A 452,183-nucleotide genomic window follows, 5' to 3' on the forward strand; every position below is an offset into this window, starting at 1 on the left:
AACGGCCGCCACCACCTGGCGCAGGCGCAGGCCATCTGCGGCACGATCTGAGCGGCACGCTACTGGCCGCCGCTGCCCTTCTGGATGGTCTTGACGGTGAGCTGGTCGCCGGGGATCTTGTCGCTCGCGCAGCCGGTGGTCTGCAGCGGGACGAACACCGACGCCGTCTCCTGGGGCGGGTAGACGCGCAGACCTCGCACCATCTGCGGCTGGCAGGTCACCGTGTCGTAGTTCTGCACGTTGACGAACCCGACCTCGGCGTAGCCGCTGTCCCCGTTGTTCAGCGTGAACGGACCGCCCTTGTCGCCCTGCCGGACCGCGGCCGGGCCGACCTGGTGCCCGTCCTCGCCGGCGACGTACGAGACACCCGGGAAGCCCTGGATGACGCAGGGGTGGTTGCTGACGTTGGTGAAGATCAGCGGGCGGTACACCGTGCCGGCACCGGCGTCACCGTGTCCCAGGCTCAGCTTGAGCTCACTCGACTTGCACAGCGCCTCGCCGGTCTTCGTGCTGGCCGCCGTATCCGGCTGGGTCGTCGCGGTCGGCGCCGAGGCGGACGGGCTGCTCGACGAGGTGGGATCGGACGTGGTGGGCGGGGCCGGCTGCGGTTGCGCGTCGTTCGTGCCGGTGGTCCCGCAGCCGGCGAGAACCGCCACCAGCGCCGCCGTCGTCACACCCAGCCCGATGCGTGGAGAAGTCGCTCGAACCACGATCCTTCGCCTCCCTGTGCCGCTCGGAGCACTACCCGGAGGACGTGCGGCGCACACCCGCGGTTGCGCCCCGGCACGCCCTGTCCCGACCATCCGCCGCCACATGGGGTGAAACTACAACAACACAGCGTCCGCGACCGGGTGGCACGTCCCCTACATGGGCATTCCCACCCAGCTCAGGCACTGCCAGCCGCCGTCCGCGGCGGGCTCCAGCTCCACGATGCCGGTGTTCGGGATCAGCCCCTGATCAGCGAGCTGGGGACCCACGTTCGGCGCCAGCCATTCGGCGCCGAGCCGGATCAGGCCGCCGTGCGAGACCAGCACCACGACTCCCGCCGATCGGGTGAAATCGTGCCGCTCGGCGAGCCGGGCGATGGCGGTGGTGAACCGCTCCCGGGCCTGCTCGCCGCTCTCCCCGCCGGGCATGGCGACGTGCAGCTCACCCCGGGTCCAGCTGCGCGCCACGCTCAAGTACTGCTCGAGCGCGCCGGGGTCGTTGCGGCCCTCCAGGTCGCCGACCACGATCTCGTGCACGCCGGCGACGGGCTCGACCTGGAGGCCGAGCGCCTGCGCGAGCGGGGCGGCGGTCTGCTGCGCCCGCGTGGCGTGCGAGGCGTAAACCGCCTCCACCGGCTCGGTCGCGAGCTTCTCCGCCAGCTGGCGGGCCTGCTCGTGGCCCAGCTCGGTCAGCGACGGCCCGGGCAGGGCGGTGTCCAGCTTGTTGGCGATGTTGGCCGGGGTCTGCCCGTGCCGGACCAGGTACAGCTTCACGCCTGTTCCCCTCTCTGCACCGCGGCGACCCACGCGGCGGCCTCGGTGAAGTCCTCGTTGCGGGCGACCGGGTCGATCGTCGCCGGCACTTGGTCGGCGCGGGCGAACGAGCCGAGGAACCGGACGTCGCGGCAGCGGCGGCGCAGCGCGGCGAGCGCGTCGGCGATGCGCGGCTCGGTGGCGTGGCCCTCGAAGTCGATGAAGAACCGGTACTCGCCGAAGTTCTGCTTGTTCGGCCGGGCGTCCAGGCGCGTCAGGTTGATGCCGCGCGTCGCGAGTTCGGTGAGCAGCTCGGCCAGCGCGCCGGTGCGGTTCACCGCCGCGGCCACGAGCGAGGTCCGGTCGGCGCCCGTCGGTTCCGGCAGCGTCACCGGGGGTTTGCGCATCAGCAGGAAGCGCGTGCGGGCGTCGGAGACGTCGGCGACCCCGGTCGCGAGCACCTTGAGCGGGTAGTGCTCGACGGCCACCGGCGCGGTCACGGCCGCGTCGAATTCCCCGGCCTGCACGGCGACCGCGGCCGCGGCGGTGGAACCGGCGGCCACCGCGCGGGCGTCCGGCAGGTTGTCCGCCAGCCACTGCCGCACCTGCGCCAGCGCGTGCGGATGGCTCGCCACGGTGCGGATTTCGTCCACGTCGTCGCGCGTGAGGATGCTGAAGTGCACTGGCAGCAACGCTTCCGCGACACCGATCAGCGGTTCGCCGACGGCGAGGCTGTCCAGCGTCGCGGGAACCGCGCCCTCCACGGAGTTCTCCACCGGCACGCACGCGGCGTCGGCGGCACCCCGCCGGACGGCGTTCAACGCCTCCGGGATCGTGGCGGCGGCGACGAGTTCGTCCTGCGCCGTGGTGAAAGTGCGGGCCGCCTGCTCGGTGAACGTCCCGACCGGCCCGAAATATGCGATCCGTGACACGCGGACAGGCTACGCACCGCCCGGGATCCTGGTCTGTTCAGGCATTCGAGTGGGCCGCGTGGTTACGCGGGTTCCGGTTTTTTGGCATGGTGTAGGGGTGACTGCCGAATCGGGCACCCAACCCACCGGCAAGCGAACGGAGGACCAGGTCCCGCCCGCCACTCCCGGCCTGGTGCTGTGTGCCGTCGACGAACCACTCGCCCGCGCGTGGCGATCCGTTGTGGACACCATGACCGGCTCCGTGCGCGTGCACCGGGGTTCGGTGCTGGACGTCGTCGCCGACGCCGTGGTGAGCCCGGCGAACTCGTTCGGCTGGATGCGCGGCGGGATCGACGCGGTGTACGCCAGGGCGTTCCCGTACGCCGAGCAGAACGTGCGCAGCACGATCCTCGCCTACCACGGTGGCGAACTCCCCGTCGGCAACGCGGTCGTGGTCCCGACCGGTGAACCGGCCCCGGCGTGGCTGATCAGCGCCCCGACGATGCGGGAGCCGGGTGAACGGCTGCCTGCCGACACGGTCCACCCGTACCTGGCGGCGCGGGCGGTGTTCCTGCAGTGGCGTGACGCCGTGCTCGAACAGGGCGTGCCGGTGCGCTCGGTCGTGGAGACCATCGCGATGCCGGGGCTGGGCACCGGCGTCGGCGGGGTCGACCCGCGCACCTGCGCCCGTCAGGTCGCGGCCGCCTGGGACGAGGTCTTCCGGCGGCATTGACCCTCCCGCCCTGGTCAGGGGCGGGAAACCGCCCCGGTGGGTGTGCGTGTAGAAGGTCACAGCGCATTTACGGGCGGTAAGCCCTACCGTTGAGGCTGCGTTACCGGGATGTCGGGGATGCCGACGCCAGCCCAGCCCACCGACGGGCAAGGAGTGTGGGAATGCCACGGGTACGTGAGCTCAGCCCGTACGTCGAGCTCCACCGCGAGCAGTGGCGGGAGCTGCGCCGCAGCACCCCGTTGCCGCTGACCGCCGAGGAGCTGCGCGGTCTGCGGGGACTCGGCGAGCAAATCGATCTAACCGAGGTCGCCGAGGTCTACCTGCCGCTGTCCCGGCTGATCAACCTGCAGGTCGCGGCCCGGCAACGGCTGTACGAGGCCACCACGACGTTCCTCGGCGAGGACTGCCGCGGCACCAAGGTGCCGTTCGTGATCGGCATCGCCGGCAGCGTCGCGGTCGGCAAGTCGACCACCGCGCGCATCCTGCGCACGCTGCTCGCCCGCTGGCCGGACCACCCGCGCGTCGACCTGGTGACCACCGACGGCTTCCTCTACCCGAAGGCCGAGCTGGTCCGCCGCGGGATCATGCACCGCAAGGGCTTCCCGGAGAGCTACGACCGCCGCGCGCTGCTGCGGTTCGTCTCCGACGTCAAGTCCGGCGCCGAGTCGGTCAGCGCGCCGGTGTACTCGCACCTGGCCTACGACATCCTGCCCGGCGAGGAGCAGGTGGTGCGGCGGCCGGACATCCTCATCATCGAGGGCCTGAACGTGCTGCAGCCCGGCCCGAGCCTGACCGTGTCGGACCTGTTCGACTTCTCCATCTACGTCGACGCGCACATCGAGGACATCGAGCGCTGGTACGTGGAGCGGTTCCTCAAGCTGCGCGGCACGGCGTTCGCGGACCCGGCCTCGCACTTCCACCACTTCGCCACGCTGGACGACGTCGAGGCCCGCGCCGAGGCGCGGCACCTGTGGCGCACCATCAACGAGCCGAACCTGGTGGAGAACATCCTGCCGACGCGCCCGCGCGCCACGCTGGTGCTGCGGAAGGACCCCGACCACAGCATCAACCGCGTGCGCCTGCGCAAACTGTAGGCGTCCCTCGGCCGAACGGCTGACCCGGCGAGCGCGGTGGTAACCGGTTGGCCGATACCGCCGGCACCTCGCAAAGCCCACCCTGGAAGTCAGGAAATACGCCCTGACCAGGGAGGAGGCAGGCCGGTGTTCGCGATCATCATGACGTGGATCGGTGCCGTGCTCGGTATCGCGGTGCTGTTGGTGATGGCCTTCGGTGCGTTCGTCCTCGATTTCGAGGACGCCCTCGCCGACCGGCGCCGCAACCGGCCCGTCAAGCCGGCCCCCGCGCACGGCCCGGCGGCCGGGCTCTAGTCCTCCGGTTCCGCGTCCAGCTCGTCGAGGGCGGCGACGTAGTCGTCGAGGTCGAACTCGAGGTCGCCGTCCTCGCCGGCGATCAGCCGGTCCTCCAGGACCGCCGTCAGCTCGGCCAGCACCTGGTCGCGTTCCAGACCGGCCTCGGTGAGGCGCCGGGCGGCCGCCCAGGTTTCGGCGGGCTCGCCGTCCCACAGCTGGTCGACCACGGTGGTCAGCGCCACCGCGCGCAGGTCGGGCTCGTCGCCGTCGAACTCCGCGGCGAACTCGCTCAGCACCAGCACGCGGCGCTGGCCGGGGTCGGACGGGTCGAGCTCGACCTCGTCGTCCTCGGTCTCCACGGTCAGCGACGGGAGGGCGAACTGGCGGCGTTCGAGCAGGTCCTGGACCTCGTCGGGGGCCAGGCCCTCGGATCCGGCGAGGTAGACGTCCAATGCGGACTCCGCGTCCGCCTCGCGGTCGTCCAACCGGTCCTCGACCGCCTCGACCAGGGCCGTCAGCGCGTCCTCGGGCAGCCCGTCGCGCTCGCCGAACACCCGCGCCCAGACCGGCAGCAGGGCGGCCATCGCGGCGTCCTGCTCGTCGGTGAGCTCGATCTGCCCGTCGTCCACGAAGTCCACAAAGGACTCCAGCTTGGCCGGGCCGGCCCGCAGCGGCCGGCGGGGGTCGTGCTCCATACCGAACTCGATCAGCCGCAGGGCCACCACCCTGGCGTCCTCGCTGTCGCCGAGCTCACCGGCCGCGGCGGCGAAGAACGAGTCGATGACCTCGGCCTGCTCCTCGACGGTCAGCGGCTCCGGCTCGTCCGCCTCCGGCGGCTCGGGCAGGGTGCGCAGCCGGGCCAGCGCCAGCGCCCGGAACCGCACGAAATCCTCGCCCACCTCGGGCTCGGCCTGCCACTCGGTGCCGGCGAAGGCGTCCGCGATCACCTCGTGCGCCTGTTCGGGACTGATCTCCTCGCTGGTCACGGACTCGTCCACGGCCCGCAGGTCCGCCAGCACCTCCCGTGGCGACTCGACGATCGCGGCGTCGCTGACCCACCCGCCGAAGCTGCCGTAGTTGATCGACACGACCAGGCCGTGGTCGCCGAAGGAGACCACCAACGAGCTCTCGTCGCCGTAGACGTCGGTGGTGCGCCAGCACTCGCCGGGCGTCACCTGGTTCAGCCGCGACGCCCACGCCGGCTCGGGCAGCCCGAACTTCTCCAGCGCCAGGGCCGCGGCCTCCCGGTGGTCGGCGTCGGTGGCCAGGACGCGCAGCGCGGCCAGCGGCGCCACCAGGCGCTCCGGCCGCGCGGTCCGCGCGGCGAGGTCGATCAGGCCGGCCGCGAGGTCGTCGTCGGCCTCCCACCACTCGCCGAGGATCTCCGAGGTGACCAGCTCGACGCGAGTCGGATCGGCGTCGTCCCCCAGCTCGGCGAAGGCGTTCAGGACCTCGTCGAAGGGCGTCTCCAGCTGCGGCACCTCGGTCATGGCGGACATGGTCGCACCAGCGGCGCCCGTTGCGGCGCGCGGGACCGGCGTTTCACTCCTTGGGCAACGCGATCCGGGCATTCCGGATCTCGGTGAGCAACCGGGCCTTGCGACGGTGGGTGGCGACCAGATCGGCGAGGTAGGGCGCGAAGTCCGCCGGGCGGCCCACGGTGCGGTGAAGCGTGCGCAGGCGGCGCAGGACGCGGGCCGCCTCGCGGTAGTGCTCGACGGTCCGGCGGGCGATCAGCTCCGCGACGCGGCGGCGGTGGACCTCCAGCAGCGCGGCCGCCTCGTCCCGGCGGCCCGCCGCGACCAGGGCGTCGATCAGCCCCTCGGCTTGCTCGGGGGTCGGCGCGGCCTCGAACTCCGCGCGGCGCAGGCCCAGCACGTCGTCGGCCAGCTCGGCCGCCGCCGGGTCCTGCTTGAGCGCCCTGGCCGCGTAGCCGATCGCCTCCCCGGTGCGGCCGGCCGCACGCAGGACGCGGACGATCCGCAGGCTCGCCTCCATGCGCGGCAGCTGCTTCGACAGGATCGCGACCAGGCCGTCCACGTCGCCGGAGACCTCCACGAGCTGCTCGTGCAGGCGTTCCGCGACCGGATCCGGGCGGGCCTTGTCCACGTGCGAGCGCAGCCGGGCCAGTCCGGTCTCGCCGAGCGGACCGGCGAACTCGGCCAGGTCGATCTCGGCCCGCCCGTCCAGCGCGACGCCACCCAGCCAGTCGGCCAGCTCCACCGGGTCCGGTGGGCGGGCGGCGCAGGCGCGGGCGTACAGGCCGAGCGCCCGCCGCAGCTCGGCGCCGTCACCCTCGCGGCGGATGCGTTCCACGGTGCGACGGGCCAGCGGGGCGACGTCGGCGCGGGTGCCGGAGTCGAGCAGGCGCTGCACGGTGTCCAGGACCGGGCCGACCGTGCCCGGATCCGGCTCGCGGACCGCGGCTCGCGCCGCCAGCGACCTCCGCAGCTCCGGATCGCGCTCGGCCTGGTCGTGCAACAGCCCGGCCAGCGTCTCGGGATCCAGGGATTTCAGGTAGGCGCGGAGGTCCGTCACGCCGCACATCCTGGCCTACCCGCCACGCCCACGGCCGCGGCGGACCGGGCTCACGCGCCCAGGCTCGCCGCCTTCCGGGTGGCGCCCGGCTTCGGCACGGCGATGCGCGCGTTGCGGACCTCGACCAGCAGCCGCCGCTTGCGCTTGTGCGTCTCGACCAGGCCGGCCAGGTACTCGCCGAACTCCGGCACCCGGTCCGCGCGCTTGTGCAGGGCACGCAGCTCGCGCAGCCGCTGGGCCGCCTCGCGGTAGCCGTCCGGGTCCCGGAGCTCGATGAGCTCCTCGACGTGCAGCCGGTAGACCGGGATCGCCGCGGCCGGATCCCGCTCGGCGAGCTGGGCGAGCGCCTGGGCGCGTTCGGCAGGCCAGCGGTCCAGCTCCTCGGCGGCGGCCCGCAGCGCGCGATAGGTGTCCGGGGACGGGTTGCGGCGGAACTCGGCCCGGCGCAGGGCGAGCACACCCTCCCGGGGGTGCACGACGGTGCGCGCGGCGTGCGCGATCGCCTCGCCGTGCCGGCCCGCGGAGCGGAGCAACCGGACGATGCGCAGCGTGGTGGCCGGGGTGGGCGGCTGGGCGGCCAGGATCGCCAGGAGGGTGTCGACGTCGCCGGTGACCTCGGCGATCTGTTCGGCCAGGCGGCGGGCGGCCGCGCTGCGCGGTTTCCCGTCGAGCGTGGCGCGGAGGTGCTGCAGGCCCTCGTCGCCCAGCGCGACGGCGAAGTCGGCGAGGTTCATCGCGGGCCAGCCGGGACGCTCGAGCTGGGTGTCCAGGATCCAGTCGGCCAGCTCACGCGGATCCGGCCGGTGGGCGGCGCAGGCACGGGCGTAGAGGCCGATGGCGCGGCGCAGCTCGGCGCCGGCGGCGCAGCTGTCGGCCATCCGGCGGGCGAGCGGGGTCAGGTCGGCCTGGGTGCCCGCGTCGAGGAGCCGCTGCAGGGTGTCCAGGATCGGACCGACCTTGCCGTGCGCGACCGCGCGCAGCTCCAGCTCGTGCCGCAACCGCGGGTCGCGGCCGGCCTGCTCGAGGAGCAGGTCGGCGAGGGTCTCCGCGTCAAGAGTGCGCAGGTAGCCGCGCAGATCCGGGGCGGAGGTCATGCGCACATCCTGCCGCACCCAATGGGAGGAGAACGTCACCCGAGAGCGTCATTTTCCCGAACCGCACTGACGCTGCGTGAGCATCAGCAGGGGCTGAGCCACTGGAAGAAGTACCCGGTGGACGCTTCGCGATCGAGGTCGTCCAGAAGGGGAACGGGCGAGATCTCCGGCACGCTGCGCGGGTACGGGCGCCAGCGGCCCGCGTCGGCGAGGTAGTACAGCGACCACATCTCGTCGAGGCCGTAGCGGAGCTGGGCGAAGGGCCGCTCGGCCGGGCCGTCGCCCGCCCACTCGGCCCGCCGCTCGACGAGGGTCACGATCCGCCCGCGCCAGCGGGACAGCACCGTGTACTCGCCGCGCTGACCAGCCGGAACCCGCCGCTCACACCAACGATCGATCTGGCGTTGCTGCAGCTCGGGTATCGGCGACATACCCACAGTGATACCGCAACTCGACCGGGCCGGGTGGCACCGGATACTGCCCCCTGTGACACTCGACGATCTGCGACGGCGGCTGGCCGAGTTCGCCGCCGCCCGGGACTGGCAGCGGTTCCACACCCCGAAGAACCTGGTCATGGCACTGTCCGGCGAGGTCGGCGAGCTGACCGCGCTGTTCCAGTGGCTCACCCCCGAGGAGTCCGCGCGGATCCTCGACGACCCCGCCTCCCGCGCCGCGGTGCTCGACGAACTCGCCGACGTCACGCTCTACCTCACCCGCCTGGCCGACGTGCTCGGCGTCGACCTCCTCGAAGCCGCCCAGGCGAAGATCGATCGCAACGAGTCCCGCTTCCCGGCTGATCGTTTCGACTAACCTGGCAGGCGCGGCCCGACGGGCACCGAAGCAGCCGCTTCGTCGCTGCCCCCACCCGCACGTGGATGACGCGTGCCCAGTGGGGGAATCGAAGTGGCTCTTGTCCGGCACAGTGCCGCACACCTGCTCGCGGAGGCGAACACCGGCCAGTTGCCCAGGACCCTGAACGACCAGGCCGGTTTCCAGTGGGGACACCGGGTCGCCGCGAGCGAGGTGCGCTCGTGGGCCGGCAGCCTGCCACCGTTCCTGGCCGACGTGGTGGACGCCGGGCTGGGCCGGGTCGAGGTGCTGCTGGAGCACCGGTTGCCGCACAGCCCGAAGCGGGTGGACGTGGTGCTGTGCGGGGTGCACCCGAGGACGGGCGCGGCCAGCTACGTCCTCGTCGAGCTGAAGCAGTGGTCGAAGGCGGAATCGCTGGCGGCGGATCTCGTGCTGATCGACTCGCGCCGGGAGCCGGTGCTGCACCCGGTCGAGCAGGTCCGGCGGTACTGCGAGTACCTCCTCGATTCGACGCCCGCGCTCGCCGAGGCACCGAACGCCCTGCACGGCATCGCCTACCTGCACAACGCCGAGTCGGCCGGGGTGCCGACGCTGCACCAGTACCAGCCGAGCGAGTTCGGCTCGCTGTTCACCATGGACGACAAGGCGAAGCTGGCCGATCGCCTGCGGGCGGTCCTCGACCCCGGCGCCGACCGCGACGCGGCCCGCCGGGCGGCCGACGAGTTCCTCGGCTTCACGCACGCGCCCACCAAGCCGCTGCTCGACCTCGCCGCCCGGGAGATCCAGGAGCGGGAGCAGTTCGTCCTGCTGGACGAACAGCAGGTCGCGGTCGAACTCGTCCGGCAGGCGGTCGAGCGGGCCCGGGCCGCCCAGACCCGCACGGTGGTCGTCGTCCTGGGCGGCCCGGGCTCGGGCAAGAGCGTCATCGCCCTGAGCCTCCTCGGTGAGCTGGCCCGGGCGGGCCGCCGGGTGCACCACGCCACCGGGTCCAGCGCGTTCACCAACACGATGCGCAGGATCGCCGGGCGGCGGAACCGCCGCGTCCAGACGCTGTTCAAGTACTTCAACGACTACCTGGAGTCCGCGCCCCGCGAGCTGGACGTGCTGATCTGCGACGAGGCCCACCGGATCCGGGAAACCAGCGTCAAGCGCTACACCAAGCGGCACGTGCGGGAGAAGGCCGGGCGGCAGATCGACGAGCTGATCAGCGTCGCGTCGGTGCCGGTGTTCCTGCTCGACGAGAACCAGACCGTCCGGCCCGGTGAGATGGGCTCGCTCGCGGAGATCACCGCCGCCGCCGAAGCGCTCGGGTGCCGCCTGGAGGTCGTCCGGCTCAGCGGCCAGTTCCGCTGCGGCGGGTCGGACGCGTTCGACACCTGGGTGGCCCGGCTGCTCGGCCTGGACCGGTTGCCGCCGATCCCGTGGAGCAAGCTGGCCGGGGACGACGAGTTCGTGGTCACCGCGTCGCCGAGCCCGTCCGGCCTGGAGGCGTGGCTGCGTCAGCGCATGGACGACCTCGGCGGCACCGGCCGGCTGTCCGCGGGGTACTGCTGGCGGTGGAGCGATCCGGAGTCCACTGCGGACGGTCGTCGCCTGGTGCCCGACGTGGTGATCGGCGGGTGGGCCCGGCCGTGGAACGCCAAGCCGGGCCAGCGGGTCCCGGACGCGCCGGAGTCGTACTACTGGGCCTCCGACGAGCGCGGGTTCGGGCAGGTCGGATGCATCTACACCGCGCAGGGCTTCGAGTACGACTGGTCCGGCGTGATCTTCGGACCGGACCTCGTGCGCCGCGACGGGCGCTGGGTGGCCCGCCGCGAGTACTCCCACGACCCGGCCGCGCGCCGAGCGGACGATCTGGAGTTCGGCCGGCTCGTGCGGAACACCTACAAGGTGCTGCTGACCCGCGGGATGCGGGGGACCTGCGTGTACTCGACCGATCCGGAGACCCAGGCGTTCCTGGCGGAGATGGCCGGGTAGCGCGGCGAGCGGCGGATCTCCGGCCGCTGGGTGATTAGGCTGGTGGCATGGCCATCGAAGTGCTGCTCGTCGACGATCACGAGGTTGTGCGGCGCGGCCTGCGGGAGATGCTCAGTGACGAGCCGGACATCGAGGTCGTCGCCGAGGCGGGCAGCGCCGACGAGGCACTCGCCGTGGCCATGCACGTCGAACCGGACGTGGCGGTCGTCGACGTGCGGCTCGGCGGCACCGACGGCGTCGCGTTGTGCCGGGAGCTGCGGGCACGGCCGAACCCGCCGTACTGCCTGGTCCTCACCGCGTTCGACGACGAGGAGGCCATGGTCGGCGCGATCATGGCCGGGGCGTCGGGTTACCTGCTGAAGCAGGTCCGCGGGCAGGACGTGGTCAACGCCGTCCGGGAGGTCGCCGCGGGCCGGTCGCTGCTCGACCCGGTCACGACCGCGCGCGTGCTGGACAAGCTGCGGCACCCGGCCGACGACGAGCTGGCGCGGCTCACCGAGCGGGAACGCACGGTGCTGGAGCTGATCGGCGAGGGCCTGTCCAACCGGGAGATCGCCGAGCGCCTGTTCCTCGCCGAGAAGACGGTGAAGAACCACGTCACGTCCGTGCTGTCCAAGCTGGGCATGCAGCGGCGCACGCAAGCCGTGGCCTGGGTGGCGCGCCGCGGCAAGTAGTCAGGCCGGCTGGTACCCCGCGCCGTGTTCACCGGTGCGGGCACCGTGTTTGCCCCCTCTGCGCGCCGTGTTTGCCGTCGTGGGTGCCGTGTTGGCGCGGCCGCGAACGACCAAGACATTGCCCGGGGCGACCCACACGCCGACCGGAGCGACCAACACGCCGACGGGAACGGCGAACACGCCGGCTGGGGCGGCGAACGCGGGATGAGGGGGCTGAGCCGCGGTCCCGTACCGGTCCCGTAGTGGCCCATTGCAGCGCCATGAGCGCGCCATTAACGCGCCCTTTCCGGCGCCAGCTCCGGGTCACCGGGACCCGATAGCATCCGGCGGCATGAAGTTCCGCAGAACCGCCACCGTCCTCATCGGACTCACCCTGGTGAGCGCCGCCTTCCCGGCGACCGCATCCGCCGCGAAACCGAAGCTGAGCTGCGTCAAGGCGAAGGTCCACAACGGCTGGGCCGGTGACGACGCGACCGCCACCAACAAGTGCGCGGGCAGCGTCCAGGTCAAGTTCATGATCAACAACGACTTCGACTCGGGCTGGCGCACCGTCAAGCCCGGCAAGAGCACCACCTACGGGTACGCCGCGTGGGGCGGGTTCGACGGGCTGCAGATCAAGTACCGGGGCAAGGAGTACTTCAACCCGGGCTGACCGGCGCTCGGCCGGCGCGCTCGTCCAGCGGCAGCTCGAACGCGACGAGCGTGCCGAGGCTCGGCGAGGAGTTGAGGTAGAACTTCCCGCCCGCGCGTTTGGCCCGTTCCTCCAGGTGCCGCAGGCCGCGGGTCTGCACGTCCTGCGGCACCCCGGCACCGTTGTCGCGAACCCGCAGCCGCACCTCGTTCCGGTCGCGCACCAGCGTCACCCTGGTCTCGCTCGCCCCGGAATGACGCACCACATTGGACAGTGCTTCGCGCAGCGCGGCGCGGATGTGGTCGGCCCGCTCGGCCGGGATGTCGGCCAGCTCGCCGGACAGCTCCAGCGTGGGCGGGAAGCCGAGCAGCTCCCCCGCGATCCGCACCTCGGCGCGTGCCGACTCCGCCAGGTCGGTGGCGGGTGGCTGCTCCGCCTCGGGCTCGGGCGAGCGCAGCTCGCGAACGGTGTGCCGGATCTCCTCGATCGTCTCGTCGAGCTGGTCGATCGCCTCGCCGAGCCGGCTCGCGTCCGTCCCGGCGAACCGTTTCCGCATGCGGCGGCGCACCCGGTCCAGCTGCATGCCGGCCGCGTAGAGCCGCTGCACGATCACGTCGTGCAGCTCGCGGGCGATGCGCTCGCGCTCCTGGTAGAGCGTGATCCGGTGCCGGTCGTTCGCCGCCTCGGCCAGCGCCAGCACCACACCGACCTGCGCGGCGAACGCGGTCAGCACCTCGACGGTGGCCTCCTCGAACGGCCGGCCACCCCGCTCCCGGTACACGGCCAGCGCGCCCAGCACCCGCCCGCCGGACCCGAACGGCGCGGCCGCGAACGGGCCGAACCGGCGCAGCTCGGCCGGCACGTACGGGGCCGTGCGCGGATCGGTGGTCATGTCGTCGGCGACCACGGTGACACCGCCGCGGGCGACCTGCCCGGCCGCGGACTCGGCGGGCAGCACCACACCTCGCGGGTCCTCGCTGTGCGTGCCGTGGGCGGCTTCGACGGACACCTTGCCGTCCTCGGCGCGGACCATCACCAGGCACAGGTCGGCACCGGCCAGTTCCGCGGCCTGGTACACCACCGAGTCGAGGACCGTGGCCGGGTCGCCGCCGGACAGGGCGGCGGTGGTGATTTCGGTGGCCGCGGACAATGCGCGGGCGGCGAGGGTCGGTTCCATGAGCAGTGTCAAGCGTAGCCGCCTTCCAACGCCGGGATTCGCGGGCGGACACGCCCGTCCCGCACCTCCAGGACGAGGTCGGCCTCGGCGGCTTCTTCCGCCCGGTGGGTGACGTGGACGACGGTCCGGCCGGCCAGTGCGGTGCGCAGGTTCGCGCGCAGCCGCCGGGCCGTGGGCTCGTCGAGGTGCGCGGTCGGCTCGTCGAGCAGGACGAGGTCGGCGTGCGGAGCCCCGACGAGCGCCCGCGCGACCGCGAGCCGTTGCGCCTGCCCGCCGGACAGCCCGCTCCCCGCGCCATCGAGGACCGTGTCCAGCGGGAGCTCCAGGCAGGCCAGCCGCAGGGCTTCCCGCAGCCGGTCGTCGTCGGCGTGCGGGTCGGCCAGGCGCAGGTTCTCCGCGACCGTGGTCGAGACCAGCTGCGGTTCCTGGGGTGCCCAGGCCACCGCCGCGGCCGTGGTCAGGCGCCCGCGCTGGGCGGGCAGGAAACCCAGCAGGGCGGCCAGCAGGGTCGACTTGCCGGCACCGGACGGCCCCACCACGGCGACGTGCGCGCCGTCCGGGATCCGCAGGTCGACGTCTCGCAGGACCGGGGTGGTCCAGCCGATGTCGGCGTGCTCGACGGCGATCGGGCCGGTCGGCACCGGCGGCCGCGCCGGCGCGTCCTCGACCGCGGCGATGCGGGTCATCGCGGCGCGCAACGGATCCCAGTGCTGGGCGACCGGTGGCAGCGTGGCGAGCACCTCGGCCAGCGCCAGCGGCACCAGCGCCAGGACGGGCGCGAGCACCGGGTCGATGCCGGACCCGGCGGCGAGACCGATCCCGGCGACCGCGGCGGCGCCGGTGACCAGGGTGATCAGCGCGTCGGCCGCACCGGCGCCGAACGCCTGCCGCCGGGCCTGGTGCGCCAGCCGGTCGTCGGCGTTCGCGAGCTCGGCGCGGCGGCGCCGGTGGGCGCCGAACGCGATCAGCTCGGCGGCGGCCTCGAACAGCCCGAGCACCTGGGCGCTCACCGCCCGGCGGCCGCTCGCGAGGGTTGCGGTCGCCCGGCGCTCCAGCCGCAGGGCGAGCGCCGGGGCGGCGACGCCGCCGATCAGCACGGCGACGCCGAGCACGAGCCCGGCCACCGGCAGCAGGACCGTCTGCACGGCGATCGCCCCGGCCAGCACGAGCACGGCGATCAGCGGTGGGGTGACCACGCGGGGCAGCAGATCGCGGACGGCGTCGACGTCGGCGACGAGCCGCCGCTGTCCCTCGCCGAACCGCAGGCCGAGCGCGCGGGCGGGGCCGAGCCGGACCAGGCCGCGCCACAGGCGGACCCGCAGCCCGCCGGCGATCCGCAACGCGGCGTCGTGCGTGATCAGCCGCTCCAGGTACCGCAGGGCCGCGCGCCCCAGCCCGAAGGCACGCACCCCGACGACCGCGACGGTCAGCGTCAGGATCGGCGGCTGTTGCGAGGCCTTGGCGATGAGCCAGCCGGACGTCGCGGTCAGCGCCACCCCGGCGAGCAGCGCCAGCGCGCCGGCCACGGCACCGGCGCCGAACCGGCGGCTCAGCACGCCCCGGAGCGGCCGTGGAGCCGCGGTGCCGGCGGCCGGGACGTGCGGCGCGGCCGCCGTCGCCGGGACGGCCACCGCGTGGCTTTCCCGGTGGTGCGCGGCGACGAGCACCGCGGTGCCCAGCGGCAGGGTGGACGCGATGGCCTCCTCGACCAGGGCGGCGTGCACGGCGTCCTGGTGCGCGGTGGGCTCGTCGAGCAGCAGGAGCCAGGCGCCGTGCCGGACCCGCAGCACCGCCCGCGCGACGGCGACCCGTTGCCGCTGACCGGTGGACAGCTCGTGGACCGGCGCGTCGGCCAGCCCGGCCAGGTTGAGTTCCCGGAGCAGCGCACCGGCCTCGACCGGGTCCGGCGGGGTGCCGAGGGCCAGCTCCAGCTCGGCCCGCACGGTCCCGCCGGTGAAGGCCGGGTTCTGCGGTACCCACGCGATGCCCCGACGAAAAGCCGACATGTCGACTTCGCTCAGGGGGAGGCCGTTGACCAGCACGGCGCCCGCGGACGGCCGCACGAATCCCAGCAGCACCGCCAGCGTGGTGGACTTGCCGGCGCCGCTGGGCGAATCGAGCCGGGTCACGGTGCCCGGCCGCAGCGTGAACGACTCGCCGTCCGGCGCGAACCCGCCGCGCCGCGCGACCCGCAGGCCCTCGACCCGCACCTCGCCGCGGCCGGGGACCGCGGTCCCCTCGGGCGCGGCCGGCGTGGCCAGCACGTCGGTCACCCGGCGGACCGCCTCCACCCCGTCCTCGCTGGCGTGGAAGGCAGCACCCACCGCGCGCAGCGGCTGGTAGCACTCGGGCGCGAGGATCAGCACGCCGAGCCCGATAGCCAGTGGCAGGTCCCCGCCCACCAGCCGCACCCCGATGACCACGGCGACCAGCGCGACCGACAGAGCGGCGGCCAGCTCCAGCACGAACGCCGAGGAGAACGCCACCTTGAGCGTCTTCAGGGTCGCCCGCCGGTGGTTCTCGGACACCCGCCGCACCGTCTCGGCCTGCGCCTCGGCGCGGCGGAACGCGGCCAGGACCGGCAACGCCCGCACGAGTTCGAGCAGGTGACCGGACATCCGCTGCAACGCGTCGGCAGCGGCCGCCGACCGGTCCGCGGTGTACTTGCCGACCAGGATCGCGAACAGCGGCAGCAGCGGCACGGTCAGCGCGATGATCACCGCCGACGGCCAGTCGGCGACCAGCACGGCCGCGCCCGCGGCCGGCGGCACCACCGCGGCGGTGACCAGTGCGGGCAGGTAGTCGGTGAAGTAGGCGTCGAGCGCGTCCAGGCCCCGGGTGGTCAGCACGGTCAGCTCGCCCGGCCCGCGCCGCGCGATCCACTCCGGACCGAGCCGCAGCGCGTGGTCCACCACTCTGGCCCGCAGCTCCTCCTTGGCCCCGGCCGCGGCGCGCGCGGCGACCACCCGCAGCGCCCACGCGATCAGTGCCCGCGCGGCGACCACACCGGCGAGGGCGATCAGCGCACCGGTCCCGATCCCGTGCCCGGCGACCACGGCGGCGCACACCGCGGCGAGCAGGAAAGCCTGCGCGACCAGCGCCGCGGCGTTGCCGAGCGCGAGCAGGCCGGAGAGGGCGAGCGCCCGGCGCGCGGCCGCGGACAACAGGGGCAGCGCGCCGAGCGGACCCTTTCCCGGACGCTTGGTGTCCGTTGTGGACACCGATGCGGGAAGGACGGAACGTCCGGGAAGGTTCATGGGGTGTGCACCGGCGGGATGTGCGCGGTGCTGATCCGCTTGCGGAACACCCAGTACGTCCAGCCCTGGTAGACCAGCACCGCGGGGGCACCGAACGCGCCGACCCAGGTCATCACCGTCAGGGTGTACGGACTGGATGCGGCGTTCACCACCGTGAGCGAGTTCGCCGCGCCGAGCGTCGAGGGCAGCACGTCCGGGTAGAGCGCGCCGAACAGCGTGACCACGGCCGCCGCGATGGTGACCCCGAGTGCCGCGAACGCCTGCCCGTCCCGGTCGGCCACCAGCTTGCGCCACGCGCTCACCGCCGCCACCGCGGCGACCAGCAGCGCGACGAGCGTCCACAGTGCACCCTCGCGCCACTGGACGACCACCAGCAGCCCGAACAGCGGCAGCAACGCCACCGGCAGCGCCCGGACGGCGAACACCCGCGCCCGCTCGCGCAGCTCGCCCGCCGTCTTCAGCGCGAGGAACGCGGCACCGTGCACGAGCGCGAACCCGACGACGGCGAGCGCACCGAGCAGGGTGTCCCACCGCACCGCCTCGAACGCGCCGCCGACGCGGTTGCCGTGCGCGTCCAGCGGCAGGCCGAGGACCGTGGTCGTCAGCAGCAGGCCGACGCCCAGCGGCGGGATCCACGAACCGATCACGATGACCCGGTCCCAGTTGCGCCGCCAGCGTGCCGAGTCGACCTTGCCGCGGTACTCGAACGCGACACCGCGGCCGATCAACGCGAGCAGCACCAGCAGCAACGGCAGGTACGCGGCCGAGAACAACGACGCGTACCAGCTGGGGAACGCCGCGAACATGGCACCGGCCGCGACGATCAGCCAGACCTCGTTGCCGTCCCACACCGGTCCGATCGTGTTGATCAGCACCCGTCGCTCGGTGTCGTCCCGGCCGAGAACCGGCAGCAGCATGCCGACGCCGAAGTCGAAGCCCTCCAGGAACAGGTATCCCAGCCAGAAGAGCACGATGACGCAGAACCAGATCGTTTCCAGGCTCATGGCTGTTCCCTAGTAGGCGAAGGCAAGTGTCTTCTTGCCCTCTTCGTCGTTCTGCTCCGGGGGAATGACACCGTCGATCCCGCCGCGGACGTACCTGCGCATCAGGAAGACCTCGACCACGCCGAGCACGGCGTAGAGACTGGTCAGCGCGAGCAGCGAGGTCCACACCTCGCCGGTGGAGATCCGGGACACGGCCTGCGCGGTGAACATCCACACCCCGTCCACACCGGACGGGTTCGGCACCACGACGAACGGCTGCCGTCCCATCTCGGTGAAGATCCAGCCGGCGCTGTTGCCGATGAACGGTGTCGCGATGCTCAGCAGGGCCAGGCGCGGGAACCACTTGGTGTCCGGTATCCGGCCCCGGCGCGTCAGCCACAGCGCCAGCAGGCCGGTGCCGGCCGAGATCGCCCCGAAGCCGATCATGATGCGGAAGCCCCAGTAGGTCACCGCCAGGTTCGGCACGTAGTCGATCGGTTTGCCGGCCAGTTCGCCGAGCGCCGGGTCGTCCGGGTAGTTCGTGCCGTAGTGGGCCTGGTACTGGGTCACCAGGTCCTCCACGCCCTTGACCTCGGTGCGGAAGTCGTTGTGCGCGAGGAAGGACAGCAGCGCCGGCACGTTGAACGTCTTGACGTCCTCGCAGTTCTGCGCGGTCACGTCGCCGATCGCGACGATCGAGAAGCTGGCGGGCTGCTCCGTGTGGCACAGCGCCTCGGCCGAGGCCATCTTCATCGGCTGCTGCTCGAACATCAGCTTGCCCTGGGTGTCGCCGGTGATGGCGAGCACGGCGAACGCGATGATACCGGTCCAGCCGCCCAGCCGGATCGACGAGCGCCACACCGACCGGTGCTCGTCGTCGCTACGGCGCTTGCGCCACAGGTGCCAGCCGCCGATCCCGACGAGGAAGGCCGCGGCGACCGAGAAGGCGCCGGCGATGGTGTGCGGGATCGCGGCCAGCGCGGTGTTGTTGGTCAGCACCGCCCAGATGGACCGCAACGTGGGCTTGCCGTTGACGATCTCGGCGCCGACCGGGTGCTGCATCCAGGAGTTCGCGGCCAGGATGAAGTACGCGGAGGCGATCGTGGCCAGCGAGAACGCCCAGGCGCAGGCCAGGTGCACCTTCTTCGGCAGCCGGTCCCAGCCGAAGATCCACAGGCCGAGGAACGTCGACTCGACGAAGAACGCGACCAGTCCCTCCATCGCGAGCGGAGCGCCGAACACGTCGCCGACGAAGCGGGAGTAGGCGTTCCAGTTCATGCCGAACTGGAACTCCTGCACGATGCCGGTCACGACACCCATGGCGAAGTTGACCAGCAGCAGCTTCCCCCAGAACTTGGTCATCTTGTAGTAGCGCGGCTCACCGGTGCGGACCCAGGCGGTCTGCATCCCCGCGACGAGGACCGACAGTCCGATGGTGAGCGGGACCATGAGGAAGTGGTAGACGGTGGTGATCCCGAACTGCCACCGCGCCAGCTGGAGCACGTCCACGTCAGTAAGCCTGCCCCGCCGCGGGGTCCGGCATCAGGTCCCGCGGTCCCGATCTTGCCGGGACCAAGGTCCCGGTGAGCTTCGAAGAACTGGGGAAGATCAGCCCACGCTCGCGCGGGGATACGAATACCTCAACAACAATCCCCAACCCACCGCGGAGAGCGCGAACAGCGCAGCTCTGCGCGCCCGGCAGCCCGGGCTGATGACCTTCGTGGACCGGCCGGCCCGGGCCGGATCGGCGCAGCTCAAGACAGTTTTCGGAGAGGCGAAACACATTGTGAGCCGACCCCAGAAATAGATCTGGACAACCGAAAACCGGCAATTCGCGAAACCGATTCGCTGGTCATTCCGGGTGCTCCCCTTTATCGTTGCAGAGGAAAGGGGAGTGGAGACTACCGTGAGTACCGCACTGCTGGCACTGCTCAGCGCGTACGTGCTCGTCCTGGCCGTTGAACTGCCGGACAAGACGATGATCGCCACGCTGGTGCTGACCACGCGGTTCCGCGCGTGGCCGGTCCTGGCCGGGGTGTCCGTGGCGTTCGCCGTGCAGTCCACGATCGCGGTGCTGTTCGGCAAGGCGCTGACACTGCTGCCGGAAAGCTTGGTCGCGACCGTCGTCGCGGCCCTGTTCGGGATCGGGGCGGTCCTGCTGCTGCGCGAGGGCTTCTCGACGCCGGACGAGAGCGGCGAGGACGCGGCGCGCCAGGGGGTGCGGCCGGTGTCGTTCGTGCGCGCCGCGGCCACCTCGTTCGGGGTGTTGTTCGCCGCGGAGTGGGGGGACGCGTCACAGCTGGCCACAGCCGGGCTGACCGCCCGGTACGGCCATCCGCTGATGGTGTTCACCGGCTCGCTGCTCGCGTTGCTCACGGTCGCGTCGATCGCGGTGTTCGTCGGGCACAAGGTGCGTGGCCGCCTCAAGCCGAAGCTGCTGCAGCGCATCGCCGGTTTCGTCTTCGTCGCGTTCGCCCTGGTGGCGGCGTGGCAGGCGGTCGCCTGACCGGTCAGCCGGCTGTCGCCGGCGCGAAGGCGCTGATCAGCCCGGTGATCGCACGCGTGATCCGCTCGGGCTCGGCGTCACCGGCGAGCACCAGGCGGTGGAGCACGCCGACCAGCGCGAGGGCCAGCGCCGCCGGATCGGCGTCCGCGGCGACCCGGCCGACCCGCTGTTCGCCGGCGAGGTAGGCAGCGGCAGCGGTTTCGATCGCGTCGAAGCCGGCGGTCCTGTCCCCGAGCACGGCCTGGACGCGCCCGGCCAGTTCCGGGCGCGAGACGAGCAGCCGCGTCAGAGTCAGGACCGTCGCCGGTGACGCCGACAGCGCGGCCGCACACAGGTTGCCGGCGACATCGCCCGTGCCGACCCGCCCCGGCAGGCTCGCGGCTCCGGCGGAGACCAGGAACGCGCGATCGACCGCGTAGGCGGCCAGGAAGTCGTCGACATCGGCGAAGTGCGCGTACAGCAGCCCGGTTGCGACGCCGGCTTCGCCGGTGACCGCACGGCCGCTCAGCCGGCCCGCCCCGTCCCGGGCGATCACCCGTTCGAGCGCGGCGAACAGCTGCTGCCGGAGCTCCGGAATGGCGACACCTCTGGGCACGACGGCCAGCCTACCCGCTTGCACCGAGTTTGAGCACGTGTTCATAATAGTTTGAACATTTGCTCATACTCGACTGGAGGAGTGGCCGTGGCTGAGGGCGTGGAACATCCCAACCGGGCAGTGGTCGCCGGTGCCGGTATCGCGGGATTGGCGACCGCGCTGCGACTGCACCGCGCGGGGTGGCAGGTGCTCGTGGTGGAGCGGGCCCCGGCGCGCCGCAGCAGCGGCTACCTGGTGAACCTGCTGGGACAGGGTTACGACGCCGCGGACCGGCTCGGGGTGCTGCCCGCGCTGGCGGACCGGGACCTCGGGGTGTTCACCTCGATCCTCGTCCGGGCCGACGGCCGGCCGAAGCTCACGATCCCGGCCGCGCTCGCGCAGGCCGCGCTGGGCCCCCGCGCGATGACCGTGTTCCGGGGCGACCTGGAGTCCGCGTTGTACGAGGCGGCGCGCGACGTCGCCGAGATCCGCTTCGGCACCGTCGTGCGGTCCGTCGCCCAGGACCCGGACGGGGTCGACGTCACGCTGAGCGACGGCACGACGGAGCGTGCGGAACTCCTCGTCGGCGCGGACGGGGTGCACTCCGGTGTCCGCGACCTCGTCTTCGGCCCCGAGGCGGGCTTCCGCGTGGACCTGCGGCACGTGGTCGCCGCGTTCCCCCTCGACGGCGTGCCCCGGAACGTGCCGGACGGGGCGGGCGCGACCTTCATCGGTCCACGCCGGACGGCGGCGCTGATCAACCTCGGACCGGGCCGATCGTCGGCGTTCTTCACCTACCGAGTTGATGATCCAGCCGCCGAACTGGCCCGCGGACCGGTGGCCGCTCTCGGTTCCGCTTTCGGGGATCTGGGCGGCGGTGTGCCGGACGCGCTGCGCCGGCTGGCGGCCGCTCCGGAAACGGCCTACTTCGACTCCGTCAGCCAGGTGGTGATGGACGAGTGGTGCCGCGGCCGGGTGGTGTTGCTCAGCGACGCGGCCTGGTGCGTTCCGCTGTTCGCGGGGTACGGCGCCGCCCTCGCGCTCGCCGGGGCGGACCGGCTCGGCACCGCACTCGGCGAACACCCCGGCGACATCACGGCGGCACTCGTGCAGTGGGAGGCGCAACTGCGTCCGGAGATACGGACGCGGCAGGCGCTGGCCCGCAAGGGCACGAGCCAGTACGCGCCACCCAGCAGGGCCCATGTGTGGGCGCGTGACCTGACGATCCGCGCCATCCAGCTCCCAGGGATCCGCGGTCTCGTCCAGCGCTCCGTCCGGCGCGCCAACGCGTGACCCACCGGTGTCAGCGGCCGCGCAGCACCTCGGCGACCGCGGCGGCCGCCTCGGCCACCCGCGGCCCCACGGTCTCGGTGTCGACCGGGCCGAGCGCGATCACCCCGACCGCGGCACGCAGGCCCGGCACCCCGCGCACCGGCGCGGCCACGCCCGAGGTGCCGCGCTGCGGTTCGCCGGTGGCCACCACCCAGCCGCGGCCGCCGCGGCGCAATGCCATCGCCTTGCCGGCCGCGCCGACGCCGACCGGGTGGCGAGCGCCGACCCGGTAGGCGACGTGGAAGTCGGTGCCGGACGGCTCGACGGTGACCACCGGCTCGACCAGATCGCCCTCGGCGATCGACAGGTACGCGGTCGCACCGCAGGTCTCGGCCAGCTCCCGCAGGACCGGACGGGCCGCCGCACGCAGCTGTGGGACGACCTGACCGGCCAGGCGCAGCAGCCCGGCACCCAGCCGGACCTTGCTGCCGTCGCGCCACACCAGTCCGCGCTCGGACAGCGGCACCAGCAGCCGGTAGACGGCGGCGCGGCTCGCCCCGATCGCGGCGGCCAGTTCGGAGATGGTCGCCGCGTCGCCGTCGGCGTCGGCCACGGCCTGGAGCAGCGCCAGGCCGCGGTCGAGGGTCAGCGAGCCTTCCGCGGTCACTACAGCAGGCCGAGCGCCTCGAGGTCGGCGGCCGGCGCCTCGAAGCTGTCGCAGGCGTAGGACGCGAACAACGCGCGCACGGCCTTCGCGGCCGGCTCGGACAGCGCCCGCGCCTCCTCGGCCAGGGAGTCCCCGTCGGTCGAGGCGAGCGCGGCCCGGACGTCGCCGCCGGAGAGGCTGCGCGCCACCGCGACGAGCAGGTTGAGGAAACCGTGGTGGGCGATGCCGTTGTCCGGGTCCTCGTGCCGCACCGCGCGGTGCAGGCTGTTGGTGGCCTTGAAGGACGCCCCGGCCGAGCCGCTGACGACCGCGAGGAAGTCGGCGACCTCGTCGATGCTGGGGAAATTCTCGCTGGACTGGCCCCCGCACCGGATCTTGGGCCAGCTGCCGTGCTCGATCACGCGCCGCACGCCGTCGAGCCAGCCCACGCCCCGCCGCGGCTCGACCACGCGGATCACGTCCTCCGGTACGAACTCGGAGACGCGCTCCAGCCACACCTCGTCGACGTCCGAGGGTGCCGGCATCTCCACCATGCGCAGCGACAGCAGCTCACTGCGGGACTCGACGATCGAGATCGCCTTCGGCACGCCGCCCAGCCCGGTGTCGATGATCAGCGAGAGCGGCAGCGGCTCCTTCGGCTTGATCTTGATCAGCTCGGTGATCAGTTCCGGCAGGCGGGACGCCTGGCACAGGAAGACACCGAGCAGGCCCGCGCGGTCGCCGTCACGACCGGCGAGGTAGTTCCGCAGCGCGTCCGGCATCGTCGCCGTACCGGGCGGGAAGAGCGCCGAGTCGTCTACGAGCCGCGCGAAGAGGGGCGGAATTCCGCGGGGGCCGGGGGGCGTGAGTTCCACAGCGCTTGACACATGGCACACGCTAGTAGCGTACGGGAACCGGACAAACACGTACGCCCCCCGGACACTTCACCTGAGGTTCACGAACCCGAGCACCGGATGACCGGGCAGTCCGGCGGCCATCTTCTTCCCCCGTCCAGGCGCACCGAGGACCCACAGCCGCCCGGTGTCCCGGACGTTGACCAGCAGATCCACCGAGACCCGCTGGAAGCGGACGCCCGCCTCGCCGTCGGCGAGCAGGACGCGCCCCTCGGCCTTGCCGAAAGCGCCGGAACCGCCGACCTCGATGTCGGTGTCGAGCGTCGCGTGCAGTTCCTGCCAGGGCCCGCGCCGCACCGTCGCGGACAGCCCCGCCGTGCGGACCAGCACCAGCAGTCCGAGCACCGCGTAGAACACGGCCAGGGCTGTCGTCACGGCGCTTGCCACCGACAGCTCCAGGACCACCGCGCCCGTTGTCCAGATGACGGCCGCCAGCAGCACGAAGGACACCGTGATCCCCCAGGACCGGCACCACACCTCACGCAGGAACGCGGTCACCACCGGATCGTGCCGCGCCTCCACCAGGTCCCGCGACGGCGCCGCCGGCTCCACCGCGCCCGGCGCGGGCTCCGACCGGATCCGGCCGAACCGGCCGATGATCGCACCCGGCAAACCGACCAGCACCCGGCCGCGCGGATCCGGGCCGACGAGGAACACCCGGCGGTCACCGGCCAGCAGCAACCGCTTCGACTCCGGCAGCCGCACCACCAGCCAGCGCCGCTGGGCGCCGGGCAGCGCGACGCTGACCCGCGACCCGGCCAGCAGCAGCTCCCCCGGACCGGGCGTGACGAGGATCGCCGGGTGGGCGAGCAGCTTCCGGCAAGGCAGGACCCGGAAGAACAGCACGCACATCTGCAGCACCGTGACCGCGCCGAGCAACCCGGCCAGGGCGAGCGTGGCCGCGCCGGGGATCAGCAGACCGGCTCCCGCCGCGAGCAGCACGTAGAGGATCGACGAGTTGACGAGCCGATTGCGCTGCTTCTCGACGACGGCAACCTCGAGCGGGTCCGCCACGGGCGGGTTCCCGGGGTGCGGTTCGTAGGCGAGCACGCGGGGCCGGCCGGAGTCCAGATTGTCCACAACGTCCCGTCGGCCGAACGGTGGAGGACGTTACCTGCGGCTTCCCTTCCCCGCGTTCTCAGGTTAGGCTCACCTAACTAGGAGGTGGCCCGTGACTGAGATCCGACGTCCGCCCGCGCCGAGCCCCGCCGAGCGCGCGAGAACCATCGCCGCGCGGAACGGCCCCGCCGCGCTGCTCACCGCGGGCGACCCGGTCGGCGGTGACCGGGTGGTGCCCCAGCTGCACCACGTTCACCCCTCCGGCAGCGTCAGCGTCCTGCTGCCGGACGACCACCCGCTGCTGGAGCGCACCCGGTGTGCCGAGCGCGGTGAGCTGGCCGTCGTGGTCGAACTCGCCGACCACGCCCCGGTCGACCTGCGCGAACCGATCCGCGGGCTGCTGTGGATCACCGGCCTGCTGCGGTGCACGAGCCGCGAATCGGCGCGCGCCCGCGCCCTGTCGATCGCCGGGACCCGCCCCGACGCACGCCTGCTGGACCTCGGCCACGGGCTGAGCCTGCTCCGGCTCACCCCTGCCTCGTTCGTCCTGGCGGACGCCGAAGGCACCCACTCGCTGCGCCCGCACGTGGTCAACGCGGTCCCGCCGGACCCGTTCACCGACTACGAGGCCGGGTGGCTCGCACACCTGGAAACCGATCACCCGGACGTCCTCGGCCGGCTCGCCCGGCACCTTCCGGAAGAACTGCGCGGCGGCCGGATCCGGCCGCTCGGCCTGGACCGGTTCGGCCTGCGGCTGCGGGTGGAGTCCCCCTGCGGCGACCACGACGTGCGGCTGGCCTTCACCCGGCCGGTGCACAGCCCTGCACAACTGGGCGTCGAGCTGCGGCGCCTGGTCGGCTGCCCGTTCCTGGCGCGCGTGCAGCCCTGACCGCGGGACCTCGCGGCTCAGGCGAGTTCAGGTGGGAAACCACCGGTCGCGATGGGCCCCCACCGCTCGATGGTGACCCGGATGAGGGCCTTGTTCTGCCGGACCATCGCCGCGCGGTAGTCGTCCCAGTCCGGGTGCTCACCGGAGATGCTGCGGAAGTACTCCACCAGCGGCTCGACCGCCTCGGGCACGTCCAGCACCTCGGCGCGGCCGTCGAACTGCACCCACGGCCCGTTCCAGTCGTCGGAGAGCACGCACGCCGACACCGCGGGGGTGCGCCGCGCGTTGCGCGCCTTGGCGCGCTGCGGGTAGGTGGCCACGACGAACCGGCCCTCCGGGTCGATCCCGGCGGTGACCGGGGACAGCTGCGGGGTGCCGTCGGCGCGGGTGGTCATCAGGACGGCGCGGTGCCGGGTGCGGAGGAAGTCCAGCAGCTCGGCGCGGTCCACGTGGTCAGCAGTCGCAATCCTGGGCATGCCTGGCACGGTAGCGTGCGGACGTGCTCCGTTCCTGGCTCCGCCCCGAACGTCCCGGCCTGCCCGAACCGGTGGACGCCGGGACCGCGCGACGGCTGCGGATCGAGGTGGTCGTCGTCTTCTCGATCACCCTGGGCCTGTCCGGCGCGCGCAGCCTGCTGTCGCTGATCGACTCGTTGTTGCAGCCGCAACCGCTGTCCGACCAGCACGTCGCGCTCAACGTCCCGCAGCGCGCGGCCGACCTGCTGGACCTGCTCGCGCAGCTGCTCTCCGCCGTGCAGCTCCTCGGGTGGGGGGCGCTCGGCGCGTACCTGCTGTGGCGCGGCGGCATGAAGCTCACCGACGTCGGCCTGGACCGCACCCGACCGCGCCGGGACGCGCTGTGGGGCGCCGGGCTGGCCGCGCTGATCGGCATCCCGGGACTGGTGCTGTACTTCGTGGGCTGGAAGCTCGGGATCAACCTGGCCGTCGTCCCGTCCCGGCTGAACGACACGTGGTGGCGGCCGGTCGCGCTGACGCTGTCCGCGTTCGGCAACGCCTTCGCCGAGGAAGTGCTGGTCGTCGGCTACCTGCTGACCCGGCTGCGGCAGCTGGGGTGGCGGGAGAACACCGCACTGTTCGCCGCGGCGGTGCTGCGCGGCTCCTACCACCTCTACCAGGGCTTCGGCGGGTTCGTCGGCAACCTGGTGATGGGCCTGGTGTTCGGCCGGGTGTGGCAGCGCACCAACCGGCTGGTGCCGCTGGTGGTGGCGCACACGCTGCTCGACGTGGTCTCGTTCGTGGGGTATTCGCTGCTGCGCGGACACGTCAGCTGGCTGCCCTGAACTGGCACGCAGCGCACTACGCTCAGCGCGTGACCCACGAAACCCCCAGGGTGGACAGCGAGGTCGGCCCACTGCGTACCGTCCTGCTGCACCGGCCGGGCAACGAACTCACCAGGCTCACCCCGCGCAACAACGACAAGCTGCTGTTCGACTCGATCCCGTGGGTCGGCCGGGCCCAGGAGGAGCACGACGCGTTCGCCGAGGTGCTGCGCGGGCGCGGCGTCGAGGTGCTCCTGCTGGCGGACGTCCTGCGGGAGGCGCTGGCCGATCCGCGTGCGCACGCCGCCGGGGTGCTCGCGGCGGTGGACGACCGGCGGCTGGGCGAGGACCTGGGGGACGCGCTGCGCGCGCACCTGTCCGGTGTGGACCCGGTGACGCTCGCCGAGGTGCTGATGGCCGGGCTGACGTTCGAAGAGCTGCCCGCCGCGGCGGGCGCGTCGCTGGTCCGCAAGATCCACCACCCGCACGACTTCGCCGTCGACCCGCTGCCGAACCTGTTGTTCACCCGTGATTCCTCGGTCTGGATCGCCGACCGGGTGGCGATCTCGTCACTGGCCATGCCGGCCCGGCGGCGGGAGACCGCCCTGCTCGACCTCGTCTACGCCTACCACCCGCGCTTCTCGCACGCCTCGCGCGCGTACGGGGCGCACTCCGCGCCGGTCGAGGGCGGGGACGTGCTGCTGCTCGCGCCGGGGGTGCTGGCCGTCGGCATCGGGGAACGCACCACCGCCGCCGGTGCGGAGTCGCTGGCCCGGTCGTTGTTCGCCGACGACATCGCGCACACCGTGCTCGCGGTGCCGATCGCGCAGGCCCGCGCCACGATGCACCTGGACACCGTCTGCACCATGGTCGCCCCGGACGCGGTGGTGATGTACCCGCTGGCGCGGGACGAGTTGGTGGCCTTCACCCTGCGCCCGGACGGGGACGGTTCGCTGCGTGTGAGCGGCCCGGAGCCGTTCCTGCACGCCGCGGCGGCGGCGATGGGCATCGAAAAGCTGCGCGTGATCGACACCGGCCTGGACCCGGTGACCGCGGAACGCGAGCAGTGGGACGACGGCAACAACACCCTGGCGCTCGCGCCCGGCGTGGTGGTGGGCTACGAGCGCAACGTGGAGACCAACGCGCGGCTGGCCGACGCCGGTATCGAGGTGCTGGCCATCGCCGGTTCGGAGCTGGGATCCGGGCGGGGTGGACCGCGCTGCATGTCGTGCCCGGTGGTCCGAGATCCCATTCAGGAATAAGGAAAGGCTAACCTGAATGAGTATTTCCTCATCTCGGTAAGGCTATCCAAACGAAGCGGGAATCACCAGGGTTCCGCGCATGATGATCATCGAAATGGCCTATTCTGGGGTCATGGCGATGCTGAAGAAGGAACCGCGCTCGAAGTTCTACGAGCTCCTGCAGCAGCAGGTGCAGAACGAGTTCAACGCGTCCCAGCAGTACCTGGCGCTGGCGGTCTGGTTCGACGACGCGGACCTGCCCCAGCTGGCCCGGCACTTCTACCGCCAGGCGGTGGAGGAGCGCAACCACGCGCTCGCGATCGTGCAGTACATGATGGACACCGACCACCACGTGGAGATCCCGCCGACCCGCGAGGTGCGCAACGACTTCGCCGACCCGGTCGAGCTGGTCGAGCTCGCGCTGGAGCAGGAGAAGGAGGTCACGGCCGACTTCCGCACCCTGGTCAAGGCCGCCCGCGCCGAGGACGACTACCTGGGCGAGCAGTTCCTCCAGTGGTTCCTCAAGGAACAGGTGGAGGAGGTGTCGCAGATGTCCACGCTCCTCACGGTGATCAAGCGCGCCGCCGGGAACATGTTCGAGGTGGAGAACTGGCTGGCCCGCGAGTCCGTGGGCGACGCCGGCGGCGACCCGGACATGCCGCCGGTCGCCGGAGGCGCACTGTAAGAACGCCAGTAGGACCGCCATACCGTGCAGCGCGTACGGAGCCCGGGCCCGAGCGGCCCGGGCTCTTCGCGTGTCAGCAGTCCGGTGAGCCGACCAGTTCCCAGTTCACGACGGTCCCGCCGGAACCGACGGAGAACCGGTATTCACCGCCCGATCTGGTGGTGGTGCGGTAATCGCCCCCGTCGCCCGTCAAATCGGGATAGGCGGCCTGCAATTCCGCCACCGTGGAACCGGTGCCGATGTTTTCCGGAGTGCGTGCACCCGTCGCGGTGAACACCACCACTCCCCCGTCCGGTGAAATGGTCACCGACGCGATGTTCGCGGTGCCCTCGGTGAGCGGGTAGGTGACGCACCCGGTCGGCGGGGTGTCGTCGTGGGCCAGCATTCCGGTTGCCTTGGCCTCGTCGAAGCTCATGCCGAGCCGCAGCTTTCCGTAACCCACGGGTCCGAGCACGGCGGGGGCTGGCGCCGGGCGGCTCGTCGTCCGGCTGGTGCTCGGCGGCGGTGGCGGCCGCGTCGTGATGACCGGCGGCCGGGCCGGCGGGCTCGTCGCCGGTGGCAGGGCCGGCGGCGGGGTCGGGGGCGGCGTGACCTCCGGGAACGACGGCGGCACCACGACCGGCCCCGGCCCCGTCCCCGGCACCGTCGTCGTCGGGACGGGCGGGACGACCGGCGGCGGGGCCGCCTGCTGCGTGCCCGGTTCCTGCCTGGCCACGGTGAGCCCGCCGGCGACCAGGGCGGCCGCGGTGAGCACCCCGGCGGAGGCGGCCAGCGCGGTGCGCCGCCGTCGGCGACGGCGGGCGCCGGCCACGATGGCGTTCCCGGCCCCGGCGGCGGGCGGGATGTCGAGCCGCTCGTCGTCGAACAGCCGCCGCAACTCGGCACCCAGCTCGTCGTCGGGGTTCACCAGTCGTCCCTCCCCCCGGACATCGAGCCGATCTTGGTCCGCAGTGTCGCGATGGCCTTGCTGGCCTGGCTCTTCACCGTGCCCGTGCTGACGCCCAGCGCGGCGGCGATCTCGGCCTCGGACAGGCCCTCGTAGTAGCGGAGCACGATGACGGCGCGCTGGCGCGGTGGCAGTTCGCGCAGCGCCTGCCACAGCGGTTCGTGCTCGAACGGGTCCACCGGGTCGGCGGTGCGCTGCTCGGGCGGATCGGCGACCAGACTCTCCCGCTTCAGCCGGCGCCACCGGCTGATGTGCGCGTTGGCCATGGCGCGGCGGACGTAGGCCAGCGGATCGGCCGTCTTGCGCCGCACGTGGCTCCAGCGGGAGCCGATCTTCTCCAGCACCGTCTGCACGAGGTCGGCGGCGTCGTGCGGGTTGCCGGTGAGGGCGTGACCGTAGCGGAGCAGCCCGGGCAGGCTGGCCTGCACGAACTCACCGAAGTCCGCCAGCTCGTCGCTCACCGCCGACTCCCTCCCCGCCGCGCGAACACCTCCCCAGGTGATGCCCGCGCAACAGAGCCCACCGTATCGCCTCCCGCGACGCAGAGTGCAGCCCCGCCACCGGGTCCAGGCACGACCACACCCGCGGCTGACCGCCCCGGAAAGGGGGACGCGTCAGGCGGGACCGCGTTGCGCGAGGCTGTCCGGGAGGCGGAACCGGCCGTCCGCGCCGGGCGGGAACGGGTGCACGGCCACCACCGCCTCCGCCGGGATGCGGCCGTACACGTGGGGGAACAGCACGCCGTCCGGGTGGGGCGGGTCACCCTCCTCCCAGCGCAGCGGGACGTCCAGCCGGGACGGGTCGATCTCCAGCAGCACCAGGTCGCGGCGACCGGTGAACCGGGCGTTCGCCGGGATCACCACCGTGCCCGGGTCGGCGCAGTGGATGAAGCCGGCCGTGTCCAGGGACGGGGCGCGGTAGTCCGCGCCCGTCCACTCGCTCGCGGCGCAGATGTGCAGGATCACTACCGCAGCGTCAGCTGGCGGCCGACGAGCCCGTCACGTGCGCGGCGCTCGGCCGGGGTCAGCGGTTCGTCCGCGACGGACTTCAGCGCCTCGTCCAGGCGGGCGCCCAGCTGCTCGGCCGGCTCGGCCCACTCGCGGGCGTGCGCCTCGGGGTCGAGGTCCCACACCGGCACCAGCAGACCGTGCGCCCGGAAGGACCCGGCGTACCGGGAGCCCTCGCCCAGCGACAGTTCACCGGCCGCGGACAGCCGGGCCAGCGCCTGCATCAGGCGGCCCTCCGGCTCGCGCCGCACCCAGCGCAGGTGCGCCTTCTCCCCGGCCAGGACCCAGTACGAACCGGTGCCGAGGCGCTCGGTCGGCATGATCGCCTCGTTGGCCCGCTCCAGCGACACCTTGACCTCGCCGCTGGGGTCGGTGTCCTCGGGCAGCCACCAGTCGAAGTTGGTGTGCATCGTGACGTCCAGCTCCGCATCCGCCACCAGCAGGTCCTGCAGGCGCTCACCCTCCTGGGGCGCGCTCGTGGTGTCCGGCACCGGCAGCACGTCACCGGGCTCGGCCGTCAGCGCCCAGCGGACCGCGCGGCCCAGGTCGCGGCTGATGTCACTGGACCGGGTCTGCACCTGGAGCCCGACGAACACCTCGCCGTCGGTGCGCACGAACGCGGCCGCGGCCATCGGCAGCACGGTCGCCAGCGTGATCCTCCGCTCGCCCGCGTCCACAAGGGACAGCGGTGCGGTGGCCGACGGCACGAACTCGCGCAGCGCGATCAGCTCCGGTTCCGCGGCCAGCCCCTCGAACGGCTGCGCCACGAACACGTCCCGGATCTTCGGTGCCTTGTCCTTCTTCGGACCCCGCTTGCGCGCACCCTTGCCCATGTCGCCTCCTCGAACGCCAGGCCGCAGACGCTACCGAACCGGGCACACCCCCAGGGAGCGGGGACTGGTTCTGTTTCCCGCACCGCCACGCAAGCCAGGTCTGCAACAAGTCTTAGGCTCGGACCGTGTTCGATCCTGGTGACCCCGCGTTCCTCGACGATCCGTACCCGGAGTTCGCCCGACTGCGTGCGCAGGCCCCGGTGCACCAGCACGACGGCCTGGGCCTGGCGATCGCGGTGTCGCACGCGGCGGCCTCGGCGGTGCTGCGGCACCGCGGGCTGGGCCGGATCTGGACCGACGCGAGCCCGGCCGAGCAGTTCGTGTCGTTCAACCTCCTGCACCGCAACTCCTTGCTGGAGAACGAACCCCCGGTGCACACCCGCCTGCGCCGGTCGATCTCGTCGGCGTTCGGGCGCGGGCACGTGGAGCGGCTGCGGCCGACGGTCGCGAAGCTCGCCGACGAGCTGGTCACCGGCCTGGTGAACGACATCGCCGCGCACGGCTCGGCGGACCTGCTCGAGGCGCTCGCCCAGCCGCTGCCGGTCGCGGTGATCTCCGAACTGCTCGACGTCCCGGAGGCCGACCGCCCGCGGCTGGTCCCGTGGTCGAACGCGATCGTGAAGATGTACGAGTACGGCCTGCCCGAGTCCGGCCGGGTGGCGGCCGAGCACGCGGCGACCGAGTTCGTGGCGTTCCTGCGCGAACTGGCCGGACGGCGCCGGCGGGAACCGGGCGCGGACCTGATCACCGACCTGCTGCACGCCGACCTCAGCGAGGACGAGGTGGTGGCGACCGCCGTGCTGCTGCTGATGGCCGGTCACGAGGCGACGGTCAACGTGATCGGCAACGGGGTCCGGGCGCTGTTGCGGCACCCGGACCAGTGGCACCGGCTGCGCGAGGACCCCGGCCTGATGCCGACCGCGGTCGAGGAGCTGATCCGGTTCGACGCGCCGCTCCAGTTGTTCGAGCGCACCGCGACCGAGGACGTCGAGATCGCCGGGTTCCGGGTGGCCCGCGGCGAGAAGATCGCCGCGCTGCTCGGCGCGGCGGCCCGCGACCCCGAGGTGTTCGCCGACCCGGACACGCTCGACGTCGGCCGCACCGAAGGGACGCACCTGGGCTTCGGCGCCGGGATCCACTATTGCATCGGTGCGCCGCTGGCGCGGATCGAGATCGGCGCCGCGCTGTCGGCGCTGGTTCGGCGGCTGCCGGAGCTGCGGCTGGCCGCGGAGCCGCGGCGGCGGCCCGAGTTCGTGATCCGCGGGCTGCGTAACCTGCCGGTGACGGCCTAACGAGCGGCGCCGGCCGGACGGGCCGGGCGCAGCGACGGCGCGGGCGCGCCCTTGACCGACCGCACCTGCCACCGGCGCAACCGGTCGGTGCGGGCCGGGGCGAGCAGGGTCGTCAGGCGGTAGACCAGCACCGCGGTCAGCGCGGCGAGCCCGGCGGCCGAGACGTTCAGCAACCCGGTGAGCAGCACGCTGTCCGCCATCGCCTGGACGCCGTCCTTGAACCGCCACCCGATGACCAGCAGCATCAGCACCTCGTTCGCGATCCAGGCCGCCCACCAGGCGAGCACCACCCGGGACGGGCGGGGACGCCGCACGGGCGCGCGGCCGAGGACGAGGTGCTCCAGTTCGGCGAGGATCGACCCGGCCATCACCAGGTTCACCCCCGGCACCAGGACTCCCGCGACCACCTCGCCCGTGGAGCGGGCCGGCTCCTGCCCGGCGGCCTCCGCGGCGGCGGCGCGTGCGATGAGCAGCCACCACAGCGTCGCGCCGAGGCCGAGCAGGCCGAACACGACGGTCAGCAGCGACGCGATGATCTCCAGCGCATCGGAGAACGCCACGGTCGCCGCGTGCAGCGCGGTGGTGCGGCTGGCCACGAGCAGGGCGTAGCGCCAGAACTCGGCGCCCGCCGCGACGACCGCGAGACCGGTGAGGAACCACAGGATCGTGACCGCGTTGCGGTGCAGCACCCGCACGCGCTCGACCGGGCTGGGCCAGCCGGACGGCGTGCCGGGCACGGCCGTCGGGACGCGCCAGGCCAGGTGCGGAAAGCCCCATCGCGGCGGCACGGGGTACGACGGCGGGCCGTCGTACCGCTCGGCCGGCCGGACCGGTCGTGGCGGGATCGCCCCCGGCGGCGAGCTGGCCACCCAGCGGACGCGCGGGCGGTGGGGCCTGGGGGTCGGGTGCACGGCGACTACAGGACCTGCGGCGGCCCGTCGTGCTCGCCGACGACCGGGCGGCCTTCGGTCTCCCACGACTTCATGCCGCCGGCCACGTTGATCGCGTCCCAGCCGCTCGCGTTGAGCCACGCCGTGGCCCGCGCCGAGCGGCCACCGGTGCGGCACACCACGTAGAGCGGTTTGTCGTCGGGCAGCTGGGCCAGTTCGTCGGTGCGCGCAGGCAGCTCGCCGAGCGGGATGTGCACCGCGCCCGGGGCGTGGCCGGCGTCCCACTCGTCCTGCTCGCGCACGTCGAGCAGCACCAGCCCGTCGGCGGGCAGCTCGGACACGGATGCGGTCGGAATGTCACCTGGGTGCACGTTCACATCCTGACACGCGCCCGCATGAACTGCACGTGAGCCCGAGAAAGGGCCACCCCCGGCGCCGGAGGTGGCCCTTCTCGCAAGCAGCCCGGACCGCTCAGCGCGGCAGGCTCAGTGCGCGCTCGCCTTCTCGGCGTGGGCGCCGGTGAGCGAACGGACCTCCATTTCGGCGTACTTCTCGTCGTTGCGTTCCCTGGACAGGACCGTGCCGAGGAAACCGAGCAGGAACGACGCCGGGATGGACACCAGGCCCGGGTTCTCCAGGGGGAACCAGTGGAAGTCCACACCCTTGATCATCGGCTTCGCGCCACCGGACACGGCGGGCGAGAAGACGATCAGCACGATCGTGATGACCAGCCCGCCGTGCATGCTCCACAGCGCGCCCGCGGTGTTGAAGCGCTTCCAGAACAGCGAGTACAGCAGGGTCGGCAGGTTCGCCGAGGCCGCCACCGCGAAGGCCAGCGCGACCAGGAAGGCCACGTTCTGGTTCTTCGCGAGAATCCCGCCGACGATGGCCAGCGCACCGATCACCAGCGCGGTGATGCGGGCCACCCGCACCTCGGCGTGCTTGCTGTCCACCCGGCCCTTCTTGATCACGTTGGCGTACACGTCGTGCGCGAAGGACGCCGACGCGGTGATGGTCAGGCCGGCGACGACCGCGAGGATCGTGGCGAACGCGACCGCGGAGATGAACCCGAGCAGCACCGGGCCGCCCAGTTCGAGCGCCAGCAGCGGGGCCGCCGAGTTCGTCGTGCCGGGCGCCTTGCTGATCTTCTCCGGCCCGACCAGCGCGCCCGCACCGTAGCCGAGCACCAGCGTGAACAGGTAGAAGATGCCGATCAGGACGATCGCCCAGACGACGGACTTCCGGGCGTCCTTGGCCGTCGGCACCGTGTAGAAGCGCATCAGCACGTGCGGCAGACCGGCGGTGCCCAGCACCAGCGCGATGCCCAGGGACAGGAAGTCGAGCTTGCTGGTCCCGGTCTTGCCGTACTGCTTGCCCGGGTCGAGCAGCGCCGCACCGGTCTTGCCGCCCTTGTCCACGGCACCCTGGAGGAGGTGCGAGAAGTTGAACCCGAACTTGCCGAGCACCCACAGGGTCATCGCCAGCGCGCCGAGGACCAGCAGCACCGCCTTGATGATCTGCACCCAGGTGGTGCCCTTCATGCCGCCGATCAGCACGTACACGATCATCAGCACGCCGACGACCGCGATCACCAGGTTCTGGCCCCACTCGCCGGTGATGCCGAGCAGCAGGTTCACCAGTCCACCGGCACCCGCCATCTGCGCGAGCAGGTAGAAGAACGACACCGCGAGCGTGGACACCGCCGCGGCCGCCCGGATCGGCCGCTGCCGCATGCGGAACGCCACCACGTCGCCGAGGGTGAACTTGCCGGTGTTGCGCAGCAGCTCGGCGACCAGCAGCAGCGCGACCAGCCACGCGACGAGGAACCCGATGGAGTAGAGGAACCCGTCGTAGCCGTTGACCGCGATCGCACCCGCGATGCCGAGGAACGACGCCGCGGACAGGTAGTCGCCGGAGATCGCGATGCCGTTCTGCGGGCCGGTGAACGAGCGGCCGGCCGCGTAGTAGTCGGAGGCGGTCCGCGTGTTGCGGCTGGCCCGGAACACGATCACGAGCGTGATCGCCACGAAGATCGCGAAGATGATGATGTTCAGCGTCGGGTTGCTGCCCTCGACGCCGGCCGCCAGTGCCGTCACCGGGCGCCTCCTTCGATCTCGCCGCGGATCTTGTCGGCGACCGGGTCGAGCCTGCGGTTGGCGTACCGCACGTAGAGGCCGGTGATGAGGAACGTCGACACGAACTGCAGCAGACCGATGAGCAGACCGACGTTGAAGTTGCCGACCAGCTTCGCCGACATGAAGCCGTGGGCGTAGTCGGCGAGCAGGACGTAGACGAGGTACCAGACGAGGAAGAGGACGGTCATCGGGAAGACGAAGGTCCGCAACCTCTTGCGGAGCAAGGCGAACTCGGGGCTCGCCTGCACCTTCTGCCAGGTGTCACCCGGACCCGTCTCGTCGACGAGGTCCTGGTCGCTGGTGCTCACGGGACAACCTCCCTGTCCATGATCACTACCTCTTCCGATGTGTGGTGCGGGTAGATCTTGCCGTGAAACGTGAGGCTTGTTGTTAATCCTTTTGGATGAATGATCTTACGGAGAGTTGAAGATCTTACGCCGGTTTAACGAGGGAATGTCCAGTTCTTGGCCGACCAAAGAGGAACAGCTCGCGGAATAGGCCAACCGAAGGTAAAGAGAACCGCCGAAAAGGCCAAACTCGTGGGTGACGTGGCACCACCCGGGTGGGCACCTGCCGGAGCACCAGCTACTTGCGGTGCCTGCCCCGGCCCATCCGCACCCGCTCCTCCGCCTGCCCGAACCGCGCGACGGCGCGGTCCCGCATGAAGCCCAGCCGGTCCGGGGCGTGCAGGCGCAACATGATCGGGTTGACGTCCGCCGGTTTGCCGTTCGGCGTGGCGAGGCTGACCAGGATCGTCACGACGAACGCCACCGGCACGGTGATCAGCGCCGGCTGGTCGGCGAACCACGGCACCGGGTCGCCGGTGAAGCGGCTCACCATCTCGACGGCCAGCGCACCGAGCACCAGACCACCGCCGATGATCATCCCGGCCATCGCGCCCGGCCAGGTCAGCCCGCGCCACCACACGCCGAGCAGCAGCAGGGGCGAGAACGTCGACGCGGCGAGCGCGAACGACATCCCGACGCTCAGCGACAGGTCGTTCGGCCGCAGCACCAGCGCGAGCGCGAACGGAACCAGCCCGACCACCCCGGCGGCGATGCGGAAGTCCAGCACCCGGCCCTTCGACAGGTCCGTGGACACCACCCCGGCGAGGCTCACCAGCAGCCCCGACGACGTGGACAGGAACGCCGCGAACGCCCCGGCCAGCACGACCGCGCCGAGCACCTGCCCGGCCACCCCCGGCACCATCGCCGACGGCAGCCGCAGCACCGCCGCGTCGGTCTGGCCGGTCACCAGCAGCTCCGGCACGTACATCCGGGACAACGCACCGAGGATGATCGGGAACAGGTAGAACAACCCGAGCAGCAACAGGACGTGCAGCGTGGTCCGGCGCGCCGCCCGGCCGTCCGGGTTGGTGTAGAAGCGGACCAGCACGTGCGGCAGCCCCATCGTGCCGAGGAACGTCGCGAAGATCAGCGAGTACGTCTGGAGCAGGTCCGCGAGGCCACCCGACCCGGGCCGCAGCCAGTCGCTGTTGGCGGCCTTCGCGTCGCTGACCGTCGGCACCGGCGTGCCCGCCGGGAACCGCACCCGCGTGCCCTGGCTCAGCCGCTGCGCCGAACCCTGCACCCAGATCTCCGCGTGCTCGGCCGCCGCGCCCGCGGGCCGCACCGCGACCTGCGTCAGCGTACCGACCTCGAACGTGACGTCGGTGCGGATGTCCACAGTGGTCTCGGCGCCGAACACCGGCGGCGCGGGCGAGCCGAGCGAGCCCGCCGGGCCGGGGTTGCCGCCGGCGAGGAACACCCCGCACAACGCGAACGCCGGCAGCGCGATCGCGAACAGCTTGAGCCAGTACTGGAACGCCTGCACCACGGTGATCGCCCGCATACCGCCGGCGATGACGTTGATGCCGACCAGCGCGAACACCGTGACCGCGCCGACCCAGCCGGGCACCGACAGCACGGTCGTCAGGGCCAGCCCGGCGCCCTGCAACTGCGGGACCATGTAGAGGATCCCGATGAACACCACGAAGAACGTGCCGCACCGGCGCAACGCGACCGACCCGAGCCGCGCCTCCAGGAAATCCGGCAACGTGTAGGCACCCGAGCGGCGCAACGGCGCCGCCACGAACAACATCAGCGCCAGGTAGCCCGCGGCGAAACCGATCGGGAACCACAACCCGTCGGCGCCCTCCTTGAGGATGATCCCCGCGATGCCGAGGAACGACGCGGCCGACAGGTACTCACCGGAGATCGCGGCCGCGTTGCGGCGCGAACGAACCGTGCGGCGGGCGACCAGGAAGTCGTGCGTGGTGTTGGCGAACCGGGACGAGCGGTGACCCAGGTAGAAGGTCAGCGCGGCGACGGTCGCGATGCCGCTCAGCGCCCACGGGTTCAACTGCACGATCCGGATTGTCCCCTGCTCCGCGACCGGGCCGGCATGCCGGTCACGACTCGATCATGTCCACGAAGTCCCGCTCGTGCCGCTCGGCCAGCTGGTTGTAGACCAGGCCCGCGAGCAGCAGCAACGGGAACGGCAGCAGCCCCAGCAACAGCCACGCCAGCGGCACCCCGACCACGCGCAGCGCGGCGAAGCCCGGCCACACGTAGAAGGCGACCGGCAGCGCGCCGAGCACCACCAGCACCAGCACGCTCAGCCCGATCGCGGTCCGCAGCTGGTGCTTGACCAGGTCGCGGATCAGCACCTCGCCCCAGCTGGTCTGCTGCTCCAGCTCCAGGCGCGCTCGCAGCGTCGGCGTGCTCCGCCGCGACCGGGGATCGGCCAGCACGACCCGCTGGCGCTTCGGCGGCTTCGCCGGCTCGGACGCCGGCTCCGGCGGCGGCACCGCCGGGACCGGCTCCACCGACGCCGGCTGGTAGCTCTTGCCCAGCGTCGGATCCGGTTCCCGCACCCCGTCGACGCGGCCGTAGAAGTCCTCGGTCATCGACCACCCGTGAGGCGGTCCTTGAGCTCACGGGTGTGCCGCCGGGAGACCGGGAGCAGCTTCTCCTCGTTGCCGATCACGACCTGGTAGCCACCCTGACCCATGCGCAGCTCGGTGATCAGGTTCAGCGCGACGAGGAACGACCGGTGGATCCGCACGAACCCGGCCTTCTCCCAGCGTTCCTCGAGCTGGGTCAGCGGGATGCGGACCAGGTGACTGCTGCCGTCCTTGGTGAACAGGCGCGCGTAGTCGCCCTGCGCCTCGACCCAGCGCACCGACGAGCGCGGCACCAGCTTCGTGGTCCCGGCGAGCTCGACCGGGATCACCTCGTCGTCGTCGGGCGCGGCGGGCGCGGCGGCACCCGGACCCGGCGGCGCGACCGTCTTCAGCTTCTCCAGGACCCGGTCGACCGCCCGGTCCAGCCGGTGCTGGTTGCACGGCTTCAGCAGGTAGTCGACGGCACCCAGGTCGAACGCGTTGACGGCCTCGTGGGCGTGCCCGGTGACGAACACCAGCACCGGCGCGGGGTTGAGCGCCGAGAACACGCGCGCCATCTCCATCCCGGACAGCCCGGGCATCTGCAGGTCGGCGAACACCGCGTCGATCGCGGGCAATCCCCGGTCCTTGCGCTCACGCAGCTCCGGATCGTCCGACGCGAGCAGGCGCAGCGCCTCCGCCGCGTCCACCGCCTTGAACACCCGGCCGATGTGCGGGTTGTTCCGCAGCGTGTCGACCAGCAGGTTCAACCCGTGCGGCTCGTCGTCCACGGCCAGGACGAGGAGTCTTCTGGTGTCTTGTTGCGCACTCACAGTGACTCGCATCCTGCCCACTGCCGGGTGCGATGTCCATACCGCGAATGAATGTTGAACCGGGCCCGGCCGGCGGTGCGAGTTGCCCGCGGGACGACGCGCAAGGCCTCAAATCCCGTAGCGGGACCAGGCCACGCGTTGTGCGACCGCGTCCAGGAGCGCGTGGGCGGCCGCCGGTGCGCCGAGGCCCAGCCGCGCGAGCAGCGGCTTCTTCGGCTCGGCGATGGTGATCTCGGCGTCCGGGTAGCGCTGCTCGACGATCTCCCGCAGGTTGCCGATCCCGTCGACCAGGCCGAGGTCGACGGCCTTCGCGCCGAGCCACACGTCACCGGAGAACAGCTCCTCGGTGTCGGTCAGCCGGCCACCGCGGCGTTCCCGCACCCAGTCCACGAACATCTCGTGCAGCTGGGCGTGCATCTTCTTCAGCCACTCGACGTCCTCCGGCTTCTCCGGGGCGAAGGGGTCGAGCCGCTTCTTGTTCTCCCCCGCCGTGTGCACGCGCCGCTCGATGCCGAACCGCTCCAGTAGACCGGTGAACCCGAAGCCGCCGCTGATCACCCCGATCGAGCCGACCATCGACGTGCGGTGGGCGTAGATCTCGTCCGCCGCGCAGGCCAGCCAGTAGCCGCCGGACGCCGCGACGTCCTCGCAGAACGCCAGCACCGGCACGCCCGGCTTCTTCGCCGCCAGCTGGCGGATGCGCTCGGCGACCAGCCCGGACTGGGTCGGCGCACCCCCCGGCGAGTTGATCAGCAACGCGACCGCCTTGAGCCGGTCGTGGTCGAACGCCCGGGTCAGCGCCGATTCGACGGCCGCGAGGTTGATGGTGCCGCGGGCCAGCGGCGAGGGCGTCGGCGTGATCACCCCGTGCAGCTTGACGACCGCCACCACGTCCTTGCGGTCGCCCCGGTCGCCGATGCGCGGGATCCTGCTGGTCAGCCTGTCGGTCACGCTGGTCATGGCGCCAGGTTACGGACTCCCTCGGATTTGTGCAGACGGCCGTTGCGGGCCGGCTCGGGCGGAGCACCGGCGTAGTCCGGCAGGTCGGTGCGCACGCCGGGCGCGAACTTCGGCACCCGCAGCGTCACCTTCATCCCCGCGCCGGGGGCGGTCTCCACCATCAGCGCGTACTCGTCGCCGAACAGCTGCCGCATCCGCGCGTTGATGTTGCCCAGTCCCACGTGCGCGCCGGTGCGGTGCGAGTTGCGGAGATCGGCCAGCCGCGCCGGGTCCATGCCGATGCCGTCGTCCTCGACGCTGATCAACGCCTCGGTGCCGTGGTCGGAGGCGATCACGGTGACCATGCCGCCGGTGGGCTTGTTCGCCAGTCCGTGCTGGACCGCGTTCTCCACCAGGGGCTGGATGATCAGGAACGGCACCACGACCGACAGCACCTCGGGCGCGATCTTCAACCGCACCTCGAGGCGGCCGCCGAAGCGGGCCCGCTCGATCGTGAGGTAGCGGTCGATGTTGCGCAGCTCGTCGGCGAGCGTGGTGAACATGCCGGAGGTGCGGAACGAGTAGCGCGTGAAATCGGCGAACTCCTGCAGCAGCTCACGCGCCTCCTCCGGGTCCGTGCGGATCAGCGCGGAAATGGTGTTGAGCGCGTTGTAGATGAAGTGCGGGGAGATCTGCGCGCGCAACGCCTTGATCTCGGCCTGCTGCAGCTGGTGCTTGGACTCCTCGAAGCGGGCCAGCTCGAACTGGGTGGTGACGAACTGGGCGACCGCGTCGGCCATCTGGATCAGGCGCTTGCCGGTGCTGCGGCCGACCACGATCAGCGCGGCCTCGACCTCCTCCTCGACGAGCAGCGGCACGATCACCGCGGTCTTCATCTTGCAGGTGCCGCGGTGGTCGCACGGGACGTCGTCGTGCGACACGACCTCGCGGCGCGCCTTGCGGATCGACAACGTCACCGCGTCGGCCAGGTCGAGGTAGTGGTCGTTCGCCTCGCCGTCCCAGGAGACCAGCGTGCCTTCGTTGTCGGTGATGCCGACGGCGACGCACTTGAGCAGTTCGAGCAACTGCGAGGTGATCCGGTCCGCACTGGCCTGGTCGAAGCCCTCCCGGAGGTCCGGCGTGGCCCGGGACATGTGGTAGACGGCCTCGAGCACCGCGTCCTCGATCGAGCTGCTCGGCTTCCGCGTGCGCGCGAGGACCACGATCAGGACGATCAGCAGAACACCCGCGACGCTCCACGGGATGATTTGCGAGATCGGCAGATCGGACACGGCGTCAATGCTCTGTGCTCATGACGCGGCGTGCAAGCACTTGATCGCACTTTCTGTGGTGGCGTCGCCACCCGGTGGGGTGATCCACTACTTCAGCAGCCGGGACAGGCGCCGGTCCGCCAGCGGTTTGCCGCCCGTCTGACACGTCGGGCAGTACTGGAAGGACTTGTCGGCGAAGGACACCTCCCGCACGGTGTCCCCGCACACCGGGCACGGCAGGCCGGTCCGCGCGTGCACCCGCAGACCCGACCGCTTCTCGCCCTTGAGGCGCGCCGCGTCCTGGCCCACGGACCGCTCGACCGCGCCGGTCAGGATCTCGTGCATCGCGGCGGCCAGGCGGTCCAGCGCATCGTCGGACAGCTTGCCCGCGGTGGCGAACGGCGACAGCCGCGCGGCGTGCAGGATCTCGTCGGAGTAGGCGTTGCCGATCCCGGCGATCACCGACTGGTCGGTGAGCACCCACTTGAGCCGCTCGGTCCGGCCCGCGAGCAGTCCGGCGAGCGCTTCCCGGTGCAGCTCCAGCGCGTCCGGGCCGAGCCGCGCGATGCTCGGCACCTCGTGCGGGTCACGCACCACCCACACCGCCAGACCCTTCTTCGTGCCCGCCTCGGTCAGGTCGAAACCGCGGTCCCCGAAGTGGACGCGCAACGCGATCGGCCCCTTGCCCGGCTTCGGCGGCGCGGGCGAGAGGTTGTCCGCCCAGCGGAGCCAGCCCGCGCGGGCCAGGTGCACCACCAGGTGCAGGCCGTCGCAGTCGAGGTCGAGGTGCTTGCCGAACCGGCCCGCGCCGGTCACCTCGCGCCCGTGCAGGTCGGTGTAGGGCGGGTCGAACGTCTTCAGCACGGCCAGCGAGGCCACGTCGACCCGGCTGACCAACCGTCCCACCGCGTGTTCACGCAGGTGGTACGCCAGTGCTTCGACCTCGGGCAGCTCGGGCATGGTTACTCCATCGGCCGCAGCGGGCCCTCGAAGTCCGGGCCCGACTCCCGCTGGATCGTCTTGGCGAGCCTGGTCAGCTCACCCCGCACCCGGAACATGCCGGAAATGATCCCGACCCAGCGCTCCGGCGGGGGATCACCGGTGATGCCGCCGTCGGTCTCCGCGACGACCGTCCACGGCCGGTTCAGCACCCAGCGCAGCGGGAAGAACACCGCGATCAGCAACAACCCGTAGATCACCCACGGCGGCACCACCACGGTGTCGGGCAGCCAGGCGACCAGGATGACGGCCAGGAGGATGCACACGGCGAGCATCGCGATGCCCGAGGTGTGGCTGCCGGAGATGTCCCGCTCGAAGTCCTCGGCGGTTGCCGGGCGGCGCCATTCCATCTGCGCCCGGACGACCCAGTCGCGGCCGTCGCTTCCCCGCACCACGCGGTTCATCTGTCGCTGCCTCCCGCCATGGTCGTACGCCCGACCAACCGTAGCGTGGGTTCCGGGGGCCACGCGAGGCGCGGACGAAGATCAACTACTTGGATGACCCCTTGCCGGGCGGGTTCCCCGGCGGCTCGGACTGCGTCAGCCACCACGCCGACGACCACGACGGCGGCCCGGCCGACTCGGCCTGCGTCGGCTTGTCCTTGTCCCCGCTCTTGCCCCCGCCCTTGTCACGGCCCTTGCCCTTGCCCGGCTTGTCGGGGGACGGGGGCTGCGTGGACGAGTACGGCGTCTCGTCCGTGGCCGGCAGGTCGTCCCGCGCGCTGCCGGTCGGCGAGGACTGCGCCGGCGGCGCATCCGCATCCGCGCGGCCGCCCACCGCGCCCGTCTGCTCACCGCCCGGCGACTGCTGCTGTTGTTGCGCGGGCGGCTGCACCGGCGCCACCTGCTTGGCCGGTGAGGCCCCGTCCCGGGGAACCTGCCCCGGGCGAGCCGGCGCGCCGGGATAGGACAGCGTGACGTCGTCCGGCGCGATCAGCACCTGCGGCGGCGGGCTCAGCCGTTGATCCGGCTCCGCGATCCGCAGCTCAACCCCGCCCTGCGCGGGCAGCCCCACCGGATGCGACTCGTCCACCACCGCCGGGCCCACCGCGAACCCGACCACACCCGCGGCCGTGGTCGACACCAGCGCCACCCCGACCTTGAGCTTCGACACCAGCATCGTCTTCAGCGTGGTGAGCGCACCGGACGCCCCGCCGGCACCACCGGCCACCGCCACCGACGCCGGCGCCAGCATCGCCACCGCACCCGCGTGCGCCCGCAGCGACGAGCACACGTCACGCAGCTCGGCGTGCATCGCCCGGCACGACGCGCAACCCAGCAGGTGCCCGCGGACCCGGCTCGCCTCCGCACCGGTGACACTGCCCGCCGTGTAACCCCCGAGCTTCTCGATCACCCCGCGGCAACTCACGTCCGAAGTCCGGTTCACCGCCAGGTGCGCCTGCAGGTACGCCGCCCGCAGACCCTGCCGCGCCCGCCGCGCCAGCGCCGCCGTCGCGTTCGCGCTCAACCCGAAATGCGGCGCCACCACCGCCGGCTGCTCACCCTCGACCTCGGTCTGCCACAACACCGTCCGCCACCGCTCCGGCAGGCTCGTGAACGCGGTGGTGATCAACGTGTGCTCGGCCGTGCGCGCATGCGCGTCCGTGCCGGCGCCCGCCCGCGAGGTCAGCTCGTCGTCGGTGACCGGCACATCCCGGCGTGCCCCGTGCCACTCCCACGTCACCCGGCGCGCCACCGTCAACAGGTAGGCGCGCACATGCTCCTTCGGGCCCTTCCCACGGCGCAACGCCTGCAACACGCGGAAAAACGTCTCGGCCGTGATGTCCTCGGCCTCGGACGCATCGGCGGCCAGGCTCCGGGCCAGCCTGCGGACGGCGGAGGCGTGCAGCTCGAACAGCTCACGGAACGCGGCGTCCTCACCGGCCCGCAGCCGGCTCAGCAGAACCTGCTCGTCCGCCGATGAAGAACGCTGTTCCGGCACCGCCGCCTCGTCCGACATGCGGCCAGCCACCTCCTCCCCCGTGGGATTAACCCGTTCGGTTGAATGGAGTCACCATACGGAGCGAAACGCTCGCCGTCACCCCTCGTGCTCCGGGAGTGACCGGCTTCCCTCCGGCAGGCGATACCCACCCAAGATCACCCCCACACCACCACCCCGTCAACCCGGCGGACCAGACCGGTATAGACTGTCCCTCGCACCGGTGAACCGGAGCACGCGGACGTAGCGCAGCTGGTAGCGCATCACCTTGCCAAGGTGAGGGTCGCGGGTTCGAATCCCGTCGTCCGCTCGCAGCTGGCCGACCCCTGCTCGCGGAGTGCGCTCGCCTGGGCTGCTCGCCATCGTTCCGGGGGTCGAACCCCCGGACCCCCGCCAGGGAGGGCCTCGCCCCCCCTGGACCCCCCTCGCGGTGCCGGTTGCGTTGTCGGGTTGCCTGTCGATGTTGAGCTGCTCGCGGAGAGCGCTCGCCTGGGGATGAGGGTCAGGTGTCTCGGCGGATCATTCGGCCGGCGCCGGCGGCTACCGTGGTGGCCAGGATCCAGCCCATCGCGGTGAAGCCGTTGCTCACCCACTTGTCCATATCGTGCATGTACCAGCGGCCCTTGTTGCCGAAATCCACGATCGGCACCAGGAGATCCGCGGTGTAGAGCACCGGGTTCCACTCCAGGCCCGTCTCCTGCTGATCAACCGCACAACGGGGGCCGCTCACCATGTACCGCACCGGGTCCTTCACACACGAATCAGTGCCCAGACCGAAATAGACGCTGCCCGCGGCCAGCAGCGCGATCAACCACGCCAGCGCCCGCACCGGGCGGTAACCGTAGCCGACCATCCACCGCTGCAACCAGCTCCACAAGCGCACCCCGGGGCCCAGCACCCGGTAACCCCGGGCGAGGGCCTCGTACCGGTACTGCTGCTTCTTGAACAACACCGTCGACGCGTGCTCCTCGTTGCCGCTGTTGCGCAGCATCGCGGCCAGCTGGTCGTACGGGCCCGGCCGGTAGCCCGCCATCGCGGTGCGCAGCCGCTCGATGCGGTCCCGCACCGCCGCGTCGTCCTTCATGTCGATCGGCTGTTTCAGCACGTCGTAGCGGAAGTCCTCGAGCTCGATACCGCCCTCGGCCCGCCAGAAGTGCTCGTTGTCCGCCAGCGTCTGGCAGTGCGCGTGCCGCATCACGATGGCGCCCGCGGCCGGCTGGGCGAGGTTGAGCAGGAACTCGTCCGCCCCCACGTCACTCACGTCGAGCGCCACCGCGTGCTTGTTCAGCGCGCCCAGCACGGCGCCGGTGAAATCGATCCGGCGCCCCGCCGCCGCGCCGTCCATGTTCACGCCGCCCGCGGCGTGGAACGGCTGCTCACCGGCGCTGGTGAGGGTGATGTCGCGGCCCACCTTCACGGTGCGCAGGTCGACCGAGAAACTGGTCCGGTTGCGCACCGCGGGCTCTGTCACGTCGGTGCCGTAGAGGTAGACGCTGCCGCCCACCTCCACACCCTGCAACCGCAGGGTGCCCTCGATCGTCGCCTCGTGCAGGTGCAGGTTGCCCGCCACCCTCATCCGCCGGGCGGACAGCACGTCCCGCTCCGCGTGCCGCAGCCGCACCCGCCCGGCCAGCACGTTCCCGCGCACCGTCACATCGGCCATGCGCATCTGACCGGACGGGATCTCCAGGCCGGTCGCCTCCAGATCGCTGCCGATCTGTGAGCCGTCCAGGTGCAGCGCCCGGTCGTAGTACGGCTCGACCGCGCCGCGCGGCACGGTGATGCGCGCCCGCGCCAGCCGCAACGTGCCACCGATGCGCGCGTTGATCATGCGCACCGTCCCGACCGCGGTCAGCCCGTCGGACAGCTCGACGTTGCCATCGACCTGCCAGCGATCGCCGACCAGCGCCGGCCACGGATCGACGTAGGGGTCGCTGGACTTCCACGCCTCCAGGACGATCCGGCCCTGCTGCTCGCTGGTCAGCTCGGCGGCGCGCAGCACCACGTCGCCGTTGACACGGATGCTCGGCAGGTGCAGCACGCCGTGCGTGGAAAACGCTTGCCGCATGCTCGCGGCACCGTAGTTGTCCACCTCGCACAGCAGGCTGCCGCCGATGTGGGCGCCGTTCCCGTCGAGCGCGAACCCGTCCGGGTTGCGCAGCCGCGCGCCGGAGAAGTTGACGTTGCCGCCGGTGCGCATGCCCGGCAGCCGGACCTCGCCCTCGGCCTGCATCCGGTAGGCCAGCAGCGCCCCGGCGATGATCAGCCGGTCGGCCTGGATCGCGCGGCCCTGCGGGTGGTCCACCGCGGTGCGGGTCAGCACGACCGAGCCCTCCACGACGGCGTCGGTCAGGTTGATCGCCGCATCCGGCACCCCGCGCTCGCGGGTATCGCCGCGCTGCACGGCCGTCTCGCCGTCGTCACTGCCCGGCAGGACCTGCACGACGCAGCGGATGAGCCGGACGTCGTTGCGGCTGCGCAGGTTGCGGGCCTTGAGACCGGGCAGCCAGCAGCGGCGGAAGACCAGGCCGAGGATCTTGGCCTCCCGCACGTCCGGCGGATGCTCGAAGCGGCAGTTCTCGAAGCGGAACAGGCAGTCCAGGTCCGCGCCGCGCAGGTCGAGACGACCGGTGATGTAAGCGTTTTCCAACGCGACGATCGGCGCGTTGGAAGCCTGCCGGCGGAACCGCAGCAGCCCACCGCTGCCCGGCTCGAGCAGCGGTTTCAGCAGCTCCTCGGCCGCGACGTGGTAGCGCCGGTCCGGCACCCCCCGGAAGGGATCCAGGGCCGGCACGTCCCGCTCCCCGTGTCCCGGCTGGCCACCCACCATCCGCGTCCCCCTCCCCGCGACGATCGCCACACCTGCTCCGACGATCCTCGCGGGTGAGGGGTTCCCGCCGCTACTGCTCGGGCTTGAGGACCCGCGCCAGGAAGGCGCGGGTGCGCTCGTGCCGGGGGTCCCCGATCACCTGCTCCGGCGAACCCTGCTCGACGACGACACCGTCGTCCATGAACAGCACCTTGTCGGCCACCTCGCGGGCGAACTGCATCTCGTGCGTCACCACGATCATGGTCATGCCGTCCCGCGCCAGCTGCCGCATCACGCCCAGCACGTCGCCGACCAGTTCCGGGTCCAGCGCCGATGTCGGCTCGTCGAACAGCATCAGCCGGGGCTGCATCGCGAGCGCACGGGCGATCGCGACCCGCTGCTGCTGGCCGCCGGAGAGCTGCGCGGGGTAGGAGCTCTCCTTGTCCGCGAGGCCCACCCGGTCGAGCAGTTCGCGGGCCCGCTCACGCGCGGCCTGCTTGCTCTCCCGCCGCACCTGCACCGGCGCCTCCATGACGTTCTCCAGCGCCGTCATGTGCGGGAACAGGTTGAAGCGCTGGAACACCATGCCGATGTTGCGGCGCTGCTGGGCGATCTCGCTGTCGCGCAGCTCGTACAGCCGCTCGCCGCGCTGCCGGTAGCCGACCAGCTCGCCGTCGACGTAGAGCCGGCCGGCGTTGACCTTCTCCAGGTGGTTGATGCACCGCAGCAGCGTCGACTTGCCCGAGCCGGACGGGCCGATGAGGCAGGCGACCTCCCGCTCGTGCACCTCGAAGTCGATGCCCCGGAGCACCTCGAGCCGGCCGAACCGCTTGTGGATGCCCTGCGCCTGGACCACCGGGGTCATCACGCCACACCTCCCCCGACACCGCCGCCACCGCCCTGGCCATACCGGAACCCGAGCATGCGGCTCGTCCACTTCGTGCGCTCGCCCACCTGCCGGGAAGTCCCGCGGGCGAACCGCCGCTCGATCTGCATCTGCACCAGCGTCAGGATCGTGGTCATGAACAGGTACCACAGCGCGGCCGTGATCAACAGCGGCGCGATCCGGTAGTTCTGCGCGTAGATCTGCTGCGCCGACGTCATCAGCTCGAAGTACCCGATGACCACGACCAGCGAGGTGGTCTTGAGCATCGCGATGGTCTCGTTGCCGGTCGGCGGGATGATCACCCGCATCGCCTGCGGCAGGATGATCCGCCGCAGCGTCTTGGTCCGCGACATGCCGAGAGCACTGGCGGCCTCCAGCTGGCCGGCGTCGACCGACAGGATGCCGCCGCGCACGATCTCGGCCATGTAGGCGGCCTCGTTCAGGCCCAGGCCCAGCAGGGCCGCGGTGAACGGCGAGATCAGCGAGTTGGTGTCCCAGCTGACGAACTCCGGCCCGAACGGGACCCCGAGGCCGAGCCGCGGGTAGAACAGCGCGAGGAAGTTCCAGAACACCAGCTGCGTGATCAGCGGCGTGCCGCGGAACAACCAGATGTAGGTTCCCGCCGCACCCGCCGCGAGCGGGTTCGGCGACAACCGCATCACCGCGAGCACGACCCCGCCGACCACCCCGATCACCATCGAGATGACGGTGAGGATCAGGGTGTTCTGCAGGCCGCGCAGGATCCGGTCGTCGAACAGGTAGTCACCGACGACGCTCCACTGCATGTTCGCGTTGGTGACGACACTGCGGATGACGATGGCCGCCAGGAGCAGGATGATCACACCCGCGATCCACCGGCCGTAGTGGCGGACCGGAACGGCGCGGATGTCCTCCGACTGGGTGGCTTGACGTGTCTCGGTCATCAGCTGGCCGGGTTCAGCTCCGCCTTCGTGAGCGCCCCGCTCGGGTTCAGGCCCCACTTGGCCAGGATCTTGGCGTAGGTGCCGTCGTCGATGAGGGCCTGCACGGCGCCCTGGACGGCCTCGGCGTAGGTGCCCTGGCCCTTCTTGAGCGCGATGCCGTAGGGCGCGGCGTCGTAGGGCTGGCCGACGGTCTCGACCGCGCCGCCGGTCTGCTTGATCGCGTAGTCGACGACCGGGGAGTCGGCGAGCATCGCCTGGCTGCGCCTGGTCTGGACCTGCAGGTTCACGTCGGTCTGCGCCTGGAACTGCTGCACGTTGATCGCCGGCTTGCCGGCCGCGGTGCACTGCTGGGAGCGGGCCGCCAGGTCGTCGACCTGCACGGTGCCCTGCTGGACGGCGATGTTCTTGCCGCACAGGTCGTCCAGCGAGATGTGCTCCGGGTTGCCCTTCGGCACGCCCAGCGAGGTACCCGCCCGGTAGTACGACACCATGTCCACGGTCTGCAGGCGCTCGGGGTTGACCGTGAACGAGGACATCGCCAGCTCGTACTGGCCCGAGGCGAGGCCGGCGAGGATGCCGGAGAACGCGGCGTTCTGGTACTCCATGGTCAGGCCGAGCTTCTGCCCGACGGCGTTACCCAGGTCGACGTCGAAGCCGACGACCTTGCCCTGCGCGTCGACGAACTCGTTGGGCGCGTAGCTCTGGTCCTGACCCACGATTATCTTGCCGTCGGCCGCTATGGCCTGCGGGACCTTGGCGGCCAGCGCCGGGTCCTTCGCCACCGCCGGGATCTGCTCGGACTGGGTCGCCCCCGTCCCGCCGGCCGGCTGCGAGGTGCCTCCGGAGCCGGTGCCACCCGCACCGCACGCCATGGTCAGCCCGGCCAGGGCGAAGGCGGGCAGCAGGGCCAGCGCCTTGATGTGTGTTGCACGAGCCACGGAGCTACTCCTCGTCACTCTAAGTAGGTCTTACCGTTGAGCTCTCGCATCCTGCCATTCGAAAGGAGTACGCGCAGCATCGGAAGGGTCACGTCTGGACTTCGCGGCTCGCCCCGGCCCGGGCCGTGCGGATTCACCCGCGGGCGTGAGCGTCCAGCATGTGCGCGACGGCCTCGGTGAGCCGCTGCGCCTGGGGCAGGTGCAGCCACTCGTCCGGGACGTGCGCGTTCGAGTCCGGGCCGAGCGCCCCGGTGACCAGGAACTGGGCCTCCGGGTACTTCTCGCCGAGCAGGCCCATGAACGGGATCGACCCGCCGAGCCCGACGCTGCGCCACGGCGCACCGAAGACGTGGTCGCTCACCTCCTCCAGCGCGGTTGCCAGCCACGGTGAGGCGTCCGGTGCGTTCCAGCCGTCCGCGGCCTCGACCCCGGACAGCTCGACCGCCGCGCCGTACGGCACGTCCGAGGTCAGCGCCTTCTCGATCGCGGCGAGCGCGGCCGCCGAGTCGGCCGTCGGCGGCAGCCGGAAGCTCAGCGCCAGCGTCGTCGACTCGCGCAGGACGTTGCCCGCGTTCGCCGGCTCCGGCAGGCCCGCCGCGCCGATCACCGACAGCGTGGGCCGCCACGACTGGTTCAGCAGCAGCTCCAGCTCGTCGTCGGAGACCGGCCGCATGCCGGGCACCAGCGGGAACGACCCCTTGGTCGCCCCGGGTGCCACCGCGACCGTCGCCGCGGCCTCCGCGCGCCGGTTCGGCGGGATGTCGACGTGCAGTTCGGCGAGCTTGATCTCGCCCGTCGCGGAGTCCTCGACGCGGTCCAGCAGCTGCCGCAGGACGCGGAACGAGCTCGGCACGACACCGCTGGCCAGCCCGGAGTGCGCGGCCGTCTCCAGCACGCGCACCGTGACGTGCACCTGGGCCAGCCCGCGCAGGCTGGTCGTCAGCCACAGCCGGTCGTAGTCGTTGCCACCGGAGTCCAGGCACACCACGAACGTCACGCGGCCCAGCCGATCCGACAGGTGCTCCAGGTAGAGCGGCAGGTCGGGGCTGCCCGACTCCTCGCCGGTCTCCAGCAGGACCACCGACCGCGCGTGGGCGCCACCGGCGGCGTGCACCGCCTCCAGCGCGGCGGTCGCCGCGTATCCCGCGTAGCCGTCGTCGGCCGAACCGCGGCCGTAGAGCCGGTCGCCGCGGACCACCGGGGTCCACGGGCCGAGCCCGTCGGCCCAGCCGCCGACCGGGGGCTGCTTGTCGAGGTGGCCGTAGAGCAGCACCGTGCCGCGGTCCTCCGCGCCGGGTGTGGCCGGGACGTCGACCAGCAGCACCGGGCTGCGGCCGTCCAGCTGGACGACGTCGATGGTGGCGCCGGGCAGGTTCCGCCCGGTGATCCAGTTCTGCACGTGCCGCACGGCGGCGGCGAGGTGCCCGGTGGTGGCCCATTCGGGGTCGAACGCCTGCGACAGGGCGGGGATCTCCACCAGGCCGGACAGGCTCGGCAGCACCTCGTCGGCCCAGAGGCGCCGGACGGTTTCACGCACGGTTGTTTGCTCCACGCGGCCATTCTGCCCCAGCTGGAGCACGCCCTCCCGCGTCGTCGCGGTACCAGCCTCACGACACCCGCCACGCACCACCCCCTGTGATGCAGTTCACTTTCGAACACGCTCGGCGACCGGCTCGTCGCGGTGCGGTCGCCACCCCGCGCGCCGCGGCTGGTGAGGGCGTGCGCGACAGCCCGAATGTCGGTGCGGCCAGTATCGGGCTTCCTAACGTTTACGCAGCTCAGGCACGCCTTCCGCGGCAACAAATCGGGCCTGGACCTGCACCGGGACCCCCTGTTCGTGTCAGGATGTTCCTCGTAAGCCGTCACGGCCGACGGCTGCCGAGCGCTTCGGACCCGAAACGTCGGTGGCTGCCGGTCAAAGCCGTGAGCGGCCGCCACAAGCGGCCCCGTGGCAGGACACCGAGGAGAACGCGCATGCCGTCCCCCGAACAGTGGACGCACCCGGAGCCCGGCGAAGGACCGGCCGCACAGGCCGCCCAGCCATCGCGGGAGCAGGTGATCGCCGGTTTGCGAAACACGGACGCGGGTGGCGCTGAGGTGACTCAGCTGCTCACCCCCGAAGGCGAGCGAATCGCATCGCCCCAGTTCGACCGCTACATCTCCGACATCGACCCGGACGCGCTGCGCGGGCTCTACCGCGACATGGTGCTGGTCCGCCGGGCCGACCGGGAAGCCAACGCCATGCAGCGCCAGGGCCAGCTCGGCATCTGGGTCCCGCTGCTCGGCCAGGAGGCCGCACAGGTCGGTTCCGGCCGCGCGCTGCGGCCGCAGGACATGGCGTTCCCGAGCTACCGGGAACACGGCGTGGCCTACACCCGCGGCGTCGACTTCAAGGAACTGCTGGGCATCTTCCGCTGCACCGACCACGGCGGCTGGGACTTCAAGGCCCACGGTTTCCACCCGTACACCATCGTGATCGGCAACCAGGTGCTCAACGCGGCCGGGTACGCGATGGGCCAGAAGTTCGAAGGCAAGGTTGGCGACGACGACGGCGAGGCCACCATCGTCTACTTCGGTGACGGCGCCACCTCCCAGGGCGACGTGCACGAGGGCTTCGTGTGGGCCGCGGTGTACGACGCGCCGCTGGTGTTCTTCTGCCAGAACAACCAGTGGGCGATCTCCGAGCCCACCGAGCGGCAGTCCCGGCTCCCGCTCTACCAGCGCGCCCGCGGCTACGGCTTTCCCGGCATCCGCGTGGACGGCAACGACGTGCTGGCCTGCCTCGCGGTGACCCGCTGGGCGCTCGAGGAGTGCCGCCACGGCAACGGACCGGTGCTGATCGAGGCGTTCACCTACCGGATGGACGCCCACACCACCACCGACGACCCGACCCGCTACCGGCTCTCCGAGGAGCTGGAGGTCTGGAAGCACAAGGACCCGATCGAGCGCGTGCGGGTGCACCTGGCCCGCAACGGGTACGCCGACCAGGCGTGGTTCGACCAGATCGAGTCCGAGGCCGACGCCTTCGCCGCGGACCTGCGCGAGTTCTGCTTCAACATGCCGGAACCGCCGCCGGAACGCGTGTTCACCGGCGTCTACGCCGAGCCGTCGCCGGTGCTGGACTCCCAGCGCGACGAGTTCCTGTCCTACCTGGCCGGTTTCGTGGAAGCGGGTGAGCGCTGATGGCCGCCCCGGTGAAGTCCCCTGTGGACGGTGCGGTACCCGCCGTGCAGAAGCTGACGATCGGCAAGGCCCTGAACATGGGCCTGCGCGCGGCGATGGAGGCCGACGACAAGGTCCTGATCCTCGGCGAGGACGTCGGCAAGCTCGGCGGCGTCTTCCGGATCACCGACGGGTTGCAGAAGGACTTCGGCGAGCAGCGCGTGCTGGACACGCCGCTGGCCGAGTCGGGCATCATCGGCACCGCGGTCGGCCTGGCCGTGCGCGGGTTCCGCCCGGTGTGCGAGATCCAGTTCGAGGGGTTCATCTTCCCCGGGTTCGACCAGATCTCCTCGCAGCTGGCGAAGCTGCACTACCGCACGCAGGGCCGGGTCAAGGTGCCGGTGGTCGTGCGGGTGCCCTACGGCGGCGGGATCGGCGCCGTGGAGCACCACTCCGAATCACCGGAGTCGCTGTTCGCGCACATCGCCGGACTGAAGGTGGTGTCCTGCTCGAACCCCACGGACGCCTACTGGATGATCCAGCAGGCCGTCGCCTGCGACGATCCGGTGCTGTTCTTCGAGCCCAAGCGGCTCTACCACAACGGCCAGCTCAAGTCCGAAGTGGACACGACGACGCCGCCGGGACCGCTGTTCGCCTCGCGCGTGGTGCGCGAGGGCACCGACTGCACGCTCGTCGCGTACGGGCCGTCGGTCAAGGTGTGCATCGATGCTGCTGCCGCCGCGGCCGAAGAGGGCCGGTCGCTGGAGGTCATCGACCTGCGGACGCTCTCGCCGCTCGACCTCGCGCCGGTGTTCGAGTCGGTGCGCCGCACCGGCCGGCTGGTCGCGGTCAGCGAGGCGCCGTCGGAGTCGTCGATCACCTCCGAGATCGCCGCGCGCGTGCAGCAGGAGTGCTTCTACTCGCTGGAGGCGCCGGTGCTGCGGGCGACCGGGTTCGACACCCCGTACCCGCCGTCCAAACTGGAGGAGCACTACCTCCCCGACCTGGACCGCGTCCTGCACACCGTCGACCGCGCGATGGGCTGGTGAGGCGGGGTGCCCGAGTACAAGCAGTTCCTGCTCGCCGACACCGCCGAGGGCCTGACCGAGGCCGAGATCCTGAACTGGCGCGTCCAGCCGGGTGACGAGGTCACGGTCAACCAGATCGTCGTCGAGGTGGAGACCGCGAAGGCCGCCGTCGAGCTGCCGATCCCGTGGGCCGGTGTGGTCACCGAGCTCCTGGCCGCGGCCGGGGACACGGTGGAGGTCGGGGCGCCGCTGCTGACCATCGACGTGAACCCGGCCGGCGGGGGCGCGCCCCCGGCAGCGGTGAACGGGTCCGCGGCCGCGGCACCGGCCGAGGAAGAGATGAAGCCGCTGGTCGGCTACGGTTCGAAGGCGACCGAGGCACGGCGGCGCCCACGCAGGGTGGCTGCCGCGGCGGCTCCGGCTCCGGCAGCACCGGCACCGGCACCGGCTGCTCCCGCGCCCGCACCGGACCGGGGCGGTTATGTGCCACTGGCGAAACCGCCGGTGCGCAAGCTCGCCAAGGACCTCGGCGTCGACTTGTCGACACTCACCGGGTCCGCCGAAGGCGGCGTGATCACCCGGGAGGACGTCGAGCGGGCGGCCCGCCCGGCCGCACCCGCCCCGGCGGCCGGTGCCCGGGAGCGGCGCGTGCCGGTCCGCGGTGTCCGCAAGGCGACCGCGGCGGCGATGGTGTCCAGCGCCTTCACCGCTCCGCACGTGACCGAGTTCCTGACCATCGACGTCACGCCGATGATGGAGCTGCGCGAGCGGCTGAAGAAGCACCCGGACTTCGCGGGCGTGAAGCTGACCCCGCTGGCGTTCGCGGCCAAGGCCGTGTGCATGGCGGTCAAGCGGACACCGGACGTCAACGCGTCCTGGGACGAGGCGGCCGGCGAGATCGTCTACAAGGACTACGTGCACCTGGGCATCGCCGCGGCGACGCCCCGCGGGCTCGTCGTCCCGAAGATCCGGGACGCGGACGCGATGTCGCTGCCGGAGCTGGCGCGGGCGCTGGACGAACTGACCACCACGGCGCGTGAGGGCAAAACTCCGCCGGCGGACATGGTGGACGGGACGATCACCATCACCAACGTCGGCGTGTTCGGCGTCGACACCGGCACGCCGATCATCAACCCGGGTGAGTCCGCGATCCTGGCCTTCGGGGCGATCAAGGACGCGCCGTGGGTGGTGGACGGGCAGCTCGCGGTCCGGAAGGTGCTGCAGCTGTCGCTGAGCTTCGACCACCGGCTGGTCGACGGGCAGCAGGGCTCGCAGTTCCTCGCCGACGTCGGCGCGCTGCTGGCCGATCCGGCGATGGCGTTCACGTACTGAGCGGTTCGGACGGGCCGCGTCGTTCCGGCGCGGCCCGTTTTCCCGCTCGCTTGACGGAGTGAGCACTCACTCCACATACTGGTTGCCATGACCGCTCCCGCCCGCCGACGGGCACCTGGCATGAACCCCGAGGACCGACGGCGCATGATCGTGCGGGCCGTGCTGCCACTGGTCGTCGAGCACGGCGCCGCCGTCACCACCGCGCAGATCGCCCGTGCCGCCGGCATCGGCGAGGGCACGATCTTCCGCGCGTTCAAGGACAAGGACGAACTGATCGACGCCTGCGTCGCCGAGGCGGTCAAGCCGGACAGCACGGTGGAGGCGATCGCCGAGATCCCGCTCGACCAGCCGCTGGCCGACCGGCTCGCCGAAGCCACCGAGACCATGTCCGCGCACCTGGACCGGATGGGCGCGCTCATGGCGGCGCTGCACTCGACCGGCCGGCTCAAGCGCGGCGAACCGCGGAAGGGCGCGCGGGCCGAATCCGTCACCGCGCTGCGCCACGCGATCGCCGAGCTGTTCACGCCCGAGGACGGGCTGCGGCTGCCGGCCGACAAGCTCGCGGCGATCTTCCTGTCGATGGTGTTCCTGCGCCGCCGGGACGACCAGGCCACACCGACCGCGGCCGAGCTGGTCGACGTGTTCCTGCACGGGGCGGTGGCCGCGTGATGCACGGCGGTGGCGCACCGATCGGGGTGCGGCGGATGCTGCGGCGGGCCGGCACCTCGGTCCCGCAGAGCGGGCTGACCGGTCCGGTGGACATCCCGGACGCGGTGGCGCCGGACCAGCCCAAGGACCTGCGGTCCCGGTGGCAGAGGTTCCGCGCCTCGGCCGGCGGCACGGTGCGCGGACTACCACGCGTGATCAAACTGGCCTGGCGGGCGAGCCCGGCGGTCACCGTCCTCATCGCACTGTCCGCTTTGGTCAGCGGCCTGATGCCCACCGGCACGGCGTACGTGGCGAAACTGCTGCTGGACGCGGTGGTCGCGGCGGTGCAGGGCCGCGGCGGCACCGATCGGATCGTCCAGCTGGCCGCGCTGGAGTTCGGCGTGTTCACCGCGACCGCGATCAGCACCGCGCTGACGAACGCGGCGCAACAGCTGCTGCAGGAGCGGATGACGCTGACGATCCGGCACCGGGTGATGGCACACGCGAGCAGGCTGGACCTCCAGTTCTTCGAAGGCTCGGAGTCCTACGACCAGCTGCGGCAGGCGTCGCAGGAGGCGCCGCAGCGGCCGATGTCGATGCTGACCTCGGCGCTCGGACTGGTCCGGACGTCGATCACGTTCGCCAGCATGGTCGTGCTGCTGATGTCGGTCAGCCCGCTGCTGGCCGCCGTGGCGCTGCTCGCACCGGTACCGGCGTTCATCTCGCAATCGAAGTACGGGTCGCGGGCGTTCCTGCTGACCCTGTGGATGTCACCGATCCGGCGGCGGATGGACTACCTGAACTCGCTGGTCACGACGGACACCTACGCCAAGGAAACCAAGCTGTTCGGGCTCGGGCCGTACCTGGTGGACCGGTTCCTGCGGCTCGGCCAGAACGCGTACGCGCGCGAGCGGAAGCTGACGACCCGGCGCAACTTCGTGGGCACGGCGTGGAGCCTGCTGTCCACCCTGGCCGGTTCCGGCATCGCGCTCTACATCGCGCTCGAAGCGGTGGCCGGGCGGTTGACGATCGGCGACCTGGCGTTGTACACGGCGGCCGCGGCGGCGGTGCAAACGTCGGTGCAGGGGTTGTTCACCGGGTTCTCCGGGATGTACGAGAACAATCTGTACCTGGACACGCTGTACGACTTCCTGGCCACCGAGCCGCGGATCGTCGCGCCGGCCGTGACGGCGCCGCTGCCCGAGCCGGTGCGCGGGCACATCGAGTTCCAGAACGTGTCGTTCCGCTATCCGGGGTCGGTGGAGAACGCGCTGGACGGGGTCTCGTTCGAGATCCGGCCCGGTGAGACGGTGGCGGTGGTCGGGCGGAACGGGGCCGGCAAGTCGACACTGATCAAACTGCTGTGCCGGCTCTACGACCCGACCGAGGGGCGGATCCTGCTCGACGGGACCGACATCCGGTCGTTCGACCCGGATGCCCTGAGAGCGCGAATCTCGGCGATGTTCCAGGACTACGTGACCTACCAGGGAACGGCGGCGGAGAACATCGGGCTCGGCGAGCTGAGCGCACTCGACGACCGGCCGCGGATCGAGGACTCGGCCACCCGCGCCGGGGTCGCCGCCCGGATCGCCCGGTTGCCACGCGGCTACGACAGCCCGTTGGGCCGGTGGTTCGACCAGGGCGTGTCCCTGTCCGGCGGCGAGTGGCAGAAGATCGCGCTGGCGCGGGCCTTCATGCGGGACGCACCGATCCTGGTGCTGGACGAGCCGACATCGGCGCTGGACGCCGCGGCCGAGCACGACCTGTTCACCCGGTTGCGCGCACTGTCCGCGGGCCGGACCACGCTGTACATCTCGCACCGGTTCTCCACCGTGCGGCAGGCCGAGAAGATCCTGCTGCTCGACCGGGGCCGCCTCGCGGAGGAAGGGACACACGAAGAGCTCATGTCCCAGGGCGGCGACTACGCGTCCCTGTTCACCCTGCAAGCCGCGGCATACCTGGAGGAAGCCGCGTAACTGCGGATCGCGTCGAGCCGGTGACAGCCGGTGGCCGCAGCGATATCGTGCTCCCCCAGGGAGGAGCCACTTACAGGCGCCGAAATTCGGGGAGGACGAGTACGCCAAACGAGCTGCCGAACACTTCCTGGCCGCGATGTACTCCGACGACCAGTCATTGGTCAGGGTTTTCGAGGCGGCACAGGAATTGCTCGAAACCCTCCGTCAGGCCATCGACACCGCGATCAGCAAGTACGATGCCTCGGACGAAGCAGCGACCAGGGCAGTCAGCGAGTTCAAGGATCAGGAAGCCCCGTGAGCATCACCAATCGTGCGAGACGGGCTTTCGTGGGCGCCGCCTGCCTGGCGTTGCTCCTGGCCGGATGCACCAGCACGATTGCCGGGACGCCGTCACCAGCGGCACCGACGAGCTCACCGGCCAGCAAGGACGTCTTCGCCGAACTGAACGCCTGCCGGCTGCTGGACGATCTCACTGCCGGGCAGGGGTTCAACCCCGGAGAAAACAAGAGTCCGCGCAACCAGTGCGTGGCAGTAAAACCGGACTTCGCGTCATACGCCTTGGCGCTCGACCCGGTACAAGGACTCAACGAATTCGACACCGCGAACCCTGGCGCGACGACCATCCCGGTCAACGGCCGCCGCGCCATGCAGGCAGATGTAACCGCGAGCGCGTGCGCAGTAGCGGTTGAGGCCGGACCACACGCCCGTGCCGTGGTGGTGGTGACGATGGTGCGGTACAGCGACAATGCTCAGGCATGTCCGAACGCCAGGGCCTTCGCGGAGAAGCTGGAGCCCCATCTGCCTACGGGGTCGTGATGGACAACTGCGGTCTCCGCCGGGAACGTACAGCTGACAACGGTGAACAGCGACGCGAAGCGAACCGGGCAGGATCAGGCTCACCAGGGGTCCTGGTGACCCGGTTTCGGTTCATTCGAACTGTCGCGGGCATCGCGTGCGTGCTGGGGACTGTCGTAACTGCCTGCACCAGCACCGTATCTGGGAGCCCGTCGCCGGCGCCCGTTGTTCCGCCCATCTCAAGGCCTGGCAGCTCTGACGTTTTCGCGGGCCTCGATGCTTGCCGTCTGCTGGATCAGCTCAACGCCGGGCAAGGGTTCAATCCCGGGGAGAACAAGAGCCGGCGCAACCAATGCACCGCGTCCAAACTCGATTTCGCCACGTACAGCATCGCCCTCGACGCCACGCAAGGGCTGCGGGAGTTCGCCGCAACCAACACGGGCGTGCGGGAGATCTCGGTTCATGCGCGGAAGGCCATGGAGGCTGACATCTCCACCGGTGGTTGCGCGGTCGCGGTGGAGGTCGCGGATCGTGCGCTCGCGTTGGTGCTCGTGACCATGGCGCGAGGGAGCGAGGATGCGCAAGGGTGCCCGAACGCGCGGTCCTTCGCGGAGAAGCTGGAGCCCCTGTTGCCCCCGGTGTCGTGAGGCGTGATCGGGCACTGCCGCAACCACCGGGGGCTTGATCGCGCTATCTTCTGGGTGACGTCCACCGCGTGGAAGCTGACCGAGGAGCCCTGGGATGAGTTGGCAGGATGAGCTGCGCCGTCTGGACGCCGATCTCGCCAACGGCACCATCACCCAGCACGAGCACCGCAAGATGCGGGACGAGCTGCTGGCCGCGGCCTCCGGCATCGGGGCTTCGGCGCCGGTTCAGCCGCGGTGGCAGAGCGCGAATCCGGCCAACCCGGGTTTCGCCCAGCAGCCGGGTCAGTGGCCGGCGCAACCCCCACAGTCCCAGCCCGCCGGCCCGCAGGCCGGGCAGGGGCAACCGGACGCGGGGCACGTCCCGCCGACCGGACCGCCGCGGAACGATGCGAGCGCGCCCGATCAGGCTCAGCTGAGCGCCCTCGAGATCGAGGAGGGACCTACCCAAAGCGCCCTCGCGAACGAGGAAGGGCCCACGCAGAGCATTTCGGCGCACCTGCTCGCCACCAGCAAGCCCACGAGCGCGCCCAGCCCGGCCGACGAGCGTCCCACCGACTCCGTGCACTTCCCCTCCATCGAGGACGCGCCGACCGTCATCACGAACCCGGTGCCGCCGCCGTCGCGGCCCTTGCCCACCATGGCTCCGCCACCGCTGCACCCCGGGCCGTACCCCCAGCACTACCCGCCGTTCGACCCGGTGCCGCGGCTCCAGGCGCCACGCAAACGCAGGTCGGCCTGGCTGTTCGTCACCCTCGGCGTGATCCTCGTCACCGCGCTGGTCGTGGGCGGCATCTGGTTCCTGGGCGGCGGCAGTAACGGCGCCACCACCACGGCCCAGCCACCCACGTCCGTCGTCGCACCGCAATCCGTCGAAGCGCGGCTGCCGGCCCTTCCGGGCACGCCGAGCCCGAACAACGGAACCCTCACCGTCGACCAGGGCATCGACCTCAAGCTGTTCTCCCGCGAGGAGGGACGGCTGATGAAGGACAACGGCGTCACCCAGCTGATCTTCCGCGGCTCGTCCCAGGGCCCGCAGGGCTACCTCGTGCTGGTCATGCCCGCCGGCTCCGCCACCGGCGCCGCCTCGATCACCCGCGGCCTCTACGACCACGCCCTCACCGCCGGGCTGCAGAACGTCCCCTCCGGCTCCACCGACGCCAAGGCCGTCACCGGCCGCAACTCGGCCGGTCAGATGAGCGGCACCTGGTACACCTCGGGCACCTACGCCGTCGCGATCTGGGTTTCCCAGGGCCTCGACGGCGACCCGGCCGCCCTGTCCGAGCGCCTCGCCCAGACGAAGTCCTCCCTGGTCAACGCCCTGCCGCCGAACTAGGCAGCTGCCCGGGCCGCAGCACCGCGCCGCACCGCCCGGTCACCGAACCCGCCCGCTCGGCCTCGACGCGCGGGACGGTCACCCGCGCGTACGCCCGCAGGCGGACCAGATCGTCGCCGTCGAGTGCGTCCAGCCGCACCCAGTCACCGTTCTGACCGGTCCGGTCCAGCACCACCGCGGCGTACTCGCCGGACAGGCGGGCGTCGTGCGTCAGCCCGGTCAGGTCGCTCCACGGCACGTGCGAGTGGATGAACGTCGGCCTGACCTCGTCGAACACGTAGTCCCGGAACCCGGCGAAATCGCCCGCCGACACCAGATCGGCGATGTGCGCGTCGGCCAGACCGACCGAGTCGACCACCCGCAACCGGCTCGTCAGCGTGGTCCCGCCGATGTCCGGCAGCAGCACCGACCCCTCCCGCAGGCCGATCGTGTCCGCGTAGCCGTTGAACACCCGCCCGTACCGCTCCGCGATCTGGCACAACGGCACGACCGGGCCGCTCGCGAACCCGCGACCGGAGTCGGCCAGCGCCGGCGCACTGGGCACCGCCGCGCCCGCCAGCACCACCGCCAGCAGCGCCCGCCGGCGCACCGGCAGCGCCCGCAGTCCTTCGACCACCGTGACCGCCGCGACCAGCGCCGCCATCGTCCACAGTGGAGTGGCGAACCGGAATTCGCCGCCCGGCTCCGGGTTCAGCACGCAGTACGCCACCAGCGCCAGCACCAGGGGCACCAGCCATCCGGCCAACGGCCGGCGCAGGGCGGGGACCAGCCACAACGCCAGCCCGGTCACCAGTACCCCGGCCACCACGACCGGCCACCCCAGGTACTCCACCGGCTCCGCCACCCGCGTCACGTCCGCCAGCGCCGGCGGCTGCTGGTTCTTCGCCACCGCCGTGTTCGGCACCCACCGGCCGAACTCCGCGTGCCGCCACAGCAGATAGGCCCCGTACGGCACCGCGAACGCCAGGACCCCGGCCGAGGCCGGAACCACCGCCCGCACCCGCCGCGCGAACACCAGCACGACCAACGGGTACGCGACCACGAAGATCACCCCGTCCGGCCGGGTCAGCGCCGCCACCGCGGCGAGCAGCCCGGCGCCCGCCGCGATCCGCGCGTCGTGCACCCGTCCGCCGGCGAGCGCGCGGAACAACAACGCCGCGAGCCACGCCACCGCCAGCGCGTACAGCGGGTTCTCCAAACCGGACAGCGACCAGATCACGAAGGACGGGATCGCGGCGAGCAAGCCGCCCGCGAACACCGTCACCAGTGACGGCCATCGCGTGACGCGTTTCACCGCGAAGTGACACGCGGCGAGAATTCCCGCGCAGCAGGCCAATCCGAGTGCCTTCGGAAACAGAACGTAGTCCGGCACACCTAAGATCGCGCCGGTATCGAACAGGTGCAGCACCTTGCCCAGCACCAGCAGCGCGAGCCACGCCGGATTCGAGAAACCCTCCACCGGCGCCGCCCCGGGCTGGAGCACCGGACCGGCGCCTTCGGCCAGGTCACGGGCGTAGGCAAAGGTGATCGCCGCGTCGTCGTTGATCCAGTTGCCGTAGGTCCACCCGTGCAACCCGATCAACGCCGTGCCGCCGGCGACCGCGGCCACGGCGCGCCAGCGTGCCGCCATTTCTCCCCCTCCTCGGTTGATCACCCTCGCAGAACAAGGTCACGAAATGACCCGCACCGGCGATGAGCGGGGTAGGCGTGCACAATGTGCGTCGTCCGTAGCGCTGTCCGGCGGACGCGTTCCGCCTCGTCGAGAGCAGATTAGGGGGCTACCGGGTGTCCTGGCAGGAGGAGTTGCGCAAGCTGGACGAAGAGCTTGCCTCGGGACGGCTCTCCGCCGACGACTACCGCGTCCGGCGCGACCAGGTGCTCTCGTCCGCGGTTTCCTACGGCGAGAGCACCACCCAGCAGCCGGAGCCGGACAACTCCGCAGACTCGACGCAGGTGATCGCGCCGGTCAGCCCGCCGCAGGGCGTGCCGCAGCCGGCGCCGCAGGACCCCTCCGCCGAGCCCACGCAGGCCGTCTCGCCGAACTGGCAGGCCGGCCCCCCGGTCGATCCGGAACGCACCCAGTACGTGGCGAGCCCGTCCCCGCCCGCGGGTTTCCCGGCCGCGCCGCCTGGCGGTTTTCCGCAGTCCGGCCCGCAGCCCGTGCAGCCGGCGTGGCACGCACCGCAATCCGACGTGAGCCCGCCGTGGGGCGGCTCGGACTTCCCGCCGATCAATACGGTGGCGCAGGGCCCGGAGTCGTTCGACGCCAAACCGGGCAAGGGCAAGATCGCCTGGATCTCGGTCGCGGCCGTCGTGGTGCTGGTCGCCGCCGGCCTGACGATCTTCCTGACCACGTCCAGCGGGGACAGTCAGGCCGGCCCGACGCCCACGCAGGCGCCGCCGACGTCGAGCACCCGCAGCAGCTCGCCGAACCAGGCGTTGCTGGACAAGATCCCGCCCACCGAGGGCGCCGCGGACGGCCAGAGCGGTGTGCTGCCGGTGAACCGGCTGGTCGAACTGGGCATCGTGGACTCCGGCGAGGCCACGCTGCTGACCACCCGCTCGGTGCCGGAGGTCGCCTGGCGCGGTTCGCAGCGCCAGCCGGACACCAGCGGCCCGGGCAACGAGAAGATCTCGGTGATGGTCATCCCGCTGGACAGCCCGGCGACGGCGAGCGCGCTGGCCGGCCAGCTGCGCCAGTACTACGTCCGCAGCGGCCTGGTGCTGATCCCCGACCAGCTGCCGAACATCCCGCCGCAGGTGGTGTTCCACAAGCTGGTCGCCTCGCCCATCGTGTACCGGAGCACCTGGGTGTCGGGCAACGACCTGATCCGCGTCAACGTGACGCAGGGCTCCCTGGCCGACGAGGCCGCGCTCTCGGGCGCCTACCAGCGGACCGTCCGCTCGATGCTGCTGCCCTATCCGGTGAGCTGATCGGGGCATGAGCGACCTCGTCGCCGAGATCGTCCGCCACGCCGCCGACCACACCGCGCTGTCCGACGAGCTGCACTTCGCCGCGCTCACCAGCGCCGAGCGGGACCAGCTCGACCACGGCCGCGCGAACGTGCTGCGCGCGCTGCGGCTGCCACCGGACGCGCACGTGCTCGAGGTGGGCGCCGGGTACGGCGCGGTGACCCGGTACCTCGGGGAACGGGTGGCGCGGGTCGACGCGGTCGAACCCGGCCCGGCTCGTGCCGGGGTGGTGCGGGCGCGCACCGCCGATCTGCCCGGCGTGCAGGTGCTCGACGCGGTCCCCGACAAGCGCTACGACCTGGTCGTCGCGTCCGGCACCGAGCACGCGGACCGCGTGCGGCCGGGCGGCACGCTGGTCCTGGCGGTGCCGAACCGGCTGGGAGTGGGCCGGCCGGGTGGCCGGTCCCGGCGCCGGTGGGAACGGGAGCTGACCGCTGCCGGGCTGACCGTCCAGCGGGTCCTCGGCTGCCTGCCGGACCACCGCGTCACCCGGGCGGTGATCACCGGGGAGCTGCTGGAACGGCATCCGCGGCTGGCGGTGGAGCTGTCCGGGCGCGACGAGCGCTGGGCCGAACTGGTCGAGGGCGGCCTCGGTCTGGACACCGTGGACGGTCTGGTGTTCCTCGCCTCGGCCGGCGAACCCGCCACGCACCTGTGGCCGGACGGCGTGCTCGCCACCTACTTCAACACCGACCGCGCGGCCCGCTGGTGCACCCGGGCGGACGTGGTCGGCGACGAGATCCGCCGCACTCCCCTGCTGCCGCAGGAACCCGGCCCGGTCGTCGTGCGCGCGTGGACGGACGTGGTGGTGGACGCGCCGACCCTGCCCGAGGTCCTGACCGAACAGCCGTGGCGCGCCGCGGAACTGCTCACCGCGTGGGCGGACCTGGTGCGGGCGGACCCGTCGTGGGACCTGATCCCGGCCAACGTGCTGGTGACGGACCCGCCGCGGGCCATCGACCTGGAGTGGGTGCGCGTCGGCACGACCGCGGACGAGGTGATCGACCGCGGCCTGCTGCTGCTCGCCGACCAGCTCGCCCGCGCAGGCTGGTCCGGGGCCGCGCCCGGTACGACGGTGCGGGACCTGGCCGCGTGGCTCGGCGTCCTGCTCGGCAGGCCGGTGAGTTTCGTGGACGCGGCGGCCGAACGGGAGGCGGAGTTCCAGGCGATCCGCCGGTGCGGGATCACCTCCGGACCTGGGCTGGACCACGACCGGGACGCGATGCGGCTGGCGTGGCGGCGGCGTCTCGCCGAAGACACCGGACGGGCACCGGCCGGACCGACCGAACTGGACGTGCGGGTCGCCCGCACGATGGCACGGGCCGACCGGATCATCGCGCCCGGCGACTCGATGTTCCGCGGCAACACCGAGCACTACTTCGCGGTGGCCGGCGAGGCGTTGCGGGCCTGCCTGCACGGGTTGCAGGCCGCCGGACGTCCGGCCCCGCGCCGGGTACTGGATTTCGGCTGCGGCTACGGCCGGGTGCTGCGCACGTTCCGGGCCGCGTTCCCCGACGCGGAGCTGATCGCCTCGGACATCGACACCGGCGGCGTCGAGCACTGCGTGCGGTTCTTCGGCGCCACCGGGCTGCCCGCGTCCGTGCGGATCGCGGAGATCCCGCAGGTCGGTGACATCGACCTGATCTGGTCGGGTTCGGTCCTGACCCACCTGGACGTCCCGGCGTGGGACGCGCTGCTCGGCTACTTCGAGCGGGCGCTGGCGCCCGGCGGTGTCGCGGTGGTGACCACACACGGCCGTCGCGTCGCCTGGCGGATGAGCAGCGGCGCCGGGTACGGCCTGACCGCGCAGGACCACGCCCGCGTGCTCGCGGACTACCGGACCTGCGGGTTCGGGTACGCCGACTACCCCGGCCAGCCCGGGTACGGCATCTCGCTGAGCACGCCGGAGTGGGTGACCGGGCACGTCCTCACCCCGCGGCTACGGCTCGCCGGATACGTCGAGGCGGGCTGGGACGGACACCAGGACGTGCTGATCCTGGTCAAGGACGCCGAAGAGACGGTGAAGGCGGAACGATGAACACAGCGGCCGGGTTGGTGCGGCCGGGACGACCGGTGGGGCACCTGTTCGAGCTGCGCGGGTGGGTCACCACCGGCGACCACGTGACCGTCCACATCGGACGACAGGTGGCCGAGGTGCGCCCGGGCTCCACCGGTGCCGAGCCGCCGGGCACGACCGGTCTGCTGATCAGCACACCGGAGCCGGTGCCGACGGGGCGGCACGAGGTGGTGGTCCGCGCGGCGAACGGTGATCCGCTGACCAGCGCCGTCGTCGAAGTCGGCCGGTACGGCGACGAGGAACCGCTGCGGCTGTACGAGATCGACACCCCGAAGGCCGGCGACAACCCGCGGGGCGACGTGGTGTTCGTGCACGGCTGGGTGCTGCTCGACTCGCGGGCCCCGTCGCTGGTCGAGGTCCTCGTCGACGGCGGTGAGCCGGTCCGCGCCCGCACCCGCCTGCCGCGGCCGGACGTGGCCGACCACCTGCCGGACTTCCCGGACGCCGCGGTCAGCGGGTTCGAGGCCCGGGTGCCGGTGGACCTGCCGCCCGGTGCGGACCGCGCGCTGTCGGTGCGGGTGCGCGTGCGGAGTGAGCTGTCCGGGGAGTGGACGTCGGAGGCCCGCGAGGTCGTGCTGTCCAACCCGCCGGCCGAGGAGGCGGACCTGGCGCTCGCGGCGGAACTCGCCGAGCGCACGCGGAAAGCGCTGGCCCGGCCACGGGGCACCACCGATCCGCGGCACCTGCTGGTGTTCACGCACAGCCTCGCGGTCGGCGGCGGGCAGCTGTGGCTGCAGGAACTGCTGGACCGGCTCGCGACCCGGCACGGCTGGCGGATCACGGTGGTCACCCAGCTGGACGGCGAACTGCGGGCCGACTGCGCGGCCCACGGCATCGACGTGCACCTCACCTCGCCGTACCGGGTGCACGACGTCGCCTCCTACGAGGGGCACATCGCCGAGCTGGCCCAGTTCGCGCGCGGCACCGACGCCGCGGTCGCGCTGGTGAACACGCTCGGCGCGTTCCCCGGTGCGGACGCGGCGATCCGCGCCGGGCTGCCGACCGCGTGGGTGCTGCACGAGAGCTTCGACCTCGCCGACTTCGCCTACCAGAACTGGGGCCCGGCGGGCCTGGTGCCGCCGGTGCGCGAACGGTGGCTGAACACGCTGCGAGCGGCGGACCGGCTGCTGTTCGTCGCCGACGCCACGCGCGAGATGTTCCTGCCGTTCTCCAGTCCGGCGCGCTGCCGCACGATCCGGTACGGCACACCGATGGTCGGCCGCGGCGGTCAGGTGTCCGAACGCGACCGTCGCGCCGCCCGGCGCAAGCTGGGGATCGCCGAGGACACCACGCTGCTGCTCAACGTCGGCGTGCTGGAACCGCGCAAGGGCCAGGGTCTGCTGATCAGCGCGATGGACCGGGTGCGGCGCGCGCACCCGGAGATCGAGCTGAGCATCGTAGGGCACCACCCGTCGCCGTACGGGCTGGCGCTGGCCGGGTTCACCGAGCGGACCGGGCTCGCGGACCGGGTCGGCCTGGTGCCGATCCAGCGCGACCCCACGCCGTGGTTCGAGGCCGCCGACCTGTTCGTCAACAGTTCCGACGTGGAGTCCCTGCCGCGGTCGATCCTGGAGGCGGTGTGCTGCGGTCTGCCGGTCGTGGCGAGCGACGTGTTCGGCGCCCGCGAGATGATCACCGACGGGCACAGCGGCTGGCTGTTCGAGCCCAACGACGCGGACGCGCTGACCGTCGCGTTGCTGCGTGCCCTGGACACCCCGGCGGACCGGCGGCGCGCGATCGCCGCGAACGCCTACGAAAAGCTGCACGACTGGCTGGACCCGGCGGGCTACGCCGCCGAATACGCCGACGTGCTCACCGAGCTGGTGAAGGAGCGGGGATGACCGACGAGCTGCCGGGCGCGGTGCGAGCCGAACTGACCCGGCTGCGGGCCGAGCGGGCCGCGTTCAGCGAAGAGCGGGAACGGTTGCGCACCGAGCTGCGCGAGGCCGAGCTGCAGATCCGTGAGCTGAGCCGGCACCGGGACCGGCTGGTGCAGCAGACCGAACAACTGGCCGGCGTCACCGAGCGGGCCGCGCAGGCCGATGCGCTGGCGCGGGACGTGCTGGTCGCCCGCGCGGAACGGGACGCGCTGCGCGCCGAGCTCACCGAGACCCGCACCGAGCGGGACCGGCTGCGGCTGCGGCTGCTGGACGCCGAGCTGCGGTTGTCCGGTGCGACCCCGCCCGAACCCCCGGTCGCGGACGGCACGCTCGCCGCCGAGCACCGGGCCGCCGAGCTGGCGCGGGAACTGGAGGCGACGCGGGCGACGGTGAGCTGGCGGGTCACCGCGCCGCTGCGTGCCGTGCGGCGGCGGACGTCATGACCGCTCAGCTGTGCTTCGTGTCCGCGACAGGCGGGTCCGGGTTCATGGCGGAGCTGCTGGAGGTGGTCGCGGACGCGGTGCGGCGCGCCGGGTTCCCGGCGACCACGGCCATCGGCCGGTATCCGGACGCCGACGGCGACACGGTGTACGTCGTCGTGCCGCACGAGTATTTCGTGGTGACCCCCGAGGCGGACCGGCCGTCCGAGGAGCAGCGGCGCCGCACCATCGCGTTCTGCGTGGAGCACCCGGGCACGGCCACGTTCGAGCGCAGCGCGGCGCTGGTCCCGGAACTGGCCGCCGCGGTCGACATCAACCACGACTCGACCGCCGAGTTGCGCCGCCGGGGCATCCCGGTCGAGCACTTCCAGCTCGGCTACTCACCGCTGTGGGACGCCTGGGGCGGCGATCCGGACCGCGCGCGGGAGGTCGACGTGACCTACCTGGGCACCGCGGAGCGCCGTCGGTCGCTGCTGCTCGCGTCCTACGACGCCGACCTTGCGGACCTGCGGGTCCGGTTGCTCACCCCGCCACACGAACCGATGGGGCCGCGGCGTGCCGACTTCCTGCCGGGCGAGGCGAAGTTCGCGCACCTGGCGAACTCGCGGTTCCTGCTCAACCTGCACCGCGAGCGGTCGCGGGCCCTGGAGTGGGTGCGGGTGCTGGAAGCGCTGTGCAACGGCTGCGTGGTGCTGACGGAGCCGTCGACCGATCTGGCGCCGCTGGTGCCCGGCACGCACCTGGTCGTCACGCGGCCGGAGTCGCTCGGTGCGGCGGCCGCCGCACTGGCCGCGGACCCGCAGCGGGAACGCGACCTGCGCATGGCCGGTTATGAGTTCGTGCGCACCGCGCTCGACCCGCTGGCGTCCGCGAAGATGCTGGTCGAGCTGGCCGAAGGGGTGCTCGCCGCCTCGCCCGGTGTGCCCGTGGGCCCACCACCGGCCGAGACGGCGGTGGACGTGGTGGATGCCGGGCCGCGGCCGCTGGCCGTCGACACCCCGTCGTGGGACGTCCGGTTCGCCGGCACCCGCTCGCTCGGCGCTCCCGCGCGGAACCCGGCGCTGGCCACGCGGATGGGTCAGCAGACCGCGGACGCGCGCCGCACGTCGGGGATGGACTGGTCGCCGTCGGTGGTGCCCGCGGTGTTCCCGGACGCCGGACGGGCGGAGGTGGACGTGCTGCTGGTCCGCCGTCCGGGTGAGCCCGACCCGGAGCCGCTGGTGCGCGACCTGCTCACCGGGACCGTGCTGCCCCGCCGGATCCTCGTCGGGGAGGACGGTGTGGCGCCGCGCCCCCGCCCGCGCGCCGCCGACCTGCTGCGGCACGAGCTGCCGCTGGGCCGCGGCTACACGCGCAACCGGCTGCTGGAGCGTTCGTCCGCACCGTGGCTGCTGGTGCTCGACGGCGGGATGCGTGCCTCGCGGCGGCTGCTGGAACGCCTCGTCGCCGCCACGGACGGAGCGGACGTCGTGCACTGCCCGGTCGCCGACCCGGTCGAGGGCCTGGTAGGCGCGCTGCCGCCGGAGGGCCGGCGGCTGGCCGAGCTGCCCTACCTGGGCAGCGGGTACCTGGTGCGCCGGGCCGTGCTCGAGTCGTTCGGCGGCTGGACCGACGACCCGCTGGTGGACGGCCTGGAGGACCACGTCTTCTGGCGCCGGCTGGCGGCCCACGACCGGCCGAGCGGGCTGGTGCAGCAGGTCCTGCTGAGCCGGTTGCGGCCCGACCCGGCGCCGCGCCCGGTGGACCTCGACCCGCACCGCGTCTGGTCGCTGACGCGCATCCTCGCCGGTGCGCCGGCCGCCCCCATCGAGTGAGATCGGTGTGTCGGGCAACCTCATCCCACTCTCGCGCGCCTCAAGGAGACAGCATCGGGCACCGGAAGGAGGCGCGGATGTGGCTCCAGATCGGCCTCGTCGGCCTGCTCGGCGTGGTGTTCCTGGTGCGGCTGGTGGTCGTGCTGCGTCACGGCCGCGAGCCGCGCGGGGCGACCAGACCGGACTCGTAGGCGAGCACCACCAGCTGGGCGCGGTCGCGCGCGCCGAGCTTCGTCATGATGCGGCTGACGTGCGTGCGCGCGGTGGCCGTGGAGATGACCAGCTGCGCCGCGATTTCGTCGTTGGACAGTCCTCCCGCGACCAGCGCCAGCACCTCACGTTCGCGGTCGGTGATCTGCGGGACGGCGCCGGTGTCGACACGCCGGTTCTCCGGCCGGGTGACGAACTCGCTGATCAGCCGCCGCGTGACGGTCGGGGCGAGCAGCGCCTCGCCCGCGGCGATCACCCGTAACGCACGGAGCAGCTCGACCGGTTCGGTGTCCTTGAGCAGGAACCCGCTCGCGCCGGCGCGCAGCGCCTGGAAGACGTACTCGTCGACGTCGAAGGTGGTCAGGACCAGCACTTTCACCCCGTCGAGGCCGGGGTCGGCGGTGATCTCACGGGTCGCGGTCAGCCCGTCCACCCCGGGCATCCGGATGTCCATGACCACGACGTCCGGCCGGTGCTCGCGGGCCAGCGCAAGCGCTTGCGCACCGTCGGCCGCCTCGCCGCAGACCGCGAAGCCGTCCTCGGTCTCCAGCAGCACCCGGAACCCGGCGCGCACCAGCGCCTGGTCGTCGGCGAGCACGACCCGGATCATCGCTCCTCCAGCTTCTCCAGCGGGAGTTCCGCGCGGAGCTCGAAGCCGCCGTCCACCACCCGGGCCTCGACCTCACCGCCCAGAGCGGCGGCACGTTCCCGCATGCCGCGTATCCCGTTGCCGTCGACCGGCGTCGTGGCGCCTCGGCCGTCGTCACGCACGACGAGCGTGACGGAGCCGTCGTGCCGGGCGAAGCGGATGTCGACCGTGCTGGGCTGGTTGGCGTGCCGGATCACGTTGGTCAGCGATTCCTGCAGGATGCGGTAGGCCGCGCCGTCGACCGGTGCGGGCAGGTCGCCCGGCGAGCCGTGGACGCGCACGGCGAGACCGGTGGCGCGGGTGTGGTCGAGCAGCTCGTCGAGCTGGTCCAGGCTGGGCGCGGGGCCGAGCCCCTGACCGGAGCGCAGGACCGTGACGGTGGCGCGCAGGTCGGCCAGCGCGGTGGCACTGGCCTCCTTGATCGCCCGCAGCGCGGCGACGGCCTGGTCGGGCCGCCGATCGGCGACGTGCACCGCGACCCCGGCCTGGACGTTGATCATGGCGAGGCTGTGCGCGACCACGTCGTGCACCTCGCGGGCGATCCGGAGCCGCTCCTGCTCGGCGAGGCGGGACTGCCGTTCGGCGGTCTCCTGCGCGGCGGCCCGGGTCGCCGCGACCCGGTTGCGCACGGCGGTACCGATGCCGAGGACGGCGGCCAGCCAGACGACGAGCGTGACCCCGGTGGCGAGGTGCCCGGCCAGCGCGGCCACGACGACGACCGACCCGGCGATCCCCGCGACGAGCGGTCCCCGCATCCGGGTCAGCACGAACAACGCGATGGTCGGCAGCACGATCGCCGGGCCGCCCGGCTGTCCGGAGAGGTAGTACGCGCCGGTCAGGGCCGCGGTGACGGCGAAGACCGGCAACGGCACCCGCCGCACGGCGACCAGCGGCAACGCGGCGGCGGCGAGCCACAGGTAACCGGCGGCACCCAGCGGGTGGCCCTGGAACCGGCCCGCCCCGGTGGTCGCCCCCAGCACGAACGCCATCGGGACGAGGGTGAGCACCACGTCCACGAGAGCCGGCCACCGGCGGGGTTCGCGCACGTCCCGAAGCTACGGCAGACGACGGCGCGGCGCGTCCGTCGAAAAGCGGCACTTGGATTACGACCACCGCGGTACCGGCGGGCGAGGCTGGGTGCCGGGACCTCAGCGCGCGGCGATTTTCTCGGCCGTCTCGCTGTCCGCGGGGGTGTAGGTGGTCAGCCGGACCTCGGAGTGCCTGCCGAACCACAGGTGGGTGTAGTCGAAGCTGAGCAGGCCGGCTTCCGGGTGCACGAACACCTTCGTCAGGTTGCGCATCGGCTGCACGTCGTGCTGGTTCCAGACCGCCTCGAACTCGGGGGACTCCTGCCGCAGCCGCTTGACCAGCGCCTTCCAGCTCGGTTCGGCGATGTGCTCGGCCATCGAGGCGCGGAACTGCGCCACCGTGCGCGGCATGCCGTCCTCCCAGTCCCGCAGCCGCGAACGCCACCGCGGGTTCGTGAAGCACAGCAACAGCGAGTTGCGCTCCTCGAAGGGGATGCTGTCCACGTCCATCAGCCAGTCGTAGGTGGCGTTGTAGGCGAGGATGTCGGTGCGCGCGTTCTGGACCGCGGCGGGGAACGGCTCCAGCTGGTCCAGGATCGCCCTGACCTGGGGCGTGACGACCCCGCACTCCTTCTGGATCGGCGGTTCCGGCACGCCGGCGAGGGTGTAGAGGTGGCTGCGCTCGTACGGGTCGAGGCGCAGGGTCCGGGCGATCGCGTTCAACACCTGCTCGGAGGCGTGGATGTCGCGGCCCTGCTCCAGCCACGTGTACCAGGTGACGCCCACCCCGGCGAGCTGGGCGACTTCCTCACGGCGCAGGCCGGGCGTGCGCCGCCGGCCGCTGGACGGTAGCCCGACCTGCTCGGGCGAGATCCGCTCGCGGCGGCTGCGCAGGAACGACGCGAGTTCACGACGGCGGATCTCCTCGGTGGAGACGGCCACAGTGCTGGTCATGATGCCAGCCTGACACACCCCAGATCCTGTTACCAGGTACTTCTGATACCTGGATAACCACACTCTGGTACCAGGTTCCAGCCCGGTTGATCGTAGTACCCATGACGACAACCCTCGCCCCGGCCGTAACCCGGCCGGCCCTCACCCGCGGCGGCCTGGCCACCGTCCTGCTGGGCGCGGCACTGGCACCCATCGACCTGTTCATCGTGAACGTCGCCCTGCCCACGATCAACACCGATCTGCACACGACGACCGCCACCCTGGAGTGGATCGTCGCCGGGTACGGCATCGCCTTCGCCCTGCTGCTCGTCATCGGCGGCCGGCTCGGGGACGCGCTCGGCCACCGCCGCGTGTTCTCCCTCGGCCTGGCCGCGTTCACGCTCACCTCGCTGATCTGCGGGATCGCGCCGACGGCGGCCGTGCTCGTCGCGGCCCGCGTCGCGCAGGGTGCCGCGGCCGCGCTGATGGTGCCGCAGGTGCTCTCGATCATCCAGGCCACCACGACCGGCGAGCAGCGCTCGCGCACGATCGGCTACTACGGCGCCACCGGCGGGATCGCGATGGTCGTCGGCCAGCTGCTCGGCGGGGTCCTGGTCTCCGCCGACCTGGCGGGCAGCGGCTGGCGGCCGATCTTCCTGGTCAACGTCCCGATCGGACTGGCCGGGCTGGTGCTGGCCCGGCGCCTGCTGCCGGAGACGCGCGCGCACGACCCGCTCGGCGTGGACGGCCGCGGCACGGCACTGCTCGGACTGACCCTGCTCGCCCTGCTGGTACCCCTGATGGAAGGCCGCGCGCTGGGCTGGCCGGTGTGGTGCTGGGTCCTGCTCGGCGCGTTCCCGTTCGCCGCGGCCGCGTTCGTGCGCGTCGAACGGCGGTTGGAGGCACGCGGCGGCACGCCGCTGCTGCCGCCGTCGGTGGTGCGGATGCCGAGCATGCGGCGCGGGCTGACCGTGGCCGTGCCGTTCTTCGTCGGCTTCGGCGGGTTCCTGTTCGTCTACGCGCTCACGCTCCAGGACGGGTTGCGGCTGGGCCCGCTCGCGTCGGGTCTCGCGCTCACCCCGATGGCCGTCGCGTTCCTGGTGATGTCGCTGCTCAGCAGCCGGTTGGTGGCGCGCCTGGGTCGCTACGTCATCGTCGTCGGCACGACCGTCCAGGTCGTCGGGCTGCTCGTGCTGATCGCCGCGGTCCTGGTGTTCTGGCCGCACGTCACCGTCCTCACCCTCGTCCCGGGCATGCTGATCACCGGGGCCGGCCAGGGCCTGACCGGGCCCACCCTGTTCCGGGTCGTGCTGTCGCGGGTGCCCGCGGAGAGCGCCGGCGCCGGCAGCGGGATGCTCACCACGACGCAGCAGAGCTCGCTCGCGCTCGGCGTGGCGACCCTGGGCACGCTGTTCGCCGCGCTGACCGGACCGTTCGGGATGGCGGGCGCGCTGGTGCTGGTCACCGGGCTGCAGGCGATCATGATGGCGGGCATCGCGCTCACCGCGCGCCGCCTGCCGGACCCACGCGGCTGAAAAATCCGGGCGGAGCCGTCGGAGAACCACCTCCCCGGACGACGATGGGGTTGTGAGCGAACCGCGGGTACGACCGGACCCGGCTTTCGCGCTGCTCGAGCTGTACGAGTCGGCGCTGCCGGAGGTGTACGGCTACCTGCTGGCGCGCTGCGGCGACCGGGGCGTGGCCGAGGAACTCACCTCGGAGACGTTCCTCGGCGCCGTTCGCGCGTGCCGGAGCGCGGGCGCCCCGCCGGTGAGCACCCCGTGGCTCATCGGGGTCGCGCGGCACAAGCTGGTCGACCACTGGCGGCGCCGGGAACGCGAGGAACGCGGGCTGCGCGTGGTGGGCGACTCCGAACCGGAGTCGGTGGACCCGTGGGACGCCGAACTGGACGCCCTGCTCGCCCGCGAGGTGCTGGAGTCGCTGGGCGCGCACCACCGGGCTGCACTGACACTCCGGTACCTGGACGGACTGCCGGTGCCGGAGGTCGCACACGTACTGGGCCGGACGGTGCACGCGACCGAAGCCCTGCTGGTCCGGGCCCGCACCGCGTTCCGGGCCGCCTACCGGGAGAAGGAGGTGCGTGATGACTGATCCCCTCGACGCCCTCCGCGCCCCCGTCCAGCCGGCCGACCCCGACCCGAGGTTCGCCGCCGAGCTGCGCGAACGCCTGCGTCGCGCTGTGTTGAACGGAGGAGAGATGACCGGAACGGAAGCACCCGCACGGGCGGAACCGCACTCGCTGACCCCGTATCTCGCCGTGCCGGACGCGCGGCGGGCGCTGGACTTCTACGTGGAGGTGTTCGGCGCGCAGCGCCGCGGCGACCCGATCGTCATGCCGGACGGCCGGATCGGGCACGCCGAGGTCGCGATCGGTGACAGCGTCCTGATGCTCGCCGAGGAGTTCGCGGAGATCGGCCACGTGGCCGCCGCGGGTGGCGCGACGATCCGCATCGAGGTGTCCGATGTGGACGACGTGGTGCGCCGCGCGGCGGAACGCGGCGCGGAGGTGCTCAACCCGGTCGACGACCGCGGCCACGGCCGGAGCGGCGCGATCCGCGACCCGTTCGGCCAGCGGTGGCTGGTCGCCCAGGCGCCGGTCCGGGCCAGCGGTACCGACACCGCCCGGCACGGCGAGGCCGTGTACTTCACGTTCCAGGTCCCCGACGACGAGGCCGCGAAGGCGTTCTACGGCGCGGTGCTCGGCTGGCGGTTCACCCCGGGCAGCGTCGAGGGCGCGTGGGGTTTCGCCGGGCCGGGGCTGGAGGGCGGCCTGTGGGGCGGCCCGGGACGGCAGGTCGGCTGGAAGCTGATGTACGCCGTGGACGACGTGCCCGCCGCGGCCGAGCGCGTCCGCGCTGCCGGTGGGCGGGTGACCGAAGTGGACCGGAAGCACTACGGCCTGACCGCCGACTGCGTCGACAACCAGGGCATCGAGTTCTGGCTCTGGCAGCCGTGAGTCAGTGGCGTTCAGTGCCGTACGGTGACGCGGGCGGGGCGCGGGCGGCCGAGACCCACGTAGGACAGTCCCGCGTCGGTGATCACACGCGGATCCAGCAGGTTCCGCGTGTCCACCACCCCGTCGCCCTGCATCAGGCCGGCCAGGTAGCCCCAGTCCAGCGCGGTGAACTCGGCCCACTCGGTGAGCACGACGATCGCGTCGGCGTCCTTGGCCACCTGGTACGGGTCGTCGACCACGGTCATGCCGGGCAGGGCCGCCCGCACCGCGGGGTCGTAGGCGGTGACCTCGGCGCCGTGCGCGGCGAGCATCGAGCACACCGACAGGGCGGGTGAGTCGCGCAGGTCGTTGGTGCCGGCCTTGAACGCCAGGCCCAGCACGCCGATCCGGGCGCCGACGAGACTGCCGCCCACCGCGCCGGCGATCTTCGCGACGATCCGGTCGCGCTGCGCGATGTTCTCCACGATCGCCGCGGTCAGCAGCGAGAAGTCGAACCCGACCGATTCGGCGACCTGCACCAGCGCGTGCGTGTCCTTGGGCAGGCAGGAGCCGCCCCAGCCGGGGCCGGGCTTGAGGAACGACCGGCCGATGCGGCGGTCGTGGCCCATGCCCTCGGTGACCGACACGATGTCGGCGCCGAGCCGGTCGCACAGCTCGGCGATCGCGTTGACGTAGGACAGCTTCATCGCGAGGAAGCAGTTGGCCGCGTACTTGACCAGCTCGGCGCTCGCCGCGTCGGTGACGACGTTCGGCGCGGACAGGTCGCGGTAGAGGCCGGCGACGCGGCGGGCGGCAGCCTCGTCGTCGGAGCCGACGACGATCCGGTCCGGGTGCAGGAAATCGGCGACCGCGCTGCCCTCGCGCAGAAACTCGGGGTTGGCGACCACCGGGACGTCGTCGCGGCCGAGCAGGGTGCGGATGCGCTGGGCGGTGCCGACCGGGACGGTCGACTTGGTGACCACGGCGCACCCGGCGGGCAGGACGTCGGCGATCTCGGCGACGACCGCTTCGACGGCCCGCAGGTCGGCGGCGCCACCCGCGCCCATCGGGGTCGGCACGCACAGGTAGACCGCGTCCGCGCCGGCGACGGCCGGGCGCGCGCCCACGACGAACCGCAGCCGCCGGGTGGCCAGACCGCGGGTGACCAGTTCCTCCAGGCCGGGTTCGAGGATGTCGACGCGCCCGGCGGCGAGCCGGGCGACCTTGACGTCGTCCACGTCCACGCAGGTCACCTGGTGTCCGAGGGCGGCGAGGCAGGCCCCGGTGGTCAGGCCGACGTATCCGGTGCCGATCACGACGATGCGAGCTCCGCTCATGAGCCGACGGTGACAGCCCGAGTTGACCGCAGTCCTAACAGGAGTCGTCCGCGCCGGATACGGCGCGCGACGGGTGAGGAGGGCCACGCGAGTGCCGCGGCGAACGAGCGTTAACCTCGGGGGGCAGAGCAGAGTGGCCGCCACGGAAGGACCTATTCATGCAGATCAAGGACACTGCCGCGATCGTCACCGGTGGTGCGTCGGGCCTCGGCGGGGCGACCGCCCGGGCGCTGGCCGCACGCGGGGCGCACGTGTTCGCCCTCGACCTCGCCGCCGGGATCGAGAAGGCGGAGAAGGTCGAGGGCATCACCTACGTCGAGGCCGATGTGACCGACGGTGACCAGGTCGCGGCGGCCGTGGAGCAGGCGGCGGGCTCGGCGGTGCCGCTGCGGGTCGTGGTGAACTGCGCCGGCATCGGACCGTCCGCCCGGATCCTGTCCAAGAAGGGCAAGCACGATCTGGGGCTGTTCCGCAAGGTCGTCGAGATCAACCTGATCGGCACCTTCAACGTCGTCACCCTGGCCGCCGAGGCGATCGCGCGGACGGAGCCCCTCGCGGACGACGCCCGCGGGGTCATAATCAACACGGCGTCGGTCGCGGCCTTCGACGGGCAGATCGGGCAGGTGGCGTACTCCGCCTCGAAGGGCGGGGTGGCCGGGATGACGCTGCCGGCCGCGCGCGACCTCGCCTCGCACGGCATCCGGGTCATGACGATCGCGCCGGGCATCATCGACACCCCGATGCTGGCCACCGTGTCGGAGGAGTTCCGGGCGGGCCTCGCGGCCGGCGTGCCCTTCCCGAAACGCCTCGGCCGTCCCGACGAGTACGCCCAGCTCGCGCTGAACATCATCGAGCACGACTACCTCAACGGTGAGGTCATCCGCATGGACGGCTCCCTCCGCATGGCACCCCGCTAGGCAGCCGCTTTCGAAACACCCCTAGCGACGCAGTGTCAGGGCCTGGGTGTCGGTGCCCGCGCTGACGTGCAGGACCGCGTCGGCGCCGTCCAGGGTCTCCTGGTCCAGCGGGAAGTAACCCTGCATCGGGTCGGTGTCGGTCCGCGTCTGCGCGTGCGCGAGGTCGCGCGCCGGCACCAGACCCCAGGTGCCGATGCGCCGCTGCAGCAGGCCCTCGAAGGTTTCCGGCGCCGGCTCGCCCAGCTCGATGGCCCTGCTGCGGCCCAGGCTGCCGACGATCAGCCGGTACCGCTCGCCTGCCAGCGACGAGACGATGGCGCCCGCGCTGGACCAGTTCACGTCCATCGGCCCCAGGCGCAGGTGGCTCTCGTTGCGCTGCAGGTGGCGGTTCTGGGCGAACACCAGGACCGGGCCGCGCTCGATGTCGCGGATGTCGAGCAGGTTCTGGGCCATCATCGCGTCGCGGAACGCGCTCAGGCGGGTCCAGCGTGCGGTGTCGTCGACGGGTTCGGCGGCCTGCCGGTGGTAACGCAGGAGACCGAGACCGGCGGTGAGGTGGATCCTCGCCCGGTGCCACTCGGCGCGCGAGGTCGCCGCGATCAGCAGCGGTGCGCTCGCGTAAAGGATCACGAGCATGTCGTCGGCGATGACGCGAAGCCGGTCCGCCTCCGGCGTGGCGCCGGGTGACTCGGCCGCGTTCATCACCGCCTCGGTGCGGTGCCAGCGTTCGTCGTCGCCGGTGAGGCCCGCGATGTCGTGGTCCAGGCCGAGGTAGTCCCGGGCGTGCTCGAGGTAGGGGCGCGGGCTGGGTGCGTTCATCATCTCGGTGGACACGTCGAAGCCGTGGAAGGCGAGGCGCTGCGCGGCCGGACGGTTCTCGTTGTACTCGCGCATCCAGGCGACCAGCCGCCGGTTGTTGTCGAGTTCGCCGAACCGGTGCGAGAAGCCGTCCCGCATCACCGCGTCCAGGCTGCCCGCGCCGTGCTGGACGTAGTCGTTCACGGTGAGCGCGGCGACGCGATCGGTCTCCAGGGCGATCGCGGCGAACCCGAGATCGGCCAGCTGCGCGAACAGGTCGTTGCGGATCCGGGCGAACGCCGGTTCAAGGTGGGTGGGCTCGCCGAGGGCCAGGAAGTCGGCGGCCGGGGTGAGGATTTCCCGAATGTCCATGAGCTTCGATCGTATCGTTGAAAGAACGGTTGAAGCTTTTCCCGATTTTCCAGTGAACACGTGCGGTAAAGTCTCCAACCGGTGGTCACCTACAAACCCGCCGGCCTCGCGCGCGAGCACGGCATCTCGGCCCAGGCGGTCCGCAACTACGAACGGGACGGGTTCCTCCCGGCCGCCGCCCGCACCCCCAGCGGGTACCGGATCTACACCGAGGTGCACGCGGCGGCGCTGCGCGCGTTCCTGGCGCTGGTCCGGGCCGGTGGGCACGCGATGGCCGGGCAGATCATGATCGCGGTCAACGAGGGCAGGCTCGACCACGCACTGACGCTCGTCGACCGCGGGCACGCACAGCTGTTGCGCGACCGGGAAACCCTGGATTCGGTGCGCCGGGCCATCGGTGACCTGACCGGGGCCCCGGCCACGACGGAAGGGCCGGCGCGGACGATCGGCGAACTCGCCCGCCGGCTCCGCGTCACGCCGGCGACCCTGCGCAAGTGGGAGGAGGCGGGAATCGTCGCGCCCACCCGGGACCCGGCGACCGGGTACCGCCGCTACCACGCCGCCGACGTCCGGGACGCCGAGCTGGCGCACCTGCTCCGCCGGGGCGGTTACCTGCTGGAGCACATCGCCCCGGTGGTGCGGCAGGTCCGGGCCGCAGGCGGAACCGAGGCGCTGTCCGGCGCGCTGGCGGCGTGGCAGGCCAAGCTGACCGCGCAGGGGGTGGCGATGCTGGACGCGGCCGCGCACCTGAGCGGGTACCTGCGCGTGGCGCCTACAGGTCGCCCATGAACGGGATGCTGTTCGCGGTGGTGGTCATCCAGTTGCGCAGCGCGTGGGTGGCCCGCACGTCGTCCTCGTTGTAGCGCAGCAGACGGTCGCGCTGGCTCAGGTCGGGTTCGGTGCCGTCCATGCCGACCGCCTGCCGGTACCAGCGCATCGACGCCTCGCCACCGGCCTCCGGGTCGCGCCAGGTGAAGCCGGCCACCGGGGCGACCACCTTCAGGCCCTTGCCCCGGGCACACAGGAACTGGTCGGCCACCGAGCGGAACAGGTCCACCCACTCGTCGGAGTCCACAAAGGACTGGATTTCCTGCTTCGACGGGATGCCCGGATGATCGCCGAAGCGCTCGACCGAGCCGAACAACCACCTGTTCTCGGCCATCGCGTTGTAGCAGTAGGCCCGGAACGTCCGGCCCGCCGCCTCCGCGCGGGCTCGCACCTCGCGCAGCCAGGACCAGAACTCCGCGAACGACCGGGCCTCGTCGCCGGTGGGCAGCGGCTGCCAGGTCACGAACGCGCGGTAGCCCTGCTCGATCCCGATGTCCGCACCGCTGAGCAGGCAGCCCCACAGGTAGGCACCCGACTCGCCGAAGGACTCCATGTCGATGTCGACCTCGACGTCCGCGCGGGCCACCTCGACCCGGGCGACGCGGCGCACCATCGTCAGGTCCGCCAGCCACGCCCTGGCCAGCGCGACCGCGTCGGCGAACGGGCCGGAGGTCCACACGATCGGCGGCTCGTCGTCCGGGTCGAGCGCGGCCAGCTTGTCCACCGTGGACACACCCGCGCGGCGCAGCTCCATCGCGTCCTCGCCACGGACGACCAGGCTCACGTCCCGCATCGCGGTCAGCTCGGCCTCACACGTCGGCCACCACGGGCACGTGCGGCACTCCAGCACCCGGGACGGCTCGGCCAGCGCGGGACCGCCGGCGCGCGCGGCCTCGGCGATCGCGAGCCGGTCGGCGAACCGCGCGTCGTACTCCGTCAGTGCCGTGCGGCCGCCCGGCCAGGTGGCCGCGTCGAGGTCGTGCCACACCACCACGTCGGCGTCCAGGCCGATGACACCACCGACGGCCCGCTCGGCCGCCATGCCATGGGCCTCCAGCATGCGGCGCAGGTGGGCGAGCCGCAGCTGGTCACGCGGGTGGGAGCGGACCCTGCGCGACGGGTCCGGGATCGCGTGCCGCGGGTCGAGGTCGTGCGGCGGCGTGGTGACCGCGCCCGCCCCCGGGTCGGTGATGCGGTGCCGGACCACCAGCACCGGCAGGTAGCCGCCCGCGGCACGGACCAGCAGTTCGGCCCCGCCGCGGCGGTGCCCGGCCCGGTCGGCCGGCAGCAGCGCACCCCAGATGTGATCGGCACCCTGCGCCATCGCCTGCTGGGTGGCCGCGGCGCGCTCCGGCGGCGGCAGCTCCCGGTCGATGACGACCCAGCCGGCGCCCGGGCTCGCCGCGATCAACCGGTCGCGGATCTCCAGCCGGTGGGCCGCCGCGTCGGCGATGCGCTGCTCGGCCGACGGGTCGGGCGGCGCCAGCTCGACCCCGCGCATCGCCGGGTCATGCTCCAGGTGCACGCGACGACGGCAGCGGCTCACCGCGCCGGCCTCGAGCAGCACCTCAGGTTCCATGACACCCACTCTAGAGAGCCCCTCCGACAGTTCCGCGCCGAGTGTGACGGCCGCATTACGTGTCGGACATGCCCGCGCTCGTGGCTGCCGCTACATTCAGCCCATGGCTCGCAAGAAGACCAGGACGCCGGCCGAGACGGGTCTCACGCCGAAGAAGGCCCGGAACGCGGTCGCCGTGGCGAAGATCGTGGTGCCCGCGGTGGCGCCGGCGCTGGCCCCGCTCGCGGTCAAGGCGGCGAGCGCGGTCCGCGACGCCTACGACCACTACCAGGCGCGACGGCTCGGGGTGCCGGTCGACCAGCTGTCGGAGTTCACCGGCCGCGGCGCGCACCTGCTCGCCCGCATCGCCGGCACGTCCGAGGCACTGGCCGAGCTGCGCGGGAGCGAACGCGCGAGCGACGACGACGTGCGGTTCGCCAAGGACGCGCACGCGACGCTCGAGCAGCTGACGGCCGCGGTCCGCGCGGCGGAACGCATGCCGGCGTCCCGCCGGAGGGCCGCCCACCACGCGGTGAGCGCCGAGCTGGAGCGCATCGAGGGTCAGGTGCTCCAGCGTCTCGGCGTCTGAGCCGTCACCGGACGAACCCCTTCGACACCATCCAGTCGCGGGCGACCTCACCCGGGTCGCGGCCGTCGACGTCGACCTGTTTGCACAGTTCGATCATCTGCTGGTTGTCCAGCGCCTTCGCCACCGGTTCGAGCACCTCGCGCACCGCGGGGTGCGCGGCCAGGAACTCCTCCTTCATCGTCACCGCCGCGTTGTACTGCGGGAAGAACCGCTTGTCGTCGGCCAGGACCCGCAGGTTCAGGCCCGCGATGCGGCCGTCGGTGGTGAAGATCTCGCCGAAGTTGCAGGTGCCGGTGGCGACCGCGGCGTAGATCGCCCCGGTGCCGAACGTCTTGACGTTCGTCGCCGGGAACCCGTACGTCCGCTGCACGCCGGGGAACCCGTCCTGCCGGCTCGCGAACTCCGTCTCCACGCAGAAGACCGCCTGGTCCGGATGCTGCTTCAGGAACTCCGTCAGGTCCGAAGTGGACCGCAGGTTGTGCTGGCGGGCGTACGCCTCGGTGGTGGCGAAGGCGTAGGTGTCGTTCACCGGCGAGTAGTCCAGCCACGTGATGCCGAACTTCTCCTCGTCGGCCTTCTTCGCCGCGTCGAACTGGGCCTTCTCGTCCGGGATCGGCTCGGTGTTGCCCTGGTAGGAGATCCACGCCGTGCCGGTGTACTCCCAGGAGACGTCGATCTGACCGTTGATCAGCGCCTGCCGCGCCGAGTTCGACCCGCTGATGTTGGTCAGGTCGGTGACGTGCGCCCCGGCCGCGGACAACGCCAGCTCGGCCATGTAGCCCAGGATGATGTTCTCGGTGAAGTCCTTCGACCCCACCGCGACGTTCACGCCGTCCAGGCTCGGCACCGGGCGGATCGACCCGGGTTTCACGTCGTAGGGCAGGGCCGCGTTGACGTCCAGGCCGCACGCGGTCAGCGACGTCGTCAGCAGCACGGCGCCCAGGATCGCCGTCAACCGGTGCTTCACGCCAGCCCCCTCGGACCGAAGACCCGTTCCATCACCGCGCCCAGCCAGTCGATCAGCAGCGCGAGACCGACCGCCAGGATCGCGCCGGTGACCAGCACCGGCACGCGGTTGAGCTTGTAGCCGGTGTCGATCAGCTCGCCGAGCCCGCCGCCGTTGACGAAGAACGCCAGCGTCGCCGTGCCGACGGCGAGCACCAGCGAGGTCCGCAGGCCGGCCAGGATCAGCGGCACCGCGAGCGGCAGTTCGATCCGGAACAGCACCGCCCGGCCGGACATCCCGATCCCGCGGCCGGCGTCGATCAGCGCCGGGTCCACCGAGGTGATGCCGACGATCGTGTTCCGCAGCACCGGCAGCAGCGAGTAGAACGCGATCGGCAGGACCGCGCACCAGAACCCTTCCCAGCTGGTCCACAGGAAGAACAGCACGATCACCCCGAGCGCCGGTGCGGCCTGCCCGATGTTCGCGATGGTCAGGAACACCGGGGCCACCGGCCGCGCCCAGGAGCGCGTGAGCACCGCGCCCAGCGGCACCGCGACCCCGACCACGATGGCCGCGACCGCGACGGTGATCAGCAGGTGCTGCCAGGTCGCCTCCAGCAGCCGGGCAGCGTTCAGGTTCTCCGCCTCGATGGCGTCGTTGTCCCTGGCCAGCGCCCACGCCACGACCGCGGCGACGACCACCGCGACCACCGCGGGCTGCACCAGCAGCCGGGCCCGTTCCGCGCGGCGGGAGCCGGATTCGGTGGTGAACCCCTTGTCGACGGCCGTGGTCACGCCGGGCTCCCGTCGTCGGCGTGCTCCTCGCGCAGCCGCTGGATGGTGCTCGTGACCGTGTCCAGCTCGATCATCCCGGCGTACTCGCCACGCGACCCGGTGACCGGCACCGCACCGCCCTCGACCAGCATCGCCTCGAGCGCGTCCTGCAGCGTCGATTGCAGGCTCACGAAATCGCCGATCGGCTTGCCCACGTGCTCCAGCGACGACGCGGCGGTGAGGTCGCGGACGTGCACCCAGCGGACCGGGCGGCGGCGGTGGTCGAGCACCAGCGCGTAGGTGCGGCGCTGCTCGGTCATCTTCCGCCGCAGGTCGGCGGGCGAATCGCTGGTCGACGCGGTCAGGGTGTCCTGCTTGAGCTCGACGTCGCGCACCCGCAGCAGGGTGAGCTGCTTGAGCGAGGCGCCCGCGCCGACGAACCCGGCGACCGTGTCGTCGGCCGGGTTCGCCAGGATCGCGTCCGGGGTGTCGTACTGCAGGATCTTCGACTGGTTGCCCAGCACCGCGATCTTGTCGCCGAGCTTCACCGCCTCGTCGAAGTCGTGCGTGACGAACACGATCGTCTTGCCCAGTTCCGACTGGAGCCGCAACAGCTCGTCCTGCAGGTTGCCGCGGGTGATCGGGTCGACCGCGCCGAACGGCTCGTCCATCAGCAGCACCGGCGGGTCGGCGGCCAGCGCGCGGGCCACCCCGACGCGCTGCTGCTGACCGCCGGAGAGCTGCCGCGGGTAGCGGTCGTGGAACTGCGCCGGATCGAGCCCGACCAGGTCGAGCATCTCCTCGACGCGGTCGGCGATCTTCTTCTTGTCCCAGCCGAGCAGCCCCGGCACGACGGCGACGTTCTGCGCGACCGTGAAGTGCGGGAACAGCCCGGCCTGCTGGATCGCGTAGCCGACCTTGCGGCGCAGCCGGTCCGGGTTGAGGCTCAGCGCGTCCTCACCACCAATGGTGATCCGTCCGGCGGTGGGTTCGATCAGCCGGTTGATCATCCGCATCGTGGTGGTCTTGCCGCAGCCGGACGGCCCGACCAGGATCACGATCTTCCCGGCCGGGATGGTCAGGGTGACGTCGTCGACCGCCGGCTGCCGGGAGCCCGGGTAGCGCTTGGTGACGTGCTCCAGCTGGATCTCGACGCCGGAGACCGCACCCGGTTCCGATTCGATGGGAGATTCGATGGTTTCAGACACGGACACCCCTCGGGACGGTGAAGCGGGCGATGAGGACGTAGATGCCGTCGAGCACCAGCGCGAGGACGACCACGCCGATCGTGCCGGTGAGGGCCTGGTTCACGGAGTTGGTGCTGCCCGCCCTGGTCAGGCCCGCGAACACCTCGGACCCCAGCCCGGGGCCCTTGGCGTAGGCGGCGATCACGGCGATGCCCATCAGCATCTGGGTCGCCACCCGCATGCCGGCGAGGATCGCGGGCCAGGCCAGGCGCAGCTCGACGCGGGTCAGGACGCCGAACCGGCTCATCCCGATGCCCTTGGCCGCGTCGGTGACCGCCGGATCGACCCCGCTCAGCCCCACGATCGTGTTCCGCACGATCGGCAGCAGCGCGTAGAGCACGAGCGGGATCACGCTGGGCGCGACGCCGAGACCGACGATCGGGATCAGCAGCCCGATCAGCGCGAACGAGGGAATCGTGAGGACAGTGCTGGCCAGCGCGGTGGCCAGGGCCGATCCGATGGGGCTGCGGTAGACCGCCACGCCGATCAGCACGCCGATGACGGCGGCGATCACGGTGCACTGCACCACGGCGCTCACGTGGAGCCAGGCCTGCAACCCGAGCCTGCTCCACCTGTCGGCCACGTAGTCGAACCAGTTCATCCGTGCGGCCGCCTCCTCCCGATTTCCGTCACCCGTTCGGGCTACGTCTCGGCAACCAGTACACCGTTACCGAAAAACGTGAAACTCACAAGCACCGAGAGCGGATCACCGTCGATTTCCACCGGTCAGACCGGAACGCGGCGTTCACCACACGGGACGCCGTCGCCATGATCACCCCGGTCTCCTACGCTGGACCGGTGAGCAAACGACCGCGTCGGCACGGTGCGTCACGCACCGTGCGCGGAGTCTTGCTCGCCGTCACTTCCGGCGGCCTGGCGGTCAGCGCGCACGCGCTCGCCCATGGCGGCCTGCCGGACACCGCGCTGACCCTGCTGCTCGTCCTGCTCGTCGGCTGGACCGGGGCCGCGCTCGCCGAGCGCACCCGCGGACCGCTCGGCGTGCTCACCGTGCTCGGCTCGGCCCAGCTGCTGATGCACGTCGTGCTCGACTCGCTGATGCCGCACCCGGGCTCGCTCCCGGTCGCGATGTTCGCCGCACACGCGGCGGCCACCCTGGTGACCGGGTTGCTGCTCGCGCACGCCGAAGCGCTGCTGCGGGTCGTCGCCGAGCGGTTGTCCCTGCTCCTGCCGGTCCTCTTCGGACCGCTCCCCCCACCGCCGCTGCCGCCCGGCGCGCCCGCTCCGGCGCCCGGACCGGCGCAGATGTTGGTGCTGCTGTGCCGCGTGAACGCGAGACGAGGGCCGCCGGTGCCCGGCGCGCGACCCCTCTTTCACCTCAGCGTAACCCGCTGACCTCGTCTTCTTTCCAGGAGCATCCACATCATGAACAACGCTGTCATCCGCCGCGGCCTCGTCCTGACCGGGACCATCGGGCTCGTCGGCGTCCTCGGCGCGGGCGTCGCGTCCGCGCACGTCTCCGCCAACGTCCTCGGCTCGCAGCCGCAGCAGGGCGGGTACGGGGCGATCACCATCCGCGTGCCGAACGAGGAGGAGAACGCCGGCACCGTCAAGGTGGAGGTCGACTTCAAGCCGGAGTACGCGATCAGCTCGGTGCGTTACCAGCCGATCCCGGGGTGGACGGCGGAGGTCACCAAGACCCCGCTGCCCGCACCCATCAAGAACGGCAAGAACCTGGACGTCACCGAGGCGGTCACGAAGATCGTCTTCACCGCCCAGCCCGGCACGAAGATCGGTCCGGGTGAGTCGCAGTACCAGGACTTCGCCATCACCGCCGGTGCGCTGCCCGCGATCGGCGAACTGGTGCTGCCCGCGATCCAGACCTACGACAACGGTGCGGTCGTGAGCTGGGACCAGGTGGCCGCCGACGGTGCGCCGGAGCCGGAGCACCCCGCCCCGTCCGTGGAGCTGGCCGCCGCGTCCGGAGACGGTCACGGGCACGCCACAGCCAACGCCACGACCACTGCGGCCACGACCGAGGCGTCGGCCGGAACCGACGACACGGCGCGGTGGCTGGGTGGCGCCGGGCTGGTCGTCGGCGCGCTCGGCCTCGGGGTCGGCGCCGGCGCGGTCCTGCGGGGGCGGAAGGCGTCGAAGTAATGCGCCGCCTGCTCGTCACGGTCGCCACGGCGCTGGTCGCGCTGGTCGTCACCGCCACCCCGGCGCTGGCGCACAACGTGCTCGTCTCGTCCGACCCCGCCAAGGACGCCGTGCTCGAAACCGGGCCGTCGAAGGTCACCCTGACCTTCGACAGCCCGGTGCAGGGCGGCGACGTCAACCAGGTCTCGGTCGTCGGCCCGGACGGGTCGCAGTGGGCCGAGGGCGAGGTGCAGATCAGCAGCAACGTCGTCACGGCCGCGGTCCGGCCGCTCGGCCCGGCCGGGCGGTACACCATCGGCTACCGGATCCTGTCCGCCGACGGGCACCCGGTGCTCGGTGATGTCGCGTTCACCCTCAGCAAGGGCGGCACCGGCACCCCGGCGTCGGCGAGCGCCGCGACCGGGGCCGGTGCGGCGCAGCCCGCCGCGTCCTCCGGCGGTGGCGTGCCGGTGTGGGTGTGGATCCTCGGCGCGGTGGTCCTGCTGGCCATCGGGCTGACGCTGGCGTTGCGGATGGGCAGGGACAACGCGTGACACCGCGACAACGACACATGAGCATCGCAGGGCCGGCCACGGCCCAAGGAGCACAGTGGGGAGGCGTCGCGGCATGACCCCGCGACAACGACACACGAGCATCGCAGGGCCGGCCACGGCCCAAGGAGCACAGTGGGGAGGCGTCGCGGCATGACTCTGTCCGAGACCACCTCGCGCGTCCGCTTGCAGGCGATGGCCGCGGTCGTCGCCGCGGCGCTGGCCGGTGTGCTGATCGGCGTCGCGCTGACCGCCACCGCACCGGTGCCGGGCGTGGCGGAGGTCAGCGAGGTGGTCTCGGTCGCCATCCCGATCGTCCGCGTGCTGCTCGACCTGGCCGCGGTGACGACGATCGGCCTGGCCCTGCTGTCCGTCCTGGTCGGGTACGACCGGCCGAAGCTCACCGAGCCGATCCTGCGGCGGGCCCGGCCGGTCGCGCTGGCCGCGTCGCTGGTCTGGGCGACGACCGCGCTGGTCACGCTCGTCCTGCAGACCGCCGAGTACCGGCCGCAGGTGGCGACGGTGAGTTTCGCCGACATCGGCGCCTACGTCGTGGCGGTCGGTGCGGGCAAGGCGCTGCTCGTCGTCGCCGCGCTCGCGCTGGTCCAGGTCGGGCTGGGGGTGCTGACCCTGCGGCACGGGGAGAAGGTTCCGGCCGAGGTGCGCGTCGGGCTCGGACTGTTCGCCCTGCTGCCGCTGCCGGTCACCGGGCACGCGGCGAACTGGAACTACCACGACTACACGATGATCTCGATGGAGCTGCACGTCATGGCCGCGGTGGCGTGGACCGGCGGCCTCGGCGCGATGGTCGTGCTGCTCGCCGCCAACCGGACGCTGCTCGCGCACGCGCTGCCCCGGTTCTCCAAGCTGGCCACCGTGTGCCTGGCCCTGACGGTGGTGACCGGGCTGTTCAACGGGGTCGTGGAGATCCTGCTCAACCCGACGATGAACCTGGTCACCGCGCTGCTCACCACGCCGTACGGCCGGCTGGTCCTGCTCAAGGCGTTGTGCGCGGCCGGCATCGGGGCGCTCGGTGGCGTGGTCCGGTGGAAGCTGATGCCGCGCATCGCCCGGCACGAGCGGACCGCGCTGGCGACCTGGGCCACGCTCGAGCTGACGGTCATGGGTCTCGCGTTCGGGTTCGCCGTGGTCCTCACCCGAGCGCCGGTCAGTTGACGGTCCGTAGCCGCAAGTTGCACCGCGGGCCGCAGGACGGAGCCGGCCAGGGGTGATCGGCAGGGCCGAACTCCCCTCCGCGGCACACCTCTCGGCACAGACGACGAACGGTCCCTACGCGTCGGTAAGTGCCCGCGCATTTCCCACTATGTGGACTACCGGTAACGGGCCCAGCCGCTCTCGGCGCGGCCCGCGCGCAGGTCGCCCAGCCGCCGCCGGAGTTCGCCGCGCACCTGGGGGTGGCTGCGCAGGATGGGCAGCACGCTGGTGACCAGCTTGAGCTCGCGGGCGGCCCGGAGCACGGCGAACCCCTCCCAGCGGGCGACGTCGAAGCCGTAGACGTCGGCCAGCATGCGGTACCGGCCCGCCGGATCCCCGAACCGCTCCCGGCCCACGGCCAGCGGCGTCAGGTCCCATTCCGGCGGGCCGACGCAGGAGGAGTCGAAGTCGCACAGCACCGGCCCGTCCGGGCCGACGATGACGTTGCCCGGGTGCGCGTCGCCGTGGATCAGGCTGCGCCGCAGCGGGAACTCCAGCTCGTCCAGGGCCGCCTCGACCTCCGCGCAGCGCCGCAGCAGGAACCGCCGGTCGTCCGGGTCGAGCTCCTCGGCGTCGGCCACTCGGGCCCGCACGTCCGCCAGCGGTGCCCACTCGCCGACGCCCTCGGGCGCGGGCAGGGCGTGCACCCGGCGCAGCAGTCTGCCCAGGTCGGCCGCGGTCGCGCGGCGCTTGTCCGGCGGCACCCGGACCCAGGCGGTGACGACGTGCTCGCCCACGTGGATCGGCTGGTCCGCGCCGGGCAGCAACCGGATGGCCGGCACGTCGTGCGCCGCGAAGTGCCGGGCGACCCGGACAACCTTGGCGACGCGGTGCCGCAGCGCCCGCGACCCGACGATCCGCATCACGACCGGCGCACCGGCCAGCTCGTAGACGGCGTTGTTGGTGAACCGCAGCAGCGTCGCGCCACGGTGGTCCAGACCGAGCAGCGCACACGCCCCGGCCAGCGCGGCGGCCAGCTTGTCCTTCGTGAACCGGCCGTCCCGCTCGCCGCCCGCGAAGGTGGTCATCGTCCTATCCCGCGTTCCGGCACGGGAACGCCGCCAGCCATCCGGACACCGGCGCTACGCCGCGAAGAACGAGCTGATGCGCTCGTCGAGGTCGCGGGCGTCGGGGTTGTTGCGGCGCTTGGCCGCCTCCTCCTTCATCGGGACCATGCGGTCCTTCACGCGGGCCGACTTGATGCCCTCCGCCGACTCCAGCGCCAGGCGGCCGATCCGCGCGCCGTGGTCGATGTCGCCCTCGAGGAGGTGGTTGGTCGCCAGCGCGGCCTGGTTGAACACCTTGCTGCGCTGCATGTCCTCGCCGTACGCGTCGATCGCCCTGGTCAGCGCCGGGATCGCGTACTGCGTGTGCTTCCGGTCGACGCCGCGCGCCAGTACCGTGTGGACGGTGCCGATCATCGCGTACACGTCCGTCTCGTTGAAGAACCGGACCCAGTCCTCGGCCTCGGCCACGTTCGCGCGGGCGAACTCGTCCTTGGCCAGGCCGAGCAGCTTCAGCGACTGGTCCTGGTTGCCCATCATCGCGTAGGCCCACGCCTGGTTCGCCGCCAGCACGGAGATCGCCAGCTCGGAGCCGGACTCCTGCGCCGCGATCTGTCCCAGCTGGAACAGCTTGAGCGCGTCGTTGGGCGCGTCCTGGTGCAGGTAGACCCGGCCCATCCGGTACAGGATGTTCGCCACCAGGTGGTCGTTGTTGCCCTGTTTGGCCAGCTCGAGCGCGTTGGCGAAGTGCCCCCGCGCGGAGTCGACCAGTCCACTGTCGAACGACGTCCAGCCGGCCAGGCTGTGCAGGTCGGCCAGCGCCACGAACAGGCGCGACCGGACCGGCGTGGCGGCCGAGGAGTCGAGCATCTGCTGTCCCCAGGACAGCTGCGCCACCACGGCGTCGCGGCAGAACCCGCCGCCGTACTGGTAGTCGAGCGCACGCAGCGCCCTCGTCGCGGCCTCGACCTGGCGCACATCGGTCATCCCGATGTGGCCGGGTGCCGGCGTCCTCGCGGGGCTCGCCGCCCATGCCTTGGGCGACGATCCCAGGATGGCCGCCCCCATCGTGACCTGGGCGGCGTGCGCGAGGAAGTTCCGCCGCTTCACGGACTCGTCCTCCTCAGCCTGCTGCTCGTCGGCGGCGCCGACGACCTGAATCTCGGTGGCCTCGTCGTAGGCGAGGCCCATGTATCCACGGGGGACGCCCAGGCCGTCGGCGATCCGCGCGAGCACGTCGTAGGCCATCACCTGACGGCCCTTGAGGATCTCCGAGACCTCCGACTGGGACTGACCGGTGAGCGCGGCGATCTGGCGCTGGGAGATGCCCTCCTTGCGCAGGTTCCGGTACACGGCACTGATGTCCCGGGCGGCCAGGGCCTCCCGCATCTCCCGCTTCTCCCAGGCATCCGGACCGATCGGATGTCCCTGGCGGGCATCAGTGTTGTCACCGGCGTTCATTGCGCCCCCTCACCGTCCTGTCGGGCGTCGATTCGCAGCGTAGGCACACACATTGAACCGTGGGAAACGTCGTTGCGGCACCCCTGATCGGTCGGGGTGAACTCCGCCGACCGTTCACCGGTCCGCCCGCACCGGTCGCCGCTGTGACCGCGGTTCGCCTTCTCTTCCGCTGCGGTTCATCGCAATCTGGTTCTCGGAGTTCCGCGTGACCGAGTGAACACAGGCAGCGATCACGCAGAGCTACGACGAACACGGACAGCAAGCCCGACCGAGAGAGCGGAGACACGCGGTGGAGTTCATGAACTCGATCTCGGCCCCACGCGCCCAGATCCACCGGCGGTCCTTCGCCCCGGCCGGCGCCGCGCCGCGGCCGGCGATGCCCGCCGCGGACCCGCGTGCCGCCCAGCTGCGCCGTTACGAGGGTGGCCAGCTGGTGTGGCGGGTGCAGTGCGGCGACCTGATCAACCGTGACCGTTGCGTCACCGTGCTCGTCCAGGACGGCCAGGTGGTCCTCGTCGGACCGCCCGGTGAAACGGCCCGCCTCACCGCGGGCCAGCTCGGCCAGCTCCAGGCGGCGTTGAACGAAGCCGCCAAATTGGCGGAAAGGTGAGGGTGAGAGTTCCGTGGATCAGATCCTTGGGCAGGTCCTCCGCAACGCGGTCTGGGAGCGCCTCGACATGCTCGCCGATCTCGCCACCAGGGCGGACGCGCAGTCCCTGGTCTCGGTGGCCCGGTCGGAACTGCCGCGGCTGACCGAGGGCTGGCGCGCGATGCTGACCGCCCACGAGCCCGACGAGCGGGGCGACTGCCCCACCTGCTCCACCCGCTGGCACCGGTGCAAGGCGCCGTGCTCGGTGTGGCAGGTCGCGCACGAGCACCTCGTCGCCGGCGGTCTGGCCCCGCAGCAGGACCTGCACCGGCCGTGGCGCCGCAAGTCGGGCGTTCCGTCCCAGACGCGCGGCACAACCCAGGGCGAGCCGACGGGTCGCCACGCGCTGATGCCGCAGGTCGCGAACCACTGACCGCTCGGCGATTAATCCGAAAAACCCGGTCGCAACCCCTGGTGGAACACCGTGGTGGCCGCTATGTTGTCGATCATGGTCCGGGTCGCGCACCCTGACCACCCCCAGACTCCGCGGGCCGGTGCCGTTGCACTCCCCTCCCCCGACCGGCACCGGCCCGCGGGCCCACAGAGCTGAGGGCCTCTCCACACCGGGGAGGCCCTCAGTCCTGTTCACCGCGGTCCTTGTTCACCGCACGGACCGCACGCCCAGGATGAACGCGCCGGCCGCGAGGGTCGCGACCGCGGACGCGGCGAACAGGCCGGGGTAACCGCCCATCCCCGCGAGGATGCCGGTCGCGGCGAGCGGCGCGATCACCTGCGGCAGCGCGTTCGCGACGTTGACCACGCCCAGGTCCTTCGCGCGGTCCTGCGCGGCGGGCAGCACCTCGGTGAGGATCGCCAGCGCGACCGCCCAGTAGGCGCCGAACCCGATGCCGAGCAGCGGGGACGCGGCCAGCGCCGCCGGCCAGGTCTGCCAGAGCACCAGCACGATCGCCGCCGCGGCCATGACCACGGCCGCGGCCAGCACGAACGGCTTGCGGCGACCGGTGCGGTCGGACAGGAACCCCACCACCAGCCCGCCGATCACCAGCGCGACGCCGTAGAGACCCATCATGATCAGCAACCCGGTGTCCGGGTCGGCGTAGTGCACCGCGTCGGCGAGGAAGAACAGCAGGAAGAACGTGCCGAGCGCGTTGCCGAGGTTGATCAGGAAGTGGCAGCCCCAGGCCCACGCGAAGTCCGGGTGCCGCCGCGGCGACACCCACAGCCCGGCCACCACCGCCCGCCGGCCACGCACCGGCCGATTGGATGCGACGGCCGTGCTGTCCGCCGTGCGCAGGACGAACGCGACGGCGCCGACGACCACCACCGCCGCGCACGCCAGGTAGCCACCCGGCAGGCTGGTGACCACGACCGTCACCAGCACGGCGCCGAGCACCGTGCCCAGCATCTGGCTGATGCCCACCAGCCCGCCGATCCGCGCGCGCTGCCCGACCGGCACCCGATCGGGCACCGCCGAGGTGAGCGTGGCGAGCATGCCGCCGAGCCCGGCCTGGACCAGGCACCAGCCGGCGACCATGACGGCCACGTGACCGGCCAGCGCCAGCACGACCAGTCCGAGCGCGCCGCACAGCGCTCCGGCGAGCGTCCACGGGTGCCGACGGCCGAACCGGGAGCGTGTGCGGTCCGAAGCCAGCCCGACCAGCGGGTTGGTGAGCAGCGCGACCAGCGCGCCGACGCCGGTGACGATGCCGAACGCCAGTTCCTTGTGCGCGCCGTCCAGGAGCTCGGCCTGCTCGGGCAGCAGCACCTGGATCGGGGCGTAGATGCCGAGCCAGAGGCCGGTGTTCGCGCCGAAGAGCAGGCCGACCCAGCCCGCCCGGACGGGTACGACCGGCTCGGCGAGGGCGTCGGGGACATGCGTTCCGGTCATGCGCGCACCAGCTTCCGGTACCAGCCGAAGGACCCCTGCGGGGTGCGGTGCCGCGTTTCGTGGTCCACGTGCACAAGACCGAATCGCGGCGCGTATCCCGTGGACCATTCGAAATTGTCCAGCAACGACCAAACAAAATACCCGCGGACTTCGACTTCCGCCGTTCTGACCGCGCCGACGGACCGCGGGTGCGCGTCCAGGAAGTCGATGCGCTCGCCGTCCTGGATCCCGTCGAGGCTCGCGCCGTTCCCGGTCAGGTGGGCCGGTGGCAGCTTCGCACCGTGCCGGTCAGGCAGCCCGACCAGCAGCGCACGCAGCGTACCGGACATGCTCGGCGAGCCGTTGGTGGCCCGCGGGAAACCCGCGATCTCGCGGAGCTCGAACGGTAGCGGATTGCGATGGTTTACGCCGTAGAAATCGGGCGGTTGCGCTATGGTGGGCAAGTCGTCGACATGACCGGGGGGAAGGAGCGACACGATTTCCGCGGGATAACTCCCGAGTAGCAGCGGATCGGAAAACGTGTGGTTGAGCAACGCATCGAGCCATCGGACGGCCTCGTGATCGGCTGCGGTGCCTGAAGCGGGCCACACTGGACAGTGGCGATCGGCGGTGCCGACGCTCGTCGCGCCCGCGGCCCGCAACGCCTGGACCGCGAGGCGGTGACCGAGGTGTTGGCGGTGCGCGTCGGGAGCGGCGTCGAGCAGGAGGTTCCGGCCCCGCGCGTACTCACCGATCGCGTACCCGAAGATCGTCGTCACCATCGGCTCGTTGAGGGGGATCCACATCCGCACGCGATCAGCGAATCGCTCGCCGAGGACCGGGGTGTACTCGGCGAACCGGTGCGCGGTGGCCCGGGACCGCCACCCAGCGGCGTCCTCAATGGGCTGCGGGGTGTCCCAGTGGTAGCCGGCCGCCACCGGCGCGATGCCCGCCGGCCGCGCGACGTCCTCCGGCCGGCGGTGGTAGTGGTCGCACGCGAGGTTCTCCACGGGCGGCGTCCCTTCCCCGGGCGCAACGTGAAAATTCCTCAAATACTAGCCCGTCCCCTCCCGCCGGGGAAGTAGTCGTCAGCGCTAAAGTCCCAGTTCAGAGCATCAGAAGGAGCACAACGTGTCGGAGACCCAGGCGGCCACGCCGCTTCGCCGGCAGCCGGTCCAGCAGCGCAGCGCGAAGCGGGTCGAGCAGATGCTCGACGCCAGCGCCGTGCTGATCGACGAGGTCGGTTACGACGCGTTGACCACCACGTTGATCGCCAAGCGCGCCGGTGTCGCGGTCGGCTCGCTCTACCAGTTCTTCCCGGACAAGCGGGCGGTCGTGCGGGCGCTGACACAGCGCAACCTGGACCGGTTCGTGCACGCGGTGAGCGAGCGGCTGACCCGCGAGGACCCGCGGCACTGGTGGGACGTGGTCGACTCCGTGCTGGACATCTACCTGGAGATGCACCGGACCGTGCCGGGGTTCGCCAAGGTGCACTTCGGCGACGTGGTGGACCGCCAGCTGCTCGACGACAGCCGGGACAACAACCGGGTCATCGCGGACTCGCTGGCCGATCTCATCGCCAAGTACATCGACCTCAACGCACCGCGCCTGTCGCTGGCGATGACGGTCGCGATCGAGGCCGCGGACGGGCTGCTCAAGCTGGCCTTCCACCGCGACCCCGACGGTGACCCGGAGATCGTCGGCGAGACGAAGCACCTCATCAAGGGTTACCTGGCTTCGCGCCTGGGGGAATGATCCGGCCGCCACGCATCAGTTCCGCAGACGCCCACCTGGATTGTCCACAGGGGTGTGGACATGTGGACAAGTCAGCCGAAGCTCTGGTTCTCGCCGCGGTAGGTCGGGACGACGCGCGCCACCCGCCCGTCCACCAGGACGTGGTACTCGCTGAATCGCTCGGCGAGCTCACCGGCCTTGGCGTGGCGCATCCACACCCGGTCGCCGATCCGCAGTTCGCGGGCGGTTTTGCCGGTCACCGGCGTCTGCACCTCCCCGGCGCCCTCGAAGGGCAGCAGCCGCAGACCCGCCGGCAGGCAGGGCGACGGCAGGCGGGTCGCGGAGACGGGTCCGGACGCCACGAAGCCGCCCGAGTAGAGCGTGGCGATGCCGCGCGTGGGCTTGTGGACAACCGGGAGCGCGAACAGAAGCGCGGGCTGTGGACGGAACCGCGAGTACCCGTCGAAGAGCGTGGAACCGATGAGCGCCGAGCCGGCCGCGACCTCCGTGACCACCTGTTCGGCACGGGTCAGCTCGATGCTGCCGCTGCCACCACCGTTCACGAACTCCAGGTCGGCGACCTCCCGCACCGCCGCCACCGCCGCCGCGCGGCGGCCGGACAGCTCGGCCGACGACCGGCGCTGCATCCAGCGCACCAGGACGTCGGCGACGTGGCCACCGGTGGCATCGCCGAGCCCGGCGATCTGACCCTCGTAGGCCATCAGCCCGGTGAGCCGGAACCCCGGCCGCGCGGTGATCTCCCGAGCCAGGGCCGCGGCCTGCCGCGGGCTGCGCACCGGGGAGCGCCGCGTTCCGACGTGCAGGAACGGCAGCGGCCGCCAGGATGCGTCGAGCTCCAGGCACACCCGGATCTCCGGGTGGTCGTGACCGGTTGCCGAGGCCACGAGGTCCAGGTGCGCGGTCGAGTCGACCATGATCGTGATCGTCGCGCGGGCCCGGTCGTCGGCCGCGAGGGCACGCAGCGCGGCGAAGTCGGCCGTCGGGTACGCGACCAGGATGTCGTCGCTCGTGCCCAGGCGGGCGTGCCAGAGAGCCTCCGCCAGCGAGTAGCACATGAGGCCGGCGAACCCGGGCGTGGCGAGGGCGCGTTCGATCAGGAAGCGGCAGCGCACGGACTTGCTGACCAGACGGACCGGCACACCCGCGGCGCGCCGGACCAGGTCGGCGGCGTTGGCGTCGAATGCGGCCAGGTCGACGACGGCGAGCGGCGGATCGAGGTCCTTCGTCGCCGTGTCGTACGTGGTCGCGGTCGCCTTCATGCCAGGACCGTACGTCAGAACCCCTTGAAACGCGAAACCTCTTCACCTACGGTGTCGGCACTCCACACGGACGGGTGAGCACTTCATGAACCGCTGGCAGAACTGGGCGGGTACCGCGAGCGCGGACCCGCAGCGCGTCCACACTCCGCGCAGCGCCGCCGAGATCGCCGAGGTCGTCACCGGCGTGGCCGCCCACGGCCGTCGCGTCCGCGCCTGGGGCAGCGGACACTCGTTCACGCCGATCGCGGTCGCCGACTCGGACGCCATCGACCTCCGCGGGTGGACCGGCATCGCCGCCGCCGACGCCGGCACCCATCACGTCACCGTGCGGTCCGGCACCACGATCCGCCGGCTCAACGCCGAGCTGGACGGGCTCGGGCTGGCGCTGAGCAACCTCGGCGACATCGACGCGCAGACCATCGCGGGAGCGGTGTCGACCGGGACCCACGGCACCGGCGCGCGCCTGGGCGGGCTGGCCACGCAGATCGTCCAGCTGGAACTCGTGCTGGCCGACGGATCGGTGGTCACCTGTTCGGCCGACCGCGAACCCGACCTGTTCGCCGCCGCCCGGGTCGGGCTGGGCGCCCTCGGAGTGATCACGCACGTGACCCTCCAGTGCGAACCGGCCTTCGCGCTCGCCGCGCAGGAACGCCCGGAACCGCTGGAACAGGTGCTCGAAGGCTTCGACACCTTCGCCGCGGAGAACGACCACTTCGAGTTCTACTGGTTCCCGTACGGGAAGAACGCGCTGGTCAAGCGCAACAACCGGCTGCCGGCGGGCGAAGTGAAGCGGCCGTTGAGCCGGGCCCGGCAGTTCTTCGACTACGACATCATGGAGAACCTCGCGTTCGGCGCGTTGTGCCGGATCGGGCGCGCGATGCCGCGACTGGTGCGGCCGCTCGGCCGGTTCGCGTCGTCGGTGCTGTCCGCGCGCGAGTACTCCGACACCTCGCACCGCGTGTTCGTGACGCAGCGCGGTGTGCGGTTCGTGGAGTCGGAGTACGCGGTGCCGCGGGAGTCCGTGCACGAGGTGCTGCGCGAGTTGCGGGCTCTGGTGCCGCGGCTGGAGACCCCGGTGGCGTTCCCGGTCGAGGTGCGGGTCGCCGCGGCGGACGACATCTGGCTGTCCACCGCCTGCGGCAGGGACTCCGCCTACATCGCGATCCACCAGTTCACCGGGATGCCCTATCGCGAGTACTTCGCCGGCTTCGAGTCGATCGTCGCGGCGGTCGGGGGCCGTCCGCACTGGGGCAAGATGCACACGCTGGACGCTGCCGTGTTGCGTGAGCGCCACCCGCACTTCGACGACTTCGTGAAGGTGGCGCACCGCTGCGACCCGGCTGGCGTGTTCCGCAACTCCTATGTGGACCGTGTGCTGGGACCGCTTCAGTCGTGCCAGTAGCGACGGATCCACAGTGGATCCTGCGGCGCTCGCGGTCCGAACTCCACGAGCAGATCCCGCGTCAGTACCTCGATGACCTCGTACAGGTCGAGCGCCGCGAGCAGGCCGCGCGGCACGGTCTCGATACCCCACCGGGCACCGGCGAGCGCGCCGGCCAGCATGCCGGTCGCGGCGGTGTCCCCATCGTGATTCGTCGCGACGGACAAGGTTTCCCGCACGTAGTCGGTGACGACGACCGCGTACACCGCGGCGCCGAGCGCCTGCGCGCCGGTGGTGATCCCGCCGAAGGTTTCGGTCAGCTGCTCCGGTGACGCCGGTGCCTCGACGGTGCGGGCGAGTTCGATCGCGGCGTCGATGGCCTGGATCACCGGCGCGGCTTCGGGCTGGTTCACCCGCCGGGCCGCGGCGATGGCCGCCGGCAACGGCTGTCCCCGCAGGAGCTGTTGCAGCAGAACGACGAATGCCCCTGTGGCCAGGTGATCGTCCGGCCGGGGATGGGTGAGGCGAGCGCTGTCGACGCCGACCTTGAAGCCGAGCGCAGGATCGTCCGACCACAACGCGAGGGGCACGCTACGTGCGACGCACCCGGGTCCGAGGCAGCGCGCGATGTCCTGCTCCTCGCGCGCGTGCCGGATCAGCATCGTGGCGAGGGTGTCGTCGGCGGACCGCCGGTCGAACATGTCCCGGTGCCGCACGAGCCAGCCGGTGTTGCGGTACTCGTGCGGCAGGGGGCCGAACAGGTCGTCGGGCGGGAATCCCTGGGTGACCGCCCAGCGCCGGTATCCCAGGGTCACGTGCATCGCCGGGTTCGTCGTGAGCGGCGGGCCGGGAGTGGCCCGGTCGGCGGCATGCGGACCGATCAGAGACTCGGCGGTGAACAACATGAGCTGCGTGTTCGCCGAGACCATCGCGACGCCGTTGGGGAACACCGGCTCGGTGAACCACCGCGCGCTGTGGTGTCGCAGCGCTTCGGCGCCCACCGCGCTGACCCGGTGGCCCATCGCATCGCCGAGTGCAGCCGCGAAAACCGCGCCGAGGAAACGGCTCTCGATGCCCGGCTGCCCGCGGAGCCGCTGCCCGGTGCGGTGGTCGGCCAGCATGATCTCCCGCTGGCGCTGCAAGTACTCGGCCTCCGCGTCCGCAGGCGGGTCGACCTCGAGGTGGTGCAGGTTGTAGTCGGTTCCCTCCGGCCGCTGCTCCAGGCCGAACGGGGCCCGGTCCACGTGCCGCATCGTCCACTCGTAGTGCCAGTCCGACATCTTCCTCGCCCGGCGGCGGGCCTCGTCAGCGGGCCACCCGGCGATCTCCATGCTCTCCTGCGTCATCCCAGGTACTTCCTGCCGTGCCATTCGACCGGATTCCTCATGCCGGCGCCGGGCTCCATCAACACGATCTTGCCCATCCAGAAGACGTTCCTGCTCTGCGCGCCGTCGAGGTGGGGCGGCCGAAAGAGGTCCGCGATCTCGCGCGGGCGGGGGTAGCCGGGGTGGTTCGTGTCCTCGGCTTCGCCGAGGGTGCGCAGGATGTCCTGGGCCTGCCGGAGCTCGCTCTGGTGCCACCGGATCCGCCGCTCCAGCTCACCGGCTCGCCGCTGGCCGGCGAAGTCCTGGCTCTCCGTCAGCCGCTGGTGCTCCGCCTGCATCTGCGCAAGCACGGCCTTGGCCTCGGCGATGCCCGCACGGAGGCGGGGCATGATCGTCTGCTGGACGTCCCGGTGGTGGGAGAACTCGTAGTCCGCGCGGGCCCAGGTGTAGCTGCCGACGTCGCTGTTCGCCTTGAGGTGGATGAACTCCACGTTGTTGCGCCGGTAGTAGCCCTCCATGTCCCGGTTGAACATCGCGGCGAGCCCCTGCCCCTGTACGGCCCGCCGCAGGTTCAGCGAGGAGTGCTCGACCACGAACCGGTCCTCGCCGTAGCGGCTGAAGGTCCGGCGGAACCCGCCCACCTCCCTGCCGTGCACGTCGAAGATGGCGCCCTGCACGGTGAGGTGGGCGGCACCTCCGGTGACACCGGTGACCTCGATGCGGTAATCGCCGTACTGCCGGTCGTAGACCGCGCCGAAGGCGTCGCGCGCGGCGTCCTCGTTCAAGGAGACGCCCTCGTCCGGGAACAGGTCCTCGAGCCGCGGCATGGTGTCGTAGTCGGGCGGGGTGTCCGGTTCCCGCGCCTCGCCGTGCTCGCCGGGAACCGGTGTGTCCGGCTCCGGACCGGGGGTCGCGGAGTTGTCCGGGAAGTAGTGCCGCGGAACGTCCGGCGGATCCGCCGGACGGTGGCTGGCCGGATCCGGCCGGCTGCGCAGGTCCGCGGGCTGGGCGGTCCGGGGCGCGACCGCGTGGTGCGGCGGCTCCGGCGCGCGCGGCGGGGTGGCCGGTGGCGGCTGGAGCCAGGACGGCGGTAGCGAGGTGGGGTGGTGCGGCGAGGCCGGGGTGTGCGGCGCAGCCGGTGGTGGCGGAGCCACCGGGTGCGGCGGTGGCGGGGTGTGGGCCGGGGCGGACGACCCCCACCGCGGGGCCGCGTTCTCCGGCGGCCGGCTGGGCGGCCCGTCCGGGCGGCCCTGGGCCGGGGGATGGTCCGGCCGTGGAGCCGGCGTTCCGTGCGTCCACGCCGGCTGAGCGGGCCGATGGCCGGCGCGCGGTGGCGGGGCGCCGTGATGGGGTGACGGACCGTCGGCCCGGGTTTCCGGTGGGCTGCCCGTCCGTGGTGCTGCGGTCCCGTGCGGCGGCACCGGCCCCCTGTCCGTGCGCGGCGCGGTGTGGGTGCTTCCGGCCGAGGCGCCGGGGTGATGCGTCGGCGGGGTGTTCGGCCCCGGTGCGCGCGCCGGATCCGGAGCGCCGCTGTGACTCCGCGGCGTACCGGCATCCGCTGGCGCGCCGGTGGCCCGGCCCGGCGGTCCCTCCGATGTGGACGGTGTACGGCCGTGGCCGTCGGGGGTGCGGACAGGCGCACCGCCCTCCGGCACGGACGGGGCACGGCCGGGTGTGGGGGAGGCTGAGTTCGCAGCGCCACCGGAGGCGGTCCCGCCCATCCGCTCGGCGCCGCCGAAAGGTGCCCTGGGCTGTGCCGGGGACGCCGGGGCGCCGGCGGAACCGGCGGGCTGAGCTGGCGGGTTCACCGGCCCACCGCTGCCGGCCGGCCCGAAGGACTGCGGCGCGGCCGGCGCGGGCGAGCCCTGTACCCAGCCCGGCTCGGACGGAGCGTACGCGGTGCGCGCGGCGAGGTCGTCGATCGTCGACGCGGACTGCCGGGACACGTAGTCGTCGGGTGCGGGCTGGCGCGGCGGCTGGGCCGGTCCACCGCCGCCGGAGTTGCCAGCAGCGCCGGGAGAACCGGTGCCCGGACCACCGGAGCCGCCCTGATCGCCACCTCGGGGACTGGCGGGCCCGAGCGCCGGGGGCGCACCGCCGCCGGAGCCATCCACGCGCGGACCGCCGTCCGGTATGTCTTCGCCCAGCGTGCGCATGTCGGCGACCCGCGAACGAACATGGCCCTGCACACCGCCGGTCTCCAGGTCCGACGCACCGCCGAACACACCGCCGGAGGCACCGTAGGCGATGTCCTTCGCAGACAACTTGTCGAGATCACCGGTGACGGCAGCCTGCCCGACCGTGCTCGCCACACCTTCGAGGGCGCCGCGGACACCACCGCGGACGGACGCGTCGAGCAGCTGCCCCGCGGTGCTCGACACGCCCCGGGTGGCGCCCTTCGCGATGCCGAGGCTCGCCGCGCTGACCACCCCGTCGACCGCACCACCGACCGCCGCGTCCTTCGTCTTGCCTTCGTCCCAGTCCTTGCGGTTGCCCTCGGCCATCTGGTAGCCCTGGATGCCGGCATCCAGGGCCAGTGAGATGCCCATGTTGACGGCGATCTGCTTGAGCACCGCCATCGCGACGCCCTTGACGCCCATCGTCATCAGCTTCTGGACCAGCATCCGGAAGATCTGCTGGATCGCGGCGCGCGCACCGGCCTGCGCGACGGGGATGGCGGCTGACGACCCGCCGAAGGTGATCGCGGCCATCGCGAGGGCGTACGCGATGAACGCAGCCGTGATGATCAGCGTCGCGATGATCATCAGCTTGCCGTACTCGACCTCGTTCGCCGCGTCGCCACAGGCGTCGCTGAGCGCCTGGCACACCTTCTGCAGGGACGGGAAGTGGGCCTTGTCGCCCTCGACGAACTTCTTCGCGTCGTCCATGAAGGCCTTGGCGCCGTCGCCCGTCCACATGACCTTCCCGTCCGGCGGGTTGGGCGTCTGCTCCATCAACGTCACGAAGGCGCGCTGCACGTCGGCGGCCCCCTGGGCCGCCGCGGCCCAGCCGTCACGCAGCACGCGCAACAGGTCCTCGTTGCCCTCCGGCCACTCCTGACCGGCCACGATCGAGGCCAGCGGCTTGAGCCAGTCCGGGATCTCGATCGCCACTAGGTCAGCTCCGTGCCCGGCATGGACTTGAGCGTTTTCACCTCGTGCTTGTCGTAGTCATCCATCGCGGTTTCGACGCTCTTCTTCAAGCTGCGGATCCCCTTGGCGAGCTCGGCGAAGAACTTGGTGGTGTCGGGCACACACGGCGAGTAGTCGTTGGCGAACGCCTTTCCCGCCTCGTCGTCACCCCAGCACTCGCCGGCGCTCTGCAGCGCGGCCTCGAGCGCCCTGCCGACATCCTCGAGCCTGTTCGCGGGATCGTCGAACTTGCTCACGACGCCGCGCACGGCGTCGGTGTCCACCGTGTAACCCCCGGACATCGCCAACCACCTCCCGCACAGCACGGTAACGCACCACTACGAGCGGATCGGCTTTTCCCGGTCTACAAGCGAGTGATCGCCTCGTCGACAGGTGTGTTGCCGGTCACCAGTTCCAGCGTGCGGCGGAAGCTGCGCGCCTCCTCCAGGAGCGCCACCAGCACCGCGGCCACGTCCTCGCGCGGGATTTCGCCGTAGTCCACCGTGTCCGCCAGGTGGACCTCGCCGATCGCGGGTTCGTCGGTGAGCCGGCCCGGGCGCAGGACGGTCCAATCCAGATCACGCGAGCGCAGGTCGTCCTCGGCCGCCTTCTTCGCCCGCAGGTACGCCGCGAACACCTCGTCGGTTCCGGGGCGGGCGGGCCGGTCCACGTTCATCGAACCGATCTGGATGTGACGGCGGACACCGGCGCGCTCGGCGGCTTCGGCGAACAACCTCGCGGCGCCGAGGTCGACGGTCTCCTTGCGGGCAGCCCCGCTGCCCGCACCGGCACCCGCGGCGAACACCGCCGCGTCGGCCCCGGTCAGCACCTCGGTGACCTCGTCGACGGCCGCGGACTCCAGGTCGAGCACGACCGGTTCGGCGCTGAGGTCCCGCAGCGCGGGCGCCTGCTCGACGTTGCGGATGATGCCGACCGCCTGGTCGCCCGAACTGGCCAGCAGCCGCTCGAAGTGACGGGCGATCTTGCCGTGTCCCCCGGCGATGACGACGCGCATGGAACCGACTCTAGGCGGCGGTCAGGCCACCGGCAGGTCGTAGGAAGCCAGCAGCTGCTCGTAGACCATTTCGTTGACCCAGCGGGACACGCCGTCCTCGGGCAGGAGGATGCGCTCGCGGCGCACGTCGAGGTCGAGGTCCACCCGCGCGTCCTCGTCGGCGGAGACCACGGCCACCCCGTAGGAACGGGCGCGCGGCAGGCAGTTGTCGAGGTAGTCGCGGCTGAGCACGGCCGAGGAGGGCAGCACCATGGCCGCCTCGCCGTAGCGGCTGAACGGCACGGCGGCGGCCATCCCGGTGCGCCAGTGCCGGGTCACGGCGAGGACACCGACGATCTCCGCGGCCGGGGCCGGGGCGGTCGGGGCGAACTCGGGCCAGGTCCAGGTGGCGACCGTCGCGCGGTCGGTCACCGGGCCGACACCCATCGCGATCCGCTCGGCGTGGGTGTCCGTGCGCAGCCGGGCGACGACGCACACGCGGCGGCCGAGCATCGTCACCTCGGGCAGGACGACGCCGTGCCAGCCCAGCTGGGCGGCGGCGTCGCGGGCCAGCACGCTGACACTGGCCGGGAGTTCGACGGGCGGAACCACACGGGTGGGGAACGAACGCCCCCCGGCCACCACCGAGTTTCCGGTGTGCCCTGGTGTAACCGCCACGATCCGCCTCCTCTTACCGCTGATTCCCCTGCCGGTGCCTCCGGGAAAGAGGCACAGGACAGAGGTACCAGGGGCGGCGCGGTTGATCTGCGGTCAACGAGAGCGCCTGCGATCGGCGGCGCTCAGCGGTCGGTGACCGGTCGATGAGCGGTAAGCGGACTTCAGCCCGACCCTGCTTCCGAATGGGTGACGAGTCGCTGAGCGACATCGCGTCACGGTATTCCGTACCGCCAAACGGCGCAATCAGTTTCACGTTCCACTATGGACAACGTGCGGGTCACGACAGGAGTTCCCGGCCCAGCGGGGTCATCAGGTCGGCCACGTCGGAGTAGGCGACGGCGACCTCGTGGTACCCGCACGCCATCGGGTAGCCGCGCGCGTCGGTGCTGATGCCGAACACGACGGCGTCCTCCCGGAACCCCACCTGGAGCGCCGGGGTGTCGAGGACACCCCACGGACGCAGGTCGCGGGGAGCCAGCGGCACGCGCTCGCCGAGGGGCGGGCTGCCGTCGCAGTACCCGCCCGGCGTCATCCGCAGGATCCGCGACTCCAGCTCGCTCATCGCGGTCTGGCTGCCGGCGATGCCGGCGAACACGTCGGCGGGGGTGATCAACTTGCCGGTCCGCAGGTCGACGTCGAGCCACAGCGTGGTGTACCCGCCGTGGTTGCCGAACTGGCTCGACGCGACCATCAGGTCGTAACGCACCGACAGCACCCGGTCGGTCCGGCGGTGGAACTCCGCCTTGGCGGTGATGGCGGGATCCTCGGCGGGGTCGGCCAGGCCGGCGTGGACGTAGCCGGTGAAGTCGTCGAGCGGTTTCACCAGTTGCGCGTTGATCCGGTCCTGCAGTGCCTGATCGCGCATGCCGCTGACGTGCACGTACTGCGCGTCCACGTGGAAGGCCGGGCCGGTGGCCGCTTCCCGGCGGGTCTCCAGGCTCACCTGCATCGCGCCCTGCTGCCCGGCCGCGGGCACTGGAGGCACTGCGGGCGCCGCGGCGACCGGTGGCGGCGTGTCGGTGTGGCCGAGCACCGCGATCGTGCCGGCCACGGCACCGGCACCGACCGCGACGGCGGCGAGCGCGACCCCGATCTTCGCGCCGAGGCCCATCCCGGTGCCGACCGCCGCCAGCCCGCTCGCCGCACCCGGCGCGGCCGCGGTCCCGGCGCCGAGCAGCGCGAGCGGTGACAACGCGAGCAGCGCGCCGGCCCGCTGCGCCAGCCGGCCCAGCCCGCGTTGTTCCCAGTCCGGCCCGTACCCGGCGATGGCCGCATTCTCCAGCTCGGCGACGAACTCGGCCGCCGTCACCGGCCGCCGGTCGGCGTCCTTCGCCATACCGCGGGTGATCAGGCCGCGGACCGGGGCCGGCGCGGCGTTCGCCGGCACCGGCGCGTGCTCGTGCAGGTCCTGCAGTTCAGCGGTGGTCGTGCCGGCGTAGGGCTGCCTGCCGGTGACGGTCTGGAAGAACACGCACGTCGCCGCGTAGACGTCGGTGGCCGGGCTCGCCGGCGCGCCCCGCCACTGCTCGGGCGCCATGTAGGACGGCGTGCCCACCGGCAGACCGGCCCGCCCGGCGAGCGTGGCGACACCGAAGTCCACCAGCTTGCTCTCCCGGCCCGGCCCGACCAGCACGTTCGTCGGCTTGTAGTCGCGGTGCACGACGCCGGCCCGGTGCGCGTCGGCGAGCCCGAGCAGTGAGCCCTTCAGCACCGCCAGCGCCGATTCGGGTGACAGCACGCCGTCGCGGGCGAGCACCTCGTGCAGCGAAACGCCGGAGATGGCCTCCATCACAATGGCCGCGCCGTGCGGGCCCTCGTAGAACTCGTGGAGCCGGGCGATGTGCGGACTGCGCACCCGGCTCAGCATCTCGGCCTCGCGCCGGAAGGCCGCCAGCCGCTCCGGGTCGCCGAGGTGCTGCCCGAACAGGTACTTGATCGCGGCGAACACGCCCGACGCCTCGTGCCGCGCCAGCACGACCTCGCCGAAGCCGCCGGCACCCAGCCGGTGGAGTTCGGTGTATCCCGGCACCACCCAGTCACGCGTCAGCACCTCACTCCGAGGTGAGTTTCACCGCAGCGGTTCCCCCGGGTTCGTGGTTAGGGTTACTGACGGGTTACATCGCCCGTGCCAAGGGAGGACCGATGCGCTCGCCGAAGGACTTCTTCGCGCCCCTCGCCGTGGGGGCGCCGGATCCCGTCCGCGAGATCCCCGCGCTGCCGTCGCGGATGATCCACTTCTTCGACCCGGGCAACGAGAAGATGGCCGCGAAGGTCCCCGGGCTCGCGACGAAGGTCGACGTGCTGCTCGGCAACCTCGAGGACGCGGTGCGCGCCGACCGCAAGGAGGCCGCGCGCCGCGGCCTGGTGGAAATCGCGAAGGCGCACGACTTCGGGTCGACGCAGCTGTGGACCCGCATCAACAGCCTGGATTCGCCGTGGGTGCTGGACGACCTGATCACCCTGGTCGGCGAGATCGGCGACAAGCTCGACGTGATCATGGTGCCGAAGGTCGAGGGCGCGCAGGACATCCACTACGTCGACCGGCTCCTGGCGCAGCTGGAGGCCCGTGCGGGACTCGGGAAACCGCTGCTGGTGCACGCGATCCTGGAGACCGCGAGCGGGGTGGCGAACGTCGAGGAGATCGCCGGGGCGAGCCCGCGCATGCAGGGCATCTCGCTCGGCCCGGCGGACCTCGCGGCGAGCCGGCGGATGAAGACCACCCGCGTCGGCGGCGGCCACCCCGGCTACCTCGTGCGTACCGACCCCGTCGGCGCGGACCTGCACGCGGGGCGCGCCACCTACCAGCAGGACTTGTGGCACTACACGGTGGCGCGGATGGTCGACGCGTGCGCCATGCACGGGATCCTCCCCTACTACGGGCCGTTCGGCGACATCCGCGACGTGGTCGCGTGCGAGGACCAGTTCCGCAACGCGTTCCTGCTCGGCTGTGTCGGCGCCTGGTCGCTGCACCCCGCGCAGATCGACATCGCGAAGCGGGTGTTCTCACCGGAGCCAGGCGACGTGGCGTGGGCGCGGAAGGTGATCGCCGCGATGGGCGACGGCACCGGCGCGGTCATGATCGACGGGAAGATGCAGGACGACGCCTCGGTCAAGCAGTGCCGGGTGGTCGCCGAACTGGCCGACAAGCTGGCCGAGCGCGACCCTGAGCTGAAGCGGGCGTACGACGAGGCGACGAAGGAAGCACTGGCATGAGTGACGTGAAGCCGCGCCGGTCCGTGTTGTACATGCCGGGCGCGAACGAGCGGGCGCTGGAGAAGGCGAAAACGCTGCCGGCGGACGCGCTGATCCTGGACCTGGAGGACGCGGTCGCCCCCGACGCGAAGGACGCGGCGCGGGAACGCGTGTGCGCGGCGGCCGCGTCCGGTTCCTACGGCAGCCGCGAGGTGACCATCCGGGTGAACGGCCTGGACACCGAGTGGCACGACGCGGACCTGCGGGCCGCGGCGCAAGCCGGTCCGGCGGCGGTGGTCGTACCGAAGATCAACTCCGCGGCGGAGGTGCACAACATCGAGCGCGCCCTGGAACTGTCCGGAGCGCCCGACCACACCAAGATCTGGGCGATGGTCGAGACCCCCGTTGCGATGCTGCACGCGGAGGAGATCGCGTCCGCCAGCGAACGGCTGACCGTGCTGGTGATGGGCACGAACGACCTGGCCAAGGAGCTGCACGCGGAATTCGTCCCCGGCCGGGCGCCGCTGCTGGGCGGGTTGTCGCTGTGCCTGCTGGCCGCGCGGGCCGCGGGCAAGGTCATCCTGGACGGTGTCTACAACGACGTGCCGGACCTGGACGGCTTCGAAGCGGAGTGCCGGCAGGGACGCCAGTTCGGCTTCGACGGCAAGACGCTGATCCACCCGGGCCAGATCGAGCCGTGCAACCGGGTGTTCGCGCCGTCGGAGGAGGAGGTCGCCAGGGCGCGGAAGATCATCACCGCGTTCGCCGAGGCGAAGGCCGCGGGTCGCGGTGTGGCGACCGTCGACGGGCGCTTGATCGAAAACCTGCACGTGGACAACGCGCAGCGGATCCTGGCACTGGCGGAGGCCATCGCCGCGAAGGCGTAGTGCGGCCACCCGCACCCGGCCGCTGGAACAAGGTCAGAAGCGAGTCCTCACCGGACGCGGTGAGCGGATTCGCTCAGAACGGCTCGTCGTGCAGCCAGTCCAGCGCCTTGCGCGCCGCATTGGACACCGCCCGGTCCGGATGCGCCACCACGACCGACTCCAGCACCTCCCGGGCGCTGGGGTGCCCGCAGATCGTCGCGCCCGCCAGGAACAGCAGCTGGTCGGGCCGCGGCTGGGAGGCGAAGTCGGCCAGTGCCTTCTCCCGGCCCTCGGTGCGGATGTCCGCCGCCAGGAGGTCCACTTTGCTGTACGTCCGCTCGTAGCCGGCGACCTCGCTGCGATCGATCAGCCCCGCGTCGAACAGCCAGGCGAGCGCGGCCGGGCCGGCCGCGGAATGGTCCCGGAGCGCGGCGATCGCGGCCACGCCCTCGCCGCCGAGCCGGGCCAGCAGGCGGAACGTGAGCATCCGGTGTTCGAAGTCGTCGGTGCGGCGGGCCAGCGCGGACAGTTCGACGATCGCGCGTTCCGGATCACGTGCCCGCAACCACGTCGCCGCGCCCTCGTCGAGCACCTGCGGGTCCAGCGGCGCCAGGCGCGCGAACAGGACCTCCGCCGTTTCCTCCGCCAGGTCGGTGACGGTCAGCACCGGCTCGCCCTCGGCGACGCGCAACTCGTACGCCGCCTGCACGCCGAGCGGCAGCAACCGCACCACCTGCCGTTCCTCCTCGGGCACCTCGTCGAGGTAGTCCACGCCCGCGAAGTCGAGCAGGTCGTCGTAGTGCTCCTCGCCCGCCGGGAAGATCTCCACCAGCCCGTACTCGACGAGCCGGTGCACGACGCGCAGGATCGTGGCGCCGTCCCCACCCAGCATCTCGACCAGCATCGGGATCGTCGCCGGCTCGGTGGCCAGCTCGGTGACCATCTCCGCCGCGAGCGGGTTGCCCAGGACCGACGTCACCGCCGCCCGCCACAGCTCGACCGGGTCGCCCAGCCGTCGCGCCGCCTTCTTCACCCGCACCAGCCGCCCCCGGTACAAGCGTACGATCCCGGCGCGCTTGGCCATCGTGACGAACTCGGCCGGCGCGCTGATCTCGGCCAGGTCGCGCCCCTCCCCGACCCAGTCGGCGAACCGGCGCAGCTGCGGCACCACGGCCGTCACCTCGGCCTCCGCGGCGAGCCGTTCGGGTGAGGCGAGCGGGAACACCGGGGACGCCGCCGCCGTCTCCGCATCCGGGTCGCCCTGGTAGTGGCGGTAGGCCAGGTCGTGCAGCAGCGCCTGGTCGACCTCGACCTCCCCGCGGCGCACCCGGTCGATGAACGCCTGCGCGGCGACCTCGTTCATCGGGTCGATGCCGTGCTCGGCCATCGCGACGGCCCAGAACTTGGCCAGCCCGAAGTTGGCCGGCTCGTTCATCGCCGCGTCGAACCGGTCCGCGATCGCCGTCAGGTAGGTCCGCAGCACCAGCGGCTGCTCACTGCGCTCGTCCAGCAGGTCGGCGTCCTCGAAGAAGTCCATCAGCGCCTCCACCGTGGACAGCACGGCCGAGGAGTGCGGATCGAGGAGCACGACCTTGCGCGGGAACCACACCAGCAACGCGTTGCGGAGGATGTCGCGCGTCCAGCGGCCGAGCAGTCCGTCCCGTTCGAACCGGAAGTCCAGCATCGCCCCGGCCACGACCGGGTCGACCACCCGTTGCCGCATCTGCGACCACGCGTCCAGTTCGACGAGCAACCGCTGCCGGGCGTCGATGAACTCTTCCTCGTCCGCTCCGGTGTACACCATCCGCATGTCCCGATGGTCCCGCAGATGGCGCTTAATCACACCCCCGGAAACCGCTGTGGGTCACGAATCCGTTCGAACACCGCCGCCAGCTGGAGCACCCCGAGGTCGTCGAACCTGCGTCCGGCGATCTGCAGCCCGACCGGCTGGCCGGCACTCGTATAACCGCAGTTCAGCGATACCGCCGGCTGTCCGGACATGTTGTACGGCACGGTGAACGCGATGTGCTCGAACGGCCGCGCGGGGTCGTTGGTCGGGCTCGCCCACCCGGCGGGTGGCGCCGACACCGGGCAGGTCGGGGACAGCACGAAGTCGAAGCCGTCGACGGCCCGCAGCGCGGCGACGCTGATCGCGTCCATCTGCGCGAAACCGCGGTAGGCCGCGACCCCGGAGACTTCGGCGCCGCCCTGCGCCCAGGCCGCGATGTAGGGCAGCACGAGCGCCTGCCGCTCCGGCGGCAGGCCGCTGATGTCGCACCACGCCCGCACCCGCCAGAAGTCGTCGAGCCCGTCCAGCATCTCCCTGGTCAGGAACGGTTCGACCGGTTCGACGACCGCGCCGGCGGCCTCGAACCGGTGGGCCGCGTCGAGCACGGCGGCGCGCACGTCGTCCTCGACCGGCAGGCCGACGCCGGCGTCGAGCTGCAACCCCAGCCGCAGGCCGGTGACGTCCAGATCGAGCTGGGTCCAGGCGATCTCCGCCGGGGGCAGGCTCAGGTGGTCGCGGTTGTCCGGCGCGGACAGCACGCCCATCAGCAGCGCGGTGTCGGCGACCGTGCGGGTCAGCGGGCCGACGACCCGTCCGGGGAACGGCGGGTGGACCGGGACGCGCCCGAAGCTCGGCTTGAGCCCGACCAGCCCGCACCAGCCGGCCGGCAACCGGATCGAGCCGCCGATGTCGGTGCCGACGTGCAGCGGCCCGTATCCGGCGGCGGCCGCCGCGGCGGCGCCCGCGCTCGACCCGCCGGGCGTGCGGGAGACGTCCCACGGGTTGCGGCTCGCCGGGTGGAAGCTGGACAACCCGGAGGTCAGCATCCCGTAGTCGGGCATCGTGGTCTTGGCGAGCAGCACCGCGCCGGCCTCGCGGACGCGCGCGGCGGCGGGCGCATCGGCCGGTGCCGGGACCAGCTCGGTCGCCGCCGTGCCCAGCGGCACCGGCGTGCCCTTCGTCGCGATGTTCTCCTTGAGGGTGAGGGGCACGCCGTCCAGCGGCCCAGCCTCCCCCGCGGCCCACCGCTGCTCCGATGCCTTGGCCGCCTCCCGTGCCCGCCCCGGGTCGTAGGCGTAGAGCGCGTGCAGCGCCGGTTCGAGCGCGTCGATGCGGGCGAGCACCGCCTCGGTGGCCTCGACCGGGGACAGCGTTCCGGCGCGGTAGGCGGCGAGCAGGTCGGTCGCGGACAGCGCGGTCAACTCCACGGGCTGGTCCCCTCTCATTCCGGCGGTGTGAAGCGGCCGTCCACCGCGGTCCAGCCCCCGTCGACGGCCAGCACCGCACCGGTGACGAAGCTCGCGGCGTCGGAGGCCAGGTAGACGACGGCGCCGGCCAGTTCGGACGCCTTGGCCCACCGGCCCAGCGCGCTCTTGCCGGCGTACGCGGCGTACCAGTCCGGGCTGGCCTTGATCTGCTCGGTCAGCGGCGTCTCGACCACGCCGGGCGCGATCGCGTTGACCCGCACCCCGGACGGTCCGAACTCGGCCGCCGCAGTCCGGAACAGCTGCACGAGCCCCGCCTTGGTCGCCGCGTAGGGCCCCTGGCCCGGTTCGACGGTGGTGCCGCGGATCGAGGAGAACCCGATGATGCTGCCGCGGCCGCGCTCGACCATGCCCGCCCCGAAGGCCCGGACGACGTCGAACGTCGCGCCGAGGTTGAGCGCGACCACCCGGTCGAACTCCTCGCGCCGGTAGTCCAGCAGGCGTTTGCGCACGTTGGTGGCCGCGGTCAGCACGACCACGTCGACCTCGCCCAGCTCGGCCGCCGCGCGCTCCACGGCCGCGGGGTCGAGCACGTCGATCTCGTAGGACCGGCCGCCGGTCTCCCGGGCGGTCTCCCCCGCCGCGCCGGGGTTGCGGTCGGCGCACACGACCTCGGCCCCGTGCGCGGCCAGGGCCAGCGCCGACTCGCGGCCGATGCCGCTGCCCGCGCCGAGCACCACGGCCCGCTTGCCGTCGAGCCGGAACAGCTTCTCGTAGTTCACGCGCGGATCACCGCCATCCGGGTCACGGTCAGCTCGTCGATCGCGAACCGCGGACCCTCGCGTCCGATGCCGGAGTCCTTCACGCCGCCGTAGGGCATGGTGTCGGACCGGAACCCGGGCACCTCGTTGACCACCACGCCGCCCACCTCCAGCTCGTCGATCGCCCGCACGGCGGTCCGCAGGGATCCGGTGAACACGCTGGCGTGCAGTCCGTAGCGGGAGGCGTTGACCTGCGCGAACGCCTCGTCCACATCGGCCACCCGGCGCAGGCAGACGACCGGGCCGAAGATCTCCTCGTCCCAGCAGTCCACCCCGTCGGGTACGTCGGTCAGCACGGTGGGCCGGATCACCCCGTCCACCGCCTCGCCGCCCGCGGCCACCTTCGCGCCCGCCGCGACGGCCGCGGAGATCCAGTCGAGGACGCGGCGGGTGGACCGCTCGTCGATCAGCGCGGACACCCGGGTCTTCTCGTCGCGTGGATCGCCGGCGACCACCTCCGGCAGCCGGGACAGCAACCGCTCGGTGAACTCCTCCGCCACCGCGTCCACCACGAGCAGCCGCTGCACCGAGATGCACGCCTGCCCGGACGCGTAGAACGCGCCGCGCAGCACCGCGTCGGCCGCGGCGTCCAGGTCGGCGTCGCCGGCCACCACCAGCGCGGCGTTCGACCCCAGTTCCAGCAACGTCTTGCGGGGCGCGGCGTCCTTCGCGATCCGGTGTCCCACGGCGGCCGAGCCGGTGAACGACACCGCACCGATCCGCGGGTCGGTGACCAGCGCGGATCCGACCTCGGCATCGCCGGTGACCAGCTGGACCATCGGCAGCGGCGCGCCCGCGGCCGCGGCGGACTCCCGCACGAGGTGCACCAGCCACAGGGTCGTGAGCGGGGTCTGCGGTGCCGGTTTGACGATCACCGGGCAGCCGGCGGCGATCGCCGGGGCGATCTTGTGCGAGGCGAGCAGCAGCGGGTAGTTGAACCCGGCGATGCCGACCACCACCCCGATCGGCTTGCGCACCCAGAACCCGGTCAGCCCCTCACCGGCGGGCAGCAGGTCCAGCGGCACGGTTTCGCCGTGCAACCGGGCGACCTCCTCCGCCGCGGCCTGCCAGGTCACCAGCGTGCGGGCCACCTCGACGCGGCAGTCCACGAGCGGTTTGCCGGTCTCCACGACCAGCAGCCCCTCCAGCTCCGCCCGCCACTCGGCCAGCGACCGGTGCACACCCAGCAGGACGTCACGCCGGACGTGCGAGGGCAGCTTCGCCACCTCCCGCGCGACCAGCACCGCCTCGCTGACCGCGAGCTGGGCCAGCTCCACCGTGCCGACGGGGGCCCGCGCGACCACGGAGCCGTCGAACGGGAACCGGATCTCCGTGGTGTCCGGTGTGGACACCCACTCCCGCCCGACCGGCAGCCCGTCGGGATACGGATCGAACATCATCGTCCTCCCTGCAACCTGGCCAGTTCCGCACGCAGGTTCGGCGCCGCCGCGATCAGTTCCCGCGTGTAGGGGTGCCGCGGTTCGTCGTAGACCTGGTCCACCGCGCCCATCTCCACCAGCTCGCCGCGCCGCATCACGGCGACGGTGTCGCAGACCCGGCGTACCACCGCGAGGTCGTGCGAAACGAACACCAGCGTCAGATCGAACCGCTCGGTCAGTTCGGCGAGCAGGTCGAGGATTTGTTTGCGCACCGACACGTCGAGCGCGCTGACCGGCTCGTCCGCGACGAGCACCCGCGGCCGCGGCGCCAGCGCGCGAGCGATCGAGATGCGCTGCCGCTGCCCGCCGGAGAACTGGTGCGGGTACCGGCCGGCGGCATCGGGCGGCAGCCCGACCGCGATCAGCAGCTCCGCGACGCGGTCCGGGTCGCGGCGGCCCAGCGGTTCGGCGATGATGTCGCGCACCCGCATGCGCGGATCGAGCGAACCCATCGGGTCCTGGAACACCACCTGCACCGCGGACCGCAGGAAGCCCAGCTTCCGCTCGGGCAGGCCGTCGATGCGCCTGCCCTCGAACACGATCTCCCCGGCGGTCGGCCGGTCCAGCCCGGCCAGCAGCCGCACGATCGTCGACTTGCCGGACCCGGACTCGCCGACGATGCCGAACCGCTGCCCGGCCTCGACCGTGAACGACACCCCGCGCAGGGCGTGCACCTCGCGTGGCCGCCGGTAGCGGCGGTGGACATCGCGCAGTTCGATCACGCCGCCTCCAGGTCCGACGCGGCCAGCAGCTTCTTCGTGTATTCGTGCCGCGGCCGGGTGAGCACGTCCGAAGTGGACCCTTCCTCGACGATGCGGCCGTCGAGCATGACGAGCACGCGCGTGCACACCTTCGCCACCACGGCCAGGTCGTGCGTGATGAACAGCAGCGCGGTGTCCCGTTCCGCGACCCCGGCCAGGATCAGGTCGAGCACCTGCGCCTGCACGGTCACGTCGAGCGCGGTCGTGGGCTCGTCGCAGATCAGCAGCGCCGGATCGTTGGCCAGCGCGATCGCCAGCATCACCCGTTGCCGCTGGCCGCCGGAGAGCTGGTGCGGGTAGGCCCGCGCGAGCTGTTCCGGATCGGGCAGCTGCACCGCCTCCAGCAACGCCACCGCAGCCCGCCGGGCCGCGCTCCGCGACGCACCACCGTGCAGCCGGATCGGCTCGGCGACCTGCCTGCCCACGCGCATCAGCGGGTTCAGCGCGGTCATCGGCTCCTGGAACACCATCGCGAGGTCGCGCCCGCGCCGCCGCGACAGCTCACGCTCGGACGCGCCGACCAGCTCGGCGCCGCCCAGCTTCGCCGACCCGGTCGCGTGCAGTCCCTCCGGCAGCAGGCCCATCACCGCGGAGGCGGTCAGCGACTTGCCGGACCCGGACTCGCCGATCAGCCCGACCCGTTCACCCCGGCCGACCGTGAACGACACCTCCCGCACCAGCGGGCTCGGCCCGGCGTGCACCGACAACTCCGACACTTCCAGGGTCATCGCCGCTCCAGCCGTGGGTCGAGACGATCGCGCAGACCGTCGCCGAGCAGGTTGAACCCGAGCACCGCGATCGCGATCGCCAGGCCCGGAACCAGCGCCAGCCGCGGCTGCACGGTCAGCAGTTCCTGGGACTCCTGCAGCATCCGTCCCCAGGACGGCGTCGGCGGGCGCGTGCCGAAGCCGAGGAACGACAACGCCGCCTCGGCCAGCACCGCGATGCCGAACGACACCGAGCACTGCACGATCACCAGGCCGCCGATGTTCGGCAGCACGTGCCGCCGCGCGATGAAGAACCGCGACCGCCCGGCCGCGCGCGCCGCGAGCACGTATTCGGTGCTCATCACCTGCAACGTGCCCGAGCGCGCGATCCGCGCGAACGACGGGATGGTCGCCACGCCGATCGCGATCATCGCGGTGACCGTGCTCGCGCCGTAGACCGCACCGAGCATGATCGCCAGCAGCAGCGCGGGGAAGGCCAGCACGAGGTCGTTGACCCGCATGACGAACTCGCCGAGCGACCGCTTCGACATGCCGGCCAGCACGCCCAGCGGCGTGCCGGCCAGCGCCGCGACGCCCACCGCGATCACGCCGACGTAGAGGGTGGTGCGGGCGCCGACGAGGATCTGGCTGAACACGTCCCGGCCGAACTTGTCGGTGCCGAGCCAGTACTCGCCGGTCGGGCCGAGCAGCCGCGCCGTCGCGTCCACCTTGAGCGGGTCGTGCGGCGTCCACCCGAACGACACCAGCGCCGCCAGCACCACGAGCCCGACCAGCACCGCGCCGGTGACCAGCGTGGGCGAGGTCCGTCGGAACACCGGTGCGCTCATCGTGCCGTCCTCAGCCGGGGGTCGATCACCACGTAGAGCAGATCGACCACGAAGTTGACCACCAGCACCGCCACCACCAGCACCAGCACGATGCCCTGCACCGACAGCAGATCACGCGCGGACACCGAGTCCAGCAGCATGCTGCCCAGGCCGGGCAGCACGAACACCCGCTCCACCACGACCGCGCCGATGAGCAGCGTCGCCAGCTGCAACCCGAGCACGGTCACCACCGGCACCGCCGAGTTGCGCATGCCGTGCCGCATCAGCGCCGGGTACGGGCGCAGTCCCTTCGAGCGTGCGGTGCGCAGGTAGTCCTGGCCGAGGGTGTCCAGCACGGCCGAGCGCACGTACCGCGTCAGCACGGCGCCCTGCACGATGCCGAGCGACAGCGCGGGCAGGATCAGGCCGCGCAGGAACTCGCCGGCACCCTGGTCAGGCGGCGTCCACCCGCCGGAGGGCAGCCACCGCAGCTGTACCGCGAACACCTGCACCAGCAGGATCCCGGCGAGGAACGCCGGCACCGCCACGCCCAGCTGCGACAATCCGGAGATCGCCGTGCCGCCGAACCGCCGGTGCCACATCGCGGCGAGCGCGCCGAACGGCACCGCGAGCACCACCGCGACCAGCATCCCCGCGCCCACCAGCCACAACGTGACGCCGAGCCGGTCGGCGAGCTGCGGCCCGATCGCCTCGCCGGTGACGTAGGACCGGCCGAAGTCGCCGTGCAGCACACCGCCCATCCAGCTCAGGTACTGCTCGACGAGCGGCCGGTCGAGACCGAAGTCCGCACGGGTCCTGGCGAGCAGCTCCGGGGTGGCGTTGATGCCGAGCGCGACCTGCGCCGGATCACCGGGCAGCACGGCCAGGAACGCGAACACCACGATCGAGGCGACCAGCACGCTGATCACCAGGATCGCCACGCGGCGCAGGATCGCCAGTGCCATCAGCCCAGCCCCGTCAGGTCGAAGGACTCGCTGACCTGGTTCGCGGCCAGCCCGGTCACCTTCTTCTTCGCCACCACCACGTTCGGGTACAGGAACAGCCAGTCCGCTGCCGCGTCCGCGGTGATCGTGCGGGCGACCTGGCGCATGTCCGCGACCTGCTCGGCGGGGGTGCCGGCGTCGGCGGCCGCGAGCAGCTGGCGGACCTGCGGGTTGTCGTACCCCCAGTAGTACTTGGGGTTGCCGAAGGTGGTGATGTCGCGCGCCTCGACGTGCTGGACGATCGAGGCGTCGAAGTCGTGGTCGGTGAAGACCTGCTTGAGCCACACCGCCGGGAAGTCCAGCGGCTCGATCGTGACGTGCACGCCGACATCGGCCAGGTCCGAGGCGACGACCTGCGCGGCCGCGGTGGCGTAGGGCAGGTTCGCGACACGCAACCGGATCGACAGGTTCGGCTGCCCCGCTTCGGCGAGCAGTGCCCTGGCCCGCGCCGGGTCGTGCGGGTAGTAGCCGGACAGGTCCTCGTACCACGGGTCGGTGGGCGGCACCATGCTGCCGAGCACCGTGCCGCGGCCGGCCCAGGCGGTGTCCAGCAACGCCTTCCGGTCCACGGCGAGCGTGAGTGCACGGCGGACGCGCGCGTCGGTGAACGGGGCCTTCGCGCCGTTGAAGGACAGCACGACCTCGCCGTTGGTGGTGCCCTGCAGGACGGTGAAGCGGTTGTCGTTCTCGAACTGCGGGATGGAGTCCGGCGCCGAGATCTGCGCGATCACGTCGATGCCGTTGCTGAGCAGCGCGTTGTTCAGGGCGGTGGGATCCTTGATGTACTTGAGGATCACGGTCCGGTAGGCGGGTTGCCGTCCCCAGTAGGCGGGGTTGGCCCGGAGCACGATCGAATCGCCACGGCGCCGGGACTGAACCTCGTAGGGCCCGGTGCCGACCGGGGTGTTCGCCAGGTCCGCGACGCCGGTGGGACTGAACATCGCACCGACGCGACCGGTCATGTCGAACAGCCAGCCGTTGCTCGGTTTCGTCAGCACGACACGCGCGTGCAGCGGGTCGACCACCTCGACGTGGTCCACGACGTCCATCTTGGACTTGATGGAGATCGTCCAGCCGGTCTTGACCCGGTCGATCGAGAACTTGACGTCGGCCGCGGTGAACGGCGCGCCGTTGCTGAACCGCACACCGGGCTGGAGCTGGAAGTCGTAGGTGCGCCGGTCCTCGCTCACGGTCCAGGACTTCGCGAGCAACGGCACGATCTTGCCGCCCGGATCGAGCTTCACCAGGCCCTCGTAGACGTTGTAGAGCAGCGCCTGCGGGATCGCGCTGCCGTCGGTGCGGGTGAAGTCGAAGTTCGCCGGTTCGGCCGTGAACCCGACGGAGAGGGTGTCCGGGCCGGAGCTGACCGAGGCCGTGGACCCGGCGGAGCAGGCCGAGATCACCAGCAGAAGCGCCAGTGCCGCGGAAATTCGGACTTTCATCCTCACCCCGAGTCAGTATGCTGGTCCGACCAGTAGCCTAGGTTTGCACCACGCGAGGTGAAGGTCAAGAGACGATGGAATTCGAGCCGGTCAGCCCGGTCCGCGCGTACGAGCGGATCGTGGAACAGATCGAGCAGGCCGTGCTCACCGGCCGGCTCCGTCCTGGCGAGCGGCTGCCCGGCGAGCGCGAGCTGATGGCCCGCTTCGGCGTGAGCCGCTCCACCATCCGCGAGGCGCTGCGCGTGTTGCAGGCCGGTGAGGTGATCCGGTCGCGTCCCGGGGACCCGCGTGGCCCGGAGGTCCTGCCCGCGTCCCCGGTGAGCCTGCAGAAGTCGCTGGACCGGCTGGCGCGCGCGGAAACGCTGGGGCTGGCGGAGTTGCTCCAGTTCCGGATGATCCTGGAGGGGTCGGCGTACCGGCTGGCCGCGGAGCTGCGCACCGAGGAGGACCTGACGGAGCTGCGCACGGCGCTCGCGACGATGACGTCCACTGTGGACGACTACACGTCGTTCAGCCGGGCCGATGTCGCCTTCCACGACGCGGTGGCGCGCGCCGGGCGGAACACGCTGATCGTGGTGTGCGGCAAGGTCGTGCGCGGGGTGGTGCTGGACCTGATCGCGGGCAAGCTGGAGTCCTCCTCGGACCGCGAGGCGCTGATGCGGGCTTCGGTAGCGCACCACAAGGAAGTGCTGCGCGCGGTGGAGGACGGCGACGGCCCGCTGGCGGCCCGCCTGGCACGGCGTGCGCTGTACGACTACTACGCGGAGTACGTCGGCGCCGAAGACCGGATGGTGCTGGAGCACCTGCTCGACTGAAACGCCGTGTCGACCGCGCGGCCTGATCGCCACGGGCGCGCCATGGCGTGCGAACATCCACTGGCCTACGTGCTCGCACTGGAGGGCCGCCTGCTCGACGACCCGGCGGAGGGCGTGGAGGTCGCACACGTCGACCCCGTCGAGGGGTACGACCTCTGGGCGCCGACCTACGACTCGCCGAACCCGGCGTTCGGCTTCGACGAGCCGTTCGTGCGCTCGGTCGCCGCGGGAATGCCACCCGGAGTCGCGCTGGACGCGGCCTGCGGCGCCGGCCGGGTGACGGCGGTGCTCGCCGGGCACGGCCACCGGGTGATCGGCGTGGACGGTTCTCCCGGCATGCTCGCCGAGGCCCGGAAACGGTTGCCGGACGCGGATTTCCGCCACGGTGAGCTCGCCTCGCTGCCCGTGGACACGGCCTCGGTGGACCTGGTCACGTGCTCGCTCGCGCTGACCCACGTGCCCGGCCTCGGGCCGGTGTTCGCGGAGTTCGCCCGCGTGCTGCGGCCGCGCGGCCGCCTGGTCGTCGCCGACGTGCACCCCGAACAGGTGGCGCGGGGGCACGTGCCGGCGGTGCGCCGCGCGGACGCGACGCCGGGCCGCGTGCGGTCGCACTGCCACCGCACCGGCGACTACCTGCGCGCCGCGCTCGCCGCCGGACTGACGGCGCAGCGGTGCGCGGAACCGGGGGCCGCACCCCGCGCGGTGCCACCCGGCGGACCGGGACCGTGGGAGGCGTGGCCGTGGTCGCTGGCCGGCCTGGCACCCGCGGCCGCGGAAGCCGCCGGCGCCGGTGTGCCGTCGATGATCCTCTGGGAGTTCCGGAACTAGTCGTCCGCGAGGATGGCGTCGATCTGGCCTTCGGCGAGCTTCATGCCCTCCGCCATGCCCATCTCGATGAGCTTCTCCAGCTCCTCGAGGCTGTCGAAGGAGCTGACGGTGGTCATCCTGGTGCCGGTGCCGGACGGCTCGAACGTGACCGCACAGTGGATGACCGGCATGTCCGGGTTGCGTTCGCCGTTCTCGTCGGCGAAACCGTCGTCGAACTCCAGCCGCTTCGGCGCGTCGATCGCCGTGATCCGCCACCAGCCGTGGGCCTTCGTCCCGTCCGGGCCGGTCATGAAATAGCTGGAGCGGCCGCCGACCGTGAAGTCGTGCTGCTCGAACGTCGCCGGCCACGTGGGCGGGCCCCACCAGCGCTCGAGCTTGCGCGGGTCCGCCCAGACCCGCCACACCCGGTCGGCCGCCGCGTCGTACTCGGCGACGATCGTCAGGGTGAGGGCCTGTGTGTCCTGGTGCGAGCTGATGACGGTCATTCGTCCTCCTCGGACAGGATGTCTTGGATGTTGCGGACGCGGTGGTGCCAGATCCGTTCGTATTCGCCGAGCAGGCGAGCCGCGGTGCGCAGGGCCTCGGGATTGCCGTGCACGAGCTGCTCACGCCCGTTCCGCTGCTTGACGACGAGAGCGGCCTGCGCGAGCACCGCCACGTGCTTCTGCACCGCGGCGAAGCTCATGTCGTACCTGCGGGCTAGCTGCGAGATCGACTCCTCCTGCCGGAGCACCCGGGTCACGATGTCGCGCCGGGTGGCATCCGACAACGCGTGGAAGATCCGGTCGATCTCCGCGTCGCCGAGTTGACTTACAACCACATGGTTGTACGTTAGTGGCTGCCGGGGCCGGGCGCAACCATCACGCTTGACCTCCAGCTACCTGGAGGTTCTACCGTCGCCGGCATGATCTTCACCGAACGCGAACGCGCCTACCTGCGCAGCCAGCCCCTCGGCCGGATGGGCACGGTGGACGTCAAGGGACGTCCCCAGGTGCGGCCGCTGGGCTTCGAGTTCAACGACGACGGCACCATCGACATCGGCGGCCCGAACCTGAGCAGCAGCCAGAAGTGGCGCAACATCGAGCGCAACCCGGAGGTCTCGTTCGTCGTCGACGACCTCACGCCGAACGAGCCCGGCGCGGTCAAACCCGGCTGGGGACGGGGCATCGAGATCCGCGGCACGGCGGAGCTGCTCACCGGGGTCGAGCCGCCCGCGTACGGCGGCCCCTCGTTCAGCAACGAGCTGATCCGGATCCACCCGCGGGTCGTCCACGCCTGGCACCTCGACCCGGACCAGCTCGTCCGCCGGGCTCAGGTCAGCGCCTGAGCCAGGTCCCGCCAGAGGTCCTCGGGGTCCTCCAGACCGACGCTGAACCGCACCAGCCCGGCCGGCACGTGCGCGTCACCCGGCCACACCGCCCGCCGTTCGACGAGGCTTTCCACCCCGCCGAGGCTGGTGGCGTGCTGGATCAGGCGCAGCGCGGCGCACAGCTCGTCCGCGGCCGCCGCGTCGGCCAGCTCGAAGGCGATCATCGTGCCCTGGCCGGGATAGCGCACCTTGGTCACGGCCGGGTGCTCCGCCAGCCGCTCGGCGAGCAGCGCGGCGGTGCGGGACTGTTCGGCCAGCCGGACCGGCAGCGTCCGCAGGCCACGCAGGGCGAGCCACGCCTCCAGCGCGCCGGGCGTGGCGCCGTTGCGGGTGCGAGCGTCGCGCAGCTCCTCGGCCACGCCCTCGTCGGCCGCCACGGTCAGGCCGAGGAGCAGGTCACTGTGCCCGCCGATCAGCTTGGTGGCGCTGTGCACCACGATGTCCGCGCCGAGCGCCAGCGGCTGCTGCCCCAGCGGCGTGGCGAACGTGTTGTCCACGACCACCCGGGCGCGCTGACCGGTCAACGGCGCGATGTCGATCAGGTCGAGCGTCGGGTTGGTCGGCGATTCGACCCACACCACGTCGGCTTCGCGGGCGGCGGCGAGCCAGCCCGCCCGGTCGGCCGGGTCGATGCGCCGCACCTTCAGCCGCCCCTTGCCCGCGGCGTGGTCGAGCAGCCCACGGGTGCCCGAGTAGCTGTAGACCGGCACGGCGACCTCGGCGCCCACGTCCAGCAGGTCGATCACCGCCGCGGCGGTCGCGATGCCGGACGCGAACGCCGTCGCCCGGCCGCCCTCCAGCGCGCCGATCGCCTCCTCCAGCGCCGCCCACGTCGGCGTGCCGTTCTCGCGGGCGTACTTGAAGCCACCCCCGGCGACGTAGGTGCTGGTCGCCACCAGCGGTGTGTTCAGCGGCTCGCCGGGCTGGTCCGGCCGCCCGGCGGCGATCGCGCGGCTGCGCGGGGACAGGTCGTCGAGGTTCACGCGTTCTCCCTGATCAGTGTGCGGGCCACGGTCGCGTCCGGGGCCAGCGCGGTCAGCCGCGACACCAGGTCGTCCGCCGCCGCCGACAACGCGTCCAGCGACATCGGCTCGAGCCGTTCCAGCAGGAACAACCCGCGCGTGCTGTCCTCCCGCAACCTGGTCCGCACGCACTGGCGGTGGTTCCAGCGGCGGCACGTCACCCCGGCGTCGTCCCGCCAGACGACCTCGCCGGCGTCCGCGACCTCGGTGTCCGGTTCGCCGTTGCGCATCGTGTCGAAGGGCTCGTCACCCCGCGCCCGCACCAGCCGCGGCAATCCAACGTAACAGTCCAGGTCCTCGCCGCCGACCGGCAGCCGGTGCTGCACCGATACCGCGTTGTAGAGGTCGACCACCCGGTTGACCCGCGGCAGTCCCGAGCCGGCCCGGCGCAGCAGGGCGTCCACCGAGGGCCGGGTGCGGTTGGGCTTGGCACCGAAGGCGCGGTAGGCGTCCCGCCACGCCTCGACGTGCGGATCGTCCCCGGCCCGTTCCGCGGCGACGGCGAGCGCTTTCGCCGAGTCCTCGTCGCTGGGCCCGCTGGGCAGGCCGTCCACCACGACGGCCAGGACCGCGAAGTCCGGCCGCAGGGCGAAGACCGCCGGATCCACCCGGATCCCGGTCAGTAGGTCAGTCATGCCGGTCATTCTAACAACCTGTCAGGTGCACTAAAATGACCATCATGACCGACCCCGCCGCCGTCCTCGCCCGCAACATCCGCGTCCACCGCTCGGCGCGGCAGTGGAGCATGGACACCCTGGCCACCCGCGCCGGGCTGAGCAAAGGGGTCGTCGTCGCGCTGGAGCAGGGCCGGGGCAACCCGAACCTGGCCACCCTGATCCGGATCAGCGACGCCCTCGGCCTCTCCCTGACCGCGCTGCTGGAGGGCGGCGAGCCACCCGCGATCTCGGTCACCGGCACCGCGACCGTGCTGTGGCGGGGCCCCTCCGGCGGCACCGGGCGCCTGTTGTCCGGCACCGACGCGCCCGCACCCGCCGAGCTGTGGCGGTGGCACCTCGAACCGGGCGAGCGGCACGACAGCGAGGCCCACGCCCCCGGCACGCACGAGCTGATCCACGTCCTCTCCGGCGAGCTGCACCTGAGCGTCGGCGAGCGGTCGGTCGGGGTGCCGGCCGGGTCCACCGCCCGGATGACCGCCGACCAGCCGCACAGCTACGCCAACCAGGGCGGCGAGCCGGTCGACTACGTCGGCGTGGTCGTGGTGCCCGGCTGACCGAACGGCCCGCCGCACCGGTGGGTACCGTGCAGCGACCACACCGACAGGGAGGAAAGACGCATGGCACCCCAACGCCCCGAGGTCGACAAGCCGACCGGACCGCCCCCGGCGGAGCTGGAGGTCACCGACCTCACGGTCGGCGACGGCGCCGAAGCCACCGCGGGCAACGTCGTGTCGGTGCACTACGTGGGCGTCTCGCACTCGACCGGCGAGGAGTTCGACGCGTCCTGGAACCGGGGTGAGCCGCTGCGCTTCCCGCTCGGCGCCGGACACGTCATCCCCGGCTGGGACCAGGGCGTGCAGGGCATGAAGGTCGGCGGCCGCCGCCGCCTGGTCATCCCGCCGCACCTGGCCTACGGCGACAGCGGCGCGGGCAACGTGATCAAGCCCGGCGAGACCCTCGTCTTCGTGGTGGACCTGGTCGGCGTCAGCTGAGCCGGGCCGCCACGCGCGTCAGCAGGCCGAGCACGGCCGGCACCGGCGCGGCCGGCCGGGGGCGGTGCACCGCGTAGACCTCGCGGTCCAACCCGCTCCCGGCCAGGTCGCGCACCACGACCCCGTCCGCGCCGCGCAGCACGCTCGCGGGCGCGAGCGCGACACCCAGCCCGGCCCGGACGAGCGCGAGGATCGCCGCGTAGTCCCGCGTCTCGTAGGCGATCCGTGGTTCCACCCCGTCCTGGGCGGCCAGCAGATCCAGGGACGGGCGGTCCGCCGAAATCCAGTCCTCGTCGACGAGGTCGGCCAGCTTCACGCCGCCCGCCCGGTCCGTCCGGGCCGCCGGGTGGTGGGCGGGCAGCACCAGCCGCAACCGATCGGCCAGGAGCGGCACCCGGGTCAGGCCACGGGCCGGGGGCAGCCGCCGTCCCGGGTAGCGGTGGGTGATCAGCAGGTCCAGTTCTCCGGAGACCACGAGCTCGTAGCCGTCCGGTGGTTCCACGTCCACCAGCCGAAGGCGGGTCGCTGGGTGCGCGCGCCGGAACTCGCCCACGACCTGCGGGAACAGCACCTGTCCCGCCGTCGCGAACGTCCCCACGCTCAGCGTGGCGGGCGGCCGGTCCCGGAGCTCCGCAAGCGTTTGCTCCGCCGCCCGGAGCTCCCCGACGATCGTCTCGCCGTGCGCCACCAGCCGCCGGCCGGCCTCGGTGAGCGAGGCTCCGGTGGTGCGCCGTTCCACCAGGGCGCACCCGGCCTCGCGCTCCAGCCGGGCCAGCTGCTGGGACAACGCCGAGGCGGTGAAGCCCATGTTCCGCGCCGCGGCGGCGATGGATCCGGCGTGGGCGACCTCGACCAGGACGCGCAGCCGTTCGGCGACCAGCATCCATTAAGTATCGCTAACTCCCGGCAAGCCGAACGCGCTGGCGGCTTAGGGCCGCTCCGCGCACAGTGGAGTCATGACCACCACCGCTGTCCCCGATGTGACCGCTGCCGCGGAGCGCATCCGCCCCTACGTCCGCCACACCCCGATCCTGCGCGCCGAGGTCGACGGACGGCCGCTCGTGCTGAAGCTGGAGCACCTGCAGCGCACGGGCTCGTTCAAGATGCGTGGCGCGCTGAACGCCTTGCTCACCGGCGAGCGACCGGAGCAGGTCGTGACCGCATCGGGGGGCAACCACGGCATCGCGGTGGCGACGGCGGCGGCGATCCTCGGCCTGCCCGCCACGGTGTTCGTGCCCGCGACCGTGCCGGCGAGCAAGGCCCGCCGGATCGAGGCGGCCGGTGCGCGCCTGGTGCGGGCCGGTGAGCGGTACGCCGACGCGGCCGCGGCCGCGCACAAGGCGGCGGCCACGCCTGGTGCGCGGTACGTCGAGGCCTACAACGACCCCGTCGTGGTCGCCGGCCAGGGCACGGTCGCGGCGGAGATCGTCAGTGACGCGCCCGACGTGGACGCGATCGCCGTGGCCGTGGGCGGGGGCGGCCTGGCGGCCGGGGTGACCCTCGGCTCGGGCGGCCGGCTGACGGTCGCGGTCGAGCCGGAGCGGTGCTCGTGCCTGCACCAGGCGCTCGCGGCCGGTCAGCCGGTGGACGCGGAGGCCGACTCGGTGACGGCATCGGCCCTGGGCGCGACCCGGGTGGGCGACGTGCCGTTCGGGGTGCTGTCCGGGCCGTCGGTGCGCTCGGTCCTGGTCACCGAGGCGGAGATCCTCGCCGCGCGCGACCGGCTGTGGGACGAGTTCCGGCTGGCCGTCGAACCGGCCGCCGCCGTGCCGTTCGCCGCCTGGCTGGCCGGGTCGGTGCCGGGTGAGACGGCGTGCATCCTGCTCTGCGGCGCCAATGCGGAATGGACGCCGTGACCATCCCGACACAAGAAAAGACCCGGGCTCTGGAAACCAGAGCCCGGGTCATCGGGTGGGCGAGGAGGGAGTTGAACCCTCACGTCCTTTCGGACACACGGACCTGAACCGTGCGCGTCTGCCATTCCGCCACTCGCCCGAGTTGCTCTGACAGCGAAGAGAACTCTAGCAGGCCGTCGCGGGGCCCTTCACCGGGGGTCGTGTCGAAGGGCGCGGATCCCGATAGGATCGATGCGAAAGCACATGGTGCGGAGGAGGGCGAGGGTTTCCGTGGGCCGCGTTGAGCGCTTCGATCGACGCCTGGAATCCCTGGTGGGCAATACCTTCGCGCGCATGTTCGGCGGCAACGTCGTCACGCAAGAGGTGGCGCAGGCCCTGGAACGCGAAGGGGAGGACAACGTCCGTGAGCTGGCCGGTGGCAGGCTGCTCGCGCCGAACCACTACATCGTGTCCCTGGGCCCGGCGGACTACGACCGGATGGCCGGCGACGAGTTGCGCGTCACCGGGGTGCTCACGGAGGCCGTCCGGGAGCACCTCGCCGAACACGGCTGGGACACCTATGGTGACGTCGTAGTTTCGCTCGAGCGCAACGACGCGCTGCATACTGGACAATTCAAGACCCGTTCATCCGTCGACCCCGACGTCAGCGCGCGTACTGTCGCGGGTTCAGGACGGTCAGCACGACCCAGCAACGCAGGAGACCCAGCAATGAGCCAGCCTCCCGGCTACGGCCAAGGCCAATACGACCAGGGTGACCCGTACGGCCAGCAGGGCCAGTACGGCTACGGACAGCAGGGACAGCCCGGGTACGACCAGGGTGGCTACGGGCAGCCGCAGCCGGGCTACGACCAGGGCTACGGCCAGCACCCGGGCGGGTACGAGCAGGGCGGCTACGGGCAGCAGCCGCCGCAGCCGGGTTACGACCAGGGCTACGGCCAGCCGCCGCAGCCGGGCTACGACCAGGGCTACGGCCAGCACCCGGGCGGGTACGACCAGGGTTACGGGCAGCCGCCGCAGCCGGGTTACGACCAGGGCTACGGGCAGCCGCCGCAGCCGGGTTACGACCAGGGCTACGGGCAGCCGCCGCAGCCGGGCTACGACCAGGGCGGCTACGGGCAGCCGCAGGGCTACGGCACGCCGCCCGGTGGCTACGGTCCCCCGCAGGGCGCACCGGACCCGTACGCGCAGCAGGGCTACGCCCCCCCGCCCGCCGCGCCCGGCGCCCCCCGTCAGGTCCAGGCGGTCCTGCAGCTCGACGACGGCTCGAGCCGGAACTACACGCTCAAGCAGGGCGGCAACGTCATCGGCCGCGGCCAGGACGCCGACTTCCGCCTGCCGGACACCGGTGTCTCCCGCCGTCACCTGGAGATCACCTGGGACGGCCAGAGCGCGACGCTCGCCGACATCGGCTCCACCAACGGCACCACGGTCAACGGCACCCCGGTGCAGACGTGGCAGCTCGCCGACGGTGACGTGATCCGGGTCGGGCACTCCTCACTGGTGTTCCGCACGCAGGGCTGACACGCGCGCCGGTAACCTGCCCCTGCCCGGGTTCGCACCCGAAATCCCGTGTCCCGCAGAATGACCCCTGCGAGACGCCGTGGCGCGTGCGTGCCACGGTCGGGAGAACAGAAGGCGGAGACACGTGCCGGAGCTGGTCGTTCAACTCACCAGAGTGGGCTTTCTCGTGCTGCTCTGGCTGTTCGTGCTGGCCGCCCTTCGGGTGGTGCGCTCGGATCTGTACGCCGCGTCGGGCCTGAAGGTGGCGATGCCGGGCCTGCGCCGGGCGAAGGAGCAGAAGAAGCCGCGGGGCGGCGCCAAGACGCCCCGCCAGATGCTCGTCACCCACGGGGCGCTGGCCGGGACGCGGATCGCGCTGGACGGCAGACCGATCACGATCGGCCGCGCCGACGACTCGACGCTGGTGCTGGACGATGATTACGCCTCGACCCGGCACGCTCGGCTGTCGCTGCGCGGCGCGGACTGGTACGTGGAAGATCTGGGATCGACCAACGGCACATATCTGGACCGGGCTAAGGTCACTGCACCCCTCCGAGTTCCACTCGGTGTCCCCATCCGGATCGGCAAGACGGTGATCGAGCTTCGCCCATGACACTCGTTCTTCGCTACGCGGCCCGCAGTGACCGTGGCCTGGTGCGGTCGAGCAACCAGGACTCGGTGTACGCAGGCCCCCGCCTGCTGGCGCTCGCCGACGGCATGGGTGGCCATGCTGCGGGTGAGGTGGCCAGCAAGGTCGTGATCGCCTCCCTCGCCCCGCTCGACGACGACGAGCCCGGCGACGACCTGCTGAGCATGCTGAGAGACGCGGTGGCCGGCGGCAACGCGGCCATCAGCGAGCTGGTGGCGAACGACCCCGACCTCGACGGGATGGGTACCACCCTCACCGCGATGTTGTTCTCGGGCTCGCGCCTGGGCATGGTGCACGTGGGCGATTCGCGTGCCTACCTCTACCGCAACGGCCAGCTCACGCAGATCACCCGTGACGACAGCTTCGTCAACGAGCTGCTCGAGCAGGGCCGCATCACCGCCGACCAGGCCGCGACCCACCCGCAGCGGTCGCTGCTGCTCAAGGCGCTCACCGGGCACGAGGTGGAGCCGAGCCTGACCGTGCGCGAGGCGCGCGCCGGCGACCGGTACCTGTTGTGCTCCGACGGTCTGTCCGGAATGGTCAGCGACGAGACCCTGGCCGAGGCCATCCGCATCCCGGACCCGCAGGACTGCGCCGACCGGATGATCGAGCTGGCGCTCAAGGGCGGCGGCACCGACAACGTGACGGTCATCGTCGCGGACGTGGTGGACGTCGAGTACGGCGAGAACGCCCCCATCGTGGGCGGCGCCGCCGGTGACGGCAGCGACCAGTACGACCACCAGGGCGATTCCCCGGCCGCGCGCGCCAGGGCACTGACCCAGCCGCCCCCGCCGCCGCCGCAGATGATCGCGCCGCTGGAGGAGCCGAAGAAGCGCCGCAAGTGGCGCTGGGCCGTCGGCATCCTGCTGGTCCTGGTCGTGCTCGGCGCGGGTGCCATCGCCACCCGCTACTTCGTGCTGAGCCAGTACTACGTCGGCGAAGGCGAGGGCGGCGAGGTGGCGATCTTCCGCGGTGTGCCCGGCAGCATCCTGGGCATTCCGCTGCACCAGCAGGCGGAGGGCTCGTGCCCCGCCGGTGACCAGGTGTGCGACAAGCTCACCGTGCCGCAACTGCAACAGGACGCGCAGGCCGCGGTGCGCAACGGCGTGAAGAAGGACAGCTTGGCCGACGCCCGCGACTACATCGACAACTTCCTGCGCTACAAGACGTTGCGGGACTGCGCGCAGACCACCGTCCCCGGCGCGCCGACCCCCCAGCCGCTGCCGACGAGCCAGCAGCCGGGGAGGGACTGCGCGACGACGACGGTGCCAGGTGGTGGTGGCTGATGAGCCAGCCACCACTGCCGGACCAGGCAGCCGCCGTCTACGCCAGCAACCCGCCGCGGGAACTGCCCACCAGGCGCGGCACCGAGCTGGCCATGCTCGGTTTCGCCGCGTTCATCGTGACCTGCGCGTTCGTGCTCGTGCAGGCGAACCAGGAGCAAGAACTGTCCTGGTCGATCGTCTGGTACGGCCTGGCTTACCTGGGTTTGTTCGCGATCGCCCACGCCGCCGTGCGCCGGTGGGCGGCCTACGCCGATCCGCTGATCCTGCCGTCCGTCGCGCTGCTCAACGGACTGGGCCTGGTGATGATCTACCGGATCGACCTGGCCATGTCCGAGCGGGCGACGAAGGCCAGCCGGGACTTCACCGCGGCCGCGCCCAAGCAGGTGTTGTTCACCGCGCTCGCGCTGGCGCTGTTCCTGGCCGTGCTGATCATGGTCCGCGACCACCGGACGCTGTCCCGGTACGGCTACACGGCGGGCCTGGTCGGCATGGTCGCGCTGGCGCTGCCGGCGCTGCTGCCGAGCTCGCTGTCGGAGGTCAACGGCGCGAAGGTGTGGCTGAAGCTGCCGGGCCTGTCGATCCAGCCCGCCGAGTTCTCGAAGATCCTGCTGATGATCTTCTTCGCCTCGTTCCTGGTGGCCAAACGCGATTTGTTCATGGTCGCCGGCCGCAAGGTGCTCGGCGTCGAGCTGCCACGTGCTCGTGACCTCGGCCCGCTGCTCATCGCCGCCGCGGTCTGTCTGCTGGTGCTGGTGTTCGAAAAGGACCTTGGCACCTCGTTGCTGATCTTCGGCATCGTGCTGGTGATGCTCTACGTCGCCACCGAGCGCGCGATCTGGGTGGTCACCGGGCTGGCCTTCTTCGTGGTCGGCTGCCTCATCGCCTACCAGCTGTTCACGCACGTCGAGCAGCGCGTGGCGAACTGGATCGACCCGCTCGCGACCTACTCCGACCAGGGCGGCGGTTACCAGATCGCGCAGGGCCTGTTCGGGCTGGGCACCGGCGGCATCGGCGGCACCGGCCTGGGCGCGGGGCGCCCGGACATCGTGCCGGAAGCCAACACCGACTTCATCACCGCCGGCCTCGGCGAGGAACTCGGGTTCATCGGCCTGGCCGCGATCCTCGTGATGTACCTGGTGCTGGCCACTCGCGGCATGCGCAGCGCACTGGCGGTCCGGGACACCTTCGGCAAGCTGCTCGGCTGCGGCCTGTCGTTCGCGATCGTCATGCAGGTGTTCGTGATCGTGGGCGGGGTGACGAAGCTGATCCCGATGACGGGTATCACCACGCCGTTCCTGTCCTACGGCGGTTCATCGCTGCTGGCCAACTACATCTTGGTCGCCCTGCTGCTGCGCATCTCCGACGCGGCGCGGCGGCCGGCGCAACGCGCGCGGCCCAAGCAGCCGGTGCAGCAGGCTCCGCTGGCCGAGGCGAACACGGTGATGGTCAACCGGCCGCCCGCCGGCGGGCACCAGACAGGGGAACCCACGGCATGAACAAGCCCATGCGCCGCGTCGGCATCACCATGATCACCATGGTGGTGCTGCTGCTGGCCAACATCACCTACATCCAGGTGGTGAAGGCCGACCAGTACCGGACCGACCCGCGCAACCAGCGGGTGCTGCTGGACCAGTACTCCCGACAGCGCGGCAGCATCGTGTCGCAGTTCGACGGCCAGGTGCTGGCCGACGTGACCGAGACCGACGACAAGCTGCGGTTCCTCCGCCGCTACGCCAACGGCCCGATGTATGCGCCGGTCACCGGCTACTACTCGGTGCGCTACGGCTCCGGCGGGCTGGAGCGGGCCGAGGACGACATCCTCAACGGCGAGGACCCGCGGCTGCTCGTGCGCCGCCTGTCGGACATGGTCACCGGGCGCGACCCGCGTGGCGGCAACGTCCAGCTGACCGTCAACCCGGCGGTGCAGTCGGCCCTGTACAACGCGATGACGTCGAAGGGCTACACCGGCGCCGCGGTCGCGATGAACCCGAAGACCGGCGAGATCCTCGCGATGGTCTCCACGCCGTCCTACGACCCGAACGCGCTCGCCTCGCACGACGGCGACGACCAGCAGCAGGCGTGGTCCCGGTTCAGCGACGACCCGAAGAACCCGATGCTGAACCGGGCGATCTCGGAGACCTACCCGCCGGGTTCGACGTTCAAGCTGCTGGTCGCCGCGGCCGAGCTGGAGAACGGCGCCACCGCGGACACGCCGGTGAGCAACGCGCCGAACGTGAAGCTGCCGGGCACCAACGTCACGCTGGAGAACTACGGCGGCGAGGTCTGCCCCGGCACCACCTTCAAGGACGCGCTCGCCCACTCGTGCAACGTCCCGTTCGCGACCTTCGCCGGCCAGCTGGGCGCGGACAAGCTGCGCCAGACCGCGGTCAACTTCGGCCTCGGCGCGCCGCTGTCGATCCCGATGAACGTCGTGCCCTCGAGCCTGGGCGACCTGGACTCGCAGGCCGCGCTGTACCAGTCCGGCATCGGCCAGCGCGACGTGCGGCTGACCCCGCTGCAGGACCTGATGCTGTCCGCCACCATCGCCAACGGCGGGATGGCGATGAAACCGCAGCTGATCAAGAAGCTGCTCGCGCCGGACCTGTCCGACCTGCAGGGCTTCACCCCGCAGGAGCTCACCGGCACGCCGGCGCTGTCGCCGCAGAACGCGGCCGTGCTGCGGGACATGATGCTCGCCTCCGAGGCCAACACCAAGGGCGGCGGCAAGCGCGGCAACATCCAGATCGCGTCCAAGACCGGGACCGCCGAGCACGGCACCGACCCGAAGGCCACCCCGCCGCACGCCTGGTACACCGCGTTCGCCCCGGCGGCCGACCCGCAGATCGCGGTCGCGGTCATCGTCGAGTCCGGCGGCAACCGCGGCCTGGAGGCCACCGGTGGCACGGTGGCGGCCGAGATCGGCCGCGCCGCGATCAACGCCCAGCTCGGGGGTGGGTAGCGCATGCTGTCCACCGGTCAGCTACTGGCCGATCGCTACCGGCTCGTGCACCGCATCGCGGTGGGCGGCATGGGTGAGGTGTGGCAGGCCAGTGACACCCGGTTGGACCGCATCGTGGCGGTGAAGGTGCTCAAGGCCGAGCTGTCGCAGGACGCGGAGTTCCTGCACCGCTTCCGCACCGAGGCCCGGACGACCGCGTCCCTGAACCACCCGGGCATCGCGGCGGTGCACGACTACGGCGAGACGGTCGCGGGCGAGCACGCGATCGCGTACCTGGTGATGGAGCACGTCGACGGCGAACCGCTGGCCGGGATCCTGCTGCGCGAAGGCAGGCTGGCCGCCGACCGGACGCTGGACATCCTCGAACAGGCCGGCAACGCGTTGCAGGCCGCGCACGAGCGCGGGCTGGTCCACCGGGACATCAAGCCGGGCAACATCCTGGTCACCCCGACCGGCACGGTGAAGATCACCGACTTCGGCATCGCGAAGGCCGCCGACGCCGCGCCCGTCACCCGCTCCGGCATGGTGATGGGTACCGCCCACTACATCGCGCCGGAGCAGGCGCTCGGTCACGACGCGGAACCGGCGAGCGACGTGTACTCGCTCGCGGTGTGCGGGTACGAGTGCCTGGCCGGGCACCGCCCGTTCCTGTCGGAGAACGCGGTGACGGTCGCGATGATGCACATCCGCGACCTGCCACCGCCCCTGCCACCGGACGTGCCGCCGCACGCACGCGCCGTCGTCGAGGCGACCCTCGTCAAGGACCCGCGGCAGCGCTACAACAGCGGCGGCGAGTTCGCGGCGGCGATCGCCGCGGTGCGGACCGGGCACGCGCTCCCGACGCCACGCGGCCTGGTGCAGACTTATGCTCCGGCCGCCGGACCGGTGGCAGTGGCCGGCCCGGTCCCGCAGTCGGCGATGCAGCCGGTGAGCCCACCCGGCGTGCCGCATCCGAGCGGGGTGCTGCCGATGCCGGTGCCACCGCGCAGGCGGGTGCCGATCGCCGTGTGGGTGCTGCTGGCCCTGCTGGTGGCCGGGATCGTGGTGGCCCTGCTGGTGTTCCTGCCCGACTGGGGAGGCACCGACAGCGGCCGGGCCCCGGTCGGCACGACCGACATGGTTCCCGGCTCGCGGCACTTCCCTCCCCCCGAACAGACGACCTACGAGGCATGATGAGCACACCTTGGACGGAATGGAACGGCCTTCCCCGATGACTGCACCCAGGATGCTGTCCAACCGCTACGAACTGGGCGACACGCTCGGTTACGGCGGCATGTCCGAGGTCCACCACGGCACGGACATCCGGCTGGGCCGCGAGGTCGCCGTGAAGATCCTGCGTGCCGACCTCGCCCGCGACCCCCAGTTCCAGGAGCGGTTCCGCCGCGAGGCGCAGAACGCCGCGGCGCTGAACCACCCGGCGATCGTCGCCGTGTACGACACCGGCGAGGCGCAGACCGAGTACGGCCCGCTGCCCTACATCGTGATGGAGTACGTGCGCGGCCGGACGCTGCGTGACATGGTCAAGACCGAGGGTCCGCTGTCGCAGAAGCGGGCCATGGAGGTCATGGCCGACGTCTGCGCCGCGCTGGATTTCTCGCACCGGCACGGGATCGTGCACCGGGACGTGAAACCGGCCAACGTGATGATCACCGACCAGGGCGCGGTCAAGGTGATGGACTTCGGCATCGCGCGCGCGATGCACGACGGCCAGGCCGCGATGACGCAGACCGCCGCGGTGATCGGCACCGCGCAGTACCTGTCGCCGGAGCAGGCGCGCGGCGAGGGCGTGGACGCGCGCAGTGACGTGTACGCCGCCGGCTGCGTGCTGTTCGAGCTGGTCACCGGCGAGCCGCCGTTCACCGGTGATTCGCCGGTCGCGGTCGCCTACCAGCACGTGCGGGAGGACCCGAAGGCTCCCTCGGCGGTCAACCCGGCGGTGTCGCCGGAGCTGGACGCGATCGTGCTGAAAGCGCTCGCGAAGGGCCCGGCGAACCGGTACCAGTCGGCCGCCGAGATGCGCGCGGACCTGGTCCGGACGCTGTCCGGGCAGCGTCCGTCCGCGCCGATGGTCATGACCGCGGACGAGCGCACCCAGGTGATCGGCGGGGCGCCCGGGCACGCCGCCGACTACGACGACGACCCGGCCGCCACCGCGGAGGACGCACAGCGCCGCAAGCGCCGCCGGATCGTCGCGGCGGTCGTCTTCACGCTGATCGGCCTCGGGCTGCTCGCGTTCATCCTGTGGCTGAACCACGCCTTCAACGGCAAGGCCGAGACCGAGATGATCCCCGACGTCCGGAACCAGACCCAGGCACAGGCCGAGTCGGCGCTCCGCGGCAAGGGGTTCACCCACATCGTGCCGGTGGACAAGCCGTGCGTGCGCCAGCCCAACGGGACCGAGACGTGCTCGGCCGACTCCATCGACAAGGTGATCAGCACGGATCCGGCCGCCGGGAAGAGCGTCCCGACCGACCAGGAGATCAAGCTCTACGTCGGCCGCCGGCCGGCCAACGTCGCGGTGCCGAACCTGCTGGGCAAGACCCGCGACGACGCCCAGACGCTGCTCAACCAGGCCGGATTGCTGCTCGACCCGGCCGTGTCGGAGGTCGACGTCGACGACGCGAACCAGTACGGCAAGGTGCTGGGCCAGAACCCGGCCGCGAACGCCCAGATCCCGCAGGGCACCACGGTGGCGATCAGGGTCGGCAAGACGCCGAACATGGTCACGATCACCGACTACACCGGCCAGCAGTACAGCGCGGCCAAGGCCGGCCTGGAGGCACTCGGGTTCAAGGTGAGCAAGCAGGAGACCGACTCCGACCAGCCGCAGGGCCAGGTGCTCAACCAGAAGCCGAACGGCGGCCAGCAGCGCGAGGGCTCGACCGTCGTCCTGACCGTGTCGAACGGGTCGCAGCAGAAGATCACGATGCCGGACGTGCGCGGCCTGACCCAGAACGAGGCGATGCAGCGGTTGCGGCAGGCCGGCTGGGACGGCGACGCGACCTACCAGGCCGACAAGAACGCCGGTGACGACATGGACGGCAAGGTCACCGGCACGGCGCCGGGGCCGAACACCCAGATCGCGAAGAACCAGTCGATCACGATGTTCATCGGCGAGTCCGACGGCGGCGGCGGGAACGAGAGTTCCTCCCCGAGCAGCTCGGCGCGGCTCCCCTTCCCCCACAACTGACCGCCCCACGATTGACCGCGGAGGCCGGGCCCGCTTCCCCTCGGGGAGGCGGGCCCGGTCGCGTTCGTGACCCGGTTATCGAGGGTCTGTAACAGAACGCGTACGTTGTGCACATACCGTGTCCGCATGGTAATCGCTCCTCCGATGCCCCCAGGCCGCATCGAGCAACCCGAGGTCGCCCCTGCCGAGCTGCCCCGCGGCAAGCGGGCAGCGGCGATCGCCGCGGTGGCCGGTGGCACGGCCCTGATCGCGGTCCAGGCCGCGCGGTACGGGAACTGGCTCGTCGACGACTCCGCCATCACGTTCGGCTACGCCCGGAGCTTCGCGCAAGGACTGGGACCGGTCGTGCAGCCGGGCGCGGAAGCCGTGGAGGGGTACTCGAATCCCACGTGGACACTGCTGCTGGCGCTCGGCAGGCTGGTCGGCTTGTTCGACCGCGGCACGATCTTCGGCATCCCGGACTACGTCCTGTTCCCGAAGGCGCTGGGGTTGCTGTGCTGCGCGGCGATGCTGGCCGCGATCCACTGGGCGGCCACGGCGGTGACGCGCCACGCCTGGGTGGTGACCCTGCTGGCCGGGGCCGTGCTCGCGGCGGTGCCGTCGTTCGTGGTCTGGACGGTGTCCGGTCTGGAGAACTCCCTGTACGCGCTGGCGGTGGTCGTGCTCGCCGCGACGGTCTTCCGCGCCGTCCTCTCCGGACGGTTGCGCACCCGCGGGGTCGCGGTCGCGGCCGGTGCGCTCGCGGCAACGGCCGCGCTGACCCGGCCGGAGGGGGCGATCTACGCGGCGGTGTACCCGCTGGTGCTGCTGATCCATCTGCGCCGGCCGGTGCTGCGGTCGAGCGTCCGCCACGCGCTGGTCTCGGCGGCCGTCTTCGCGGTCCCGTACGGCGGATACCTCGCCTGGCGCTACCTGGAGTTCGGCCGGCTGGTGCCGAACACCGCGGTTGCGAAGGCGCAGGAGCTGCCGACTGTCGAGCAGCTGACCCGGGTCGGCGACCTGGTGCACTACGTGGGCGCGCCGGCCGTGCTCGTGCTGGTCGTCCTGGTCGGGCTCGCGCTGTCCCGGTCCTCGCAGTGGCGGGACGGGCTCATCACGTTGCTGGTGCCGCTCGGTCTCGCCTCGCTCGCGTACGCGGTGCTGGCACCGGACTGGATGGACCAGTTCCGGTTCGCGACGCCGGTGTGGGCCATGCTGGCGATGATCGGCGCGCTCGTGACCGTGGAGATCTTCCGTGCCGCCCGCGCGCGGGGCCGGGTGCTGATCGCGCTCGCCCTCGCGATCACCATGGTGCCATCCGCGATGTCACTCGAGCTGGCAGCCAAGAAGTTCGTCCACCAACCGACACTGCCGATGTGCTTCATCGCCGACCGGCTCGGCCGCGTGTTCAACCAGTACGCCGACATCCTGGGCGTTTCCGAGGGTTCCTTCGCGGAGCCCGACCTCGGCGGCGCGTCGATGACCAGCCGGCTGCACATCATCGACCTCGCCGGACTGGTGGACTCGAAGATCGCGGACAGCTGGCACGATCGCGACAACGCCGCCCTGCGCGACTACGTGCTGGAGGACGTGCGCCCGACGTTCCTGCACTTCCGGGATTTCTGGGGCAGGACCACCGGGCTCGCCACCGACCCCCGGGTCGCCCGCGACTACGTGCCGATCTACACGTACCCGGAGCCGGCCGAGTACGGCGGTGACTTCGTCCGTCGCGAAGTGGCTCAGGATCCGGCGCGGCTCGCCGCGGCGCGCGAGTACGCGGCGAAGGCAGTTCCGGCAACCCACGCCGGGGTCGGCGACCGGGGCAGGCGCGCCTGTGGTGACACGCTCACCCCGGGTCAGACCGCCCTCGAATCGCTCTGACCGGTCGTCAGGACCGCCGGTACACGGCCCAGCCGGTGCCGGCGGCCCCGGCGGCCAGCAGGAGCGTGCCGCCGAGCAGACCGAACACGGCTCCCCCGGTGTGGGTGCCGGGCGCGGCCAGCGCCCGCAACATCGGGTTGATCACCGGCACCCACCGGACGAGCAACACGAGCCCGAGGAGGGTGAGCGCGGCGAGCACGGTGTACCCGATCCGCGGGAGCAGCAGCCGGGAGCAGGGAAGCCCTAGTGCGATACCGGCCGCAGCGCACGCGGCGTGTGCGAGCACCCCGTCGACCAGCACGGCGCCCGGCAAGCTGTCGTGCACCAGGGCCGCCCACACCAGGGACAGCGCGGTGAGCGCGGCGCAGCACAGGCCGGCGGCGGCCACGATCCCGCCGAGCACGGTGGACAGCCGCCGGGCGTGGACCAGGGTGATCAGCCGCTGCACCGGGTCCTCGGCGTCCACCAGCGCGATGGTCAGCCAGCAGGACACGACGGTCAGGCCGCCACCGCTGACCGCGAACTCCGGCAGCACCGGCGCGGTGGGGTCGTTGTAGAGGACGGCCAGCAGGACCAGGTACGCCAGTACCGGTGGCAGGTACCGCTGCGAATGCGCGAGCAGGGCGAGCTGGTAGCGGATCACGACCGCACCGCCGGGGTGTCGACGCGCACCACGGACCAGCCGCGGCTCAGCGCGGCCAGCAGCACCTCGTCGGTTCGTTCGGCCGCCACGGTCAGTTCGACCCGATCGCCGTCCCGGCCCGTCGCAAGCGCCCCCGGGATGTCGAGCTCACCCGCCCCGCGCAGCACGACCACCGAAGTCGGCGACGCGCTGCGCAGCACCCCGGCGGTCAGCCGGTACACCTCGCCGGCGTGGGCGTGGGCGCGCTCGTCGCGGTGCTCGGTGAACACCACGCTCGCGCCGCGCGCGCTGGTCTCCGTCATGATCTCCGCCAGCACGTCGTGGGCGTACGGGTCGAGCCCGGACCACGGTTCGTCGAGCACGAGCAGGTCCGGCCCGGCGAGCAGGGCCTGGGCCAGCCCGACCTTCTGGGCGTTGCCCTTCGACAACCGCCGCAACGGGGTCCGCGGGCCGCCGGCCAGCGCCAGCCGGTCCAGCAGCACCTGCGGGTCCACATCGGACCGGCCGGAGATCCGGCCGAGGTGACGCAGGTAGGCGAGCGCGCTCATGCGCGTCGAGGCGGGGAACCGGTCCGGCACGTACCCGACACGCGGGCTGCCCACGACGGTGCCGCTGGAGGGCCGGGACAGCCCGGCGAGGATCCGCAGCAGCGTGGACTTGCCGGAGCCGTTCGTGCCGACGATCCCGACCACCGACCCGGGGCGGACCTCAAGGTCCACCCCGGTCAGCACCGGGGTGTCACGGTAGCGCTTGCCGACCCCCAGCAGCCGGATCACGCAACCGCGGCCTTCTGCAACGCCGCGACCTCACGCTCCAGGGCGTCAACCACGAACGGCTGGACCGGGTGCCCGGCTGAGGCCATCCAGTTCGCCAGCATGCGGTGCCCGCCCTGGGTCAGGACCGATTCCGGGTGGAACTGCACGCCCTCGACCGGTAGCTCACGGTGCCGCATGCCCATCACCACACCGGACTCGGTACGCGCGGTGACCTCGAAGGAGCCCGGGATGGTCTCCGGCAAGACGGTCAGCGAGTGGTAGCGGGTCGCGGTGAACGGGTCGGGCAGCCCGGCCAGCACGCCGGCGCCCTGGTGGTGCACCTCGCTGGTCTTGCCGTGCAGCAGCTCGGGCGCCCGGTCGACAGTCGCGCCCCACGCGACGCCGATCGCCTGGTGACCGAGACACACGCCGAGCATCGGGGTGTGAGTGTCCGCACACCGGCGCACCACGTCGATGCTCGCGCCGGCCCGCTCCGGGGTGCCCGGGCCGGGCGAGACGAGCACGCCGTCGAACTCGGGCACGCGCTCGAGGTCGACGACGTCGTTGCGCCAGACAGTGCATTCGCCGCCGAGCTGGGCCAGGTACTGGACCAGGTTGTAGACGAAGCTGTCGTAGTTGTCGACGACGAGAACGCGCATCGGATCAGGGTATGCGACGCGGAGCGTCTCGGTTGAGGGTGGCGGCGGGGAAGCGGCTGGCCCAGCGTACCGGCGTCCACCATGTGGACCGCAATTCACATCACAGTGAAAGTAAGGGTGACCTATCTTTACCGTGGACGGGTGAGCCGTAGTCCTCTTCGCGTCGCCATCGTCGGTGCCGGCCCCGCCGGCATCTACGCCGCCGACATCCTCGACAAGTCCGACGCCGACGTCAGCATCGACCTCATCGAGCGCATGCCGGCCCCGTTCGGGCTGATCCGGTACGGCGTCGCGCCCGACCACCCGCGCATCAAGGGCATCGTCACCGCCCTGCACAAGGTGCTCGACCGGCCGGGCATCCGGCTGCTCGGCAACGTGGACTACGGCACCGACCTCAAGCTCGACGACCTGCGCGAGTTCTACGACGCGGTCGTCTTCGCCACCGGGGCCATGAGTGACCGCGCCCTGGACATCCCCGGCATCGACCTGCCCGGCAGCTACGGCGCCGCCGACTTCGTGTCCTGGTACGACGGGCACCCGGACGTGCCGCGCACCTGGCCGCTCGAGGCGACCAGCGTCGCCGTCCTGGGCGTCGGCAACGTGGCCCTGGACGTCGCCCGCGTGCTCGCGAAGACCGCCGACGAGCTGCTGTCCACCGACATCCCGCCGAACGTGTACGAGGGCCTGAAGTCGAGCAAGGTCACCGACGTGCACGTGTTCGGCCGCCGCGGTCCGGCCCAGGCCAAGTTCACCCCGCTGGAGCTGCGCGAACTGGACCACTCGCCCAACGTCGAGGTCATCGTCGACCCGGAGGACATCGAGTTCGACGAGGGAAGCGTCCGCGCCCTGCGTTCTTCCAAGCAGATCGACATGGTGGTCAAGACGCTGCAGGAGTGGGCCATCCGCGACCAGGGTGACCGGCCGAAGCGGCTGCACCTGCACTTCTTCCACTCGCCGGTGGAGATCCTCGGCGCGGACCGGGTCACCGGCCTGCGCACCGAGCGCACCGAGCTGACCGGCGACGGCAACGTCCGCGGCACCGGCACGTTCCACGACTGGGACGTCCAGGCCGTCTACCGCGCGGTCGGCTACCTGTCGTCCGAGCTGCCGGAGATCCCGTTCGACCACGACAGCGGGACCGTGCCGCACGAGGCCGGCCGGGTACTGGACATCGACGGCGACCAGGTGCCGGGCGTGTACGTGACGGGCTGGATCAAGCGCGGCCCGATCGGCCTGATCGGCCACACCAAGGGCGACGCCGCCGAGACGATCCGCAGCCTGCTGGCCGACGCGGACGCCCTGCCCGCGGCGAAGCAGTCCGACCCGGACGCCATCACGGCGTTCCTGACCGAGCGCGGCGTGCCGTTCACCACCTGGGAGGGCTGGGGCAAGCTGGACGCGCACGAGCGCGCCCTGGGCGAGCCGCAGGGCCGCGAACGCGTCAAGGTCGTCGAGCGCGACGACATGCTCCGCGTCTCCCGCGGCTAGTTGTGCACCGACACCTGGTTGAACGGGAGCATCGGCTCGAGCCACGGGAAGACGACGAACAGCAACAACGCGATCACACCCAGCACCAGCACCAGCGCGACCACGGCCTTGATCCCGGCCGGGCCGGGCAGCCGGCGCCAGATCCAGCCGTACATCACGCGCCTCCGATCGCTTGCAGCAGCTGCTCGTAGGTGGCCCCGGGGGTCTTCGGGAACTGGTTGGTCAGCACGGCGTGCACGATCAGCCGCTGCTTGTCGGAGAACCTCGGGTGGCAGGTGGTCAGTGTGAGCAGCGAGACCTGCTGAGCCGGAGGCAGCACGTCGGCGGGCCGGTGCGGCACGGGCGCGACCACGTCGCCCTGGTCGGGCGTGACGATCTCGCGGCCGGAGGTCTGTCCGTACGGGCCGCCGCCGGCGGCGTCGGTGCGCAGGGTGCCCACGTTCGCGCACTGCGGCCGCGCCGCCTTGGCCGCGTTCCAGTTCGCGATCTCGTCGTCGTGCGGCAGCACCCGGTAGACGAAGAAGTCGCTCTGCGTCTCGATCACGATCGCGTCGCACGAGGCGAGCAGGTCGAGGTCGTTGAACGGCGCGCCCTTGCCGACCCGGTGCCCGGCGACGGCGAAGTTACCCGGCTGGCCCGGCAGCGCGGTGCCCTTGTAGTGCCCGGGCCCGACCTCCAGTGCCCTGGCGTCCGTGCCCTCCTGGATGGTGAAGTGGTAGTCGGCGCCGAAGCCCGGGATGTACATCTTCGCGAACGCCGCGCCGTCGATGAGGTCGCCGTGCAGCGTCCGGCCCTGCGCCCAGTCCTGGTCCAGAGCCTCGGTGGCGCCGGCCTGTTTGCGCGCCGAGAAGAGGTCGGTCACGTAGAGCTCGTAGACCACGAACAGCAGCACGACCAGTCCGGCGGTGATCAGCACTTCACCGAGCGTCCGCAGGACCGCGGCGAAACCGCCGCCGGTCCTCCGCGGCGGTGGGGTGTCGAGGACTGCCACGCGCGCTCCTCTCTGGGGGACGCTTACGTTAACGTGTGAGGGAGGAGGTGGATGCGCACCACCTGCCCAGACACGAACACGCGAGGTTCTCGATGCCGAAGTCCAAGGTCCGCAAGAAGACGGCGTACACCCCGCCGGCCGATCGGCGCACGCCGGTCAAGGTGCGCGCCGCGGGGCCGTCCAGCCTGGTCTACAAGATCGTGATGTTCGGGCTGATGGTGCTCGGGCTGGTCTGGCTCGTCGTGAACTACATCGCGGGCGACAAGATCCCGTTCATGGCGAACCTCGGGAGCGGCAACTTCGCGGTCGGCTTCGCGCTGATGATCGTCGGCCTGCTCATGACGATGCGGTGGCGCTGAGCGGAAGATCACCACGATTGCTCCGAACAGCCGCTTGACGCGTAATTACAGCGCTGTGACTCATCCCCAGTGTGGATAACCACTGTGGATAACTCGTCCCCGCATTGGGCACCGCGGCCGGTTGTGGTCGGAACCGGTTGTGCCGCGGCGGTTCTCGCCGTGGCCGGGGCGATCCTCACCACCGATCGCGCCGGCACGGTCTTCTTCGCCGTCGCGGCGATCGCACTGACCGCGTTGTCCCTGCACGGTTTGCTCGTGCGGCCGCGGCTGACCGCCGATCCGCGCGGCGTGCGGATCCGCACGGCGACGGGAAAGCACGATCTGCACTGGCCCGAGGTGACCACGCGCGTGCGCACCACCCGGCGCCTCGGCCGGACCACCGAGACCCTGGAGATCGAGTCGGGCGAGCAACTGTTCGTCTTCGGGTGGCTCGAGCTCGGCGCCGATCCCCGCGACGTGCTCGACACCCTGACCGCGCTGCGGCCCTAACCGGGCGGCGGCGCGCAGTACAGCTCGTCGCCGCGGTAGCCGCACACCACGCTCGCCAGCTGCGCGTCGCGCACGAACACCAGCACCACCAGCGCGATCAGCAGCACCGCGATGGTGCCGCCCTGCCAGTACCGGCGCCCCTTCGCGGGCGCGTACACCATCGCGGCGGTGACCAGCGCACCGACCACCAGGCCCCCGAGGTGGCCGAGCAGCGAGATGTTCGGGATCGACACGGTGATGACGAGGTTCAGCACGATCGTGCCGATGGCGTAGGCCGGGTTCAGCCGGAGCCGGATGACCGCGACCAGCAATCCGCCGAGCAGCCCGTAGATCGCACCCGACGCACCCGCCGTGCCGCGGCCGACCGCGTCGAACAGGTACACCGACACCGCGCCGCCGAGCAGCGACACGAGGTACAGCGCGGCGAACCGCACCCGCCCCAGCAGCGTCTCCATGTCCCGTCCCAGGACCCACAGGGCGAACATGTTGACCGCCAGGTGGAAGGGCCCGTAGTGCAGGAAGCCGGACGCGACGAGCCGCCACCACTCGCCCTGACCGGCGATGGCCAGCGGCCACAGCACCCCGTCCCCGAAAAGCCGCGCCGAGTCGTTGCCGGTCAGGCTGCCGGTCTGCGCCGCCGTGATCGCGTACACGATCACGTTGAGCACGATCAGGACGGGCGTGACCACCGGCCGGTGCGAAACCCGGGCGCCGGCCACGGTGCGCGGCGTGTACTGCTGGACCCGCTGCTCCCGGCGCCCGAGCTGCACGCAGTCGATGCACTGGTAGCCGACGGAGGCTTCGCGCAGGCATTCCGGGCACGCCGGACGGCCGCACCGGACACAGCTGAGCCCGGTGGGGCGCGACGGGTGCCACCAGCAACCGGGCAGTGCCGACTGCTGGGGCGGCGGTGCGGCGGGTGGGTGAGGAGGCGTGTTCACGATGCCTCCAACCTACCCGGATCAGCCTTCGCGCTGGATGTCGATCTTCTCGATGACGACGTCCTGCAGCGGCTTGTCGGCCGGGCCGGTCGCGGTGTCCGCGATCGAGTCCACGACGTCCCGCGACTGCTGGTCGGCGACCTCGCCGAAGATCGTGTGCTTGAAGTTCAGGTGCGGCGTCTTGGCCACCGTGATGAAGAACTGCGAGCCGTTGGTGCCCGGTCCCGCGTTCGCCATCGCCAGCAGGTACGGCCGGTCGAACTGCAGCTCGGGGTGGAACTCGTCGCCGAACTGGTAGCCGGGGCCGCCGCGCCCGGTGCCGGTCGGGTCACCACCTTGGATCATGAAGCCGGAGATGACGCGGTGGAAGATCGCACCGTCGTAGAACGGGCCGGAGTTCTCACCCTTGGCGTTCGGGCGGTTGTACTCCTTCGTGCCCTCCGCGAGGCCCACGAAGTTGGCCACCGTCTTGGGGGCGTGATCAGGGAAAAGGTTGATCCGGATGTCACCGGCGTTGGTATGCAGGACGGCTGTCGCCCTCGCACCAACGAGGGATTCACTGCTCTGGGTCACGGCTTCATCGTGCCATCCGCAGCGGGAACGGCGGGAAACGGGCAGGATGGTGACGGGGATGGAACGTGAATCGAAACGATTGTCGAGGTGAAAGGCCATGACCCGAGCTGCGGACTCGGTGGGTGAGTCGGTCAAGGCCGGCTTGCTCGGCCTGAGCAAGCGGGCCGTCGAGGTCGGCAAGGCAGGTGCCGAGGTGACGGCGCAGGCTGCCCAGGCCGCCGAGAAACGGCTGTCCGAGAGCACCGAGGAGGCTCGCCGGGAAGCCGCCCGGCGCGGCCGTCAGGCGCGCAAGGACCTGACCAGGGCGAGCAAGCAGGCGCGCAAGGAGGCCGCGGAGCGGCTGGCCGAGCTGCGCAAGCCAGGCCGTAAGGCGCGCAAGGCCGCCGTCCAGGCCGCGAAGGCCGCCGGCGAGTCGAAGCGCGCGGCCAAGAAGGAGTTCAAGCAGGCCAGGAAGGACTTCCGGGCCGCTCTGGAGGAGGCGAAACTCGCCGCCAAGGGCGCGCGCAAGCGCCGCAGGTGGCCGCTGTTCCTGGTGCTGAGCGTCGTCGCCGCCGCGGGTGCCGCGGTCGCGCTGCGGAGCAAGCAGGAGCCGCCGGTGGCCACGGAGCCGCCGAAGGCCGCGCCCAAGCCGGTCAACCCGGAGTCGACGACGAACGGCCAGCACGCGCCGAGCCCGTCGCCCGCGGAGAAGCAGAACTAGACCCGGTCTCCGGAGGTGCCGCTCGTCCCTGGGACGGGTGGCACCTCCGCGCGCGCCCGCCCGGTGGGTTCCGCCCCTGGACAAGCGAACGGCCGTTCCCCCGGTCGGTACCTCCGGGAGAACGGCCGTGTGCGCCGGGCCTGGATCAGGCGGCGGCCGCGTGCTTGTCGATCAGCTTGCCCAGGCGGGGCAGCGCCTCCTCGACGTTCTTCTTGCCGTTCGGGCGCAGCTTCTCGTACACCTTCTTGATGCTCTCGCGGCTGCTCCGGGCGGCGCGCGCGTCGGTCACGCCCAGCAGCGCGTCCGCGGCCTCCGAGCCACGACCGGACAGGTAGGCGCCGAAGTCGCCCCCGCCCTGGCCCTTGAAGTCGGCGTAGAACGGCTCGAGCGCGGCGGCGAAGTCGTCGAGCAGGCTGTCCACGGCGGAGCCGATGATGCCCGGCTTGATCTTCTTGACCGCGGCGAAGCCGGTCTTGATGACGGCGCCGGAAACGCCGCCCTTGTCCGAGACCTCTTCGTCGACCAGCGTCTCCAGGTCGCTCACGACGGCCGGACGCCTGCTGGAGTCGAGCAGGATTTCCTTGAGGGTGTCAGCCACGAGAATGTCTGTCCTTCTTCACATCGAGGTACACGGGGGCTCTCGCAGCCCGTGGCACGCCCGTGCGGCCGCAGTCTCGACCGATCGCGTGCTGGTCCTCCCCGGCTGCGAGGTGCGATCAGGGTAATACAAGATCAACTTGACACTGCACCCCGGCGGTCCTAAAGCCGGGCGATCGCGTGCCGGGCAACGGATCTCGCCTTCACCGTCTGCTGCTGGTCGGTGGTCACGATGACGGCCGTACCGCCCTTGGCCACGGCATATACCGCGCCGTCCGGCTTCGTGGCGTAACCACCCTGCCACCCTGGGGGATCGTCGGCGGGGTTGCTGGTGTCCACCGGCGCAGCCTGGTCGACAAGTCCCTTCGCCACCGCCGGGTCACCGGTGTAGACGCGCACGGAGAGCTGGAGCTTGCCGGAAAGCGCGTAGAAGAAGCACGCCGGGTGCGGTTCGTCGGCCGAAACCTCGACCTTCGACACGTGCTGGCCGTTGGCGTCCGCGACGAACGAGGTCTCCAGGTACGGGCACGGGGCCGCCCGCGCCGGTGCCGGTGCGGGCGGCAACGGGGCGGCCGCGGTGGGCGGCGCGGCGGGCGGGGGCGCCGGGGCGGGAACGGGCTGGGCGGAGCAGCCGGCCAGCGCGGCGGCCGCGAACAGGGCGGGCAGGACTCGTCGCATGACCCGATCAGTGAACCATCCGGCGTCCGCCGGGTTGTGGTGGGCGCGCCGCTGCCGCAGGGTAGAAGTAACTACTCTTCGTGTTCACTCGGAGGCGAAATGTACCGACGGCGGGGCGCCGGCATCGTGCTGGCCCTGGTGACCGGAGCAGCCCTGCTGGCGGGGCCCGCACCCGCGCGGGCGGCGCCGGCCGACTTCCCGGCCGGCGACGAGGGCTACCACACCTACGCCGAGGTCACGGCGGAGTTGGAGAAGGCGGTCGCGAACCACCCGGACCTCGCCGCGTTGTCCAGCGTCGGCAAGTCCTACGAGGGTCGTGAGCTGAACGTGCTGAAGATCAGCGACCACGTCTCCGCCGACGAGGGCGAGCCCGAAGTGCTGTTCACCTGCAACCAGCACGCGCGCGAGCACCTGACCACCGAGATGTGCCTGCACATCGTGCAGCGCCTCACCGGCGGTTACGCGACCGATCCGAACATCCGGTCCCTGGTCGACGGCCACGTGATCTGGGTGATCCCCAACGTCAACCCGGACGGCTCGGAGTTCGACATCTCGGGCGGCAGGTACCAGTACTGGCGCAAGAACCGCAGGCCGGTCGAGGGCAGCAAGTCGGTGGGGACGGATCTCAACCGCAACTGGGGGTACAAGTGGGGGTGCTGCGACGGCTCCAGCACCAGCCCGTCGTCGGAGACCTACCGCGGCCCCTCGGCGTTCTCCGAGCCCGAGACGCGGGCCGTGTCGCGGTTCGTGGACTCCCGGGCGCCCCGGATCAAGGCGCACATCGACTTCCACACCTACGCCGAGCTGGTGCTGTGGCCGTTCGGGCACACCAAGGACGACACCACCGAGGGCATGACGGCCGAGGAGAACGCGCGGTTGCGCGACGTCGGGCAGCGCATGGCCGCGACCAACGGGTACACCGCGCAGCAGTCCAGCGACCTCTACCTCACCGACGGCGACATCAACGACTGGATGTGGGGGTCCCACAAGATCCTCACCTACACCTTCGAGATGTACCCGACCGGCCCGTTCCCCGGCTTCTACCCGCCGGACGAGGACATCGCGCGGGAGACCACCCGCAACGACGCGGCCGTGGACATCCTGATCGGCGAGGCTCGCTAGACAATCGGTCCACGGTCTGTACATCATGCCCAGGTGACCGATGCCGACGCGGTGCTCGCCGCGCTCCGTCCCGTGCTCGACGGCCTCGCGGCCACCTTCGGCGGCAACTGCGAGGTCGTCCTGCACGACTACCGGCGGCCGGAGGGGTCCGTCGTGGCGGTCGCGGGCGAGGTCACCGGGCGGGCGCCGGGCGGGGCGATGAGCGAGCTCGGGCTGAGCCTGCTCAAGCAGGGCCGGGACGCGCGGGACCAGATCAACTACCTGACGCGGACACCGGCCGGGCGGGTGGTCAAGGCGTCCACGATGCTGCTGCGCGACCGCGACGGCGAGGTGTTCGGGGCGCTGTGCGTGAACGTGGACGTGACGGATCTGCGGCACGCGGCCGTGCTGCTGGGCGAGCTGGCGGCGGTGAACGCCCTGCCCGACGCGACGACGACGTTCACCAACGACACCGGGCAGCTGATCCGCGCGGTGGTCGCCGAGGAGGAGCTGAAGCTCGGCAGGCCGGTGAGCCGGATGACGCGCGCCGAGCGGTTGGAGCTGTTCCGCGCCCTGGACGAGCGGGGCCTGTTCGCGCTGCAGAAGGCGGTGCCCGAGGTGGCGGCCGCGCTGGGCATTTCGCGCGCGTCGGCGTACAACCATCTGGCCGAGATCAGGTCTTGGGCGGCAGGCCGAAGACGTTCCACGGCGGACGGGGGGCGTCCAGGGATTCGGCGTCGGTGATCGCCTTGGCGTTGCCGCGGAATTGTTCCAGGTCCTCGCCGCTGGTGACCCGGGCGGGAAACGCGGCCGAGGCGGCACGGCGGCTGATCGCGTCGACGGGCAGTTCCGCGCGCGAGGCGACGACCACGAGGTTGCCGAAGCGGCGCCCGCGCAGCACGCCCGAGTCGGCGAGCATCACGACGTGCGGGAAGACCGTGCCGATGGTGGCGACGACCCGGCGGGCGAACTTCAGGCCGGGACCGTCGGCGACGTTGATCAGGTAGGTGCCCGCGGCTTTGAGCACCCGGGCGACATCGGTGGTGAACTCCAGCGTCGCGACGTCACCCGGCATCTGCGCGCGCTGGAACACGTCGGCGACGACGAGATCGGCGGACGCGTCGCGTCGGGTGGCAACGCCCGCACGACCGTCGGAGATGCGCACCCGGAGGTTCGGGACGCTGCGCAGGTCCAGTTGTTCCCGGACGAGGTCGATGAGCTGCTCGTCCGCGTCGAAGACGAGCTGCCTGCTGCCCGGCCGGGTGGCCGCGACGTAACGCGGCACGGTGCAACCGGCGCCACCGAGGTGCACGGCGTCGAGCGGGCCGTCGTCCAGGCAGTCGATCACGTCACCGATGCGGCGGACGTACTCGAACTCGAGGTGCGTCGGATCGTCGAGGTCCACATAGGACTGGGCGACCTCGTCGACGGTCAGGAGCCAGGCATTGGCCCGATCGGCATCGGCGAGCAGCTCGGCCACCCCGAAACGCACCGGGTAGCGGCCCGGAACCGGACGAGCGGCGCCCCGCCTGCGGTTCGTGCCCCTGCCTGCCATCAGCGCCACTCTACGTGACCCACAGACCCCTTCACGTCGCACGTTGCGAGCTGAGCAGCATCAGTACACCTTCGCAGCGGTCATGAGTCCCAGCGCTGCTGGTTACCTCCCACGCGCTCCGGATCGAAGGGCTTGCCTTACCGTCCGGCGCCGATTACCGGATGTGCTCAACAGATGACGTCAATCTCCTGACCGCCAACTGCTCACGCGGTAGTGTCTCGCCCAGGCATTGGGGAGGGACTTGACGTGACGGACTGGACCAGCGTCGGTGCCACTTTTGGCGACGAGGCGCAGTTGACGGCTATGCGATCCGAGACCAAGCGAATCCTCGACGGGGCCCGGTCTGGCCAGTGGGCTGTCGATGAGGAGACAGGGTCCCATCTCCGACGGGCAATCACGCAGATGCAGGAACGATTAGCCGGAATCGCACCAAAAATCGTCCAACTGCAGCGGAAGCCACCATTCGGGGACGATCAATACGCCCAAACCGCCGCACGCCATTTCCAGATGGCCATGGACTCAGACGACCAGTCGCTGGTAAGGGTGGTCGAAGCACTTCGGGAAAATCTCACCGACATCGTGGACGCCATCGACGAAGCCGTCGCGCGATACGATGCTTCCGACGAAGCGGCCACACAATATCTGGGCAAATTCAAGGACTGAGGACCTTCGGTGAGTTTCAAATTTCGTGTCGGCCACGTTTCGGGGATCGCGATCCTGGCCGTCGCGGTAGCCGGCTGCACTTCGTCGGTTGCAGGCGCACCTGCACCCGCTCCGGCGACTTCGCCTGCGGGCCCCACCGAAAAAAACCAGGACGTCTTCGGTGGTTTGAGCGCATGCCAGGTCCTCGACCAGCTGAACGCCGGCCAGGGTTTCCGTCCAGGTGAGAATATCAGCAGGCGGAACGAGTGCACCGCGACCAAGAGTGGATTCGGCGGCATCGGCCTCGCTCTGGACCCCGCCCAGGGTCTTCCGGAGTTCCGGGCAAGTGACCCCAGTGCTACTGAGATGAGCATCAACGGCCGGAGGGTGTTGCAGGCCCACACCCTGGCCGGGACATGCTCTGTCGCGATCGAGGTCGGTCAGCACTCACGAGCAATGGTGACCGTCACGATGGCTTCCTCGCACGACGACGCGCAAGCTTGTTCCAATGCCCAGAACTGGGCGGAGCGGCTCGAACCGCTCCTGCCGAAGGTGGCGGGCTGAAAACGTCGAATCCGCTCACCGCCACCGCTGGCGGAGCAGAACGTGCGGAGTCAACGCGTGTCGGACGTTGTGGAGCTGAGGGGAATCGAACCCCTGACCTCTGCCTTGCAAAAGCAGCGCTCTACCAATTGAGCTACAGCCCCGCGCACGGACCGTCCGGCCCGTGGGAAGTTCAGTTGTTCGTGCCTGCTTCAGCGGTCTTCGCCGGGGTGTTGCCGTTCGCGGAGACCGCGGCCAGCGGGCGCTCGGTCGGGGCGGTGGCTTCGCGCCACAGATCGGCCTCGGCCTTGGCGTCCTTGTTGCGCTTGATCACGAACAGCACACCACCCGCAACGACTGCGAGCGCCAGCAGCTTCTTCACGTTCAGGCCCCTCTTAGACGGTCCATCAGACGTCACGATGCTACTGCACCGGGCCGGGCGTGGTTCGCGCGGTGCGCACCCTCCCGGCTGCGGCTGACGGCACGGCCCGCGTCACCAGGGCGCGGGCCGTGCCGTCGGCGCGGCGGTGCTCAGGCGGCGCTTTCCTCGTCGCGGGAAATGCCGGCCAGGTCCCGGCAGTCCTGTATCGCCTGCTCCGCCTGCTCGGCGGTGTGCCGGCCGAGTCCGCAAGCGGTCGACACCGCTGTCGCCTGCCGGCCGAAGGCGTCCTCGAACAGACGCAGCGCCTCGCGCGACTCCGTCCCGCCATCGTGGTGCGCGACCCCGGCGTAGAGCTCGTATCCGGGACGCAGCTGCCGCAGCGGCCGGTAGAACGCCTCGTCGGTGGACGGCGGCTGGTCGCCGAACGCGGCGGGCAGGTGCACCCTCGGCAAGCGTGGCCGGCGGCCGAGCTTCGCGGCGAGCGCGTTGAGGAACAGCACCGCGGGGGCGAAGCTGTCCGGCGTCACCAACGAGCGGTGGGCCAGGTCGCCGTAGCACAGGTGCAGCACCACCTCGGCGTCCTCCGGGAAACCGGCGAGCAGCCCGGCCATCTTGCCGGCGAGCCACTTCGCCGCCAGCGGCCGCGCCGCCTCGGGCGCCGACCACAGAACGACCAGGACGCTCGGCGCCTCGACCTGGAACACCACGTTCTCGCCGTGCCGGTCGTGGATGGCGCGCACGTCGTCCAGCACGGCCGTGCGGAACACCGGGTAGAGCCGCAGCATCGACGCCATGGCCCCGAGTCGCTGCCCGAGCGGAAGCTTCGGCAGCACCCTCGGGTTCGCCAGCGCGAACGTCGTCAGGTCGAGCGGGCTGGGGATGCTCACCTGGAAACGCAGCTGGTCCGCCCCGGCCCGTCGCCGGACTGCCTCGGCGAGGCCGATCCACCCGTCGACGTCCTGGCGCCGCTGGAGCGACACGTGCTCCGGCTGGAGTTTGACGCCTTTCGCGACCCGGTACATCGGCACCCGGTCGTAGTCGCTGCTGTCGCCGTCGGCGACGATCTCGAACACCCGCCGCGAGCCGGCCGACGAGGTGTCCTCGACATCTCGCAACCCGTGCAACCACTGCACGATCCAGTCCGGGTCGCCGTCGCAGGGCAGCGCGGTCAACGCGACCGGCGCCCCACCGTCCGCCTGGCCGTCGACCGCCGACGAGTCGACCAGCCACTTCATCCCGGTTTCCGCGTCCGGGGCTACCGCGGGCGGCAAGCTGCCCACCGCGTGAATCAGTCGAGACACCCAGGTTCCTTTCGCTGTGCGTGGGATGAGTGAACCATCACACCGCCGCGGAGCGTCATCCCCGTACCGGGGAAGATCGTGATCGCCGTTCCACGTGGAACCAGGGCCGCGGCCTAGGCCCCTTGAACGGCCTGGACGTCGAAGCGGAGTTCGACCGTCGAACCGACCACGACCAGGCCCTTCGCCAGCGTCTGCTGCCAGTTCATGGTGAAGTCCTCGCGATGCAGCTCGGCCTTGGCGACGGCGCCGAGGCGGTCGCCGTTCCAGGACCGGAGCCCGAGGTAGGTGGCGTCCAGGCGCACGCCCCGGCTCGCCCCGCGCAGGTTGAGCGTGCCGTCGATCCGCCACCGGTCACCGGCCACCCGCTGGGCGCGGTCGCTGTGGAAGTGGATCTTCGGGAACCGCTCGACGTCCAGGAAATCGGGCGAGCGCAGGTGCTCGTCCCGCTTCTCGGCGGCGGTGTCGATGCTGGCCGCGTCGATGACGACCTCGATGGACGAGTCCTCGATCCGCTCGCCGACGTGGATGCTGCCGTGGAACCGGGTGAACCGGCCGTGGACGCGGGACAGCCCGATGTGCCGCGCGACGAAGCGGATCGACGTGTGATCGGGGTCGATCACCCACCGGCCGGGCCCCGGCAGGCGGATGCTCGCGTCGGGGACCAGCCCGACGTCGCCGAGCGCGGTGTGTTCCCCGCTCGCGACGTCGACCGTGTGCATCGTTTCGCGGTAGCCGCCCGTGGTGAGCGTGACCTGGTAGGTCCCCGTAGCCGCCGTGACGACCGCGAGGCCGTAGTCGTCGGACACGGCCCGGAAGACGCGCGGGCTGCGCCGGTGGCGGAGGACCATCTCGACACCGGCCAGCGGGTTGCCCGCCTCGTCCCGCAGCCGGGCGCTCACCAGACCGGCGCCGGCCGCGAACGTGACCGGCTCACCCTGGCGGCCGGCACGGCGACGCAGGCGGCTGAACATCTGGCACGCTCCCCTTGGTCGGTGGTCCGTAGGACCCTAACCAGCGGAATCGGGTTTCGTGACCCCTCTCGTTACCAGCGTCACCGTGACGGAACGCCCGAATCACCCGGCGAGAGGCGAAGCCTGCCGGGGGTTGTCCCGCAGCCAGCTCAGCACCTGGCTCGCGTGCTCGCCGGGCGGGAAGATCGGGTAGAAGACGTGCTCGATCACGCCGTCGCGGATGATCAGCGTCAGCCGCTTGTAGAGCGTCATCCCACCGGCCTCGAAGGTGGGCAGGTCGAGCGCGCGGGCCAGGCTCCGGTCCGGATCGGACAGCATCGGGAACGGCAGGTGGAGCCGTTCGACGACCTCACGCTGGTATTCGCTGTCCTGAGTGGACAAGCCGAACACGGCGACCGCGCCGGCGGCCAGCAGGTCCTGGTGGTGGTCACGGAATCCGCAGGCCTCGGGGGTGCAGCCGCGCGCTCCCGGGATCGCGTCCCAGCCCTCGGGCAGGTCGACACCCGGCCGGCCGGTGAGCGGGTAGATGTAGACCACCGTGCGGCCGGCCCCGAGCTCGTCGAGGCGGATCGTCTCGCCGCCGGTGCCGAGCAGTGCCAGCTCCGGCAGCTTCATCCCGGGCAGGTGGGCGGCCGCACCGTCGTCTTCGGGCACGGGCAGGTCAGCCGGCAGGTTCGTGTAGTCGGTCATCAGGTCCATCCCTTCGTCGGCTGGTGAGACGCCGCTGTTGCGGTGCGCGGCCACCTGCAGATGCGCGATCAGCTTCGCCCGGCGGGCCGTGAGCCCCTCGATCCGCTGTGTGAGCTCACGGATCGCGTCCCGATAGCCCGCCAGCGACGCCGGGCAGTCGTCCCCGTGCGTGTGGCCGGCCACCAGGCACTCGAGGAACGGGCGGGTGCGCTCCACCGGGATTCCGAGACTGCTGAGCGCGCGGATCTCCTGCGCCAGCCGGACGTCGTGCTCGTCGTAGTCCCGGTAGCCGTTTGCCCGTCGCGCGGGCGTGAGCAATCCCAGCGATTCGTAGTACCGCACCGCTTTGGTCGTGACACCCGCCCGCCGCGCCAGCTCACCGATCTGCATGCCTCTCACCTCCGCGAACTTAAACCTTGCCCTAAAGGGCAGGGTCAAGTCGCGTCGAGGGGCGGCAACCCGCCTTCCCCGGGGTGTCCATCCGGTTAGGGTGGGGCGGTGAGCGTCCGACCGGGCTGCACTCCGTGATCAGCTGGGGTGTGATCGGCTACGGGGCTCTGCTGTCGGCGATCGTGGCGGCCGTCCTGCTGGTCGCCACCACCCGGCGGCAGCGGCTTCCCGTCGCGATCACCGGTGCACTGGCCGCGGCGGCGGGTCCGCTGGCGTGGAACTCCATCCTGCGTGCCACCCGCGGCGTCAGCTTCTTCACCGACGCACCGATCACGGTGTTCCCCGTGAGCTGGCAGGACACCGGCTCCGCGGTGTTCACCCTCGCCGTGGGCTTCCTCGCGCTGTCACTCGGCCCCCTGCGCACCAGTCCCGCCGTTCGCGTGGTCACCCCCGCGGCACTGGCTGCGCTCGCCGCGCTCCTGGTCGATGTCTACCTGTATTGAGCGAACGGCATTCTCAACCGCCCCGCTGCTCGTCGAGGGCGACGAGCTGCTTCGACAGCCGCACGCCCTCCATGATGTCCGGCGCATCCAGCGGCGCACCCGCCGACGACTTGAGCGCCGCATCCTGACGGAGTCGCGCCAGAGCCTTCTCGCCGTCCGTCAGCCAATCCAGGACGTTCCTGGGCCGGGCAGGTGACTGGTTGGTCATCGCGAGTCTCCCTTCACGCGAAAGCCGGTCCGGAGCTTCCCCCTCCAGACCGGCATGCCCGCGATACTAGAACACGTGTTCGACGAACACAAGTTCGAAGGGTTTTCATCGCCACGGAAGGCTGCCACCATCACCAGGATCGAGCTCGCGGCGGGGGAAGAACGGATGGAGGCGCGGGATGCGGAAGTTGATTCTGGGTTTTTACGTGTCGCTCGACGGCAAGAGCGCTGACGGCGACAACGGGATCCGGGACGTCATGATGAGCATCGACGACCCCGAGCAGGAGGAGTACTTCGTCGACCGGCTGTGGGAAGCCGGCGCCTTCCTCATGGGCCGGAACACCTACGAGATCATGGCCGGTTACTGGCCCAACGCGGATCACCCGTCCGCCAAGGCGATGAACGAGATCCCCAAGGTCGTGTTCTCCCGCACGCTGAAGTCGGCCGACGACTGGCCCGAGACCCGGATCGCCAGCGGCGACACGGCAGCGGAGATCGCCAAGCTCAAGGCCGAGCCCGGCAAGGACCTCGTCGCCGCCGGCGGCACCCGGTTCATGCACTCGCTGATCAAGCTCGGTGTGGTCGACGAGTACCGGTTGTGGGTGCTCCCCGCCGTCACGGGCAAGGGCGCGCCGCTGTTCCCCGAGCTGGACGAGGCGGTGAAGCTGCGCCTGGTGAAGAGCACCGCCTTCCCGTCCGGAATCCTCGAACTGGTGTACACGCCGGCGGAGAAGTAGGGCCCCAGCGAGCGCCGCACGGTCACGGCGGCGCGGAGGCGAGGGACCGGCTGGGACCTGCGGCGCCCCGGAGTGATGAGTCCGGGACGCCGCAGGCGGGATCAGACGCCGAACGCGGCGGGGTACCGGATGGTGCCCGCCGGGATGGCGCGGGTGTCGTCCAGGGCCATGGCCATCATCGCCTCGTCAGGGACTTCGAAGGGGGCTCGGATGCCGAAGCGGGAAGCCGGCGTGAAGCCGAACCTCGGGTAGTAGGTGGCGTGCCCCAGGACGGTAACGAGGTTTTCCCCCACGGCTCGGGCAGCGGCCAAGGCGGCGCGGATGGCCGCGGAGCCGGCACCACCTCGCTGGGCTGACGGCAGTACCGCGCACGGGCCCAGAGTGAGGGCGGGATGGCCGTCGACGTGGCAGCGGGTGAGCAGCGCATACCCCACCGGGGTGCCGTCGGGGGCTGCGGTGACGATCGACAGGCCGTCGATCCACGCATCCAGGTCGGCGCGCAGGGCGTCGACGATCGCGGCCTCAGCGGCGGTGGGAAAGGCCGCGAGGACGATTTCCCGGATGGCGGGGATGTCGTCGGCGGTTTCGGGGCGGGCGATCCAGGTGGTCATGGTTCCGTTCGCAGTGGTGGAGTAGGGGTGGAGGTGGGCCGCGTCCAGGTCGGTGCCAGGAGCGTGGTCGGGCATGCCGGTGTCGTTCATTGCTGGCGCTCCCGGAACTGGTACGTGGCACGCAGGTGCCGCGTGATGTCCTTCTTCGCCGCCTCGCGGTCGGCGCGCAGCTGGGCGTCGGTGCGGGAAGCGGCGTAGGCGTTCTCCCTCAACAGCTGGCGGTAGCTGTCCAGACGGCGCTGCGGAACCTTGCCTGCCGCGACTGCGGCCAGCACCGCACAGCCGGGTTCGCTCACGTGTGCGCAGTCCGTGAACCGGCAGCTCTGTGCGAGGTCTTCGATCTCGGCGAAGGTCTGCTCCAGCCCGTCCTGGGCGTCGTGCAGGCCGATCGCGCGCAGACCAGGGGTGTCCAGGAGGACCCCGCCGCCGGGCAGCGGAACCAACTCCCGCCATGCGGTCGTGTGCCGCCCCTTGCCGTCCACGTCGCGCACGGCGCCCGTCGCCAGCCGGTCCTCGCCCAGCAGCTGGTTGCCCAGCGTGGACTTACCCGCTCCGGAAGGGCCCAGGAGCACGATGGTGCCGTTCAGGACGGTCCTCAGGGCTGCCAGACCCAGCCCGGTCACCGCGCTGGTGACCACAACCTCGGCGCCTGGTGCCACTTCGGACACCTCGGCCGCGGCCAGCTGCACGTCGGCGCACTGATCGGCCTTGGTGAGCACCACGACCGGCTGGGCGCCGCTCTCCCAGGCCAGGGCGAGCATGCGTTCGGTCCTGCCGTGCTTCAGCGCGGTGCCCAGCGACACCGTCACCACGACCGTGTCGATGTTGGCGGCCAGGACCTGGCCACGGGAGGTCCGCGACGCGGTGGATCGCACCAGGGCGGTGCGGCGTTCCAGCACCGCGTGCAGCACCGGCCCGTGCGTGGTGGTGGCCGGATGCAGGGCAGCCCAGTCACCGGCGCACGGCGGCGACAACGGACCCCCGGCGGTACCGGGGATCTCCGCACGGACGAATCCGGCGTCGGTGACCGCTTCGCACGAGCCCCGTTCGGATCGCACGATGCGGGCCGGCACCAGTCCGGCATCGCGATGAGGCGCGAAGGCGTGCTCGCGCGCCTCGTCCCAGCCGTAATCCACCAGGGAGTACGACTGAGCATGGTGAGAAGTGAAGTGAGACAACGTAGAGACCCTTGGGTAGGGAACCCCGCTGAACGCGAAGCCCGGCCCCATGAGCCGTCGAGCTCAGGATGGGGTGGACGTCAGGTCAGACCGGGGTCCGGGACGTGAGGATGTTCCGGCGTGCACTGCACACGGCAGCGCCGTTCACGGCGGACATCAACTCACCTCCCTCTGGTCTCACAGACAACCCGGCTATGTCTACACGACCAACCCGGACATGTCCAACTCCCGCGCCGGACGAGGCCGAAGCTGGGCCGGTAGCCGCCCAGAATGACGCTCAGCCCCCGTTTCCCCTGGTGGGGAGACGGGGGCTGACCTGTGGTGGGCCCAGGAGGACTTGAACCTCCGACCTCTTCGTTATCAGCGAAGCGCTCTAACCGCCTGAGCTATGGGCCCTCGAACGGAGAGAAGACTACAACACGCCTTCTACTCGCGTTCCGACAGGGTCACCTCAAGGCCGCCGGCCAGGTCGGCGGACACGTTGTAGATGAACGCGCTCACCGTGGCCAGCGCGGAGAGCAGCACGATGTTGATCGCGCCGAGGATGGCCGCGATGCCGAACACCCGGCCGGCGCTGATGAGCGACTCGCTGGTCGCGCCGGCGCCCTCGCCGGACACCAGGGACGAGTACGTGCCGTTCAGCTTGTCCCACACGCCCATGCCGTCGAGCACCGTGTAGAGCACCCCGACGGCGACCAGCCACACGAAGAACAAGGCGACCCCGAGCACCAGCGACAGCTTCAGCACCGACCACGGGTCGAACCGCTTGATCTGCAGGCTCGCCCGTCGTGGGCCGCGGCCGGGCCGGCGCAGCGCGCTCGGCGCCGAACGGCCCTTGGTGCCGGCACTGGCCACGCTCACCGTCTCCTGCCCCCTCAACCCGGACAACGCGTCGTCGTGCGTCGCGGGGTTGCCGAACAGTCCCTGCGCCGCCGACCCGGTGACGACGGGCTGGTCGTCACCGTTCGAGTACAGCACAGTTTTCTCGGCCTGGCCTTCCGGCGACCATCCGTCGCGGTAGCCGCCGCCCGGCTGCTCGGTGGTCGTGCTCTGACCGGCGTCGCGGCTCAGCCGCTGCCAGGGTGGCGTACCCGCGTCGCCGCTTCGCGCACCGTGCTGTTCGGGGTTCTCCGGTGTCGTCACTTAGCTCTCTTCCGAGACGGGTTCGGTTCCTCCGTTGCCTTCACCATTACCGACGCCCGAGGGCTCGTCGGCGTTGCGCGCCACGGCGAGAAGGGTCGTGCCCTCGCCGAGGTTGATCAGCCGCACACCCTTGGTCTGCCGGCCCGCCTTGCGCACCTGGTCCGCCGGCGTGCGGATGACCCCGCCACTGGAGGTGATGGCGTAGAGCTCGTCGTCGGCGTCGACGATGAGCGCCCCCACCAGCCTGCCACGTTTGCGGTCGTGCTGGATGGTCAGCACACCCTTGCCGCCGCGGCCCTGCACCGGGTAGTCCTCGATGGGCGTGCGCTTTGAGTAGCCGCCGTCGGTGGCGACCAGCAGGAACTTGTCCGGCTTGACCACGTTGAGGGCGAGCAGCTCGTCACCGTCGTTGAACCGCATGCCGAGCACGCCGGAGGTGGCCCGGCCCATCGGCCGCAGCGTCTCGTCGGTGGCGTGGAAGCGGATCGACTGGCCCTCCGCCGACACCAGCAGCAGGTCGTCCTCCGGCCCGGCGAGGACGGCGCCGACCAGCTCGTCGCCCTCACGCAGGTTGATGCCGATCAGCCCGCCGGAGCGGTTGGAGTCGAACTCGCTCAGCCGCGTCTTCTTGACCAGGCCCTTCTTGGTGGCGAGCACCAGGTACGGCGCGACCTCGTAGTTCGGGATCTCGATGATCTGCGCGATCGTCTCGTCCGGCTGGAACGCGAGCAGGTTCGCCACGTGCTGGCCGCGCGCGGCGCGGTTCGCCTCGGGCAGTTCGTACGCCTTGGCGCGGTACACGCGGCCCTTGTTGGTGAAGAACAGGATCCAGTCGTGCGTCGAGCAGACGAAGAAGTGCTGGACGATGTCGTCCTGCTTCAGCTGCGCCCCCTGCACGCCCTTGCCGCCGCGGCGCTGGGACCGGTACAGGTCGGTCTTGGTGCGCTTCGCGTAGCCGGTGCGCGTGATGGTGACCACCACGTCCTCGACCGCGATCAGGTCCTCGACCGACACCTCGCCGTCGAACGGGATGATCTGGGTGCGCCGGTCGTCGCCGAACTTGTCGACGATCTCGGTCAGCTCGTCCTTGACGATCTGCCGCTGGCGCTCCGGCTTGTCCAGGATGTCCTGCAGGTCGGCGATCTTCAGCTCGATCTCGGCCAGCTCGTCGACGATCTTCTGGCGTTCCAGGGCAGCCAGGCGGCGCAGCTGCATGTCCAGGATCGCGGTGGCCTGGATCTCGTCGATGTCCAGCAGCTCGATCAGGCCGGTGCGGGCCTCGTCGACGGTGGGCGACCGCCGGATCAGGGCGATCACCTCGTCCAGCTGGTCCAGGGCCTTGACCAGGCCGCGCAGGATGTGGGCGCGTTCCTCGGCCTTGCGCAGGCGGAAGCGGGTCCGCCGGACGATGACCTCGATCTGGTGCTTGACGTAGTGCCGGACGACCTGGTCCAGCCGCAGGGTCCGCGGCACGCCGTCGACCAGGGCCAGCATGTTGACGCCGAAGTTGTACTGGAGCTGCGTGTGCTTGTAGAGGTTGTTCAGCACGACCTTGGCGACCGCGTCCCGCTTGAGCGTGACCACGATCCGCATGCCGCGGCGGCTGTTGGACTCGTCGGCGATGTCCGCGATGCCGGTCAGCTTGCCGTCGCGCACCAGGCTGGCGATGTTCTCCACCAGGTTGTCCGGGTTGACCTGGTAGGGCAGCTCGGTGACGACGAGTGTCGTGCGGCCCCGCGTGTCCTCCTCGACCTCCACCACCGCGCGCATCCGGATCGAGCCGCGGCCGGTGCGGTACGCCTCCTCGATGCCGGAGGTGCCGAGGATCAGGCCCTTCGTGGGGAAGTCCGGGCCCTTGATCCGCTGCATCAGCGCGGCGAGCGTCTCGTCGTCGCCGGCTTCCCAGTTGTCCAGCGCCCAGACCACGCCCTCGGCGACCTCGCGCAGGTTGTGCGGCGGGATGTTGGTCGCCATGCCGACCGCGATACCCGAGGTGCCGTTGACCAGCAGGTTCGGGATCCGCGCCGGCAGGACGTCCGGCTCCTGCGTGCGGCCGTCGTAGTTCGGCGAGAAGTCGACGGTCTCTTCCTCGATGTCCCGCAGCATCTCCATGGCGAGCGGGTCGAGGCGCGACTCGGTGTACCGCATGGCCGCCGCGGGGTCGTTGCCCGGCGAGCCGAAGTTGCCCTGGCCGTCGATCAGCGGGTACCGCATCGACCAGGGCTGGGCCAGGCGCACGAGCGCGTCGTAGATCGCCGAGTCGCCGTGCGGGTGGTAGTTGCCCATCACGTCGCCGACCACGCGCGAGCACTTGTTGTACCCGCGGTCCGGCCGGAAACCGGAGTCGTACATGGAGTACAGCACGCGGCGGTGCACCGGCTTGAGGCCGTCACGCACGTCCGGCAGCGCCCGCGACACGATCACGCTCATCGCGTACTCGATGTAGGAGCGCTGCATCTCCTGCTGGATGTCGACCGGCTCGGTGCGGTCGTGTTCCGGCGGCATGGTTTCCGTCATGAGGTCCTTCTACTGACGAACGGGCAAGGGGCGGCGGGGGTGCGCTACACGTCGAGGAAGCGGACGTCCTTGGCGTTGCGGGTGATGAACGATCGCCGGGCTTCGACGTCCTCGCCCATCAGAACGCTGAACAGCTCGTCCGCGGCGGCCGCGTCGTCCAGCGTGACCTGCAGCAGCAGCCGGCGGGACGGGTCCATCGTGGTCTCCCACAGCTCCTCGGCGTTCATCTCGCCGAGACCCTTGTACCGCTGGATCGCGTCGTCCTTCGGCAGCTTGCGACCGGCCTCGGCGCCGGCGGCGATCAGGCCGTCGCGCTCCTTGTCCGAGTACGCGTACTCCGGTTCCGACCGCGGCCACTTGATCTTGTACAGCGGCGGCTGCGCGAGGTAGACGTGGCCGTGCTCGATCAGCGGACGCATGAACCGGAACAGCAGCGTCAGCAGCAGCGTGCGGATGTGCTGGCCGTCGACGTCGGCGTCGGCCATCAGCACGATCTTGTGGTAACGCAGCTTCGAGATGTCGAAGTCGTCGTGGATGCCGGTGCCCAGGGCCGTGATCAGCGACTGGACCTCGTTGTTCTTGAGCACCCGGTCGATCCGGGCCTTCTCCACGTTGATGATCTTGCCGCGGATCGGCAGGATCGCCTGGAACCGCGACTCCCGCCCCTCCTTGGCCGACCCGCCCGCGGAGTCACCCTCCACGATGTAGAGCTCGCACTCCTCCGGGTTGGTCGACTGGCAGTCCTTGAGCTTGCCGGGCAGGCCGCCGATCTCCAGCGCGCCCTTGCGGCGGACCAGGTCGCGCGCCCGGCGAGCCGCCATCCGCGCCTGCGCGCTGGACAGCGCCTTGTTGATGATCGTCTTGGCCTCGGTCGGGTTGCGCTCGAACCAGTCGGACAACCACTCGTTGGTCTTGGACTGGACGAACGACTTGGCCTCGCTGTTGCCCAGCTTGGTCTTGGTCTGGCCCTCGAACTGCGGCTCGGCCAGCTTGATCGAGATGATCGCGGTGAGGCCCTCGCGCACGTCGTCGCCGGAGAGGTTCTCGTCCTTGTCCTTGAGGAGTTTCTTGTCCCGCGCGTAGGCGTTGACCACCCGGGTCAGCGCGGCGCGGAAGCCCTCCTCGTGGGTCCCACCCTCATGGGTGTTGATCGTGTTGGCGAAGGTGTGCACCGAGGGCGTGAACGAGTTGTTCCACTGCATCGCGACCTCGACCTCGAGGCCGTCGCCCTTGGCGTCGAAGCAAATGATGCTCGAGTGGATCGGGTCCTTCGAGCCGTTGATGTGCTTGACGAAGTCCTCGAGCCCGCCCGGGTAGTGGTAGACGCGGTCCTTGACCCGCGCCTGCTTGCCGTCGGCGTCGGCCTCGGTCTCCTCCTCGGTGACCCGCTCGTCGCGCAACGTGATGCTCAGGCCGCGGTTCAGGAAGGCCATCTCCTGCAGCCGCCGCGACACCGTCTCGGCGTTGTACGTGGTGGTCTCGAAGATGTCCGGGTCGGCCCAGAACGTGGTGCAGGTGCCGGTGCCCTCGGCGTGGCCGAGCTCCTCCAGCGGGCCGGGCTTGGAGTGGTCGTAGTGCTGCCGCCACCGCTTGCCGTCGCGGCTGACCTCGACGTCGAGCGCCGCGGACAGGGCGTTCACCACGGAGACGCCGACGCCGTGCAGGCCGCCCGACACCGCGTAGCTCTCGCTGTCGAACTTGCCACCGGCGTGCAGCACGGTGTGCACGATCTCCAGCGTCGACTTCTTGTGGACCGGGTGCTCCTCGACGGGGATGCCGCGGCCGTCGTCGACGACGCGGACACCGCCGTCGGGCAGGAGGGTGACCTCGACCTTGGTGGCGTAGCCGGCCATGGCCTCGTCGACCGAGTTGTCCACGACCTCCCAGATCAGGTGGTGCAGGCCACGTTCGCCGGTCGAGCCGATGTACATACCGGGTCGCTTGCGGACCGCCTCGAGACCCTCGAGCACCGTGATGGAGGACGCGTTGTAGTCGTTCTGCTGAGCTGCCACGGGCCTGCTTTCTCCTCAGTCTTGCCCAAGGGACTCCCCACTCGGGTTCATTCTACTTGCCAAGCTCCGCTGACATGCGGCAAGGACACCCCTGATTTCGTCACAGAGGCGCGAACGCGAGTGCGGACGGGTCCGGCGCTATCCGGCAGGGGTCGGACGGCGGTACGGCGCGCTCAGTCACCCATAGGTGTCGCGTGGCCCGCGGCCGGGTACGTGCCGCGCGCCCTTGCGCCAGCTCGGGGCGGTCGGACCGTGGATCCGCATCCGCTTGACCACGCCGTGACCGACGCCCGCCGCGATCTTGGCGATGAGCTGACCCTGCAGCAGGCGCAGCTGCGTGGCCCACGCCGTCGAGCTGGCCCGGACCGACAGCTCGCCGTCCTTGAGCGCGACGGGCTGGGCGTGCTCGGCGACGTCCTCACCGACGAGCCGCGCCCACTCGCCGAAGACGCGGCTGCTGGTCACTCGCTCCTGCCAGCCGCGTTCGGAGACCAGCCGGTTCACCAGCCGGCCCAGCGGCTGGGGGTCACGGGCGTCCGGGCCCGGGCCCGACCAGCGGCGGCGGCGCGGGTTCTGGCCGCCGAGCTCGATCTTGCGGCGGCCCGGCTCGGTGCCCCGGGTGTCCGCCTTGGCGCGTGCGGCAGCCAGGGCGGCGCGGACGAGGTCACGCCCGGTAGGGTTCCCGTTCGGCTCAGCCGGAAGATCACCTTCCGTGTCCGATCCACTCGTCTGAGGCATCTGCACTGGTTCTGACTCGGTCGAAGATCGCCCATTCGGCCGCTTGGTCACTCCCGGCGATAACGCGTTCACCGTGTTATCCACACTATCCACAGACTTGTCCCCAGATCGGTGGGTAACTGGTGTGCTCCCGGTCACTCCGCGTCGATTGTCAGGCACGTTTCACTTCCCCGTCGGCGACGGTGAACCGGATTCCGTCCAGTTCCGCGGGCACGTCCTCGTCCACCGCCGCGGTGACCAGCACCTGTTCGGCACCCGCGGCCACCTCCGCCAGCCGCGATCGGCGCCGCCGGTCGAGCTCGGCGAAGACGTCGTCGAGCAGGAGCACCGGTTCCCCCGCTTCCCGTCGCAGCAGCTCGTAGGAGGCCAGCCGCAACGCGAGCGCGAACGACCAGGATTCCCCATGGCTCGCGTAGCCCTTCGCCGGGGCCTCCCCCAGCACGATTTCCAGCTCGTCGCGGTGCGGACCAACCAGGCTGATCCCCCGTTCCAGCTCCTGCTGGCGCACCTGCGCCATCGCCGCGGTGAGGATACCGCTCAGCACCTCCGGTTCGGCCCGCTTGCCGTCCGGCACCCCGTAGCCCTCGGGCAGCGCCGCCCCCAGGCTGGAGCGGTAGGCGATCCGCGCCGGCCGCGAGTCCGGCGCCACCCCCGCGTAGGCGGCGGTGGTGTGCGGTCCGAGGTCGGCCACCAGGTCCAGCCGCGCCGCGAGCAGCTGCGCACCGACCTCCGCCAGGTGGTTGTCCCACACCTCGAGGGTGGACAACGCGTACGGGTCGTCGCGCGCGCTCCCCTTCTTCTTGCCCGCCGTCTTCAACAGTGCGTTGCGCTGCTTGAGGACCCGCTCGTAGTCGGCCCGCACCCCGGCGTACCGGGGCGCGCGCTGCACCAGCAGCTCGTCCATGAACCGGCGGCGTTCACCGGGGTCGCCGCGCACGAGCGCCAGGTCCTCGGGGGAGAACAGCACCGTGCGCAGGATCCCGAGGATGTCGCGCGGCTTGCCCACCGCACCCCGGTTGACCCGGGCGCGGTTGGCCCGGCCGGGGTTGATCTCCAGCTCGACGGTCAGCTCGCGGTCGTCGTTGACCACGGCCGCCCGCACGAGGGCCCGCTCACACCCGTGGCGCACCAGCGGGGCGTCGGTGGCGACCCGGTGCGAACCCAGGGTCGCCAGGTAACCGAGGGCCTCCAGCAGGTTGGTCTTCCCGCGGCCGTTCTGGCCGACGAGCACCGTCGGCCCCGGGGTGAGCGGCAGGTCCGCGTGATCCCACGAACGGAAGTCGGTGACCTGCAAGTGCCGTACGTGCACGGCGGAGTGCCTACTCGCCGGCCTTCTTCACGGCGTGCCCGCCGAACTGGTTGCGCAACGCGGCCACCGCCCGCATCGCGGCCGAGTCCTTCCGCCGCGAGGCGAACCGCGCGAACAGCGCGGCCGAGATGACCGGCGCGGGCACCGCGTGGTTGATGGCTTCCTCCAGGGTCCACCGGCCCTCGCCGGAGTCCTCGACGTAACCCTCGAGGTCGTCCAGCTCCGGATCCTCGTCCAGCGCGCGGACCAGCAGATCGAGCAGCCAGGACCGGACCACGGTGCCGCGCTGCCAGCCCTTGATCACGGCCGGCACGTCCTCGACGACCTTCGCGGCCTCGAGCAGCTCGAAACCTTCGGCGTAGGCCTGCATCAGGCCGTACTCGATGCCGTTGTGGACCATCTTCGCGTAGTGGCCCGCCCCGACCGAGCCCGCGTGCGAAAAGCCCTCCTCACGCGGGCCGTCCGGGCGCAGCGCGTCGAAGATCGGCATCGCGCGCTCGACGAGTTCCTTGTCACCGCCGACCATCAGGCCGTAGCCGTTGTCCTTGCCCCACACGCCGCCGGAGACACCGCAGTCCAGGTAGCCGATGCCCTTGGCGGAGAGCACCTCGGCGTTGTGCTTGTCGTCGGTGAACCGCGAGTTGCCGCCGTCGATCACCAGGTCACCCTCGGCGAGCAGGTCACCGAGTTCCGCGACGGTGTCCCGGGTCGGTCCACCGGCCGGTACCATCACCCAGACCATCCGCGGAGCGTCCAGTTTGGACACCATGTCGGCGAGCGAGGACGAGTCCGAGACCGCCTCGTTGCGGTCGTAACCGACCACCTCGTGCCCGGCGGCGCGCAGCCGCTCGCGCATGTTGAAGCCCATCCGGCCGAGGCCGACCAGTCCCAGCTGAACCATGGAACTCCCCTTCGTGCGTGCTTCTTCCGTCGCGGTCAGCCGGGTAGGCGGACCGGCATCAGTAGATAGAGGTAACCAGGAACGACCTGGCCCTGCTCATCGGCCGGCTTGATCAAAGCCGGCCGGTTCGGGGTGGTGAAGGTCAGCTCGGCCCGGTCGTGGTGCAGCGCACCGAGACCGTCGACGAGGTAACCCGGGTTGAACGCGATCGTCACCGGCTCGCCCTCGTACTCCACCGGCAGCTCCTCTTCGGCGCTGCCCTCGTCGTCGCCGCCGGCCGACAGGCGCAGCGAGTTGTCCCCGAACTCCAGCCGCACCTGGGTACCCCGCTCGGCAACCAGCGACACACGTTTGATCGCCTCCGAGAGCGGGGACACCTCGATCACCGCGCGGGAGGAGTGCTGGTTCGGGAGGAGCTGCCGGTATGGCGGGAACTCGGCGTCGAGCAGCCGGGTGGTCGTGTAGCGGCCGTTGCCGGACAGACCGAGCAGGCCCTCGCCGCTGGCGAGCCCGACGGACACCTTGTTGCCCGCGGTGCCGAGCGACTTGGCCGCCTCCGCGAGGGTGCGGGCCGGGACCAGGACCGCGGCATCTGCCAGTCCTTCGGCCGGCTCCCACGCGAACTCGCGCATCGCGAGCCGGAAGCGGTCGGTGGCGACGAGGGTGAGCGAGTTGCCGGAGATCTCCAGCCGCATGCCGGTGAGCATGGGCAGGGTGTCGTCCTTGCCCGCGGCGACGGCGACCTGGGTGACGGCCTGGCCGAACGCCTCGCCGGCGACCTCGCCGGCGAACGTCGGCTGGGCGGGCAGCTGCGGGTAGTCCTCGACCGGCATGGTCGGCAGGCTGAACCGGGCGCTGCCACAGGTGATGGAGGCGCGGGAGCCGTCGACCGAGATCTCGACCGGCTGGGCCGGGAGCGCTTTGGTGATGTCGGCGAGTAGCCGTCCGGACACGAGCAGCCGCCCGCCGTCGGCGATCGTCGCCGGGACGCCGACCGTCGCGGAGACCTCGTAGTCGAAGCCGGAGACGGTGAGCGCGTCGGTGGAGCCGTCCGATCCGGCGTCGAGGAGGACACCGCCCAGGACCGGGACCGGTGGCCTCGACGGCAGGCTGCGTGCCACCCACGCGACGGCGTCCGCGAGCCCGTCGCGCTCGACGCGGATCTTCATGTGCCCATCCTTTCGACAGCCGAGCCCCTCATCGCGGCCCGAGAAGATCGACAAACGTCCCCGGGCAGGCCGCGAGCGATGCGCTGACCAGGGATCTCGCAGTGTGGTGTGGCCCGGTGCCGATGTCGCCAACGACGAGCGGGCTGGGTGTGGATACCCACGTTAGAACGTGAGCGGCACCGCCGTCACTCGGGGCAGTCGATTGATTTGTCGACAAGACGACCTTGGTCGGAGCTTTGTCCCCATGTCCACAGCCCCCTGTTTTCCCTCGGAGAGATTTCTTGAGAAGAACCAAGGGCAGTGACAGTAATAGGGGCTGTGGATTCTGGGGACTACTGCCGTCGTCGCAGGTCCGCTCGCGCGGCGGCCTGTGGACAGCTGGGGAAGACTTCCGTGGATAGTTTCGGCCGTCCGTGGACAACTTCCGACCCTCCCCAAATGATCCACAGTTGTCCCCAGCTGTCCACAGATCTGTCCCCAGTTGTGGGGATGTTCGTCCCCATGGCCGCGCACAGACGCGGTCGCCGCAGAACCAACCTCGTGGGTGACCGCTCGCGCGGCATCGATGCGTTGTCGTTACGGGGATCACAGATTCCGCGCCGTTGCGCGTCCTGCCGCGGCCATACTCGCTGTCACACAAGCGATTCCGGCCCGCTCGGCGAACGGCAGCCGCTCGCCGAGCACCACCGCATCGCGCCGCCGAATCCGGCCGGCAGCAAGGTAGGGCGGCACACCGCGGTGGTTATGCGGAACGGCAGCGCGATCACCGCGGCGAGCGTGAGCCTCGATCCATCCGGGACACTCGCGTCGGCTTTCCGGCTCGGCACCAGGTACTCCCGTGGCCCGGGGGACGGCGCGTCCGCCCGGCCGTGCTCGGCCTGCTGCGGATCCGCTGTTTCGCCGGCAGTAAGAGAAGGGACAGCGCCGACTCCCACGAGCTGTTTCTCGCCACGGAGGCCGATATCGCCGTCGTGCTGCTGGTCCCGGACGCTCCGTCCGTCGAGGACGCGCGCTGCACGCAGTCACCGCCCCTGGACGACCCGCAGGATCTCCTTGTCCCGACTGGACATTCCCGGACGCGGCAGGACACAGCAGGACGCAGCAGGACACGGCGGAACTCGCCGACGCCGCGCGCGAGCCGTGGATCGGCACACCGCGTCACAACGCCGTGGATCGCGGACGAAGCCAAGGAGTGGTTCGCGTTGTCCGCGCTCGTAGCCGCCGGGGTGCGGATTGCCTTACGCTGCAACCACTTCCGTCGCGGCGCATCCTCGAGCGGTGTGCGCGGAAGGGGCTACTGACGGGCCCGCTGTTTGATGCGTGCGGTCAGCTCCTGCACCTGGTCGTAGATCCGCCGGCGCTCGGCCATCTCCTTGCGGATCTTCTTGTCCGCGTGCATCACGGTGGTGTGGTCGCGGCCGCCGAAAGTCTGCCCGATCTTCGGCAGCGACATGTCGGTCAGCTCACGGCACAGGTACATCGCGATCTGCCGCGCCGTGGCAAGCGCTTTCGTCTTGCCCGGGCCGCACAGGTCGTCGACCGTGACGTCGAAGAACTCCGCTGTGGTCGCCATGATCGTCGGTGCGCTGATCTCCGGCGCCTGCGAGTCCGGGATCAGATCGCGTAACACGATCTCCGCGAGCCCGACGTCCACCGGCTGCTGGTTGAGCGACGCGAACGCGGTGACGCGGATGAGAGCGCCTTCCAGCTCACGGATGTTCGCCTCGACCCGCGAGGCGATGAACTCCAGCACGTCGCCCGGCACGGCGAGCCGGTCCTGGGCCGCCTTCTTGCGGAGGATCGCGATCCGCGTCTCCAGTTCCGGCGGCTGGATGTCGGTGATCAGGCCCCACTCGAACCGCGTCCGCAGCCGGTCCTCCAGGGTTTCCAGCCGCTTCGGCGGCCGGTCCGAGGACACCACGATCTGCTTGTTCGAGTTGTGCAGGGTGTTGAAGGTGTGGAAGAACTCCTCCTGAGTACCTTCCTTGCCCTCCAGGAACTGGATGTCGTCCACCAGCAGGATGTCGATGTCCCGGTAGCGCCGCTGGAACGCGACCTTCCGGTCGTCGCGCAGTGAGTTGATGAAGTCGTTGGTGAACTCTTCGGTCGAGACGTACCGCACGCGCATGCCCGGGAACAGCCGCTGCGCGTAGTGCCCCACCGCGTGCAACAGGTGCGTCTTGCCCAGACCGGACTCGCCCCAGATGAACAAGGGGTTGTAGGCGCGGGACGGCGCCTCGGCCACGGCGAACGCGGCCGCGTGCGCGAACCGGTTGGACGCACCGATGACGAAGGTGTCGAACGTGTACTTCTCGTTGAGCCGGGTCTTCGACGTCTCGGGCTGCGCGGGGGCGGTGTAGGGCTGACCGGCGCTCGGCTGGCCGGAGAACATCGGCCAGATCTCGTGCGCGGCGGCGAGCGCCTCGCCCTCTTCGTCGACTTCCTCGTCACCGTCGTCCTCGGGGAGGACGGGTTTCACCGGTTCCGGCTGGTGGGGACGTGCGCGGCGCAACGCGGGCAGCATGCCGTCGTCGAGCGGGGGCATCTTCGGCGGCAGCACCGGCACCTCGGTGGCGGCCACCGGAGTTGGTTCGGCCACCGGCGGGCGGCCGGGTGACGGGTAGGGCGCCGGCGGGCCGGCCGGCGCTGGATAGGGCACCGGCGGCGGCGGGGGCGGGCTGACCTCGGCGGTGTCCACCTTCACGGCCAGTGAGACGGGACGGCCGAGGCGGCGCGACAGGGCGTGCGTGATCGGGTCCCGCAGGGCGCGCTCGATGGCTTCCTTGGCGAAATCACTCGGAGCGGCGAGCAGGGCCGTGCCGTCGAGCAGACCGATCGGGCGGGTGACGCGCATCCAGGCCCGCTGCTGCGGCGACAGCGTTCCGTCCGACAGCTCCCGGACCACCTGGTCCCAGACCACGCCCAGATTCAACTGGTGCTCGGACACCGACCTCGTCCCCTCCCCTCGTCACCCGCCGACGACCCACCGAACCCGAAAACCACCCCAGACGGGTAGTTGGCGCACCCTGTCGGCCCCACGCGGCCCCCTCGTGGTCACCGCGCGCAGCAAGTATCCACAGAGTTGTCCACAACTGTGCACTAAATGTACGGCGACCCGCAGTCACTCCACCTGCGGGTGCGAACCTACGCCAGCCAGAGCCTCCACACCTTCCGACGGCGGCGCCGAGCACCTCGACGGGTGACTCAAGAGGAAGACACGCTAACAAAGCTCCGCGCCGTCCCACAAGACACCGTAGGAGCCAGGATTCCATGCCTCACGCCGCGTCGCCACTCGGTACCCCCCGGTGTTTCGCGGGGGCCGGTTGCCGCGGCCCGGAGCGGGGTGCGTACTCTCGATAGGTCTCCCGCGCGCGACGGGTTCATTCGCATGCGCGCGATACGAGACACCCCGAGCCCCTCCGGTGGTTCCAGCGTGCCGCCGGAGTATGTCGAGACCAGGAGTTAGCAGTGAGCAAGGGTAAGCGCACCTTCCAGCCGAACAACCGTCGACGCGCCCGGACCCACGGCTTCCGGCTGCGGATGCGTACTCGTGCCGGCCGCGCCATCCTGTCGGCCCGCCGTCGCAAGGGCCGCGAGAAGCTGTCCGCCTGATCGCGCCCTGCCGAGGCGCGTAGTGCTGCCCCGTGCCGCCCGGTTGCGGCGCAGTGAGGACTTCCGCGAAGTCATGCGCAGGGGTGCTCGGGCAGGCCGGCGTCGCCTCGTGGTGCACGCGGTCCACTCCACCGACCCGTCCGCGGGAACGCCGCGGACGGGTTTTGTGGTGAGCAAGGCCGTCGGCAACTCCGTGGTCCGGCACCGCGTGACCCGGCGCCTGCGGCATCTCGTCCTGCGACACCTCGGAACCCTGCCGCCCGGCAGTTCGTTGGTCGTGCGGGCCCTGCCGCCGGCGGCCACCGCGTCCAGTGCCGAACTCGGTGCCGACCTCGACGCGGCGCTGAAACGGCTGAGCCTGCTCCCGGGCCGCCCGTCGGACGGCTCGGCGACACCCCCGGCCCAAGACGGCCGCGGACACGAGGGGCCACGCCGGTGAAGGACACCAGCACGGATGAACCGCAGCAGGTCGAGCACCCCGGGCCGGTCGCCCGGATCCTGCTGCTCCCACTGCGGTTCTACCGTCGCTTCATCTCGCCCTACCTCCCGCCGAGCTGTCGCTTCTACCCCAGCTGCAGCACGTACGCGGTCGAGGCCCTGACTCGTTTCGGCGCCGCGAAGGGCAGCTACCTCGCCCTGCGGCGCCTGTTGCGCTGCGGCCCGTGGACCATGCCCGGCCGCGACCCGGTGCCCGAGGTGTTCTCCTGGCGCCACCGCCGACCTGGTTTGTCAACCGAGGAGTAGCTCAGTGCTCGACTTCATCTACTACCCCGTGTCCTTCATCCTGTGGTGTTGGCACAAGGTCTTCGGGTTCGTCTTCGGAGCCGACAACGCGATCGCCTGGATCCTGGCGATCATCTTCCTGACGTTCACGGTCCGCGGCATCATGTTCAAGCCGTTCGTGAACCAGGTCCGGTCGATGAAGAAGATGCAGGAGTTCGCGCCGGAACTGAAGAAGATCCAGAAGAAGTACGCGAACGACCGGCAGCGTCAGGCTGCGGAGATGCAGAAGCTCCAGAAGGAGCACGGCGTCAACCCGCTCGGCAGCTGTCTGCCGATGCTGCTGCAGATCCCCGTGTTCATCGGTCTGAACTGGGTGCTGCGCGCGTTCTCGATCAACCCGAACCCGGGCCAGCCGAAGACCGAGAACTACTTCTTCAACCAGCAGGGCGTCGAGTCCTACGTCAACGCGAAGCTGTTCGGCGTCAACATCGGCGAGGCGATCCACAACACCACCATGCTCGGCGGTGTCAATGGCGGCTGGCACTGGAGCGTCGCGCCGGTCGCGATCCCGCTGATGATCCTGGCGTCGATCCTGACCCACCTCACGGCGCGGCACTCGGCGCAGCGACAGAACCTGAACCCCGATTCGCTGACGCCGCAGACCGCGATGATGCAGAAGCTGACGATGTACATCTTCCCGCTGGGTGTGCTCGTGTTCGGTGCGTTCTTCCCGATCGGTCTGCTCTTCTACTGGCTGGCCAACAACGGCTGGACCCTGATGCAGCAGCGCCTGGTCTACACGCGGATCGACAAGGAAGAGGCGGAGAAGAAGGCCGAGGCGACCGAGAAGCGCAACGCGCTCGCTCCGCGTCCGGGTGCGAAGCCCAAGCCGGGTCAGAAGCCGGTGCAGCAGCCGAAGACGACCGCGGAGGACGCCGCGGCCGGTGACGGTCAGGCGGAGGAGCGGTCAGCGGGGCAGGGCAAGCCGGGCTCCAAGGCCGGCTCGCCGCACCGCTTCCCGCAGCAGGGATCACGCCCGCAGAACGGCGCCGGACAGAAGCGCAAGAAGCCGTCGCAGGGCAGCAAGAACTCAGGACAGAAGGGCTCGGGGCAGAAGCGCCGCTGAGCGCTGGGAGCCCGGTGAAAGGAGATGACGATGGCGGAGACGATCGAAACGATCGACGCCGACGACGAAGCGCCCGCAGCCGAGGAGACGAGCTCGTCGTCGGAGGACCTGCTGGTCCGCGAGGGTGACATCGCCGGTGACTACCTCGAGCGGCTGCTGGATCTGCTCGACTACGACGGGGACATCGACCTCGACGTGGAGAGTGGCCGGGCGATCGTGAGCATCGACGGCGGCGACGACCTGGAGAAGCTCGTGGGTGGACGCGGTCAGGTGCTCGAGGCGCTGCAGGAGCTGACGCGGCTCGCGGTGCAGCAGGAGACTGGCACCCGCAGCCGGCTGATGCTGGACATCGCGGGCTGGCGTGCGGGCCGCCGGGCCGAACTGACCGAGCTGGGTCGCACCACCGCCGAGACGGTGAAGGAGACCGGCGAGAAGGTCCGGCTGCAGCCGATGAGCCCGTTCGAGCGGAAGGTCGTCCACGACGCGGTCGCGGCCGTGGGCGGCGTCAAGAGTGAGAGCGAGGGCGAGGAGCCCAAGCGGCGAGTCGTGGTGATGCCGGACGCGTAGGCGTTCGGTGCACACGGAGGCGGCCCACTTCGGTGGGCCGCCTTTTTGTTGCCCCCGCTCCCGGCGCTCCCCCTCCGGCGAGTTTCACGTGAAACCGACCGCAGTTCCGGTCCCGCCTCCCCGTGATGATGTTCGCGTCGTGGAGAATCGGGGGCATTGTCGTTTCACGTGAAACCCGGATTGGGGTGGCGAGTGGTTCCGGTGCCCGAGGTGGCGGGACGAGTGTTCGGTGACGGCCTCGAGCAGGCCGTCGAGTTCGCGGGGATGCTCGAGCGGTACGGGGTCGAACGTGGCCTCATCGGTCCCCGCGAGGTGGAGCGGTTGTGGGACCGGCACCTCCTCAACTCCGCGGTCATCGGCGAACGCATCGAGACCGGGTCGAGGGTGATTGACGTCGGCTCCGGGGCCGGCTTCCCCGGAGTGCCGCTCGCGATCGCCCGGCCGGATCTGGACGTCGTGCTCGTCGAGCCGATGGCGCGGCGCGCCGACTGGCTGAACGAGGTCGTCGCGGCCCTCGATCTGGACGTGGTCGTCGAGCGCGGGCGAGCCGAGGAGAAGGTGCTCCGCAAGCGCACCGGGACCGCCGATGTGGTCACTTCCCGGGCGGTCGCTCCCCTGGCCCGCCTGGTGGCCTGGTGCCTCCCCTTGGTCCGCGAGGGTGGCATGATGCTCGCAGTCAAGGGAGCTAGCGCCCAGGACGAAATCGCTCGTGACGCGGCGGCGGTCGCCCGCGTCGGTGGGGGTGCTCCAGCGGTCTTCGAATGCGGCGTCGGTGTGCTCGAAACGCCGACGACCGTCGTGCGGGTGGAGCGCGTACGCAGTGTGCACGGCCGACGGCGCGCTGGATGACAGGATGGCGTACTGGAGGGCTTGTGGAGGCCAGATCAGCATGAAGCGACCCGTGTTCCACGTGAAACCAGCAGTGTCGATTGCGGAAAGGTGGCTCGGCCGGTGACCCCGCCTGCGTCAGACTGGACCCCCATAGCCGAAGAAGCCGTGCGCGCCGCCCGCGTGCTGCACCCGGACCCGAACTCCCTCCCCCGGCCCGACCGGCGTCGCATCCTGACCGTCGCCAACCAGAAGGGTGGTGTCGGGAAGACGACCAGTACGGTGAACCTCGCCGCGGCCCTCGCCGTCCACGGTCTCAAGACCCTCGTCATCGACCTCGACCCGCAGGGCAACGCCAGCACCGCGCTCAACGTGGACCACCGCTCCGGCACCCCCTCCATCTACGACGTGCTCCTCGGCGATCTCCCACTCGGGGAGGCGATGGCGGTCAGCGAGCAGTCGCCGAACCTGTTCTGCGTGCCCGCGACCATCGACCTCGCCGGCGCCGAGATCGAGCTCGTCGAGATACCGTCCCGCGAGTCGCGGCTCAAGGAAGCTCTCGCCGGTGACGTGGTCGACCAACTCGGCATGGACTACGTCTTCATCGACTGCCCGCCCTCGCTCGGGCTGCTCACGGTGAATGCGATGGTCGCCGCCCGCGAGGTCCTCATCCCGATCCAGTGCGAGTACTACGCGCTCGAAGGGCTCGGCCAGCTGCTCAGCAACATCGATCTGGTGCGGCGGCACCTCAACCCTGCCCTCGTCGTCTCGACGATCCTCCTCACCATGTACGACGGCCGCACGAAGCTGGCCGATCAGGTGACTGCCGAGGTGCGCGAGCACTTCGGTGACGTCGTCCTGAAGACCGTCATCCCCCGCAACGTGAAGGTGTCCGAGGCGCCCAGTTACGGCCAGACCGTGCTGGCGTACGACCCGGGTTCGCGGGGTGCGATGAGCTATGTCGATGCGGCACGGGAGCTGGCCGAGCGCGGAACCGGTATCGGAACGAGGAGGGGCATGTTATGACCGAGCGCAGGGGTGGACTGGGGCGCGGCCTGGCCGCGCTGATCCCGACCGGGCCGCCGGCGGGCGAGAGCGCCGCTTCGTCGCGTCCGGAGACACCGCCGCGTAACGGCGACAAGGACTGGTTCACCGCCAACAGCGAGGTCGTACCGGGCGGTGAGGTGGCAGGCGCCGTCTACCGCGAGATCCCGACCAGCGCGGTCAAACCGAACCCCAGGCAGCCACGGCAGGTCTTCGACGAGGACGCGCTAGCCGAGCTGGAGCACTCCATCCGTGAGTTCGGCCTCATGCAGCCGATCGTGGTGCGGGAGCTGGGCAACGGCGAGTACGAGCTCGTCATGGGCGAGCGCCGTCTGCGTGCCTCGCAGCGGGCCGAGCTCGAGTACATCCCGGCCATCGTGCGGCAGACCGCCGACGAGGCGATGCTGCGTGACGCCTTGCTGGAGAACATCCACCGCGTCCAGCTGAACCCGCTCGAAGAGGCGGCCGCCTACCAGCAGCTCCTCGACGAGTTCGAGGTGACGCACGAGGAGCTGGCCTCGCGGATCGGTCGCAGCCGGCCGGTCATCACCAACACCATCCGCTTGCTCAAGCTCCCCCTCCCCGTGCAGCGCCGCGTCGCGGCTGGGGTGTTGTCGGCCGGACACGCCCGCGCATTGCTCTCGCTGGAGGACCCCGAGGCGCAGGAGGAGCTCGCCACGCGGATCGTGGCCGAAGGTCTGTCGGTCCGGGCGACCGAGGAGGCGGTGACCCTCAAGAAGAGCGAGGCGCCGGCGAAGCCGAAGGCCGCTCCCCGCAAGCCGTTGCAGGCTCCCGGTCTGCAGGATCTGGCGAACCGGCTGTCGGACACCTTCGACACGCGGGTCAAGGTCGACCTCGGCCGTCGCAAGGGGCGCATCGTCGTCGAGTTCGGCTCGATCGACGACCTGGAGCGCATCGTGGCGATCATGGAACCGAATCGGGCAAATCGGGCGGTCAGAACCGATGAGGAATGACACCGGGACGTTTCGTCACGGTGATGATTTGATCTAGCACCAGTGCGGGCCGCCCTCCGGGCGGAAGGCGGCCCGCGGTGGTTCCGGGACTAGGCGGACCGTCGGATCGCTCGTGCGACGAGATCGGCGAAGACCTCACCCAACGACGTGCCGGCGGTCTCGATCGCCATCGGCACCGTCGAGGTCTCGGTCAATCCCGGCGAGGAGTTCACCTCCAGGAACTGGACGGTGCCGTCGGCGCACACGATCGCGTCCGTGCGGGAGATGTCCCGCAGGCCGAGCAACCGGTGCGCGGCGACGGCCAGCTCACCGACCGCCTTCGCGGACTCCTCCCCCAGCCGGGCCGGGGCGAAGAAGTCGGTCAGCCCGGCGGTGTAGCGCGAGGTGTAGTCGTAGACCCCGCTCTCCGGCACGATCTCGACCGCCGGCAGGGCCTCCGGCTCGCCGTCCCGCTCGACGACCGCGACCGCCACCTCTACACCTTCGACGAGCCGTTCGGCCAGCACGGTCTCGCCGTAGGCGAAGCACCCGACCATCGCGGCCGGGAGCTCGGCGGCGTCCCGCACGACCTGGGCGCCCAGCGCCGATCCGCCTTGGTCGGGCTTGAGGATCAGTGGCAGGCCCAGGTGGTCGACGATCGCGTCCAGCACGCCCTGCGCGCCCAGCTCGCGGAACGTGCTGTGCGGCAGCACGACCCAGTCCGGTGTCGCGTACCCGGCGGCGGACAACACGGCCTTCGCGGTCGGCTTGTCCCACGCCCGGCGGCACCCGTGTGAGCTGGTGCCCACGTACGGCACCCGCAGCATCTCCAGAACGGTCTGCACCGACCCGTTCTCACCCTGGCCGCCGTGCAGCGCCACGACGGCCGCGTCGGGCCGGTCGGAGCGCAACCGGTCGAGCAGGCTCGCGTCGGTGTCCCACTCCTCGACGGTCAGGCCCTGCTCCCGCAGCGCGGCGGACAGCCTGCGGCCGGACCGCAGCGAGACATCGCGCTCATGCGAAAGCCCGCCCGCGAGAACGGCGACGGTCGGCATAACCACGCCGGCACTCTCCTCAATCAGCAGTCTACTGTGGACACAACAGCGATCAGGCGGTGTCCGGCGACGGAGTCTCCGGCCCTGGGATCGCGCGCATGTGCACGTTACCGAACGTCCGCATCAGGTCCATTTCGGACTCGAGCACGGCGGCGAGGCGCCGCACGCCCTCCTTGATCCGCTCCGGCGTCGGGTAGCAGTACGACAGCCGCATCTGCCTGCTGCCGAACCCGTCCGCGTAGAAACCGGTTCCGGACGCGTAGGCAACCCGGGCGGTGACCGCGCGCGGCAGCATGGCCTTGGTATCCACGCCCTCAGGCACCGTCACCCAGACGTAGAACCCGCCGTCCGGGTTCGTCCAGCTGCACCCCGGCGGAAGGTACTGCTCGAGGGCGGACAGCATCGCGTCCCGCCGCTCCCGGTAGTTCTCGCGGAAGGTCTTGATCTGGCCCTTCCAGTCGTGCGTGGCGAGGTACCGCGACACGATCATCTGGTTGAAGGTCGGCGGGCACAGCGTGGCCGACTCCGCGGCCAGCACCATCTTCTCGCGCACCGCGTGCGGGGCCAGGACCCAGCCGACCCGCAGCCCGGAGGCGAACGTCTTGGAGAACGAGCCCAGGTACACCACGTTGTCCGGATCCAGCGAGCGCAGCGCCGGGTAGGTCTGGCCGTCGAAACCGAGCAACCCGTACGGGTTGTCCTCGACGACCAGCACACCGTGCGCGCGGCAGATCGCGAGGATCTCGGCCCGGCGCTCCACCGCGAGCGTCACGCCGGCCGGGTTGTGGAAGTTCGGGATCGTGTAGAGAAACTTGACGCGCTCACCGGCGCGCTCGGCGGCGGCGAGGGCCTCCCGCAGCGCCTCCGGCACCAGCCCCGCCTCGTCCATCACGACGTGCACGACCCTGGCCTGGTAGGCGGCGAACGAGCCGAGCGCCCCCACGTAGGAGGGTCCCTCGGCCAGCACGACGTCACCCGGGTCGCAGAACAGCCGGGTGACCATGTCGAGGCCCATCTGCGAGCCGACGGTCACCACGATGTCGTCGGAGTGCGCGGCGATGCCCTCCATCGCCATGACCTCGCAGATCTGCTCCCGCAGCACCGGCATGCCCTGCGCGGAGCCGTACTGGAGGGCGACCAGGCCGTCCTCCGCGATGATCTCGCCGACCTGCGTGGACAGGCTGTCCAGCGGAAGCGCGGCGAGGTTCGGCATCCCACCGGCGAGCGAAACCACCTCGGGCCGGCTGGCGACCGCGAAGAGAGCTCGGATCTCCGACGCCGTCATGCCGGCCGTGCGGGCGGCGTAACGGGCGAGGTGGGGATCGAGGTCGCGGCGGCCGGTGTGCTCGGGTGGGTTCGTCGTCATCGCACTTCGCTCTGTCGAATGGGCAGTTTCCCGAGTGTAACCACTCGTCCTTGTGATATTCCCGGCCTTTCGGCGTGGGTCACAGGCGCCTATTCTCGGATGCGGCCGAGCAGGCTGTGGCGATCTGCCGTGCCTGCTCCACGTCAGGCCGGCCGCCGCGAATCCGGGGAGGGGATCAGGTGTCGCGTCGAGTCGTGGGCGTCACCCTCGACAACCTGGAACACCTGCCCAAGCACTGCCGCCGGTGCGTGTACTGGGAGCTCGCGCCGCACCTGCGGGCGCAGGCGGAGGAGTTCGGCCAGACCGAGGTCGAGAAGGAGGCCTGGGTCTCCTCGGTGTTGCTGGAGTGGGGTTCCTGCGGCCGGATCATCTACAGCGACTCGCTGCCCGTCGGATTCGTGCTCTACGCGCCGCCGAACCTGGTGCCGCGCTCGATCGCGTTCCCCACGTCCCCGCCGAGCGCCGACGCCGTGCTGCTGACGAGTTTCCAGGTGCTGCCGGAATTCCGTGGCGGCGGGCTGGGCCGCACCCTGGTGCAGGCGGTCGCCAAGGACATGACGCGCCGCGGTGTGCGTGCGATCGAGGCGTTCGGCGATGCGCGGCCGGACGATGCGGACAACGAGCTGCTGGGGCACACCTGCGTGGTGCCCGCCGACTTCCTCAGCGCGGTCGGCTTCAAGACCGTGCGGCCGCACCCGAAGTGGCCGCGGCTGCGATTGGAGATCCGCTCGGCGTTGTCCTGGAAGGAAGACGTCGAGGCCGCCCTCGAACGGCTCCTGGGCCAGGTGAGCATCACCACGGCGGAGCCGAGCGCGGCCCGCGCCTAGACAGAGTTATCCACAGAAACGGTCCACAAGGCAGGGGTTATCCACAGCTTCCTGTGGATGACTGCTGTCTATTCGGCCTTGGCGAGCTCGTGCGCGAGCACGTCGGCGAAGGTGAACGTCCCGGTGGGCTGATCGCCCTCACCGAGCAGGTACAGCCGCTTCACCGCGATCAGGATGCCCTCGGCCACGATGTCGCGGAACGCCGGGTCGGACAGCTTCGCGCGGTCGCCCGGATTGCTCAGATAGCCGATCTCCATCCGCACCGCCGGGCACCGCGTCAGCCGCAGGATGTCCCACGTCTTCGCGTGCGTCCGGCAGTCCAGCAGACCGGTGCGGGCAGCCACCTCACGCTGCAGGTAGCCGGCCAGCAGCTCACCCACGGTGGACGTGGTGCCCAGGCCGTTGCCGAAGTGGAACGACGCCACACCCTGCGCGTGCGGCGAGGAGTTGCGGTCGCAGTGCAGCGACAGGAACAGGTCGGCACCCGCGTTGTTGGCGAACGCGGCCCGCTCGGACTCGGCCGGGCCGTTGTCCGGACCGCGCGAAATCAGGGCCTCCATACCGGTGGCCTTCATCCGGCCCTCGAGCCGGCGCGCCAGGTCCCACACGACGTCGGCCTCCCGCAGCCCGGCGATCTCGACGCCCGGGTCGGCACCGCCGTGACCGGGGTCGATGACGATCCGCTTGCCGCGTAGCCGCGGACCGGACTGGCGGACCTGCTCCTGCTCACGCAGCAGCACCGGCCGCCCACCCCGGGCACGCGGGGAGAGCTGCCGCAGGGCGCGGACCGTCGCCGGGCCGCAAATACCGTCGATGACCAGGCCATAGTCGCGCTGGAAGCTGCGCAGCGCCTGCTCGGTCTTCGGGCCGAACACACCGTCCGGACGGCCCGCGTCGTAGCCCAGTTCGGTGAGCCGGTCCTGGAGCGCGAACACGTCGTCGCCGTGCACCGGCGCGGAGATCAGGTAGGCCAGCGGCCGGCTGCCCAGGTGGAAGGTCGCGCCACGCAGGACGTGGTAGGTGGCCGACCCGACGACGCCGTCGATGAGCAGGCCGCGCCGCTGCTGGAAACCACGAACGGCCCGTTCGACCTCGTGGTCGAACAGGTTGCCGGCGTCCGGCCGGAGCAGGCCGATCGAGGCCAGCATCGACCTGATCTCAGCGACGTCGTCCCCGACATCACCGCGGCGGAGCACCCGCATGCACTCCTCGCTCTTCCTTGGGCATCGATCAAAAACCGATGCGGCACAAACAGTATCGGGCTAGCCTCGAGTACCCATTCTGCCCTGAGGACTCTCCGTGACCGCGTGGGGCCGGTCGGTGCGCCATCCGGGCGGGTGGCATGGAAAGACCCGGGGGGCCGTCCTGGGAAGACGCGCACCCCCGGGCCGGGGTTGCCTAACTCAGGCGATTACGTCGGACAGATCCGAGAGCAGCGCGGCCTTCGGCTTGGCGCCCACGATCTGCTTCACCGGCTTGCCGCCCTGGAACAGGATCAGCGTCGGGATCGACATGACCTGGTAGTCGCGGGCGGTACCGGGGTTCTCGTCGATGTCGAGCTTGGCGACGGTCAGCTTGTCCTTGTGCTCGGCGGCGATCTCCTCGAGCACCGGGGCGACCATCTTGCACGGCCCGCACCAGGTCGCCCAGAAGTCCACCAGAACCGGCTTGTCGCTGGTCAGGACGTCGTCGGCGAAGGACTGGTCGGTCACCTTGACGGTGTCGGACATTTCATCTCCCTAACTCGGTACGGGCTGGATCAGATCGCGGGGCCGTAGCCGCCGCCCACGAGCTCGGGCGCGACTTCGGCGTTCTCGGTGCCGGCGTGTTCGGCCAGCCAGCGCTCGGCGTCGATGGCGGCGGAGCAGCCGGAGCCGGCGGCGGTGATGGCCTGCCGGTAGGTGTGGTCGACCAGGTCACCGGCGGCGAACACGCCCGGCAGGTTGGTGTAGGAGGAGCGGCCCTTGGTCAGGACGTACCCCTCCGCGTCGAGGTCGATCTGGCCCTTGACCAGCTCGCTGCGCGGGTCGTGGCCGATCGCCACGAAGAAACCGGTGACGTCGAGCACGGACTCCTCGCCGGTGACGGTGTCCCGGAGCTTCAGGCCGGCCACGGTGGTGTCCCCGATGACCTGGACGACCTGCTTGTTGAGCGCCCACTTGATCTTCTCGTTGGCGCGGGCGCGCTCGAGCATGATCTTGGAGGCGCGGAAGTCCTCGCGCCGGTGCACGATCGTCACCGAACGGGCGAACCTGGTGAGGAAGGTGGCCTCCTCCATCGCCGAGTCGCCGCCGCCGAGCACCGCGATGTCCTGGTCGCGGAAGAAGAACCCGTCACAGGTCGCACAGGCCGAGACGCCGCGGCCAAGCAGTTCCTGCTCGCCGGGCACGTTCAGGTACCGCGGGGCCGAACCCATGGCCAGGATGACCGCCTTGGCCGCGTATCGCGTGCCGTGCGCGGTGACGTACTTGACGTCACCGTCCAGCTCGAGTTTCTCCACGTCCTCGGCCCGCAGCTCCGCGCCGAAGCGCTCGGCCTGCTTGCGCATCTCCTCCATCAGATCCGGGCCCTGGATGCCGTCCCGGAAACCGGGGTAGTTCTCGACCTCGGTGGTGGTCATCAGCGCGCCGCCGAACTGGGAACCCTCGAACACGAGCGGTTCCAGCTGGGCACGCGCTGCGTACACCGCGGCCGTGTACCCGGCCGGACCCGACCCCACGATGATGAGGTTCCGAACGTTTTCCGCTGCCACCCGTAGACCTCCGCTCGTCGTGACCTGCGTACCAGGCTCAACACGATCGTAGGGTCCGCTGTTCCCGGCGTGACACGGCTCGCCCCGGGACGGCGCAGGGTCAGCCGATCACCTTGTCCAGCAGCACGCCGGCGTCGCCCACACCGCAGGTCGGGGCGAAGGCGATCAGCCGGAACTTGGCCAGCTGCCCCGTGGTCAGCAACGTCAGCACGGCGGGCTGCCCGTCGATGCTGCCCGGCCGGACCCCGATGGGCTTCGCGGTGTCGGCGAACCCGGCGGCGGACAGGCACGCGTGCAGCCGGTCCGCGGTGCCCAGCGGACCGTAGTCGAACGTGCCCTGGAGCTGTCCGGCCGCGCTCGCGGTCTGGTCGCCGCGGAGGTTCAACGGCGGCTGCGCGGCGCTCTGGCCGGGGGGTGGTGCCGCCACGTTCCCGCCCGGGGATGGTGCGGGGCCGCTCGGAATGGCGATCGCGACGGCGGCCACCGCGGCGGCGGCCACGGCGACCACCCCGCTGATCCAGCCGACCCGCTTGTTCCGCCGCCGGCGGGCCGCGTCGAGGCTCACCACCGGCGCCAGGCCGGGCTGCGGCGGCTGCGGGAACGCACGGCGGGCCTCCTCGGCGATCACCGCGTCCAGCCGGGTCGCGTACTCGGCCGGCATGGGTGGCACGTCCGCGCGCAGGTCCGCCAGTCCGGCGGTGGCCGCCTCCAGCGCCGCGACGATCGCGCACGCCTCGGGATCGGCGTGGACCCGCGGCCACAGCCGCGCGGCCTCCTCGGCGTCCAGGGCACCGGCGTGCAGGTCGGCGAGCAGGTCGACAGACCAGGGCGGGCCGGCGGCCTCGATCCCCCGACTCTCGTCCGTCATCGTCCCTCCCTCTCGCGCTGTGCCCCAGGCCGGCCGCGCTCCCGTTTGCTTTCGGAAGTTGGGACGCCTGCCGGTGCATCCGGGTTCCGGAGGTGACCGAGAACTTTGGCGAGTTTGGCGCGGCCCCGCGCGCAACGGCTCTTCACGGTGCCCTCGGCGATGCCCAGCATCCGGGCGGTCTCGCTCACCGAGTACCCCTCCACGTCCACCAGCACGATCGGCAACCGCTGCTCCTCCGGGAGCTGGGCCAGTGCATCCTTGATGACCAGCCGGGTCTCCCGGTCGGCCATCGAGTCGCGCGGCGTCGCCGGCTCCTGCACCCCGGTCTCCGGCAGGGGCACCGTCGGGCGGGCCTGCCTGCGCCGGATCCGGTCCAGGCACGCGTTCACCACGATCCGGTGCAACCAGGTGGTGACCTGCGACTCCGCGCGGAAGTTCGCCGCCGCGCGGAAGGCGGAGATGAAGGCTTCCTGCAGGGCGTCGGAGGCTTCCTCGGGGTCGCGCAGGGTGCGCAGGGCCACGGCCCACATGCGGTCCCGATGCCGGCGGACCAGTTCGGTGAACGCGTGCGGATCGCCCGACGCGTGCGCCGCGAGGAGGTCGGCGTCCGTTGGTGCAGCTGCGGTCACCCGCAGCACACTACTGGGCGGGCAGGAACGTCAACTCGCCGATCTGGGACTGGAAGCCCTTGTCCGTGTCGCTCAGCTTCGTGATCCAGACGATCACGTATTGCGCCTGCTGGGGCTGCGCCAGGGTGATGTCGGTGGTGGCCCCGTTCAGCGTTGCCGTGCCGACCACCCGCGTATCGGCCAGCTCGGGGTCACGCGAGCTGGCGAGGCGGATCTCGACGGTCGTGCCCGGGCTGTTCGCGGCGATCGTGACCTTGGCCAGGTTGATCGGCTTGTCGAAGCTCGCGAGCAGGCCGACACCCTCCTTGATGGCCGGGAACTGCTGCCGGTACTGGTCGGTGCGCCAGATGGTGCCCGGGTCGCCGTCCACAGTGTTGCGGGCGCGGCTGGTGTTGTCGCCGTTGCCGTCCGGGTTGTAGACCGTGACGCTCGACGGCCCGACCGCCGCACCGATCTGCGCCTGCCCGCCGCTCGGCGGGGGTGCCACGGAGGACGAACCGGCCGGCGCGGACACCGGCGTGGTCGGGTTCGCCACGTTGATCGGCGGGCCGCCCGTGCCCGGGTCGTCCTGGAAGAAGCTGATCGCGAGCATGCCGAGCCAGGCGAGGATGCCGACCGCGGCGACGACCAGGACGGTGACCCCGAGCGCGAGCTTGCGGCGGCGCGCCCGGTCCTTCACCGGCTTCTTCGTCGTCCAGATCGTGTTGTCGCCGTCGGCCTCCATCTGGGCCTTGATCAGCTGTGTGCGCTCCTCGGCCTCGGCCGCCATCTCCAGCGCACGCACGATCGCGGCGCTGGTGCGGATGCCACCGGGGCCGCCGTCCTCGACCGTGCGCACGGCCAGCGACGACAGTTCCTGCGGCACCGATGGCTGGAGCGACCGCGGCGGCACGAGCCGCCCGTTCGGCGAGTGCGGCGCCGCCGGGATCGCGGCCGGCCCGCCCGGCAGTGGCCACCGGCCGGTGAGCAACAGGTACAGGATGCCGCCGATGGCTTTCACGTCGTCACGCAGCGTCGCGTCCGGCAGCGGGCCGGGGAACGCCAGACGCAGCGAGCCGTCGGTGGTCAGCCGGAGGCGCTGCGGGTGGTCCAGGCCGAGCACGAGGCCCGAGTGGTGGGCCCGTTCGACCGCCTCGGCCAGCCGCTGGACCATCCGGGCCGCGGCGAGCGGCTGGACCGGCCGGTCGGCGACCAGGTCGATCAGGTCCGTGCCCTTGGTCCACTCGGTGACCACCACACCCAGCAGGCCCTCACCCGAGGTGATGCCGCTGCCGAGCGTGAGCACGTCGAGCACGCGGGCGACCGCTTCGTGGTTGAACTTCGCGGCGTGCGTGGCCCTTTCCAGCGTCTTGCGCGCCTGACGTGCGGCTTCGGCGTCCGCGGGGTCGCCGACGAGCAGCGTCAGCGCGACGTCCCGCCGCAGCTGGCCGTCCCGCGCACGCCACAGGTGGGCGCCCGCCCGCTCGTCGATGCCGAACTGGGCGAGCAACCGGTACCGGCCGTCCCCGACGACGCTGCCCGGCGCGAGGGAGCCTCCCCGCGCGCGGACGCCCGTCCGGGTCGGACCGGACTGCTCGCTCCGCTTCTCGTTCACCCCACGCTCGCTTTCCGCGTCTCGAGGTCGAGGGTACGTGAACCCGCGGCATCAGACAGACTGATCGCCTGCGTCGTTCGTTACCCGCGCTTGATCAAACGGGTGATTCTCTTCGTGGCCGGTGCCAGCTCGTCCACCTTCAGCAGCGCGAGCACGCCGAACGACACGCCCAGACCGACCACGCCCTGCAGGATCAGCTTGATCCAGGCGGTCGGCCGCGGGCCGAAGTCCGGCACGATCCAGCCCACCGCGACGGCGGCCGCCACCCCCAGCACGCTCGCCACCAACGTGAACAGGATGACGCCGAGCACGCGCCTGCTGCGCAGGTTGCCCAGGCTCACCCACAGCCAGACCTGGCCCATGATCGCGCCGACCACGAACGTCAGCGAGTTGACCATCATCGCGCCGAGCACGATGTTCTGGTCGGACAGCAGCACCGGGCACAGGTACAACAACGGGATCTTGACCAGGGTCATCACGACCATGATCAACGTGGGGGTGCGGGCGTCCTTCATCGCGTAGAACACCCGCAGCTGCAGCATGACCAGCGCGTAGGGCAGCAGGCCGAACGCGGAGATGGCCAGCGCCTCGCCCAGCCGGGAGGCATCCGCGGTCGTGTTCTGCCCGCCGCTGAACAGCGCCACACCGACCGACGTGCCGATCACCGACATGACCGCCGCGATCGGCACCAGCATCACGGTCGAGATGCGCGAGGCGTAGGACAGGTCGGCGACCACCTTGCGGGTGTCCCCGTCGGCGGCGTTGCGCGACAACCGCGGCATGATCGCCGTCAGCAGCGAGACGCCGATCACGCCGTAGGGCAGCTGGAAGAGCAGCCACGCGTTCGAATAGATCGTCACGCCACCCGGGTCACCGGTGGTCAGCACCCGGGTGTTGACGGTGAAGCCGATCTGGCTGACCGCCACGTACCCGAGGATCCACAGCGCGAGCCCGCCGAACTCCTTCATGCGCTTGTCGATGCCCCAGCGCCACTTGAACCGGAACCCGCTGCGCAGCAGCGGCGGCACCAGCATCACCGCCTGCACCACGATGCCCAGCGTCACGCCGATGCCCAGCAGCAGCAGCTTCGGCTGGCCCATCTCCACCGGGTCATAGGTGATCTTCCCCGGGGTGAGCATGAACACCGCCAGCGTCACGATGACCACGAGGTTGTTCACGACCGGTGCCCACGCCGGCGGCCCGAAGACCTGCTTGGCGTTGAGGACCGCCGACAGCAGCGCGAACAGGCCGTAGAACAGGATCTCCGGCAGCAGTAGCCGGGCGAACGCCGTCGTCAGCTCGGGACTGGTCTTGCCCGGCGAACCGTCCAGGTACAGCGAGGTCAGCCACGGCGCGGCCGCCACCGCGATCACCGTGCCGATCACGAGCAGCACGAACGCGACCGTCAGCATGCGCTGCGTGTAGGCCAGGCCGCCGTCCTTGTCGTCCTGCGACCGGACCAGCAGCGGCACCACAACACTGCTGAGCACGCCACCCAGCAGCAGCTCGAAGACGATGTTGGGCAGCGTGTTGGCGATGTTGAACGAGTCGTTGACCACGCCGGTGCCCACGGCCCACACCAGCAGGATCTTCCAGAGGAACCCGGTGATCCGGCTGATCAGGGACGCGATCGCGATCCGGCTACTGGACTTCGCCAGCGACGGCGCGGCCGGCTTCTCCGGCGCCTCGACCGGTGCGTGGAACCCGGTCGCGTCCAGGCCCGGCCCCTCGCCGAACGAGGTCGACGGCGGAGCCGAGATGCGCGGCATCATCCGCGTCGCGAGCGCGTCGTAGGGGCGCAGCACGTCCGGGTCGGCCACCGGCCAGCGGTTGCTGCCCTGCACGCCGCTGATCCGCGGGATCAGCAGCGTCGCGTCGGGGTCGTTCGGCGGCAGCGGCGGCGCCCCGAACGGCATGCTGTCCTGAGGCCGCTGGCGCTCCTGCCGCCACGGGCGCACCGGCTGCCGCCGGTCCGGCGGGGCCTGGCGGCCCGTCGGGGGGATCGGCTGCCTGCGCTCCGGCGGCGGCTGTCGCCGCGGCGGCTGCGCGATCCGCTCAGGCGGCAGCTGCCCCTGCTGGCGGGTCGCCTGCTGCGGCCGCGGCCTGCCGTTCACCGCGGGCGGGATGCGGCGGGTCTCCTCCTGCCGAGCGCGCTCCGGCGGCGGACGCCGGGTTGCGCGGTCGGCGGGACGCTCGGGTGGCCACCCCGGGTCTCTGTCCAACGCGCGCCCAATCCTCGCCGGTCCGGTTCTGGCACCCCAGAGTAGTCGGTCAGGCCCGTCGCGCCCGGACGCGACGGTAAATCTGCCGCGCGGAGAGCAGGACCAGTGCCGCGGCACCCGCGATCGTGAGGACCAGCGTCACCACGCCGTACTCGTTCGACCGCAGCTCGAAGCGGGCAGGGTGGCCCAGCGGTGTGCCGCCGGGAGTGGTGAGCGACACGGTCAGGTTGAACACGCCGGCACGCAGCGCCTCGGCCGGGATCCGTTCGCTGCCGCCGAGCCCGGCCGGGACCAGGCGGTCCGGCACCTGCTCGACCCGCAGGCCGGGCGTGTTGCTCAGCGAAATCCGCACCGCGATCTGCACGGGCAGCCGGTTGTTGAACGACACCGGCAGCGGCGCCGACCCGGATGCCATCGAGATCGGCACCGACGGCGTGTCCACGGTCACCCGGCCGAGCAGGGCGTCCAGCTCGGAGCGCGCGTCGGCGGCGGAGGCCTCCGCCGCGCCCCGCGCCGGGCGCCAGGCCGATGACGTGCTGCGCAGCAACGCGAACCGCAGCGGTTCGAGCAGCTCGGCCGGCTGGACCCGCGCGGCCGGGTCGATCTGCATCGCGCCCTGCAGGTCGGCCATCGTGGACTCGATCGAGTTCATCTGCTCGGTGACCGACGACGGCGTCGCGGTGGCGAGATCTTCGGCCGTGTAGCTCATCTTCGCGCTGCCGGTGGTCATCGACGTCAGCAGCGTGGGCAGCGGCAGCGGGGTCAGCATGCCCCGCTGCACGAGGTCGCCCACGTTCCGCAGGAACCCGGTCAGCTCGTCCTGTGCCGCGGTCCACCGGTGTGGCGGCGCGACCAGCACCGGCCGGGACGGGGTCCCGGACAGGCCACCGCGGAACGCGAGCGCCGCCAGCCCGTTCTGGGCTGCGACATCGGGGTCGTCCACCGGCGTCTCCGATGTCACCGCCGACGCGTCGGACGCTCCGGCCAGCCCGGCCAGGACGAGGGGGTCGGCCTGCTGGGCGCGCAGCTGGGTGCCCTCCAGCCGGACCGGGCCGGCCACCGGGGTGGCGGAATCCACCGGATCGGTGATCAGTGTGCGCACTCCGGCGCTGCTCAGCGCGGCCAGCGTGCTCTGGTCGAGTGCGCCGTCGGCCCACAGCACGCGGTTCTGCGGCGCGACGCCGAGCAACTCCTGCATCCGCGCGCCGGTGTCCAGCGCGAACGGCAGCAGGTCGCCGCCGCGGACCTTGGTCACCGCGGTCAGGTCGGCGTCCGCGTAGGGCAGCTGCACCACGCACTGCCCGGCGACCAGCTCCCGCAGCGACTGCAGCCAGCTCTTGGCGGTCTCCGCGCCGGTGCCGCCGACCGTGCCGGTGGCGGTGCGCACCTGGTAGCCGTGGGACATGGCCTCGACCGTGTCCAGCAGGTCCGGGTCGATCGCGTAGCACAGCGACCGGGTGACCTGCGGATCGTCGCGGACCGCGTTCGCCGATCCGACCAGGGCGTAGAGGCGGCCGCCGGGGCGCAGCTCGCCGGCCAGCACGTCGTCGGAGAGCACCGCGGTGCCGCCGAGTGGCGCGGCCACGATCCGCGGGCGGGTGTCGGCGATCGGCCACAGCATCGTGAACGCCGCCGGCGGGTTGTTCTGGCCGGTCGCGCTCTTGCCGGGTGCGGACAGCACGGGCAGCAGCATGCTCATCGACGCCAGCCGCGCGGGGCCGCCGTAGGCCGGGGTGCCGTTGACGTTGACCAGCAACGGGTACAGCCCGGGGCTGCCGATGCGCAGGTTGCCGTGCGTGCCGTCGAGCCGGACCGTGACCGCGAGCTGACCGGTCTGCCCGGGTTCGAGCGTGGCCGGCTCGATGTCGACGAAGTCGGTGCTCGACGCCGCGGCCGCGGCCGGACCGCTCATCGCGGCCCGTACCTGGCGCTCGGTGGTGAGCTTCTCACCCAGTTCGAGGCGCACCTGCAGTTTGCTGATCCGCCGGTCACCGACGTTCGTCACGGTGCCGGTGACGTTGAGCGTCGCCGAAGTCGTGGTGATCACGCGCGGGTTGAGCTGCGCGACGTCCAGCCGCAGGCGGCTCGGCGCGTCGGTCTGGGCACCCGCGGTGACCGGGACGAGCATCGCGAGGAGGAACGCAACCAACCCGGTGGCGGCGAACCGCTTCACTCCGACACTCCTTCTGTCGCTCGCGTGCCGTCGCCGAACAGCTCCCTGGCCTTGCGGACCAGCTTCCGCTCGTCGGTGTAGGCGAGCCGGGTTTCCAGGTCGGCGATCGGCACCCAGGCCACCTCGGTGACCTCCGAGTCCTCGTCGGACAGCTCGCCGCCGGTGGCTTCCAGCAGGAAATGATGCACCGTCTTGTGCACCCGCCGCCGGTCGGCCACGAACCAGTAGTCGATGGTGCCGAGCGGCCGCAGCACTTGCGCGGAGATGCCCGTCTCCTCCTTCACCTCGCGCACCGCAGTCTGCTCTTTCGTCTCGCCCTGCTCGATGTGTCCCTTCGGCAGGGACCACAGGAGCTTGCCGTGCCGGTCCAGCCTGCCGATCAGGACGGCGTTGTTCCGGGCGGGGTCGAGCACCAGGCCGCCGGCGGAGGTCTCCACGGAGGTCGTCATCCGCCGGCTGCGTCGGCGGCGCGACCGGCGCCGCGGTTTACCCCCGCCGGAGCGACCGGCCGATCCAGACATGCTGCGATGCTAGTGCGTGGCGGCCGTGCCCGGCCGGTACTGCGTAGCTGACTGTTCACTCCTGGTCGATGGGTAGGCTGGTCCCTCGTGTCTGTCATGGTTGCGTACACCCAGTTCACCTCGGAGGCGGTTCGATCCCGGTGAACGAGCTGACCGCGAAACGGAACGCGGTGACCGAGCTGATGCGGATCTCGCCGCTCGCCGACGAGCTGGCCGGGCTGTTCGCGACGGCCGGTCACCGGTTGTACCTGGTCGGCGGCAGTGTGCGGGACGCGCTGCTGGGCCGCCTGTCCGCCGACCTCGACTTCACCACCGACGCCCGCCCGGAGCAGATCCTGAGGATCGTCCGCGGCTGGGCCGACGGCGTGTGGGAGGCGGGTATCGCCTTCGGCACGGTCGGCGTGACCAAGCGCGGGTCGACGCTGGAGATCACCACGTTCCGCGCGGACGTCTACGACCGGGTCAGCCGCAATCCCGAGGTGACCTTCGGCGACACGATCGAGGGTGACCTCAAGCGCCGCGACTTCACCGTCAACGCGATGGCGATCGACTTGTCGACCAAGCAGTTCGTCGACCCGCACGACGGGATGGACGCGCTGCGGAAGAAGGTGCTCGACACCCCGGCTACTCCGGAGGAGTCCTTCGCCGACGACCCGCTGCGCATGCTGCGTGCCGCGCGGTTCGCCGCCCAGCTCGGCTTCGCGCCCGCGCCGCGCGTGGTGACCGCGATGACCGAGATGGCCGGCGAGCTCGAGCGCATCACCGCCGAGCGGGTGCAGACCGAGCTGTCGAAGCTGCTCCTCGGCCGGTTCCCGCGCCGCGGCCTGGAGCTGATGGTCGACACCGGACTGGCCGACCACGTCCTGCCCGAGGTGCCCGGCATGCGGCTGGCCATCGACGAGCACCACCAGCACAAGGACGTCTACCAGCACTCGCTCACCGTGCTGGAACAGGCGATCGCGCTGGAACGGCGGGACGACCCGGACGCCGAGCCCGACCTGGTGCTCCGGCTGGCGGCGCTGCTGCACGACATCGGCAAGCCGGCCACCCGCCGGTTCGAGCCGGGCGGCGGGGTGAGCTTCCACCACCACGAGGTGGTCGGCGCGAAGATGGCCCGCAAGCGTTTGCGCGCCCTGAAGTACCCGAAGCAGATCATCGAGGACGTCGGTCAGCTCGTGTTCCTCCACCTGCGGTTCCACGGCTACGGCAAGGGCGAGTGGACCGACTCGGCGGTCCGCCGGTACGTGACCGACGCCGGTCCCCTGCTCCCCCGGCTGCACAAGCTGGTGCGCGCGGACTCCACCACCCGCAACAAGCGCAAGGCGGCCGCGCTGCAGCGCACCTACGACGAGCTCGAGGAGCGGATCGCACGCATCCAGGCGGAGGAGGACCTCGCCAAGGTGCGGCCCGACCTCGACGGCAACGAGATCATGAAGATCCTCGGCCTGCCGCCCGGCCCCATGGTCGGCAGGGCGTGGAAGCACCTGAAGGAGCTGCGGCTGGACCGCGGCCCGCTCGACCACGACGAGGCGGTCGCCGAGCTGCACCGCTGGGCCGCGGAGAACGGGCTGTAACTCCCCGGCCCGCCCAGACGACCGGGAGGTCGTGATGTCCCCACCGCGCGCGGCGAGTTACCTCGGCACCCTGCTGCGGCGCGGTGCACCCGCGATGGCCGGGGTGACCGGCGGGCTGGACGACCTCGAGGTCGCCGACCCCGCACCGGCCGCACCTCTGCGGAGGATGCGGCGGATCGCCGGCCCGGTCGAGCCGGCGGCTCCGGACAACCTGCTGCTACGGGCCACCCGGTACGTCGCGATGGTCCCCCTCGCCTACCGGATCCTGGCGGTGACCGGGGCGCTGGTGGCGTTCCTCGCCGACGGACACGGCGGCGTGGTGCCGGTGGTGGCGGTCGCCGCGTGCTTGATCGCGTGGAACGTGTTCGGGCTGACCTGGCTGTTCCGGTCCGCGCCGTTCCACGACCGCGCCGCCGGACGGTTGCTGGTGCTCGACGTGCTGGGCACCATCGCGGCGAACCTGGTGGTCGCGGCGGCCGTCCCGCAGCCGGCGTTCGCGGCGGCGATGCAGGTGCCGGGCAAGCACCTGCTCGGCGCGGTCGCGCTGCTCACCCTCGCGCTCGGCGCCGGCTACGGGCTGGCGTTGCTGCTGCTCAGCGTCCCGCTCGCGGGGCTGGCCTGGCTCCTGAACACCGGCGTGTTCAACGTGAAACAAGCCTTCGCCGGGCTGCCGACGATGCTCGGGGTGCTCGTCACCGCGACGGGCGCGCTGATCCTGCTCGGCCTCGGCACCCGGCTGGCGCTCGCCTACGGCATCCGGCACGGCCGCGAGGCCGAGCGGGCGCGGCAGCACCGGATGCTGCACGACACGGTGCTGCAAACACTGGAGACGATCGCGTTGCCCGGCACGGGCAGCAGCGAACACCAGCTCAGCGAGATCCGGCGACTGGCCCGCGCGCAGGCGATCGAGGTGCGGCAGGCGATCGAAGGCGCGGACGGGACCGGCGCCCTCGGCGAGAAGCTGGCGGCCCTGGCCGCGGAGATGGCGCGCGACGGGCTGCGCGCCCAGCTGGTGATGGCGGAGCTGGACGCGGACACCCTGAGCGAGGTGCGGCAGATCGCGATCCGGGACGCGGCGCGCGAGGCGTTGCGGAACACGCTGAAGCATTCCGGCACCGACCGGGTCGTCGTCCGCGCGGAAGACCGGGACGGTGGCGTCGCGGTGATCATCCGCGACCACGGCACCGGCTTCGACGCGGCGGACCGTCCACCGGGCTTCGGCATCAGCCAGTCGATCACGGCCCGCGTCACCGAGGCGGGTGGTCAGGCCCGGGTCGAGTCCAGCCCCGGCGGCGGCACTCGCGTGACGCTCTGGATGCCGCGATGATTGCCGGGGCAGCACGCGGCACGGCGCGTTCGCAGCGAAAGGGGCTGATCCGCGGTGGATAACTTGCCGCGCATGACCGAGGAACAGAACGAAACCCGGAGACTCGCCATCAAGGCTCTGCAGATCGCCCGGGAAGCTCGTGACGATGCCGCGGCCGCAAGGGTGCTGGCGACCGCCGCGTCCAGGGATGTCGGCGACCTCAAGGCGCAGCTGCAGGCGCACACGAAGGTGCTCAACGCGTTGCGTGAGACGCAGCTCGAGCAGGGAGCCCGGCTGGGCAGGGTCGAAAACCGGCTGGGCAGGGTCGAGGACCGGCTGGACCGGGTTGAGGACCACCTGGAGCGGATGGAAACCGAGATGCGGAACGGCTTCGCGATGATGGCGGGCGGCATGAGCCACATCGCCGAGTTGCTGGAGGGCCGCGAGTCCTAGAGCCGCTCCAGCGCGCCGGTCTCGACGTGCTGTCCGACGGGGTGCGGCAGGAAGTACGCCACCGCGCCGCCGGGCAGCACCCCCCACGGCAAGGTCACGCCGGTCAGCACGCGCAGCGGACGCGCCACGCGGTACCGCGCCCGTTGCGCCTCCCGCTCCGGCAGCAGGGACGTCTCGGCGAACCGCGCGTGCTCCTCGTGCAGCAGGTTCCCCGTCTCGGCGCCGAACCGGACCACCGTCGTTCCCACGGGCAGCGTGACCAGCCGCTTCGCGCGGTAGAGCGTCAGCGGGGGCTCGCCGCGCAGCGGCGCGACCGGCCACTCGCCCGAATCGTCCACCACCCGCACCGGGTAGAGCAGCAGCGAACCGAGCAGGAACCGCGCCGCCTCCTCGACCCGCGTGCACGTCGCCGCAGCCGCACCGTTCGGGGCCGTGACCTCCCAGCCCTGCTCCGTCCGCCGCAGGCTCCAGGCGCCGTCGGCCCGCTCACCGATCCGGTACGCCGACGGCGCGATCCCGTACTCGGCGAGCCGTCGCTCCAGCACCGTCAGCACCTCCGAGGCCCGCAACCCGTGCGGCGGGTCCTCGCCGCGCTCGGTGCGCGTCACCGCGTCGACGTCCCCGGCGTCCGGTTGCGGTGGCAGCGGTTTGCCCAGCAGCTCGGCCTCCGCCGCGGCCCGCAGGTGCACGGGCACGCTCGGCACCCGGTAGCCCTGCGCACGGATGTGCTCGATCAGCTCCGGTTGCGGCGGCAGTCCGTATTTCCGCAGGTAGTGCGGTACCGCGGCGGCCCAGATCCACACCCCGTCGGTGTGGAAGGCGTCCGGCGTGTCCGGCGGGCCGGCGGGGGCGAACAGGTCGGGCAGCCGGTTCGGTGCGCTCACCGCCACCGGTGCGCGGAAGAGGTAGTCGAACACGGCGCGGGCCTCTTCCGGCGGCAGGGCCCGCCGGTTGACCACCGGCGGCTCGCCCGGTGCGTCCACGACGGCCACGTGCCGGAACGACACGTGGACCGGCAGCCCGGCCCTCGCCGCCAGCCAGTCCGGAACCTGGTCGCGTTCGCGCGGGAACCGCGCCAGCTCGGCGTCGTACGAGCCGGCTGTCGGGCGGCCGGCCGGGCTCCGCCGCCAGTTCGGTTCCGCGGCCGAGTCGTAGCCGAAGCTGAATTCGGCGGGCGCCACCAGCGTCAAGGTGCCCGTGCACCAGGTGCCCGCACCCGGCTGGTACATCGCGGCCCGCAGATCGCTGAACAGCTGCCCGAGCCGTGGCGACGCGGGCAGCGACACCGACTCGCCCTCGCCGGCCGCGCGCACCTCGATCTCGGCGTAGTTCCCGACCTGGCGGAACTGCGCCGCGATGCGCTCCCAGCCGTCCGGGACGACCGTGCGCAGCTGCCGCGCGATGTCGCGCACCAGGTCCTGGGGGGCGGCCTCGACGGGCGGGCGCGGCCCGGTCGCGAAGTCGTGCCGTTCCTGCCAGATCGCGGTGATCCCGGCTTCCGTCGCCGTGGTGGTGAACTCGCGCAACCCGAGCTGCCGCGCGCGGACCTCGTCGGTCCCGTTCCAGCGCAGGGTCAGCCCTTCCCCCGGGGCGATGCGGTAGAGGTCGTCGTCGAAGAGGCAGTGCGTCTGCAGGCTGAACGCCGCGGCGACGTCGGCTTCCGGCACGACCCGCGCCGGCCGGCCGGAGAATTCCTCGTCGAAGCCGGCGGGCGCATCCTCGCCGGGTGGCGTCACGAGCAGGACGGTCCCGTCCGCGCTGGAGCGTTCCGCGGGGAAGACGCGCCCCCGCCACACGGCGTGCAACCCGTCCGGGCGATGCGCCAGCTCGACTCGATACCGCACTGCTGTCCCCCTGCTTGCTGGAAAAGGCCCGCCAAACTCAGCCAGGCGGGTAGCGCCGGACCCACGCCTCCTGCAGCGACTTGTTCCGGGCGACGCCGTACAGGTTGAAGTACAGGTAGACGTCGTTGGCGATGTTGTCCAGCAGGCCCAGCGGCCCCAGTGCGCCGACCAGGCCGGCGGGGAGGCCGGGCACACCGACGCGGGCGCCGATCAGCGCGCCCGTGAGCGCGGCCGCGAGCGGCGGGTCGGCGGACTGGGATGCGGCGACCTGGATGGCCAGGGCCGGGTCGTAGTGCCGCTTGGTCGCGGCGAACACGGCGCGCGCGGCCACCGCGAGCGGACTCGCCGGATCGCCGAGCGTCTCGATCTGCTCGGCGTCCGGGATGTCCCGGCCGTCGCGCAGCGCGAGCACGATCGCGGCGATCTCGTCGAACGGCGCCTGCCGCGCCTCCCGCAGGTCGGCCAGCACCGCGTGGAACGGCCACGGCACCTCGCTGCGGGTCAGCAGCTTGCTGAGCACTCGCACGAGCAGCTCGACGGCGGTGCTGTTCTCGCCGTCGGCGCCGGTGAGCGCCCCGGCCACCGCCCGCTGGTACGGCGGGCCGGTGGTTTCGAGCTCCAACCCGGCCGTCATGGTCGCGGCGAGCGCGGCGGTCAGCGCGTTCGGCGGCGCCTCCGGACCGGGCCCGAGCGCCACCGAGAGCCAGCTGTCCGGCTTCGGCGCGGCCGGGAACCCGGCGGGCACCTCTCCCGTGACGTTCATGAACGGCAGGCCGCGCAACACGGTCTCGGTGTGCCGCAGCATCTGCCGCGTCATCGGTCCGGTCACGTCGCCGGTGCCGAGGGCGAGGCACTCGCCGATGGCGAACCCGGTGTAGGCGCCGGCGACGCGGTGCCAGGCGAACAGTCCCGACGGCGTGCCGGTGTCGTGGAACTTGCCCAGCGTCCACGGGCGCGGGTCGGGCCTGCCGCTGTCGTCGTAGTGCTGGACGAGGCCGTTCGCGGCGAGGTCGGCGGGCCACTCGACCGGCCGCCCGGCGTGGCGCAGCCGCAGGTTGCCCACCCACCGGGCGTATCCGCGGGCGTAGCGCTCGCACTCGCCGGCGTCGAGCTCGTAGCCGTTCTGCCGCGACCAGGTCGCGGCCGTTTCGAGCCGCCGCGCGACGAGACCGGGTTCGAGGTCGAACTCGGCCCCGAGGCGGGCGGCGAGTCCGGTGATGCGCGGGGAGACCTCGGGCGCGGTTTCGTCGACGAAGCGATCCGGGTTCCGGTCGGCGGCGCGGACCTCGTCGGCCAGGTCGACGGTCATCGCCAGCACGTGCCCGGAGTCCAGGTCCAGCAGGGTCTCCCCCGCCTCCGGCCGCAACAGGTCCCGGGGCCGGATCCGCCGCCACCGGCGCACGCCGGGCGGGACGGTGGCCGTCGAGGTGTAGGCGGGCACGGCGATCCGGTCGTCGGGGGTGCGGTGGCGGGCGGGCGCGCCGTCGTCGTCGAGCGGGACGAGGACTTCGCAGTCGAGCAGCTGCCGCCGCAGGGTCGCGTCGTCGATCCAGCCGACCCGGCGCATCCCGGTCAGCTTCGCCGTGGGCGTGGTGCCTGGCGGCAGCCCGCGCCACACCGGCCCGGGCACGTGCGCGGGGTTCTCCCGGACGTTGCCCGTCGGCTGCTCGCGCTCGTCGACCTCGATCCATCGCACGATCGCCGCTTCCGGGGTGCCGAGACCCGGGAACTCGTCGCGCCGGAACTCCTCGTCCAGCACGGCCTTCCAGTCGGTGAAGCGCTGCACCGTCACGGCCGGATCGCCGGATAGCGCCGAAGCCATCGCTGCTGTTCCTCCCCCTCCGGGATCCCGTCGAACCTGCGGGCCACGTCGGTGACGACCCGCTCGATCAGCGGACGCAGCTCCAGCTGGTCCACCCATTGCCGCGGCAGGCCGGGCACGCCGTTGCGTGCCCCGAGCAACGTGCCCGCGACGGCACCGGTCAGCGCGCTGCGCCCGGAGTGGTTCACCGCACGCAGCAGCGCGACCTCCGGGTTGTTCTCGAACCCGGTCACCGCCGCGAGGGCGCGACCCAGGACGGACGGCGTGTCCAGGCCGTCGCCGATCGCCTCCGGGTCGGGGATGCGGTACATGCCCCGCTCCGGGATCGCGATCACCGACTGTTCGGCCAGCTCGCGCACCGCGTCCCAGCGCGGCCCCTCCCGGTCCCGCAGCACCGGCCCCACCGACACCCACAGCGCCGGGCTGAAATGGCGTTCCAGCGACCGTTCGAGCAGCAGACCGAGGAACACGGCGAACGTCAGGTCGCTCTCGTCCGACCCGGGCAGCGCCGCGAAGGCCCGCACCGCGGCCTCGGACGCACCGAAGGGCACCTCACCCGGGCCGCCGACGGTGAGCACGCCGGGCAGGGCGCCGAGCAGCACCGCCGGGCCCGAGCGCAGGTCGGCCGGGTCGGGGTCACGCACGGCGTGCAGCTCGCTCAGCTGCGGCAGCCACCCCGCGACGTCCGGTACCGGCTCGCCCTGCGTGTGCCGCCACCGGGCGGTCGCCTCGGGCACCGCGTCCACGCCGCCGCGCAGGACCGCCTCGGTGAGGAACAGCAGCCGCTGGGTGAGCGGCCCGGCCTGCCCGGGCGCGGAGAACGCCGGGACCAGGTCGGTCAGTTGGTCCGGCCCGTGCGCGCGCACGATTTCCTCCCGGCTGAGCCGGTCCACCGGCACACCGAGCGCCTCGCCCAGCGCGAACCCCACGTACGCGCCGAGCAGCCGCTGCCAGCTGAAGTTGGTGTCCTGCCCGACCTCGGCGAACTTGCCGAACGAATCCACCCGCAGCGCGGGCCTGCCGTCGTCGTCGTACCCCGGGGCCAGGCCGAACGCGCTCGGGTCGTGCGGCGGCCGCGGTGGCAGCGCCATGCTCATGCGCCGCACCCACGATCGTCCGGTGACCACCCGGTAGCACTCGTCGGTGGTGAGCTCGAAGCCGTGGGCACGCGCGCTGTCGCCCGCGTCGACGGGCAGCGGCACCGGCTCGGGCAGGCCGATCCGGGCCGCGGTGCCGGCGGCCCAGCGCCGCAGCTCCGCGGAGCCCTCCACGCACTCGCCGGTGACCTCGATCTTGTCGCCGTGGCGCGGGAACTCCGCGTGCGCCGCGCGGATCTCCTCGGTGGTCACCTCGACCGGCAGCTGCCACGGGCCGTGGATGATCAGGTCGGCTTCCGGCACGTGGTCGAGGAGCGTGACGGGGTCCAGCAAGAACCATTCGCGGCTGCCCGGCGGGAAGAAGCGCGACGACGTCCACAGCTCGACCGTCCGGCGGCCGTCCCGGACCGACTGGTGCCGCACGTGTCCGTCGGCCAGCGGCACCAGTACGCTCTCCTCGAGCAACCCGATGACGAACTTCCGCTGGTCGAGCCACCCGACGTGGCGGAACTCGACGAGCTGGTCCAGCGTGGTCCACGGCATCGGGTAACCCCGGCGGCCCGGGCCGGTGCGGTACTCCGGGTTGGGCCGGGTATCGCCGGTTTCGGTGCCGTCCGGCAGGTAACGCCGCCAGCCCATGACCGCCGCGAGCGGCACGCCGAGACGGCCCAGGCCGGCGCCCGCGTACTCGGGGTCGACCAGCTCGGCCCAGTGGTCGCGGCCGGGGTACTGGGCGGGGATGCTCAGCCCGCCGCTGACCGGCGAAGCGTGCCGCAGGTCGCCCTCCGGGGCACGGACGATGAGGGCCGGTGGCGGGACGATCCGCTCGCCGGGGTCGCCGCGGTCGAGGTAGCCGGTCGAGTTGTAGGGGACGTACCAGCCTTCCGGGCGCCGGACGAGATTGGCGTGATCGACGCGCAGGTCCGCACCCGGCCCGTGTACCTCGCGCAGCCACCCCTCGACCAGCGCGACCGCTTCTGCCGCTTCCACTACTCGATCCTTTCCAGGCTTCCGTCGGCCAGGTGCTCGCTCAGCGGTTTCGGCAGGACGTACGCGACGCCACCGCCGGGCAGGTTCGCCCAGGGGATCGCGATGCCGAGCACGACCGCGAGGGTGCGCCGGAGCCGGTAGCGCCGCTCCGCGCGATCCCGCTCGATGGGCAGCGAGGTCGCCGGGAAGCGGGTCTCGTCGTGGTGGACCAGGTTGCCGCTCTCGTCGCCGAAGCGCAGCACGACCGTCGCCGCGGGCAGGCGGACGACGCGCTTGTTGCGCAGCAGGGTCAGCGGCGGTTCGCCGTCGGCGGGCTGGATCGGCCAGTCCGCGAGCTCGGCGGAGGTCTCCAGCGGTGTCTCGGCTCCGCCGGTCATCCGTGCCGGGTGCAGCAACAGGGCGCCGAGCAGGTGTTGCACAGCGTCCTCGGCCCGCTCGAAGTACTGCGGGCGCACCGGCACGTCACCGGCGTAGCGGGCGACCTCCCAGCCGCGGTCGGTCGGGTTCAGGCACCACGCGCCGTCGGCACGCGAGGCCAGCCGGTAGGCGGCGGGCCAGACGCCGTGCTCGGCGAGCCGGTGCGCCAGCACCACCAGCAGAGCAGCGTCCTCCAGTGCCGGATCGGTGCTCGTTTCCAGTTCGGCCGCGATGTCCCCGCTGGTCGGCAATGCGTCGGCGGGATCGGCCCTGGGCCGGGACCGGCCGAGCAGATCAGCCGCCGCCGTGCGCCGAGTCAACTTGTCGACATAGGGTGGCTGGAAGTCCTGGCCCCGGATGTGCGCCAGGAAGTCCGGCTCCGGTGGCGTGCCGTACTTGCGCAGGTAGTGCGGCACCGACGCGTGCCAGATCCACGTGCCGTCGGTGTGGTAGCTCTCCGGCACGTCGGACTCGCTGCCGCCGCTGAAGATGTCCGGGCCGAGACCGCTGCCGACCAGCACCGCGGGCTGGCTTTCCAGGTACCGCAGGAGCGCGGGGACCTCGTCCTCGGGCACCGGCGGACGTCCCAGCACCGGGGCGCCGTCGTCGCCGGAGTCAACCACCCTGGCGTGCCGGAACGTGGTGGCCAGCGGCAAACCGGCGGCGCGACGCCACCAGTCCGGCAGGTGCTCCGGGGCACGGGGAAACGCTTCCAGCTCTGCCTCGAGCGCGGCGCACAGGTCGTCCGGCGGCGTCTGCCACCACGGCCGGGCGGTGGTGCTGACGTCCAGGTCGAACTCGCCCGACGGGTGCAGCGCGTACCGGGCCTGGAGCCAGGCGCCCGCGCCCGGCTCGGACATCGCCCGCCGCAGCTCGCCGAACGCCGTGATCAGCTCGCCCGCCGCCGGGTAGGTGTGTCCGGAACCGCGGGCGAACGCGATCGGCTCCAGCTCCGCGTGGTCACCGATCTGGCGGAAGTGCAGCTCGATGCGTTCCCATCCGGCCGGTGCGTCGGCGCGGGCGAGCGTGCCGATGCGCACGAGCAACGGGCGATACGGCTCCATGGTTGCCGTTGCCTCCCCGGGCCTGTCCGTACTGCCGCTCACTGTAGCCAGCTCACGCGAGGATGGAGGTGCACGGGAACCCGCGGGCTGCGCCGCCCACATGCCGAACGTGCGCCGCTGCACGGAAGCGATGAACGACTCCTCCTGCGTGGTCAACGCCCGGCTCTGCTCCTCGGCCTGCGTGCGGATGCCCTCGATGGTGGCGTAGAGCGCGAACACCGGGCCCTCACCGCGCAGGTAGAACGCGCGCTCGCGCTCGGTCTCCGCGATGAACTCCGCCTCGGTCAGCGCGCGGAAGTGCGACGGCAGCTCGTCCTGGAGGACCTTCTCCAGGTGCGCGCCGTTCTCCTCGAACTCGCCGGTGCGCACGTTGAGCAGATAGCCGGTGAGGTTGCCGTCGCCGTCCCGGTCGACCCGGTAGGTCTTGTTGAAGCACTTGAAGTACTGCGGCGTCGGCACTTCGGTGGGCTCCTCCGCGAGGGGCTGCTCGGGGCCGTCGAGCTTGCGGTGCCTGCCCTCACGGCTCGGACCGCCGGGTGCGGGCATCCCGGGCAGCGGCGGCATCACGGGCATCAAGGGCATCACGCTGACCGCGCCGACCGTGCCGTCGGAGGTGCGGACCTGCAGGTCCAGACCGCCCCCGTGGGCGAGGCGGTCCTCGGTGGACAGGACCTCCACGCCCGGTGCCGCGGCCAGCTGGGTGGCTGCCTGGTAGGCGTCGTCGGCGCTGCCGACCTGGAGGCCGGCCTTGGCGAGACCGGTCAGCCGGGAGGCGTCGCCGTCGAACCCGGCGAGGTTCTGCCGCAGGTCCGCCCAGCTGGGCGACGTCGCGGGGACGGCCGTGCCACCGACTGCCTGGGCGATGGGCCCAAGCGCGGAGTCCAGCTGCCGCCGGGCCGTGGCGGCCTGGTCGAGCCGGTCGTGCAGGTAGGCGTCGGAGTAGCCGGGGTCGGCCGCACGGGAGTGGTCGAACCCGGGCTGGACCGCCTCGCCGGCACCGGTGCCCAGCCCCGGAGCGCCGCCGGTGCTGCCCGGCGCGGAGCCGGGCGGCTGCGGCTCGTGCGGTTGCGCGGGCTGGTCGCCGGGAGCGAGCCCGGGGACGTGGTCCGGGAACCGCGGCATCGGCAGCTGCTCGTCCCACGCCTCCTGCACCACCGGGATCGCGTCCGGGTAGGTGATCAGGTTGACGAGGACACCCAGGTTCGTCAGCAGCAGGTGCCGGAAGCCCGGGTTGTTGTCGACGGCGTCCCGCAGCTCGGGGTGTTCGTCGAGCAGCCGCTGGAAGGCGTCCTCGATGCGCATGGTCCGGCCCCCCACGACGACGGTGTCGTCCTCGGGCGGCAGCCGGTCGGCGGTGCGGGGCCGGTCCGGTTCGGACGGTCGCTCCGGCCGCGGGGCGCCGTCGTCCGGAACATCCGCGGCCCGGCCGGGTGCCGGGGGCGGCTGGGGCGGCATTGGCGGGTGCGGCGGCACCGGTGGTTGCGGCGGATGCGGCGGATGCGGGGGCACCGGCGCGTGCGGGGGCACCGGCAGCTGCTGAGCGTGGTGCACCGGCGCGGTCGGCCCCGGGACGTCGGGGACGGTCGGGATGACGGAACCGTGCTGCACCGGCGTGGTCGGGTGCGGGGCTTCCGGGAACTGCTGCACCGGGGTTGTCGTGTGCGGAGCCTCCGGGAACTGCTGCACCGGCGTGGGCGGGGTCTGGACGTCCGGCGGGGGCGCCTGCGGCAACCTGAGGTTCAGCGTCCGGTGCTGGAGCGCCAGCTGCGGATTGGCCGCCTGCCCGTTGCTCTCCGCGAGCGACCAGAACGGCAGCAGGCTGATGTGCGTCGGTTTGTCCGGGAGGTGCATCAGCCCGCCGTTCTGCGGGTCGATGAACACCACGCCCTCGGGTGCGTTGACGGCGAGGGCGACGTGTGCGAGCTCGGACCCGTCGGATCCCTTGAACGACACGTAGATCACGCTGTGGGAACCGGGCGGCATCTCCGACACGCGTGCGATCGCGTTGTCGTAGCTGCCGATGCCGTGCACCCACTCGGCGCCGAGCTGGTCCTCCAACCACTTCATGCGGACGGCGGCGGTGCCGGGGATGTCCTTCGGCAGGACCGGGGTGGCCTGCGCGTCGATCCCCACCAGACGCTGCGCGTAGGCGACGACGCAACGCGTGCAGTTGTGCCAGAAGCCCATGTCCGTGGCGTTGATCAGGTTGCGGTTCGGGTTGACGTTCGGCAGCTCCGGGTGCCGGTCCGCGACGTAGGCGCGTTCGTGCACCCCGGCGGTTCCGGCGTGGATGGCCGGCAGGCTGTGCAGCGAAGACGTGCCGGCCAGGTTCGACCAGGGCGCGGGCTGCTTCCCCAGCTTCACCCCTTGGCCGGGCGCGTGCCCGGGGGGCTCCGGCTGGAGCGGCGCGTGCTGCTGGTAGGGGTTGTGCACCGGCGGTTGCTGGTGCGGCCCGGCGGACTGGACCGGGGGTGGCCCGAACTGGTTCGGCTGACCGTGCTGCGGGTGCGGTCCGCCCTGGTGGGGCGGGGGCTGCTGGTATCCATGTGTGGTGGCCGGGGGCTGGGCGCGGCGGAACGGATTCCACCCGGCCGGCGTCGGCCGCTCACCCTCCGGCCGGCTGCGGATCGCGTTGCCGTCGGCGGCCGTCCGGACCGGTTCGGTGCGTTCCGGGGCTCCTCCGAGCAGCTCCTGGATCCGGTTGCGGGCCGGTTCGGCGGCCGGGGTCGGCTCACTCCGGCTGGACAGCGGGGTGCCGTCGCCGGTGTGCGTGGGCATCAGGTGCACGCCGGACGGGTTCGGCGGCAGGTCGGCGAGCCGGTTCGTCATCGGGTCGACCAGCGCCACGCCGTGCTCGGTGTGGACCACGCTGAAGGCGCGCTGACCGTCCGGTGTGTCCACCGACAGCACGGCCCGCGACCCGACCGGCTGGCCGGCCACCTCGCGCACCGCGCTGTCGTAGTCCGGCAGCTGGTGGAACTCGCCGCCGAGCCGACGCGCCAGGTAGTCCCGGCCACGCGGATCGTCCAGCTTGGCCGGGCCGGCTTCGGCGGGAAGGCCCGCCATGCGGCGTTCGAACGCGACCACCGATTCGGCCGAGTTCGTCCGGTAGTGCGCCGGCATCCCGTCGGCGTAGTAGCCACGCACGTTGACGTCGGCGATTTCCGGCAGGTGCTCGCGCAGGAACCGCACTTCCTGGTGCGCGTTGCGGGTGGGCGCCGCCGGCCCGGTGGACTGAACGCTCGGGTCCACCGGGTCGGTGCTGCCCGCGTGGATGGCCGGCTCCCCGACGACGTCGGACGAGCGCCGGATATCGCCCCACCCGTTGCGCGGCTCGCCGAGCTTCCGCGGCTTCGGGGTGTCCACATCGGACCGTTCGCTGGACGTCGGCTCCGGTTCCGGCTCGTCGAGTCCGAACATGCGCGCGAAGTCGCGCCGGGCCGCGGCCTTCATCTCCGCCGCCTGCTGGTCGGCCACGGCGCGGTTGTGTTCCATCTGCTGCTTGGCGGCGTCCGGCGGGAGGAAGCGCGGGTCGTCCGGGGTGATCTCCTCGAGCCGGATCACCCACTTCTTGCCGCCGCCCGGGGTCTCGACCTCGAACCGGTCCTTGACGACCAGCTGGGTGCCGGGCTTGTAGAGGACCTCGTGCTCGGCCTTGTTGGAGGCCAGCGACTCGATGTGCCGCCCGGTCCTGCCCTCGATGATCATCTCGACGTCGCCGGGCCACTTCGGACGGCCGAGATCGGGGCGGCTCGAGCTGAGGAACTGGGACTCGACGACGACCTTGCCGGGCTCGTACCGCGAGGCGACGATCGCCGCCGCCTCGCCCGAGACGTTGACACGGCGCACCGTCTCGCCCTGGTAGGGCGGCATCTCGTGCAGACCGGAGACCAGCGCCCGGATCTGCGGCAGGACCTCGCCGAGGTTGCGTCCGGTGCGCAGCGCCTCGTTGATCTCGTGGAAGACGGCGCTGGAGGTGTAGCTGTGCACGGCGTACGCGCCGTTGTCGGTCATGTGCCGCAGCGCCGCGTCCAGGTCGCGCATCGCCAGCGCTTCGAGGAACTCGTGCTCGTGCGTGAGCCGGCCTGTCCGCGCATCGACGATGCCGCTGGCGAGCTGCGCTTCGCCCAGGGCGTCGAAGTCGGCGCGGTTGTGCGTGCGGAACTCCGGGTCCGCGATGTACGGCTCGTCGACGGGACGGTCACGCCGCGGCGACGCGTCGTCGCTGTCCCGGTCCGTGCGGCTGTGTTCGGGAGCGGGCCCCTCGCCGGAGGGCACGTGCTCGCGTGGCGGGGTCGCGGTGTCCTGCGGCGGGTCGAACGGGCTGCGCTCGGGCGCGTGCTTCGGCGCGGGCTGCTCGGCGGGCCGGGCCGCCTCGGTTCGCGGTGTTTCGGTTCGCGGTGTTTCGGGGCCGGTCCGGTGGCTGGGCACCGGCTGCTCCGGCGGCCGCGCCAGCATCCAGCGCGGGTCGGCGGGCGCACCGGGACGGCCACCGTGCTGCTGGAACGGGTGCTGTGGGGAGGGCGCGCCGTACGGGTGCCCGCTCTGCGGGGGATGCCCCTGCACCGGTGGGCCCTGGCTCCAGCCCGCGTGCGGCGGGCGGCCCTGGACTGGACCACCCTGAACAGGGCCGCCCTGCACGGGACCGCCCTGCACGGGACCACCGTGCATCGGGCCGCCGTGACTGGGCGTGCCGTGGACGGGGCCGGGCTGTGGCGGCCGGCCTTGGAGGTGGCCGCCGTGCGGGGTGCTCTGTCCCCCAGCCCCGTGGGGCGGGCGCCCGTGCGACTGGCCGCCGTGCGCGGGTCCGCCCGATTGCGGCGGCCCACCCTGGGGCGAGCGGCCTTGCGGTGGACCGACCGGCCCACGCCCGACCGGCCCGGGCTGCGGACCACGCGGCGGCTGACCGCCCTGCACTGGGCCGCCCTGCACTGGGCCGCCCTGTAGGGGGCCCTGGGGACCGGCGCCGGGGTAACCCTGCACCGGCGCCGCGGGCGGCGGCTGTTGCTGCGGCGACTGCTGTCCCCGGTCACCGTGCTGGGACGGCGACGGCGCACCCCCGGCCGGGCCGAAGCCGCCCGGGGTGTGACCGGCGCTCACACCGTCCGGACGCGTCGTCGGGCCGCTCGGCCCGAACCCACTGCCCGGCGCCGCCGGGGGACCGCCCGCGGGAACGGGCATCCGGTCCGCCCGCTGCACGGGCGCACCGCCGGCGTCGGCGACCGGAGTACGCGGCGGTGGTCCTCCCGGCGATCCACCGGAGCCGACGGAAGCGCCACCGGACCCGGCGGAGGACCCGGTCCCACCGGCAGACGGCCCACCCGGCGAGCCCGCGCCGGCCCCGGCGGGACCAGCGGCCGAGCCGGAAGGCGCGCCACCCAGAGGTCCGGACGGCGGGCTGCCGGTCGTGGAACCGCTGACGGCGTGGCTCGAGGTGCCCGCGGGGCCTTGGGGCGCCGGGGCCGCGTCCACGGTGGATCGCGGCGCGTCGGCCACCGCCGCCGCCTGGCCGCTCACGTGGTCGTTCGCGAGCGCGTGCGACACCGATCCCGTGCCGTGGCCGGCGCCGGACATCACGGGCTCCCGGGCGGGCGGCCCGCCCGTTGCCGACCGCGAGCCCGCATCCGCCGAGTGCCCACCACCGGCGGACGAGCCGGTACCCGAGCCCGACGACGATCCCTCGGACGACCCACCGGAGTGCGTGGACGACGAACCGGCGTCCACCGGTGGCCCGTCGACCTTGATGTTGCCCGCCCGGATGTCGGCGTTGAAGCCCCGGATCTCCTTGATCTGGTCCTTCGCGCCGCCGGTGGCGCGGTCCACGGCTCCCGCGGACGCCCCCATCGCCACGTCCTTGGCCCTCAGCTGGTCGAGGTCCCCGGTGAGGGCGGCCTGCCCAACGGTCGTCGCGACGCCTTCCACCGCTCCGCGCACACCGTCACGCACCGCGCGGTCGGCGATCTGTCCCGCGATGCTGTCCTGCAGGCCCTTGGTCGCACCCTTCGGCACGGCGTGCCCGGCCGCCCCGGCGACACCGCCCGCCACACCACTGGCCAGCGCACCGGTGGTCTTGTCGACGTCCCAGTCGGACAGCTTGCGGTCGCCCTTGGCGACCTGCAGCCCCTGGATGCCCACGTCCAGCGCCAGGTTCATCCCGACGTTGATCAGGACGTCCTTGGCGACCCGCTTCAGCAGCTGCATCGCGACCTTGCGGAAGCCCTCCTGCAGCAGCTTCTGCACGAGCTGCTTGAAGACCATCTGCACGGTGACCCGGGTGGCCATCTGCGCGGGCACGATGCCCGCCGAGGAGACGCCGAACGTGACCACCGCGGCCGCGATCATCGCCGCGATCTGGATCGCCAGGATCACCAGCGAGGCGATGATCATGTACTTCGTGTACTCGACGTCGAGGGCCGTCGCGTCGGCCGATCGCGCCAGGGCCTCGCACGCCCCGGCCAGGTTGACGAAGTAGGCCTCGTCGCCGGTGACGAACTTGTCCCACATCTTCTGGAACTCGATCGCCGGCTGGCCGGTCCAGGTGCTCAGCGCCTCCGCCGCGGCGCCGTTGGCCTTGTCCACCACGGGCCCGAGCGCGTCCCGGGCCGCCAGCCACGCGTCGCGGACCTCACGCAGCTTGTCCTCATCGCCCTCCGGCCAGTGCTCGCCGACGACGATGGGCAGCAGCCACTTGACCTCGCTGGGGAACTCCATCCCCATGCGTCAGATCCGGCCCCGGCGCTTGATGACCTTCTCGGCTTCCTTGTGCGTGCCTTCGGTGGCGTCCGCGGCCGACTTGACGGTCTTCGCGACGCCCTTCAGCGCCTGGTCCAGACCGGTGAAGGCCGCTACGCAGTTCTTCGCCGCCGGCTCGTAGTCCTTCGCGAACGCCTGGCCGGACTCGTCGTGACCCCAGCAGGCTCCCTGCGCGGCGAGCGCGGCCTTCAGCGCCTCGCCCGCTTCCTTGAGCAGGTCGCCGGCGTGCGGGAACTTCCCCGCGCCGCGGCGGACCGTGTCCGGGTCCATGTCATGGCCGGTACCGGGTCCGGTCATCGGTCACCCCGCGTCATCCACGTCTCCGGCATCTCGTCGTCGTCGGTCGTTGGACGCGGCCGACGCGTCACCGGTTTCGGTGCGGGCGGAGCAGGTGGGGTGGCCGGGCGCAGGATCGGCCGGGATTCCGGGTCCTGGGCAGGCTCCGGCTCCCGCTCGGGGTCGAGGAAGTCCGGGATCTCCGGCATGAGACCGGCCAGCGACGGGGCGCCCTCGATGAACTCGGCAAGGTCGGGCAGATCCGCGGTGAGCGGCCGGAACAGCTCCGCCTGCTCCTGCTTGACCTGCAGCATCCCGCGCCGGACGAGGTCGCGGATCGTGCGGGCCAGCGCTTCCGGCCGGGTGCGGTCGAACGTGGTCGGCGCGAGGGTGAGGTCGGCGAGCGCGCCCTGGGCGTCGACGGTGACCTTGACCAGACCGTCCGGGGAGGACAGTTCCGCGGTCAGCTCGGACGCGGCTCGTTGCGCCTCACGCAACTGCGCGGTCTGCTGGTTGAACTTGTCCAGCAACTGGTCGACGGTCTCGCGCATCGCCGCGTTGCGGGCTTCCTTCTGCGCGCGGTCGTCCCCCGGGGTGCTCACGGGGCCACTCTAGTTGCCGGTCCTCGTCCGGCCGGAGCGATCACCGGAAACCGTTTCACTCGGTGCGCGAGCGGCGCGCGATGACCAGGTAACCGGTCGTGCCGAGCAGGTACACGACGGTGGCGGCGAGCAGCAGCGGCACCGACCGGCCGGTCAGCGGCACGACCGTCGCGGCGAGGGAGACGGCGATCACCTGCGTGATGTTGAGGAGCGTGTCGTAGAGCGAGAACACCCGGCCGCGGGCCTCGTCGGGCACGTCGTGCTGGATGGCGGAGTCCACGCAGAGCTTGACGACCTGCCCGGCCGAGCTGATGACGAACGACGCGACCAGCACCGTCGGCAGGGTCATCGGCAGGCCGAGCCCGGCCTGGGCGGCCGCGGCGAGCAGCAGCGCGCCGGGGATCGTCCGGCGCCGGCCGAGCCGGCGGACCAGCCGCGGCGTGAGGAGACCGGCGAGCAGGATGCCGGCGCCGGCCATCGCGGCGAGCTGGCCCAGCCCGGGCAGCCCGGCCTTGAGCAGGCCGAGGTCGGTGAAGCTGTACCGCAGCAGCAGCACCGTGAGCAGCAGCGAGATGCCGTAGGACGCGCGGTGCGCGAGCAGCGCCACGAACCCGGCGACGACGCTCGGCACCGCCAGGGCGGCCCGGGCGCCGTCGATCAGGCCGCGCGCCACCGCGAGGAGGGCGTCGCGTGGCTCGTCGACCGTGTCCGGCCCGAGGCGGCCGCGCGCGAACCGGCGGGCGATCGCGGCCGCGACCAGCGTGGGCAGCATCGCGGCGGCCGTCGTCCAGCCGGACCCGCTGTTCCCGGTGCCGATCAGCGCCCGCAGCCCGATCGCGGCGCCACCGCCGAGGACCGCGACCAGCGAGCCCAGCGTGGTCGCCAGCGCGTTGGCGGTGACCAGCCCGCCCGGCGGCACGACGTGCGGCAGGGACGCGGACAGCCCGGACCCGACGAACCGCGAGATGCCCTCGACGATCAGCGCGAGCACGAACAGTTCGATCCCGGACGAGCCGAACCCGACGGCGACGGCGGTCGCCACGATCGCGGTGCCGCGCAGCAGGTTGGCCACGATCAGCACGCGGCGGCGGTCCCAGCGGTCCAGCAGTGCGCCCGCGAACGGCCCGATCAGCGAGTACGGCAGCAGCAGGACGGCGAACCCGCCGGCGATGGTCAGCGGATCGGCGCCGCGCTCGGGGTTGAACAGCACCGCACCGGCCAGCCCGGCGCGGAACATGCCGTCGGAGAACTGCGCGCCGAAGCGGGTGAACAGCAGCGTCCGGAAGCCCGCCATCGCGAAGAACGCGCGGGGCGGGACCTTTTCGACCGACGGCTGCGCACTCGCTGTCACGGCTCACCAGCTTACGGTGCGGAGGGCGGGCGGCGAGGCCAAATCGGGGGCCGGCGCACTTGGTCGCCTCTCGGCGGCGTGGCGCAGTGTGGCTCCAGCCGGACGGTATTCCACAAAGGCTTTTCTCTAGTGGGCCCGGGGGACACGGAGTGCGCCGGCCACCTGGTTCAACGGGAGACGGCCGGGCCTTGTTCCCGGCGATGTGGCCTCGTTCCGCCGGAGTGAGATCATGGTGAGGTGCCAGCGGACGCCGAGGTTGAACCGGGATCGCTCCTGGTCGCCGCTCCTACGATGTTCGATCCCAACTTCCGCCGCACGGTGGTGTTCGTCATCGACCACCGGGAGGAGGGGACGCTCGGGGTCGTCCTGAACCGGCCGAGCGACGTGCCGGTGGACGACGTGCTGCCCAGCTGGGGACGGCACGTGGTGGAGCCGCAGTCGGTGTTCGTCGGCGGGCCGGTGGAGAAGAAGACGGCGTTGTGCCTGGCCGCGTTGCGTGCCGGGGAGACGGCGTCCGGGGTGCCGGGGCTGATCGGCGTGCGTGGCCCGGTGGCGCTGGTCGACCTGGACACCGATCCGGATGCGCTGGCGCCGAAGGTGCGTGGCCTGCGGGTGTTCGCCGGTTACGCGGGCTGGGACTCCGGTCAGCTGGCGGGCGAGATCGAACGCGGTGACTGGCTCATCGTGCCGGCGCTGCCCGGCGACGTGCTGGCCGCGCCGGAGCGTGATCTGTGGGGTCAGGTGCTCCGCCGTCAAGGTGTTCCGACGGCGTTGCTGGCCACCCATCCCGGTGATCTGCAGCGGAACTGAGCGGACTCAGGCGCGCTGCACCGCGCATCCGCCGCACGCACAACCCGCACAGCCGGCCGGCACGGTGGGCGCGGGCGGCGGCACGGCCGCGGCGGCGCGGTGACCGAGCACACCACCGCCGGCGACCAGGGCGAACATGCCGGCCAGCCCGATCACGGTGGCGACCAGGACACCCGCGGTCCCCGGCATGAACAGGCCGGCGAGACCGGCGGCGACCCCGACCACCCCGGCCACCATCGTGGGCAGCCCGGCGACCCGGTTCGCGAGCCGGAACGCCTCGTCGGAGCGCAGCGTGGCGACAGTGCGCACCCCGGCGCCGCGGTCGCGCGGCAGCTTCTCCCGCCAGCCGAGCAGACCGCCCCAGCCGACGACGACACCGAGCACCAGAGGAATGAGCGCGACTACCAGCACGAGGTCGAGGATAGGCGTGATGTTCGCGCTAGCGGCTGGACACCCGGGTCCGGTGTGCTGCACGCCATGCTGAAGCGACTCGCGACCGGCGCGCTCGCCGGATGTCTTCTCCTGTCCGTCGCTCCCGCCGCGCACGCGTCCGCCACGCCGGTGCGCTTCCTCGGGGAACGGATCGTCCCGCACGCGCTCGCTGTCGGGAACTACCCGGTCGGCGAGCTGTCGAGCATCGACTACGACCCACGGACCGGGGAGTACGTGTTCATCGCCGACGACACCGCCGAGGGGCCCGCGCGGTTCTTCACCGCGAAGGTCCCGCTGGGCTCCGCGGGTGTCGGGCCGGTCTCGTTCACCGGCGCCGGGCTCTTCCGGCAGCCCGACGGGAGCACCTACCCGGAGGGCTCGGTCGACCCCGAGGAGATGCGGGTCGACCCGGTCACCGGCGCCTACTTCTGGAGCCAGGAGGGCGAGCGCAGCGCGACCGTGCTCGCCGACCCGTCGATCCGGGTGGCCCGCCGGGACGGCGGGTACGTGCGGGACCTGCCGATCCCGGACGACGAGCGGATGCGACCGGAGTCGGGGCCGCGGCGGAACCTGGTGCTCGAGGGGCTCACCTTCGCCGCGGGCGGCACGCTCGTGGTCAGCTCGCTGGAGGGGCCGCTGCTGCAGGACGGCCCGGTCGCCACGGCCGAGCACGGCGCGCTGTCCCGGATCACCGTGCAGACCCGCGGCGGCACCATCCTCGCGCAATACGCCTATCCGCAGGAGCCCGTCTTCGCGCCCGACGCGGGCGGCGGCACCGGTGTCTCCTCGATCCTCGCCGCCGACCCCCTCGACCCCAGCCGCTACCTGGTCATGGAGCGGGCGTTCGTGCCCGGCGTGGGTGACAAGGTGCGGATCTACCGGATCGACACCCGCGGCGCGACCGATGTCCTGCACACGCCGTCCCTGGTGGGCGCGCAGGTCCGGCCGGTGCGCAAGGAGCTGTTGCTCGACCTGGACGACTACCCGTTGTCCAAGGTCGACAACGTCGAGGGGATGACCTGGGGCCCGCGGCTGCCCAGCGGTGAGCGGACGCTGGTCCTGGTGAGCGACGACAACTTCTCGCCGAACCAGATCACGCAGGTCATCGCATTCGCGGTGCGCTGAGAACCCGCAGGCCGGGCCCGCTTACCATGGGCGGGTGAGTGAAGCAATCGAGGAAACGCCCGGCCACCGGTACAACGCCGACCTGGCCGGTCGGGTCGAGCTGCGCTGGCAGAACTACTGGGCCGATCACGGCACCTTCCACGCACCGAACCCGGCCGGCTCGCTCGCGACCGGCGAAGGCGTTCCCTCGGACAAGCTCTTCGTGCAGGACATGTTCCCCTACCCGTCGGGGGCCGGACTGCACGTGGGACACCCACTGGGCTTCATCGCGACCGACGTCTACGCCCGCTACCACCGCATGATCGGGCGCAACGTCCTGCACACCATGGGCTTCGACGCGTTCGGCCTGCCCGCCGAGCAGTACGCGGTGCAGACGGGCCAGCACCCGCGCAAGACCACCGAGCAGAACATGGAGACCTACCTGCGGCAGATCCGCAGGCTGGGCCTCGGCCACGACGAGCGCCGCCGGATCGCGACGATCGATCCGGACTACTACAAGTGGACGCAGTGGATCTTCCTGCGCATCTACCACTCCTTCTACGACGAGAAACAGGGCAAGGCGCGCCCGATCGAGGAGCTGGAAGCCGAGTTCGCGCGGGGTGAACGCGCCACGCCGGACGGGCGCGCGTGGGACGAGCTGAGCCGCGCGGAGCGGTTGGCGGTGCTGGACGAGTACCGGCTCGCCTACATCTCGGAGGCGCCGGTGAACTGGTGCCCCGGCCTGGGCACCGTGCTGTCCAACGAGGAGGTCACGCCGGACGGCCGCAGCGAGCGCGGCAACTTCCCGGTGTTCCGCCGCAACCTGCGGCAGTGGATGATGCGCATCACCGCCTACGCCGACCGGCTGGTGGACGACCTGGACCGCCTGGACTGGCCGGAGAAGGTCAAGGCGATGCAGCGCAACTGGATCGGCCGGTCGCACGGTGCGCGCGTCTCGTTCGCCGCCGGCGAGCACACCATCGAGGTCTTCACCACCCGGCCGGACACCCTGTTCGGCGCCACCTACATGGTTCTGGCGCCCGAGCACCCGCTGGTCGACGAGCTGACCGCGGCGCAGTGGCCGTCCGGAGTGGACGAGCGGTGGACCGGTGGCGCCACCACCCCGGCCGAGGCCGTCGCCGCCTACCGCCGCGCCGCGGCCCGGAAGTCCGAACTGGACCGCCAGGAGAGCAAGGACAAGACGGGCGTCTTCGTCGGCTCGTACGCGGTGAACCCGGTCAACGGCAAGCAGATCCCGGTTTTCATCGCCGACTACGTGCTGATGGGTTACGGCACCGGCGCGATCATGGCGGTGCCGGCGCAGGACCAGCGCGACTGGGACTTCGCGGAGAAGTTCGGCCTGGAGATCGTGCGCACCGTCCAGCCCACCGAGGGCTTCGACGGCAAGGCGTACACCGGTGACGGCGTGGCGATCAACTCGCGCCAGGAGAACGGGCTCAGCCTGGACGGGCTGACCGTCGACGACGCGAAGAAGACGATCATCGCCTGGCTGGAGGAGAACGGCCACGGCACCGGCACGGTGCAGTACAAGCTGCGCGACTGGCTGTTCTCCCGGCAGCGGTACTGGGGCGAGCCGTTCCCGATCGTGTACGACGAGCACGGCCAGGCACACGCGATCCCGGAGAGCATGCTGCCGGTCGAGCTGCCCGAGGTGGACGACTACTCGCCGCGCACCTTCGACCCGGAGGACGCCGACACCGAGCCGTCGCCGCCGCTGTCCCGGGCGAGTGACTGGGTCGAGGTGACGCTGGACCTGGGCGACGGCCCGAAGACCTACCGCCGCGACACCAACACGATGCCCAACTGGGCCGGATCGTGCTGGTACCAGCTGCGCTACATCGACCCGGACAACGCGGAGCGGTTCGTCGACGCGGGCAACGAGCAGTACTGGATGGGCCCGCGCCCGGCCGAGCACGGCGTGCACGACCCGGGGGGTGTGGACCTCTACGTCGGCGGGGTCGAGCACGCCGTGCTGCACCTGCTGTACGCGCGCTTCTGGCAGAAGGTGCTGTTCGACCTGGGTTACGTCAGCGCCGAGGAGCCGTACCGGCGGCTGTTCAACCAGGGTTACATCCAGGCGTACGCCTACACCGACGAGCGCGGCTTCTACGTCCCGGCCGAGGAGGTGGAGGAGCGCGACGGCAAGTTCTTCCACCAGGGCAAGGAAGTCCGGCAAGAGTACGGGAAGATGGGCAAGAGCCTGAAGAACGTGGTCACGCCCGACCAGATGGCGGCGGACTACGGGGCCGACACCTTCCGGTTCTACGAGATGTCCATGGGCCCGCTGGCCGACTCCCGGCCGTGGGCGACGAAGGACGTCGTCGGTGCCCACCGGTTCCTGCAGCGCGTGTGGCGGCTGGTGGTCTCGGAGCAGACCGGCGAGCTGCGCGTGTCCGCGGACGAGCCCACCGACGCCGACCGGCGGATGCTGCACCGGACCATCGCCGGTGTCCGCGACGACTACTCGGGCCTGCGGTTCAACACGGCGGGTGCGAAGCTGATCGAGTACAACAACCACCTGACCAAGGTCTACGGCGGTGCCGAGTCGACCCCGCGGGAACTGGTCGAGCCGTTGGTGCTGATGCTGGCGCCGCTGTGCCCGCACATCGCGGAGGAGCTGTGGCACCGGCTGGGCCACGAGGGTTCCCTGGTGCACGGCCCGTTCCCCGTCGCCGACGAGAAGTACCTGGTCGAGGACACGGTGGAGTACCCGATCCAGGTCAACGGCAAGGTCCGGGCGCGGATCCAGGTGCCTGCCGGCGCCGGCAAGGACGCGGTCGAGGCCGCGGCGCTGGCCGACGAGAAGATCGTGGCGCTGCTGGATGGCGGCACCCCGCGCAAGGTCATCGTCGTGCCGGGCCGCCTGGTGAACGTGGTGCTCTAGGTCCAGGGCGTGTCCAGGCCGATCTCGCGCGCGAGGTCGGCCAGGAGCGCGTCGAACACGGCGTCCGGCTTGGACATCGGGATCGGGTAGTTGCCGAACACCTCCAGCGTCACGTGCCCGTAGAGCCGCGCCCAGAACTGGATCATCACGTACGTGGTGCTCAGGTCGAGCTTCTCCGGGGGGAAGCCGACACCGGACTCGGCGAGCACGGCCAGCAGTTCGTCCTGGAACGCTGTGAGGTCGTCGTGCAGTTCGACGGGCACCGACTCGGCCGGGGGGATCTCCAGCTGGAAGTTGGCGAGCAGGTGGCCCGCGGCGGTGAGGAAGATCCGGCCGAACGGCTCGTTCACCCGGTTCAGCGTCGCCACGCTGCCGGCCGCGGAGCCGACCTCCCCCGTCGGCGAGGCGAACACCAGGGTGAATTCCTTGGTGTGCGTCAGCGCCCAGCGCCGGAAGCCGCGGCAGATGGCGAACAGCTGCACCGCCCCGTCGTCGGGCAGCCCGGACAGTTCCTCGGCGAGTTCGGCGGCCAGGTCGGCGACGACATCGAGGCGGAGGTGCTCGACCAGGTCGTCGCGGGAGCCGTAGTACCGGTACAGGGCGGGTGCCGTGATGCCGAGTTCACGGGCGATGGCCCGCAGTGTCACGGCTTCCGGTCCGCGCTCGACGAGGAGCTTGCGCGCGGTGCGGCGGATGTCCTGGTCGGTCGCCGCACGCTCGCGACCCCGCCGGGTCGGCTTGTCCATTCCGGCATTCTAGAAGGTCAGCGGGGTGATCCGGGGGTGATCGGGCGCCGCCGGTACCGATCGCTCGGGGGGCTACGCGATCGGTACCAGCGACCCGATGCCCGGCTTCCGGTACCGGACGACAGGTGGGAGCCCGCGTAACCCCCTCGCGGGACGTCCCGATCCGGAAAATGCCCCGCGCGGGGGAACTTCTCGGACGCTCACCTTAGTGTCGCACTATTCGCCCCAGAAGTTACACGGAACTTCACGTTCACCCGGAGAAGAATGCTGGGACGGCCTTCGAGGTCGTGGCGCCGGGCGGGGAGAACTCGATCCCGGCCCCCAGGGCGAACCCGGCCCTGGAACCGTCTGACGTGGACGGCGTGCTGGGCCGGGCGAAGGTGTGGTCGCGGCGGAGCGGCTGCAAGCGCTTGCGGGCGAGGTGACCGTCGAGGGCGAGCCGACGGCGCGTGGCGGGAACCACCCGGGCGGGCGGAACCCTAGTGCGCGAAGAAGCCGCGCCGCGGATGGCGGATCACCAGGGAACCGCCGTGCAGGCGGCCCGCGAACACCAGCCGCGGGTTGCCCGGCCGGCCGTCGGACCCCGTCTTGTCCTGCAGCGACCCGTACTTGATCTCGGTGATCGCGTTCAGGTCCACCGCCGCGTGTTCGGGGATGACCACCTCGACCGAGCTCCACTTGGAGTCCAGCTCGATGTGCACCACCGGGCTGGTCACCTGCGCCTCGGTGAAGTCGAGCTTGGTCGAACCGTAGCGGCTGCGCACGACCACCTCGCCCGGCACCAGCCAGTGCCCGTTGCGCACCAGCGCGGAGTACTTCGCGCCGAGCTCGAGCCGCCGGCCCGGCACGTGGGCGACGGCCGGGGCGGGCGCACCCGCGTACGCCTCGGGGTGCACCAGCCCGGGCAGGTCGGCGAGCACCGTGTTCAGCTCTCCCCTGGTCCGCGCCTTCAGGGCGGTGTCGGTGCGCTCGGTGAACTCGTCGAGGTCGATCATGCCGCGGCCGATCGCCTTCTGCAGCACCTCGACGACGTGCTCACGCTCCCCGTCCGAGACCCGCAGGTCACGGGGGTGCAACGGCGTTGTTCCGGTCTCCTCGCCCATGCTCCCAGGCTAAGCCGGTGCATCCCTTAGGGAATCCGGGAAAACCCCTAGTCTTTGTCGAGCCCGTGCTCGATCGCGTACCGTGCCAGTTCGACCCGGTTGTGCAGTTGCAGCTTCCGCAGCGTCGACTGCACGTGGTTCTCCACCGTGCGGGGCGACAGCACCAGCCGTTCGGCGATCTGCCGCGAGGTCAGGCCCTTGGCGACCAGCCGCAGCACGTCCGTCTCCCGCTCGGTGAGCCGCGGCGGCGCCACCCCGCCCGCCGGTGCCTCCGCCATCCGCCGGTACTCGCCCAGCACCAGGCCGGCCAGCCCGGGCGTGAACACCGGGTCGCCCTCGGCGGTCCGGCGGACCGCGTCGACGAGCTCCGCCACCGACGCGGACTTCACCAGGTAGCCGGACGCGCCGGCCTTCACCGCTTCCAGCACGTCGCTGTGCTCGCCGCTGGCCGACAGCACCAGCACCCGCGTGTCCGGCAGCGACGTGGTGATCTCGCGCGTCGCGTCCACGCCGGAGGTGCTGCCCAGGTTCATGTCCATCAGCACGACGTCGGGCCGCACGGTCGTCGCGATGCGTACCGCCGCCGCGGCGTCCGGCGCCGTCGCCCGCACGTCGAACCCGTTCTCGGTGAGGTCGCGTGCCACGCCGTCCCGCCAGATCGGGTGGTCGTCGACCACCATCACGCTGATCATGTCCTCGGCACCCGGATCTCCCATTCCGTCCCCTGCCCTGGCCCGGTCTCCAGGGAGATCGTGCCACCGAGCGCGGCCACGCGTCCCCGCATCGAGCGAACCACCCCCATCCGGCCCTCACCCTCGGCGGCGGCGAGCCGTCCCTCGGGGATGCCCGGACCGTCGTCCCGCACGGTCACCACGACCTCGCCGCCCAGGTCCTCCAGCAGCACCCACGCCTTGGCGGCCGCCCCGGCGTGCTTGTCGACGTTGGACAGCGCCTCGCGGACGACGGCGACCAGCTCGGCGGTCTTCTCCGCGGGCAGGTTCACCTCCCCGGCGGGAGCCGCGACCTGCACCTTCGAGGATCCGAGCAGCTGCAACGCGGCCCGCAGACCGGTCTCGCCGGTGTGGTGCCGCGCCGGACCGGTGGTGACCAGCGCGCGCAGCGCGATCTCCTGCTCCCCGGCCAGCTCGGCGAGCTCGGCCGCCTCCCCGCCCAGCTCGGCGCCGCGCCGGCGAACCCGCGCGAGCACCTGCAGCACGCTGTCGTGGATGTCCCGCGCCAGCCGTTCCCGCTCGGCGTTGGCGGCCTCGGTGCGCAGCGCCTCGGCGAGCGTGGCCGCCGACTTCCGCGCGGTCGTCGCGCTCATCCCGATCAGCAGCCCGCTCGCGACGAGCAGCACACCGTCGCGCGCGACGTCCAGCGTGAACCCGTGCCGGGCGATCCCGGTCGCCGCCGAGACCACCAGTCCCGCGGCGACGCCCCCGAGGCCGCCGAAACGGGTGCCCGCGGCGACCGGGGCGCCGGCCACCCACACCGTCGTGATCAGCGGGGCCACCGCGGTGTTCTGCTGCGCGGTCAGGATCCACGGCGAGGTGAGCATCAGCCCGCAGGTGATCAGCACGTCGGCCAGGACGAACCAGCGCCACCGCCACCGCAGGTCTTCACGCGCGTAGACCAGGCCGGTCGCGACCGTCCACAGTGTCATCGCGCCGAGCACGGCCCAGGCCAGCCAGGGCCGCTGGTAGCCGGAGCTGTGCACGATCACCGCGCCGAGGGCGAACAGCAGCGTGACCACGCGCAGCCCGATCGTGCCCCACCACAGCGGGGTGGCCGGTTCGCGCGCGGTGGGCCCGAACCGGCGGCTCACTTCTTGCCCGGGGCGCCGGGTTCCTCGTCGTCGCCGTCCCGATCGGCGTTGGGCACGGCCTCGATGTCGTGCAGCACGTCGACCTCCGCCGGGTTCGGATCGACCTCGTGCAGCAGCGACCGCACCCCGGCGTTGACGATCGACATCAGCGGCACGGCGAGCAGCGCGCCCGGGATGCCGTAGACCACCAGGCCGGCGGCGATGCCGAGCACCACGGCCAGCGGGTGCAGCTTCACCGCCCGGCCGAGCAGCAGCGGCTGCAGGATGTGGCTCTCCAGCTGCATCACCGCGATCAGGATGGCCAGCACGATCAGCGCGGTCACGAACCCCTTGGTGACCAGCGCGACGAGCACGGCGACCGCACCGGTGATCACCGCGCCGAAAATCGGGATGAAGGCACCCAGGAACACCAGCGTGGACAGCGGAATCGCGAGCGGCACGCCGAGGATCGCCAGCCCGATGCCCACGCCGACGGCGTCCACCACCGCGACCGCGGCGGTGGCCCGGACGAACGCGACGAGCGAGGCGAATCCGCGGCGGCCGGCCACGTCCACGCGCTGCCGGACCCGGCTCGGGACGCCCAGCATCAGCCAGTCCCAGATCCGGTCGCCGCCGGCGAGGAAGAAGATCGTGACGAACAGCGTCAGCACGAAGCCGGTGAGGATCTCCCCGACCGTGGTAGCGGTGGTGAGCGCGCTGTTGGTGAACGCGGCCTGGTTGTTCTGCAGGAAGCTGATCGAGTTGTCGATGAACTGCTGGATCTGCTCCTGCTTGAGGTGCAGGTCGTTGATCAGGAAGTTCTTGATCTGGTTCAGGCTGTTGTTGACCTGGCTGGTCAGCGCGGGCAGGCCGTCGGTGACCTGCGTTATGACGAAGGTGAGCAGCCCGCCCAGCACCGCGAGCCCGCCGATCAGCACGATCGCGGTCGCCAGCCCGCGCGGCACCTTCACCCGCACCAGCCGCGCCACCGCCGGGGCGAGCAGCGCCGCGAGCAGCAGTGCGATCGCCACCGGGATCACCACGACCGACAGGTAGGCCAGCAGGCGCAGGATCAGGTACGCGGCGGCCGCCACGACCAGGAACCGCCAGCCGAACGCGGCGCTCACCCGCAGGCCACGCGGGACGACCGAGTCGTCGCTGAGAAATCCGTACTTCGGAGGCTGCGGCTCGCTCACGGGTCCAGCCTATCGACCCGGACGAACACGGCAGGGCCAGCGCCGCTGAGTGCGCTGCCTGTCCGGCGCGTCACCCGATCGGCGCATGAACAGTGATCGGATAAGCACAAGTTCCGCCGGTATGTCAATCTGCGACCAAGATCGACGGTGCGTGATCGCGCTGCGCCCCAGCGCGATGAGAGGAGTCGGCCTTCGCCATGACGGCACGGACCACCACCTGCCCTCCGCGCTCGCCGCTCGGGACGGAACGGGCGATTCCGCCCCCCGTTCCGCCCGGCATTTCCCTGGCTTCCTTCGCCGCCTTCACCGAATTCTTCCGGAGAGGTCGTCGAACGGTTTCCTGACCTGCTTGCTTCTTTCCGCCTTTTCTTTTTGGCACCGCTCTGACCAGCGCTTATTCGGCGTAGAGCGGTCTTTTGTGCTGCTCTGAACCGGTTTCTTCACACTTCTGGGTGGGGAATCTGGTCAATTCTTTCGAGACGCCCTTACGGTCGATTTCGACGGGAGTGCGTGGAACTTCCGGTCCGGAGAACGAGGAGTGCACTGAGATGTTCAGCAAATTCCGCAAGACGACGGCCGCGGCGGTGCTGGTGGGGGCCGGCCTGCTCGCGATGGGTGTCACCGGCGGTACCGCGTCGGCGTCCGAGGTGTCCTGCCCCGCGCAGGTCCCCGCGCACCCGACCGGCGCCGACTACGTGAACGCGTGGAACCAGTCCGGGGCGTGCTTCGGCGCGGGCGCCGCGGGCCTGGCGAGCTCGGCGTGGGCCGGTGCGATCCCGTCGATCGTCGAGGGCGCGGCCGGGGCCGTGGGCGTCCGGGACGACAGCGGGCTCACCGCCCCGGTGGTGGTGCCGTCGCACCCGACGGGTGCGGACTACGTCAACGCCTGGAACCAGTCCGGGGCGCTGGCCGGTGCCGGTGCCGCCGGTCTGGCGAGCTCGGCGTGGGCGGGTGCGATCCCGTCAATCGTCCAGGGCGCGCTCGGATAGCGCTTTCAGGCTTGAACGTCGTTCGGGAGTGCTGGTGATGCGCAGGAGATCTTCCCGCGGTGTCACGGTTTTCGCGATCTCGTCGATCGTTCGAGGTGCCCAGAGCTGATTTTCCTTGGGGTGCCCAGGATCCGTCGCATCCTGGGCACCCCGCCGGTGCGACCGGGGAAGATCACGTCCGGTGATACCCTGCCGCACGCGGTGTTCTTCACACGATCGTGCGATCAAGGCGTGTCAAAGGTGCGCTGGGGGCCAGAAATTTGGTTATCTCGATCGCGCAAGCGGTTACCGCATCGATGCGACGAGGTTTCGGACGCGACCAGTCCGGGAAGACCGCGATCAACTTCTTCCGACAGGAGCACGGTGTTGCAGGCTAACGCGGCCATGAGCAGGGGCACGGCATCCGCCGTGCGCTGGCTCGTCCGCGCCCTGCTCCTGATCACCGGCACTGTCGCCGGCATCGCGGCCGCCTGGCTGATCGGCGACGCGACCGCCTCCGCCGCCCAGCTCGCCCCCGCGCCCGCGGCCGAAGCGCAGCCGAACGGCGACGAGGCGACCCCGGTCACCGACCGCGTGATGGCCGCCACCGACGACCTCACCTGGGGTGTCTCCGATCTGGTCGGCGACACCACCGCCACCGCGCTGCGGTACGGCACGGCGGGTGGCCCCGCCATTCCCGCCCGCGGTGCGGAGGCTGCTGCGGACCTGCGTCAGACGGTGCACACCTTCACCCGCGACGCGGTGCTGCGCCCGGTGGCGCGCACCCTCGGCACGGCCGAGCACATCAGCCGCAAGCCGCAGGACGCGCCGCAGGTGATCGGCCAGGCGCTGACCCCCACGCCGGCGTTCCGGGACTTCCGCGCCAAGGTGTGGGACTTCCTGCACCCGAACGGCGCCGGCCTGATCAAGCTGCCGGGCCTGCACGCCACCTCCGCGCACAACGAGTCCGTTGTGCCGACGGTGGCGCAGGCGCTGCCCGTCTTCGGGGCCCCGCCCGTCGTGGGCCCGGTCGCGATGACCGCGCCGGAAGGCGCGGCCGTCGAGGCGGTCACGGCCGTCCGGCACGACGATGGCACCGGCCGCACCCACGGTGACGAGCGGGACCAGTTCCCGTACTCGCCGCTGCACGGACCGCTCGCGCCCGCGGGCGTTCCGATGGCCCCCGGTGGTGTCGCCACCGGTGGTCACCTCGACGGCCTGCTGTTCGGCGTTCCCGCCGGCGGCCCGGCCGTGCACGGTGTGGACGACCGCAGTGCCGTCCGCATCGTTTCCCGGCACACGCCGGTTCAGCCGGGCGAGCAGCCCGGTGTCACTCCTGACTGATTTACGCGCGGGGTAGCTCGAGCGCCGCCCTGTTTCGCCGTGCCCCTTCTTCGGACCGGCGTCGCGCGCACAGCCAGAGCACCCCGCTTTTCCAGCCTTCGCGGGCTTCCTCACCCATGCCCGCGATCCCCGGTGCTCTGTTCGTGCACCGACCCCCAAGCCCCGCAAGGGAACCCGAAGAAAAGGAGATACCCCATGCAGACCTGGGCAAAGCGCGGAATTCAGACCGCGCTGGTCACGGGTGGCTTGCTGATGCTGGGTACCGGCATCGCATCTGCCGACGAGAACGTCAACCCGGACAGTCCTGCCGGTCCGCTGGACGTCAACCTGAGCGTCCCGGTCGACGTCCAGGACAACGCCCTGGGCACACTGGGCAAGCAGGTCGACCTTCCCGAGGTGCACAAGGAGATCAGCACCAAGCCGGTCACCGACGCGGTGAACAAGGCTTCGGCCCCGATCGCCAAGACGGGTGCCCTGAAGCCCGCCGCCCCGGCCCTCGGTGCTGCCAACGGTGTGGTCGCGAAGGCCACCGACGCCGCCGGCGGTGCCGCCGAGCGCGTCGGCCAGGCGACGCACCCCGGCGCGCAGCGCGCCGCGCAGGACTTCGCTCCTTCCGTGCAGGACAACGGCGACCCGTTCCACGGCAACAAGGTCTCGGCCAACGCCGCTCTGCCGATCCTGATCAGCGGCAACGCCCTCGGCGTGCTGGGTGACGCGCACGTCCACTCGGACGCGTCCCAGAGCTACGCGCACAACTCCGACATCAAGACCAGCGGCGCGCACGGCGGCCTCGCCGGCAACGTGGTGGCGCTGGACTGGGCCCTGCCCGTCCAGATCTCGGGCAACGCACTCGGCCTCGTCGGCAGCGGCCACTCCTCCGGCAGCGCCACGCAGTCCGCGTCGACCACCGGTGACATCGACACCGACGGCACCAACGGCGGCCTGGCCGGCAACGTCGTCTCCCCGCAGGGCGCGACCCCGCTGCAGGTCTCGGGCAACGCGCTGGGCTGGTTCCTCGGCCACGCCGAAACCGACTTCGCGGGCTCCAGCGAGGCGCAGTCCGGTGGCTCGATCCAGACGCACGGGTCGAAGGGCGCGGGCAGCGGTAACGTCGCCGGCGTGCCGGTGGCCCTGCCCGCCAAGGTGTCCGGCAACGCCGTCTCCTGGGGTGGCGACGCCGACGTGCCGGCCGGTGCCTACGACGCCGCGGCCCAGGCGGGCGACACCAAGCCGGGCATGAACGGCATCCCGAGCTACATCCAGACCGACGGGGACGACTCGTTCCTGGCCGGCAACGTCGCGCAGCCGCAGCCCGCGGTGCCGGCGACCGTCGCGGGCAACGCCGCGGCCTGGATCGGCAACTCGCTCGTCGGCGGCGGCGCGGACCGCAAGCACGGCGGCGTGGACCTCGGCAGCGACGCCAAGTCCGGGGGCTTCACCAGCACCAGCGGTGAGGACGCGGCCGGCTCCGGCAACATCGCGGACGCGCCCGTCGCGCTCCCGGTCGAGGCGTTCTGCGTCGGCGGGACCTGGATCGGCAACGCGCACGCCAGCGGCTGCGACAACGAGACCGACGCCGAGGCCGGCTCGGGCACCTACACCAGCGGCAACGGCTCGTTCATCGGTGGCAACACCGTGTCCGCCCCGCCGGCCGGCACCGTCGAGGTCTTCGGCGTGGGCGGCTCGTGGATCGGCAACGCCTCGGGCAGCGCGACCGAGACCAAGGACGTGAAGGCCGGCGGCTACAACGGCAGCCAGGGCAACGACTCCACCGGCTCGGGCAACGTCGTGCAGACCCCGGTGGCCCTGCCCGCCGAGATCTTCGGCGTCGGTGGCTCGTGGATCGGCCAGGGCGCCGGTAAGGCGAGCGAGACCAAGACCGTGACCTCCGGTGGTGGCGGCAACACCCAGGACGACCACGGCGCGGGCAGCGCGAACCTGGTGCAGGTTCCGGTGTCGGCCCCGGTGCAGGCGTTCGGCATCGGCGGGGCGTGGATCGGCCAGGGCAGCGGCGCGGCCGCGACCGACACCACCTCCACCGCGGGTGGCACCGGGCACGCCAACGGCAAGGAAGGCTTCCTGTCGGGCAACCTGGGCGCGGTTCCGGTCTCGCTGCCGGCGCAGGTGCACGGCATCGGCGGTGCCTGGATCGGCAACGGCTTCGGCCTGTCGGACAACGAGACCGACTCGACCGCGGGCGGCGACCTGTCGACCACGGGTGAGGGCGGCTCGATCGCCGGCAACATCATCGAGGCGCCGGTCGGCGCCGTGGCCACCGTGTTCGGTGACGCCGCGGTGTGGGGCGGTGTCGTGAAGGGCGACGGCGCCAACGACGTCGTGTCCACCGCGGGCGGCGACGCCACGACCAACGGTGACGGCGGCTCGATCGCCGGCGACGTGGTCGCGGCCCAGCTGCTGCCGGTGGCGCAGGTGTTCGGCAACGCCGCGAGCCTGGTCGGCGTGGCGCACGCGGCCGGCCTGAACAGCACCGAGGCCACCTCGGGTGGGGACATCACCACCTCGGGCGAGGGCGGCGCGCTGTCCGGCGACATCTTCGACGTCCCGGCCGCCGCGGTGGCGCAGGTGTTCGGCAACGCCGCCTCGCTGGGCGGGGTCGCGCACGCGGTCGCCGTGAACGACACCACCGGGACCGTGGGCGGCACGGACACCACGTCCGGCCCGGCCAAGGCCCTGTCGGGCATCGCCAAGCAGGTGCCGCTGGGCGCGGTCGTCCAGGTCTACAACATCCCGGCCGGCCTGATCGCGGTCACCAGCACCGCCGTCCAGAACGCGACGGACATCTCGGTCGCCGACCGCAAGCCGCAGATCGACCTGCCCATCACCATGCCGGAGATGGGGGCCACCGCGCTGCCGTCGCTGCCGGTCCGCTCGGAGCGTTCCGCGCTGCCGCAGGCGAACACGCTGCCGGTCGAGCTGCCCGCCGCGGGCCTGCCCACGCTGCCGGAGCTGCCCACGAACGCCGAGGGCCTGCTGCCCCACGGCGACGTCCCGGCTCTCGCGCAGCTGGACTCCAACCCGACCGCCGTCTTCAACCAGGTCACCGACCTGGTGAGCGGCAAGGGAATCCACATCCAGGGCTGATGCCCTGATCGAGGCGGGCCCGGGAGCACACGCTCCCGGGCCCGTTTCGCTGCGCCCGGTCAGCCGATCTGCACGGACCGCTTCGCCAGGCCGTACCAGTAGCCGTCGATCACGGTTTCCGGCCGGTCGTCCTCGGAACCGGCGCCGAGGCTGACGAACAGCGGCGCGAAGTGCTCGATGCGCGGGTGCGCGAGGGTGGCGGCCGGTGCCTTGTGGCGGAAGTCGAGCAGCGCGTCGAGGTCGCGGGCACGCAGCGTTTCCGCGCCCCACTGGTCGAACTCGGCCGACCACTGCGGCGGCGTGCCGTCCACGCCGACCCCCATCGCGGAGAGGTTGTGCGTGAAGAACCCGCTGCCGATGATCAGCACACCCTCGTCGCGCAACGGCTTGAGCTTGCGGCCCAGCTCGAACAGCTGCCGCGGGTCGAGCGTCGGCATGGACAGTTGCAGCACCGGTACGTCGGCGTCCGGGTACATCTCCACCAGCGGCACGTAGGCGCCGTGGTCGAGGCCGCGCTCGGGTGCTTCGTGCACCTCGGTGCCGGGCCCGCGCAGGAGCTTGCGCACCTTGGCGGCGAGTCCGGGCGCGCCGGGTGCCGGGTAGGTGACCGTGTAATAACGGTCCGGGAAGCCCCAGAAGTCGTAGACCAGCGGGACCGTCGTGGTGGCTCCGACGGTGACCGGAGCCTCCTCCCAGTGCGCCGAGACGACGAGGATCGCCTTCGGCTGGGGCAGGTTCGCCGACCAGTCCGCGAGCTGGCGGGTCCATCGGGCATCGTCGGCGAGCGGTGGCGCGCCATGGCTCAGGTAGAGCACGGGAGTCGCACTCATCGCAGCCTCCATGTTTGAAAGTTCAACTACTACCGTACCCGACGCCGCGAGACCGGGCGATATTCCCGCGTCCGGAACCGGTACAGACTGGCCGGCAGCGCGGGGCGCGCGCCTATCCTGGGCCATGGTGGTCAACGTGGCGATCTACCTGGTCACGTGCGTCACGCCGGCGGTGGTGTTCTGGCTCGCGAGCAAGACCCCCGCGATGGTCGCCGCCCTGCGGCGCCACGGTGAGCCCGTCCCGGCCGGCCTGCCCATCGAACGGTTGGCCGCGGACCTGCGCCGAGTGCGCCACGCACTGGAGGGCCTCGCTCCCGGGGCGCCGATGGTCCGCCGCCGAGCGACGTGCCAGGCGTACGACGCGCTGCTGGTGCAGGCGTGCGCCGCGCTCGGCCTGCGGCACTGGCTGGACGACCTCCCCGAGGGCGTGGAACGCGACGTGGAACGCCTGCGCGTCGAGGAGGCGCTGCGCGGGGCCGGGTTAGCGGTTCCCTGACAGCCGGGCCAGGTGCCGCCCGGTCGTGGACCGCTCCTGTCGGACCAGCTCGGCCGGCGGTCCCTGGAACAGCACCCGCCCGCCGTGCCGGCCCGGGCCGGGGCCGATGTCGACGATCCAGTCCGCCCGCGCGATCACGTCCAGGTTGTGCTCGATCACCACGACCGTCGAACCGGCCGACACCAGCCGGTCGAACAGCTCGATCAGGCCGGCGACGTCCGCGGGGTGCAGCCCGGTGGTGGGCTCGTCGAAGACGTAGGTGCGGCCGGGCCGGGCGAGCTCGACGGCGAGCTTGAGGCGCTGCCGCTCGCCGCCGGACAGCGTGTTCAGCGGCTGGCCCAGCGACAGGTACCCGATCCCCACCTCGACCAGCCGGTCCAGCACCGGTTCGTCCGGGAAGACCTCCCGCGCGTCCCGCGCACTGAGGTCGAGCACCTCGCTGATCGTGCGGCCGCGGTAGGTGTAGCGCAGGACGTCCTCGACGAACCGCCGCCCCTCGCACTCCTCGCACGTCGAGACCACCGGGTCGAGGAAGGCCAGGTCGGTGTAGAGCACGCCGAGGCCGTGGCAGCGCGGGCAGGCCCCCGCGGAGTTCGCGCTGAACAGCGACGGGCTCACCCCGTTCGCGGCGGCGAACCGCTGCCGGATGCCGTCGAGCATCCCGGTGAACGTGGCCGGGCTGGACCGGCGCGAACCGCGGATCGGGCTCTGGTCGACCGACACCGCGTCCGGGACGAACCCGTGCACCAGCGTGCTCTTGCCGGACCCGGCCACGCCGGTGACGACGGTCAGCACGCCGAGCGGGATGTCCGCGTCGACGCCCCGCAGGTTGTGCCGGGTGGCGCCACGGATCTGCAGGAACCGCTCGGCCGGGCGCGGGTTCTCCTTGATCCGCGGGCGGTGCCGCAGGTAGCGGCCGGTAGGCGTGTCCGCCAGTCCCGCGACCGCACCCTGGTAGACCACGCGGCCGCCGTCCTGCCCGGCGCCGGGACCGAGGTCGACGACGTGGTCGGCCGCGGTGATCACGTCCGGGTCGTGCTCCACCACCAGCACGGTGTTCCCCTTGTCGCGCAGGCTCTTGAGCAGGGCGACCAGCTGCGTGACGTCGTCCGGGTGCAGGCCGACGCTCGGCTCGTCGAACACGTAGAGCATGTCGGTGAGGCTGCTGCCCAGGTGGCGCACCATCTTCACGCGCTGCGACTCGCCACCGGACAGGGTCGAGGTCGGGCGGTCCATCGTGAGGTACCCGAGCCCGATCGACACGAGCCGCTCCAGTTGCGCGACCAGGCCGGCGACCACCGGTGCCGGTTCGGTCAGCGTGCGCACGAACGTCAGCAGGTCCTCGGCCTCCATCGCGGCGCACTCGGCGATCGAGCGTCCGGCCACTGTGGACGCCAGTGCCTCCGGGGAGAGGCGGGCGCCGTGGCACTTCGGGCAGGTTTCCTGGGTCACCACCCGCTCGAACGCCGCACGGGTGCGGCCCTTCAGCGAGTCGGCGTCCTTGGGCAGCCAGATGCGTTCGAAGCGCGGCAGCAGACCTTCGTACCTCGCCGGCGCCGGTTCCGGTGCACCGTGCAGGAACGCGTCCCACTCCGCCGGGTCATAGTCGGCGAGCGGTTTGTCCAGGTCGAACAGGCCGGATTCGGCGAAGGTGCGCCACATCCACCCGCCCGGCTGGAAGGTGGGGAAGCGGATCGCGCCCTCGTTCAGCGAGCGGCTGCGGTCGACCAGCTCGTCGAGCACGATGGCGCGGGCCGTGCCCAGCCCGCCGCAGCGCGGGCACATCCCCCGCGGATCGTTGAAGGAGAACGCGTTCGAGTACCCGGCGAACGGTCGGCCGGCACGCGACCACAGCAGCCGCATCAGCGAGTAGATGTCGGTGACCGTGCCGACGGTCGAGCGCGGCCCCCCGCCGAGCCGCTTCTGGTCCACCACGATCGCGGCGGACAGGTTCTCGATCGCGTCCACGTCCGGCTGGCCGTACCGGGGCAGCCGGTGGCGCACGAACGTGGTGAACGTTTCGCCCAGCTGCCGCTGCGATTCGGCGGCGATCGTGTCGAACACCAGCGAGGACTTCCCCGATCCGGAGACCCCGGTGACGACGGTGAACGCGTGCTTCGGCAGCGCGACCGTGACGTCGCGGAGGTTGTGTTCGCGGGCTCCCACCACCCGTAGTTCTGTCATGCACCCGAAGCTAGGACCTATCGCGGTCACATCCTGGCCGCGTTTTCTGCCACGATCGACTCGTGCACGGACCGAGCGCGCGGATGCTGGAGCTGTTGTCGCTGCTGCAGACCGGCCGCACCTGGGGTGGCGCGGAGCTGGCGGGGCGGCTCGGCGTGTCCGCGCGCACCCTGCGGCGGGACGTCGAACGGCTCCGTGAGCTGGGATTTCCGGTGGAGTCGGTACCCGGTCCGGGTGGGCGCTACCAGCTCGTGGCCGGACGGGCGATGCCGCCACTGCTGCTCACCGACGAGGAGGCGGTGGCCACCGTGGTCGGCCTGCGCTTCGCGGCGCTGGCGCAGGTGGACGGCGCCACGGGAGCCGCCGAGGGTGCGTTGCGGAAGCTGGAGCAGGTGCTGCCGCCGCGGCTGCGGTACCGGATCGCGGCGGTGCTGGCCTCGACCGAGGCGGCGTCCCGCGCCGCGGGCCTGCTCGACCTGCGCGTGCTGCAGCTGCTCGCGACGGCCGCGCACGCCCGCGAACACGTGCGGTTCGGATACACCAACCGGGCCGGGGAACGCAGCGAACGCCGGGTCGAACCGTACCGCCAGGTGCTCCTGGGCAAGCGGTGGTACCTGCTGGCCTGGGACGCCGACCGCCGCGACTGGCGGACGTTCCGCATCGACCGGATCACCGACGTGACCGTGCCGGGCACGACCTTCCCGCCGCGGCCGCTCCCGCCGGACCCGGTGAGCTTCGTGCAGTCCAGTGCGAACGTCCCGCTGAGCAGACACCGCGGCGTGGTTCGGTTCGACGCCCCGGTCCAGGTGGTGGCGGAACGGTTGATGACCGAGGCGGGCACGCTGGAACCGATCGACGAGCACCGCTGCCGGTTCGTCACCCCGGTCGACTCGTGGGAATGGCTCGCGATGACCCTGCCGATGGTGGGTGTGCCCTACACCATCGACGGCCCGCCGGAGCTCGTCGAGCGCACCCGCGAGCTCGCCGACCGCCTGCGCGCCGCCACCGGCGGGTGAGTCAGGAAGTGAGGAACTCGCCGATCGCCGTGCCGAGTTCGGGTTGCGCGACAGCGCTGAGGTGGTTGCCCGGCACGCTGACGTAGCGTCCGTGCGGCAGGATCTCCGCCAGCTCCCGTGCGGTCTTGTCGTGCGGGTCCTCGGTGCCGGCCACCACGAGCGTCGGCGTCTCGATCCGGGCCACGGCCGCCCGGGACGTGTCGACCGAGGTGTCCAGGACGTGCAGCAGGGCGTCGCGGTCGCCACCGCTCTGCCGGAAGAACGCCTCCGCCCGCCACTCCGGCGTGCCGCGGTCGAACGTCCCGAGGTTCGTCAGCACCCGGCGGAAGTGGGCGGTGCCACCGCTCGTGTACTCGATGCCGTGCAGTCCCATCCCCGCGACGACCGCCCGCCGGGGCCGGGCGCCACGCACCAGCATGCGGATGGCCGTCCGGCCACCGAGCGAGTAGCCGCCCAGGTCGTAGTCGGTCAGGCCGAGGTGCTCGACGAGGTGGAGGGCGTCGTCGGTGAGCACGTCCGGCGGGTATGCGGCCGGGTCGTGCGGTTTCGCGCTCTCGCCGTGGCCGCGCAGGTCCGGCATGATCACGCGAAATCCGAGCCCGGCGAGGTGCGCGGCGTGGCCGTAGCTGATCCAGTTGACCTGGGACGTGGACAAGAAGCCGTGGATCAGCACCAGCGGGCGCCCGTCACCGGTCTCCCGGTAGGCGAGCCGCAGGCCGTCCCGGGCCGTGAAGTACTGGATCTCGGGCCGCACCGACATGCCGACATTCTGCTGCCCGCCCCGCGGGCGACGATCACCCGGTGCCACAGCCGGTGCCTGTGGCGGAGGACACCACCGGTGCGCCCAGCACTATCCTCGTGGATCAAGAACTTCCGGTGAGGATGGTGCGACGGCGATGGATCGTCTTGTCCAGCGGATGATTCATGCGCTGCGTGAGCCGGCCGCGCGCCGCTTGCCGTGGGTGGTGCTGGCCTGCGGCCTGGCCACAGTGGCGGCTGGCGTGTGGGCCGCGGTCAGCTACGGCGGCCTGTTCGTCGACCTGTCGGTGTTCCAGCTGGGTGCCAGGGCCTGGTGGCACGGTCAGGACATGTACGGCAAGCTGCCGCGGGCCTCAGCGGGTAATGAACTGAGCTACATCTATCCACCGTTCTCGCTGCTCCCACTGGCGCCGTTCACCGTGACACCCCTGCGGATCGCGGGAATCGGCACGGTCGTGCTGTCGGTCGCGGCCCTGGCTGTCACCTCCTACGTGGTCACCCGCCGGGTCTGGCCTGCTGGTGGCAGGCGCGCGGCGATCGTGATCAGTGCGGTGAGCACACCGTTGTTCATGCAGCTGGAGCCGCTGCGGGAAACCCTCGGCTTCGGCCAGGTCAACCTCTGGCTGATGGCACTGGTCGCCCTCGACTGCCTCGTCGAACGTCCACGCTGGCCACGCGGGCTGCTGATCGGACTCGCGGCCGCGATCAAGATAACCCCGGCCGCGTTCCTGCTCTTCTTCCTGCTACGCAAGGATTTCCGCACGATCGGCATCGCGGCGCTCAGCGGTGCGACCGCGACCGCCCTGGGATTTCTGGTCGCGCCGGCCGAGTCGGTGAAGTACTGGTTCGGTGGTGTGCTGACCACCGGCGCGGGGATGGCCGGGATCCCGTTCGGCACCAACCAGGCCATCGCCGCCGCGACCGGACGGCTGAACCTGCCGCTCGGCTGGAACTGGGCACTCAGAGCGCCGCTGCTCATCGCGGTACTCATCGCCGCCGTGGTGATCATGTCCCGGGTCGGACCAGCCCTGGCCTTCGTGGTCAACGCCGCGGCCATGCTGGTGATCTCACCGGTGTCCTGGGGTGCGCACTGGGTCTGGATCGCCCCGGCCGCGCTGGTGCTGGCCGGTTACGCGCTACGCGCCAGAAACACGCTCGCGACGGTGGCCTCGGCGGGCGTAGTCGTCGTCTTCGCCGTCGGACCACACAAACTGCTGCCGATGGGCGAAGCCAACGAATACCACTGGACCTGGTGGCAGCACATCATCGGCAACGCCTACACACTGGTCACCCTCGCCGCGCTGTTCGCCACCGCGGCTCATCTCCACCGCACCGCCCGCCGGAAGCCGACACCAGTCGCTCCGCTGGAGGCGCAGGTGTGAACACCGCCAGAACGCGCGGTCGGCCGTTGTCAGCCCTGCGCCAGATCGGCGAACCGGCTGTAGTGCAGCTGGTGCGCGACGACGATCGTGCTGGTCGGCCCCGCGCGGTGCTTGGCCAGGATCAGGTCGGCCTCGCCGGCGCGTGGGTCGTCCCGCTCCCACGCGTCCGGCCGGTTGATCAGGATGACCATGTCCGCGTCCTGTTCCAGTGAACCGGACTCGCGCAGGTCGGACAGCATCGGGCGCTTGTCGGTGCGTTGTTCCGGGCCGCGGTTCAGCTGGCTGATCGCGACCACCGGCACCTCGAGCTCCTTGGCGAGCAGCTTCAGTTGCCGGGAGAACTCCGAGACCTCCTGCTGGCGCGACTCGACGCGCTTGCCGGAGGTCATCAGCTGCATGTAGTCGACCACGACGAGCTTGAGATCGTTGCGCTGCTTGAGCCGGCGCGCCTTCGCCCGGATCTCCATCATCGTCATGTTCGGCGAGTCGTCGATGAACAGCGGCGCCTCGCTGATCTCGCTCATCCGCCGCGCGAGCCGGGTCCAGTCGTCGTCGGACATGCGGCCGCTGCGCATGTCCGCGAGCCGGATCCGGGCCTCCGCGGAGAGCATGCGCATCACGATCTCGATGCGGCTCATCTCCAGCGAGAAGATGACGCTGGTCATGCCGTGCTTGACCGAGCACGACCGGGCGAAGTCCAGTCCCAGGGTCGACTTGCCGACACCGGGACGCGCGGCGACGATGATCATCTGGCCGGGGTGCAGGCCGTTGGTCACCTCGTCGAGGTCGGCGAACCCGGTCGGCACGCCCTGCGACACCCCGCCGCGTGAGGCGATCGCGTCGATCTCGTCCATCGTCGGCTGGAGCAGTTCCTCCAGCGCGACGTAGTCCTCGCTGGCCCGGCGCTCGGTGACGTCGTAGATCGCGGCCTGCGCGCGGTCGACCACCTCGTTGATGTCGCCGCCGTCGTTCGCCGCGCCGTAGCCGTACTGCACGATCCGGGTGCCGGCCTCGACGAGGCGCCGCAGGACGGCCTTCTCCGCCACGATCTGGGCGTAGTAGCCCGCGTTCGCGGCGGTCGGCACCGTCGCGATCAGCGTGTGCAGGTACGGCGCACCGCCGACCCGGGCGAGCTCACCGCGTCGTTCCAGTTCGGCCGACACGGTGATCGGGTCGGCCGGTTCGCCGCGCGCGTAGAGGTCCAGGACGCAGTCGTAGACCGCCTGGTGCTTGGGGAGGTAGAAGTCGTGGGGCGCGAGCACCTCGACGACGTCGGCGATCGCGTCCTTCGACAGCAGCATGCCGCCCAGCACGGACTGCTCGGCGGGGATGTCCTGGGGCGGCTGACGGTCGAACTCGCCGTACCGCGGCCCGGGGTCCTCGGGGCCGGGGTCGGACGGGTAAGCCGGACCACGGTCGTCAGTCAGCGCCACCGCGCGGATACCTCCCAGACAGCGAACACCAGTTCGATTATGCCGGATCTCCGCCCGGAGTGCCGGGACCGGCGCGCCGACGGCACTGGTGTCCTCCCGGTCTTTCCGGCCACGGAGTGCGACTACTCCGGCGGCACCGTAGATCGCTGGAACGGGCCAGTGCAAACCCGCTTGGGGACCGTTCTGTGGACAGCTTGTGGAGTGCCGGGGTCAACCAGCCACAGGTCTGCCGCTGCCTGTGGACAGCTTGGGGGTAACTCCGGTGGGCCGCAGAGAAACCGCAGGTCAAACCCTGTGGGTAACCTGTGGAGAACTCCGGGGGAAAAACTTCGGCGTGTCGTCGCGAAAACGACGTTCGGCGTGTCGCGCTGCCGGCAGCGTCATCGCCCGGGGAATTGGTGCACGCAGAGTAGAAGGTCCCTCGCTCGTCCGGGCAAGGGACCGGGATGAACCGATCAGCCCAGCGAAGTCGCTGCGTTGTGTAACCACTGGCCGATGCCCTGCGCGGTAGCCGGGGTGAGCACGATCTCCGGCTCACCGCCACCCGGACGCTCCTCCATCAGCCACCGCCCCTCGGCGATGTCGATGAAGTTGAGCGGCCTAGCGCAGCGGCGCCGCACCCCGGCCCGGTTGCGGACGGCCGCATACAGGCTCCCGCCACCGGTACGCGGCGCGGCGAGGATCCGCTTGATCTCCGCGGCAGGCGACTGCACCGCACGCCCCGGTGCGGCCTGCATGATCGACGACGGCCCCTCGTCCCGTGCCCGCCCGTGGCCCAGGACCTCGCTCTTCGGCGCCACCAGCCGCGCGGAGCCGCCGGGCGGCGCGGGCGGGATCTGCTCGATGAACGCCGGCAGCACCCGTTCCGGCCGTTCGGGCAGCAGCAGGACGCCGTTCTCCTCGATGAACCGGGCGAGGACGAACCCGCCGCCAGGGCCACTGCCGGTGAAGACCGTGAAGTTCGACGGCCGGTCCGGGAACGTGCCCTCGAACCAGCCGTAGAACTCCACGTGCGGCCGCGCGATCGACTCGATCACGGCCGCGAACTCGCGGTCCATCCCACGCGGACCCATCAGCCCGTGCTCGGTGAGCGCGGCGTTGATGCCCTCGTCGATGAGCCGCTGGTTGGTCTCGTCATGCCACACCGGCATCGCGGACAGCGTGTTGTGCGGCTCCGCGCCCCGCCGCTTGATCAGGTGGATCAGCAGCGGGGTGGTGAGCTTGAGCGGTTGGTTCAACACCGTCCGTGCCTCATTCGCCGATGACGGGCGGCGCGGTCAGCTCGTCGGTGCCGAAGAGCTCGTTCGGGTCGTCGCCCACCATGTACTTGTTCCGGTGTTCCTCGTCTTCCTCACCGCGGCCGTGACCGCCGCGACCGCCCATGCCGGGCGAGCCGGGCGTGCCCGCGCGAGTCGTGCCGGCCCGCCCGCCACCGCGGCCCGCGCCGGCGCTCCCGGCGCCGGGACCGGCGCCGGTGCCGCTCGTCGCGCCGACACCACTGCCCGGTCCGAACGCCCCGCCGATCCCCGTCGCCCCGGCACCGCCGGCACCGGCACCACCGGCAGCACTGCCCGCGCCGCCCGGTCCGAACCCACCGGTACCACCACCGGGGCCGAAACCGCCTGCCGACGGCGGCGTGTAGCCGGCCGCGCTGGTCCCGTCCCAGGCCGGCGGGGTGTACGCGCCGGAACCGGTGGCCGGCGAGTAGCCCGCCGGGGCCGCGGTGTGCGGCAGCGTGGCCGCAGGGTGGGTGGAGCTGAACCGCGGCAGATCCCCCGTGTGCGCGGGCATGGCGCCACCCGGCATCCCGCCCGCGCTCGGCACACCGCCACCCCCGCCGGCACCGCCGGGCATCCCGCCGGGACCGCCACCGTCGGAGAAAACGTTGCCCTGCCAGGCGGAGTACTGCGGCAGCTGGCCCGCGTTGGTCATGCTGGCCTGGTAGTAGTTGTTGAACGCCTCGACGTTCGCCTGGCCTTGCTGGTTGTACTTCTCGATTTGCGAGTCGGTGTCCGACAGCGGGTTCATCCCGTCGAGGAACCCGCCCTCCGGCGGCTTGGCCGCGATCTCCTGCACCTTCGACTTCACGGTGTGGAAGGCGGTGGCCTGGTCGCCCAGGTAGGTGCTGCTCCTGCTCAGGTTGGCGGCCGAGTCCTGCAACCAGATGCCCAGCGGGTGCGCACCGGCCTGCACCTGGCCGGAGGCCGGGCCCTTCCAGGCGCCGTCCATCAGGTCGTTGATCTGCTGGATCAGTTTGGCGCGGTCGGTGTGGACGTCCTTCAGCGCCGCCGCGGCCTTGGCGCCCGCGTCGAGGGAGGTGGTGTCGCCGTTGTGGATCTTCTCCCAGATCTGGCGGGCGTCAATCGACCGGCCACCGATGCTGGCCTCGTGGTGCTGCGCTTCCGGCCCGCCGCTGAACATGCTGACCAGACCACCGACGACCGCGCCGCCCACGGCGCCGACCGCGGTGCCGATGACCGGCACCGCGGTGCCGACCATCGCACCCGCGGCGGCGTAGGTGCCGACGGTGGTGAGCGTCCGTCCGGCCTGGTACGAGTCGTTGCCCATGCTCAACCCCTCTTGCTGGCGAAACCGAAGTCGTTGTTCCTCACGCTGCCCCCTTGAGGTGCCGCACCACCGTCGCCGCGACGTCGCCGACGACGGGACACGGGTCGCCGGCGTTCGGACCGGCGAGGATGCTCGAATTGATGTTGACGACCAGCTCGTCGGTCAGGCCCAGCCAGAGCGCGCAGGTGCCGCTGCCGCGCAGATCGGCGTTCGCCGCGTAGACCGCCGGATACCCCTCGATGGTCGTCGGCTCGAAGTAGGCGTCCTGGTCGCGGTTGACGTACACCCCGGTCAGACCGGTCTTCTGCTGCCCCAGCGGTGCGAGGAAGATCTTGTTCGCGTCGTGACCGGCCGACTGCCACCGGCAGGCCGGGCCGCCCGGGCTCTCGTACCGCTCACCCGGTGGCGTCAGGCCGCCGGCCGCGGCCAGTTCGGGTGGCAACGCCGAGCAGGGGTCGGCGACGAGGGCGTCGGCAGGCAACGGCGCCGGGACCCGGGGTGCGGGATCGACCGACGGCGCGCCAGGTTCGGGGGCCGCGGTGCTGCCACCGCTCGAACACGCGGTGAGCAGGCCAGCGGCGATCAGGCCCGCCGCCGCGACGGTCGCTGTGCGGTTCATCAAACCGTCTTGTACCCGCCCATGGCCCGGCGCGTGTCGTGCTCCGTGTCCTCGACGATGCCGGCGGCCTTCTCCAGCGCGTCGATGTAGCGCTTCACGTAGTCGACCATGCGCTGGTGCTGGAGCTGCAACGTCGTGCCCGAGCCCTGGGCGCCCTTGGTCACGAAGTCCGCGCTGGCGAACTCCTTGCCGGGCGGCCGGACCTCGGCGACGGTGTTGGCGTTGGACAGGTCCGTCTGCAGGTCGGTCAGGAGCGCTTTCCACTTGCTGATCACGCCGCGCACGTCGTCGGGTGTGAACTCGTAGCCACCGGCGGTGCCGTTGCCGCCCACCTTGATCGGGGCCGGAGGCGGAACCTCGGTGAGCCGATCGGCTGGTTTGGTCATTCCCGCTACCTCCTCCGTCAGTGCCGCGAGTCCGTGATCATCCACATTGATGCTAACCCAGGGCCGTTGGTTCCCCGCCCTGACAAGCAAAAACCGGGCAGGCCCCGCGATGTCGCGGAAACCTGCCCGGCCGGAACTGCCGGACGGCCTACTGGCCGGCCTTGACCTCGAGGCGCACCGACGCCTGCACGTCGGGGTGCAGCCGGGCGTTCACCGAGTGCTTGCCGACGGACTTGATGTGCCCGTCGGTCTCCAGCACGCGCTTGTCGAGCAGCGGGCCGCCCGCCGCCTTGATCGCGTTGGCGATGTCGGCGGTGGTGACCGAACCGAACAGCTTCTTCGAGCCGGCGGCGGCCTTCGCGGTCAGCTCCACGGTGCCGAGGCCCTCCAGCGCGGCCTTGATCTCGCGGGCGTGATCGAGGTCGCGGATGCGGCGGGACTCCTGGGCGCGGCGGATGGTCCGCACGTTCTTCTCGGCACCCTTGGTGGCCGCGATGGCGTAGCCGCGGGGCAGCAGGAAGTTGCGCGCGTAACCGTCCTTGACCTCGACGATGTCGCCGGGGCCGCCGAGGTTGGACACGTCCGTGGTGAGGATGATCTTCGCCATGATGTGGTCCCTCCTCAGCGCGCGGTCGAGGTGTAGGGCAGCAGCGCCATCTCGCGGGAGTTCTTGACCGCGATGGCGATGTCGCGCTGGTGCTGGCTGCAGTTGCCGGTCACCCGGCGGGCACGGATCTTGCCGCGGTCGGAGATGTACTTCCGCAGCAGGTTGGTGTCCTTGTAGTCGATGAGTTCCGGGTGGCCCTTCTTCTCGGCCTTGCAGAACACGCAGACCTTCTTCTTGGGCTTGCGGATGGGTGGCTTGGCCACGGTGATGCTCCTGGGAATTCGGTACGAGTGGTTGGTCAGAAGGGAGGCTCGTCGGCGAAACCGCCGCTGTCGCCTGCCGGCGGGGCCGAGCCCCACGGGTCGTCGGCGGGGGCACCACCGCCGGCGCCGCCGCCGTAACCGCCGCCGCCGCCGCTACCGCGGCTGACCTTGTTGACCTTGGCGGTGGCGTAGCGCAGCGAGGGACCGATCTCGTCGACCTCGAGCTCGACGACGGTCCGCTTCTCGCCTTCCTTGGTTTCGAACGACCGCTGCTTGAGGCGGCCCTGCACGACCACGCGGGCACCGCGGGTCAGGCTCTCCGCGACGTTCTCCGCCGCCTGCCGCCAGATGTTGCAGCGCAGGAACAGCGCCTCGCCGTCCTTCCACTCACCGGACTGGCGGTCGAAGGTGCGCGGCGTGGACGCGACGGTGAAGTTGGCGACCGCGGCGCCGGACGGCGTGAATCGCAGCTCGGGGTCGGACGTCAGGTTGCCGACCACGGTGATGACGGTGTCTCCGGCCATGGGCTGTCGCCTCAGGCCTTCGCCGCGGCCTTGGCGGCCTTGCGCGGGACCGGCTTGCGGACGACCTTGGTGCGGAGCACGGTCTCCTGCAGCGACAGCTGCCGGTCCAGCTCCTTGACCGCGTCCGGCTCGCTGTTGAGGTCCAGCACGGCGTAGATGCCCTCGGCGTGCTTCTTGATCTCGTACGAGAGCCGGCGACGGCCCCATACGTCGACCTTCTCCACGCTTCCGCCGGACGTGCGGATGACGTTGAGGAAGGTGTCCAGAGTCGGGGCGACCTTACGCTCGTCGAGCGTGGGGTCGAGGATGACCATCACCTCGTAATGGCGCGACACAACCACTCACCTCCTGTGGGCTTCACGGCCACGGGCTTTCCGTGGCAGGAGGGTTTGCCGGGTTACCAGGTTACCTGGCGGCTAGGACAGTTTGCGCAGCACCCAGGTCCGCACCAGCGCGGCGCTCACCCCGGCCAGCGCGACGACGGCCAGGAGCATGGGCAGCTGGACGTTGCCGGTGGCCGGTTCGCCCCCGATGGCGCTGGCGTTGCCCGCGTTGCGCACATCGGGCTGACCGCCGGCCGGCGTCCCGGTCGGGGCGGACGCGCCGCCGAGCACGCCGATCTGCGGCAGCACCTGGTCGGGCAGCGTCGTGGTGGACGGGTAGAGCGCGCCGGGTGGCACCGCGGCGCCGGTCACGCCCGGCACGGCCGCCGGGATGTTGCCGTAGTTGCGCGGCGGGGCGGTGGCTGAACCGGTGCCGGAGATGCCCGGGACGGAGCTGACCGGCCCCGTGCCGGGCGACGGCGTGGTGGTGCCGGGCTGCTGGGACGACGACGGCGTGGGCTGCGTGTAGTTGCTCGCGTACGCGGTCAGCCCGCAGTTGCCGGAGACCTTGCGGGAGATCGCGTCGAGGGTCTTGTGCTGCTGGTCGGAGCCGGTACCGAGGCCGGTCGCGAACCCGTCGCCGGCTTGCTTCAGCGTGGTGGTGACGGCGTTCGCGATCGCGTCGCCGCCGATCGTGCCGCTGGCCGCGTTCGACGGCACCTGACCGACGGGAATCGCCCCCGCGGCGGTGACGGTGTCCGCGATCTTCTGCGGGTCCACGCCGTTGAGGTGCAGGAACCACTCCTGCTCCTGCGCACCGGCCTTGACCACGCCGGCGAGGTCCTTGCCCTGCACGGCGACCGTGTCGCTGAGCGCGCCGATCACCGTTCCCGAGCACGCCGGGGAGAGCACGGTGCTCGCGGCGGCGGTCCCCGTCGTCAGCAGGGAGCCCCCGGCGACGGCCGCGGCGACGGCGGCGACGGTCAGCGCTCTTCGGGTGGTCTTCATCAGGCTGGTGTTGCGCACGAGCGCGGACCTCCAGTGATCGCAGGCGTGTCCCCGGATGGGGTTAACGACGAGCGGACCCAATGGATACTAAGCGGTAGCTCCCCGTAAGACCCACGCGCGTACGAGACCCGCGCTGACACCCGAAAGAGCGACAACGGCCGCGAGCATCGGTAGCGCGACGTTGCCACCGCCGCCGGGGCCGGCGGGCAGGGCCTCGGCCCGGCCGGCGTTCTGCACGCCCGGAACGGCCTTCCCGGGCTGCTGCTGACCGAGCGTGCCGTACTCGGGCGCGTAACCGGGGATCTCGCCGCCGTAGCGCAGGCCCGGCGAGGGGGCCCACAGCCCGGGCGTCGCGAACGGCAGGCCGGCGTAGTTGCGCATCGGCGCGAACGCGCTGCCCGAACCGAACGGCAGGAGGTCGAACGTCGCCGGGTCGCCGCCCAGCACGGGACTGGTCGCACCGGGAATCAGCGCGGCCGGGGCGCCGCCTGCGGTCCCACCCGGCGTGCTGCCCGGCGGCGTCTGCTGCGCGCCACCACCGCCCGGCGGGGTCTGCGGCTGCGGCCCGCCCGCGCTGCCGCCGCCGAGCGCCTGGCCGGCCCGGTTGACGGAGCTGGTCAGGCCGTTCGTGGTGCCCGCGACGGTGCCGTTGACCGCGCTCGCGGCCGGCGGACCCACCACCGGCACCGGCGAGACCACCGTGTCGACCACCTTGACGGTGATCTGGCACAGGCCGCCGAGCAGCCCGCCGACGATCGAGGTGAGCCCGTCGGTGACGGTCCTGAGGCCGAGCGGCGTCTTGATGACGTCGCCGGGTTTGGCGGTGACGGTGTCACCGCACTTGGCCGTGATCGTGTCGGCGTTCGCGGTACCGGGCAGTGCGAGCGCAGCCGACCCGGCCAGTACGAGGGCGGCGGCACCCGCCGCGACAGTCCTGCGTGTCCGACCCTGCATGTTCGTCCTCCAGCGCGTCGCTACTGGTTCAACGAAGCTAGGGCAGGTACGTGACGCGTGCATGCCGGTCAGGCTCGCCGCAGCCACGCGCGGGTGAGTGCGGTGGCCACGATCGCGAGCGCGAACACCGCGATGATCAGCGGTAACCGGCCGGGGGCCGGGACGGACGGCATGGCCTCGGCGGCGCCGGGGTTCTGCGTGACCAGCGGCGGTTCCGTCCCAGCTGGTGGGAGGACATCGGGTGCGGCCTGCGCGACGGCCCCCAACCGGGTCAGGGCGGACAGCGGTGCCGGCGGGGCGATGCCGGCGCCGGCGAGGAAACCACCGGCGACGAACGAGACGGGCACCGTGCCCACCGCCGGCCGCGGCGCCGGGGTACCGGGCGCGGGCGTGCCGGGGGTTCCGCCGCCGGGCACGGGCTGCCCGGGCGCGGGTCGCCCGGCCGGCGCGGGCGGGTCCGGCTGCCCGCCGGAGGTGAGGTTCTGGGTGAGCGCGGACAGCGCGTTCACCGTGTGCTGCGCGGCGGGGCAGACCTGCTCGGCGGCCAGATCGCCGAGCACCGGGGCGTCGCCCACCCGCAGGGTCTTCGCGAGGTCGGCGACGGGCAGTGGCAGCAGCGGTCCGCGCTGGTCCGGACCGGTCGGCGCGGAGTCCGTCCCGGTGCCGACGGTGACCACACCGGGCTGGTTCAGCGGGGCGCCGGCGTCGAGGGTGAGGGCGTGCCCTGGCTCGTCCCGCAGGGTCGCGCCGCAGCTGCCGGCCAGCGCGGGATCGGCGGGATCGGCGAGGGCGCCCGGCGCGGTCAGCGTGGCGGAGGCCGCCAGCACGAACCCCGCGACCCCGGCGCGGCGTGCGGTCTTCCGCATCGCGTCCCCCCAGCACTCAGGTGATGTCCCGAACCGCGCTCACGGTACTGCACGAAGTCCGGCCGGATGGCGAGAACCGCGCCGCTTCCGCCGGTAGCGTGGGCGCATGCAGATCGGTGCGCACGTCCGCGACGACGACCCGCTGACCGCGGCCAAGGAGCGCTCGGCCGACGTGGTGCAGTTCTTCCTCGCCGACCCGCAGGGCTGGAAGAAGCCCGTCGCCCGGCCGCCGAGGGCGGAGATCGAGGCGGCCGGGGTCGAGGTGTTCATCCACTCCCCCTACATCGTCAACGTCGCGTCGCTGAACAACCGCATCCGGATCCCGTCGCGGAAGCTGGCCGCCCAGCACGCCGCGGCCGCGGCCGAGATCGGCGCGAAGGGCCTGATCGTGCACGGCGGCCACGTCGGCAAGGGCGAGGACATCGCGGAGGGCCTGGCGAACTGGCGCAAGCTGTTCGAGCGGCAGGCGGCCGACGGCGGGTTCGCGGTGCCGATCCTGATCGAGAACACCGCGGGCGGCGACGGGGCGATGGCGCGGGAGATGGACGTGCTGGCGCGGCTGTGGGACGAGGTCGCCGAGTTCGGCGCCGGGTTCTGCCTGGACACCTGCCACGCGTTCGCCGCGGGCTGGGAACTCGGCGACGTGGTCGACAAGGTACGGGCGATCACCGGCCGCATCGACCTGGTGCACCTGAACAACTCGCGCGACGAGTTCGGCTCGGGCCGCGACCGCCACGCGAACGTCGTGCACGGTGACGGCACCATCGACCCGCAGGCACTGGTGGCGGTCGCGGCGGCGGCCGGGGCGCCGGTGATCGTGGAAACCCCGGCCGACGGCCAGGCCGACGACATCGCCTACCTGCGGGAGGAGCTCGGCTGACTCACCCCGCGTGCCGCGGGCGGCGGTGCCGGAGCACGACCACGTCCCTGGCCCGGTCCAGCACCCCGCCGGCGGGGTCGTCGTCACCGGCGGCACGCACGGTGTCTCCGGCGTCCCCGGCCGGCCGGTAGATCTCCCGGATCACCAGGACGCACAGCCCGAGCACGGCCAGGTCCCGCAGCACCACGAACCCGAGGAACCAGTCCGGCGGCAGTCCCTTGTGGTCGGTGCCGAGGTAGTAGAACATCCGCGGCACCCAGACCAGCGCGTCGAGCAGCATCCAGCCCAGCAGCAGCCGCCACCGCGGGATCGCCAGCACCGCGAGCGGCACCAGCCACAGCGAGTACTGGGGGCTCCACACCTTGTTGGTCAGCAGGAACGCGGCGACCACCAGGAAGCACAGCTGCGCCAGCCGGGGCCGCACCGGCGCGGCCAGCCCGACGTAGGCGATCCCCGCGCAGCAGGCCAGGAACAGCGCGGCGCTGACGATGTTCAGCCAGGTCGGGCTCTGCCCGGGCGCGAGCGGTCCGTCGAAGCCGGCCCAGCCGGTGAAGTAGGAGATCACGTTGTAGATCGAGTCCGGGTCCATGCCGCGTTGCGCGTTGAGCCGGAAGAACTCCTGCCAGCCGGCGTTCAGGGTGAGCGCGATCGGCAGGTTCACCGCGAGCCAGGCCGCCACCGCGACACCCGCGGCGGTGGACCATTCGCGTAGTTTCCCGGCCCGCAGGCACAGCACCAGCATCGGTCCGAGCAGGAACAACGGGTACAGCTTCGCGGCCGCGCCGAGCCCGATCAGCAGCCCGGCGAGCGCGGGTTTCCGGCGCGCCCAGGCCAGCAGGCCGGTCGCGGCGAACGCGGTCGCGATCGTGTCGAAATTGGTGAACGCGTGCACCAGCACCAGCGGCGAGATCGCGGCGAGGCAGGCGTCCCACGGCCGGCGCCGGGCGGTGCGGCCCACCGCCCACACGGTGATCAGCCAGGCCACCGCGAGCCAGAACGCGGTGATGTTGAAGTAGATCACCACCGGCAGCCCGCCGGGCAGCCATCCGGCCTCGGCCGCCGCGTGCCAGCCCGCGGCGAGCTTCGCGTTGACCCATTGGAACAACCCGGTCAGCACCGGGTACTCCATGTACCGCACCTGCGCGCTGGGCGTGCCCGCGTCGTCGACCCAGCTCGTCCGGTACGGGAAGGCGCCGGCCTGGTCCAGCCGTTCGGCGCTGTAGAGGGGGACGACGTCGGAGTAGCACATCGCGACGTAGGGGCGGCCGGACCGCCAGTCCAGCTGGGTTTGCCCGCTGTCGTCGACGTACTGCTGGATGCAGCTCGCCTTCCCGAACCAGCACAGCATCAGCGCCAGCGTGGCCAGCGCCAGCCCCACCCGCTGCGGCGTCCAGAACGAGTGGCGCCCAACCGCCGCGTGTTCGCCGAGCGGCCCGCCGATCGGTCTGCTCGCGGCCGCGACCAGCGGGTCGGTCCGGGTCGGCGAGACCCGGCCCGCGTCGAGCGACGCCCGCACGGGCTCCGCTGAAGTGGTCTCGTCGGTCGGGCTGGACACCTGCGCGATGTTACGGGCTGGCCCGTGAGCCGGGGATCAGCCGTTGCCGCCGCGGGCGTCCGTCGGCCCGAAGTCGTTGCCCGGCGGCCAGGTCGGGATCGTCACGCGCGACCGGGTCGACGTCGGCGCCTCGGTGGGTTCCGTGCTCGACGAGGACGTCGGCGGGGAGGTGGGCAGCGTGGACGGGCCCGACGAACTCGCCTTCGTGGGCGGCGTCGACCGGCTCGCCGACGTCGAGTCCTCCGCGGCGGCCGCGCTCTTGCCGATCGGCGTGACCGTCGGGAACTTCTCGCTGGGCTTGTCCTTGAGGTAGTCGGTCAGGAACTGCTGCCAGATCTTGGCCGGCAGTCCCGTGGAGGACACCGCGTTGCCGTCCTTGTCACGCAGCGGCGTGTTCTTGTCGCTGCCGACCCAGGACGCGACGGAGATCGACGGCGTGTACCCGACCATCCACACCTGCGAGTTGTCCTTGTCCGACCCGCTGTTGCCGGCGCTCGCGTCGTACTGCTGGGTACCGGTCTTGCCCGCGCACTCGTGACCACTCGGGCAGCTGAGCTTGGAGAACTGGATGACCGGCTTGAGCGCGGTGGTGACGTTGCCCGCGATCTGCTTGCTCTTGTTCGAGTCGCCCTCGGCGAAGGCCGGCTTGGGGTTGCTCGGCGCCTGGTAGACGACCTCGCCATCACCCGGCTTGGTCATCTTCTGCACGAAGTGCCGGTCCAGGTACGTCCCGTCGTCGGCGATCGTGGCGTACCCCGACGCCATGTCCAGCGGCGTGGCCGCCGTGGACCCACCACCCAGCGCGATGTTGTTGTCCACCGCCTTCAACGACCGGACACCGGCCTCCTTCGCCGCGTCGGCGACCGCCTGCGGGCCGGTGATGTTGGCGACCATGTCGAAGAACACGGTGTTGGTGGACCGCATGGTCGCCTCCGCGACCGTGCACTCCTTCGAACAGCTGTTGGACACCCCGGCGTTGTTGATGTAGCGCGGTGAGCCGTTGGGCAGCACGCCGAACTGGCGGTGCGTGGAGCCGTCGAAGGTCTCGCCGAGGCCCTTGCCCATCTTCAGGAACGCGACCAGGTCGAACGTCTTGAACGATGATCCGGGGTTGCGGGCGGTGTCGCCCCAGTCGATGTAGTCGGTCTTGTCGTTGGGACCGCCGTAGTAGGCGACCACACCCCGTGTCTTCGGGTCCACCGCGACGAGCGCCTTCTTGAGCGTGGCCGGCTGACCCTGCATCACCTGGCTGACGGTCTGCTCGGCGATGCGCTGCGCGTTCGGGTCGATGGTCGTGTAGATGTCGTAGCCGCCGGCCTGGAGCCGTTCCTTGGGGAAGCCGGCGGCCTCCAGCTCGTCCTCCACCTGCGCCTGGATGAACGCGTTGTTGCCGGTGATCGCCTGCGGCTTGGTCTGCTCCCGCGGCAGCGGGGTCGGGAACTGGGCCGCGTCCCGGTCCGCCTGGGGCAGCCAGTGGTTCTTGACCATGTTGTCCAGCACGTAGTTCCAGCGCCTGGTCGCGTACTCGGGGTTCTCCGACTTCGACGGCGTCTGGATCACACCGGCCAGGAACGCCGCTTCCGACGGGGTCAGCTGTGCCGCGGGCTTGTCGAAGTAGGCGTGCGCGGCCGCCTCGATGCCGTAGGCACCCCGTCCGAAGTAGACGATGTTGAGGTAGGCCGTGATGATGTCTTCCTTGGACTGGGTCTGGTTCATCTTGAACGACTTGACCAGCTCGGTGGCCTTGCGGGTGAGCGTGTGGTCCTCTTTCGCGGTGGCCTTCTTGATGTACTGCTGGGAGATGGTCGAACCACCGCCCGTGCCATCGGTGAGGTTGTAGTAGACCGCCCGCAGGATGCCCATCGCGTCGAAGCCGCTGTTGGTCTCGAACGTCGCGTCCTCGGCCGCGTACACGGCGTGCTTGACGGTGTCGGAGATCTGGCCGGGCTGGAGGATCTGCCGGTTACCGGTGGTCGGGATTTCCTTGCCCATCACCGAACCGTCGCTGTAGTGGTAGGTCACCACCTGTTCCTGCTGGGCCAGCACCTCCTCCGGCGTCGGCACGTCGACCAGGAAGTAGGCGATGGTGAACGCGATCGCCGGGAGCACGACGAACACCCCGAACAGGGCGTAGAGGACGCGCCGGATGATCTTCCAGCGGCGCTTCTTGCGCTGCTTCGGGGTCAGCGCCGCCTTGTCCTTCTTGCCCTTCTTGTTCTTCTTGCCGTTCCCGCCCTCGGCGTCGTCGGCGTCATCGGCGGGTGTGCCGTCGTCCGGACCGGACTCGTTCAGCGCGACCGGCTCGTCGACGTAGTCGTCGAATTCGTCGTACCCGTGGTTGAGCTCGCTGTGGGTGAGCAGACCCGGCTCGGACTCGGCCATCCCGGGTCGCCGGCCGCCTCCCACGCCGGGCCCGGCCGGCCGGCGGAGGTCGTCCCGCGGCGGGTTCTGCGGCCCGGGCGGCGGGCCCGGCGGCGGACCGGGGCGGCGTGGCGGTGGCGGTGGCGGGGGCACGCGGTTGCCGGCGGGCGGGACGCGCCGGGTGCCGTGCGGGTCCGGGGCCGGACCGTTCGGCCGGCCCGGCCCGCCGCCCTCACCGGGCCACTGGGGTCCCTGCGGTCCCTGGGGACCCTGCGGGCGCTGCGGACCGCGGGCCGGGGGGCGCTGGGGAGGCATCGGGCCTTGCGCCGGGCGCCGGGGCGGTTCGTTGCCGCTGGGCCAGGCCGGCTCACCCTCACCCGGCCACTGGGCACGGCGCGGTTCGTCCGGCTCCTGACCAGGCCAGGAGCGATTGCGATGGTCGTTCACGAGTGAGCCTCCCAGACCGGCGGTACACCGGGCGCCGTTCTGTGATCGAGTGCCGGCGCTGCGCTTCGTGCCCTCACTGTCCGGCTGTCCTCCGGGACGAACCGTGCGGGGTCCCGTTCCCCAGGACGTAGGACCGCACCAGGTGGTTCCAGCGGCATGCGGGGCACACCTCGACCACGTGCACGGTGAACTCTCCCACGCTCCCGGCCAGGCGGGCCAGCTCGGTGGGGGTCCGCGCCGATCCGGACACGTGCCGCAGCTGCTCGCCGAACACCCAGGACACGTTCGTCAGGCCCGCCTTCCCGCACAGCGGGCAGGGAGCCTCGGTCGGTTCACCGTGGAACCGGGCCGCCCGGAGCAGGTACGGATCGGCGTCGCAGACGTCGCGCGTGCCGACCCGACCGGAGCGGACATCGGCCAGCAGCGCACGGCGCTGCAGGGCGTAGTCCACCACCTGTCGCTGGTTCTGCACGCTGACAGCGTACGTGTCCGTCGTGTGCCCACCATGAGCTGTACGGCGTAACGGTCTGGGCCGGACGTGCGACACGCCGACCATTCGATAACACTCTGGTGAACGTTGTGGTGTGTCCTTCACCTCGTTCCGGGTGATCGTTGATGTTGGCTACACCACTTCGATGTATCGGCCCGATATAATTCGACGTTAGGTTGCCGGAGTGTCGTGGGAGTCCGGGAGTTCTCGGAAGGGGGTGCACCGTGCTGGAGTTCGCCATCCTGGGGCTGCTGCACGAGGCACCGATGCACGGCTATGTGCTGCGCAAACGGCTGCACGACACGCTCGGCATGTTCCGCACCTTCTCGTACGGTTCGCTGTATCCGACGCTGCGTCGGCTGCAACGGGCCGGGTTCATCGAAGAAGCCGACAGTGACGTCGGGCAGGCCGGAGAGCCCGTCAAGGGCTGGGGCCGCCGGGCGCGGACGGTGTACAAGCTCACAGCGGAGGGCAAGGAGCACTTCGCGAAGCTGCTCGCCGACGCCGGGCCCCAGACCTGGGAGGACGAAGGGTTCGGGGTCCACCTCGCCTTCTTCTCCCGGACACCGGCCGATGTCAGGATGCGGATCCTGGAGGGCCGGCGACGCCGGGTCGAGGAACGCCGGGAAGGGCTCCGGGCGGCACTCGCCCGGGCCGAGGAAAAGATCGACCGCTACACGCGTGAGCTGCACCGGCTGGGGCTGGAGAGCAGCGAGCGCGAGGTGCGCTGGCTGAACGAACTGATCGCGCACGAGCAGGACGAGCAACAACGCGGGCTTCAGAGCTGAGACCGCATCCCGAAGGCAAGACATCACTGAACGAAGGAGAAACCGGCATGGGCGACAACAGCGGCCGCGTACGGGTGGCCATCGTTGGCGTCGGAAACTGTGCGGCGTCGCTGGTGCAGGGGGTGCACTACTACCGTGACGCCGACCCGGCCTCGCGGGTGCCCGGCCTGATGCACGTGCGGTTCGGCCAGTACCACGTCGGTGACGTGGACTTCGTGGCCGCGTTCGACGTCGACGCCAAGAAGGTCGGCCAGGACCTGTCGTCCGCGATCCTCGCCAGCGAGAACAACACGATCAAGATCACCGACGTGCCGCCGCTGGGCGTGCCGGTTCTCCGTGGTCCCACCATGGACGGGCTGGGCCGCTTCTACCAGGAGACGATCGAGGAGTCCGACGAGGAGCCGGTCGACATCGTCGCCGCGCTCCGCGAGGCCCAGGTCGACGTGCTGGTCTCGTACCTGCCGGTCGGTTCCGAGCAGGCGCAGAAGTTCTACGCGCAGTGCGCCATCGACGCCGGCGTGGCGTTCGTCAACGCGATCCCGGTGTTCATCGCCTCGGACCCGGAGTGGGCGCAGAAGTTCACCGACGCCGGGGTCCCGATCGTCGGCGACGACATCAAGTCCCAGGTCGGCGCCACCATCACGCACCGCGTGCTGGCGAAGCTGTTCGAGGACCGCGGGGTCCAGCTCGACCGCACCATGCAGCTGAACGTGGGCGGCAACATGGACTTCAAGAACATGAAGGAGCTGGAGCGGCTGGAGTCCAAGAAGGTCTCCAAGACGCAGGCCGTGACCTCGCAGATCGACCGCGACCTCGGCAAGGCCAACGTGCACGTGGGCCCGTCGGACTACGTGCAGTGGCTGGACGACCGCAAGTGGGCCTACGTCCGGCTGGAGGGCCGCGCCTTCGGTGACGTCCCGCTGAACCTGGAGTACAAGCTCGAGGTGTGGGACTCACCGAACTCGGCCGGCATCATCATCGACGCGGTGCGCGCCGCGAAGATCGCGCTCGACCGCGGCGTCGGCGGCCCGCTGCTGTCCGCGTCCTCCTACTTCATGAAGTCGCCGCCGGAGCAGTACGACGACTCGACCGCGCGCGACTCGGTGGAGAAGTTCATCACCGGCGACCTCGAGCGCTGACCTCCGAGGAGGAGGGGCCCGGCTCGGCCGGGCCCCTCCTCTCTCATGCCCCCAGTTCTGCCGGCAGGTCCGCCACGGTGCCCAGGACGCGGTGCGCCCGCGCCAGCACCGCCGGGTCCGGCGGGAAGTGCGGGTTGGGCACCGCGTAGACCGTCATGCCCGCGGCCAGCGCCGCCTTCAGCCCGTTCGTGGTGTCCTCGACCGCCGCGCACCTCGCCGCGTCCGCGTCCAGCCTCCGGGCGGCTTCGAGGTAGACGTCCGGGGCCGGCTTGCCCGCGGGCACCTGCTCGCTGGACACCGCGACCTGGACCAGCCCGGTGAGGCCGGTCGCCGTCAGGAACGCCGTGATCAGCACCGGCGGGGACGAGCTGGCGATCGCGACCGGGTACTGCTGCCCGACCGCGCGGACGGCTTCCGGCGCGCCGGGCAGCACCGGCGGGCCGTCGGCGTAGCGGTGCGCCATCCCGTCGATCACGACCTCGGCGATCCGGTCCGGGGAAAGCCGTGCGCCGAGCTCCTCGACCAGGTACCGCGCCCATTCCGGGGTGCTCATCCCCTGCATCGCGCGGGTCGCCTCCGCGGTCCAGGTGCCGCCGTGCTCGGCGACCACCGTCCGGCGCACCTCGTCCCAGGTCTGTTCGGAGTCGACGAGCACCCCGTCGAGGTCGAAAACCACCGCGTCCATGTCGGGCACGGTACCGGGATGACGCGGCTATTCCCGCGCGGCGAGACGCAGGATCGGGTCGAGCAGCCCCGGGAAGCGGTCGTGCAGGTCGTCGGCGCGCAGCTCGACCCGCCGGTGCCTGCCGTCGACGCTCATCGCGATCAGCCCGGCCTCCCGCAGGATCCGCCAGTGGTTGGTCAGCGTGGACAGGGGCACGTCCAGGCCGTCGGCGAGTTCGGAGCAGCTCGCGCCGGGTGCGGTCGACGCCCGGCGCACCAGTTCCAGGCGCACCTGGTCCCCGAGCGCGTGCAGGACCGGCGCGAGGGCGAGTGACTCCGAGGCGGGCTGTGGCAGCGATCGCATGCCGCCGAAGTTACCAAAGATTCGACACTACGGGATTATCGAAGTATTGTGCCCGGCATGACGACTGTGGGATCGCCCGTGGACGCGGGCAGCCGATCGGGCCGTGCGGCACTGCTCGTGATGACCTGTCTCGGCCAGTTCATGGTGCTGCTGGACAGCACCATCGTGGGCGCGGCGCTGCCCGACATGGCGCAGCGGCTGCACACCGATCTGACCGGGCTGCAGTGGATCGTGGACGCCTACGTGCTGCTGGTCGCCATGCTGTTGCTGTCCGGCGGCGTCTTCGCCGACCGCTTCGGCCGCAAGCGCGTGTTCCTGGCCGGAGTCGCGGTGTTCACCGCCGCGTCGGTGCTGTGCGCCGTGGCGCCCTCGATCGGCTGGCTGATCGCCGGCCGGGTGGTGCAGGGCATCGGCGCGGCAGCGCTGAGCCCCGCGTCGCTGGCCCTGCTCGGCGCGGCGTACCCGGTCCCCAGCGAGCGGGTCAAGGCCATCGGGCTGTGGGCCGGGTTCAGCGGGATCGGGCTGGCGGCCGGGCCGCTGGCCGGCGGCATCCTCGTCGAGGCGTTCGGCTGGCCCGCGATCTTCCTGGTGAACCTGCCGATCGGCGCGGCGCTGCTGCTGGCCGGGGTGCGCGTCCTGGCCGAATCACGCAACACCGGCGCGCCGGCGATCGACGTGCCCGGGACGGTCCTGTCCGTCCTCGGCGTGGGGGCGCTGACCTACGGGCTGATCGAAGGCGGGTCCCGCGGCTGGGCCGACCCGGTGATCCTGGGCAGCTTCGCGGTGGCCGTGGTGCTGCTCGCGGTGTTCATCGCGGTCGAGGGGCGCCGCGAGGCGCCGATGCTGCCGCTGCGGCTGTTCCGGGAGCGGCTGTTCACCGTGGCCAACACGGCGATGGTCGTCGTCGGGTTCGCGTTGATGGGCTCGTCCTTCTTCTTCTCCCAGTTCTTCGTGTCCGTGCAGGGCAGCTCGATCCTGCGGGCCGGGTTGCAGACCCTGCCCGCGACCCTCGCGATGGTCGTGGTGAGCCCGTTCGCGGGCCGGCTCGCCGCCCGGCACGGCTTCCGGATCGTGGTCACCGCGGGCCTGGCGATCGCCGGGGTGGGCCTGCTCACGCTCGGCTTCGCGGACGCCAGCACCGGATACGGGAACGTGTGGTGGCGGCTCGCGCTGACCGGCATCGGGTTCGCGCTCACCATGTCGCCGCTGACCGGCGCGGCCATCCAGGCGGTCAGTCCGCGGGAGGGCGGGCTGGCGTCGGGAGCCAGCAGCACGGCCCGGCAGATCGGTGCGGTGCTCGGCGTGGCCGTGCTCGGGGCCGTCGTCCGGGGCCGGGAGGCCGCCGGGGCGTCCTTCGGTGCCGGGCTGGGCAGCGCGTTCGTCGTGGCCGGGGCGGTCACGCTGGTCACGGCCGTGGTGACGGGCTTGTGGCTGGCGCGATCACGGACCGTGTGAGCCGACTAACTTAGCTATCCTAAGCAATAAAGCTTAGGATAGCTAAGTGAATCCAGGAGTAGCAGAGCTCGCGCGTGAGCTGCGCCCGCTGGTCTTCCGCCTGTACTACGTGGTGCGGCGGCTGACCCCGCAGCACCGGCTCACCCTCACCCAGGGGTCGGTGCTGAGCGAGCTGGTCCACGGCGGCCCGCGCCGGATGAGCGTCCTCGCCGAGCTCGAGGGCGTCCGCCAGCCGTCCATGACGGACCTGGTCCGGCGGCTGGAGCGGCTCGGCCTGGTCAGCAGGCGGTCCGATCCGGACGACCGGCGCGCGGTGCTGATCGAGGCGACCGAGGCCGGCATGCGGTACGTGGCCGAGCTCGTCATCGCCCGCGAGGAGTTCCTGCGCGAGCGCCTGACTGCCCTGGATCCAGCCGACCGCGACGCGATCGACGCGGCGCTGCCGGCCCTGCGGAGGCTCATCGATCCGGTCAAGAAGGAGGAACTGCTCTCATGAGCAGTCACGGTCACGGCAGCCTGCTGGACGCCCTCAGGGGACAGCCCAAGCAGGTGTGGATCACGGCGTTCGCCGCGGTCATCGCCTTCATGGGGATCGGGCTGGTGGACCCGATCCTGCTGTCCATCGCCAAGGGGCTGCACGCCACGCCGTCCCAGGTCACCCTGCTGTTCTCGTCCTACCTCGGCGTCCAGGTGATCGCCATGCTGGTCACCGGTGCGGCGAGCGCCAAATTCGGTCCGAAGCGGACGGTCCTCACCGGACTGACGCTGATCGTGGCCGCGACCGCGCTGTGCGCCGCGGCCGGGTCGATCGAGCAGCTGGTCGCGCTGCGCGCGGTGTGGGGACTGGGCAACGCGTTCTTCATCGCCACCGCGCTCTCGGTGATCGTCGGCGCGGCCACCGGTGGCCAGGCCGGCGCGATCCTGCTCTACGAGGCCGCGCTGGGGGTCGGCCTGGCGGTCGGGCCGCTGCTCGGCGCCCTGCTCGGCAGCTTCTCGTGGCGCGGGCCGTTCGTCGGCACCGCGGTGCTGATGGCCGCCGCGCTCGTGCTGTGCTCGATCTTCCTGGCCACCGACAAGCACGACCAACGCGAACCGATCCGGCTGCTCGACCCGCTGCGTGCGCTCAAGCACACCGGCCTGCTGCGCACCTCGATCGGTTCGGCCTGCTACACCGCCGCGTTCTTCACCGTGCTGGCCTGGACCCCGTTCGTGCTGGGCTGGAGCGCTGTCGCGGTCGGGCTGGTGTTCTGCGGCTGGGGCCTGTGCGTCGCGATCGCCGGTGTGGTGCTCGCGCCGAAACTGGCCGGGAAGCTGGGTGAGCGGCACGCCACCGTGGTGTCCGTGCTCGGCTACGCGGTGCTGATGGTGGTGCTCGTGGTGCCGGCCAAGCCGGTGGTCGTGGCCGCCGTGATCGTCTCCGGGCTGGTGTCCGGGTTGCTGAACACCCTGTTCACCGGCACTGCCATGTCGATCAGCGACGCGCCGCGGCCGGTGGCCAGCGCGGGCTACAACTTCTGCCGCTGGCTCGGTGGCGCGGTCGCCGCGACGCTGGTCGGGCACGTCGCCGAGTGGCTCGGGTCGGAGCACGCCCCGTTCGTCGTGGCCGCGATCCTGTGCGTCGTGGCCGGTGGTCTGCTCGCGGTCCGGACCAAGGCCGCCGATCCCCACCAGGTGCCGCGGGAGGCGGTGCTCGTCGGCGAAGAGCTTTAGTCCCTGTTTACCTTCAGTTTCCGGACACCTGGTCTCCGTCGCTTAACGTCACGGGCGTTTCCCCTGACCGAGTGACTGGAGACCAGGTGTCCTTCACCCCCGGGCGGCTGCTGCCCCTCCTTACCCACCCGAGCGGCAGAGCCGCGACCACGTGCCTCTACCGCTGCGGCAACCAGTGCGCGCACGAGGCACCCAACACCTCGTCCAACTCCTACTTCGGTGACGTCGTCCAGGGTGTGTCCCGGCGCGGCGCGTTCAAGGCCGGTGCCGTCATGGCCGCCGCGGCCGGAGGGTTCGCCGCGATGAACGCCCTCGGCGGGGCGACCGCGACCGCCGCCGTTCCGCCGGCGCTCGCCGGGCGCCAGGGCCGCCCGGTGCCCGGCACGGACTTCACCCCGGTCCCGCCCAACCGTGCGGACGCGGTCGTCATCCCGGACGGCTGGGCGCAGAACGTGGTGATCCGCTGGGGCGACCCGGTGGAGCCCGGCGCGCCGGAGTTCGACATCGCCCGGCAGACCGCCGCCGCGCAGGCGAAGCAGTTCGGCTACAACAACGACTTCGTCGGGCTCGTCCCGCAGGACCGACAGGGCAAGCGGTTCCTGATGGTGGTCAACCACGAGTACACGACCGAGACGCAGATGTTCCCGCCCGGCCAGTACGACCCGGCCAACCCCACCGAGGAGCAGGTCAAGATCGGCTGGGCCGCGCACGGCCTGTCCGTCGTGCTCGTCGAGAAGCAGCGCGACGGCGGCCTTGCGGTCGTGCCGAGCCACTACGGGCGCCGCATCACCCTGGACACCACCTTCGAGGTGCGCGGCCCGGCCGCCGGCTCCAAGTACCTGAAGACCTCCGCCGACCCGACCGGCACGAAGGTCCGCGGCACGCAGAACAACTGCTCCGGCGGCGTGACGCCGTGGGGCACGGTGCTCTCCGGCGAGGAGAACTTCCACCAGTACTTCGCCAACTCCGACAAGGTCACCGACCCGGCCCAGCAGGCGCGGCTGACCCGCTACGGCATCGGCAAGGGCACCACCACGCGCAAGTGGGAGCGCTTCGACAAGCGGTGGGACGTGCCGAGCGAGCCCAACGAGGTCAACCGGTTCGGCTGGGTCGTCGAGATCGATCCCAACGACCCGGACTCGACCCCGGTCAAGCACACCGCGCTCGGCCGCTTCAAGCACGAGGCCGCCAACGTCAAGATCACCGCCGACGGCCGGGTCGCCGTCTACTCCGGTGACGACGAGCGCTTCGAGTACATCTACAAGTTCGTGTCCAAGGGCAAGTACAAGCCCGGCACGAGCGCCCACGCCCGCCGCCACAACTCGGCGCTGCTCGACGAGGGCACGCTGTACGTCGCGAAGTTCACCGGCGACAGCCCGGCCGGCCAGATCGACGGCACCGGCAAGCTCCCCGCCGACGGCGAGTTCGACGGCCGCGGCGAGTGGATCCCGCTGGTCAGCGGCGACAAGTCCTTTGTGGACGCCTTCACCGCCGAGGAGGTCTACGTCTTCACCCGCCAGGCCGCCGACAAGGCCGGCGCGACCAAGATGGACCGCCCCGAGGACATCGAGCCCAACCCGGTCAACGGCCGCATCTACGCCGCGCTGACGAACAACACCGACCGCGGCGCGGCCGGCAAGGCCGGTGTGGACGAGGCCAACCCGCGGGTGGGCAACAAGAACGGGCACATCCTGGAGTGGGCGGAGGACCGCGGCGACGCGGCCGCGACGACGTTCTCCTGGCGGCTGCTGCTGGTCTGCGGTGACCCGGCCACCGCCGACACCTACTTCGGCGGGTTCCCGAAGAACCAGGTCAGCCCGATCTCCTGCCCGGACAACGTGGCGTTCGACCCGTACGGCAACCTGTGGATCGCCACCGACGGCAACGCCCTCGGCACGAACGACGGCCTGTTCTCGGTGCCGGTGGACGGCCCGGAACGCGGTCAGGTCAAGCAGTTCCTCACGGTGCCGATCGGCGCGGAGACCTGCGGCCCCAACGTGACGAGCGACTTCATCACGGTCGCGGTGCAGCACCCCGGTGAGGGCGGCACGGTGGCCAACCCGCAGTCGCACTGGCCGGACGGCGGCAGCAACCTGCCGCGCCCCGCCGTCGTTTCGGTGTGGCGCGAGCGCCGCTGAACCGATCGGCCCGGCCCCGGGGAACGCGGTTCCCCGGGGCCGCCCGATGCCCGCTCAGGACCGTCGAGCCGGCTCGGCCTTGGGCCGCGCGCCCAGCGCGAGGGCGACCAGCGCGCCGACGACCATGCACACCCCGACCACCCACAACCCGGTGCGCTGGCTGCCGGTCAGGTCCCGCAGCCAGCCCGTCACGTACGGCGCGGCGAACCCGGAGATGTTGCCCAGTGAGTTGATCAGCGCGATGCCACCCGCGGCCGCCGCGCCGGACAGGAACGTCGACGGCAGCGCCCAGAACGTCGGCAGCGCCGCGCACACCCCGACCGCGCAGATCGTCACCGCCACCATCGCGGCGTACGGGTTGCCCAGGTACAGCGCGATCGGGATGGCCACCCCGCCGATGATCATCGGCAGCGCGACGTGCCACTTCCGCTCGCGCGTGCGGTCGCCGTGGCGCGCCCAGATCACCATCACCACCGCGGCCACGACGTACGGGATCGCGGTCACCAGACCGGCCTGCACGGTCGACAGCTTCGTCCCGAACTGCTGGGAGAACCCGGCGATGATCGTCGGCAGGAAGAACCCCAGCGCGTAGAGGCCGTAGGCGATCGCGAAGTACACGAACGCCAGCCCGAGGATGCGCGGGTGGGTCAGGGCCTTGCGCAGCGGCCAGTGGTGCTCGGCCTCGGTCACCTTGCGCTCGTTGTCCAGCTCGGTGGTCAGCCAGCGGCGCTCGTCCTCGGTGAGCCACTTCGCCTGCTCCGGCCGGTCGGTCAGGTAGAACCAGGTCACGAACCCGAGCAGGATCGCGGGAATGCCCTCGACGAGGAACATGAACCGCCACCCGGACAGCCCGAACGCGCCGTGCCCGTGCGCGATCAGCAGGCTGGACACGGTCGACCCGATCGCCGACGACACCGGCACGGCGGCCATGAACAACGCGACCGCCTTGGCCCGCTGCGCCGCCGGGAACCAGTACGTGAGGTACAGGATGATCCCGGGGAAGAAGCCCGCCTCGGCGACGCCGAGCAGGAACCGCATGATCACCAGCGTGGTCGGGTTGGGCACGAACGCCAGCACCGTGGCGACGATCCCCCAGGTCACCATGATCCGCGCGAGCCAGCGCCGCGCGCCGAACCGGTGCAGCGCCAGGTTGCTGGGCACCTCGAGCGTCAGGTAGCCGAGGAAGAAGATGCCGGAGGCGAACCCGAACGCCGTGGCGGACAGTCCCAGCTCCTTGTTCATCCCGTTCGGCCCGGCGAAGCCGATGTTGACCCGGTCCAGGTAGTTCACGAAGTACAGCAGGGCCAGGAAGGGCATGATCCGCAGCGCGACCTTGCCCAGAATCCGGTCACCCTCGGCGATCGTCCTCGTCGACATCCTCGCATTGCATGCCACTACCGGGTGATTCGTCAAGATCGTGCGAGAATCGACTCGATTTCGTCGCCCCGGTACGCGGCGTCATCCGGCGCGGTGCCGCCAGCCAGCCGGGACCAACCACCTAACGTTGGGGTATGCCGGAAAATCCCCTCGCCCTCGTGACCGGCGCGTCCCGCGGCATCGGCGCCGCCGTCGCCCGCGCGCTCGCCCCGACCCACCGCGTGCTGCTCGGCGGCCGCGACGCCGACGCGCTGGCCGAGCAGGCCGCCGAGTCGCCGGGTGCGGAGCCGTGGCCGGTGGACCTGGCCGACTTCGACGGCGTCCGCGCGGCCGTCGCCGGCATCGACCGGCTGGACGTGCTCGTCCATTCGGCCGGCGCGGCCGAGCTGGGCACGGTCGAGCGGGCCGAAGCCGCGGTGTGGCGGAAGAACCTCGAGATCAACGTTGTCGCGGTCGCCGAGCTGACCCGGCTGCTGCTACCGGCCCTGCGCGCCGCGCACGGGCACGTCGTGATCATCAACTCCGGTCAGGGCCTGTCCACCCGCGCCGGCTGGGGGCCGTACGCGGCGAGCAAGCACGCCGTCCGCGCGTTCGCCGACGCGTTGCGCGCGGAGGAGCCCGGGCTGCGGGTCACGTCGGTTTACCCGGGCCGCACCGACACCGAGATGCAGCAGAACATCGTGGCCGGGGAGGGCAAGGAGTACACGCCGGGGCGGTACCTGCGGCCGGACTCGGTCGCGGCGGCGGTGCTGTCCGCGATCACCGCGAGCCCGGATGCCCAGGTCACCGACGTGACCGTCCGCCCCCGCCCGCACTGAGAACCTGGTCGTCGGGCCCCAGCGAGCCGACGAACTCACGGAAGTCCGGCGCCACGGCCTCGAACTCGCCGGGCGTGCAGGTCAGCACCGCGCGGACGACGGCACGCTGCTCCGCCCCCTCGCCCATCGCGAGGTAGACCTCGCTGCGCACGAACGTCTCGTCGCCGGTGCTGAACCGCAGCTCCTGCACGAACCCGTCGGCGCCGATGTCGTCGCCGCTGAGCACGGTCACCTCGGCCGCGATCTCACGCAGGTCTTGCGCGGCTTCGGCCGCCACCGTGCGCAACGGCACCGACCGCGGCCAGACGCCGCCGGTCAGCATGATCCCGGCCGTGTCCGAGCGGATCGCGGCGAAGGCGGCGTCTTCGGTCGCCACCGGCTCCCAGCCCTCGGGGAGGTCGAAGTGGACGGAGACGGGCAGCTGAGTCATCCGAACAACCCTTTCAGGGACTTGCCGACCCCGGACACGCCCTCGCCGAAGTCCTTGATGCCGTCGCCGACCGCCTCGACGCCGTTGCCGATCGCGTGGGTCGCCGACTTCGCGGTCTGGGCCACCTTGTGGCCGTCGACCTGCAGGTCGAACCCGACCTCGCCGCCGAGTCCGACCGCTGCCCCGACGTTGCCCTTGAGGTGGAACTTGCCGTCCTCGCCCATGCCCAGGTTGAACCCGGCCTCCGCGCCGACACCGGCCCAGCCCTCCGCGGTCGTGCCCACGCCGATCCCGCCGACGTCGGCGGCGCCCCGGACGCTGGCGCGCGCCCCGGCGAACACCCCGGCCTTGGCGTCGAGCGCGGTCTTCGTGAGCCGGACCCCCGCGCGGCCGCGCACACCGAAGGTGCCCTCGGCCTTGCCGTCCAGTCCGAGCAACCCCGCGTCGACCCGCCCGGTCGCGGTTGTCTTGAAGCCGTTGATCGACTCGACTTCCAGCGTGAGGCCCTTCTTGTTCAGCGCCGCCTGGAAGTTGTTCTCGCTGCCGATCATCGTCTCGAGCTTGCCGGTCAGGGTCAGGTCGCCCGCCGTCACCGTGCCGTCGGAAACCTTGTGCAGGAGGTAGGCGTAGAAGCGGTAGCGGCTGAGCTTGCCGTGCTCCGGCGGGATGAACTTCCTGCCGAACTCGTCGTCCTCGGGGCTGGTGATCGAGTGCAGCACCCCGCCGATCGCGCTGCTCACCGCGTCCTCAACCGTCCCCAGTACCCGCATGAGGTCCCCGGCCTGGCGTTCGAGCTGCTCGCGGGCCCGGTCGAGCACCTCCCGCGCCACCTGCTGGAGCAGGTCGCCCTGCGCGCGCTGGTGCTCGGCCTGCTGCTTGGTGTCCTCGTTGGCGCCCGCGGCGGCCTGTGCCGCGGCCTGTGCGTGAGCCCGCTCGCCGTCGTCCCAGAGGGCGATGGCTTCGCCGGCCTGCCGTTGCGCCCAGTGCAGCGTGTCGGCGTAAGCGGAGAGCCCGTCGGCGACGGTGGACAGGCTGTCGGAGGTCTTCCGCCAGTGCGGCGGCAACGACTGGATCAGCTCGCCGAACGCGTCCGACGCGGCACCCTGCCAGCCCGGCACGCGGAAGCCGGACAGCTTCGACCCCATCCCGTCGAACTGTTCCGCCTGGTCGAGCAGGGTCCGCACGTGCTCGGCGATGGTCTCCGGCGAGCCAGGGATCAGCTCGCGCGGGTCCTTGGTGGAGCCGAGCTCGGCGCTCACTGCCCGGCCTGGCGGAGGAGGGCCTCGTTGCCCAGTTCCATGCCCCGGTACACCGTGGCCGTGTCCTGGAGCGCGGAACCGGTGAGGTCCACGTGCTCGTGCAGCACCCGTGCGGCGATGCGGGCCAGCCCGGCGAACTCCGCGAGTTTGCTCGCGAGACCCGCGTGACCGTAGATCTCGGCGTTCGGGGTCACCGCGGCGAGCGCACCGGCGTCCAGGTCGGTCAGCAGGCTGGTGATGTGACCGGCGGCCGTTTCCAGGCCGTCGGGGTCCGCTTCCAGTACTCCGAGTACTCCCCACACGTTTGTCGATGAAAGCGGGAGATCGGGAACGGGGGGTGAATGAGCGTCACCGGATGGGTGAACCGGCCGGGAAGATCATCACCGCCCGATGTGACCGGTCCCTCAGGCGCGCAGCCGGGCGGCGGCCTCCCGCGCGGCGGACTGGACCTTGGCGCGGTCCACGCGCACCGTCTCGCCGCCGGCCACGACCTGCTCGCCGGCTACCCATACGTCCCGCACCTGCCGCGACCCGGACGCCCACACCAGGTTCGAGATCACCTGCTCGTCCGGTTCGTCCAGCCCGGTGGCGAACGCGGGCCCGTCCGGGTCGACGTGCACGAGGTCGGCCCAGCGGCCGGGCGCCAGTGCGCCGATGTCATCGCGGCCCAGTGCGTCGGCCCCGCCGCGAGTGGCGAGCAGCAGCGCGTCCCGCGCCCGCAGCGCCGTGGAGTCCTGAGTGGACAACCGGGCGAGCATCGCGGAGAGCTGGACCTCCTCCCACAGGTCGAGGTCGTCGTTGCTGGCCGGGCCGTCCGTGCCGAGCCCGACCGCGACCCCGGCCGCGCGCAGGTCGGTCAGCCGCGCGATGCCGGACGCCAGTTTCGCGTTCGACCCCGGGCAGTGCGCCACTCCGGTCCCGCGCGCGGCGAACACCGCGATGTCCTCGTCGGACAGATGAACGGCGTGCGCGGCGAGCGTCCGGCCGCGGAGCAGCCCGATCTCGTCCAGCAGGCGCGGCACCGAACCGTACTCCGCGCGCTGCTTGGCGTCCTCGTCGGCTGCCTCGGCGACGTGGATCTGCACCAGCGCACCCCGCGCGGCGGCCGACTCCGCGACCTGCCGCAGCGCCTCGGCCGGCAGCATGTACGCCGAGTGCGGCGCGTAGGACAGCTCGATCCGCTCGCCCGGGCCGAACCGCAGGCCGTCGGTGTCGATCCAGCGGTCGGCGGCCTCGATCATGCGCCGCCAGTCGATGCCGGGCAGGTCGATGATCGGCCCGCCGAGCACCGCCCTGGCGCCGCTCTCCAGCACCGCCTCGGCCATCTGCTCGGCGAAGAAGTACATCTCCGCGCTGGTGGTCACGCCGTGCCGGAGCATCTCGACGGAGCCGAGCATCATCCCGGCGCGCACGTCCTCGGCACGCAGCTTCGCCTCGGCCGGCCAGATGATCTCGTGCAACCAGCGCAGCAGCGGCAGGTCGCCGCCCATGCCGCGGAGCAGCGTCATCGGGGTGTGCGCGTGGGTGTTGACCAGACCGGGCAGCAGGATGCCGGTCAGCCGGGTGACCGGCAGCTCCCCGGGCGCTTCGGCGGCGGGACCGCAGAACGTGATCCGCCCGTCGTCGCCGACGTCGACCACGCCGTCCCGGACGACCGAGCAGCCGGGATCACAGGGCAGGACGACCGGGGCACGGAGACGCTGCGGCATCCCCGGATTCTAAGCGCCCCGCCGCGGCCGCCGACGGTCCCGGCGGTGTGCTCAGTCCATCAGCCCGCTGCGCCACGCCCACGCGGCGATCTCCACCCGGTTGCGCGCACCGACCTTGCCCTGCACGGCGGCGAGGTGGGTCTTCACCGTGGACAGCGACATGTACAGCTCGGCGCCGATCTCGGTGTTCGTCAGGCCCCGGGCCGCCGCCCGGACCACGTCCAGCTCCCGGGCCGTGAGCGGCTCCTTCGGCGGTGCCACCGACCGCCGCGCGGACGCACCCTCGAAGTGCTTCAACAGCCGCACCGTCACCTGCGGCGACACCAGGGCGTCGCCCCGGTGCGCGGCGCGGATCGCCTCGATCAGCAGCGCCGGGCCGGCGTCCTTCAGCAGGAACCCGCTCGCCCCGTTGCCCAGGGCCGTGTGCACGTACTCGTCCAGGTCGAAGGTGGTCACCACGACCACCTTCAACGGGTCGGCCACGTCCGGCCCGGCGAGCTGGCGCGTCACCTCCAGCCCGTCCAGCCCGGGCATCCGGATGTCGAGCAGGCAGACGTCCGGGCGCAGCGCCCGCGCCTTCGTCACCGCCGCCACCCCGTCCTCGACGTCGGCGACCACCTCGATGTCGTCCTGGGCGTCGAGGATCATCCGGAACCCCATCCGCACCATGCTCTGGTCGTCGGCGATCAGTACGCGAATCAAGCCTTTTCCTCCACCGGCAACCACGCCTCCACCACCCAGCCCCCGTCCGGTGCCGGGCCCGCGGCGAGCCGGCCGTCCAGCAGCTCGACCCGCTCGCGCATCCCGACCAGACCGTAGCCGCCCGAACCGCCGGCCGGGCGCGCCGCCACCTCCTTGCCGTCGTCGGCCACCCGGATGTGCAGCTCGCCGTCCAGCACCTCGGCCAGCACGCAGGCGCGCGTCGCGCCCAGCGCGTGTTTGCCGATGTTCGTCAGCGACTCCTGCACGATCCGCAACGCCGAGCGCGCCACCTCCTGCGGCAGGTCCTCCGGCACCCGCACGTCGGCCTGCACCGCGACGCCGTGGTGCCCGGAATCGGCGAGCCGCCGCAGGTCCGCGCCGAGGTTCATGGTGGCCTGGTCGGTGACCGAGTCCGCGCCCGCGCGCATGCTGCCCACCAGCCGCCGCATCGCGGTCATCGCCTCGGTGCCCGCCGCCTCGATGCGCCCGATGACCTCAAGCGCCACCTTCGGGTTCTGGTCCGCGATCACCCGGGCCGCCTGCGCCTGCACGATGATCCCGGTGACGTGGTGTGCCACCAGGTCGTGCAGTTCGCGCGCCAGCGCCATCCGTTCGGAGTTCTGCGCGTCGGCCACCGCGGCCTCCACCACCTTGCGGCGTTCGGAGTCACGCGCCCGGAAGTAGAGCCCGAACGCCACCGCGATGCCGAGCAGCAGGACCGCGCCGGTCGCCAGGTCGGGCAGGTCGTCCATCCGCCACGAACTCCGCTTGGCGGTCAGGGTGGTCAGCGTCGTGATCGCGACCGCCACCGACAACAGGCCGATCACGCCCCACGCCCGCCACGGGCGGGCGTAGCGCACCAGCAGGATCACCACGATGATCCCGGCGATCACCTCGGTGCCCGGCAGTCCGCCGAGCAGCTGATGGTTCCGCCCCGACTCGACCAGTATCGCCGGGGCGGTGACGGCGATGATCGCCGCGAGCAGGAAACCGGCCCGCAGCGGACGGTGGGTCGCGTAGACCGTCGCGGCGGCCGCCCCGACCGAGCACAGCAGCGCGGGCAGGGCGTGCCCGGTGTCGCCTTGCGACCAGTACAGCTCCAGGAACAGTGGCAGGCTCAACCCGCCGATCAGCGGCCATTGCTCGCGCACGAGCCGGCGCACCGGGCTGTCCGGCTGCTGCGGCACGGTACGCCGGAAATACAGCCCGGCGGGCACCACCATGATCAGCAGCACCGCGCCGACCAGAACCGTTTGGCCGAGCGAGTTCCACCTGCCGCTGCCGTCGCGGTACGTGGCCGCGAACAGCCCGGCGATCACCAGGGTGGCGGTGCCGGTGACCATTTCCGGCAGGCGCACCCGCCGCACGCAGAAGAACACCAGCTCCAGCCCGGCGACGGTCTCGCTCAGCGACACGTTGCCGAGCAGCACCGTGTAGGCGGCCGCGTTGGTCAGCCGGATCAGGAAGCTCGAGGCGAACAGGGTGGCGGCACCGGCGACCACCGCGGCCGCGGGCTGGGTTCTCGCCCACAACGCGCACGCGCCCAGCACGATCATCCCGGGCAGCAGCAACAGGTCCCGGCCGCGCGGGCCGAGGGAGTCCACACTGGCCGGCAGCACCACGGCGAGATCGCACACGAAGGCGGCGAGCAGGAGGACACCTTCGAGTCCGAGCCATCGCCAGGCCTTGGTCACGCGCACGGAGAACGACACACCGGAACGGTAGAGGAACCGCGTGGCCACGCACCTTGGCCGCCCGGCCACCCCGGATCGGCCGATCGGCCGATCCGGACACCCCGCCCCTCCTGTGAACCTGCTGTGCGGGAACACCGAAAGGGGAAACATTCATGACTCCACAAGGGAGCGCCGTGCTGTCCGGGTGGGAGCTCGTCAAGCGCTACGGCGAGCAGGTCGCGCTGGCCGGGGTGGACATCGACATCCACGCGGGTGAGGCGATCGCCGTCGTCGGACCGTCCGGTTCGGGCAAGACGACCCTGCTGCACGTGCTGGCCGGGATCCTGCGGCCGGACGGCGGCGAGATCACGCTGAACGGGCGGCGGGTCGACCAGCTGTCCGAGACCGGGCGCAGCGAACTGCGGCGGACCGAGTTCGGGTTCGTGTTCCAGACCGGGATGCTGGTCGCCGAACTCTCCGCAGAGGAGAACGTGGCGCTGCCGATGCTGCTCGCGGGCGCGAAGCGGCGTGCGGCGCTCGGCGCCGCGCGCGAGTGGCTGGGCCGCCTCGGCCTGGCCGGCCGCGAGGGGTCCCGGCCGGGCGAGTTGTCCGGCGGGCAGGCGCAGCGGGTCGCGATCGCCCGCGCCCTCACCCACCAGCCGAAGGTGATCTTCGCCGACGAACCGACCGGCGCGCTGGACACCCGCACCGGCAAGGACACCATGAACGCCCTGCTGGACGCGGCCTCCGGCGCGGGCACCGCCGTGGTCATCGTGACCCACGACGTGGAGCTGGCCGCGTCGCTGCCACGCACCGTGACGATCCGGGACGGGCGGATCGCGCACCCGGTGGAGGTGCTGACGTGATCCCGGTCCAGCTGGCCTTCAAGGTGCTGCGGGCCGACCGCCGCACCCGCACGGCGACCGTGCTCACCGCGGTGGGGGTCGCGGTGGCCACGGGCCTGGCGCTCCTGCTGCTGAGCCTGCCCTTCGCCACGCAGGCCCGCGCCGAGCGGTCGGCGTGGCAGGAGGGGTACGGGCCGCAAACCGACGGCGCGCCGACGCTGATGATCACAACGGGCCACGACTTCATCGGCGACCGGCAGATCTACCGCGTGGACGTCGCCCCGCTGGCCGACGGGATCGAGCTGCCGCCCGGGGTGCCGAAGGTCCCCGGGCCCGGTGAGGTGGTGGTGTCACCCGCGCTGTTCCAGACGATGCAGCGGCTGCCCGCGTCCCAGCTGGCCGACCGGTTCCCGGGCCGCCTGGTCGGCGTGCTCGGCGAGGAGGCGCTGCGGTCCCCGGAACAGCTGGTCGCGCTCGTCGGGCACGCCCCGGAGGCCATGCCGCTCCACGCGAACGAGCGCCACGGGTTCGTCCCACGCGGTGACGCGGAGGTGGACACGCTGCTGAGCCTGCTCGCCGGGGTCGGCCTGGTGGTGCTGCTGGTGCCGAGCCTGGTGCTGGTCGCGTCCTCGGCCCGGCTCATCGCGACCCGCCGCGAGCAGCGGCTGGCCGCCCTGCGGCTGGCGGGGGCGACCCCGGGCCAGGTCGTCGCGATCACCGCGGCCGAGACCGGCGTCGCGGCGGTGACCGGTGCGCTGCTCGGCTGGGCGATCAGCCCGCTGCTGTGGTCGCTGGCGAAGTTCGTCCCGTGGGACGGGGGCACCTGGCTCGCGACCGACTTCCAGCTCGGGGCCGGGCTCACCGCCCTCGCGCTGCTCACGGTGCCGGGTCTGGTGCTGCTGGCCGCCGTGATCGGGCTGCGGCGCGTGGTGCGCAACCCGATCGGCGCGGTCGTGCAGCACACGCCCAAGCCGCTGCGGTGGTGGCGGCTGCTGTCCCTGCCGGCGAGCGCGGCGTTCTTCCTCCTGGAAGTCAAGACGAACGGCAGCCACGACATGATCCTGCTCGGCCTCGGGTTGATGATCGTCGCGGCCATGCTCGCCGGGCCGTACGTGACGGCCGTCATCGGCGGGCTGTTCGTCCGCGGCTGGCGCAAACCGTCGGTGCTGCTGGCCGGCCGGCGGCTGCGCAACGACCCGCGCGGGGCGTACCGGGCATCGGCCGGGGTCGTGCTCGCCGTGTTCACCGGCTCGATGGCGCTGGTGCTGATGCCCAGCTTCGACGCGATGGGCGGAGGTGGCGGGAACCTGCGGGACTCGGTGCTGTCGGCGGCCAGCTACGGCGAAGACGTCGGAGCCCTGGCCGACCGCGCGAACAGCAACCTGGAGCGCTACAACCTGCCGGAGCGGGCCGTGGCGTTGCCCGAGGTGTCGCTCAACTCGCCGGATGGCGCCTACCTCCGCGCCACGGTCGTCTCGTGCGCCGACGCGGTGCGGGTCTACCGCATGCAGGACCACTGCGAGGGGCCGGGCGTCTACAGCACCTCCCCGATCGACCTCGGCGCATTCGGGGTGGCCGGATCCCACTACGACCCGGCGGTGCCGTTCGCCCCTGGCGTCCCGGTGAAACCGCTGGTGCCGGAAGGCGACGCCCAGTCGCTGCCGGTGCTGATCGACCCGTCCCTGATGCCGGCTGGGGTCAAGCCCCAGTACGCGCATGTCGCGGTCGACACCACTCCCGCCGACCACGAGGTGGTGCGCACCGCGCTGATCGCCGCCGCCGGTGCGGAGAGCGTGTCCACCGCCGATCTGGACGTCGACCACGCGCTGGACGACCTGCGTCGCGTCGCGATCATCGGGGTGACCGTGGCGGCCCTCCTGGCCGGGTGCAGCGCGGCGATCACCACGGCCGGATCGGTGATGGACCGGCGCCGCACGTTCGGTGCGCTGATGGCGGCGGGCACCTCGACCCGGGTGCTGTCGCGGGCACTGCGGATGGAGGCCGCGCTCCCCGCGCTGGTCGCCACGATCGGCTCCGGCGTGCTGGGCATGGTCGCGGGACTCGGATTGTTCTCGGCCGCCCTCAGCGACGGATCGAACGCGACGCCGGTCCTCACCCCGTGGCTGGCCGCACCGGTGGTCCTCGGGATCGTGGTGGCGGTGCTCGCCTCGTCGGTCTGCACGCCGGCCCTCAACCGGGTGCGCGCGGAACCGCTGGCCGACGAATGAGTTCCGGCCGGCCGCCCCGTTCGCTGGGGGTGGGGCGGCCGGTCAGCTCACCCGCTCGAAGATCAGATCCCGGCTGATCCGGCCCTCCTGGTCGGCGCGCTGCTCGAACTTCGTCACCGGGCGCCAGCCGGGCCGCGGGGCCCAGTCGTCGAACCGGTTGCGCAACGCGGGCTCGTTCGAGCAGACCTCGAGCATCTGCTCGGCGTAGTGCTCCCAGTCGGTGGCCAGGTGCAGGATGCCGCCGGGCGCCAGCCGCGACGCGACCAGCCGCACGAAGTCGGGCTGGACCAGCCGCCGCTTGTGGTGGCGCTTCTTCGGCCACGGGTCCGGGAAGAAGATCCGCACGCCGGACAGCGAATCCGGCTCGATGTGGTGGGTCAGCGCGATCACGGCGTCGCCGTGCAGCAGGCGCAGGTTCGTCAGTCCGAGCCGCTCGGCCCGCAGCATCAGCTGGCCGAGACCGGCCTCGTACACCTCGATGGCGACGTAGTTGACCTCCGGTGCGGCGGCCGCGAGCTGGGCCGTGGTCTCGCCCATGCCGGATCCGATCTCCAGCAGCACCGGAGCCGGCCTGCCGAACCAGCCGGCGAAGTCGATCGGACCGGGCGGCAGCTCGGTCACCCGCCGCCCCAGGTCGGCCCAGTGGCGTTCCCAGGCGCGCTGCTGGCCGACCGTCATCCGGCCGCCCCGCTGCACGTAGCTGACGACACTCCGCAGGCGCGGTTGCTGCTCGCTCTCCACCTGCCCAAATTAGCTGGCCCTGGCGCGTGTGCGGCAAAGGGCTTGCGTGGCGGTGCGGATAGCAGAACCTGAGGCGGCCCCTGGCTCCGGGATCGCCTCCTCATGTATCCCGCGACAGAACCTAGCGGAGCGACTCGAACTCCCCCAACCGGGCGCGCAGCCCGCCGACACCGGCCACCGCGATGGGCGCCGGGGTGCTGCCCGCGTGGGCCGGCAGCACGTCGATCCACCCGTCGTGGCGGCTGGTGGTGAGGATCGTGGTGGGGATCTTGTGCCCGGACCGCCCGTTCTCCGACGGCATGAACTCCCAGTACCCGGACTCGCCGTCGGCGGCCCACGGCACGTACTCCCAGCCCGGACGGCGGGACAGCAGTTGCGCCACCCGGTCCTCGATGCGGAAACCGGTCTCGCGCGAATCCAGCCTGCCGTCCGCGAGCGCCCGCAGCCACCACGGCGACGGAATCATTTCGCCGCGCGCGCTCACCGCCCGGAACAACGCCAGCACTTCGCTTTCCGGCGCGCGGTGGATCCACGCGCGGCGGATCTCCGCCGGCCGGGTCGCGGTCGCCGCGATCCGGGGCAGTTCCACGGCCTGGGACCACTCGAGCGCGTCCAGCGGTTCCAGTGCGGGGGGATGCGCGGCGGTGCGCGGAGCGGGAATTTCCTGACCGATTTCCAGCGTCAAGGGTCACCTCCGTGGAGTCGCCTGACCTGGTAATTCCAGAATGCCTGGTCAGAAGCGGTTCGTCCGCTTCCTGTGAGGGCGCCCACAGGTGTGTTACGCGCAATTAACCCGACGGTCGTAACGGCATCATCCGGCGCTTTTTTCCACGCGGACGGCGAAAGGCCCGGGCCACCCCCCGAATTCGGTGGCCCGGGCCGTTCCATTCCCCCGTGCTCCGGTCCCCACCGGAGCTTCCCCTGTGGTGGTCTCAGGCGTCGCGCTTGCGGGCCACGCCGATCGCGATGGCCAGCAGGGCGACCGCGACCGCGGCGAAGTAGGCCAGCGACCAGCCCTGCGACAGCACGGCGTTGGACAGCGGCGCGCCCGCCTCCGCGTTGCGGCCCAGGTCCGACGCGCCGTCGCCGGTCAGGAACTTGTTGGCCACGTTGAACGGCAGCCACTGGTAGATGTCGTCGCCGATGCCCGGGATCAGCCGGACCAGGTTCTCCACCGCCAGCGCGTAGATCAGCAGCAGCGCGATGGCGCCGGCGCTGTGCCGGAGCAGGATGCCCACCGCGACCGCGATCACCGCGGCGAGCGCGTAGACCACGCCGACCCCGGCCACGTTGATCCAGTCCGCGCCGCTGTCCAGCGCGAGCGGCGCGTTCGGCTTGAGCAGGTTGGCGATCCCCCACGAGCCGAACGCGCTCAGCTCGCCGATGACCAGCGCGACCAGCGCGACCACGGTCGCCTTCGCCACCAGCGCGGCGGCCCGGTTGGGCACCGCCTGGAAGGTCGTGCGGATCGTGCCGAACCGGTATTCGGTGGTGACCGCCAGCGCCGCCAGCACCATGATCACGGCCATGCCGAAGCTGTAGCCGAACTGGGTCGAGGCGACGGTGGGGGCGAACTGCCCGCTGTCCGCGGCTTCCCCGACGACCAGGGCGGAGAACCCGATCGTGACGGCCAGCGCCACCAGGGCGCACCACCACGGCGAACGGGTGGTGAACAGTTTCATCCGTTCCACGGCAAGCAAAGTCATGATGGTTCGTCTCCCCTAGTTCGCCGGCTCGAGCGCGTGCCGGGCCTCGGTCTCCAGACCGGTGTGGTACTCCACCGAATCGCCGGTGATCTGCATGAACGCCTGCTCCAGCGAGCCCGTCTGCGGGCTCAGCTCGTGCAGCACGATGCCGTTGCCGGCGGCCAGCTCGCCGATCTTCTCGCTGTCCACACCGGACACGAGGATGCCGCCGTCGGTGTCGGTGACGCCGTCCGCGGGCAGCAGCGCGCGCAACTGCGCCAGCTGCGGGCTGCGCACCTTCACGGTGTTCTCGCTGGCCCTGGCCACGAACTCGGTGGTGCTGCTCTGCGAGATCAGCCTGCCCTTGCCGATGACCACCAGGTTGGACGCGGTCAGCGCCATCTCCGAGAGCAGGTGGCTGGAGACGAACACCGTGCGGCCCTCGTCGGCCAGCCGGTGCATGAACTTGCGGATCCAGAGGATGCCCTCCGGGTCGAGGCCGTTGACCGGCTCGTCGAACAGCAGCACCTCCGGGTCGCCGAGCAGCGCCGCGGCGATCCCGAGCCGCTGCGACATGCCCAGCGAGAACCCGCCCGCGCGCTTGCCCGCGACGCTGGTCAGGCCGACGGTCTCGAGGACCTCGTCCACCCGGCTCGCCGGGAGGTGGTTGGACTTCGCCATCCACGCCAGGTGGGCGCGCGCCGACCGGTTCGGGTGCACCCACTTGGCGTCGAGCAGCGCGCCGACGGTGCGCAGCGGGTGCTTCAATTCCGTGTAGCGTTTCCCGCCGATCGTCACCTGGCCGCTCGTCGGGTTGTCCAGGCCGAGGATCATCCGCATGGTGGTGGATTTCCCGGCGCCGTTCGGGCCGAGGAAGCCGGTGACCTGGCCCGGGGCGACATCGAAGGACAAATCGTTGACGGCGAGCGTCTTTCCGTAGCGTTTCGTGAGGCCGCGTGCCTCGATCATGGTTGCTCCCCTGGTGGTCAAAGCCTGTTGTTCCCCGTTCCGCTCTCATGCTGACCGATCGGGGCCGGTGTGCGCGTCATCCTGTGGTTCCAACTTCCCACCCGACTGCGGTAGTAGCTTCCCGCGCATCCGGTGCGCGCGCGATCGGTGATGACCCTGAATCGCCCCTGAGCTTCGCCGCCCGGTTTTGTCGGGGTTGCCCGTTGTGGTGCTCGGCATGACGGCGGAGACGGTGCTGGTCACGGGCGCGGCGCGCGCCCGGGGCGGGTTTCAGGCCAGGCCGGGCCGGATCAACCCGGTCTCGTAGGCCAGCACCACGGCCTGCACCCGGTCCCGCAGCCCCAGCTTCGCCAGGATCCGGCCCACGTGCGTCTTCACCGTCGCCTCGGACAGGAACAGCTTCTCCGCGATCTCCACGTTGGACAGGCCCTTCGCGATGAGCACCAGCACCTCGCGTTCCCGCTCGGTCAGCACGTCGAGCTCCGCCTCGTCGCGCAGCGGGCCGCCGCCGCTGACGAACCGGTCCAGCAGCCGCCGCGTGACGGACGGAGACACCACCGCATCGCCGGACGCCACGGACCGCAACGCGGACACCAGGTGGTCCGGTGGCGTGTCCTTCAGCAGGAACCCGCTCGCCCCGTTCTGCAGCGCCGCGTACACGTACTCGTCCAGGTCGAACGTCGTCATCACCAGCACCCGGGACGTCTGCGTCTCGACGATGCGCCTGGTCGCCTCGACGCCGTCCATCACCGGCATCCGCACGTCCATCAGCACCACGTCCGGCCGCAGGCCGGTGGCGAGCGCCACCGCGTCCGCCCCGTTCCCGGCCTCGCCGACCAGGTCGATGTCCTCCTGCGCGCCCAGCACCATCCGGAACCCGACCCGCATCAGTTCCTGGTCGTCGACCACCACCACGCGGATCACGGGTCGAGCCTCACCGGGAAGGTCGCGTGCACCCGCCACCCGCCGCCCGGGCACGGCCCTGCCTGCAGGATCCCGCCGAACAGGTGCGCCCGCTCACGCATCCCGATCAGCCCGTTGCCGCCCGGCAGGTCCGGTGCCGGCACCAGCGCCCGGGCCTTGCCCGCCCCGTCGTCCACGATCTCCACGTCCACCAGGTTCTCAGCCCGCCGCACCCGCACCTGTGCCCGCGCCCCCGGTCCGGCGTGTTTGAGCGTGTTGGTCAGCGATTCCTGCACGATCCGGTACACCCCGAGCGACACCCCGGCCGGCAGCCCGGTCATCTCGCCCTCGATGGACAGCTCCACCGGTACCCCGGCGGCGCGCACCCGCCCCGCCAGGTCCTCAAGCGACTCCGCGGTCGGTTGCGGGATGCGTGGTTCCCTGGTCACCTCTTCGTTGCGCAGCACCTGCAGCAGCCGCCGCAACTCGGCCAGCGCCTGCCGGCCGGTGTCGGAGATCGTGCGGACCGCCCGCTCGGCCACCGCCGGGTCCGACCGCAGCGCGTAGGACGCCCCGTCGGCCTGCACCACGATCACGCTCACCGCGTGCGCCACCACGTCGTGCAGTTCCCGCGCGATCCGCCCGCGCTCCTCGGCGACCGCGATGCGCCCGGCCTGGTCGCGTTCGGTCTCCAGCAGGTGCAGCCGCGCCTCCACCTCGGCGTGGTACGCCTGCCGTGCGCCGACGAACTCCCCGAGCACCCAGCACAACGCGAAGATCAGGACGATGATGATCAGGGTGATCCCGGGCGCCCAGCGCGCCCACATTTGCAGCACGGCGACGGCCAGCTGGGCCACCACGTACAGCGCCGCCTGCCGCCGCCCGACGTAGACGACCATGGTGTACAGCGCGACGCAGCTCGCCGTCGCGCTGCCGATGCCCAGCTGCAACGCGCTGTGCGGCACCGACAGCACCAGGATCACGTAGGCCGTGACCTGCGGGTACTTCCGCCGGAACGCCACCGGGGCCACCATCGCGACGTCCAGCGGGAGCGCGACGTACCACGGCTGGCCGTGGTGCTGGCGCGCCTGCGAGAGCAGCACCAGCAGGTCGACGAACAGCAGCGACAGGGCGAGCAGACAGTCCCCGACCGCCGGGTGCGCCCGCATCCAGAGACTCAGTCGCCGCACACCGTTCACCCTAGGTCGGGTGGGCCGCACCGCGCGTCATCCCGCGGTAGCACCGCGCATGGGACTTCCGGTCGACGGCCGTGGCAGGATCTGGACCGACGCGAGGGACCGGGAGGGGAACGAGGTGGCCGCGACGACGGATCAGGGACGCCTGGCCGGTCCGTTGTCGGTGTCGGTCGCCAACCTCTGCCGTCGGCTGCAGCCGCAGGTGTCCGCGCGCACCGCCGCCGGTTTCGCCGAGGTGCTGCGCCGCCTGGGCGCGCCGCTGCAGGTCGCGGTCGCCGGGCGCATCAAGTCCGGCAAGTCCACGCTGGTCAACGCGCTGATCGGGCGCCGGGTCGCACCCACCGACGTGGGCGAGTGCACACGACTGGTGACCCGCTTCCAGTACGGCACGGTGGACCGCATCGAGGTCGTGTTCACCGGCGGCCACAAGCAGGTGCTGCCGTTCGCTGCGGACGGCTCGATCCCGGCCGAGCTGGGTGTGGACGTCAGCCGGGTCTCGCACATCGAGGCGTACCTGACCAGCGCGGTCCTGCAGGACATGACGGTGATCGACACCCCCGGCCTCGGTTCGCTGGACGCCGCTTCGGTGTCGCGGACCGAGCAGCTGCTGGGCGCGGCCCAGGCCGCCGAGTCCGCCGACGGCGGTGACGAGCTCGACGAGACCTCCCGCAACGCGGTCGCCGGCGCCGAGGCCGTCCTCTACGTCGTGACCCAGGGGGTGCGTGCGGACGACCAGCAGGCGCTCGCCGCGTTCACCGCCGCCACCGCGAGCCGCGAAGCAGGCCCGGTCAACGCGATCGCCGTGCTGAACAAGGCCGACACCATCCCGCCCGAGTCGGTCGAGGGCTCCGGCGGCGACGTGTGGCGCGCCGCGTCGATCCTCGCCGAGAAGCAGAGCGCGCTGCTCCGGCCGCGGGTGGCGGACGTGCTGCCGGTGATCGGGCTGATCGCCGAATCCGCCGAGTCGGGCAACTTCACCTCCGCCGATGCCGACGTGCTGCGCCAGCTGGCCGCCCTGGACGACGCCACGCTGGACACCATGCTGATGGCGGCGGACATCTTCACCAGCTGGGACTGCGAGGTCCCGGCCGGCACCCGGTTGCGGCTGCTGGAGAAGCTCGACCTCTACGGCATCGGCAAGGCGATCGAGGCCATCCGCTCGGACGGATCGATCACCGCGGGCGCGCTGCGGCGGCTGCTGCTCGCCGCCTCCGGCCTGGACGCCGTGCGGGCCCGGCTGAACACGGTCTTCGCCGCCCGCGCCGACGGCATCAAGGCCGCCGCGGCGCTCGCGTCGGTCACCGCGCTGGCGCACTCCTCCGGCGATCCGGCGGAGCGGCAGCGCGTGCACGACGCGATCGAGGTGCTGCTCGCCAAGCCCGAGGCGCACCAGCTGCGGCTGCTGGAGGCGCTGACCCTGGTCGTCGCCGGTGCCGTCGACATGCCCGAGGACCTCGCCGAGGAGGTGCTGCGGGTGGGCAGCAACGCCGGTGTCGACGAGCAGCTGGGCATGCCCGGTGCGGCCCGGGCCGAGCTGGCCGCGCACGCCCTGGAACGCGCCGGCTGGTGGCGCTCGTTCGCGTCGTTCGGGGCGACGCCCGCGCAGAGCCGGGTCGCCCACGTCGTGCACCGGGCGTACTTCCTCATCTGGCAGCAGTTGAGATGACCGCGATCAGCGAGGGGTGAGTGTCATGGCTTCCTGGTTCCGTCGCCGGCCGGCCGACGACGACCCCACCGGGCAGATCCCCGGCGCGCAACTGCGGAAGATCATCGATGAGGTCGAGGGAACCACGGCGGCGCAAGCCCCGTCCAACACCGATGTGAACCGTGTATCCGACGTGGCCGCCGGCCCGGACGCGCTCGAACAGGCGTGGGCCGACCGGCAGGAGCTCATCCAGCTCTGCCTCTACGCCCTGGACCGGGCGCGCAGCGGCGGTGTGGTCGAGCGGCTCGAACAAGGGCTGGCCCGCGTCGGCGTGGAAGCGGTCCGGCCGGACGGGCAGCGGTTCGACCCGTCCGTGCACGAGGCGGGCGGTGCGATCTGCACCGAGGACCCGGCGCTGGACGGCGTGGTCGCCGAGACCGAGGTGGTCGGGTTCACCGACGGCGGCCGCCTGCTGCGTGCGCCCGTCGTGACGGTCTACACGAAGCGCTAGGGTCCGCTCGTGACCGCGCCGCCCCTGTCCACCCTGCCCACCCAGGTCAAGCAGGCCCGCGAAGCGCTGCTCACTCTGCTGCGCGAGTGCGATCCGAAGGCGGCCGCCTGGGTCGAGTCGGTCCGCCGGTCGCGGCCGAAGAAGCCGCAGGTGGTGGTGGTCGGCGAGACCAACCGCGGCAAGAGCTCCCTGGTCAACGCCCTGCTCGCGACGCCGGGGCTGTCCCCGGTGGCCGCCGAGGTCGCCACCGCCGGCTACCTCGTGTTCGACCACGCGCCGGAGTGGGCCGCGCAGGCGTGCTACCCCGGACAGTTGGCCCCGGTCGCGGTGCCGCTGCCGGAGCTGGTCCGCTGGGTGTCGGCCGCGCACGAGCTGCCGGAGGGCCAGTTGCCCCCGCGGTACGTCGAGGTCACCGGCCCGGTCCCGATCCTGGAACGGCTCTCCGTGGTGGACACGCCGGGCGTGGGCGGGCTCGATTCGATGCACGGCGAGCTGGCCGCCGAGGCGGCGGCGGGCGCGACCGCGTTGCTGTTCGTCGTGGACGCCTCGGGCCCGTTCACCGCCGGTGAGCTGGAGTTCCTGCGCCGCGTCGGCGACCGCGTGGAGACCGTCGTGTTCGCGCTGTCCAAGACCGACGCCTTCCGCGGCTGGCGCGAGGTGCTGGAGGCCGACCGGCGGCTGCTGGCGGAGTACGCGCCGCGCTTCGCCGACGCGGCGTTCCACCCGGTCTCGGCACGCATGTTCGAGATGGCCGCCCAGGCGCCGAACGAGCAGGCGGCGGTGGTGCTGCGGCAGCGGTCCGGGGTGATCGAATTGCAGACCGCGCTGCAGGAGCTCGTGGTCGGGCGGTCGGCGATGCTCGGCGAGGCGAACACGCTGCGGGCGCTGTCCAGCGCGCTCGGCGAGGTGCACGCCGGCCTGCTCGCCGAGCAGCGGGCGCTGTCCTCCGGGGAGGCCGAGGCCGAGCGGTTGCGCGAGCGGCGCGACGAGCTCGCGGCCCAGCGCAAGACGTCCACCCGGGGCTGGCAGCTCCGGCTGCGGGGCGAGATCCAGCGCGCCCGGGTCGACCTGGGGCACGAGACCAGCCGTCAGATCCGCGACGCCCAGTCCCACTTCCGCGCCCGCATCGACAACGCGAAGAAGGACGAGCTGGCGCAGTTGCCGCAGCAGGTGGACGCGGCCTTGCAGATGATTTCCCAGCGGGTGTCGGCCATGATGGCGCACCGGTTGAACCGGGTCACCGACGTCGCGCTCGCCGAGTTGTTCGCGCCCGAGGAGCTGGACGTGATCCGCGCCCAGTTCCTGCGCAGCGGTGGTCCGCAGGTGGTGCTCCGGCCGCCGGACCGCAAGCAGTCCACGCCCGAGGACAAACTGCTGATCTTCATGGGCATTTCCGGTGGTGTCGGTGCGTGCAAGCTCGCCGCCCTGCCGCTGGCCGGGGTGGCGCTGCTCAACCCGGTGGTGCTGCCGGCGACCATCGTGGTCGGGCTCGGCGCCGGCTGGTGGATGGCCCGTACCCGGCGGCACGCCGCGGACAAGCAGCACCTCAAGCAGTGGCTGGTGGAGTCGATCGCGGAGGCCCGCTCGATCCTCGACCAGCTGGTCGCCGAGCAGCTGATCGAAGCCGAGCAGCAGTTGTCCCTGGCGCTGGACGAGGCGCTGTCGCGCCGGATCGACGCGATCGAGGCCGAACTCAAGCAGGTCGACAAGTCGATCAAAATGGGTGTGCAGGAGCGGGCGAAGAAGCTCGCCGCGGTGAGCAGGCGGCTCACGGAGGCCGGCGACGGCCGGGACCGCGCCGAAACCCTGCTCGGGCGCATCCGCACCCTGCGTGAGCAGGGCTGACCGGGTCGGTTGTGCGGGGGAACCGAACCGGCATAACGTGAGTCCAAGACTGTGAGTTTGACAGTGTGAGAGTGGGGAGTTCGGCGTGTGGATCGATGAGACCGGCGGAGTTGAGCCCACCGAAGCCACGACCTCCGGCGGTGACCTGGAGATCACCGTCGACGGGCACACCTACACGGCCGAACAGAACATGGACCTGGACCACGACGGCGTCGACGACACCGTGCGCCTGGACAACGCCGACGGCACGATCACCGCGTACGCCGACACCGACGGCGACGGGCACGCCGACCGGTACGTGCACACCGACACCGCGGGCAACGTCGTGGAGATGGCCCGCTACGACGAGTCCACCGGCGACTGGGTCGCCGACCACGGCTCGGCCGCCGGTGAGCGGGGCGCGACCGAGACCGGCCGCGCCGGCGAGATCGTCGCGGACTCCTCGGACGGCATCGTCGAGGTCGGCCCGGCGACGGTGGACAGCGACAACGACGGCACCGCGGACAGCGCGATCGTGACCGACGAGGCGGGCAACACCCGCGTGTTCACCGACGTCGACGGCGACGGCCGCGCCGACGTGCAGACGATCATCACACCCGACGGTGAGACGCACACCTACCAGCACACCGGGCCGGGCGAGTGGACCGAGGCGCCGAGCGGGTTCACCGCCGAGGTGCCGCCGGACAGCGACCGGTTCTGGGGCGGTGACGGCCACCAGGCGGTCGAGGGGGTCGCCCGGATCGATTCCGGCACCGGGCAGTGGATCTCCCAGAACTGAACGGAATCGGGCGAAACCCCGGCCCCGGCGTCCTGTTCGGACGTCCGGGGCCGGTCGCGTTTTCCGGGCAAATCCCCCGCCCTCGATATCGGCAAGATCACCCGCGGACCGAAGAACTTCCTCCGCTAGCCCGGTTCAGCGATATCTGAATCGATTCCCTGATCGTTCTTGTGAGAGAACCGACAGGTCAGCCCTCGGTTACCTGCCGTCCATCCGGCTACCCTCGGGGAATCCCAGTATTTCCAGCACACCGGTAGGGCAGCCGGTGTGCGAAGCCATTCGGTCGCCGGCGACGGAACGCTTTCCCCGGACACGGTTTCGGGGGAGGTGTTCCTGCCGTCGAAGTCAGGAGAAGGAATGACTGCAGTAGCCATCCCGGGACTGGACAAGGCGCCGACGTCGCACAGCGGTGTGCTTGCGTGGGTACGGGAGGTCGCCGAGCTGACCACCCCTGACCGAGTGGTGTGGTGCGACGGCTCCGATGAGGAGGCCGAGCGCATCAACAACGAGCTGGTCGAGGCCGGCACGTTCGTCCCGTTGACGGCGAAGCCGAACTCCTTCTGGGCGGCCTCGGACCCGAGCGACGTCGCGCGGGTCGAGGAGCGGACCTTCATCTGCTCCGAGCGGGAAGAGGACGCCGGGCCGACCAACAACTGGATGCACCCGGACGAGATGAAAGCCACCATGACCGAGCTCTACCGGGGCTGCATGCGTGGTCGCACGATGTACGTCATCCCGTTCTGCATGGGCCCGCTGGGTGACGACAACCCGAAGCTGGGCATCGAGATCACCGACTTCGCCTACGTCGTGGCGTCGATGCGGGTGATGACCCGGATGGGCGCCAAGGCGCTGGCGAAGTTCGTGAAGGAGGACGGCACCGAGCGCGAGTTCGTGCCCGCCCTGCACTCGGTCGGCAAGCCGCTGGAGCCGGGCGAGAAGGACGTGCCGTGGCCGTGCAACGACACGAAGTACATCTCGCACTTCCCGGAGAGCCGGACGATCTGGAGCTACGGCTCGGGCTACGGCGGCAACTCGCTGCTGGGCAAGAAGTGCTACTCGCTGCGCATCGCCTCCGTCATGGCCCGTGACGAGGGCTGGCTCGCCGAGCACATGCTGATCCTCAAGCTGATCTCGCCGGAGAACAAGGCGTACTACGTCGCGGCCGCGTTCCCGAGCGCGTGCGGCAAGACCAACCTCGCGATGTTGCAGCCGACCATCCCGGGCTGGCGCGCCGAGACCATCGGTGACGACATCGCGTGGATGCGGTTCGGCGAGGACGGCCGCCTGTACGCGATCAACCCTGAGTTCGGCCTGTTCGGTGTCGCGCCCGGCACCGGGGTGAAGACCAACCCGGTGGCGATGAAGACCATCGAGGCGGGCAACACCGTCTTCACCAACGTCGCGCTGACCGACGACGGCGACGTGTGGTGGGAGGGCATGACCAAGGAGGCGCCCGTCCACCTGACCGACTGGAAGGGCCGCGACTGGACGCCGGAGTCGGACGAGCCGGCCGCGCACCCGAACTCGCGGTTCTGCACGCCGATCGCGCAGGTCCCGACGCTCGCGCCGGAGTGGGACGACCCGAAGGGTGTCCCGATCTCGGCGATCCTGTTCGGTGGCCGCCGCGCCACCACCGTCCCGCTGGTGACCGAGGCCCGCGACTGGCAGCACGGCGTGTTCATGGGCGCCACGATGTCGTCGGAGAAGACCGCGGCCGCGGCCGGCAAGGTCGGTGAGGTGCGCCGCGACCCGATGGCGATGCTGCCGTTCCTCGGCTACCACGCCGGTGCGTACTTCCAGCACTGGCTGGACACCGGCAAGAAGGCCGACGCCGGCAAGCTGCCGCGGATCTTCTACGTGAACTGGTTCCGCCGCGGTGACGACAAGCGGTTCCTGTGGCCGGGCTTCGGCGAGAACTCGCGCGTCCTCAAGTGGATCATCGAACGCCTCGAGGGCAAGGCGGGCGCCGAGGAGACCCCGGTCGGCCTCGTGCCCCGGGCCGAGGACCTCGACCTGGACGGCATCGCCGAGCCGATCGAGGACGTCCAGGAGTCGCTCGCGGTGAAGCCGGAGGAGTGGCGCGAGGAAGTCCCGCTGATCGAGGAGTGGTTCGCCAAGATCGGCGACCGCGTGCCGGCCAGCCTGCACGAGGAGCTGGCGGCGCTGAAGCAGCGCCTGGGCTGAGTTCTGCTGTGGAACGGCCGCTCCCGGTTTCCCGGGGGTGGCCGTTCCGTCGTTTCCGGCCCTAGTGTCGGGACATGCGGGGGATGCGGTTCGGCGTGAACATGATGACCGCCGGGACACGGGCGGATTTCGTGGACAAGGTCCGGCGGGCCGAGGAGCTCGGTTTCGACGTGGTGACCGTGGCCGACCACCTGGGGATGCCGGCGCCCTTCCCGGCGCTCGTACTCGCGGCGGAGGCGACCTCCCGGGTGCGGCTGGGCACGTTCGTGCTCAACGCGCCCTTCTACCATCCGGCCCTGCTGGCCCGGGACGCCGCGACGACCGACCAGTTCAGCGGCGGCCGGCTGGAGCTCGGGCTCGGCGCCGGGTACGTGCGGGAGGAGTTCGAGGCGGCGGGCCTGCCGTGGCCCGGCCGCCGGATCGACCACGTCGAACGCACGATCCTGGAGCTGCGGAAGCTGTTCGCCGACGACGGGTACCGGCCCAGGCCCGCGCAGGACGGCGGGCCACCGCTGATGCTCGGCGGGTGGGGTGACCGGATGCTGACGCTGGCGGCGCGGTACGCGGACATCGTCGCGTTGACCGGCGCGCCCGCGGTGAAGGACGGCGGGCTGGCCGGGCTCGCCGGCGCGGACGCGTTCGCCGAGCGCGTGTCGTTCTTGCGCGCCCGCCTCGACGGGCGGCCGGTGGAGGTCAACCTGCTGGTGCAGGCGGTCGTGGTGACCGGCGACCGACGCGCGGCGCTGGCCGATCTGCAGCGGTTCGCACCGTCGATGCCGGTGGAGGCGATCGGGGAGCTGCCGACCCTGCTGGTGGGCTCGGTGACAGAGATCGCCGCGCAGCTGGCGGGCATGCGGGACCGGTTCGGAATCACGTACGTAACGGTGCTGGAGCGGAGCATGGGCGCGTTCGCGCCGGTGCTCGAGCAGCTGGCGTAGCCGCCGGTTCCCGGCTCAGCCGGCCGGCACTCCGGTGACCACGTCCCGCAGCGCGTCCAGCGGCAGGCCCACCGCATCGGCGAGGGCGACCACCGTGAAGAACGCCGGGGTGGGGATGCGGCCGGTTTCGATCTTCCGCAGCGTCTCCACCGAGACGCCCGCCTCCAGCGCCACGTCGGCCATGCTGCGCGGACCGCGCGCGGCTCGCAGTGCGGCACCCAGACGCTCGCCGCGTTCGCGTTCGGCTTCGGTCAGCGGGACTCGCACCATGAGCACAGTCTATCCGCCCAGTTGTCCCCAGCCTGTGGACAACTCTGTGCACAGGCTGGGGACTACCGGTACGAGGCCGGCCGGACACCCATCGGCCGGTTCCGCGACGGGGCCCGGAAACGGGAGAACCCCGCCGGACCGGGGCCCGGCGGGGTTCTGGAAGACCGCGGACTAGGCGCCCGGGTCGGGCAGCGGCATACCAGGCAGCGTCTGGTCCTGCGGCACCACCCCGGCCACGAGGAAGTCCTCCACAACCTTGTCCACCGCCGCGTTGCCCCCGGCGTAGATGCCGTGGTCGCCTTCGCCGGTCACGGTGATCAGCCGGGAGCCCTGGAACGCGCGGTGCGCCCGCTCGGCGCCCTCGATCGGGGTCGCCGGGTCGTGCGTCGACTGCACCATCAGCACCGGCGGCACGCCGCGCCCGTCGAGGACCGGCAGCGGCTCCGGCTTGTTCTTCCAGAAGATGCACGGCTGGATCAGCCAGCCCCAGCCCAGCAGCGGGTACCTCGGTCCCAGCTCGGCGGACTGCCGGACCGCCGTGTTGCGGTTGCCGTACCACGGGCCCTCGTTGCAGGGAATCGTCCAGAAGCTCGCGTCGTAGGCGTCGTCGTAGTCGCTCGGCACCACCAGCGGCTGCGGGCCGACCGCCTCGGTCACGGCCTTCACCTGCTCCAGCAGCGTCGTCCGCTGCTGGGCCGACGCGGTGCCCTGGGTCAGGTTCCGCACGTTCACCAGGTAGTCCGCCAGCTCCGGGAAGTACTTCTTGCCGTACAGCTGGGAGGAGATGTAGGAGTCCAGTGCGTTGGCCGAGAGCTTGGTGCCGTCGACCTCGACCGGGTTCCGGGTCAGGGCGTAGCGCACCTGCTCGTACGTCTGCCGCGCCAGTTCGGCGGTGGTGCCGAAGTGGTAGCGGCTGTCGTACTTCGCGATCCACGGCAGGAAGTCCTCGCGCCAGCGCCGCTCGAAGCCCATCGGCTGCCAGTCGAAGGACTTCTGCCAGGTGGTGGTGAACTCGGTGTTCGAGTCGAGCACGAACTTGCCGGTGCGGTCCGGGAACTCCTGCGCGTAGTGCGCGCCCAGCCAGGTGCCCGCCGAGTAGCCGACCCAGTTGATCTTCTGCCGCTTCAGCAGCACGCGCAGCAGGTCGATGTCGCCGACCGTCTGCCGGGTGTTGATGAACGGCCCGAGGTCACCGGACTTCACCTGGCACGAGTCGGCCGCGTACTCGGTGGCGTCCAGGATCAGCTTCAGGTTCTCCCGGCTGCGGTCCCGCGGGTCCAGGTCCTTGCCGGTGCCGACCGCGCCACCGCACGTGATGTTCGTGCTCTTGCCGGTGCCGCGCGGGTCGAAGCCGACGACGTCCTGGTGTTCCCGCAGCCGCGTCTGGTTGCGCAGGCGCGTGGGGAACATCCGGCCGGGCGCACCCGGACCACCGGGGTTGACGATCGTGCTCTCCGTCGCCGCGCCGGTCGCCTTGAGACGGCTGACCGCGATCGTCACGTCGATGCCCTGGTCCGGCGCCGACCAGTCACGCGGGGAAAGGTAGGTGGCGCACACGATGCCCTCCGCCCCGGCCGGCGGGGCCTGCCCGGACAGCTCGTCGCTCGTGCAGGTGTGCCAGTTCAGCGTCTGGTAGGCGTAGCGATCCGGGATGCCGGTGGAGTTCAGCGCGGGTTCGGCCGGTGCCGCCATCGCCGGTGTGCCCGTCGCCAGCAGGGTGCCGGCAAGTGCCGGGATCACCACCGCCCAGCGCGTCCGTGTCATGCTCGCCCCTTCGTCACTAGCCGCAGCCGCACGCATACCGCACGCGGCGGCCTATTTCTATCGGCCGGGCCCGGCAGGGGCAACCTTCGGGCACCCGGGGTTGGCGGCGATCAAATCGATACGCACAGGCACGTGACGCAGCGTGAACCAGGACTTAGGGTCAATCCGCCCTGATACGTCCAAGTGAGGTCACATGTCTGGTAAAGCCGCCGGGAAGGTCACGGGGTTGCAGGTCAGCCCGTGGAACCTCTTCCTGCTGATACCGCTGCTGATGCTCGTGACGCCGTGGTTCAACTTCGACAAGCCGCGGGTGCTGGGCCTGCCGTTCTTCTACTGGTACCAGTTCCTGTTCGTGTTCGTCGGGGTCGTTTCCGTGGCCATCGTGTACGTGGCGACCAAGGGAAAGCCGGTCGTCAAGGGCAAGCCGGACCGGCTCGCCGCCGAGGAACTGGATGAGGGTGAGCAGCTATGACACTGGCACAGGCACCCGGCAGCGGTCTGCAATGGACCGAGCTGATCATCTTCATCGTGCTGTTCCTACTGGTCAGCGTGATGGGCTTCGTCGCGTCCCGGTGGCGGGCCGCGGCGTCGCTGGAGCACCTCGACGAGTGGGGGCTGGGCGGCCGCAAGTTCGGGTCGTGGATCACCTGGTTCCTCGTCGGTGGTGACCTCTACACCGCCTACACCTTCGTGGCCGTGCCCGCGCTGGTGTTCGGTGCCGGTGCGCTGGGCTTCTACGCCCTGCCCTACACCGTGATCCTGTACCCGATCGTCTTCCTGCCCGCGCTGCGGATGTGGTCGGTCTCCCGCTCGCGCGGGTACGTCACGCCCGCGGACTTCGTGCGCGGCCGCTACGGCTCGTCGACGCTGGCGCTGCTCATCGCGATCACCGGCATCGTCGCGACGATGCCCTACATCGCGCTGCAGCTGGTCGGCCTGGAAGCCGTGCTGCGGACGATGGGTCTCAACGGTGGCGGCATCGCCGGTCACCTGCCGCTGCTGATCGCGTTCCTGGTGCTCGCGCTGTACACCTACCAGTCGGGTCTGCGGGCGCCGGCGTTGATCGCGTTCGTCAAGGACGGCCTGATCTACCTCGTCATCCTGGTCGCGGTGTTCTACCTGCCCGCCAAGCTCGGCGGCTGGTCGCACATCTTCGACGCGAGCGCGAAGGCACTGGCGCAGCCGAGCCCGGCCACCGGGAAGCCGAAGGGTTCGATCGTGCTGACCGGGAACAACCAGTTGCAGTACATCACCCTGGCGCTGGGCTCGGCGCTGGCGCTGTTCCTGTACCCGCACTCGCTCACGGGTGTGCTCGCCTCGCGCGGCCGCAACGTGATCAAGCGGAACATGATGGCGCTGCCGGCGTACTCGCTGCTGCTGGGTCTGCTCGCGCTGCTCGGCTACGTCGCGCTGACCGCGGGCGTCAAGCCGATCACCAACGCGGCCACCGGCAACGCCGACTCCAACACCGTGGTGCCGGTGCTGTTCGGCACCCAGTTCCCGTCGTGGTTCGCGGGCATCGCGTTCGCCGCGATCGGCATCGGCGCGCTCGTGCCGGCCGCGATCATGTCGATCGCCGCGGCGAACCTGTGGACCCGCAACATCTACAAGGAGTACCTGAAGCGGGACGCCACCCCGCGGCAGGAGGCCAAGCAGGCCAAGATCGCCTCACTGGTGGTGAAGTTCGGCGCGGTCGCGTTCATCCTGTTCATCGACCCGCAGTTCTCGATCGACCTGCAGCTCATCGGTGGTGTGCTGATCCTGCAGACGCTGCCGGCGGTGGCGATCGCGCTGTACACCCGGTGGTTCCACCGGATCGGCCTGATCGCCGGCTGGGTCGCCGGCATGGCGTGGGGCATCGCGATGCTGTACGTCATCCCGAACCCGAACACGAAGCGCGCCCACTTCGGTGGCTCCGCGCTGCCGCTGAACGACCTGTCGATCTTCGGCTGGCACCCGTTCACCGGCTCGGCCGTGCAGATCTACCCCGGGTTCGTGGCGCTGATCGGGAACCTCGTGGTGGCGGTCGTCGTCACGGTGATCTGCCGGAGCATGAAAGTGTTCAACGGCACGGACGACACCGAGGGCACCGACTACCACGCCGACGAGCACGACAAGGATCTGCGCCCCATCGGCGCCCACCACTAGGGAAGATCAGCGCTCGGGAACACAAGGAGGAACATCGTGGACAGCCGGTTCGGTGTCACCGAGCTCGACGACCTGCCCGACGACCTGCGGGAACGCATCGGCGTGATCGCGGAGAAGTCGGGGTTCGTACCGAACGTCTTCCGGGCGCTGGGACACCGGCCGGCTGAACTGCGGGCCTTCCTCGACTACCACGACGCGGTCATGGAGCGTTCCGACGGCTTGAGCAAGGCCGAACGGGAGCTCGTGGTGGTGGCGACGTCGGGGGCGAACCACTGCACGTACTGCGTGGTCGCGCACGGCGCGATCCTGCGGATCCGCGCGAAGGACCCGCAGCTGGCCGATCGCGTCGCCACGAACCCCTGGCAGGTGGAGCTGGACGAGCGGGGCCGCGCGATCGTCGACCTGGCGCTCGCGCTGACCCGCGAACCGGAGCTGTTCGGCGAAGCGGATGTCGAGGCGGCGCGCGCGGCCGGGCTGACCGAGGACGAGATCTGGGACGTCGGGGCGATCACCGCGTTGTTCGCGATGTCCAACCGGATCGCGCACCTGACCGCGCTACGGCCGAACCCGGAGTTCTACCTGATGGGCCGCGATCAGAAGCGGTAGAGCGCGGCGTGCAGGTCGCGCTGGATCTCGTAGCCGCGCAGCAGGCGGCCGAGGAACCGCGCCCATCGCGTCGCCGGATGCCGGTAGGCGCGGTTCCACAGCGCCGGGACGTGGTCCGGGATGCGCGGGTCGGTCCGGGGCCGGAAGCTCTCGCCGGTGAGGACGACGGCCGGGTGCCCGCGGGGGCACATCGTGGTCACCGAGATGACGCCCGGCGTGAGGTTGTGCACCCACTCGACCTCGTCGACACCCATTAGTGCGCGGGTGCCGCAGGTCTCGCAGTCGACGACGAACACGTCACAACTCCCGTCGCCAGATCTCGCCGACGAGGTCGTGCCCGAAGCTGTGGTGGGGTTGCGAGTCGACGAGTTCGAACCCCGCCCGCCGGTAGATGTTCCGCGCGGCGGCCAGGACGTTGTTGGTCCACAGCTCCATCGCGGTGTAGCCGTGTGCCCGCGCGAAGGCGAGGCACTCGTCCACCAGGCGCGTGCCGACGCCGTGCCCGCGCGCGTGCGGTTCCACGACGAGCAGGCGCAGTTTCGCGGTCCGGTCGTCGGACCCGCGCACGCAGAACACGCAGCCGACGCGTTCCCCGCCGAGCTCGGCGATCCAGGCGGCCTCGCGGGCGGGGTCGAAGTGGTCCACGTAGTCGGCGACGATGCGGGCGACGAGGGCCTCGTAGGTGGCGTCCCAGCCGTACTCCTGGGCGTAGATCGCGCCGTTGCGCTGCACCACCCAGCCGAAGTCGCCGGGCCGGGGCGGGCGCAGCACCAGGGCCGGCGGCTGCTCGCGTGCTCCGACGAGGTGACCGATCGTGCGCATCGAGGTGACCAGGCGGTGCTGGTCGTCCTCGCTGAGTCGGCCGAGGAGCCCGCCGATCTGCTCGATGGTGCGTTCCTCGAGGATCTGCTGCTCGGCCCGGCCGGCCTCGGTGAGACGGGCCAGCTGGCGGCGGCCGTCGCTCTCGTGACGCTCGCGGACCACCAGGCCGCGGCTCTCCAGGCGGCCGAGCAGGCGGCTGGCGTAGCCCGGGTCGAGGTCGAGGCGCCGCCGCAGTTCGGCGACCTCCGTGACGCCCTCCTGGGCGAGCTCGTAGAGCACCCGGGCCTCGCCGAGCGAGTACTCGCTCCCGACCAGCCCTTCCTCCAGCACGCCGATGACTCCGGTGTAGAGCCGGTTGAAGGCGCGGACCTGCGTGATGCGATCGAGGAGCGGGCCGGTCATTTGACCACCTCAAGTAATTCGTTGACTCAGTCAAAGGTTACTCTCCGGCGGCGTCCGTGCAAGGGGTTTCGGGCGGCCACGAGGCAGCCGTGCGAAGGTGGGCACATGACGAGGCAGGGCGCCCATCGTCCGTCTGGGCCGGGGCCGGGGGTGGCCCGCGACTACGTCGCCGATGCGGTGCGGGTGAGCGGTGGACGCGGGGACGCCGTCCTGCGGGTCGATGGCGCCGAGCACGCCCGGCGAACCGGAGCCGGGGTCGGCGCGGTGACGGACCTGCGACTCCTGGACCGCCTGATGTGCCTGCCGCTCGGCGCGGACATCGCCTGGGGTGATCTCGACGCGGAGGATGCCGCGCTGTTCCAGCGGACTTCGCCGGGCATCGTGACGGTCTCGGCCCTCGGTGTTCGCCGCTTGCTCGTGCCCGCCGTCACGGTCGACCTGGTGGTCGTCCGGCAATCGCGGTGGCGTGCGGGGCTCCGCGCCGCCGCGGCATTCGAGCCGTTCGCCCAGCGGGTGTTGCACCTGCCCCAGGCACCAGGCCGGATCGCGGACCTCCTGTGGGAAGCGGACTTGCTCGGAATCGGTGTGTGGGTCGGCGGCGACGACGCTCCCGAACAGCTGCTCGCCCCAGCGCCCTGGCGGCGCCGCTACGTGAAGGCCGCCGGATGGCGCTTCGCTGAGCGAGCGTATGCCGCGTGGCTCAGTGCCAGCTGCCTGCCCGGGTCGCCGAGCGCTGCTCCGGATCGTCGAGTTCGACCAGCTGCCGGAGTAGCGGGTCGACTTCCAGCCGGACATTCCCCAGCCGAAGCCGAGCGTGGCGGCTGAACGCGGTGCGGAGTTCCTCCGCCAGTGCCTGCTGCTGTTCCTCCCGCCTCAGCGGATGCAGCTCGTCCCACATCGCGAGCCACGTGTGCACGTTGTGGCGGAGGATGGCCCGCCGGTCCTGGTCAGTGCCGGCGAACGAATCGAGGGCGCGCCCGCCGCACCTGCCGCATCGCGGGGAGGGACTGTTCGCGTACCAGTCCGCATAGGTCATCGGGCTCCGGTGCTCGCACAGTTCGCGCAGGAAGAGACCGGGCAGAGCCCCGTTCGAGAACCCGCCGCCGGTGACGTCGTCCGGTCTGGCGGGACGGCGAAGTCCGCCGGTGAGCCCGATGGCCGCCGCGGCCGCCCCGCGGGTGAGCCCGTCGAGCGCTGCCAGCACTTCGGTCGCGAGCAGGAGGGAGCCCGGGACCGCGGCGAGCAGCGCGCGCAGACCGGCTACCCGCCCCGCGGACCCCAGCGGGCGGCGTTTCGCGGCGAACACGAACGCGAGTGGCTTGACGGATCGGGACACCACGTCGATGAACGTGCCGAGCTGTTCCGGATCGAGCATGGCGGCGTCGGTGGCGACCAAGGTGATGGCGCGAGGTGACGTCACCTCGTTCGCGGCTGCGACCAACGCCCGGAGGGTGGGCCAGTCGGCGGAAGCGACGAACTTCGAGGGCGTCAGGACCCCGCCAACGCCGTCCGCGACCACACCGGCCACCCACTGGTCGAGGGTGATCTCGAAGAGGCCGTCGCCGCTGGGGAGACCCAGGGGCGAGCTGGGTGAGGCGAGCTCCGCCGCCCACCGGCGCTCGTCGTAGACCAGCGGACCGGAGTCCTTCGTGGACCGGAGGCGGCGCAGGCCGGGGCGGCACCCGGGTCCGGCGGCGACGAGGCCGCTGCTCCGGCCGGTAGCGCTGATCGCCACGTCGAGCCACTTGTAGTTGGTGTAGGTCAGCAGCCTGCCGGCGAGTTCTTCCGGAAGCTGGCCCCGCGAAGCCGTCATCCCGCACCTCGTTCACGCGCGAACGGTGTTCAAGGTACGTAATGAAGCGAAGGGTTGACAAGGATGTGAGTCGGCGAGGGACCGGAAAAGTGGAAACCCCGTGATGCTGCCAGGTCGGGGGTCCGCCAGCATCACGGGGTCATCTGGTGTATCGCCGCCTCCCCCGACGGCGTTACGCCCTGCTTCAGTTGTGGCCTAGCTCACGCGTCAGCGCAAGTTGGACTGGCGCGCCTGGGCGATGGCGATCAGCTCCTGGCGGACCGTGGCGGAGCCGGCCGTGTCGATCGCGCGGCTCAGCGCCCGGCGGGTGCGCGTTTGTGCGCGGCGGGCTCGGAGCTTGGCGGCGATGTTGCTCATCGGTGTTCGCATCCCTCGTTGCATCTCGACTGCTGTGCCTCTAGTATGCGCCTCTTTTCACAAGGTCGCCAACGATTATCCGGTGATCTGACACACCCGCCTATGAATCGTCGGCACGAGCTCGATCTTGCGGAAGATCGTCACATCTACCGCTTGAGCTAGAGAGCGCTAGAACTCTTCAGAGACCCAGATCCGGCTGCGCAGGTCCCGGCCGCGGATCACCTGGATCCGCCACGGTTCCAAGCGCAGGACGTGCAGCTTCGGGTCCGACGGCGACTGCCAGAAGGCACCGAGGTCGTAGCCGGCGCCCCGCGGACTGGTCCTGCGGTAGAGCCGCCACACGTAGGACCGGACCTCGAGCTCGTCCACGGTCGTGGCCACCGCCTCCACGGCGACCGAGTCGTTCCCCGGCTTCCAGTAGGAGAACGAGGTGTGCGGGTTGCGCGCGAGGTGCGCCGTCTTGACCGGCGTCGGGAACGTCGCGAGCCACCCCCGCGGCCGGCCGTCCACGTTCTCCCACACCGGGATGAGGATTCGCGTCCGCGGCCGGTTGCGGGAGTCGACGGTGACCATCGTGGCGTACCCGATCGCGCCCACGTACGCGTTGAACTCGGCTTCGATCTCGGTGAACGATTGGACGGCGCGGCTCATCACGCCACCCGCTTCCGGAGACCGGTACCGCTGATCACCGCGGCCAGTGCGACAGCCGCGATCGGCACCGCGAGGGCCATCCGGTAGCTCCCGGGACCGGCTGCCGCCCCGGTGAGGACCGCGGTGCAGGCCGCGAGCCCCAGCGCCGCGCCGAACTGGAACGAGGTGTACAGCAACCCACCGGCCAGCCCCTGCTCGCTCTCGTCGACGCCGTTGGTCGCGACGATCGTCAGCGGGCCGTAGGCGAGCGCGAACGCGACCCCGAGCACGATCATCGTCGGGAACATGGCGAGGTAGGCGGTGTCGGTTCCGATCGGCAGGAACAGCACGTACGCCACCAGTGCGAGCACCAGGCCCGTCACGACGACCTTCGCGTTGCCGAACCGCCGGACCAGGCGCGGGGTCAGCGTCGGGGCGAGGACGGCGTCCGCGCCGATCGCCAGCATCGCCAGACTGGTCTGCCCGGTGCTCCACCCCCGCAGCTCCTGCAGGTAGAGCACCGCGACGAACTGGAACCCGAAGAACGCGGCGGAGAACAGCAGGGCGGCCAGGTTCGCCCGCACCAGCGTTCCGGACCGCAGCAGACCCAGCCGCACCAGCGGGGCCGCCGACCGGCGTTCGATCCGCACGAACACGGCGCCCAGCGCGAGCCCCGCCGCGACGAGGGCCGCCGTCCAGGCCGCGCCGACGTGCGCGGAGCGCTCGACGCCGAGGACCAGGAGCACGATCGCGGCCGTGACGGTCACCGCGCCGGGCAGGTCGACCCGCCGGCCGGTCACCCGTTCCCGGGGTGTGACGGGGATGAGCGAGGCGCCGAGCACCAGGATGAGCAGCGCCAGGACGGCGGGCACGAACAGCACCAGCCGCCAGTTCACCGCCGTGAGCAGCCCGCCGAGCACCAGCCCGAGCGAGAAGCCGGCCGCCGCGGTCCCGGAGTAGACCAGCAGCGCGCGGTTGCGCTGTGGTCCTTCGGCGAACGCGGTGGTGATGATCGACAGCCCGGCGGGGGCCATCACCGCGGCGGCGACCCCGGCGACGAACCGCGCGGCGATGAGCAGCCAGCCTTCGCCGGCCAGCCCGCCTGCGGCGGAGACCACGAGGAACACCGCGAGCCAGGCCAGGAACATCCGGCGGCGGCCGAACAGGTCGGCGGCCCGGCCGCCGGCGAGCATGAACCCGCCGTAACCGAGCACGTAGGCGCTGATGACCCACTGCAACTGCCCGGTGGACATTCCCAGGTCCGCGCGAATCGCGGGCAACGCCACGTTCAGCATGGCGACGTCGATCCCCTCCAGGAAGATCGCGCCGCACAGGACGAACAACATCCCCCAGGTCCGTGGCGTGAGCCGGGCCTCGGTCGGAACGGTGGTGGACACGGGATCCCTTTCCTCGGTTCTGTTTGGTAACGAAGGAATCTTGTGTCACCATGGGCAATTGTGGAAGACGGCACTTTGCAAGCACTCGGTTACTGCACGGGAACCGAGGACGACCAGGTCAGGCAGTGGGACACCCGGGCGGACTGCGAGGTCCGGCACATCCTCGACCGGGTGGCGGACAAGTGGTCCCTGCTCGTCATCGCGTTGCTGGACCGGCGGGCGATGCGGTTCTCCGAGTTGCGGCGCGCGATCGACGGGGTGAGCCAGCGGATGCTCACCGTCACGCTGCGCCACCTGGAGCGCGACGGAATCGTCACCCGGACCGTGTACCCGGTGGTCCCGCCGCGGGTGGACTACGAGCTGACGCCGCTCGGTGTGTCGCTGCACGAGGTGATCAAGTCGCTGGTGACGTGGACCGAGGAGCACCAGCGGGAGATCGCCGCGGCGCACGCCGCCTACGACTCACGGGCCGCGGCGGAGCGGGAGCTGGTCAGTCCATTGCCCGGCTGAGCAGGTAGTGCCCGAAGTGCGGCACGGTGAAGGCGATGTGCCCGCGCTCGGCGGAGTACACGAGCCCCTTCTTCATCAGGGAGTCCCGCGCCGGTGACAGCGACGACGGCTTGCGCCCCAGGTAGACGGCCACGTCCGAGGTTCCGGCGCTCTCGTCGCGGCCCTGGGTGAGCTCCGCCATCGCCCGCAGGTACTCGCGCTCGGCGGGGGTCGCGCGCTCGTAGCGGGACCCGAAGAAGCCGACCGCCAGCTCCTGTTCCGCCTCGGGCGCGGCGACCCGCACGTCCTGCACGGTGATCGGGTCGTCCGGCGCCGCGTCCCAGGCCGCTTTCGCGTACGCCTGGATGAAGTACGGGTAGCCACCGGAGGCGTCGAACAACGCGTCCAGCGCCTCGGGTTCGATACCGGCGTCCTCCCGCTCGATCGGCGCCAGCACGGCCCGGTCGGCGTCCTCCCGGTTGAGCCGGTCGATGCGCACGTACCGGAACAGGCGCTCGGAGTAGGACTTCGACGCCGACAGGACCGCCGGCACGTGCGGTAGCCCCGCGCCGACCACGACGAGCGGCGCCCCGGACTGGGACAGTTCGTGGCACGCCGCGCACAGCGCCGACACGTCGTCGGGTTGCAGGTCCTGGATCTCGTCGATCAGCAGCGCCACGCCCGTGCCGACGTCCGCGGCGAGCTCGGCCACGTCGGTGAACAGCTCGACGAGGTCGATCTCGATGTCGCCGGAATCGGCGCGGCCCTGGGCGGCGGGCACGTCGATGCCCGGCTGCCAGCGGTCCCGCAGCTTCGCGTCCGCCTTGTTGGACCGCAGCGCGAACGCCTTGAGCACGCCGAGCACTTCCTCGACGCGGTCCGGCGCGCGGTGCCGCACCGCGAGATCACGGACCGCGCGGTGCAGGGCCGCGGACAGCGGGCGCCGCAGCTCCGCGTCCGGCCGTGCCTCGATCTTGCCCGCGCCCCAGCGGTGCTTGACCGCCATCGAACGCAGCTCACCGAGCAGCACCGTCTTGCCGACGCCACGCAGGCCGGTCAGCACCAGGCTGCGCTCCGGCCGGCCACGGGCCACCCGCTGCAGCACGACCTCGAACGCGGACAGCTCGCGTTCCCGGCCGGCCAGCTCGGGCGGCCGCTGCCCCGCGCCCGGGGCGAACGGGTTGCGGATCGGGTCCACCGCGCCAACGTATCGGCGTGTCTAGCGAGCGGCCGATATTTGCGCAGATTGCCACATCGGCGTGTCGCTACTCTTTTCTAGCTTTCTCTAGTCTGGTTGCTAGAAAAGTGCAGGGATGAACAGAAGCAGGAGTGGGTAGATCCCCGGGGTGACATGTCGCACCCGAGGAAGGCGAGGAACGTGATCGTGCGTCGACTGGCCCGCCCCATGCTCGCGGGCATCTTCATCTACGGCGGTATCAACGCCCTGCGGAATCCCGAGGGCCACGCCGAGGCCATCAAGCCCGTGCTCGACAAGATCGGGCAGCAGCGGGACAAGCTCCCCGACGCCGTCCCGACCGACCCGGTGAACCTGGTCAAGATCGACGCCGGGGTGAAGATCGCGGCCGGGACCCTGTTCGCGCTCGGCAAGTTCCCGCGGCTGTCCGCACTGGCGCTGGTCGGCAGCCTCGTGCCGACGACCGTCGGCGGCCACCCGTTCTGGGAGGCCAAGGACCCGCAGGAGAAGCAGCAGCAGCTGATCCACCTGCTCAAGAACGCCGGCCTGGCCGGTGGCCTGCTGATCGCCGCCGCCGACACCGAAGGCAAGCCCTCGCTGGGCTGGCGTGCCCGCCGCGCCGCCGGGAAGGCGAGCAGGCAGGCCCAGAAGGCGACGGAGCGGGCGAGCAAGCGGGCGCACAAGGCGTCGAAGCAGATCCAGTCGACCGCCGCGTCCGCGCGCGACGCCCTCCCGGTCTAGCCGAGCGGACGCGGGACCAGGGTGGCGACGGCGCCTTCGGGCGCCGTCATCCCCGGCGTCGCGGGCGAGCGCACCGTGGCGCGGCCCGGGCTCACTTCTCCAGGATCGCCGTGATGCCCTGCCCGCCGGCGGCGCAGATGGAGATCAGGCCGCGGCCCGAGCCCTTCTCGTGCAGCAGCTTCGCCAGGGTCGCCACGATCCGGCCACCGGTCGCGGCGAACGGGTGCCCCGCGGCCAGCGACGAGCCGTTGACGTTGAGCTTCGACCGGTCGATCGGGCCGGGGGGCTGGTCGAGCCCCAGCTTCTCCTTGGCGAACGCCGGGCTCTCCCACGCCTTGAGCGTCGCCAGCACCTGGGAGGCGAACGCCTCGTGGATTTCGTAGAAGTCGAAGTCCTGCAGGGTCAGGCCCGCCTTCGCGAGCATCCGCGGCACCGCGTAGGCGGGGGCCATCAGCAGGCCCTCACCGCCGTGCACGTAGTCCACGGCCGCGGTCTGCGCGTACGTCAGGTGGGCCAGCACCGGCAGGTTCCGTTCGGCGGCCCACTCCTCGCTCGCGAGCAGGACCGTCGACGCGCCGTCGGTCAGCGGGGTCGAGTTGCCCGCGGTCATCGTGCCGTCCGGGCCGCCGAACACGGGCTTGAGCTCGGCGAGCTTCTCCGCGGTCGAGTCCGGCCGCAGGTTCTGGTCGCGGGTCAGGCCGAGGTACGGCGTGACCAGGTCGTCGAAGAACCCGCGCTCGTAGGCCGCGGCGAGCCGCTGGTGGCTGGTCGCGGCGAGGACGTCCTGCTCCTCGCGGGAGATCTCCCATTCCCGGGCGGTCAGCGCCGCGTGCTCGCCCATGGACAGGCCGGTGCGCGGCTCGGCGTTGCGCGGGATTTCCGGCACGATCTGGCCCGGCCGCAGCTTCGTCAGCAGCTTGAGCCGCTGACCCACGGTCTTCGCCGCGTTGAGCCGCACGAGGATGCGGCGCAGGTCGTCGTTGACCGCGAGCGGGGCGTCGGAGGTGGTGTCCACGCCTCCGGCGATCGCCGAGTCGATCTGCCGGAGCGCGATCTTGTTGGCGACGTTGACGATCGCCTGCAGGCCGGTGCCGCACGCCATCTGGACGTCCGCGGCCGGCGTCTCCGGCGAGAGCTTGCTGCCCAGCACGCTCTCCCGGGCGAGGTTGAAGTCCCTGGCGTGCTTGAGCACCGCACCGGCGGCGACCTCGCCGATGCGCTCGCCCTGCAGGGCGAAGCGGCTCACCAGGCCGTCCAGTGCGGCGGTGAGCATGTCCTGGTTGGACGCACTGGCGTAGCGGCCGTTCGAGCGCGCGAACGGGATGCGGTTGCCGCCGACGATGGCGACGCGACGGACGTCCATGACCTTTCCTCCCACTGGGGTGGCGAGCCTAGGATGACAGTGTAACCTACTGGCGAGTAGGTAAGCTCGGTGAGGAGGCACGTGATGGCCGACCGGTATCAGCAGTTCACCAGGACGCCGATCGGGAAGTTCGTGGTGCCCAGGCTCGGGCTGCCCAACCCGCCGGTGCTGCGCCGGTACCGCCCCGGCCAGCCCCCGCTCGATGGTCCCGCACTTGTCGGCGCCGCGCCCGGCGGGCGACTCGGCAAGGCCGTGACGACCCAGCTCACGGCCGCCGGGATCACCGTGCTGACCGGGCCGGCTGGCGGCGACGAACGCTACGGCGCCCTGGTGTTCGACGCCACCGGCATCACCGACCCCGCCCAGCTGCGTGAGATGTACCTGTTCTTCCACCCGGTGATCCGCCGCGTCGCCTCCGGCGGCCGCGTCGTCGTGCTGGGCAGCCCGCCCGAGCTGGCCGACGGCCGGGAGCGGATCGCCCAGCGCGCGCTCGAAGGGTTCACCCGGTCGGTCGGCAAGGAGCTCAAGCGCGGCGCGACCGCCCAGCTGGTGTACGTCGCGGCCGGCGCCGAGGAGGCCGTGGAATCGACGCTGCGGTTCCTGCTGTCCGCCAAGTCGGCGTTCGTCGACGGCCAGGTGATCCGCGTCGGTGCCACCGGCACCCCGGCCGTGCCCGCGATCGAGAACTGGGACAAGCCCCTGGACGGCAAGGTCGCCCTCGTCACCGGCGCCTCGCGGGGCATCGGCGCGGCGATCGCCGAGGTCCTCGCCCGCGACGGCGCGCACGTCGTCGGCCTGGACATCCCGGCGCAGGGCGGCGACCTGTCCGCGGTCGCCAACAAGATCGGCGGTTCCGCGCTGCAACTGGACATCACCGCGGCGGACGCGCCGGACAAGCTGGCCGCATACCTCGCGGAGCGGCACGGCGGGGTCGACGTCGTCGTGCACAACGCGGGCATCACCCGGGACAAGACGCTCGGCAACCTCACCGAGGACGCGTGGGACGCGGTGCTCACCGTGAACCTGGTCGCGCAACTCGCGGTCAACGACAAGCTCATCGCGGAAAAGGTGCTGCGGGACAACGGCCGCATCATCGGGGTCTCCTCGATCGCCGGCATCGCCGGCAACGTGGGCCAGACCAACTACGGGACCAGCAAGGCCGGCGTGATCGGGATGGTGACCGACGGCGCGCCGAAGCTCGCCGAGTACGGCGCCACCATCAACGCGGTCGCGCCCGGGTTCATCGAGACGCAGATGACCGCGGCGGTGCCGCTGTTCATCCGCGAGGCGGGGCGGCGGCTGTCCAGCCTCGGCCAGGGCGGGTTGCCGGTGGACGTCGCCGAGACGATCGCGTGGTACGCCAACCCCGCGTCGGCCGCGGTGAACGGCAACGTGGTCCGCGTGTGCGGTCAGGCATTGCTGGGGGCGTGATGACGGTCAAGGAGATCCGTGAGGCGCCGAAGCTGGCACCGTTGTACGCCAAGGCACTGCTGACCCGCGGCGGTGGGGACAGCCTGCCGGACACCGAGTACCTGCGTGCGGGCATCGGGTTCGACCCCGCGCACGTCGTGGCCTACAACCGGGTCTGCGGGTTCCGGCTGAGCGACGAGCTGCCCGCGACGTACCCGCACGTGCACGCGTTCGGATTGCAGATGGCGCTGATGACGCAGCCGGACTTCCCGTTCCCGTTGCTGGGAATGGTGCACGTCGCGAACCGGATCACGCAGCGGCGACCGGTGCGCCTGTCCGACACCGGCACCATGCGGGTGCGCGCGGAGAACCTGCGGCCGCACGAGAAGGGCCGCCAGTTCGATGTGATCAGCGAGTTCACCACCACCGAAGGTCCGATTTGGACAGAGGTGAGCACCTATCTGCGGCGCGGTGGGGGCGCGGGCGGCGGCACGCGCGAGCAGCTGGCACCGCCGTCGCCGACGGCGATCTGGCACGTGCCCGGCGACATCGGCCGGCGCTACGCCGAGGTGTCCGGCGACCGCAACCCGATCCACCTGCACCCGTTGACGGCGAAGCTGTTCGGCTTCCCGTCCGCGATCGCGCACGGCATGTGGACCAAGGCACGCGTGCTGGCCGCGTTCGAGGGCAGGCTGCCCGGGGCGTACACGGTGGACGTGAAGTTCAAGCTGCCCGTGCTGCTGCCCGCGAAGGTCGCCTTCACCTCATGGCGGGCGGGCGACGGATGGGCCGTCGAGCTGTGGGCGGCGCGGAAACCGAAGCCGCACCTGGAGGGGACGATCACTCCTCCGGACGCCACACCGCGCCCTCGATGAGGTCGTTGAACCCCAGCCACACCAGGTTCATCAGCCACGACGCGAGCACTCCGTCGGACACCTCGGAGTGGTCGAGCCACCAGTCCGCCAGCGACTCGGCGGCACCCACCAGCGCCACCGCGAGGGCCGGGCCGGAAAACTCGGCCCGGTCCCCCAGGCCCTTCTTCATGCCCGCGGTGACCACCAGCGCGGTGACCACTTCGATGGCCCGGGAACGCAACATCGTGATCTCGTCGGCGAACCGTCCGCCGACGGTCAGCGCCTGGCGGTGCAGCACCGTCCAGGAATCGCGGTACTCGGCGACGAACCGGTAGAACGAGCGCAGCCCGTGCCACAGCTGCATGTCCGGCGGCAGTTCCGAGCGCAGACCGTCGCGCACCGCCTCCAGCAGACGGCCCGCCTCGCGGCGGATGCACTTCGCGAACAGGTCCTCCTTGGCGCCGAGGTAGGAGTAGATCATCGGCTTGGAGACACCGGCGACCTCGGAGATCTCGTCCATCGACGCGGAGTGGTAACCGTGGCGGGAGAACACCTCCACCGCGGCGTCCAGGATCTGCCGTTCCCGCACCGGTCTGGGCAACCGCCGCGATCGCGGGGCCTTCACGTCTTCCGTCACGCCGACCTCCTTCACGTCGAAACGCTACCTCTTCGCCCGGTCGCCGGTAGACTCTCCGCCTGTGTCCGGCACAGTGGTCGACGCGTTCGCGCGTGAGCTCGATCTGAGCAAGCTGTCCGCGGAGCAGTTCATCCAGTTGCTCGAAACCCTGCACATGCTGGGCACCGCCGAGGCGGGTGTGCACCTGAGCGGGTTGTCCACGGAGACACTGGCCGACCTGGTGCGGCGTGCGTCGAAGGAGCAGTTGCGAGCCATCGCCGAGCACCCCGAGCTGCGGACGGTGTTCCTCGAGGAGATCTTCCGCCGGATGTCGGACCACTTCCTCGCGGAGAAGGCGCGGTACTCGAGTCTGGTGGTGTGCTGGCGGTTCCCGGGCGGCTCCGGAATCGGTGGCTACGACCGGTTCCAGACCGTGATCGAGGACGGTCGCTGTGTGTCCGGCCGCGAACTGGGACGCGACCCGGACACCACGATCACGATCGCGCCGGACGACTTCTTCCGGGTGGCGACCGGGAACGCGGCAGTGGCGGCGATGTTCGTGACCGGGAAGGTCAAGGTGAAGGGCGAGTACGCGCCGGCGGTGCGGCTGTCGGGTTACTTCGACATTCCCCGGGTCGGGTAGCGCGGCGTCAGCCCTCGATGATGGGGCGGTGCGGGGTCTCGTTGTCGACCACCTCGCTGTCGACCACGATGAGCCGGTTCGGCATCCGCCGTTCCGCGCGCCGCAGCCACGCCCGCCGCACGATGCCACGCGTCGGTGGGAGCAGCAGCGCCAGCCCGGCGAGGTCGGACAGGAACCCCGGGATCATGATGAGCAGCCCGCCGAACGCGACGAGCATGCCGTCGGTGATCTCGGCGTGCGGCGACCGGCCCGAACGCGCGGTGGCGAGGAACGCCTGGGCGGCGCGCGCGCCCTCCCGGCGGGCCAGCCACGAACCGAGGAACGCGCCGACCACGAGCAACCCGAGGGTGCCCAGGACGCCGATCAGCGAGCTGACCGCCCAGACGGCGGCCACCTCGGCGACGATGTACAACAGCAACACGACAGCCATACCGGGTCAACGTGCGCGGCCGCCCGATTTCTCCCGGGCCGCGTTCGGCTCAGGGCTTGCGGGCGACGCCACCGATCACGCGGGACTCCGACGGCACCCGCCGAAACAACGTGTCCCGGTCCGGGTGCCACGCCGGTGCGTACACCAGGCCGGGTTCGAGCAGCTCCCAGTCGCCGAAGAACCGCGCGAACTCGGCGACCGTGCGCAGCTGGCCGGGGTTCGTGGTGGTCTCGTAGTAGCCGACCAGGTCGGCCAGCGCCTGCCGCTCCTCGTCGCCGCGCGGGTTCTCGTTCGTCATCTGCGACAGGACCAGCAGCGATCCCGGCGCGAGGCGCTCGCGGAGGCAGGCGACCCTGCTGTCCGGGTCGTCCGCGTCCTTGACGAAGTGCAGTACCGCGTTGATCACCAGCGCGACCGGCTGCCGGGCGTCGATCAGGCCGGTGTCCAGTACGCGTGCCCACAGGTCCGGTGTCTGGAGGAAATCCGCCGCGATCGCCGCGTGCCGGGCGGGATCGGCGTTGTCGGCCAGCAGCAGTTGCGAGTGCGCGAGCGCGACCGGTTCGTTGTCCACGTACACGACCCGCGTGTCGCGCTGCGGGCGTGTCTCGTCGGCGACGTCGTGGACGTTGCCCGCCGTGGGCAAGCCCGATCCGATGTCGACGAACTGCCGCACACCCAGCCGTACGGACTCCCGGACGGCCCGGCCGAGGAACTGCCGGCTCGTTTTCATGTACTCGCCGATCAGGGGTAGCGTGCGCTGGATCTTCTGCGCGAACTCGCGGTCGATCGCGTAGTGGTTCGTGCCCCCGAGGAAGTAGTCGTACACCCGTGCCGCGGACGGCCGGTCCAGACTGTCCGCCACCGCGCGCACCGCCTCGTCCATGCGAAGTCCCTCCCGACCCTCGCCGCCATGCTAGTGACCGGACCGCCCGGAGGTCTTCATGATCGACTTCGTGCTCGTGCACAGCCCGCTCGTCGGGCCGGCCACCTGGCAGCGCGTCGCCGGCGAGTTGCGTGCCCGCGGCCACCGGGTCGCCGTCCCGTCGCTGCTCGGCGCCCTCGGCGGCGACGGGCCGTACTACCCGAAGCTCGCCGGTGCCGTCACCGAGCCCGGCGTGCTCGTCGTGCACAGCGGTGCCGGCGCGCTGGTGCCCGGCATCGCGGCGCGGATCCCCGTCCCGCGTGCCGTCTTCGTCGACGCCCTGCTTCCGCATCCCGGCCGCAGCTGGTTCGACACGGCGTCGCCGGAGCTGCGCAAGCGTTTGCGGGAGCTCGCCGACGACGACCGGCTGCCCCCGTGGAACCGGTGGTTCCCGCCCGGCACCATCGAAGATCTGCTGCCCGACCAGCACATCCGCGAGGAGTTCCTGGCCGAGCTGCCCCGCGTGCCGCTGTCCTACTTCGCCGAACCCGTGCCCGACGCCGACGTCCCGCCCAGTGCCTACCTCCAGCTCAGCGGCGCCTACGAGGAGGAGGCGGCCCGGGCAGCGGAGCTCGGCTGGCCGGTCGAGCGTCTCGACTCCCACCACCTCGCCCCGCTGACCGATCCCGCCGTGATCGCCACCGCCCTGGAGCGGTTTGAGTAGAAGCACTCAAGACATCGGCCGGCTCACGCGCGACCGTGGTGCCATGACGAAACCCACCGCCGCACCGGCCACCGGTGCGTTCTTCGCGCAGTCGGCGACCTCGTTCGGCATCTCGCTCGCCGCGGTCGCGGTCGGGGTGGCCTACCTGCCGGTCGACGGCTGGGTGCGGGCCTTCCTCGCGATCGCCGTGCTGTACGCGATCACCTCGGCCTTCACGCTGGCCAAGGTCGTGCGCGACCGGCAGGAGAGCACGGCCCTGATGAGCCGGGTCGACCAGGCCCGGCTGGAGAAGCTCCTCGCCGAGCACGACCCCTACCGCGAGCCGGCGTTGTGACATTCCACATCGCGAGCCGGGGGAACAAGGACATTCCGGTCGGAGGTTGAGGAGTTGCGTGGCACCAGAGCATCGCCAGGCGCGCGTGCGTGCGCCCGAACTCGCCGGGGACCTGTGGCTGAACACCGGCGGTGAGCGCCTCACCCTGGCGCAGCTGCGCGGGAAGATCGTGCTGCTCGACTTCTGGACGTCGGGCTGCATCAACTGCCTGCACGTGCTGGACGAGCTGCGTCCGCTGGAGGAGGAGTTCGCCGACGTGCTGGTCACGATCGGCGTGCACTCGCCGAAGTTCGTGCACGAGGGCGAGGCCGCGGCGATCGAGGCCGCCGTGCGCCGCTACGAGGTGCACCACCCGGTCCTCAACGACCCGGAGATGACCACCTGGTCGCAGTACGCGGTGAAGGCGTGGCCGACGCTGGTGATCGTCGACCCGAAGGGCTACGTGGTGCACACCGCGGCCGGCGAGGGGCACGCCGAGGCGTTGCGCCGGGTGATCGCGGAACTGGTCGAGACCCACGACGCGCAGGGCACGCTGCGCCGCGGCGGCAACCCGTACGTGCCGGCCGAGGAACAGCCCGCCGACCTGCGCTTCCCCGCCAAGGCCGTGGCCACCGCGGCGGGCCGCATCCTGGTCGCCGACACCGGGCACCACTCGATCGCCGAGTTCGCCTCCGACGGCGAGACCCTGATCCGCCGCTTCGGCAGCGGCGCCCGTGGCCGCGCCGACGGCGCCTTCGACGTCGCGAGCTTCGCCGAACCGTCCGGGCTGGCGCTGCTGCCCGCCGAGGTGGCCGAGCAGGCCGGGTACCACCTGCTCGTCGCCGATACGGCCAACCACCTGCTGCGTGGCGTCGACCTGGTCACCGGCGAGGTCACCACCGTGGCCGGTACCGGGAACCAGTGGCGCGACGGCGAGACCGACGGCGACGCGCTGTCGATCGACCTGACCAGCCCGTGGGACGTCGTCTGGTGGCCGGCCGCGGACGGCGCGGTCGTCGCGATGGCCGGCAACCACACGCTCGGCCTGTTCGACCCGCGCACCGGCCGGATCTCCCGCTTCGCCGGGACCACCGTGGAGGGCCTGCGCGACGGCGGGGCCGCCGAGGCGTTCTTCGCGCAGACCTCCGGCCTGGCCGTCCAGGGTGAGCGGCTGTGGCTGGCCGACGCCGAGACGTCCGCGCTGCGTTACCTGGAGACGGGTGACGGCTTGACCGTGCACACGGCGGTCGGCACCGACCTGTTCTCGTTCGGGCACCGCGACGGTGCCGCCGCGGACGCGTTGCTGCAACACCCGCTGGGTGTCGCGGTCCTGGCCGACGGCACGATCGCGATCGCCGACACCTACAACGGCGCTGTCCGGCGCTACGACCCGGCGACCGGCAGGGTCGCGACGATCGCGGACGGGCTCGCCGAACCCTCCGGCCTGCTCGTCACCGACGAGGCGCTGCTGGTGGTCGAATCGGCCGGCCACCGCCTGACCGCCCTGCCCGCGTCCGCCGAGGCGGCTCAGCAGGTGACCGGGGACGCGCTGGCCGTGCGCCGGCCGCCGACCGAGCTGGCGCCGGGCGCGATCGAGTTCTCCGTCGTCTTCACGCCGCCGCCGGGCGAGAAGCTGGACGACCGGTTCGGCCCGTCCACCCGGCTCCAGGTGACCGCCGCGCCGCCGGAGCTGCTGGCCGAGGGCGAGGGCACCGGCACCGGGCTGACCCGGACGCTGAAGATCGCCGAGGGGCACACCGAGGGCGTGCTGCAGGTCGTGGCCCAGGCCGCGAGCTGCGACGTGGACGCCGAGCACCCGGTCTGCCGGGTGACCCGCCAGGACTGGGGCGTGCCCGTCCGGATCACGCCCGACGGCCCGGACCGCCTCCAGCTGATCCTCGCGGGGGCGTGAGCCGGCAACCGCTGGTCTCCGCGGCGCGCTGGCGACACGTAGCATTACCGGCGTGTCGGAACCCAAGAAGCTGCCGGACGACGCGGCGAAACTGGAAATCCAGATGCTGCACGACCGCGTCCTCGTCCGGGTCTCCGCGGAGGAGGGTGAGCGCCGCAGCAGTGGCGGCATCGTGATTCCGGCGACTGCCCAGGTGGCACGCCGTCTCGCATGGGGCAACGTACTCGGTGTAGGCAGTAATGTACGTAACGTGAAGATCGGCGACCGTGTGCTGTTCAACCCCGAGGACCAGCTCGAGGTGGAGGTCCAGGGCGAGGCGTACCTGGTGATGCGGGAGCGCGACATCCACGCCGTGGCCACCGAGCGTACGGAGCACGGGACGGGTCTGTACTTGTAGCGCGTCCGGGAGGAAGCGTGCACCGGGAGGACCGGTACTGGCCGGAGCGGGACCCCGATTCCGCCCCGACCACCGAAACCGCCGAGACCAGCGCCGTCGGCGCGCGTCCGCCCGCCGAGTTCCTGCTGGACGAGACACTCGACGCGACCGAGGACGCGCTGGCCGGCGAGCTCCTCGAGGTCGGCGACGTGCCGGTGCAGTCTCCGCCGTCCCCCGCCAAGCGCTTCCTCGCCCGGACGCTGATGGTCGCCGGCTGCCTGCTGTGTGCAGGGGTCGTCCTCTACGGCACGGACCTGCTCCTCAGCGCCGGTGAGGTCCCGCGCGGCGTCACGGTCGCCGGGGTCGCGGTCGGCGGGATGAGCCGCGGTGACGCCGAGGCGAAACTGCGCCAGGACCTGGGACCGCGCCTCGACGCGCCGGTCCCGGTCGAGGCCGGGGACGTCCGCACCACGCTCGACCCCACCCGGTCCGGGTTGTCCGTGGACTGGTCCTCCACCGTCGCGCAGGCCGGGCACCAGCCGCTCGACCCGCTCGATCGCATCCTGTCCTTCTTCCGCACGCGCGAGGTCGGTGTCGTCACCTCGACCGACCCCGACCGGCTGCACCAGTCGATCGCGCGGCTGGCCGCGGAGCGGATCAACCACCCGCCCACCGAGGGCAGCATCGGGTTCGTCCCGGTTCCGGGTAGCGACGGCGGGGTGCAGCCGTACCCGATCGAGCCGCGCGACGGGCAGGAACTGACCGACGTCAAGGGCGCCGGTGACATCCTGCGGGCCACCTGGCTGGACAAGCGGGGCGTCCGGCTGCCGGTCGCGCTCACCCCGGTCCAGGTCACCTCGGCCGGCGTGCACTCGGCGCTGGACCAGCTCGTCGCGCCCGCGGTCGCCGAGCCGGTCACGCTGCACGGTGACGGCGCCGACGCGGTGCTCGTACCCAGCCAGATCGCCGCCGCGCTGAAGTTCAGCCCGGCCGGTGGCGGTGCGCTGAAGGTCGAGGCCGACCCGGTGAAGCTGCAGCAGGCGGTTCACGATCCGCTGGCCGCCACCGAGAAGCGCGGCAAGGACGCGCGGCTGGTGTTCGCCGGTGGCGTGCCGACCGTCCAGCCGTCCGAGGACGCGCGCAGCGTGGACTGGAACAAGACCTTCCAGCCGCTGATGGACGTCCTCACCAAGCCCGACGGCCGCGACCTCACGGTGCGCTACCAGACCAGCCGCCCGCAGACCACCACCGAGGAGGTGACCGCGCTGGGTGTCACGGAGGTCGTCGGCGAGTTCACCACCCGGGCGCTGTCCGATCCCGCGGAGACGAACGTGCAGGTGATGGCGAACTCGGTGGACGGCACGGTCCTGCGCCCCGGTGAGACGTTCAGCCTCAACGAGCGGGTCGGTGCCCGCAGCCCGGCGCAGGGCTACGTCCCGGCGCCGCTGAACGAGGACGGCTCCGGCCCGGTGGTGCCCGGCGGCGGTTCGTCCGAGTTCGCCAGCACCCTCTACAACGCCGCGTACCTCGCCGGACTGACCGATGCCGGGCACACCGAGCACGGCTACTACCTGGACCGCTACCCGGTCGCCCGGGACGCGGTCGCGGTCGCCGCCGACGGCTCGGCGGTCGACCTGCGGTTCACGAACAGCCTGCGCAGCGGAGTGGCGATCGAGGCGTCGGTGTCCGGCGGGAGCGTCACGGTGAAGATCTGGGGCACCAAGCAGTACCGGGTGACGAGCACGCCTGGGGCGTGGTCGGACTTCCGGTCGCCGCCGGTGCAGCCCGGCGGACCGGACTGCACGCCGTCGAGTGGACGCCGCGGCTTCACCGCCAGTGACACCCGGGTGGTCTACGACCTGGCCACCGGTGCGGAGGTTCGCCGTGACACCCGCACCGTCACCTACGCACCCGAACCGGCGGTGCTGTGCGGCTACGGGGTGAGCGGCGACCGGCCGTCGGGTTAGCGCAGCACCAGGCAGTCGTCGAGGTCGTCCAGCCACGCGGGCGCCGTCAGCCGGCGGTTCCACCGCAGGTCGAGTTTGATCAGCGGCAACGCGGCGAGCCCGTCCGGCAGGGTGCGCAGGTCGTTCTCGCGCAGGTCCAGGTACCGCAGGCCGGTCAGTTCGCCGATCGAGGCGGGCAGCTCGGTGAGGTGGTTGCCACGCAGGTGCAGCTCCCGCAGGGCGCCCAGGTCACCGATGCTCTCCGGCAGTTCGTGCAGGTCGTTGCGGTAGAGGCGCAGTTCACGCAGTTCCCGGAAACCGGAGAGGTCCTCGGGCAGGGCGGTGAGGCCGTTGTCGGTCGCGCTCAGGTACCGCAGGCGCCCGAGGCGGGTGAGCGAATCCGGCAGCGTGGTCAGCTGGTTGTCGGAGAGGTAGAGGTATTGCGCCAGGTTCGGCAGGTCGCCGAGCTCGGCCGGCAACGTGGTGAGCCGGTTGTGGCCCAGGTCGAGTGTGTGCAGCGCGGTCAGCCGCGCGATGTCGGGCGGGATCGAGGTGAGCTGGTTCGCCGCGAGGTTCAGCACGGCCAGCCGGTCGAGGTCCCACAGTTCGCCGGGGAGCTCGGTGAGGTCGTTGTCGTAGGCGCTCAGGTGCTCCAGGCCGGCCGGCAGGGCGGGCAGGCGGGTGAGTCCCCGGTGGTCGAGATCCATCGGCCGAACCTACCGGCGAAGCCAGTACGCGCACGATCCGATACTCTCCGTCACCGCTGTCCGAGAGAGGGAGGATGTCCGTGAAGAAGTTCCTGGCCCTGGCCGGTGCGTGCGTGACGGTCGTGCTGCTGCCCGCGGCTGCCGTGGCCGCCGAGCCCGAGCCGGTGTTGGTGCACGCCTCGCCGCAGAACGGGTGCAAGCTGAACATCCGCGCCGGCGCGGACGTCGGGTCCACCCTGCTGCACACGCTGACCTGCACGAACTACACGACCTGCGTGCACACGCCGGAGCGGGACCGGCCCTGCGGGCAGCTCGTCACCGGGGGCACCTACACCTGCGTCGGCTCCGGCGGCAAGCAGGTCACCGACAACCGGTGGGCCGAGGTGCTGTGGCGCTCGCCCGAGCCGTCGTTCGTGGCCGCCGGTTGCGCGGCGTTCCGATCCTGAACACGGAAACGTGCCCGGGAACGGCGGACCTTCCCGGGCACGTTCTCGTGTGCCGTTACCTGGTGATGTTGCGACGGCCGTACACCCCGGCCGCCAGCGAGACGCCGATCGCGGCGATCACCACCTGCGTGATGAGCTCGAGCCAGTCGAAACCCTTGGTGTCCGCGTAGCCGATGCCGCGGGCGATCGCCGTGCCGATGAAGGCCGCCACGATACCGATGATGATCGTGAGCCAGATCGGAATGCCCTGCTTGCCAGGAGCGATCAGGCGACCGAGCGCGCCGATGATGAGACCGACGATGATCGCGCTGATGATTCCACCGATTGTCATCGCAACTCCTTAGCTTCGATGTGCTCAGGGAGTACCTTCGCCCGCTGCTTTCAAACCAATATATTTGTTGACAGTTATATACGGTTGTGCTGATACTTGGGGGCGTGGACGTCTTCGAAGCGGTTGCCGAGCCCAGCCGGCGCACCCTGCTGGACCTCCTGGCGCAGGGCGAGCTCGCCGCCGGTGACCTGGTCGCGGCGCTGCCCGGGCTGACCCAGCCCGCGGTGTCGCGTCACCTGCGGATCCTGCGCGAGGTCGGCCTGGTCGAGGTGCGCCCGGACGGGCAGCGGCGCATCTACGCGCTGCGCCCGGACGGCCTGGCCGAGATCGACAAGTGGCTCGGCCGGTACCGCCGCTACTGGGCGCGGCACCTCGACTCCCTCGAGCGCCACCTGGCGCGCAACCAGGAAGGACACCAGGAATGACCCACGGGATCATCGACATCGACGGTGCGGAGGCGGTCATCCGCTTCGAGCGCCACCTGCCCCATCCGATCGAGGCGGTGTGGGCCGCGATCACCGATCCGGACCAGCGCCGGGCGTGGTTCGGCGCGACGGTGCTGGACGTCGAGGCCGGCACCATCGAGATGCTGCCCGAGGACCCGCCGGTCGCCGCGGACGCCAAGCGGATGGCCGGCCGGATCCGGGTGTGGGCCCCGCCGCACGTCTTCGAGCACGAGTGGCACCAGCGGATCGTCTCCGACGGCGTGGTGCGCTACGAGCTGTCCGAGACGCCCACCGGGACGTTGCTCAAGTTCACCCACCGGGGGCTGTCGGTCCGGGACGCCCGCGGGTTCATCCCCGGCACGCACGCCTTCTTCGACCGGCTGGACGCGCACCTGGCCGGCGTGGAACCGCCGGCGTGGTCCGAGCGCTACGCCGCGCTGGCCCCGTCCTACCCCGCCTGGTCCTGACCGGGGGGCACCGCCCGCGGCAGCGCCCCCGGCCATCGGCGCGGTCACTCGGTGATGGTGGGCGGCTCGGTCAGGAAGGGACGCAGTTCGAGCCATTCGTGGATCGGCTTGCCGCCCGCGCCCGGTGCCGCGGACAGCTCACCGGCCAGTTCGACGGCGCGGTCGTAGCCGTCGACGTCGATCACCATCCAGCCCGCGATGAGGTCCTTGGTCTCGGCGAACGGGCCGTCGGTGACCGGCGGGCGGCCCTCGCCGTCGTAGCGGACCCAGGTGCCCTCCGGCGCCAGCGCCTGCCCGTCGACGAACTCGCCGGTCGCCTCCAGCCGGTCGGCGAACTCACGCATGTACTGCATGTGCGCCGAAATCTCCGCCGGCGTCCACCGGTCCATCGGCACGTCGTTGACCGCAGCCGGCGCGCCGCGGTAGTGCTTGAGCAACAGGTACTTGGCCATCGTGATCTCCGTGTTCGTCTCGGTGTGGTGCGAGCCGTTCTGGTCGCGTTCACTCCGGGGACGGAGCGTGTCACGGGATCTCGACATCGCGGCCGGAATTTCTCCCTGGACGTGTGAAGGGCCCTGCACCCGCGGGTGCAGGGCCCTTCGCCAGGTACCGGTGGAGGGTCAGAACGCCGCTTCCGGGAGCTCCATCAGGTCGTTGTCGGCGGCCTCGATGATCGCCCGACGGGCGGTCAGCTCGGGCAGGACGGTCTTGGCGAAGAACGACGCCACCGCGATCTTGCCCTGGTAGAACGCCTGGTCCTTGGCCGGGGCACCGTCCAGCTTGGCCAGCGCCACCTCGGCCTGGCGCAGCAGCTGCCAGCCGACCAGCAGGTCACCCGCCGACATCAGGAAGCGCACCGTGTGCTGGCCGACCTTGTACAGGTTCCGCACGTCCTCCTGCGACGAGGTCAGGTAGCCGATCATCGCGCCGAGCATGCCCTGCACGTCCTCCAGGGCACGCTTGAGCAGCTCACGCTCGTTCTTCAGCCGGGCTTCGGACTCGGACCCCGTGTTCTCCAGGAACCGGCTGATCTCGTTCGCGATGTAGCCCAGCGCCTGGCCCTTGTCGCGGACGATCTTGCGGAAGAAGAAGTCCTGCGACTGGATGGCCGTGGTGCCCTCGTACAGCGAGTCGATCTTCGAGTCGCGGATGTACTGCTCGATCGGGTAGTCCTGCAGGAAGCCGGAGCCGCCCAGGGTCTGCAGCGACTGCACGAGCTGCTCGGTGGCGCGCTCGGAGCCGACACCCTTGACGATCGGCAGCAGCAGGTCGTTGACCCGCTCGGCCAGCTTGAGCGACTCGGGGTCGACGCCGCCTGCCTCACCAACCCATACCTGGTCCTGGAACGAGGCGGTGTACAGGTACACCGCCCGCAGACCCTCCGCGTACGCCTTCTGCAGCATCAGCGACCGGCGCACGTCCGGGTGGTGCGTGATGGTGACCCGCGGCGCCGTCTTGTCGGTCATCTGGGTCAGGTCCGCACCCTGCACGCGTTCCTTGGCGTACTCCAGCGCGTTCAGGTAGCCGGTGGACAGGGTGGCGATCGCCTTGGTGCCGACCATCATCCGGGCGTACTCGATGACCTGGAACATCTGCGCGATGCCGTCGTGCACCTCGCCCAGCAGCCAGCCCTTGGCCGGGGTGCCGTGCTGGCCGAAGGTCAGCTCGCAAGTGGTGGAGACCTTCAGGCCCATCTTGTGCTCGACGTTGGTGACGAAGACGCCGTTCCGCTCGCCGAGCTCACCGGTGTTGGTGTCGAAGTGGAACTTCGGGACGAGGAACAGCGACAGGCCCTTGGTGCCCGGCCGCGGCTCGATGCCCGGTCCCTCGGGACGGGCCAGCACCAGGTGCATGATGTTCTCGGTCATGTCCTGGTCGGCGGAGGTGATGAACCGCTTCACGCCGTCCAGGTGCCAGCTGCCGTCCTCCTGCAGCACGGCCTTGGTGCGGCCCGCGCCGACGTCCGAACCGGCGTCCGGCTCGGTGAGGACCATGGTGGCGCCCCACGCGCGCTCGATCATGATCCGCGCCCACCGCTTCTGCTCCTCGGTGCCGTTGCGGTCGAGGATCATCGCGAAGTTCGGCCCCGCCAGGTACATGAACAGGGCCGGGTTGGCGCCGAGGATCAGCTCGGCGGCGGCCCACTGCACGGTCGGGGGCAGGCCGAGGCCACCGAGGTCGTTGGTCAGGCCCAGCCGCCACCACTCGCCGTCCCAGAGCTGCTGGTAGCTCTTCTTGAACGACTCGGGCAGCTTCGCCGAAAACGTCTTCGGGTCGTAGACCGGCGGGTTGCGGTCGGCGTCGGCGAAGGACTCGGCCAGCGGGCCGACGGCGAGGTTGTTGAGCTCGTGCAGCGCGCCGCGCGCGGTCTCCTCGTCGGAGTCCGCGAGGACCCCCTTGCCGAGGCGCTCCTGGACGTTCAGGACCTCGAACAGGTTGAACTCGAGGTCTCGCACGTTGGACTTGTAGTGGCCCATGTCGTCGCTCCGTTGTCGATCGGGTTTCCGGCTGGGCGCATGCTGGTCCCCTACTGGCCGGTAACATCAGGATATTACCTGTGGGTAACCGCGGCAAGTGAATCCAGCCGGTTGTGACGCACGAAATCCGCTACCGGGAGCGGTACTCCACGACCCCGGGAGCGGCCGAGCCGGGCATGAGCCGCTGGTCCGGGCCGTCGTCGGGCTGGGCGACGAGGATGCCGCCGCGGAAGGCGATCGTGACCGCGTGCGTGCGGTCCCGGGCGTTCAGCTTGCGGAGGATGCTTTTGACGTGCGTGCGCACGGTCTCCACCGACAGGTAGAGGATCTTGGCGATCCCGGCGTTCTCCAGGCCTTCCGCCACGAGCTGCAGCACCTGGTACTCGCGGCGGGACAGTGGCATCTGCGCGCGGCGCACCGCGGCGGCGCTGGCCGACTGCCGGGCCGCCGAGACCAGCGTGGCCAGGGAGGGATCGACGTAGCGCCGGTCCAGGTAGGCACGCCGGATGCCGTCGATGAGCCGGCGCGGCTCGGCCGAGCGCGGGATCGCGGCGTGCACCCCGGCGGCGATGACGTCGTGCAGGAAGGCGGGTGTCCGGTTGGCCTCCCGGACCAGGGCGATCACGATGAGGGCCGGGTCACCGGCGATGAGCAGCCTGCTCAAGTGACCGTGCGGGTCGAGGCCGGAGTCGACGAGGATCACGTCGGGGTGGATCTGCTCGGCCAGCTGCAGCGCCCCGTGCGGGTTGATGGCCTGGCCCGCCCAGTGCATCCCCTGCGTGCGCTGCACCAGTCCGGACAACCCCTCGCGGTAGATCGGCACCGGGTCGACAGCGGCGACACCCACGCTCCGGCCGGACGGTGGTCCTTGCGGAACTCGGGTGGGGTCGTTACTGCGCGTCATCACGAACTCCGTCTCGGCAAGGCCGATCGTGGGGGGCACGCACAGCCCGGGCGGTCCGCTCCCTCAACGTTCCGCCTGGGCCAGTGTGGCGCCTCGACCCGATCCTCCCTGCTGGAACCGGCCACGACCGACACCCGTCAATTGTGTGACCCGGGAGGGCCGTCCGCGTGACGCGGGTTCACCCGCATGTGTCGCGAACTACTCTGAGTAAACCGCCTCGTGAAATTCGGCGAACGCCTCGCCGAGTGTCGCGGGGGTCCAGTGGGCGTTGAGGCCACTGGGATTGGGCAGCACCCACACCCGTGTGGCGCCGATCCCGCCGGGCTGCCGGCCGAAGGTCGCCTTCGGGTGGCCGAACGCCGTCCGATAGGCGGTGATCCCGACGACCGCGAGCCAGCGCGGCCGGTAGCGGGCGACCGTCGTCCGCAGCCGGGCGCCGCCGGCCCGGAGTTCGTCGGGCGTCAGCTCGTCGGCGCGCGCCGTGGCCCGGTTCACCACGTTCGTGATGCCGATGCCGAGGCCGAGCAGCGCCGCCTGCTCGCTCGGGTGGAACCGGCGTGGGGTGAAGCCGCCCGCGTGCAGGGCGGGCCAGAAGCGGTTACCGGGACGGGCGAAGTGGTAACCGGTCGCACCGGAGTACAGACCAGGGTTGATACCGCAGAACAGCACGTCCAGGCCGGGTGCGAGCAGGTCCGGGATGCTCGTGCCCGCCGCGGCGGCGAGCTGTTCGGCGGTGGGGCGGGAGGAATCCATGCGAAGCCGGATCCTAGCCGTGGCGGTGGACTGCCACGACACCGAAGCGCTCGCGCGGTTCTGGTCGGCCGCGCTCGGCTACGAGGTGGTCAAGCGCTGGCAGGACAGCAAGGGCGCGGAGTACGTCGACATCGGATCCAACGGCCAGTGGCAACTGGTGTTCCAGCCCGTCGGCGAGGACAAGGTGGTGAAGAACCGGCTGCACCTGGACCTCGTCCCGGTGGAGGGGTCCCAGGCCGACGAGGTGACGCGGTTGACGGAGCTGGGCGCACGGGTGCTGTCCGACGACCCGGAGCTGCCGTGGGTGGTGCTGGCCGACCCGGAGGACAACGAATTCTGCGTGCTCCCGCCGCGGCAGGAGGGCTAGGCTGCCTCGCGTGTTCTGCGTGTGCGTGGCCCTGGACTGGTGGGCGCCGTCCCCGTGACGGCCGTTGTGATCCCCACTTCGAGCCGTCTTCGGACGGCCGTACCCGCACGTCCGGAGACGGCTCCCCACCCAGGAGCCCCTCGTGGAACACCTCATCGAAGTCGGCGCCGGCCTGCGCGCCGCGGAAGCCGTCCGCCTCGCGTCGCAGGGCGCGAGCCTGCTGTGGCGCGATGACTTCGCCGCCGCGCGCCGCCTGCTCGCGGCGATGCGCAAACGCTTGCCGGACCGGACCGCGGACTTCTACCGCTACCGCCAGTCCCGCCGAAACCGGGCACGCGTGCTCGGGAAACTGCTGGTCGAGGTCGGCGCCGACCTGCGGATCGACCTGCCGCGCGCCCCGGAGACCCGGGCGGCGATCCAGGCCGCGGGGGGCCGCCCCGGGCTGGTGCCGCTGACCACGGTGCTCGGCATGCTGAGCGCCCACCAGTGGCGGCTGACCGGCGTGCCGGTCGAGGCGCTGGGCGCGCGGATCCACCCGCACTACGGCGTCTTCCCGCCCACCCGGCAGGAGTACGTGTCGCTGGTGGCGCGGGCGCCACTGGCCCGGGTGCGGACGGCGTTCGACATCGGCACCGGCACCGGGGTGCTGGCCGCGGTCCTGGCGCGCCGCGGGGTGCCCGCCGTGGTGGCTACGGACGTCTCCCCGGCCGCGGTCACCTGTGCCCGGGAGAACCTCGCCCGCCTCGGCCTGGACCGGGTGCGGGTGCTGCCGGCGGAGCTGTTTCCGCCAGGCCGGGCGGATCTGCTGGTGTGCAACCCGCCGTGGCTCCCCGGCGCGGCACACTCGCCGCTGGACGCCGCCGTGTTCGACCCGGGGTCGCGGATGCTGTCCGGGTTCCTCGCCGGTGCCGCCGCGCACCTGACCGACGGTGGCGAGGCCTGGCTGGTCCTGTCCGACCTGGCCGAACTCCTCGGACTGCGCACCCGCGCCGACCTGGCGGCGCACTTCACGGCGGCCGGCCTGACGGTGGCCGGCCGCCTGGACATCCGGCCCGCGCCGCGCACGGGCACGGACCCGCTGAGCCGGGCCCGCTCGCGGGAGGTGGTGTCGCTGTGGCGCCTGCGGCGGTGAGCACTCGCCACAGGGCCTCCGCGCGAAGGTGGCGGAATCGACACAAGGCGAGTACGGTATGTGATCTGCCACACAAGCACGACGCCAAAGGAGGCGGCGTGGAGTACGCGATCGTCCTCGGGCTCGTCGTTCTGGTCTTCCTCGCGGCCGCCGCGGTAGTCACGTGGGAGGACCGCCGGGCGGCCAGGCGCAAGGCCCACCAGCGGGCCGCGGCCCTAGCGCGCCTCGGCGAGGTGGACCCGCTCGCGCCGCGGCGGCTGGCCGAACGGCTGGACGGCTGATCGCAGCACCAGGAACAGCGTGGCGGCGATCCAGCCGAGTGCGGCGCCGGTGGTGTTGCCGATCAGGTCGTCGACGTCGAAGATCCGGTACTGGTGCGCGGCGGTGCCGAAGTTCGCGGTGAGCTGCGTGATCTCGACGGCCAGCGAGACGGCGAACCCGAGCAGTACGGCTCCGGTGAACCCACGCTTCCACAGCACCCGGGCGAACAGCCCCAGCGGCACGAACAGCAGCACGCTCATCGTCATCCGTTCGAACGCCAGCGTCGACAGCGCGTGCACGCCGCCCTGCACGGCTTCCCGCCGTGCGTCGGCGACCCACCGGAACGGCGTGAGCTGGATGTTCTGGGCGAGCCCGCGCGCGCCGGCCGCCGGCAGCGGCAGGAACGTCACCGCCAGCGCGAACGATCCGTAGCCGGTCACTGCGGCGGTCCGGACGAGACGGCGCGGGTGGACGCGTCCGAACCGCACGTACGGCAGCACCAGCTGCGGGACCAGCACCGTTCCCCAGACCGCGAGGAACCCGATCAGTCCGAAGTGGAGGGCGGTGGTCCGCGCCGTCGTCATGCGCCGACGATATGGCCGGCAAGGGGCCCGCCGGATCAGCCGGAAAGCCGGAGCGAGGGTCTCTCATCTCGGCCGGATGACCGATGCCGTATCGGACTCTTCACCGGCCTTCCACCTTTCGGACCTGGTGATCGTTGCGCGGCGAAGGTTAGATCGCGCCGGTATGCCCCGTATCGGAGGAACGATGTCCCCTTCACCTCGCGTGCTGCGACGATGCGTTGCGGCCACCGCCGCGGCGCTGGCCGCCGTCACGGTCGCGGCAGCGCCCGCGTCCGCCGCCGCCCGACCGGCCACCACCACCGACGTCCGGCTGATCACCTTCAACGACTTCCACGGCAACCTCGAACCGCCCGCCGGCTCATCGGGCCGGGTCACCCTGCCCGGTGGCGCGACAGTGACCGCGGGTGGCGCCGCCTACCTCGCGACGCACGTCAAGCAGCTGGAGAGCGAGGTGAGCAACTCCCTGCTGCTGTCCGCCGGCGACAACATCGGCGCGTCGCCGGTTGCCTCCGCGCTGTTCCACGACGAGCCCACCGTGGACTTCCTCAACGAACTGGGTGTCCAGGCGTCCGTCGTCGGCAACCACGAGTTCGACGAGGGCTACCGGGAATTGCAGCGGATGCAGTTCGGCGGCTGCCACCCGACCGACGGCTGCCAGTTCCGCGACACCTACACCGGCGCCAGGTTCCCGTTCCTCGGCGCCAACGTCGCCTTCGACAACGGCGCGCCCGCGCTGCTGCCGTTCACCGTGAAGGTCTCCGGCGGCCAGCCGATCGGCATCATCGGCGCGACCCTGAAGGACCTGCCCACCGTCGTCTCGGCCGAGGCGATCAAGGGCCTGGAGTTCGGTGACGAGGTCGAGGCCATCAACCGCACCTCAGGCTGGCTCGACCGGCTCGGCGTCAAGGCGCAGGTCGTGCTGCTGCACCAGGGCGACAACTCCACCGGCGGCCCCGACGACTGCCGCGTCAACGCGGGCCCGGCCACCCGGATCGCCAAGAGCGTCTCCGCGAGCGTGGACGCGATCTTCACCGGCCACAGCCACCAGCAGTACAACTGCCAGATCGCGGACCCGGCCGGCAACCCGCGCCCGGTCGTCCAGGGCCTGTCGTTCGGCCGTCTGCTGTCGGTCGTGGACCTCAAGATCGACAAACGGACCCGGGACGTGGTGCGCAGCGCGACCGTCGCGCACAACGAGGTCGTCACCCGCGACGTCACCCCGGACCCGGCGGCGGCGAAGCTGGTCGGCGAGGCCGTGACGAAGGCGGCGCCGATCGCGAACAAGCGGATCGGCACGATCACCGCCGACCTCAAGGCGGCCGGTGCGGCGTCGGGCGAGTCCACGCTCGGGGACGTGATCGCCGACGCGCAGCTCGACGCCACCGCGGCCAACGGCGCGCAGATCGCGATGACCAACCCGGGCGGTATCCGCGCGGACCTCACCTACGCGTCCTCGCCCGCCGGCGAGGGCGACGGCGTGGTCACCTACGGCGAGGCGTTCACCGTGCAGCCGTTCGCGAACATCATGCAGACCATCACGCTGACCGGCGCGAACCTCAAGAACGTGCTCGAGCAGCAGTGGACCGCGACCGGCACGCGGGTCCTGCAGATCTCCGCGACCCTGCACTACACCTATTCGGCGTCCGCGCCGATCGGCTCGAAGGTCTCCGGCATCACCGTGGGCGGCAAACCGGTCGACCCGGCGGCGACCTACCGCGTGTCGGTGAACAACTTCCTCGCCGGGGGCGGCGACGGCTTCACCGAGTTCACCAAGGGCACCGACCTGGCCGGCGGCCCGGTGGACCTGGACGCGCTGATCGCGTACTTCGGTGCGCACTCGCCGGTCGCGCCGCCCGCGGCCGACCGGATCACCGTCACGCCATAGGCGTCATGCTGGGCGTGCGGCCGTACGGTTCCGCCGGCCGCACGTCCAGTTCCCGTCGCGCCCGGTCGACGTCCGGGCTGCGGTAGAGGTGTTCCGGGATCTGCGCCAGTTCGGAACGGCGCAGTTTGCCGCCCAGGCCGTAGAACTCCTGGAAACTCATGATCAGCGGCCGCCACCGGTCCGGGTCGATGCGGTCGGTGGTGCCGGGCAGCCGGATTTCCGGGTGCACGTGCACCTTCCGCACCCGCACCTCGAAGCACAGGATGTTGCCGCACTGGTCCTCGTCGTCCGCGGCGATCGGGTGGATCGCCTCGACCACGGTTTCCATCGCCACCGGGCATTCGGCGACGCGTGGTGGCGCGACCGTCGACGACGGCACCGGCGTCAGGCCGGCGAGGGAGAACTTGTCCGGCTCGTAGCGATATCCGCGGCGCAGCTTGGATTCCGGCACCGGGGTCGTCCCGGTCGTGCGGGCGAGGCGGTCCACCGCGTCCGCCTGGTGCGCCGACGGCAGGTTCAGCACGCATTCCCCGGTGCGCCGCAGGTTCCGCACGGTCTGCGAACTGGCGCCCACACCGATCACCCCGCGCCAGCCCAGCCAGAACGCCGACGAGATCGGGGCGAGGTTGGGGTTTCCGTCCGCGTCGGCCGTGCTGACGAGCACCACCGGCGTGCCGAAGTACAGGATGTTCGGCTCGATTTCCACGTGTGTCACGAGTCCAGCTTCCCGAGCGGCAGTCCAGGCGGCTGGCGGAAAACGGACACGTCGTTCGCCCCCGGTCGTCACATCGAGCGATTTCCGTGCGCGCCAGTACCAATTCCTCAAGCCACGCCGGCAAGCGGACGAAGACTGGGAGTGAGGAGGTGAAACGGGTGACCGCACGGCGGGCGCGGCCGGATGAAGCCGACCTGCTGAGTCTGCACGAGGCCATCGCGGAGCTGCACGCGTCGCAGGGCGACTTCCGGACGGCCTACGAGCACCTGCGGACCGCGCTGGGTATCGCGGTCAGTTCCCGTTCGCCCATTCCCGAGCAGCTGCGCCGCGAGTTCGACCAGCTCCGCCGCGAACGCGCCGAGGCCCGTGAGGACAGCCTGCGCGACGCGCTGACGGCCGTCTACAACCGGCGCTACCTGGACAACCGGCTCGCGGACCTGCTCGGCGACGCGCGCACGCCGCTGGCGGTGGCGTTGATCGACATTGATTTGTTCAAACGCGTCAACGACACGTTCGGTCACCTCATCGGCGACCAGGTGCTGCGACGGGTCGCGGAGCTGTTGCGGGAGGGCGTGCCGGCACCCGGATTCTGCGCGCGTTACGGCGGCGAGGAGTTCATGCTCGTGCTGCCCGAGGTCCAGCCCGGTACCGCGCTGCGGATCGCCGAGTTCGCCCGGCGGCGGGTGGCGCAACATCCCTGGTCGGAGATCTGCCCGGGGCTCGGTGTGACGGTCAGCGTCGGGTTGTCGCACCAGCCGGTGAGCGGGCCGGAGCAGCTGCGGATGGCGGACGACCTCCTTTACGCCGCCAAGCACGCGGGGCGCAACCGGGTGGCTTATCGGGAACGCGGCGGCGTCCGCGTCCTCGAGCACTGTCCGTAATGACCGGAGTGGGATTCCCCGTTTTGCCGGTGCGCCGCATCACCCCGTTTGTCGCACTCGACCCGCTTTGCCGCACGCTAGGTAAAAAATTCAGCAGGAGGGTGTCGTCAGGATCCAAGAGTATCTCTACGATAACGATGCTCGCCGTCCCGGCGATGATCACTGAGACGGTCCCCTCCCGGCGGGCCGGCGTGACCGACGGAAGGAGACCGGGTGCCAGACGACCACGCCGAAGGCCCCGGTCACAGAGCCGACGACGACGGTTCCACCGGTCGGCGCCGCCGGCGTTCACTGGACTCGCAGGGCGGTATCAACGTCTCCGACCTGGTCGCCCAGCACACCGGCTACCGCCCTCGCTTCGACGCCACGCGCGGCAACGCGCACACCGCGCCGACGGAACAACCCCAGCCGGCGGCTCGTCGCGCCACCCCGCCCGCCCGGCCGGAGCCCCGGGCTCCGGAGCCGCCGCCGCAGCGCCGCGCTGCCGCGGCGGGCCGTCCCGCGACCGGAGCGGCCCCGACGCAACAACCCCGCCGGACCGCCCCGCCGCGCCGGAGCACCCCGGCCCCGCCGACGCGCCCTGCACCGGAGCCGCCGGTCGTAGCCGAGCCGCCCGGTGCGGCCGAGCCGCGGCACGCCGGTGGACTCACCGAGACGCCGCAGCGCTCCGCGCGCCCCGAGGCGACCGGCCGGCACGCGACTGGTTTCGCCGAACCGCAGCCATCCACCCGCGCCGATGCCCCCGGCCCGCACCCGAGCGGTTTTGCCGAGCGTCCGCCGGTGACCGGTGCCGAGGTCCCCGGCGCGGAGCCCCACCATCCGAGTGGCTTCGTCGAGCGTCCGCCGGTGCACGGCACGGGGGCTGCGCCGGGCGTTCCTGGTGCCGAGCCGCGCCATCCAAGCGGGTTCGTCGAGCGTCCGCCGGTGAACGGTGCCGAGGTTCCCGGTGCCGAGCCGCGCCACCCGAGCGGTTTCGCCCCGGCGCCGCCGGTGAACGGAGCAGCGGCTGGGCCGGGCATCCCCAGCGGGGAGCCGCGCCATCCGAGCGGCTTCGTCGAACGGCCGCCGGCGAACGGAACCGCAGCCGCGCCGGGCGTTCCTGGTGCCGAGCCGCGCCACCCCAGCGGTTTCGCCCCGGCGCCGCCGGTGAACGGTGCGGACGCCCCCGCCGCCCCGCTCCGCCGCCCGAACAGCGCTCCGGATGCGCCACCGCCCCCGGCACGCGTGGACGCACCCGGCCCCCACCCGAGCGGCTACGCCAAGGCCCCGCACGTGACCGGCGCCGACGCTCCCGTCCGCCCCGCGAGCACTGCCCGAAGCGAACCCCGCCACCCGAGTGGGTTCGTCCCGGCACCGCAGCCGGTGAACGGCGCCGACGCGCCCGCCCCGCATCCCAGCGGCTTCAGCGAGCTGCCGCTCGCGAACGGCGTCGAACACGCCCCCCGCCACCCGAGCGGCTTCCTGGCCGCCCCGCCGCCGGCCGGCCGCGAAGACGGGCGCCACCCGAGTGGCTTCGCCGAGCCGCCCGGGGACGACGCCGACGATCGTCCGGGCGGGAATCCGCTCGAGACGTCCCAGCCGTCCGGCCGGGCGGAGCCTCCCCGGGCTCGTCCCGGGCCGGCCACGCCCCCGCCCGCCAACCGGCGTCCCGGCGACGATCCGGAGCCGGCCGCGTCCGACGCGGCCGCCGAAGCCACCCAGCTCGCGGAGGCCGTGGGACGGCCGAACGGACCCCGGCGCCCGCCGCGCGCTCGCCCGGTGACGCCAGCCGACCGGCTGACCATGACCGACGAGCTGGAGCCGGTCGGGGACCACACCAAGGTCCGCCGCAAGATCGACAACACCCTCGCCCGGTTCGCGGCCGCCCATGAGGAGCTCGCCGCCGAGGAGGCCAAGCGCCAGGAGCGCCGCGAGCGGCTCATCGCGCGGCCGGTGGCGCTCATCGAGCAGACCCGCACCCGTCTGCAGCGCGTCGTCGCGCCGGTCAAGAGCGCCGACGACGAGCAGGCCGCGCCGCAGACGCGCCTGCAGGAGAAGAAGCAGCGCCGCAGCGAGCGGTCGATCCGCATCACCCGCATCGCCTGCGCCGTGCTCGCCGGCTTGATCTTCCTGGCCACCGGCGCGCTGTGGGGCACCAAGACCTGGTTCAACAGCAAGTTCACCGAAATCGCCGCCCTCGACGAGAACTCGTCGGACATCCAGAACGCGGCCGGCCAGACCGGCGACGAGAACTTCCTCATCGTCGGCTCCGACACCCGCGCCGGCGCCACCGCGGAGGAGAACGTCGGCGACGCCGACGCGGTGGGCGGCGCCCGTTCGGACACCGTGATGCTCGCCCACGTGCCGGCCGACCGGAAGCGCGTGGTGGTCGTGTCCTTCCCGCGCGACCTGGAGATCTCCCGCCCCGCGTGCGAGCGCTACGACGCGAACACCGGGCACTACACCGCCGAGGTCGTCCCGGCGGCGACGAAGGTGAAGCTGAACACCGCCTACGCGGTCGGCGGCCCCAAGTGCCTCACCAAGTGGGTGCAGCAGCTCACCGGGATGCGCCTCAACCACTTCGTGGGCATCGACTTCGGCGGGTTCAAGGACATGGTCGACGCCGTGCACGGCGTGACGGTGCACGTCGACAAACCGATCAAGGACTCCGTGCTCGGGATGGTGATCTCGCAGACCGGTGACGTGACGATTTCCGGCGACCAGGCGCTCAGCTTCGTCCGCGCCCGTCACGTCCAGGGCGACCCGACCTCGGACTACGGCCGGATCAAGCGCCAGCAGGATTTCATCTCCGCGCTGCTGCGGAAGGCGATGTCCCAGGGTGTCATCACCGACCCGACCCAGCTGACGAACTTCGTCACCGCCTTCGCCCGGGCCACCTTCGGCGACAACATCGGCGTCGACCAGATGCTCACGCTGGCCCAGTCGATGAAGGGCCTGGACCCCAGCAAGCTCACGTTCCTCACCGTGCCGACCACGGGTGAGTCGAACGCCCGCGGCAACGAGGTGCTGCTGGAGACCAAGTCGCGGGACCTGTTCCACGCGTTGATCGACAACACCCCGCTGCCCGGTTCGCCCGAATACGAAGCCGCGCACCCGTCGTCGACCCCGATCCCGTCCCCGACACCCACCCCGGCGAAGTCGACACGTTCGCGCTCGTCGGACTCGTGACAACTCGTTAGCACTGGTTCATGCTCGGTTCACTTCGCGATGCGGCGATTGCCCTGATCGGGTCGTAGAGTGTGGCCATGCGCGAGGCTTACCACGTCGAACTCGAAGACCTGGCCGCGAACCTGGCGGACATGTCGCTCCAGGCCGCGGCCGCCATGCAGAAGGCGACCCAGGCACTGCTCGAAGCCGATCTGTCCCTGGCCGAGCAGGTGATCGGCGACGACCAGAAGATCGACGACGCCCGCGCCGAGAGCGAGGAGAAGGCGTACGCCCTGCTGGCGCTGCAGGCGCCGGTCGCGACGGACCTGCGGACCGTGCTGGCCGTGATCCACGCCGCGGAGAGCCTGGAGCGGATGGGCGACCTGGCCCTGCACGTCGCCAAGGCCGCCCGCCGCCGGCACCCGCAGGCCACGTTGCCCGAGCCGGTGCGGGAGTACTTCGCCGAGATGGGCGAGCTGGACGTCCGGCTCGCGGAGAAGGTCGCCGACGTCATCAAGAGCCGGGACGTCGAGACGGCCCGTGCGCTGGAGGAGGAGGACGACCGCGTCGACGAGATCCACCGCCACCTGTTCACGGTGATCATGGACAAGGAGTGGCAGCACGGGGTCGCGGCCGCGGTCGACATCACGCTGCTCGGCCGGTTCTACGAGCGCTTCGCCGACCACGCGGTGTCGGTCGGCAAGCGGATGGTGTTCGTGGCGACCGGCAAGATGCCGGGCTACGCCCACGACGAGGAGCTCTGAAACACGGACTAGGACTGACCGCCCGGTAACCGCTGGTGCAGGGCGGTCATCCGGGCGTCCAGGTCCGCCGCGGTTTCCGCCGCCGCACGCAGTTCGTCGGCGAAGTCGGCCGGCGCGGTGCCGGCGTACTTGTAGAACAGCTTGTGCTCGACGGCGGCCCAGAAGTCCATCCCGACCGTGCGCATCTGGATCTCGACCTTGACCCGCTCGACCCGGTCGGACAGGAACACCGGGATCCGCACGATCAGGTGCAGGCTGCGGTAGCCGTTCGGCTTGGGCGCGGCGATGTAGTCCTTGGTCCGCACGATCTCGACGTCGTCCTGACGGCCGAGCATCTCGGCGACCAGGTAGACGTCGGGCACGAACGGGCACACCACGCGGATGCCGGCGACGTCCTCGATGTGCTCGCGGATCGTCTCGACGCGCGGGTCGAGCCCCTTGCGGGCCAGCTTGTCGAGGATCGCCTCCGGCGACTTGACGCGGCTCGCCAGGTGCTCGATCGGGTCGTGCTGGTTCGCGAAGTCGAACTCCTCGGACAGGATCCGCAGCTTGGTCATCAGCTCGTCGATGCCGAACTTGTAGACCATGAGCTCACGCTGGAGCGCCCGGAGCAGCGCGGCCGAGCGGCCGACCTCGTCGAGCACGGTCATGCGACCAGCCTACCCAGCGGGTTCAGGGTGCGTCCCGCACCGAGCGGGTGGCCCCGATCGAGGCCGCGACGACGCAGCAGATGGCGAGCCACTGCAACGGGTGCAGCGCCTCCCCGAGCACCAGCAGCCCGGACAACGCGGCGACGGCCGGTTCGAGGCTCATCAGGATGCCGAACACCCGCGGCGGGATCTTCCGCAGCGCCTCCAGTTCCAGCGAGTACGGGATGACCGAGGACAGCAGCGCCACGGCCAGCCCGATGAGCAGCACCCACGGCGACAGCAGGTTCACGCCGCTTTCCACGACGCCCACCGGCATCACCGCGACGGCGGCGACCGCCATGCCGAGCGCGAGGCCCTTGCCCTCTTCGGTGCGCTTGCCCAGGGACGCGGACAGCAGGATGTACAGGCCCCAGCAGGCGCCCGCGACCAGTGCGAACAGGATGCCGAGCAGCGAGAGGTCGCCGCGCGTCTCGGCGAGCAGCACGACACCGCCCGCCGCCAGCGCCGCCCACAGCACGTCGAGCCAGCGCCGCGAACCGGCCAGCGCGACCGCGAGCGGCCCGAGGAACTCGATGGTGACCGCGATGCCCTGCGGGATGCGCGCGAGGGCCTGGTAGAAGGTCACGTTCATGGTGCCGAGCACCACGCCGTACGCGATGACCACCGGCAGCGCCCGGCGGCCCATGCGCAGCACCGGACGCCACACGAGCAGCAGCACCAGCGCCGCGAAGAACAACCGCAGCGTGACCGTGCCGGCCGGCCCGGTGCTCGCGAAGAGCTGCTTCGCGAGCGAGGCGCCCACCTGGACGCTGACGATGCCGATCAGCACCTGCAACGGCGGCGGGATGGCCCCGAGTGCCCGCCCCGCCGCCGCGAGCACCCGGGGTTTCGGCAGTCTGCCGCCGACGCCTTCCACGTGAACCTGAACCACGTCTGAAGACGCTAGCGGCCGTCACCGACAGTTCCCAGCGGATCCGGGGCAAGTGCTACGCAGGCCACCCCCGGGGTGTGAGTTCCGGTGGACGCCCGGTCACTCGTTCAGTCCTGGGCGGGGACGTCGGTCAGCCGGCGCAGGGTGAACGGCTCGGCGAGGATCTCCTCCAGGACCTGGGCGACGTGGGTGAAGTGCGGCAGCGAGAAGTGGTAGTCGAGCGCGGCGCTGTCGGCCCACTCCTCGACGATGACCATGCGGCTGGGGTCCGCCGGGTCCGCGTAGGGCTGGTAGCCCAGGCAGCCTTCCTCGGCGAGCGACGGGGCGATCATCGCGGTCAGCTCGTCGCGCAGGCGCTGCTCCTGCCCGGGCTTGGCGGTGAAACCGGCGACGATGGTGAGGGTGTTCGACATGGTGGAATCTCCTGATCATCCGGGGTGAACGAGATCCATCCTGCGGCGCGTGCCCGCACGGGCCCAGGGCTCCGTGCGGCCGGGGTTCACCGAGCCTGGGTCTGCCGGGACCAGGCTCCGCAGCGGCGTTCTCGCGGATACTGGGGACATGGACCGCGCACAGCAGCTCACCGAGTTCCTCCAGACCCGGCGCGCCCGCCTGAGCCCGGACGAGGCCGGTGCCACCACCTTCGGGGGGCGGCGGCGCGTGCCGGGCCTGCGCCGGGAGGAACTGGCGCTGCTCGCCGGGGTGAGCGTCGACTACTACACCCGCTTGGAACAGGGCCGCGCCCGCAACGTCTCCGCCGACGTCCTGGACGCCGTCGCCCGCGCGCTCCGCCTCGACCCGGACGAAACCGCTCACCTGCACAACCTCGCCCAGCCCGGTGCCACCCGGAAACGTCCCAGCCGGCCCCAGCAGGTCGGTCCCGAGATGCGCCAGGCGCTGGAGGCACTGACCACGGCCCCGGCCTACCTGATCGGACGGCGCCTGGACGTCCTGGGGTGGAACGAGCTGGCCCGCCTGCTGGTCGCCGACTTCCCCGCGCTGCCCGCCGCCGAGCGGAACATGGCCCGGCTGGTCTTCCTCGACGACGCGGCCCGCGACCTCTACCCGGACTGGGAGAGCAAGGCACGCGACACCGTCGCCAACCTCCGGTTCGACGCCGGCCGCCACCCCGATGATCCCCTGCTGGCCGCACTGGTGGGTGAGCTTTCCCTGCACAGCGCCGACTTCCGCCGCCTGTGGGCCGGCCACGCGGTGCGCGGCAAGACCCGTGGCCGCAAGCGGTTCGCCCATCCCCTGGTGGGCGAGCTCGCCCTCGACTACGTCGCGATGCGCGCCCCCGATGATCCCGACCTGACCATGATGATCTACAGCGCGCCCGCGGGTTCCGACACCGCGACCGCTCTCCAGCTCCTGGCCGGCCTCGCCGCGCCGGCGGATCCGCGGACCCTGCCCAGCCGCACCTGATCCGCTGCCGGAACCCGGCGGAGACGACGAGACCCCCACAGCGGGGCAGAGCCGTGGGGGTCGTCGTCCGCGGGAAGATCAGCCGAACCGGCCCGAGATGTAGTCCTCGGTCGCCTTCTCGCTGGGGTTGGAGAAGATCTTCTCCGTGTCGTTGATCTCCACCAGCCGTCCCGGCTGGCCGACGCCCGCCAGGTTGAAGAACGCCGTCTGGTCCGACACCCGCGCCGCCTGCTGCATGTTGTGCGTGACGATCACGATGGTGTAGTCCTTCTTCAGCTCGGCGATGAGGTCCTCGATCGCCAGCGTCGAGATCGGGTCCAGCGCCGAGCACGGCTCGTCCATCAGCAGCACGTCCGGCCGCACGGCGATGGCCCGCGCGATGCACAGCCGCTGCTGCTGGCCGCCGGAGAGGCTGCCGCCCGGCTTGTGCAGCCGGTCCTTGACCTCGTTCCACAGGTTCGCGCCGCGCAGGGCCCGCTCGGCGATCTCGTCGAGCTGCTTCTTGTTCTTCGTGCCGGCCAGCTTGAGCCCGGCCACCACGTTGTCCCGGATGGACATCGTGGGGAACGGGTTGGGCCGCTGGAACACCATGCCGATGGTGCGGCGGACCTGGACCGGGTCCACCGAGGACGAGTAGATGTCCTCGCCGTCCAGCAGCACCTGCCCGTCGGCCCGCGCGCCCGGAATGACCTCGTGCATCCGGTTCAGCGTGCGCAGCACCGTGGACTTGCCGCAGCCGGACGGGCCGATGAAGGCGGTGACGTTCCGCGGCGGCACGGACAGCGTGACGCTGTCGACGGCGTGGAACTTGCCGTAGTAGATGTCGAGGTCCTTGACGTCGATTCGCTTGGCCATTGCGGAACGCTCACTTCTTCTTGGGGGCGACCATGCGGGACACCACCGTGGCGATCAGGTTGATGAGGGCGATGATGAGGACCAGCGTGAGCGCCGCGCCCCAAATGCGGTCGAACCCGACGCTGCCCGGCTCCATGGAGTTGGTGGCCCGCTCGTTGTTCATCAACAGCGGCAGCGAGGCCTGGTTGTTGCTGAACAGGTCCCAGTTGGTGTAGGCGGAGTAGCCGACCAGCACGAGCAGCGGCGCGGTTTCGCCCATGACGCGGGCGAGCGCCATCATGATGCCGCTGATGATGCCGGACAACGCGGTCGGCAGGACGATCTTCATGATCGTCTTCCACTTGGGCACACCCAGCGCGTAGGACGCCTCACGCAGGTCGTCCGGCACGATCCGCAGCATCTCCTCCGCGGACCGCACCACGACCGGGATCATCAGCAGCACCAGTGCCAGGGACACCGCGAACCCGCTGCGCGGCAGGCCCAGCGTGGTGATCCACAACGCGTAGATGAACAACGCGGCCACGATCGACGGCACACCCGACAGGATGTCCACCATGAACGTGGTGATCCGCGCGAGCCGGGTGCCCCGGCCGTACTCGACCAGGTAGACCGCGACGAGCAGACCCAGCGGCACCGAGATGATCGCGCACATCAGACCCTGTTCCAGGGTGCCGATGATCGCGTGCAGGGCACCGCCACCGACCTCGTCGGACAGCACCGACCCGAAGTCCTGGCTCCACCAGTTGGTGTACGGAATGCGCTTCACGCCGTTCGAGATCACCGTGAAAAGCACCCACACCAGCGGTGCGACGGCGATCAGGAACGACAGCCACACGAGCACGGTGGCGAGCGCGTTCTTCGCCTTCCGGCCGGGGCTGACCTGCTGGAACGCCGGCGGCGAGGCGAGGCGTTCGGTTTCCGAGAGCGTGCTGGTCATCAGTCCGCCTTCCGCTCGCCGATGATGGACCGGCCCGCGAGGTTCACCGCGAACGTCAGCACGAACAACACCAGACCGGACGCGATGTAGGCACCGGCGGACCTGGGGTTGTTGAACTCGGCGTAGTTCGCGGCGATCTGCGACGCGAACGTCGCGCCGCCGTCGTTGAGGCTCCAGCCGAACGTCTTGCCCGCCGGGATGTAGAGGATCACGGTGAGCGCGATCGTCTCGCCCAGCGCCCGGCCGAGACCGAGCATCGAGGCGCCGATGTAGCCGGACTTGCCGAACGGCAGCACGGTCGTCCGGATGACCTCCCAGCGGGTGGCGCCCAGCGCGAGCGCGCCTTCGATCTGGGCGGTCGGCGTGCGCTCGAACACCTCGCGGGACAGCGAGGTGATGATCGGCAGCAGCATCACCGCGAGCACGACGCCGGCGGTGAAGATCGTGCCCTGGAAGTTCGGGTAGACGTTGCCCGAGCCGAAGATCGGGATGAACCCCAGGTTCTTGTTGAGCCATTCCGCGATGGGCGCGAGCTTCGGCGCGAACACGAGGATGCCCCACAGGCCGAAGATGATCGAGGGCACCGCGGCCAGCAGGTCGACGACGTAGGCGAAGGGCCGGGCCAGCCGGCGCGGCGCGTACTGGGTCAGGAACAACGCGATGCCCAGGGAGATCGGCATCGCGATGATCAGCGCCAGCAGCGACGTGTAGATGGTGACCAGCAGCAGGTCCAGGATGCCGAACCGGAGGTGGTTCGGGTCGCCGGTCTGCCAGGTGCGGGCGGTGAGGAAGTTGAGCTCGTTCGCCTTGAGCGCCGGGATCGCCTGCACGATCAGGAAGACGCCGATCAGCCCGATGAGCGCGACGACGAAGACGCCCGCCCCGGTCGTCAGGTTCTTGAAGATGCGGTCGCCGGGCCGCACCTTGGCGGTCCGGTTCGGTGTGGCCAGTGCCGAGGGGTTCTCAGTGGCCGGTGGTTGCGCCGTAATCGGGGGCCTCCGGGAGTGGTCCAGACGACGACGGACGCCCACCGGTGTCCCCGGTGGGCGTCCGCCTCGCGAATGACTCGCTCATCACGTACTCAGTGCAACCCAATCAGGGGTGGCAGGCAAGGATCAGGAGATCGCGTTGATCGAGTTCAGCACCTTCTCCTGCAGCGACTGCGGGAGCGGCACGAACCCCTTGTCCGCGATCGGCTGCTGCGCGGTGGTCGCCGCGACGGTCAGGAACGCCTTGACCGCCTTGGCGGTGTCCGCGTCGTAGCCCTTCGAGCAAACGATCTCGTAGGTGGTCAGCAGCAGCGGGTACGCGCCCGGGGTGTTGCTGGCGTAGATCTTCTTGAGGTCCATCGCCAGGTCGTTGCTGCCCGGGGTGCGGAACGAGGCGGCGTCCAGGGCCTTCGCCACGTTCTGCGGGGTCAGCTCGACCGCGCCCGAGCCGCTGTCGATCTTGGCGGCGGACAGGCCGTCCTTGACGTAGGACGACTCGACGTAACCGATCGCGCCGTCGGCGGCCCGGATGCCCGAGGCGACACCGTTCGAGCCCTGCGCGCCGTTGCCGACGCCACCCTTGAACGCCTTGCCGGTGCCCTGCGTCCAGGCGCCCTTCGAGGCGGCCTCGAGGTAGGTCTGGAAGTTGTCGGTGGTGCCCGACTCGTCCGACCGCGAGAACACCTGGATCGGCTTGTCCGGCAGGTTGACGCCCGAGTTGAGGGCGGCGATCGCCGGGTCGTTCCACTTGCTGATCTTGCCGTTGAAGATCTTGGCCGCGACCTCGCCGTTCAGGGTGAGCGAGGAGACGCCGTCCAGCTTGTAGGCGATCGCGACCGGGCCGACGACCAGCGGCAGGTTCCACGCCTCGCCACCGGCGCAGCGGGCGTTCGCCGCGTTCTGCTCGTCACCGGTCTTCAGCGGCGAGTCCGAGCCGCCGAAGTCGACCTGCTTCGCGGTGAACTGCTTGACACCGGCACCGGACCCGGACGCGTTGTAGTTCACGATCTGGCCCTGGCAGGCCTTCGCGTACTGCTGCGCGAAGATGTCCACCGCGGTCTTCTGAGCGGTCGAGCCCTCGCCGGCCAGCGGCGTCTTGCCGCCGCAGACGACGTTCGCGGTCGCGCTCGGCGCGGTGGCCGCACCCGAGGTCTGGGTGTTGCCGGACGAGGCCGGGTCCTGGCCGCAGGCGGCGAGCACGAGGGCTGCGCTCGCCGCGATGCCGAGAGCACCCATCGGCCGCATGATCTTCACTTCATGTCCTCCAGCTTGGGAACGCCATTCGTCGCAACCGGACACTAGGCAGCACGGGTGGACAAGCGCCTCTCTACAGATGAACGCAAAGTGAACAAGGCGCCGAATGTGAGGCGCGCTACTTCACTCGACCGGGTGCCGTGTCCTGCCCGTGACCTGCGGGTTCGCGATCTGTGACGAAACATTGGCGGAGGGTTAACGCAACGGAACGGCGATCACCGCTCGTATTGGACGTCGACCTCGTGGCGGGTGAAGCCCAGTCGCGTGTAGACGGCGACCGCGGGTGCGTTGTCGCCTTCCACGTAGAGGATCACCTGGGGCAGCCCGCGGTCGCGCAGGTACCGCAAACCGGCCAGGGTCAGCGCCTTGCCCAGCCCGCCGCCCTGGGCGCCGGGATCGACTCCGACGACGTACACCTCACCCGTCTCCCGGCCGCCGAACCGCCGCGGGTTGGCCGGGTGGACCTTGGTCCAGTGGAAGCCGAGCAGCTTGCCCGTGCCGTCCTCGGCGAGGAAGAAGCCGTCCGCGTCGAACCAGTCCTCGGCCTCCTCTGCCCGCAGGTCCTCGACCGTGAGCCTGCCCTGTTCCGGGTGCCAGTCGAAGGCCCGCGCGTTGACCTCGATCACGGCCTGCTCGTCCTGGCCGGGCACGAAGGTGCGCAGCGTGACGCCCTCCGGCAGCCGGGGCTCCGGCCAGGCCGGATCCACCTCGGTGCGCATGACGAGCAGTTCGCGGGCACGCGTGAACCCCGTTCGCCCGGCGAGGGCGGCCGCGCCGGGATGGTCGCCGTGCGCCCAGACCCGCAGCGGCGCCCCGGCAGCGCGCTCGACCAGCGCGGACACCATCTCGGTGCCCACGCCCCGGCGCCGGTCGTCCGGCCGCACGATCAGCTCGGCCACCTGGCGCCCGAACGCGTCACCGCCGGGATCGAGGTGCGCGTATCCGGCGAGCGTGCCGTCGGACCTGGCGAGCAGGTGCGGACCGGTCCGGAACTCGCCGGGCAGTTCCTCGCCCGGGCCCAGGTCCGGTCGTCCGTCCACCTCGCGGGCGGCGAGCAGCAGCTCGCGCACCTCGGCGATGGCCTGCCCGTCCAGTTCGTCGACCCACACCACAGTCAGCACGAGATCAACGCTAGCCCCGATCAGCGGGTGGAGAACTCGGTGGACAGCTCGTTCGGGTCGAAGTTGAGCGAAGTCACGCCGGGCTTGGCGCCGGGCTTGGCCGGGCGCTCGAACTTGTAGCCGACGTTGCGCACGGTGCCGATCATCTGCTCGTGCTCCGGGCCGAGCTTGGCCCGCAGCCGCCGGACGTGCACGTCCACCGTGCGGGTGCCGCCGAAGAAGTCGTAGCCCCAGACCTCCTGCAGCAGCTGGGCGCGCGTGAACACCCGGCCCGCGTGCTGCGCGAGGTACTTGAGCAGCTCGAACTCCTTGTAGGTGAGCTCCAGGGTGCGGCGGCGCAGGCGCGCGGTGTAGGTGGTCTCGTCGATCACCAGGTCGCCGACCCGCAGCTCGGTGTCCGCCTGGGTGACGCCGCCGTCGCGGGTGGTGGCCAGCCGCAGCCGGGCGTCGACCTCCGCCGGGCCCGCGGTGGGGAGCAGGATGTCGTCGGTGCGCCACTCGGCGCTGACCGCGACCAGGCCGCCCTCGCCGACGACGGCGATGACCGGCGTGCCGGCCTCGTCCTCGCCGGTGCCCTTGAGCAGGCGGCAGAGGCTCTTCGCGGACGCCAGGTCGGTGCGCGCGTCGAGCAGGATCACGTCCCGGTGTCCCGCGTCGAGGAGCGCGGTGATCTCCGGCGCGCGGACGCGTACCGTGTGCGGCAGCAGGTCAAGGGCGGGAAGGACGGCAGTGGCTTCCGCCTCGGAAGTGAGTACGAGCAGGTCCAGGCTCATCGCCACACCGCCTTCTTGCTAGTCCGCAGCCTTGAGCGCCCCTGGTCTCCGGCCCAAGGGTAGCGGGTGAACTGCGGAAACCACCTCCCCTGTGCAGCCACCGTCACACTGACGTCACACTGGTTGCCCGAGGCTGAGGCCGTCCCACGCCCCGACGCGAGACAGATCGGACACGAAGAGTGAGCAGACCTGTGACCCAGGACCGAGCCGTTCCGCCCGCCGGTTCGCGGCGCCGTGGCCGTCGCACCCGGCGCATCGTCATCAGCCTGGTGGTGCTCGCCGCGCTCCTGGTCGGAGCCGATTTCGGGCTCGCCGCCTTCGCCGAGCACACGGTGTCGCAGAAGGCCAGGGAGCAGCTGGGGCTCAGCGACGACCCCTCGGTCACGATCGACGGCTTCCCGTTCAGCACCCAGGCGATCAGCGGTGACTACCGGCACATCTCGATGTTCGCGCCCGGCGTGCCGATCAAGGACCTGCAGGACGTGCTGGTGACCGCCGACCTGTACGACGTCCGGGCCCCGCTGTCCGACCTGGTCAACGGCAACACCAAGGCGATCGACATCGGCCGGCTGGAGGCCCAGGTGACGATCAAGGCCAGCGACATCAACAAGGTGGACCCGCTGACCAAGGTCGAGGACCTGCGGATCGCGCCGGCGAGCGTCTCCTACGTGCAGACCGGCCAGGACGCGCAGAGCGGCACCGACACCGGTTCCGGTGGCGGGCAGGGCCAGGGCAGCACGAGCGAGCAGGACCGGGACAAGTCGAAGGCCGGTGTCCGCATCTCCGGGTACGTGCAGGTCGCCGGCCAGCACGTGGAGCTCTTCGCGTTCGCGATGATCGAGCTGCACGGCTCGCGGATCGAGATCGTGCCGACGCGCCTGCAGTACGGGAATGACAAGGGGACGACGGTTGTTCCCCCAGCTGTACAGCAGGCGCTGCTGCCGAACTTCAAGGCCACGATCGACACCGGCAACCTGCCGTTCCAGGTGACTCCCACCGCGGTGCAGGTCAACAACGGCTCGGTCACCATCAAGGGTGAGGCCAAGAACGTGACGTTCGGCGGGGCGAGCGGCTCGACCGGAGGGTGACAAGCTGATGACGGGCGTCTGGGTCGTGCTCGGCACGCTGGTGGTCGCCGGAGTCGCGGGCGCGCTGCTGCGGGCGCGCAACGGGCGTGTCCGCGCCGCGCGGCGCGCGCCTGCCGCCGCGCTGCCCGGGCCCGTCGAAGCGGCGCTCGGCACCGGCGCCCAGGTCACCCTGGTGCAGATCTCCACCACGTTCTGCACCCCGTGCCGGCACACCCGCGCCCTGCTCGGCCCGCTGGCCGAGCGCACCGACGGCCTGGCGCACGTCGAGCTCGACGTGACGAACCAGCCGGAAGTCGCCCAGGCGCTGGGTGTGCTGCGCACGCCCACCACCATCGCCTACCGCTCCGACGGCACCGAGCTGCTGCGCGTCGGGGGCGTGCCGAAGGCGCCCGCGCTGCTCGAGGCGCTGCGGCCGCACCTCCCGGCCCGGATTGCGGACTAGAACGTGTTCCGCGCGGCCACCGGGTTCGCGCCGCGGCCGCCGGGTCCGCTGACCAGGGTGGAATTTATTTCCTGGATGGTGGGAATGCTCTCAGTGCGTGGACACCCCTCCCACTTCCAGGGATCCCCGGGTAGCCTGACCACCGTGTGCAGGCTGCCACTCACTCTGCTGACGCAACGTCGCGCGGTCGACTTCTGCCGCGTGCGCAGCAGCCTGTGTCTCCTCTAGCGGGTCCCACCCGCTCTCCCCGCCGGAAACACTCCGTTCCGACGCGTGCTCGCACGCGCCCTGCCAGGGAGGTCACATGTCAGCAGGCCCAGCCGTAGATCCCCGCGGACCCCGGTTCGCCGCGGTCATCACGACCGTCGTGCTCGCGGTGGTCCTCATCAGCGGATGGTGGCCGCTGCTGGCCGTGCAGACGGTCGTGTTCGCGATCGGTGCGTTCATCGGGCTCAAGCCGGCCCCGTACTCGGTGCTCTACCGCCGCCTCGTGGCGCCGCGCCTGGCGCCGACGACGGAGCGGGAGGACGCGGCGCCGCTGCGGTTCGCCCAGGCGGTCGGGTTCGTGTTCGCGTTGATCGGCACCGTCGGGTACGCGTCCGGGATCCCCGTGCTCGGTGTCGTCGCGACGGCGTTCGCGCTGTTCGCGGCGTTCCTCAACGCGGCGTTCAACTTCTGCCTCGGCTGCGAGATGTACCTCCTGATCCGGCGCCTGGCGCCGAGCCAGGCTTCCTGACGAGTCCACCCACGAGAAGAAGAAAGCGAGTAGTGCTCTCATGAGCCGTGCAGACGTCCTGGTCACCACGCAGTGGGCCGAGGAGAACCTGAACACCCCCGGCGTGGTCTTCGCCGAGGTGGACGAGGACACCACCGCCTACGACGGCGGCCACATCCGCGGTGCGGTCAAGATCGACTGGAAGACCGAGCTGCAGGACCCGGTCCGCCGCGACTTCGTCGACCGGGCCGGGTTCGAGGCCCTGCTGTCCGAGAAGGGCATCTCGAACGACGACCTGGTGGTCCTCTACGGCGGCAACAACAACTGGTTCGCCGCCTACGCCTACTGGTACTTCAAGCTCTACGGCCACGACAAGGTCAAGCTGCTCGACGGCGGCCGCAAGAAGTGGGAGCTGGACGGCCGCGAGCTGACCACCGACGAGGTCAAGCGCGAGCGCACCAACTACGTCGCCAAGGAGCCGGACACCTCGATCCGCGCCTTCCGCGACGAGGTCGTCGAGGCGATCGGCACGAAGAACCTGGTCGACGTCCGCTCGCCGGACGAGTTCACCGGCAAGCTGCTGGCCCCGGCGCACCTGCCGCAGGAGTCCGCGCAGCGCGGCGGCCACATCCCGTCGGCGCTGAACGTGCCGTGGGCCAAGACCGCGAACGAGGACGGCACCTTCAAGACCGCCGAGGAGCTCAAGGAGCTGTACTCCGAGGCCGGTCTGGACACGTCCAAGGCGACCATCGCCTACTGCCGGATCGGCGAGCGCTCCAGCCACACCTGGTTCGCGCTGCACGAGCTGATCGGCCTCGAGGACGTCAAGAACTACGACGGTTCGTGGACCGAGTACGGCTCGCTGGTCGGCGTGCCGATCGAAACCGGAACGGGGAAGTGACGATGAGTGCTGACGGTTGCGGCGCGCCGGTGCAGACGGCGACGCCCGCGGACATCGACACCCAGGGACAGGTCGTGGTCGCCGGCAAGGTCGTCGGCAGCGACGGCCCGGTGAGCGGCGCGTACGTGCGCCTGCTCAACGGGGACGGCGACTTCGCGGGCGAGGTCCAGGCGTCCCCGGAGGGCGACTTCCGGTTCTACGCCGCGCCCGGTGCCTGGACGGTGCGCGCCCTGCACCGCACGGGCAACGGTGAGGCGTCGCTGACCGCTGAGGGACCCGGCCTGCACCAGGTCGCGATCTCGGTCGGCTGACGATCCACCGACCACGGCCACCCCCGCTGCCACGGCGGGGGTGGCCGTTGTCCTGCCAGGTGGGAGCTGCGCGTGGGCGTGGTGCTCGCCACGCCGGTGCGGGGCGAGTGAAGTGCCTGGCAGCGGCTATCCTGCTGGGCGTGGAGATCCTGTTTACGACGCTGTTGGTGCTCGCCGCCATCGCGATCCTCTGGTTCACCGTGTACGTCGTCTACCGGCTGTACGCCGACCAGCGCTGACCGATGACGTCCGGCGATGACGCCGTCGCAGCCGCCGCCGCTCGGGCCGAGGCGACACGTGGGCGCAACCTCCCCCAGTTCGACGACCTGCCCATCCCGGTGGACACGGCGAACCTGCGCGAGGGCGAGAACCTGAACGACGCCTGCCTGGCGCTGCTGCCGCTGGTCGGCGTGTGGCGCGGGGAGGGCGAGGTCAACTACCCGACGATCGAGGGTCCCCGCCGCATCGCCCAGCAGCTCACCATCGCGCACGACGGCCGCCCGTTCCTCTTCCACGAGGCCCGTGCGTGGCTGCTCGACGACGAGGGCAACGTGATCCGCGCGGCCGCCCGCGAGGTCGGCTGGTGGCGCCCGCAGGCCGACGACACGATCGAGCTGCTGCTGGCGCACAACACCGGCATCGTCGAGGTCTTCTACGGCAAGCCGCGCAACCAGACGTCCTGGGAGCTGGGCACCGACGCGGTCGTGCGCACCTCCACGGCCAAGGAGGTCACCGGTGCGCAGCGGCTCTACGGCCTGGTCAACAACGGCGACCTGGGCTACGTCGAGGAGCGCGCCATGGTCGGCGAGCCCATGCAGCCCCACGTCTCCCTCTACCTCAAGCGCGTCGTGGGTTGAAATCAGAGCTGGGTGGTTCGCGTGGCGGTGCGGGTAGCGGAACCGCGGACGCCCTCTCGCTCCGGGACCGCCTCCTGATGAACGCCGATTCACCACGGCGGCGCTGTCCTCGTCACCAGGAGACGTGAGGATGCGCTGGCTGCGTTACGGCCCGGACGCCGCGCTCGTGGAGTGCGAGTCGCTGGCCGAGATGAGTGCCGTGCGTGCCGCCGTGGTCGCCGCGGCCCTGCCCGATCTGGTCGAGGTCGTGCCCGGCGCGCGCACCGTGCTCATCGCCGCGCGTCCCGGTTCCACGGGGCTCGACGCCGCCCGCAGGCTCGTCGAGTCGGCCGACCTGGAAGCCATGGACGGCGGGGAGTCGCACGAGATCACGATCGACGTCCGCTACGACGGCGAGGACCTCGACCTGGTGGCGCGGACCGCGGGCATCACCGCCGACGAGGTGGTCGAGCTGCACACCGGCGCGGTCTACACCGTCGCGTTCACCGGGTTCGCCCCCGGCTTCGGCTACCTCACCGGCCTGCCCGGGCCGCTCCAGCAGTCCCGATTGGACACTCCGCGCACGCGCGTTCCCGCCGGGTCGGTGGCGATCGCGGGCGAGTTCACCGGCGTCTACCCGCGCTCGTCGCCCGGCGGGTGGCGACTGCTGGGGCACACCGACGCCGTCCTGTTCGACAGCCGTGCCGCGCGGCCCGCGCTGCTCGCCCCCGGTGACCGGGTGCGGTTCCGGAGCGTCCGGTGAGCCGCGCGTTGGAGGTGGTCGCGACCGGGCCGCTCGCGCTCGTCCAGGACCTCGGCCGGCCCGGGCACGGCCACCTCGGCGTGCCACCCTCCGGTGCCCTCGACGTGCCGGCGCTGCGACTGGCCAACCGCCTGGCGGGCAACCCGGAGAACGCGGCCGGGATCGAGGCGCTGCTCGGCGGGCTCGCCGTGACGGCCCACGCGTCCTGCACGGTCGCCGTCACCGGCCCGCCGGTCGCGGTGGCGGTCGACGGCCGCCCGGCCGGCTCGCACCTGCCGGTCCACCTCGCCGCCGGGCAGACCCTGACCATCGGGCGGCCGGACACCGGTCTCCGCTGCTACCTGGCGGTCTCCGGCGGCATCGCCGTCGAACCCGAGCTGGGCAGCCGCTCCCGAGACGTGCTGTCCGGGATCGGCCCGCCACCACTGGAACCGGGCGTCGTGCTGCCGCTGGGCGCGCCGCACGGGATCCCGGCCGGCGCCGACACCGTCACCGCCCCGCCGAACCCTGCCGAGCTGCTGGTCCCGGTGGTTCTCGGCCCGCGGGACGACTGGTTCGGTGCGGCCGCCCACCAGTTGTCCGTGCCCTGGACGGTCACCAGCGAGTCGAACCGGGTCGGCCTGCGCCTGGACGGCCCCGCCCTGCGGCGGACCGCCGAGCGCGACGGTGCCGAACTGCCCAGCGAGGGCGTGATCACCGGCGCGATCCAGGTGCCGCCGAACGGGCTGCCGGTCGTGTTCCTCGCCGACCACCCCACGACCGGTGGGTACCCGGTGATCGCCGTGGCCGTGCCCCGCGCGCTGCCGGCGCTCGCGCAGGCCCGGCCGGGCACGACGGTTCGTTTCCGCCCCTAGGCGTAGAGGTCCTCGTAGCCCTGGGCCAGCTCGGCGTGGATCGCCGAGGAGTCCGGCAGCGGGGTGCCGTCCAGCGTGTGCACCCGGGTCAGCTTGCGCACCGAGGACGCGAGGAACACCCCGTCGGCGCCGGCCAGGTCCGCGGTGCGGATCGTCTCGATCTTCGTCGACCAGCCGGCCCGCTCGGCCGCGCGGAACACCGCCGCCTGCGTGGTGCCGGGCAGGATGCCGATGGTCGCGGGCGGCGTGTAGAGCGTGTGGTCGCGCGCGACGATGACGTTCGACGTCGGCCCCTCCAGCACCGAGCCGTCCGTAGCCGTGAAGATCACGTCACCCGCGCCGCGGCGGGCGGCTTCCCGCCCCGCCGCCATGTTCACCGCGTACGACAGCGACTTGGCACCCAGCAGCAGCCACGGCGCGCGTTCGGCCAGGCCCGGGTCGATGCCGCGCTCCAGGGTCACCACGGCGACGCCCTCGTCGCGGGCACGCAACACCTTCGGGTCGATTTCGATGCCGAGCGCGAAGGCGGTCGGCTCGCCGTCGGATTCGACGCCGCGCGTGTACACGAGCTTCAGCGCGAACTCGCGAGCGCCGGACCAGTTGCCGATCACGGTCCGCGCGGCACGCTGCCAGGCCGCGTCGTCCGGCTCCGGCATGTCCAGCATCGCGGCGGAGCGCGCCAGCCGGTCCAGGTGCGGGCGCAACTCGCGGGCCGTGCCGTCGGCGACCAGGACCGTCTCGAAGATCCCGTCGCCGCGCATCAGCCCGAGGTCCTCGACGCGGATGTGCGGGGTGTCCGGGTCGGCCAGGGTGCCATCCAGAAAAGCGAGTACGCGCATGCGGTCACCGTACTCACCTAACATCGGGGTATGTCGCTCGTTTCTCCGCTCCTCGGCGCGCCGGGCGCCGTCCCGCCGCCGGACGACCACCCCGAGCAGGGCGTGCCCTGGCATTGGGGCGACCCGTTCGCCGAGCAGCGCACCGCCGTGCGCGGCGCCGCCGTGGTGGACCGCTCGCACCGCGAGGTGCTGAAGGTGACCGGGCCGGAGCGCCTGTCCTGGCTGCACCTGGTGATCTCGCAGCACGTCACCGAGCTGGCCGACGGCAGCGGCACCGAGGCGCTGGTCCTGGACAGCCAGGGGCACGTCGACAGCCACATGGTGCTGGCGCACACCGGTGCGGCGGTGTACCTGGACACCGATCCCGGGCCGCAGGCCACCAGCGCGCTGCCGAAGGGCGGCAAGCAGACGCTGCGCGAGTACCTCGAGGCGATGAAGTTCTGGTCGCAGGTGGAGATCAGCGACGTCACCGGTGAGCTCGCGGTCCTCACGCTCCTCGGCCCGGACGCGGACCGGGTGCTGTCCGCAGTGGACGTCTCGCTCGGCGCCGAGCCGTACGCCGTGGTGCCGGTGGGCGGCGGCTTCGCCCGGCGCATGCCGTGGCCCGGCCGATCCGGGGTGGACCTCGCGGTGCCGCGCGACGAGCTGGCCGGGTGGTGGCGCCGCCTCACCGACGCGGGTGCCCGCCCGGCGGGCAGCTGGGCGTTCGACGCGCTGCGGGTCGAGTCGCTGCGGCCCCGCCTCGGGGTCGACACCGACGAGCGGACGATCCCGCACGAGGTGAACTGGATCGGCAGCGCCGCGCACGTCGCGAAGGGCTGCTACCGCGGGCAGGAGACGGTGGCGAAGGTGTTCAACGTCGGCCGCCCGCCGCGCCGGATGGTGCTGCTGCACCTGGACGGCTCACCGGAGATCTACCCCGAGACCGGCGACCCGGTGAAACTCGGCGACCGCGTGGTCGGGCGGGTCGGCAGCGTCGCGCAGCACCACGAGCTCGGGCCGATCGCGCTGGCCCTGCTCAAGCGGTCCACACCGGCGGACGCCGAGCTGCTGGCCGGTGCTGAGGACCGGGTCGTGCAGGCCGCGGTCGACCCCGATTCGGTGCCCGCGGAGGGCGCCGCGCCGGGCCGGGAGGCGGCCGCACGGCTGCGCGGGTGACCGCACCCGCCCTGGCGCCGTGGCCGGGTATGGAGCACTATGTCCCGGTGATCGAAGTCCGGCCGGGCGGGCGCCGTCGCATCGACCGTGTCCTGGACCCCACCTTCGTGCGGGGCCTCGCCGAGCTGTCGCTGGAGCAGCTGCGGGCACGCCGCGACGAGGCCGCCCAGGAGGAGACCGATCTCTCCTACCTGCGGCGGTTGCTGCACGCCCGGATCGACATCGTGCGGGCGGAGCAGGAGCGCCGCCGCTCCGGCGGGAGCAGCATCGTCGACCAGCTCGCCGCGATCCTGTCGGACAACGCGCTGCGCCCGGCCCGTGGCTCGGGCCGCCACCAGCAGCTGGAGCCTTCGCGCGCGGGCGAGTACCGGCGCCAGGCCGAGGCGCTGGTGGGCAATGCGGACCTGACCGACGTGGGCGCGCTGTCCGATGCGAAGCTCGCCGGCACCCTCGAGGACTACCGCGGCGAGGAGGAGTCGGTGTCCCGGCGGCGGCGCGAGGTGCAGGACGTGGTGGATCAGCTGAACGCCGAGATCGCCGCCCGCTACGCGCGGGGCTCGGCGAACGTCGACGACCTGCTGGCGGCCGAACGCGCCGAGGACAGCTAGGGCGCTGCGCGTGCTCAGTTGAAGTGTTCGCGGGCGGCCAGCTCGTTCCAGTAGTCGCGCAGATCAGTGAACAACTCGGCGATCTGTTCGACGTCCCCGGAGCGGAGGGCGTCCATGATGCTGTGCACCTCCTCGGCGCTGGTGTCCGACTCCAGGATCGGGTCGGCGATCAGCTGCACCAGCCCGCCGTAGTCGAGCTCCACCGCCGAGCCGGCGTCGAAGTTGGTCAGCCACCGCTCGGTCTCGGCCAGGATCAGGGCCGGGCCGGAGTCGCCGAGGGTCTCCTCGACCAGTTCACGTGCCTCGGCCACGCGCCGGGTCGCGTCGCTCATCGCCACCCGCCACGAGACCTCGCGCTCGGGATCGTCCGGGCCGGAGCCGAGGTTCAGCCGCCGGTGCTTCGGGTCGACCAGCGCGAACCACGGCAGCGGCACGGTCCAGGTCGTGGACAGGACGTGGACCGCGGCCTGCGGGAGGTCGCCGAGCGCCGAGCTGGCCCTGGCCTTCAGCTTCTCCTCGCTCACGCCGGTCGCGTCGAGCACCGTGGCGTGCAGCGCCGGGTGCGCGTCACCGAGGAAGCTCACCAGCGCGGCGGCCGAGCGGGCACGCACCTCCAGCGGGCACACGAGCGGGCCGGGCCCGACCCGCGCGCCGTCGTCCGCCGGGACCTCCGCCGGGTCGAGCACCAGCACGTCGCGGTTCGGCAGCGCCCGCCCGCCGGGCAACTCGCCCGGGAGCAGCCGCACCGGCGTAGTGGTCTGTGACTTCAGCCACATGAGCTGCTCGCGCTCGGCGGCGGACGCCCGGGTCAAGCGGGCCTGTTCCACCGCTTTCCGCAGCTCGGGCGGAGGGGGATCGCCGAACGTGGACAGGGGCTCGTACACCCGGAGGTAGGCCACGAACGGTCGGAGCACGGTTGCATCGTGGCACGTCCACGCGTGCTCGCGTCCACCGACCGGCGCAATCCCGGCAACTGTCGTGACAAGCACACGAAGCCACGTCGCACTGGACCCCCCGGACAGGGTACGGTGTCACCAAGAACCAATTGTCGAGACGATGCGGGGCCGCCGATTCCCCCGGCCGCCCCGTTCCCTGTGCGAGGGGGTCGAGCCATGGGGCGCGGCCGGGCCAAGGCCAAGCAGACGAAGGTGGCGCGAGAGCTCAAGTACAGCACTCCCGACACAGATTTCGCTGCGCTTCAGCGCGAGCTGTCAGGACAGTCCTCCAATTCTCATCCTCATGACGAGGACGAGAAGTACGAGGACCCGTACGACCCGTACGCCGACGAGGACGACGGCTACCGTCGTTGACGTCTGATCAGCACACGAGGGTGGGTCCGGCGCTGACCGGAACCCGCCCTCGTGTGCTGTGTCATGCCTCGGCCGGCGCCGGAACTGGAGAGGTGGGATGGCGGACATCCAGCGGGTGGGCGTGGTCGGAGCCGGGTTGATGGGCTCCGGGATCGCCGAGGTGCACGCACGGGCCGGTGTGGACGTGACGGTCGCCGAGGTGAACCAGCCCGCGCTGGACGCCGGCCGTGCCCGCATCGAGAAGTCGCTGCGGCGTGCCGTCAAGGCGGGCAAGCTCGCCGACGAGGACGCGGACGCGGCTCTCGGCCGTCTCACGTTCACCACCGACCTGACGTCCTTCGCCGACCGCGACCTCGTGATCGAGGCCGTGCTCGAGCAGGAGCAGGCCAAGGTCGAGGTGTTCCGCTCGCTGGACGAGATCGTCGAGCGACCGGACGCGATCTTCGCCTCCAACACCTCCTCCATCCCGATCACGAAGCTGGGCACGGCCACGAGCCGGCCGCAGCAGGTGGTCGGCATCCACTTCTTCAACCCGGTCCCGGTGCTACCGCTGGTCGAGCTGGTGCCATCGCTGCTGACCAGCGAAGACACGATCAAGCGCGCGGACGGGCACGTGACCGGGTCGCTGGCCAAGACCGTGATCCGATCCCCGGACCGCGCCGGGTTCGTCGTGAACGCGCTGCTGGTGCCGTACCTGCTGTCGGCGATCCGGATGGTCGAGTCGGGCTTCGCGTCCGCCGAGGACGTCGACCGCGGCATGGAGCTGGGCACCGCGCACCCGATGGGGCCGCTGCGCTTGTCCGACCTGATCGGGCTGGACACCGTCAGGGCGATCGCGGACTCGATGTACGCCGAGTTCAAGGAGCCCCTGTACGCGCCGCCACCGCTGCTGCTGCGCATGGTCGACGCCGGGCTGCTGGGCAAGAAGAGCGGCCGCGGCTTCTACACCTACGGCTGATCGTGGACGAACCACTGCGCGTCGGGCTGGTCGGTGCGGGTCCGTGGGCCCGCACCGTGCACGCGCCCGGCCTGGCCGACCACCCGGCGACCCGGTTGACCGCGGTATTCACCCGCCGCGCCGAGGCCGCCCGCGAACTGGCCCAGCCCTACGACGCCGACGTGTGCAGCACCTTTGACGACCTGCTCGGCCGGGTGGACGCCGTCGCGTTCGCGGTGCCGCCGGCCACGCAGGCGGAGCTGGCGGTCGAGGCGGCCAGGGCCGGCAAGCACGTCATCCTGGAGAAGCCGGTCGCGGCCGACGTCGCGGGCGCGGAACGGCTGGTCGCAGCGGTGTCCACGGCGGGTGTGGCGAGCCTGGTGATGCTGACCCTGCGTTACTCGACCGCGACCCGGGACTGGCTGGCCGGGCTCGCCACGGCCGGCGGCTGGAGCGGCGGTGGGGTGCGGTGGCTCTCGGGCGGTCTGCTCGGCGGGCCGTACGCGTCCTCGCCGTGGCGGCAGACGGACGGCGGCACGCTCGCCGACGTCGGGCCGCATGCCTTCGACCTGCTCGACGCCGCGCTCGGCAGGATCGAGCGGGTGACGTCGGCCCACCGCGGCCCCAGCGACCTGTGGCACGTGGTGTTCGAGCACGACGGTGGGGCGCTGAGTTCGGCGACGCTGTCGCTGCGGCTGCCCCTGCGGCCGACGGTGGTCGAGTTCGTCGTGTACGGCGAGCACGGGTACCGCACGCTGGGCCGCAAGGACGGCGGCGCGGGCCAGTCGTACACCGCGATGCTGGACGACTTCGCGGCGATGATCGACACCGGCACCACCACCCACCCCTGCGACGTCCACCGCGGCCTGCACCTCCAGCGGTTGCTGGAGACCGCCCGGTCGCTCGCCGCTTAGCGGCGCGTCCGCGCGCTCACCCACCCCGGGTGGCCATCGCCGCGACGCGTTCGGCGAGGCGGGCGGCGGCCGCGCGCAGCTCCGGCGGTTCGAGGATCTCGGCCTCGAACCCGAGCCGGGCGACGTGCACGGCCAGCCCGTCCGGATCGTCCCCGCCTGCCACCAGCACGCACCACCCGTCGCGGTCCTCCTCGACGCGCCCGATCTGCGGCGGCACCAGGTCCCGCACCTCCTCGGCCGTCGCGTGCAGCCGCACCCGGGCCAGGTAGCGGTACGGCGCCGCGGTGACCGACCGCTGCACGTAGGCGACCGGGTCCGGGTGCTGCCGCGGCCGGAACCGCCAGGTCGTGGCCACCACCTCGTGCATCCGGTCCAGCCGGAAGGTGCGCCAGTCGTCGCGGTCGACGTCCCAGGCCATCAGGTACCAGCGGCGGTTGGTGGCGACCATCCGCACCGGCTCGGCCGTCCGCTCCGCTTCCGCGCCGCGGCGGCCCGCGTAGCGGAACCGCACCCGCACCGCGTCCCGGCAGGCGCGGGCGAGGGTGACCAGCAGTTCGGCGTCGATCTCCACTCCCGCACCGACCAGCGTCTCGGTCGCCCCGTGCACCGCGCGCACCTCGGCGCGCAGCCGCGGCGGCATGACCTGGTCGAGCTTGGCGAGCACCCGCAGTGCCGCCTCACCGGCACCGGCGATCGTGCCACCGGTGGCCAGCCGCAGCGACACGGCCGTCGCGATCGCCTCCTCGTCGTCCAGGAGCAGTGGAGGCAACCGGGTGCCCGCGCCGAGCTGGTACCCGCCGCCGACGCCCGCCGTCGCGTGCACCGGGTAGCCGACCGCGCGCAGCCGTTCCACGTCGCGGCGCACGCACCGGTCGGTGACGCCCAGCTCGGCGGCGAGTTCGGCGGCGGTCCACGACGGCCGCCGCTGCAGCAGTGCCAGCAACCGCAGCACCCGTTCGGTGGTTGCTTCCACGCTCATCACCCCATGGTTCCACACATCGCGGAACGTATCTGTCCGCAATGTGCGGGAAGCTGACCGCATGAACTGGAACCCGCTGCTGCGCGAGCAGATCACCGTGCACTGGAGTACGCAGCTGCGCGACCGCCTGGAGGGCCTCACCGACGAGGAGTACTTCTGGGAGCCCGCGCCCGGGTGCTGGAGTGTGCGCCCGCGCGGCACGAGCACCGCGCCGGTGCAGGCCGGATCCGGGTCGATGACCATCGACTTCGCGATGCCGCAACCCGAGCCGGCGCCGGTCACCACGATCGCGTGGCGGCTGGGGCACGTGATCGTCGGTATCCTCGCGACCCGCAACGCCCTGCACTTCGGCCGCACGCCCACCGACTACCAATCCTTCGAGTACGCGCCCAGTGCGAAGGAAGCACTGGCCCAGCTCGACGAGGAGTACGCCACGTGGGTGGCCGGCGTGGAATCCCTCGGCGAAGCCGGCCTCGCGCGCCCGTGCGGGGAGGCGGAGGGACCGTTCGCCGAGCAGCCGATGGGGGCGCTGGTCCTGAACATCCACCGCGAACTGATCCACCATCTGTCCGAGGTGTGCCTGCTGCGCGACCTGCACCTGCACACCCGGACCCGTCCGGAGGCGAACTGAACATGGCACGCGAAGTACAGATCACGATCGACTGCGCCGACCCCGCGGGGCTGGCGGTGTTCTGGGCCGAGGCACTCGGCTACCAGGTGCAGGGCCCGCCCGCCGGGTTCGAGTCGTGGGAACAGGCGCTCGACGCGATGGGCGTGCCCGCCGAACGGCGCAACGACGCCTCCGCGGTGGTCGACCCGGACGGCGCCGGGCCGCGGCTGTTCTTCCAGCGGGTGCCGGAGGGCAAGCAGGTCAAGAACCGCCTGCACCTGGACGTGCGCGCCGCCCCCGGCCTCCGGGGTGACGAGCGGATGGCGGCGCTGGAAGCGGAGGCGGACCGGCTGATCGCCCACGGCGCGAAGCGCCTCGAACGCTTCGAGCCGCACCCGCCGATGGGCGCCGGGCACATCGTCATGGCCGACCCGGAGGGCAACGAGTTCTGCCTGGACTGACCGCCGGGCCGGAGCCCGGTGCGTCTCGCCGCTCGTGACCTCGCCGGGTTCTGCCCGGGGCCGGGCTAGTCGCCGTACTGGCCGCGGCGGCCGCGTTTCACGTCGCCCCGGCGCTTCTTCGCCGCCAGCCGCCGCTCCTTCGCGCCACGCGACGGTTTGGTGGGGCGCCGGGGTGGCGGGGGCGGCGCGGCCGCCGCGCGCAGGGCCGCGGCCAGGCGCTCCCGCGCGGCCTCCCGGTTGGCCAGCTGGGCGCGGTGTTCGCTGGCCGCGATGGTGAGCACGCCGTCGGCCAGCCGGGAGCGCAACCGCTCCAGCAGCCGCGGCCGCAGGTCCTCCGGGATCGAGGGCGACCGGGCCACGTCGAACGACAGCTCGACCCGCGAGTCCGTCGTGTTGACGCCCTGGCCGCCCGGCCCGGACGAGCGCGAGAAGCGTTCGCGCAGCTCGGCGGCCGGGATCACCAGCCGCCGGGACACGTGCAGGTCAGAACCGGGGGTGGTCACCGCTCAGCACGGCGCGCGGGGCGTCGCTGTCCTCGGTCGTGCGGATCTCGCCCAGCACCCAGGCCGGCACGTGCCGGGCGGTGAGCACGGCCAGCGCGCGGTCGACGTCCTCGGACCCGACCACCGCGACCATACCGACGCCCATGTTGAACGTCTTCTCCATTTCGGCCCGGTCGACCTTGCCGCGCTGCTGGATCAGCGCGAACACCGGCGCCGGCGTCCACGTGCTGCGTTCCAGCTCGGCACGCAGCCCGGCGGGGATCACCCGCGCCAGGTTCGCCTCCAGCCCGCCCCCGGTGACGTGCGCGAAGGTGCGGACGTCGGCCTCGGCGGCGAGGGCCAGGCAGTCCTTGGCGTAGATGCGGGTGGGTTCGAGCATCTCCTCGCCGAGGGTGCGGCCGAACTCCTCGACGTGCCCCTCCAGCGGCATCCGGGCGATCTCCAGCAGCACGTGCCGGGCCAGCGAGTAGCCGTTGGAGTGCAGCCCGGACGCGCCCATGCCGATGACCACGTCACCCGGGCGGACCCGCTCCGGCCCGAGCACCTCGGACGCCTCGACCACACCCACCCCCGTGGCGGAGATGTCGTAGTCGTGCTCGCCCATCAGGCCCGGGTGCTCGGCGGTCTCGCCGCCCAGCAGCGCGCAGCCCGCCTGGACACAGCCCTCGGCGATACCGGCGACCAGCGCGGCGATCTTCTCCGGCACCACCTTGCCGACGGCGATGTAGTCCTGCAGGAACAGCGGCTCGGCGCCGGTCACCACCAGGTCGTCCACGACCATCGCGACGAGATCGATGCCGACCGTGTCGTGCTTGTCGAGCGCCTGCGCGACCGCGATCTTCGTGCCCACGCCGTCGGTGGAAGAAGCGAGCACCGGCTCCTTCCACCGGTCGAGCTTGAGCGAGAACAACCCGGCGAACCCGCCGACCCCGCCCAGCACCTCGGGCCGGCTCGCGCGCTCCGCGTGCGGCTTCAGCAGCTCGACGGCCTGGTCACCGGCCTCGATGTCGACGCCGGCGGCGGCATAGGTGGCGCTGGTGGACTCGCTCACGGCAAGCGGACTCCTGAACTCGACGGAACTCACGGACGCCGGACGGCATCCTCAGCACCGTACCCGGCCTGGGTGACCGTCCGGGCAGCCGCATCGGCGGAGTCCAGTCCCTCCAGCACGTACTTGCCGATGAGGGCGTCGTCGGGCAGCGGGATCGGGTACTGGCCGTCGAAGCAGGCCGTGCACAACCGGGTCTTGGGCTGCTCGGACGCCGCGACCAGGCTCTCGAGCGACACGTAACCCAGGGAATCCGCGCCGATCAGGCGGCGGATGCCCTCCAGGTCGGCACCGTTGGCGACGAGTTCGGCGCGCGAGGCGAAGTCGATGCCGTAGAAGCACGGCCACCGCACCGGCGGCGACGCGATCCGGACGTGCACCGCGACCGCGCCGGCCTCGCGCAGCATCCGCACCAGGGCGCGCTGGGTGTTGCCGCGGACGATCGAGTCGTCCACCACGACCAGCCGCTTACCGCGGATGACGTCGCGCAGCGGGTTCAGCTTCAACCGGATGCCCAGCTGGCGGATGGTCTGCGACGGCTGGATGAAGGTGCGGCCCACGTAGCCGTTCTTGACCAGGCCCTGGCCGTACGGGATGCCGGACGCCTGCGCGTAGCCGATCGCGGCGGGCGTGCCGGACTCGGGCACCGGGATGACCAGGTCGGCCTCCGCCGGGTGCTCGGCCGCGAGCCGCTTACCGATCTCCACGCGGGTGCCGTGCACGCTGCGGCCGGCGATGGAGGTGTCCGGGCGGGCCAGGTAGACGTATTCGAAGATGCAGCCCTTGGGTTCCGGGCTGGCGAAACGCGCCGACCGCAGGCCCTCGGCGTCGATCGCGATCAGCTCACCGGGCTCGACCTCGCGGACGAACGACGCACCCACGATGTCCAGGGCCGCGGTCTCGCTCGCCACCACCCAGCCGCGCTCGAGCCGGCCCAGCACCAGCGGCCGCACGCCGTGCGGGTCGCGCGCCGCGTAGAGCGTCGACTCGTCGGCGAAGACCAGGCAGAACGCGCCGCGCAGGGTGGGCAGCAGTTCCAGGGCCGCGGCCTCGGTGCCCTTGTCCGCGGCGGCGTCCGCGAGCAACCCGACGACCAGGTCGGAGTCGCTGGAGGAACCGGTCAGCTCGCGGTGCGGCTTGAGCCCGGCGGCGCGGGTGCGGTCCCGCAGCTCGGCGGCGTTGACCAGGTTGCCGTTGTGGGCGAAGGAGATGCCGCTGCCGGTCGCGGTGTGCCGGAACATCGGCTGGGCGTTCTCCCAGGTCGAGGACCCGGTGGTGGAGTACCGGCAGTGGCCGACCGCGATGTGCCCCTGCAACGAGGAGAGCACCTGCTCGTCGAACACCTGGCTGACCAGGCCGAGGTCCTTGAAGACCACGATCTGCTTGCCGTCCGAGACCGAGATGCCGGCGGCTTCTTGCCCGCGGTGCTGAAGCGCGTACAGGCCGTAGTAGGCCATCTTGGCGACTTCTTCACCGGGGGCCCAGACGCCGAAGACACCGCACTCTTCTCGCGGTTCACGTTCGGGCTGGTCGTCGATGTGGTGGGAAACCACGAAAGTGCTCCCTGGAGACGAGGGCAGGCCTACTCAAGTGTAGATCCTGACCGATCGGAGTGGCCCCCCGTGATCAGTGGCGCTGGCCACGGTGCCCGTCTCCCCCCGCGGAGCGGCCTCAGCTCGCGGCGAGCCAGGTCGCCCGGCCGGTGCCGGTGGGCACCCAGCAGCCGCCGCGTGCGGGCGGCTGCGCCGGGGCCGCCGTGTCGTCCGGCATTGCGAGCAGTTCGTCCAGTACCGGCTCGGCGGCGCCGGACGTGCGCCACAGCACGGTCCGCGGCGCGAGGATGTCCTCCTCGCCGCCGGGCATCCTGGTGGCGACGACGTCGTCCTCGGCGTTGAGGCGGACGACGTCGATGACCGAGTCGTGGGCGCGGACCCCGACGACCGCGATGACGGCGCCTCCGGCGTCCCGTGGGTGCACGAACTGGTAGCCGCGGGCGATCAGGTCCTGCAGCAGGTCGTCGATCGACCTGGGGGCGTCAGTGGAGGACATCGTCGAACTCGCCGTCCTTCGCGCCCGCGACGAAGGCGGCCATCTCGTCGCGGGTGTAGATGAGTGCCGGTCCGTCCGGGAAGCGCGAGTTCCGGACGGCGAAGGTGTCCGCGGTGAGCCGGGCGACCTCGACGCAGTTGCCGTTGGCCCCGCTGCGCGCGCTCTTGCGCCAGGTCGCGCTGGTCAGGCCGCCGGCGGGCATCCCGTTCACGAACTGGTCAGCCATACTTCCCCCAACCCTCGGGTCAGTGCATCTGCATGGTGCAAATGCACGTGCACTGGCCTTGTGGTGATCACGTTACCACCGGTTACTGCATGGGTAAATGCATGTGCATTTGGCAGCGTAGACCGGAATCGCAGGGTGAGGAATGGTGCAAATCAGGTCACTCGACCGGGCGACCAGTACTGGCCTTGATGGCCTTGTTCGATCACCTGCCGTCAGGATTTCCGATCAGAGCTCGGCCCGCTTCTTCAGCAGCATCTGACGGGTGCGATCCGGGGTCTCCGCGTCCACGGTGAGCCGGTCGAAGGCGCGGCCGTAGACCTCCAGGTCCTCCGGCTTCTCCAGATAGGACGCGCCGTTGAGGTGCTCGACGTAGGCGATGTTGGGCAGGTCCGGCTCGGCGAACTGGAGCAGCGAGAAGGCGCTTTCCGCCGCGAACCCGCTCAGGTCGAACGGGACGACCTGCAGCGCGATGTGCGGCAGTTCGGTCAGCTCCAGGAGCTTGTCGATCTGCTCGCGCAGCACACCGGCACCCCCGATCGGGCGTTCCAGGACGGCCGCGTCGAGGACGGCCCACACCCGTGGTGGTTTCGGGCCGGTCAGCACCTTCTGACGGCGCATCCGCAGGCCCACCTTGCGTTCGGTGTCCTCGTCCCGGCTGTCCGGGTCGCCGTGGCTGACCACCGCCCGCGCGTACCGCTCGGTCTGGAGCAGGCCGGGCACGAACATCAGCTCGTAGGTGCGGATGCGGAAAGCGGCTTCCTCCAGCCCGATGTAGTTGTCGAACCAGCTGGGCACCAGGTCGTTGTAGGGCTGCCACCAGCCGGGCTGGTTGGACTCCTTGACCATCTGCACGGCCCACGCGCGCTCGGCCGGGTCGTGCACGCCGTACATCGTCAGCAGGTCGGTGACGTCGCGTTCCTTGAACCCGACCCGGCCGAGCTCCATCCGGCTGATCTTCGACTCGGACGCCCGGATCTCCCACGCGGCCGTGGCCCGCGTGATGCCGGCCTTCTCCCGGAGGCGGCGCAGCTGGGTGCCGAGGATCATCCGGCGTGCGGTCGGGCCGGTGCCCGGGTCGGAGCCGGGGAGGTCGATGGGAGCCATCAAGGACCCTTCCTCGCAGAAATCACCGGCTATCCAAGTTACATCGCGGCAGGACGCAGTCAAGAGCGGTGTGGTGCAGGGGCCGTCACAGCCGCACCAGCGGCAACCAGTGCCCGAGGTCGGCCCGGGTCCCGGACGCGGTGACCCGGCCCTCCCGCACGGCGTCCGTCCACTCCAGACGCCCGGTGGCCAGCTCGAGCCAGGTCCGCGGGTCGGTCTCGACCACGTTCGGCGGCGTGCCGCGGGTGTGGCGTGGCCCCTCGACGCACTGCACGGCCGCGAACGGTGGCACGCGCACCTCCACGCTGCGGCCGGGCGCGTCCTGGGCGAGCGTGCGCAGGCTCAGCCGGACGGCGGCGGCCAGCGCCGGCCGGGCCGGCTGTCCGGCTTCTCCGCTCAACCAAGCCGAAACGGCCTGCAGGGCGGTACGCAATTCGGCAGGGTCAACCGGACGCGGTGCGGGCATGATCAGACAGTAGAGTGCACAGGAGCACACTGAGCACAGCGACGCGGAAACACGGGGTTCGCACATGGCGCAGCGGGACGAGGCAGATCGGCTTCTACCCAATCCTCAGCCCGAGCACAAGCCGGGCAAGCCCAAGATCACCGAGGAGATGCGCGCCAACGCCAGGGCGAACCCGAACAGCTGGCTCTACGTGATCGACGAGGCGTTCGACCCCAATGGGCCGGTGCCGTCGTGGGCCGTCGTCGGGGCCTACCCGGTGAACGGCAGCGGTGACATCGTGGAGGACTTCCACCCCAACGATCGTTACCGGCCGTCGCCGAAGGCCCTCGGTTTCCCGGAACCGCGCAACGACCTGGAGCGCCTGCTGCAGCTGGTGCGGACCAATCACCGGCCGGCGAGCGACCTGCCGCCGGTGATCCTCGACGCCACGCTGTTCGTCTACGCGCTGGCCCCCATGCAGCGGACGGTCATCGGGTTCCACAACACCGACGGCCGCGTCCTCGTGCCGGCCTACACCGCCAAGTCGCTGGTGCCGCCGGAGTGGCCGCACGCCCGCGCGGTGCTCGGCCGCGACGTGGTGCCGCTGCTCGCCGGGCACCCGGTCGCGATCAACCCGCACGACGTGGTGACCGCGGTCGTCCCGGCCGAGCACCTGGTGGCCGCGCTCGAGCAAGAGCGAAAAGACTAAACATTCCGCGCGGCGGAGCCAGTCGGATCACGCTTTCGAGGTAAGTCGACTCGCAAAAAGCCCTCCATAGAGGCATCGTGACGACCATCGGAGGATGGGAGTCGCCGTGCGATTGTGGAGTTCGAAACTGCGCCTGGGCACGCTCCTCGTGTCCGTGGCATTGGGGACGACGGCGGTGTGCGGAGCCGCGTCGTCCACCGCGTCCACACCGGACTACTCGAAGGCGGAGGACACCTTCGCCGGGTCGCAGATCGCCGCGGTCGAGGGCACCGGGGACCCGCCCCGGTTCGCCGCGGACGCCGGTGCCCTGGGGCACGACGTGAGCGGGCACCAGGGCGAGGTGAACTGGCCGGGCGCGTGGGGAGCGGGCGGCCGGTTCGTCTACGTCAAGGCGACCGAGGGCACCGGCTTCATCAACAAGCAGTTCGCCCAGCAGTACAACGGCTCCTACCAGGCCGGCATGGTCCGTGGCGCCTACCACTTCGCGCGCCCGGACGTGTCCGGCGGCCGCGCGCAGGCCGAGTACTTCCTCGCGCACGGCGGCGGCTGGTCCGCGGACGGGCGGACGCTGCCCGGCGCGCTCGACGCGGAGTACAACCCGTACGGCGACGCCTGTTACGGGCTCGACCCGGCGCGGATGGTGGCCTGGCTGCGCGAGTTCTCCGACACCTACCACGCCCGTACCGGCCGCTTCCCGGTCATCTACACATCCACCAACTGGTGGAACCGGTGTACCGGCAACAACGCGGAGTTCGCGCAGTCGAACCCGTTGTGGATAGCGCGGTACCAGCCGACGATCGGTCCGTTGCCCGCCGGCTGGACGCGTCAGTTCATCTGGCAATTCGCGGACTCGGGCGCGCTGCCAGGTGACCAGAATCTGTTCAACGGCGCACTGGACCAAGTCAAGGGATTCGCCGCGAACAACTAATGGCGTAATCCAGTCGAGTTACGACGAAAGTCGGGCGGTCACCGGCGACAGGCACGAATCATCCACCGGTAACCGTCAATTCACGGGATTCGGTGACATCGCAGGTTTTTGTCATCAAGAATCTCGTCCGGGGCGGTCTCCCTGCACACCGGACCGCCCATCGCGAGGGCACAGGAAGGGAATCCGGTCATGTCTGCTCCACACAAGAGATGGTGGCGGTGCGCTGCGTCCGCCGCCGCGTCCGCCGCCGTGCTCGTGGTCGGCGCACTGGCCCCGGCCGGTGCGGCGCCGCGCACCACCGACGGGACGCCGATCGACGACTACGTCGCTCGTTACGATCACCCGATGGGTTCGCAGATCACGCGCGTCGAGGGTGACCATTCGACGCCGGAGACGCAGGCGATCGCCGGCGGGGAGGGCTCCCTGGTCGCCGCGGTCGAGGGCATCGACGTGAGCGGCCACCAGGGCAACGTCGACTGGGCGGGTTACTGGGGCCAGGGGAAGCGCTTCGCCTACGTCAAGGCGACCGAGGGCACCTACTACACCAACCCGTACTTCGCCCAGCAGTACAACGGTTCCTACTCCATCGGCATGATCCGCGGCGCCTACCACTTCGCGATCCCGGACAACGCTTCCGGCGCCGCGCAGGCCAACTACTTCGTCGACCACGGCGGAGGCTGGTCCGGGGACGGCAAGACGCTCCCCGGCGCGGTCGACATGGAGTACAACCCGTACGGCTCCACCTGTTACGGCTTGTCGAAGGGGGCGATGACCGCGTGGATCAAGGACTTCAGTGACACCTACCACGCTCGCACCGGTCGCTATCCGGTGATCTACACCAGCACCAGCTGGTGGAGCCAGTGCGTGGACGGGTCGTTCGCCACGACCAACCCGCTGTGGGTGGCGCGGTACTCCTCGAGCGTGGGCGCGCTGCCGTACAACTGGGGGTTCCACACGTTCTGGCAGTACTCCTCCAGTCCGATCGACCAGAACACCTTCAACGGCGCCTACGACCGGCTGCAGGTTCTGGCTACCGCCCGCGACTGAGCGGGTACCACCGCCCGACGTGGCGGGTCTCTCGTCGCTTTCGCCGGTTTCGCCAGGCAGAATGCCCGTGATCAGTGCACGATGTCCGGGCGTGGCGGAACCAGGTTCGGCGTCGATACGTCCGAGCAGGGCGTAGCGATCAGGAAGGGCGACGTCGATGACCTACCCACCCCAGCCGGGACAGCCGGAATACGGGCAGCAACCAGATCCGCACGGCCAGCAGCCGGGGGCCCACCCCCAGTCGGGGGACTTTCCGCAGCAGGGTGGGCAGTACGGCCAGGAATACCCGGGCCAGCAGCCCTACGGTCAGCCCGAGTACGGCCAGCAGCCCTACGGTCAGCCCGGGTACGGCCAGCAGCCTTACGGTCAGCCCGGGTACGGGCAGCAGCCGGGCTACGGCCAGCAGTACCCGGGTTACGACCCCAACTACCCGCAGACAGCGCAGTTCGGTTACGGCGCCCCGCCGCCCGGGGGCGGCGGCAGCAAGAAGGGCGTGTGGATCGGCCTGTCGGTCGGTCTCGTCGTCGTGCTCGCGGCCCTCGGCATCACCGGCTTCTGGGCGCCCGGCTTCTTCCTCGGTAGCAAGGACGACGGGCCGCAGGCCACCGCGCAGCAGCTGATCGACGGGATCCAGAGGCACGACAAGGCCGCGCTCACGGCGCTGAAGTGCGCGAACGCGGACAGCGACGTCCAGGACACGATCGACTCGGTCAACGAGGTCGAGAGCGTCCGCATCGGGCAGGTCAAGCAGAACGGCGACAGCGCCACGGTCGACTTCACCGGCACCGCTTCGGGTGAGCAGGGCACCGGCACCGCCACCCTCGCGAGGGCCAACGGCAAGTGGTGCTGGAAGAGCGTGCAGACCCAGCGGGTCAGCAGTTCCTCGACCCGGTCGTCCTCCTCGCGGCCGAGCCGCAGCAGCAGCTCCTCGTCGAGCTCGTCGTCGTCCAGCAGCACCGGGGGCACCGGCGGCAGCAACGGCAAGGCCATGATCGAGGACTTCCTGGCCAAGATGGCCGCGGGTGACGTGAACGGCGTGAGCGCGCTGGTCTGCACCGACGCGACGCAGGACAACAAGGACGACGCGCGGGAGGCGGCCGAGAAGCGCGCCAACGTGCGCCCGACCTACGACAACGCCACCGACACGATGGTGTCCGGCGACCTGAGCGGCACCCAGCAGGGTGAGCAGGTGACCGGACTGTTCTTCGCGGAGAACTTCGACGGCGACGGCTTCTGCGTCTCGGTGTTCGGAGTCTTCTAACCGCGGGATCGGCGGCCGGCGCCGGGCAGCCTCGACCGCATGATCAGCGCCGCGACGTAGTACGTGCAGGGCGTCGCGGCGCGGTTGGCGTAGGAGAGGGTGACGTCCGCCGCGAGGTAGAGCGAGTCACCCTCGCCCAGCTCCAGGGTCTGCTCATCGATCGTGAGGGTGAGCAGGCCCTGCTGCACGTACAGGAACTCGTGCGATCCCGCGGCGTAGGGCGGGTAGGTGCCGGCCTCGCAACCGGGCGGCAGCGTCGACCGGATCCACTCGAAGTTCACGCCGGGCACGACGGGCGTGAGGATGGTCCGCTGCCACCCGCCCGGTTCGTCGACCACGTCCTGGTCCGCGGCCCGGCGGACCACCATCCGCACCGGCTCGGTGAGCAGGTCCGTCAGCGGCAGCCCGAGCCCGTCCGCGATGCGGTCGAGCACCACCACCGTCGGCGCCTTCGCGCCACGCTCCACCGCGGACAACATGCTGACGCTCACCGCGGACCGGTCGGCCAGTGCCTGCAGGGTCATCCCGCGGTTCGTGCGCGCGGCCTGAACGCGTCGGCCCAGTGCGGCGAGGTCCATGTATTCTATAGTAGTGGCTTCTTCTCCTATAGTGAAACCGGTGGTGTCGGCCGATCTACCGTCGATCGCCGGGATCTACGCCGGTTACGTGCGCGGCAGCACGGCGACGTTCGAGCTGGAACCCCCGGACCTGGCCGAATGGACCCGCCGCCGCGCGGCGGTGACGGACGCCGGACTGCCGTTCCTGGCGGCCGAGGTGGACGGCCGCCTCGCCGGGTACGCGTACTGCTCGCCGTGGAAGCCACGCCCGGCCTACCGGTACACCGCGGAGAACTCGATCTACCTCGCGCCGTGGGCGACCGGCCGTGGTGTGGGCGGCGTGCTGCTGGACGCGCTTCTGCACAGCTGCCGGGAAGCCGGCCTGCGCGAGGTGATCGCGGTGATCGCCGACCCGGAGCGCAACCCCGCCTCCACCGCACTGCACCGCCGCCGTGGCTTCGCCGACGCCGGGGTGCTGCGCAACGTCGGCCACAAGCACGACCGCTGGCTGGACACGCTGTTGCTCCAGAAGAGCCTCGCCGGCTAGCTACAGTTCGGCCCATGGAAGATCGCCGGGGGCCCTTGCTCGTCACGATCCTGACAGCGGTCGCACTGCTGGCCGGGGTGAGCGGCTGGCTGCTGACCGACCCGGCGACCAGCCGGGCGGACGCGTTGCGCACCGGCGGCCTGGCCAGCGGCGCGGTGGTCGCGTTGTACGCGTTGTGGCTCAACGACCGCCGGCGCCGCGTCGAGGAGCGCCGCCAGGAAACCGAACGCGAGCGGCACGAACTGGAACTGCTCCGCGCGGAACGCGACCGCGAACGCGTGACCGACGAACGCTTCGCGAAGTCGGTCGAGCTGCTCGGCTCCGACGCCGACCAGGTCCGCGTCGGCGCGATGCACGCGCTCGCCGGGCTCGCCCGTGGCAATCCCGGCTACACCCAGACGGTGCTGGACGTGCTCTGCTCCTACCTCCGGCGCCCCTTCCCCCACCCGGCGTACGGGGACGACACCGACGAGGCCGAAGCGAACCGGGAGCACCAGGTGCGGCTGACGGCGAAGCGGCTGATCCGGCACCTGCTGCCGCACGTCTCCACCCCGGATGCACCCGTCTACGACCTGGACCTGACCGGTGCCAGGGTGACGCGGCTGAACCTGTCCGAACGGGTCGTCGGTCAGGTCCTGCTGGAGCACGCGGAACTCCAGCACGTCACGCAGCTCATGGGCACCCGGTTCCGCCGGCGTGCCTACTTCACCGGGGTCCGGCCGGGCGACGGCATGTACCTCACCGGCGCCGAGTTCGACGACACCGCGGTCTTGTCGGAAATGGTCTCCGCGCACGACGTCGTCTTCGACGGCGCCCGCTTCCGGGCCGGCCTCAGCCTCGCCGGGGCGCAGGTGGCGGGACGCCTGTCGCTGAGGGACGCGGTGGTGGACGGCGGCTTGTACCTGTCCGGGGCCCGGTTCACCGGGGACGCCGACCTCCGGTTCGCCCGTGAGCCCGGCACCGTCGACTTCGCCGGTGCCGAGGTCGACCAGGCGCGGGAGGTCCGCCTTCCCGCGACCTGGTCGCTCGAACCGTCAGCCGGAGGCCGCGCCCGGCTCGGCTGAACCTCAGCCGAACAGCTTCGGCAGCGTGCCCTCGAACGCCTCACGCAGCTCTTCGAAGCCGAAGGTCGCCACGCCCTGGATCTCCAGGCCGCCCGCCTCCGGGTCCACCACGCCGGCCTTGCGCCACGGCAGCCCGCGCGCGGTGCACATCTCGGTGAACCGCAGCTCCTCGGTGCGCGGCACCGCGACCAGCACGCGCCCGGTCGATTCCGAGAACAGCTGCACGAACGGGTCGGCGTCCTCGTCCAGCAGGGCCCGCGCACCGCACTGGCCCACCAGCACCATCTCCACCAGCGCCTGCGCCAGACCACCGTCGGAGAGGTCGTGCGCGGCCGAGATCATCCCGTCCCGCGAACCGGCGACCAGGATCTCCGCCAGCAGCCGCTCGCGGTCCAGGTCGACCTTCGGCGGCAGACCACCCAGGTGGCCGTGGATGACGTGCGCCCACGCCGAACCACCGAACTCGTCGTGCGTCTCGCCCAGCAGCAGCAGCGTCTCACCGGCCTCGGCGCCGATCCCGGTGGGAATGCGCCGCCGCACGTCGTCGATCACGCCGAGCACGCCGACGACCGGCGTCGGGAGGATCGCGGTGTCCCCGGTCTGGTTGTAGAAACTCACGTTCCCGCCGGTCACCGGGACGCCCAGCCGCGCGCACCCGTCGGCGATGCCGTGCACGGCCTGCTCGAACTGCCACATCACGCCCGGGTCGGTCGGCGCGCCGAAGTTCAGGCAATCCGTCACGGCCAGCGGGGTGGCGCCCGTGGTCGCCACGTTGCGGTACGCCTCCGCGAGCGCGATCTGCGCGCCGGCGTACGGGTCGAGGTAGACGAACCGGCTGTTGCAGTCGGTCGAGACGGCCACGCCGCGGCCGGTCTCCTCGTCGATCCGGATCATGCCGCCGTCGGACGGCTGCGCCAGCACGGTGTTGCCGCGCACGTACCGGTCGTACTGGTCGGTGACCCAGTTCTTCGACGCCTGGTTCGGCGACGACACGACCTGCAGCAGCGTCTCCCGGAGCTCGTCCGGAGTGGACGGACGGTGCAGCTTGTCCGGGGTGTCCGCCTGCACCGAGTCCTGAGTGGAGGGACGGGCGACGGGCCGGTCGTACACCGGCCCCTGGTGCGCCACGGTGCGCGGCGGCACGTCCACCACGGTCTCGCCGTGCCACGTCACCACCAGGTGCTCGCCGTCGGTGACCTCGCCGATCACCGTGGCGATCACGTCCCACTTCGCGCACACCGCGAGGAACTCGTCCACCTTGGACGGCTCGACCACCGCGCACATCCGCTCCTGCGACTCGCTGGAGAGGATCTCCGCCGGGGTCATCCCCTCGGCGCGCAGCGGCACCTGGTCCAGCTCGATCCGCATCCCGCCGTCACCGGCCGCGGCCAGCTCGGACGTCGCGCAGGACAGCCCGGCGCCGCCCAGGTCCTGGATACCCACGACCAGCTTCTCGGCGAACAGCTCCAGGCAGCACTCGATGAGCACCTTCTCGGTGAACGGGTCACCCACCTGGACGCTCGGGAGCTTCTTGCGCCCGCCCGTCGCGGATCCGGTCCCGTCGTCGGTGAAGACGTCACTGGCCAGCACCGACACGCCGCCGATGCCGTCCAGGCCGGTTCGCGCCCCGAACAGGATGATCTTGTTGCCGGTGCCCGACGCGAACGCCAGGTGCAGGTCCTCGACCCGCATCGCACCCACGCACAGCGCGTTGACCAGCGGGTTACCCGCGTAGCTGGCGTCGAACGCGACCTCGCCGCCGATGTTCGGCAGGCCGAGGCAGTTGCCGTACCCGGCGACGCCGGCGACCACACCCGGCAGCACGCGGCGGGTGTCCGGCGCGTCGGCCGGGCCGAAGCGCAGCGAATCGGCCACCGCCAGCGGCCGCGCGCCCATCGCGAGGATGTCCCGCACGATGCCGCCGACACCCGTCGCGGCACCCTGATAGGGCTCCACATAGGACGGATGGTTGTGGCTCTCCACCTTGAACGTGACCGCCCAGCCGTCACCGATGTCGACCACACCGGCGTTCTCGCCGATGCCCGCGAGCATCTTCGACCGCATCTCCTCGGTGGTGGTCTCGCCGAAGTAACGCAGGTGCTTCTTCGACGACTTGTACGAGCAGTGCTCGCTCCACATCACCGAGTACATGGCCAGTTCGGCGTCCGTCGGGCGCCTGCCCAGGATCTCGCGGATGCGCGCGTACTCGTCGTCGGCGAGCCCGAGCTCGCGGTAGGGCTGGGGCAGGTCCGGCGTTTCCGCGGCCCGCTCGGTCGTGTCGATGGCCAGGGTGTCGGTCACGGGTCCCAGGGTACTTGCAGCGCTCTGACCGGCCGAAAATCGGTGGCGTCAGGTGAGCTGGCGCACTTACGCTCCGTTGTCATGCGCCTCCCGTCCCGGCTCACGCCGCTGCGATTCCTGTGCGCGCTCCTGCGGGCACGGCCCTGGCTCGCCGTGTCCGCGTGCGTGCTGGGCGCCCTGTGGCTGCTGCCGGCCGCGCTGCTGCCGCTCGTGATCGGCGCGGTGGTCGAGGACATCCGCGCGGGCGAGGACCTGCTCGGCGGTGCCGGGCTGGTCGTGCTGCTCGGCGTGGCGCAGGCGGTGTGCGGCGGCGCGCTGGTTCTCGCGGTGCACACCATGTGGATCCACGGTGCGGCGGCGACGCAGCAGGTGGTCGTCGAGCACACCGCCCGGCTGGGTGCGTCGCTGCGGCCGCAGGCCGAGACCGGTGACGTGATGGCGCTGTCGTCGTCGGACATCAACCAGATCGGCAACCTGTTCGAGGTGGCCGGCCGGTTGTTCGGCTCGGTGGTGGCCTTCCTCACCGTCAGCCTGGTCCTGATCAGGATGTCGCCGCTGCTGGGCACGATCGCGCTGGTCGGTGTTCCGCTCGCGACGCTGAGCATGGGCAAGCTGGTCGCGCCGCTGCAGCGCCGCAAGGGCGCGCAGCGCGAGGAGCTGTCCAGCGTGAACGCGGTGGCCGCGGACATCGTGTCCGGCCTGCGGATCCTCCGCGGGGTGGGCGGCGAACAGCAGTTCCTCGGCCGGTTCCGCGACGCGAGCCAGCGGGTCCGGTGGGCCGGCGTCGAAGTGGCGCGCGGCGAGTCGTGGCTGGCCGGCGCCGAGGTGCTGCTGCCCGGCCTGGTCACGGTGGCGATCACCTGGCTGGGTGCGCGGTTCGTCGCGGCCGGGACGATCACCGTGGGCCAGCTGGTGACGTTCTACACGTCGGCCGCGTTCCTCGTGGTGCCGGTGGCCACCGCGACGGAGTTCACCGCCGCGTTCTCCTCGGCGACGGTGGCGGCGAAGAAGGTCTGCGCCGTGCTCCGGCTGCGGCCGCTGCTGTCCGAGCCGGACGAGCCGGTCGCGCTGCCCGACGGCCCGCTGGAGCTGCACGACACCCGATCCGGGTTCACCGCGGTCGCCGGCAAGCTGACCGTGGTGGACGCGGGTCCGGAGGCCGAGTCGATGGCCGCCCGACTGGCCCGGTTCACCGACCCCGAGCCGGGCGAGCGGGTGCTGGTCTCCGGCGTGCCCGCCGACCGCGCCGCGCTCGCCGAACTGCGGTCCCGGGTGGTCTACGCACACAACCAGGACCTGTGGTTCTCGGGCGTCCTGCGTGAGCAGATCGTGCCGGCCGAGCGCGCGGAGGTCGCGCTGCGGGCCGCTGACGCGCACGACATCGTCGAGGGCCTGCCCGCCGGGCTGGACGAGCTGATCGGCGAACGTGGCCGCGAGGTGTCCGGCGGGCAGCGGCAGCGGCTGAACCTGGCCCGCGCGCTCGCCCTGAACGCCGACACCCTGCTGCTCGACGAACCGACGTCCGCCGTCGACGCGCACACCGAGGCCCGCATCACCGAACGGGTCACCGAGCTGCGCCGCGGCCGCACGACCGTCGTGTTCACGGAAAGTCCACTGTGGAAAGCGGTGGCGGACGAGGTGGTCACATGCGCGCGAAGCTAGCCCTCGCGACCGCCGCCGAGGCCCGCCGGTGGGCGCGGAACCTGCTGCGTACCAACCGCCGCGACTTCGGGCTCGCGGTCGGGCTGTTCGGCCTGGCCACGGTCGCCGGGCTGGCCGGCCCGCAGATCCTCGGGCACCTGGTCGACCTCGCCGCGTCCGGGGGCGGCCCGATCGACCTGCTGGCGCTGGCGTTCGTGGTGGTCCTCGTGGCGCAGGCGGTGCTCAAGCGGCTCGCCCGGTTCCGCGCCGGCATCCTCGGCGAGCGGGTGCTGGCCGAGACGCGCGAAGGGTTCGTCGAGCGCGCGCTGCGGCTGCCGCTGAGCACGGTCGAGGCGGCCGGCACCGGTGACCTGATCAGCCGCGCGACCACCGACGCCGACCGGATCGACTTCTCGGTGCGCAACGCGATCCCGCAGATCTCGATCTCGCTGATCACGATCATGGTGACGGTCGCGGGCATGATCGTCACCTCGCCGTTGCTGTCGCTCGGGCTGCTGGTGTCGGTGCCGATCCTGGTGCTGACCCTGCGGTGGTACCTCCGGCGGGCGCCCCGGATCGTCGAAACGATGCTCGACCAGTGGTCGCAGGTGCAGTCGAGCCTGCACGAGACCACCGAGGGTGCGCGCACGGCCGAGGCGCTCGGCCTGACCGGGCGGCGGATCGAACTCGGGCACCGCGCGCTCGCCGGGGCGGTGCGCGGCGAGCAGCGCCTGCGTGACGTCACCGTGCGCTGGATCCCGTGGCTGCAGATCACGCAGGTCGTGCCGGTCGCCGCGGTGCTGCTGCTCGGCGGCTGGGCCTACGGCGAGGGGCTGGCCGGGCTGGGCACGATCACCACGATGGTGGTCTACGTGCAGGCGCTGGCCGGGCCGATCGAAGAGGCCATGTGGTGGGTCGAGGACCTGCAGGTCTCCGGCACCGCGCTGCGCCGCGTCCTCGGCGTGCGCGGCGAGGCGGTGCGGGCCGGCGGTCCGCGTCCGCGCGGCCAGGAGATCGTGGTGCGGGACGTGCACTACGGCTACTCGGCCGGGCGCGAGGTGCTGCACGGGATCGACCTGCGGGTGCCGCCCGGCGAGCGGCTGGCGATCGTCGGCCCGTCCGGCGCGGGCAAGTCGACGCTCGGCCGCTTGCTGGCCGGGGTCGCGGCACCCACTTCCGGTTCGGTGACGATCGGCGGGGCGGAGGTGTCCGAGCTGGCCGAGGACGTGCTGCGCGGCGAGGTGCTGCTGCTCACCCAGGAGCACCACGTGTTCTCCGGCACGCTGCGGGAGAACCTGACGCTGCCGGCGGGGTCCTGGCCGGACGCGGAGCTGGTGCGGGCGCTGACGGCGGTCGGGCTGGGCGAATGGTTCGCCGGGCTGCCGGACGGCCTGGGGACCCGGCTCGGCTCCGGCGCGCTGCCGGTGCCGGCGGCGACCGCGCAGCAGCTCGCGCTGGCGCGCGTGGTGCTGGCCGATCCGCACACGGTGGTGCTCGACGAGGCGACCTCGCTGCTCGACACGTCGTCGGCGCGGCACCTGGAGCGGTCGTTGAGCGGAGTGCTGGAGGGCCGGACGGTGATCGCGATCGCGCACCGGCTGCACACGGCGGCGGCCGCCGACCGGGTCGCCGTGCTCGAGGGTGGCCGGATCACCGAACTCGGCACCCACCCCGAACTGCTCGCCGCCGACGGGCCGTACGCCCGCCTGGTGTCCGCCGCCCACGTCGGCTGAGCTGACACCCCCCGCCCCCAGGCGCCAACACACCGCGCGCAGCACTGGTGCGGGTGGCGTGTTGGCCGGTTGGGGTGGGGCGGGGGTGCTGGGTCAGGCGCTGACCAGGCTGTCCACGACGCTCAGGAACACGCCGAGGCCGTCGTCACTGGGGCCGGTGAGCGCATCGATAGCGTGCTCGGGGTGCGGCATCAGCCCGACGACGCGGCCGTTGGCGCTGCAGATGCCGGCGATGTCGTCACGCGAGCCGTTCGGGTTCTCGCCCACGTAGCGGAACACCACACGGCCCTCGCCCTCGAGCTCGTCCAATGTGGACTGCTCCGCGACGTAGCCACCCTCGCCGGACTTCAGCGGCACCAGCACCTCGGCGCCGGCCTCGTAGCGGGTCGTCCACGCCGTCGTGTTGTTCTCCACCCGCAGCCACTGGTCCTGGCACACGAAGTGCAGCTTCTTGTTCCGCACCAGCGCACCCGGCAGCAGCCCGGCCTCGCACAGGATCTGGAAGCCGTTGCAGATGCCCAGCACCGGCATGCCGCCCTTGGCCGCGTCGATGACCGACGACATGACCGGGGCGAAGCGGGCGATCGCGCCGCAGCGCAGGTAGTCGCCGTAGGAGAACCCGCCGGGCACGATCACGGCGTCCACACCGTGCAGGTCTTCGTCGGCGTGCCACAGGTTCACGGCCTCCGCGTCGGCGTAGCGGGCGGCGCGGGCCGCGTCCACGTCGTCGAGCGTGCCGGGGAAGGTGATGACCCCGATCTTCACGAGAGCCTCCGCACGGTCCACTCCTCGATCACCGGGTTGGCGAGGAAGCCTTCGGCGATCTTGGCGAGCGTCTCGTCGTCGACCGAGTCGTCGACCTCGAGCTCGAAGTGCTTGCCCTGGCGCACCGAGGTGACCCCGGTGAAGCCGAGCCGCGGCAGCGCCCCGGCGACGGCCTGACCTTGCGGGTCGAGGATCTCGGGCTTGGGCATGACGTCAACCACCACACGGGCCACGGCGGGTCGCTCCAGTAATCGCAGGTAGGCGGTACCCATGAATTCTAACCGTGACGCGCAGCGTCTCCGCTGAGGGTGGTCGTGGGAAGCGGCCGGAGTGACGCCGGTAACCCGGCGGTGCAGCACCCGGCGCGGACTCAGTTCACAACCTCGACCACGTCACCCGGGCGCAACGCCTGGTAGAAGGCGACCGCGTCGGAGTGCGAGAGGTGCACGCACCCGTGCGACTGCGCACGCAGGCTGCCCTCGTGGAACGCCACGCCCGTGCTGGTGAAGAACACCGAGTACGGCATCGGGCCCTGGTACTCGCGGCTGTAGTGGTCGATGTCCTTGTACTGCACGCGGAACGTGCCGGTGGGCGTCCGGTGCCCGGGCCTACCCACGGTGACCGGCACCGGTCCTCGGGTCACCCGGCCGTTGTCGGCGAGCCAGGCTCGGTTGGTGTGCAGCTGGAGACAGGCCTTCGCCTGCGGACTGCACGGCGTTTCCGCTGCTTGCGCGGTCGGCGCGGCGATCCCGATCGTGCCGAGGATCGCCGCCCCCGCGGCGATGCCGATGATCTTTCGCATGCGGCCGGTTACCCGCTAACGCCGCCGGCCATACAATCCGGTGACGAGTTTCCGGACGAGATCGTCGGTTTTCCCGGTCCGGCCGAACGTTGTCAGCTTGAGCGGCACCGTGAACCGCTGCCGGGCGACCGCCTTCGGGCGCGCGAACTCACGCAGGCCCTCCGGACCGTGGATCCGCCCGAATCCGGAGTCGCCGACGCCGCCGAACGGCAGCGCGGCGGTGCCGGCGAACGAGAACGGTGCGTTGATCGAGATCATCCCGGCCTTGAGCCGCTCGGCCAGCCGGGTGGCGTTGCGGCGCGCGAAGACCGTGGAGCCCAGCCCGTAGGCGGTGGCGTTGGCCTTGTCGATCGCCTCGTCCATGTCGCGCACCTTGGCGATGGTCATGGTCGGGCCGAAGGTCTCCTCGCGCACCGCCGCCGCGTCCTCCGGCACGTCGACCAGCACGGTCGGCTCGACGAACCGGTCGCCCACCCCGCCGCCGGTGAGCGCCCGCCCGCCGCGGGCGAGGGCGTCGGCGATGTGCCTGCGGACGACGTCCAGCTGCGCCGGCATGGTCATCGGGCCGTATTGCTCACCAGGCGTGACCCGGCGGGTCAGCTCCACGACCTTGTCCACGAACCGGTCGTAGACCTGCTCGTGCACGTACACCCGCTCGACCCCGATGCAGGTCTGGCCGGAGTTGGAGAACGCGCCCCACACGGCGGCGTCGGCTGCCGCGTCCACGTCCGCGTCGGCGTCGACGATCAGCGGGTCCTTGCCACCGGCCTCGATCACCACCGGCGTGAGCGTCTCCGCGGCCGCCGCCATGATCTTCTTGCCGGTCGCGGTGGAGCCGGTGAACGCGACCTTGTCGACGCCGGCGCCGACCAGCGCCGCACCGGTCGCGCCGAAGCCGGTGATCACCTGCAGCACGGGGTACTCGGGCACCACCTCGGCGAACGCGTCGGCCAGCCAGGTGCCGACGCCCGGGGTGTACTCGCTCGGCTTGAACACCACGGCGTTGCCTGCCGCGAGCGCGTACGTGATCGAGCCCAGCGGGGTGTAGACGGGGTAGTTCCACGGCCCGATCACGCCGACCACGCCCAGCGGCTGGTACTCGACGCTGGCCGTGTGGTTGGACAGCAGCAGCCCGGCAGGGCGGCGTTTGCGGCCGAGCACCTTGCGCGCGTTGCGGGCGGCCCAGTGGATGTGCTCGACGGCGAGGACGACCTCCAGCTGCGCGTCGCCGGCCGGTTTGCCGGTCTCCCGGCTGACGACCGCGCACAGCTCGGCCATGCGGTGGGTGATGACGCCGTTCCACCGGCGCAGCCGCTCGGCGCGTCCCTCGAACCCCAGGCCCGCCCACCAGCCGGCGGCCTGCCGGGCGCGGGCGACCGCGGCCTGGACGTCCTCCGCGGTGTGCACCGGGTACGTCCCGACGACCTCGTCGGTGGCCGGGTCCAGCGAGTCGAACGTGTCCCGGACGGCTGACGGTTTCGGCTCCACGGCGGTCATCGGCGGCCTCCTTACTACTGTCCAGTAGGGCCAGCATGGCACACCTGGTGGCCGAGCTCACTACCCCGAGCGGTGCCGGCCCGCTCGCCACACGCCGATCCGCGCCGGCCGCGAACCGGACGCCAGGGCCGCAACCGCCCGAAGCGATCTTGGCAGCGGCGATCCGGCGGCCCTACGCTGAACCCGACCGAAGGTGGAGGAGCCAACGATGCGAGTAGTCCATTTCGGACACGCCTGTGTCCTGCTGGAGACGGGCACCGCGCGGATCCTGCTCGATCCCGGCGCGTTCTCGGCGGGTTTCGAGGGCGAGCGTGAGCTGGACGCGGTCCTGATCACCCACCAGCACTTCGACCACATCGACAGCGAGAAGCTGCCGAAGCTGCTCGAGGCCAACCCGGGCGCGAAACTGATCGTCGACCCGGGCACGGAAGAGACCGTGCGCAAGCTCGGGCTCGAGTACCAGGTCGTCAACCCGGGCGACGCGGTCGAGATCGGCGGCGCCGCGATCAACGTCGTCGGCGGGCAGCACGCCGTCATCCACGCCGACATCCCGGTCGTCCCGAACGTCGGCTACCTCGTCGACCACGGCGCCTTCTACCACCCGGGCGACTCGTTCTTCGTGCCGGAGCAGAAGGTCGACGTGCTCGGCCTGCCCACCGGGGCGCCGTGGCTCAAGGCCGCGGAGGCGGTGGACTACCTGCGGGCCGTCGCGCCGCGGGTCGCCGTGCCGATCCACGAGGCGGTGCTCGCGAACCCGGCGATGCACTACGGCCTGTTCACCAACCTGGCGCCGGAGGGCACCGAGGTCCGCGTGCCAGCTCGCGGCGAGGACGTCAAGCTCCGGTAGGTCGTGCCGAAGGCCCGGTTCTCCAGCGCGACGTCGACCGCGTCGAGGAACGCGTGCCGGAGACCGGGCCGGGCCAGGTCGGCCGCGTCGATCCCGAGCCGCACGAGACCGCCACGTCGTGCGGCCCGCGCCGAGGCCAGCACGAGCGCGAACGCCCGCACGGTCTCGGTGCGATGGTGGTGCGCGGCGAAGCTGTGCACCCGCGACCGGTGGACGGTGCGGGTGCGCAGGTCGTGCACCGCGGCGAGGTCGGCGCACAGCGCGAAGTGCTCGGCGGCCGCGGCGAGCGTGCCCGGTGAGGCGAGCCACCGCGGCGGGGCGAACCCGTCGGCGGCCAGGCCGAGCTTCTCCAGCGCGGCCTTGGCGGCGATCATCCGCAGCCGCGCCTCGTGCGCGGGCAGGCCGGCGAACTCGGCCTTCCGGTGCAGGCTGACGGCGCGGTGGCTGGGTGGGATGCGGTGGTCGTAGCCGTGCAGCAGGAGACCGTCACCGCGGCCGGCGCGGTCCCGCACCCAGGCGGTGACGGCCGGGCTGCTTGCCGTGCCCGGCGCGACGAGGAGGGACAGGGGGACGGCGCGGCGGTCCAGCTCGGCGGCGAGCTCGGCGCAGCGGTGCAGCGTCCGGGCACCGATGCCGGACAGCGAGACCAGCAGACGGGCGTCCATGGCACCCAGCGGACCAGATCGTCATGACGAGGCTCTTACCCACGGGTGACGGCAACCATGACGGGAGCTGACAGGGTTCCCCGCCACGCTCGGATGCATGAGCGATGAACTGAGCGGGAAGGTCGCCCTCGTCGCGGGCGGCACGCGCGGGGCGAGCCGGGCGATCGCGGTGGAGCTGGGGCGCCGGGGCGCGTTCGTGTACGTCACGGGGCGCACCTCCGGTGCGCACCGGTCCGAGGTGAACCGGCCGGAAACGATCGAGGGCACCGTGGAGCGGATCACCGCCGCGGGCGGCACGGGGTCGGCGATCCGGGTCGACCACCTCGACCCGGAGCAGGTGACGGCGCTGGCCGAGCGGATCGACCGCGAACAGGGGCGGCTGGACATCCTCGTGGACGGCGTCTGGGGCGGCGACGAGTACATCGGCTGGGGCAAGGCGGTGTGGGAGCTGCCGCTGGAGCACGCGCTGCGGTCGATCCGCCTGGGAATCGACGCGCACCTCATCACCAGCCACTTCCTGTTGCCGCTGGTCATCCGCAACCGCGGCGGGCTGGTCGTCGAGTTGACCGACGGGACCGAGGAGTACAACCGGAAGTTCCGCGAGGGCACGTCGGTCGGCTTCTACGTGGCGAAGGCGGCCTCGCACAGCATCGTCAAGGCCGAGGCGCACGACCTCGCCCCGCACGGCGGAACGGCCGTGGCGCTGACACCGGGGTGGTTGCGGTCGGAGGCGATGCTGGAGCACTACGGCGTGACCGCGGAGAACTGGCGGGACGCACTGGCGAAGGAGCCGCACTTCGGCATCTCGGAGTCGCCGGTGTTCGTCGGGCGCGCCGTGGCCGCGCTGGCCGCCGACCCCGATCACGCGCGGTTCTCCGGGCAGACGCTGAACAGCGGGCAGCTGGCCAGGATCTACGAGTTCGACGACGTGGACGGCAGCCGCCCGGACGCGTGGCGCTACATCGACGAGGTGGTCGAGCCCGGCAGGCCCGCGGACGTGACCGGCTACCGGTGACGGTCGGCCATCCGCCGTGCGGCGTCCGCGAACGCGGCGCGCACGGCGGGTGGCTCCACGACCTCCACGTGCACACCGAGCCCGAGCAGCATGCTCGCCGCGATGTCGGGTTGTTCGAGGCCGAGCTCGACCTCGACCCAGCCGTCGTCGTCCGGCGGGCCGGCGGCGTCGAGCGCGGCGAGCGCCAGGTCGGGGTCCACGACCTGGGGCAGCATCCGCACCCCCCACCTGCTCAGGCGCAGCCGCACCGGGTGGCGGTGCACCGAGCGTTCGAACTGCGCGGACGACTTCTGCCACCAGCCCGCCAGGTCGAAGCCGGTGGGCCGCTCGAACCGGTCGCCGAGCAGTTCGACGCTGCTGATCTTGCTGACGCGGTAGGTCCTGGTGTCGTCCCCGGCCCGCGCCACGAGGTACCAGACCCCCGCCTTGAGGACCAGGCCCAGCGGTTCGAGGACGCGCTCGACGAGGTCGTCACCGCGGCGGTAGGTGATGCCGGCGCGGCGCTGCTCCCACACCGCACGGGCGATGTCGGCGAGGTGCTCGGCGTCCTCCTCGGAGCGGAACCAGCCGGGGGCGTCCAGGTGGAACCGCTGGGCGAGGTGCTGGGCCTGCTCCCGCAGCGGGGCGGGCAGGGTCGCGGACACCTTGGCGTGCGCCGCGGACACCGCCGTGCCGAGACCCAGCTCGGCGAGCGCGCGCGGCACGCCCATCGCGAAGATCGCCACCGCTTCCCGGGAGGTCAGGCCGTCCAGCCGGGTGCGCCAGCCCTCCACCAGGCGGACCCCGCCGTACCGGCCCGGTTCCGTCCACAGTGGAACGCCCGCGGCCTGCAGCGCGGCGATGTCGCGGTGCATCGTCCGCTCCGACACGCCCAGCGCCTCGGCCAGCTCCCCCACGGTCGCGCTGCGCCTGCTCTGCAGGGTGAACAGCAGGGCGACCAGACGTTCCGCGCGCATGACGACGATGATGCCCGAACCGGGCGTGCACCCTTTCGCGATCCCGCGTGCTCTTGTGGGTGGTGACGTCAGGAGGGAGCAGTGGGATGGTGGCCGACCGCGGTTGGGCGAGCGAGCAGTTGATCAGGGCCGCGCAGGACGGGGACCTGGAATCGATCACCGCGGTGGTGCACGGGGCCGATTCGCACGTGCGGCGCTTCGCCGCGCGTCTGTGCGCCACGCCGCAGGACGCGGAGGACGCGGCGCAGGAGGCGCTTCTCGTGCTCTACCGCAAGATCGGGTCCCTGCGTGCCACGGCGGCGCTGGCGTCCTGGATGTTCCGGATCGTCCGGAACGAGTGCCTGCGGCGCCTGCGGCGGCCGGCCGGTCCGGACGAGGTATCCCCGACGGTCGCGTCGGCCGAGGACGAAGTGCTCAAGCGCCTCGAAGCCGAGCGGGTGGCGCAGGCGATCCGCGCGCTGCCCGACATCCAGCGACGGGTGCTGACCATGCGGGACGTCCTCGGCTACCCGGGCCGGACGGTGGCCGAGGCGCTCGGCCTGAGCACCGCGGCCATGAAGTCCCATCTGCACCGCGCCCGTGTGGCCCTCCGGCTGAGCCTGACCACCGAAACCCCCGATGGAAGGGAAGTTCAACCGTGATCGAACCCGGATCGCCCGCACCGGAGATGGTGCTGGAGGACACCGAAGGCCGGACCGTCCGCGTGTCCGACTTCGCCGGCCCGGTCCTGCTCTACTTCATGCGCTCCACGTCGTGCCCGGTGTGCCAGCGGCACGTCCGTGACCTGGCCGAGCGCGATGACCTGACCGGCGTCCGCGTGCTGGTCGTGGTCCCCGAGGACCGGGCGGAAGCGGCCGCGTGGAAGGCGCGGCGCCGGATCCCGTTCCCCGTGCTCACCAGCCCGCGGGGCACGCCGCACGAGATGGTGGGGCTTAACCGGAAGCTGTTCGGCTCGATGCAGCAGTCCGGCAGCGTCCTGATCGACGGCGAGGGCATCGTCCGGCACGCGCACGGCGCCACGCTGCCGACCGGCGGCTACGACCGGAAGGGCATCGCGGCGGCCCTGCGCACCCCCGCCTGACCGCAGCCGGGCCGGCGGTGCGCCGGCCCGGCGAGCGGTCAGAGGATCGGCTGCGGAACGTACTTCGACGCCTCCGGGTAGCGCTCCAGCACGTCCTCCACCCGCCGCACCACCGCCGCGATCTGCGCGGGTGCCACTCCGGTGAACGAGATCGGGTCGGCCAGCAAGCCGTCCAGGTCGGCCCGGTCCAGCGGCAACCGCTCGTCGGCGGCGAGCCGGTCCAGCAGGTCGTTGCCGGCGCCCTTCTCCCGCATCGCCAGCGCCACCCCGACCCCGTGCTCCTTGATCGCCTCGTGCGCGGTCTCCCGGCCCACGCCGCCGCGCACCGACGCCATCAGCACCTTCGTCGTGGCCAGGAACGGCAGGTACCGCTCCAGCTCACGAGCCACCACGGCGGGGAACGCGCCGAACTCGTCGAGCACGGTGAGGAACGTCTCCAGCAGCCCGTCCAGCGCGAAGAACGCGTCCGGCAGCGCGACCCGGCGCACCACCGAATCCGACACGTCCCCCTCGTTCCACTGGTCGCCCGCCAGCTCGCCGGTCATCGACGCGTACCCGCGCAGCACCACGGCCAGACCGTTCACCCGTTCGCACGACCGCGTGTTCATCTTGTGCGGCATCGCCGACGAACCGACCTGGCCCGGCTGGAACCCCTCGGTCACCAGCTCGTGCCCGGCCATCAGCCGGATCGTCTTCGCCAGGCTCGACGGCGCCGCCGCCAGCTGAACCAGCGCCGACAGCACGTCGAAGTCCAGCGACCGCGGGTACACCTGCCCGACGCTGGTGAACGTGCGCGCGAACCCGAGGTGCCCGGCGATCCGCCGCTCCAGCTCGGCCAGCGTCTCCGCGGACCCCAGCAGGTCCAGCATGTCCTGCGCCGTGCCCACCGGGCCCTTGATGCCACGCAACGGGTACCGGCCGATCAGGTCGTCCAGCCGGTCGAACGCCACCAGCAGCTCGTCGGCCGCGGTCGCGAACCGCTTGCCCAGCGTCGTCGCCTGCGCGGCCACGTTGTGCGACCGCCCGGCCATCACCAGCTCGGCGTGCTCCACCGCGAGCGCGGCCAGCCGCGCCAGCACCGCCGCCACCCGCGAGCGGATCAGCTCCAGCGACCGGCGGATCTGCAACTGCTCGACGTTCTCGGTCAGGTCCCGCGAGGTCATGCCCTTGTGCACGTGCTCGTGCCCGGCGAGCGCGTTGAACTCCTCGATGCGCGCCTTCACGTCGTGCCGGGTGACCCGCTCCCGCTCGGCGATGCTGCCCAGGTCGACCTGGTCGAGCACCCGCTCGTAGTCCTCGACGACCCCGTCCGGTACCTCGACCCCCAGCTCCCGCTGGGCGCGCAGCACCGCGATCCACAGCTCGCGCTCGAGCTTCACCTTGTTCTCCGGCGACCACAAGGTGACCAGCTCGGGCGACGCGTAGCGGCCGGCGAGGACGTTCGGGATCTGCGGTTTCGTCACGACCCAAGCTTAGAGAGCGCCCGCGCCAGCCTCGCCCGCGCCACCGCCCGCGGATCCGGATCGACCTCGATCAGGGCGTTGACCACGGCACCGTCGACGATCACGATCAGCTCGTCCAGCATCTCCGGCTCGATGACCAGGCCGGACCGGGCGAAGATCTCGGTCAGCAGCTCCCGCAGCTCCGCGCCGAGCGCCCGCATCAACGGCCGCAGGTACGGCCGCCGCCCGGTGGCCACCAGCCGCTCGTACCGCAGCAGCACCGCCTCGTACCCCGGCTCCTCGCCGAGCAGCTGGTCCAGGACCAGTTCCACGACGCTGTCCACGCGCCGCGGTTCGGCGGGCAGCTCGTCCAGCTGCGCCCGGCCCTTCGCCAGCTCGGCCCGGCCGTGGTGCTCGGCGGCGGCGCTGATGAGGTCGTCGAGCGAGTCGAAGTAGTACGTCGTGGACGCCAGGGGCAGCCCGGCCCGTTCGGCGACCGCACGGTGCCGGATCGCGTCGAAACCGCCCTCGACCAGCAGCGCGGCCGCGGCCTCGACCAGCGCCGCCCGCCTGCGCTCACCCTTCGGTGTGCTCGCCCCGGACGTCATGGCCGCCCATCTAACCAGCTAGAACCGCGACGCGAGCACGGTGGCGATCCGCGCCACATCGGTCGCCGGCGGCGCGGCGCTGCCCGGCGCCGGCACGCTCAGCACGATCACCGTCCCGCCGTGCGCGGTCGCCCGCTCGTCGGCCACCGCCCCGTCGGCGAGCTGCGGGAGCCGCACGTTCGCGCCCGGCGGCAGCACCGTTGCCGACACCGACCCGGACCGGCCGTCCACGGCGACGCCGTAGCTCACCGAGCGCGACCCCGGCGGGCAGAGGTCCCCGGGACGCGGCCCGGTGACGCCGGTGGCCGGGAGCTCGCCAGCGAGGGCGGTGGCGAGCTCCCGGTCCACCTTGTCGCACCCGGAGGTGCTGCCGGCCCGCGGGCCGTTCTCCCCGGCGGTCCCCCGTCCCTGCATGGCGGAGGGGCCGGGAAGGCTGGAAGCGGACGGGAGACGCAACGGGGTGTTCGCCGGTTGCTCCTGGCCGGCGACATGATCCGATTGAGTGGACCGGGAGAGGACGAAACCGGCAATACCGGCGCCGAGCAGGGCGAACACCACACACAGTGATGCCGCCGCGATCGTCGTCCGGCGCCGCGCGGCGGCCCGGGCGGACGCCTCCCGCACATCCCGCACGTCGAAGCCCGCCGGCGGCGGCTCGCCCGGCGCGGCGCGGAACAACTCCCTCAGCTGGTGCTCATCCACCCGCCTCCACCTCCTCGCCCAGCGCCTCCCGCAACCGCGCCAGCCCACGGGCCGTCTGGCTCTTCACGTTGCCCTCGCTGCAGCCCAGCACCGCAGCCACACCGGCCACGTCCAGGCCCTCGAAGTACCGCAGCACCAGCACCGCCCGCTGTTTCGGCGGCACCTCGCGCAGCCCGGCCAGCAGGTCCGCGCGCGTGACGACCTGCTCGTCGAGCCGGGCACCGGCGGGTTCCGGTTCGGGCAGCCGCTCCAGCTGCCGCTCCCGGCGCCAGGGCCGCCGCGACTCGTCGATGGCCGCGCGGACCAGCGTCCGCCGCAGGTAGGCGTCGGTCGCGGCGCGGTTCCGGATGTGGTTCCACTTCCGGTGCAGCGCCACGAACGCCGTCTGCGCGAGGTCGTCCGCCCGGTGCCAGTCCCCGCAGAGCAGGTACGCCGCCCGGCGCACGGCGTCGCGCCGGGCCGCGAAGTACTCCGCGAAGTCCTGTTCGGGGTCGTGCCGGCCCTCGTCCACGCGTCCAGGCTCTCCGCTCGTCGGTCCCGGCGTAAAGACGGAACCGCCCGGACGGTGGGTTGCACCTTCTTGAAGATCATCTAAATGGTGTGATGTGATCTGACTGTGACCTCAGAAGCCACTCCATTGATCGACTTCCGCTCTGACACCGTCACTCGTCCGGACGACGAGATGCGCAGAGCGATGGCGGCCGCTGAGGTCGGTGACAACGTGATCGACGTGGACCCGACGGTCCGGGAGCTGGAGGAGCGGGCGGCCGCGGTCCTCGGCATGCCGGCCGCGCTGTGGACCCCCAGCGGCACGATGGCCAACCTCGTCGCGCTGTCGGTCCACCTCCAGCGCGGCGACCGGTTCCTCGCGCCGAAGAACGCGCACGTGCTGACCAACGAGCTGGGCTCCGCGGCCTGGCTGGCCGGTGGCATGCCCGAGGCGCTGGAACACGACGGCGGTCCGGGCCGCCCGAAGCCGGAGACGGTCGCGGCGGCCACCGGTGCCCGTGGCGGCCCCTACTACACGCTGCGCACCACGCTCCTGTGCCTGGAGAACACCCACAACGCGGCCGGCGGCGCGGTCATCCCGCCGCACGAGCACGCGCAGTTGCTGTCCACCGCCCGGCAGGCCGGTCTGCGGGTCCACCTCGACGGCGCCCGCATCTGGCACGCCGCCGTCGCGCTCGGCCTGCCGCCCGCCGCGCTGACCGTGGGTGTGGACAGCGTGTCCGCCTGTTTCAGCAAGGCCCTCGGCGCGCCGGCCGGGTCCGTCGTCGCGGGCAGCCGCGAGTTCGTCGAGCGGGCCCGCCGGGTGCGGCAGATGCTCGGCGGCGGCATGCGGCAGATCGGGGTGCTCGCCGCGGCCTGCCTGATCGCGCTCGACCGGGTTCCGCTCCTGGCCGAGGACCACGACAAGGCCCGGCGGCTGGCCCACGGGCTCCGGGAGCTGGGCTGGGAGGCCGAAACCCCGGAGACCAACATCGTCCTGGCCCCGGTCGCCGACATCTCGGTGACGCTCGCGTCGCTGCAGGCGCAGGGCGTGCTCGCGCTGCCGATGGCCGGCAAGGTGCGGTTCGTGCTGCACCGGGACGTCTCGGCCGCGGACGTGGACGAGGCGCTGCGCCGCATCAAGGCCGGTGGTCATCCGTGACCGGCTGGGTGGTGTTCGACTACGGCGAGGTGATCTGCGGCCGGACGACCGCGCTGCCGGAGCTGGCGGCCACGCTGGGCGTGCCGCTCGGCGACTTCGAGCCGCACTACTGGCGGCTGCGGGACGGGTACGACCGCGGCAGTTCCGATCTGGAGTACTGGGGTGGGATCGGCGCGGCGCTCGGCGTCGCAGTGGACGAGTCCACCGCGGACACGCTCACCGGCATCGACATCCGCGGCTGGTCGGACGTCCAGCCCGCGTCCCTGGAGCTGGTGGCCGGGCTGAGCGAGGCCGGTGTGCCGCTGGCGCTGCTGTCGAACGCGCCGTCCTCGTTCGCCCGGTTCGCCGAGCGGCAGGACTGGATGCGGCACTTCCGGGTGCGCGTGTTCTCCGGCGACGTGGGCGTCGCCAAACCGGACCCGGAGATCTTCGAACTGCTCGTCGCCCGCCTCGGCGTGCCGGCGGGCGACTGCGTGTTCTTCGACGACCGTCAGTCCAATGTAGACGGAGCACGTGCGGCGGGCCTGCGCGCGCACCGCTGGGACGGCGCCGAGGCCGCGCGGGCGGTGCTCTAGGGCCGGAGCTGCTTGCGCTCCTTGTTGTTCTTGATCGCGTTGTAGGCGGCGGCGCCGAGGAAACCGACCCCGCCGATGACGGCGATCCACAGCACGGCCTTGAACAGGAAGCCGACCACCGATCCGATCACCATGAACGCGAGCCAGGCGATGATCAGCGCGCCGACGATCTTCCAGAACATGGCTTCCCCTCCGGTTGGGCCACACGGGCTCGGTCGTCCCGCTACGAGCAGCCTCGCACGGCTGACCGCGGGGATGCCCGTGTTCTCGTCAACGTTCAGGGAAAACCCGGGGTTCCCCCGGACAGCCAGCCGCCGAGCCGGCGCACGCCTTCGGTGACGTCCGCGGTCGCCCCGGCGAACGAGAACCGGACGAACTTCCCGCCGTCGACCGGGTCGAAGTCGATGCCGGGGGTGATCGCCACCCCGGTGTCGGCGAGCAGGCGCTGGCACCAGCTCAGGCTGTCCATGGTGTGCGCGGACACGTCGGCGTAGGCGTAGAAGGCCCCGTCGACCGGGGCGACGCGATCCAGCCCGATGCCCGCCAGGCCGTCCAGCAGCAGGTCCCGGTTGCGCCGGTAGTGCGCGACGTGCCCGTCCAGCTCCGCGTAGGAGTCCGGCTCGAACGCGGCGACCGCGGCGTGCTGGGCGAGCGCGGGCGCGCAGATGTTGAGGTTGCCGGTGAGCACGTCGACCGCGCGGTGCAGGCGTTTCGGCGCGAGCATCCAGCCCAGCCGCCAGCCCGTCATCGCGAAGTACTTGGAGAACGACCCGAGCACGATGGATTCGGCGGTGGACTGCCACGCGCAGCCGGGCTCGGTGCCGTAGGAGATGCCGTGGTAGATCTCGTCGCTGATCAGTTGCACGCCGCGGGCCGAGCACCAGCCGGCGATGGCGGCCAGCTCACCCGGCGGCAGCATCGTGCCGGCCGGGTTGGCCGGGCTCGCGACGATCAGCCCGTCGATCGGGCCCAGCTCGTCGAGCAGCTCGACGGTCGGCTGGAAGCGGGTGCTCTCGTCCGTGGCGAACTCGACGACCTCGCAGCCCAGGGCGGACAGCAGGTTGCGGTAGGCCGGATAGCCGGGCCGGGCCATGGCGACGCGGGCACCCGCGTCGAACGCGGACAGGAACGCCAGCAGGAACCCGCCGGAGGAGCCGGTGGTGACGATGACGTCCTCCGGGCTGACGGTCATGCCGTACCGGCGGCCGTAGTGCCCGGCGATGGCCTCCCGCAGCTCCGGGATGCCGAGTTGAACGGTGTATCCCAGGTTCTGGTCGCGAAGCGCCCGCGCGGCGGCTTCCCGAACCGGCTCCGGCGCACCCGCGCTCGGCTGCCCGGCGGCGAGACTGACGACGTCACCGTGGGTGCGCTGCCGCGCGGCCGCCGCGGAGAGCACCTCCATGACGTGGAAGGGCGCGACGTCCGCCCGCTTGGCCGGACCGGGGAACGAGGCTGAGGCGACCATGGGGCCAGCCTAGGAGGTGGGACGATCCCGGTTGCCGTGGTGCCCGTGACGCCGTGGTGCCATCCAGAACGGGTGCCCCCTGGGGCGACCAGCCCGCCCGGGACGGCCAACACGGCGCCCGGGACGGTGAACACGGCGGCCCGGGAGGGGTTCTCGTTGCTCAGTAGCCGCGGTAGCCGCCGCCGTGGGCCATGCTCTTCAGGCCGGGGTGGCCGTCGAAGCCGCCGTACCGGCCGAACGTGTACCGCACGCCCGCGATGATGTTGTCCACCGGGCTGTAGATGTCGTCGTGGCCGGGCAGCTTGTAGGAGTTGAACGTCGAGTCGATGCACTGCATCAGGCCCTTGGACGGGTGGCCGGCTTTCGCGTTGCTGTCCCACAGGTTGATCGCGTTCGGGTTGCCGCCGGACTCCTTCTCGATGATCGCCCAGATCTTGTCGGTGTCGGCTTCGGTCACGGGAACGCCCGCGGCCTGGAGGATGCGGATCGCCTCCTCGATCCACTGCCGCACGGTTCCCGGGGGATGGCCGCCGGGCGGGCCACCGCTCGGGCCGAGGCCACCACCGCCACCACCGCCACCACCGCCGCCGGAGCCGCCGCCGTGCAGCCCGCCGGTGCTCTTCATCGGCGTCGGCTTGCCGCGCAGCCGCGGCACCGACGCGTAACCGCCCTCGACGTCCTTGCGCACCAGATCCATCACCCGGCTGATCTGGTTGTTGGCACCGGCGAGCAGACCCTGGATCTCGTCCCGCGCGGCGGCCGCGATGCCGCTCGTCCGCTGCGCGTTGGCGGCCATGATCTCGGCCGACGTGGGCGCGGGCATCGTCGCGCCCGCCCGCCCCTCGCGGACCTCGCGTTCCCGCGCCTCGGCGTCCCTCGCCCTGGTCACCGCGTCGCTGTTGGCGTCCTCGATGTTCCGTTGCGCCTGCTGCCTGATCGTGTCGACCTGGTGCTTCACGTCGGCCAGCGACGTTTGCAGGTTCGCCAGCTCCCCGGCGACCTCGTCCAGGTGGTCGTTGACCTTCTTGCCCGCGTCGCCGATCTTGCGGACGTAGTCGAAGAACGCGTCCGCGGCGGGACCGCTCCACGTGCCGCCGCCCAGGGCCGCGCTCGCGTTGCGCAGAGCGGCCGAATGGTCCGCCGAATCCTTCGAGGCCTGGGTGAACTGGTCGGCGACGGCCTGGATGCGCGCCGGGTCGAGCTTCTCCACCTGCTGCGCGCGGGTCTGGACGTCGTTCCATTCGGGCGGCATGCCCGGTGCGGCCACCATCAGATCCGCGGGGTCCCGTCCTTGACGGTGACGCTGTCGCGCGCCGCATCATCCGTTTCGCGCAGGGCCCGCGCCGCGTCACGCAGGGCGGAGCCGGTCGAGCGCATCAGCTCGGCGGCCGCGTCGAACTGCTGGTGCACCCCGTCGCGGAACGTGCCCAGCGCGTGCACCATGCCGTCCGACGGGTGCTCGCCCGGCGCGCGCTCGTCCGGGTGCCTGATCGCGCCGAACGGGTTCTCGCCGGTGACCCCCGTGACTTTCTCCTTGGCCTGCTTGAACCGCTCGTGGATGGCCTCGACCTGGCCTGCCACGTACTCCAACGAGTCCGGATCGCTTTCGGGCACGTCGCCCACTGTAAGGACGATCATCCGAGCCCGTGCGCGGTTTCCGGCACGGTCCACCATCGGGTGACTTCATCCCTCGTCGAGCAGCTCCGCGACCCGCGCGGCCAGCAGCTGGTTGTCGGCCGGCGCGACGGTGGCCCAGTCGTGCCCGCCCACCTGCACCAGGTAGCGCCCGGCGTCGGTGTCGTAGAACGCGACCACCTGGCCGGCTCGGTGGCCGCGCCGTTCGACTCCGAACTGGCCGCGCGTGGTCATCCCGACGAGCATCCCGGCCAGCTCCTGCGCCTCCCACAGCTCGACGCCGCGGTCCGCCAGCGCGGTGACCAGCGCCCTCGGATCGCCGCGGGCGTCCGCGTCGGCGGCCCGCAGCGTGCTGTGCGGCAGGCTCACCGAATGCCCGACGCCGGCCGGCCGGTCACCGGCGACCGACACCGCCGACTCGGCCAGCGCGTTCGGCCGCGCCGGGATCAGCCACACCTCGCCCGAGTCCACCACGGCCAGCACCGCCTCGGCGCCGTTGCTCGCGGCGAGACCGCGGATCTCCCGGTCCGTCCACACCCACACGTCCACCGCGACCTGCGGGTTCGCCAGCAGCGTCACCAGGTCGGCGATCTCCGCGGCAACCCGGCGCCCGCGCGCGAGACCCCGATCGGCGAGCTGCTCCCAGGCGTGGTCCGCCAGCCGGCGGCGCTCGCTGTGGGTCGGCCCCGCGCTCGGCACGCGCAGCGCCGGGTGGGCGCGTGGCAGCCGCAGGCTCTGCCACAGCACGTCGAACTCGAGCGCCGTCAGCACGAGGCTCATCGATCGCCGATCGTGTCCGGTGCCACGTCCCGCCGGTCGGCGAACAGGTCGGTGTCGTCGACGCCGAAGCGCCGGACGGCGCTCCCCGCGTCCTCGCCGTCCACCGCACCGTCGGGCGGGGCGGCGGGTTCGAGGATCGCGCGGGTCGCGGCCGGGTCCGGGGTGTGCCCCCCGCGGCGGGCGAGACGGGCTTCCTCCTCCTCGGGCAGGTCACCCATCGGGACCTGGTGGATCCGGTGCCCCGCGGTGGCGCGGCCGGCGCGACCGGGCCGGTCGTCCTCCCCGGTCAGAGCCCCGCTCGCCCCGGCGGCGCCGAGCGCGGGCGTGGCCTCGGCGAGCGCGCCGGGACCACCCGGGGCCCGCACCGCGGCGAACCCGGGGCCGACGGCCGTCGGCGTGGTCGTGACCGGGGGAAGCGCTCCGGCGGCCCGGCCCCTGGCCAGTTCCCCGGCCGCCGGTCCGCGGGGAACGCCCTCGCCCGCACCGAGACCGGCGCGAGCTCCACCGCCCGTCGCGGGCCGCCCTTCGGCCGGCTCACCGGGGCCACGGACCGGTCCCGGGCCGGCGGCGATCTGTGGGGCGGGACCGAGCTGTGCTTCCCAGCCTGGTGCGCCGCGCAGACCCGGACCGGCCGCACCCGCCGTGCTGCCCGTTCGCCCCGCGGCACCGCCGGCCGCGGCCGGCCCGCCGCCGGCACCGGAGGGCCGCACCGGCGCCGCCGCCGATCCGGGGCCGCCCGGTTCCCGGCCGGCGAACCCGGTCGCGCCGGGCCCCGGTTCGCCGGCACCGGCCGTGGCGGTGCCGGCCGTGCCACCGCCGGGTCGCGCGGGTTCACCGGCGAACGGGGCGGGGCCGGTGGCGCCCGCGGGCCCGGTCACCCCGGCCGGGCCACCACCCGGGGGCGGCACGGGCGGAACGTCCTGCGTGCCCTGCGCCTGCGTCACCGAGGTGCCCGGCACCGGCGAAGCACCGGTCACCGGGCTCAGCCCCGCGCCGGGCGCGGACACCAGCGAGATCGGCTCCGGAGCGTCCACCGTGGACGCCGAGCCGACGTAGTTGCCGCTGTCGTGGGCGTAGGCATTGAGCGCGTCCACCGCCTGGGCCTTCGCCTCCTCCGCGGCCCGCACGTCGGCCGCGTGGTCGGTCTCGAACCCGAAGATGCTGAACACGCTGTCGCCGAAGGTGTAGCCGCCGGCCTTGCGCAGGTCCTCCGGCGCCGGCAGCTTGTTCCTGGTCCGGGTGAACGCCTCGGCCTGCTCGAACATCATCCGCGCGGCCTGCTCGACCTTCGCGGTGGCCGCGCCGGAGAACCCGGCCTCCCGCGCGACCACGGCGGACGCCTGCCCGGCCGCGTGGCTCTCCCAGTCCACACCGAGCGCCTTGAGCTGCGTGCGCAACGCTTCCTCGGTGCCGGCCAGCGCGGCGGAGATCGACTTCAGCGCGTCCACCGCCGTGGTGATACCGGCCGGGCCCGGGCCGTCCCGGAACTTCTCCACGACCTGCGCGAGCTGCTCCGGCTGATAGCCGTCGAACCGCTGGTCCCGCAGCTTCGCCACGAGCTCCGGGATGTCGTACTTGCTGCTGTCGAACGTGGCCACGCCACACCTCACTTCAGCGTTGTCCAGCGGTGGTCACGAGCCGTGCGGGCGGTGGTGGCGCAACGTCGCGGCCTTCTCGTCCTCGCCGGCCTGGTAGGACTGCGCGGCCTGCCGGAGCCGGGCGGCCAGCTCCCGCAGGTTCCCCACGTAGGCCCGCACCCGCTCGGCGTAGGACGAGCCGCCCCGGGCGACGAGACGGTTCCACGCGTCGATCGCCGTGGTGCTGATGACGTCCTGGGCCGGTGCGGTGATGTCGAGGTCCGCCAGGTTCCGCCGGATGCGCTCGTCGAGGGCGCCCGCCTGCGCGTCGATCACGTTCGCGACGGCGACCAGCTGATGCGGGTCGACACGCAGGTCCGCGGGTACCGACGGCACGGTCGCGCCGAGGGCGCCGAGCGTGGGCACCAGGCCCTGACCGGCGCCGGCCAGGTCGTGCTCTGCCATGAAACGCACCCCCGGGTACGGACGGTGACCGACCAGTTCCGGGGAGAAGGCTACCAACCGCGGGGTCAGCCGTGGCCGGGTTCCGCCGAAGCCCCCGGCACCGTGATCTCGCCACGCGCGGCCTTGAGCCCGATGTCCGTGCGGTGGTGCGAGCCGGCGAGGTGCACCTTCGCGACCCGCTCGTACGCCTGCGCCCGGGCCGCGTCGAGGTCCTCGCCCACCCCGACCACGGACAGCACGCGGCCGCCGTGCGACACCACGGCGCCGTCGTCGCGACGGCGGGTGCCGGCGTGCAGGACGCCCTCCGCCTCGGCCCCGGTGATCACGTCACCCGGGCGCGGCACACCCGGATAGCCGTCGGCGGCGATCACGACGGTCACCGCGGAACCCGGGTGCCACTCCAGCGGCGGCTGCTCGGCGAGGGTGCCGGTGGCGGTCGCGTGCAGCAGCCCGGCCAGCGGGGTGGCCAGCAGCGCGAGCACGACCTGCGTCTCCGGGTCGCCGAAGCGGCAGTTGAACTCCACCACCTGCGGGCCGTCGGAGGTCAGCGCGAGGCCCGCGTAGAGCAGGCCGGAGAACGGGGTGTCGCGCGCGGCCAGCTCGTCGACCACCGGCTGGACGATGTCGCGCACGATCTCGTCGACCAGCCCCGCGGGCGCCCACGGCAGCGGGGCGTAGGCGCCCATGCCGCCGGTGTTCGGCCCGGTGTCGCCGTCCCCGACCCGCTTGAAGTCCTGCGCGGGCAGCAGCGGCACCACCGTGCGGCCGTCGACCAGGCAGAACAGCGACACCTCCGGCCCGTCGAGGAACGACTCGAGCAGCACCGGGTGGCCGCCGTCGAGCAGCTTCATCGCGTGCGCGCGTGCCGCGTCCCGGTCGGCGGTGACGACGACGCCCTTGCCGGCGGCCAGCCCGTCGTCCTTGACCACCCAGGTCGGGCCGAAGCGGCCCAGCGCGTCATCGAGCTTCGCCGGGTTGTCCACGATCTCGCTGCGTGCGGTGGGCACCTTCGCGGCGGCCATCACGTCCTTGGCGAACGCCTTCGAGCCTTCGATGCGGGCCGCCGCCGCGGACGGGCCGAACACCGGGATGCCGGCCTTGCGGACCGCGTCGGCCGCGCCCGCGACCAGCGGCATCTCCGGGCCGATCACGACGAGGTCGGCCCGCCAGCTCTTCGCCAGCTCGGCGACCGCGGCCGCGTCGGCGGCGTCGACGCCGAGCTGCTCGGCCAGCGCGGCCGTGCCGGCGTTGCCGGGCGCGCAGGCGAGCGCGGTGACGGCCGGGTCGTGGGACGCGGCGAGGAGCAGGGCATGTTCACGGGCGCCGGAGCCGATGACAAGGACACGCACGGAACTGAGCCTAGAGGGTTGCCGACGGCACGCCCCGTTCACCCGCCCGCCAGCCGCGCGCCGCCCGCCCGTGCCGCGGCCGTCGTCCGCACCGGTGAGAGTGGCCGGGAGGTCCCTTTCGTCCCCCCAGGAGGTTGATCGTGCGGAGAAGACTCGCGGCACTGGCGCTGTCCGGCCTGTTCCTGGCCGGCACCGCCGGTGTCACCAGTGCGAGCCAAGCCGCCCCGGCGAACGAGGAGCGTGCCGAACCAGTGGTCGTCGGACACCGAGGCGCGCCGGGTTACCGGCCGGAGCACACGCTCGCCTCCTACGAGCTGGCCTACCGCCAGGGCGCCGACTGGGTCGACGTCGACCTGGTGCCCACCAGGGACGGCCAGCTGGTCGCCCGCCACGAGAACGAGATCGGCGGCACCACCGACGTCGCCGCGCACCCCGAGTTCGCGAACCGCAGGACCACCAAGGTGATCGACGGCACCGCGCTCACCGGCTGGTTCACCGAGGACTTCACCCTCGCCGAGCTCAAGACGCTGCGTGCCACCGAGCGCATCCCGGACATCCGCCCGGACAACAAGATCTACAACGGACGGTGGCAGATCGCGACCTACCAGGAGGTGCTCGACCTGACGCGGCGGCTGGGCCGCGAGCTGCACCGCACCCTCGGCACCTACCCGGAGGTCAAGCACTCCACCTACTTCGCCTCGATCGGCAACCCCACCGAGCCGAAGCTCGTCGACATCCTCAACCGCAACGGGCTGAACAAGCGCAGCGCACCGGTCGTCATCCAGTCGTTCGAGGTGGCGAACCTCAAGGCGCTGAGCAAGCAGGTGAAGGTGCCGCTGGTGCAGCTCACCTCGGCCACTGGGGCGCCCGCGGACTTCGTCGCGAGCGGCGACAAGCGGACCTACGCCGACCTGGTCACGCCGATCGGTCTGAAGGAGATCTCCACCTACGCCGACTACCTCGGGCCGGAGAAGGCGCAGATCATCCCGCGCACGGCGAGCGGCACGCTCGGCACGCCGACCTCGCTGGTCTCCGACGCGCACGACGCCGGCCTGAAGGTCGTGCCCTACACCTTCCGCAACGAGAACAGCTTCCTGCCGGCCGAGCTGCGGTCGTCGGCCGACCCGGCCGCGTGGGGGAACGTCTTCGCCGAGCTGGATGCCTACCTCGCGACCGGTATCGACGGGCTGTTCGCCGACCAGCCGGACACCGCGCTCGTGGCCGTGCGGTCCTGAGTGGATGGTCCGCGGACACGGCCCGTGCGATCACGGGCCGTGTCCGGTTTTCCGCGGTTGGTGAACGTGATCCCGAACACCCGAAAAGTCTTCGCGTCATAGCCTGTCGCCCGGCTAGTCTCAATGGGGACTGAGGGGGATCTGTTTCTCGTTCGGGGTTTCCTCCTGCGGTCGGCCCCTTTCCCGTGAGCCTTCGCAACTGGACGGACACCAGCCCATGACCACCATTTCGGACGACAGACCTCCGAACACCGACAAACTCGACAGCGCCGTGCTGAAGGTGGCCGCGGTCGTCGTGCTCGGCGCCGTGATGGCGATCCTCGACACCACGGTCGTCAACGTCGCCCTGCAGGCGCTGACGCTGCAATTCCACACCTCGTTCGACACCATCCAATGGGTCGCCACCGGCTACATGCTGGCGCTGGCCACGGTCATCCCGGTCACCGGCTGGGCGTGCGACCGGTTCGGCACCAAGCGGCTGTACATGCTGGCGATCGCGTTCTTCCTCATCGGCTCGGCGCTGGCCGGCGCGGCGTGGAACATCGAGTCGCTGATCGTGTTCCGGGTCCTGCAGGGCCTCGGCGGCGGCATGCTGATGCCCGCCGGCATGACGATCCTGACCAAGACCGCCGGCCCGCACCGCGTCGGCCGCGTCATGGCCGCGCTCGGCGTGCCGATGCTGCTCGGCCCGATCGGCGGCCCGATCCTCGGCGGCTGGCTGGTCGACTCGGTGAGCTGGCGCTGGATCTTCTACATCAACGTGCCGATCGGCGTGGTCGCGATCCTGCTGGCCTGGCGGCTGCTGCCCAAGGACGAGCCGCGCCCGGCGGACAAGTTCGACTTCCCGGGCATGCTGATGCTCTCGCCCGGTCTGGCCGCGCTGATCTACGGCGTGTCGAACATCCCGCACCACGGCGGTGTCGGGGCGACCAACGTGTGGCTGCCCGGCATCATCGGGATCGTGCTGACCGTCGCGTTCGTGGTGCGGGCGCTGAAGGTCCCCAACCCGCTGGTCGACCTCACCCTGTTCCGCAACCGCACGTTCAGCGTGGCGATGGTGACCATGACCCTGTTCATGATCGCCTTCCTCGGCTCGATGCTGATCCTGCCGACGTACTTCCTGCTGGTGCGCGGGGAGAGCGCCCTGCAGGCCGGTCTGCTGCTCGCGCCGCAGGGCATCGGCGCGATGATCACCATGCCGATCGCGGGCAAGCTGGTCGACAAGATCGGCGCGGGCAAGGTCGTGCTGCCCGGTCTGGTGCTGATCATCGCGAGCGTCGCGGTGTTCACCCAGGTCGGTGCCGACACGTCCTACCTGCTGCTGATGGGCGCGCTGTTCGTGATGGGCCTCGGCATGGGCATGACCATGATGCCGATCAGCACCGCGGCGTTGCAGACGCTGACCCAGCGCACCGTGGCCCGCGCCTCGACGGCCATGAACATCGTGCAGCAGACGGCCGGTGCCGTCGGTTCGGCCGTCGTGTCGATCATCCTGGCCAGCCTGCTCGCCGGGAAGTTCGGCGTGCCGACCAGCGACGGTCAGCTGGCGGCGACGGCCGCTCTGATGAACCCGGCCACGCACGACGGTGCCGCCGCGGCCAGCGCCGACGCGTTCGCCTCGACGTTCATCTGGACGCTCGTGCTGGTGGCGCTGTGCCTGGTGCCGGCGCTGTTCCTGCCGAAGAAGCCGGCCCTGCCGCCGGAGGAGGACGCGGCGGAGGACGCTCCGCCCGCGATGCTGATGCACTGACCTCGATCCTCGGCGAAAGGGCCCCGGACTTTCCGGGGCCCTTTCTCGTGCGCCAGGCCCGTGCGGTGCGTCTCACCGGGTGGGGCGCGTGCCGCTGGGTAAGGATGCCGGTATGGAGCTCCTGACCTTGATGGCGGTGCTGGCCGGTGCCCTGGGGCTGACCGCGGTCGCCCGGCGGTTCAACCTGTCGGCACCCCTGCTGGTGGTCGTGGCGGCGCTGGCCGTCTCGTTCGTCCCCGGCGTGCCCCGGGTGGAGATGGAGCCGGAGCTCGTCCTCACCCTGGTCCTGCCGCCGCTGCTGTACTCGACCGCGCGGGAGAGCTCGTTCGCCCAGTTCAAGGCCGCTGCCCGGCCGATCATCGGGCTCGGGGTGGTGCTCGTCGTCATCACGGCGCTGGTCGTCGGGTTCGTCGTGCACCTGTTGCTGCCCGATCTGCCGATGAGCTCGGCGTTCGTGCTGGGTGCCGTGGTCGCGCCGCCGGACGCGGTGACCGCCGCCGCGATCGGCCGCCGCCAGCACCTGCCGCGGCGGCTGATGACGGTGCTCACCGGGGAAAGCTTGGTCAACGACGCCGCCGCGCTGACGCTGTACAAGATCGGGCTCGCCGCGGTCCTCGGCGCCGCCGGGTCGCTCGGCCACGGCTTCCTGGTGTTCCTCGTCGCCGCGGTGCTCGGCATCGGCGTCGGGCTCGCCGCGGCGGTGCTGGTCTCCCTCATCCGGCGCAAGCTCGAGGACCCGCTGATGGAATCGGTCTTCGGCATCATCGTGCCGTTCGCGGTGTACGTGACGGCGGAGCACCTGCACCCGTTCTCGGCGGACTTCAGCGGGTCCGGTGTGCTCGCGGTGGTGGCCGCCGGACTGTACCTCGGCGACCGCTCGCTCTACGCCGGCTCGGCCACGCGCGTGCAGGACTCGTCGATCTGGGCGTCGTTCGACGTGCTGCTCGAGGCGCTCGTGTTCGCGCTGATGGGACTGCAGCTGCCGTTCGTGCTGGCGGGCGTGAGCGCCAACGCGCACGACAACTGGCAGCTGTGGTGGTGCGCGCTCGCCGTGCTCGGCGTAGCGATCGCGATCCGCATCCCGTACGTGTTCCTCAACGCCTACCTGCCCCAGGCGGTCCGGTTCTTCGGCCGGGAACGCGACCGGCCGCCGACCCGGAACCTCCTCGTGCTGTCCTGGGCCGGCATGCGCGGCGTGGTGACGCTCGCCGCCGCGGCCGGTGTGCCACTGCTGACCAACGCCGGGCAGCCGTTCCCCGGCCGCGACGAGATCCAGCTGTGCGCGTTCGTCGTGGCGATCGGGACGGTGCTGGTCCAGGGTCTCACCCTGCCCGTGCTGATCCGCCGGCTCGGCGTGCACGACAAGGACGACGCGGAGCGGGACGCCGAGGAGGAGATGGCGGCCCGCGAGGCGGCGATGCACGCGGCACTGGACCGCCTCGACGAGATGACCCCCGAGCTGGTCGGCAAGCTCGGCATCCCGCAGGAGCGGGCCGAACGCCTCGGCAACCGGCTGCGGGCGCTGGTCGAGACGCGCTACCGCGGTGCGGTGGCGGCGATCTCGCTCAGCGCGGAGGAACGCGAGTCCAGCCCGCACGCCGCGTTCGTCCAGGCGCGCCGCGACCTGCTGCTCGTCCAGCGCGAGACGATGCTGGAGCAACGGGCCGAGGGCAAGCTCGACGACGAGGTGCTGCGCAAGGTCCTGCGCGAGCTGGACCTGGAGGAACTCGCCCTGTCGGACACGCTCATGGCGCGGCTGTCCTGACCTGAGCCGCCCCCGCCGCCGTGTGAGCCACGCACCAGGTCGACGAGCACTGCCCCGTCCGCTGCCCCGTCCTCGACCTCTTCCGCAACCCGACGGCCGACGAGGACTTCACGGGGCTGATCCGACGACGTCGCCTACAGGAACTGGTGGCGGACGATGGTCTGCTCGCGGCCCGGGCCGACGCCGATGGCCGAGACCCGGGCCTGCGACAGCTCCTCGATCCGCTCCACGTAGGCCCGCGCGTTCGCCGGCAGCTCCTCGAACGTCCGGCAGTGCGAGATGTCCTCCCACCAGCCGGGCAGCTCCTCGTAGATCGGCACGGCGTGGTGCACGTCGGTCTGCGTCATCGGCATGTCCTCGGTGCGGAAGCCGTCCACCTCGTACCCGACGCAGATCGGCACCCGATCCAGCCCGGACAGCACGTCGAGCTTGGTGAGGAAGAAGTCGGTGATGCCGTTGACCCGGGTCGCGTACCGGGCGATCACCGCGTCGAACCACCCGGTGCGCCGCGACCGGCCGGTGGTGACACCGAACTCGCCGCCGGCCTTGCGCAGGTGCTCACCCATCGCGTCGTTCAGCTCGGTCGGGAACGGGCCGGACCCGACGCGCGTGGTGTAGGCCTTGAGGATGCCGAGCACGGTCGTGATGCGGCCCGGCCCGATGCCCGATCCGGCGCTCGCGCCGCCCGCGGTCGGGTTCGACGAGGTCACGAACGGGTACGTGCCGTGGTCGACGTCGAGCAGCGTGCCCTGCGACCCCTCCAGCAGCACCGTCTCGCCCCGTTCGAGGGCCTTGTTCAGCTGGAGCCGCGTGTCGGCGATGCGGTGCGCGAACTTCTCGCCCGCGGCCAGCACCTCGTCGGCCACCTGGTCGGCGTCCAGCGCCTTGCGGTTGTAGACCTTGACCAGCACCTGGTTCTTGAACTCCAGGGCCGCCTCGACCTTCTGGCGGAAGATCTTCTCGTCGAGCAGGTCCTGCACGCGGACGCCGACGCGGGCGATCTTGTCCTGGTAGCAGGGGCCGATGCCGCGCCCGGTGGTGCCGATCTTGCGGCTGCCCAGGTAACGCTCCGTGACCTTATCGATCGCCACGTGGTACGGCATGATCAGGTGCGCGTCCGCGGAGAGCAGCAGGCGGCTGGTGTCCACGCCGCGCTTCTCCAGGCCGTCCAGCTCGTCGAGCAGCACACCGGGGTCGACGACCACGCCGTTGCCGATCACGTTGGTGACGCCCGGCGTGAGGATCCCGGACGGGATCAGGTGCAGGGCGAAGTTCTCCCCGTTCGGCAGGACGACCGTGTGACCGGCGTTGTTGCCGCCCTGGTAGCGGACAACCCACTGGACACGGTCGCCGAGCAGGTCGGTGGCCTTGCCCTTGCCTTCGTCCCCCCACTGGGCACCGATGAGCACGATGGCCGGCATGTGACACTCCAGGTATTCGGCAACAGGAAATTCAGCGCAGGCAAATGCCGGTGCATGAGCGTAACGGAGGACCCGGTGGCGCGGGGAACGGTGCTGGCTTGCGGGTCTGGTTCGTCACTCCTTCGCAACGAGCCGGGGGTGCGTGAAGTGCCCGCCGAACCCGGCCGGAACGACGTGGATCCCCTGCTCGAGGGCGCTTCCGGGGAGCCGTTGATCGTCGTGGGGACGGACGCGGACCTGGCGGCGGTCGTGGTGCGGATCATGCGGAAGAACCGGTTGGGGGACACCCCGGTCGGATACGTGCCGGTCGATCCGGCGTCCCCGGCGGCGCGGCTGTGGGGGCTGCCGGCCGACCCGGCGGACGCGCTCGCCCTCGCCCGCGACGGTGAACCGCGGCCCCGGGCGCTGGTGCGTGACGACAGCGGCGGCGTCCTGATGGGTGCCGCGACGATCGGGCCCGTCACCGGAGAAGCGTACTGTGACGACCTGGTCGCGTTCCGTGGCTCGGCGCGGTCGTTCGTCGTCCAGCCCGGCGCCGGTGGCGTGCACGTGCGGGTCGTCCGCGGTCTGCTCCGGCGGACGAGCGAGGTGTCCGGACGGGCCTGCCAGCTCGGCTGCCACCCGGCGACCGTGGTGCAGAACGGGGTGCCGCATCCGCGGCCGCTGACCCGCCGGACGTGGTACCGGCACACCGAGGACCTGCTGGCGATCCACTCCGGATGACGGACGGCCCGCGCGCAGTCAAGGCCGCCCCGGTTTCGGCTCACAGGCTGGGAAGCGGGGTTCAACTGCTGGGTCCGTGCTTAGCGTTGTCCCGTGCCTCCCAGCCTCCCCGCGAAAATCCTGCCCCTCGCCGCTGCCGCCGCGCTGCTCGCGAGCGGGTGCTCCTCCGGCGCGACGACCACGGACGCCGGCCCGCCGCGCCCCGGCGGCACGCTGACGATCGCCGTCGGCTCCAATCCGGACTGCCTCGACCCGCAGCAAACCGGCACGAACGCGGCCCTCAACGTGGGCCGCCAGCTCGTCGACTCGCTCACCGACCAGGACCCGGCCACCGGCGAGATCAAGCCGTGGCTCGCGGAGCGGTGGGAGAGCAACGCCGACTCCACCAGCTTCACCTTCCACCTGCGGTCCGGCGCCACCTTCGCCGACGGCACCCCGCTCGACGCGGCCGCGGTCAAGACCAGCTTCGACGGGGTCAAGGCGCTGGGCACGAAATCCCTGCTGGGACTGGGATACCTCGTCGCGTACCGCGGTGCCACCGTGGTCGACCCGCGGACCGTGCGAATCGACTTCACCGCGCCCAGCGCGCAGTTCCTCCAGGCCAGCTCCACGATGTCGCTCGGCATCCTCGCGCCGGCCGCGTACCGGAAGACCCCGGAGCAGCGGTGCCAGGGCGACGGCCTGATCGGCTCCGGCCCGTTCGTCTTCGACAGCTTCAAGCAGAACGCCGACATCGTGATCACCAAACGCAAGGGCTACGCCTGGGGGTCGTCGCTGTGGCGGCACCAGGGCGAGGCGTACCTCGACCGGATCGACTACAAGATCGTGCCCGAGCCCGGCGTGCGCACCGGCAGCGTGCTGTCCGGCCAGATCGGCGCGACCACCGAGGTCCAGCCGGTGGACGAGGCCCAGTTCCAGGGCAACGGGTTCAGCGAGCAGACCCGGCCGAACCCGGGCATCGTGTTCAACCTGCACGCCAACGTCACCCGCGGTGTCCTCACCGACGACAACGTGCGGCAGGCGCTGGTCAACGGCGTGAACCGGCAGGAGGTGGTCGACACCGTCCTGTCGCCCAACTACAAGCCGGCCACGAGCATCCTGGCCTCCACCACCCCGTTGCACGCCGACCTGTCCGCGCAGCTCGCCTACGACCCGGCGGGTGCCGCGCGGCTGCTCGACACCGGCGGCTGGGTTCCCGGCGCCGACGGCATCCGCACCAGGAACGGCCAGCGGCTGACGGCGACGGTCGTTTACGCCCCGCTGTTCAACCAGAGCCAGAGCGTGCTGGAGCTGATCCAGCAGCAGCTGCGCAGGATCGGGTTCGACCTGGTGCTGGAGCCGCACCCCAACGCCGAGGTCCTGCAGATCCAGCAGGCGAACGGCTACGACCTCCTCTGGTACAACGTGACCCGCGCCGACCCGGACATCCTGCGCAACAACTTCTCCACCAAGGCGGGCAACCGCAGCCGGCTGCAGCCCGGCAACCCGCTCGACGCGGTGCTGGACGCGCAGGCCGCCACGGTCGACCCGGCGGCCCGCCAACAGCCCGTGACGGAGGCGCAGCGGCTCATCGTGGCGAACGGCTACGCGATCCCGGTGTTCGAGCTGACCCAGGTCGTGGCGCTGGGACCGGACGCGCACGCGGTGAACTTCGAGGCGTCCTCGCGGTTGCAGTTGTTCGACACCTGGGTGTCGGGCTCATGAGACGGTACCTGCTGCGCCGGGCCGGGCAGGCCGTCCTCGTGCTGTGGGCGGCGTTCACGGTGTCGTTCGTGATCCTGTACCTGCTACCGGGGGACGCGGTGCTCGCGAAGCTCGGCGGCGCCGACGCCGGCACGGCGCTCACCGCCGAGCAGGTGGCCCGGGCGCAGGCGGAGTACGGGGTGGACGACCCGTGGCCGGTGCAGTACGGAAAGCGCTTGCTCGCCGCGCTGCACGGTGACTTCGGCACGTCGGTCACCACCGGCGACAGCGCCACGCACATGGTGCTCACGGCCCTGCCGCCGACGCTCGCCGTGGCCGGGCTCGGCCTGGTGCTGGCGATCCTGTTCGGCGGCGGTGCCGCCCTCGCCGGCACCTACACCCGGCACCGGTGGCTGGGCACCCTGTTGCAGTCGCTGCCGCCGCTGGGCATCTCGCTGCCGGTGTTCTGGGTGGGCCTGGTGCTGATCCAGATCTTCTCGTTCCAACTGCGGGTACTGCCCGCGCTGGGCAACCACGGTCCGGAGTCGCTGATCCTGCCCGCGATCACGCTCGCGCTGCCGACCGGAGCCGTCATCGGGCAGGTGCTCGCGAAGAGCCTGCGCACGCAACTCGCCGAGCCGTACGTGGAGATCGTGCGCGCCCGGGGCGCGGGGCGGGCCACGGTCCACTTCGGACATGTGCTGCGGAACGCGGCGATCCCGGCGCTGACCATGCTGGGCGTGGTCACCGGTCAGCTGCTGGCCGGCTCGGTGGTGACGGAGACGGTGTTCTCCCGGGACGGCGTCGGCCGCGTCACCACCGCGGCCGTCAACGCGCAGGACGTGCCCGTGGTGCAGGCGGTGATCGTGCTGGCCGCGTTCTGCTTCGTGGTGATCAACCTGGCGGTGGACCTGCTGTACCCACTGCTCGATCCGCGGGTGCGGAGGGAGGCGGCGCATGTCTGACGTCCTCGCGGTGCCCGGCCGCGGCGGGTTCCTGCTGCGGCGGCCCGGTCTGGTGCTGGCCGTGCTGGTGCTCACGCTGGTCGTGGCGTGGGTGCTGGTGCCGTCGCTGTTCACCAGCCACGACCCGCTGGCCGGAGTGCCGCGCGAGAAGCTGCGGGCGCCGTCGGCGGCGCACCTGTTCGGCACCGACGAGACCGGGCGGGACGTGTTCGCGCGGGTCGTGCACGGGGCCGGGATGTCCCTGCGGGCCACGCTGCTCGCGGTGCTGATCGCGCTGGTCGCCGGATCGGTGCTGGGCCTCGTCGCCGGGGCGCGCGGAGGATGGCTGGACTCGGCGCTGATGCGGGTCATGGACGTGCTGCTGGCGATACCGCCGATCCTGCTGTCGCTGGCGCTGGTCACCGCGCTCGGGTTCGGCACCACCAAGGTGGCGCTCGCGGTGGGGGTGGCGAACGTGGCGAACTTCGCGCGGTTGATGCGCGCGGAGGTGATCCGGGTGCGGACCGGCGTGTACGTGGAAGCCGCGCGGGCGAGCGGCGTCCGGTGGTTCGGCGTGCTGGCGCGGCACATCCTGCCCAACGCGGTCGGCCCGGTGGTGGTGCTGGCGGTGCTCACGTTCGGCACCGCGGTGCTGGAGATCTCCGCGCTGAGCTTCCTCGGCTACGGCGCGGCGCCGCCGTCGCCGGAATGGGGGTCGCTGGTGTCCGCCGGCCGCGCGTACCTGGCGAGCGCCTGGTGGATGACCACGTTGCCCGGTCTGGTGATCGCCGCGGTGGTGCTGTCGGCGAACCGGTTGTCGAAGGCCCTGGACGGAGAACGGCATGAGTGAACTGCTGGTGGTGCGGGATCTCGCCGTGTCCTACCGCACGCGGTCCGGTGTGGTGCCGGCCGTGCGGTCGGTCGGCCTGACGGTACGAAGTGGACAGACCGTGGCGGTGGTCGGCGAATCCGGTTCGGGCAAGTCGACCACCGCGCACGCGGTGATCGGGCTGCTGCCGCGTGGTGGGCGCATCGAGGGCGGGTCGATCACCTTCGACGGCCGGGAACTGACCTCGCTGCCGGAGAAGGCGTGGCGCTCGGTGCGCGGCGCGGAGATCGCGTTGATCCCGCAGGACCCGACCGTGTCGCTGAACCCGGTCAAGCGGATCGGCGAGCAGGTCGGTGAGGCTCTGGTCGTCCACGGGCTGGCCACCCGGCGCGCGGCCCCGGCGCAGGCCGTCGAGTTGCTGGCGCGGGCCGGGATCGACAACCCGGGGTTGCGGGCGCGGCAGTACCCGCACGAGCTGTCCGGCGGGCTGCGGCAGCGCGCGCTGATCGCGGCGGCGCTGGCCGGCCGGCCCAGGCTGATCATCGCCGACGAGCCGACCAGCGCGCTGGACGTAACGGTGCAGCGGCGCATCCTGGACCACCTCGCGGAGCTGGCCGTGGAGGAGAACCTGGCGCTGCTGCTGATCACCCACGACCTGGGGGTCGCGGCCGACCGGGCGGACGAGATCGCGGTGGTGTCGCAGGGCCGGTTGGTGGAGCGGGCGCCGAGCGCGGAGCTGCTGGCCGCACCGGCGCAGGATTACACGCGGCGGCTGTTGGCGGCGGCACCCAGCCTGTCGACGGAACCGCTGCGGTCACGCCGCGCGGCGGGGACGGCGCTGGTCCGGGTTTCGGGACTGCGCAAGGACTTCGGCGCGATCCGGGCGGTGGACGATGTGTCGTTCGAGATCCCGCGCGGGCAGACCTTGGCGCTGGTCGGCGAATCCGGGTCGGGTAAGTCCACGACGGCGCGGATGGTGCTGCGGCTCGCGGAACCGTCCGCGGGCACGGTGTCGTTCGACGGTGTGGACGTGACCGCCGTGCGCGGCGCGGAGTTGCGGCGGCTGCGGCGGCGGATGCAGCTGGTGTACCAGAACCCGTACGCGTCGCTGAACCCGAAGCTCACGGTGTCCCAGATCGTGTCGGAGCCGTTGCGGGCGTTCCGGGCTCCCGGGCGTCCCGAGGAGCTGCTGGACCAGGTGGCGTTGCCGGCGTCGATGCTGCGGCGCAGGCCGGCGGAGCTGTCCGGCGGGCAGCGGCAGCGGGTGGCGATCGCGCGGGCGCTGGCACTGCGCCCGGAACTGGTCGTGCTCGACGAGCCCGTGTCGGCCCTGGACGTGTCCGTGCAGGCCCAGATCCTGGAGCTGCTGGTCCGCCTGCAGGACGAGCTCGGGCTGACGTACCTGTTCATCTCGCACGACCTGGCGGTGGTGCGGCAGGTGGCCGACCACGTCGGCGTGATGCGCGCGGGCACCTTGGTGGAACACGGCCCGGCCGGCCAGGTCCTGCGAGAGCCGCGGCACGCCTACACGAAGGAACTGCTGAACGCGATCCCCGGGCGGGTGTCGGAGGTGGCCTGACCGCCTGCAGTGCGGGGTGGCGGCCGGTCTGAGCAGGCGCCGGGTGCGGCGGGCGGTTCAGGGATGCGGACGTGGGACCGGGCAGGTGAGCAGTACCGCGGAGATGCGGCATCGCTTTGCGACCCAGCTGTGCAGGTGGGGGTCGATGTAGGTGAGGACGTCATAGATGTCCTGCTGGCGCTGGGTCAGCTCCTTGTTCCAGATCGGTTCATGGTGAGCGAGCCGGTTGCGGAACTGGTGAAGGCGCTTGATCGGCTGCTCGATCGTGTGCCGGGCGCGGCTCGGGGCGTGTGGGAACCCGCTGGCCAAACTGGGCCACAGGGTGGTGTTGTACTGCTTGGCCAGCAGATACCGCCAAAATCCGAAGGTCAGTTCCGAGATGGTCTGGCCTGCGCCGGCGTGCTTTCCCTTGCGCCGGACCCGCTGACGGGCCTTTCGGATCTCCTCCCGCGCGGTCGTGTCGAGGTCCTGGCTCGGGTCGTCGAGCCACGAGCCGGGACGGCCCTTCGTCTGGTGCCGCACGGCCAGCCTGCTCGCCAGGACGTTGCGCAGCGCGATTTCCAGGTGGCCGAGGGTTTCCCAGTAGGCGGAGCCCGCCAGCGAGTTCCACGCGTAGAGTTCCAGGGCGGCGGCGCGGTCGTAGTGGCATTTGACCAGGTAGTCGGCCATTCGTGGGGTGCTCATCACAGCCAGCACGGCAGTGTTCGTTTGGTGATCCCCAGTCACGTCGGGTATTGTATTCGGTGAAGACCGCTGAACGGTCCCTGGTGACTCTGAACAGGGTGGGCCACACCGCTGCGGTTGTGCTTCAGAAGGCGCCGCCCGATGGGCGGTGCCTTCTTGTTTCTGCAGCTCCACGGCCTTGATCAGCACTGGTGGGCTCAACCTTCGAGCGGACGTCGGCGAGCCGGCGTTCTCGCCAGTTCGTTCCAGGTCCGCACCTGGTGCCCCGGGCCGCGGCGGGTCGCCGACCGCTGGTACCCGGTCGGCGGCCCGCGGCGGCTGATCGCGGTTCCCGCCGCGACGTGCTACTCCGCGACCCCGTCACGCGGTTCCCGCACCACGCGCAGGATTTCCCGCGCCGCGGCGTCGTTCTGCCGGAACGACGGGCCGTTGGTCCGCGGCCGGGTGAACGCGGCCGCCGAGCGGGCGCTCGTGTGCGGGCCCAGCGCGAACCGCCGCGGTTGGGGCCTGCCCAGCGCGTCCAGCAAGCGGCCGTCCGACACCCGCGTGTGGATCAGTCCCGACGGCAGGTCCCGCACCCGCTCCTCGGCCAGCTCGCCCGCGCCCCGGAGCTGCGCCAGCAACCCGTCCGAGGCACGCGAAACGCTCGGCGGCGGCAACCGCGCCTCGATCAGCGTCCGGGCCGTCACGGAGCCCGGAAAGCTGCCCGAGGACGCCACGAAGCCGTCCTCACCGAGCGAGATCCGGACGTCCGCCCCCAGGAACGACACCACCCCGGCCTGGTGCAACGCCAGCAGCTCGTGCAACCGGCGGGGCGGGGGACCGCTCGCGTAGTAGGAGAAGAACCCGTGCCACCAACCGTCCACGTCGGACACGTCAAGCCTGCCGGAGGCCATCAGGGCCGGCATCTGCTGGTACACCGACAGCAGGGCCATGAACGCACCCAGGTCCGCGGAGTACCGGGCATCCGCCCGCCGCGCCAGGTCGGCCTCCACATAGGACCGCAGGTACTTCCCGAACTCCTCCGCCGAGCCGAACCGCAACCCGGCCAGCGGGCGGTCCAGCCGGTCGAGGTCGAGCCGGTCCTCCTCGGCCGGCACGGCGCGCCGCACCAGCGCCTGCATCTCGCCGCTGTCCCAGTCGAACGCGGCGAATCCCCGCGCGAACTCGGCGAAGGGCACCAGCACCCGGGACGGATGGCCGGTGAACAGCTCGCTGTAGTACCCCCACGCGAGCTCCTTCGCCACGTGCGGCCACACGTCCGCGCGGAAGTCCAGGTGCCGCTCCCGCGCCAGCAGCTCCGCCACCCGCGCCTGGTCGAAGAACCGCGGCAGCTCCAGCGGTGCGCCCTGCAACCGGTAACCGGGCTTCGCGTGGTAGGGCACCCCGCGCCGGGACCCGATGTGCAGCACCGGTTCCGCGCCGCTGCGCTGGTACACCAGGCCGCCCGCGCGCTCGGTGAACCGCCCGCCGCGACCCTCGGTCAGCAACAGCATCAGGTCGACGAACGCCAGCCCGAACCCGCGCACCAGCACCGGTTCGCCCGGCGCGACGTGCTCGTAGTCGACGTCGGCGGTGTAGCCGGCCGGGTAGTAGGCCAGCCCGTGCCGCGCCGCGAACCCGGCCAGTTCCCGCTCAACCGAACCCGGGTCGGCGTCGAGGTGCCCGACCGTCAGCACCACCGCGTCCGCGTCGAGCGGCTCGGCCACGCCCGCGAGCCACACCCGCGTCCCGTCGATCCGCGTCACGCGCGTGCGGTGCTCCACCACCTCGATGCCGCGGGGTAGCCCGGCCAGCACGTGCCGGTACACCCAGTCCAGGTAGGCGCTGGTCAGCCGCCGGGTGGGAAAGGACGTACCGCGCAACGCGTCCAGCTCGTCCCGCAGGTCCGCCGGCACGTCGTAGCCGATCCGCCCGTTGCGCACCTCCTGCGCCCACTGCCACAGCGACGGCCCGCTCCGCACCGGGCCGGTCATCGTGACCGAGTCGTCGGTGAACATCGTGACGTCCTCGGCCATCGAGTTCATCCGCAGCAGCGGCGACTGCTCGTACCGCCAGATCCGGCCCGCGCCGGGCGGGAACGGGTCGATCAGGTGCACCACCAGGCCCGCGGGCCCGAGCAGCTCGGCCGCGTTGGCGGACAGCCGTTCCAGCACGCCGATCCCACGCGGCCCCGCCCCCACGATCGCGAGCTGAGACGGCGCCATGTCCCCGACGCTACGGAAAAACCGGCACGGCCGACCGGTCTCCCGCATCCTGGACGCCTACCGGACCCGCGCGATGACCTCCGGGGCGCGGCGGTAGAGCCGCAGCACGCCACCGATGGTGAACTCGGTGAGCAGGTCGATGAGCGCGTCCCGGTCCGGCGCCGCGCCGTGCCAGTCCATCCCCACGAGCGACTCGACCATCGCGAAGTACATCGTGACCAGCGCGGTGTCCGCGCGGCCCGGCTCGACGCCGAAGGCCGCCCACCGCTGCCCGCTCGCCTCGGTGTAGACCCGCGCCAGCCGCTCCCTCAGCCGGGACAGCGCCGGGTCGCCCGCGCGCTCGGCCTCCTGCAACAGCGGCAGCACGCCGGGGTGCTCGGCGACGAAGTCGAACAGGTTCGCGTAGTTCTTGCGTGCCCAGCTCGTCAGGTCCAGGTCGGCGTCGCTCGCGCCGGCCGTGGCGATCGCGGCGTACGCCTGCTCCTCCGCCTGTTCGAGGACGGCCGCGAACAACGCGTGCTTGTCGCCGTACACCTCGTAGACCGCCTGCCGGGTGAGGCCCGCCTCGCGCGCGATGTGCTCGATCGTGGCGCCCGCCAGGCCGCTCGTGGCGAACACGTGCGCCGCGGCGGCGAGGACGAGCGCCCGCTGTTCGTCGACCGGCACCTTCCGGGGCCGGCCGGGTCCACGCTTCCGGGGCACCGACATGACTGCCACCTCACCCGGTTTCCGACCTGACCGCCGGAAACCGGCTCGCCGTTCCGGGGCGCCCGCGAGCGCCGTGACGTCCTGCCACTCGCGCAGTGACAGCAACCCCATCATCCGTCACGTACGGAGCCGGTTCGTCCCGGCCCGGCGAGGCTCGCGGCCGGAAAAGGGGCCGCGAGCCGTCGCCGGGGCGGCGTTGTGGTGGGCCGGGCCTACTGGAGGCCGGTCGCCGCGGCGGCCGCCGGGTCGGAGTCGGCGATGAACTTGCGGCAGCGCTCGTACTCCTCGGTCTCGCCGAGGCGCTGGGCGGCCTTGGCCAGGGCCGCCAGGGCACGCAGGAAGCCCTGGTTGGGGCGGTGGTCCCAGGGCACCGGGCCGAAGCCCTTCCACCCGGCGCGGCGCAGCTGGTCCAGCCCGCGGTGGTAGCCGGTGCGGGCGTAGGCGTAGGCGGGGACGAACTCACCCGCCTCCAGCGACCGCTCGGCCAGGGCCGCCCACGCCTCGCTGAAGTCGGGGTGCTCGGCGGCCACGTCGGCCGGGTCGGTGCCCGCGTCCATCGCGGCCTGTGCGTCCACCCGGTCGGGCAGCCGGGTGGGGTCGGGTTCCAGCAGGTTCGTCATGGTGCCCAGTATCGGCGGCTCACACGAACAGGCTCGCGAGGACCCCGCTGCCGAGGAGGACGAGGGCGGCGATCAGAACCGCGGCGACGAAGCGTTTCGGCATCACGGCCCGACACGATGCCCGGCGGCGGCCGCCCGGCGCAAGCGAGTCACGCCTCAGGGTGAACCCTGATTTTCGCTCGTCCCGCTCCACCGGCGGCGGCGACCATGGATGATGTCCGCATGACGAAGGCGCTCGAGGGGGCTGCCGAGGGTGCCGCCGTGCCGCGCGGACCCATCGGCAGGACGAAGCTGTTTTTCGCCACCCACTGGGAGCGGGGCGCGCCGGGACGGCCCACGCCGGAGTGGGTGCTGCGGTTCGCGTACGGGATGTGGCTGGTCGCGTTCGCCTTCAAGGTGCTCGGCTCGTCGTGGGACATGTCGTGGCACTTCAAGTTCATCCGCGACGACTTCGCCCCGCCGCACCTGATCAACACCGTGGGCACCGGCATCGTCATCGTCCTCGTCGCGATCCACAGCTACACCGGCCTCGGCTGCGACCGCCGTTCGCTGCGGCTGATGCAGGCCGGGCTGGTGATGTTCCTGATCGCGGCGCCGCTGGACGTCATCAACCACCGCATCAGCGGGCTCGACCTGACCGCGTGGAGTCCCACGCACATGCTGCTCTACATCGGCACCGGCGTGATGCTCGCCGGTGTCCTGGACGGCTGGATGAAGTCCGCGCCCCCGGGCCGGTTCCGCACGCTGGTGCTGACCGGGCTGTGGGTGTTCTTCCTGGAGAACACGTTCTTCCCCAACGGCCAGCAGGAGTACGGCATCCTCAGCCTGCGGGCGTGGGAGCGCGGTGCGCCGGAGGCCGAGCCGTCGCTGCTGAGCTTCGCCGCCCAGCAGATCGGTCACCCGGTGGACCGGGCGGCGGTGCTGCACTTCGCGATGCCGATCGCCGACTGGGTCTACCCGTTGTGGGGCGTGGGGGTGACGGCACTGGTCCTGGTGATCGCCCGGCACACGATCGGCCGGGCGTGGGCGGCGACCGCGGTGGCCGCCGTGTACGTGGCCTACCGCGCGATCATCTGGCCCCTGCTGGTGGCCGGCACGTTCCCGGCCTCGGCGATCCCGTTCTACCTGATCGCCGTGGGGTTCGCGGTGGATGTGGCGTTCCGCGCCGGGCGGGGGCACCGCGTGCTGACCCCGCTGGCCGGCGGGCTGCTGGTGGCCGCGTTCGGGTACGGCGCGCTGTGGCTCCAGTCGCAGCTGCGGCCGTGGCTGCTGGGCGATGCGCACACCGAGTCCGCGCCGCCGTTCGCCTACTGGCCCGCGCTGGCGGTCCTGGTGGGGCTGCCACTCCTGTGGTGGGCCCTCACGCGGCTGGTGAGGACCCACCGGGAGGTACCGGTCAGCTGATCTTCTCCCCCGCCGACTTGAGGTGCTCGGCGGCCTCGACGATCCGCTTGGCCATCGCCTGCTCGGCCTGCTTGAGGTAGCTGCGCGGGTCGTAGGTCTTCTTGTTGCCGACCTCGCCGTCGATCTTCAGGACGCCGTCGTAGTTCTTGAAGAAGTGGTCCGCGATCGGGCGCGAGAAGGCGTACTGGGTGTCGGTGTCGATGTTCATCTTCACCACGCCGTAGGACACCGCCTCGTGGATCTCCTCCAGCAGCGAGCCGGACCCGCCGTGGAAGACCAGCTCGAACGGCTTGCTGCCCTCGGCCAGGCCCAGCTTCTCCGCGGCCACCTGCTGGCCGCGCTTGAGCACGTCCGGGCGCAGCCGCACGGCGCCCGGCTTGTAGGCGCCGTGCACGTTGCCGAAGGTCGCGGCGAGCAGGTAGCGGCCCTTCTCGCCGGTGCCCAGCGCGTCGACGGTCTTCACGAAGTCGCCCTCGGCGGTGTACAGCTTCTCGTTGATCTCGTTCGAGACGCCGTCCTCCTCACCGCCGACCACGCCGATCTCGACCTCGAGGATGATCTTCGCGGCGGCCGCCTTGGCGAGCAGTTCGGCGGCGATCTCCAGGTTCTCGTCCAGGTCGATCGCCGAGCCGTCCCACATGTGCGACTGGAACAGCGGGTTCTGGCCCTTGTTGACGCGCTCCTGGGACAGCGCGATCAGCGGGCGGACGAAGCCGTCCAGCTTGTCCTTCGGGCAGTGGTCGGTGTGCAGGGCGACGTTGACCGGGTACTTCTCGGCGACGACGTGCGCGAACTCGGCGAGCGCGGTCGCGCCGGTCACCATGTCCTTGACCCGGGTGCCGGAGGCGAACTCGGCGCCACCGGTCGAGATCTGGATGATCCCGTCGCTCTCCGCGTCGGCGAACCCGCGCAGGGCGGCGTTGAGGGTTTCCGACGAGGTCACGTTGATCGCCGGGTACGCGAACTCGCCCGCCTTGGCCCGGTCCAGCATCTCCGCGTAGACCTCGGGGGTGGCGATGGGCATCGTGGGTCCTCCTAGCTGTGGTTCGCCTTCCTTGCCCGAATCGTACGAGGTCGGCGGTGGGAGGACAGTGTGCTGGCTCTCTGCCGCGCAGGTCAGGAACGATCAAGTGACCAAAGCCGCTCCGCGGCGGCGGAGCGGCCTCGCGTGATCAGGACAGCAGGGCCTCGCTGACGGCGCGGTAGCCGGGCAGCGGGTCGTCGCCGAGGACCTGGATGCAGACGTGGTCCGCGCCGGCGTCGAGGTGGGCCTGGATGCCGCGCGCGATCGAGTCGATGCCGCCGTGCAGGGCGAGCGCGTCGATCAGCGCGTCGCTGCCGCCGTCGTCCAGGTCGGCCTCGGTGAAGCCGTGGCGGAGCAGGTTGGTGCGGTAGTTGACCAGGCCGAGGTACGGGTGCTGGACGGCGGGGCGCCCGATGGCACGGGCCGTGCCGGGGTCGGTCTCCAGCACGATCTTCTGCTCGGGAGCCAGCAGCACGCCGTCGCCGAGGATCTCCCGTGCCTCCTTGGTGTGGGCGGGCGTGGTCAGGTACGGGTGGGCGCCCGCGGTCCGCTCGGCGGCGAGCTTCAGCACCTTCGGGCCCAGCGCGGCGAGCGCGCGGGCGGCGACCGGCACGCCCGCTTCGTCGAGGCCGTCGAGGTAATCGACGATCTTGTCGTAGGGCTTCTGGTACTCCTGGGTCGCCTCCGGGTGGCCGATGCCGACGCCGAGGAGGAACCGGCCCGGGTGCCGGGCCTCGATGCGGTGGAAGGACGCGCCGACCGTGGCCGCGTCGTCCTTCCACATGTTGACGATGCCGGTGGCGATCGTGATGCGCTCGGTGGCGTCGAGCAGCTCGTCGACGATGTCCAGCCGCCCGTCGGGGGAGCCGCCGATCCAGATCGCGCCGTAGCCGAGTCGTTCGACCTCGCGTGCCAGGTCCGCGTCCAGCTGGTTCCAGCGCCGCCAGATACCGATCTTGCCGAGTTGAATGGCCATGCCCGTGCCAACTCCGGCGGGGGCGCGTGGCATTCCTCTACGTTGGGGTCATGGCGAAAATCGGTGACCTCGAGGTGTATCCGCTCAACCTCGGTGGCAACGTCTTCGGCTGGACCGCCGACGAGCAGCAGTCCTTCGCGGTGCTCGACGCGTACACGGCCGCGGGCGGGAACTTCGTCGACACCGCGGACGTGTACATGGCGCGCGTTCCGGGCAACTCGGGCGGTGAGTCGGAGACGATCATCGGTAACTGGCTGGCGCGCCGTGGCCGCCGGGACGACGTGGTGATCGCCACGAAGGTGGGCGCCTGGGCGGCACGGCCGGGGGTGAGCGCGAAGAACATCCGCGAGGCGGCGGAGGACTCGCTGCGCCGGCTGCGCACCGACCACATCGATCTGTACTACGCGCACAAGGATGTCGGGGACGTGCCGCTCGCGGAGACGCTGGAAGCGTTCGACTCGCTGGTGCGTGCGGGGAAGGTCCGGTACCTGGGGGCGTCGAACTACAGCGCGGAACGGCTGGCCGAGGCGCTGTCCATCGCGGACCGCGAGGGGTTCGCCCGGTACGTCGCGGTGCAGCCGCAGTACAACCTGGTGGAGCGCGGGTACGAGCAGGAGCTGGCCCCCCTCGTGGCGGCGGAGGGGCTGTCCTCGCTGCCGTACTACGGGCTGGCCCGGGGATTCCTGACCGGGAAGTACCGCTCGCGCGAGGCCGGCGGCAGCCCGCGGGCCGAGGGCGCGCTGGCGTACCTGGACGACCGGGGCGAGCGGGTGCTGGCGGCGCTGGACGAGATCTCGGCCGCCCACGGGACCACGCCGGCCGCCGTCGCGCTCGCCTGGCTGGCCGCGCAGCCGACCGTCACCGCGCCCATCGCCAGTGCCCGGAACGTGGACCAGCTGTCGGATTTGCTGGCTTCCGTGGCACTGCGGTTGACCGAGACGGAGCTCGCGGCCCTGGACGACGCGTCGCGGTAGACGCCCGGCCGGTGCTCACCGCGCCACCTCCAGCTCCAGGCCCAGCACGCGCACCGTGCGCCGGCGCCGCAGCCAGCCGCGTCCGGGCGGGGCGTCCGGCAGCTCGTCGAGGAACGCCTTGCGCTGCCCCGGTGTCGCCGAGCGCCAGCGCAGGGACAGCATCGGGCGGACCGGGGCGATGAAGGGCCGCACGCCTTCGTGCGCCTGGTCGAGCCGGTCGTGGTAATCGGGATCGGGGCGGTAGGTGAGGTCGAGGTCGATCAGCGGGTCGGGACCGCCCGCGTGGTGCTGGCACCGCGCGAGCATCCGGGCGAGCTCGTCCAGCGCGATCCGCACCGTGCAGGGCATCTGGTCCCGCCAGCGGCCGGGGAGCGGTGCGTGCACCGGCGCCGCCGCCACGTCCTCCGCGAGCACGATCAGCGCCCGGATCCGGGTGCCCGCGAGCTCGACGAGGACCTGCTGTTCCTGCGGGTGGACGACGAACCGGGCCTCCCGCCCGGCCAGGACCGACCCCGACCGTCCCGCCACCCACTCCTGCGCCTCACCGGGCGAGACGAACGTGAACACCAGCTCGTCGCCGGCGAGGGTCATCGCGACCGGGAACAGGGAACCGAGGTCGTGCATGAACTCCGAGCCGACGACGAGTGCGGCCTTCGAGCCGCCTGTGGTCATCGCCCACTCCTCTTGTGCGAGCGCGGCCTACACCTGCAGGTCGGCTTCGATGCGCTTGAGGTAGTGCCGGGCCAGCGCCAGGTTCGCCCGCTCCCGGTCCAGCACCAGGTACAGGAACATGGACGCGCGGGAGCCGGGCGTGTCCAGCAGCCGGATCAGGTGGTACTGGCGGTGCAGCGTGATCAGGATGTCCTCGATCGAGTCGTTGAGCCCGAGCGACGACATCACGCGCAACTTCGACCGCACGACCTCGGTGTTGCCGGCCGCGGCGATCTCCAGGTCGAACCAGTCGTCGCCCCCGGCGGTGCCGAGCGACATCCCGCTCTCGTAGTCGACCAGCGCGACGCCGAGAGCGCCGGTGATGCTCATGGCTTCCTTGAGCGCGGTGTCGATGTTCATCATGATCAGTTCCTCCTGTAGCTGGTTTCCGTGCCGGCTAGGCGGTCAGGATCGAGGCGATCCGGTCGATGACGGGCCGGGTCTCGAACAGCAGGCGCCCGACGTTCAGACCCTTGTCCCCCAGCACCACCATCAGCGCGATCCGGCCGATGGCGTAGACGGCCATGTAGCCGTCGCTGCTGAACACGACGGTCTGGTTCAACGTGCCCTGGCCCGCCAGTTCGGACGCCTGGCGCGCGATGCCCAGGTCGGCGGCGGCGAGCGCGGAGATCTTGGCGGGGTCGATGGTCTCGGCCACGTCGGCGAAGATGCAGATCCCGTCGACCGCCGCCACCACCGTGTCCGTCACCCCGGCGACACTTTCGCGGAGGCCGCGCAATTCGGCGGCGAGCGCGTCGAAGTCCACCACTTGTCCGTCTTTCTCCGTCAGCGGGCGCAAAGTCTCAGGAACGCGACTTTGCGTTCTCTGAACGTCAGAAAAATGGCATAAAAATGGGCGACAGCCGAGTCGAATGACATTCACCCGTTCGAGTGGCGCCTGGATCTAGGACACTACCCCAACCGCACTGAGAGCGCGTGAAGGTGGCCGTGTCTAACAACGTACAACACGAACGGGTGAAATTGATCGCACCAGGTAACGGTAGGTCCGGGTGCTGGTCGTGTGACAATTTCGGCGCGGGCAGGTCAATGGTTTCCGCTTTTCGGCCGCCGACGTGACGTGGCACGACGGTGGTGCTCATTCCGAAAAGGACGGACACGGAGGGGGATTCGAGTACCGCGATGCGCACCGGGCCGCGGCCGCCGGGCGCGGGCCTGGTCCACAGCGTGGAGCAACGGGAATTCGGCCGTTCGGCCCAGTCGCCGCCGCCGTGTGAGATCCGCTACCCCGCCGCGGGCGTGTCGTGGCACGAGCTGGTTCCACTGACGCCGAACGACAGTGGACTGGCAAGCTCACTCGCATGCGCGCGAGCAGACTGGTCTCAGCCCTGTTGCTGCTCCAGACCCGGGGGCGGATGACCGCGCGGCAGCTGGCCGACGAACTGGACGTCTCCGTCCGGACGATCTACCGGGACATGGACGCGCTGTCCGCGGCCGGCATCCCCCTCTACGCCGATGCCGGCCACGACGGCGGCTACCAGCTGCTCGACGGCTACCGCACACGGCTCACCGGGCTGACCACCGACGAGGCCGAGGCGCTGTTCCTGTCCGGGTTGCCCGGGGCCGCCGCGGATCTCGGGCTGGGTGCCGTGCTGGCCACCGCCCAGCTCAAGCTGATGGCCGCGCTGCCGGAGGAGCTGCGCGACCGCGCAGGCCAGCTCCAGCAGCGCTTCCACCTGGACACCTCGGGCTGGTACGCCGACCCGGAGCCCGCCCCGCACCTGGCCGCGGTGGTGCAGGCCACCTGGAACCAGCTCCGGGTCCGGGTGAAGTACCGCAGGTGGGCCGCCCCGCACGAGGTGACCAGGGTCGTCGAGCCCTACGGCGTGGTGCTCAAGGCGGGCCGGTGGTACCTGGTGGGGGGCAGTTCCGGGTCCGTCCGGACCTACCGGGTCTCGCAGATCCTCCGTTTGCAGCCGCTGGCCGAGCGGTTCCCGCGCCCGCCCGGATTCGATCTGGGGCGGCACTGGGACAGCTACCTCGAGGAGTTCGACGCCCGCCGGTACGTGGGCGAGGCGACGGTCCGCATGACGACGTCCGTGTTCGACCGGCTCACGCACCTGCTCGAACCCGATCTGGTGCGTGCGGCGCGGGAACGCGCCGAACCGGACACCGCGGGCTGGATCCGCACGGTCATCCCGATCGAGTCCACGGACCACACCGCCGGGCTGCTGCTCCGGCTCGGCGCCGAGGCGGAGGTGCTCGCACCGGACTCGCTGCGGCAGCGGCTGGCCACCACCGCCGCGACGCTCGCCGAGCTGTACGGCAGGCCCGCGTCCCCGACATGACATCGCATTTCTCGTGATCTTCGCTGACACCAGATGTCAGTGGACCGCCGTTAGCGTCCGGACGCCGGGCCTGCCGCCCGGGTGCACGACGTGGACAGCGAAGGACGAGAAGTGATCCCGGAACACGAGACGTTCGACGGAACCTGGCCGTTCCCGGCCCGCTACTGCGAGGCCGCGGGGTTCCGGCAGCACTACGTGGACGAAGGTCCACGGCGAGGCGGGGAAACCCTGGTGCTGCTCCACGGTGAACCGACCTGGGGCTACCTGTGGCGGCACCTCGTCGGCCCCCTGTCCCGGCAGCACCGGGTGGTCGTGCCCGACCACATGGGCTTCGGCAAGAGCGACACGCCGCCCGGGCGCGGCTACCTCGCCGACGAGCACGTGGACAACCTGGAGCAGCTGCTCGTCGGCGAACTCGACCTGCAGGGGATCACGCTGGTGTTGCACGACTGGGGCGGTCCCATCGGCACCGGTTTCGCCGTCCGGCACCCGGATCGCGTCAGCCGCATCCTCGCCACCAACACCGTGCTGCCCCTGGGGCTGCCGGGCTACGCGGAACTGATGCAGCACAACTTCGCGGACAGCTCGTGGTTCCGCTGGGCGCGGGCCGCGCACGCCGACGGCACCCTGGAAGTCCTGCTCGGCAACGCCGGCCACACGATCACCCACCTGATGCTCGCGTTGCAGACCATCACCCGTCCGCAGATCGTCACCCCGACCTGGGTTCGCGCCTACTCCGCGCACTTCACCGGCCGGGCGCAGTGCCGTGGCGTGATCCGGTTCCCCCAGCAGCTCGTGGCCCCCGACCCGGACGCTCCCGCGCCGGCACCGCCCGACCCGGCGGCCGTGGCGGCGCTGCGGGGCAAGCCCGCGCTGCTCGTGCAGGGGATGCGGGACACCGCGCTCCTGCCGCGCTACACCGTGCCCGCGTTCCGGCTCGGCTATCCCGGCGCCCCGGTCGTCGAACTGCCCCAGGCCGGTCACTTCACGCCGGAGGACGCGCCGGAGACCCTGCTGGCCCTGCTGGACCTGTTCCTCCAGACCACCTGACCCGCGCTTCACGGGATCCCAGATGACTCTCAGCTCCACCAGACCCGTGCTCGTCCTGCTCGCCCTCGGGCTGTTCGCGATCGGCACCGACGGATACGTGATCACCAGTCTGCTTCCCGACGTCGGGCACGCCCTCGGTGTGTCCGACAGCGCCGCGGGACAGCTCATCACGGTGTTCGCCCTCGCCTACGCGGTCGGCGCCCCCGTGCTCGGCGTACTGACCGGCGGCCTGCCCCGGCGCCCGCTGCTGATCGGCAGCCTGGCGGTGTTCGCGCTGACGAACGCGGGCGTCGCGATCGCCGGTTCCTACCCGGTCATGATGGTCGTGCGGGTACTGGCGGCGCTCGCGGCCGCCGTGTTCACCCCGGCCTGCTCGGCCACCGCGGCCGTCCTCGCCGCCGATGGCCGGCGCGGCCGGGCGCTGGCCACGGTCGCCGCCGGCGTCAGCCTGTCCACCGCGCTCGGGGTGCCGCTCGGTGCGCTGGTCGGCGCCGCGTTCGGGTGGCGGGTGACCTTCCTGGCGATCGCCGTGCTCGCCGCACTCGCCACGGCCGGGCTCGCCCTGTTGCTGCCCAGCGTGCGGACACCGCCGGCCACCGGGTTGCGCGCCCGCATCGCGGTCGCCCGGACCCGCGGCGTGCCCACCGCGCTCGGTCTCACGGTGCTGTGGATCGCCGGGGCGTTCACCGTGCTGACCTACGTCAACCCGGTGCTCGGTGACCTCGCCGGGGTGCGCGGGTCCGGGCTGGCCGTGTGGTTGCTGGTGTTCGGGGTGGCCGCGGTCGCGGGCAATGCCGTGGGCGGGCGCGCGGCCGACCGGTACCCGGCGACCTCGCTGGCCGTGGTGACCACGGCTGGGCTCGCCCTCGCGCTGACCACCTTCGGCGTGCTCGCCTCGCTCGGGGTGCACGGACGCACGGGCATGGTCGCCGCTGCGGTGGTGCTCGCGGTGTGGGGGGTGTTCGGGTGGGCGTTCATGCCCGTCCAGCAGCACCGGCTGGTCGAGCTGGCCGCCGGGGACGCCGGGGTGGTGCTCTCGCTCAGCGCCAGCGCGACCTACATCGGCATCTCGCTGGGCGGGTTCGCCGGTTCGCTCGCGCTCACCTCGGGTGGCGTCGCCGCGGTGGGCTGGACCGCGGGAGCCATCGAGTCGTGCGCCGTGCTCGCCGCGATCGCCATCGCGGTGGCGCACCGCCGCCGGGTACGGGGTGTCCGGGCCGCTGCCGCGGGCATGGACACCGCGACTTCACCTACTCGGTAGTAGCTTACTCGCGGTAGGTTGAGGTAGGGTCCGGCCATGGCCAACGTCAAAGGCAAGGTCGTGCTCATCACCGGAGCTGCGCGCGGCATCGGCGCCGGGCTCGCCGAACGGCTCGCGGCCCGCGGCGCCAAGGTCGCCCTCGTCGGGCTGGAGGCGGACGAGCAGCGCAAGGTCGCCGAGCGCATCGGCGACTCGGCGCGCGCCTGGGAGGCCGACGTCACCGACTGGACCGCCCTCGAACAGGCCACGGCCGGCGTCGTGGAGCACTTCGGGGGCATCGACATCGTGATCGCGAACGCGGGAATCGCCACGACGGGCTTCGTCCGCTCCGTCGACCCCGCCGCTTTCGAGAAGGTCATCGAGGTCGACCTGCTCGGCGTGTGGCGCACCTTCCGCGTCACGCTGCCGCACGTCATCGAGCGCAAGGGCTACCTGCTGGCGATCTCCTCGCTCGCCGCGATCACCCACGCCCCCGGCATGGCCAACTACGCCGCGGCCAAGGCCGGCGTCGAAGCCTTCTGCAACAGCCTCCGGGCCGAGGTCGCCCACCTCGGCGTCAAGGTCGGGGTCGCCCACCCCACGTGGATCCGCACCGATCTGGTCGAAAGCGCCGATGCCCACCCGGTGTTCGGCAAGCTGCGCGCCGGCATGCCGGGCCTGCTCGGCCGGACCTACCCGCTCGGCGTGGCCCTGGACCACCTCGAGGCCGGTGTCCTCAAGCGGGCCCGCGTCATCCACGTGCCGAAGTGGGTCGGCCTGCTCAAGGCGGTCCGCGCGCTGCTGCCGCCGGTCGTCGAGCTGGGCGCCCGCACCAGGGTGCCCGCCGCCGACCGCGCCGCGCTCGAGGACATCAAGGCCCGCGGAGCGCGCGAGGCCGCGGTGACCGGGCACGGCGGACGGGCCGCGACCCGATAGGAGCCGTCATGTCCCGCCGCGACCAGATCAGGATGACCGGCGACGAGGTACTCGCGTTCCTCGCCGGGCAGAAGATCATCAACGTCGCCACCATCAACCCCAACGGCCGCCCGCACCTCGCCCCGCTGTGGTACGTCCCGCGGGGCGGGGGTGTGGCGACCTGGACCTACCGCAAGTCCCAGAAGGTCGCCAACCTCCGCCGGCTGCCGCAGGCCACCGTGCTGGTCGAGACCGGCGACACCTACGACCGGCTGCGTGGCGTCCAGTTCGAGGCCGACGTCGAGATCGTCGAGGACACGGCCGCCGTCGCCGCGATCGGCGCGGCCCTGGCCGAGCGCTACGGCGGCGGCTCGCTGGCGGCCGACGTGGTGGCCGCGCAGGCGGCCAAACGGGTCGGCCTGGTGTTCACGCCGACGAAGATCGTCAGCTGGGACCACACCAAGCTCGGCGGCGCCTACTGAAGCCAGGCGCCCAGCGTCGGATTGATCTCCCGCACCGTGTAGCTCTCCAGCGCGCCCTCCGCGATGTAGGGGTCGGCGTCCAGGAGCTCCTGCAGGGTGTCGGCGTTCGCGGCCTGCATCAGGTACGCGCCGCCGGTGTCGTCGGTGAACGGCCCGGCCACCGCGACCGTGCCCTTGTCGGCGAGCTTCTTCAGGTACTCGCGATGCCGCGGTCGCACCTCCGCGTACTTCCCCTGGTCGTAGACCGTCTGCACCAGGAACCAGGCCATGCGCACCTCCGTCTGAGTACTGCTCCGCACGCTACCGGGTGGCGAGGATCAACCGATACGCTGGGCGAGCGTGCAGAGCACGTGGACAAACGGGTTGGCCGAGGACAGGCGGGATACATGGCGGACGGCAGCGCGGGGCGCAGCGTCGAACGCACGCTCGGGCAGTTGCGCACCATGGACGGGGTCGGTACCGCGTCGGCCCAGCCGGCCGGCCCGCTGACGCTGGAGGACCTCTACAAGGTCCACCGGATGCGGCTGGTGCGGCTGGCGATCCTGCTGGTCGACGAGCCGGCCACGGCCGAGGACGTCGTGCAGGAGGCGTTCACCGGTCTCTACCGGAACTGGGGCAAGCTGCGGGACGCCACCGCCGCGGTGGCGTACCTGCGCACCGCGGTGGTAAACGGGTCGCGCAGCGTGCTGCGGCGCCGCAAGACGGCGCGCGAGTACGTCCCGCCGCACGCGGTCAACGCGCGCTCCGCGGAGAGCCTGGCGATGCTGTCGAGCGAGCACCAGTCGGTGGTGGACGCGCTGTCGAAGCTGCCGCCGCGGCAGCGCGAGGTGCTGGTGCTGCGCTACTACGGCGGTCTCTCCGAGGCGGAGATCTCCGAGGTCGCGGGCATTTCGAAGGGCACCGTGAAGTCCACCGCGAGCCGGGCGCTGGAGGCTCTCCAGAAGGCCATGAGTGGCTGAGCTGGTTTAGACCAATATGCTGGAGCCTGTGACGGGTTTCGTGCTGACGGGTGGCAGGCTCGCCCTCCCCGAGGGGCTGGTGGACGACGGGTGGCTCGTCGTCACCGGCGGGACGATCGCGGGCATCGGGACCGGGACGCCGCCCCCGGGTGAGCGGGTGGACGTCGGCGGTGCCTACGTGGTGCCCGGGTTCGTCGACGCGCACTGCCACGGCGGCGGGGGCGGGTCGTTCTCCAGCGGTGATCCCAAGGAGATCGTCACCGCCATCAAGGCGCACCGCAGGCACGGCACGACCACCATGCTGGCGAGCCTGGTGTCGGATCCGGTGCGGGCGCTGGTGGACCAGATGGCGGTGCTGCGCGAGCTGGTGACCGACGGCGAGCTGGCCGGCATCCACCTGGAAGGACCGTTCATCGCCGCGTCCCGGTGCGGCGCGCACGACCCCGCGGTCCTGCGGGAACCCGACACGGCGACCGTCGACGCCCTGCTGCGCGCCGGTCACGGCGCGGTGCGGATGGTGACGCTGGCGCCGGAGCTGCCCGGCGGCGTGCGCGCGGTGCGGCAGCTGGCGGAAGCCGGGGTGATCGCGGCGATCGGGCACACCGACGGCACCGAGGAGCAGATCCGCCCGGCGATCGACGCGGGCGCGACGGTGGCGACGCACCTGTTCAACGGCATGCGACCACTGCACCACCGTGAGCCCGGCCCGATCGGCGTGCTGCTCGACGACGAGCGCATCACCGTCGAGCTGATCTGCGACCTGGTCCACGTGCACCCGACGGTGCTGCGGATCGCGGCCCGCTACGCCGGCCGCGGCCGCACGACCCTGATCACCGACGCCATGTCCGCCACCGACGCCGCCGACGGCCGCTACCACCTGGGCCGGCTGGAGGTCGACGTGCGGGACGGCGTGGCGACCCTGGCGGACACGGGTTCGCTGGCCGGCAGCACGCTGACCATGGATGCGGCGTTCCGGAACCTGGTCAGGGGTGCGGGGCTGTCCGTCCCGGACGCGGTGCGGGCGACGTCCGGACGGCCGGCCGAGCTGCTCGGCCTGGACGACCGGCTCGGGTCGTTGCGCACCGGCCTGGCGGCGGATCTGGTGGTGCTGGACGCCGACCTGAGGCCGGCCCGCGTGCTGCGGCAGGGCACCTGGATCGCCTGATCACGCCTCCGGTGCGGCGACGTGCTCGACGTACAGCGGCGTCGCGACGAGGATGGTGCGCTCGTCCTCCGGCAGGACCGCGGTGATCCGCGCGTACCCCGCCACCCAGGCGGCCGCGAACTCCGGCTGGAGGCGGTCGGCCAGCCGGTCCATGGCCGTCACCACCCGGCCGAGGAACCGCTCGTCCCCCGCGTTCCCGGCCTGGCCGGGGTCGGTCAGCTTCAGCAGCACCTGGGTGAACCGCACCCACATCGAGTGGTGCCACCGGTCGTCCATGTCCCGCTCGGCGGGCAGCGAGCCGACCAGGTGGTGGCGCGAGCCGTGCAGCAACAGCCGGAGCCGGCCGCCGGTCGGGTACTCCGCGCCGGCCTCGTCCACGTCCAGGAACACCACCGCCCCGCCGACCTCGCCGTAGGCCATCGGCGCCTCGAAGTGCACCCACTCGCCGGGACGCACCCCGGGCTCGGCGAACCACCGGGGCGCTCGCGGCGACGCCTCCAGCGCGGCGACCGCACCCGCCAGCCCCGGCTCGGTCTCGCGCGCCGGCTTGCCCACCTTGATGCCGCCGACCGGGGTGGTTACCTGGGCCTCCACGTCCCGCAGGCCCCGCGGACGCCTGGGCAGATCCGGGACCAGTTGCCGCAGCTTCGCCTCGGAGACGTAGATCAGTTCACGCACCTGCCCATGGTGCCCGTCGTTGATTACGCTGTGGCGGGTGAGCGAGCCGAAGGATCCGGAACGGCTGCTGGCCGAGGCGCTGCAGGCGCAGGCCCGCAGTGCGCCGCACCCTGGTCCGCCGTCCGGGGGGTGGCCGGAGCCGGGGCTGCTGTCCGGTACCGGCGCCAGTCCGCTCGAACGCGAGCGCGCGGCCCTGGCACATCCGCCCCGAAAGCCGGCCGCGGCACCGCGCCGGGGCGTGCCGGCCCGCCCGCTACCGGTTTACTGGGTGCTCGGCCTGGCGGCCCTGCTGGGCTTCGCGACCGGCGCCGTCATCGGTCTCATCACTCTGTTCTGAGCCCGCATACTGCACACAGGGTCACCCTGTACCGTTTTGTGTTGTGATTCTCGCCGAGACCGCGACCACGCTCGCTCTGATGCCGAAGTGGTTCAACCCCGAGTACCTGCTGACCCAGTTCGGCGCGTACGTGATCGTCGGGCTGTGCCTGGTCATCTTCATCGAGAGCAGCATCTTCCCGGTGCTCCCCGGTGACTCGCTGCTGTTCACCGCCGGCCTGTTCGTGGCGCAGGGCTCGATCCACACCCCGTTGTGGCTGGTCTGCACCCTGGTGACGATCGCGGCGCTGCTCGGCAACGTGGTCGGCTACCTCATCGGCTGGAAGGTGGGCCCGGCGCTGTTCAAGCGGCCGGACTCGCGGTTCTTCAAGCAGGAGTACGTCGACAAGACGCACGCCTTCCTGGAGAAGCACGGCTCGAAGGCGGTCGTGCTGGCGCGGTTCGTGCCGTTCGTGCGCACGTTCATCACCTGGATCGCCGGTGTCGGCCGGATGGACCCGAGGAAGTACTTCACCTACACGGTGCTCGGCGGCATCCTGTGGGCCGCCGGTATCACCGCGCTGGGGCACGTGCTCGGCAACATCTCCTTCATCAAGACCAACATCGAGGCCATCTTCATCCTCATCGTGCTGGTCTCGGTGGTGCCGATCGTGATCGAGTACGCCAGGAACCGCCGCGAGAAGAAGCTCGCCGCCGCCCAGTCCCCCGCCCCCGCCGCCGAGTCCGACGGCGAGGTCACGCAGCGGATCCCGCGCGTCGACCCCTGAGCAGAACCGGGACGGCCGCCGCACGAGCACGGGTGCGGCGGCCTTCGCGCGTCTCCGGCCGTCAGAACCGTTCGTCGTCGGGGAGGCGGCGGAGCAGGTCACCGGCCTCGTCGTCGGTTCGGATCGGGCCGGTCGGCCGGGGTATCGGGCCGGCCATGGTGGCCGGCCGGAGCTCGCCGGTGGCGAGCAGCGCTGACACGGCATCCGGCGGTGCGGGTTCGGAGCGGTGGATCACCACGTGAACGTACTGCTCCATTGCCGATCGGCGTGGATCAGCTCATCGAGAACATCGAGCCCGGGTTGAACAGGTTGTCCGGGTCGAGCGCCTGCTTGATCCGCCGGTGCACGCGCATCCCGACCGGCCCGATCTCGCGCTCCAGCCACTCCCGCTTGATCTTGCCGACGCCGTGCTCACCGGTCACCGTGCCGCCCAGCGACAGCCCCACCCGCAGGATCTCGTCGAACGCCCGCCGCGCCCGCGCGAACTCGTCCGCGGAGCCGGGCTGGTAGACGATCGTCGGGTGCATGTTGCCGTCGCCCGCGTGCCCGACCACCGCGATGCGCAGGCCGACCTCCTCGCTGATCCGCCGGCACCCGGCGATCAGCTCGGCGATCCGCGTGCGCGGCACCGAGACGTCGTCGGTCAGCCACACGCCGTACTGCTCCAGCGCGGTCAGCACCACCCGCCGCGCCTGCATCAGCATGCGGCCCTCTTCGAGGTCTTCGGTGGCGTAGACCATGGTCGCGCCGCTGTCGGCGCAGATCTGCTCCAGCGCGGCGAGTTCCCGGCGGGCCGCCTCGCCACCCGAGTCGGACTGGCACAGCAGCAGCGCCTGGCAGTCGGAGCCGGCGCCGAGGTCGGTCTTCAGGTACGTTTCCGCCGCCTTGATCGAGCTGGCGTCCATGATCTCCATCAGCGACGGCACCAGCCCCTCGCGCACGGTGCGCGCCACCGCGGTGCCGGCCGCCTCGGTGGTGTCGAAGCCGGCGACGAGGGTGGCCGGCGCCTGCGGCAACGGCCGCAACGCCAGCGTGGCCTGGGTGATCACGCCGAGCGTGCCTTCGCTGCCCACGAACAGCCGGGCAAGGTCGTACCCGGCGACGCCCTTGACGGTCCGCCGGCCGGCCTTCAGCAGGGACCCGTCGGCCAGCACGACCTCCAGCCCGAGCACCGAGTCGGTCGTCACGCCGTACTTCACGCAGCACAGGCCGCCGGCGTTGGTGGACAGGTTGCCGCCGATCGTGCACCAGTCGTAGCTGGACGGGTCCGGCGGGTAGAACAGTCCGTGTTTCGCCACGGCGTCGCGGAGGTCGAGATTGACCACGCCCGGCTGGACGACGGCGAGCCGGTTGGCCGCGTCGATCTCGACGATCCGGTCCAGCTTGGTCATCACCAGCACCACGCAGCCGTCGATCGCGTTCGCCGCGCCGGACAGTCCACTGCCGGCGCCGCGCGGCACGATCGGCACCTTCGCCGCCGCGCAGGCGCGGACCACCGCCTGCACGCCCTCGGCGTCGGACGGCAGTACCACCGCCAGCGGCCGCCCGGAGGGGGCCAGCGGCATCATGTCGCGGGAGTAGCTGCCGGTGACGTCGGCGTCGGTCAGCACGGCATCCTTGCCCAGCTCGGCGCGGAGGGTCGTCAGCAAAGCGTCGGTGCTCATGCATCTATGGTAGTGCCGATCACGTCCGCACTGCGGAAAAAGTTTTCCACTCTGGCCCCGGGAAATTCAGTTGCCTGTGGCAACTAAAGTGTCATCGACCACAACGGCGTTATTTGACTGGCGCAACCAACTATCCGGGGTGCATCCTTGACGTAAGCAACTAGTTGCTTCGGTCAATTAAGACAACCCGCACGAAGAGAGTGATCCGGCCATGCCATCACGCGTCGAGGAAGCGGCCATCACCGACACCGAGCTCGACATCGCCGACGAGCTCGGCGTGCAGCTCGTCCGGTTCATGCGCCTGCTCACCAAGGCGAAGTCCCAGGTGGCCAAGCTCGGTCCGGACGGGATCGAGCGCGCGGCGTACGCCATTCTCTTCCAGCTCGTCCACGACGGGCCGCAGCGCACGAGCAGGCTCGCCGACGCCCTGCACGCCGAGATCTCGACGATCAGCAGGCAGAGCAGCTCGCTGGTCCAGCACGGCCTGGTCGAGCGCCTGGCCGACCCGGAGGACGGGCGGGCCTGCCTGCTCGCGCCGACCCAGGAGGGCCTGCGCGTGTTCGAGGAGAACCGCAAGCAGCGCAACCGCTGGCTCGCCGAGGTGCTCGCGGAGTGGCCGGAGGAGGAACGCCGGGTCCTGAACAAGCTCCTCGACCGGCTCAACACGGGGATCGAAGCGCACGCTCCACATCTCGCCGATCAGATCTCGGCACGCAGCAAGGGGGAAAAGGCATGACACGCGCCTCACGAGAACAACCGGCGCCGATGGGCGGCGCCGCCGCGGACGAAGGCCCGCGCCTGAGCCACAAACAGATCCTGACCATCCTCAGTGGACTCCTGCTGGGGATGTTCCTGGCGGCGCTGGACCAGAACATCGTCAGCGTCGCGATCGTCCGCATCGCCAACGACCTGCACGGCTTCGACCAGCAGGCGTGGGCGACCACCGCCTACCTGATCACCGCGACCATCGCGACGCCGTTGTACGGCAAGCTGTCCGACATCTACGGGCGCAAGCCGTTCTACCTGACCGCGATCGCGTTGTTCGTGGTCGGCTCCGCCGCCTGCACGTTCGCCAACTCGATGTACGAGCTGGCCGCGTTCCGGGCGTTCCAGGGCCTTGGTGCCGGCGGTCTGATGTCGCTCGCCATGACCATCGTCGGCGACGTGGTGCCGGCCCGGGAACGGGTCAAGTACCAGGGCTACTTCATGATGGTGTTCGGTAGCGCGACCGTCCTCGGCCCGGTGCTGGGCGGCCTGTTCTCCGGCTTCGACAGCCTCGGCGGCCTCGACGGGTGGCGCTGGATCTTCCTGATCAACGTGCCGATCGGCGCGCTCGCGCTGGCGGTCGTGGCGAAGGTGCTGAACGTGCCGCACCAGCGGCAGGACCACCGCATCGACTGGTTCGGCGCGGTCTCGCTGGCGATCGCCGTGGTGCCGCTGCTGCTGGTCGCCGAGCAGGGCCGCAGCTGGGGCTGGGGCTCGACGACCTCCGTGATCTGCTACGCCGTCGCCGCGTTCGGCGTCGTGCTGTTCCTGTTCGTCGAGTACGTGATGAAGGACGAGGCGCTCATCCCGCTGCGGCTGTTCCGCAACTCGACCTTCAGCGTCTCGATCGGTGGCGGCACGCTGGTCGGTATCGGCATGTTCGGGTCGATCAGCATGATCCCGCTGTACTTCCAGGTCGTGCGGGGTTACTCGCCGACCCAGGCGGGCCTGCTGATGCTGCCGCTGGTCCTGGGCATCATGACCGGCTCGCAGATCTCCGGCCGGATCACCGCGAAGACCGGGCGGTACAAGATCCTGCCGGTGGTCGGCACCGTGCTGATCGCCGCGGGTGCCGCGCTCTACGCGCAGGTGCACTACAACAGCCCGCTGTGGCAGCCGCTGCTGATCGCGCTGCTCATCGGTCTGGGCCTGGGTGGCTGCATGCAGACGCTGATCATCGCCGCGCAGAACGCCGGCCCGCGCCGCGACATGGGTGTGTCGACCGCGTCGGCGACGTTCTTCCGGCAGATGGGCGGCACCCTGGGTGTCGCGGTCTTCCTGACCATTCTGTTCAACCTGCTGCCGGGCAAGATCGCCGACGCGTTCGGCGGCGCGCTGCCGAAGGGCTTCGACCAGGGCCAGCTGGGTGCGCTGCAGGCGGACACCAGCGGGCTGCACCACCTGCCCGACGCGCTCCAGGTGCCGATCCTGACCGGGTTCACCAACTCGATGCACGGCGTCTTCTACGTCGCCGGTGGCGTGGCCCTGCTGGCCGCGGTGGTGCTGGCGTTCATGAAGGAGATCCCGCTCGCCGGTGGTCCCTCCGCTCAGCCCGCGCCGCCGGTCGAAGGCGGCGAGGCCCTGCTGCCTGTCGAAGATGCGCACGCCACCGCGCAGGTCACGGCGGAGGACACCGCGGAGGACACCTGGGCGGACGCGGACGCCGCGTTCGAGCAGGAGCGTGAACCCGTTCTCGTCGGTGGGAGGCACTCGTTGAGTGGTAACGGGCACGGCGAGTACCAGCTCACCGGGCAGACGGGGCCGATCACGAACGCGGTCGCCAGCGCCGGGGCGGAGCAGGCACTGGGCACCGGCGGGCAGGCCGTCAGCGGCACCGTGCGGCGGCAGGACGGCAGCCCGGTCGGTGGCGCCGCGCTGACCCTGATCGACCAGCGGGGCCGTCAGGTCTCGCGGGCGACCGGCGGTGGCGACGGCGACTACCGCATCAGCGCGCCGGGCACCGGCACGTACGTGCTGATCGTGTCCGCGGCCGGGCATCAGCCGCAGGCGGCCAGCGTGCTCGTCGGGGGCGGGCCGGCCCGGCTGGACCTGACACTCGTCGGCTCGGGCGAGGTGAGCGGCGTGGTCCGGGTGGCGGGCAAGGCCGTGCCGCTGCCGGGCGCCACGGTGACCCTGACCGACTCGCGCGGTGAGGTCACCGGCGCCGCGATCAGCGACGCCGACGGCGGGTACGTGTTCCGCGGCGTCGGGTCGGGTATCTACACGCTGGTGGCCAGCGCCGACCGGATGCGCCCGGTCGCGTCCCTGATCAGCGTGCCGGACAGCGGCGTGCTGCACCAGGACATCGAGATCGCGGCGGCCGTGGTGCTGGCCGGGACCGCCCGGACCGACAGCGGCCGGCCGGTGCCGGACGCGCGGATCACGGTCCTGGGCGCCGACGGGAACGTCGCCGCGGTCGCCCGGACGGATGAAAACGGCGAGTACGTCGTCAGCGACCTGCCGGAAGGTGACTACACCGTCGTCGCCAGCGGGTACCCGCCCGCGACGAGCCAGGTGAACCTGCCGGGTGGTGGCGACGTCCAGCACGACGTCCGGCTGGGCTACGAGCAGGTGCTCGACCAGCTCGGCGACCCGGCCAGCAACGGGGCGGAGAGGTCATGAGCGGATTGCGCGCGCAGATCCACACGGCCGAGGGCTGGGCGGTGGAGAACGCGGTGCTGACGGTGACGGACATGAGCGGCCAGCAGGTCGCGCGCGCCGTTGCCGACGCCACGGGAGCGGTGGTCACCCCACCGCTGCCCGCGGGCATCTACACCGCGGTCCTCACCGCCGCCGGGTACGCCCCGCTGGCCCGGACCGCGCAGATCGGGTCGGACGGATCGGGCTCGCTGGGCGAGCTGGTGGTCACACCGATGGCCGGAGCCGTCGAGCTGCCACCGCCCGGCCCGTGGACCATCGACCCGGTGCACTCCAGCGCCGTGGCGACGGCCCGGCACCTCGGGATCGCCAGCATCAAGGCCCGGTTCTCCGACATCGGCGGCCGCATCGACATCGCGCGGCCGGCCGAGCGGTCGCGGGTCGAGGCCGAGATCAAGGCCGCGAGCATCGACACCGGCATCAAGATGCGTGACGACCACCTGCGGTCGCCGGAGTTCCTGGACGTCGAGGCCCATCCGGTGATCGGGTTCGTCAGCACCGGGATGCGGCAGCGCGGCGCGGACACCTGGACGCTCGCCGGTGAGCTGACGCTGCACGGCGAGCGCAAGGCGATCGAGCTGGAGCTGACCTACGGCGGTTACGGGCCCGACCCGTGGGGCGGGATGCGGGTCGCGTTCCACGCGGCGACGCAATTGCACCGCAACGATTTCGCGATCAACTACAACGCGATGGTGCGGGCCGGGGTCGCCGCGATCGGCTCGAACATCAAGATCGAACTCGACATCGAAGCCGTTCAGGGCGAGTCGTTGCCGCAAATGTGAGCCGGATACGCGGTCGTGCGTTTTCGTCAACGCGCGACCGCGTTCCGTAACGATCGACGCAATTCCGCCGCACAGTTGAGTGCTGTTCGCTCGCGGCACGTAGGCTTTCCGGGTGACTTTCGACTTCGCCGCGTCCGAAGCCGTCGGCGTGGGCTGGTTGGACACGGCCGGCCCGCTACTGGTCTGGGTCATCGTGCTCAGCTTCGTGTTCGTCGAATGCGCCCTCATCATCGGGTTGTTCCTGCCCGGCGACTCGCTGCTGTTCGCGGCCGGCGTGGTGCTCGCCTCGCACGGCGCGGACGCGAGCGCCTGGCTGTTGTCGGTGGCCGCGCTGGTGGTGGCGGTGGTCGGCAACCAGGTCGGGTACTACATCGGGCAGCAGACCGGGGTCCGGTTCATCGCCCGGCGCGGGGGCAAGGTACTCAACCGGGGCAACCTCGACCGGGCCAGGGAGTTCCTCGACCGCAGGGGCTTCCTCGCGATCGTCGCCGCCCGGTGGATCCCCTGGGTCCGCACGCTGGCGCCGCTGATCGCCGGCGCGGCCCGCATGAACCCGCGCCGCTTCGCGCTCGCCACCGCGCTCGGCGGCCTGTTCTGGGTGCCCTCGCTGGTCCTGCTCGGTTACTACGGCGCCGGCCTGCTGGACACGATCCCGTGGGTGAAGACGGTGCTGGTCTGGCTGTCGGTCGCGTTCTTCGTGTTCGGCACCGGCTACGGCGTGTTCCGCTACCGCCAGGAGATCCGCCGCCCGGTCGACGACGAGCCGGACCAGGAATACCGGACCGCGGCCTAGCGCGTCACGAGTCGATGTCGGCCCAGACCTCGAGCTGGATGCCGTCCGGGTCGCGGAACACCACGACCGCGGAACCCGGCAGCGTCCGCGACGCCTTCGCCGGGCTGTACTCCACCCCGTACTCCGCGAGCCGCCGCTCCCACTGCTTCAGCTCGGCGTAGGTGGGCACCGTGAACGCCACGTGGTCGAGCCCGGTCCGCCGCTCGTCGAACGGGCCGCGCTCGGTGTCCGGGTGCTGCAACAGCACCACCGAGAACGCCTCGCCCGGTGCCTGGAGGCGGACCTTCCGCAGCCCGGTCGCCGGGTCCTCGCGCCGACCCGTCTCCCGCAGCTCCAGCACCCGCTCGTACCAGGGCACGCTCCGGTCGACGTCGGTCACCGTGAGGGCCAGGTGGTGCACTCCGGTCAGCTTCGGCATACCGTCCCTCTCACCCGTTCGAGCCCCCTCCGTCGGTACAACGTGCCATGGGGGTTCCCGGTTTCCGCGGGACGTACCTGTGGACAACCGAGAGATTCATCCACAGGGTGTGGGCAAATAGGCGACCACCGCCAACCGGCCGCGCCGCTGTTGGCTCGCGCCGCGTCTCCCCGCTCCGGGCCGGGCGAACCAGCCGAGCGCCGCTTCAGATCACGAAGTTCTGCAGCGGCAGGTTCTCCAGCACCAGGTCGGCCCGGCTCGCGGTGGTCTCGATCAGGTCGGCGTTGCGCTGGTCGCTGCCCAGTGCCCGGCCCTTCGCCTCGACCAGCGTGCGGCCGTAGCGGCGGTGCCGGTTGACCAGCCGTTCGATCCGCTCCTGCTCGTCCGGCTTGAGGAACCACACCTCCTCGAGCAGCCCAGGCACCTCGCGCCACGGCTCCTCGTCGACCAGCAGGTAATTGCCCTCCGTGATGACCAGGGGAACCTCCGGTGGCACGCACACCGCGCCGGCGATCGGCTCCTCGATCTCGCGCCGGAACAGCGGCGCGTACACCGTCTCGCTGGTCTCCTTGATGCGGCGCAGCAGGTTCACGTAGCCGTGCGAGTCGAACGTGTCCGGCGCGCCCTTGCGCTCGGTGCGGCCCAGCCGCTGCAGCTCGACCTGAGCGAGGTGGAACCCGTCCATCCCGACCACGACCGCGCGGTTGCCGAGCGCGTCGGCCAGCCCGCGAGCCAGGGTGGTCTTGCCGGCCGCGGGCGCGCCCACGATCCCCAGGATGGATCGCCTGCCCCGCGTCACCAGGCCCTCGGCCCTGGTCAGCAGCTCGTCGAACGTCGGACTCGTCACCGTCATCGCACTCCCAACTTCCGCACTTCCGGGACCCACGCCCGGGGTCCCGCGTGCCGCACCTTCGTCGCGGCCACCTCGTTGGCGAACCGGATCAGCTCCGGCAGCCGAAACCGTCCCACGCCGTACGCCAGCGCGCCGTGCCAGACGTCACCCGCGCCCAGCGTGTCCACCGCGCGCACGCGCGGCACCTCGATCTCACCAGCACCGTCCGCCGTTTCCCAGCGCACCGGCCGCGGCCCGTCGGTCACCACGACCGCGGGCACCCCGCGCTCCCGCAGGCCCGGTCCCGGCACGCGGAAGTGCGCTGAGCAGGCCGCGATGCCGACCAGCGGCAGCAGGTCGTCCAGCACCGGTTTCCAGCTGCCGGCATCCAGCACGACCGGGATGCCGTGCTCGCGCGCCCACCGCGCCACACCGAGCGCCAGCCGCGGCAGGTGCCCGTCGACCAGCACCACGCGGACGTCGTCCGGCAGTTCGCCGGGCATCGCGCCGGGGTGCTGCCCGGCGTTGCGGGACACCACCGTCCGCTCGCCGTCGCGGTCGCGCACCGCCACGGCGCTCACCGCGGGTGGTTCGTCCTGGTCGGGGGCGATGTCGGCGACCCGCACGCCGTGCGCGGACAGGTCGGCGCGGGCCAGCCCGGCGAGCGGGTGCCGGCCCAGCGCCGTCACCAGGACGGCCTCCTCGCCGAGGGCCGCGACCGTCACGGCGGCGTTGGTCGCCGGTCCGCCCGCGGCCACCTCGACGCTCAGCGACTGCACCTTCTCGCCCGCCGCCGGCAGCTCCGCCACCCGCTGCACGAGGTCGACCGTGCACAGCCCGGCGAGCAGGACCGTCATGCCGACAGTCCGGTGTGGATCGCCGACTCGACTTCCGTCACCTGCCCGTCCTCACCGACCCGCAGCGCGCCGGTGATCAGCCCGACCACCTGGTTCATGCTCGTCGTCTTCGGCGACACATCCGCGACGCGGCGGCCCAGCCGGTGCACGTGGATGCGGTCGGCGATCTCGAAGACGTGCGGCATGTTGTGGCTGATCAGCACGACCGGCAGGCCGCGCTCCCGGATGCGGTCGATCAGCTGGAGCACCTTCGCCGACTCGGCGACGCCGAGCGCGGCGGTCGGCTCGTCCATGATCACCGCCTTGGTGCCGAACGCCGCGGCCCGGGCCACGGCGACACCCTGCCGCTGGCCGCCGGAGAGCGTCTCGACCGGCTGCGTGATCGACTTGATCTTGATGTCCAGCTCGTCCAGCACCCGCTGGGCCTCGGCGCGCATCTTCGCCGTGTCCAGCTTGCGCACCAGCCCGAGCACACCGCCGCGGCGGATCTCCCGGCCCAGGAACATGTTCGTCGCGATGTCCTGCGCCGGCGCGAGCGCCAGGTCCTGGTACACGGTCTCGATGCCGCACCGGCGCGCGTCCAGCGGTGTCCGGAAGTGCACCGGTTCGCCGTCGACGAAGATCTCTCCGGAGTCCGGCACCAGCGCCCCGGACAGCGCCTTGATCAGGCTCGACTTGCCGGCACCGTTGTCGCCGACCACGGCGAGCACCTCGCCCGGTTCCAGGTCGAAGTCCGCGCCGTCGAGGGCGGTGACGCGGCCGAAGCGCTTGACCAGGCCGCGCGCCGACAGGGTGGGGGTCATTTCTTCCTCCTGGCGAGCCGGTCCACGGCCACCGCGGCGATCACCAGCGCACCGGTGGCGACGTCCTGGTACAGCGAGTCGACGCCGAGCTGCGTCAGCCCGGAGCGCAGCACCGTCACGATCAACGCGCCCATCATCGTGCCGAACACCGATCCGCGTCCGCCGAACAGGCTGGTGCCGCCGAGCACGACCGCGGTGATCGAGTCGAGGTTGCCCAGCTGGTAGGCGTTCGGGTCGGCGTTGGGCACGCGGCCGAGCGCCTGCCACGCGGCGATCCCGAAGATCAGCCCGGCCACCAGGTACACGGACACGATGGTCCGGTTGACCTTGATGCCGCTCAGCCGCGCCGACTCGGGCGCGTTGCCGACCGCGTAGACGTGCTTGCCCCACGCGGTCCGGGTCAGCGCATACCACAGCACCAGGTACATGACCAGCGCGAGCGTCATGCCGTAGGTGACCGGGATGCCGCCGAACAGGTAGCGGCGGGTGCCCAGCCACGCCGGCAGCGAGCCGGGCGCGATGGGCACCGCCTGCCCGCCCGCGACGAGCTTGCCCGCCGCGGTCAGCATGGTGAACAGGCCGAGCGTGACGATGAACGGCGGCAGCTTGATCCGGGTGACCAGGGAGCCGGTGACGAGCCCGAGCAGGGACGTGACCAGCACGCCGAGGATCAGCGCGAAGATCCCGGGCACGCCGCCGACCAGCAGCTTCGCCATCAGCAGCGTCGCCAGGACCATCGCCGCGGCGTTCGACAGGTCGATGCCGGCGGTGAGGATGATCAGCGTCTGCCCGAGGGCGAGCGTGCCGACCACCAGCGACTGCTCGACCACCAGCGACAGGTTGTCCAGGTCCAGGAACGTGCTGGTGGACACCGAGAACACGACGACCGCGACGACCAGTGCGAGCGCGGGCCCGATCGCCGGGGCGCGCAGGAAGAACTCGCCGAGGCTCTCGCGCTCGCCCCGGTCCACCGTGCTGGCTGTGGCTGTCATTTCGTCCCCCAGCAGTTCTGCAGGCCCCACTCGGTGTTCTGGCTGGCCACGCCGGGCATCGGGTGGTCGGTGATGACGACGGAGCCGGTGTCGATGAACCCGCTCGGCTTCTGCCCGGTCCTGGCGTACCGCACCGCAGCGGTCACGCCCTCCTCGGCCATCTTGCGCGGGAACTGCATGACCGTGGCCGCGTACAGGCCGTCACGCACGTTCTGCACGCCCTGGCAGCCACCGTCGATCGAGCCCATCACGAGCTGCCCGGCCAGGCCACGCGCCTGCAACGCCGCGTACGCGCCGCGCGCGGTCGGCTCGTTCATCGTGTAGACGGCGTCGATGTCGGTGGTGCGCTGCAGCAGGTTCTCCATCTTCTGCTGGGCGATGGACTGGTCGCCGTTGGCGTTGTCCCGGCCCACGATCGCCGGATCGCCGTCGGAGAGCCCGCTGCCCTGGAGGAACCCGTTGTGCCGGTAGGTGTCCACGGTGCTGCCCGCGGTGCCGTCGATCATGATCACCTTCGGCGGGCGGCCCCCGAGCGCGGCCTTGACGTAGGCGCCCTGCTGGCGGCCGGCCGCGACGTTGTCCGTGGCGTAGGTGGCGTCCACCGCGCTCGCCGGGTCGGTCGCGGTGTCCAGCGCGATCACCAGCACCCCCTCCTGCCGGGCCCTGGCGATGGCGGCGAGCACGCCGGTGGAGGAGTTCGGGGTGATCAGGATCGTGGTAACGCCCTGCTGGACCATGTTCTCGATGGCCCGGACCTGGCCGTCGTTGTCGCCGTCGAACTGGCCGGCCAGCGCCATGAAGCCGGCGCCCTGGGCCTGCGCGGCAGCGCTCGCCGCGTTGCGCAGCTCGACGAAGTACGGGTTGGTTTCGGTCTTCGTCACCAGGCCGACCTTGGCCTGGCCACTGCCCGCCGGGGCCGAGTTCCCGCCCCAGTGGCGCTCGACGGTGCACCCGCTGACGGCCAGCACGCCGGCCGTGACGAGGCACAGGAGACTCCGCTGTCTCACGCTGCCCTCCGCATCGAGGCTGATCACATTGCCGATCGGGACGGTAGGAGGGCTTACACTGCTCCGGCAAGCGTTTGCGCAAACGCTTGCGGATCGTTCGCTCGCTGGAGACCCCTGATGCCGTCCAGGCCCACCCAGAAGGACGTCGCCGACCTCGCCGGCGTCTCGATCACCACCGTCTCACACGTGGTGAACGGGACCCGCGCGGTGGCGCCGGAAACGAAGGCCGCCGTGCTGCGCGCCATCGAGGAAACCGGCTACACCGGGGATGCGGTCGCCCGCTCGCTGGTCACCGGCGGCACCCGGCAGATCGGGGTGGCGATCTCGCTGCTGGCCAACCCGTACTTCGCGGCGCTGATGCAGGCCATCGAACGCGAGGCGGCCGCGGCCGGCTACACCGTGTTGCTCGCCGACACCCACGACGCGGTCAAGACCGAGCAGGAGACCGTGCGGACGCTGCGGTCCCGGCGGGTCGAGGGCATGCTGCTCACCCCGGCCGCGGGCGACGGGCGCGTGATCAGCGAGCTGGTGTCGCTCGGGCTGCCCACCGTGCTGATCGACCGGCTCACCATGCGCACCGACGTGGACCAGGTCGGTTCGGAGAACATCCAGTCGACGTCCGCGCTCACCGAGCACCTGGCGTCGCTGGGGCACCGGCGGATCGGGTTCGTGGGCGGGATGCCCGGCCTGGCCACGTCGGAGGAGCGCACGCTCGGCTACCGGCTCGGCCTCGGGCGCGGGGGCCTGTCCTGGAACCCGGAGCTGGTGGTGCCGGGGCATTCGTCGCGGGAGGGCGGTGCGGCGGCGACGGCGAAGCTGCTGGCGTTGCCGGACCGGCCGACGGCGCTGGTGGTGGCGAACGATTCGATGATGGTCGGCGTGCTGCACGAGATCCGCCGGCGCGGCCTGGTGGTCGGGCGGGACCTCGCGCTGGCCGGGTTCGACGACGTCGAGTGGTCGGACCTGGTCGAGCCGCCGTTGACCACGATGGCCCAGCCCATCGAGGAGATCGGGCGGCGTGCCGTGCGGCTGCTGCTCGCGCGGATCAAGGAGCCGGAGCGGCCGTTCGAGACGGTGCGGCTGCCGCCCCGGTTGATGCACCGCGCGTCCTGCGGGTGCGGCTTGTAGGACGCCTGCAGTGCGGCGGTCGGACAGCCGGGCCCGCGGCGGGAGCTGAGGAACAGGGGCCCCTGTGGTACGACCCTCGAGGTAGCGGGGCAGCAGCCGGGCACTGCGGGTCTGCCAGGTGATCACGTCGGCGGCGCCCTCTTGTGCCGGACCCGGTGTGGTAGCCGCGAAACAGGCACGGCACCGCGATCGCCGCTTCCGCGTCCCACCCGGACCGAGAGAGAGGAATCCGGTGGGGGTCTCCGACATCATCTTCGGACTCGTGTTCGTGCCGTTGGGGCTCTGGATAATCATCAACCCGCGGTCCGTGTGCGAGTCGTCCGACCGGCGCGGCGGCGGCCGCGAGTACACCGAGCAGGAACTGATGCTCGCCCGCCTCGCGGGTGCCGCGGGCATCCTGCTTTACGTGGCCGCGGTGATCTTGTTCTGAGCGCTCGCGCGCAGCCGGTCCGGCCACAGCTCGAGCTGGGTGGTGGCTGGTGCGCAGGCAGTCCGGGCAGGTGAAGCTGCGTTGCTGCGGCACCGCGCTGGGCACGCCGGTCAGCCCTCGCAGCCGGACCGCTTCCACGTCCGCGTCGTCATCATCGCGGCGTTCGCGCTGCCGCCCGCCGCCCGCACCTGATCCCGTGCCGGGCGTCGGCGCGGGTGTCACAGGGTGGCCGCGGCTTCCAGGAGCATCCAGGCGCCCAGTTGCACCGAGAGGTCCCGGGACGGGTCGCCGGCCCGGGGTGGCGGCGGTGGCGCGGGCTCGCTCCACTCCGGGCCGAACAGCGGGCCGCCGGCCGCGTCGGCGGCACCGGTCCAGGCGGCCTCCGCCGAGGCGAGCACCAATGACCGCGCCGCGTCGGCCTCCGGGCCGGCGGGCAGGCGGTGCGCGGCCAGCGCCAGGTAGCGCGCCAGGATCCCGGCGAACAGGCCGCCGTCCCCGCCGCCCTGGCCGCGCAGCACCCCGCCCGGCGCGCAGTGCGCCGCCACCGCCCGCACGGTCCGGCCCGCTCTGTCCAGTTCGGACATTTCCAGGCAGGTGCCGAGGAAGACCCCCTGGCAGTAGGTGTAGATCTCCTGGACCAGGTCGTGACTGTCCACCCGCAACCCGTCCCACACCAGGCCGGTGTCCGGGTCAACGAGTGTTTTCTCCATCCAGTCCAGCAGTTCCCGCGCCCGGGCCACGTCCCCGGCCCGCGCGAACAGGATCGCCGCCGGGCCGTTCGACGGCGCGTTCTTGAACCGGTCCCCGCGCCGCCACCAGATGCCGCCACCGCCCTCCGGCGACCACCCCGACCGCAGCTCGCCGAGGAAGAAGCCCACGTCCCGCCCGGTGCGCTGGAGTGCGAGCCCGAGCCACGCCAGGTCGTCGTAGTAGTCGTTTCGCCAGTTGCCGAAGTTGCGCAGCCGCATCGACGACACGAACCGGTCGATCGCCGCCGCCCGCGCGGGCGTGGGGTCGCGCAGCTGGGCGTCGATGAGGCAGTCCAGGAAATGCGCCTGCCACCAGTAGTTCCAGTGCCAGTGCACCCGCTGGCCGGGAGTCGCCGGCCAGTCGCTCCGCGCGAGCAGCGTGCCCGGCAGGCCCCAGAGGCGGCGCAGGTGCCGGGTGACGATCGCCCGTTCCGCGGCGGCGGCCCAGTCGCTGTGCATGACCCCCATCATGGTTCGGCGCCGGCCATCGCGCTGGGCGCGGTGACTCCCCAGCCGGCTACCAGGCGGTGGCCAGGTCCGCGTGCTGCCGGATCCAGGCGTGCATGACGATGCCGGCGGCGACCCCGGCGTTGATCGACCGCGTGGAGCCGAACTGCGCGATCGACACGACGATCTCGGCCGCGTCGTGGGCTTCGGCCGACAGGCCGGGTCCTTCCTGCCCGAACAGCAGCACGCACGCCCGCGGGAGGTCGGCGGTCTCGACGCGCCGCGCACCCGGGGTGTTGTCGACCGCCACGATCGTCAGCGCGCGGTCGTGCGCGTACGCGGCGAGCGAGGGGACGTCCGCGTGGTGTTCGAGGTGCTGGTAGCGATCGGTGACCATCGCGCCCCGCCGGTTCCAGCGGCGCCGTCCCACGATGTGCACCGCGGCCGCGGCGAACGCGTTCGCGGTGCGCACCACCGTGCCGATGTTGTGGTCGTGCTGGAAGTTCTCGATCGCGACGTGGAACGGGTGCCGCCTGCGGTCGATGTCCGCGACGATCGCCTCCCGCCGCCAGTACCGGTAGGCGTCCACGACGTTGCGCCGGTCGCCGTCGGCGAGCAGCTCCGGGTCGTAGCGGTCATCGGCGGGCCACTCGCCCGCCCAGGGGCCGACGCCCACGGGCTCCCGGGCGATCCATTCGGTCGGGCCGGCCTCTTCGTTCATGCCACGATCATGCGCCGCGGCCGATCCGCGCGGCGATCCGCGGTCGCATCGCCGCGGTTCGCGACCTGTACCGTGCGCGCGGAACCGCGCGAGAAACCCCTTACCGGGCATAGTGGTGGTCGCTACCGGTCGCGCTGGAACACGGCAGTCGAAGAGACTGTTGAGCAATCCTCTTGTGGGAGAAGTGATCAAACTGATAGTTTCCGCGCTCCGCTCCCGACCGGAAAGGCAGCACGATGGAACTCCGCAGGACTTTGCTCGCCGCAGGCGCCGTCGCCGCGACCGCCACGGCGGTACTGGCGGGCACCAGCACCGCCGCGGCCGCCGCCTATTCCCCGCCCGGGGGCTGGGACCACATCTGGCCGTCCGCTGATGGCGCCGCGGTGGTGTACGTCGAGGAGCACGGCGACGTGATCAAACTGTGCGACACGAAGAGGAACTCGTTCGGTGCGTTTCTAGCGGTGTGGAAGAACGGCTCAATCATCACCAACTGGACAGCCGGCGATGGGGGCTGCAAGACGCACCAGGCGTCGGAGGGCAAGCCGTACGACCTCCCGGAAGGAGCGCGGATCGAGCTGCGGTTCCACGGCACGGCAGGGGGCCCGGACACGAGGCAGTCCTTCACCAACGACCACTGAGCCGCCCGCGGGCGCTTTCGGGTAGCGCCCGGAGGACAGCATCGGTGCGGTGCGGAGGCGGGACCGTGCACCGCGAGCGCGGCCACAAGCCTGCGGCGCCCGCAGAAAGGACGTCCTGGGCAGGAAACGGTGCGCCGGGTGCCGGGCGGAAACCTCGGTGTGGTGTCCTAGGCCTGCCGCATCGCGTGCGCCGACGGGTGTTCCCGGTGCTTCCAGCGCAGGTACGCGCCCGCGTAGGAGAAGACCACCAGCGCCAGCGCCACCGCGGCCACCACCGGCAGCATCGACCGCGGGAACACCGTGCCGTAGATGTAGTAGGCGTTGAACCCGCCCGGCAGCGGACCGAGCCCCTGCAACTCGCGGAAATAGTCCTCGAGCGCGGTGAGCGGGCAGGGAATCGGGAACACGTTCACGGCCACGCCCCACATGGCGAAGAACACATGCACAAGAAGGCTGCGCGGCCACCGCCAGGCGAGAAACCCGCCGAGACCGATGTAGAGCAGAGCCAGAATGTGCACCCCGACCGTGATGTCGGCCAGCACCCCAGCGGTCGTCACGCCGCCCCCTTCCCGCGAATCCCCTGGTCCCGACATTACTCCCGATCAAGGCAGGAATGTCGACTCGAATTCCGGAGATCACTTCGGGGTTTCCCCCTAGGGGGCGGCGGTAATCACAGTCCGAGGTCGTCCAGGTTCAGCAGGTAGCGATAGGTGAGTCCTTCTTTTTCGATGGCCTCACGCGCACCGGTGTCGCGGTCGACCACCGTCGCCACGCCGACCACCGTCGCCCCGGCCTCGGTGAGCGCCTCGACGGCGGTCAGCACGCTGCCGCCGGTGGTCGAGGTGTCCTCCACCGCCAGCACGCGCTGCCCGGCGACCTCGATGCCCTCGATGCGGCGCTGCATGCCGTGCGACTTGGTGGCCTTGCGCACCACGAACGCGTCGAGCACCTTCCCGTCGGCCGCGGCGGAGTGCAGCATCGCGGTCGCCACCGGATCCGCGCCCAGTGTGAGCCCGCCCACCGCCACGTAGTCCCAGTCGGCCGTCAGCTGGCGCATGAGCCGGCCGATGAGCGGGGCCGCCGCGTGGTGCAGCGTGGCCCGCCGCAGGTCGATGTAGTAGTCGGCCTCCTTGCCGGAGGCCAGCATCACCTTGCCGTGCACCACCGACAGCTCGGTGACGAGACGTGCCAGTTCCAACTTCGCGGTTCGATCCAACGCCGGGTTAGCCACGTCCGGAAGTCTTACACACGGCTACGACATTCCCGCGCGTGCGCACGCCCGGCCGAACCGCGCGGCCCATTCGCGCAGCTGGTCCCGCAGCTCGGGCGGCCCGACGACCCGGAACTCCGCGCCGAGCGCGCCCAGCGCCAGCGCGGGCCAGTCCAGGGAGGCGGCCGTCATGCGGATCCGGCAGTGCTCCGCGCCGGCCTCCTCGACCGTCGCCCACCGGCCGATCCGGTCCCGCACCACGGCGGCGGGCAGCTCGGCGACGACCTCCACCTCGTACGGCCGCGGCAACGAACCGAGCGCGTTGCGGACGAACTCGGCCGCGTCGGCGGCGGGCAGTTCCCGCGGCCGGAACCGCGCACCCGTGCCGCGCGGTGCGCTCAGCCGGTCCACGCGGAAGTTGCGCCAGTCGTGCCGGGTCAGGTCGTAGGCGACCAGGTACCACTGGCGGCCCAGCGGGACCAGCCGCAGCGGTTCGACCTCGCGCGCCGACTCGCGGCCGCCGGCATCGGTGTAGGCGAACCGGATGCGCTCGCCGTCCCGGCAGGCGAGCGCGATCGTGGTGAGCACGCCCGGGTCGATGCGGGGTGCGGAGGTGCCGGGCCACACGGCCGGCACGGTCATCTCCCGCAGCGCGTCGACCCGGCGGCGCAGCCGGGCGGGCATCACCTGCGTCACCTTCGCGAGCACCCGGACCGAGGACTCCGCGAGGCCGTCGACCGAGTTCTGCGCGGCAGTCTGGAGCCCGACCGTCAACGCGACCGCCTCGTCGTCGTCCACGACGAGCGGCGGCAGCGAGGCGCCCGCGGCGAGCTGGTAGCCGCCGTCGACGCCGCGCTGCGCCTCCACCGGATACCCCAGCTCGCGCAGGCGGTCGATGTCGCGGCGCAGCGTCCGCGGCGAGACGCCCAGCCGGTCCGCCAGCTCGCTGCCCGGCCAGTACCGGTGGGTCTGCAGCAGGGACAGCAACCGCAGCGTCCGGGAGCTCGTGTTCGCCATGGTTCCGATTCTCGCCCAATTCAGGCCAGAAACTGGCCGGTATGCCCCTTATCGTGGTCTTACCAGGGAAAACGAGGAAGGGAAACCGAGATGACCACCGCCCAGACCGTCACCGGTGAGCGCGCCGACCTGCTGGCCACGCTCGCCAAGCACCGCTTCTTCCTGACTTTCACCACCCGCGGCCTGACCGACGAGCAGGCCCGCCTGCGGACCACCGCGAGCGAGCTGTGCCTGGGCGGGCTGATCAAGCACGTCACGTCGGCCGAGCGGGGCTGGGCGGCCTTCATCGTCGAGGGTGCCTCCGCGATGCCGAACTTCGCGGAGATGACCGACGAGGATTACCGGCAGCGGGAGAACGACTTCAAGCTGCTGCCCGGCGAGACGCTGGCGGAGGTGCTCGCCGCCTACGAAGAGGCCGCGCGCCGCACCGACGAGCTGGTCGCCACCGTGGACCTGGACGCCGTGCTGGAGCTGCCGAAGGCGCCGTGGAACACCGAGCAGGCGTGGTCCGTGCGCCGGGTGCTGCTGCACATCATCTCCGAGACCGCCCAGCACGCCGGACACGCGGACATCATCCGCGAGTCCCTGGACGGCCAGAAGACGATGGGCTAGGTGCGGTCGCGGCCGGCGACGAGGCTGGAGATGCGCCGCAGCAGTCCCCGCGGCAGCAGGCCGCCGATCGCCACGATCGCCTTGTACTGCGGCGACGGAACGGAGATGACCTTGCCGCGCCGCAGGTCCGCAAGGCCCTCGGCGACCACCCGGTCGGGGGAGAGCCAGAACGCCTTCGGGCCCGGCTTGGCCAGCCCGGCGCGTGCGTGGAACTCCGTCTCGGTGAAGCCGGGGCACAGCGCCGTCATCCGGATGCCGGCCGGCAGTGCCGCGGCGATGCCCTCGGTGAACGACGTGACCCAGTTCTTGCTCGCCGTGTACGTGGAACCGCGGCCGGAGAAGAACCCGGCCACACTGGAGACGTTGACGATCTCGCCGCGGCCCCGCTCGATCATGCCGGGCAGGGCCGCGCGCGTCAGCCGCAGCACCGCGGTCACGTTCACGTCCAGCTGCGCCTGCAACTCGTCGACCGGCGCGGTCCAGAACTCGCCCGCCAGGCCGAAACCGGCGTTGTTGACCAGCAGGTCGACCGGTCCGGCGGCCAGCCGCGCCTCGACCGCGGCCCGGCCGTCCGCGGTGGCGAGGTCCGCGGGCAGCGTGGCGGCCGTGATCCGGTGCCGTTGCGCGAGCTCATCGGCAAGCGCTTCCAGCCGTTCCGCGTTCCGCGCGACCAGGATCAGGTCGTAGCCCTCCTCGGCGAGGCGGCGGGCGAAGGCGGCGCCGATGCCCGCGGTGGCGCCGGTGACCAGCGCCGTGCTCACTGCACGGGCCCGGCGGGCGGTGGGGCGCTCAGGCCGGGCTGCTCGGAATCGCCGGGCTGCCAGCCTCGTCCACCGGCGGCGTACTCGTCGTCGAACGGGTCGACGATGTCGGCGATCTCGCCGAGGTCACGGAGCAGGCGCTCCAGCCGGGACGGCCCGGCCTGCGGCGCGACGCTGGCGAGCACCCACTCGTTCTCCAGCCAGGCCACGCCGACGTCTCCGCCGAGCGCGTCGGCCGCGTCCACGAGCTCCTGGGTGATGACCGCGCGGGCGCCCTCCGGGTCGTCGGCGAACGCGTAGCGCTGACCGACCGGGCCGAGCAGCTCCGGCATGTCCGACCGCTGGAACGGCACGCTCGCCAGCCACAGCTCGACGAGCACCGGGTGCGCCCGGTTGCACCGCACGGCGACCACGACCGCCGGGATCTGCCCGTCGGCCTCGATGTCGAACACGAACACCGGGCGGCGGCCGTCGGCGGTGAAGGTGGACCCGACGACGACGTTGACCGCCGTCTCGGCCCGGAAGTAGCCGAGCGCGCCGCCGGACCACTGCCGGACGAGCCGCTCGTCCTCCTCGGCGAACTGCCATCCGCGCAGGTCGGACCAGCGCATCCGCTCCCGGTTGCGGGAGCCCTCCCTGGTCCGGTCCACGGCGAGCAGCAGCAGACCCGCCACCAGTGCGACGGCGGCGATGACGAACCAGACCCACGCCGGAATACCCACGGGGGTGAGGGTAGCGCGCCGGGCCGCTGAACCAAGGTCAACGGCCCGTGTCGCAACCCGTTAGTCCGCCCGGGTGACCACGAGGGTGTCGCCCGAGTCCAGGTCGGGCACGTCCACGCGGACCGTGTCGCCGTCCCGGACCTCGCCGGCCAGCAGCTTCTTCGCCAGCTGGTCGCCGATGGCCGACTGCACCAGCCGGCGCAGCGGGCGGGCACCGTAGATCGGGTCGAACCCGTTCAGCGCGAGCCAGTCGCGTGCGGCCGGGGTGACGTCGAGGCTGAGCCGGCGCTGCGCCAGCCGCTGGGCCAGCTTCGCCACCTGGATGTCCACAATGGACGTCAGCTGCTCGGTGTCCAGCGAGTGGAACACGACGATGTCGTCCAGCCGGTTCAGGAACTCCGGCTTGAAGTGCCGCTGCACGGTGGACAGCACCGCGTCCCGCCGCTGCCGCTCGTCCAGCGAGGCGTCCGCGATCGCCTGCGAACCGAGGTTCGAGGTCAGGATCAGGATCGTGTTGCGGAAGTCGACCGTGCGGCCCTGTCCGTCGGTCAGCCGGCCGTCGTCGAGCACCTGCAGCAGCACGTCGAACACGTCCGGGTGCGCCTTCTCCACCTCGTCCAGCAGCACCACCGAGTAGGGCCGGCGCCGGACGGCCTCGGTCAGCTGGCCGCCCTGGTCGTAGCCGACGTACCCCGGGGGCGCGCCGACCAGCCGCGCGACGCTGTGCTTCTCGCTGTACTCGCTCATGTCGATGCGGGTCATCGCGCGCTCGTCGTCGAACAGGAACTCCGCCAGCGCCTTGGCCAGCTCGGTCTTGCCGACGCCGGTCGGGCCGAGGAACAGGAACGAGCCGGTCGGCCGGTCCGGGTCGGCCACACCGGCACGCGTGCGCCGCACCGCGTCCGACACCGCCTGCACGGCCTCCTGCTGGCCGACGACCCGCCTGCCGAGCTCCTCCTCCATCCGGAGCAGCTTGCCGGTCTCGCCCTCGAGCAGGCGGCCGGCCGGGATGCCGGTCCACGCGCTCACCACGTCGGCCACGTCGTCCGCGCCGACCTCTTCCTTGAGCATCACGTCGGCCCCGGACGAGCTGTTCGCGGAGTCGCGCTGCGCCTCCTCCAGCTCCTTCTCCAGCGCCGGGATCCTGCCGTACCGCAGCTCGGCCGCCCGGCCCAGGTCGGCGTCCCGCTCGGCCCGGTCGGCCTCGCCGCGCAGCTGCTCCAGCTGTTCCTTGAGCTCGCGGACCTTCTCGATCGAGCCCTTCTCGTTCTGCCAGCGGGCGGTGAGGGTGGACAGCTCCTCGCGCTTCTCGGCCAGCTCGGCGCGCAGCGCGGCCAGCCGCTCGATCGAGGCCGGGTCCTCCTCCTTGGCCAGGGCCATCTCCTCGATCTCCAGGCGCCGCACGGCGCGCTCCACCTCGTCGATCTCGACGGGCCGGGAGTCGATCTCCATGCGCAGCCGGGACGCGGCCTCGTCGACCAGGTCGATCGCCTTGTCGGGGAGGAACCGCGCGGTGATGTAGCGGTCGGACAGCGTCGCGGCCGACACCAGCGCGGCGTCGGTGATGCGGACACCGTGGTGCACCTCGTAGCGCTCCTTGAGGCCACGCAGGATGCCGATGGTGTCCTCCACCGACGGCTCGCCGACCAGCACCTGCTGGAAGCGCCGCTCCAGGGCGGCGTCCTTCTCGATGTGCTGGCGGTACTCGTCCAGGGTGGTCGCGCCGACCATGCGCAGCTCGCCGCGGGCCAGCATCGGCTTGATCATGTTGCCGGCGTCCATCGCGCCTTCACCGGTCGCGCCGGCGCCGACGATGGTGTGCAGCTCGTCGATGAACGTGATGACCTGACCGGCCGACTCGGTGATCTCCTTGAGGACGGCCTTGAGCCGCTCCTCGAACTCGCCGCGGTATTTCGCGCCGGCGACCATCGAACCCAGGTCGAGTGCCACGACCCGCTTGCCGCGCAACGACTCCGGCACGTCACCGGCCACGATCCGCTGGGCCAGCCCCTCGACGATCGCGGTCTTGCCGACGCCCGGCTCACCGATCAGCACGGGGTTGTTCTTCGTCCGCCGCGAGAGCACCTGGACGACGCGGCGGATCTCGGCGTCCCGGCCGATCACCGGGTCCAGCTCGCCCTTGCGGGCGCGGTCGGTCAGGTCGACGCCGTACTTCTCCAGCGCCTGGAACGTGCCCTCCGGGTCGGGGCTGGTGATGCGGGCCGAACCACGCACCTTGGTGAACGCCTCGCGCAGCGCGTCCGGCGTGGCGCCGTGGCGCTTGAGCAGGTCGGCCACCTGACCGCCCTCGGCCGCGAGACCCACCATCAGGTGTTCCGTGGACACGTACTCGTCACCCAGCTCGGTGGCGAGCTTCTGCGCGTGCGTCAGCGACTTCACCGCGGGCGGGTCGAACTGCGGGGTGGACACGGTCGCGCCGGTCGCCGAGGGCAGTGCCTGCGTGATCGGCTCCAGCTCCTTGTGCACCTGACGCGGGTCGGCGCCCACCGCCGTCAGCAGCGGGCCGGCCAGCCCGTCGCCCTGCGCGAGCAACGCGCCGAGCAGGTGTGCGGCGGTGACGCTGGGGTTGCCCGCCACGGTCGCCGCCTGCGCCGCCGACGAAATCGCCTGCTGGGTCTTCGTCGTCGGGTTGAAAGCGTCCATCCCACACTCCATGTCGCGAAATGCCTGCCGGAGACCCTCCTCCAGGTCCCTCGACAAGTACAACGGCAACAAAGTTGAGTGTGTTCCGCTCAACCCTGACTTTTTCCACGAAGATGCGGGAAGGCCGCCCCCGGCGGACGGGGACGGCCTTCCGGCGCGGGCGGTCAGCGCGGGTGCGTCAGCTCCACATCCCGGGACAGCGGGGTGCCCGCGATGACCTCGAGTCGTGCGGCTACCGGCGCGTACCCGCTGGTCACGATCGTGTAGTCGCCGGCGGGGAGGTCGGTGAAGGAGTACCGGCCGGCCTCGTCGGACAGGGTCATCGCGACCACCTCACCGGCCGCGTCGAGCAGCGTCACCTGGGCCTCGGCGATCGGCCGGTCGTCGCGCCCGGCCCGGACGACACCGCCGAGCCGCGCGGTCGGCACCAGCTCGACGTCGTGCGTGGACTGGGCACCCTCGATGGTCACCAGCGGCACGGCGGCCGGCTGGTGGCCCGGCGCCGTGACGGTCAAGGTGTGCACGCCGCCGGGCACGTCGTCGAAGCGGTACCACCCGTCCCCGCCGGTGACCAGCGACGAGACGACCTCGCCCTGGTCGTCGGTCAGCACGAGCGTCGCGCCGCCGACCGGCCGGCCGTCCGGCGTGCGAACCGCGCCGCTCAGGCCACCGGCGCTCGCCATCTCGAGGTCCCGCCGCACCGGCTGCCCGTCGACGGTGACCATCGCGGCGCTGGGCTGGAACCGGGCGGCCGCCGCGATCAGCAGGTAGGTGGCGTCCGGCGCGGCGGTGAGCCGGTAGCTGCCGTCCGCCGCGGTCAGCGTGCGTGCCACCTGCTGCCCCGACGCGTCGGTCAGCGTCAGCGCGGCACCGGCCAGCGGACGGCCGGACGGGCCAGTCACCACCCCGTGCACCGACGAGCCGGTGTCCGCCGGCGTGGCCGTCCCCGTGCCACCGGCGTTGTCGCTGAGGTCCAGGCTGCGGCGCAGCGGCACCTCCTTCATGAACACCACCGCGATCAGCGTGACCACGGCGATGATCCCGCCGGCGAAGAAGATCGAGCCGATGCTGTCGCCGTAGGCGGCCCGCACGATCGACTGGAACGGCTCCGGCAGCGCCGCGAGGTTCAGGCTGCTGCCGGCGCGGCCCGCCCCGGCCTGGATGCCCATCGCCGCGAGCGCACGGGACACGTGATCGCTGACCTGCACGCCGAGCAGGGCGCCCAGGGCCGACACCCCGGCCGAACCACCCAGTGTGCGGAAGAAGGTGACCACCGACGACGAGGAACCCATGTCCTTCATCGCCACCGTGTTCTGCACGACCAGCACCAGGTTCTGCATCAGCGCGCCGACGCCGAGGCCGAGCAGCGCCAGGTAGGCGCCCATCAGCACCAGGTTGGTCCGGTGATCGATGGTGCTGAGCAGGAACAGGCTCGCGACCAGCAGCACCGCGCCGCCGAGCATCCACCCCTTGGTCTTGCCGGTGCGCGAGATGACCTGGCCGGCGACCGTCGAGGACAGGAACAGTCCCAGCATCATCGGGATGGTCATCAGACCGGCGTGCGTGGGCGAGTAGCCGCGGGAGAGCTGGTAGTACTGCCCGAGGAACACCGCACCGCCGAACATCGCCGTGCCGACCGACAGGCTGCCGATCACCGCGAGGGTGAAGGTGCGATTGCGGAACAGCCGCAGCGGGATCACCGGGTCAGCGACCCTCGATTCGACGAGCACCGCCAGCGCCAGCGCCACGACCGCGCCCGCCAGGTAGCACAGCGTCGACCAGGACCACCAGGCGAAGCTGCCGCCGGCCAGGGACACCCAGATCAGCAGCAGCGAGACGCCGCCGACGAGCAGGGTCGCGCCCAGCCAGTCGATCTTCACCTGCCGCTTGAGCACCGGCAGGTGCAGGGTCTTGCCCAGGACGATGAACGCCGCCACCGCGACCGGGACGGTGATCCAGAAGTTCCAGCGCCAGCCCAGCGGCGAGTCCACGATCACACCGCCCAGCAGCGGTCCGGCGACCGTCGCCAGCGCGAACACCGCGCCGATGTAGCCGCTGTAGCGGCCGCGGTCGCGCGGGGAGATCATCGCCGCGATCACGACCTGGACCAGCGCCTGCATGCCGCCGAGGCCAAGGCCCTGGACCGCGCGGAACGCGATCAGCTCGGGCATGGACTGGGAAATGCCGCCGAGCACCGAACCGGTCGTGAAGACCACGATCGACAGCTGGTACAGCATCTTCTTGCTGAACAGGTCCGACAGCTTGCCCCAGATCGGGGTGCTCGCCGTCGAGGCCAGCAGGGTGGCCGTGACCACCCAGGTGTACTGGCTCTGCGAGCCGTCGAGGTCGGCCAGGATCGTCGGGAGTGCGTTCGAGACGATCGTGGAGGACAGCACGGCGACCAGCAGCGCCAGTAGCAGGCCGGCGAACGCGCGCCTGACCTGGCGCGGTGTCATCGCCTCCTGGTTCGCTGTCGTGCTCACTTCTGCGATCACTTCCTCTTCTCCGCCGGGGCGGACGCGCAGGGGACCGGCGCGTGGCCGAGGGCCTCGCGCAGTCCTTGGTTCATCAAGGTCAACCGGTCGGTGAGTCCTTCGACCTCGTCGTCGGTCCAGTCCGCGAGCGCGCGCTGGATGAAGTCGACGTGCAGTGCGCGCCAGCGCTCCAGTTCGGCGAGGCCCGTCTCGGACAGGCTGATCAGGCTGGCCCGGCCGTCCTCGGGCGCGGGCCTGCGCACGATGAGGCCGGCGGCGGCGAGCTGGGCGATCTGCCTGCTGACCACCGAGATGTCGACCATCTTGCGTTTCGCCAGTTCCGATGGGCGGCTTTCGCCGTGCACGTGGAGTTCGGACAGCAGCATGGCGGCCGCGGGGTGCAGGCCGTCGTGCTCGCGCTGCCAGGACTGCGTGATCCAGGCGTGCTGGAGCTGTCCGGCCGCGCGCAGCGCACGCATCAGCTGGACGGCCCTCTCTTCGCGGTCCCCCATCGACCCACCTCCAGGTTGGTTGTCATATACAACTATAGAGTGGGTAGTTGTATGCCACAACTATCTAAGTAGGTGATGTGTCCCACGGGTTCTCCCGAACCACCCGGAAGGAGCAACTTCGCGTGGATCCGCATCCGGGCCGGATACTCTGCGACCGGCCGGTAACTCGTTCGCGAGCCGGCGACTGACTGAGCGGGGTGGATTATTCATGATCGTTTTCACGGCGAACGGGTGCTCTGGCCTGCTGCTGCATGGCGCGCGGCCGCGGTTGCGCGTTCATGAATAATCGATCGCGAGCATGACCGAGCACCCCGGCGCACCCCGGAGCAGCCCCGCACCCATGACCGCCGACCCCGTCAGTCCCGTACCCCGGTCCGTGCACCGGCAGGCGCCGCCTGCCGTCACGGCGATGGTGCGCCTGATCCGGGACTCCTGGGCGAAGGCCGAGCCGTACCTGCCCGAGGTGACCCAGTTCTTCTACGGGATGCTGTTCACCCTCGCCCCGGCGACGCGGGACTTCTTCCCGATCAACATGGAGGTGCAGCGCAACCGCATGGTGCGTGCGCTGGTCCACGTCGTGCAAATGGTCGACCAGCCCGACGACCTGGTGCCGTTCCTGCGGCAGCTCGGCCGCGACCACCGCAAGTTCGGGGTCGTGCCGAGCCACTACGAGGCGGTCGGCACCGCGCTGCTCGCGGCGATGAAGACCCAGCTCGGACCGGACTGGACCGACGAGGTCGAACGCGCGTGGGCGGAGGCGTTCACGATCATCGCCCGTCAGATGCAGGCAGCGGCCGCCACCGACACCAACCCGCCGAACTGGTCCGCGCGGGTGGCCGAGCACCGGCGGCTGACCTGGGACCTGGCGATGGTGCGGCTGGAGCCGGACCAGCACATCCCGTTCCGCCCCGGGCAGTACCTGAGCGTCGAGGTGCCGCAACGGCCGCGGCTGTGGCGGTACCTGTCCCCGGCGAACGCACCCCGCCCGGACGGCTCCGTGGAGTTCCACATCCGCGCCGTCGAGGGCGGCTGGGTGTCGCGGGCCATCGTGAGCCACACCCAGCCGGGGGACGTGTGGCGGTTCGGGCCACCGGTGGGCACGCTCGGCGTGGACCGGGACAGCGGCCGGGACGTGCTGATGGTCGCCGGCGGCACCGGGGTCGCGCCGATGCAGTCCATGCTCGACGACCTGTCCCAATGGGGCGAGAACCCGAAGGTGCACCTGTTCTACGGCGGCCGCACGTGGGAGGACCTGTACGCGCTGGAGATGTTGCGGATGATCGCCTCCTGCAACCCGTGGCTGACCGTGACGCCGGTGGTCGAGTCCGGGCCGCGGCCGGTCGGCGGCGAGGAGGGCACCCTGGCCGACGCGGTGACCCGGTACGGCGCCTGGCCAGGGCGGGACGTGCTGGTCGCGGGCTCGCCGGCGATGATCCGGGCGACCGTGTCGCGCATGCTGGTGGCCGGCACCGCGCTCGACCAGATCCGGTACGACCCGTTCACCATCGACTAGTCCGCGCATGGAGATCCCGGTCTCGGACGGCACCATCCGCGGGCACCTGGCCACGCCGCGGCGGGAGGTCGCCGGCGAGCCGCCGTGGCCCGGAGTCGTGGTGGTGCACGACGTGGTGGGCCTGTCGCGGGACGCGCGCAACATCACCGACCGCTTTGCCGCCGCGGGGTTCCTGGCGCTGGCCCCCGACCTGTACTCGCGCGGCGGGTTCGTCCGGTGCGTGCGGTCGGTGTTCCGGGAGCTGACCGCCGGCCGCGGGCGGGCGTTCGACGACCTCGGTGCCGCCCGGTCCGTGCTGGCCGCCCGGCCGGACTGCACGGGACGCGTCGGCGTGGCGGGGTTCTGCATGGGCGGCGGGTTCGCGCTGGTGGCCGCCTCCCGCGGGTTCGCCGCGTCCGCGCCGTACTACGGGCCGCTGCCCGCTGACCTGTCCGCTTTGGACGGAGCTTGCCCGGTCGTGGCTTCCTACGGCGGGAAGGACCGGTGGCTCAAGGGTGCCGCGGCGAAGCTGGACGCGGCGCTGTCGGCGCGTGGCGTCCCGCACGACGTGGTGGAGTACCCGACGGCCGGGCACAGCTTCGCGAACCAGTTCCCCGGCCCGGTCGACGTGCTGCTCAAGATCGCCGGGATGAGCTACGACCGCGACGCGAGCGAGGACGCCTGGCGCCGGGTGCTCGCCTTCTTCGCCGAGCACCTCCGCTGACACCCAGGACGACAGCAGCCGCCGGGGCCGGCGCTGGATGGTCCACAGTGGACGTCCCGGAGTGGATCGCCCCGGCCAGGGGGGATCGCCCCTCGGCGAACCGGTCATCGCCGCCGGCGTGGCTTCCAGACCACCAGCGCCGTTTCCTGCCTCATCGGCACCAGATCCTTGCGGTAGGACCGGTGCACCGCCGCCGCGGCCTGCTCGGCCGCCGCGTACGCGGTGGCGATCTCCTCGGTCAGTTCGGCGATCCGGGACCGTAGCGCCTCGACCTGGTTCTCCAGCTCGATGATCCGTTTGATGCCCGCGAGGTTCACGCCCTCCTCCTGGGACAACCGCTGCACCTCACGCAGCAGCGCGATGTCCCGCATGGAGTAGCGCCGCCCGCCGCCCGCGGTGCGCCCCGGCGACACCAGGCCCAGCCGGTCGTAGGACCGCAGCGTCTGCGCGTGCAGGCCGGACAGCTGCGCGGCCACCGAGATCACGAAGACCGGGGTCTCCTCGTCCGCCCCCTGCGGCAATCCGCCGAACACCTCGATCAACTCCTCTCGCGGAGCAGTTTCGTGATCTCCGGGCGCGGATCGTGCTTCTCGGCGATCTGCGCGTACGCCTCGAGCGACTCCCGCTCCGCGGACTCCAGCCGGGACGGCACGGCCACCTGCAGCGTGACGAGCAGGTCGCCCTGCGCACCGTCCCGCTTGCGGATGCCCTTGCCGCGCACCCGCAGGACCCGGCCGCTGCCGGTGCCCGCGGGCACCTTCACCGAAACCTTCCCGTCCAGCGTCGGCACCGTGATCGTCGTGCCGAGCGCCAGCTCGTGGTAGGCCACCGGAACCGTGATCGTCAGGTCGTTGCCCGAACGGCCGAACACGGGGTCCGGGTTCACGTGCACCCGGACGTAGAGGTCACCGGCCGCGGCGCCGCCCCGGCCCGGTTCACCCTGGCCGGCCAGCCGGATGCGCTGGTTGTCGTCCACCCCGGCTGGCACCCGCACCGTCAGCGTGCGCGTCTGGATGCTCACACCCTCGCCGCCGCACTCCGGGCACGGGTCGTCGATGATCCGGCCGCGGCCGCGGCAGTCGCGGCACGGCTCGGAGAACGCGAACGCCCCCTGGCTGCGGCTCACCAGCCCGGATCCCTGGCAGGTGGGGCAGGTGCGCGGCGAGGTGCCCGGGCGGGCACCGTTGCCGTGGCAGGTCGAGCAGGTCGCCGGACTGGACAGCCGCAGCGGCAGGGTCGCGCCCCGCACCGCCTCGGCGAAGTCGATCCGCACGTCCGTCTCGACGTCGGCGCCGCGCTGGCCCCGTGCCGTCGTGCCCTGCTGGCCGCGCCGGCCGAACAGGCCGCCGAGGATGTCGCCGAGCCCGCCGAAACCGCCCTGCGCGCCAGCGGTCTGGCCGAAGATGTCGCCGAGGTCGAAGCCGCCCGCGCCGCCGCCGGCACCGGGGAAGCCGAAGCCACCGGGACCGCCGCCCGACCCGAACAACTGCCGCGCCTCGTCGTACTCCTTGCGCTTGGCCGGATCCGACAGGACGCCGTACGCCTCCGAGACGGCCTTGAACTTCTGCTCGGCCTCCGTGTTGCCCGGATTGGCGTCCGGGTGGTTCGCCCTGGCCAGCTTGCGGTAGGCCTTCTTGATCTCGTCCTGTGAAGCGTCGGAGGAGACGCCCAGCTCACGGTAGAAGTCCTTACCGATCCACTCCCGCGCACTCACCGGACGTCTCCTCCTCTCGCTGTCGGAACAGGGTTACTGCTGTGTGTTCTCATCCGGCAACTGCTCGACCGGTAGCTCACCCTCGACCGGGCCGTCGCCCGGCTCGTGATCGGTGACGCCCACCAGCGCGGCCCGCAGCGTGCGGTCGCCGAAGCGGTAGCCGCGGCGCAGCACGGTCGTCACCGTCGGCCCGGACACGTCCGGCGAGGTGCTGTGCTGCACGGCCTCGTGGACGCTCGGGTCGAAGGGGTCGCCCTCCGCGCCGAACGGCTCGAGCCCGATCCGCTGCAGGCTCGCGACCAGCTTGTCCGCGACCGCCTTGAACGCGCCGGTGAGATCACCGTGCTGCTCGGCCCGTTCGAAGTCGTCGAGCAGCGGGAGCAGCTCGCCCACCACGGTGGCCTTCGCCGCGGAGACCACGGCCTCCCGGTCGCGGTCCACCCGCTTGCGGTAGTTCGCGAACTCCGCCTGCAGGCGCTGCAGGTCGGCGGTGCGCTCCGCGAGCTCCTTCTCGACCTCGGACGGCGCGGCCACCGCGTCGTCCACGATGGACTCGCCGAGCGATGGCCCGGCGGAGGCCGCCGGGGCGTCCTGGGTGGACGCTTCGGCAGCCTCCGGCTGGGTCCGCACCTGACCGGTCTCCGGGTCGATCTTGCGCCGGTCCCGGACGACCAGGGGCTCGGTGACCGGCTCCTGCTCGTCGATCTCGTTCGAGTGGCGTCCCGTCACTTCTTCTCGTCCTCGTCCACGATCTCGGCGTCCACCACGTCGTCGCCGCCCTTGCCCTCAGACGAGCCCGACGCGCCCGACGCGCCCGAGTCGGCGCCCGGAGTGGCGCCGCCGGACTGCTGCGCGTTCGCGTACAGGGCGGTGCCCAGCTCCTGCGACGCGGTGTTCAGCTTCTCGATGGCTTCCTTGATCTTGGCCGTGTCGGTGCCCTTGAGCGCCTCGTTGGCCTCGTCGATCGCGGTCTTGACCTTGCCCTTGAGGTCCTCGGGCAGCTTGTCGTCGTTGTCCTTGACGAACTTCTCGGTCTGGTAGACCAGCGTCTCGGCCTGGTTGCGGGTCTCGGCCTCCTCGCGGCGCTTGCGGTCCTCCTCCGCGTGCGCCTCGGCGTCCTTGACCATCCGGTCGATGTCCTCCTTCGGCAGCGCGGAGCCACCGGTGATGGTCATCGACTGTTCCTTGTTGGTGCCCAGGTCCTTCGCGGTGACGTGCACGATGCCGTTCGCGTCGATGTCGAAGGTGACCTCGATCTGCGGGACGCCGCGCGGGGCCGGCGGGATGCCGGTCAACTCGAACATCCCGAGCTTCTTGTTGTGCGCGGCGATCTCGCGCTCGCCCTGGAACACCTGGATCTGCACCGACGGCTGGTTGTCGTCCGCCGTGGAGAAGATCTCCGACCGCTTGGTCGGGATGGTCGTGTTGCGCTCGATGAGCTTGGTGAACACGCCGCCCTTGGTCTCGATGCCCAGCGACAGCGGGGTCACGTCGAGCAGCAGGACGTCCTTGACCTCACCCTTGAGCACACCGGCCTGCAGCGCCGCGCCGACCGCGACGACCTCGTCCGGGTTCACGCCCTTGTTCGGCTCCTTGCCGCCGGTCAGCTCCTTGACCAGGTCGGACACCGCCGGCATGCGGGTGGAACCGCCGACGAGCACCACGTGGTCGATCTGGCCGACCGAGATGCCCGCGTCGCGGATGACGTTGTTGAACGGTGCCTTGGTGCGGTCCAGCAGGTCGGAGGTGATCCGCTGGAACTCCGCCCGGGACAGGTTCTCGTCCAGGAACAGCGGGTTCTTGTCCGCGTCGACCGTGATGTAGGGCAGGTTGATGTTGGCGCTGCTCGAGCTGGACAGCTCGATCTTCGCCTTCTCCGCCGCCTCGCGGATGCGCTGGAGCGCCATCCGGTCCTTGGTCAGGTCGATGCCGTGGCTGGCCTTGAACTTGTCCACCAGCCAGTCGACGATCCGCTGGTCCCAGTCGTCACCACCGAGGTGGTTGTCACCGCTGGTGGCACGAACCTCGACGACGCCCTCGCCGATCTCCAGCAGCGACACGTCGAAGGTGCCGCCACCGAGGTCGAAGACCAGGATGGTCTGCTCCTTCTCGCCCTTGTCCAGGCCGTAGGCCAGGGCGGCCGCGGTGGGCTCGTTGACGATGCGGAGCACGTTCAGGCCGGCGATCTGACCGGCCTCCTTGGTGGCCTGCCGCTGCGCGTCCTCGAAGTAGGCGGGGACGGTGATGACCGCGTCGGTGATCTCCTCACCGAGGTAGGCCTCGGCGTCGCGCTTGAGCTTCATCAGCACGCGGGCGCTGATCTCCTGCGCCGTGTAGGCCTTGCCGTCGATCTCGGTCTTCCAGTCGGTGCCGATGTGCCGCTTCACGGACCGGATCGTCCGGTCGACGTTGGTGACGGCCTGGTTCTTCGCCGGCTGGCCGACCAGCACCTCGCCGTTCTTGGCGAATGCGACGATGGACGGGGTGGTCCGGGAGCCTTCGGAGTTGGCGATGACCGTCGGCTCGCCGCCCTCCAGGACAGCGACGACCGAGTTGGTCGTGCCGAGGTCGATGCCGACCGCTCGCGCCATGGTGTGTTCCCTCCTGGTGTGCCTTGTGCGCAGCTCTTGAGCTGCGGTTTCGCGCCCGCGTTGAGCGCTTCCCACTCAAGTTCTATCTCGGGCGCGCGATGGGCGTCAACCAGACTTGAGTGCTACTCGCTCAACCTTTCTGACAGGGTAACGAGCGGGTTCGCGCCGTTGTTCCCGGCGTCCCGGAACTTCCCGGGGGATCAAGCCTGCGCCACCGACACATCGCCGCTGGTGCTGCTGACCTCGAGGACGTGCTGGGCGGCCGGGTCCTGCGCCACGTCGATGTGCCGGTCGCCGCTCATGGTGTTCCCGGAGACGCGGTAGCGGTCCCGGGGAACGACGACGCGGACGTCGCCGCTGGCGGTTTCGGCCCGCACGTCCTGCGGGACGCTCAACCGCACCTCGATGTCGCCGGATTTGGCGTTGGTGGTGACCGGGCCAGTGACATCGCGAACCTCGATGTCACCGGAGCTGGTGCGCAGGTCGGCCGAGGCGGCGCCGTAGACGGTCAGGTCGCCGGAGCGGACCTCGCCGTTCACGGTCGTCCCCCGGGGCGCGACGATGTCGTAGTCGACCGTGCAGTCGCGGCCGCATCCGTCGAGCCGGAGCCGCCCGCCGTCGACGGTGAAGGCGTCGCCGGGCCGGTCACCCCGGTAGTGGTACGTCTGGTGCACCGAGGTGGTGGCCGTGTCCTCGATGCGGACGCGCACGTCTCCCGAGTCGTTGTCGATCTGGACCACCGAGACCGGCTGGGTGACGTCGGCGCTGGCTTCCGCACGGGCCGAGTTCGGCCACCAGTTCCACCCCAGCGCGATCCCGGCCCCGACGACGATCAAGGCGACCCCGCCGATCGCGAGTGCAGGCTTGCCCATTGCGTCCTCCCGGATCACGTTTTCGTTGTGGATCACGCTATGGCACGCGGTGGGCCACCGGTATCGGGGAAGCCCCCGGTTCCACCCGGGGGTCACCCGGAATCGCACTAGGGTGATCAGCGGCCCCTGCGGCCACACTGTGACGAGGAGGAATCGATGCCACAACCGCCGAACCCCTACGAATTCCTGCCGTCGGTGCCGTCCTTCACCGTGCGCAGCGACGACATCGCCGACGGGGAGACGCTCGCCGCTCCGCAGTTGAGCGGCATCTTCGGCGTCCCGGGTGGCGCCGACCGGTCACCGCACCTGGCGTGGGAGGGCTTCCCCGCCGAGACGAAGAGCTTCGCCGTGACCTGCTACGACCCGGACGCCCCGACGGCCAGCGGCTTCTGGCACTGGGCCGTGTACAACATCCCCGCCTCGGTGACCGAGCTGCCCTCCGGCGCCGGTGACGGCTCCGGTCTGCCGCCGGGGGCCGTGACGCTGACCAACGACGGTGGGGTGCGGCAGTTCCTGGGCGCCGCGCCGCCGCCCGGGCACGGGCCGCACCGGTACTTCTTCGTCGTGCACGCCCTGAACGTCGAGTCGCTGGACCTGCCCGACGGTGCGACGCCGGCCTTCCTCGGCTTCAACATGTTCGGCACGACCGTCGGCCGGGCGACGATCACCCCGGTGTACGAGAACAAGGGCTGACGCGCCGCGCGGTGGCGTCGCGGGCCGGCGGCGCCACCGGGGCCCCGGCAGCTCACGCGGTGACGTCGGCCGGTAGCCGGCCGCTCGGGCGCTCGGTGATGATTTCGATGTCCGGTGAGCCGTCGAGCCGCAGCGCGCAGGGCACCAGGTCGCCGCTCGCGTCGGGCGAGGTGCGCACCCACTCCTCGATCTCCCCGGCCCAGGCCGAGCTCGCGCCCGCCACGACGATGTGGTCCGGGCTGATCAGCCCCACCACCACGGTGTCCTCGCCGACCTTCCCGGCGGCGTTCTCGTGGAAGTCGTCCAGCACGATCGCGGACCCGGCGCACAGGTTGTCGTCGCCGCGGCCCAGGGTGAGCAGGGTGCCCTTCTCCGCATCGGTGTACGTCCTGAGGACCAGCCCCCGCTTGAGGTTGGTCATCGCTTCGCCCGCCAGCGCCAGGTACTCGTCCTCGCTCATCGCCTCGACCGTGTTCCGCATCAGGTGGAGCATGCCGACCCGGCCGGCGGAGGTGACCGTGGTCCGCGCGAAGCCGAGGTAGAGCCTGCCCGCCACCACCGGCACGGAGGCGTAGTGCTCCAACGGGCTGTCGTGGGTGTGCAGGACGGGCAGCCATTCGCCGTCTTCCCCGTCGTCCGCGACCGTCTCCTCGGCGCGCTCCCGCGCTGCTTCCTCGGCGGCCCGCGCCATCACCTCGCCCGCGTGTGCCAGTGCCGCGCTCCAGTCGTCACCCTCGGGGCGGTCGAACTGGTGGGTGCGCTCGACGCGGCCGAACATCCCGGCCAGGAAAACCCGGTCCACCCGGGACGGCTGCCACAGGCAGTGCACCCTGGTCACGTCCGTGGCCTGGATGTTGCGCTCCGCCTGCACCTGGCGCCACGCCTGCCGCACGGCGTCCTCGTCCTTCGCCGGCGCAACTCCCCGGGCCAGATCGTCCTCCCTGCCCTTGACCTGGAAGATGACGATGTTCATGTCCATGTCCACGCGTTCTGGACGTGGTTGAACCATGTTCGGTTGCCCGTTCAACGCGGGCTTGCCCGGTTCAACGCGGTTTGAGAAGGTACTCCACCGTCGGCCGCAGCTCTTCCGCCGTCGGCGGCTCGTCGTCGATCAGGCCCTGGATGAGCAGGCCGTCGATGCCGGCCAGGAACACCCGCAACGCCACCAGGTCGTCCGGCCGCACCATCGACGTCAGCACGTCCAGCCACCGCCGTGCGGCGGGCCGCAACTCCGGTCGCCGCGCGGCCAGCAGGTACAGCTCGTACTCCGCCATCGTCCGGCCGCGCCGCGGTCCGAGCGCCTCCGCCAGTAGCGTGGCCACTTCGGACGCCCCGCGGCTGCCCCGGGAGCGCGCCCGGTCGATCGTCCAGTACACCTCGGTCGCCATGTCGCGCGCGCACGAGATCAACGTCGCGATCAGCAGGTCGTCCAGTGTTTCGAAGTGGTACGTCGTCGAGGTCGTGGGCACCCCGGCCTCCGCGGCCACCGTCCGGTGCGTGACCCCGGCGACCCCGTCCCGCTCGATCACCCGCAGTGCCGCGTCGATGATTTCCTGCCGACGCTTCTCGCCGCGCGCCCGGCGGCCGTCGCGCTGCGGTTTCACGCCGAGCCCACCTCGATCAGCACGACCCCGCCGATCACCAGCGCCAGCCCGGCCACGATGGTCAGGTTGACCGTCTCCCCGAGGAACAGCACCCCGATCAGTGCGACGGCCGCGACGCCCACCGCCGCCCAGATCGCGTACGCCACCCCGACCGGCATCCCGCGCTTGAGCACGCTCGCGAGCGCGGCGAACGCGACGAGGTACCCGGCCACCACGACCAGCGAGGGCCACAGTTTGGTGAAGCCCTCCGACAACTTCATCGAAACAGTAGCGGTGACCTCGGCCGCGATGGCCAGAGCGAGGAGCAAATAGGCAACCATCTCGTTAAACTACCGGTACGATCGTCCCGGTATCCAGCGAGTCCTACGCCACACTCGTGGGACTCGAGTCGCGCCGATCGGTTACTCATGGGTAAATCCGGTTAGGCTCCCGCCAACCCACCACACGGACGAAAGGCCCCGATCATGGGTGCACTGCAGATCACGCTGGGCGTGGTCGGCGTCGCCGTAAGCATCGTCGCTTGGATCATGTTCGGCACCGGCGTGTACCGGATGGTCCGGATCATCCGGCTCGGACAACCGGACGGCACGCGCAACGGCCCGTTCGGGCCGCGCCTCGCCACGCTGATCAAGGAGTTCGCCGCCCACACGCGGATGAACAAGTTCCGCCACGTCGGCCCCTGGCACTGGCTGGTCATGTGGGGCTTCCTGATCGGCTCGCTGTCCTGGTTCGAGGCGTACGGCGAGACGTTCGACCCGCACTTCCACTGGCCGGTCATCGGCGCCTGGAGCATCTGGCTGCTGCTCACCGAACTGCTCGGGCTGGGCACCGTGGTCGGCGGCCTCGCCCTGGTGGTCGTCCGCCAGCTCAACCACCCGCGCCGCGCCGACCGGCAGTCGCGCTTCGCCGGGTCGAACTTCAAGCAGGCCTACTTCGTCGAGACCGTGGTGATCGTCGAGGGCCTGGGCATCCTCGGCGTGAAGGCGTTCAAGATCTCCAGCGGCATCGAGGACCCGGCGCTGTGGACGAGCTTCGTCACGAAGCCGCTCGCCGAGATCCTGCCGGCCAGCACGGTCGCGGTCACCATCACCGCGCTGGTCAAGCTGCTGTCCGGGATGATCTGGCTCTACGTCGTGGGCCAGACGCTGACCATGGGCGTGGCCTGGCACCGGTTCAGCGCGTTCTTCAACATCTACTTCAAGCGCGAGGACGACGGCGGGGTCGCGCTGGGCCGGCTCAAGCCGATGATGAGCGGGGGCAAGCCGCTCGACTTCGAGGAGGCCGACCCGGAGAAGGACGTCTTCGGGGCCGGCCGGGTCGAGGACTTCAGCTGGAAGGGCTGGCTGGACTTCACCACCTGCACCGAGTGCGGCCGCTGCCAGTCGCAGTGCCCGGCGTGGAACACCGGCAAGCCGTTGTCGCCGAAGCTGGTCATCACGCAGCTGCGCGACCACGCCTACGCGAAGGCGCCGTACCTGCTCGCCGGTGGCAAGAAGGACGTCACCGGGGAAGAGGTGGGCCTGACCGGCGAGAACCCGTACGCCGGCATCGACGTGCTCGCCCTGGCCGAGGCGGAGCGGCCGCTGGTCGGCGATGACGGCGGTGTCATCGACCCGGACGTGCTCTGGTCGTGCACCACCTGCGGTGCCTGCGTCGAGCAGTGCCCGGTGGACATCGAGCACGTCGACCACATCGTCGACATGCGGCGCTACCAGGTGATGATCGAGTCGAACTTCCCGACCGAGCTGAACGGGATGTTCAAGAACCTGGAGAACAAGGGCAACCCGTGGGGCCAGAACGCCAAGGACCGGTTGGCCTGGGCGGAGGACCTGGACTTCGAGGTGCCGGTGTTCGACGGCGAGCTGGGCGACACCGAGTACCTGTTCTGGGTCGGCTGCGCCGGTGCGTTCGAAGACCGCGCGAAGAAGACGACCCGCGCGGTCGCCGAGCTGCTGCACATCGCCGGGGTCAAGTACGCGGTGCTCGGCCCGGAGGAGTCCTGCACCGGTGACCCGGCCCGCCGCGCCGGCAACGAGTTCCTGTTCCAGATGCTCGCGCAGCAGAACGTCGAGGTGCTGAACTCGGTGTTCGAGGGGCGCGAGCCGGGCAACCGCAAGATCGTCGCGACCTGTGCGCACTGCTTCAACACCCTCGCCAACGAGTACCCCGAGCTGGGTGGGCAGTTCGAGGTGGTGCACCACACGCAGCTGCTGAACCGCCTGGTGCGGGAGAAGCGGCTGGTGCCGGTGGCGCCGATCGCGGACGACGTCACCTACCACGACCCGTGCTACCTCGGCCGCCACAACAAGGTGTACGAGGCGCCGCGTGAGCTGGTCGGCGCGTCCGGCGCGCAGTTCCGCGAGATGCCGCGGCACGGGGACCGGTCGATGTGCTGCGGCGCGGGCGGTGCCCGGATGTGGATGGAAGAGAAGATCGGCAAGCGGATCAACATCGAGCGCGTGGACGAAGCGCTCGGCACCGCACCGTCGAAGATCGCGACCGGCTGCCCGTTCTGCCGGGTGATGCTCACCGACGGGGTGACCGCGCGGCAGAACGACGGCAAGGCGAGCGAGAAGGTCGAGGTCGTGGACGTCTCGCAGCTGCTGTTGTCGGCGGTCAAGCGCCGCCCGCAGCCCGAACCGGCGCCCGGCGCGGAGTCGCTGCCCGCCGTCGAGTCGGACCCGCTGGAGGCGGACGCCCGGACCGACAAGGTGCCCACCGGAACCCCGCTGCCCGCCGAGGACAAGTAGCCCGGCGAGCTCGGACCGCGGGGGCGCCACCGGAACTGGTGGCGCCCTCGCGCGTAAGAGACCAGCTCAGTCGCGCAGGGCGGCGGCTGCTGCCGCGGACATCGTGGATTTGATCGTTCCCAGCGTGCCGGTGTCCTTGCCGGCCGGCGCGCGCACCCGATAACCGGGCAGCTGCTCCGAGATCAGAGCCGGCGGCACCGGTCACAGCGCGGCTCGGGCGTCCAGGCCCGCGCCTGCGCGCCGAGTTCCGCGCGGATCCGGTGGCGCGGCTTGACGTTTCCGGCCTCGTCCTGCCACGGCGTGCCGAACACCCGCATTTCGCGTCGCCGTTCCCCGCACACCGGACAGCGCACGCGGCGGAAGACCCGACGGCTCGCCACCTGGCCGTGCCGCCCTCCCGACATGTCACCCCTTCCGCACCCGGAAGTTGGACGAGCCGGAATGCTATCCACAGTGTGCCGCGGCGAGCACGAGTGGAGCCGGCCCGGTGCGTCCGCGACAGTGGGCGGGCGGGCTCGACGTGATGCTTCCGCGTCCCGCCGGCCACCTCAATAGCCCGATCGAGTCAAACCGGCCAACCGGGACACCAAGGTATTTCGGGCCAATGAGGCCATAGGTCGTGCGGACCGCACGCGTCACCCAATACGGTGACGATCATGACTGCACACCGACGCACGGTGGGCTCGGGTGAGCTCGCGGCCGAGCTCGGCCTGTCGCGGCGTTCGATCAGCCGGTACGCCGAGCGCGGCTGGATCAAACCGGCACTCGTCACCCCCGGCGGCCAGTACCGCTGGGATGTCGAGGACGTGCGCAACCAGCTCGAGGCACTGCGGGACCGGCACACCAACCAGCGCCGCCTGTCCACCTAGGACCAGAAAGCGCTTTCCCACCCACCCGCCATCCGCGCGTGTTCACCGCCCCGGGCGCCGTGTTGGCCGCTCCGGTCGGCGTGTTGGCCGCTCCGCGCCACGTGTTGGCCGGGACATCGCATCGTCTCGGGCGCCGAGCCCGGGGCGGCAGCCGGCCCGGGCCGCACCTCGCCCGCCCGAGAGGCAGCCCGGGCCGGGAGTGCGGCTCTCGCCACAGCGCAGAAGCGTTAGCAGCGCCGCTTGTCGTCATCGACACAGGGACACCGCCCGCAGCCGCAGGTACCGTTGGGCGGCGCCCGGGCCCGACCGCCCGGGACGGCCGGCCCTGACGGGCCGGAAGCACGTCCCACTGCCGGGACCCGATCGGGACCACCCCGGCTTTTCGGAAGGAACTCCCTTGCGGCGAAAACTGCCGCCGATGATCCGCGCGCTCGGAAACCACAACTACCGCCTGTGGGCGGCCGCCGATCTCGTGTCGGTGACCGGCACGTGGATGCAGGTCCTCGGTCTGAACTGGGTGGTGCTGGCCCGCACCGGCTCGGCCACTTCGGTCGGGCTGTCGGTGGTGCTGTCCACCGTCCCGGCCCTGCTCGTCGGGCCGTGGGCGGGCGCGATCGCCGACCGCTTCCCGCCGCGGCGGATCATCCTCGCGGGCCAGACCACGCACCTGGTCATCGCGCTGCTCCTGGGCTTCATGGTGTGGCGGGACATGCCGCTGGCCACCGTCTTCGGCCTCACCGCGCTCGCCGGGCTGGTGGGCGCGTTCGAATCGCCCGCGCTGGGCCGGTTCGCCGGGCAAGTGGTACCCCGGCGCGACCTGGGCAACGCCCTCGCGCTCGGTTCGATCGTCAACTCCGCCGGCCGCGTCCTCGGCATGAGCCTCGCCGGCGTGCTCGCCGCCGCGGTCGGCAACGCCCTGCTCTTCGTGCTCAACGCGGCCAGCTTCGTGGCCGTGATCGTCACGATCCTCGTCATCCGCACGCACGAGTTGCACCCGCTCGCCGTCGCCCGGCCGGAGCGTGCCGGGGTGCGCGCGGGCCTGGCCTACGTGCGCGGCAGCCACCGTCTGGTCGTGTTGTTCACCCTCGGGTTCGTGCTGTCCGGTCTGGGCCGCAACTACCAGGTGACCATGGCCGCGATGGCCGACGGCCCACTGCACGCGGGGGCCGCCGGTTACGGCCTGCTGTCCGCCGTCTTCGCGGTCGGCACCGTGATCGGCGGCGTCGTCGCGGCGCGGGTCCGGGAGCTCACCCTGCCGCTGCTGCTCGGCGCCGCCGTGGTGACCAGCGTCCTGCAGGGGGTCAGCGGGTTCCTGCCCGGCATGCTGGGGTTCGGCGCCGTGATCCTGCCCATCGCCGCCGGGGCGGTCCTCATCGACACCGCGAAGAGCACGCGCCTGCAGCTCGACTCGGCGGAGGACATGCGCGGCCGGGTGCTCGCGATCGACGGGGCGGTCGCGGCGGCCGCGGGCGCCACCGGCGCGCCGCTGCTCGGCTGGATGTGCGAGCGGCTCGGTGCCGGGCACGCGCTCATGGTCGCGGGTGCGGTCACGCTGGTGGCCACCGCGGTGGCGATCCTCGCGGTGCAGCGAGCGCGCCGCCACGCCGTCGAACCGGTGCTCGTGGCGTCAGCGGCGTGAGGCGGACATCTCCTCGGCGCTGACGATCGGCGCCGAGCCGGCCAGCGGACGGCCGGCCGACTCGCGGGTGCAGAAGATGCAGATCGCACCGATGATCCCGGCCGCGATCAGGTAGTACGCGGGCCAGTTCAGGTCGCCGGTGCCGGCCACCAGCGCGCCCATCACGGTCGACGTGGTGCCACCGAACAGCGACACGGAGATGTTGAACGCGATCGACAGCGCCCCGGCACGGATGCGGGTGGGGAACATCGCGGGCAGCGTCGAGGGCAGCGTGCTGGAGAAGCACACCAGCGTCAGTCCC

The 452,183-nt window shown here is 71.5% G+C and carries 447 protein-coding genes, 4 tRNA genes and 3 pseudogenes (2 of these 454 running past the window's edge); 194 read left to right on the forward strand and 260 right to left on the reverse strand.

Annotated features, from left to right (window positions below; genetic code table 11):
• Positions 1–51: the end of a hypothetical protein gene (locus FHX45_RS15050; protein ID WP_167101606.1), read on the forward strand. The gene continues 348 nt to the left of window position 1, outside the view; the window shows 51 of its 399 coding nt (coding positions 349–399); its start codon lies off the left edge, out of view; the stop codon is at positions 49–51.
• Between the two features lie 8 nt (positions 52–59).
• Here FHX45_RS15050 and FHX45_RS15055 read toward each other — a convergent pair whose 3' ends face one another.
• The 3 genes from FHX45_RS15055 to pheA all read right to left on the reverse strand — a co-directional run bounded on the left by FHX45_RS15055 (position 60) and on the right by pheA (position 2,392).
• A complete protein-coding gene (locus tag FHX45_RS15055) occupies positions 60–710 on the reverse strand; it encodes a DUF4232 domain-containing protein (RefSeq protein WP_341771467.1) in 651 nt (216 codons plus the stop codon).
• Positions 711–863: 153 nt separating this feature from the next.
• A complete protein-coding gene (locus tag FHX45_RS15060; RefSeq protein WP_167101613.1) occupies positions 864–1,481 on the reverse strand; it encodes a histidine phosphatase family protein in 618 nt (205 codons plus the stop codon).
• Positions 1,478–2,392 (reverse strand): prephenate dehydratase, encoded by a 915-nt coding sequence (pheA, locus tag FHX45_RS15065; protein ID WP_167101616.1) that lies wholly within the window; start codon positions 2,390–2,392, stop codon positions 1,478–1,480. Before pheA ends, FHX45_RS15060 begins: the two co-directional genes overlap by 4 nt.
• 97 nt (positions 2,393–2,489) lie before the next feature.
• Between pheA and FHX45_RS15070 the strand changes: the two genes are divergently transcribed.
• From FHX45_RS15070 to FHX45_RS15080, 3 genes are all read left to right on the forward strand, one after another.
• The gene (locus FHX45_RS15070) at positions 2,490–3,104 is read left to right on the forward strand and encodes a macro domain-containing protein (protein WP_167101620.1); all 615 of its coding nucleotides are present in this window, start codon (positions 2,490–2,492) and stop codon (positions 3,102–3,104) included.
• A gap of 161 nt (positions 3,105–3,265) precedes the next feature.
• Complete coding sequence (gene coaA, locus FHX45_RS15075; RefSeq protein ID WP_167101623.1) at positions 3,266–4,198, forward strand: type I pantothenate kinase; 933 nt, start codon at positions 3,266–3,268, stop codon at positions 4,196–4,198.
• A gap of 126 nt (positions 4,199–4,324) precedes the next feature.
• On the forward strand, positions 4,325–4,492 hold the full coding sequence (locus FHX45_RS15080) for a hypothetical protein (RefSeq protein ID WP_167101626.1): 168 nt from the start codon (positions 4,325–4,327) through the stop codon (positions 4,490–4,492).
• On the opposite strand, the gene FHX45_RS15085 is transcribed toward FHX45_RS15080, so the two are convergent.
• The 4 genes from FHX45_RS15085 to FHX45_RS15100 all read right to left on the reverse strand — a co-directional run bounded on the left by FHX45_RS15085 (position 4,489) and on the right by FHX45_RS15100 (position 8,537).
• Positions 4,489–5,964, reverse strand: coding sequence for a hypothetical protein (locus FHX45_RS15085; RefSeq protein WP_167101629.1), 1,476 nt, complete (start codon positions 5,962–5,964; stop codon positions 4,489–4,491). The two genes, FHX45_RS15080 and FHX45_RS15085, sit on opposite strands and share 4 nt — an antisense overlap.
• Before the next feature lie 52 nt (positions 5,965–6,016).
• Positions 6,017–7,021: a hypothetical protein gene (locus FHX45_RS15090; RefSeq protein WP_167101632.1), complete on the reverse strand. Its 1,005-nt coding sequence runs from the start codon at positions 7,019–7,021 to the stop codon at positions 6,017–6,019.
• 41 nt (positions 7,022–7,062) lie between these two features.
• The gene (locus FHX45_RS15095) at positions 7,063–8,106 is read right to left on the reverse strand and encodes a tetratricopeptide repeat protein (protein ID WP_167101635.1); all 1,044 of its coding nucleotides are present in this window, start codon (positions 8,104–8,106) and stop codon (positions 7,063–7,065) included.
• Positions 8,107–8,189: 83 nt separating this feature from the next.
• Positions 8,190–8,537, reverse strand: coding sequence for a DUF3024 domain-containing protein (locus FHX45_RS15100; RefSeq protein ID WP_167101638.1), 348 nt, complete (start codon positions 8,535–8,537; stop codon positions 8,190–8,192).
• A gap of 55 nt (positions 8,538–8,592) precedes the next feature.
• On the opposite strand from FHX45_RS15100, the gene FHX45_RS15105 reads away from it, so the two are divergent.
• The 4 genes from FHX45_RS15105 (at position 8,593) to FHX45_RS15120 (ending at position 12,219) form a co-directional block, all read left to right on the forward strand.
• Positions 8,593–8,916, forward strand: a complete 324-nt coding sequence (locus FHX45_RS15105) for a nucleotide pyrophosphohydrolase (RefSeq protein WP_167101641.1) — start codon at positions 8,593–8,595, stop codon at positions 8,914–8,916.
• 93 nt (positions 8,917–9,009) lie between these two features.
• Positions 9,010–10,893, forward strand: a complete 1,884-nt coding sequence (locus FHX45_RS15110) for a DNA/RNA helicase domain-containing protein (protein WP_341771468.1) — start codon at positions 9,010–9,012, stop codon at positions 10,891–10,893.
• A gap of 47 nt (positions 10,894–10,940) precedes the next feature.
• The gene (locus FHX45_RS15115; RefSeq protein WP_167101644.1) at positions 10,941–11,567 is read left to right on the forward strand and encodes a response regulator; all 627 of its coding nucleotides are present in this window, start codon (positions 10,941–10,943) and stop codon (positions 11,565–11,567) included.
• Positions 11,568–11,898: 331 nt separating this feature from the next.
• Positions 11,899–12,219, forward strand: a complete 321-nt coding sequence (locus tag FHX45_RS15120) for a hypothetical protein (protein WP_167101646.1) — start codon at positions 11,899–11,901, stop codon at positions 12,217–12,219.
• Here the strand turns inward: FHX45_RS15120 and FHX45_RS15125 are convergent.
• From FHX45_RS15125 to FHX45_RS15140, 4 genes are read right to left on the reverse strand one after another with little or no spacing between them, the layout of a single operon-like run.
• A complete protein-coding gene (locus FHX45_RS15125; RefSeq protein WP_167101649.1) occupies positions 12,206–13,375 on the reverse strand; it encodes a GAF domain-containing sensor histidine kinase in 1,170 nt (389 codons plus the stop codon). The genes FHX45_RS15120 and FHX45_RS15125 overlap by 14 nt on opposite strands.
• Positions 13,376–13,383: 8 nt before the next feature.
• A complete protein-coding gene (cydD, locus tag FHX45_RS15130) occupies positions 13,384–16,632 on the reverse strand; it encodes a thiol reductant ABC exporter subunit CydD (protein ID WP_167101652.1) in 3,249 nt (1,082 codons plus the stop codon).
• Positions 16,629–17,636, reverse strand: a complete 1,008-nt coding sequence (gene cydB, locus FHX45_RS15135; RefSeq protein WP_167101655.1) for a cytochrome d ubiquinol oxidase subunit II — start codon at positions 17,634–17,636, stop codon at positions 16,629–16,631. Before cydB ends, cydD begins: the two co-directional genes overlap by 4 nt.
• Positions 17,637–17,645: 9 nt before the next feature.
• Positions 17,646–19,124: a cytochrome ubiquinol oxidase subunit I gene (locus FHX45_RS15140; RefSeq protein ID WP_167101657.1), complete on the reverse strand. Its 1,479-nt coding sequence runs from the start codon at positions 19,122–19,124 to the stop codon at positions 17,646–17,648.
• A 397-nt stretch (positions 19,125–19,521) separates the two neighbouring features.
• On the opposite strand from FHX45_RS15140, the gene FHX45_RS15145 reads away from it, so the two are divergent.
• The gene (locus FHX45_RS15145) at positions 19,522–20,121 is read left to right on the forward strand and encodes a TMEM165/GDT1 family protein (protein ID WP_341771469.1); all 600 of its coding nucleotides are present in this window, start codon (positions 19,522–19,524) and stop codon (positions 20,119–20,121) included.
• 4 nt (positions 20,122–20,125) lie between these two features.
• Here the strand turns inward: FHX45_RS15145 and FHX45_RS15150 are convergent, their stop codons facing one another.
• Complete coding sequence (locus FHX45_RS15150) at positions 20,126–20,716, reverse strand: TetR/AcrR family transcriptional regulator (protein ID WP_167101660.1); 591 nt, start codon at positions 20,714–20,716, stop codon at positions 20,126–20,128.
• A gap of 87 nt (positions 20,717–20,803) precedes the next feature.
• Between FHX45_RS15150 and FHX45_RS15155 the strand changes: the two genes are divergently transcribed.
• Complete coding sequence (locus tag FHX45_RS15155) at positions 20,804–21,988, forward strand: FAD-dependent oxidoreductase (protein WP_341771470.1); 1,185 nt, start codon at positions 20,804–20,806, stop codon at positions 21,986–21,988.
• A 10-nt stretch (positions 21,989–21,998) separates the two neighbouring features.
• Here the strand turns inward: FHX45_RS15155 and FHX45_RS15160 are convergent, their stop codons facing one another.
• From FHX45_RS15160 to FHX45_RS15170, 3 genes are all read right to left on the reverse strand, one after another.
• A complete protein-coding gene (locus FHX45_RS15160) occupies positions 21,999–22,634 on the reverse strand; it encodes a helix-turn-helix domain-containing protein (protein ID WP_167101663.1) in 636 nt (211 codons plus the stop codon).
• Positions 22,634–23,488, reverse strand: coding sequence for a hypothetical protein (locus tag FHX45_RS15165; protein WP_167108994.1), 855 nt, complete (start codon positions 23,486–23,488; stop codon positions 22,634–22,636). Before FHX45_RS15165 ends, FHX45_RS15160 begins: the two co-directional genes overlap by 1 nt.
• Positions 23,489–23,557: 69 nt before the next feature.
• Entirely contained in the window at positions 23,558–24,607 is a 1,050-nt protein-coding gene (locus tag FHX45_RS15170) for a hypothetical protein (protein ID WP_341771471.1), read from the reverse strand.
• Positions 24,608–24,698: 91 nt separating this feature from the next.
• Between FHX45_RS15170 and FHX45_RS15175 the strand changes: the two genes are divergently transcribed.
• A complete protein-coding gene (locus tag FHX45_RS15175; protein ID WP_167101666.1) occupies positions 24,699–25,475 on the forward strand; it encodes a DUF2470 domain-containing protein in 777 nt (258 codons plus the stop codon).
• A gap of 17 nt (positions 25,476–25,492) precedes the next feature.
• Here FHX45_RS15175 and FHX45_RS15180 read toward each other — a convergent pair whose 3' ends face one another.
• Positions 25,493–25,951, reverse strand: coding sequence for a PPOX class F420-dependent oxidoreductase (locus tag FHX45_RS15180; RefSeq protein ID WP_167101669.1), 459 nt, complete (start codon positions 25,949–25,951; stop codon positions 25,493–25,495).
• A gap of 59 nt (positions 25,952–26,010) precedes the next feature.
• Here FHX45_RS15180 and FHX45_RS15185 point away from each other — a divergent pair, with 59 nt between their 5' ends.
• The 3 genes from FHX45_RS15185 (at position 26,011) to FHX45_RS15195 (ending at position 28,680) form a co-directional block, all read left to right on the forward strand.
• The gene (locus FHX45_RS15185; RefSeq protein WP_167108998.1) at positions 26,011–26,775 is read left to right on the forward strand and encodes a CPBP family intramembrane glutamic endopeptidase; all 765 of its coding nucleotides are present in this window, start codon (positions 26,011–26,013) and stop codon (positions 26,773–26,775) included.
• A gap of 50 nt (positions 26,776–26,825) precedes the next feature.
• Positions 26,826–28,016, forward strand: a complete 1,191-nt coding sequence (locus tag FHX45_RS15190; protein WP_167109000.1) for an arginine deiminase — start codon at positions 26,826–26,828, stop codon at positions 28,014–28,016.
• 112 nt (positions 28,017–28,128) lie between these two features.
• Positions 28,129–28,680: a ferritin gene (locus FHX45_RS15195; RefSeq protein ID WP_167101672.1), complete on the forward strand. Its 552-nt coding sequence runs from the start codon at positions 28,129–28,131 to the stop codon at positions 28,678–28,680.
• 73 nt (positions 28,681–28,753) lie between these two features.
• On the opposite strand, the gene FHX45_RS15200 is transcribed toward FHX45_RS15195, so the two are convergent.
• The 4 genes from FHX45_RS15200 to FHX45_RS15215 form a co-directional block, all read right to left on the reverse strand.
• Positions 28,754–29,587, reverse strand: coding sequence for a hypothetical protein (locus FHX45_RS15200; RefSeq protein ID WP_167101675.1), 834 nt, complete (start codon positions 29,585–29,587; stop codon positions 28,754–28,756).
• Positions 29,584–30,087, reverse strand: a complete 504-nt coding sequence (locus tag FHX45_RS15205) for a SigE family RNA polymerase sigma factor (protein ID WP_167101678.1) — start codon at positions 30,085–30,087, stop codon at positions 29,584–29,586. Before FHX45_RS15205 ends, FHX45_RS15200 begins: the two co-directional genes overlap by 4 nt.
• Before the next feature lie 153 nt (positions 30,088–30,240).
• A complete protein-coding gene (locus tag FHX45_RS15210; protein ID WP_167101681.1) occupies positions 30,241–30,591 on the reverse strand; it encodes a DUF952 domain-containing protein in 351 nt (116 codons plus the stop codon).
• Positions 30,591–31,466 (reverse strand): DUF5926 family protein, encoded by an 876-nt coding sequence (locus tag FHX45_RS15215; RefSeq protein ID WP_167101684.1) that lies wholly within the window; start codon positions 31,464–31,466, stop codon positions 30,591–30,593. The genes FHX45_RS15210 and FHX45_RS15215 overlap by 1 nt, the downstream gene beginning before the upstream one ends.
• Positions 31,467–31,591: 125 nt before the next feature.
• Here FHX45_RS15215 and FHX45_RS15220 point away from each other — a divergent pair, with 125 nt between their 5' ends.
• Entirely contained in the window at positions 31,592–32,758 is a 1,167-nt protein-coding gene (locus FHX45_RS15220; protein ID WP_167101687.1) for a cytochrome P450, read from the forward strand.
• On the opposite strand, the gene FHX45_RS15225 is transcribed toward FHX45_RS15220, so the two are convergent.
• The 12 genes from FHX45_RS15225 to FHX45_RS15280 all read right to left on the reverse strand — a co-directional run bounded on the left by FHX45_RS15225 (position 32,755) and on the right by FHX45_RS15280 (position 44,668).
• On the reverse strand, positions 32,755–33,627 hold the full coding sequence (locus FHX45_RS15225; RefSeq protein WP_167101690.1) for a DUF4328 domain-containing protein: 873 nt from the start codon (positions 33,625–33,627) through the stop codon (positions 32,755–32,757). The two genes, FHX45_RS15220 and FHX45_RS15225, sit on opposite strands and share 4 nt — an antisense overlap.
• A gap of 47 nt (positions 33,628–33,674) precedes the next feature.
• The gene (locus FHX45_RS15230; protein ID WP_167101693.1) at positions 33,675–34,025 is read right to left on the reverse strand and encodes a rhodanese-like domain-containing protein; all 351 of its coding nucleotides are present in this window, start codon (positions 34,023–34,025) and stop codon (positions 33,675–33,677) included.
• A 108-nt stretch (positions 34,026–34,133) separates the two neighbouring features.
• Positions 34,134–35,744: a sodium:solute symporter family transporter gene (locus FHX45_RS15235; RefSeq protein ID WP_167101695.1), complete on the reverse strand. Its 1,611-nt coding sequence runs from the start codon at positions 35,742–35,744 to the stop codon at positions 34,134–34,136.
• Positions 35,741–36,091, reverse strand: a complete 351-nt coding sequence (locus tag FHX45_RS15240) for a DUF485 domain-containing protein (RefSeq protein ID WP_167101698.1) — start codon at positions 36,089–36,091, stop codon at positions 35,741–35,743. Before FHX45_RS15240 ends, FHX45_RS15235 begins: the two co-directional genes overlap by 4 nt.
• Before the next feature lie 277 nt (positions 36,092–36,368).
• On the reverse strand, positions 36,369–38,150 hold the full coding sequence (locus FHX45_RS15245; protein ID WP_167101701.1) for a sodium:solute symporter family transporter: 1,782 nt from the start codon (positions 38,148–38,150) through the stop codon (positions 36,369–36,371).
• Between the two features lie 43 nt (positions 38,151–38,193).
• Entirely contained in the window at positions 38,194–38,691 is a 498-nt protein-coding gene (locus FHX45_RS15250) for a hypothetical protein (RefSeq protein WP_167101704.1), read from the reverse strand.
• Positions 38,688–39,512, reverse strand: coding sequence for a LytR/AlgR family response regulator transcription factor (locus FHX45_RS15255; RefSeq protein ID WP_167101707.1), 825 nt, complete (start codon positions 39,510–39,512; stop codon positions 38,688–38,690). The genes FHX45_RS15250 and FHX45_RS15255 overlap by 4 nt, the downstream gene beginning before the upstream one ends.
• Positions 39,513–39,608: 96 nt before the next feature.
• Entirely contained in the window at positions 39,609–40,460 is an 852-nt protein-coding gene (locus FHX45_RS15260) for a S49 family peptidase (RefSeq protein WP_167101710.1), read from the reverse strand.
• Positions 40,457–41,740 (reverse strand): histidine kinase, encoded by a 1,284-nt coding sequence (locus FHX45_RS15265; RefSeq protein WP_167109002.1) that lies wholly within the window; start codon positions 41,738–41,740, stop codon positions 40,457–40,459. The genes FHX45_RS15260 and FHX45_RS15265 overlap by 4 nt, the downstream gene beginning before the upstream one ends.
• 78 nt (positions 41,741–41,818) lie before the next feature.
• Positions 41,819–42,670: an Fpg/Nei family DNA glycosylase gene (locus tag FHX45_RS15270; RefSeq protein WP_167101713.1), complete on the reverse strand. Its 852-nt coding sequence runs from the start codon at positions 42,668–42,670 to the stop codon at positions 41,819–41,821.
• A 2-nt stretch (positions 42,671–42,672) separates the two neighbouring features.
• On the reverse strand, positions 42,673–43,113 hold the full coding sequence (locus tag FHX45_RS15275) for a DUF983 domain-containing protein (RefSeq protein WP_167101716.1): 441 nt from the start codon (positions 43,111–43,113) through the stop codon (positions 42,673–42,675).
• A gap of 85 nt (positions 43,114–43,198) precedes the next feature.
• Positions 43,199–44,668: a sigma-70 family RNA polymerase sigma factor gene (locus FHX45_RS15280; RefSeq protein ID WP_167101719.1), complete on the reverse strand. Its 1,470-nt coding sequence runs from the start codon at positions 44,666–44,668 to the stop codon at positions 43,199–43,201.
• Between the two features lie 216 nt (positions 44,669–44,884).
• Here FHX45_RS15280 and FHX45_RS15285 point away from each other — a divergent pair.
• Positions 44,885–44,957: transfer RNA gene (locus FHX45_RS15285), tRNA-Gly, on the forward strand.
• 192 nt (positions 44,958–45,149) lie between these two features.
• On the opposite strand, the gene FHX45_RS15290 is transcribed toward FHX45_RS15285, so the two are convergent.
• The 5 genes from FHX45_RS15290 to FHX45_RS15310 form a co-directional block, all read right to left on the reverse strand.
• Positions 45,150–47,477, reverse strand: coding sequence for a translocation/assembly module TamB domain-containing protein (locus FHX45_RS15290; protein ID WP_208407098.1), 2,328 nt, complete (start codon positions 47,475–47,477; stop codon positions 45,150–45,152).
• 70 nt (positions 47,478–47,547) lie between these two features.
• The gene (locus FHX45_RS15295) at positions 47,548–48,321 is read right to left on the reverse strand and encodes an amino acid ABC transporter ATP-binding protein (RefSeq protein WP_167101724.1); all 774 of its coding nucleotides are present in this window, start codon (positions 48,319–48,321) and stop codon (positions 47,548–47,550) included.
• Positions 48,321–49,265 carry an amino acid ABC transporter permease gene (locus FHX45_RS15300; protein ID WP_167101727.1) on the reverse strand — a complete coding sequence of 315 codons (945 nt, stop codon included), beginning with the start codon at positions 49,263–49,265 and terminating at the stop codon, positions 48,321–48,323. The genes FHX45_RS15295 and FHX45_RS15300 overlap by 1 nt, the downstream gene beginning before the upstream one ends.
• On the reverse strand, positions 49,265–50,203 hold the full coding sequence (locus tag FHX45_RS15305) for an ABC transporter substrate-binding protein (RefSeq protein WP_341771472.1): 939 nt from the start codon (positions 50,201–50,203) through the stop codon (positions 49,265–49,267). The genes FHX45_RS15300 and FHX45_RS15305 overlap by 1 nt, the downstream gene beginning before the upstream one ends.
• A 133-nt stretch (positions 50,204–50,336) precedes the next feature.
• Entirely contained in the window at positions 50,337–51,755 is a 1,419-nt protein-coding gene (locus FHX45_RS15310) for a M20/M25/M40 family metallo-hydrolase (protein ID WP_341771473.1), read from the reverse strand.
• 422 nt (positions 51,756–52,177) lie between these two features.
• On the opposite strand from FHX45_RS15310, the gene pdhA reads away from it, so the two are divergent.
• The 9 genes from pdhA to FHX45_RS15355 all read left to right on the forward strand — a co-directional run bounded on the left by pdhA (position 52,178) and on the right by FHX45_RS15355 (position 61,124).
• Positions 52,178–53,386 carry a pyruvate dehydrogenase (acetyl-transferring) E1 component subunit alpha gene (gene pdhA, locus FHX45_RS15315; RefSeq protein ID WP_167101730.1) on the forward strand — a complete coding sequence of 403 codons (1,209 nt, stop codon included), beginning with the start codon at positions 52,178–52,180 and terminating at the stop codon, positions 53,384–53,386.
• Positions 53,386–54,414, forward strand: coding sequence for an alpha-ketoacid dehydrogenase subunit beta (locus FHX45_RS15320; protein ID WP_167101733.1), 1,029 nt, complete (start codon positions 53,386–53,388; stop codon positions 54,412–54,414). The genes pdhA and FHX45_RS15320 overlap by 1 nt, the downstream gene beginning before the upstream one ends.
• Before the next feature lie 6 nt (positions 54,415–54,420).
• Entirely contained in the window at positions 54,421–55,725 is a 1,305-nt protein-coding gene (locus FHX45_RS15325) for a 2-oxo acid dehydrogenase subunit E2 (protein ID WP_167101737.1), read from the forward strand.
• 120 nt (positions 55,726–55,845) lie between these two features.
• Complete coding sequence (locus FHX45_RS15330) at positions 55,846–56,394, forward strand: TetR/AcrR family transcriptional regulator (RefSeq protein WP_167109010.1); 549 nt, start codon at positions 55,846–55,848, stop codon at positions 56,392–56,394.
• The gene (locus tag FHX45_RS15335) at positions 56,394–58,349 is read left to right on the forward strand and encodes an ABC transporter ATP-binding protein (protein WP_208407101.1); all 1,956 of its coding nucleotides are present in this window, start codon (positions 56,394–56,396) and stop codon (positions 58,347–58,349) included. The genes FHX45_RS15330 and FHX45_RS15335 overlap by 1 nt, the downstream gene beginning before the upstream one ends.
• Positions 58,350–58,485: 136 nt before the next feature.
• Complete coding sequence (locus tag FHX45_RS15340) at positions 58,486–58,647, forward strand: hypothetical protein (RefSeq protein WP_208405940.1); 162 nt, start codon at positions 58,486–58,488, stop codon at positions 58,645–58,647.
• Entirely contained in the window at positions 58,644–59,165 is a 522-nt protein-coding gene (locus FHX45_RS15345) for a DUF3558 family protein (RefSeq protein WP_341771474.1), read from the forward strand. Before FHX45_RS15340 ends, FHX45_RS15345 begins: the two co-directional genes overlap by 4 nt.
• Positions 59,166–59,260: 95 nt before the next feature.
• Positions 59,261–59,791, forward strand: coding sequence for a DUF3558 family protein (locus FHX45_RS15350; protein ID WP_341771475.1), 531 nt, complete (start codon positions 59,261–59,263; stop codon positions 59,789–59,791).
• A 94-nt stretch (positions 59,792–59,885) separates the two neighbouring features.
• Positions 59,886–61,124, forward strand: a complete 1,239-nt coding sequence (locus FHX45_RS15355) for a hypothetical protein (RefSeq protein WP_167101740.1) — start codon at positions 59,886–59,888, stop codon at positions 61,122–61,124.
• Here FHX45_RS15355 and FHX45_RS15360 read toward each other — a convergent pair.
• Positions 61,102–62,754 carry a hypothetical protein gene (locus FHX45_RS15360; RefSeq protein ID WP_167101743.1) on the reverse strand — a complete coding sequence of 551 codons (1,653 nt, stop codon included), beginning with the start codon at positions 62,752–62,754 and terminating at the stop codon, positions 61,102–61,104. The genes FHX45_RS15355 and FHX45_RS15360 overlap by 23 nt on opposite strands.
• A gap of 155 nt (positions 62,755–62,909) precedes the next feature.
• On the opposite strand from FHX45_RS15360, the gene FHX45_RS15365 reads away from it, so the two are divergent.
• The 5 genes from FHX45_RS15365 to FHX45_RS15385 are packed head-to-tail and all read left to right on the forward strand — an operon-like array spanning position 62,910 to position 70,308.
• Positions 62,910–64,058, forward strand: a complete 1,149-nt coding sequence (locus FHX45_RS15365) for a hypothetical protein (protein ID WP_341771476.1) — start codon at positions 62,910–62,912, stop codon at positions 64,056–64,058.
• A 7-nt stretch (positions 64,059–64,065) separates the two neighbouring features.
• Positions 64,066–66,135 carry a class I SAM-dependent methyltransferase gene (locus FHX45_RS15370; RefSeq protein WP_167101746.1) on the forward strand — a complete coding sequence of 690 codons (2,070 nt, stop codon included), beginning with the start codon at positions 64,066–64,068 and terminating at the stop codon, positions 66,133–66,135.
• On the forward strand, positions 66,132–68,015 hold the full coding sequence (locus FHX45_RS15375; RefSeq protein WP_167101749.1) for a glycosyltransferase family 4 protein: 1,884 nt from the start codon (positions 66,132–66,134) through the stop codon (positions 68,013–68,015). The genes FHX45_RS15370 and FHX45_RS15375 overlap by 4 nt, the downstream gene beginning before the upstream one ends.
• Positions 68,012–68,497 (forward strand): hypothetical protein, encoded by a 486-nt coding sequence (locus FHX45_RS15380; protein ID WP_167101752.1) that lies wholly within the window; start codon positions 68,012–68,014, stop codon positions 68,495–68,497. Before FHX45_RS15375 ends, FHX45_RS15380 begins: the two co-directional genes overlap by 4 nt.
• Before the next feature lie 17 nt (positions 68,498–68,514).
• Positions 68,515–70,308, forward strand: a complete 1,794-nt coding sequence (locus FHX45_RS15385) for a glycosyltransferase family protein (RefSeq protein WP_341771477.1) — start codon at positions 68,515–68,517, stop codon at positions 70,306–70,308.
• A 148-nt stretch (positions 70,309–70,456) separates the two neighbouring features.
• Here FHX45_RS15385 and FHX45_RS15390 read toward each other — a convergent pair whose 3' ends face one another.
• From FHX45_RS15390 to FHX45_RS15400, 3 genes are all read right to left on the reverse strand, one after another.
• Complete coding sequence (locus FHX45_RS15390) at positions 70,457–71,128, reverse strand: response regulator (RefSeq protein WP_167101759.1); 672 nt, start codon at positions 71,126–71,128, stop codon at positions 70,457–70,459.
• Entirely contained in the window at positions 71,125–72,183 is a 1,059-nt protein-coding gene (locus FHX45_RS15395; RefSeq protein WP_167109020.1) for a histidine kinase, read from the reverse strand. Before FHX45_RS15395 ends, FHX45_RS15390 begins: the two co-directional genes overlap by 4 nt.
• A 132-nt stretch (positions 72,184–72,315) precedes the next feature.
• Complete coding sequence (locus tag FHX45_RS15400) at positions 72,316–73,149, reverse strand: helix-turn-helix transcriptional regulator (protein WP_167101762.1); 834 nt, start codon at positions 73,147–73,149, stop codon at positions 72,316–72,318.
• Between the two features lie 101 nt (positions 73,150–73,250).
• On the opposite strand from FHX45_RS15400, the gene FHX45_RS15405 reads away from it, so the two are divergent.
• From FHX45_RS15405 to FHX45_RS15415, 3 genes are read left to right on the forward strand one after another with little or no spacing between them, the layout of a single operon-like run.
• Positions 73,251–74,663: an MFS transporter gene (locus tag FHX45_RS15405; RefSeq protein ID WP_167101765.1), complete on the forward strand. Its 1,413-nt coding sequence runs from the start codon at positions 73,251–73,253 to the stop codon at positions 74,661–74,663.
• A gap of 52 nt (positions 74,664–74,715) precedes the next feature.
• On the forward strand, positions 74,716–75,240 hold the full coding sequence (locus FHX45_RS15410) for a sigma-70 family RNA polymerase sigma factor (protein WP_167101768.1): 525 nt from the start codon (positions 74,716–74,718) through the stop codon (positions 75,238–75,240).
• Positions 75,233–76,105 carry a VOC family protein gene (locus FHX45_RS15415; protein ID WP_167101771.1) on the forward strand — a complete coding sequence of 291 codons (873 nt, stop codon included), beginning with the start codon at positions 75,233–75,235 and terminating at the stop codon, positions 76,103–76,105. The genes FHX45_RS15410 and FHX45_RS15415 overlap by 8 nt, the downstream gene beginning before the upstream one ends.
• Before the next feature lie 11 nt (positions 76,106–76,116).
• Here the strand turns inward: FHX45_RS15415 and FHX45_RS15420 are convergent, their stop codons facing one another.
• Complete coding sequence (locus tag FHX45_RS15420) at positions 76,117–77,421, reverse strand: UDP-glucose dehydrogenase family protein (protein ID WP_167101773.1); 1,305 nt, start codon at positions 77,419–77,421, stop codon at positions 76,117–76,119.
• Positions 77,422–77,579: 158 nt separating this feature from the next.
• Between FHX45_RS15420 and FHX45_RS15425 the strand changes: the two genes are divergently transcribed.
• Positions 77,580–78,338: an SDR family NAD(P)-dependent oxidoreductase gene (locus FHX45_RS15425; protein WP_167101776.1), complete on the forward strand. Its 759-nt coding sequence runs from the start codon at positions 77,580–77,582 to the stop codon at positions 78,336–78,338.
• 21 nt (positions 78,339–78,359) lie between these two features.
• Here FHX45_RS15425 and FHX45_RS15430 read toward each other — a convergent pair whose 3' ends face one another.
• On the reverse strand, positions 78,360–79,508 hold the full coding sequence (locus FHX45_RS15430) for an erythromycin esterase family protein (RefSeq protein ID WP_167101779.1): 1,149 nt from the start codon (positions 79,506–79,508) through the stop codon (positions 78,360–78,362).
• 81 nt (positions 79,509–79,589) lie between these two features.
• Between FHX45_RS15430 and FHX45_RS15435 the strand changes: the two genes are divergently transcribed.
• Complete coding sequence (locus FHX45_RS15435; RefSeq protein ID WP_167101782.1) at positions 79,590–80,297, forward strand: MerR family DNA-binding transcriptional regulator; 708 nt, start codon at positions 79,590–79,592, stop codon at positions 80,295–80,297.
• On the opposite strand, the gene FHX45_RS15440 is transcribed toward FHX45_RS15435, so the two are convergent.
• Positions 80,281–81,915, reverse strand: coding sequence for a TM0106 family RecB-like putative nuclease (locus tag FHX45_RS15440; RefSeq protein WP_167101785.1), 1,635 nt, complete (start codon positions 81,913–81,915; stop codon positions 80,281–80,283). The two genes, FHX45_RS15435 and FHX45_RS15440, sit on opposite strands and share 17 nt — an antisense overlap.
• Before the next feature lie 103 nt (positions 81,916–82,018).
• Between FHX45_RS15440 and FHX45_RS15445 the strand changes: the two genes are divergently transcribed.
• Entirely contained in the window at positions 82,019–82,483 is a 465-nt protein-coding gene (locus FHX45_RS15445; protein ID WP_167101788.1) for a DUF6474 family protein, read from the forward strand.
• A gap of 4 nt (positions 82,484–82,487) precedes the next feature.
• Here FHX45_RS15445 and FHX45_RS15450 read toward each other — a convergent pair whose 3' ends face one another.
• From FHX45_RS15450 to FHX45_RS15465, 4 genes are read right to left on the reverse strand one after another with little or no spacing between them, the layout of a single operon-like run.
• Positions 82,488–83,450 carry a glycine betaine ABC transporter substrate-binding protein gene (locus FHX45_RS15450; protein WP_167101790.1) on the reverse strand — a complete coding sequence of 321 codons (963 nt, stop codon included), beginning with the start codon at positions 83,448–83,450 and terminating at the stop codon, positions 82,488–82,490.
• On the reverse strand, positions 83,447–84,223 hold the full coding sequence (locus FHX45_RS15455; RefSeq protein ID WP_167101793.1) for an ABC transporter permease subunit: 777 nt from the start codon (positions 84,221–84,223) through the stop codon (positions 83,447–83,449). Before FHX45_RS15455 ends, FHX45_RS15450 begins: the two co-directional genes overlap by 4 nt.
• A complete protein-coding gene (locus FHX45_RS15460; RefSeq protein WP_341771478.1) occupies positions 84,220–85,410 on the reverse strand; it encodes a betaine/proline/choline family ABC transporter ATP-binding protein in 1,191 nt (396 codons plus the stop codon). Before FHX45_RS15460 ends, FHX45_RS15455 begins: the two co-directional genes overlap by 4 nt.
• Positions 85,403–86,050, reverse strand: a complete 648-nt coding sequence (locus FHX45_RS15465) for an ABC transporter permease (protein ID WP_167101796.1) — start codon at positions 86,048–86,050, stop codon at positions 85,403–85,405. Before FHX45_RS15465 ends, FHX45_RS15460 begins: the two co-directional genes overlap by 8 nt.
• 236 nt (positions 86,051–86,286) lie before the next feature.
• On the opposite strand from FHX45_RS15465, the gene FHX45_RS15470 reads away from it, so the two are divergent.
• The 4 genes from FHX45_RS15470 to FHX45_RS15485 all read left to right on the forward strand — a co-directional run bounded on the left by FHX45_RS15470 (position 86,287) and on the right by FHX45_RS15485 (position 89,273).
• Positions 86,287–86,802, forward strand: a complete 516-nt coding sequence (locus tag FHX45_RS15470) for a hypothetical protein (protein ID WP_167101799.1) — start codon at positions 86,287–86,289, stop codon at positions 86,800–86,802.
• Between the two features lie 30 nt (positions 86,803–86,832).
• Positions 86,833–87,567 carry a YcnI family copper-binding membrane protein gene (locus FHX45_RS15475; protein ID WP_167101802.1) on the forward strand — a complete coding sequence of 245 codons (735 nt, stop codon included), beginning with the start codon at positions 86,833–86,835 and terminating at the stop codon, positions 87,565–87,567.
• Positions 87,567–88,100 carry a copper resistance CopC family protein gene (locus FHX45_RS15480; protein ID WP_167101805.1) on the forward strand — a complete coding sequence of 178 codons (534 nt, stop codon included), beginning with the start codon at positions 87,567–87,569 and terminating at the stop codon, positions 88,098–88,100. The genes FHX45_RS15475 and FHX45_RS15480 overlap by 1 nt, the downstream gene beginning before the upstream one ends.
• A gap of 150 nt (positions 88,101–88,250) precedes the next feature.
• The gene (locus FHX45_RS15485; protein ID WP_167101808.1) at positions 88,251–89,273 is read left to right on the forward strand and encodes a copper resistance D family protein; all 1,023 of its coding nucleotides are present in this window, start codon (positions 88,251–88,253) and stop codon (positions 89,271–89,273) included.
• A gap of 155 nt (positions 89,274–89,428) precedes the next feature.
• Here FHX45_RS15485 and FHX45_RS15490 read toward each other — a convergent pair whose 3' ends face one another.
• Positions 89,429–90,340 carry a phosphotransferase enzyme family protein gene (locus FHX45_RS15490; RefSeq protein ID WP_167101811.1) on the reverse strand — a complete coding sequence of 304 codons (912 nt, stop codon included), beginning with the start codon at positions 90,338–90,340 and terminating at the stop codon, positions 89,429–89,431.
• A 54-nt stretch (positions 90,341–90,394) separates the two neighbouring features.
• On the reverse strand, positions 90,395–91,777 hold the full coding sequence (locus tag FHX45_RS15495) for a helix-turn-helix domain-containing protein (RefSeq protein WP_167101814.1): 1,383 nt from the start codon (positions 91,775–91,777) through the stop codon (positions 90,395–90,397).
• A gap of 289 nt (positions 91,778–92,066) precedes the next feature.
• Here FHX45_RS15495 and FHX45_RS15500 point away from each other — a divergent pair, with 289 nt between their 5' ends.
• Together FHX45_RS15500 and FHX45_RS15505 are read left to right on the forward strand one after the other, a co-directional pair.
• A complete protein-coding gene (locus tag FHX45_RS15500; RefSeq protein ID WP_167101817.1) occupies positions 92,067–92,387 on the forward strand; it encodes a hypothetical protein in 321 nt (106 codons plus the stop codon).
• Positions 92,388–92,400: 13 nt separating this feature from the next.
• On the forward strand, positions 92,401–92,799 hold the full coding sequence (locus FHX45_RS15505) for a hypothetical protein (protein ID WP_167101820.1): 399 nt from the start codon (positions 92,401–92,403) through the stop codon (positions 92,797–92,799).
• A gap of 228 nt (positions 92,800–93,027) precedes the next feature.
• Here FHX45_RS15505 and FHX45_RS15510 read toward each other — a convergent pair whose 3' ends face one another.
• Both FHX45_RS15510 and FHX45_RS15515 read right to left on the reverse strand, forming a co-directional pair.
• Positions 93,028–94,275 (reverse strand): MFS transporter, encoded by a 1,248-nt coding sequence (locus tag FHX45_RS15510; protein WP_167101823.1) that lies wholly within the window; start codon positions 94,273–94,275, stop codon positions 93,028–93,030.
• Positions 94,272–95,282: pseudogene (locus tag FHX45_RS15515) on the reverse strand (family 1 glycosylhydrolase); the annotation flags it as partial. The gene FHX45_RS15510 and the pseudogene FHX45_RS15515, both read right to left, overlap by 4 nt.
• Positions 95,283–95,385: 103 nt before the next feature.
• Here FHX45_RS15515 and FHX45_RS15520 point away from each other — a divergent pair.
• Positions 95,386–96,009, forward strand: a complete 624-nt coding sequence (locus tag FHX45_RS15520) for a TetR family transcriptional regulator (protein ID WP_167101829.1) — start codon at positions 95,386–95,388, stop codon at positions 96,007–96,009.
• Between the two features lie 71 nt (positions 96,010–96,080).
• On the opposite strand, the gene FHX45_RS15525 is transcribed toward FHX45_RS15520, so the two are convergent.
• Positions 96,081–97,268, reverse strand: a complete 1,188-nt coding sequence (locus FHX45_RS15525; RefSeq protein WP_167101832.1) for an alanine racemase — start codon at positions 97,266–97,268, stop codon at positions 96,081–96,083.
• An 85-nt stretch (positions 97,269–97,353) separates the two neighbouring features.
• Between FHX45_RS15525 and FHX45_RS15530 the strand changes: the two genes are divergently transcribed.
• Complete coding sequence (locus FHX45_RS15530) at positions 97,354–98,670, forward strand: D-arabinono-1,4-lactone oxidase (protein WP_167101835.1); 1,317 nt, start codon at positions 97,354–97,356, stop codon at positions 98,668–98,670.
• Here FHX45_RS15530 and FHX45_RS15535 read toward each other — a convergent pair.
• The 6 genes from FHX45_RS15535 to FHX45_RS15560 form a co-directional block, all read right to left on the reverse strand.
• On the reverse strand, positions 98,655–99,995 hold the full coding sequence (locus FHX45_RS15535; protein WP_167101838.1) for an ADP-ribosylglycohydrolase family protein: 1,341 nt from the start codon (positions 99,993–99,995) through the stop codon (positions 98,655–98,657). The two genes, FHX45_RS15530 and FHX45_RS15535, sit on opposite strands and share 16 nt — an antisense overlap.
• Positions 99,992–103,087: a WXG100-like domain-containing protein gene (locus tag FHX45_RS15540; protein WP_167101841.1), complete on the reverse strand. Its 3,096-nt coding sequence runs from the start codon at positions 103,085–103,087 to the stop codon at positions 99,992–99,994. The genes FHX45_RS15535 and FHX45_RS15540 overlap by 4 nt, the downstream gene beginning before the upstream one ends.
• The gene (locus FHX45_RS15545; protein WP_167101844.1) at positions 103,087–103,407 is read right to left on the reverse strand and encodes a WXG100 family type VII secretion target; all 321 of its coding nucleotides are present in this window, start codon (positions 103,405–103,407) and stop codon (positions 103,087–103,089) included. The genes FHX45_RS15540 and FHX45_RS15545 overlap by 1 nt, the downstream gene beginning before the upstream one ends.
• Before the next feature lie 62 nt (positions 103,408–103,469).
• Complete coding sequence (locus FHX45_RS15550) at positions 103,470–104,120, reverse strand: NAD(P)H-binding protein (protein ID WP_167101847.1); 651 nt, start codon at positions 104,118–104,120, stop codon at positions 103,470–103,472.
• Positions 104,121–104,141: 21 nt separating this feature from the next.
• A complete protein-coding gene (locus FHX45_RS15555) occupies positions 104,142–104,777 on the reverse strand; it encodes a hypothetical protein (RefSeq protein WP_167101850.1) in 636 nt (211 codons plus the stop codon).
• Positions 104,778–105,054: 277 nt separating this feature from the next.
• On the reverse strand, positions 105,055–106,827 hold the full coding sequence (locus FHX45_RS15560) for a protein kinase domain-containing protein (protein WP_208405942.1): 1,773 nt from the start codon (positions 106,825–106,827) through the stop codon (positions 105,055–105,057).
• Between the two features lie 92 nt (positions 106,828–106,919).
• Here FHX45_RS15560 and FHX45_RS15565 point away from each other — a divergent pair, with 92 nt between their 5' ends.
• Together FHX45_RS15565 and FHX45_RS15570 are read left to right on the forward strand one after the other, a co-directional pair.
• Positions 106,920–107,990 (forward strand): HpcH/HpaI aldolase/citrate lyase family protein, encoded by a 1,071-nt coding sequence (locus FHX45_RS15565; protein WP_167101853.1) that lies wholly within the window; start codon positions 106,920–106,922, stop codon positions 107,988–107,990.
• Positions 107,987–108,856 carry an HpcH/HpaI aldolase/citrate lyase family protein gene (locus tag FHX45_RS15570; protein WP_167101856.1) on the forward strand — a complete coding sequence of 290 codons (870 nt, stop codon included), beginning with the start codon at positions 107,987–107,989 and terminating at the stop codon, positions 108,854–108,856. The genes FHX45_RS15565 and FHX45_RS15570 overlap by 4 nt, the downstream gene beginning before the upstream one ends.
• Positions 108,857–108,929: 73 nt before the next feature.
• Here the strand turns inward: FHX45_RS15570 and FHX45_RS15575 are convergent, their stop codons facing one another.
• From FHX45_RS15575 to FHX45_RS15615, 9 genes are read right to left on the reverse strand one after another with little or no spacing between them, the layout of a single operon-like run.
• Positions 108,930–110,645 carry a hypothetical protein gene (locus FHX45_RS15575; protein WP_167101859.1) on the reverse strand — a complete coding sequence of 572 codons (1,716 nt, stop codon included), beginning with the start codon at positions 110,643–110,645 and terminating at the stop codon, positions 108,930–108,932.
• Positions 110,646–110,674: 29 nt separating this feature from the next.
• Positions 110,675–112,051: an amidase gene (locus tag FHX45_RS15580; protein ID WP_341771480.1), complete on the reverse strand. Its 1,377-nt coding sequence runs from the start codon at positions 112,049–112,051 to the stop codon at positions 110,675–110,677.
• 14 nt (positions 112,052–112,065) lie between these two features.
• Entirely contained in the window at positions 112,066–112,830 is a 765-nt protein-coding gene (locus FHX45_RS15585; RefSeq protein ID WP_167101865.1) for an SDR family oxidoreductase, read from the reverse strand.
• Positions 112,827–114,266 (reverse strand): aldehyde dehydrogenase family protein, encoded by a 1,440-nt coding sequence (locus FHX45_RS15590; RefSeq protein ID WP_167109025.1) that lies wholly within the window; start codon positions 114,264–114,266, stop codon positions 112,827–112,829. The genes FHX45_RS15585 and FHX45_RS15590 overlap by 4 nt, the downstream gene beginning before the upstream one ends.
• Positions 114,266–115,030 (reverse strand): ATP-binding cassette domain-containing protein, encoded by a 765-nt coding sequence (locus tag FHX45_RS15595; protein ID WP_167101868.1) that lies wholly within the window; start codon positions 115,028–115,030, stop codon positions 114,266–114,268. Before FHX45_RS15595 ends, FHX45_RS15590 begins: the two co-directional genes overlap by 1 nt.
• The gene (locus tag FHX45_RS15600) at positions 115,027–115,797 is read right to left on the reverse strand and encodes an ABC transporter ATP-binding protein (RefSeq protein ID WP_167101871.1); all 771 of its coding nucleotides are present in this window, start codon (positions 115,795–115,797) and stop codon (positions 115,027–115,029) included. Before FHX45_RS15600 ends, FHX45_RS15595 begins: the two co-directional genes overlap by 4 nt.
• On the reverse strand, positions 115,794–116,624 hold the full coding sequence (locus tag FHX45_RS15605) for an ABC transporter permease (RefSeq protein WP_167101874.1): 831 nt from the start codon (positions 116,622–116,624) through the stop codon (positions 115,794–115,796). Before FHX45_RS15605 ends, FHX45_RS15600 begins: the two co-directional genes overlap by 4 nt.
• Positions 116,621–117,568: an ABC transporter permease gene (locus tag FHX45_RS15610; protein WP_167101877.1), complete on the reverse strand. Its 948-nt coding sequence runs from the start codon at positions 117,566–117,568 to the stop codon at positions 116,621–116,623. The genes FHX45_RS15605 and FHX45_RS15610 overlap by 4 nt, the downstream gene beginning before the upstream one ends.
• A complete protein-coding gene (locus FHX45_RS15615; protein ID WP_167109027.1) occupies positions 117,568–119,049 on the reverse strand; it encodes an ABC transporter substrate-binding protein in 1,482 nt (493 codons plus the stop codon). Before FHX45_RS15615 ends, FHX45_RS15610 begins: the two co-directional genes overlap by 1 nt.
• A 74-nt stretch (positions 119,050–119,123) precedes the next feature.
• On the opposite strand from FHX45_RS15615, the gene FHX45_RS15620 reads away from it, so the two are divergent.
• Both FHX45_RS15620 and FHX45_RS15625 read left to right on the forward strand, forming a co-directional pair.
• Positions 119,124–119,864 (forward strand): FadR/GntR family transcriptional regulator, encoded by a 741-nt coding sequence (locus tag FHX45_RS15620; protein WP_167101880.1) that lies wholly within the window; start codon positions 119,124–119,126, stop codon positions 119,862–119,864.
• 42 nt (positions 119,865–119,906) lie between these two features.
• Entirely contained in the window at positions 119,907–120,692 is a 786-nt protein-coding gene (locus tag FHX45_RS15625) for a class I SAM-dependent methyltransferase (RefSeq protein ID WP_167101883.1), read from the forward strand.
• Here the strand turns inward: FHX45_RS15625 and FHX45_RS15630 are convergent.
• Together FHX45_RS15630 and FHX45_RS15635 are read right to left on the reverse strand one after the other, a co-directional pair.
• Positions 120,689–121,177: an SRPBCC family protein gene (locus tag FHX45_RS15630; protein WP_167101886.1), complete on the reverse strand. Its 489-nt coding sequence runs from the start codon at positions 121,175–121,177 to the stop codon at positions 120,689–120,691. The genes FHX45_RS15625 and FHX45_RS15630 overlap by 4 nt on opposite strands.
• The gene (locus FHX45_RS15635; protein ID WP_167101889.1) at positions 121,174–121,512 is read right to left on the reverse strand and encodes a helix-turn-helix domain-containing protein; all 339 of its coding nucleotides are present in this window, start codon (positions 121,510–121,512) and stop codon (positions 121,174–121,176) included. The genes FHX45_RS15630 and FHX45_RS15635 overlap by 4 nt, the downstream gene beginning before the upstream one ends.
• Positions 121,513–121,596: 84 nt before the next feature.
• Between FHX45_RS15635 and FHX45_RS15640 the strand changes: the two genes are divergently transcribed.
• Complete coding sequence (locus tag FHX45_RS15640) at positions 121,597–122,019, forward strand: PPOX class F420-dependent oxidoreductase (protein ID WP_167101892.1); 423 nt, start codon at positions 121,597–121,599, stop codon at positions 122,017–122,019.
• On the opposite strand, the gene FHX45_RS15645 is transcribed toward FHX45_RS15640, so the two are convergent.
• The gene (locus FHX45_RS15645) at positions 122,004–123,044 is read right to left on the reverse strand and encodes a PLP-dependent transferase (protein WP_167101895.1); all 1,041 of its coding nucleotides are present in this window, start codon (positions 123,042–123,044) and stop codon (positions 122,004–122,006) included. The genes FHX45_RS15640 and FHX45_RS15645 overlap by 16 nt on opposite strands.
• Positions 123,041–123,718 carry a B3/B4 domain-containing protein gene (locus FHX45_RS15650; RefSeq protein WP_243869053.1) on the reverse strand — a complete coding sequence of 226 codons (678 nt, stop codon included), beginning with the start codon at positions 123,716–123,718 and terminating at the stop codon, positions 123,041–123,043. The genes FHX45_RS15645 and FHX45_RS15650 overlap by 4 nt, the downstream gene beginning before the upstream one ends.
• 44 nt (positions 123,719–123,762) lie before the next feature.
• On the opposite strand from FHX45_RS15650, the gene FHX45_RS15655 reads away from it, so the two are divergent.
• Positions 123,763–124,314, forward strand: a complete 552-nt coding sequence (locus FHX45_RS15655) for a helix-turn-helix domain-containing protein (protein ID WP_167101901.1) — start codon at positions 123,763–123,765, stop codon at positions 124,312–124,314.
• A 63-nt stretch (positions 124,315–124,377) separates the two neighbouring features.
• Positions 124,378–124,752, forward strand: coding sequence for an FKBP-type peptidyl-prolyl cis-trans isomerase (locus FHX45_RS15660; protein WP_167101904.1), 375 nt, complete (start codon positions 124,378–124,380; stop codon positions 124,750–124,752).
• Here the strand turns inward: FHX45_RS15660 and FHX45_RS15665 are convergent.
• On the reverse strand, positions 124,745–125,635 hold the full coding sequence (locus tag FHX45_RS15665; RefSeq protein WP_167101907.1) for a LysR substrate-binding domain-containing protein: 891 nt from the start codon (positions 125,633–125,635) through the stop codon (positions 124,745–124,747). The genes FHX45_RS15660 and FHX45_RS15665 overlap by 8 nt on opposite strands.
• A 73-nt stretch (positions 125,636–125,708) precedes the next feature.
• Here FHX45_RS15665 and FHX45_RS15670 point away from each other — a divergent pair, with 73 nt between their 5' ends.
• Positions 125,709–126,608, forward strand: coding sequence for a serine/threonine dehydratase (locus tag FHX45_RS15670; RefSeq protein WP_167101910.1), 900 nt, complete (start codon positions 125,709–125,711; stop codon positions 126,606–126,608).
• A 56-nt stretch (positions 126,609–126,664) separates the two neighbouring features.
• Here the strand turns inward: FHX45_RS15670 and FHX45_RS15675 are convergent.
• Positions 126,665–126,747 (reverse strand) — tRNA-Leu (locus FHX45_RS15675).
• Between the two features lie 131 nt (positions 126,748–126,878).
• Here FHX45_RS15675 and FHX45_RS15680 point away from each other — a divergent pair.
• The 9 genes and pseudogenes from FHX45_RS15680 to FHX45_RS15715 all read left to right on the forward strand — a co-directional run bounded on the left by FHX45_RS15680 (position 126,879) and on the right by FHX45_RS15715 (position 138,052).
• Entirely contained in the window at positions 126,879–128,129 is a 1,251-nt protein-coding gene (locus tag FHX45_RS15680; RefSeq protein WP_167101913.1) for an FhaA domain-containing protein, read from the forward strand.
• Positions 128,130–128,253: 124 nt separating this feature from the next.
• A complete protein-coding gene (locus FHX45_RS15685; RefSeq protein WP_167101916.1) occupies positions 128,254–128,721 on the forward strand; it encodes an FHA domain-containing protein FhaB/FipA in 468 nt (155 codons plus the stop codon).
• Positions 128,718–130,043, forward strand: a complete 1,326-nt coding sequence (locus FHX45_RS15690; RefSeq protein ID WP_167101919.1) for a PP2C family protein-serine/threonine phosphatase — start codon at positions 128,718–128,720, stop codon at positions 130,041–130,043. The genes FHX45_RS15685 and FHX45_RS15690 overlap by 4 nt, the downstream gene beginning before the upstream one ends.
• Complete coding sequence (locus FHX45_RS15695) at positions 130,043–131,539, forward strand: FtsW/RodA/SpoVE family cell cycle protein (protein ID WP_167101922.1); 1,497 nt, start codon at positions 130,043–130,045, stop codon at positions 131,537–131,539. Before FHX45_RS15690 ends, FHX45_RS15695 begins: the two co-directional genes overlap by 1 nt.
• A gap of 38 nt (positions 131,540–131,577) precedes the next feature.
• Positions 131,578–131,931, forward strand: a pseudogene (locus FHX45_RS28740) (penicillin-binding protein 2); the annotation flags it as partial.
• Between the two features lie 57 nt (positions 131,932–131,988).
• Entirely contained in the window at positions 131,989–133,002 is a 1,014-nt protein-coding gene (locus FHX45_RS15700) for a penicillin-binding transpeptidase domain-containing protein (RefSeq protein WP_424923836.1), read from the forward strand.
• A 3-nt stretch (positions 133,003–133,005) separates the two neighbouring features.
• Entirely contained in the window at positions 133,006–134,175 is a 1,170-nt protein-coding gene (locus tag FHX45_RS15705; protein WP_167101928.1) for a protein kinase domain-containing protein, read from the forward strand.
• Positions 134,176–134,212: 37 nt separating this feature from the next.
• The gene (gene pknB / locus FHX45_RS15710) at positions 134,213–136,192 is read left to right on the forward strand and encodes a Stk1 family PASTA domain-containing Ser/Thr kinase (protein ID WP_167101931.1); all 1,980 of its coding nucleotides are present in this window, start codon (positions 134,213–134,215) and stop codon (positions 136,190–136,192) included.
• Between the two features lie 126 nt (positions 136,193–136,318).
• Positions 136,319–138,052, forward strand: coding sequence for a hypothetical protein (locus FHX45_RS15715; protein ID WP_243869056.1), 1,734 nt, complete (start codon positions 136,319–136,321; stop codon positions 138,050–138,052).
• Between the two features lie 7 nt (positions 138,053–138,059).
• Here FHX45_RS15715 and FHX45_RS15720 read toward each other — a convergent pair whose 3' ends face one another.
• The 3 genes from FHX45_RS15720 to FHX45_RS15730 are packed head-to-tail and all read right to left on the reverse strand — an operon-like array spanning position 138,060 to position 140,109.
• Complete coding sequence (locus FHX45_RS15720; protein ID WP_167101934.1) at positions 138,060–138,695, reverse strand: hypothetical protein; 636 nt, start codon at positions 138,693–138,695, stop codon at positions 138,060–138,062.
• Positions 138,692–139,471: an ATP-binding cassette domain-containing protein gene (locus FHX45_RS15725; protein ID WP_167101937.1), complete on the reverse strand. Its 780-nt coding sequence runs from the start codon at positions 139,469–139,471 to the stop codon at positions 138,692–138,694. The genes FHX45_RS15720 and FHX45_RS15725 overlap by 4 nt, the downstream gene beginning before the upstream one ends.
• Positions 139,468–140,109, reverse strand: a complete 642-nt coding sequence (locus tag FHX45_RS15730; protein ID WP_167101940.1) for an aminodeoxychorismate/anthranilate synthase component II — start codon at positions 140,107–140,109, stop codon at positions 139,468–139,470. The genes FHX45_RS15725 and FHX45_RS15730 overlap by 4 nt, the downstream gene beginning before the upstream one ends.
• A 141-nt stretch (positions 140,110–140,250) precedes the next feature.
• Between FHX45_RS15730 and FHX45_RS15735 the strand changes: the two genes are divergently transcribed.
• Positions 140,251–141,597, forward strand: a complete 1,347-nt coding sequence (locus tag FHX45_RS15735; RefSeq protein WP_341771481.1) for an FAD-dependent oxidoreductase — start codon at positions 140,251–140,253, stop codon at positions 141,595–141,597.
• On the opposite strand, the gene FHX45_RS15740 is transcribed toward FHX45_RS15735, so the two are convergent.
• The gene (locus tag FHX45_RS15740) at positions 141,594–141,752 is read right to left on the reverse strand and encodes a hypothetical protein (RefSeq protein WP_167101943.1); all 159 of its coding nucleotides are present in this window, start codon (positions 141,750–141,752) and stop codon (positions 141,594–141,596) included. The two genes, FHX45_RS15735 and FHX45_RS15740, sit on opposite strands and share 4 nt — an antisense overlap.
• Entirely contained in the window at positions 141,752–142,588 is an 837-nt protein-coding gene (locus FHX45_RS15745; RefSeq protein ID WP_167101946.1) for a class E sortase, read from the reverse strand. Before FHX45_RS15745 ends, FHX45_RS15740 begins: the two co-directional genes overlap by 1 nt.
• Positions 142,589–142,680: 92 nt before the next feature.
• Here FHX45_RS15745 and crgA point away from each other — a divergent pair, with 92 nt between their 5' ends.
• Positions 142,681–142,947 (forward strand): cell division protein CrgA, encoded by a 267-nt coding sequence (gene crgA / locus FHX45_RS15750; RefSeq protein ID WP_167101949.1) that lies wholly within the window; start codon positions 142,681–142,683, stop codon positions 142,945–142,947.
• A 159-nt stretch (positions 142,948–143,106) separates the two neighbouring features.
• Positions 143,107–143,436 carry a PH domain-containing protein gene (locus tag FHX45_RS15755; RefSeq protein WP_341771482.1) on the forward strand — a complete coding sequence of 110 codons (330 nt, stop codon included), beginning with the start codon at positions 143,107–143,109 and terminating at the stop codon, positions 143,434–143,436.
• On the opposite strand, the gene FHX45_RS15760 is transcribed toward FHX45_RS15755, so the two are convergent.
• A complete protein-coding gene (locus FHX45_RS15760; protein WP_167101955.1) occupies positions 143,433–144,377 on the reverse strand; it encodes a rhomboid family intramembrane serine protease in 945 nt (314 codons plus the stop codon). The two genes, FHX45_RS15755 and FHX45_RS15760, sit on opposite strands and share 4 nt — an antisense overlap.
• Before the next feature lie 21 nt (positions 144,378–144,398).
• Positions 144,399–144,950: a peptidylprolyl isomerase gene (locus tag FHX45_RS15765; protein ID WP_167101958.1), complete on the reverse strand. Its 552-nt coding sequence runs from the start codon at positions 144,948–144,950 to the stop codon at positions 144,399–144,401.
• 97 nt (positions 144,951–145,047) lie between these two features.
• On the opposite strand from FHX45_RS15765, the gene FHX45_RS15770 reads away from it, so the two are divergent.
• Entirely contained in the window at positions 145,048–145,650 is a 603-nt protein-coding gene (locus FHX45_RS15770; protein ID WP_208405944.1) for a hypothetical protein, read from the forward strand.
• 145 nt (positions 145,651–145,795) lie between these two features.
• Here the strand turns inward: FHX45_RS15770 and FHX45_RS15775 are convergent, their stop codons facing one another.
• A complete protein-coding gene (locus FHX45_RS15775; protein WP_167101961.1) occupies positions 145,796–146,248 on the reverse strand; it encodes a DUF6918 family protein in 453 nt (150 codons plus the stop codon).
• Between the two features lie 161 nt (positions 146,249–146,409).
• Positions 146,410–146,925, reverse strand: a complete 516-nt coding sequence (locus FHX45_RS15780) for a DUF2020 domain-containing protein (protein WP_167101964.1) — start codon at positions 146,923–146,925, stop codon at positions 146,410–146,412.
• 126 nt (positions 146,926–147,051) lie between these two features.
• Here FHX45_RS15780 and FHX45_RS15785 point away from each other — a divergent pair, with 126 nt between their 5' ends.
• Together FHX45_RS15785 and FHX45_RS28625 are read left to right on the forward strand one after the other, a co-directional pair.
• On the forward strand, positions 147,052–148,047 hold the full coding sequence (locus FHX45_RS15785; RefSeq protein WP_167109036.1) for a M14 family zinc carboxypeptidase: 996 nt from the start codon (positions 147,052–147,054) through the stop codon (positions 148,045–148,047).
• Positions 148,048–148,080: 33 nt separating this feature from the next.
• Positions 148,081–148,770 (forward strand): PAS domain-containing protein, encoded by a 690-nt coding sequence (locus tag FHX45_RS28625; RefSeq protein WP_167101967.1) that lies wholly within the window; start codon positions 148,081–148,083, stop codon positions 148,768–148,770.
• Here FHX45_RS28625 and FHX45_RS15795 read toward each other — a convergent pair.
• The gene (locus FHX45_RS15795) at positions 148,700–149,581 is read right to left on the reverse strand and encodes a spermidine synthase (RefSeq protein WP_167101970.1); all 882 of its coding nucleotides are present in this window, start codon (positions 149,579–149,581) and stop codon (positions 148,700–148,702) included. The genes FHX45_RS28625 and FHX45_RS15795 overlap by 71 nt on opposite strands.
• 246 nt (positions 149,582–149,827) lie before the next feature.
• On the opposite strand from FHX45_RS15795, the gene FHX45_RS15800 reads away from it, so the two are divergent.
• Positions 149,828–150,244: a hypothetical protein gene (locus FHX45_RS15800; protein WP_167101973.1), complete on the forward strand. Its 417-nt coding sequence runs from the start codon at positions 149,828–149,830 to the stop codon at positions 150,242–150,244.
• A 9-nt stretch (positions 150,245–150,253) separates the two neighbouring features.
• Positions 150,254–150,787, forward strand: a complete 534-nt coding sequence (locus FHX45_RS15805) for a DUF3558 domain-containing protein (RefSeq protein ID WP_167101976.1) — start codon at positions 150,254–150,256, stop codon at positions 150,785–150,787.
• A 70-nt stretch (positions 150,788–150,857) separates the two neighbouring features.
• Here the strand turns inward: FHX45_RS15805 and FHX45_RS15810 are convergent.
• From FHX45_RS15810 to FHX45_RS15830, 5 genes are all read right to left on the reverse strand, one after another.
• Positions 150,858–150,930 (reverse strand) — tRNA-Ala (locus FHX45_RS15810).
• Positions 150,931–150,959: 29 nt separating this feature from the next.
• A complete protein-coding gene (locus FHX45_RS15815) occupies positions 150,960–151,148 on the reverse strand; it encodes a DLW-39 family protein (RefSeq protein ID WP_167101979.1) in 189 nt (62 codons plus the stop codon).
• 149 nt (positions 151,149–151,297) lie between these two features.
• A complete protein-coding gene (locus FHX45_RS15820) occupies positions 151,298–152,449 on the reverse strand; it encodes a hypothetical protein (RefSeq protein ID WP_167101982.1) in 1,152 nt (383 codons plus the stop codon).
• A gap of 113 nt (positions 152,450–152,562) precedes the next feature.
• Positions 152,563–153,420 carry a YceI family protein gene (locus tag FHX45_RS15825; RefSeq protein ID WP_167101985.1) on the reverse strand — a complete coding sequence of 286 codons (858 nt, stop codon included), beginning with the start codon at positions 153,418–153,420 and terminating at the stop codon, positions 152,563–152,565.
• 102 nt (positions 153,421–153,522) lie between these two features.
• On the reverse strand, positions 153,523–154,500 hold the full coding sequence (locus FHX45_RS15830; RefSeq protein WP_167101988.1) for a redoxin family protein: 978 nt from the start codon (positions 154,498–154,500) through the stop codon (positions 153,523–153,525).
• A gap of 134 nt (positions 154,501–154,634) precedes the next feature.
• Between FHX45_RS15830 and FHX45_RS15835 the strand changes: the two genes are divergently transcribed.
• A complete protein-coding gene (locus FHX45_RS15835) occupies positions 154,635–155,003 on the forward strand; it encodes a hypothetical protein (protein WP_167101991.1) in 369 nt (122 codons plus the stop codon).
• Positions 155,004–155,016: 13 nt separating this feature from the next.
• On the opposite strand, the gene FHX45_RS15840 is transcribed toward FHX45_RS15835, so the two are convergent.
• Positions 155,017–155,211: a hypothetical protein gene (locus FHX45_RS15840; RefSeq protein WP_167101993.1), complete on the reverse strand. Its 195-nt coding sequence runs from the start codon at positions 155,209–155,211 to the stop codon at positions 155,017–155,019.
• Between the two features lie 178 nt (positions 155,212–155,389).
• On the opposite strand from FHX45_RS15840, the gene FHX45_RS15845 reads away from it, so the two are divergent.
• The gene (locus FHX45_RS15845; RefSeq protein WP_167101996.1) at positions 155,390–155,947 is read left to right on the forward strand and encodes a dihydrofolate reductase family protein; all 558 of its coding nucleotides are present in this window, start codon (positions 155,390–155,392) and stop codon (positions 155,945–155,947) included.
• A gap of 101 nt (positions 155,948–156,048) precedes the next feature.
• Here FHX45_RS15845 and FHX45_RS15850 read toward each other — a convergent pair whose 3' ends face one another.
• The 11 genes from FHX45_RS15850 to dnaA form a co-directional block, all read right to left on the reverse strand.
• Positions 156,049–156,648: a GNAT family N-acetyltransferase gene (locus FHX45_RS15850; protein ID WP_341771483.1), complete on the reverse strand. Its 600-nt coding sequence runs from the start codon at positions 156,646–156,648 to the stop codon at positions 156,049–156,051.
• Positions 156,645–157,694, reverse strand: coding sequence for a ribosome small subunit-dependent GTPase A (rsgA, locus tag FHX45_RS15855; protein WP_341771484.1), 1,050 nt, complete (start codon positions 157,692–157,694; stop codon positions 156,645–156,647). Before rsgA ends, FHX45_RS15850 begins: the two co-directional genes overlap by 4 nt.
• 361 nt (positions 157,695–158,055) lie before the next feature.
• Positions 158,056–158,132 (reverse strand) — tRNA-Ile (locus FHX45_RS15860).
• Positions 158,133–158,162: 30 nt separating this feature from the next.
• Entirely contained in the window at positions 158,163–158,879 is a 717-nt protein-coding gene (locus tag FHX45_RS15865; protein ID WP_167102002.1) for a DUF3566 domain-containing protein, read from the reverse strand.
• Entirely contained in the window at positions 158,880–161,396 is a 2,517-nt protein-coding gene (gyrA, locus tag FHX45_RS15870) for a DNA gyrase subunit A (RefSeq protein ID WP_167102005.1), read from the reverse strand.
• Positions 161,397–161,440: 44 nt separating this feature from the next.
• Complete coding sequence (gyrB, locus tag FHX45_RS15875; RefSeq protein ID WP_167102008.1) at positions 161,441–163,408, reverse strand: DNA topoisomerase (ATP-hydrolyzing) subunit B; 1,968 nt, start codon at positions 163,406–163,408, stop codon at positions 161,441–161,443.
• A 177-nt stretch (positions 163,409–163,585) separates the two neighbouring features.
• Complete coding sequence (locus FHX45_RS15880; RefSeq protein ID WP_167102011.1) at positions 163,586–164,146, reverse strand: DciA family protein; 561 nt, start codon at positions 164,144–164,146, stop codon at positions 163,586–163,588.
• A 151-nt stretch (positions 164,147–164,297) separates the two neighbouring features.
• Complete coding sequence (recF, locus tag FHX45_RS15885; protein WP_167102015.1) at positions 164,298–165,455, reverse strand: DNA replication/repair protein RecF; 1,158 nt, start codon at positions 165,453–165,455, stop codon at positions 164,298–164,300.
• Positions 165,456–165,465: 10 nt separating this feature from the next.
• Positions 165,466–166,356: a phosphogluconate dehydrogenase (NAD(+)-dependent, decarboxylating) gene (gene gnd, locus FHX45_RS15890; RefSeq protein ID WP_167102018.1), complete on the reverse strand. Its 891-nt coding sequence runs from the start codon at positions 166,354–166,356 to the stop codon at positions 165,466–165,468.
• A gap of 35 nt (positions 166,357–166,391) precedes the next feature.
• On the reverse strand, positions 166,392–167,525 hold the full coding sequence (dnaN, locus tag FHX45_RS15895; protein ID WP_167102022.1) for a DNA polymerase III subunit beta: 1,134 nt from the start codon (positions 167,523–167,525) through the stop codon (positions 166,392–166,394).
• 1,294 nt (positions 167,526–168,819) lie between these two features.
• Positions 168,820–170,472 (reverse strand): chromosomal replication initiator protein DnaA, encoded by a 1,653-nt coding sequence (dnaA, locus tag FHX45_RS15900; RefSeq protein ID WP_167102024.1) that lies wholly within the window; start codon positions 170,470–170,472, stop codon positions 168,820–168,822.
• Positions 170,473–170,993: 521 nt separating this feature from the next.
• Here dnaA and rpmH point away from each other — a divergent pair.
• The 8 genes from rpmH (at position 170,994) to FHX45_RS15940 (ending at position 176,399) form a co-directional block, all read left to right on the forward strand.
• A complete protein-coding gene (gene rpmH, locus FHX45_RS15905; RefSeq protein WP_017985946.1) occupies positions 170,994–171,137 on the forward strand; it encodes a 50S ribosomal protein L34 in 144 nt (47 codons plus the stop codon).
• 22 nt (positions 171,138–171,159) lie between these two features.
• Positions 171,160–171,576, forward strand: a complete 417-nt coding sequence (gene rnpA / locus FHX45_RS15910) for a ribonuclease P protein component (RefSeq protein ID WP_167102027.1) — start codon at positions 171,160–171,162, stop codon at positions 171,574–171,576.
• Positions 171,573–171,881, forward strand: coding sequence for a membrane protein insertion efficiency factor YidD (gene yidD / locus FHX45_RS15915; RefSeq protein WP_167102030.1), 309 nt, complete (start codon positions 171,573–171,575; stop codon positions 171,879–171,881). Before rnpA ends, yidD begins: the two co-directional genes overlap by 4 nt.
• 4 nt (positions 171,882–171,885) lie before the next feature.
• Entirely contained in the window at positions 171,886–172,986 is a 1,101-nt protein-coding gene (yidC, locus tag FHX45_RS15920; RefSeq protein ID WP_167102033.1) for a membrane protein insertase YidC, read from the forward strand.
• A 30-nt stretch (positions 172,987–173,016) separates the two neighbouring features.
• Positions 173,017–173,553: a Jag family protein gene (locus FHX45_RS15925; RefSeq protein ID WP_167102036.1), complete on the forward strand. Its 537-nt coding sequence runs from the start codon at positions 173,017–173,019 to the stop codon at positions 173,551–173,553.
• Between the two features lie 192 nt (positions 173,554–173,745).
• Positions 173,746–174,402, forward strand: coding sequence for a 16S rRNA (guanine(527)-N(7))-methyltransferase RsmG (gene rsmG / locus FHX45_RS15930; RefSeq protein ID WP_167102039.1), 657 nt, complete (start codon positions 173,746–173,748; stop codon positions 174,400–174,402).
• Between the two features lie 102 nt (positions 174,403–174,504).
• Complete coding sequence (locus FHX45_RS15935) at positions 174,505–175,407, forward strand: ParA family protein (protein ID WP_167102042.1); 903 nt, start codon at positions 174,505–174,507, stop codon at positions 175,405–175,407.
• A complete protein-coding gene (locus FHX45_RS15940) occupies positions 175,404–176,399 on the forward strand; it encodes a ParB/RepB/Spo0J family partition protein (RefSeq protein ID WP_167102045.1) in 996 nt (331 codons plus the stop codon). Before FHX45_RS15935 ends, FHX45_RS15940 begins: the two co-directional genes overlap by 4 nt.
• 89 nt (positions 176,400–176,488) lie before the next feature.
• On the opposite strand, the gene FHX45_RS15945 is transcribed toward FHX45_RS15940, so the two are convergent.
• Positions 176,489–177,439, reverse strand: coding sequence for a D-alanine--D-alanine ligase (locus FHX45_RS15945; RefSeq protein ID WP_167102048.1), 951 nt, complete (start codon positions 177,437–177,439; stop codon positions 176,489–176,491).
• 46 nt (positions 177,440–177,485) lie between these two features.
• The gene (locus FHX45_RS15950; protein WP_167102051.1) at positions 177,486–178,799 is read right to left on the reverse strand and encodes an aminotransferase-like domain-containing protein; all 1,314 of its coding nucleotides are present in this window, start codon (positions 178,797–178,799) and stop codon (positions 177,486–177,488) included.
• A gap of 179 nt (positions 178,800–178,978) precedes the next feature.
• Here FHX45_RS15950 and FHX45_RS15955 point away from each other — a divergent pair, with 179 nt between their 5' ends.
• A complete protein-coding gene (locus tag FHX45_RS15955; protein WP_313885982.1) occupies positions 178,979–179,626 on the forward strand; it encodes a GNAT family N-acetyltransferase in 648 nt (215 codons plus the stop codon).
• 68 nt (positions 179,627–179,694) lie between these two features.
• Here the strand turns inward: FHX45_RS15955 and FHX45_RS15960 are convergent, their stop codons facing one another.
• The 9 genes from FHX45_RS15960 to FHX45_RS16000 all read right to left on the reverse strand — a co-directional run bounded on the left by FHX45_RS15960 (position 179,695) and on the right by FHX45_RS16000 (position 190,385).
• On the reverse strand, positions 179,695–180,828 hold the full coding sequence (locus FHX45_RS15960; protein ID WP_167102054.1) for an N-acetylmuramoyl-L-alanine amidase: 1,134 nt from the start codon (positions 180,826–180,828) through the stop codon (positions 179,695–179,697).
• A 201-nt stretch (positions 180,829–181,029) separates the two neighbouring features.
• Positions 181,030–181,356, reverse strand: a complete 327-nt coding sequence (gene trxA, locus FHX45_RS15965; protein WP_167102057.1) for a thioredoxin — start codon at positions 181,354–181,356, stop codon at positions 181,030–181,032.
• Between the two features lie 29 nt (positions 181,357–181,385).
• Positions 181,386–182,378: a thioredoxin-disulfide reductase gene (gene trxB, locus FHX45_RS15970; protein ID WP_167102060.1), complete on the reverse strand. Its 993-nt coding sequence runs from the start codon at positions 182,376–182,378 to the stop codon at positions 181,386–181,388.
• Between the two features lie 100 nt (positions 182,379–182,478).
• On the reverse strand, positions 182,479–183,246 hold the full coding sequence (locus tag FHX45_RS15975) for a hypothetical protein (RefSeq protein WP_167102063.1): 768 nt from the start codon (positions 183,244–183,246) through the stop codon (positions 182,479–182,481).
• Positions 183,243–183,875 carry an RNA polymerase sigma factor SigM gene (sigM, locus tag FHX45_RS15980; protein WP_167102066.1) on the reverse strand — a complete coding sequence of 211 codons (633 nt, stop codon included), beginning with the start codon at positions 183,873–183,875 and terminating at the stop codon, positions 183,243–183,245. Before sigM ends, FHX45_RS15975 begins: the two co-directional genes overlap by 4 nt.
• A 10-nt stretch (positions 183,876–183,885) precedes the next feature.
• Entirely contained in the window at positions 183,886–185,469 is a 1,584-nt protein-coding gene (locus FHX45_RS15985) for a protein kinase family protein (protein ID WP_167102069.1), read from the reverse strand.
• Positions 185,470–185,549: 80 nt separating this feature from the next.
• Positions 185,550–187,427, reverse strand: a complete 1,878-nt coding sequence (murJ, locus tag FHX45_RS15990; RefSeq protein WP_481726032.1) for a murein biosynthesis integral membrane protein MurJ — start codon at positions 187,425–187,427, stop codon at positions 185,550–185,552.
• A gap of 313 nt (positions 187,428–187,740) precedes the next feature.
• Positions 187,741–189,864: a DUF6049 family protein gene (locus tag FHX45_RS15995; RefSeq protein ID WP_167102072.1), complete on the reverse strand. Its 2,124-nt coding sequence runs from the start codon at positions 189,862–189,864 to the stop codon at positions 187,741–187,743.
• Complete coding sequence (locus FHX45_RS16000; protein WP_167102074.1) at positions 189,861–190,385, reverse strand: NUDIX hydrolase; 525 nt, start codon at positions 190,383–190,385, stop codon at positions 189,861–189,863. The genes FHX45_RS15995 and FHX45_RS16000 overlap by 4 nt, the downstream gene beginning before the upstream one ends.
• A 140-nt stretch (positions 190,386–190,525) precedes the next feature.
• Here FHX45_RS16000 and FHX45_RS16005 point away from each other — a divergent pair, with 140 nt between their 5' ends.
• From FHX45_RS16005 to FHX45_RS27800, 3 genes are all read left to right on the forward strand, one after another.
• Entirely contained in the window at positions 190,526–191,959 is a 1,434-nt protein-coding gene (locus FHX45_RS16005) for a CCA tRNA nucleotidyltransferase (RefSeq protein WP_167102077.1), read from the forward strand.
• A gap of 34 nt (positions 191,960–191,993) precedes the next feature.
• Positions 191,994–193,286, forward strand: coding sequence for a sensor histidine kinase (locus FHX45_RS16010; RefSeq protein WP_167102080.1), 1,293 nt, complete (start codon positions 191,994–191,996; stop codon positions 193,284–193,286).
• A gap of 72 nt (positions 193,287–193,358) precedes the next feature.
• Entirely contained in the window at positions 193,359–193,718 is a 360-nt protein-coding gene (locus FHX45_RS27800) for a hypothetical protein (RefSeq protein ID WP_208405948.1), read from the forward strand.
• Here FHX45_RS27800 and FHX45_RS16020 read toward each other — a convergent pair.
• The 8 genes and pseudogenes from FHX45_RS16020 to FHX45_RS16050 form a co-directional block, all read right to left on the reverse strand.
• Positions 193,715–195,562: a glycohydrolase toxin TNT-related protein gene (locus tag FHX45_RS16020; protein ID WP_167102083.1), complete on the reverse strand. Its 1,848-nt coding sequence runs from the start codon at positions 195,560–195,562 to the stop codon at positions 193,715–193,717. The genes FHX45_RS27800 and FHX45_RS16020 overlap by 4 nt on opposite strands.
• Before the next feature lie 37 nt (positions 195,563–195,599).
• Positions 195,600–197,384, reverse strand: a complete 1,785-nt coding sequence (locus FHX45_RS16025) for a hypothetical protein (protein ID WP_167102086.1) — start codon at positions 197,382–197,384, stop codon at positions 195,600–195,602.
• Complete coding sequence (locus tag FHX45_RS16030) at positions 197,351–199,471, reverse strand: ADP-ribosylglycohydrolase family protein (RefSeq protein ID WP_167102089.1); 2,121 nt, start codon at positions 199,469–199,471, stop codon at positions 197,351–197,353. Before FHX45_RS16030 ends, FHX45_RS16025 begins: the two co-directional genes overlap by 34 nt.
• A complete protein-coding gene (locus FHX45_RS28630; RefSeq protein ID WP_341771654.1) occupies positions 199,471–200,952 on the reverse strand; it encodes a TNT domain-containing protein in 1,482 nt (493 codons plus the stop codon). The genes FHX45_RS16030 and FHX45_RS28630 overlap by 1 nt, the downstream gene beginning before the upstream one ends.
• Before the next feature lie 1,869 nt (positions 200,953–202,821).
• A pseudogene (locus FHX45_RS28635) lies at positions 202,822–207,669 on the reverse strand (WXG100-like domain-containing protein); the annotation flags it as partial.
• A 3-nt stretch (positions 207,670–207,672) separates the two neighbouring features.
• Complete coding sequence (locus FHX45_RS16040; RefSeq protein WP_167102095.1) at positions 207,673–208,002, reverse strand: WXG100 family type VII secretion target; 330 nt, start codon at positions 208,000–208,002, stop codon at positions 207,673–207,675.
• Positions 207,999–208,583, reverse strand: a complete 585-nt coding sequence (locus FHX45_RS16045; RefSeq protein ID WP_167102098.1) for a YbaB/EbfC family nucleoid-associated protein — start codon at positions 208,581–208,583, stop codon at positions 207,999–208,001. The genes FHX45_RS16040 and FHX45_RS16045 overlap by 4 nt, the downstream gene beginning before the upstream one ends.
• Before the next feature lie 55 nt (positions 208,584–208,638).
• Positions 208,639–209,877, reverse strand: a complete 1,239-nt coding sequence (locus FHX45_RS16050) for an MFS transporter (RefSeq protein WP_167109044.1) — start codon at positions 209,875–209,877, stop codon at positions 208,639–208,641.
• A gap of 294 nt (positions 209,878–210,171) precedes the next feature.
• Here FHX45_RS16050 and FHX45_RS16055 point away from each other — a divergent pair, with 294 nt between their 5' ends.
• Positions 210,172–210,744, forward strand: a complete 573-nt coding sequence (locus FHX45_RS16055; protein ID WP_167102101.1) for a YqgE/AlgH family protein — start codon at positions 210,172–210,174, stop codon at positions 210,742–210,744.
• A gap of 6 nt (positions 210,745–210,750) precedes the next feature.
• Here the strand turns inward: FHX45_RS16055 and FHX45_RS16060 are convergent, their stop codons facing one another.
• Positions 210,751–211,155 carry an SdpI family protein gene (locus FHX45_RS16060; RefSeq protein WP_167102104.1) on the reverse strand — a complete coding sequence of 135 codons (405 nt, stop codon included), beginning with the start codon at positions 211,153–211,155 and terminating at the stop codon, positions 210,751–210,753.
• Positions 211,156–211,221: 66 nt separating this feature from the next.
• Between FHX45_RS16060 and FHX45_RS16065 the strand changes: the two genes are divergently transcribed.
• Positions 211,222–212,301 carry an esterase-like activity of phytase family protein gene (locus tag FHX45_RS16065; protein ID WP_167102107.1) on the forward strand — a complete coding sequence of 360 codons (1,080 nt, stop codon included), beginning with the start codon at positions 211,222–211,224 and terminating at the stop codon, positions 212,299–212,301.
• A gap of 34 nt (positions 212,302–212,335) precedes the next feature.
• The gene (gene leuS, locus FHX45_RS16070; RefSeq protein WP_167102110.1) at positions 212,336–215,185 is read left to right on the forward strand and encodes a leucine--tRNA ligase; all 2,850 of its coding nucleotides are present in this window, start codon (positions 212,336–212,338) and stop codon (positions 215,183–215,185) included.
• Here the strand turns inward: leuS and FHX45_RS16075 are convergent.
• The 6 genes from FHX45_RS16075 to FHX45_RS16100 all read right to left on the reverse strand — a co-directional run bounded on the left by FHX45_RS16075 (position 215,182) and on the right by FHX45_RS16100 (position 220,034).
• Positions 215,182–215,931 (reverse strand): TetR/AcrR family transcriptional regulator, encoded by a 750-nt coding sequence (locus FHX45_RS16075; protein ID WP_167102112.1) that lies wholly within the window; start codon positions 215,929–215,931, stop codon positions 215,182–215,184. The genes leuS and FHX45_RS16075 overlap by 4 nt on opposite strands.
• Before the next feature lie 250 nt (positions 215,932–216,181).
• On the reverse strand, positions 216,182–216,394 hold the full coding sequence (locus tag FHX45_RS16080) for a hypothetical protein (protein ID WP_167102116.1): 213 nt from the start codon (positions 216,392–216,394) through the stop codon (positions 216,182–216,184).
• A 16-nt stretch (positions 216,395–216,410) separates the two neighbouring features.
• Positions 216,411–217,034 carry a DUF1707 SHOCT-like domain-containing protein gene (locus FHX45_RS16085; protein WP_167102119.1) on the reverse strand — a complete coding sequence of 208 codons (624 nt, stop codon included), beginning with the start codon at positions 217,032–217,034 and terminating at the stop codon, positions 216,411–216,413.
• A 47-nt stretch (positions 217,035–217,081) separates the two neighbouring features.
• On the reverse strand, positions 217,082–217,726 hold the full coding sequence (locus tag FHX45_RS16090; protein WP_167109046.1) for a response regulator: 645 nt from the start codon (positions 217,724–217,726) through the stop codon (positions 217,082–217,084).
• Positions 217,723–218,859 (reverse strand): MacS family sensor histidine kinase, encoded by a 1,137-nt coding sequence (macS, locus tag FHX45_RS16095; RefSeq protein ID WP_167102122.1) that lies wholly within the window; start codon positions 218,857–218,859, stop codon positions 217,723–217,725. Before macS ends, FHX45_RS16090 begins: the two co-directional genes overlap by 4 nt.
• The gene (locus FHX45_RS16100; RefSeq protein WP_167102125.1) at positions 218,856–220,034 is read right to left on the reverse strand and encodes an AI-2E family transporter; all 1,179 of its coding nucleotides are present in this window, start codon (positions 220,032–220,034) and stop codon (positions 218,856–218,858) included. The genes macS and FHX45_RS16100 overlap by 4 nt, the downstream gene beginning before the upstream one ends.
• Positions 220,035–220,582: 548 nt before the next feature.
• On the opposite strand from FHX45_RS16100, the gene FHX45_RS16105 reads away from it, so the two are divergent.
• From FHX45_RS16105 to FHX45_RS16115, 3 genes are all read left to right on the forward strand, one after another.
• On the forward strand, positions 220,583–221,023 hold the full coding sequence (locus FHX45_RS16105) for a hypothetical protein (RefSeq protein ID WP_167102128.1): 441 nt from the start codon (positions 220,583–220,585) through the stop codon (positions 221,021–221,023).
• 384 nt (positions 221,024–221,407) lie between these two features.
• A complete protein-coding gene (locus FHX45_RS16110; protein WP_208405949.1) occupies positions 221,408–222,346 on the forward strand; it encodes a hypothetical protein in 939 nt (312 codons plus the stop codon).
• Positions 222,347–222,541: 195 nt separating this feature from the next.
• Positions 222,542–225,448: a beta strand repeat-containing protein gene (locus tag FHX45_RS16115; RefSeq protein ID WP_167102131.1), complete on the forward strand. Its 2,907-nt coding sequence runs from the start codon at positions 222,542–222,544 to the stop codon at positions 225,446–225,448.
• Positions 225,449–225,507: 59 nt separating this feature from the next.
• On the opposite strand, the gene FHX45_RS16120 is transcribed toward FHX45_RS16115, so the two are convergent.
• Entirely contained in the window at positions 225,508–226,278 is a 771-nt protein-coding gene (locus FHX45_RS16120; RefSeq protein WP_167102133.1) for a dioxygenase family protein, read from the reverse strand.
• 124 nt (positions 226,279–226,402) lie between these two features.
• Here FHX45_RS16120 and FHX45_RS16125 point away from each other — a divergent pair, with 124 nt between their 5' ends.
• A complete protein-coding gene (locus FHX45_RS16125) occupies positions 226,403–226,774 on the forward strand; it encodes a hypothetical protein (protein WP_167102136.1) in 372 nt (123 codons plus the stop codon).
• Here FHX45_RS16125 and FHX45_RS16130 read toward each other — a convergent pair.
• Complete coding sequence (locus FHX45_RS16130; RefSeq protein WP_167102138.1) at positions 226,760–228,958, reverse strand: excinuclease ABC subunit UvrA; 2,199 nt, start codon at positions 228,956–228,958, stop codon at positions 226,760–226,762. The genes FHX45_RS16125 and FHX45_RS16130 overlap by 15 nt on opposite strands.
• A gap of 62 nt (positions 228,959–229,020) precedes the next feature.
• On the opposite strand from FHX45_RS16130, the gene FHX45_RS16135 reads away from it, so the two are divergent.
• Positions 229,021–229,974 carry a helix-turn-helix transcriptional regulator gene (locus FHX45_RS16135; RefSeq protein ID WP_341771487.1) on the forward strand — a complete coding sequence of 318 codons (954 nt, stop codon included), beginning with the start codon at positions 229,021–229,023 and terminating at the stop codon, positions 229,972–229,974.
• A gap of 1 nt (position 229,975) precedes the next feature.
• Here FHX45_RS16135 and FHX45_RS16140 read toward each other — a convergent pair whose 3' ends face one another.
• Positions 229,976–230,734: an alpha/beta fold hydrolase gene (locus tag FHX45_RS16140; protein ID WP_167102141.1), complete on the reverse strand. Its 759-nt coding sequence runs from the start codon at positions 230,732–230,734 to the stop codon at positions 229,976–229,978.
• 136 nt (positions 230,735–230,870) lie between these two features.
• Between FHX45_RS16140 and FHX45_RS16145 the strand changes: the two genes are divergently transcribed.
• The gene (locus FHX45_RS16145) at positions 230,871–232,115 is read left to right on the forward strand and encodes a glycosyltransferase family 87 protein (RefSeq protein WP_167102144.1); all 1,245 of its coding nucleotides are present in this window, start codon (positions 230,871–230,873) and stop codon (positions 232,113–232,115) included.
• A 29-nt stretch (positions 232,116–232,144) separates the two neighbouring features.
• On the opposite strand, the gene dnaB is transcribed toward FHX45_RS16145, so the two are convergent.
• The 12 genes from dnaB to FHX45_RS16205 all read right to left on the reverse strand — a co-directional run bounded on the left by dnaB (position 232,145) and on the right by FHX45_RS16205 (position 241,666).
• Positions 232,145–233,548 (reverse strand): replicative DNA helicase, encoded by a 1,404-nt coding sequence (gene dnaB / locus FHX45_RS16150; protein WP_167102148.1) that lies wholly within the window; start codon positions 233,546–233,548, stop codon positions 232,145–232,147.
• Between the two features lie 455 nt (positions 233,549–234,003).
• Positions 234,004–234,789: an ESX secretion-associated protein EspG gene (locus FHX45_RS16155; RefSeq protein WP_167102183.1), complete on the reverse strand. Its 786-nt coding sequence runs from the start codon at positions 234,787–234,789 to the stop codon at positions 234,004–234,006.
• A gap of 10 nt (positions 234,790–234,799) precedes the next feature.
• The gene (locus FHX45_RS16160; RefSeq protein WP_167102186.1) at positions 234,800–236,116 is read right to left on the reverse strand and encodes a hypothetical protein; all 1,317 of its coding nucleotides are present in this window, start codon (positions 236,114–236,116) and stop codon (positions 234,800–234,802) included.
• Positions 236,117–236,156: 40 nt separating this feature from the next.
• The gene (locus tag FHX45_RS16165) at positions 236,157–236,735 is read right to left on the reverse strand and encodes a DUF3558 domain-containing protein (protein ID WP_167102189.1); all 579 of its coding nucleotides are present in this window, start codon (positions 236,733–236,735) and stop codon (positions 236,157–236,159) included.
• On the reverse strand, positions 236,735–237,121 hold the full coding sequence (locus FHX45_RS16170; protein ID WP_167102192.1) for a hypothetical protein: 387 nt from the start codon (positions 237,119–237,121) through the stop codon (positions 236,735–236,737). The genes FHX45_RS16165 and FHX45_RS16170 overlap by 1 nt, the downstream gene beginning before the upstream one ends.
• A gap of 148 nt (positions 237,122–237,269) precedes the next feature.
• Positions 237,270–237,728 (reverse strand): 50S ribosomal protein L9, encoded by a 459-nt coding sequence (gene rplI, locus FHX45_RS16175; protein WP_167102195.1) that lies wholly within the window; start codon positions 237,726–237,728, stop codon positions 237,270–237,272.
• Positions 237,729–237,742: 14 nt separating this feature from the next.
• Positions 237,743–237,991: a 30S ribosomal protein S18 gene (gene rpsR / locus FHX45_RS16180; protein WP_167102198.1), complete on the reverse strand. Its 249-nt coding sequence runs from the start codon at positions 237,989–237,991 to the stop codon at positions 237,743–237,745.
• Between the two features lie 35 nt (positions 237,992–238,026).
• Positions 238,027–238,515, reverse strand: coding sequence for a single-stranded DNA-binding protein (locus tag FHX45_RS16185; protein ID WP_167102201.1), 489 nt, complete (start codon positions 238,513–238,515; stop codon positions 238,027–238,029).
• Between the two features lie 11 nt (positions 238,516–238,526).
• Entirely contained in the window at positions 238,527–238,850 is a 324-nt protein-coding gene (gene rpsF / locus FHX45_RS16190) for a 30S ribosomal protein S6 (RefSeq protein ID WP_020423406.1), read from the reverse strand.
• Between the two features lie 81 nt (positions 238,851–238,931).
• Entirely contained in the window at positions 238,932–239,864 is a 933-nt protein-coding gene (locus tag FHX45_RS16195) for a hypothetical protein (protein ID WP_167102204.1), read from the reverse strand.
• Positions 239,865–239,933: 69 nt separating this feature from the next.
• Entirely contained in the window at positions 239,934–240,800 is an 867-nt protein-coding gene (locus tag FHX45_RS16200) for a hypothetical protein (protein ID WP_167102207.1), read from the reverse strand.
• Between the two features lie 68 nt (positions 240,801–240,868).
• Positions 240,869–241,666: a hypothetical protein gene (locus FHX45_RS16205; protein ID WP_167102209.1), complete on the reverse strand. Its 798-nt coding sequence runs from the start codon at positions 241,664–241,666 to the stop codon at positions 240,869–240,871.
• 106 nt (positions 241,667–241,772) lie between these two features.
• Between FHX45_RS16205 and FHX45_RS16210 the strand changes: the two genes are divergently transcribed.
• Complete coding sequence (locus FHX45_RS16210) at positions 241,773–242,546, forward strand: deoxyribonuclease IV (RefSeq protein WP_167102212.1); 774 nt, start codon at positions 241,773–241,775, stop codon at positions 242,544–242,546.
• Position 242,547: 1 nt separating this feature from the next.
• On the opposite strand, the gene FHX45_RS16215 is transcribed toward FHX45_RS16210, so the two are convergent.
• The 3 genes from FHX45_RS16215 to FHX45_RS16225 form a co-directional block, all read right to left on the reverse strand.
• Positions 242,548–244,101 (reverse strand): glycosyltransferase 87 family protein, encoded by a 1,554-nt coding sequence (locus tag FHX45_RS16215; protein WP_167102215.1) that lies wholly within the window; start codon positions 244,099–244,101, stop codon positions 242,548–242,550.
• Between the two features lie 36 nt (positions 244,102–244,137).
• Complete coding sequence (locus tag FHX45_RS16220) at positions 244,138–246,483, reverse strand: transglycosylase domain-containing protein (RefSeq protein ID WP_167102218.1); 2,346 nt, start codon at positions 246,481–246,483, stop codon at positions 244,138–244,140.
• Positions 246,484–246,982: 499 nt separating this feature from the next.
• Positions 246,983–247,381: a DUF5318 family protein gene (locus FHX45_RS16225; RefSeq protein WP_167102221.1), complete on the reverse strand. Its 399-nt coding sequence runs from the start codon at positions 247,379–247,381 to the stop codon at positions 246,983–246,985.
• A 242-nt stretch (positions 247,382–247,623) separates the two neighbouring features.
• On the opposite strand from FHX45_RS16225, the gene FHX45_RS16230 reads away from it, so the two are divergent.
• Together FHX45_RS16230 and FHX45_RS16235 are read left to right on the forward strand one after the other, a co-directional pair.
• Positions 247,624–248,187, forward strand: coding sequence for a PadR family transcriptional regulator (locus FHX45_RS16230; protein WP_167102224.1), 564 nt, complete (start codon positions 247,624–247,626; stop codon positions 248,185–248,187).
• Between the two features lie 47 nt (positions 248,188–248,234).
• The gene (locus FHX45_RS16235) at positions 248,235–249,326 is read left to right on the forward strand and encodes an inositol-3-phosphate synthase (RefSeq protein ID WP_167102227.1); all 1,092 of its coding nucleotides are present in this window, start codon (positions 248,235–248,237) and stop codon (positions 249,324–249,326) included.
• Positions 249,327–249,369: 43 nt separating this feature from the next.
• Here the strand turns inward: FHX45_RS16235 and FHX45_RS16240 are convergent, their stop codons facing one another.
• Entirely contained in the window at positions 249,370–250,011 is a 642-nt protein-coding gene (locus FHX45_RS16240) for an HAD family hydrolase (protein WP_167102230.1), read from the reverse strand.
• Between the two features lie 27 nt (positions 250,012–250,038).
• Positions 250,039–250,353 (reverse strand): ArsR/SmtB family transcription factor, encoded by a 315-nt coding sequence (locus FHX45_RS16245; RefSeq protein WP_167102233.1) that lies wholly within the window; start codon positions 250,351–250,353, stop codon positions 250,039–250,041.
• A gap of 57 nt (positions 250,354–250,410) precedes the next feature.
• Here FHX45_RS16245 and FHX45_RS16250 point away from each other — a divergent pair, with 57 nt between their 5' ends.
• The 4 genes from FHX45_RS16250 to FHX45_RS16265 all read left to right on the forward strand — a co-directional run bounded on the left by FHX45_RS16250 (position 250,411) and on the right by FHX45_RS16265 (position 255,656).
• Positions 250,411–251,808 (forward strand): DHA2 family efflux MFS transporter permease subunit, encoded by a 1,398-nt coding sequence (locus tag FHX45_RS16250; protein WP_208405950.1) that lies wholly within the window; start codon positions 250,411–250,413, stop codon positions 251,806–251,808.
• 46 nt (positions 251,809–251,854) lie between these two features.
• Entirely contained in the window at positions 251,855–252,304 is a 450-nt protein-coding gene (locus FHX45_RS16255) for a MarR family transcriptional regulator (protein ID WP_167102236.1), read from the forward strand.
• The gene (locus FHX45_RS16260) at positions 252,301–253,518 is read left to right on the forward strand and encodes an MFS transporter (protein ID WP_167102239.1); all 1,218 of its coding nucleotides are present in this window, start codon (positions 252,301–252,303) and stop codon (positions 253,516–253,518) included. The genes FHX45_RS16255 and FHX45_RS16260 overlap by 4 nt, the downstream gene beginning before the upstream one ends.
• Positions 253,519–253,604: 86 nt before the next feature.
• Complete coding sequence (locus tag FHX45_RS16265; protein ID WP_167109054.1) at positions 253,605–255,656, forward strand: alkaline phosphatase PhoX; 2,052 nt, start codon at positions 253,605–253,607, stop codon at positions 255,654–255,656.
• A gap of 54 nt (positions 255,657–255,710) precedes the next feature.
• On the opposite strand, the gene FHX45_RS16270 is transcribed toward FHX45_RS16265, so the two are convergent.
• Positions 255,711–257,033, reverse strand: coding sequence for an MFS transporter (locus tag FHX45_RS16270; RefSeq protein WP_167102243.1), 1,323 nt, complete (start codon positions 257,031–257,033; stop codon positions 255,711–255,713).
• A gap of 134 nt (positions 257,034–257,167) precedes the next feature.
• Here FHX45_RS16270 and FHX45_RS16275 point away from each other — a divergent pair, with 134 nt between their 5' ends.
• A complete protein-coding gene (locus FHX45_RS16275) occupies positions 257,168–257,851 on the forward strand; it encodes an SDR family oxidoreductase (protein ID WP_167102246.1) in 684 nt (227 codons plus the stop codon).
• Here FHX45_RS16275 and FHX45_RS16280 read toward each other — a convergent pair.
• From FHX45_RS16280 to FHX45_RS16305, 6 genes are all read right to left on the reverse strand, one after another.
• Complete coding sequence (locus FHX45_RS16280) at positions 257,817–258,281, reverse strand: hypothetical protein (protein WP_167102249.1); 465 nt, start codon at positions 258,279–258,281, stop codon at positions 257,817–257,819. The two genes, FHX45_RS16275 and FHX45_RS16280, sit on opposite strands and share 35 nt — an antisense overlap.
• Positions 258,278–259,540, reverse strand: coding sequence for a putative T7SS-secreted protein (locus FHX45_RS16285; RefSeq protein WP_167102252.1), 1,263 nt, complete (start codon positions 259,538–259,540; stop codon positions 258,278–258,280). Before FHX45_RS16285 ends, FHX45_RS16280 begins: the two co-directional genes overlap by 4 nt.
• Positions 259,537–259,842, reverse strand: a complete 306-nt coding sequence (locus FHX45_RS16290) for a hypothetical protein (protein ID WP_243869065.1) — start codon at positions 259,840–259,842, stop codon at positions 259,537–259,539. Before FHX45_RS16290 ends, FHX45_RS16285 begins: the two co-directional genes overlap by 4 nt.
• A 102-nt stretch (positions 259,843–259,944) precedes the next feature.
• Positions 259,945–261,249 (reverse strand): amidohydrolase family protein, encoded by a 1,305-nt coding sequence (locus FHX45_RS16295; protein ID WP_167102255.1) that lies wholly within the window; start codon positions 261,247–261,249, stop codon positions 259,945–259,947.
• A gap of 51 nt (positions 261,250–261,300) precedes the next feature.
• Positions 261,301–261,951 (reverse strand): response regulator, encoded by a 651-nt coding sequence (locus FHX45_RS16300; protein ID WP_167102258.1) that lies wholly within the window; start codon positions 261,949–261,951, stop codon positions 261,301–261,303.
• The gene (locus tag FHX45_RS16305) at positions 261,948–263,663 is read right to left on the reverse strand and encodes a histidine kinase (protein ID WP_167102261.1); all 1,716 of its coding nucleotides are present in this window, start codon (positions 263,661–263,663) and stop codon (positions 261,948–261,950) included. Before FHX45_RS16305 ends, FHX45_RS16300 begins: the two co-directional genes overlap by 4 nt.
• A gap of 134 nt (positions 263,664–263,797) precedes the next feature.
• Between FHX45_RS16305 and FHX45_RS16310 the strand changes: the two genes are divergently transcribed.
• Positions 263,798–264,490: an ABC transporter ATP-binding protein gene (locus FHX45_RS16310; protein ID WP_167102264.1), complete on the forward strand. Its 693-nt coding sequence runs from the start codon at positions 263,798–263,800 to the stop codon at positions 264,488–264,490.
• A complete protein-coding gene (locus FHX45_RS16315) occupies positions 264,487–266,697 on the forward strand; it encodes an FtsX-like permease family protein (RefSeq protein ID WP_167102267.1) in 2,211 nt (736 codons plus the stop codon). Before FHX45_RS16310 ends, FHX45_RS16315 begins: the two co-directional genes overlap by 4 nt.
• Before the next feature lie 42 nt (positions 266,698–266,739).
• On the opposite strand, the gene trmB is transcribed toward FHX45_RS16315, so the two are convergent.
• The 6 genes from trmB to FHX45_RS16345 form a co-directional block, all read right to left on the reverse strand.
• A complete protein-coding gene (gene trmB / locus FHX45_RS16320; RefSeq protein WP_167102270.1) occupies positions 266,740–267,438 on the reverse strand; it encodes a tRNA (guanosine(46)-N7)-methyltransferase TrmB in 699 nt (232 codons plus the stop codon).
• A gap of 121 nt (positions 267,439–267,559) precedes the next feature.
• Positions 267,560–268,123 carry a hypothetical protein gene (locus FHX45_RS16325; protein WP_167102273.1) on the reverse strand — a complete coding sequence of 188 codons (564 nt, stop codon included), beginning with the start codon at positions 268,121–268,123 and terminating at the stop codon, positions 267,560–267,562.
• Positions 268,124–268,370: 247 nt separating this feature from the next.
• Complete coding sequence (locus FHX45_RS16330) at positions 268,371–269,144, reverse strand: ABC transporter permease (protein ID WP_167102276.1); 774 nt, start codon at positions 269,142–269,144, stop codon at positions 268,371–268,373.
• A 15-nt stretch (positions 269,145–269,159) separates the two neighbouring features.
• Complete coding sequence (locus tag FHX45_RS16335) at positions 269,160–270,092, reverse strand: ABC transporter ATP-binding protein (protein WP_167102279.1); 933 nt, start codon at positions 270,090–270,092, stop codon at positions 269,160–269,162.
• 270 nt (positions 270,093–270,362) lie between these two features.
• Positions 270,363–271,016, reverse strand: a complete 654-nt coding sequence (locus FHX45_RS16340) for a response regulator (RefSeq protein WP_167102282.1) — start codon at positions 271,014–271,016, stop codon at positions 270,363–270,365.
• Entirely contained in the window at positions 271,013–272,164 is a 1,152-nt protein-coding gene (locus FHX45_RS16345) for a sensor histidine kinase (RefSeq protein WP_167109058.1), read from the reverse strand. The genes FHX45_RS16340 and FHX45_RS16345 overlap by 4 nt, the downstream gene beginning before the upstream one ends.
• Before the next feature lie 145 nt (positions 272,165–272,309).
• Between FHX45_RS16345 and FHX45_RS16350 the strand changes: the two genes are divergently transcribed.
• The 6 genes from FHX45_RS16350 (at position 272,310) to FHX45_RS16375 (ending at position 280,092) form a co-directional block, all read left to right on the forward strand.
• Positions 272,310–273,857 carry a dynamin family protein gene (locus tag FHX45_RS16350; RefSeq protein WP_167109060.1) on the forward strand — a complete coding sequence of 516 codons (1,548 nt, stop codon included), beginning with the start codon at positions 272,310–272,312 and terminating at the stop codon, positions 273,855–273,857.
• Between the two features lie 25 nt (positions 273,858–273,882).
• Entirely contained in the window at positions 273,883–274,347 is a 465-nt protein-coding gene (locus FHX45_RS16355; protein WP_208405952.1) for a nucleotide exchange factor GrpE, read from the forward strand.
• 9 nt (positions 274,348–274,356) lie between these two features.
• The gene (locus tag FHX45_RS16360) at positions 274,357–276,192 is read left to right on the forward strand and encodes a dynamin family protein (protein WP_167102287.1); all 1,836 of its coding nucleotides are present in this window, start codon (positions 274,357–274,359) and stop codon (positions 276,190–276,192) included.
• Between the two features lie 85 nt (positions 276,193–276,277).
• Positions 276,278–276,970, forward strand: coding sequence for a DUF6802 family protein (locus tag FHX45_RS16365; protein ID WP_167102290.1), 693 nt, complete (start codon positions 276,278–276,280; stop codon positions 276,968–276,970).
• Positions 276,971–277,327: 357 nt separating this feature from the next.
• Positions 277,328–279,154 (forward strand): phosphoenolpyruvate carboxykinase (GTP), encoded by a 1,827-nt coding sequence (locus FHX45_RS16370; RefSeq protein ID WP_167102293.1) that lies wholly within the window; start codon positions 277,328–277,330, stop codon positions 279,152–279,154.
• 74 nt (positions 279,155–279,228) lie between these two features.
• Complete coding sequence (locus tag FHX45_RS16375) at positions 279,229–280,092, forward strand: LLM class F420-dependent oxidoreductase (protein WP_167102296.1); 864 nt, start codon at positions 279,229–279,231, stop codon at positions 280,090–280,092.
• Positions 280,093–280,107: 15 nt separating this feature from the next.
• Here the strand turns inward: FHX45_RS16375 and FHX45_RS16380 are convergent, their stop codons facing one another.
• Positions 280,108–280,362, reverse strand: coding sequence for a helix-turn-helix domain-containing protein (locus FHX45_RS16380; protein WP_167102299.1), 255 nt, complete (start codon positions 280,360–280,362; stop codon positions 280,108–280,110).
• Positions 280,363–280,533: 171 nt separating this feature from the next.
• Positions 280,534–282,126, reverse strand: coding sequence for an alpha/beta hydrolase (locus tag FHX45_RS16385; protein ID WP_167102302.1), 1,593 nt, complete (start codon positions 282,124–282,126; stop codon positions 280,534–280,536).
• 193 nt (positions 282,127–282,319) lie between these two features.
• On the opposite strand from FHX45_RS16385, the gene FHX45_RS16390 reads away from it, so the two are divergent.
• Genes FHX45_RS16390 through FHX45_RS16400 form a run of 3 tightly spaced genes read left to right on the forward strand, consistent with a single transcriptional unit; the run spans position 282,320 to position 284,880 of the window.
• Complete coding sequence (locus FHX45_RS16390; protein WP_167102305.1) at positions 282,320–282,598, forward strand: DUF3311 domain-containing protein; 279 nt, start codon at positions 282,320–282,322, stop codon at positions 282,596–282,598.
• Positions 282,595–284,274: a monocarboxylate uptake permease MctP gene (mctP, locus tag FHX45_RS16395; RefSeq protein WP_167102308.1), complete on the forward strand. Its 1,680-nt coding sequence runs from the start codon at positions 282,595–282,597 to the stop codon at positions 284,272–284,274. Before FHX45_RS16390 ends, mctP begins: the two co-directional genes overlap by 4 nt.
• Positions 284,275–284,310: 36 nt before the next feature.
• Positions 284,311–284,880 carry a peroxidase-related enzyme gene (locus tag FHX45_RS16400; protein ID WP_167102311.1) on the forward strand — a complete coding sequence of 190 codons (570 nt, stop codon included), beginning with the start codon at positions 284,311–284,313 and terminating at the stop codon, positions 284,878–284,880.
• On the opposite strand, the gene FHX45_RS16405 is transcribed toward FHX45_RS16400, so the two are convergent.
• The 6 genes from FHX45_RS16405 to FHX45_RS16430 form a co-directional block, all read right to left on the reverse strand.
• Positions 284,868–285,176 (reverse strand): hypothetical protein, encoded by a 309-nt coding sequence (locus tag FHX45_RS16405; protein WP_167102314.1) that lies wholly within the window; start codon positions 285,174–285,176, stop codon positions 284,868–284,870. The genes FHX45_RS16400 and FHX45_RS16405 overlap by 13 nt on opposite strands.
• 1 nt (position 285,177) lies before the next feature.
• Complete coding sequence (locus FHX45_RS16410) at positions 285,178–286,104, reverse strand: bifunctional helix-turn-helix transcriptional regulator/GNAT family N-acetyltransferase (RefSeq protein WP_167102317.1); 927 nt, start codon at positions 286,102–286,104, stop codon at positions 285,178–285,180.
• A gap of 700 nt (positions 286,105–286,804) precedes the next feature.
• Positions 286,805–287,917 carry a hypothetical protein gene (locus tag FHX45_RS16415; RefSeq protein ID WP_167102320.1) on the reverse strand — a complete coding sequence of 371 codons (1,113 nt, stop codon included), beginning with the start codon at positions 287,915–287,917 and terminating at the stop codon, positions 286,805–286,807.
• Positions 287,918–288,124: 207 nt separating this feature from the next.
• Positions 288,125–288,274 carry a hypothetical protein gene (locus FHX45_RS16420; RefSeq protein WP_167102323.1) on the reverse strand — a complete coding sequence of 50 codons (150 nt, stop codon included), beginning with the start codon at positions 288,272–288,274 and terminating at the stop codon, positions 288,125–288,127.
• 168 nt (positions 288,275–288,442) lie between these two features.
• Positions 288,443–288,925: a pyridoxamine 5'-phosphate oxidase family protein gene (locus tag FHX45_RS16425; protein WP_167102326.1), complete on the reverse strand. Its 483-nt coding sequence runs from the start codon at positions 288,923–288,925 to the stop codon at positions 288,443–288,445.
• Positions 288,925–290,301, reverse strand: a complete 1,377-nt coding sequence (locus FHX45_RS16430; protein WP_341771490.1) for an MFS transporter — start codon at positions 290,299–290,301, stop codon at positions 288,925–288,927. The genes FHX45_RS16425 and FHX45_RS16430 overlap by 1 nt, the downstream gene beginning before the upstream one ends.
• A gap of 60 nt (positions 290,302–290,361) precedes the next feature.
• On the opposite strand from FHX45_RS16430, the gene FHX45_RS16435 reads away from it, so the two are divergent.
• The gene (locus tag FHX45_RS16435; RefSeq protein ID WP_167102328.1) at positions 290,362–290,811 is read left to right on the forward strand and encodes a winged helix-turn-helix transcriptional regulator; all 450 of its coding nucleotides are present in this window, start codon (positions 290,362–290,364) and stop codon (positions 290,809–290,811) included.
• Here the strand turns inward: FHX45_RS16435 and FHX45_RS16440 are convergent.
• A complete protein-coding gene (locus FHX45_RS16440) occupies positions 290,792–291,988 on the reverse strand; it encodes an AAA family ATPase (protein WP_167102331.1) in 1,197 nt (398 codons plus the stop codon). The genes FHX45_RS16435 and FHX45_RS16440 overlap by 20 nt on opposite strands.
• Before the next feature lie 207 nt (positions 291,989–292,195).
• On the opposite strand from FHX45_RS16440, the gene FHX45_RS16445 reads away from it, so the two are divergent.
• Positions 292,196–292,726 (forward strand): DoxX family protein, encoded by a 531-nt coding sequence (locus FHX45_RS16445; RefSeq protein ID WP_167109064.1) that lies wholly within the window; start codon positions 292,196–292,198, stop codon positions 292,724–292,726.
• A 91-nt stretch (positions 292,727–292,817) separates the two neighbouring features.
• On the opposite strand, the gene FHX45_RS16450 is transcribed toward FHX45_RS16445, so the two are convergent.
• Positions 292,818–294,089: an acetyl-CoA C-acetyltransferase gene (locus FHX45_RS16450; RefSeq protein WP_167102334.1), complete on the reverse strand. Its 1,272-nt coding sequence runs from the start codon at positions 294,087–294,089 to the stop codon at positions 292,818–292,820.
• 84 nt (positions 294,090–294,173) lie between these two features.
• On the opposite strand from FHX45_RS16450, the gene FHX45_RS16455 reads away from it, so the two are divergent.
• Together FHX45_RS16455 and FHX45_RS16460 are read left to right on the forward strand one after the other, a co-directional pair.
• Positions 294,174–295,520: a 3-oxoacyl-ACP reductase gene (locus FHX45_RS16455; RefSeq protein WP_167102337.1), complete on the forward strand. Its 1,347-nt coding sequence runs from the start codon at positions 294,174–294,176 to the stop codon at positions 295,518–295,520.
• Entirely contained in the window at positions 295,520–296,374 is an 855-nt protein-coding gene (locus FHX45_RS16460; protein ID WP_167102340.1) for a MaoC family dehydratase, read from the forward strand. Before FHX45_RS16455 ends, FHX45_RS16460 begins: the two co-directional genes overlap by 1 nt.
• On the opposite strand, the gene FHX45_RS16465 is transcribed toward FHX45_RS16460, so the two are convergent.
• Entirely contained in the window at positions 296,340–297,005 is a 666-nt protein-coding gene (locus tag FHX45_RS16465; RefSeq protein ID WP_424923809.1) for a TetR/AcrR family transcriptional regulator, read from the reverse strand. The genes FHX45_RS16460 and FHX45_RS16465 overlap by 35 nt on opposite strands.
• Positions 297,006–297,051: 46 nt before the next feature.
• On the opposite strand from FHX45_RS16465, the gene FHX45_RS16470 reads away from it, so the two are divergent.
• Positions 297,052–297,612 (forward strand): SCP2 sterol-binding domain-containing protein, encoded by a 561-nt coding sequence (locus tag FHX45_RS16470; RefSeq protein ID WP_341771491.1) that lies wholly within the window; start codon positions 297,052–297,054, stop codon positions 297,610–297,612.
• Between the two features lie 7 nt (positions 297,613–297,619).
• Here the strand turns inward: FHX45_RS16470 and FHX45_RS16475 are convergent, their stop codons facing one another.
• On the reverse strand, positions 297,620–298,042 hold the full coding sequence (locus FHX45_RS16475; protein WP_167102346.1) for an FxsA family protein: 423 nt from the start codon (positions 298,040–298,042) through the stop codon (positions 297,620–297,622).
• A 49-nt stretch (positions 298,043–298,091) separates the two neighbouring features.
• Positions 298,092–298,925 carry an SAM-dependent methyltransferase gene (locus FHX45_RS16480; RefSeq protein ID WP_167102349.1) on the reverse strand — a complete coding sequence of 278 codons (834 nt, stop codon included), beginning with the start codon at positions 298,923–298,925 and terminating at the stop codon, positions 298,092–298,094.
• A gap of 58 nt (positions 298,926–298,983) precedes the next feature.
• On the opposite strand from FHX45_RS16480, the gene FHX45_RS16485 reads away from it, so the two are divergent.
• The 5 genes from FHX45_RS16485 (at position 298,984) to FHX45_RS16505 (ending at position 304,196) form a co-directional block, all read left to right on the forward strand.
• Positions 298,984–299,628 (forward strand): alpha/beta hydrolase, encoded by a 645-nt coding sequence (locus FHX45_RS16485; RefSeq protein ID WP_167102352.1) that lies wholly within the window; start codon positions 298,984–298,986, stop codon positions 299,626–299,628.
• Positions 299,629–299,671: 43 nt separating this feature from the next.
• Positions 299,672–299,962 (forward strand): YiaA/YiaB family inner membrane protein, encoded by a 291-nt coding sequence (locus FHX45_RS16490; RefSeq protein WP_167102355.1) that lies wholly within the window; start codon positions 299,672–299,674, stop codon positions 299,960–299,962.
• 85 nt (positions 299,963–300,047) lie between these two features.
• Positions 300,048–301,853 (forward strand): thioredoxin-like domain-containing protein, encoded by a 1,806-nt coding sequence (locus FHX45_RS16495; RefSeq protein ID WP_167109068.1) that lies wholly within the window; start codon positions 300,048–300,050, stop codon positions 301,851–301,853.
• Between the two features lie 43 nt (positions 301,854–301,896).
• Complete coding sequence (locus FHX45_RS16500) at positions 301,897–302,250, forward strand: GroES family chaperonin (RefSeq protein ID WP_424923837.1); 354 nt, start codon at positions 301,897–301,899, stop codon at positions 302,248–302,250.
• 17 nt (positions 302,251–302,267) lie between these two features.
• The gene (locus tag FHX45_RS16505; protein WP_167102358.1) at positions 302,268–304,196 is read left to right on the forward strand and encodes a VanW family protein; all 1,929 of its coding nucleotides are present in this window, start codon (positions 302,268–302,270) and stop codon (positions 304,194–304,196) included.
• On the opposite strand, the gene FHX45_RS16510 is transcribed toward FHX45_RS16505, so the two are convergent.
• A complete protein-coding gene (locus tag FHX45_RS16510) occupies positions 304,193–304,882 on the reverse strand; it encodes a leucine-rich repeat domain-containing protein (RefSeq protein WP_167102361.1) in 690 nt (229 codons plus the stop codon). The two genes, FHX45_RS16505 and FHX45_RS16510, sit on opposite strands and share 4 nt — an antisense overlap.
• 74 nt (positions 304,883–304,956) lie before the next feature.
• Between FHX45_RS16510 and FHX45_RS16515 the strand changes: the two genes are divergently transcribed.
• Entirely contained in the window at positions 304,957–305,328 is a 372-nt protein-coding gene (locus tag FHX45_RS16515) for a hypothetical protein (protein WP_208405954.1), read from the forward strand.
• A gap of 55 nt (positions 305,329–305,383) precedes the next feature.
• Here FHX45_RS16515 and FHX45_RS16520 read toward each other — a convergent pair whose 3' ends face one another.
• Entirely contained in the window at positions 305,384–305,659 is a 276-nt protein-coding gene (locus tag FHX45_RS16520) for a GlsB/YeaQ/YmgE family stress response membrane protein (protein ID WP_167102364.1), read from the reverse strand.
• 104 nt (positions 305,660–305,763) lie between these two features.
• On the opposite strand from FHX45_RS16520, the gene FHX45_RS16525 reads away from it, so the two are divergent.
• Entirely contained in the window at positions 305,764–306,084 is a 321-nt protein-coding gene (locus FHX45_RS16525; RefSeq protein WP_167102367.1) for a metalloregulator ArsR/SmtB family transcription factor, read from the forward strand.
• The gene (locus FHX45_RS16530; RefSeq protein WP_167102371.1) at positions 306,081–306,572 is read left to right on the forward strand and encodes an SRPBCC family protein; all 492 of its coding nucleotides are present in this window, start codon (positions 306,081–306,083) and stop codon (positions 306,570–306,572) included. Before FHX45_RS16525 ends, FHX45_RS16530 begins: the two co-directional genes overlap by 4 nt.
• Before the next feature lie 44 nt (positions 306,573–306,616).
• On the opposite strand, the gene FHX45_RS16535 is transcribed toward FHX45_RS16530, so the two are convergent.
• From FHX45_RS16535 to mug, 4 genes are all read right to left on the reverse strand, one after another.
• A complete protein-coding gene (locus FHX45_RS16535) occupies positions 306,617–307,024 on the reverse strand; it encodes a YciI family protein (protein ID WP_167109074.1) in 408 nt (135 codons plus the stop codon).
• Positions 307,025–307,192: 168 nt separating this feature from the next.
• Positions 307,193–309,049, reverse strand: a complete 1,857-nt coding sequence (locus tag FHX45_RS16540; protein WP_167102373.1) for an acyl-CoA dehydrogenase — start codon at positions 309,047–309,049, stop codon at positions 307,193–307,195.
• A gap of 130 nt (positions 309,050–309,179) precedes the next feature.
• Entirely contained in the window at positions 309,180–309,953 is a 774-nt protein-coding gene (locus FHX45_RS16545) for a response regulator transcription factor (RefSeq protein WP_167102376.1), read from the reverse strand.
• Positions 309,954–310,151: 198 nt separating this feature from the next.
• The gene (gene mug, locus FHX45_RS16550) at positions 310,152–310,706 is read right to left on the reverse strand and encodes a G/U mismatch-specific DNA glycosylase (protein WP_167102379.1); all 555 of its coding nucleotides are present in this window, start codon (positions 310,704–310,706) and stop codon (positions 310,152–310,154) included.
• Here mug and FHX45_RS16555 point away from each other — a divergent pair.
• From FHX45_RS16555 to FHX45_RS16565, 3 genes are all read left to right on the forward strand, one after another.
• On the forward strand, positions 310,705–311,073 hold the full coding sequence (locus tag FHX45_RS16555; RefSeq protein WP_167102382.1) for a VOC family protein: 369 nt from the start codon (positions 310,705–310,707) through the stop codon (positions 311,071–311,073). The genes mug and FHX45_RS16555 overlap by 2 nt on opposite strands.
• 142 nt (positions 311,074–311,215) lie before the next feature.
• Positions 311,216–312,205 carry a methyltransferase gene (locus tag FHX45_RS16560; RefSeq protein ID WP_341771492.1) on the forward strand — a complete coding sequence of 330 codons (990 nt, stop codon included), beginning with the start codon at positions 311,216–311,218 and terminating at the stop codon, positions 312,203–312,205.
• A gap of 98 nt (positions 312,206–312,303) precedes the next feature.
• A complete protein-coding gene (locus FHX45_RS16565) occupies positions 312,304–312,486 on the forward strand; it encodes a hypothetical protein (protein WP_167102385.1) in 183 nt (60 codons plus the stop codon).
• Here FHX45_RS16565 and FHX45_RS16570 read toward each other — a convergent pair.
• Positions 312,421–313,050 (reverse strand): VanZ family protein, encoded by a 630-nt coding sequence (locus tag FHX45_RS16570; RefSeq protein WP_167102388.1) that lies wholly within the window; start codon positions 313,048–313,050, stop codon positions 312,421–312,423. The two genes, FHX45_RS16565 and FHX45_RS16570, sit on opposite strands and share 66 nt — an antisense overlap.
• A 184-nt stretch (positions 313,051–313,234) precedes the next feature.
• Here FHX45_RS16570 and FHX45_RS16575 point away from each other — a divergent pair, with 184 nt between their 5' ends.
• Positions 313,235–314,935, forward strand: a complete 1,701-nt coding sequence (locus FHX45_RS16575; RefSeq protein ID WP_167102390.1) for a bifunctional metallophosphatase/5'-nucleotidase — start codon at positions 313,235–313,237, stop codon at positions 314,933–314,935.
• Here FHX45_RS16575 and FHX45_RS16580 read toward each other — a convergent pair.
• Positions 314,925–315,650 (reverse strand): flavin reductase family protein, encoded by a 726-nt coding sequence (locus tag FHX45_RS16580; RefSeq protein WP_424923810.1) that lies wholly within the window; start codon positions 315,648–315,650, stop codon positions 314,925–314,927. The genes FHX45_RS16575 and FHX45_RS16580 overlap by 11 nt on opposite strands.
• 158 nt (positions 315,651–315,808) lie before the next feature.
• On the opposite strand from FHX45_RS16580, the gene FHX45_RS16585 reads away from it, so the two are divergent.
• The 3 genes from FHX45_RS16585 to phoU all read left to right on the forward strand — a co-directional run bounded on the left by FHX45_RS16585 (position 315,809) and on the right by phoU (position 320,442).
• Positions 315,809–316,531, forward strand: a complete 723-nt coding sequence (locus FHX45_RS16585) for a GGDEF domain-containing protein (protein WP_341771493.1) — start codon at positions 315,809–315,811, stop codon at positions 316,529–316,531.
• Between the two features lie 1,362 nt (positions 316,532–317,893).
• Positions 317,894–319,699, forward strand: coding sequence for an LCP family protein (locus FHX45_RS16590; protein WP_424923811.1), 1,806 nt, complete (start codon positions 317,894–317,896; stop codon positions 319,697–319,699).
• 77 nt (positions 319,700–319,776) lie between these two features.
• The gene (gene phoU, locus FHX45_RS16595; protein WP_167102396.1) at positions 319,777–320,442 is read left to right on the forward strand and encodes a phosphate signaling complex protein PhoU; all 666 of its coding nucleotides are present in this window, start codon (positions 319,777–319,779) and stop codon (positions 320,440–320,442) included.
• Between the two features lie 8 nt (positions 320,443–320,450).
• Here phoU and FHX45_RS16600 read toward each other — a convergent pair whose 3' ends face one another.
• The 3 genes from FHX45_RS16600 to FHX45_RS16610 form a co-directional block, all read right to left on the reverse strand.
• Positions 320,451–321,092: a GTP pyrophosphokinase gene (locus FHX45_RS16600; protein ID WP_167102399.1), complete on the reverse strand. Its 642-nt coding sequence runs from the start codon at positions 321,090–321,092 to the stop codon at positions 320,451–320,453.
• 22 nt (positions 321,093–321,114) lie between these two features.
• Positions 321,115–322,023: an EamA family transporter gene (locus FHX45_RS16605; protein WP_424923812.1), complete on the reverse strand. Its 909-nt coding sequence runs from the start codon at positions 322,021–322,023 to the stop codon at positions 321,115–321,117.
• A 107-nt stretch (positions 322,024–322,130) separates the two neighbouring features.
• Entirely contained in the window at positions 322,131–322,436 is a 306-nt protein-coding gene (locus FHX45_RS16610) for a putative quinol monooxygenase (RefSeq protein WP_167102402.1), read from the reverse strand.
• Positions 322,437–322,584: 148 nt separating this feature from the next.
• On the opposite strand from FHX45_RS16610, the gene FHX45_RS16615 reads away from it, so the two are divergent.
• Complete coding sequence (locus tag FHX45_RS16615; RefSeq protein ID WP_167102405.1) at positions 322,585–323,448, forward strand: helix-turn-helix domain-containing protein; 864 nt, start codon at positions 322,585–322,587, stop codon at positions 323,446–323,448.
• 78 nt (positions 323,449–323,526) lie between these two features.
• On the opposite strand, the gene pstB is transcribed toward FHX45_RS16615, so the two are convergent.
• The 6 genes from pstB to FHX45_RS16645 all read right to left on the reverse strand — a co-directional run bounded on the left by pstB (position 323,527) and on the right by FHX45_RS16645 (position 329,377).
• Complete coding sequence (gene pstB / locus FHX45_RS16620) at positions 323,527–324,303, reverse strand: phosphate ABC transporter ATP-binding protein PstB (protein WP_167102408.1); 777 nt, start codon at positions 324,301–324,303, stop codon at positions 323,527–323,529.
• 10 nt (positions 324,304–324,313) lie between these two features.
• Positions 324,314–325,240, reverse strand: coding sequence for a phosphate ABC transporter permease PstA (pstA, locus tag FHX45_RS16625; RefSeq protein WP_167102411.1), 927 nt, complete (start codon positions 325,238–325,240; stop codon positions 324,314–324,316).
• Positions 325,240–326,163 carry a phosphate ABC transporter permease subunit PstC gene (gene pstC, locus FHX45_RS16630; protein ID WP_167102414.1) on the reverse strand — a complete coding sequence of 308 codons (924 nt, stop codon included), beginning with the start codon at positions 326,161–326,163 and terminating at the stop codon, positions 325,240–325,242. Before pstC ends, pstA begins: the two co-directional genes overlap by 1 nt.
• A 192-nt stretch (positions 326,164–326,355) precedes the next feature.
• Positions 326,356–327,483, reverse strand: a complete 1,128-nt coding sequence (pstS, locus tag FHX45_RS16635; protein ID WP_167102417.1) for a phosphate ABC transporter substrate-binding protein PstS — start codon at positions 327,481–327,483, stop codon at positions 326,356–326,358.
• Positions 327,484–327,698: 215 nt separating this feature from the next.
• Positions 327,699–328,604: a mycothiol synthase gene (mshD, locus tag FHX45_RS16640; protein WP_167102420.1), complete on the reverse strand. Its 906-nt coding sequence runs from the start codon at positions 328,602–328,604 to the stop codon at positions 327,699–327,701.
• 20 nt (positions 328,605–328,624) lie between these two features.
• Positions 328,625–329,377: a winged helix-turn-helix transcriptional regulator gene (locus FHX45_RS16645; protein ID WP_167102423.1), complete on the reverse strand. Its 753-nt coding sequence runs from the start codon at positions 329,375–329,377 to the stop codon at positions 328,625–328,627.
• 191 nt (positions 329,378–329,568) lie between these two features.
• Between FHX45_RS16645 and FHX45_RS16650 the strand changes: the two genes are divergently transcribed.
• The 8 genes from FHX45_RS16650 to FHX45_RS16685 all read left to right on the forward strand — a co-directional run bounded on the left by FHX45_RS16650 (position 329,569) and on the right by FHX45_RS16685 (position 335,287).
• On the forward strand, positions 329,569–330,465 hold the full coding sequence (locus tag FHX45_RS16650; RefSeq protein WP_341771494.1) for an LmeA family phospholipid-binding protein: 897 nt from the start codon (positions 329,569–329,571) through the stop codon (positions 330,463–330,465).
• Positions 330,466–330,472: 7 nt separating this feature from the next.
• Positions 330,473–330,907, forward strand: coding sequence for a TlpA family protein disulfide reductase (locus FHX45_RS16655; protein ID WP_167102429.1), 435 nt, complete (start codon positions 330,473–330,475; stop codon positions 330,905–330,907).
• 304 nt (positions 330,908–331,211) lie between these two features.
• On the forward strand, positions 331,212–331,643 hold the full coding sequence (locus FHX45_RS16660; RefSeq protein ID WP_167102432.1) for a DUF4395 domain-containing protein: 432 nt from the start codon (positions 331,212–331,214) through the stop codon (positions 331,641–331,643).
• Between the two features lie 40 nt (positions 331,644–331,683).
• Entirely contained in the window at positions 331,684–332,523 is an 840-nt protein-coding gene (locus FHX45_RS16665; protein ID WP_167102435.1) for a sulfurtransferase, read from the forward strand.
• A gap of 2 nt (positions 332,524–332,525) precedes the next feature.
• Positions 332,526–332,834, forward strand: a complete 309-nt coding sequence (locus FHX45_RS16670) for a DUF1416 domain-containing protein (RefSeq protein WP_167102438.1) — start codon at positions 332,526–332,528, stop codon at positions 332,832–332,834.
• A 242-nt stretch (positions 332,835–333,076) separates the two neighbouring features.
• Entirely contained in the window at positions 333,077–333,691 is a 615-nt protein-coding gene (locus tag FHX45_RS16675; protein ID WP_167102441.1) for a heme-binding beta-barrel domain-containing protein, read from the forward strand.
• A 130-nt stretch (positions 333,692–333,821) separates the two neighbouring features.
• Complete coding sequence (pxpB, locus tag FHX45_RS16680; RefSeq protein WP_167102443.1) at positions 333,822–334,433, forward strand: 5-oxoprolinase subunit PxpB; 612 nt, start codon at positions 333,822–333,824, stop codon at positions 334,431–334,433.
• Positions 334,430–335,287, forward strand: a complete 858-nt coding sequence (locus tag FHX45_RS16685; RefSeq protein ID WP_167102446.1) for a 5-oxoprolinase/urea amidolyase family protein — start codon at positions 334,430–334,432, stop codon at positions 335,285–335,287. The genes pxpB and FHX45_RS16685 overlap by 4 nt, the downstream gene beginning before the upstream one ends.
• Here FHX45_RS16685 and FHX45_RS16690 read toward each other — a convergent pair.
• Positions 335,284–336,126, reverse strand: a complete 843-nt coding sequence (locus tag FHX45_RS16690; protein WP_167102449.1) for an aminodeoxychorismate lyase — start codon at positions 336,124–336,126, stop codon at positions 335,284–335,286. The genes FHX45_RS16685 and FHX45_RS16690 overlap by 4 nt on opposite strands.
• Positions 336,127–336,156: 30 nt before the next feature.
• Here FHX45_RS16690 and ygfZ point away from each other — a divergent pair, with 30 nt between their 5' ends.
• Both ygfZ and FHX45_RS16700 read left to right on the forward strand, forming a co-directional pair.
• Positions 336,157–337,284 (forward strand): CAF17-like 4Fe-4S cluster assembly/insertion protein YgfZ, encoded by a 1,128-nt coding sequence (ygfZ, locus tag FHX45_RS16695; RefSeq protein ID WP_167102452.1) that lies wholly within the window; start codon positions 336,157–336,159, stop codon positions 337,282–337,284.
• Positions 337,285–337,331: 47 nt separating this feature from the next.
• Complete coding sequence (locus tag FHX45_RS16700; RefSeq protein ID WP_167109084.1) at positions 337,332–337,892, forward strand: RsiG family protein; 561 nt, start codon at positions 337,332–337,334, stop codon at positions 337,890–337,892.
• Between the two features lie 14 nt (positions 337,893–337,906).
• Here the strand turns inward: FHX45_RS16700 and FHX45_RS16705 are convergent, their stop codons facing one another.
• Positions 337,907–338,806 carry a DUF8083 family protein gene (locus FHX45_RS16705; protein ID WP_167102455.1) on the reverse strand — a complete coding sequence of 300 codons (900 nt, stop codon included), beginning with the start codon at positions 338,804–338,806 and terminating at the stop codon, positions 337,907–337,909.
• 198 nt (positions 338,807–339,004) lie between these two features.
• Here FHX45_RS16705 and FHX45_RS16710 point away from each other — a divergent pair, with 198 nt between their 5' ends.
• The 3 genes from FHX45_RS16710 (at position 339,005) to FHX45_RS16720 (ending at position 341,053) form a co-directional block, all read left to right on the forward strand.
• Positions 339,005–339,202, forward strand: a complete 198-nt coding sequence (locus FHX45_RS16710; protein ID WP_167102458.1) for a DUF3073 domain-containing protein — start codon at positions 339,005–339,007, stop codon at positions 339,200–339,202.
• Positions 339,203–339,299: 97 nt separating this feature from the next.
• Positions 339,300–340,160: a 3-hydroxybutyryl-CoA dehydrogenase gene (locus FHX45_RS16715; protein ID WP_167102461.1), complete on the forward strand. Its 861-nt coding sequence runs from the start codon at positions 339,300–339,302 to the stop codon at positions 340,158–340,160.
• A gap of 2 nt (positions 340,161–340,162) precedes the next feature.
• Positions 340,163–341,053 carry a Gfo/Idh/MocA family oxidoreductase gene (locus FHX45_RS16720; protein WP_167102464.1) on the forward strand — a complete coding sequence of 297 codons (891 nt, stop codon included), beginning with the start codon at positions 340,163–340,165 and terminating at the stop codon, positions 341,051–341,053.
• A 16-nt stretch (positions 341,054–341,069) separates the two neighbouring features.
• On the opposite strand, the gene FHX45_RS16725 is transcribed toward FHX45_RS16720, so the two are convergent.
• Positions 341,070–342,032 (reverse strand): helix-turn-helix transcriptional regulator, encoded by a 963-nt coding sequence (locus tag FHX45_RS16725; RefSeq protein ID WP_167102467.1) that lies wholly within the window; start codon positions 342,030–342,032, stop codon positions 341,070–341,072.
• 61 nt (positions 342,033–342,093) lie between these two features.
• On the opposite strand from FHX45_RS16725, the gene FHX45_RS16730 reads away from it, so the two are divergent.
• Positions 342,094–342,663 (forward strand): DinB family protein, encoded by a 570-nt coding sequence (locus FHX45_RS16730; RefSeq protein ID WP_167102470.1) that lies wholly within the window; start codon positions 342,094–342,096, stop codon positions 342,661–342,663.
• Positions 342,664–342,665: 2 nt separating this feature from the next.
• On the forward strand, positions 342,666–343,103 hold the full coding sequence (locus FHX45_RS16735; protein WP_167102474.1) for a VOC family protein: 438 nt from the start codon (positions 342,666–342,668) through the stop codon (positions 343,101–343,103).
• Positions 343,104–343,168: 65 nt separating this feature from the next.
• On the opposite strand, the gene arfB is transcribed toward FHX45_RS16735, so the two are convergent.
• From arfB to FHX45_RS16770, 7 genes are all read right to left on the reverse strand, one after another.
• Positions 343,169–343,606 carry an alternative ribosome rescue aminoacyl-tRNA hydrolase ArfB gene (gene arfB, locus FHX45_RS16740; protein WP_167102477.1) on the reverse strand — a complete coding sequence of 146 codons (438 nt, stop codon included), beginning with the start codon at positions 343,604–343,606 and terminating at the stop codon, positions 343,169–343,171.
• Entirely contained in the window at positions 343,587–344,657 is a 1,071-nt protein-coding gene (gene purM / locus FHX45_RS16745) for a phosphoribosylformylglycinamidine cyclo-ligase (protein ID WP_167102480.1), read from the reverse strand. Before purM ends, arfB begins: the two co-directional genes overlap by 20 nt.
• Positions 344,658–344,686: 29 nt before the next feature.
• Complete coding sequence (gene purF / locus FHX45_RS16750) at positions 344,687–346,207, reverse strand: amidophosphoribosyltransferase (RefSeq protein WP_167102483.1); 1,521 nt, start codon at positions 346,205–346,207, stop codon at positions 344,687–344,689.
• A 118-nt stretch (positions 346,208–346,325) separates the two neighbouring features.
• Positions 346,326–346,703, reverse strand: a complete 378-nt coding sequence (locus tag FHX45_RS16755; protein WP_167102486.1) for a hypothetical protein — start codon at positions 346,701–346,703, stop codon at positions 346,326–346,328.
• On the reverse strand, positions 346,690–346,929 hold the full coding sequence (locus FHX45_RS16760) for a DUF397 domain-containing protein (protein ID WP_167102489.1): 240 nt from the start codon (positions 346,927–346,929) through the stop codon (positions 346,690–346,692). The genes FHX45_RS16755 and FHX45_RS16760 overlap by 14 nt, the downstream gene beginning before the upstream one ends.
• Positions 346,930–347,154: 225 nt before the next feature.
• Positions 347,155–348,033, reverse strand: coding sequence for a helix-turn-helix domain-containing protein (locus FHX45_RS16765; protein ID WP_167102492.1), 879 nt, complete (start codon positions 348,031–348,033; stop codon positions 347,155–347,157).
• An 85-nt stretch (positions 348,034–348,118) separates the two neighbouring features.
• On the reverse strand, positions 348,119–348,499 hold the full coding sequence (locus tag FHX45_RS16770) for a sterol carrier family protein (RefSeq protein ID WP_167102495.1): 381 nt from the start codon (positions 348,497–348,499) through the stop codon (positions 348,119–348,121).
• 64 nt (positions 348,500–348,563) lie between these two features.
• Between FHX45_RS16770 and FHX45_RS16775 the strand changes: the two genes are divergently transcribed.
• From FHX45_RS16775 to FHX45_RS16790, 4 genes are all read left to right on the forward strand, one after another.
• On the forward strand, positions 348,564–349,187 hold the full coding sequence (locus FHX45_RS16775) for a type VII secretion system-associated protein (protein ID WP_167102498.1): 624 nt from the start codon (positions 348,564–348,566) through the stop codon (positions 349,185–349,187).
• A 94-nt stretch (positions 349,188–349,281) separates the two neighbouring features.
• The gene (locus FHX45_RS16780; protein WP_167102501.1) at positions 349,282–350,115 is read left to right on the forward strand and encodes a lysozyme; all 834 of its coding nucleotides are present in this window, start codon (positions 349,282–349,284) and stop codon (positions 350,113–350,115) included.
• Positions 350,116–350,304: 189 nt separating this feature from the next.
• On the forward strand, positions 350,305–351,162 hold the full coding sequence (locus FHX45_RS16785) for a lysozyme (RefSeq protein ID WP_167102504.1): 858 nt from the start codon (positions 350,305–350,307) through the stop codon (positions 351,160–351,162).
• Positions 351,163–351,319: 157 nt separating this feature from the next.
• Complete coding sequence (locus tag FHX45_RS16790; protein ID WP_167102507.1) at positions 351,320–352,423, forward strand: hypothetical protein; 1,104 nt, start codon at positions 351,320–351,322, stop codon at positions 352,421–352,423.
• Here FHX45_RS16790 and FHX45_RS16795 read toward each other — a convergent pair.
• Positions 352,420–353,001, reverse strand: coding sequence for a helix-turn-helix domain-containing protein (locus FHX45_RS16795; protein WP_167102510.1), 582 nt, complete (start codon positions 352,999–353,001; stop codon positions 352,420–352,422). The two genes, FHX45_RS16790 and FHX45_RS16795, sit on opposite strands and share 4 nt — an antisense overlap.
• On the opposite strand from FHX45_RS16795, the gene FHX45_RS16800 reads away from it, so the two are divergent.
• On the forward strand, positions 353,000–353,527 hold the full coding sequence (locus FHX45_RS16800; RefSeq protein ID WP_167102513.1) for a GNAT family N-acetyltransferase: 528 nt from the start codon (positions 353,000–353,002) through the stop codon (positions 353,525–353,527). The genes FHX45_RS16795 and FHX45_RS16800 overlap by 2 nt on opposite strands.
• Before the next feature lie 14 nt (positions 353,528–353,541).
• On the forward strand, positions 353,542–354,591 hold the full coding sequence (locus FHX45_RS16805) for a pentapeptide repeat-containing protein (RefSeq protein ID WP_167102516.1): 1,050 nt from the start codon (positions 353,542–353,544) through the stop codon (positions 354,589–354,591).
• Positions 354,592–354,594: 3 nt separating this feature from the next.
• Here FHX45_RS16805 and purL read toward each other — a convergent pair whose 3' ends face one another.
• On the reverse strand, positions 354,595–356,892 hold the full coding sequence (gene purL, locus FHX45_RS16810) for a phosphoribosylformylglycinamidine synthase subunit PurL (RefSeq protein ID WP_167102519.1): 2,298 nt from the start codon (positions 356,890–356,892) through the stop codon (positions 354,595–354,597).
• 81 nt (positions 356,893–356,973) lie between these two features.
• On the opposite strand from purL, the gene FHX45_RS16815 reads away from it, so the two are divergent.
• Positions 356,974–358,554: an ABC transporter ATP-binding protein gene (locus FHX45_RS16815; RefSeq protein WP_167102522.1), complete on the forward strand. Its 1,581-nt coding sequence runs from the start codon at positions 356,974–356,976 to the stop codon at positions 358,552–358,554.
• Positions 358,539–360,266 carry an ABC transporter ATP-binding protein gene (locus FHX45_RS16820; RefSeq protein WP_167102525.1) on the forward strand — a complete coding sequence of 576 codons (1,728 nt, stop codon included), beginning with the start codon at positions 358,539–358,541 and terminating at the stop codon, positions 360,264–360,266. The genes FHX45_RS16815 and FHX45_RS16820 overlap by 16 nt, the downstream gene beginning before the upstream one ends.
• A gap of 93 nt (positions 360,267–360,359) precedes the next feature.
• Here FHX45_RS16820 and purQ read toward each other — a convergent pair whose 3' ends face one another.
• The 4 genes from purQ to FHX45_RS16840 all read right to left on the reverse strand — a co-directional run bounded on the left by purQ (position 360,360) and on the right by FHX45_RS16840 (position 363,330).
• A complete protein-coding gene (gene purQ / locus FHX45_RS16825) occupies positions 360,360–361,031 on the reverse strand; it encodes a phosphoribosylformylglycinamidine synthase subunit PurQ (RefSeq protein WP_167102528.1) in 672 nt (223 codons plus the stop codon).
• A complete protein-coding gene (gene purS, locus FHX45_RS16830; RefSeq protein ID WP_020421402.1) occupies positions 361,028–361,264 on the reverse strand; it encodes a phosphoribosylformylglycinamidine synthase subunit PurS in 237 nt (78 codons plus the stop codon). Before purS ends, purQ begins: the two co-directional genes overlap by 4 nt.
• Before the next feature lie 137 nt (positions 361,265–361,401).
• On the reverse strand, positions 361,402–361,833 hold the full coding sequence (locus FHX45_RS16835; protein WP_167102531.1) for a L,D-transpeptidase: 432 nt from the start codon (positions 361,831–361,833) through the stop codon (positions 361,402–361,404).
• Between the two features lie 15 nt (positions 361,834–361,848).
• On the reverse strand, positions 361,849–363,330 hold the full coding sequence (locus tag FHX45_RS16840) for an aldehyde dehydrogenase family protein (RefSeq protein WP_167102535.1): 1,482 nt from the start codon (positions 363,328–363,330) through the stop codon (positions 361,849–361,851).
• A gap of 208 nt (positions 363,331–363,538) precedes the next feature.
• On the opposite strand from FHX45_RS16840, the gene FHX45_RS16845 reads away from it, so the two are divergent.
• Complete coding sequence (locus FHX45_RS16845) at positions 363,539–364,177, forward strand: MBL fold metallo-hydrolase (protein ID WP_167102538.1); 639 nt, start codon at positions 363,539–363,541, stop codon at positions 364,175–364,177.
• On the opposite strand, the gene FHX45_RS16850 is transcribed toward FHX45_RS16845, so the two are convergent.
• Positions 364,096–364,842, reverse strand: coding sequence for a DUF2334 domain-containing protein (locus FHX45_RS16850; protein WP_167102541.1), 747 nt, complete (start codon positions 364,840–364,842; stop codon positions 364,096–364,098). The two genes, FHX45_RS16845 and FHX45_RS16850, sit on opposite strands and share 82 nt — an antisense overlap.
• 97 nt (positions 364,843–364,939) lie before the next feature.
• Between FHX45_RS16850 and FHX45_RS16855 the strand changes: the two genes are divergently transcribed.
• Positions 364,940–365,857, forward strand: coding sequence for an SDR family oxidoreductase (locus FHX45_RS16855; protein ID WP_167102544.1), 918 nt, complete (start codon positions 364,940–364,942; stop codon positions 365,855–365,857).
• On the opposite strand, the gene FHX45_RS16860 is transcribed toward FHX45_RS16855, so the two are convergent.
• Positions 365,848–366,813 carry a helix-turn-helix transcriptional regulator gene (locus FHX45_RS16860; protein WP_167102547.1) on the reverse strand — a complete coding sequence of 322 codons (966 nt, stop codon included), beginning with the start codon at positions 366,811–366,813 and terminating at the stop codon, positions 365,848–365,850. The genes FHX45_RS16855 and FHX45_RS16860 overlap by 10 nt on opposite strands.
• 86 nt (positions 366,814–366,899) lie before the next feature.
• On the opposite strand from FHX45_RS16860, the gene FHX45_RS16865 reads away from it, so the two are divergent.
• Positions 366,900–367,454, forward strand: coding sequence for an RNA polymerase sigma factor (locus FHX45_RS16865; protein WP_167102552.1), 555 nt, complete (start codon positions 366,900–366,902; stop codon positions 367,452–367,454).
• Positions 367,451–367,894, forward strand: a complete 444-nt coding sequence (locus FHX45_RS16870; protein WP_167102555.1) for a redoxin domain-containing protein — start codon at positions 367,451–367,453, stop codon at positions 367,892–367,894. The genes FHX45_RS16865 and FHX45_RS16870 overlap by 4 nt, the downstream gene beginning before the upstream one ends.
• A 38-nt stretch (positions 367,895–367,932) precedes the next feature.
• On the opposite strand, the gene purB is transcribed toward FHX45_RS16870, so the two are convergent.
• Genes purB through FHX45_RS16890 form a run of 4 tightly spaced genes read right to left on the reverse strand, consistent with a single transcriptional unit; the run spans position 367,933 to position 371,157 of the window.
• Positions 367,933–369,357, reverse strand: a complete 1,425-nt coding sequence (gene purB / locus FHX45_RS16875; protein ID WP_167102558.1) for an adenylosuccinate lyase — start codon at positions 369,355–369,357, stop codon at positions 367,933–367,935.
• Entirely contained in the window at positions 369,354–369,944 is a 591-nt protein-coding gene (locus FHX45_RS16880; protein WP_167102561.1) for a TetR/AcrR family transcriptional regulator, read from the reverse strand. The genes purB and FHX45_RS16880 overlap by 4 nt, the downstream gene beginning before the upstream one ends.
• Positions 369,945–369,962: 18 nt before the next feature.
• Entirely contained in the window at positions 369,963–370,646 is a 684-nt protein-coding gene (locus tag FHX45_RS16885; protein WP_167102564.1) for a hypothetical protein, read from the reverse strand.
• Positions 370,639–371,157, reverse strand: a complete 519-nt coding sequence (locus FHX45_RS16890) for a SigE family RNA polymerase sigma factor (protein WP_167102567.1) — start codon at positions 371,155–371,157, stop codon at positions 370,639–370,641. Before FHX45_RS16890 ends, FHX45_RS16885 begins: the two co-directional genes overlap by 8 nt.
• 126 nt (positions 371,158–371,283) lie before the next feature.
• On the opposite strand from FHX45_RS16890, the gene FHX45_RS16895 reads away from it, so the two are divergent.
• Both FHX45_RS16895 and FHX45_RS16900 read left to right on the forward strand, forming a co-directional pair.
• Positions 371,284–372,297, forward strand: coding sequence for a threonine aldolase family protein (locus FHX45_RS16895; protein ID WP_424923838.1), 1,014 nt, complete (start codon positions 371,284–371,286; stop codon positions 372,295–372,297).
• A complete protein-coding gene (locus tag FHX45_RS16900; protein ID WP_167102570.1) occupies positions 372,294–372,872 on the forward strand; it encodes an HAD-IA family hydrolase in 579 nt (192 codons plus the stop codon). Before FHX45_RS16895 ends, FHX45_RS16900 begins: the two co-directional genes overlap by 4 nt.
• Here the strand turns inward: FHX45_RS16900 and FHX45_RS16905 are convergent.
• The 8 genes from FHX45_RS16905 to purD form a co-directional block, all read right to left on the reverse strand.
• A complete protein-coding gene (locus tag FHX45_RS16905; RefSeq protein WP_167102573.1) occupies positions 372,869–373,054 on the reverse strand; it encodes a hypothetical protein in 186 nt (61 codons plus the stop codon). The two genes, FHX45_RS16900 and FHX45_RS16905, sit on opposite strands and share 4 nt — an antisense overlap.
• Positions 373,055–373,149: 95 nt before the next feature.
• Positions 373,150–374,337, reverse strand: coding sequence for a pyridoxal phosphate-dependent aminotransferase (locus tag FHX45_RS16910; protein ID WP_167102576.1), 1,188 nt, complete (start codon positions 374,335–374,337; stop codon positions 373,150–373,152).
• A gap of 160 nt (positions 374,338–374,497) precedes the next feature.
• Positions 374,498–375,589 carry a transglycosylase SLT domain-containing protein gene (locus FHX45_RS16915; RefSeq protein WP_243869074.1) on the reverse strand — a complete coding sequence of 364 codons (1,092 nt, stop codon included), beginning with the start codon at positions 375,587–375,589 and terminating at the stop codon, positions 374,498–374,500.
• A gap of 17 nt (positions 375,590–375,606) precedes the next feature.
• The gene (locus tag FHX45_RS16920; RefSeq protein ID WP_167102582.1) at positions 375,607–375,951 is read right to left on the reverse strand and encodes a hypothetical protein; all 345 of its coding nucleotides are present in this window, start codon (positions 375,949–375,951) and stop codon (positions 375,607–375,609) included.
• 69 nt (positions 375,952–376,020) lie between these two features.
• On the reverse strand, positions 376,021–376,752 hold the full coding sequence (locus tag FHX45_RS16925; protein WP_167102585.1) for an ESX secretion-associated protein EspG: 732 nt from the start codon (positions 376,750–376,752) through the stop codon (positions 376,021–376,023).
• Positions 376,749–378,350, reverse strand: a complete 1,602-nt coding sequence (locus FHX45_RS16930) for a PPE domain-containing protein (protein WP_167102588.1) — start codon at positions 378,348–378,350, stop codon at positions 376,749–376,751. The genes FHX45_RS16925 and FHX45_RS16930 overlap by 4 nt, the downstream gene beginning before the upstream one ends.
• Before the next feature lie 33 nt (positions 378,351–378,383).
• A complete protein-coding gene (locus tag FHX45_RS16935; protein ID WP_167102591.1) occupies positions 378,384–378,794 on the reverse strand; it encodes a PE domain-containing protein in 411 nt (136 codons plus the stop codon).
• A 65-nt stretch (positions 378,795–378,859) separates the two neighbouring features.
• Entirely contained in the window at positions 378,860–380,143 is a 1,284-nt protein-coding gene (gene purD, locus FHX45_RS16940) for a phosphoribosylamine--glycine ligase (RefSeq protein WP_167102594.1), read from the reverse strand.
• A 137-nt stretch (positions 380,144–380,280) separates the two neighbouring features.
• Between purD and FHX45_RS16945 the strand changes: the two genes are divergently transcribed.
• The 3 genes from FHX45_RS16945 (at position 380,281) to FHX45_RS16955 (ending at position 384,893) form a co-directional block, all read left to right on the forward strand.
• A complete protein-coding gene (locus tag FHX45_RS16945; RefSeq protein ID WP_167109088.1) occupies positions 380,281–381,378 on the forward strand; it encodes a glycerophosphodiester phosphodiesterase family protein in 1,098 nt (365 codons plus the stop codon).
• A 217-nt stretch (positions 381,379–381,595) separates the two neighbouring features.
• The gene (locus FHX45_RS16950) at positions 381,596–383,128 is read left to right on the forward strand and encodes a DHA2 family efflux MFS transporter permease subunit (protein ID WP_167102597.1); all 1,533 of its coding nucleotides are present in this window, start codon (positions 381,596–381,598) and stop codon (positions 383,126–383,128) included.
• A gap of 112 nt (positions 383,129–383,240) precedes the next feature.
• Positions 383,241–384,893: a Na+/H+ antiporter gene (locus tag FHX45_RS16955; protein WP_167102600.1), complete on the forward strand. Its 1,653-nt coding sequence runs from the start codon at positions 383,241–383,243 to the stop codon at positions 384,891–384,893.
• Between the two features lie 134 nt (positions 384,894–385,027).
• Here FHX45_RS16955 and FHX45_RS16960 read toward each other — a convergent pair whose 3' ends face one another.
• The gene (locus FHX45_RS16960; protein ID WP_167102603.1) at positions 385,028–386,314 is read right to left on the reverse strand and encodes an adenylosuccinate synthase; all 1,287 of its coding nucleotides are present in this window, start codon (positions 386,312–386,314) and stop codon (positions 385,028–385,030) included.
• Between the two features lie 138 nt (positions 386,315–386,452).
• On the opposite strand from FHX45_RS16960, the gene FHX45_RS16965 reads away from it, so the two are divergent.
• From FHX45_RS16965 to FHX45_RS16985, 5 genes are all read left to right on the forward strand, one after another.
• Positions 386,453–387,037 (forward strand): hypothetical protein, encoded by a 585-nt coding sequence (locus FHX45_RS16965; protein ID WP_167102605.1) that lies wholly within the window; start codon positions 386,453–386,455, stop codon positions 387,035–387,037.
• A 93-nt stretch (positions 387,038–387,130) separates the two neighbouring features.
• Positions 387,131–388,741 (forward strand): ABC transporter substrate-binding protein, encoded by a 1,611-nt coding sequence (locus FHX45_RS16970; protein ID WP_341771495.1) that lies wholly within the window; start codon positions 387,131–387,133, stop codon positions 388,739–388,741.
• Positions 388,738–389,685 (forward strand): ABC transporter permease, encoded by a 948-nt coding sequence (locus tag FHX45_RS16975; RefSeq protein ID WP_167102608.1) that lies wholly within the window; start codon positions 388,738–388,740, stop codon positions 389,683–389,685. Before FHX45_RS16970 ends, FHX45_RS16975 begins: the two co-directional genes overlap by 4 nt.
• The gene (locus FHX45_RS16980; RefSeq protein ID WP_167102611.1) at positions 389,678–390,514 is read left to right on the forward strand and encodes an ABC transporter permease; all 837 of its coding nucleotides are present in this window, start codon (positions 389,678–389,680) and stop codon (positions 390,512–390,514) included. The genes FHX45_RS16975 and FHX45_RS16980 overlap by 8 nt, the downstream gene beginning before the upstream one ends.
• Complete coding sequence (locus tag FHX45_RS16985; RefSeq protein WP_167102614.1) at positions 390,507–392,072, forward strand: dipeptide ABC transporter ATP-binding protein; 1,566 nt, start codon at positions 390,507–390,509, stop codon at positions 392,070–392,072. Before FHX45_RS16980 ends, FHX45_RS16985 begins: the two co-directional genes overlap by 8 nt.
• A gap of 57 nt (positions 392,073–392,129) precedes the next feature.
• Here the strand turns inward: FHX45_RS16985 and FHX45_RS16990 are convergent, their stop codons facing one another.
• The 4 genes from FHX45_RS16990 to FHX45_RS17005 all read right to left on the reverse strand — a co-directional run bounded on the left by FHX45_RS16990 (position 392,130) and on the right by FHX45_RS17005 (position 396,291).
• On the reverse strand, positions 392,130–392,798 hold the full coding sequence (locus FHX45_RS16990; RefSeq protein ID WP_208405958.1) for an Abi family protein: 669 nt from the start codon (positions 392,796–392,798) through the stop codon (positions 392,130–392,132).
• 302 nt (positions 392,799–393,100) lie between these two features.
• Complete coding sequence (locus FHX45_RS16995; RefSeq protein WP_167102616.1) at positions 393,101–394,963, reverse strand: FAD/NAD(P)-binding protein; 1,863 nt, start codon at positions 394,961–394,963, stop codon at positions 393,101–393,103.
• 57 nt (positions 394,964–395,020) lie between these two features.
• Positions 395,021–395,671, reverse strand: a complete 651-nt coding sequence (locus FHX45_RS17000) for a TetR/AcrR family transcriptional regulator (RefSeq protein WP_167102619.1) — start codon at positions 395,669–395,671, stop codon at positions 395,021–395,023.
• Between the two features lie 212 nt (positions 395,672–395,883).
• Positions 395,884–396,291 (reverse strand): DUF3151 domain-containing protein, encoded by a 408-nt coding sequence (locus FHX45_RS17005; RefSeq protein ID WP_167102621.1) that lies wholly within the window; start codon positions 396,289–396,291, stop codon positions 395,884–395,886.
• A gap of 222 nt (positions 396,292–396,513) precedes the next feature.
• On the opposite strand from FHX45_RS17005, the gene FHX45_RS17010 reads away from it, so the two are divergent.
• On the forward strand, positions 396,514–397,695 hold the full coding sequence (locus FHX45_RS17010; RefSeq protein WP_167102624.1) for a hypothetical protein: 1,182 nt from the start codon (positions 396,514–396,516) through the stop codon (positions 397,693–397,695).
• Here FHX45_RS17010 and fbaA read toward each other — a convergent pair.
• A complete protein-coding gene (gene fbaA / locus FHX45_RS17015) occupies positions 397,688–398,719 on the reverse strand; it encodes a class II fructose-bisphosphate aldolase (protein WP_167102626.1) in 1,032 nt (343 codons plus the stop codon). The two genes, FHX45_RS17010 and fbaA, sit on opposite strands and share 8 nt — an antisense overlap.
• A gap of 148 nt (positions 398,720–398,867) precedes the next feature.
• Positions 398,868–399,695 (reverse strand): LLM class F420-dependent oxidoreductase, encoded by an 828-nt coding sequence (locus FHX45_RS17020; protein ID WP_167102629.1) that lies wholly within the window; start codon positions 399,693–399,695, stop codon positions 398,868–398,870.
• A gap of 50 nt (positions 399,696–399,745) precedes the next feature.
• Between FHX45_RS17020 and FHX45_RS17025 the strand changes: the two genes are divergently transcribed.
• On the forward strand, positions 399,746–400,669 hold the full coding sequence (locus FHX45_RS17025; protein ID WP_167102632.1) for an aldo/keto reductase: 924 nt from the start codon (positions 399,746–399,748) through the stop codon (positions 400,667–400,669).
• A 15-nt stretch (positions 400,670–400,684) separates the two neighbouring features.
• Here the strand turns inward: FHX45_RS17025 and FHX45_RS17030 are convergent, their stop codons facing one another.
• The 3 genes from FHX45_RS17030 to FHX45_RS17040 are packed head-to-tail and all read right to left on the reverse strand — an operon-like array spanning position 400,685 to position 402,149.
• Positions 400,685–401,341: a hypothetical protein gene (locus FHX45_RS17030; protein ID WP_167102635.1), complete on the reverse strand. Its 657-nt coding sequence runs from the start codon at positions 401,339–401,341 to the stop codon at positions 400,685–400,687.
• Positions 401,342–401,368: 27 nt separating this feature from the next.
• Positions 401,369–401,740: a hypothetical protein gene (locus FHX45_RS17035; protein ID WP_167109094.1), complete on the reverse strand. Its 372-nt coding sequence runs from the start codon at positions 401,738–401,740 to the stop codon at positions 401,369–401,371.
• Between the two features lie 37 nt (positions 401,741–401,777).
• Positions 401,778–402,149, reverse strand: coding sequence for a roadblock/LC7 domain-containing protein (locus FHX45_RS17040; RefSeq protein ID WP_341771496.1), 372 nt, complete (start codon positions 402,147–402,149; stop codon positions 401,778–401,780).
• A 550-nt stretch (positions 402,150–402,699) separates the two neighbouring features.
• Between FHX45_RS17040 and FHX45_RS17045 the strand changes: the two genes are divergently transcribed.
• The 5 genes from FHX45_RS17045 (at position 402,700) to FHX45_RS17065 (ending at position 407,373) form a co-directional block, all read left to right on the forward strand.
• Positions 402,700–403,686: a helix-turn-helix transcriptional regulator gene (locus FHX45_RS17045; protein ID WP_167102637.1), complete on the forward strand. Its 987-nt coding sequence runs from the start codon at positions 402,700–402,702 to the stop codon at positions 403,684–403,686.
• A 111-nt stretch (positions 403,687–403,797) separates the two neighbouring features.
• Positions 403,798–404,736: an alpha/beta fold hydrolase gene (locus FHX45_RS17050; RefSeq protein ID WP_167102640.1), complete on the forward strand. Its 939-nt coding sequence runs from the start codon at positions 403,798–403,800 to the stop codon at positions 404,734–404,736.
• Positions 404,737–404,758: 22 nt separating this feature from the next.
• Positions 404,759–405,997 (forward strand): MFS transporter, encoded by a 1,239-nt coding sequence (locus tag FHX45_RS17055; RefSeq protein WP_167102643.1) that lies wholly within the window; start codon positions 404,759–404,761, stop codon positions 405,995–405,997.
• A 36-nt stretch (positions 405,998–406,033) separates the two neighbouring features.
• Complete coding sequence (locus FHX45_RS17060) at positions 406,034–406,912, forward strand: SDR family oxidoreductase (RefSeq protein ID WP_167102645.1); 879 nt, start codon at positions 406,034–406,036, stop codon at positions 406,910–406,912.
• Between the two features lie 8 nt (positions 406,913–406,920).
• A complete protein-coding gene (locus tag FHX45_RS17065; protein WP_167102648.1) occupies positions 406,921–407,373 on the forward strand; it encodes a pyridoxamine 5'-phosphate oxidase family protein in 453 nt (150 codons plus the stop codon).
• Here FHX45_RS17065 and FHX45_RS17070 read toward each other — a convergent pair.
• The gene (locus FHX45_RS17070; RefSeq protein ID WP_167102650.1) at positions 407,367–407,642 is read right to left on the reverse strand and encodes a YciI family protein; all 276 of its coding nucleotides are present in this window, start codon (positions 407,640–407,642) and stop codon (positions 407,367–407,369) included. The two genes, FHX45_RS17065 and FHX45_RS17070, sit on opposite strands and share 7 nt — an antisense overlap.
• Before the next feature lie 117 nt (positions 407,643–407,759).
• On the opposite strand from FHX45_RS17070, the gene FHX45_RS17075 reads away from it, so the two are divergent.
• Together FHX45_RS17075 and nagA are read left to right on the forward strand one after the other, a co-directional pair.
• Complete coding sequence (locus FHX45_RS17075; RefSeq protein ID WP_167102653.1) at positions 407,760–408,332, forward strand: SigE family RNA polymerase sigma factor; 573 nt, start codon at positions 407,760–407,762, stop codon at positions 408,330–408,332.
• Positions 408,333–408,372: 40 nt separating this feature from the next.
• A complete protein-coding gene (nagA, locus tag FHX45_RS17080) occupies positions 408,373–409,497 on the forward strand; it encodes an N-acetylglucosamine-6-phosphate deacetylase (protein ID WP_167109098.1) in 1,125 nt (374 codons plus the stop codon).
• On the opposite strand, the gene FHX45_RS17085 is transcribed toward nagA, so the two are convergent.
• Positions 409,498–410,175 carry an SAVMC3_10250 family protein gene (locus FHX45_RS17085; protein ID WP_167102656.1) on the reverse strand — a complete coding sequence of 226 codons (678 nt, stop codon included), beginning with the start codon at positions 410,173–410,175 and terminating at the stop codon, positions 409,498–409,500.
• 37 nt (positions 410,176–410,212) lie between these two features.
• Here FHX45_RS17085 and FHX45_RS17090 point away from each other — a divergent pair, with 37 nt between their 5' ends.
• Positions 410,213–410,512 carry a hypothetical protein gene (locus FHX45_RS17090; protein ID WP_167102659.1) on the forward strand — a complete coding sequence of 100 codons (300 nt, stop codon included), beginning with the start codon at positions 410,213–410,215 and terminating at the stop codon, positions 410,510–410,512.
• Between the two features lie 79 nt (positions 410,513–410,591).
• Entirely contained in the window at positions 410,592–411,278 is a 687-nt protein-coding gene (locus FHX45_RS17095; protein ID WP_208407195.1) for a DedA family protein, read from the forward strand.
• Between the two features lie 61 nt (positions 411,279–411,339).
• Here the strand turns inward: FHX45_RS17095 and FHX45_RS17100 are convergent, their stop codons facing one another.
• The gene (locus FHX45_RS17100) at positions 411,340–411,534 is read right to left on the reverse strand and encodes a prevent-host-death family protein (RefSeq protein WP_167102665.1); all 195 of its coding nucleotides are present in this window, start codon (positions 411,532–411,534) and stop codon (positions 411,340–411,342) included.
• Positions 411,535–411,550: 16 nt separating this feature from the next.
• Complete coding sequence (locus FHX45_RS17105; protein ID WP_167102668.1) at positions 411,551–412,942, reverse strand: FAD-binding oxidoreductase; 1,392 nt, start codon at positions 412,940–412,942, stop codon at positions 411,551–411,553.
• Positions 412,943–413,153: 211 nt separating this feature from the next.
• On the opposite strand from FHX45_RS17105, the gene FHX45_RS17110 reads away from it, so the two are divergent.
• From FHX45_RS17110 to FHX45_RS17125, 4 genes are all read left to right on the forward strand, one after another.
• Entirely contained in the window at positions 413,154–413,678 is a 525-nt protein-coding gene (locus FHX45_RS17110; RefSeq protein ID WP_167102671.1) for a MarR family winged helix-turn-helix transcriptional regulator, read from the forward strand.
• The gene (locus FHX45_RS17115; RefSeq protein ID WP_208405960.1) at positions 413,675–416,329 is read left to right on the forward strand and encodes an MFS transporter; all 2,655 of its coding nucleotides are present in this window, start codon (positions 413,675–413,677) and stop codon (positions 416,327–416,329) included. Before FHX45_RS17110 ends, FHX45_RS17115 begins: the two co-directional genes overlap by 4 nt.
• The gene (locus FHX45_RS17120; RefSeq protein WP_167102674.1) at positions 416,326–417,147 is read left to right on the forward strand and encodes a YceI family protein; all 822 of its coding nucleotides are present in this window, start codon (positions 416,326–416,328) and stop codon (positions 417,145–417,147) included. The genes FHX45_RS17115 and FHX45_RS17120 overlap by 4 nt, the downstream gene beginning before the upstream one ends.
• Before the next feature lie 112 nt (positions 417,148–417,259).
• The gene (locus tag FHX45_RS17125; protein ID WP_167102677.1) at positions 417,260–417,940 is read left to right on the forward strand and encodes a VTT domain-containing protein; all 681 of its coding nucleotides are present in this window, start codon (positions 417,260–417,262) and stop codon (positions 417,938–417,940) included.
• Positions 417,941–417,944: 4 nt separating this feature from the next.
• Here the strand turns inward: FHX45_RS17125 and FHX45_RS17130 are convergent, their stop codons facing one another.
• From FHX45_RS17130 to FHX45_RS17155, 6 genes are all read right to left on the reverse strand, one after another.
• The gene (locus tag FHX45_RS17130) at positions 417,945–418,358 is read right to left on the reverse strand and encodes a VOC family protein (RefSeq protein WP_167102681.1); all 414 of its coding nucleotides are present in this window, start codon (positions 418,356–418,358) and stop codon (positions 417,945–417,947) included.
• Positions 418,359–418,563: 205 nt separating this feature from the next.
• On the reverse strand, positions 418,564–419,211 hold the full coding sequence (locus FHX45_RS17135; RefSeq protein WP_167102684.1) for a nucleoside/nucleotide kinase family protein: 648 nt from the start codon (positions 419,209–419,211) through the stop codon (positions 418,564–418,566).
• Positions 419,208–420,047, reverse strand: coding sequence for a PfkB family carbohydrate kinase (locus FHX45_RS17140; protein WP_167102687.1), 840 nt, complete (start codon positions 420,045–420,047; stop codon positions 419,208–419,210). The genes FHX45_RS17135 and FHX45_RS17140 overlap by 4 nt, the downstream gene beginning before the upstream one ends.
• The gene (locus FHX45_RS17145; protein WP_167102690.1) at positions 420,044–420,850 is read right to left on the reverse strand and encodes an ATP-binding cassette domain-containing protein; all 807 of its coding nucleotides are present in this window, start codon (positions 420,848–420,850) and stop codon (positions 420,044–420,046) included. Before FHX45_RS17145 ends, FHX45_RS17140 begins: the two co-directional genes overlap by 4 nt.
• Positions 420,847–421,842 carry an ABC transporter permease gene (locus FHX45_RS17150; protein ID WP_167102693.1) on the reverse strand — a complete coding sequence of 332 codons (996 nt, stop codon included), beginning with the start codon at positions 421,840–421,842 and terminating at the stop codon, positions 420,847–420,849. Before FHX45_RS17150 ends, FHX45_RS17145 begins: the two co-directional genes overlap by 4 nt.
• Complete coding sequence (locus FHX45_RS17155) at positions 421,839–422,849, reverse strand: substrate-binding domain-containing protein (RefSeq protein ID WP_167102695.1); 1,011 nt, start codon at positions 422,847–422,849, stop codon at positions 421,839–421,841. Before FHX45_RS17155 ends, FHX45_RS17150 begins: the two co-directional genes overlap by 4 nt.
• A gap of 117 nt (positions 422,850–422,966) precedes the next feature.
• On the opposite strand from FHX45_RS17155, the gene FHX45_RS17160 reads away from it, so the two are divergent.
• Both FHX45_RS17160 and FHX45_RS17165 read left to right on the forward strand, forming a co-directional pair.
• Positions 422,967–423,977, forward strand: coding sequence for a LacI family DNA-binding transcriptional regulator (locus FHX45_RS17160; RefSeq protein ID WP_167102698.1), 1,011 nt, complete (start codon positions 422,967–422,969; stop codon positions 423,975–423,977).
• A 232-nt stretch (positions 423,978–424,209) separates the two neighbouring features.
• Positions 424,210–424,407 carry a DUF6199 family natural product biosynthesis protein gene (locus FHX45_RS17165; RefSeq protein WP_167102701.1) on the forward strand — a complete coding sequence of 66 codons (198 nt, stop codon included), beginning with the start codon at positions 424,210–424,212 and terminating at the stop codon, positions 424,405–424,407.
• A 218-nt stretch (positions 424,408–424,625) separates the two neighbouring features.
• On the opposite strand, the gene FHX45_RS17170 is transcribed toward FHX45_RS17165, so the two are convergent.
• Both FHX45_RS17170 and FHX45_RS17175 read right to left on the reverse strand, forming a co-directional pair.
• Positions 424,626–425,615, reverse strand: a complete 990-nt coding sequence (locus tag FHX45_RS17170; protein WP_167102704.1) for a glycoside hydrolase family 76 protein — start codon at positions 425,613–425,615, stop codon at positions 424,626–424,628.
• A gap of 58 nt (positions 425,616–425,673) precedes the next feature.
• Positions 425,674–426,324 (reverse strand): RNA methyltransferase, encoded by a 651-nt coding sequence (locus FHX45_RS17175; protein ID WP_167102707.1) that lies wholly within the window; start codon positions 426,322–426,324, stop codon positions 425,674–425,676.
• 236 nt (positions 426,325–426,560) lie between these two features.
• On the opposite strand from FHX45_RS17175, the gene FHX45_RS17180 reads away from it, so the two are divergent.
• Positions 426,561–426,962 (forward strand): hypothetical protein, encoded by a 402-nt coding sequence (locus FHX45_RS17180; protein ID WP_167102710.1) that lies wholly within the window; start codon positions 426,561–426,563, stop codon positions 426,960–426,962.
• 167 nt (positions 426,963–427,129) lie between these two features.
• Here the strand turns inward: FHX45_RS17180 and FHX45_RS17185 are convergent, their stop codons facing one another.
• The 3 genes from FHX45_RS17185 to FHX45_RS17195 all read right to left on the reverse strand — a co-directional run bounded on the left by FHX45_RS17185 (position 427,130) and on the right by FHX45_RS17195 (position 429,189).
• Positions 427,130–427,555: a DUF2784 domain-containing protein gene (locus tag FHX45_RS17185; protein ID WP_208405961.1), complete on the reverse strand. Its 426-nt coding sequence runs from the start codon at positions 427,553–427,555 to the stop codon at positions 427,130–427,132.
• A gap of 77 nt (positions 427,556–427,632) precedes the next feature.
• Positions 427,633–428,193, reverse strand: a complete 561-nt coding sequence (gene pyrE, locus FHX45_RS17190) for an orotate phosphoribosyltransferase (RefSeq protein ID WP_167102713.1) — start codon at positions 428,191–428,193, stop codon at positions 427,633–427,635.
• A 21-nt stretch (positions 428,194–428,214) separates the two neighbouring features.
• Positions 428,215–429,189, reverse strand: a complete 975-nt coding sequence (locus tag FHX45_RS17195; protein ID WP_167102716.1) for a helix-turn-helix transcriptional regulator — start codon at positions 429,187–429,189, stop codon at positions 428,215–428,217.
• 90 nt (positions 429,190–429,279) lie between these two features.
• On the opposite strand from FHX45_RS17195, the gene FHX45_RS17200 reads away from it, so the two are divergent.
• Positions 429,280–429,801, forward strand: a complete 522-nt coding sequence (locus FHX45_RS17200; RefSeq protein WP_167102719.1) for a DinB family protein — start codon at positions 429,280–429,282, stop codon at positions 429,799–429,801.
• Here FHX45_RS17200 and FHX45_RS17205 read toward each other — a convergent pair.
• The 5 genes from FHX45_RS17205 to FHX45_RS17225 form a co-directional block, all read right to left on the reverse strand.
• The gene (locus FHX45_RS17205) at positions 429,798–430,562 is read right to left on the reverse strand and encodes an SDR family NAD(P)-dependent oxidoreductase (protein WP_167102722.1); all 765 of its coding nucleotides are present in this window, start codon (positions 430,560–430,562) and stop codon (positions 429,798–429,800) included. The genes FHX45_RS17200 and FHX45_RS17205 overlap by 4 nt on opposite strands.
• Positions 430,559–431,284 (reverse strand): type III secretion system chaperone family protein, encoded by a 726-nt coding sequence (locus tag FHX45_RS17210; RefSeq protein WP_167102725.1) that lies wholly within the window; start codon positions 431,282–431,284, stop codon positions 430,559–430,561. The genes FHX45_RS17205 and FHX45_RS17210 overlap by 4 nt, the downstream gene beginning before the upstream one ends.
• A gap of 60 nt (positions 431,285–431,344) precedes the next feature.
• On the reverse strand, positions 431,345–433,948 hold the full coding sequence (clpB, locus tag FHX45_RS17215; RefSeq protein WP_167102728.1) for an ATP-dependent chaperone ClpB: 2,604 nt from the start codon (positions 433,946–433,948) through the stop codon (positions 431,345–431,347).
• Between the two features lie 164 nt (positions 433,949–434,112).
• Positions 434,113–436,404, reverse strand: coding sequence for an MFS transporter (locus tag FHX45_RS17220; protein ID WP_208407201.1), 2,292 nt, complete (start codon positions 436,402–436,404; stop codon positions 434,113–434,115).
• 35 nt (positions 436,405–436,439) lie between these two features.
• Positions 436,440–436,934 carry a MarR family winged helix-turn-helix transcriptional regulator gene (locus FHX45_RS17225; protein ID WP_167102734.1) on the reverse strand — a complete coding sequence of 165 codons (495 nt, stop codon included), beginning with the start codon at positions 436,932–436,934 and terminating at the stop codon, positions 436,440–436,442.
• 340 nt (positions 436,935–437,274) lie between these two features.
• Between FHX45_RS17225 and FHX45_RS17230 the strand changes: the two genes are divergently transcribed.
• Positions 437,275–438,447: a globin domain-containing protein gene (locus FHX45_RS17230; RefSeq protein WP_208405962.1), complete on the forward strand. Its 1,173-nt coding sequence runs from the start codon at positions 437,275–437,277 to the stop codon at positions 438,445–438,447.
• A gap of 7 nt (positions 438,448–438,454) precedes the next feature.
• Positions 438,455–439,150 carry a dienelactone hydrolase family protein gene (locus FHX45_RS17235; protein WP_167102740.1) on the forward strand — a complete coding sequence of 232 codons (696 nt, stop codon included), beginning with the start codon at positions 438,455–438,457 and terminating at the stop codon, positions 439,148–439,150.
• A 104-nt stretch (positions 439,151–439,254) separates the two neighbouring features.
• Here FHX45_RS17235 and FHX45_RS17240 read toward each other — a convergent pair whose 3' ends face one another.
• The 5 genes from FHX45_RS17240 to FHX45_RS17260 all read right to left on the reverse strand — a co-directional run bounded on the left by FHX45_RS17240 (position 439,255) and on the right by FHX45_RS17260 (position 444,327).
• Complete coding sequence (locus FHX45_RS17240) at positions 439,255–439,692, reverse strand: heat shock protein transcriptional repressor HspR (RefSeq protein ID WP_167102744.1); 438 nt, start codon at positions 439,690–439,692, stop codon at positions 439,255–439,257.
• Positions 439,689–440,864 (reverse strand): molecular chaperone DnaJ, encoded by a 1,176-nt coding sequence (dnaJ, locus tag FHX45_RS17245; protein WP_167102747.1) that lies wholly within the window; start codon positions 440,862–440,864, stop codon positions 439,689–439,691. The genes FHX45_RS17240 and dnaJ overlap by 4 nt, the downstream gene beginning before the upstream one ends.
• Before the next feature lie 33 nt (positions 440,865–440,897).
• A complete protein-coding gene (gene grpE, locus FHX45_RS17250) occupies positions 440,898–441,593 on the reverse strand; it encodes a nucleotide exchange factor GrpE (RefSeq protein WP_167102750.1) in 696 nt (231 codons plus the stop codon).
• Complete coding sequence (dnaK, locus tag FHX45_RS17255) at positions 441,590–443,455, reverse strand: molecular chaperone DnaK (RefSeq protein WP_167102753.1); 1,866 nt, start codon at positions 443,453–443,455, stop codon at positions 441,590–441,592. Before dnaK ends, grpE begins: the two co-directional genes overlap by 4 nt.
• A gap of 200 nt (positions 443,456–443,655) precedes the next feature.
• Positions 443,656–444,327 (reverse strand): DUF4097 family beta strand repeat-containing protein, encoded by a 672-nt coding sequence (locus FHX45_RS17260; protein WP_167102756.1) that lies wholly within the window; start codon positions 444,325–444,327, stop codon positions 443,656–443,658.
• Between the two features lie 156 nt (positions 444,328–444,483).
• On the opposite strand from FHX45_RS17260, the gene FHX45_RS17265 reads away from it, so the two are divergent.
• Positions 444,484–445,020, forward strand: coding sequence for a YbhB/YbcL family Raf kinase inhibitor-like protein (locus FHX45_RS17265; protein WP_167102759.1), 537 nt, complete (start codon positions 444,484–444,486; stop codon positions 445,018–445,020).
• 52 nt (positions 445,021–445,072) lie between these two features.
• Here FHX45_RS17265 and FHX45_RS17270 read toward each other — a convergent pair whose 3' ends face one another.
• The 3 genes from FHX45_RS17270 to FHX45_RS17280 form a co-directional block, all read right to left on the reverse strand.
• Positions 445,073–445,993 carry a hypothetical protein gene (locus FHX45_RS17270; RefSeq protein WP_167102761.1) on the reverse strand — a complete coding sequence of 307 codons (921 nt, stop codon included), beginning with the start codon at positions 445,991–445,993 and terminating at the stop codon, positions 445,073–445,075.
• A gap of 70 nt (positions 445,994–446,063) precedes the next feature.
• Positions 446,064–446,624 (reverse strand): TetR family transcriptional regulator, encoded by a 561-nt coding sequence (locus FHX45_RS17275; protein ID WP_167102764.1) that lies wholly within the window; start codon positions 446,622–446,624, stop codon positions 446,064–446,066.
• Positions 446,621–446,944: a DMT family transporter gene (locus FHX45_RS17280; RefSeq protein ID WP_167102767.1), complete on the reverse strand. Its 324-nt coding sequence runs from the start codon at positions 446,942–446,944 to the stop codon at positions 446,621–446,623. The genes FHX45_RS17275 and FHX45_RS17280 overlap by 4 nt, the downstream gene beginning before the upstream one ends.
• Positions 446,945–447,088: 144 nt before the next feature.
• Between FHX45_RS17280 and FHX45_RS17285 the strand changes: the two genes are divergently transcribed.
• Positions 447,089–449,374, forward strand: a complete 2,286-nt coding sequence (locus tag FHX45_RS17285; protein WP_167102770.1) for a (Fe-S)-binding protein — start codon at positions 447,089–447,091, stop codon at positions 449,372–449,374.
• Positions 449,375–449,440: 66 nt separating this feature from the next.
• Here FHX45_RS17285 and FHX45_RS17290 read toward each other — a convergent pair whose 3' ends face one another.
• Positions 449,441–449,572, reverse strand: coding sequence for a hypothetical protein (locus tag FHX45_RS17290; RefSeq protein WP_424923813.1), 132 nt, complete (start codon positions 449,570–449,572; stop codon positions 449,441–449,443).
• A gap of 458 nt (positions 449,573–450,030) precedes the next feature.
• Between FHX45_RS17290 and FHX45_RS17295 the strand changes: the two genes are divergently transcribed.
• Positions 450,031–450,243, forward strand: a complete 213-nt coding sequence (locus FHX45_RS17295; protein WP_208405963.1) for a MerR family transcriptional regulator — start codon at positions 450,031–450,033, stop codon at positions 450,241–450,243.
• A 418-nt stretch (positions 450,244–450,661) separates the two neighbouring features.
• Positions 450,662–451,882, forward strand: coding sequence for an MFS transporter (locus FHX45_RS17300; RefSeq protein ID WP_167102772.1), 1,221 nt, complete (start codon positions 450,662–450,664; stop codon positions 451,880–451,882).
• On the opposite strand, the gene FHX45_RS17305 is transcribed toward FHX45_RS17300, so the two are convergent.
• Positions 451,871–452,183, reverse strand: the 3' end of a protein-coding gene (locus FHX45_RS17305; protein WP_167102775.1) for an MFS transporter. 1,043 nt of this gene lie beyond the right edge of the window; 313 of the gene's 1,356 nt are visible here — the last part of the coding sequence; its start codon lies off the right edge, out of view — the gene reads right to left on this strand; its stop codon occupies positions 451,871–451,873. The genes FHX45_RS17300 and FHX45_RS17305 overlap by 12 nt on opposite strands.

This window comes from Amycolatopsis granulosa, assembly GCF_011758745.1.
In the GTDB taxonomy this organism is placed as follows: Bacteria; Actinomycetota; Actinomycetes; order Mycobacteriales; family Pseudonocardiaceae; genus Amycolatopsis_E; species Amycolatopsis_E granulosa.

Bases quoted from the DNA above. Each gene is read 5' to 3' on its own strand.
- coaA (WP_167101623.1), top strand. From the start codon at position 3,266: ATGCCACGGGTACGTGAGCTCAGCCCGTACGTCGAGCTCCACCGCGAG.
- FHX45_RS15085 (WP_167101629.1), bottom strand. From the start codon at position 5,964: ATGACCGAGGTGCCGCAGCTGGAGACGCCCTTCGACGAGGTCCTGAAC.
- FHX45_RS15090 (WP_167101632.1), bottom strand. From the start codon at position 7,021: ATGTGCGGCGTGACGGACCTCCGCGCCTACCTGAAATCCCTGGATCCC.
- FHX45_RS15095 (WP_167101635.1), bottom strand. From the start codon at position 8,106: ATGACCTCCGCCCCGGATCTGCGCGGCTACCTGCGCACTCTTGACGCG.
- FHX45_RS15100 (WP_167101638.1), bottom strand. From the start codon at position 8,537: ATGTCGCCGATACCCGAGCTGCAGCAACGCCAGATCGATCGTTGGTGT.
- FHX45_RS15115 (WP_167101644.1), top strand. From the start codon at position 10,941: ATGGCCATCGAAGTGCTGCTCGTCGACGATCACGAGGTTGTGCGGCGC.
- FHX45_RS15120 (WP_167101646.1), top strand. From the start codon at position 11,899: ATGAAGTTCCGCAGAACCGCCACCGTCCTCATCGGACTCACCCTGGTG.
- FHX45_RS15125 (WP_167101649.1), bottom strand. From the start codon at position 13,375: ATGGAACCGACCCTCGCCGCCCGCGCATTGTCCGCGGCCACCGAAATC.
- cydD (WP_167101652.1), bottom strand. From the start codon at position 16,632: ATGAACCTTCCCGGACGTTCCGTCCTTCCCGCATCGGTGTCCACAACG.
- cydB (WP_167101655.1), bottom strand. From the start codon at position 17,636: ATGAGCCTGGAAACGATCTGGTTCTGCGTCATCGTGCTCTTCTGGCTG.
- FHX45_RS15180 (WP_167101669.1), bottom strand. From the start codon at position 25,951: ATGCCCAGGATTGCGACTGCTGACCACGTGGACCGCGCCGAGCTGCTG.
- FHX45_RS15195 (WP_167101672.1), top strand. From the start codon at position 28,129: ATGGCGATGCTGAAGAAGGAACCGCGCTCGAAGTTCTACGAGCTCCTG.
- FHX45_RS15215 (WP_167101684.1), bottom strand. From the start codon at position 31,466: ATGGGCAAGGGTGCGCGCAAGCGGGGTCCGAAGAAGGACAAGGCACCG.
- FHX45_RS15250 (WP_167101704.1), bottom strand. From the start codon at position 38,691: ATGACCGAGGACTTCTACGGCCGCGTCGACGGGGTGCGGGAACCGGAT.
- FHX45_RS15255 (WP_167101707.1), bottom strand. From the start codon at position 39,512: ATGCGAGTCACTGTGAGTGCGCAACAAGACACCAGAAGACTCCTCGTC.
- FHX45_RS15260 (WP_167101710.1), bottom strand. From the start codon at position 40,460: ATGACCAGCGTGACCGACAGGCTGACCAGCAGGATCCCGCGCATCGGC.
- FHX45_RS15270 (WP_167101713.1), bottom strand. From the start codon at position 42,670: ATGCCCGAGCTGCCCGAGGTCGAAGCACTGGCGTACCACCTGCGTGAA.
- FHX45_RS15275 (WP_167101716.1), bottom strand. From the start codon at position 43,113: ATGAACCGCGTGGTGCGGGGAAGCGACGGCCGCGACTGGGTCGTCCGG.
- FHX45_RS15280 (WP_167101719.1), bottom strand. From the start codon at position 44,668: ATGTCGGACGAGGCGGCGGTGCCGGAACAGCGTTCTTCATCGGCGGAC.
- FHX45_RS15290 (WP_208407098.1), bottom strand. From the start codon at position 47,477: ATGGTGGGTGGCCAGCCGGGACACGGGGAGCGGGACGTGCCGGCCCTG.
- FHX45_RS15295 (WP_167101724.1), bottom strand. From the start codon at position 48,321: ATGACCCCGGTGGTCCAGGCGCAGGGCATCCACAAGCGGTTCGGCCGG.
- FHX45_RS15300 (WP_167101727.1), bottom strand. From the start codon at position 49,265: ATGACCGAGACACGTCAAGCCACCCAGTCGGAGGACATCCGCGCCGTT.
- pdhA (WP_167101730.1), top strand. From the start codon at position 52,178: ATGCCGTCCCCCGAACAGTGGACGCACCCGGAGCCCGGCGAAGGACCG.
- FHX45_RS15320 (WP_167101733.1), top strand. From the start codon at position 53,386: ATGGCCGCCCCGGTGAAGTCCCCTGTGGACGGTGCGGTACCCGCCGTG.
- FHX45_RS15330 (WP_167109010.1), top strand. From the start codon at position 55,846: ATGAACCCCGAGGACCGACGGCGCATGATCGTGCGGGCCGTGCTGCCA.
- FHX45_RS15335 (WP_208407101.1), top strand. From the start codon at position 56,394: ATGCACGGCGGTGGCGCACCGATCGGGGTGCGGCGGATGCTGCGGCGG.
- FHX45_RS15340 (WP_208405940.1), top strand. From the start codon at position 58,486: ATGTACTCCGACGACCAGTCATTGGTCAGGGTTTTCGAGGCGGCACAG.
- FHX45_RS15355 (WP_167101740.1), top strand. From the start codon at position 59,886: ATGAGTTGGCAGGATGAGCTGCGCCGTCTGGACGCCGATCTCGCCAAC.
- FHX45_RS15360 (WP_167101743.1), bottom strand. From the start codon at position 62,754: ATGGCGGCACGCTGGCGCGCCGTGGCCGCGGTCGCCGGCGGCACGGCG.
- FHX45_RS15370 (WP_167101746.1), top strand. From the start codon at position 64,066: ATGAGCGACCTCGTCGCCGAGATCGTCCGCCACGCCGCCGACCACACC.
- FHX45_RS15375 (WP_167101749.1), top strand. From the start codon at position 66,132: ATGAACACAGCGGCCGGGTTGGTGCGGCCGGGACGACCGGTGGGGCAC.
- FHX45_RS15380 (WP_167101752.1), top strand. From the start codon at position 68,012: ATGACCGACGAGCTGCCGGGCGCGGTGCGAGCCGAACTGACCCGGCTG.
- FHX45_RS15390 (WP_167101759.1), bottom strand. From the start codon at position 71,128: ATGATCCGGGTCGTGCTCGCCGACGACCAGGCGCTGGTGCGCGCCGGG.
- FHX45_RS15400 (WP_167101762.1), bottom strand. From the start codon at position 73,149: ATGACCAGCACTGTGGCCGTCTCCACCGAGGAGATCCGCCGTCGTGAA.
- FHX45_RS15405 (WP_167101765.1), top strand. From the start codon at position 73,251: ATGACGACAACCCTCGCCCCGGCCGTAACCCGGCCGGCCCTCACCCGC.
- FHX45_RS15415 (WP_167101771.1), top strand. From the start codon at position 75,233: ATGACTGATCCCCTCGACGCCCTCCGCGCCCCCGTCCAGCCGGCCGAC.
- FHX45_RS15420 (WP_167101773.1), bottom strand. From the start codon at position 77,421: ATGAGCGGAGCTCGCATCGTCGTGATCGGCACCGGATACGTCGGCCTG.
- FHX45_RS15425 (WP_167101776.1), top strand. From the start codon at position 77,580: ATGCAGATCAAGGACACTGCCGCGATCGTCACCGGTGGTGCGTCGGGC.
- FHX45_RS15430 (WP_167101779.1), bottom strand. From the start codon at position 79,508: ATGGACATTCGGGAAATCCTCACCCCGGCCGCCGACTTCCTGGCCCTC.
- FHX45_RS15440 (WP_167101785.1), bottom strand. From the start codon at position 81,915: ATGGAACCTGAGGTGCTGCTCGAGGCCGGCGCGGTGAGCCGCTGCCGT.
- FHX45_RS15445 (WP_167101788.1), top strand. From the start codon at position 82,019: ATGGCTCGCAAGAAGACCAGGACGCCGGCCGAGACGGGTCTCACGCCG.
- FHX45_RS15465 (WP_167101796.1), bottom strand. From the start codon at position 86,050: ATGAACTGGTTCGACTACGTGGCCGACAGGTGGAGCAGGCTCGGGTTG.
- FHX45_RS15475 (WP_167101802.1), top strand. From the start codon at position 86,833: ATGAACAACGCTGTCATCCGCCGCGGCCTCGTCCTGACCGGGACCATC.
- FHX45_RS15480 (WP_167101805.1), top strand. From the start codon at position 87,567: ATGCGCCGCCTGCTCGTCACGGTCGCCACGGCGCTGGTCGCGCTGGTC.
- FHX45_RS15485 (WP_167101808.1), top strand. From the start codon at position 88,251: ATGACTCTGTCCGAGACCACCTCGCGCGTCCGCTTGCAGGCGATGGCC.
- FHX45_RS15490 (WP_167101811.1), bottom strand. From the start codon at position 90,340: ATGACCACCTTCGCGGGCGGCGAGCGGGACGGCCGGTTCACGAAGGAC.
- FHX45_RS15495 (WP_167101814.1), bottom strand. From the start codon at position 91,777: ATGAACGCCGGTGACAACACTGATGCCCGCCAGGGACATCCGATCGGT.
- FHX45_RS15510 (WP_167101823.1), bottom strand. From the start codon at position 94,275: ATGACCGGAACGCATGTCCCCGACGCCCTCGCCGAGCCGGTCGTACCC.
- FHX45_RS15525 (WP_167101832.1), bottom strand. From the start codon at position 97,268: ATGAAGGCGACCGCGACCACGTACGACACGGCGACGAAGGACCTCGAT.
- FHX45_RS15530 (WP_167101835.1), top strand. From the start codon at position 97,354: ATGAACCGCTGGCAGAACTGGGCGGGTACCGCGAGCGCGGACCCGCAG.
- FHX45_RS15535 (WP_167101838.1), bottom strand. From the start codon at position 99,995: ATGACGCAGGAGAGCATGGAGATCGCCGGGTGGCCCGCTGACGAGGCC.
- FHX45_RS15545 (WP_167101844.1), bottom strand. From the start codon at position 103,407: ATGTCCGGGGGTTACACGGTGGACACCGACGCCGTGCGCGGCGTCGTG.
- FHX45_RS15550 (WP_167101847.1), bottom strand. From the start codon at position 104,120: ATGCGCGTCGTCATCGCCGGGGGACACGGCAAGATCGCCCGTCACTTC.
- FHX45_RS15565 (WP_167101853.1), top strand. From the start codon at position 106,920: ATGCGCTCGCCGAAGGACTTCTTCGCGCCCCTCGCCGTGGGGGCGCCG.
- FHX45_RS15570 (WP_167101856.1), top strand. From the start codon at position 107,987: ATGAGTGACGTGAAGCCGCGCCGGTCCGTGTTGTACATGCCGGGCGCG.
- FHX45_RS15575 (WP_167101859.1), bottom strand. From the start codon at position 110,645: ATGCGGATGGTGTACACCGGAGCGGACGAGGAAGAGTTCATCGACGCC.
- FHX45_RS15590 (WP_167109025.1), bottom strand. From the start codon at position 114,266: ATGTTCGATCCGTATCCCGACGGGCTGCCGGTCGGGCGGGAGTGGGTG.
- FHX45_RS15600 (WP_167101871.1), bottom strand. From the start codon at position 115,797: ATGACCCTGGAAGTGTCGGAGTTGTCGGTGCACGCCGGGCCGAGCCCG.
- FHX45_RS15605 (WP_167101874.1), bottom strand. From the start codon at position 116,624: ATGAGCGCACCGGTGTTCCGACGGACCTCGCCCACGCTGGTCACCGGC.
- FHX45_RS15610 (WP_167101877.1), bottom strand. From the start codon at position 117,568: ATGGCACTGGCGATCCTGCGCCGCGTGGCGATCCTGGTGATCAGCGTG.
- FHX45_RS15615 (WP_167109027.1), bottom strand. From the start codon at position 119,049: ATGAAAGTCCGAATTTCCGCGGCACTGGCGCTTCTGCTGGTGATCTCG.
- FHX45_RS15620 (WP_167101880.1), top strand. From the start codon at position 119,124: ATGGAATTCGAGCCGGTCAGCCCGGTCCGCGCGTACGAGCGGATCGTG.
- FHX45_RS15625 (WP_167101883.1), top strand. From the start codon at position 119,907: ATGGCGTGCGAACATCCACTGGCCTACGTGCTCGCACTGGAGGGCCGC.
- FHX45_RS15630 (WP_167101886.1), bottom strand. From the start codon at position 121,177: ATGACCGTCATCAGCTCGCACCAGGACACACAGGCCCTCACCCTGACG.
- FHX45_RS15640 (WP_167101892.1), top strand. From the start codon at position 121,597: ATGATCTTCACCGAACGCGAACGCGCCTACCTGCGCAGCCAGCCCCTC.
- FHX45_RS15650 (WP_243869053.1), bottom strand. From the start codon at position 123,718: ATGACTGACCTACTGACCGGGATCCGGGTGGATCCGGCGGTCTTCGCC.
- FHX45_RS15655 (WP_167101901.1), top strand. From the start codon at position 123,763: ATGACCGACCCCGCCGCCGTCCTCGCCCGCAACATCCGCGTCCACCGC.
- FHX45_RS15660 (WP_167101904.1), top strand. From the start codon at position 124,378: ATGGCACCCCAACGCCCCGAGGTCGACAAGCCGACCGGACCGCCCCCG.
- FHX45_RS15665 (WP_167101907.1), bottom strand. From the start codon at position 125,635: ATGCTGGTCGCCGAACGGCTGCGCGTCCTGGTCGAGGTCGCCCACGCC.
- FHX45_RS15670 (WP_167101910.1), top strand. From the start codon at position 125,709: ATGACCACCACCGCTGTCCCCGATGTGACCGCTGCCGCGGAGCGCATC.
- FHX45_RS15690 (WP_167101919.1), top strand. From the start codon at position 128,718: ATGACACTCGTTCTTCGCTACGCGGCCCGCAGTGACCGTGGCCTGGTG.
- FHX45_RS15695 (WP_167101922.1), top strand. From the start codon at position 130,043: ATGAGCCAGCCACCACTGCCGGACCAGGCAGCCGCCGTCTACGCCAGC.
- FHX45_RS15700 (WP_424923836.1), top strand. From the start codon at position 131,989: ATGACGTCGAAGGGCTACACCGGCGCCGCGGTCGCGATGAACCCGAAG.
- FHX45_RS15705 (WP_167101928.1), top strand. From the start codon at position 133,006: ATGCTGTCCACCGGTCAGCTACTGGCCGATCGCTACCGGCTCGTGCAC.
- pknB (WP_167101931.1), top strand. From the start codon at position 134,213: ATGACTGCACCCAGGATGCTGTCCAACCGCTACGAACTGGGCGACACG.
- FHX45_RS15715 (WP_243869056.1), top strand. From the start codon at position 136,319: ATGGTAATCGCTCCTCCGATGCCCCCAGGCCGCATCGAGCAACCCGAG.
- FHX45_RS15730 (WP_167101940.1), bottom strand. From the start codon at position 140,109: ATGCGCGTTCTCGTCGTCGACAACTACGACAGCTTCGTCTACAACCTG.
- FHX45_RS15740 (WP_167101943.1), bottom strand. From the start codon at position 141,752: ATGTACGGCTGGATCTGGCGCCGGCTGCCCGGCCCGGCCGGGATCAAG.
- crgA (WP_167101949.1), top strand. From the start codon at position 142,681: ATGCCGAAGTCCAAGGTCCGCAAGAAGACGGCGTACACCCCGCCGGCC.
- FHX45_RS15770 (WP_208405944.1), top strand. From the start codon at position 145,048: ATGACCCGAGCTGCGGACTCGGTGGGTGAGTCGGTCAAGGCCGGCTTG.
- FHX45_RS15780 (WP_167101964.1), bottom strand. From the start codon at position 146,925: ATGCGACGAGTCCTGCCCGCCCTGTTCGCGGCCGCCGCGCTGGCCGGC.
- FHX45_RS15795 (WP_167101970.1), bottom strand. From the start codon at position 149,581: ATGGCAGGCAGGGGCACGAACCGCAGGCGGGGCGCCGCTCGTCCGGTT.
- FHX45_RS15825 (WP_167101985.1), bottom strand. From the start codon at position 153,420: ATGTTCAGCCGCCTGCGTCGCCGTGCCGGCCGCCAGGGTGAGCCGGTC.
- FHX45_RS15830 (WP_167101988.1), bottom strand. From the start codon at position 154,500: ATGCAGATCGGTGAGCTGGCGCGGCGGGCGGGTGTCACGACCAAAGCG.
- FHX45_RS15840 (WP_167101993.1), bottom strand. From the start codon at position 155,211: ATGACCAACCAGTCACCTGCCCGGCCCAGGAACGTCCTGGATTGGCTG.
- FHX45_RS15845 (WP_167101996.1), top strand. From the start codon at position 155,390: ATGCGGAAGTTGATTCTGGGTTTTTACGTGTCGCTCGACGGCAAGAGC.
- FHX45_RS15850 (WP_341771483.1), bottom strand. From the start codon at position 156,648: ATGAACGACACCGGCATGCCCGACCACGCTCCTGGCACCGACCTGGAC.
- gyrA (WP_167102005.1), bottom strand. From the start codon at position 161,396: ATGACGGAAACCATGCCGCCGGAACACGACCGCACCGAGCCGGTCGAC.
- FHX45_RS15880 (WP_167102011.1), bottom strand. From the start codon at position 164,146: ATGCCTCAGACGAGTGGATCGGACACGGAAGGTGATCTTCCGGCTGAG.
- gnd (WP_167102018.1), bottom strand. From the start codon at position 166,356: ATGGTTCAGCTGGGACTGGTCGGCCTCGGCCGGATGGGCTTCAACATG.
- dnaN (WP_167102022.1), bottom strand. From the start codon at position 167,525: ATGAAGATCCGCGTCGAGCGCGACGGGCTCGCGGACGCCGTCGCGTGG.
- FHX45_RS15925 (WP_167102036.1), top strand. From the start codon at position 173,017: ATGGCGGAGACGATCGAAACGATCGACGCCGACGACGAAGCGCCCGCA.
- FHX45_RS15940 (WP_167102045.1), top strand. From the start codon at position 175,404: ATGACCGAGCGCAGGGGTGGACTGGGGCGCGGCCTGGCCGCGCTGATC.
- FHX45_RS15950 (WP_167102051.1), bottom strand. From the start codon at position 178,799: ATGACGACGAACCCACCCGAGCACACCGGCCGCCGCGACCTCGATCCC.
- FHX45_RS15960 (WP_167102054.1), bottom strand. From the start codon at position 180,828: ATGCGGGTGCTCCGCCGCGGTGATGTCGGGGACGACGTCGCTGAGATC.
- trxA (WP_167102057.1), bottom strand. From the start codon at position 181,356: ATGTCCGACACCGTCAAGGTGACCGACCAGTCCTTCGCCGACGACGTC.
- FHX45_RS15975 (WP_167102063.1), bottom strand. From the start codon at position 183,246: ATGACGGACGAGAGTCGGGGGATCGAGGCCGCCGGCCCGCCCTGGTCT.
- FHX45_RS16000 (WP_167102074.1), bottom strand. From the start codon at position 190,385: ATGTCTGGATCGGCCGGTCGCTCCGGCGGGGGTAAACCGCGGCGCCGG.
- FHX45_RS16010 (WP_167102080.1), top strand. From the start codon at position 191,994: ATGTCCCCACCGCGCGCGGCGAGTTACCTCGGCACCCTGCTGCGGCGC.
- FHX45_RS27800 (WP_208405948.1), top strand. From the start codon at position 193,359: ATGACCGAGGAACAGAACGAAACCCGGAGACTCGCCATCAAGGCTCTG.
- FHX45_RS16025 (WP_167102086.1), bottom strand. From the start codon at position 197,384: ATGGCTTCGGCGCTATCCGGCGATCCGGCCGTGACGGTGCAGCGCTTC.
- FHX45_RS28630 (WP_341771654.1), bottom strand. From the start codon at position 200,952: ATGGAGCCGTATCGCCCGTTGCTCGTGCGCATCGGCACGCTCGCCCGC.
- FHX45_RS16040 (WP_167102095.1), bottom strand. From the start codon at position 208,002: ATGACCGGACCCGGTACCGGCCATGACATGGACCCGGACACGGTCCGC.
- FHX45_RS16050 (WP_167109044.1), bottom strand. From the start codon at position 209,877: ATGGCGGGCTTCCGGACGCTGCTGTTCACCCGCTTCGGCGCGCAGTTC.
- FHX45_RS16065 (WP_167102107.1), top strand. From the start codon at position 211,222: ATGCTGAAGCGACTCGCGACCGGCGCGCTCGCCGGATGTCTTCTCCTG.
- FHX45_RS16075 (WP_167102112.1), bottom strand. From the start codon at position 215,931: ATGGACAAGCCGACCCGGCGGGGTCGCGAGCGTGCGGCGACCGACCAG.
- FHX45_RS16085 (WP_167102119.1), bottom strand. From the start codon at position 217,034: ATGGGCGAGGAGACCGGAACAACGCCGTTGCACCCCCGTGACCTGCGG.
- FHX45_RS16090 (WP_167109046.1), bottom strand. From the start codon at position 217,726: ATGATCAGCGTGATGGTGGTCGACGACCACCCGATCTGGCGGGACGGC.
- FHX45_RS16105 (WP_167102128.1), top strand. From the start codon at position 220,583: ATGTTCAGCAAATTCCGCAAGACGACGGCCGCGGCGGTGCTGGTGGGG.
- FHX45_RS16110 (WP_208405949.1), top strand. From the start codon at position 221,408: ATGAGCAGGGGCACGGCATCCGCCGTGCGCTGGCTCGTCCGCGCCCTG.
- FHX45_RS16115 (WP_167102131.1), top strand. From the start codon at position 222,542: ATGCAGACCTGGGCAAAGCGCGGAATTCAGACCGCGCTGGTCACGGGT.
- FHX45_RS16120 (WP_167102133.1), bottom strand. From the start codon at position 226,278: ATGAGTGCGACTCCCGTGCTCTACCTGAGCCATGGCGCGCCACCGCTC.
- FHX45_RS16125 (WP_167102136.1), top strand. From the start codon at position 226,403: ATGGTGGTCAACGTGGCGATCTACCTGGTCACGTGCGTCACGCCGGCG.
- FHX45_RS16130 (WP_167102138.1), bottom strand. From the start codon at position 228,958: ATGACAGAACTACGGGTGGTGGGAGCCCGCGAACACAACCTCCGCGAC.
- FHX45_RS16140 (WP_167102141.1), bottom strand. From the start codon at position 230,734: ATGTCGGTGCGGCCCGAGATCCAGTACTTCACGGCCCGGGACGGCCTG.
- FHX45_RS16145 (WP_167102144.1), top strand. From the start codon at position 230,871: ATGGATCGTCTTGTCCAGCGGATGATTCATGCGCTGCGTGAGCCGGCC.
- FHX45_RS16160 (WP_167102186.1), bottom strand. From the start codon at position 236,116: ATGGGCAACGACTCGTACCAGGCCGGACGGACGCTCACCACCGTCGGC.
- FHX45_RS16165 (WP_167102189.1), bottom strand. From the start codon at position 236,735: ATGAACCGCACAGCGACCGTCGCGGCGGCGGGCCTGATCGCCGCTGGC.
- FHX45_RS16170 (WP_167102192.1), bottom strand. From the start codon at position 237,121: ATGACCAAACCAGCCGATCGGCTCACCGAGGTTCCGCCTCCGGCCCCG.
- rplI (WP_167102195.1), bottom strand. From the start codon at position 237,728: ATGGCGAAGATCATCCTCACCACGGACGTGTCCAACCTCGGCGGCCCC.
- FHX45_RS16185 (WP_167102201.1), bottom strand. From the start codon at position 238,515: ATGGCCGGAGACACCGTCATCACCGTGGTCGGCAACCTGACGTCCGAC.
- FHX45_RS16200 (WP_167102207.1), bottom strand. From the start codon at position 240,800: ATGCAGGGTCGGACACGCAGGACTGTCGCGGCGGGTGCCGCCGCCCTC.
- FHX45_RS16205 (WP_167102209.1), bottom strand. From the start codon at position 241,666: ATGCGGAAGACCGCACGCCGCGCCGGGGTCGCGGGGTTCGTGCTGGCG.
- FHX45_RS16210 (WP_167102212.1), top strand. From the start codon at position 241,773: ATGCAGATCGGTGCGCACGTCCGCGACGACGACCCGCTGACCGCGGCC.
- FHX45_RS16220 (WP_167102218.1), bottom strand. From the start codon at position 246,483: ATGGCCGAGTCCGAGCCGGGTCTGCTCACCCACAGCGAGCTCAACCAC.
- FHX45_RS16235 (WP_167102227.1), top strand. From the start codon at position 248,235: ATGGGCGACAACAGCGGCCGCGTACGGGTGGCCATCGTTGGCGTCGGA.
- FHX45_RS16240 (WP_167102230.1), bottom strand. From the start codon at position 250,011: ATGGACGCGGTGGTTTTCGACCTCGACGGGGTGCTCGTCGACTCCGAA.
- FHX45_RS16245 (WP_167102233.1), bottom strand. From the start codon at position 250,353: ATGCGATCGCTGCCACAGCCCGCCTCGGAGTCACTCGCCCTCGCGCCG.
- FHX45_RS16250 (WP_208405950.1), top strand. From the start codon at position 250,411: ATGACGACTGTGGGATCGCCCGTGGACGCGGGCAGCCGATCGGGCCGT.
- FHX45_RS16260 (WP_167102239.1), top strand. From the start codon at position 252,301: ATGAGCAGTCACGGTCACGGCAGCCTGCTGGACGCCCTCAGGGGACAG.
- FHX45_RS16270 (WP_167102243.1), bottom strand. From the start codon at position 257,033: ATGTCGACGAGGACGATCGCCGAGGGTGACCGGATTCTGGGCAAGGTC.
- FHX45_RS16275 (WP_167102246.1), top strand. From the start codon at position 257,168: ATGCCGGAAAATCCCCTCGCCCTCGTGACCGGCGCGTCCCGCGGCATC.
- FHX45_RS16280 (WP_167102249.1), bottom strand. From the start codon at position 258,281: ATGACTCAGCTGCCCGTCTCCGTCCACTTCGACCTCCCCGAGGGCTGG.
- FHX45_RS16295 (WP_167102255.1), bottom strand. From the start codon at position 261,249: ATGCCGCAGCGTCTCCGTGCCCCGGTCGTCCTGCCCTGTGATCCCGGC.
- FHX45_RS16310 (WP_167102264.1), top strand. From the start codon at position 263,798: ATGACTCCACAAGGGAGCGCCGTGCTGTCCGGGTGGGAGCTCGTCAAG.
- FHX45_RS16330 (WP_167102276.1), bottom strand. From the start codon at position 269,144: ATGACTTTGCTTGCCGTGGAACGGATGAAACTGTTCACCACCCGTTCG.
- FHX45_RS16335 (WP_167102279.1), bottom strand. From the start codon at position 270,092: ATGATCGAGGCACGCGGCCTCACGAAACGCTACGGAAAGACGCTCGCC.
- FHX45_RS16345 (WP_167109058.1), bottom strand. From the start codon at position 272,164: ATGCGGGCGCACCCGGCGGTCGGGGACTGTCTGCTCGCCCTGTCGCTG.
- FHX45_RS16355 (WP_208405952.1), top strand. From the start codon at position 273,883: ATGGCTTCCTGGTTCCGTCGCCGGCCGGCCGACGACGACCCCACCGGG.
- FHX45_RS16370 (WP_167102293.1), top strand. From the start codon at position 277,328: ATGACTGCAGTAGCCATCCCGGGACTGGACAAGGCGCCGACGTCGCAC.
- FHX45_RS16375 (WP_167102296.1), top strand. From the start codon at position 279,229: ATGCGGGGGATGCGGTTCGGCGTGAACATGATGACCGCCGGGACACGG.
- FHX45_RS16380 (WP_167102299.1), bottom strand. From the start codon at position 280,362: ATGGTGCGAGTCCCGCTGACCGAAGCCGAACGCGAACGCGGCGAGCGT.
- FHX45_RS16385 (WP_167102302.1), bottom strand. From the start codon at position 282,126: ATGACACGGACGCGCTGGGCGGTGGTGATCCCGGCACTTGCCGGCACC.
- FHX45_RS16390 (WP_167102305.1), top strand. From the start codon at position 282,320: ATGTCTGGTAAAGCCGCCGGGAAGGTCACGGGGTTGCAGGTCAGCCCG.
- mctP (WP_167102308.1), top strand. From the start codon at position 282,595: ATGACACTGGCACAGGCACCCGGCAGCGGTCTGCAATGGACCGAGCTG.
- FHX45_RS16410 (WP_167102317.1), bottom strand. From the start codon at position 286,104: ATGACCGGCCCGCTCCTCGATCGCATCACGCAGGTCCGCGCCTTCAAC.
- FHX45_RS16415 (WP_167102320.1), bottom strand. From the start codon at position 287,917: ATGACGGCTTCGCGGGGCCAGCTTCCGGAAGAACTCGCCGGCAGGCTG.
- FHX45_RS16420 (WP_167102323.1), bottom strand. From the start codon at position 288,274: ATGAGCAACATCGCCGCCAAGCTCCGAGCCCGCCGCGCACAAACGCGC.
- FHX45_RS16425 (WP_167102326.1), bottom strand. From the start codon at position 288,925: ATGAGCCGCGCCGTCCAATCGTTCACCGAGATCGAAGCCGAGTTCAAC.
- FHX45_RS16445 (WP_167109064.1), top strand. From the start codon at position 292,196: ATGCTCGCGGGCATCTTCATCTACGGCGGTATCAACGCCCTGCGGAAT.
- FHX45_RS16450 (WP_167102334.1), bottom strand. From the start codon at position 294,089: ATGGACGTCCGTCGCGTCGCCATCGTCGGCGGCAACCGCATCCCGTTC.
- FHX45_RS16455 (WP_167102337.1), top strand. From the start codon at position 294,174: ATGGCCGACCGGTATCAGCAGTTCACCAGGACGCCGATCGGGAAGTTC.
- FHX45_RS16460 (WP_167102340.1), top strand. From the start codon at position 295,520: ATGACGGTCAAGGAGATCCGTGAGGCGCCGAAGCTGGCACCGTTGTAC.
- FHX45_RS16475 (WP_167102346.1), bottom strand. From the start codon at position 298,042: ATGGCTGTCGTGTTGCTGTTGTACATCGTCGCCGAGGTGGCCGCCGTC.
- FHX45_RS16480 (WP_167102349.1), bottom strand. From the start codon at position 298,925: ATGGACGAGGCGGTGCGCGCGGTGGCGGACAGTCTGGACCGGCCGTCC.
- FHX45_RS16485 (WP_167102352.1), top strand. From the start codon at position 298,984: ATGATCGACTTCGTGCTCGTGCACAGCCCGCTCGTCGGGCCGGCCACC.
- FHX45_RS16490 (WP_167102355.1), top strand. From the start codon at position 299,672: ATGACGAAACCCACCGCCGCACCGGCCACCGGTGCGTTCTTCGCGCAG.
- FHX45_RS16510 (WP_167102361.1), bottom strand. From the start codon at position 304,882: ATGGATCTCGACCACCGGGGACTCACCCGCCTGCCCGCCCTGCCGGCC.
- FHX45_RS16515 (WP_208405954.1), top strand. From the start codon at position 304,957: ATGTCCGTGAAGAAGTTCCTGGCCCTGGCCGGTGCGTGCGTGACGGTC.
- FHX45_RS16520 (WP_167102364.1), bottom strand. From the start codon at position 305,659: ATGACAATCGGTGGAATCATCAGCGCGATCATCGTCGGTCTCATCATC.
- FHX45_RS16530 (WP_167102371.1), top strand. From the start codon at position 306,081: ATGACCCACGGGATCATCGACATCGACGGTGCGGAGGCGGTCATCCGC.
- FHX45_RS16535 (WP_167109074.1), bottom strand. From the start codon at position 307,024: ATGGCCAAGTACCTGTTGCTCAAGCACTACCGCGGCGCGCCGGCTGCG.
- FHX45_RS16540 (WP_167102373.1), bottom strand. From the start codon at position 309,049: ATGGGCCACTACAAGTCCAACGTGCGAGACCTCGAGTTCAACCTGTTC.
- FHX45_RS16545 (WP_167102376.1), bottom strand. From the start codon at position 309,953: ATGACGCGCAGTAACGACCCCACCCGAGTTCCGCAAGGACCACCGTCC.
- FHX45_RS16555 (WP_167102382.1), top strand. From the start codon at position 310,705: ATGCGAAGCCGGATCCTAGCCGTGGCGGTGGACTGCCACGACACCGAA.
- mug (WP_167102379.1), bottom strand. From the start codon at position 310,706: ATGGATTCCTCCCGCCCCACCGCCGAACAGCTCGCCGCCGCGGCGGGC.
- FHX45_RS16570 (WP_167102388.1), bottom strand. From the start codon at position 313,050: ATGACGACGGCGCGGACCACCGCCCTCCACTTCGGACTGATCGGGTTC.
- FHX45_RS16575 (WP_167102390.1), top strand. From the start codon at position 313,235: ATGTCCCCTTCACCTCGCGTGCTGCGACGATGCGTTGCGGCCACCGCC.
- phoU (WP_167102396.1), top strand. From the start codon at position 319,777: ATGCGCGAGGCTTACCACGTCGAACTCGAAGACCTGGCCGCGAACCTG.
- FHX45_RS16600 (WP_167102399.1), bottom strand. From the start codon at position 321,092: ATGACCGTGCTCGACGAGGTCGGCCGCTCGGCCGCGCTGCTCCGGGCG.
- FHX45_RS16610 (WP_167102402.1), bottom strand. From the start codon at position 322,436: ATGTCGAACACCCTCACCATCGTCGCCGGTTTCACCGCCAAGCCCGGG.
- FHX45_RS16615 (WP_167102405.1), top strand. From the start codon at position 322,585: ATGGACCGCGCACAGCAGCTCACCGAGTTCCTCCAGACCCGGCGCGCC.
- pstB (WP_167102408.1), bottom strand. From the start codon at position 324,303: ATGGCCAAGCGAATCGACGTCAAGGACCTCGACATCTACTACGGCAAG.
- pstA (WP_167102411.1), bottom strand. From the start codon at position 325,240: ATGACCAGCACGCTCTCGGAAACCGAACGCCTCGCCTCGCCGCCGGCG.
- FHX45_RS16645 (WP_167102423.1), bottom strand. From the start codon at position 329,377: ATGAGCCTGGACCTGCTCGTACTCACTTCCGAGGCGGAAGCCACTGCC.
- FHX45_RS16655 (WP_167102429.1), top strand. From the start codon at position 330,473: ATGACGGGCGTCTGGGTCGTGCTCGGCACGCTGGTGGTCGCCGGAGTC.
- FHX45_RS16660 (WP_167102432.1), top strand. From the start codon at position 331,212: ATGTCAGCAGGCCCAGCCGTAGATCCCCGCGGACCCCGGTTCGCCGCG.
- FHX45_RS16665 (WP_167102435.1), top strand. From the start codon at position 331,684: ATGAGCCGTGCAGACGTCCTGGTCACCACGCAGTGGGCCGAGGAGAAC.
- FHX45_RS16670 (WP_167102438.1), top strand. From the start codon at position 332,526: ATGAGTGCTGACGGTTGCGGCGCGCCGGTGCAGACGGCGACGCCCGCG.
- FHX45_RS16675 (WP_167102441.1), top strand. From the start codon at position 333,077: ATGACGTCCGGCGATGACGCCGTCGCAGCCGCCGCCGCTCGGGCCGAG.
- pxpB (WP_167102443.1), top strand. From the start codon at position 333,822: ATGCGCTGGCTGCGTTACGGCCCGGACGCCGCGCTCGTGGAGTGCGAG.
- FHX45_RS16690 (WP_167102449.1), bottom strand. From the start codon at position 336,126: ATGCGCGTACTCGCTTTTCTGGATGGCACCCTGGCCGACCCGGACACC.
- ygfZ (WP_167102452.1), top strand. From the start codon at position 336,157: ATGTCGCTCGTTTCTCCGCTCCTCGGCGCGCCGGGCGCCGTCCCGCCG.
- FHX45_RS16710 (WP_167102458.1), top strand. From the start codon at position 339,005: ATGGGGCGCGGCCGGGCCAAGGCCAAGCAGACGAAGGTGGCGCGAGAG.
- FHX45_RS16715 (WP_167102461.1), top strand. From the start codon at position 339,300: ATGGCGGACATCCAGCGGGTGGGCGTGGTCGGAGCCGGGTTGATGGGC.
- FHX45_RS16725 (WP_167102467.1), bottom strand. From the start codon at position 342,032: ATGAGCGTGGAAGCAACCACCGAACGGGTGCTGCGGTTGCTGGCACTG.
- FHX45_RS16730 (WP_167102470.1), top strand. From the start codon at position 342,094: ATGAACTGGAACCCGCTGCTGCGCGAGCAGATCACCGTGCACTGGAGT.
- FHX45_RS16735 (WP_167102474.1), top strand. From the start codon at position 342,666: ATGGCACGCGAAGTACAGATCACGATCGACTGCGCCGACCCCGCGGGG.
- FHX45_RS16755 (WP_167102486.1), bottom strand. From the start codon at position 346,703: ATGTCCTCCACTGACGCCCCCAGGTCGATCGACGACCTGCTGCAGGAC.
- FHX45_RS16760 (WP_167102489.1), bottom strand. From the start codon at position 346,929: ATGGCTGACCAGTTCGTGAACGGGATGCCCGCCGGCGGCCTGACCAGC.
- FHX45_RS16765 (WP_167102492.1), bottom strand. From the start codon at position 348,033: ATGGCTCCCATCGACCTCCCCGGCTCCGACCCGGGCACCGGCCCGACC.
- FHX45_RS16770 (WP_167102495.1), bottom strand. From the start codon at position 348,499: ATGCCCGCACCGCGTCCGGTTGACCCTGCCGAATTGCGTACCGCCCTG.
- FHX45_RS16775 (WP_167102498.1), top strand. From the start codon at position 348,564: ATGGCGCAGCGGGACGAGGCAGATCGGCTTCTACCCAATCCTCAGCCC.
- FHX45_RS16780 (WP_167102501.1), top strand. From the start codon at position 349,282: ATGGGAGTCGCCGTGCGATTGTGGAGTTCGAAACTGCGCCTGGGCACG.
- FHX45_RS16785 (WP_167102504.1), top strand. From the start codon at position 350,305: ATGTCTGCTCCACACAAGAGATGGTGGCGGTGCGCTGCGTCCGCCGCC.
- FHX45_RS16790 (WP_167102507.1), top strand. From the start codon at position 351,320: ATGACCTACCCACCCCAGCCGGGACAGCCGGAATACGGGCAGCAACCA.
- FHX45_RS16800 (WP_167102513.1), top strand. From the start codon at position 353,000: ATGTATTCTATAGTAGTGGCTTCTTCTCCTATAGTGAAACCGGTGGTG.
- FHX45_RS16795 (WP_167102510.1), bottom strand. From the start codon at position 353,001: ATGGACCTCGCCGCACTGGGCCGACGCGTTCAGGCCGCGCGCACGAAC.
- FHX45_RS16805 (WP_167102516.1), top strand. From the start codon at position 353,542: ATGGAAGATCGCCGGGGGCCCTTGCTCGTCACGATCCTGACAGCGGTC.
- FHX45_RS16815 (WP_167102522.1), top strand. From the start codon at position 356,974: ATGCGCCTCCCGTCCCGGCTCACGCCGCTGCGATTCCTGTGCGCGCTC.
- FHX45_RS16820 (WP_167102525.1), top strand. From the start codon at position 358,539: ATGCGCGCGAAGCTAGCCCTCGCGACCGCCGCCGAGGCCCGCCGGTGG.
- FHX45_RS16835 (WP_167102531.1), bottom strand. From the start codon at position 361,833: ATGCGAAAGATCATCGGCATCGCCGCGGGGGCGGCGATCCTCGGCACG.
- FHX45_RS16840 (WP_167102535.1), bottom strand. From the start codon at position 363,330: ATGACCGCCGTGGAGCCGAAACCGTCAGCCGTCCGGGACACGTTCGAC.
- FHX45_RS16845 (WP_167102538.1), top strand. From the start codon at position 363,539: ATGCGAGTAGTCCATTTCGGACACGCCTGTGTCCTGCTGGAGACGGGC.
- FHX45_RS16850 (WP_167102541.1), bottom strand. From the start codon at position 364,842: ATGGACGCCCGTCTGCTGGTCTCGCTGTCCGGCATCGGTGCCCGGACG.
- FHX45_RS16855 (WP_167102544.1), top strand. From the start codon at position 364,940: ATGAGCGATGAACTGAGCGGGAAGGTCGCCCTCGTCGCGGGCGGCACG.
- FHX45_RS16860 (WP_167102547.1), bottom strand. From the start codon at position 366,813: ATGCGCGCGGAACGTCTGGTCGCCCTGCTGTTCACCCTGCAGAGCAGG.
- FHX45_RS16865 (WP_167102552.1), top strand. From the start codon at position 366,900: ATGGTGGCCGACCGCGGTTGGGCGAGCGAGCAGTTGATCAGGGCCGCG.
- FHX45_RS16880 (WP_167102561.1), bottom strand. From the start codon at position 369,944: ATGACGTCCGGGGCGAGCACACCGAAGGGTGAGCGCAGGCGGGCGGCG.
- FHX45_RS16905 (WP_167102573.1), bottom strand. From the start codon at position 373,054: ATGTTCTGGAAGATCGTCGGCGCGCTGATCATCGCCTGGCTCGCGTTC.
- FHX45_RS16910 (WP_167102576.1), bottom strand. From the start codon at position 374,337: ATGGTCGCCTCAGCCTCGTTCCCCGGTCCGGCCAAGCGGGCGGACGTC.
- FHX45_RS16915 (WP_243869074.1), bottom strand. From the start codon at position 375,589: ATGCCGCCCGAATGGAACGACGTCCAGACCCGCGCGCAGCAGGTGGAG.
- FHX45_RS16925 (WP_167102585.1), bottom strand. From the start codon at position 376,752: ATGAGCCTCGTGCTGACGGCGCTCGAGTTCGACGTGCTGTGGCAGAGC.
- FHX45_RS16935 (WP_167102591.1), bottom strand. From the start codon at position 378,794: ATGGCAGAGCACGACCTGGCCGGCGCCGGTCAGGGCCTGGTGCCCACG.
- FHX45_RS16950 (WP_167102597.1), top strand. From the start codon at position 381,596: ATGACCACCATTTCGGACGACAGACCTCCGAACACCGACAAACTCGAC.
- FHX45_RS16955 (WP_167102600.1), top strand. From the start codon at position 383,241: ATGGAGCTCCTGACCTTGATGGCGGTGCTGGCCGGTGCCCTGGGGCTG.
- FHX45_RS16960 (WP_167102603.1), bottom strand. From the start codon at position 386,314: ATGCCGGCCATCGTGCTCATCGGTGCCCAGTGGGGGGACGAAGGCAAG.
- FHX45_RS16975 (WP_167102608.1), top strand. From the start codon at position 388,738: ATGAGACGGTACCTGCTGCGCCGGGCCGGGCAGGCCGTCCTCGTGCTG.
- FHX45_RS16980 (WP_167102611.1), top strand. From the start codon at position 389,678: ATGTCTGACGTCCTCGCGGTGCCCGGCCGCGGCGGGTTCCTGCTGCGG.
- FHX45_RS16985 (WP_167102614.1), top strand. From the start codon at position 390,507: ATGAGTGAACTGCTGGTGGTGCGGGATCTCGCCGTGTCCTACCGCACG.
- FHX45_RS16995 (WP_167102616.1), bottom strand. From the start codon at position 394,963: ATGGCGCCGTCTCAGCTCGCGATCGTGGGGGCGGGGCCGCGTGGGATC.
- FHX45_RS17000 (WP_167102619.1), bottom strand. From the start codon at position 395,671: ATGTCGGTGCCCCGGAAGCGTGGACCCGGCCGGCCCCGGAAGGTGCCG.
- FHX45_RS17005 (WP_167102621.1), bottom strand. From the start codon at position 396,291: ATGACGAACCTGCTGGAACCCGACCCCACCCGGCTGCCCGACCGGGTG.
- FHX45_RS17010 (WP_167102624.1), top strand. From the start codon at position 396,514: ATGACGAAGGCGCTCGAGGGGGCTGCCGAGGGTGCCGCCGTGCCGCGC.
- fbaA (WP_167102626.1), bottom strand. From the start codon at position 398,719: ATGCCCATCGCCACCCCCGAGGTCTACGCGGAGATGCTGGACCGGGCC.
- FHX45_RS17020 (WP_167102629.1), bottom strand. From the start codon at position 399,695: ATGGCCATTCAACTCGGCAAGATCGGTATCTGGCGGCGCTGGAACCAG.
- FHX45_RS17025 (WP_167102632.1), top strand. From the start codon at position 399,746: ATGGCGAAAATCGGTGACCTCGAGGTGTATCCGCTCAACCTCGGTGGC.
- FHX45_RS17030 (WP_167102635.1), bottom strand. From the start codon at position 401,341: ATGACCACAGGCGGCTCGAAGGCCGCACTCGTCGTCGGCTCGGAGTTC.
- FHX45_RS17035 (WP_167109094.1), bottom strand. From the start codon at position 401,740: ATGAACATCGACACCGCGCTCAAGGAAGCCATGAGCATCACCGGCGCT.
- FHX45_RS17045 (WP_167102637.1), top strand. From the start codon at position 402,700: ATGCGCGCGAGCAGACTGGTCTCAGCCCTGTTGCTGCTCCAGACCCGG.
- FHX45_RS17055 (WP_167102643.1), top strand. From the start codon at position 404,759: ATGACTCTCAGCTCCACCAGACCCGTGCTCGTCCTGCTCGCCCTCGGG.
- FHX45_RS17060 (WP_167102645.1), top strand. From the start codon at position 406,034: ATGGCCAACGTCAAAGGCAAGGTCGTGCTCATCACCGGAGCTGCGCGC.
- FHX45_RS17065 (WP_167102648.1), top strand. From the start codon at position 406,921: ATGTCCCGCCGCGACCAGATCAGGATGACCGGCGACGAGGTACTCGCG.
- FHX45_RS17070 (WP_167102650.1), bottom strand. From the start codon at position 407,642: ATGGCCTGGTTCCTGGTGCAGACGGTCTACGACCAGGGGAAGTACGCG.
- FHX45_RS17075 (WP_167102653.1), top strand. From the start codon at position 407,760: ATGGCGGACGGCAGCGCGGGGCGCAGCGTCGAACGCACGCTCGGGCAG.
- FHX45_RS17095 (WP_208407195.1), top strand. From the start codon at position 410,592: ATGCCGAAGTGGTTCAACCCCGAGTACCTGCTGACCCAGTTCGGCGCG.
- FHX45_RS17100 (WP_167102665.1), bottom strand. From the start codon at position 411,534: ATGGAGCAGTACGTTCACGTGGTGATCCACCGCTCCGAACCCGCACCG.
- FHX45_RS17105 (WP_167102668.1), bottom strand. From the start codon at position 412,942: ATGAGCACCGACGCTTTGCTGACGACCCTCCGCGCCGAGCTGGGCAAG.
- FHX45_RS17110 (WP_167102671.1), top strand. From the start codon at position 413,154: ATGCCATCACGCGTCGAGGAAGCGGCCATCACCGACACCGAGCTCGAC.
- FHX45_RS17115 (WP_208405960.1), top strand. From the start codon at position 413,675: ATGACACGCGCCTCACGAGAACAACCGGCGCCGATGGGCGGCGCCGCC.
- FHX45_RS17120 (WP_167102674.1), top strand. From the start codon at position 416,326: ATGAGCGGATTGCGCGCGCAGATCCACACGGCCGAGGGCTGGGCGGTG.
- FHX45_RS17130 (WP_167102681.1), bottom strand. From the start codon at position 418,358: ATGCCGAAGCTGACCGGAGTGCACCACCTGGCCCTCACGGTGACCGAC.
- FHX45_RS17135 (WP_167102684.1), bottom strand. From the start codon at position 419,211: ATGACGGTGACGAGTCCGACGTTCGACGAGCTGCTGACCAGGGCCGAG.
- FHX45_RS17140 (WP_167102687.1), bottom strand. From the start codon at position 420,047: ATGACGGTCCTGCTCGCCGGGCTGTGCACGGTCGACCTCGTGCAGCGG.
- FHX45_RS17145 (WP_167102690.1), bottom strand. From the start codon at position 420,850: ATGACCCCCACCCTGTCGGCGCGCGGCCTGGTCAAGCGCTTCGGCCGC.
- FHX45_RS17150 (WP_167102693.1), bottom strand. From the start codon at position 421,842: ATGACAGCCACAGCCAGCACGGTGGACCGGGGCGAGCGCGAGAGCCTC.
- FHX45_RS17160 (WP_167102698.1), top strand. From the start codon at position 422,967: ATGCCGTCCAGGCCCACCCAGAAGGACGTCGCCGACCTCGCCGGCGTC.
- FHX45_RS17170 (WP_167102704.1), bottom strand. From the start codon at position 425,615: ATGCACAGCGACTGGGCCGCCGCCGCGGAACGGGCGATCGTCACCCGG.
- FHX45_RS17175 (WP_167102707.1), bottom strand. From the start codon at position 426,324: ATGAACGAAGAGGCCGGCCCGACCGAATGGATCGCCCGGGAGCCCGTG.
- FHX45_RS17180 (WP_167102710.1), top strand. From the start codon at position 426,561: ATGGAACTCCGCAGGACTTTGCTCGCCGCAGGCGCCGTCGCCGCGACC.
- FHX45_RS17185 (WP_208405961.1), bottom strand. From the start codon at position 427,555: ATGTCGGGACCAGGGGATTCGCGGGAAGGGGGCGGCGTGACGACCGCT.
- FHX45_RS17195 (WP_167102716.1), bottom strand. From the start codon at position 429,189: ATGGCGAACACGAGCTCCCGGACGCTGCGGTTGCTGTCCCTGCTGCAG.
- FHX45_RS17200 (WP_167102719.1), top strand. From the start codon at position 429,280: ATGACCACCGCCCAGACCGTCACCGGTGAGCGCGCCGACCTGCTGGCC.
- clpB (WP_167102728.1), bottom strand. From the start codon at position 433,948: ATGGACGCTTTCAACCCGACGACGAAGACCCAGCAGGCGATTTCGTCG.
- FHX45_RS17220 (WP_208407201.1), bottom strand. From the start codon at position 436,404: ATGACACCGCGCCAGGTCAGGCGCGCGTTCGCCGGCCTGCTACTGGCG.
- FHX45_RS17225 (WP_167102734.1), bottom strand. From the start codon at position 436,934: ATGGGGGACCGCGAAGAGAGGGCCGTCCAGCTGATGCGTGCGCTGCGC.
- FHX45_RS17230 (WP_208405962.1), top strand. From the start codon at position 437,275: ATGACCGCCGACCCCGTCAGTCCCGTACCCCGGTCCGTGCACCGGCAG.
- FHX45_RS17235 (WP_167102740.1), top strand. From the start codon at position 438,455: ATGGAGATCCCGGTCTCGGACGGCACCATCCGCGGGCACCTGGCCACG.
- dnaK (WP_167102753.1), bottom strand. From the start codon at position 443,455: ATGGCGCGAGCGGTCGGCATCGACCTCGGCACGACCAACTCGGTCGTC.
- FHX45_RS17260 (WP_167102756.1), bottom strand. From the start codon at position 444,327: ATGGGCAAGCCTGCACTCGCGATCGGCGGGGTCGCCTTGATCGTCGTC.
- FHX45_RS17265 (WP_167102759.1), top strand. From the start codon at position 444,484: ATGCCACAACCGCCGAACCCCTACGAATTCCTGCCGTCGGTGCCGTCC.
- FHX45_RS17270 (WP_167102761.1), bottom strand. From the start codon at position 445,993: ATGAACATCGTCATCTTCCAGGTCAAGGGCAGGGAGGACGATCTGGCC.
- FHX45_RS17280 (WP_167102767.1), bottom strand. From the start codon at position 446,944: ATGGTTGCCTATTTGCTCCTCGCTCTGGCCATCGCGGCCGAGGTCACC.
- FHX45_RS17285 (WP_167102770.1), top strand. From the start codon at position 447,089: ATGGGTGCACTGCAGATCACGCTGGGCGTGGTCGGCGTCGCCGTAAGC.
- FHX45_RS17295 (WP_208405963.1), top strand. From the start codon at position 450,031: ATGACTGCACACCGACGCACGGTGGGCTCGGGTGAGCTCGCGGCCGAG.
- FHX45_RS17300 (WP_167102772.1), top strand. From the start codon at position 450,662: ATGATCCGCGCGCTCGGAAACCACAACTACCGCCTGTGGGCGGCCGCC.